A 461,373-nucleotide genomic window follows, 5' to 3' on the forward strand; every position below is an offset into this window, starting at 1 on the left:
TCAGGTGCCATTCAATCTGCTGCAGCTGTTTCTGGGTGCTGCCCTGCGGCAGGTTGCGTTGCAGGTTGAGCATTACCCAGGCGTGCAGGAATTTGCCGTCGTACTGTTTCGGCAGATACAGCATCTGATAGGCCTTCAGCGCTTCATAGCTGAAATCGGCATCGCCGTGGTTGTCGTTGCGCAGCGTGGTGGCGATCTGCTGTGCCACCTGCGGCAGCAGCAATTCCTTCAGCGCTTTCTGATACAGCGAGTCGCTGGCATCACTGACCTGATCGCCACGATACAGCCCCATGCGATAGGTGAACGGGGGATCTTCCAGCGAGAAGTTCTGACTGTCCGGCAAATGCAGCACGCTGTTGAGGAACGGCAGCAGCGTAAGCATATCGCCGTTGCCCAACTGCGTCAGACCCAGCCCCTGCCGTTCTACGCCGGGCACCTTGGTGGCCACTTCAGCCAGATAAGCCTTGTTGTTGCTGTAGCTGGTGAACCAGAAAATCGCCAGGATCGCCAGGCAGGCCGCCAGCAGGATATAGCCCGCCCAATGCACCGCGCGGTTACGGTATTCCCACCAGCGGTTGCTGCCCGCCAACCCGGACTCCTGGAAAATCACCGATTCCAGCGTGTCTTTCAGAAAGAAGCTTTGGCCTTTGCCAGCCGGAATTGGCGCGGCCGGGTCCACATGGTTCCAGGCCGGGTTGGCGTGCGGTTGGCTGCTCGCCGTCGGCAATTGCAGATAACGGTTCAGTTCGCCCATCACCCGATCGAACGGCAGACCTTCCTGGGTACCGCTGGTGAAGTAAATACCGCGCGGGGTAAAGCGGGTTTCAAAACTGGAGGTGGCAAACACCTGTTCCAGATACTGGCCCAGCAACGGGCGCAGGGCCGCGAATTCCTGCGGGAACAGGTAGCTTTCAGCGCGCTGGCAGCCATCATGTTCAACCAGCAAGGTCTCGGGCAGCGCGGCATCCAGCCGCTGCTGCAGCAAACCATACTGTTGTTCGAAGGTGGCATTCAGATTGAAATCTGGCTGACGTGATGCCTCATAGGGGAAGGTGAACCCCCAGATTTGTTCGCGCTGCGCTTTATCAAAGCCGCTGAAATAGGCCATAAAGCCATTAAGCAGGTCGGTCTTGGTCACCAACACATAAACCGGGAAATGGATCCCCAACTGTTCATGCAGCTCAATCAGACGTTTACGCAGCGAGCTGGCCTGCGCGGCGCGGGCATCGGCACTTTCGCTCAAAAGATCGGCAATGCTGATGGTCACCATCACGCCGTTGATCGGCTGACGGGTACGGTATTTTTTCAGCAGGCCGACGAAGCTTTTCCATTCGTCGGCGTCTTCCTCACGCTGGCTTTCCTGCGTGGTATAACGACCGGCGGTATCAAGCAGTACGGCGTCATTGGTGAACCACCAATCACAGTTACGGGTACCACCCACACCGCGCAGGGCAGACTTGCCGAAGCGATCCGCCAGCGGAAAATGCAGGCCGGAGTTGACCAGCGCGGTGGTTTTACCGGCACCCGGCGCACCGATGATCACATACCACGGCAGCTGGTAGAGATATTGGCTGCTGAAGCGGGTCATCCAGCGGTGTTTGCTGTCCCCCTGGCCCGGTGCAAAGCGGGCTTTCTTCAACAATTGCGCCGCTTCATCAAAGCGCTGGGCCAGCTGTTCATCCTGTTTGGCCACCGGCTTGCCGTTTTCAGCCGGAACGTCTTCGGCGGCACGCAGGTTACTCAGCAGACGGCGGTTGAACCAGGCACTGTAGATACGTGGAATAATGCGGCACAGGAACCAGATCAGATAGATAGCGCCGATGGTTAACTGACGGTTGAGTTCTGGCTCCAGCGGCCGATAATCGCCGATAGCCACCAACGGGCCGATCATCCAGATGATGAACGCCAGCGCGGTAATGCCGGCAAAGCCCCATAACAGGCGGCTGGTGATGATGGAGAATAACGTACTGAGCATTACTTTCCGTTTCCTTGCGGCAAGCCGTTGATTTCCGCCTGGGTATTTTCTGGCGCAACCAACAGCGTAATTTCTACCCGGCGATTCAGCGCGCGGTTCACTTTGCTATTGTTCGGTGCGACCGGGTTACTTTCACCGCGGCCTTCCGCCTTCACCCGTTGCGGGTTGTCGAGGTGTTTCTGCAGTTGGGCGCTGACCGCGTCGGCGCGTGCCAGTGACAACTCCCAGTTGGAAGCAAAGCGCGCGCTGCGGATCGGCAGATTATCGCTGTAGCCGGTGACCAGGATCTTGCCGCTAACGCCGTTCATTGCTGCGGCAATACGGTCAATCACCGGGATATAGTTGCCGCGCACCGTCGTCGCGGCGGAGTCGAACAGGCCATCCCCTTTCAGGATCACCACGCTCTGCTGCGCTTCGTCACGCACCACCACCAGCCCTTCGGCAATTTCTTTCCGCAGGAAACTTTTCAGGCTCAGCGTCGGCGGTGCTGCCGGTGCCGGATTGCTGATGGCAACCTGTGGCAGGTTGGTTTGATAAATGGCTGCCAGCACCGGACTGGTGCTGTCGCCCAGCCGCCAGTTGAGGGCGATAAACAGCAATGACGCCAGAAAACCGGTCAGTGCCACGCAGGCCCACAATGGCACCAGGGGACGCCACAATTTTTGCTGTACCGGCAGATCCAGTGCGTTGGGGGACAGGGGCGGGGCGTAACCACCGCGTACCGAGCGGATCAATTGCAGCAGGCGTTGCTTCATGGTTTCCAACTGCGAGCGGCCATTCTCCATGACTCTATAGCGGCCTTCGAACCCCAGCAGCAGGCAGAAGTTAATCAGTTCCAACAGTTGGATGTGTTCACGCGGGCTTTGCGACAGCTTGGCCAGCAGTTGGAAGAATTTCTCTCCGCCCCAGGTTTCGTTATGGAAAGTGACCAACAGCCCGCTGCCGGACCAGACGCTGCTGCTGCCCCAGGGTGTGAGCGCGGCGGCTTCGTCCAGCGCGGTACACAGGCAATAACGTGCGCCGATAATCACTTCATACGGCAGATTGGCGCGCTGGCCCTGGAGTTCGAAATGGCGAACTTTATCGATCAGTTGCTGGCGCAACTGCGTCGGATTGGCGTGGGTGGCAGATTGGCGGATTTGCGAAATGGCGTTCAGCAAAGGGTTCGCGGCTTCTACCAACGGGTTGCCGGCCGGCGTCATGTTATTTTCCTGAGTCATAGGTTACCGGTCCGTATGGCTGCGAATCGCCCAGAATTCCATATCCAGACCCGGGAAGTCACCGGCCAGGTGCAGAGCGAAGGCGCTGGATTTTTCCATCTGCTTCCACAGGTCGCCGCCTTTTTCCAATTCGAAATAGGTATAACCCGCGTGATAGGGGATCTGGCGTGGTGCCGCCGGCATGGTGCGCAGCCCGATGCCTGGTAGTTGCAACTGCACCAGATCGCGAATACGCGTTACCGGGGCAATCTTCATTTGCGCCGGGAAGTGAGTCAGCAGCACTTCGGCGGCGACATCGGCACGTACCGCAAGCACGAAGCCGAAATCGCGCATCATTTTGGTGTCTTGTACGGTGGCAATGTTCAGACCATGCGAGCGTTCGACCAGCGTCAGTTGGATGGCGTTGTCTTCCAGCACCACCGACAGCCCCTGGCGCAGCAACAGCATCAACTTGCCGAAACACAGCGCCAGATTGTCATGGTCATACACCGGCAGCCGGGCTTCCGGTGTGCGCTGCGCCGAGAAACTGGCTAGCTCGGTGGCGAACTGTAGCCAGTCGGCGAACAGGCGTTCCGGGTGCAGGTGATCGAGATGGTAAGCGTGGCTCACCTGGCCGAGATGGCGGTTAATCAGCTGCAGCAGCATGAAATCGACCATCTCGGAACTGCCGCCGCGCCCCGGTTGCAGCAGGCGCTGACTCATCTGCTGGCTGCGCTGTTGCAGCAGGCCTTGCAGATCGTTGATAAAGGTTTTCAGCACCGGGCTTCCCTGACAGTTCAGCATCGGCGGAATTTGCACCTGATCGAGACGCAGGCTGGCGTCACCGCGTTTTTCCAGCACCCGGGTAACGCCGAGGGCGGTCCATTCGGCATTGAGTTCGCTTTCCAGCATCAGACGCAGACGCAACTGACCAAACTGCAATGCCGCGCTGCCGACCGAAACGGCGTTCAGATCGTCGACTTCTTTTTCATAGGCCATATAGCGCGCAAGCGCGTCCGGCGCTTCCTGAAAAATCACGTCTTCACGGCCCGCGCGGTAGGTTGGCAATGCCAGAACCACGTTTTCGCCGGTCTTGTTTTCGGCAATGGCCAGCGGGGCGGGTGCCTGTTGGGCACCGGAGAAACGAAACGGGGTACCGTCCGGCATGATGCCGCTGGCGGCGTTAAGTGCAATTTTGCCCTGACGCCGCAGGGTTTGATCCAAATCCAGATGGAGGAAGCCCCAGAAACAGCCTTGGTGAGCCTGGCCCCAATTACGCATGTAGCTTTCGAGATAGTTTTCCGCCTGCTGGAAATGATGGGGGCGTAAAAACATCCCTTCAGTCCAGACGACCTTATGAGCATCTTTCATGGTCACACCTATAGTTACTTCGCTTGGGCATTGCGGCGGGTCAGTCAGGATCTTTCATGGTGCGCAGGCCATTAATGCCTGCCACGATGTGGGCTTCCAGCTCATCCGGCGAGAATTGCCACACCTTGTAGAAATTGGTCTCGGTCGGTTCCGGCAGCGGCAGTGAAATTCGCCAGGCTTTGCCATCGAGGTTCTGGTATTCGGCGATGATGCCGATATAACGGGTCTCAAGCGTACTTTGGCCGCCGAGTTTTTTTCCTCTCTGGCCCGGCGTCAGGAAGAATTGATCGCTGTCCAGCAGGCTGGCGCCGAGCACGCTTTTGGCATCGCTCTGCAGGCTGAAGAAGTCGGCGTCCATAAATTCCGCATCGGAACGTAACAGCAGTACACGTATTTTTATTGGTGCTGGCCGTTGGCCTGCCGCGGCGTTTACCTGGCTATCGGCATCGAAGACCAGGCTATAACGCGAGGGCACGCTCTTGGCAGAGGACATGCAGCCGTTGAGCACCAATGCGCCCAATAGCAGGAACACTATCCCGCACCAGCGGGAGGTGGTGGGTATTGTTATCATGGTGAGTCTCGTCAACCAGGGGGAAACTACTGGAGTATCCAGGTGGCAGAGCCGCTGTCTTTACAGGCTTTGCTGTCACCGCCGACTTTCACGCAGTCCTGCCGGGGCGCGCGATTACGACGCGGTAAATCTTTACGCAGCGTCGATTTGTAGCGCGAAACTGGCACGCCGGCGTTGGTCTGGATGTAGCCCATCAGGTTTCCACCTTCGGCCTCGGCGATCGCCAGCCAATGATTTTCGACTTCCCCCAACACATAGAAAGCGGCGGCATTGTCCAAGCTGCCGACGGCGCTGCCGTTGTAACCCGGGCTACTCATGATGCTGGCCGCGTACAGAATGCGGTATTCCTTGCCGATCGGTTTGAACTGTTGCGGGGCCTTGATGGCTGCGCGGTGCTGAAGTTTGACGCCATCCACTTCGCTGCTGATCAGGGCGTTGATATTAAGAGCCGGTGGTGGTGGTGGGGTAGAACAACCGGCGAGCGTCAGGGCGGCTAGCAGCGTTAGGGCAATCCGTGTTTTCACAATATCCTCTTTGATCTTTTTATGGGCAGAAATGAAATGAAGGGCTGTGTAATAAAAACGTCTATTTCAGGGGGAAAACAGCAATATCTCTGACCGACTGGGCGTGGTGCATATGCCCAACGCAGTCGTGGCGTTTTGCAGATGGAGATTGGTTTTGAGAATGACGAGCTGAGGACGCCACTGTGTAAGCCGTAGCTCCTCGCTGGCGAGTTGCCGTAGTTCAGGCTCAGGGCGCAGACGCGGGGAGACCCCCATGTCGGTTAGCACCAAAATGGAGACATCCGGGTGATGTTGTTCCTGCCAGAGGCAAGAACGATAAGGTACGCTTGGACGCAATGTTTTTATGAGTTTCATTGTGTGTGTCAGGCTTCCTGTAGATATCAACGAACAGCTGGCTGTATCGCTCAAAAACAATCCCGTTTTTCGGTTTAATAGATATCAGGCTACTTCACAATCTTGATGTTTTGGCTGCTTGTACGTCGTGGTTTTGTCGAGGGGTGGACAGGTTTTCAAGGCTCAAAATCCCAGTAAATCTCCCCTCCCGAAAGCTTCTTAAACCGCGACTAAACAGGATGGGTGAAATTGAGAAATGATAAGATAATTCGTACTGTCCCTGGCTTTAGACATAGCTACCGCACGAGAGTTGACGCGCGTTCTCGATAGCGTATCTGTCACGATTTGAGACATGGGCTGACGAAAAATTTAACAAAGTTTACATATAAACAAAGAATTTGCAGTCTACAATAGCCCTGAAAATTTGCAAAATAACCTTCTGGATCAATTTTCAATTCGTTACCTCACGCGTATTTTATTTTTTATTCATATAAAACATTGTGTTATGAGTTGCATGCTTCCGTGGCGTGCTTTTTTGGAGTATTGGTAATACCATGAAATAAATATGTAACACTTAAGTTAATGTACTTAAATAACAACTATTTTCTAACGAAAAAAAAGTGACAGGCTGTTTTATGTGTTTACCATTTGCAGGGTAAATATGATTAAATATATAAATATTTGGAATGTAATTTAGGAGGATTCCTATTTGTCTGGACGCAAATCCACCTGCATCCTTCATGGCAGGTCGCGCAAGCTCTGGCCGGGGAACAGGTGGCGGTTGCGGAGGTGGTGGTACGTCAATGGGCTTGCGTGTTGGGTTTGCCCAACCAGCAGCTCATTCACGCGATTGAAGAGTTGCGCCCAAAGGGGGTTGTCTGCCTGGGACTGGCGGGGGGCGAGGAGAAATTTCGATTGAGCGGGTGGTCATCAACCTGATCGATGCCCGTATTCCTGATAATGCCGGTAAACAACCAATAGATATAGCGATGATGGAGGGCGGCCGGTGGGCTATTTTTTACGCTGCCGGTGAAGGCGATTGTGCGCCATTTACGTCAATCAGGCATTCCGGCTGGGGTGTCGCATACGGCGGGAACCTACAACTGCAACCAATGGGTTAAATCGGGTCGAACTCATGTTCGACCCCTGCCGGTTTTAGCGTTATTCGTCGCCGACGCGGATCACCAGCTTGCCGAAGTTCTTGCCTTGCAGCAGGCCGATGAACGCCTGTGGCGCATTCTCCAGTCCGTCGACCAGATCTTCACGGAATTTGATTTTTCCCTGCTCGATCCATTCACCCATCTGCTGCAGGAATTCGCCAAAGCCTTCTGCATAGTCATCAAAAATAATGAAACCCTGCATGCGGATGCGTTTACGCAGGATCAGCCCCTGCAGCATCGGCAGGCGATCCGGGCCGGCAGGCAAGTCGGTGGCGTTGTAGTGGGCGATAATGCCGCACACCGGAATACGCGCCTGGGTATTGAGCAGCGGGATCACCGCATCAAACACCGCGCCGCCAACGTTCTCGTAGTAAATGTCGATACCTTGCGGGCAGGCGGCGGCCAGCTGCTCGGCAAAATCAGGCGCCCGATGATCGACACAGGCGTCGAAACCCAGCTCTTCTATTACATAGCGGCATTTTTCTTTACCGCCGGCTACGCCAACCACGCGGCAACCCTTCAGTTTGGCGACCTGCCCGACGACTGAACCGACAGCGCCACTGGCGGCAGCGACCACCAGGGTTTCACCGGGTTTCGGCTGACCAATATCCAACAGGCCCATATAGGCGGTGAAGCCCGGCATGCCCAGCACGCCGAGCAGGCGGGAAGGGTGTTTCTGGTCCGGACCGAGGTTACGCAAGCCGCTGCCGTCAGATAAAGCATAATCCTGCCAGCCGTCGTAGCCTAACACCCAGTCACCGGGTTTGAAGTCGGGATGCTGTGACGCAACAACACGCGATACCGTGCCGCCAACCATCACTTCACCGATCTCTACCGGTGGCGCGTAAGAAGGGGCATCGCTCATCCGACCGCGCATGTAGGGATCCAGTGACAGATAGACGGTGCGTAACAGTACCTGGCCAGCAGCGGGTTGCGGCGTCGCCACTTTTTCCAGGCGGAAATTGTCTGCGGTAGGCTCACCATGCGGGCGTGAGGCGAGTAAAAAACGGCGGTTGTGTTGCATAGACTGGGACATCAGACATTCCTTATGCGGATGGAGTCCCAAGTCTAGTCAATCATTGGCCAGAGGAAATAGCCGAATGTGCTCAGCGTTAAAGAGGAATGATCAGTACGTCGATATGACTGGTATTGATAAAGCGTGCTGCAGAGCAGGAAACCTTGTTCATCATGCTGTCGCAATGATTGCCGCAAACCACCAGATCAAAAGGTTGCTGACGGCTGGCGTAGTTAAGGCTATCCCCCAACTCGCCGTGGACGATCAACGTATCGGCTATTGGATAATCAGCCCGCAGGCGTAATTCTTCCATAAACAGCCGTGTTTCTTCCTCCATTAACGCACGCAGATCGCCCAGCATCGGCCCGGCGAAGTTATTGTACATTTCTGGATTGGCGATCATGCTCAGCAGGGTGATTTTGCCATTGTAGGGGCGCACTATGGAGACGGCTTTTTCTACCAGGCGGTGGCTGTCTGCCGCCACGGCGACGGTAACCAAAACGTTTTGATATCCCATCTTCCACTCCTGTTTCCTGTTGTTAGGGTAAAGGGTAGAACCTGGCGAAACGAATAAATGTGTTTTGTATCACGCGCGTCATTAAATCATGGGACCTTGCCGTTATTTAGCAATAAATGATAAACAGGCACGCGCGTGTAATTAAAGAAAATTATAGCACCTGTGCCCACAGCGATTTGGGCACCTTGCCCAAATCGAACAGTTTTCCTGCAACCAGCTCTGCCCGGCGATGATCGGCAGCACGGTACATGTTGCTGATTTCAATGTCATTATCAATGGAGTAGTTAAGTTTGTCGTACACTTTCTCTACGCTGTCCAGGCTGGTGCATTTCCGGAATGTCATCAGGTAATCCAGGGTATCTGTCATGATTAAAATATAACCTGTTACTCGTTGTAGTGGGACGAAGAAACATCACCCTGTCATCGAGACAGTAGCAAAAGAGTGTGATGTAAGGCCTGAAAAATTAATTTCAAATAAATAAATTTCAATACGGTAATAGATAGCTGAGTGCAAGGTAACCCTGCATTGCGAATAATAATATGCCCGTGGATTGTCGGCAATGCCTGGCTGTCGATCGGCATGCAAAATAGGGAAAGTCCCAGGTCCCATCAATTCAGGTGCTCGAGGCCGGAAAGGCTCCCCCCAACCAATGCGTTCTGCGGCGTGCAGGCCCTGGATCCCGAGATCACGTCATGGGATCTTTCCATTGCGTAAGCGCGGATGTTGCATGCGCTATACCCGGCCCTGAGCGAAACAGATGGACTGACCGTCTGGCGGCAACTTCACATCCACGGGATATAAATGAAACGCGGGTATAAAATAAAACGAAACTGCATTTTGATTTATAAGAGTGATAGTGACCTCTATTGACTGATAAATATCAGCTGAGCTTTAAGTCATTTTTCAACTTTCGATAAAAAATCATTAAAGTTTAAATTAATATTGCCGATAAAACGTTTTGGAATACTTTTCACAAAAAAACATCGAAACCTGCCTTTTTTATCCCCTTAACCTGGAAATATATCGTTACGTCTGTTTTCTTGTTCACAACCTAATCGAGCTATTGTTAACTAAATAAGAACAATAGATGAAAATTAAAACAACCTATGACGCTGAATTTAAGTCAAATCCGAAACCTCATAACCTCATAGTTTACGTGCGTTACTTTTCAGGGTGGATAGTTTATAGCTTATTAAACGGTTACTTATACTGTCTTTATCGGCTACGAGCAGATTTTTGTTCTGTTATTTTAGTTTGGTAATGCTTTTGTTCGAATTGATCTAAAAAAGATATTTTTTTGGCTTATATGCATTGTTTTTAAGACGTTTTTTTACTTATGGTTGTTTTTTGGTCAAAAAAAAGATGATAAAACAGGCGGAGATTGAGATATTTGGCTTAATTATTTTTTATTTTTGTGACTTAGATCACATTGTATTTAAAATTGCCGCTCACTTACATTGTGTGTGCTAACGGTTCGGGGGTAGAGTTGCGCTGCATTAGGAATAATCTTATTAATTTTGTAAAAATAGTTTCACAGTGATTACACACTGCTGAAGCAAAATGCTGTACATCCATACACGTAGGTTAAACGTATCAAATACTGAATGACGGTTCGAAATTAGTGATGTTGATAAATTTATAACGGTCGTTATTCAGGGATTCATTTGCCAACTTAGGGAACAAACCCAGGTCACGGGCGATAAAAATTATCACCCAGCGTATGTTTTTAAACATAGTCTGTCGGGATGGGGAATATGGGTACGTCTGAATTACTTAAGCATATTTATGACATCAATTTGTCATATTTACTTTTAGCACAGCGTCTGATTAATGATGAGAAAGCATCGGCAATGTTCCGTCTGGGGATCGACGAGACCATGGCTGATGCGCTTGCTCAACTCACGTTGCCACAAATGGTTAAACTGGCTGAGACCAACCAGTTGGTCTGCCATTTCCGTTTTAACGATCACCAGACGATCGAGCGCCTGACGAAAGAATCGCGCGTGGACGATCTGCAGCAAATCCATACCGGCATTTTGCTATCAAGCCACTTACTGCAAGAACTATCGGCTAAAGACGGTAGTGCGACGAAGAAAAGAGCTTGAAGATGGCAGAGAAAAGTATTGTTCAGGAAGCCAAGGATATTCAGCTGGCAATGGAGCTGATAACGCTGGGCGCCCGTTTGCAGATGCTGGAAAGCGAAACTCAGCTCAGCCGCGGACGTTTGATCAAACTGTATAAAGAATTGCGCGGCAGTCCACCGCCGAAAGGGATGTTGCCGTTCTCGACCGACTGGTTTATGACCTGGGAACAGAACATCCATTCATCGATGTTTTATAACGCCTACAGTTTCCTGATGAAGAGTGGGCACTGCACTGGCGTTGAGGCGGTGATTAAAGCCTATCGTTTGTATCTGGAACAGTGTCCACACCAACCGGGTGAGGCGCCGTTATTGGCGCTGACCCGAGCCTGGACGCTGGTGCGTTTCGTCGATAGCGGCATGCTGCAGCTCTCTGCCTGCAACTGCTGCGGCGGCACTTTCATCACCCACGCGCACCAGCCGTTGAACAGTTTTGTATGCAGTTTATGCCAGCCCCCATCCCGCGCAGTAAAAAGACGTAAACTTTCGCCGCAACTGGCCGATATTATTCCTCAACTGCTGGACGAGCAGGTTAAACGCGCGATTTGAGCCGGCGACAGCGCCGGTTTATCCAGATTTAAATCGATTTGTGACACGCAAGGTTCGGCATACCGAACCCATCGACGCAGCCCAGACTGCTGCGTCGGTGCGTCTCAAACGCGCGCTTATCCCACCTTCCATCCACATTGTTAATTTAAGGAATGCGTGTGCTAGTTATTTTGGGTTATCTCGTGGTATTGGGTGCGGTCTTTGGGGGCTACCTGATTGTGGGGGGCCATCTGGGCGCGCTTTATCAGCCGGCAGAATTTTTGATTATCGGCGGCGCGGGTATCGGTGCTTTTATCGTCGGCAACAACGGTAAGGCGATAAAATCCACGCTGCGTGCCATCCCCAAGCTGATGCGTCGTTCGAAATACAGCAAAGATTTATACATGGACCTGATGGCGCTGCTCTTCCTGCTGCTGGCCAAATCTCGTCAGCAGGGCATGCTGTCCCTCGAATTCGATATTGATAATCCGCAAGAAAGTGAAATTTTCTCTAATTATCCGCGCATTCTTGCCGATAACACCCTCGTAGAGTTTATTACCGATTACTTACGGCTGATGGTGAGCGGCAACATGAATGCGTTTGAGATCGAAGCGTTGATGGACGAAGAGATCGAAACCTTTGAACAGGAAAGCGAGGTGCCTGCAGGCAGCCTGGCAATGGTCGGTGACTCGTTGCCGGCCTTCGGTATTGTGGCGGCGGTGATGGGGGTGGTGCATGCGCTGGCCTCGGCCGATCGCCCGGCGGCCGAGCTGGGGGCGTTGATCGCCAACGCCATGGTCGGCACCTTCCTCGGTATTTTACTGGCCTACGGTTTTATCTCGCCGTTGGCCACTCTGCTGCGTCAGAAAAGCGCCGAAAACGTCAAAATGATGCAGTGCATCAAGGTCACTTTACTGTCCAGCCTGAATGGCTATGCGCCGCAGATTGCCGTCGAATTCGGTCGTAAAACCTTGTACACCACCGAGCGTCCGTCCTTCGTCGAGCTGGAAGAACATGTGCGCCGGGTGAAAGCGCCGGCACAGCAGGCGACGGAAGAAGAACAGGCATGAAGCAGAATCACCCGGTTGTTTTGGTCAGAAAACGCAAGTCGCATCAGGCCAGCCATCACGGCGGCTCCTGGAAGATTGCTTACGCCGATTTTATGACGGCGATGATGGCTTTTTTCCTGGTGATGTGGCTGCTGGCTATCGCCAGCCCGCAGGAACTGACGCAAATTGCCGAATATTTCCGCACGCCGTTAAAAGTGGCGCTGACCAGCGGTGACAAGAGCAGTTCGGAAAGCAGCCCGATCCCCGGCGGGGGAGATGACCCCACTCAGCAGGATGGGCTGGTGAAAAGGCAGATTGATACGCTTGAGAAACGCGACGAGGAGCTGCGGTTGAACAAGCTGCGGGAAAAGCTCGATGAGCTGATTGAGTCCGATCCGCGACTGAAAGCGCTGCGCCCACATCTGCTGATCAACATGATGGATGAAGGTCTACGCATTCAGATCATCGATAGCCAGAACCGCCCGATGTTCAAAACCGGCAGTGCGCAGGTTGAAAGCTATATGCGTGACATCCTGCGGGCGATTGCCCCGATCCTCAATGATCTGCCGAATAAAATCAGCCTGTCCGGCCACACCGACGATATTCCTTACGCCACGGGGGAGCGGGGTTACAGCAACTGGGAGCTTTCGGCCGATCGCGCCAATGCTTCACGGCGTGAGCTGATTGCCGGTGGGCTGTCGGAAGGGAAGGTGCTGCGGGTGGTGGGCATGGCTGCCACCATGAGCCTGAAACAGCACGGCGCCGATGACGCCATCAACCGCCGCATCACCGTGCTGGTGCTGAACAAGCAAACCCAGCAGGGCATTGAACACGAAAATGGCGAAAGCAACGCAATGGATGTCGCTCAGCCGGTCGAGCTAAAGTCGCTGGCCCCAGCGGCGATGGCTCCGGCCACCCTCATTGCACCGGAGCAGCCGGCGGCTGACCCAGTACCGACTAACAGCGACTCACAGCAGAGGTGATCCCGTGAGCATGGATATTAGTGCGTTTTATCAGACCTTTTTTGATGAAGCAGACGAGTTGCTGGCCGATATGGAGCAACATCTGCTGGAGTTGGATCCGCTGGCGCCAGACATTGAGCCGCTGAACGCCATTTTCCGCGCAGCGCATTCCATCAAAGGGGGAGCGGCTACCTTTGGTTTTACGGTACTGCAGGAAACCACCCATTTGCTGGAGAACCTGCTCGATGGTGCGCGGCGTCAGGAAATGAGCCTGAGCACCGAGATTATCAACCTGTTTCTGGAAACCAAAGACATTATGCAGGAGCAACTGGACGCCTATAAGACGTCGCAAAAACCTGACGCCGACAGCTTTGAGTACATCTGCCAGGCATTGCGGCAGCTGGCATTGGACGCACAGCAACAGGATGCCCCCGCAGCGCATCCAGCCACGGAGCATGCCGTCGCGGTACCTGCGACGATCGACGGCGGGATGCGAATTTGCCTGAGTGGCCTCAAATCCAGCGAAGTCCCGCTGATGCTCGAAGAGCTGGGAAATCTGGGTGAGGTGAAAAACCCGCAGCAGACCGAAAACAGCCTGGAAGTGACGCTGCTGACCTCCGCCAGCGAAGATGACATCAGCGCGGTGCTCTGTTTTGTGCTGGAGCCGGAGCAAATCAGCTTCGCCACGCCGCCGCAGACTGAAGCCGTTCCAGCCGTCGCCGCAACATCAGTGCCTGCCGCCGCGACGGCACCGGAGGTCAAACCGACCCCTGCGGCTGTCGACGTTGCCAAACCCCGCGCCAAGGCCAGCGAATCCACCAGTATCCGCGTAGCGGTAGAGAAAGTGGACCAATTGATCAACCTGGTCGGTGAACTGGTGATCACCCAATCGATGCTGGCGCAGCGCTCGGGCAGCCTGGATCCGGTAAATCACGGTGACCTGCTCAACAGCATGAGCCAGTTGGAACGTAACGCGCGCGACCTGCAAGAGTCGGTGATGTCGATCCGCATGATGCCGATGGAGTACGTGTTCAGCCGCTTCCCGCGGTTGGTGCGCGATCTGGCCGGCAAGTTGAATAAACAGGTGGAGTTGCAGCTGCAGGGCAGTTCGACCGAACTGGACAAGAGCCTGATCGAACGCATCATCGACCCCTTGACCCACCTGGTGCGCAACAGCCTGGATCACGGCATTGAAGATCCTGATACGCGCGTCGCCGCCGGCAAATCGGCGGTGGGTAATCTGATCCTGTCGGCGGAGCATCAGGGTGGCAATATCTGCATCGAGGTGACCGACGACGGCGCCGGTCTGAATCGGGAGAAAATTCTCGCCAAAGCGGCCTCGCAGGGGCTGGCGGTCAGTGACAGCATGAGCGATGAAGATGTCGGCATGTTGATCTTTGCCCCGGGCTTCTCGACTGCCGAACAGGTCACCGATGTGTCCGGCCGCGGCGTCGGCATGGACGTGGTGAAGCGAAATATTCAGGAGATGGGTGGGCATGTAGAAATCCATTCTCAGGCAGGCAAGGGTACTGCGATCCGTATTTTGCTGCCATTGACGCTGGCAATTCTCGACGGGATGTCGGTCAAGGTGAACGACGAAGTGTTTATCCTGCCGCTCAACGCGGTGATGGAATCACTGCAGCCGCAGGCCGAAGACCTGCATCCATTGGCCGGTGGTGAGCGAGTGTTGCAGGTGCGCGGCGAATATCTGCCGCTGGTGGAACTGTTCCGGGTGTTCAACGTGGCAGGTGCCAAAACCGATGCCACTCAGGGCATTGTGGTGATCCTGCAAAGTGCCGGTCGTCGCTATGCGTTGCTGGTAGATCAATTGGTCGGTCAGCATCAGGTCGTGGTGAAGAATCTGGAAAGCAACTATCGCAAAGTGCCGGGTATTTCCGCCGCCACGATCCTCGGCGATGGCAGCGTGGCGCTGATTGTCGATGTCTCGGCGCTGCAAACGCTAAACCGTGAACAGCGTCAGACCGACGCGGCCGCATAATAATTAATCTATTGATTTAAAGGTGAATGACATGGCAGGACTGGCAACCGTCAGCAAACTGGCTGGCGAAACGGTAGGGCAAGAATTCCTGATTTTTACCTTGGGCAATGAGGAATATGGCATTGATATCCTCAAGGTGCAGGAGATACGTGGATACGATCAGGTTACTCGCATCGCCAACACTCCGGCCTTTATCAAAGGCGTCACCAACCTGCGCGGCGTGATTGTGCCGATTATCGACCTGCGGGTGAAGTTTGCTCAGCAGGACGTGTCTTACGATGAAAACACCGTGGTGATCGTGCTGAACTTTGGTCAACGGGTGGTGGGTATTGTGGTTGACGGCGTATCCGACGTGCTGTCGTTGACCACCGAGCAAATCCGCCCGGCACCGGAATTTGCCGTGACCCTGGCGACCGAATACCTGACGGGGCTGGGGTCGTTGGGTGACCGTATGTTGATCCTGGTGGATATCGAAAAGCTGCTGAGCAGCGAAGAGATGTCCCTGGTCGACAGCGTGGCGAAAAGCGCCTGATCTGTCGAACCCTCTGTAGGGGCGCTGCATGCCGCGCCCTGAAACCTACATAAAAATAGTTACCTCCCTGCATAAAGTTCTTCCCCGCCGCGCCGATAACTCTGTCAATCAACGTAATCAGGGCCTGTCCGCGCGGGCATTTATCAAGGGAAAACATGTTTAATCGTATGAAGGTGGTCACCAGCCTGTTACTGGTGCTGGTGTTATTTGGCGCCTTGCAGCTGGTTTCAGGCGGGCTCTTCTTCTCCTCACTGAAGAATGACAAAGAAAACTTCACCGTATTGCAGACCATTCGTCAGCAGCAGTCCGAGCTGAACGAAAGCTGGGTCAACCTGCTGCAGGCGCGCAACACGCTGAACCGTGCCGGTATCCGCCACATGATGGATACCAACAATATTGGCAGCGGTGCCACCGTCGCCGAACTGCTGGCGCGAGCCAAAAGCAACCTGGTGGTGGCGGAGCAACACTATGCCGCCTATGACAAAATTCCTCTCAATGCCCGCCAGGACGTGCAGTCGGCCGAAAAGCTCAAGCAGCAATACGGCATACTTCACGGTGCCTTGACCGAACTGACGGTGTTGCTGGGCGAGGGCAAAATCAACGCCTTCTTTGACCAGCCGACCCAAAGCTATCAGGACGCGTTCGAAGATATCTACAACACCTACCTGGCGCATAACGACAAGCTTTACCAGAGCGCAGTGGAAGACAGTAACAACTCCTTCAATTTCGCTATCTGGACGCTGGCGGTGGTGCTGTTGGCGGTACTGGCGGTGATTGTTCTGGTATGGAGCGGTATTCACCACATTCTGGTGCGTCCGCTGAACCGCATGATCGAACACATCAAAATGATTGCCGCCGGTGATTTGACCCAGCCGATCGCCGTGACCAGCCGCAATGAAATGGGCGTGCTGGCCGCCAGCCTCAAGCATATGCAAAACGAACTGATCGACACCGTTAGCGGCGTGCGTCAGGGGGCCGACGCTATTTATAGCGGTGCATCTGAAATTGCTGCCGGCAACAACGATCTCTCTTCACGTACCGAACAGCAGGCCGCCTCACTGGAAGAAACCGCTGCCAGCATGGAGCAACTGACCGCCACGGTGAAACAGAACGCCGAAAATGCCCGTCAGGCCAGCCAACTGGCGTTGAGCGCCTCCGAAACCGCGCAGAAAGGCGGCAAGGTGGTGGCCAATGTGGTGCAAACCATGCATGACATTGCCGGTAGTTCGCAGAAAATTGCCGACATTACCGGCGTGATCGACGGTATTGCCTTCCAGACCAACATCCTGGCATTGAATGCGGCGGTAGAAGCGGCACGCGCCGGTGAACAGGGCCGGGGTTTTGCGGTAGTCGCAGGCGAAGTGCGCAATCTGGCACAGCGCAGTGCCCAGGCGGCGAAGGAAATCAAAGGGTTGATCGAAGATTCCGTCAATCGCGTCGATATGGGCTCGGTACTGGTAGAAAGCGCCGGTGAAACCATGGGCGATATCGTCAATGCCGTCACCCGCGTTACCGACATCATGGGTGAGATCGCCTCGGCGTCCGACGAACAAAGCCGTGGTATCGATCAGGTCGGCCAGGCGGTAGCGGAAATGGATCGCGTCACCCAACAGAACGCCTCGTTGGTGGAAGAGTCCGCCTCTGCGGCCGCGGCGCTGGAAGAGCAGGCCAGCATGCTGACCCAGTCCGTGGCGGTATTCCGTCTGAAAGCGGCAGGCCAGGATGATTTCAAAATGCCCGCCAGCAGCAAGGCAACCGTGACTCCGGTACTCAATCATAAAAAAATGAACGCCAGCGATCCGCAGGATAACTGGGAAACGTTCTAACCGGCATTGGGTCTCCTTCCTGTCAGGGGGAGGCCGATTCCCCGTTGGCCGATTGGCACAAAGCAGGAGAAACCCCGTTTTCCCTGCTTGGCCAGAAATCTGAGCTGGCCACCGGCCGGCTGCAAGGAGGTTCACAGTGTTTAACCGAATCCGCGTCTCTACCAGTCTGTTTCTGTTGTTGATGACTTTTTGTGTTATGCAGTTGGCCACCAGCGGCTTGTCGTACACCGCTTTTCGTTCTGATAACCACAACCTGAATTTGATCACCCTCGGCAGCCAGCAGCGCGATGCCCTCAGCCTGAGCTGGGTCTCGCTGTTACAGGCTCGCAATACGCTCAACCGCGCCGGAACCCGTGCGGCGCTCAAGCTGCCGCAGGATCAGGTCAATGCGCTGATGGGCAACGCGCGCAGTTCGCTGCAAAAAGCCGACCTTTATTTCAACCAGTTCCTGGCGGTACCGCGTAACAGCGAACAGGAACAACAGCTAACCGCAACCACCAAGGCCAGCTATGACCGGCTGCGCAATACCCTGCGTGAGCTGATTGGTTTCCTGGAGAACGATAACCTGCAGGCGTTTATGGACCAGCCGACGCAGAAAACCCAGGACCTGTTTGAAGCCGACTTTGTCCAGTATCTGCAACTGGTGAGCGCCAACGTCAGCGAAGCCAATGCGGCAAATCAGCGCTCCTTCACCCTGTCTGGCTGGTTGGTGGCCGGTGCGGTACTGATGCTGATCGTGGTCACCGGCAGCGCCATGTGGTGGCTGCGTAACATGTTGGTACGGCCGCTGAATATCATGCGCAGTCATTTTGACCGCATTGCCGCCGGCGATCTGGCCACGCCGATCCAGGTGTATGGCCGTAATGAAATCAGCCAACTGTTCGCCAGCCTGCAGCGTATGCAGCAGTCGCTGATCGGCACCGTGGGCGCCGTACGCGACGGGGCGGAATCGATTCTGATCGGCCTGCAGGAAATTTCCGAGGGCAATAACGATCTCTCTTCCCGTACCGAGCAGCAGGCGGCCTCGCTGGAAGAAACCGCTGCCAGCATGGAGCAGTTGACTGCCACGGTGAAACAGAATGCCGATAACGCACGCCAGGCCTCACAATTGGCGCGTGACGCCTCGACCACGGCGGCCAAGGGCGGCGAGCTGGCGGGTGACGTTGTCACTACCATGCACGACATCGCCAACAGTTCGCAGAAGATTGGCGCCATTACCAGCGTGATCGACGGTATTGCCTTCCAAACCAATATCCTGGCGTTGAACGCGGCGGTTGAAGCGGCGCGTGCCGGTGAACAGGGAAGAGGTTTTGCGGTGGTGGCCGGAGAAGTACGCAACCTGGCGCAGCGCAGCGCGCAGGCGGCGAAAGAAATCAAAGGGTTGATCGACGAATCGGTCAGTCGCGTCAAGCAAGGGTCGGTGCTGGTGGAAAACTCCGGTGCCACCATGCAAGACATCGTGCGTTCGGTCACCCGGGTGACCGACATTATGGGGGAGATCGCCTCGGCGTCTGATGAGCAGAGCCGCGGCATCGAACAGGTGACACAGGCGGTCACCCAGATGGATCAGGTAACACAACAAAATGCCGCATTGGTGGAGGAAGCGGCCTCGGCGGCCGTCGCGCTGGAGGAACAGGCGATTACCCTGGCCGACGCGGTGTCGGTATTCCGCCTGGCGGACGATAACTTCACCGCCCCGGCCAACTCTCAAAACGCAGTTTCACCCGTGGTAAAGGAAGCCCCAGATTGTCAAACCGCATAAGCAGCCCGTTTTTATTGAGTGAGATGGTATGAAGCCGGCACCCTCGACCCCTAACCGAGACCCTGCGACCTTATTGACGCAGATGGTACAGCGTCTGCCGTTGCTGGATGTGCATTTCCGCCGTATCAGCCAGCTGATTTACCAGCGCGCAGGTATCGTGCTGGCAGAGCACAAACGCGAGATGGTTTACAACCGTTTGGTACGACGTCTGCGACTGTTGGGCCTGAACGATTTTGGTGACTATCTGGCGCTATTGGAAAGCGATCCGAACAGCGCCGAATGGCAGGCGTTTATCAATGCGCTGACCACCAACCTGACGGCTTTTTTCCGCGAAGCGCATCACTTCCCGATCCTGGCGGAGCATGCGCGTCAGCGGCCTAACGGTTATTGCGTGTGGAGCACTGCGGCATCGACCGGTGAAGAACCTTATTCGATCGCCATCACGCTCAGCGAAGTGCTGGGGCAACGCGCTACCGGTTGTCAGGTGTGGGCCAGCGACATCGATACCCAGGTTCTGGAAAAGGCCGAAGCGGGCGTTTATCGCCAGGAAGACTTGCGCACCCTGACGCCGACGCAGATGCAGCGTTATTTCCTGCGCGGCACCGGGCCGCATCAGGGGTTGGTGCGGGTGCGACCGGAACTGGCGGGGCGGGTGAATTTTCAGTCGCTCAATCTGTTGGCCCCTGAATGGGCACTGCCGGGGCAATTTGACGCCATTTTCTGCCGCAACGTGATGATCTATTTCGACAAGGCGACACAGGAGCGCATTCTGCGTCGCTTCGTGCCCTTGCTTAAACCGGGGGGGCTGATGTTTGCCGGTCACTCCGAGAACTTCAGCCAGATCAGCCGGGATTTCTACTTGCGTGGGCAGACCGTGTATGGCCTGACCAAGGAGAGGTAATGAACAAAATCAGAGTATTGTGCGTGGATGACTCGGCCCTGATGCGGCAGTTGATGACCGAAATCGTCAACAGTCACCCCGATATGGAGATGGTGGCGAGCGCGCCGGATCCGCTGGTCGCACGCGATCTGATCAAGAAATTTAACCCACAGGTGCTGACGCTGGACGTCGAAATGCCGCGTATGGATGGCCTCGATTTCCTTGAGAAACTGATGCGCCTGCGGCCGATGCCGGTGGTGATGGTGTCGTCACTGACGGGCAAGGGGTCAGAAATTACGCTGCGCGCGCTGGAGCTGGGGGCGGTCGATTTCGTCACCAAACCGCAGTTGGGGATTCGTGAAGGCATGCTGGCCTACAGCGAACTGATTGCCGAGAAAATCCGCACGGCGGCCAAGGCGCGGTTACCGCAGCGCTCCAGCAGCCCGGCCCCGGCGATCCTCAGTCATGCACCGCTGTTGAGCAGTGAAAAGCTGATCGCCATCGGCGCCTCTACCGGCGGTACTGAAGCTATCCGTCAGGTGTTGCAGCCGTTGCCGGCGACCAGCCCGGCATTATTGATCACCCAGCATATGCCGCCGGGCTTTACCCGTTCGTTTGCCGAACGGTTGAACAAGCTGTGCCAGATCACGGTGAAAGAGGCCGAAGACGGCGAGCGCGTGCTGCCGGGCCATGCCTATATCGCACCGGGCGATCGCCATCTGGAATTGTCACGCAGCGGGGCGAATTACCAGGTGAAACTGCACGATGGTCCACCGGTCAATCGCCACCGGCCTTCGGTGGACGTGCTGTTCCGCTCGGTCGCGCAGTACGCCGGACGCAATGCCGTGGGCGTGATCCTGACCGGTATGGGCAATGACGGCGCGATGGGCATGCTGGAAATGCATCGCGCCGGTGCTTATACCTTGGCGCAGAACGAAGCCAGTTGCGTGGTGTTCGGTATGCCGCGCGAGGCGATTGCTACCGGTGGCGTCAATGAAGTGGTGGAACTGGAGCGCATGAGCCAACGCATGCTGGCGCAAATTGCCGGGGGGCAGGCATTACGTATTTGATTTTGAGCCCTTAATTATACCCGTCGCCTTTCAAGCTGCAGCGTTGTTACCTGCACTCGCTCACCCCAGTCACTTACTTAAGTAAGCTCCTGAGGATGAACGAGCTGGGCGCCTAGCTGTGCTGTACAGGGATGTACGAATGCCGCGAGCGCATGGATGCGCTAGAGCGGCCAGCTCGAAATTCATAGGGTATATAGAGGAGTTATAGCGAACAGCTGCCGTCAGGCTGGCTGTTGTTTGGGATCGTTTAATGGGAGTGAAAATGGCAGATAAAAGCCTCAAGTTTCTGGTAGTTGATGATTTTTCCACTATGCGTCGCATCGTCAGAAACTTGCTGAAAGAGTTGGGATTCAACAACGTTGAAGAAGCCGAGGACGGCGCGGACGCACTGAACAAACTTCGTGCCGGTGATTTCGACTTTGTGGTCTCCGACTGGAACATGCCGAACATGGACGGTCTGGAGCTGTTGCAAACCATTCGTGCCGATGGCGCGTTGGCGAGCATGCCGGTACTGATGGTCACGGCGGAGGCCAAGAAAGAAAACATTATCGCGGCGGCACAGGCCGGTGCCAGCGGTTACGTGGTGAAACCTTTTACGGCGGCAACGCTGGAAGAAAAGCTCAACAAGATCTTTGAAAAACTGGGCATGTAAGGAGAGGGGCGATGAGAGACATTCCAATGCCTGCCAGCGATGCGGCAACCGCGGGGGAGATTATCTCCCGCATTGGCCAACTGACGCGCATGTTGCGCGACAGCATGCGAGAACTGGGGCTTGATCAGGCGATCGCCCAGGCGGCAGAGGCAATCCCGGATGCACGCGATCGTCTGGATTACGTGGTCACCATGACGGCGCAGGCAGCGGAACGGGCGTTGAACTGTGTGGAAGCCGCGCAGCCGCGTCAGGCGTCGCTGGAATCAGAGGCCAAGGCGTTAAAAGGCCGCTGGGACGATTGGTTCGCCGATCCGATCGAACTGGATGACGCGCGCGAACTGGTCACCGACACCCGTCAATATCTGGAGCAGGTGCCGGAGCATACGGCATTCACCAATGCCCAGTTACTGGAAATCATGATGGCGCAGGATTTCCAGGATCTGACCGGTCAGGTGATCAAACGCATGATGGACGTGGTGCAGGAGATTGAAAAACAGTTGCTGATGGTGCTGATGGAAAACATTCCTGAACAGCCGGCGAAAGAGAAAAAGCCGAACGACAGCCTGCTCAATGGCCCGCAGCTCGACCAGAACGGTGCCGGAGTGATCGCCAACCAGGCGCAGGTGGACGACCTGCTCGACAGCCTGGGTTTCTGATGTTCTCTGGGGCGCGGCTTAAGTCGTGCCCCGCACTGCGCAACGACTCGCATAACTCAAGGTATATAGCATTGCTATATACGCTGTGGTGGTTATAATTTAAGCCACACCACAGAGGAGAGTCGCTATGACATTAGGTTCTGTATTTACCAATAACCGCACCCAGGCCGTGCGTTTACCTGCTGAGGTCCGCTTTCCCGATTCCGTTTCAAAAGTCTCGGTACGGGTGGTCGGTAAAGAGCGCATCCTTTCGCCGGTAGAGAATACCTGGGACAGTTTTTTCTGCACAGACAATCACGTCAGCGATGATTTTCTCAGCGAGAGGGCCGACCAGTATCAGTCTGAAAGGGAAGAATTTTGATGTTCAGCCACATGCTGGATACCAACATTGTGATTTACGTGATCAAGCGTCGGCCACTGGAGGTGCTGCAAAGATTTAATCAGCATGCCGGCAAAAGGGTGATCTCGTCGGTCACTTATGCCGAGTTGATTCATGGAGTGGAAAAAAGTATGCGGCCTACAGAAAATGCCCGGGTGATTGACGACTTTGTCTCCCGTCTGGAGATACTGGATTACACGGCCAAAGCTGCCGCTCACTGCGGTAATATTCGTGCCTGCCTGGAACTGCGGGGTACGCCAATCGGCATCAACGATCTGCATATTGCCGGACATGCTCGCAGCGAAGGATTGGTGCTGGTGACCAATAACCTGCGTGAGTTTGAACGCGTTGACGGCCTGCGTCTGCAAAATTGGCTGTAGCCCAACTTGCTTCATTGAACCATCCCGCAAATAACCCGCCTTTTTCCCCGCTGTTCCATCAATGAAATCCGCGATTTTTTGGCATGCTGGCGGCAATTTTATTCCCTCCCGGCACAGGAAGCGCATCCGTGGCTGAAGACAGCGATCTGGAAAAGAGCGAGGCCCCCACACCCCACCGGGTGGAAAAGGCGCGCGAAGATGGCCAGATCCCGCGTTCGCGCGAGCTGACGTCGGTGTTGATGCTGGTGGCGGGCTTATCGATTATCTGGGTGGCCGGCGGCAATATGTCGCAGCAGTTGGCGATGATGTTGACGCAGGGCCTGAATTTCGATCACAGCATGGTCAGCAACGATAAACAGATGCTGCGCCAGTTGGGGATGCTGTTACGCCAGGCGGTATGGGCACTGTTGCCGGTAATGGCGGGGCTGACGCTGGTGGCCATCACCGCGCCGATGCTGCTCGGCGGCCTGCTGCTCAGCGGCAAATCGCTCAAGTTCGATTTAAAGCGCATGAATCCGCTGTCCGGTCTGAAACGGATCTTTTCCAGCCAGGTGCTGGCGGAGCTGCTGAAGGGCATCCTGAAGGCGACGCTGGTGGGCTGGGTCACGGGTTTATATCTGTGGCACAACTGGGCGGCGATGCTGCACCTGGTGACGCAACAGCCGCTCGATGCGCTCGCTAATGCGCTGCAGATGATCATTTTTTGCGGTTTGCTGGTGGTGCTGGCGCTCACGCCGATGGTGGCGTTTGACGTGTTTTATCAGCTGTGGAGTCACTTCAAAAAGTTGAAGATGACCAAGCAGGACATCCGCGACGAGTTCAAGGACCAGGAGGGCGATCCGCACGTCAAAGGGCGTATTCGCCAACAGCAGCGTGCCATAGCCAGGCGGCGCATGATGGCCGACGTGCCCAAGGCCGACGTTATCGTCACCAACCCAACCCATTACGCCGTCGCACTGCAATACAACGACAAAAAAATGAGCGCGCCGAAGGTGCTGGCCAAGGGCGCCGGCGAAATTGCGCTGCGTATCCGCGAACTGGGTATGGAACACCGTATCCCGATGTTGGAGGCACCGCCGCTGGCGCGTGCGCTGTATCGACACAGCGAGATCGGACAACACATTCCCGCCACCCTGTATGCCGCCGTGGCCGAAGTTCTGGCCTGGGTTTACCAGCTAAGACGCTGGCGGCGTGAAGGCGGGCTGATACCGAAAAAACCTGAACGTTTACCGGTGCCGGAAGCACTGGATTTTGCTGGAGAAAGTGACACTAATGGCTAATTTGGCCGCCTTGCTTCGTTTGCCGGGCAGTTTTAAAGATACGCAGTGGCAGGTATTGGCCGGCCCGATACTGATTCTGATGATCCTGTCGATGATGGTGCTGCCGTTGCCGGCATTTATCCTCGATCTGTTGTTCACCTTCAATATTGCCTTGTCGATCATGGTGCTGCTGGTGGCGATGTTTACCCAGCGCACGCTGGAATTTGCCGCATTCCCCACCATCTTGCTGTTCTCGACCTTACTGCGGCTGTCGCTCAACGTAGCCTCGACGCGCATCATCCTGATGGAAGGCCATACCGGCTCCGCCGCGGCCGGGCGTGTGGTGGAAGCCTTCGGCCACTTCCTGGTGGGCGGTAACTTCGCCATCGGTATTGTGGTGTTTATCATTCTGGTGCTGATCAACTTTATGGTTATCACCAAGGGGGCCGGACGTATCGCCGAAGTAGGCGCGCGTTTTGTCCTGGACGGCATGCCGGGTAAGCAAATGGCGATCGATGCCGATCTCAACGCCGGCTTGATCGGTGAAGAAGAGGCGAAAAAACGCCGTTCTGAAGTCACGCAGGAGGCCGACTTCTACGGCTCAATGGACGGTGCCAGTAAGTTCGTTCGCGGCGATGCGGTCGCCGGCCTGATGATCATGATACTTAACGTGGTCGGTGGTCTGTTGGTCGGGGTGATCCAGCACGGGATGGAAGTGGGTACGGCGGCGGAAACCTATACCTTGCTGACTATCGGTGACGGCCTGGTGGCGCAGATCCCGGCGTTGGTTATTTCGACCGCGGCCGGCGTTATCGTGACCCGCGTGGCGACCGATCAGGATGTCGGCGAGCAAATGGTCGGGCAACTGTTCAACAATCCGCGCGTCATGTTGCTCAGCGCCGCAGTACTCGGCCTGCTTGGTATGGTGCCGGGGATGCCGAACCTGGTCTTCCTGCTGTTTACCGCGGCTCTGTTAGGGTTGGCCTGGTGGCTGCGTGGGCGAGATCAGCAAGCCCCCAAAGAGCAGGAAGCGCCGATAACGCAGGACAATCCGCAGGCGCTGGAAGCCAGTTGGTCTGATGTACAGTTGGAAGATCCGCTGGGGATGGAGGTCGGTTACCGATTGATCCCGATGGTGGATTTCCAGCAGAACGGCGAACTGCTTGGCCGTATCCGCGGTATCCGTAAAAAGTTCGCGCAGGAGATGGGGTACCTGCCGCCGGTGGTGCATATTCGCGACAACCTGGAATTACCGCCAGCCAGTTACCGCATTCTGATGAAGGGGGTAGAAATCGGCAGCGGCGAAGCCCAACCGGGACGTTGGCTGGCGATTAATCCCGGCAACGCGGTGGGTGAATTGGCGGGGGATAAAACCACCGACCCGGCGTTTGGGCTGGAAGCGGTATGGATTGACAGCGCGCTGCGTGAGCAGGCGCAGATCCAGGGCTTTACCGTGGTAGAAGCCAGCACCGTGGTAGCAACCCACCTGAATCATCTGATTGGTCAATTCGCCAGCGAGCTGTTTGGTCGACAAGAAACGCAGCAGCTGTTGGATCGCGTCGCGCAGGACATGCCGAAACTGACCGAAGATTTCGTGCCGGGCGTGGTGACGCTGACCACCTTGCACAAGGTGTTGCAGAACCTGCTGACTGAACGGGTTTCGATCCGCGATATGCGCACCATTATCGAAACTCTGGCGGAGCATGCACCGACGCAAACCGACCCCTATGAACTGACGACCGTAGTGCGGGTTGCGTTGGGACGTGCCATCACCCAGCAGTGGTTCCCGGGCAACGGTGAGATTCAGGTGATTGGTCTGGACACTCAACTTGAGCGCCTGTTATTGCAGGCGTTGCAGGGCGGTGGCGGTCTGGAACCGGGGCTGGCGGATCGTCTGCTGGATCAGGCCAAACAGGCGTTGCAACGCCAGGAGATGCTCAGTGCGCCGCCGGTGCTGTTGGTGAACCATGCGCTGCGGGCCTTGCTGGCACGCTTCCTGCGCCGTAGCCTGCCGCAACTGGTGGTGTTGTCGAATCTGGAAATCAACGACGACCGTCAAATCCGCATGACCTCGACCATTGGGGCGGCATAATGAAATACAACATGGCGGTCATCTGCCTGTTGGCTCCGCTGAGCCTGCAGGCGGCGTCCGGTTCCTGGGTAGCCGACAGCGTGGGTGCCACGCTGGAGCATGGCGGGGAACGGGGGGAATCACCGGGACTGCGTGCACCCAACGAGTTACCGAATGCCAATGCACGTATCACCAGCGTCAGTTGGCATTACCGGTTGCTGGCCGCCGAACCGGCCGGTATGCAGGTACAGCTTTGTACTTTGACCCGCTGCATTACGCTGAGCGGTGGCAGTGGCAGCAGCACCGGGTTACAGGGCGAACCGGCGAACGCCGAGCTGCGTTTTGTTTACTACGTGCAGGCGCGCGGCAGTTTGAACCCGCCGCTGCGGGTGATCAGCAATCAGGTGATTGTCAATTACCAGTAACGGTCTAGGCGAGGATCGCCAGACCGTTACGGTCGACCAGCGAAAGTAGCTTCATGGCGGCGGAGTTGGGAACGGCTTCGCCGCGTTCCCAAGCTTCGACCATTTCATAATCGATATTCAGATAGGCGGAAAAGGTGTGCGAACTGACCTTTTCACGTTTGCGCAACCGTTTGATTTGATTAGGACTGTAGTGTTTAACTCTTTTCTTGCACAGCAGATCAAAGCCACCCATGGTTGCTTCGTCCAAAAAGCCGCCGTCGTACAGACTTTTCATTTCCTGATGAATTTCAGCGAGTATCTTGCTCATAATAAATCTTCCTTAATTCATTACATGGTAGATGTCCAATATCTGCACTCCCTGTGCACGCTATACCCACCTTGGGTAGATTTCAAGCGATTAACCATTGAGCGCAGTATGATTGGTGTTTTGCAGGCTGAGAAGCTGTGATTCTCAGGGCTGAGAGGAGACTCGCGTCAGGGTTTTGAGTTTTCGGCAAGGTGAAAAAAAATTGCGAGTCTGGCTGCAAAATGAAGGGGCTTTTTGCCCCGTTCAGCAGGATTTAAACGCCGATTTTTCGCCCCAGCAGGCTGGCATTACGCGACTGGCCATCCGGGCCGTACAGCGATTTGTTTTGCTTGCTCAGGATCGCCAGCGCCTGGGCGTTGTGATCGATCTGCTGATTGAGCAGCATGCCGTTATGCTGGTTTTTTTCCCGCAGCAGTTGGCTGAGCGACTGCACCCGTTGCCAGGCGTCTGCCAGACGCGGATGAGCGGAATAGGGGGCCTGTTGCCCCTGCGCACTTTCCAATTTCAGCCGCTGCTGTTCCAGGTAGTTTACCGTAGCCAGCAGTTGGCTCTTGGCGTCGGTGGCACGTTGCAGTGCCACGCCCGGCAATTGGCCGGAGCACAGCAAATGATGTTCTTCCGCCAGCACCGTATCCAGCGCTTGCAGGGTTTCCAGCAGCTTATTAATCAGTTGCGCCAGATTTTCCATTACGATAAATCACCTTTCAAAAAGTTCCGGATGTTTAACCTGGCGGTCAAACCTTTGGCGATGGGTTGCCATTCGACATCCACCGGGTATCGCCTTGCACATCCTGCAGCAGGGCATCGGCAATTTTACCGGCGTCCATTTTCAGCTCGCCGTTGCGGATCGCCTGTTTGATGGCGTCCACCCGGTTCATATCAATATCCTGCGTTCCCGGTTGCATCAGGCGCGCTTGCGCGTCGCTCAATTTTACCTGGGTACCGCTGACGGTGCTTTCCGTCTGGGCGGCTTTACGTGGCTGGAGTTGATTCTCCGCCGGCGTCTCACGCGGTTGCACCGTGGGAACGGGTTGCAGCCGCTGGGTGCGATCGATACTCATGGTCAATCTCCATCAATGCCGTCACCTGGCAGGCAATGGCTGATATTTTGTGGCCCTGGCGGCCAGTAAAATACTGCTTATGATTTTATTATCGGCAAGGTTTGATAAACCTTTACTGTTTTATAAGTTGATGCGAATAGCCCCGTCGTCACCAACAATACCGTTAACAATTTGCCCGGAGGCCATGCGCACGCGGACGCTATCTTCTGTGGCGGCGTTGTTCATCGCCTTGCCCGATCCGCTGATGTTAAATCCGTCCCCCTGTGCGGTCACCTGCACTGCCTGACCGGCCTTGACCGCCCAGGCGCGGCGCAGCATGGCCAGGGTCAGCGGCTGGCCGGGGCTGATATTGCGCAGGCTGACGGCACCCAAAGCCTTTCCGGCCTCAGACAGCGTACGGGGTGGCAGCGTATCGAGCCGGCCACTTTTCAACTTGATATCCGCCGCCGTCAGCTTGCTGCCGGCATTGATCGAGCGAGCCGACACCAGGTATTTGCCGATCACCTGAACCTGCGTCTGGATGAAACGCCGTTCCTGACCACAACGCGCCGAAATACTGATGTTGCCCCAACGGCGGGCATTGGAGGCGAGAGACAGCTGTGGAAATTCGCACGCTGGCCACAGGGCCGCAGGCGTGCGCACCAGCACGTTAACCTGTACCGGACTGCCGCTGAATTGGCTGGTGACGAAGCTTTCAATCTGCGCCGCCAGATCCCCGGCCCGTGCGTTCAGGCTGCACAGCAGCGCGGCCAACAGCAGCATTCTACCTTTCATCTTCGTTTCCACAACAACCATCAGGATACGCGTAAGTGTACCCGGACTGCGTTCAGGCTAAGCAGATAAATAGCGACGCATTTTGCTCTTATTCCCACGATAGGCTGGCGGAAGGGGCGTTTATGCTGTCGGCTCCAAATTCTAACCTCGCGGAGGGAGCATGATCGACAAACTGGACGCTGCTCTGCGCTTTGGTCAAGAGGCGCTGAACCTGCGCGCCCAGCGGCAGGAAATTTTGGCCGCCAACATCGCCAACGCAGACACCCCGGGCTATCAGGCGCGGGACATCGATTTCGCCGGCCAATTGAACAAGGTGCTGGAACAGGGCCGCGTCAGCGGCAGTGGCATTGCGCTGAACATGACGTCTGCGCGCCACATTCCGGCGCAGAACATGCAGCCGCCACAGCTCGACTTGCTGTTCCGCGTGCCGGATCAGCCGTCCATGGACGGCAATACGGTGGACATGGATCGCGAACGCACCAACTTCGCCGATAACAGCCTGAAATATCAGACCGACCTGACGCTGCTGGGCGGTCAGATCAAAGGGATGATGTCAGTGTTACAACAAGGATAAGGCGTATGTCGCTACTGAATATTTTTGATATCTCCGGCTCGGCGCTGTCCGCACAGTCGCAACGCCTGAACGTCAGTGCCAGCAACATGGCCAACGCCGATAGCGTCACCGGCCCGGACGGCCAGCCTTATCGCGCCAAACAGGTGGTGTTTGAAGTCGCCAGCGCGGCCGGGCAGCCAACCGGCGGCGTACGCGTAGCGCAGGTGGTCGATGACCCCGCTCCGGAGCGCCTGGTTTATCAGCCGGGCAACCCGCTGGCGGACGGCAAAGGCTATGTCCGTATGCCGAACGTGGATGTGGTGGGGGAAATGGTCAACACCATTTCCGCCTCCCGCAGCTATCAGGCCAACGTCGAGGTGCTCAACACCACCAAGTCGATGATGATGAAAACCCTGACGCTGGGTCAATAACCGGAGCTTGCCATGGCCATTGCCGCAACCACCACTGAATCGCTGGATAACAGCGTCATCGGTGCCAACGCCAAAAATAACACCAGCCAGGATCTGAACAACAGCTTCCTGACGCTGCTGGTGGCGCAGTTGAAGAATCAGGATCCGACTAACCCGATGCAGAACAATGAACTGACCAGCCAATTAGCGCAAATCAACACCGTTCAGGGCATCGAGAAACTCAATACCACGCTGGGCTCGATTTCCGGCCAGATCAACAGCAATCAGTCACTGCAGGCCAGCGCCCTGATCGGTCACGGCGTGATGGTCCCCGGCAGCAATATCCTGGCCGGCAGCAAAGACGGCAAGGTCAGCACCACGCCGTTTGGTCTGGAACTGGAGCGTGCGGCCGACTCGGTGACCGCCACCATTACCGACGCTACCGGTAAAGCGGTACGCACTATCGAACTCGGTGGTTTGACTGCCGGGGTGCATTCGTTTAGCTGGGACGGTTCGATGACGGACGGCACCGCCGCACCCGACGGAGCCTACAGCTTCACCATCAACGCCAAGGGCAACGGTGAGCAGTTGGTGGCGCGCAGCCTGCACTTTGGCATGGTCAACGGCGTTATCCGCGACGCGAACGGCGCGAAGCTGGATCTGGGTCTGGCGGGGAGCACCACGCTGGAAGAGGTCCGCCAAATTCTTTAATTCAAATACCCTTCATTTTTCAGGCTGCAGCGTTGTTGGCTGTGCGCACTCACCCCGGTCACTTACGTGAGTAAGCTCCTGGGGACTCCTGCGCTTGCCGCCTGGCTGCAACATGAAAGCTATTGGGTATATCAAAACACTATCAGGCGTTATCGAACGATAGCCTAAATATTATTCGGAGAATTAGATGGCCTTTTCTCAGGCAGTAAGCGGCTTGAATGCAGCAGCAACCAACCTCGACGTGATCGGTAACAACATCGCTAACTCCGCCACTTCCGGTTTTAAATCAGGCACCGTTTCCTTTGCCGACATGTTTGCCGGTTCGCAGGTCGGGCTGGGCGTCAAGGTTGCGGGCATCACCCAGAACTTTAAGGGCGGCACCACCACCGGGACCAGCCGTGCGCTGGACGTGGCGATTTCCGGCAACGGTTTTTTCCGCATGCAGGACCAGGACGGGGGCATTTTCTACAGCCGTAACGGCCAGTTCAAGCTGGATGAAAACCGCAACCTGACCAACATGCAGGGCCTGCAGTTGACCGGTTATCCGGCAGCGGGTACGCCGCCGACCATTCAGCAGGGCGCCAACCCGGTGCCGCTCAGCATTCCTGAAGGCATGATGAACGCCAAGGCGTCCACATCGGGCACCATGGTAGCCAACCTGAAGTCCACCCATAAGGTACCGGACAACAAGACCTTCGATCCGGCCAAGCAGGATTCTTATAACTACGTCAACACCATCACCGCCTACGACTCGTTGGGTAATGCGCATAACATCAATGCCTACTTCGTGAAGACCGACGAAAACAAGTGGCAGGTGTATACCCAGGATGGCTCGGCTGCACCGGTCGATGCCGGCACCATGACCTTCGATACCAGCGGCAACCTGACCGGCACCACCAGCAAACAAGGCACCGCCGCCGAGTTCAGCATGCTGATCCCGATGTCCGCCAAGGACGGTGCTCCGGCGCAGAATCTCAGCCTGAGTTTCGCCAAGAGCATGCAGCAGAGCGTCAGCGCCGACTCGGTCAGCAAGGTGTCGCAAGACGGCTATGGCGCCGGTGAGTACACCAATTTCCAGATTAACAACGACGGTACGGTCGTGGGCATCTATTCCAACCAGCAGACTCAGGTGCTGGGGCAGATTGTGATGGCCAACTTCTCCAACCCGGAAGGCCTGTCCTCGCAGGGCGATAACGTCTGGCAGGAAACCGGCGCATCGGGCCAGCCGCGTGTGGGTATTGCAGGTGGCGGTGGCTTTGGCAAGTTGACCAGCGGCGCGCTGGAAGCCTCCAACGTCGACCTGAGCCAGGAGTTGGTGAATATGATCGTCGCCCAGCGTAACTACCAGTCGAACGCCCAGACCATTAAAACGCAGGACTCTATCCTGCAAACGCTGGTCAGCCTGCGCTAATAGGATTGATTTATGGATCACGCGATTTATACCGCGATGGGCGCGGCACGGCAGACGCTGGAACAGCAATCGGTGACGGCCAACAACCTGGCTAATGCCTCGACGCCGGGTTTCCGCGCTCAGCTTTCGGCGCTGCGTGCGGTGCCGGTAGACGGGCCAAGCCTGCTGACGCGCACGCTGGTTACCGCGTCAACGCCGGGTGCCGACATGAGCCAGGGGGCGCTGAACTATACCGCGCGCCCGCTGGACGTGGCGTTGCAGCAGGACGGTTTTCTGGCGGTCAGCCTGCCGGACGGCACTGAAGCCTATACCCGCAACGGCAATCTTCAGATTTCCTCCACCGGGCAACTGACGGTGCAGGGCATGCCGGTCATGGGCGATGGCGGGCCGATTGAGGTGCCGCCGTCGGCAGAGATCACCATTGCCGCCGACGGAACCATTTCTGCACTGAATGCAGGCGATCCGCCGAATACCCTCGCACAGATTGGTCGGCTGAAACTGGTCAAGGCCGACGCGCACGAAGTGATGCGCGGTGATGACGGTCTGTTCCGTCTGACGCCGGAAACCCAGCAGCAGCGCGGCAATCAGTTACCTAACGATCCTTTGGTGCGGGTCATGCCGGGCGTGTTGGAAGGCAGTAACGTCAAACCGATGGAAACCATGGTTGACATGATCGCCAACGCCCGCCGGTTTGAAATGCAGATGAAAGTCATCCACAGCGTGGATGAAAATGAACAGCGCGCCAACTCGTTGTTATCACTGAGTTAAGCAGCAAGGAAATAACCCATGATCCCATCTTTATGGATTGCCAAAACCGGTCTGGATGCGCAGCAGACCAACATGGACGTGATTGCCAACAACCTGGCCAACGTCAGTACCAACGGCTTCAAACGCCAGCGCGCGGTATTTGAAGACCTGCTGTATCAGACCATGCGTCAACCGGGGGCGCAGTCCTCCGAGCAGACCACGCTGCCCTCCGGTTTGCAGATTGGTACCGGTGTGCGTCCGGTGGCGACCGAGCGCCTGCACAGTCAGGGCAATTTGTCGCAAACCAATAACAGCAAAGACATCGCCATCAAGGGGCAAGGCTTTTTCCAGGTGATGATGCCGGACGGCACCCTGGCTTACACCCGCGACGGTTCGTTCCAGAGAGATCAGAATGGCCAACTGGTGACGGCCAGCGGCTTCCAGGTGCAGCCGGCAATCATCATTCCGGCCAATGCCCTGAGCATCACCGTGGGTCGCGACGGCATTGTCAGCGTCACCCAGCAGGGCCAGACCGCGGCCCAACAGGTGGGCCAGCTGACGCTGACCACCTTTATCAACGACAGCGGCCTGGAAAGCATGGGCGAAAATCTGTACCAGGAGACCGAGAGCTCAGGCGCGCCGAACGAGAGTACGCCAGGGTTAAACGGGGCCGGCCTGCTGTATCAGGGCTATGTGGAAACCTCTAACGTCAACGTGGCGGAAGAGCTGGTCAATATGATCCAGACCCAGCGTGCTTATGAGATCAACAGCAAAGCGGTATCGACCTCCGATCAGATGCTGCAAAAACTGACGCAACTGTAATTGACGGGCGCCGCAGCGCCCGTAACTCTATTTTGTGAAACAAAGGCGATACCCGTGGTAACCACAACTCTGATGGCAAACGTGCCGCCGCAAGGCAAACGCTGGTTGGCGGCGATGGTGATGCTGACGCTGGGCGGCTGTGCTTATATTCCGCATAAACCTCTGGTGGATGGCACGACTACGGCGCAACCTGCTCCGGCGGGCGCACCGGTACCCAACGGCTCGATTTTCCAGACGGTACAACCGATGAACTACGGCTATCAGCCTCTGTTTGAAGACCGCCGCCCGCGTAACGTGGGTGACACTCTGACCATCGCACTGCAGGAAAACGTCAGCGCCAGCAAAAGTTCCTCCGCCAATGCCAGCCGCAATGGTGCCAGCAAGTTTGGCGTTGCCACTGCGCCGCGCTATCTCGATGGCCTGCTGGGCAATGCGCGTGCCGACATGGAGATGTCCGGCGACAGCACCTTCGGCGGCAAGGGCGGCGCCAATGCCAACAATACCTTTAACGGCACCATTACCGTCACGGTCAATCAGGTGTTGGTTAACGGCAACCTGCACGTGGTGGGCGAAAAACAGATCGCCATCAATCAGGGCACCGAGTTCATTCGTTTCTCCGGGGTAGTGAATCCGCGCACCATCAGCGGCAGTAACTCGGTCACTTCCACTCAGGTGGCCGATGCGCGCATTGAATACGTCGGCAACGGCTATATCAACGAGGCGCAGACCATGGGGTGGTTACAGCGCTTCTTCTTAAATGTCTCACCGTTTTGAGTACAGGCTATCTTACTTGTCATTTTGAGGTTGGGCAGTGCTCGGGGCAGTCACCTACTGCGTGTAGGCTCCATTCCCTGTGCGCCGCCCGCCCCAAAACTGCCTGCGACAATAACGCCTTGTGGGTAAGGCGAATGAGGTTCCAATGTTAAAGAAATTTCTAATAGCGCTGGTGATTAGTGCGCTGAGCCTGCCGGCCGCGGCGGAGCGCATTCGCGATCTGGTCACGGTGCAGGGCGTGCGTGATAACGCGCTGATCGGTTACGGGCTGGTGGTGGGGCTGGACGGTTCCGGTGACCAAACCATGCAGACACCGTTCACAACCCAGAGCCTGAGCAATATGCTGTCGCAGTTGGGGATCACCGTGCCGCCGGGCACCAATATGCAGCTGAAAAACGTGGCGGCGGTGATGGTGACCGCCAGGCTGCCGCCGTTTTCGCGTACCGGACAAAATATTGACGTGGTGGTGTCCTCAATGGGCAACGCCAAGAGCCTGCGCGGCGGTACCTTGCTGATGACGCCGCTGAAAGGCGTTGATAACCAGGTTTACGCACTGGCGCAGGGCAACGTGCTGGTGGGCGGTGCCGGTGCCTCGGCCGGCGGCAGCAGCGTGCAGGTCAACCAACTGGCCGGTGGCCGCATCAGTAACGGGGCCACTATCGAACGCGAATTGCCAACCACTTTCGGTGCCGGTGGCGTGATTAATCTGCAACTGAACGATGAGGATTTCACCCTGGCGCAGCAGATCAGCGATGCCATCAACCGCCAGCGCGGTGGTGGTACCGCCTCACCCTTGGACGCCCGCACTATTCAGGTACTGGTGCCGCAGGGCAACAGTTCACAGGTGCGTTTCCTGGCGGAGATCCAGAACATTAACGTCAGCGTCGGGGCAATGGATGCCAAAGTGATTATCAACTCACGTACCGGATCGGTGGTGATGAACCGCGACGTGATCCTGGATTCTTGTGCGGTGGCACAGGGCAATCTGTCGGTGGTGGTCGATAGACAAAATACCGTCAGCCAACCGACGACGCCGTTTGGCGGCGGGCAGACCGTGGTAACGCCGAATACCCAAATTTCGGTGCAGCAGCAGGGCGGTTCGCTGCAGAAGGTTAATGCCAGTGCCAATCTGAATAACGTGATCCGCGCGCTGAATGCCTTGGGGGCGACGCCGATCGATCTGATGTCAATCCTGCAGGCAATGCAAAGCGCCGGCTGTTTGCGCGCCAAGTTGGAAATCATCTGATGGCCGGTTCACTGATGGCGATGTCGGGTGCCGCGTATGATGCGCAGGCGCTAAACGGGCTTAAGCGTGACGCGGCGAGCGATCCGCAGGGCAATCTGAAACAGGTGGCGCAACAGGTTGAAGGCATGTTCGTGCAGATGATGCTGAAAAGTATGCGTGCCGCGCTACCCAAGGACGGGGTGCTGAGCAGCGAACAGTCGCGGCTCTATACCTCAATGTATGACCAGCAGATTGCCCAGCAGATGTCGCAAAAGGGGCTGGGGATGGCCGACATGATGGTCAGGCAAATGAGCAACGCCAACGCGGTGCCGAGTGAGACGGCGGGCATGTCGCCAATGGCGCTGGACCTTCTTTATCAGGACAAGGAGGTGCTGCAAACGCTGCCAAATCAGGCGCTGGAGCAAATGATCCGTCGTGCGGTACCGAAAGCGCCTGCCGCGTCGCCGCTGTCGCTCAATAACGGCAACTTTGTCGCCCGGCTGTCTGTTCCGGCACGCGTTGCCAGCCAGCAGAGCGGCATTCCGCATCAGTTGATTGTGGCGCAGGCCGCGCTGGAATCGGGCTGGGGTCAGCGCGAGATCCCGACCGCCAACGGTTCGCCGAGCTACAACCTGTTTGGTATCAAGGCCGGCAGCAGTTGGAACGGGCCGGTTACCGAGGTGACCACCACCGAGTTTGAACAGGGGGCCGCGAAGAAGATCAAGGCGCAGTTCCGGGTGTACGGCTCTTACGTTGAAGCCATTGCCGACTACGTCAAGCTGTTGACCAATAACCCACGCTACGCCGAAGTGGCCAATGCCGGCAGTCCTGAACAGGCGGCACATGCGTTGCAGAAGGCCGGTTACGCTACCGATCCGCAATACGCCAACAAGCTGGTCAGCGTGATCCAACAGATGAAAAACACCGGCGAGCAGGTGGTCAAGGCTTATACCCATGACCTGAAGGACCTGTTCTAAATCCCCGTCATTCTTGACGCTGCAACTGTGTTGGCAGCGTTATTTTGGGGTATGAAAAGCAGGTAACTGACAAAGCCCATTATTAGGGAGAGCGTGCCGAAGGGGTCGTAGCAGCTTTAGCTGCCGACCAATTTGCCGGGAGCAAATTGGAACGACTTCCAGTCGGCCCGTAGGGTGGGACACATGGATGTGTCCCATAATGGCACCCTCGGTGCGCTAGGCCCGGGTATCTCAGATGCAAGGGCGACTTTTTCATCTGAGTCTTAAGACGGTTTTTTCCCTCAAGTTTCCCCGCTTTTTGCCGATAACCAACCCAGGCTGAGCGAGTGGGTTCAGCAGATTCATTGACTTCTGTGGGCCAGCGGCGCCGCAGCAAAAGGAACTTCTATGTCCAATAGCTTAATCAATACCGCGATGAGCGGGCTGAATGCGGCTCAGGTGGCGCTCAGCACCGTCAGTAACAACATCTCCAATTACAACGTGGCGGGCTATAACCGCCAGACGGCGATTCTGGCGCAGAATGGCGGCATGAGCACCATGAACGGCTTTATTGGCAATGGCGTTACCGTGACCAGCGTCAACCGCGAATACAATCAGTTCATTACCAACCAGCTGCGCGGCGCGCAGAGCCAGGCCGGGGCGCAGAACGCCTATTTCGAGAAAATTTCGCAGATCGATAACCTGCTGGCCAGTAAAACCAATACCCTGTCGACCAACATGCAGGACTTCTTCAGTAACCTGGAAAATCTGGTCAGCAACGCCGGTGATGACGCTGCGCGTCAAACGGTGCTGGGTAAAGCCAATGGCCTGGTCAATCAGTTCAATAACACCGATAAATATCTGCGAGATATGGACAGCGGCGTGAATCAGCAGCTCAGCGACAGCGCGACGCAGATCAACAGTTACAGCCAGCAGATTGCCAAACTCAATGATGAAATCACCCGCCTGCGCGGCAGTGGCGGTGAGCCGAATGCCTTACTGGATCAGCGCGACCAGTTGGTCACTGAGCTAAACCAGGTGGTGGGGGTGCAGGTGACCCAGCAGGACGGCGATGCTTATACGGTCTCTTTCGCCAACGGCCTGACCCTGGTGCAGGGCAACAACGCCTACCAGGTTGAAGCCATCCCCTCCAGCGGCGATCCTGCCCGCCTGACGCTGGGTTATAACCGCGGCAACGGTGTCAGCGAAGTGCCTGAAGGGCAAATTACCAGCGGCAGCGTTAGCGGCGTACTGAAATTCCGCAGTGAATCGCTGGATGCCGCACGCAACCAACTGGGGCAACTGGCGCTGGTGATGGCCGACAGCTTTAACCAGCAACACCGTGCAGGGTTTGATCTCAACGGCGACGCCGGAGCCGATTTTTTCAACTTTGGCGGCGGGCGCGTGGTGGATAACAGCCGCAATACCGGCGATGCGGCGCTGTCGGTGTCCTACACCGATACCGGCAAGGTAAAAGCCAATGACTACCGGGTAGAGTTTGACGGCAGCAACTGGCAGGTGAGCCGTCTGCCGGACAACGTTAAGGTTAACGCCACCGCGGGTACCGATGCCGATGGCAAAGCGACGTTAAGTTTTGATGGCCTGAAGGTCGGTATCGAAGGTAACGCGCAAAAGAATGACAGCTTCACCGTGAAGCCGGTCAGCGACGTAGCGGGCAGCCTGAAGGTCGCCATCACCAACTCGTCAAACATCGCCGCTGCCGGTAAGGATGACAGCGGCCGCGGCGATAACGAAAACGCCAAAAAGCTGCTCGACCTGCAAACCAAGAAGCTGGTCGACGGCAAAGCCACCTTCAGCGGTGCCTACGCCAGCATGGTTAGCAGTGTCGGCAACCAAACGGCATCGGCCAAGGTTTCGGTGACTTCACAGAACAATATCGTCAAGCAGCTGACTATCCAACAGCAGTCGGTTTCCGGCGTTAACCTGGATGAAGAGTACGGTGAACTGCTGCGTTTCCAGCAGTATTACATGGCTAATGCGCAGGTGATCCAGACCGCCAGCTCGATGTTTGATGCGCTGCTGAATATCCGTTGATTTCCATTTTAACCGGGGCCGCATTGGCTCCGGTCACCGATTTTGAGGAGTCTGCACCATGCGCATGAGCACCAGCATGATGTACCAACAGAATATGTCCGGCATCACCGGCAATCAGTCACTGTTTATGAAGGCGGCAGAGCAGCTTTCCACCGGTAAAAAGGTCAGCAATCCGTCCGACGATCCGCTGGCGGCATCGCAGGCGGTGATGCTGGCCCAGTCCCAGTCGGAAAACACCCAGTATGCGCTGGCGCGGACCTTTGCCCGCCAAAGTGTGTCGATGGAAGAGACGGTGCTGGGCGGGGCAACCAGTACCATCGCCGATATGAAGGCGCTGATCGTCAATGCCGGTGGTACCGAAAGCGATAACGACCGCGATTCGCTGGCTACCCAACTGCAGGGTCTGAAAGACCAATTGCTCAACCAGGCCAACAGCACTGACGGCAATGGTCGCTACATGTTTGGCGGCTTCGTCAATGACAAGCCCCCGTTTGTCGATAACGGCGGTTCAGTCAGCTACGCCGGCGGTAACAAGGCCGTCGAGCAGAAAGTGGATGCCAACCGCACCATGACCATTGGCCATACCGGCGATACGGTGTTCATGTCATTAACCAGCAACCCGAAGCCGGAGCCGGATGGCAGTACACCGGTTTCTAACGTGTTTGAAAGCATTGATATCGCGCTGAAGGCGTTGAAAACCCCGTTGAAGGATGCCGACGACGCCACCAAACAACAGGTGAACGATGCGCTGGCCAAGGCTAACCGTGGCCTGGACAATTCCTACAACAAGGTGCTCAGTGTGCGTGCCGAACTGGGTAACCAACTGCAGGAAATGGATACGCTGGACAGCATCGGCAAAGATCGCGACATGATCAACCAAACGCAGATGAGTGCGCTGGTGGATATCGATCTGGCCGAGTCGATATCGAGCTACTTTATGCAGCAGGCGGCCTTGCAGGCGTCGTACAAAACCTTCGGTGATATGCAGGGTATGTCGCTGTTCCAGATGAACCGCTGATACCCGTCGTCTTTCAAGCTGCAGCGTTGTTACCTGCACTTGCTTACCCCAGTCACTTACTTAAGTAAGCTCCTGGGGATAAGCAAGCTTGGCGCCTAGCTGGAGCATGAAATCCATAGGGTATGTTAATGAAACATCTCCGTTAGTTAGGGCGCAGCATGCAGCGCCCCTACAGAATGAATGGCAATAATAAACATCCGTTGTGAAGCCACGGCGGGTCACTCTTTGGGTGTGCTTAGAAAACTCTATCTCTGTAGAGCATTCTTGAAACCGGGCGCACTTTTTTGGCACGTCACTCTTTCCCCCACCAAGGTTTGAGTGACGTGCTTTTTTTTCGCCTGATTTAACGGTGGGAAACGTTTAAATATTCAGGCGGGAAGGGGAATAACACCTGAGGCTATATTTTATTTATAGCATGGTTGTTATTTTTTCTTTTTCACCATGGTCCATTTTTCACCGTTCGGCGAAGAGGATAATGAAATTTGAATACGATTGGTTGCCCAGTGCGCCATGCCTAAGGCCCTGCGTGCTCTTCGGTTGGTTTTCGCTTTCATTTTTGTACTCCTGAGGGTAGTGGTAAAACTGCAGATAATAAATATACCTGTCCCGCCGGCTGACCCCGGTGAGAAAGTATTTTTATCTCTGCAGATGATGGATGTCAGAGTTTTTATTTAACTTCCCTGTGCGTTATTTAATATTTAAATTCACTCCTTTATTTTATTTTTGACGACTGTTTTTACTGATGGCTTTATATTTAACAAGGCCATTCTAAGGTGGGTATTTTATTATTCAAGGCAATAACAATAATTGAAGCCAAATCGTGTTAATTCGGTTTTTTCAACTTTTTATAGCGAGAAAAGGTTTTTACTGCCAGTTTGTCCGGCGAGGTGCGGCCGTTAAGCCGCACGAATGAGGGTAAGGCTAGGGGGTCATGCTGCCAATGACATCGGCCAGCCTGTCGAAGAACTCACCGAACAGGTGCTCACAAAACGGCGCCAGCATCGGCATCATCATGCCAATGGTCATAATGCCGATGGTCATGGTGACCGGGAAGCCGATGACGAATACCGACAGTTGTGGCGTCATGCGGTTGAGCAGGCCGAGCGCCATATTCAGCGTCAGTAACAGGCAAATCAGCGGCAGCGCCAACATCATGCCGTTGATGAAAATCAGCGAGCCGGCCTGGGTCAGTGCCAGAAAACCATTGCCGCTGAGCGGCTCGGCCTGGATAGGCAGGGTATGGAAGCTGTCGACCAGCAGGGAAATCAGCCACAGGTGGCCGTTAAAACTGAGGAACAACAGCATTGCCAGCAGGTTGAGCAGCCGCGCCAACACCGGGGTGTTCGGCCCGCCGCCGGGGTCAAAGAAGGTGGCGAACGACAGACCCATCTGCATGCCGATCACTTCGCCTGCCAGGCGTATTGCCGCGAAAGCGAACTGCATGGTCAGCCCCAGCGCCACGCCGATCAGGATTTGCTGGGCGGCCAGCCATAGCCCGGCGGCGGAGAAAATAGGGACGGTGCTGACGGGCAACCCTGGGGCGATCAGGATCACGATCAGTCCGCCCAGGCCAATCTTCACCTTCTTGCTGATTTGCTTTTCGCTGAACACCGGCGCGGTGCTGATCAGCGCCAGAATGCGCAGCAGCGGCCAGAAATATTGGCTAAGCCAGACGCCGAACTGCGCGCTGTCAAATGTGAGCATGGTTAACCAATCAGATTCGGCAGGTTGGTGAACAGCGTGCGCATATAGTCCAGCAGCAGGTTGAGCATCCAGGGGCCGGCAATCACGATGGTGGCGACCACCGCCAGAATTTTGGGGATAAACGACAGGGTCATTTCGTTGATCTGGGTGGCGGCTTGCAGCAGGCTGACCACCAGACCGCTGACCAGCGCGGCGAGCAGCATCGGGGCAGCCAGTGCCAGCGCCACCTTCATCGCTTCGGTGCCCAGCGCCATTACGGATTCAGGGGTCATCGGCGGCTCCGGTTATGAATAGAAACTTTGTGCCAGCGAGCCAAGCAGCAACTGCCAGCCATCCACCAACACAAACAACATCAGTTTGAACGGCAGCGAGATAGTTGCCGGGGGCACCATCATCATCCCCAACGCCATCAGCACGCTGGCGACCACCAGATCGATAATCAGGAACGGAATAAACACCGTGAAGCCAATTTGGAACGCGGTTTTCAGCTCGCTGGTGACGTAAGCCGGCAGCAGAATACGCATCGGCACCGCTTCCGGCCCGGCCAGTGGCGGCAGGTTGGCGAGCTTGGCATACAGGGCCAAATCGGTTTCACGCGTCTGGCGCAGCATAAATTCGCGCAGCGGCTGCGAACCTTTATCCATTGCCACGTCCAGGCTGATTTTGTCCTGGCTGAACGGCAGGTAGGCATCTTGATAGACCTTGTCGAACACCGGCGACATGATAAAAAATGTCAGGAACAGCGCCAGACCCAGCATCACCTGATTCGGTGGGGCAGACGGCGTTCCCAGCGCATTGCGCAGTAGCCCGAGCACGATGATGATGCGGGTGAAACTGGTCATCATCAGCAGCATCGCGGGCAGGAAACTGAGTGAGGTCAGCAGCACCAGCGTTTGCACCGGCAACGTCCAGCTTTGGCCGCCGCCCGCAAGTGGTTGGCTGATAAGTCCAGGCAACTGCGCGAAAGCCGCCGGGCTGATTAGCAGCAGGGCAACGGCAAAGAGGTATTTTCCCCTCACCCCGAGCCTCTCCCGACAGGAGAGGGGGAAGACGGCGACCTTCTGGCCATCCGCGCCGAGGGGGGCAATAGCCGGGAATGCTGATTGTTGAGTGTGAGTCATGCCGATTTTTCCGGACGTTTCAGAACTTTTTGCATCAGTTGGCGAAAATCAGCCGGTGTGGCGCTGTCGGTTGTGCGGCTATCTTGCGCTTGCGCAGGGACAGGCATGGTATGCAGCGGGGTGATTTGCTGGGCGGTGACGCCCAGTACCAGCAAGGTGTTGTCCACCTCGACCACCACCACGCGCTCACGCTGACCGACCTGGCAACTGGCCCGCAGGTTTAACAGTTTGCTGTTGCGTGCCTGTGGGGCGAACCCCAATCGGCGAAACAGCCAGCCCGCCAGCAGGATCAGCAGCAGGATCCCGCCAAGTGCGGTACTGACCTGTGTCAGCACCGAACCGGCCGGCAGTGCCGGGGTGGCGGGTTGCAAAGTGCCCTGGCCGGGCGCGGTGGCGTTTGGGTTCATCAGCGGCTCAGGCGGCGCATACGTTCGGATGGGGTAATGATGTCGGTGATGCGCACGCCGAACTTGTCGGCCACTACCACCACTTCGCCCTGGGCTATCAGATAACCGTTGATCATGATATCCAGGGGTTCACCCGCCAACCCGTCCAACGCCACGACAGATCCCTGCGACAGGCGCAGCAGCTCCTTGATGGTCATTTTGGTGCGGCCCAGTTCGACGGTCAGTTTGACCGGGATATCCAGGATCAGATCGATATCCTGCAGGCTACCGCCGGCCTCCTGTGGTTCCAGCGATTTGAATACCGCGTCGCTGGCAGAGGTTTTGTCGGTTGCTAGCTGTTCGTTAAACGCATCAGCCCACAGGTCGTCCACGGATTCCTTTCCTTCGCCAGACGGTTGCTTAGGATCACTCATTTGGGCTGTTCCTCACTCAGAGCATTCAAAATAGGGTTAATCAAATGTTCAACACGCAGGGCGTACTGCCCGTTTAACGTGCCGTATTGGCTGGTCAGTACCGGTACGCCGTCCACGTGGGCGATCAGGCGATCCGGTTTATCAATCGGTAATACGTCACCCGGCTGCAGCTTCAGGATTTTTGACAGCCGCATCGGGATATCGACGAAGTTGGCAATCAGCTCCAGTTCGGAATGCTGCACCTGTTTCACCAGCGTTTCGCGCCAGTGGCTGTCTTCCTGCCGTGAGTTTTCCAGCGGTGGGTTGGTCAGCAGTTCGCGCAGCGGCTCGATCATCGCGAACGGAATACAGATGTTGAATTCACCGCTCAGCGCACCGATTTCCACCTGGAACGGAGTGGTAACCACAATGTCGTTCGGCGAGGTGGTGATATTGGTGAATTTCACCTGCATTTCGGCGCGCACGTATTCCACGTTGATCTTGTAAATCGCGCTCCAGGCGTCGCCGTAAGCATCCAGCGCCAGACGCAGCATGCGCTTGATCACCCGCTGTTCGGTGGGGGTGAATTCGCGGCCTTCCACTTTGGTCGGAAAGCGGCCGTCGCCACCGAACAGGTTATCGACCGCGATAAACACCAGGCTCGGGGCGAACACGAACAGCGCGGTACCGCGCAGCGGGTTCAGGTGCACCAGGTTGAGATTGGTGGGCACCGGCAGGTTGCGGGCAAATTCGTGGTACGGCTGAATTTTGATCGGGCCGACGGTAATGTCCGGGCTGCGACGCAGCAGGTTGAATAACCCCATGCGGAACTGCCGGGCAAAACGTTCGTTGATGATTTCCAGCGCGTGCAGGCGCTCGCGCACCACGCGGCGCTGGGTGGTCGGATCGTACGGCTTGACCTCGCTCTCGTTGCTGGTGACCGCGACGGGTTCATCTCCCGCGCTGTCGCCGTTGAGCAAGGCGTCGATCTCTGCCTGTGAAAGAATGCTGTCGCCCATAGTGGTTACCGCAGTATGAAGGCGGTGAACAGCACGTCGCTGACCACCTGCTTCGGTTGTCCTTTAACCAGCGGCGGGCTAAGTACGTCCTTAATCTGCGCCACCAATTGCTGTTTCCCTTGTTCACTGCTCAACTGGCCCGCTTCCTGACGGGACAGCAGCATCAGCAGACGGCTACGCACCTCCGGCAGAAAATCGTTCAGTTGGCGGCGGGTGTTCTCGTCCGGCAAGCGTAATGTCAGGCCGATATACAACACGCGATCGGGGTTGTTATCCGGCGTCATCAGATTGACGGTAAAGGTGTCCAGCGGCATAAACACCGGCGCGGCCGGCGGTTGCGGCTTGTCTGCGGGTTGTGCGCCGCTCTGGTGCTGTTTGAGCTGCCACCAGCTGTAGCCGGCTGCGCCGCAGGCGACCAGGGTAATCAACACCAGCAGATAAGCCAGTAACGGACGTTTTTTTGAGGCTGTTGGAAGGGAGTTCTGAGACATTGCTAAGCCAAATTCCTGTTTTCTGCGTACATGAAAACCGCACGCATGACATGTAGCGCTATTATCCCGTCTATTCCGGCGTGCAATAGCCAGAATAGGCGGGGAAAAGCGTGCCAGCTTGGACGTTTGCGGTCAGTCAGGCGAAAATATCAACGCCGCTGACGGCCCGAGCCATCGCCTGCAATGCCTGTGGAGCACTGAGGGCCTCTGCGGGCGGTTCGCTGCCGACGTGGCTATCGCGATAACCTGGTTGGCCCTGTTGCCCGGCGTTCTGTTGTTGCGCCTGTTGCCCCTGTGGCATGGACTCACTGCCGACGCTGCTTTGTCCCAGGTTGATACCGTTCTCTGCCAGCGCATGGCGCAGTTGCGGCATGGCGGCTTCCACGGCGGCACGCACCTGACCGTGGGCGGAGGCAATGTGCAACTGCGCCTGGCTGTCATCGAGCTTGAGGGTGATCTGCAATGCCCCCAGCTCCTGCGGATGCAGGCGCAGTTCTGCGCTTTGTTGGCCGTTACGATGGAACATCAGTACCTGCTGATTCAACGCCTGTTGCCACTCGGGGCTGCCAAGCTGAGCATTTAGCTGCGGTGTCGGCGGGGCGGTGACCAGCGAAGACGCTGGAGCGGCTGCCACCGTCGGGCTGGAGACTGGCGGTGCCATCAGGTGATTGACCGGTGCCGGCGTATCGGCGCTGAATTTCAACGCGGTAGCATCCGGCTTATCGGTTGCCGCCGTCTGTTGCGGCGCGTCGCCGCGGCTTTCCATACTGAGAGGATCTTTACTCAGGGTCGCCGGGTTTTTCTTTGTGTCTGCTATCGGACTGCCAGATGCGTCCAAGGGTCGGTTCAGCGTGGCGCTCAGCATAGCTGCAGGCTGTGTCGTACCCGGTTCGCCTTCCATGCTCAGTTCTCCGGCGCCCGTCGCGGTGGCCGGTATCACCGGCGTTACGGCGTTCGGTAGCATGGCGAACAGCGCCTGTAAGGTGGCCGCGTCGATTTCACCGGCGGGGCGCAGGGCCGTATTTTCCGCCGTTTGATCTTTCAGCGGATCTTCACCCGGCGCGACGGCCGCCTGCTGACCGCTGCTTGATAGCGAAGGTGCCAAAAGCCCATCAGGTTCGCCGAAGGTGGCCAGTAGCTGGGTTAGCTGGTTGCGGCTCAGCGGCGCGGAGTTCTCGTCTGCGCTCAGTGTCATCGGCGACAGCTTGCCTGCAGCCTTATCGGCCGGAAGCACACGTGCACCGAGCAGTTGAGCAAAGGAGGATGAAAGGGAGGATTCATCCAGCGGCAACGGCGCGTCCGGCAGTAATCCGCTGTCGCCTGGGCTCGACATACCGGGCAATAGGTTGAGGTTCATGGGTGGATATTCCTTTGTGCACTGCGTTGAGCAAACTCATCCATCAGTTTTTGATCCCGTTTATTCTCCAACTGCAGCTGCGCACTTTGGGCACGGGTATGCAGGGTTTCGAAGGCATTCAGCCGTTGCTGTTTGTCCTGCCAGTGTTTCACCGCGCTCTCGACCTTTTGTCCCCACTGCGTCAGTTGCTGGCGATGCTGGGTGATGGCCTGCTCCAGCGTGCCGATAAACTGCTGATAGTTCTGCCAGTTGGACGATTCCATGCCGCCGCTCAGTTGATTATTCAGCTTCAGGCGGTACTCATCCTGATAATTGAGCAGCATGGAAAGCTGCTGCTCTGCCGCCTGCTGTGCCTTGCGCACCTGACCCAACTGCTGCGTCGCCTGTTCTACTGCGTCCTGCGCCAAATCGCGCAGGGTAATCAGGGGAGACTGTGATTTCATCGGATTTTCGCCTTTGGTGACGTTAAACGATCAACTGCTGTAACTGTTGGCAGGCGTCGTCATAACCGCTGCGTTCAAAAATGCCCTGTTGCAGATAGGCTTCCATTTGCGGGTACAGCGCCATCGCCTTGTCCAGCAAAGGATCGCTGCCTGAGACGTAGGCGCCGACGCTGATCAAATCGCGGTTGCGTTGATAGCTGGCCAGCATCTGTTTGAAGTTACGTACCCGGCGGTAATGTTCCTCATCGATCAGTGACGTCATGGCTCGGCTGATTGAGGCTTCAATGTCGATTGCCGGGTAGTGACCGGCTTCCGCCAGCCGTCGCGACAGCACCACGTGACCATCGAGGATGGCGCGCGCCGAGTCGGCAATCGGATCCTGCTGATCATCGCCTTCGGTCAGTACGGTATAGAAGGCGGTAATGGAACCGCCACCGCTGATGCCATTGCCCGCGCGTTCCACCAGCGCAGGTAACTTGGCGAACACTGACGGTGGATAGCCTTTGGTAGCCGGCGGTTCGCCGATGGCCAGGGCAATCTCACGCTGCGCCATGGCATAACGGGTCAGCGAGTCCATAATCAGCAGCACGTGCTGACCGCGATCGCGGAAGTCTTCGGCGATACGCGTGGCATAGGCTGCTCCCTGCATGCGCAGCAGCGGCGAGACGTCTGCCGGCGCGGCAATCACTACCGAGCGTGCCCGGCCTTCGGGGCCGAGGATATTTTCGATAAAGTCTTTGACCTCGCGACCGCGTTCGCCGATCAGTCCGACGACAATCACGTCGGCCTGGGTGTAACGCGCCATCATGCCCAGCAGCACGCTTTTACCGACGCCGGAGCCGGCGAACAGTCCCATGCGCTGGCCACGGCCGACGGTTAACAGACCATTAATGGTGCGGACGCCGACGTCCAGGACCTGTTCGATCGGCGTACGCTGCAACGGATTGAACGGGGCGGTGATTAGCGGCGCACGATAGCCGGTTTCCGGTGCGGGCAGGCCGTCGAGCGGTTTGGCGCTGCCGTCCAGCACCCGCCCCAGCAGTGCCGGGCCGAGCGGCAGCTGTTTGCTGGCGCTTTGCCCTTCCGGTGAGACGCGGGCATAAACCCGTGCGCCGGGCACAATGCCTTCCACTTCTTCCAGCGGCATCAGGAACAGTCGCTGGCCGTTAAAACCGACCACTTCGCTCTCGACTTCCTGCACTTCACCGCCGTCGTGACGTTCGATCAGGCAGGTCGCGCCGATCGGCAGTTGCAGCCCGGTGGCTTCCAGTACCAGCCCGGTAGCCCGCGTCAGGCGGCCGTAACGACGAACCGTCGGTGCGTGTGCGATGCGTTTTTCCAACGTATCCAGTGAGGTCAGCCAGCGGCCGAGTCGAAGCGTCATTACACTTCTCCCGGAGCCGCCAGGCGGCAGAGTTCGTGCCAGCGGGTCGCCAGACTGGCGTCGAGGTCGCCTTCATCGGCGCTGACCTTGCAACCGCCAGGGTGCAGTTGCCCATCGGCCAGCAGCCGCCAGCCGTGCAGGCCGAGTGTCGCCCCCAGCTGTTGTTCAATACGCTGATAATCATCCGGATGTACGCGCAACTGGAGTTTGCCGCTGAACATCGGCTCCTGCTGGATCAGCTGCTGTATCTGCGCCAGCAGGGCGGTGCCGTCACACACCGGTGGTTGACCGAGCACCTGTTTGGCGGCGGTCAATGCCAACTGCATCAGGCGTGAAGCGATCACGCTGTCCAGCGCGTCCAGCGTATGCTGGAATTCAGTCACCAGCTGTTGCCAATGGGCGGTCAGCGGTTGTTGTTGCTGTTGCGCCTCCAGCAAGCCCTGTTGACGGCCTTCTTCCATGCCGGCCTGGAACCCGGCTTCGTAACCTTTTTGCTGGCCGTCGGCATAGCCCAACTGTTGGCCTTGCTGCTCTGCCTGCAGGCGCAATTGGGCCAATTGCTGTTCTTGAACCACAGAGTCATCCAGTGGTGTGCCGAAAGATTCCACTGGCGGTAACGGCAGCGGCTCGACCACCGCTTTCGGCTCGGTCAGGTCTTTGAGGGACCATGGCTGCCAGGGCAGGGCGTTAATGCGATCAGACATAGGTGTCCTCGCCACCGCCGATAATCATTTCGCCGCTTTCCGCCAAACGACGGACGACCAGCAGGATGGCTTTCTGTTCGTTCTCTACCTGCGACATGCGTACCGGGCCACGGTTGGCCAGGTCGTCGCGCAGAATATCGGCGGCGCGTTGCGACATATTCTTGAGGAACTTCTCGCGCAGCGGCTGTTCCGCGCCTTTGAGCGCCACCAGCAAGGATTCGCCTTCCACTTCCTGCAACAGGCGCTGGATGCTGCGGTCGTCGACCTCCACCAGGTTTTCGAACAGGAACATTTCGTCGATGATCTTCTGTGCCAGCTCGCCGTCGTATTCGCGCATGGCGTCGATAACCGCTTCTTCCTGCTGAGTTTTCATCAGGTTGATTATCTCGGCTGCGGTGCGTACCCCGCCCATTTTGCTGCGCTTGAGGTTCTGGCCGTCGAGCAGGTTGTTCAGCACTTCGGTCAGTTCCGCCAGCGCTGCCGGTTGCACGCCGCCGAAGGTAGCGATACGCAGCATCACGTCGTTGCGCAGGCGTTCGTCGAACAGCGCCAAAATATCCGCCGCCTGGCCACGCTTCAGGTGGACCAGAATGGTGGCGATGATTTGCGGGTGTTCGTCGCGGATCAGATCGGCGGCGCTCATCGGCTCCATAAAGTTGAGCGTTTCCATGCCGGTGGTGGTCTCGCGGGATTCGAGAATATCCTCCAACAGGCTGGCGGCACGCTCTTCGCCCAGCGCCTTAACCAGCACCGAACGCAGATAGTCGCTGGCGTTGACGCTCAGTGCCGCATATTGTTCGGCGTCATCTTCAAATTCGCGCAGTATTTCATTCAGTTGTTTGTGCGATACCTGGCTCATGCTGGCCATGGTGCCGCTCAACTGCTGGACTTCGCGCGAGGAGAGGTGTTTGAACACCTCGGCGGCGCGATCTTCACCCAAGGTCATCAGCAGGATGGCGCTTTTTTCGGTTCCGGTCAGACTCATAATTCGTTGCTCATCCATTGGCGGATTACCAGAGCGACCACGCGTGGGTCTTTATCAGCCAGATCGCGGATCCGCTGGCTCTGGACTTCTGCACTGACGCGCTGTTGTGATTTACGGTGCTGCGCCAGCTCCTCATTACTCTGTTTATTGCTCTCTGCCGGTTTGGCCATTGGCGTATTGGCGGCGGCGATAGCGGCTTTTTGTGCTGCCTGACGGTTTTGCAACTGCGGACGGACCAGTTTGCGCCATAGCAACCAGCCGACCAGCAGAACCAACAGATAGCGACCGGCGTCGAACAGACGATCGATAAACGCCTGACTTTGCCAGAACGGCAACTCACCGCCGGTGACTTCGTTATCGGTAAACGGCGTGTTGACCACGTTGAGCGTGTCGCCGCGGGTGCTGGAGAAGCCCATGGACTCGCGCACCAGTGATTCGATCTGCGCCAGCTGCTCTTTACTCATCGGCAGCGGTTTGCCGTCTTTATCGGTACCGCGATAGTTAACCACCACCGCCACCGACAACCGCTGGACCGTCCCGGCTTTTTGCTGGGTATGGCGAATGGTGCGATCGACTTCGTAGTTGGTGGTTTCATCCAGGCGGGAATTTTGCGGCCCCGAGGCTGCGCTGCGGGTTGCCGCGGCATTGGACTGGGGGGCGTTGGCGTTGGCGTTGTTGCCGGTGGCCGCCGGTTTGGCGGTTTCAATGGGTGCGGTCGCCGGTGCGCTAGGCTGATTGGACAAGGCACCCGGTACGCCGCCGACCAGTGGCCCGCCAATTTGATCGCTTTGACTCATTTGTTTGGAGCGGACGGCGGCCTTATTCGGCAGTTGGTTCGGCTGGTATTCTTCGTCGGTTTGTTCGCGGGTGGCAAAATCAATCTGCGCGGTGACCTGGGCGCGCGCGTTACCGTTACCGACCATCGGTGCCAAAATCGCTTCGATGCGACGCTGGTAGCGGCTTTCCACTTCGTTGGCGTACTTGAGCTGTGCGGCGTTCAGATCGCGCCCGGCACCGTCAGACTGGGTCAGCAGGCGACCGGATTGATCGACCACGGTCACGTTGCCCGGCGGCAGGCCGGCGACGCTGCTCGAGACCATATAAACGATGGCATTGATCTGGCCGTCATCCAACGCGCGGCCAGGTTGCAGCGTCAGGGTTACCGAGGCGGAAGGGGATTTTTGCTCGCGCACGAACAGCGAGGGTTTTGGCAGCGCCAGATGCACCCGGGCGTTTTGTACCGGCCCCAGTGATTCGATGGTGCGCGACAATTCGCCTTCCAGCGCGCGCTGGTAGTTGATTTGCTCACTGAACTGGCTGATGCCGAATTTTTCCTGATCCAGCAGTTCGAAGCCAACGGCCCCCCCTTTCGGCAGGCCCAGCTGCGCCAGACGCAGGCGGGTTTCGTGCACTTTGTCTGCGGGGATCAGCAACGCCGCGCCATTTTCGGCAAAGCGGTAGGGGATGTTCATCTGCGTCAGTTGGGTGACGATGGCACCGCCGTCGCGATCGTTAATGTTGCTGTACAGCACCCGGTAATCAGGACTTTTTGCCCATAACAGCAGCGCGACCACAATGGCGATGGCGGCGGAAGCGGCGATCAGCAGTGGGATTTTCGGGTTGGCGCGCAGACGGTTCCACATGGCTTGCAGGCCATTATCGCGGCTTTCGGTGGCGGAGATTGAAGCACTCATCTTTGCCAGTGTCCTTCAATGACGCTCAGGATCCGGTTCGGGCCACGGCGTAGCTCCCTGCCAGGCTGATGAACGATGTGGTTAGCGTTGTGTGACAAAACAGACTCCCTGATACACATTTCTTCTAAATAGCGGCGCTCCCATTACTGGGCATGCCATTATTTCCCCTTACTCACTATTTCGATGGCCCGATAAGCCGGGTTTTTTGCAGTTAATTAGCCGCTTTAGGATAAAAACGCTGTGTTAGGGTGTGCAGCATCAAAGTAGTGCCTGATGCAACAACGTCCGGCCACAGCATTTTTATTGGGGTTACCATGGCAATTCAGGGTATTGAAGGGGTATTGCAGCAGCTACAAGCCACCGCGATTCAGGCCGGAGCGATGGGGCAAGGCACAGGCACTGCTGCGCAAGGCGTCAGTTTCGCCAGTGAGCTGAAAGCGGCTATTGGCAAGATCAGCGATACCCAGCAGGCTGCACGCAAGCAAGCGCAGGATTTTGAGGTCGGCGTACCGGGCATCAGCCTGAATGATGTGATGGTCGATCTGCAAAAGTCGTCAATCTCGCTGCAGATGGGCGTACAGGTGCGTAATAAGCTGGTTTCCGCTTATCAGGAAGTGATGAATATGGCAGTGTGATTGGGTCATGTTATTGAATTTATAGTAAAAACATACAGTTCAACTACAGCGTGGGGCATGTGTGGGGAAATGACCTGACTTGAAAAAACACCGGTGGCGGGCTTTTTGTTGGGTGCTGAACATGACCGACCTGTCGGTTCAGCCAGGTGGCATGTTCTCAACTATCTCGCCTTGTAAATAAATTGGCGTGGCCCTTATTTTATTTCGTCCTTGTTAATGTGCAAAGAACCTTTTTCGTCAGATAAAAGCGTGAAGCTGGCTGTTAGCTGATAGAATTTTCCTTCGCTAGCTTGAATGTCATAGTAGATCCTATAGTTATCTCCCAGCTTAAATTTATAGCTGAAAGTAGGCAGGCACTCTTTATCATCAGGGTATAGAGGATTATCGCTAAAGGTTTTAACCAAACGGCCTCCTTCCTCACTGTATATCTGTATCGCTGTGACTTTTTCGCCTTTTTGCCCATGGCTCCAAATGCAAACGTCGTTATCTTTAATGGCGACATTGGCGGGTATCTTTGCAACTATCTTATCCTGATAGCCGGGGCAAGCGGTCAAAAGAAAGACGAAATTTAAAAAAAATAACTTTTTCATTTTATTATCCCTCCCTGACCGATAACTATTTTCTGATAAAGCGCAGGAATATCACGCAATTTATCTGTTCCTCGGTATTTACCTATGCCCCCGGCAGCTTGATAGTTCCGCCAGGCAGAAATTCCGTAAACTAACAATAACCAGTAGTCGGCGATAATTGAAGCCTGCTGCTCGAGTGAATAGTCGGTAAGTTTTTGCTTATTGAGCCGGTAATAATAATTTGCGCCCCAGCTAAACATGCCCCTCAGCCGCACCCATTGCCCATGCTGGTGCTGCCAAACATGCCCCAATTCGTGGATAAATGTATGCTTATCGACCAGGGACATCGTTACACCTGAAAAGTCTGGCGAATACCCTTCTTTTCTGTACCAGAGCTCGCCGTTCGGAGCCATGGCATAACCTGGCTTTTGCATACCGAACGGAAAATAGCTGTCGCAATGGACCCAAACGCGGCTATAAGCAATGGCGTTACCGAACACCGTACGAGCCATGGCGATTTCGCCAAGGGTCATCTGCCGTAAAATTCCCTCTTTAACCTGAGCATTATTAGATTGCATTATCAAGATCCTTCTCATCATGCAGAAAGTTGCACTATAACGGCTATTTTTCGTGCGGTCCAGTCGCTGGGGCTGACTTCCCATGAACGTCATCGGTGATAGATAAAAGTAAACTCACTGGCGACATCCAATAGCCGATTGGTATCAGACGCACAATTAATCAGTAGAATTGGAGGGGGATGAAGGTGTTGTCTCCTGCATTAATTGGTTGAGCAGCGGATTATTATAACTGTTTCTGCAAGATGATAATTTGGGATGTGCAATGAGCAGCAAAAGTGAGAACAGATGGAGATTGTTCAGTGTGTTAACACTGATCGTTCTGGCGGTATTAATCGGTGTGTTAATTAAACAAAGCTAAAAAAACCGGGCCACTTTTGTGGCCTTGCCGATTTATTTTTCCGCCAGTATCCGCATGACGTCTTCCTCGTAGGCCAGGCCCAGCAGCCACATGCCGAGCAACAATATGGCCAGGGAAAACAGCAGTTTTTCGTTGAGCATGGTTCATCACCCCTGATTGAATTAATGCTCGCCGATGCTATCCCACCCGGCTGTTTTCCGCTAACCCGCACTGCATAAATGGGGCTCCCGTTGCTCAATGATTTAACTTATGGCAGTGGTTGTCATTCTTGTGCCTCCATCATGCTGAAATGATTGGGGCGAATAGCGCTGCTCTCCATTGCCCGTTGGTGGCCGCGAATGGCGGTGGGAGCAAAGCCAAAACGTTTGCGAAAACGTTCTGCAAACCGTGAGGAACTTTCATAACCGACGTGCTGGGCAATGGCGGAGATGGGCCAATCGGTGGATTGCAGCAATGCCAGTGCGCTGCTCATGCGTACGTCGATCATCAGGTTACGTAACGAGTTATTTTCTGCCGACAGCTTACGGCGAAGCATCACTTCACTCATCGACAGGGTGTCCGCTACCTCGGCCGCCGTCCAGATATTATGCGGATCGGTTGCCAGACAACGGCGCACCTGCTGGGTTAAATTTCTAGCCTCGTTATGAATGAAGCTGATATTGAATTGCTTCAGCCACAGCAGAATCTCCAGCATTTTGTGGCGCATGATGACCGCAGGGAAACGGTGTTTAAGTGCCAGCGCCAGGCTGGTAGTTTCAAAACTGTGTATTAGTGCGCAGGGCAGGTTGCGTAATGCCAGCACCGCGTCAAATGCTGTCGTGGGCTGGGTTTCGACCTGGGTCGGTGGTGCGGCGAACAGCAACGGATCGCAGGTCAACAACTGACAGCTGAACACCCCTTCCTCTGAGGGCTCATTAACAATATCTACGGTTTGCCCTCCGTCGATAATCAACAATTCCCCGCTATGAGCCACCACTTCACGCTGTTGCCAACGTACGCGTTTATGGCCTTGCTGTACCAAATACAGATGGGGTTGTTCAAAATAAACTGAAGGGAATAATAATTCAGTATGCTGAATGATATGCGCCGAGGCACCAATTCCAGGACAAAGATTAATTGTACGTTCCATCGATATTCATTTCGCAGCCAGTATCTGGGAATATCTTTACGCTTTGATCGGCGTTGGAGCAACATTTTTCCATGCGTTGTGAAACACAACGACGTGTTTTATCTATCAAAAATCAATTTCCTGCTGAACAGAAAACGTCCGTGTCGGCGTAATATTTATCCGTCTCTTAGGAGCGATGCATGCTGCGCCCGTGTAGGTCGGGGCGAATATAAACGTACCCTACCAGGGTGGGGTGAAAATATTATAGATGTATATAATTCAATTCCCATGGATTTATATCCTGACTTAACCGGAGAATAATAGTGCATAGTGCTATTTATTCTGCTTTTCCCGTTATTGTTATGAGCTCATCTGACTTGCGGCTCTCCCAACAGCAGGGCGCGGTCGTTAAACTGGCCATAGGTGCTGTTAACCACGTTCTGACGAGTTGACTGACCAATCAATTCTTTTAATTGGTCCATGCGTTGTTGCAGCAGGCGTTTGAGCTCGGTTTCGTTATCCAGGATCTGCCGCAGCTTGTTGCGCAGCAACTCCTGCAGTGCCATCGATGGGCCGGCCTGCCCGGTAAAGGCGGCAGTGCTTTCCACTGCGGTGACGTAGGCCAGTTCCAGTTCGACCAGATCCTCCCATCTTTCGGTTTGCGCCAGGGCGATCATCTGGCTGCTCAGGCTATATATTTGTTGATACGCGGCTAGCAGCTGCTGTTGACGTTCCATTATACGGCGTCCTGAGAGGGGTGATAATTGGGGCCGATCTGGCGCCAGGCGTCGGCAATATTTTCCAGCAGCTTGACCACTTCGGTGATCGCCGCCTCGTCATTATGCAGATTGGCCTGCATCAGGCGTCGTTTCATATAGTCATACAGCGCCGCCAGATTATCGGCCATTTCACCGCCCTGTTGGTGGTCGAGACCACTTTTCAGGCCGTTGTCGATAATGTTGATGGCCTTTGACAGTGCCAGTCCCTTGCCGGCGATATCGCCCTGGTTCATCAGAATGCGTGCGCGTAACAGGGCGCTAAGCGCCCCGTCGAAAAGCATCACGATTAACTGGTGCGGGCTGGCGCTCATTACGCCGCTTTCCAGACTGACCTGGGCGTAGGCTTGAGTTCCGCTTCGGTTATACATGTGATTTATTACCTGGTTAAAAAGTTCTTATTTGAACTGTTGGGTTAAATAATTACCTGTACTGCCCAACTTGGACATCATGGTATCCAGTTGAACGAATTGTTGTTTATAGCGATCTATGGTGTTTTGAATACTGGCGGTCACGGTGGTTATCTGGCTGTTCAGGCGGTCGAGGTTGGTATTGATGCTTTTGGTCGAGTTCTCGATGATGCCGCCGGCCTTGATGTAGTTCTGGATCTCGTTATGGATCTCGGTCGCCATGCCGGTGTCCTTGCCGTTGCCGGCGAAGAAGTTGGCCACCTGTGCCGGTTTTTCATCAATGGCTTTGTTCAGCTTGGTGCTGTCGATCTCCAGTTTATTGGTTTTTGGGTTGGTCGAGATGCCCAGGTTGCCCAGTCCTTTCAGTTCCGGGTTGTCCTGCGCGGCGCTGAGCGCGCTCTTAATCGATGACTGAATACCGCGCAGGGTGTTATCCCCCAGCAGCGCGCCATTCTTGGCATTCTGCGCTTCGCCGGTTTTGACCGGGGTAAATTTGCTCAGCGAGTTAAAGGTGTCCAGCAGCGAGTTATAGTTATCGACCCACTCTTTTACTTTATCGGCGGTACCGGCTTTATCGGTACTGACAACCAGGTTCTGTGGTGCGTCGGCTTTGGTGACGGCTTTTAGATCAATAGTCACGCCCTGCAACGCATCAACAATCGAGTTGGTACTGCGTTTGATCGGCGTGCCGTTGACCTCGATCTGGGCATCCTGACCGGCCACGGTTTGCTTCATCGAACCGCTTTTGGTCTTGTTGTCATAGTTGAGAATGGCCCCGAGCTTATCGTCATTATTGACCTGCACCGAGATGGTGCTTTTTTCCCCGGTGGTCGTGGAGCTGAGCGCCAGCTGGTAGTCATCATCCCCTACGCGCATGATGGTGGCATTGACGCCGGCCTTGGCGTTGTTGATCGCATCGCGCATTTCCACCAGTGAGGTTTGCTCATCGCTCAGTGGGATCTTCACGTCTTTTTGCGGATTGCCTGCGGTGATGGTAATTGAGCGGTCGTTGCTGCCTGCTGCGCCCAGTTTTTCGGTCTGATTGGCGATCGGGGCTTGGGTGGTCAGTGTTTGCGGCTGGGCCAGCGCATTCACCTTAACGATGTAGTTACCCGCCACGGCTTTATCGGTAGTGGTGACGGTGAACTGGTCGTGTGTGCTGGCGGTGGTGTTGTTGAAAAATGCCGGTTTCGCCAACTCTTTACTTAAGTTATCGAACTTTTCCAACGAACCTTTCAAGGTGCCGTAAGCCGTCAGTTGGGCGTTATAGCTGGTTTGCTGGGTGGTATAGGGCGTTAGTCGCTGCTGTTCCGCTTTGGTTAGCTTGTCCAGCAAGCCGTTGAGGTCAAGTCCTGAGCCGATGCCTAATGAGCTGATCGATGCCATTGGTAATTCTCCTTGATTATGACTTTATTCGCTTTACGCGTTATCGGCCCAGTGGAGAGAAAGTTTACCGAAAAAATAAAAAACTGATGATGCAATAGAAGAAGGAAAAAGCGCGTTATTTCTGCCATTGCCTGTAAGCGAAAAAAAAACAAAAAATTTCTAAAGGTTGCAGGGGGAGGGCCGATACCTGATGGGACGGTGGTTGACGCCGTGGGCAAAGCAGCCCGAACCATTTAAACCCTGTTGCGAAGATCGCAATTGACTCGTAAGGAAAGCATACAATGGCACAAGTAATTAACACCAACAGCCTGTCGCTGATGGCGCAGAACAACCTGAACAAATCACAGTCTTCTTTGGGTACTGCGATTGAGCGTCTGTCTTCTGGCCTGCGTATCAACAGCGCCAAGGATGACGCCGCGGGTCAGGCAATCTCTAACCGCTTCACCGCAAACATCAAGGGCCTGACTCAGGCTTCTCGTAACGCCAACGACGGTATCTCCCTGGCGCAGACCACTGAAGGCGCACTGAACGAAGTCAACGACAACCTGCAAAACATCCGTCGCCTGACCGTACAGTCTCAGAACGGTTCCAACTCTTCCAGCGACCTGCAGTCCATCCAGGACGAGATCACTCAGCGTCTGTCCGAGATCAACCGTATCTCTGAACAAACCGATTTCAACGGCGTAAAAGTGTTGAGCGGCGACCAGAAACTGACCATCCAGGTGGGTGCCAACGATAACGAAACCATCCAGATTGATCTGAAAAACATCAACTCTAAAACTCTGGGCCTGGACAAGTTCAGCGTGGCAGATCCAATCGATACCACTAAAGTGGGTACTGCAGCAGTAACAGCTACCGACAAAATGGGCGCGCCGACCATCGCGGCTGACTCCAACACCACGCCAAAAACCAGCGACGGCAAGCTGTACTCTGCTGACGACGGTACTGGTACTGTTAACTACTTCGTTAAAGACACCACTGGCGCTATCTATGACGCGACAGTAGATGCAACCGGTAAAGCAAGCTGGGACTCCACTGCGGCTGCGACCAAACCTACTGCAGGTCTGAAAGAAGCTTCTCAAGTTAAAGTGGGTACCAACACGGTGAGCGGCCTGAGCACCGGCGACGAACTGCGCACTTACACCGATGCAGCAGGTAAAGCCGGCTACGTGGTGAAAGGCAAAGACGCTGACGGCAACGACGCTTTCTTCAAGGCTTCTGTAGATTCCGCCGGTAAAGTGACCAAAGGCGTTCAGCAATCTACCGACCCTAAAACTGCTGACCCACTGGCAACTCTGGACAAGGCACTGTCTCAGGTTGACGGTCTGCGTTCTTCCCTGGGTGCGGTACAGAACCGTTTCGATTCTGTTATCAACAACCTGAACAGCACCGTGAACAACCTGTCTGCTTCCCAGTCTCGTATTCAAGATGCTGACTACGCGACCGAAGTGTCTAACATGAGCCGTGCCAACATCCTGCAACAGGCTGGCACCTCTGTTCTGGCACAGGCTAACCAGTCTACTCAGAACGTGTTGTCCCTGCTGCGTTAATCGACTCTCCCCGATTAACCTGTCGCAAAGAACCCCGCCTCGGCGGGGTTTTTTTATGGTCGCTTGCCACCGGGATAGTGCATGGCGCAAATAAGGCCTGTTTTGTACGACTGTTCAGTCGATTGGCATTTTGCCCCCTACGGATAATAGCGCTGACTCTCTTATCCGCAGGTTTTAGACATAGTGAGCGATTTGTATACCGCCGAAGGCGTGATGGACAAAAATTCTCTCTGGCTACGCTACGTTCCGTTAGTGCGCCACGAGGCGTTGCGCCTGCAGGTCAGGCTGCCCGCCAGCGTGGAGCTCGACGATCTGCTGCAGGCCGGAGGAATCGGCCTGTTGAACGCCGTTGAGCGTTATGACGCTATGCAGGGAACGGCCTTTACTACCTACGCGGTGCAACGTATCCGTGGTGCCATGCTTGATGAGCTGCGCAGCCGCGACTGGGTGCCGCGCAGTGTGCGTCGCCATGCGCGTGAAGTGGCGCAGGTCATGCGGCAATTGGAACAGCAACTGGGCCGCCCGGCCAGCGAAGTGGAAGTTGCGCAGACGCTGAATCTGTCACTGGATGAGTACCGTCAAATTCTGTTGGACACCAATAACAGCCAACTTTTCTCCTACGACGAATGGCGGGAAGAGCATGGCGAAAGCGCCGAACCGCTGCTGGAAGGGCACGAAGAGGCCAATCCGTTACATCATCTGCTGGAGGGCAATCTGCGCCAGCGGGTGATCGACGCCATCGAGGCGTTGCCGGAGCGCGAGAAAATGGTGCTGACGCTGTATTACCAGGAAGAGTTGAACCTGAAGGAGATCGGTGCCGTGCTGGACGTGGGGGAGTCGCGTGTCAGCCAACTGCACAGTCAGGCGATCAAGCGCCTGCGCGCCCGTTTGGCTAACGAGAACTGACATGCATTCAACTCGGAACCTTCACCCTTGCCACCATTGCGAAAACCGGACTGCCTAATGCCAGGAATATTGTTGAAAAAGCGGCCGTTGAGCCGTTATTTAAAAGATTACAAACACGGCCAGACTCATTGCTCCCAGTGCGGCAAGTTGTTGGATCGCATGGCGTTGGTGTTTCGTGGCAAAATCATCAATAAAGACGCCATCGCGCGTATGGATCAGCCGATTGACGATCACGTCTGGCTGAATGTGCAAAATGAGCTGACCGCACTGTGCCGGTTCTGCAGTGAAATTTCCTGCAACAGCCATCCGAGCTATTTCGACATCATGGCCTTCAAGCAGTATCTGTTTGAGCAAACCGAAATGAGCCACAGCACCATTCGCGAATACGTGGTGCGCTTGCGTCGACTGGACGAAATGCTGGTGGAACGCAACTACCCGGCCGACAAGTTTGCCAGCAGCGCCAGCCATCAGCGCATCATCGAAGACTTGCCTTCTGCGGCACACAACAATTACCGCATTGCCCTGCGTAAATACGACCAATATCTCGCCTGGCAGAAAAACTACTGATCTTGCCTCCCCGGCACGCCGGCCGGGGTTTTCACCGCGCTTCCATCACTAATAAAGAGTGATTATTAGGTTCACATCTGCTAAATCTATCCTTTAGCTATTGATACCTGATTCCCTGGGGGAAGTTGTGAATCTGCAACAAAAATTGGCGCAGTTCCCGCGTCTCGATTTAGTCGGCTCTGCCACACCGCTCGAAAAGCTGTCTCGCCTCTCAGACTACCTTGGCCGTGAAATTTACATCAAGCGTGACGACGTCACGCCGATGGCAATGGGCGGTAACAAACTGAGAAAGCTTGAGTTTTTGGCCGCCGATGCGCTGCGTCAGGGAGCCGATACGCTGGTCACCGCCGGTGCCATCCAATCCAACCATGTGCGCCAAACGGCGGCGGTGGCGGCCAAGTTGGGCCTGCACTGCGTGGCGTTGCTGGAAAATCCGATCGACACCCAGGAAGAAAATTACCTGACCAACGGCAACCGTCTGCTGCTCGGGCTGTTCAACGCGCAGGTGGAAATGTGCGAAGCGCTGCACGATCCGCAGCAGCAGTTGACCGATCTGGCTACACGCCTCGAAGCACAAGGCTTCCGACCTTATGTGGTGCCGGTAGGTGGCTCTAATGCGCTGGGTGCATTGGGTTACGTACAGTGTGCGCTGGAAATTGCCGAGCAGAGTCGAGGCAGCAATGTCGCTTTCAGTTCGGTAGTGGTGGCGTCGGGCAGTGCCGGGACCCATGCCGGGCTGGCGGTCGGTCTGCAGCAATTGCTGCCGGAGACTGAACTTGTCGGTGTGACCGTTTCACGCAAAGTTATCGACCAATTGCCCAAGGTGGAGCTGATCCAAAAAGCGCTGGCCAGCAGTTTGGCTATCGACAAACTGGCGCCCATCACACTGTGGGATGATTACTTCGCACCGCAGTACGGCATGCCAAATGAAGAAGGGCTGGCGGCTATCCAGCTGCTGGCGCAGCAGGAAGGGGTGTTACTGGATCCGGTGTATAGCGGCAAGGCAATGGCTGGTCTGATAGACGGTGTCGCCCAGCAGCGTTTCCGTGATGACGGCCCGATTCTGTTCATCCATACCGGTGGTGCTCCAGCGCTATTTGCCTACCATCCACAGGTGTGAGCGCACTTGGTTATTCCATTTTGAACTATATTTATAATGTTATATTCCTGCGTTCAAATGTTGTGGCTGTTAAAGTGCTGAAATCAAAAAAGATAAACAACAGATGGGGTGTTTATGATGTTTTCTAAAGTTCGTCGTCAATTGCTGCTGGGTGTAATGGGCGTGGCGCTGACCGCCGGTTTGAGCACGCAAACCTATGCCGCCGATAATCTGTTGGAGCAGGTGAAGCATCACGGGACCCTGGTCGTAGGGTTGGAAGGCACTTACCCGCCGTTCAGCTTCCAGGGGGAAGACGGCAAACTGACCGGCTTCGAAGTTGATTTCGCCAATGCGCTGGCACAGCATCTTGGCGTAAAAGCCAAGCTGAACCCGACCAAGTGGGACGGCATGCTGGCCTCGCTGGATTCAAAACGTATCGACGTGGTGATCAACCAGGTGACCATTTCGCCAGAGCGCCAGAAGAAATATGATTTCTCCACGCCTTATACCGTCTCCGGTATTCAGGCGCTGGTGAAGAAGGGCAATGAAGGCACCATCACCAAGCCGGACGATCTGAAAGGCAAGAAGGTCGGCGTCGGTCTGGGCACCAACTACGAACAGTGGCTGCGTGACAATGTGCAGGGCGTGGATGTGCGCACCTATGATGATGACCCGACCAAATACCAGGATCTGCGCGTAGGCCGTATCAATGCCATTCTGGTTGACCGTCTGGCGGCCCTGGATCTGGTGAAGAAAACCGGCAATACGCTGGCGGTAGCCGGCCCGGCGTTTTCCCGTCAGGAGTCTGGCGTAGCGGTCCGTAAAAACAACCCGGAACTGCTGGCCGCGATTAACCAGGCGATTGCCGACATGCAAAAAGACGGCACGCTGGCGAAGATCTCTGACAAATGGTTTGGCGCGGACGTAACTAAATAATGCACGAAAGTATTCAACTGGCGCTGGATTCAGCGCCATTTTTATTGAAGGGCGCGATACTCACTCTCCAGCTCAGTCTGGGGGGCATGGCGCTCGGTTTATTGCTCGGTTTTCTGCTGGCGCTGATGCGCCTTTCGCCGTTATGGCCGCTGTCCTGGCTGTCGCGTTTTTACGTGTCACTGTTCCGTGGCACGCCGCTGATTGCCCAGCTGTTCATGATTTACTATGGTCTGCCGCAGTTCGGCATCGAGTTTGATCCCTTCCCGGCGGCGCTGATTGGCCTGTCGCTGAATACCGCGGCTTATACCTCAGAAACCCTGCGTGCGGCAATTTCGTCGATCGAAAAAGGGCAGTGGGAAGCAGCAGCCAGCATAGGTATGACCCGCTGGCAGACGCTGCGCCGGGTGATCTTGCCGCAGGCGGCGCGTACCGCATTGCCCCCGCTGGGTAACAGCTTTATCGGCCTGGTGAAAGACACCTCGCTGGCGGCGACCATTCAGGTACCGGAACTGTTCCGTCAGGCGCAGTTGATTACCTCGCGCACACTGGAAGTGTTCACCATGTATCTGGCGGCCTCGCTGATTTACTGGGTGATGGCGACTCTGCTTTCTGCGCTGCAAAATCGTCTGGAAGCCCACGTCAACCGCCAGGATCAGGAGTAACGCATGAGTGCCATCGAAGTGAAACAGCTGATCAAGCAGTTCAAGGGTCAAACGGTGCTGCATGGGATTGATCTGGAGGTCAGGGCGGGCGAAGTGGTGGCGATTATCGGGCCCAGCGGCTCGGGTAAAACCACCTTGCTGCGCTGCATCAACCTGCTGGAAGTACCGGACTCCGGAACCATTCGCGTCGGCGATATTCAGATCGACAGTTCCAAATCGCTGAACAAACAGAAAAATTTGGTGCGGGCGTTACGCCAGCAAGTCGGGTTCGTGTTCCAGAGCTTCAATCTGTTCCCACACCGTTCGGTGCTGGAAAACATTATTGAAGGCCCGGTTATCGTTAAAGGCGAGTCAAAAGCCAGTGCCGAACAGCGGGCACGGACATTGTTGGCTAAAGTGGGCTTGAACGGTAAAGAGTCCGCCTATCCGCGTCGTCTTTCCGGCGGCCAACAGCAACGGGTGGCGATTGCCCGCGCGCTGGCGATGCAGCCGGAAGTGATCCTGTTTGATGAACCCACTTCTGCGCTAGATCCGGAACTGGTGGGCGAGGTGCTCAATACCATCCGTTCGCTGGCGGAAGAAAAACGCACCATGGTGATCGTGACACACGAGATGAGCTTTGCCCGTGACGTGGCCGACCGCGCCATCTTTATGGACCACGGCCGTATCGTCGAGCAGGGCCCGGCGAAAGAGCTGTTCGCTAATCCGCAACACCAGCGCACCCAACAATTCCTCGATAAGTTCCTGAATCAGTAACAAGGGGGGCATTTTGCCCCCTGACTCTCGATTAACCGGCGTTCAATAATTCATTACGGGCGGCTGCGGCCAAAAAGGCGCTGCGGCTGCCATAGCCCGGATGCTGCTGTACCATTGAATCGATGCGGTTCAGCAGGCGGTGCGGCAGGGTAATATTGATACGCTCAGCCCGACCGTCAAACTTATCCATATTGATGTCGACCAGCAGCCACTGTCCGCCGTTCAGCGTGTCGCTCTCCTGCGCCAGATGGAAGGAAACGGCCTGTGGGTGTGGGATGGACTGGTTATCTTCGCTCAGGAGCTCGAAATGCGCGTCCAGCGCGCTTTTCGCGTCTTCAAAGGCTTTATCGAGGGTATCGCCGGCAAAATAACAGCCTGGCACATCGGGAAAGAAACCGCTGGCGCTGCCGTCGTGTTCTGAATGTACATAAGCAGGGTAGAACATAATTTCTCCTGTTAATTCATGGCGCCAGGGGGTAACGCAGTCCAGCATCTTTCATAATTTGGCGCAGCGTTCCCGGTTTCAGATCCTTACGCGGGTGTGGAACGGTGATCACCAGGCGGGATCCCGGGTGTTTAAACTGATGGTGGCTTCCCTTTATCCGCTCTAAGACCCAACCATTCTTTTCTAATAGCCCGATCAGTTGTGAACTTTTCACACGCTTACCGTCCTTTTATTGTACACACTATACACACTTGATGGCAACGAGATTAATACGCTAACGTGCCGCTTTTGTGCAGACAATAAAAAACCCTGCACGAGTGCAGGGTTTGCGGGAAGGTACGCAGGCTGGATGATAAAAGGCGGTAATCCAGCGCTACGGATTAACCTATGGTCATCAGGCTGGCGTTACCGCCGGCGGCAGCGGTGTTGACACTCAGCGAGCGTTCGATCAGCAGACGTTCCAACAGGATATTGGTCTCGCCGTGGGCAAAGCCCTGTACCGAAACGATCGCGCCGCTGCGCTGGGCAATTTGCTCGCACAGGGTACGTAACTGATCGGCATCGCCGTGGTAAATGGCGGCGTCAAACTCGACCTTGTCCTGCTGCCAGTCCTTGCTGAAACTGATGCTGGCCTGAACCGCAGCCGGCAGGCGGCGATAAAGGGCACGTTGCAGCTCGGCTTCCGGCCACAGCACGCTGCTGCCCACTGCCAGTACCGCAGCCAACTGAGCCAGGGCATCGGCTTCGTTATCGGCCAGGCACAGGACCCGCTCACGCGGCAGCAGGGCGTAGGTATTGCGCTCGCCGGTCGGGCCTGGCAGAGGGCGCAGGGTGCCGCCCTGGCCCAGTTCGGCGTAGCGTTGTGCCAGCGTCACCAACTCAGATTGTTTTTCGGCAACGGCCCATTGCTCCAGTGCCTGATGGGCTTTGAGCAGTTGTGGCCGTGCGGTAGCCTCCAGCGGGCGTTCGTCATCCTGTCGCTTCAGGGTACGTAGCACCGCGTCATCCGGACGGTTGGCCAGCAAGCGGTACAGATACAGAGGACCACCGGCTTTCGGACCGGTGCCGGACAGGCCTTCGCCACCAAACGGTTGCACGCCGACCACGGCACCGACCATGTTGCGGTTAACGTACAGGTTACCGACCTTGGCGCGTTCGGTGACGCGGGCGATGGTCTCATCGATACGGGTGTGGATACCCAGCGTCAGACCATAGCCGGCGGCGTTAATCTGATCGACCAGCGATTCCATATTGGAGCGCTGGAAGCGCACCACGTGCAGTACCGGGCCGAAGATCTCTTTTTGCAGCTCGTCGAAGCTGTCCAGTTCGATCAGCGTTGGCTTGATAAAGGTACCGCGTGACCACTCTTTCTCATCCTGCGCATTGCCTTTCGCCGCCTGATAGACCTTGCGGCCCTTGGCGCGCATCGCCTGAATATGACGTTCGATACCGGTTTTGGCATCGGCGTCGATCACCGGGCCAATGTCGGTAGACAGGCGTTCCGGGTTACCCATGCGGCACTCGGCCATCGCGCCGCGCAGCATTTGCAGCGTATGATCCGCCACGTCTTCCTGAATGCACAGGATACGCAGGGCAGAACAACGCTGACCGGCACTGTCGAAGGCGGAGGCGACCACGTCGGTCACGACCTGTTCGGTCAGAGCCGAAGAGTCAACGATCATGGCGTTCAGACCACCGGTTTCGGCGATCAGCGGCGTTGGACGCCCTTGCGGATCCAGACGACCGGCGATATTGCGCTGCAGGATACCGGCAACGTCGGTAGAGCCGGTAAACATCACGCCACGCACGCGGGCATCATTGACCAACACTGAGCCGACGCTTTCACCCTGGCCTGGTAGCAGTTGCAGCACGCCTTGTGGAATGCCGGCTTCCAGCAGAATACGTACCGCCTGTGCGGCGATCAGCGGGGTTTGCTCGGCCGGTTTTGCCAGCACGCTGTTGCCTGCAGCCAGCGCCGCGGCAATCTGGCCGGTAAAGATCGCCAGCGGGAAGTTCCACGGGCTGATACAAACCACCGGGCCCAGTGGACGGTGGCTGTCATTGGCGAAGTCATCGCGTACCTGTCCGGCGTAGTAATGCAGGAAATCGACCGCTTCACGCACTTCGGCAATGGCGTTGTTAAAGGTTTTACCCGCTTCGCGTACCAGAATACCCAACAGGCTTTGCAACTGGCCTTCCATCAGTTCAGCGGCGCGTTCGAGAATGGCGGCGCGTTCGGACGGCGGGGTAGCGAACCAGATTGGGCCGGCAGCAGCAGCGGCATCGAGCGCCCGGCTGACTTCCCCTTCGGTGGCTTCGCGCACGTAACCGACGATATCGCCCGGTTCGGCAGGGTTAATCACCGGTTGTTCCACGCCCTGATCCAGTTCGGCATCGATAATGGGTTCTGCGCGCCATGGCTGCGTGGCACTGGTCAGCAATGCGCTGGACAGTGACGCCAAACGCTGTTCGTTGGACAGGTCCAGGCCGCTGGAGTTGGTGCGTTTCTCGCCATACAGCTCGCGCGGCAGCGGGATACGCGGGTGCGGCAGGCCAATTTGCCCTTCGCTGGCGGCCATGGCTTCAACTGCGCCGACCGGATCGGCCACCAGTTCGTCGAGCGGCAGAGTCGCGTCGGCGATACGGTTAACGAATGAGGTATTGGCACCGTTTTCCAGCAGGCGGCGCACCAGGTAAGCCAGCAGCGTTTCATGGGTACCGACCGGAGCATAGATGCGGCAAGGGCGGTTTAGCTTACCCTCAGCGACTTTCCCCACCACCTGTTCATACAGCGGTTCACCCATGCCGTGCAGACACTGGAACTCATACTGGCCTGGGTAGTAGTTGTTGCCTGCCATGTGGTAAATCGCGCTCAGGGTGTGGGCGTTATGGGTAGCAAACTGCGGATAAATCAGGTTTGGCACCGCCAGCAATTTGCGGGCGCAGGCCAGGTAGGAAACGTCGGTGTAAACCTTGCGGGTGTAAACTGGATAGCCTTCCAACCCGTCCATTTGGGCGCGTTTGATCTCGCTGTCCCAGTAGGCACCTTTCACCAGACGGATCATCAGGCGACGACGGCTGCGCTGCGCCATGTCGATCACGGCGTCGATGGCGAACGGGCAGCGCTTTTGATAGGCCTGGATCACGAAGCCGATACCGTTCCAGCCGGCCAACTGTGGTTCAAAGCACAGCTTCTCCAGCAGGTCGAGTGAGATCTCCAGGCGGTCGGCTTCTTCGGCGTCGATATTGATGCCGATATCATATTGGCGCGCTTGCAGGGTCAATGACAGCAGGCGAGGGTAAAGCTCTTCCATTACGCGTTCGTACTGCGCACGGCTGTAGCGCGGATGCAAGGCGGAAAGCTTGATCGAAATGCCCGGGCCTTCATAGATACCGCGGCCGTTAGAGGCCTTGCCGATGGCGTGGATCGCCTGCTGGTAAGACACCAGGTAGGCCTGCGCGTCGGCTTCGGTCAGCGCGGCTTCACCCAGCATGTCGTAGGAGTAGCGGAAACCTTTGTCTTCGAGCTTGCGGGCATTGGCCAGCGCTTCGGCGATGGTTTCGCCGGTCACGAACTGTTCGCCCATCAGGCGCATAGCCATGTCCACGCCTTTGCGGATCAGCGGTTCACCGCTCTTGCCGATAATACGGTTCAGTGAGCGCGACAGGTTGGCTTCGTTATGGGTCGCGACCAGTTTGCCGGTGAACAGCAGGCCCCAGGTGGCAGCGTTAACGAACAGCGACGGGCTGCGGCCAAGGTGAGAATGCCAGTTGCCGTTGCTGATTTTGTCGCGGATCAGCGCGTCACGGGTTGGTTTGTCAGGAATACGCAGCAGGGCTTCCGCCAGGCACATCAGTGCCACGCCTTCTTGTGAGGAAAGGGAGAACTCCTGCAACAGGCCCTGCACCATACCGGCGCGGCCGTTTGCACTCTTTTGGTTACGCAGCTTCTCGGCAATATCGTAAGCCATCTTATGGGTGGCTTTGGCGAGATCGGCAGGTAAACGCGCCTGTTCGAGCAACATCGGCACCGCTTCGGTCTCAGGACGGCGATAGGCTGCGGTAATCGCCGCGCGGTTGACCGACTGCGGCAGAATTTGTTCAGCAAATTCAAGGAATGGCTGGTGGGACTCTTCCTGCAGTTGCGGCATAATGTCGTCCGCTTCGGCCTGGCCGGCAGCGGCAATGGCAGGGATTTCAGGAATGTCGGAACCGTTCTCGAGACGCTCGAGATAATTAAAAATGGCCTGCTTGATCAGCCAGTGCGGCGTGCGATCGATACGCTGTGCTGCGCTTTTGATGCGATCGCGAGTTGCCTCGTCGAGCTTTACGCCCATGGTGGTAGTGCCCATGCCAATCCAACTCCTGTGTTTAAGAACCTATATAAAAACGGCGGGCCAGATAGGCTGCTGGGATAGGTTCGTGCGTTGTGTGCTGTGATGAATGCAGACAATATCCAGCATGTTGCAACTTTGTGCAACCGTGTTAAATCAGGCGGATGAACGAAGTGTGAGTTCCATCGATTTTTTAACATCAATAATCGGCATGGTTCTTGCGTGGCCTTTGGCGCGACAGGGTGGCGAGGGAGGCGGTGAGTAGGTTATCCCCAGTAATATCAGGGCTAACATGAGATTTTTATTAGGTGCAACTCTGTTTGGTGCTGTCAGGTGTAACCCTGAGAGCGGTTAAATGTGACGCAGGGTAAACTTTGTGTAACTTTGTTGTTAAATATCTTGTTGGATAATGAATGGGTCATCTAGGATAGCCGGCAGTCAGACAATTGCGGGCGGAAACTATTTTCACCTGCGGGGGCCCGCGATTTCGCCACGTTCCGGCGGATTGGCAAGCAGTAACTATACCCTATAGCTTTCAAGCTGCAGCTAGGCGAGCGCAGGTAACAACGCTGCAGCTTGAAAGATGACGGGGATATCGCAATACAGCGCGAAATAATAATGAGAGTGGAGAATTTCATGACAATGAGCACACCGATGCTGGTGACCTTCCTGGTGTATATCTTCGGGATGGTGTTAATCGGCCTACTTGCCTATCGGGCAACCAATAACTTTGACGACTACATTCTGGGCGGTCGTAGCCTGGGTAGCGTAGTGACCGCGCTTTCTGCCGGCGCATCAGACATGAGCGGCTGGCTGTTGATGGGCTTGCCGGGCGCCATCTTCCTGTCCGGCATCTCCGAAAGCTGGATTGCCATTGGCCTGACGATCGGTGCTTATTTCAACTGGAAGCTGGTGGCGGGGCGGCTGCGCGTGCATACCGAAGCCAACAATAATGCCCTGACGCTGCCGGATTACTTCACCAGCCGTTTCGAAGACAACAGCAAGCTGCTGCGGGTGATTTCCGCCATTGTTATCCTGGTGTTCTTCACTATTTACTGTGCTTCCGGCATCGTGGCCGGTGCGCGCCTGTTCGAAAGCACCTTCGGGATGAGCTACGAAACCGCGCTGTGGGCCGGTGCTGCGGCCACTATCCTTTATACCTTCATTGGCGGGTTCCTGGCGGTGAGTTGGACCGACACCGTGCAGGCCAGCCTGATGATTTTCGCGCTGATCCTGACGCCGGTGATTGTTATTTTCGCGGTTGGCGGTATTGATACCTCGATGATGGTGATTGAGGCCAAGAACCCGGCCAATATCGATATGCTGAAAGGCCTGAACTTTGTAGCGATCCTCTCCTTGCTGGGTTGGGGCCTGGGTTACTTCGGTCAGCCACATATTCTGGCGCGCTTTATGGCGGCAGACTCTCACCGTACCATTCGCAGCGCACGCCGCATCAGCATGACCTGGATGATCCTGTGTCTGGCCGGCACCATTGCCGTCGGTTTCTTCGGTATCGCCTACTTTGCCAACAACCCTTCGCTGGCGGGCAATGTGTCGCAGAACGGTGAGCGCGTGTTTATCGAATTGGCGATGATCCTGTTCAACCCGTGGGTAGCGGGCATTCTGTTGTCGGCAATTTTGGCAGCGGTAATGAGCACCCTGAGCTGTCAACTGTTGGTGTGTTCAAGCGCGATTACCGAAGACCTGTACAAAGCTTTCCTGCGTAAAGGTGCCAGCCAGCGTGAGCTGGTGTGGGTCGGGCGCTTCATGGTGCTGCTGGTGGCGCTGATTGCCATCGCGCTGGCGGCAAACCCGGAAAACCGCGTGCTGGGTCTGGTGAGCTACGCCTGGGCCGGCTTCGGTGCGGCCTTTGGTCCGGTGGTGTTGATCTCGGTAATGTGGTCACGCATGACCCGTAATGGCGCATTGGCCGGTATGCTGGTGGGTGCGGTAACGGTGATCGTCTGGAAACAGTTTGCCTGGTTGGATCTGTATGAAATTATCCCTGGCTTCCTGTTCGCTTGTATCGCCATCGTGGTGGTGAGCCTGATGGGGCGTCAGCCTTCGGCAACCATCACCGAACGTTTTGATCAGGCCGAAGCCGAGTTCAAAACCGTTTAATCCTCTTGCACCGCGAGTCTCAAAGGGCGCTTAATGCGCCCTTTGTCATTTTCTATTCCGTGGTTTTCTGTCATCTGCCTGAAACACCTGGCGACATTTGATTAGAAAAAATCACCCTTGTGGCTCTTGTATTTCTTCCAGCCAGAATGATAATCACTATCGTTGTGTTTTACTTTTCTTTACATTGGCGTTACCGCCATTTCTCGCGTGCGGACGCTTCGCAGCAGATGCCTTTTTAGGGGTTATTAATTATGTTTGTTCCCTTCCTTATCATGTTCCGTGAGGGGCTGGAGGCGGCGTTGATCGTCAGCCTGATTGCCAGTTACCTCAAACGCACGCAGCGCGGTCAATGGCTAGGCGTGGTATGGATAGGGGTGATTGTTGCCGCTGCCCTGTGCCTGGCGCTCGGTATTTTCATCAATGAAACCACCGGCGAATTCCCGCAGAAGCAACAAGAGCTGTTTGAAGGCATTGTTGCGGTGGTAGCGGTGCTGATCCTCACCTATATGGTGTTCTGGATGCGCAAAGTATCCAAGTCGGTCAAGGTGCATCTGGAAGGCGCTATCGATAACGCACTCAGCTCCGGTAAAGGCCAGGGCTGGGCGCTGGTGGCGATGGTGTTTTTTGCCGTGGCCCGCGAAGGCCTGGAGTCGGTGTTTTTCCTGTTGGCAGCCTTCCAGCAAGACGTTGGCATTGCGGCGCCTATCGGTGCGGTACTCGGCCTGGTGGCGGCCATCGTGCTGGGCATGGTTATCTACTGGGGCGGCGTAAAGTTGCATCTGGCCAAGTTCTTCAAGTGGACCAGCCTGTTTATCCTGTTCGTGGCCGCCGGCCTGGCTGCCGGGGCGATCCGCGCTTTCCATGAGGCCGGATTGTGGAACCACTTCCAGGATATCGCTTTCGACTTCAGTAACCATCTGTCGACCCATTCGCTGTTTGGCACCCTGCTCGAAGGTATCTTCGGCTATCAGGAAGCGCCAACGGTAAGCGAAGTAGCGGTCTATTTCCTGTATCTGATCCCAGCACTGATTTTCTTTTTCCTGCCGCAGCGTGCGGAACCGGCAGCGGTTTCGGCGCAACGTAAAATCAATCATTAATTTTAATAGGGAATTTGTATGTCTACTCCATTATTCCGCCGCAAGGCGTTGCACGCAGCATTACTGGCTTTGCCGGCGTTCGCGCTAAGCATCAACGCTCAGGCGGCGGACGTGCCGCAGGTGAAAATTACCGTTAACGACAAACAGTGTGAGCCGATGCAGTTGACGGTAGCGGCCGGTAAAACCCAGTTTGTGGTGCACAACACCAGCCAGAAAAACGTCGAATGGGAAATCCTCAAAGGGGTGATGGTGGTGGAAGAGCGTGAGAATATCGCGCCGGGCTTCACCCAGAAGATGACCGCCAACCTGGAGGCGGGTGAATACGACATGACCTGCGGACTGCTCAGCAACCCCAAGGGCAAGCTGACCGTGACCGCTGCCGCAGGCGCCGCCACCGACGGCAAACCGAATGCAATGGAGTTGGTCGGGCCGATTGCCGAATACAAGGTTTATGTGACCAAAGAAGTGGAAGGCCTGGTTAAGCAGACCAAGCTGTTCACCGACGCTATCAAAGCCGGCAACGTGGAACAGGCGCGTAAACTCTATGCGCCGACACGCCAGCACTACGAACGCATTGAACCTATCGCCGAACTGTTCTCCGACCTGGACGGCAGTATCGACGCCCGTGAAGACGATTACGAGAAGAAAGCGGAAGATCCGAAGTTCACCGGTTTCCACCGCCTGGAAAAAGCGCTGTTTGCCGATAACACCACCAAAGACATGAGCAAATACGCCGACCAACTGTATAACGACACCCTCGAGCTGCAAAAACGCGTCACCGATTTGACCTTCCCGCCAAGCAAAGTGGTGGGCGGGGCGGCCGGTCTGATCGAAGAAGTCGCGGCGAGCAAAATCAGCGGTGAAGAAGACCGTTACAGCCGTACCGACCTGTGGGATTTCCAGGCTAACGTCGACGGCGCGCAGAAAATCGTTAACCTGCTGCGTCCGCTGCTGGTCAAGGCCAATAAACCGTTGCTGGACAAGATCGACGCCAACTTTAAAACCGTTGATACCATTTTGGCGAAGTACAAAACCAAAGACGGCTATGAGTCTTACGAGAAGCTGACCAATGCCGATCGCAATGCCATGAAAGGGCCGATCACGACCCTGGCGGAAGATTTGTCACAACTGCGTGGCGTTCTGGGTCTGGATTGAGGCAAGCATAATGAGTAACAAGATCGGCCCGGAAAACGGGCCGCATCCACAGGGCGCGGCGTCACCGTCGCGCCGCCGTTTATTGCAGGGGTTGGGGCTGGGCGTGCTGGCGCTGGGCGGCAGCCGTCTGACCCAGGCGGCGGATAAAACCACCGATCCGCTGGCGGTACCGCAGGACGAACGTTGGCAGAAGCAGCCGTTCTATGGCGTGCATCAGGCCGGGATCCTCACGCCGCAGCAGGCCGCGATGATGCTGGTCGCGTTCGACGTGCTGGCGAGTAACAAGCAGGATTTGGAGCGTTTGTTCCGGTTGCTGACCACCCGCATTGCTTTCCTGACCACGGGTGGCAGGGCGCCGGAGGTGGATCCCAAGTTGCCACCGCTCGATTCGGGCATTATGGGGCCGGAGATTTATCCGGATAACCTGACGATCACCGTATCGGTCGGCACCTCGTTGTTTGACGAGCGTTTCGGTCTGCAGGCGCAAAAACCGCTGCGGCTGCAGAAAATGACGCGCTTCCCTAACGATTCGCTGGATGCCAGCCTGTGCCACGGGGATTTGGTGCTGCAGATTTGCGCCAATACCAATGAAACTGCTCTCCACGCGCTGCGCGACATTATCAAGCATTCGCCGGATCTGCTCAGCGTGCGCTGGAAGCGGGAAGGGTTTATTTCTGCCCACGCCGCACGTAGCAAAGGCAAGGAAACGCCAATTAACCTGCTGGGCTTTAAAGACGGCACCGCCAACCCGAAAACCAGCGACAAACCCTTGATGGATCAGGTGGTGTGGACTGCAGACAACGCCGGGGAACCGGCATGGGCGGTGGGTGGCAGCTACCAGGCCGCGCGTATTATCCGTTTCCACGTGGAATTCTGGGATCGCACACCGTTGCAGGAACAGCAAACCATCTTTGGCCGCGACAAGCACAGCGGTGCGCCACTGGGCATGAAGCATGAGCACGACGAGCCGGACTACGCGCAAGATCCCGAGGGGAAAATGATCCCGATGGACGCGCATATTCGCCTGGCCAACCCGCGCACGCCGCAAACCCAAAGCAACTTACTGTTGCGCCGTGGTTACAGCTATTCAATCGGCGTGTCCAATTCCGGTCAGTTGGAGATGGGGCTGCTGTTTGTTTGTTATCAGGCCGATCTGGAAAAAGGCTTCCTGACGGTGCAAAAGCGCCTGAACGGCGAAGCGCTGGAAGAGTATGCCAAACCGATCGGCGGCGGCTATTTCTTTGCGCTACCTGGGGTAAAAGACGCCAATGATTACCTGGGCAGCGGCCTGTTGAAAGCCTAAGCCACGTCTAAAAAGGCGGGGGATCCCCGCCTGATTGTTTCTGTCATTCACGACGAACCACCGTTAATTAAAATCAATAGTGACCTTGCGCAATTGGGGGACCGGGCTTTAATTAAGCTAACTATTTTCATTTTTTGTTAAAAGCATTAACATGCTGGCCATAACGTTCCAAATGGTTCATATAATTCGATCCCTTTAACGGCAATCCCCTGATGAAAAGCACTCATAAAAACCGGTTGGCAGTTTCAGCGCTGGTTATTCCAGCCCTACTGCCTGTTTCTGCCAGCTTTGCGCAGGACAAGGACAGCGAACAGACCATGGTGGTCACCGCCAAGCGCAGCGGTCTTTCTGAACTCTCAACCCCGGCTGCCGTCAGCGTGGTCACGGGCGATCAAATCCGTGAGGCACGGCCACAGATCAACCTGTCGGAAAGTCTGGGCAGCGTACCCGGTTTACAAATTCAGAACCGCCAGAACTATGCGCAGGATTTGCAGCTCTCGGTGCGTGGTTTCGGCGCGCGCTCAATGTATGGCGTGCGCGGCGTGCGTATCTATGTCGATGGCATTCCGGCCACCATGCCGGATGGGCAGGGGCAGACCTCGAACATTGATCTTAACTCGGTCGAGAAGGTGGAAGTGCTGCGCGGCCCGTTTTCCGCGCTCTACGGTAATGCTTCCGGCGGCATGGTGAATGTGGAAACCGAAACAGGCCAACAGCCGCCCCGCCTTGAGGCCAGTTCGTACTTCGGCAGCTACGGCACCTGGCGCTATGGCGTCAAGGCCACCGGAGCGACCGGTGACGGTACCCACGCAGGTGATGTCAACTACACCATTTCCGGCACCCGTTTCACCACTCAAGGGTTCCGTGACCACAGTGGCGCACGGAAAAATCTGGGTAATGCCAAACTGGGCGTTCGCATCGACGATGTCAGCACGCTCACGCTGCTGTTTAACAGTGTTGATATCAACGCCAATGATCCGGGCGGTCTGACCTCCGCCGAATGGCACGATAATCCGCGCCAGGCCCCGCGAGCCGATCAGTACAATACGCGCAAAACCACGTCACAAACGCAGGCCGGGTTGCACTATCAGCGTCAGATGGGCACTGATGACGACCTGAGCATCATGATGTATGCCGGTGAGCGTGAAACCACTCAGTACCAGTCGATCCCGGTCGCGGTACAGCAGCGCAGTGCGCAGCATCCGGGTGGGGTGATTGACCTGACGCGCCATTATCAGGGAATTGATACCCGCTGGACGCACCATGGCGAGCTGGGCGTGCCATATACCCTGACCGGCGGGCTGGATTATGAAACCATGACCGAGCAGCGCAAAGGGTATGAAAACTTTACCCAGGTCAACGGAGTTACTGAGCTGGGTACCGAGGGAGCGTTGCGCCGCAACGAACGCAACCTGATGTGGAATGTGGATCCTTACCTGCAAACCTCATGGCAGTTGACGCAACAGCTGACGCTGGATGTTGGTATGCGTTACAGCACCGTCAATTTCGACTCTAACGATCACTACGTCACCGGCGCTAATGGTGATGACAGCGGTAGTGCCAGTTACCATCAGTGGCTGCCTGCCGGCTCTCTTAACTATGCGGTGATGAGCGGCTGGAACCTGTATCTTTCCGCCGGTCGCGGTTTTGAGACGCCGACCATTAACGAACTGTCTTACCGTTCTGGCGATCAGGCCGGGCTGAACTTCGGGCTGAATCCCTCGACCAGCGACACGGTGGAGTTGGGCAGTAAAACCCGCATTGGCAATGGCCTGCTGACCGCTGCCGTTTTCCAGACTGACACTCGCAACGAAATCGTGGTGGATGAAAGCAGCAACGGCCGCACCAGCTACAAAAACGCCGGACAAACCCGCAGGCGTGGCCTGGAGCTGGCGCTGGATCAGCAATTCGCTTATGACTGGCGGGTGCAGTTGGCCTGGACGTTGCTGGATGCACGCTATCGTGATGATGTATGCGGCGACAGCCAGTGTTCGACGGCCAACAGGGTACCCAGTGGCAACCGCATGCCGGGCATTGCACGTAATATGGGGTATGCTTCGCTTGCCTGGTCACCGCCGGAAGGTTGGTATGCCGGTGCAGAGGTGCGCTATATGAGCGATATTGAAGTTAACGATGCCAACACGGAGCAGGCCCCGGCTTATACCACCGTTGGGTTGAATACTGGCTACCGTTATCCGCTGGGCAATTGGATGCTTAACGTTTTCGGTCGGGTAGATAATCTGTTTGACCGACAATATGTGGGCTCGGTGATCGTTAATGAAGGCAATGGCCGTTACTACGAACCGGCACCGGGCAGAAACTGGGGCGGCGGATTGAGCGTTTCTTATACCTTCGAGTAACTTGCGGACTCGCCTGTCGGCGTCATCATTCAGCATCAGGGCGGGAGCTTTCCCGCCTTTTTTATTTATAAATTTCGGGGGGATTGACAGGTTCTGGGTTGGGTGAAATTTAATCGGGAAACCAAAATGTCATCGACGTCATTTAATGGTAAGTGTTTGATATTATGTGTATTAAAAATTTTATTGAATGACGTAATCGGCGTGATATAGTGTTCGTGCGCTACGTGAAAACAAAAAAGATTAAATTTTTTTACATTTTAGTAACGCGGCAAGGTTGAATGTCATTATACTGTAATCATCTGGCGGTAGTTTTCACAAGGTGCACAGCTCGAAGCTGTAAATAACACTGCGGGGATCGCTAATGGTAAAGTCCTTGGTTGGGCTAGAAAGAAAAAATAACAGACCTTCCCTGATTTCTCGTTGTAACGAGGGCATTCTCTCCGACTCTCTTTTCCAGGCTACTCCACACGCTCGTCATCACAAATTCTTGTCACTTTTTAATCCGGTTTTAATTACGCAATCGCGTTATCCCGTGAAACATCGGTGTGCCGTCACGCCCGCCGTATATTCACTTTTTCAATTGGCTATTGTTGGCTCGAAAGGAAGCCGAAACCTAATCTGTGTGTGAAACATAATCGCGCGGCCTGGCCGTTGCGGTAGGTGAAACAAACTGTAAGGTGCCACTATGAGACAAAAAGCAGTGATCAAAGCACGTCGTGAAGCGAAACGCGTTATTCGTCGTGACGCTCGTAGTCATCGCCAGCTTGAAGAAGAGTCTGTAACCTCGCTGGTACAAATGGGTGGTGTTGAGTCTATCGGCATGGCACGTGACAAGCGCGATAGCTCTCCCATAGAGGCACGAACCGAAGCTCAGGGTCATTACTTAATCGCCATAGATAAGAAGCAGTTGATTTTTGCCACCGGTGAAGCCGGCTGCGGCAAAACTTTCATCAGCGCTGCGAAAGCGGCAGAAGCCCTTATACATAAAGAAGTGGATCGGATTATTGTTACTCGTCCGGTTCTGCAGGCGGATGAAGACCTCGGTTTCTTACCCGGGGATATCTCTGAGAAGTTCGCCCCTTATTTCCGCCCGGTGTATGACATTCTGGTGCGCCGTTTAGGATCGTCCTTTATGCAATACTGCCTGCGTCCGGAAATCGGCAAGGTAGAGATCGCGCCTTTCGCCTACATGCGCGGGCGTACCTTCGAAAATGCGGTCGTTATCCTGGATGAAGCCCAGAACGTGACCGCCAGCCAGATGAAGATGTTCCTGACCCGTTTGGGTGAGAACGTAACGGTAATCGTTAATGGTGACGTAACCCAATGCGACTTGCCACGCGGCGTGAAGTCCGGCCTCAGCGATGCGATGGAACGCTTCGAGGAGGATGAAATGATCGGCATCATCCGCTTTGACAAACAAGACTGCGTCCGCTCCGCCCTGTGCCAGCGTACGCTCAACGCCTACAGTTAAAACCTGCCCGCTAATTCAAGGCCGCCGCTTCGGCGGCCTTTTTGTTGTTTTGAATGTCATTAAGCCAGCGGACTTTCAACAGTGAATGGCTCAATTAAAAGTAAAAGCTGTCCATCAGCTGATAAGCGGAGGTTGGAATTTCTGACAAAAGAATTATTATTTTTCTCGTGGCTATCATTAATTAAAAACACGATGAGTTAATCATAAAGTGATTGTTGCGCACTGATCGACATCAAATTAATAATTTATAGTCTTGTGGCAACTTACCCGAATCGCTAATAACTAAAATGCAAAAATAAATTAACCCATGTTGATTTTGACGGTTTAACGCTGCCGGTCTGGCAGGGACGGATAATCTGCGTGCGTTGAGATTTTGTGTAAATTATTGTGGTTTTTTGTATAGATTTTAATTGGATTAGCGTTAATGATTAGTGGGGTTCCAGGCGGCGCAGGGGGCACCCGCCAAAAGGAAATAGTTGGGGAGTACGCCGGGCAGGCGTGCTGGACATTGGGATCTTCAAAGCGGTTCAATCATGAAATATATTATTTTATTGCTATTTATTTTGTGCGTTGTGTATGTCCATTACCGTGGCAGGGTGCGTTACACCTTCTGGCGGCAGCTTTCCGATCATTCGACCTTCACCGCGCCATTGAACGTTTTTATGTACTTATTCTCACGCGTGCCGACCACCCCTTATTTGCAGCCGGAGCAATTCCCTGAACTGCAGGTGCTGCGGGATAATTGGCAAACCATTCGTGATGAAGGGCAGCAGCTGATGGCTATTCAGCAGATCAAAGCCTCGGATCAATTTAACGACGCCGGATTCAATTCGTTTTTCAAAACCGGCTGGAAGCGCTTTTATTTAAAATGGTATGAAGACAGCCATCCGTCGGCGATGAGCCTGTGCCCGCAGACCACGGCTTTGTTACGCAGCCTGCCTTCGGTCAAGGCGGCGATGTTTGCCGAACTGCCGGACGGTAGCCGCCTGCCGCGTCACCGCGATCCTTACGCCGGTTCGCTGCGTTATCACCTGGGGCTGATTACCCCGAATGACGACCGCTGTTTTATCGAAGTGGACGGTGAGCGTTACAGCTGGCGCGATGGTGAGGGGGTGATGTTTGACGAGACCTATCTGCATTTTGCCGAAAACCAAAGTGGGCAAAACCGGCTGATTCTGTTTTGTGATATCGAAAGACCGATGCGTTTCCGCTGGGCGCAGGGTATCAACCACTGGTTGGGGCGGAACCTGATGAGCGCGGCTACTGCACCCAATGAAGAGGGCGATCGCACCGGTGGCGTCAACAAGCTGTTCAAGTACATTTATGCGGTGCGTAAAGTGGGGAAACGGCTGAAGGCGTGGAACCGTACCGGGTATTACATCATTAAATGGATTTTGTTTGGTGGTATTGCGGCGGGCATTTTCTTCGCAATTTAAACCTTCGCGGTATAAAGACGATGGGCGCCAATAGGGCGCCCATCGGTTAATCAGGCAAAGATAGTCATCATATAGGCGGCGAACAGCGCCAGATGAGCGGTCCCGTTCAGCACGTTGGTTCTGCCGGTGGAGAACGAAAGCTGGCACAGCAGCAACACCGTCAGCATCACCACAATATGCGGCGTCTGCAAACCGAAGATCAACGTCTGACCGGTCAGCGTGGCGATGACGGTGACCGCCGGTACCGTCAGGGAAATGGTCGCCAGCACCGAGCCGAAGAACAGGTTCATGGCGCGCTGTACCTGATTATTCAATACCGCACGCAGTGCCCCCAGACCTTCAGGCGACAGGATCAGCAGGGCGACCAGGAAGCCGGTAAATTGCGCTGGGGCATTCACCTTGGTCAACAAACCTTCCAGCGGATTGGCGTTAAACTTGGTCACCGCGATCACCGCAACCAGATGCACGATCAGCCAACCGGCATGCCAGGCACTGCTGTGTGAGGAAGGCTTGCCATGGTGCGGATCGCCATCGTCATCTTCGTGCTCATAGACGAACAGGCTCTGGTGAGTTTTGGTCTGGATCACCAGGAACACGCCGTACATGGCGGCAGAAATCACCGAAACCAGCAGTGCCTGACCGGTAGTGAAGTTACCGCCCGGCAGCGCACTCGGGAATACCAGCACAATCACCGCCAGTGGGAAAATCGCCATCAGGTACTGTTTGATGCCGCCCAGGTTTACGTACTGGGTAGCGAATTTACGTCCGCCAAGCAGCAGTGCAACACCTACCAACCCGGCGCTGACAATCATAATGATCGAGTAAAGCGTATCGCGCATTAGCGCCGGCGCAGCGTCGCCGGTGGCCATTAGCGCTGAAATAAGGCTGACTTCCAGGATCACCACCGACAGGCTGAGGATCAGCGAGCCGTAGGGTTCACCCAGGCGGTGAGCCAGGACGTCGGCGTGGCGTACTACGCTGAAGGCACTGCTGAGAATACCGATCAAGGCAATGATGTTAATACCGACGATCAGCGGAAAGTTGGTGGTACTGCCCCACAGATTAAGCACCACCAGCGCGGCGATGGGGAGTAGCAGGGAATACTCAGTGTGGCGGGATTTGGATCGGCCAGGATCGTTTTGCGACTTCATTTTGATGGTACTCCTTCTCAAACAGCGTGGTCCCGTCATCGCTGACTGCCGTTAAAGGCAACTCTGCGCATCCAGAATGTAATTATATTTAATAATAATAGGATACACCCGGTGGTGCGTGCCGGGGAATGATGTGATGTTGTTTCACTTGCAAAAGCAAAAGCTTGCAAACTGTGATTAGGTTAACAAAAAAACCGCACGGGGTGCGGTTTTCTTTACTTATTTTTACGCAGTGAGATTGATTTATTTCATCAATGGCACATAAATTGCAGTTTTTGTTTGTATTGCACCGTTAATAAAGGAAAAAATCCTCGTCAGTCATCAATATTGTCCATAATTTCATGCCGTTTATTATGATAACCCTCTTCGTTTAATCCCTCACGCCAGTAAGGCACAGCATAAAGCCGATTACGCTCACATTGGCGATCGCGGCGCAGGTAGCGGCGCAGTTCAACCACCAGACGATCTTCACCTGCCAGCCAGTATTGGGTCGCGGCCTGTGGCTGCGGCAAGGCGCAAAACTGGGTGATCAGCTCGGCGGTTTTCTCGGTGCCGCCAACGATCCAGCTCAACTCAAGGCCTGCCGGTTTTTTCAGCTCGATCACATCGGCCGCGCTATCTACGCGGATAAACGCATTGCCTTCGCTGTGTGCCGGTAGGCCTTCCAGCAAAGCCGCCAGTGCGGGTAAAGAAGAAGGATCACCGGCCAGGCAGTAGAAATCGGCCTCTGGCAGCATGGGTTTCGGGCCACCGGGGTTACTGATGCCAATTTTATCGCCGGCTTTTGCCGCGCGCGCAAAGTCAACCGCCGGGCCGCTGTGGTCATGAATGGCGAATTCAATGTCGACCTCCGCCAGCTCTGGACGCACCGCACGGATGGAATAGGTGCGAACAATGGGGCGTACCGCATCAGCCGCCCAGCGTGGGCCGTCTTCGGTCAGCGTTGGTAGATCCGGTTGTGTCTGGCCTGCAAGCGGCAGGAAAACCTTAATGTGTGCGGCGGCGGCGTTGGCCGGGTAATAGCGCAAGTCCGGCGCGGTGAAGGTGATACGACGCAGGTGCGGGGTAATATCGCGAATGGCACTGACTGCAATCAGGTAGGGTGCGCGTGAGCGTGGGGCTTCGGTAGTCACGGGGTTCTCCTTATGTTCGTTTGGCGCTGAGTATATCACGCCATTTGATAATGAGAATTGTTTGCTAATTGAGGAGAGAGGATGAGGCATCTAAGCTTAAAGTTCACTGACTATATACTGGAGGAAAGTGATGCCCTATAACAGCACAAATGCCTTGCCTGACAATGTGAGGAATGTATTGCCGGCGCATGCGCAAGAGATCTACAAGGAAGCATTCAACAGCGCCTGGCAACAATATCGCGATCCGGACGACCGACGCGGTGACGACAGCCGTGAGGAAACGGCACATAAGGTGGCTTGGGCCGCAGTCAAGCAAAGCTACCGCAAAGGCGATGATGATCACTGGCATAAAAAGTAACCTCTTCACCCGGCGCCTCGGTGCGCCGATAATTCCGGCGTTTTGAACCTACAGCTTGGCAATTAATATTATTGCTGCTGAGTACAAATACTTTTTCACTTTAAACCACGCTTGAAACTTGATTGCTCCCCGAGAAAAGAATAAGGTCATTATTATCGCGGGAAGGGTTATAGAATTAATAAAATTCCGCAGCTAATAAATATACCCTATAGCTTTCAAGTTGCAGCTAGGCGACCAGCTCGCTCATCCCCAGGCGCTTACTTAAGTCAGTAACTGGGGTGAGCGACAAATCTGTCGGGAACAGATTTGAACACTGCTTGCAGCGGCCCTGAAAGGGCAAGGACCATGGATGGTCCTTGTAAGCAGATAACAACGCTGCAACTTGAAAGATGACGGGTATAAGATGAACAGTGGCTAGGGAGTATGAGCAATCTTATTCCCGGGAGGTTGTTAAGGTGTTAACGCGAGATTTTCTGCAAAATGCGGATTGCAAAACAGCATTCGGCACCATTGAGGAGTCGTTGTTACTGACATCAGAGCAGCGTGCGGCCTCACTGGATTGTACTTTATCCCGCCGGCCGGATAACAGCCCGGTGTGGGTTTTTGGCTACGGTTCATTGATGTGGAACCCGGTGTTTGAATCCGAAGAGGTGCGGCCGGCCACCCTGCAAGGTTGGCACCGTGCCTTCTGTTTGCGGCTGACTGCCGGGCGTGGCACCTTGCTTCAGCCGGGGCGTATGCTGGCGCTGAAAGAGGGCGGCCATACCACCGGCCTGGCGTTCCGCCTGCCGGAGGCCAAGCTGCGCGAAGAGCTGGAACTGCTGTGGAAACGTGAAATGCTGACCGGCTGTTATTTACCGACCTGGTGTGACCTCACCCTGGCCGATGGCCAGGTGGTGACCGCGTTGGTGTTTGTCATGAACCCGCAGCACCCGCTGTTTGAAGAAGATACCAGCCACCAGGTGATCGCCCCGTTGATCGCCAGCGCCAGCGGGCCATTGGGCACCAACGCTCAGTATCTGTTCTCACTGGACACCGAGCTGAAAAACCACGGTATGAAGGACGACTGCATTGGCGATTTGGTCTGCTATGTGCAGCAGTGGTTGCAGCAAAATACCTCCGGCCCTGTCGGCCCAGAGGCGACGGCCTGATCTCCGCCCCCTGTTTTCGAGAGGCTCAGCATGCTGAGCCTTTTTCATTTCATATATCTAATACCTATATTTAATAACTTTATTCTGCATGAGTATTTAAGTCACACTTTAAAAGTGGTTATTTATCTCTTTAATTTTAAAGGAATTGGTTATTTACAAAATAAAAAACAGTTAATTCACAGCGTTGAAAAATTCACTTAGCATGAAAATGCATAACTAAAGGTTATTTCTTATTTGTCCCCTCACGGCAGACTCCGTATCACTGTGTTAACAATAATTGTTCGACCGGGGGAGTGGATGAACTTTCAACAATTAAAAATTATTCGGGAATCGGCGCGTTGCAACTACAACCTGACCGAGGTGGCCAACACTTTATTTACCTCACAATCTGGGGTCAGTCGTCATATTCGGGAACTGGAAGAAGAGCTGGGCATCGAGATATTTATTCGCCGCGGCAAGCGTTTATTAGGCATGACCGAGCCGGGCAAAGAGCTGCTGGTGGTAGCGGAGCGCATCCTGAATGATGCCAATAATATCCGCCGTCTGGCGGATGTATTCAGCAGTAACGATTCCGGCCAGTTGCACATCGCTACTACCCATACCCAGGCGCGTTATAGCCTGCCGGGGGTGATTAAAGAGTTCCGGGCGTTATACCCACGGGTGAGAGTGGTGTTGAATCAGGGTAGCCCCGAGGAAATTGTCGGCATGCTGGCTTCCGGCGAAGCCGATATCGGCATTGCCAGTGAAAGGCTGATGAGTGATGAATCTCTGGCAGCCTTTCCTTATTACCGCTGGCATCACACCATTCTGGTGCCGGAGGGGCATGAGTTGACCCGCCAGCCGCAGGTGACGCTGGAAATGCTCAGCACTTTGCCGCTGATCACCTACCGACAGGGGATTACCGGTCGTTCACGGTTGGATAGCGCTTTCAAAGCCGCCGGGCTAACGCCGGATATTGCCTTAAGCGCACAGGATTCAGATGTGATTAAGACCTATGTCGAACTGGGGTTGGGGGTGGGGGTGTTGGCGGATATGTCTTACGAGAAGGAACGCGACCATGGGTTGGTCAGCCTTAACGCCGAACATCTGTTCGAACCCAATACCGTTTGGTTAGGTTTGAAACGCAGCCAGTTACAACGTAACTATGCCTGGCGGTTTATCCAGCTGTGTAACCCAACGCTATCGCTAACCGAAATCAAAGACAAAGTATTTTCCTCACAGCTCGATACGGTGATCGACTACCAGATTTAGTTCAGACGCCGGCGAAAACGCGCCGGGCATAGCGCCCGGCGATAGATAAAGTTAAAGCTGTTTTCTCAACAGTTTTCTCACCATACGGCGTTTGCTTTTTTGCACTGGGCCAATGACTTCCAAAATGGGGATTTCTTCAGGAGGCAGTGGATTCGCCATTTGCCAGCGAAGATGTTGCTGCAAAATTTCGATCATGATTTCTTTTTCTTCTTGAATGGTTAGCGTTGGGTCGTTCAGGTCCCTGTCCTTCATGCCGCTCTCCTTTTTGAACGTTATTTGTACACACCATATCACGCAAGGACTTACCGCTGAATTTTTTTAAAGCGGCGTAGGTATTTTCTCAACGAGTTAAAATCCGTTGTGCAGTTCATGGTACCGGGTATCAGGGTGAATGATGCCTGGCGGGTATAAAGCTCGAGCAGATGATTGTTGAGAACGTTGCTGATCAATATGTTGGGCAGCGCTGCACTTATCAGATCTTTGCTGCTAAGGGACTGCACAAAACGTTGTTTTCTCTAATGCGCAGCGGTACGCAAAAGATGTCATTGGTACTCAGAATTGCCCCGACGATTACGCTACCACCCGCAAAATCCCGCCAGCTTAATAATCAAAATCGCAGCTATAGACATAAAAAGAATATCTATAGTTATTTAAGTACCTTCGCCTGCCGATGGCTCTCACATACACTCGCGAAATTACTATAAATTCCATCCGCTTGGAGAGTTTTGATGAAAGCGTTCGTCCCTTCTTTGGTGTTTTTGGCCGTGGCGGCCAGTTTCAGCACGCAGGCAGCAACTCCGGCCAATACTTTGGTGATCGCTCAATCAATTGATGACGTGGTCAGCTTTGATCCGGCACAGGGTTTTGAATTAACCACGGTGCAGTCGTTTAACAGCCTGTACCAACGGCTGATTCAATCCGATCCGCAAAACCCGATTGAGCTTAAACCGACGCTGGCCAGCGAATGGCAGGCGGGCAGCGATAACCGCAGCCTGACTTTTACCCTGCGCCCAGACGCCAAATTTGCCAGCGGCAATCCACTGCGCCCAGAGGATGTGATCTTCTCTTTGTCGCGGGTGGTGAAGCTGAATCTGGAGCCGTCGTTTATCCTCACCCAACTGGGCTGGAACGCTAAAAATGTCGACCAGTACCTGACCAAGGTCGATGACCATCGGGTAAAAATCAGCTGGAGTGAAAACGTCAGCCCGGCCTTTGTGCTTAGCCTGTTATCGGCCCCGGTGTCGTCCATTGTCGATGCCAAAGAAGCGCTGGCGCATCAGCAGGGTGATGACTTTGGTCATCAATGGTTGAACAGCCATTCTGCCGGTAGCGGCCCGTATAAAATCCGCACCTATGTGCCGCATGAAGTGGTGGTGCTTGACGCCAATCCTGGCTCGCCAGAGGGCGCACCCACGCTGAAAACCATCCTGATCAAGAACGTGCCGGATCCGGCCGCCCGCCGCCTGCTGATCGAGCAGGGAGACGCCGATATTGCGCGTAACCTGGGTGCAGACCAGATGGCGGCGCTGAAAGGCAAGCCGGGCGTCAAGCCGCTGGCGATCCCCTATGCCTCACTCTATTTCCTGCAGTTCAACGCCAAGGCGTCACCGGCACTGGGGAACCCGGCATTTTGGGAGGCGGCGCGCTGGCTGTTCGACTATAAAGGCATTGCCGACGACCTGCTGAAAGGGCAGTTCCAGAATCATCAGGCGTTCCTGCCGGAGGGTTATCTGGGGGCGTTGAAGGATAAGCCTTACAGCTTTAATCCGACCAAGGCCAAAGAAATTCTGGCCAAGGCCGGTCTGAAAAACGTCAGCTTTAAGCTGGAGGTCAACAACCAGCCGCCGTATCTGGATATCGCACAGGCATTACAGGCCAGTTTCGCGCAGGGCGGGGTGAAGGTGAGTCTGGTACCGGGACTCAGCGCGCAGGTCTCCACCAAGGTCAAATCCCTCAACTACGATGCGGTCCTGACCTCCTGGGGGCCGGACTATTTTGACCCAAATACCAACGCCGCCGCCTTCGCCTATAACCCGGAAGACGGCAGCAAAACGCTGGCCTGGCGTGCCAACTGGCAGATCCCTGCGTTAAACAAGCTGACGCTGGCGGCCACGGCGGAAAATGACACCGCCAAACGGGTGGCGGATTACCAACAGTTGCAGCAGGCGGTTCAGAAAAGCTCGCCGTTTGTGATAGGCCTGCAGGCACGCAGCCTGATTGCGGTGCGCGACAACCTGAAAGGCTACGAGCAGGGCATCAACCCTGACATGGTGTTCTACAGCAAGGTCAGCAAGTAATGATCAGCCGTTCCTCTTCGGCCGGGTTCACCCGGCACAGTTGGCGCTGGGGTCGCAGGCTGCTTACCGGTTTGCTGTCGCTGGCGTTGACGCTGTTTGGCCTGCTGTTGTTCACCTTTATGCTCTCACACCTGGCGCCGATCGATCCCGCGTTGCAGATAGCCGGCGATCACGCCAGCGAAGCGACCTATGCTCAGGTGCGCCACGATTTGGGGTTGGATCAGCCGTTGCCGGTGCAGTTCTGGCGTTATCTGGTGCATCTGGCGCACGGGGATCTGGGCATCTCGCGAATTACTTCGCAGCCGGTGCTGAGCGATTTACTTCGTACCTTCCCGGCAACGGTCGAGCTGGCGACCTGCGCGATCATTCTCGGTGCCGTTGGCGGCATTACGCTGGCATTTCTGGCGGTAATCAAACCGGGTGGCTGGCTGGATAATGCGGCACGCTTGCTGTCACTGATTGGCTATTCGGTCCCCATCTTCTGGCTGAGTCTGCTGGGGCTGCTGCTGTTTTATGCCACATTGCATTGGTCGGCGGGGCCGGGACGGCTGGATGATATCTATCTGTACAGCATGGAACCGCGCAGCGGATTTATCCTGATCGACAGTTGGCTGTCCGGCGATCGCGAAATGTTCTACAACGCCATCAGCCACCTATGGCTGCCGGTGGTGGCGCTGGCACTGCTGTCGATGGCGGGCATCACCCGTTTACTGCGCGCTGCGATGCTGGAAGAGTGCAATAAAGAGTACGTTACCCTGGCGCGTTCCAAAGGGGCCAGCCGCGCGCGCATTCTGGTGCGTCACGTATTCCCCAACGTGTTGGGCACGTTGATCACCGTACTGTCGCTGTCCTACGCCAGCCTGCTGGAGGGCGCGGTATTGACCGAAACGGTATTCGCCTGGCCTGGTGTTGGGCGTTATCTGACCACCGCGCTGTTTGCCGCCGATACGCCGGCCATCCTTGGTGCCACCTTGCTGATTGGCACCTGTTTTGTGGTGCTTAATGCGCTGGCTGACGCGCTGACCTATTTAGTGGACCCGCGAACTCGATGAGCCAATACCTTTCTGAACATGAACCCCAAAGTGAGCCAGCCGCCGCTTACCGCCCACGCGGCCGACTGACCACGCTAACGATTGGCGCAACGCTGGTGGTTATTTTAATCCTCACTGCGCTGCTGGCCCCCTGGCTGGCGCCGTTCGATCCCAACTTGCAGCACATAGAGCTGCGGCTGTTGCCGCCTTCTTCCGGCCATTGGCTGGGCACCGACGGCTTTGGCCGTGACCTGTTGTCGCGGGTGATTTACGGGGCTCGTCCAACGCTGATCCTGGTGTCATTGATCCTGCTGCTGACTATTCCGATTGGCCTGCTGGTGGGCATTAGCGCCGGTTATCTCGGTGGCTGGGTCGAACGTATTCTGATGCGCATAACCGATATTTTTCTGTCGTTGCCCAGCCTGGTGATCGCGCTGGCGTTTGTCGCGGTACTGGGGCCGGGGTTGATGAACGGCGCACTGGCGTTGGCGTTAACCAGTTGGCCATCTTTTGCCCGCCAGGCGCGGGCAGAGACCCTGGCGCTGCGCCGCAGTGATTATTTGGCAGCAGCGAGGATGCAGGGCATCGGTGGTCTGCGGCTGATGGCCGGGCACATTTTGCCGTTGTGCCTGCCGAGTGCGGTGGTGCGTGCGGCACTGAGTCTGGGCGGGATTATCCTGTCCGCTGCCGGTCTGGGCTTTCTCGGCATGGGCGTGCCACCGCCGACCGCCGAATGGGGCTCGATGGTGGCCGAGGGAAGCAAAGTGATTTTCGACCAATGGTGGGTCGCCGCGGTACCGGGTGGGGCGATCCTGTTCGCCAGCCTGGCCTTTAACCTGTTGGGCGACGGCCTGCGCGATAAAATGGATCCTCGACATGGACATTGATAACCCTTTATTGACCGTCGAACGGCTGTCGGTGGCGCTGCCTGCGTCACCGCCGTTAGTCAAAGAGATTTCTTTCAGCATGGGGCAGGAACGGTTGGCGCTGGTCGGCGAGTCCGGCTCCGGCAAATCCCTGACCGCACGGGCCTTGATGGGGCTGCTGCCGCCCCCGTTGCAGCTGCAGGCGCAGCGTTTAACCTTGGGTGGGGACGATCTGGCACGCCTGAGCGAGAGTCAGTGGAACCGTCTGCGCGGCAATAAAGTGGCGATGGTGATGCAGGATCCCAAGCATGCGCTGAACCCGACCCAGCCGATTGGCCGTCAGGTGGAGGAGCCGTTGCTGCTGCATACCCGCCTGGGCCGCGCCGAACGGCGGGAGAAGGTGCTGGATATGCTGGCGGCGGTTGGCTTGCCCGATCCCGCCGCGCTGCGTCAACGTTACCCGCACCAGCTGTCTGGCGGCATGGGACAGCGGGTGATGCTGGCAATCGCGTTGATTAACGATCCGCAATTACTGATTGCCGACGAACCCACGTCCGCTTTGGATCACCAGATGCGCGATCAGGTATTGCAACTGATCGAGAACCTGGTGGAGCAGCGCAATATGGGCCTGATTTTGATCAGCCACGATTTACAACAGGTGGCGCACTACTGCGAGCGGGTGCTGGTGATGTACAAGGGGGAACTGCTGGATCAGTTACCCGCCGATCGTTTGGCCTCAGCCACCCACCCCTATACCCGCACGCTGTGGTCGTGTCGACCAAGCCGGGACACCCGCGGAAAACCCTTGCCGGTATTGGATCGTGCGCTATTGGAGTCGCTGAAATGAGCCTGATCACTCTGGATAATCTCAGCGTTAGCCATCGGCAGGGCTATGACGTGCGTACCGTGGTGCATGAGGCCAACCTGCATATTGAAGCGGGCGAGTGTTTTGGTTTGGTCGGCCCCTCCGGCTGCGGAAAATCGTCGCTGTTGTGGGTATTGGCCGGGCTGAATGAAAACTGGAGCGGCGGTTTCCAGTTGTTGGGGCGCGATCTGCAGCCGGGACGTCCGTTCACCGGCACGCTGCGGCGTGAAGTACAGATGGTGTTCCAGGATCCCTATGCTTCGTTGCACCCCAAGCACCGGTTGCTGCGTACGCTGGCGGAGCCGCTGAAATTGCTCAAAGAGAGCGGTATCGAACAGAAGATTAGCGCCGGTTTTCGTCAGGTAGGATTGGATCCCCGGCTGTTGGACCGTTATCCGCACCAGCTTTCCGGCGGTCAACGTCAACGGGTGGCGATAGTGCGCGCACTGCTGTTAAAACCCAAACTGCTGTTGCTCGATGAGCCAACTTCGGCGCTGGATATGTCGGTGCAGGCGGAGATCCTCAACCTGCTCAACGAGCTGAAGCAGGCGGGTGACCTGACGATGATCCTGGTCAGTCACGACGCTGATGTGATCGACCACATGTGTGATCGCTCGGTGGCGATGGCGCACGGCCGTTTGGTGAACTGAATTCAGCCCGCCGTTAACCCGGCGGGTATTATTTGGCGTCAATAGACATCTGCGTAATAAATAAAGCAATTTATAGTCGTTCTTCTGCTAAGTCACTGCCCCTACACTCGAAAAATAACGCATCCGCGTGATCCTGGAGAGTGCATCGATGAAACGGTTAATCCCCACCTTATTGTTCAGTGCCCTGGCGGCGAGTTTTGGCGCGCAGGCAGTTACCCCGAAAGACACGCTGGTGGTAGTCAGCTCGCTGGAAGGCATTATCAGTCTGGATCCGGCGGAAAGTTTCGAAACTGTCAGCTCGGCCAACCTGGTCAATCTGTATCAGCGGTTACTGACACCGGATCGCAGCACGCCGGAAAAATTGGCCCCGGAACTGGCCAGTGGTTGGCAGGCGGGGGCGGACGGTCGCAGCCTGATTTTTACTTTGAAGGCTAATCAGCGCTTTGCTTCCGGTAATCCGGTGCGGCCGGAGGATGTGATTTTCTCACTGGTAAGAGCGGTGAAATTGAACAAGGCGCCGTCGTTCATTCTCGGCGAGTTCGGCTGGACGCCGGAAAACGTCGAGAGCCAGTTGAAAAAGCTGGGCGATAACCAGGTGCAGTTAAGCTGGTCGGCCAATATCGGCAGCGGGCTGGCGCTGCGGCTATTGACCGCGCCGGTGGCGTCGATCGTCGATGAAAAACTGCTGAGTGAGCACAGTCAACAAGGGGATTTCGGCAACGCCTGGCTGCGTTCGAATTCCGCTGGCGCTGGCCCTTATCGCGTCAGCAACTATGTACCGCATGAGGCACTGTTGTTTAGTCGTAACGACTATGCCCAGCCGCAGGCGAAGCTGAAAACGGTGCTGCTGAAGAATGTTAGCGATGCCGGGACCCGACGCCTGTTGCTGCTGAAAGGAGATGCCGACGTGGCTTACGATCTGGGTGCCGATCAGTTCAATTCGCTGCGTAAAGCGCCGGGGGTCAGGATAGAGCAGCAGGACTCGTCCAAAGTCTATTATCTCGGCTTCAATACCGGCAGCAAGCAGACGCCGGCGTTGAGCAACCCGGCCCTGTGGCAGGCGGCGCGCTGGCTGGTGGACTATCAATCCATTGCCGACAACCTGTTGAAGGGGCAGTACCGCGTCCATCAGGCGTTTCTGCCGCTGGGGCTGGACGGCGCGATCGACAACCAACCGTTCAAGCTCGACGTGGCCAGGGCCAAACAGATTTTGCATGACGCCGGTATCGCCGAAGGCACGCGCATTGACCTGATCGTCATCAACCAGCCGCCGTATACCGATATTGCCCAGGCGCTGCAGGCCAGCTTTGCCAAGGCCGGTTTGCAACTGGATATCCATCCGGTGGTGGAAAGCGATCTGTGGGGCAAGATGCGTAGCCGTGATTTCCAGGCCATTTTCACCTACTGGGGCGCCGATTATCTGGATCCAAACACTAACGCCAGCGCCTTTGCTTACAACGTGCCCGGCGGGCCGAAAACCCTGGCATGGCGTACCCAGTGGAACATCCCGGCGCTGAGTGCGGAAACCCGCGCAGCGGCGGCGGAAGGTGACGGGGCAAAGCGCGCCGCCCACTACGCCAGCTTGCAGCGCGAATTACAGGCCAGTTCACCTTACGTGGTGGCATTGCAGGGGCAAACGCTGGTGGCGCTGCGCGATAACGTCAAAGACGCCAAAGTGGATATCGCCAACAGTATGCTGTATCTGGATCGCGTGAGTAAGTAACCCGCCACGGCACGGCTTTTGCAGGATCGGTTTATTTAGCGAATCGGGGATCCTGTCATGAGCCGCAATCACGTTTTCCCACCCAGCGCCGGCGACTTTTTGCTGGCCTCCAGGCGCTGTGAAATCACCGTGCTACAACAACTGTTGCAGATGGGGCTGCTGGTCGGCCGGGTCAGCCAGTTGATCCACGTGCTCCAACGGGAACGCGGTACCGTCAATATTTACCTGTGTTCACAGGGAGCATTGTTCGGTGAACGCTTGGCCGGAAGGGCGCAGGAAGTGGAACAGGCTGAACTGGCGGTGCAGCGCCAGTTGATGCAGTTGGATGACAACACCGCCCCCCTGGCCAGCGCCAGCCGTCTTTTCAGCCGCATTGCCTGCGCATTGCATAATCTTGCCGGCCTGCCCGCGTTGCGCTGCCAGGTGCAGCAACGTCAAATTTTGCAGCCTGCCGCCATGGGCATCTTTAATGAAGTTATTCATAGCCTGCTGGCGCTGGTGTTTGAAGCGGCGGATGCCTGCGCGGAACCCACCACGGCACGTGCGTTGATCGCCATGTTCAGCTTTATGCAGGGCAAGGAGCTGGCTGGGCAGGAACGGGCGATCGGTGCGGCCGGTTTTGCCTCCATGCATTTCGATGAGTCGGCGCACCAGCAGCTACTGGTGCTTATCGAAGGGCAAGAGCGCTGTTTTGCTACCTTCAGCGAGTTTGCCGATGAGCCTTCGCTGGCCCAATGGCGGCGAATACAGCAACAGGATGACCGCGAGTTTGAGCGCCTGCGCCGTATTGCCTGCACCCAATGGCAACTGAGTAATAAAGCCGACACCAGTCTGCGCTGGTTCGAGATCACCAGTGCGCGTATCGATCTGATGAAACAGATTGAGGATCGGCTGGAGGAGGCGCTGATGGTCAGTTGCCGCCACAATCTGACCCAGGCCCAGCACGCAATGGCGGAGGACTGCGCAGATTACGCGCCACAGCCTATGCGAGAAAGTTACGCGGTTTTCGTGGCTGCGCCTTTGGGGGATGCATCGCCGCTGGTGGGGGATGGTATCCATCCGCGTCTGGGGCGATCGATGCTGGAATTGATTCAGCAGCAGTCACAACGTCTGCATGCGCTGTCGGAGGAACTGGCCACGGCGCGTGCGACCTTGAGTGAACGCAAGCAGATCGAACGCGCCAAAGCGTTGCTGATTCAGCATCGCGGATTGACCGAGGCGGCGGCCCATCGGCTGTTGCTAAAGATGGCGATGAACAAGAACCAACGGCTGATTGATATCGCCAATGCCATGCTGGCGGTGGCGGATATTCTGCCGCCAGTGTCGGATACTCCCTAAGGGGTATATGCACACAGTCAGTGCAGTTACTGCCTTGCGATCGTGCAAAAGGGACGAATATATTTGCCCTGAATCATGCGGGCGCAGCATGCAGCGCCCCTACGGCCCGCATAACTATAACTTGGCATGTAAAATTAAAAATTGGCACGCAAGCTGCATTAATAAAACGTAGCCCGGCCAATGGCGGTCGGGTTGCCAACAAGATTATGGATAAAGGCGTCCTTTCAGCATGTTCACCCCAACGGTGGAATGTGCTGATGGGACGCCTTTTTTATTTTATCGCCTAATTGAAGGAATTGCCGATGACGCACACCAAACCCTCCGGACTTAGCCTGACGCGCCGCCGTTTTTTGGCCGGTAGTGCGGCGTTGGGCGGCAGCATGATTTTGCCCGGCCTGATGAACGCCGCCTGGGCGGCAGGCTCTGACGCCCCGGAGAAAAAAGAGATCCGCGTGGGCTTTATTCCACTTACCGATTGCGCTTCGGTGGTGATGGCGGCGGTGAAACAGTTCGATCAGAAGTACGGCATCAAAATTATCCCCAGCAAGGAGGCCAGTTGGGCGGCAGTACGCGACAAACTTTTGTCCGGTGAACTGGATGCGGCGCACGTGCTGTACGGCATGGTGTATGGCCTGCAGCTTGGCGTCGCCGGACCGCAGCAGGATATGGCGGTGTTGATGACGCTCAACAACAACGGTCAGGCGATTACGCTCTCCAACCAGTTAAAGCAGGCCGGTGTCATCGATGCTGCGAGCTTGAAAAAAACCGTCGATGCCAGCGCCAAAGGCACCTATACCTTCGCCCAAACCTTCCCGACCGGCACCCACGCCATGTGGCTGTATTACTGGCTGGCTAACGCCGGAATTCACCCGTTTGACGACGTGCGCAATGTGGTGGTGCCACCGCCGCAGATGGTGATGAACATGAAAATCGGCAACATGAGCGGTTTTTGCGTGGGTGAGCCGTGGAACCAACGCGCAATTGCGGAAGACATTGGTTTTACCGCCGTGACCAGCCAGGAGATTTGGCCCGATCACCCGGAAAAGGTGCTGGGTACCACCGGCAACTGGGTGACGGCCAACCCCAATAGCGCCCGCGCGTTGACCGCTGCGGTACTGGACGCCGCACGCTGGATCGACAGTTCGGACGCCAACCGACAGGAAACCGCTCAGGTGGTGGCGGGGCGCGCCTATATCAACACCAAGCCGGAAATCATTACCGGCCGCATGCTCGGCGAATACCAAAACGGTCTGGGCAAGTCGTGGCAGGACTCACATGCGATGCGTTTTTTCCACGATGGCGAGGTGAGCTACCCCTACCTGTCCGACGGCATGTGGTTCCTGACCCAGCATCGCCGCTGGGGCTTGTTGAATGCCGAACCGGACTATCTGGCCGTCGCGAAGAAAATCAACCGTATCGAAATCTATAAGCAGGCGGCCAGCGCGGTGGGTGGGGTAAACCTTCCCGGCAGCGATATGCGTACCAGCACGCTGTTAGACGGCAAGCGCTGGGACGGCAGCAATCCGGCGGAATACGCCAACAGTTTCACTTTAAAGCGTTGAGGTCACCAATGAAAAATCTTGCTGAACGGATCGATATTCCTGCGTCATCGCGGGCAGAAGTCAGTGCGGAAATCGTGCCGCTAAAGCGCCCGGTAATGCCACTGCCGCAGCGCAAAGCCCGCTGGGGTTTACTGTTACAGCAGGGTTTCCGCCGTGGCGTGCCCGCCGCGCTGGGATTGGTGCTGGCCCTGGTGGTCTGGCAGATTGCGGCGCTTAACAGCAAGGGTTTCCCTACGCCATGGGCCACCTGGCAGGCGGCACTGGTGCTGTTTGCCGACCCATTTTATTCCGCCGGGCCGAACGATCAGGGCATTGGCTGGAACGTACTGGCTTCGCTGCAGCGTGTGGCGACCGGTTTTGGGTTGGCGGCGCTGGTCGGTATTCCGGCCGGTTTTCTGCTGGGGCGCTTTGCGTTTCTGGCCAACATGCTCAACCCGATCATTTCACTGCTGCGCCCGGTCAGTCCGCTGGCCTGGTTGCCGATTGGTCTGCTGCTGTTCCAGCGGGCGGAGCCTGCTTCAACCTGGACCATTTTCATCTGTTCCATCTGGCCGATGATCCTCAACACCGCCGAGGGTGTCACGCGTATTCCGCAGGATTACCTCAACGTGGCGCGGGTGCTCAAGCTGTCGGAGTGGACGGTAATGCGCAAAATCCTGTTCCCGGCGGTGCTGCCTTATGTGCTGACCGGTGTTCGTCTGTCTATCGGTATCGCCTGGCTGGTGATTGTGGCGGCGGAAATGCTGACCGGCGGCATCGGCATTGGTTTTTGGATCTGGAATGAGTGGAACAACCTCAACGTCGAAAACATCATTATTGCCATCATCGTGATCGGTGTGGTCGGGCTGCTGCTCGAACAGGGACTGATGTTACTGGCAAAACGTTTTAGTTATCCGAACCGCTAGGAGTACGCCATGAAACCAATTATTCAGGTCCAGAACGTCAGCCAGCGTTTTGCCACCCCGCAGGGGGAGTTTATTGCGCTGGATCGGGTGAGTTTTGATATTCAGGCCGGGGAAACTCTCAGCCTGATCGGCCACTCCGGCTGCGGTAAATCAACGCTGCTGAATTTGATCGCCGGGCTGACCTTGCCCAGCGACGGCGTGTTGCTGTGTGACAACCGGCAAATCACCGGGCCTGGCCCGGAGCGCGGGGTGGTGTTCCAGAACCATTCGCTGCTGCCGTGGCTGACGACCTACGAGAATGTGGCGCTGGCGGTGCATCAGGTGTTTCGCCATGAGATGACGCGCAGCGAAATGCGCGACTGGATTGAACATAACCTGGCGCTGGTGCATATGAGCCATGCGCTGGACAAACGGCCGCATGAAATCTCCGGTGGTATGAAGCAGCGCGTTGGCATAGCTCGCGCACTGGCGATGAAACCCAAAGTGCTGTTGATGGATGAACCCTTTGGCGCACTGGATGCGTTAACTCGTGCACATCTGCAAGACGCGGTGATGGAAATTCAGCAGCGGCTGCACACCACCATAGTGCTGATTACCCACGACGTCGACGAAGCGGTGTTGCTGTCTGACCGGGTGTTAATGATGACCAACGGCCCGTCGGCCACCGTCGGCGAAATCCTGCCGGTGGCGCTACCACGCCCGCGTTCACGAGTCGCGCTGGCGGATGACCAGCAATATCACCATTACCGTCGGCAGGTGCTGAAATTCCTTTACGAGAAGCACGCGAAAGCGGCATGAGAGCCGGACGATGGACAAACCCAGACTGGTGGTGATTGGTAACGGCATGGCCGGTATGCGGCTGGTGGAAACCCTGTGTCGGCTGGCGCCAGAGCGTTATGTCATCACGGTGATTGGCGAAGAGCCGCGGGGCAACTACAACCGCATTCTGCTTTCGCCGGTGTTGGCAGGGGATAAGGCCTTCAGCGACACCCTGCTGCATGACTATGACTGGTATCGGCAGCAGGGAGTGCAACTGCTGGCCGGAGACCCGGTGCTGGCGGTGGATCGGCAGCAAAAGTGGGTGAGTACTGCCCGGCATCGGTTGCCTTATGACCTGCTGGTGTTGGCTACCGGTTCGCGCCCCTTGCTGCCACCGCTGCCGGGTGGGGCATTGAACGGTATTTATGGCTTCCGCACTCTGGATGATGTTGAAGCGATGATCGCTCGCTGTCGTTCAGGCCGACCGGCGCTGGTGATGGGCGGCGGCGTCTTGGGGATTGAGGCGGCGGCGGCACTGGCGCAGCGCGGCATGAGCGTCACCGTGGTTCACCGGGGCGAGCACCTGATGGAACGTCAGTTGGATGCCCGTGCGGGGCGGATGCTGCAACATAACCTGTTGCAGCGCGGGATCGAATGCCGGTTGAACTGCGAAGTCAGCCGGTTTCAGGGAGGCGAGCGGGTCAGTTCGGCCAGCCTGAGTAACGGCGAGATAGTGGCCTGCGAACTGGTGGTGATCGCCGTCGGGGTGCAGCCGGAAATTAGCCTGGCGCACTCCGCCGGACTGGTCTGCGGGCGCGGCATCGTGATCGACGACCAGATGCAAACGGACGATCCGGCGGTGTTCGCCATCGGCGAATGTGCTCAGTTTGGCGAGACCACTTTGGGCCTGGTAGCCCCCTGCTGGCAGCAGGCTGAACTGTTGGCGCGGCGGCTGAGTGGGGAGCTGGTGGCGGGCTACCGACCAACGCCGTTGCATACCCGCCTGAAGGTCAGTGGCGTCGAGGTGTTCAGTGCCGGTGAGATGGCCACAGGCGGGCTCACCGAAGTTCATCACGCCGAAGATCCGCAGGCACAGCATTACCGCCGCCTGCTGGTGCGCGACGGAAAATTACAGGGCGTGGTGTTGTATGGCGACGCTCAGGACAGCCCTTTTTATCTGCAGCAGCTTGGCCTGCCGGTGCAACACCCGGACTACTTGCTGTTTGGCAGCAGCGAACCCGTGACGCCTGCGGCGTCTGACGAGAGGATATCTGATATGCACAAGCCCGTTTTGGTGGTTGCCGGACACGGCATGGTCGGTCATCACTTCCTGGAACAACTGGTTACGCGCGAGCTGCATTTGCAGTACCACATTGTGGTGTTTGGCGAAGAGCCGGTGGTGGCTTACGACCGGGTACACCTGTCCGAGTTTTTCTCCGGCCGCAGTGCGGACTCGCTGTCGATGGTCGAGGCGGGTTTCTTCGAGCGTAGTGGCATAGAACTGCGGTTGGGGCAGGAGGTGTGCGCTATCGACAGACAACGCAAATGCGTGATTGATGCCGAGGGCCGTGAGACGGCCTATGACCGGTTGGTGCTGGCGACCGGCTCCTATCCGTTTGTACCGCCGATCCCCGGCAACGATCGCCCAGGCTGCCTGGTTTACCGCACGCTCGACGATCTGGCCGCGATCGCAGACTGCGCCAAAACCGCGCGCGTCGGGGTGGTGGTCGGTGGCGGCTTGCTGGGACTGGAGGCTGCCAATGCGTTGCGTCAGCTTGGGCTGAACACCCATGTCGTGGAGTTTGCGCCGCGCCTGATGGGGGTACAGTTGGATGACGGTGGTGCGACCATGCTGCGCAGCAAAATTGAGGCATTGGGCGTCAGTGTGCATACCGGCAAGCAAACTCAGGCGATTATTGAAGGCTCGTTACACCGTCACTGCATGAATTTTGCCGATGGTGAGCAGTTAGAGGCTGATTTAATTCTGTTTTCCGCCGGTATCCGTCCTCGTGATCAGCTTGCTCGAGCTGCCGAACTGGAGGTGGGGGCACGCGGCGGTATTGTGATTGATAGCCAGTGCCGCACCAGCGACGAGGCGATTTATGCCATCGGTGAATGCGCCTTGTGGAACGGACAAATTTTCGGCCTGGTGGCACCGGGCTACCAAATGGCGCGTATCCTGGCCGATCGACTGGCTGGAGGCGAAAACGTGTTTTGTGGCGCGGACATGAGCACCAAACTGAAACTGTTGGGTGTGGAAGTGGCGTCGATCGGTGATGCCCATGGTCACACTCCCGGCAGCCAGAGCTACACCTGGGTCGACGGCCCGCAGCAAGTGTATAAAAAAGTGGTGATTGACGCGGATGGCAAGCGATTGCTGGGGGCGGTGCTGGTGGGCGACAGTGCTGAATACAGCACGCTGCAACAGATGATGCTTAACTGTCTGCCGTTACCCACCACTCCGGAAAGCCTGATTTTACCCGCAACGGCGGGGGCTACTCCGAAAGCGCTGGGCGTTTCCGCCTTGCCGGCCACGGCGCAGATCTGTTCTTGCCATAACGTCAGCAAGGGCGATATCAGTGACGCGGTGGAGCAGGGTTGCGGTGATTTGGCGGCGGTAAAAGCCTGCACCAAAGCGGGCACCGGCTGTGGCGGCTGTTCGGCGCTGGTAAAACAGCTGATGGAGCACGAATTGCAGCAGCGTGGCGTGGTGGTGAAGAAAGACATTTGCGAGCATTTTGCTCATTCACGCCAGGAGCTGTATCACCTGGTCCGCGTTGGCAACATCCGCACCTTTGACGAGTTGCTGGCCCGACATGGTCATGGGTATGGCTGTGAGGTGTGCAAACCGCTGGCGGGGTCGATTCTGGCATCGTGCTGGAACGAATATCTGCTAAAGCCGCAGCACCTGCCGTTGCAGGATACCAACGATCGTTTTTTTGCCAATATCCAGAAAGATGGCACTTATTCGGTGGTACCGCGGGTACCGGCCGGGGAAATTACTCCGCAAGGATTGATCGCCATCGGCCAAATAGCTCTGTGCTATCAGCTCTACACCAAGATTACCGGCGGCCAGCGGGTTGACCTGTTCGGCGCCCGGCTGGAGCAATTGCCGGAGATTTGGCAGCAGCTGGTCGACGCCGGATTTGAAACCGGGCATGCCTACGGCAAGTCACTGCGCACGGTGAAATCTTGCGTCGGCTCCAGTTGGTGCCGCTATGGCGTGCAGGATTCCACCGCGCTGGCTATCGAGCTGGAGCATCGCTACAAGGGGTTGCGGTCGCCGCACAAAATCAAGATGGCGGTTTCCGGCTGCACGCGAGAGTGTGCGGAGGCGCAGAGCAAAGACGTCGGGGTCATTGCCACCGAGAAAGGCTGGAACCTGTACCTGTGCGGCAACGGCGGCATGAAACCGCGCCATGCAGATTTATTTGCCAGCGATCTTGATACCGCCACGCTGATCCGCACGGTCGACCGTTTCCTGATGTTCTACATTCGTACCGCCGATCGCCTGCAGCGCACCAGCACCTGGATGGACAACCTGGAAGGCGGGCTGGACTACCTGCGTGACGTGGTTTTGCAGGACAGCCTGGGGATCGGTAGCGAATTGGATGCCGAAATGGAAACTGTGGTCAGCCATTACCAATGTGAATGGCAAACCACGCTCGCCAGCCCGGATCGCCTCAAGCTGTTCCGTCCGTTTGTGAACAGCGAACAGCCGGATGAGGCCATAGTCTGGCAGGCGGAGCGCGGACAACGTCGCCCGGCGGCAGGAGTGGAACGCGGGCAGGTGATTGAGGTGCAACCGGCAGTGGCCGCCCGGGAACAGTGGCTGGATGTCTGTGCGCTGGCGGAAATCCCGGTCAACGCCGGCATTGCCGCCCGGCTGGGGCAGCGGCAGATTGCGCTATTCCATCTGGCGGACAAGGGCGTTTATGCGTTGGACAATCAGGAACCGGACAGTGACGCGAACGTGCTGGCACGCGGGCTGTTGGGGGACGTAGCCGGTGAGCCGGTGGTGATTTCTCCGCTATACAAACAGCGTTTTCGTTTGAGTGACGGTATCTGTGTAGATAATGCCGGGCGTGCCGTCACCGCCTGGCCGGTCCGGGTAGAGGCCGGCCGCGTGTGGGTAGGCAGTACGCCGCTGTCGATACAGGCCAAACTGCCAGAAACGGCAGAAGTGACGTCATGAGCGCCGTACATTGCACCACCTGCCCCTACTGTGGCGTGGGCTGCGGGGTCGCCATTGAACAGCACAGCAACGGTGAACTGACGGTCGGCGGCGACGTTACGCATCCGGCCAATCAGGGACGGCTGTGTGTCAAAGGCAGCGCGCTGGGCGAGACGCTGAGCCTGACGGGCCGCCTGTTACAGCCGCAGGTTGATGGCCTGCCGGTTAGCTGGGATCAGGCGCTTGAGCAGGTGGCACAGCGTTTTAGCCAGATTATTGAGCAATATGGCCCGCAGGCGGTGGCGTTTTATGCTTCCGGTCAGCTGCTGACCGAAGATTATTACGTGGCAAACAAACTGATGAAGGGATTTATTGGTGCGGCCAATATCGACACCAACTCCCGGCTGTGCATGGCGTCGGCGGTAGTCGGCTACAAGCGGGCATTCGGCGGGGATGTGGTGCCTTGTTGTTATGAAGATATCGAACAGGCGGATCTGGTGATATTGACCGGTTCCAACACCGCCTGGGCGCATCCGGTGGTCTATCAACGGTTGGTGAAGGCCCGTAAGTTGCGCCCGCAAATGCGGGTGGTGGTGATTGACCCGCGTGAGACGGCGACCTGCGATATTGCCGACTTGCATTTGCCGCTGCGGCCCGGCAGCGATGCGGCTTTGTTTACCGGAGGGCTGCACTGGCTGGCTGAACAGCAGGCTCTGGATACCGCCTTTTTGCAACGGCATGCCAGCGGCACAGAGGCTACGCTGGCAGCGGCGGCGGATTGGACACCCCAGCGGGTGGCCGATTTTTGCGAACTGCCACTGCGTGCCGTGCTGGCGTTTTTCCACCTGCTGACCGCGTCCCACAACTGGGTCACGCTCTATTCTATGGGCATCAACCAGTCTGCCAGTGGCGCGGATAAATGCAATGCGATTATCAATCTGCACCTGGCGGGAGGGCGCATTGGCCGCGCTGGCAGCGGCCCGTTTTCGATCACCGGTCAACCCAATGCCATGGGCGGACGGGAAGTCGGTGGATTAGCCAATCAGTTGGCGGCGCATATGACGTTCAACCCCGAAGACACCGACCGGGTACAGCGTTTTTGGCAGTCTCCACGCATCGCCCAACAACCGGGGCTGAATGCGGTGGATTTATTTCAGGCGATCGCCGCCGGGCAGGTAAAGGCGGTGTGGATTATGGGCACCAACCCGGTGGTTTCCCTGCCGGATGCCGATGCAGTCAGGCAGGCGCTAAAAAATTGCCCGCTGGTGGTGGTGTCCGAAGTGATGGCGATGACCGATACCGCCGAACTGGCACACATCCGCCTGCCGGCATTGGCCTGGGGAGAAAAGGAGGGCAGCGTGACCAATTCCGAACGCTGTATTTCACGCCAGCGTGCATTTTTGCCGGCGCCGGGGCAAGCCCGTGCCGACTGGTGGATCCTTAGCCAGGTTGCGCAGCGTATGGGGTATGGTACGGCCTTTGGCTATCAACATCCTTCGGAGATATTCAGTGAGCACGCGGCGCTGTCAGGATTTGAAAATAACGGCACGCGCGCGTTCGATATCAGTCAACTGGCGGGATGGGATCTACAGCAATGGCTACAGATGGCACCGGTACAGTGGCCGGTCGATACTCGGCATCCTGTGGGTTGTCGACGAATGTTTGACGACGGGCGTTTTTTCCATGCCGATGGCAAGGCGCGACTGCTGCCGGTGACGCCACGCTTGCCGCAGAATGCGCTATCACCCAGTTATCCACTGGTGCTGAACACCGGTCGCATCCGCGATCAGTGGCACACCATGACGCGCACCGGCAAGGCCGCGCGGCTGATGCGCCATTTGAGCGAACCCTTCTGTGAAATACACCCGCAGGATGCGGTCGAACTGGGAATTGCCGATAGCAGTCTGGTTCGCCTGAGCTCGCCCCACGGCTGGATGCTGGCGCGTGCACAGTACCATCCTGGGCAGCGGCGCGGTAGCCTGTTTGCGCCGATGCACTGGAACGGTCAATTCACCGCGCAGGGTCGGGTCGACAGCCTGATCCCACCGGTAGTGGATGCCGACTCCGGCCAGCCGGAAAGCAAGCATGCGCCAGTGCGGGTCAGCCATTGGCCCACGAGCTGGCAGGCGGAGATTTTTATTCGTGCCGACGTTGCCGCCCCCAAGGGCATCTACTGGAGCCGGGTCGCGCAGGACGGTTTGACTCACTACATTATGGCCGGCCAGCGGCCGGTTGAAGACTGGCAAGCCTGGTTACGGCGCCATTTCTCGCTGGAGGGCATGACGCTGCAAACGGCACAGTTGGCCCAGCGTGGTCTGCACCTGATTGGCTGGCGGCAGGGCGAGGTGCAATTGGCGTTTTATGTTCGCCAGCAGGCCCCTCAGCTGGATCGCCCGGCGATCCTCCGTGCCTTTGAACAGGCTCCCACCGCAGGGGCGGAACGGTTGGCACTGCTGGCGGGGCGTGGTGCGCCAGGCCAGTCAGCGGCTGGTGCCACGATTTGTAGCTGTTTCGGCGTGGGCGAGAATCGCGTCATTGCGGCCATCCAGGCAGGTTGCCACAGCGCAGAGGCATTGGGTGCCCGTCTGCAATGCGGCACCAACTGTGGCTCCTGCCTGCCGGAGCTAAAAAAACTGATTCAACAGCATGCATCCCAACGGGTGGCCTAACCGAGGTGGTGAGATGAGCGCGATTGAGAAACTGATGTTGGCCGGCGATCATCGCCAGCCGGTACGCAACGGTGAAGTGTGGCTGGTGGGCGCCGGGCCGGGGGATGCGGAGTTACTGACGTTAAAGGCATTACGGGTGATTCGGCAGGCGGACGTGGTGGTGTTCGATCGTCTGGTTTCCCCGGCGGTAATGGCCTTGCTGCCGCCGGAGGCGCTGCGCATTGACGTAGGTAAGTCCATGGGCTGCCACACGCTGTCGCAAAAGCAGATTGATCACCTGTTGGTCGAATTGGCCCTGTCCGGTAATCGGGTGGTACGCCTGAAGGGTGGGGATCCGTTTATTTTTGGTCGCGGCGGGGAAGAGATGGTTGAATTGCAGCGCCATGGCGTGGTCTGCCATGTGGTGCCGGGTATCACCGCCGCCAGCGGTTGTGCGGCGGCGAGTGGTATCCCGCTGACACACCGCGATTACGCGCAATCAGTGCGTTTTGTCACCGGCCATTGCCGTAACGGTGAGGCGAGTCTGGACTGGCACGGCCTGGTCTCTGCGGGGCAGACGCTGGTGTTTTATATGGGGCTGACATTAAGCGAAACCATTGCCACGCAACTGATGCGCCATGGCATGGCCGCACAGACGCCGTTGGCCATTATTGAACGCGGCACGCTACCGCAGCAGCGGGTATTGATCGGGACCTTGGCAGAATTACCGCTGCTAATTGCCCGTCAGCGGCCGGTGTCACCCGGCCTGCTGGTGATTGGTGAGGTGGTCAGCCTGTACCGCACGCCGGCTATTGTCGCCGAGATGCCGACAGAGGCGTTGACCGCCTGAGCCGCTATTGGCCGAAGCGACCGATAATCCCGGCACCGCCCTTGGCATGGCCCTGTAATTTCTCCAATAGCTGTTCACGGGTGAGCCCCGGGCCGAGCGCATGCGGCGGCAGATCGGTGGCGATCAACACAAAGGTATAGTGGTGAAACCCAGAGCCCGCCGGAGGACAGGGGCCATGATAAACCGCAGTGCCGGGCGAGTTTTTGCCACCGACAAAGCCTTTACCCTGAGTGAGATCGCCCTCGGCGAAACCGCTGACGTTGGCTGGAATGCCATAGGCCACCAAATGGCTGACTCCCAGACCTGCCCGGCCCTCGGGATCGGACAGCAGCAGGGCGAAGCTTTTGGTGTCTGCCGGTGGGGTGGCCCAGCTTAGCGGTGGCGAAACGTTGTCGCCGGTGCAGCTGGCGTTGCCCGGCGTGGCTCCTGCATATTTTTGTGCCAGCATGCCGCCATCCTGAAATGCCGATGAACTGAGGGTAAAGGTGCCGGCGGCCTGTGCCGCGAACGACAACGAACCGATGGCCAATGCCGCGCTGAACGCGAGTGCAGACAAACCACGACCTGACATACAACCTCCTGTGTTGGTTTGGGTAAACCCCGTTTTGCCTTGGGCAAAGCATAGTGCTGCAGGCGGGGCCGCGCCATAACAGCTACGCCAACAGTGGGCTATAACAGCGACAATACGGCCGGGCCAGTCTGGCATCAGGGGGAAATAAGGTGAAATGGTGTGATTTCTCCGCTGAAAGGTGAAGGGCCGATATCAGCGGTTGCCAGCAGGACCAGCCAGCCTGCAACCGCCAGATAAAGGCCAAACGGCAGCGCATCCTGCCTGCCGGCTTTGTGCAGTAAACAGGCTATCGCCGTAGCACACAGCCCGGCCGCTGCGGCACCGGTGACCAGCATCGGCAGGGCGGCCCAGCCGGTCCAGGCACCGAGTGCCGCCAACAGTTTAAAATCCCCCTGGCCGATACCGTCCGTTTTCCGCCTGCGCCGATAGGCCACATTGAGCAACCACAGCGAAAGATAACCGATGCAGGCCCCGGTCACCGCTTCGGTCAGCGAAACAAAATAGCCTTGCTGATTGGCCAACAGCCCGGCCCATAGCAGCGGTTGGGTCAGGCGATCCGGCAATAACCGGTGCTGCCAGTCAATAAGCGCCAACGCCAGTAATATCGCCGCTACCGGCAGCAGCAATAGCCGTTGCAGCAGTGGGGTAGTGAAAGGCAGGGCCGCCAGCCCGGCAGTAACGGCAATCAACATGACTGTACGTCCCCTCGGCGGCGGGTGTTGTAACAGACCTTGCGACAGGGAATTCATCAGCCGAAGGGCGATCGCTGCCGGCAGTAACATGGCCGGGATAAACAGGCCGCGATACCAGAGATCGAGTGGGAGGTTTTCGAACACGTTGCATCCTTGCCGAGCTGAAATTAGCGTTCAAAATAGCGGTAAAACGGGGTTCATGGGGAGCCAATGACTCACCGATTACCGATATTGCGCAGGGGGCCGCAAAGCGTTGTTTCATGCCAGATGAAATACACTGAAATTGCGAATTACTACGCATAATCAATTAATTAATTTTCGTATGAATGCTAACTTGCGGTTTTTTTCGGCAAAATATGCGATGAAATTAAGTGAATTTTAGCTATTCAGCGGCCAATAGTTCCCACTCCCCCTGGAGAGGGGGCGCCAACCGGAGCAATGTCATATATCTTTTGCAGTGTTTTGCCTATCCGACGGGTATTGTCCGGCCGCGAAAAATAGATATTCAGATAAAATTTGATATTTTGTGACATTGTAACTTTCTCAAATGAGGTTTATCTGATTGTTTCTGATGAGGAACCCACTAGACTTCAGGGTTCATGATGCAGTTTGGCTACCGGGCCCCGTTAGGGGGAAATACCGAATAGCAAATTGCTCAAAGTTTGGGTTGTCTGTCGTCTGGAGTGACGGCAGCAAGAAAAGGTTTATCTGCCAACCCTTCGGGATAAAGGGGCGGCGACGGTGTAATGACAGACGTTATCCATAAAGCGCGTTACCGATTGAGAAAAGTCGTTCAATTGTTCTTCTCACCCGCCAGCGGTTTACCGGCGGTCGGGCTGGCGTGGCTGGTTGGCGCATTACCCGCTTACGCCGAATCGCCACCCGCACCGGACTCTGTTACTCATCAACCGGCCAACGATTTGCCGGAATTGGGCGGCAGTGCGTCGAGTGACGCTGAGCGGGAGAAAGAGTGGGCTACCATGGCCAAACAGTTGGGTGAACGTAACTTGAATAACGTTTCCAGCCAACAGGTGCGCACCCGTGCCGAGAGCTATGCGGTCGGTCAGGCCAGCAGCGTGCTGCAACAGCAGGCCCAGGAGCTGCTTTCACCGCTGGGTACCGCCAAACTGTCACTGGTGATGTCCGACCAGGGGGATTTTACCGGTAGCAGCGGCCAGCTGTTCAGCCCGTTGTATGACGTTAACGGCCTGCTGACCTACAGCCAACTCGGCCTGTTGCAGCAAACCCAGGGTTCGTTGGGTAATTTGGGGCTCGGCCAGCGTTGGGTCGCCGGTGATTGGCTGTTGGGGTATAACACGGTGCTCGACAGCGACTTCGAACGCCATCATAACCGTGCCAGCCTGGGGGCCGAAGCCTGGGGGGATTTTCTGCGCTTTTCCGCCAACTATTACTATCCGCTGTCGGCGCTGGCACAACAGAAAGATAACGCCCAGTTCCTCAGCCGTCCTGCGAGCGGATATGACATCACCACTCAGGGTTATCTGCCGTTTTACCGCCAGATTGGCGGCTCGCTCAGCTATGAACAGTACTGGGGTGAGAACGTCGATTTGTTTGGCAGCGGCAAAAAGCAAAATGACCCGCGTGCCATGCAACTGGGGGTGAATTACACACCGGTTCCCCTGGTGACGGTGAAAGCGCTGCACAAGATGGGGGAAGGCGGGGTCAGTCAGGATCAGGTCGAGCTGGCGTTGAGTTATCGGCTTGGCGTACCGCTGGTGAAGCAGCTTTCGCCGGAATATGTCGCCCAGGCCAAGTCGCTGCGCGGCAGTCGTTATGACAATATTGAACGGAAAAGTGTGCCGGTGATGGCGTTTAAGCAACGCAAAACCCTGCAAGTGTTTTTGGCTACGCCGCCCTGGCGCCTGCAACCGGGGGAAACCTTGCCGCTGGTGCTGGAGATCAAAACCACCAACAAAATTACCCGGGTCAGTTGGCAGGGGGATACGCAGGCACTAAGCCTGACGCCGTCGCAAAACAGTAACGATCCGCACGGTTGGAGTCTGATTGTGCCGCAATGGGACGATTCACCGGATGCCACCAACCGCTACCGCCTGTCGGTGACGCTGGAGGACGACAAGCAGCAGTTGGTGACCTCTAACTGGATCCAACTGCAGGTGACGCCGCCGCTGACGGCCTCTTCTGAAGTTGAGCAGGGGCTGCCACCGGTGAAAATACTGCAACCACCCACTATCCCGGCGGAAACCGGGCCGTTGAACGGCGGTGATTAACCGTTCTTCCCCTGCAGCACCCAGACGGCGGCTTCAACGCGCGATTTCAGCTTCATTTTTTTCAACAGGTGTTTGACGTGTACCTTGACGGTGCTTTCGGTGATGGTCAGCTTGCGGGCGATCATTTTGTTCGGCAGACCCTGGGCGATCAGCTTGAGAATGTCACGCTCACGTGGCGTCAACTGCTGGATATCGCGTTCGGCGCTGGGGCGGTTCTCACGCAGGCTGGCCGCCAGGATAGGCGTCAACGCTTCGCTTAACACCATCTGACCGGCCGCAGCCTGATGCAGTGCTTTCAGCAGTGCTTCCGGCTCCATATCCTTCAGCAGATAGCCGTCGGCACCGCGTTTTAGCGCGCTGACTACGTCATCTTCGTGATTCGACACGCTAAACACCACAATGCGCCCAGAGAGCGCGGTCATGCGCAGGCGATCCAGCGTTTCCAGACCATTGATGCCCGGCATGTTCAGATCAAGCAGGATCAGGTCCGGATCATGCTCTTCGGCCAGCGAGACACCCTGTTCGCCGTTGCCGGCTTCAGCGATCACCTGCAGGCGCGAGTCCATGCCGATGAGCTGTTTTACGCCATTGCGCAGCATCGGGTGGTCATCAATCAGTAAAATGGTGGCGGCAGTTTCGGTGGTCATGGTTTCTCCCATTAGTCGATGGCGTGGTTGTCGGGTTTAAAGACCACCCGGACTTCAGTGCCGCCGCCGCTGCGGGGTAAAATCTCGCAGTGGCCGTGCAGGCTTTTGGCGCGATCGCGCATGATTATCAGGCCGTAGTGATCGGGGCGATCGGTATCTACCGGCAATCCGCAGCCGTTATCGCAGACGCTCAGGGTGACCTCGCCTCGTTGATTGACTACCTGAATACTCACCTGGCTGGCCTGAGCATGTTTGTTGATGTTGCTTAACGCCTCACGGGCAATCTGCAACAGGTGGATGGCCTGATAAGCGGGCACCGTACGCGGCGTTAACTGATAGTCCAGGTGGATGGCGATGCCGAGCCGTTGGTTAAACTCCTGCACCGTGGACTGCAAGGCTGCCAGCAGTCCCGGCTCCGTCAGCCGCAGGCGGAAAGTGGTCAAGAGCTCACGCAACTGGCGGTAGGCGATGTTTAACTCTTCGCGCATCTGTTGTACCAGCGCCAGGTTGGCGGGTGAAAGTTCGTCACCCTGCATTTGCAGGCAACTGGTTTGCATCTTCAGGCACGACAATGACTGGGCAATAGAGTCATGCAGCTCACGGGCTATCGCTGCGCGTTCTTCCATCAGCATCAACTGCTGTTGATGATCCACCTGACGTTCAATCGCCAGCACGCTGGTCAACTGTTCGACCAGAGTACTCATCAATTGCCTATGCTCGTCATTCAGCGGGCGCTGTGGCGTATGTTGCGCAACGATCACCCCATAATCCCCCAGCTTGTCACTCAGGCTCCAGCTTAGCGAAGGGTGATCGGCTCGCTGTTGATCGTCGTCGCTCAGGCAGGCGCTGCACACTGGATTATTGCAATATTCCGGCCGCAGCGGCTGGTTGCCGCACAGCTGTACAAACTGTTCCTGACTGTTGTTTTCGTACAGCCGCACCTGGATGGCACGCAGTGGCGTCAGGGTTTGCAACTGATTGAGGATCGGCGTCAGGCGGCTGCACAATGGCTCATTGGCGTGCAACTGACGGCTGGCGCGATACAAAAAGCTCAGCACCTGATTCTTTTGCTGCAGATCGGCGGTTTTTTCTGCCACCCGCTGCTCCAGCCCGTTGTACATGGTGGCCAATTCGTCGGACATGGTGTTTAACGCACCGCCGAGTGAGGCCATTTCATCCTGACGGCCACGCTGGGCAAAACGGCGGCTGAAATCGCCGCGACCTGCTGACAGCGCCATCGCCACCAACTGACGCCATGGATGCAGCAGACGGCGGCGCAGGTAACAGATAGTCCCCACCAGCAACAGCAGCGTTAGCGCGATAAACACCGCCTGCACCAGCGTCACCGTCAGCAGCCGACGTTCGGTGTGGTGGTCGATATCCGAGACCAGCGTATCGAGCAGGGAAACGAAATGTACCACCTGCGGGGTTGCATCCGCCGGTTGCCGGGCTGCCCGTAACCTTGGCAGCAGGGTTTCTTGCCAGTAATTATTCAGCGCCTGAAACTGTTTGGTCAGTTGCTCTTGCGTCACTGAACGCTGAAGATCGGGGCTGTTGGCATCCTGATCCAGCTCGCGGATCAGTGCTTCGCTGTGTGCATTCAACGGTACCTGAGCCAGCAGGCGATAACTTTGCATTCGCAGCGAACCGGCTTTGTTGATGGCATGTGCGTTGCCCTGAATGCTTTGCGACATCCAGGCTGAAATGCTCATACCGGCCACGCCCAGTACCCCCAGCAGCAACATCAGGACGGCCACCTGGTTCACGATGGAAAGCGGTGTTAACAGGCGTTTCATAGGTTATGGATCCCCCGACGGCAGAGCAAGATACGGCTGGTAACCAGAGGAAAAGCGCAGGTGGTATCAGCGGGTGTGGTAACGATTCAGCGTTATTTTTCATCATACCCGGCGATAACCCCATACCTCTAACGAAGTACCCACTAGTTTCCTGCCTGCCTTGCCCGCCGCTGCCAGTGGCGTTGAGCAATAGCCAATGGATTGATTTTCATGATGTTAAATCTATGCGGAGAGTTACTCATAAAGGGATGGCGGGGCTTTTCGGGCCGTTGGCTACCTGCATCCGGGTTGATTTACATCAACTTTGCCGTGGGGGGAGCCGCCTAGGGTGGGCGAAGTTATCATCCTGTGTCTGAGGTTTTTATGTCGCAATCTGCAACGTCATTATCAAAACAAACAGGCGCGGTTATTCAGGACTGGCAGCCTGAGGATGCCGCATTCTGGCAACAACGCGGCCAACGTATTGCCAACCGCAACCTGTGGATTTCCATTCCTTGCCTGCTATTGGCTTTCTGCGTCTGGATGCTGTTTAGCGCGGTCGCGGTCAATTTGAATAAGGTTGGCTTTAATTTCACCACCGATCAGCTGTTTATGCTCACCGCATTACCTTCCGTTTCTGGCGCTATCCTGCGCGTGCCTTATTCCTTTGTGATCCCGATGTTTGGCGGCCGTCGCTGGACGGCGATCAGCACCTGCCTGCTGCTGGTACCCTGCCTGTGGTTGGGGTTTGCGGTGCAGGACGCTAGCACACCCTATAGCGTGTTTGTGATTATCTCTTTACTGTGTGGTTTTGCCGGGGCCAACTTTGCCTCCAGCATGGCCAATATCAGCTTCTTCTTTCCAAAGGCCAGACAGGGCGGTGCGTTGGGCCTGAATGGCGGCCTGGGCAACCTGGGTGTTAGCGTGATGCAGTTGGTGGCTCCACTGGCCATCTCTGTTGCCATTTTTGGTGCCTTTGGCGGTACCGGTCAGGTACAGGCTGATGGCAGCTCACTGTGGTTGGAGAACGCCGCCTGGATTTGGGTCCCTTTCCTGCTGGTCGGTACGCTGGCAGCCTGGTTTGGTATGAACGATCTGGCGGCCTCTAAAGCGTCGTTGCGTCAGCAACTGCCGGTACTGAAACGCGGTCACCTGTGGGTGTTGAGCCTGCTGTATCTCGCCACCTTTGGTTCCTTTATCGGTTTTTCCGCCGGTTTTGCCATGTTGTCCAAAACCCAGTTCCCGGACGTGGTGATTTTGCATTATGCCTTCTTCGGTCCGTTCCTCGGCGCTTTAGCACGGCCGGTGGGTGGGGCGCTGTCCGATCGCTTCGGCGGCATTCGCGTCACGCTGATTAACTTTGTGCTGATGGCCGTGTTTGCCGCCTTGCTGTTCCTGACTTTACCGGGGGCAGGGCATACGGGCTCGTTTATCGCATTTTATAGCGTCTTTATGCTGCTGTTCCTCACTGCTGGATTGGGCAGTGGCTCCACCTTCCAGATGATTGCCGTGATCTTCCGTAAAATTACCGTAGATCGGGTCAAGGCCAGCGGGGGCAGTGACGAAAGCGCTCAACGTGAAGCGGTTACCGATTCGGCGGCCGCCCTGGGCTTCATCTCGGCGATTGGGGCCGCAGGCGGCTTCTTTATTCCGAAAGCCTTTGGCACTTCCCTGGCGTTGACTGGCTCACCGGCAGGGGCGATGAAAATCTTCCTGGTGTTCTACGTGGTCTGTGTGCTGGTCACCTGGGTCGTCTATGGTCGTAAAAAATAGTTCGCATATCCCCAGTTCCTCCCCGGTAGGGGAGGCGCTATTTCCCTTCTTGGCCATGTGAAGTTTTACACCCTCGGTGAAATTCCTGTCGCTTTAGGTAATATTCTTATTACCGCACGCCATTTTTCCCTTTGTTTATAAGCGTCTCTCGCAAACTGTGCTTTTCACCTTAGATAGACGGATTCCTTCTGTTCGTTATTTTTCATTTTTCAGTCGAATTTCTTACGAAAATAAAACACTGTGTATGACACATAGCGTGGTAATAATTTTTCGTTTTTCGAGAATTATCCCATCAAGTTAACAATAGTCATTTGTATTTGGTGCTATATTTTAACCTGGTGTCCCGTGAAGGATTAAATCAGACAACTCTTATTCTGTTTTGACGGGCTTTTTGTAGTCTGTCTGGCAATCGGATTAGGTGGAAAAACAGGTGATATCCTTCATCGGAAAGATGAGATTTCACAATTTCACTTAAATAACAAACTGATAACATAGTTGTATTTTTATTTAAAAACAGCGTGTTGGCTGTATTTTATTGCCGGTAAACATGATAAGAAACCATGTTTCCAACAGGGAAATAATGACATTCAAAGAATCATAACCTCCATGTGAGGAGGTATGTAAAAAATGAAATCAGCAAATTTTTATAAAAATAAATATCTGATGAATGCAACCTGTTGAGTTTACATTTAATTTCTTGAACATTTTTTCATATTTCTATACAAAGTGTGCAGGACAGGCACGCTAAGGAAATTAAAAGTGAATCTTGATAAAAGAATAAAGATTAGGAATCTAGATGTTCTGACACCGTCCAGGGAAAAGTTTCGCCTACGTTGGAAGGAGTATCAGATACTTTCACTTCTTGTCGCCAGATCCCCAGAACTGGTTAGCCGTACGGAAATTATAGAAAACATATGGAAAGGAACTTATTGTTCAGATTCAACGATAAATCAAACAATTAAATCTATTCGCCAAAAAATAGGTGATGCTGAGCATACACTTATCAGAACTATTCCTCGCCTGGGTTATAAGGTGGAAAACAAGGCGGTTTTTCACTTTATTTCTGAAGAAGATGAGTACGTCGCCGATGAAATATGGAATATCGAAAGTGCTGCCAATAAAGATATTCAAGCGGAACTTTCTGAAAGTGACAATGAAGATGATGAAATTCTTGCTGAAGAAATAGAACGGCCGGAGGAGGTTGTTGCTCCGATTTCTTCTTCTGTCACGCCCGCAGCGCTTAAAAATACGGCAATAAGAAACAACGCTTCGGCTTCAGCGGGTTTTTTCTCAGTTCCTGCGATTCGCGTGGTGAAATACCTGTCGGTATTTGTATCATTGTTGGTTATTTCACATTTTTCATATGTACTGGGGAACCAAACTCGCCCGCCAATTATCAATGATATTCAAAACAATACCCGCGTGGTACTCACGCTGACGCTGAACAATCCTTTGGCCAAGGGGCCGCAAAGCTTGCTTTGTCTGTATCAGGGTGAAAACCTGGAGCAGGCGACCATTGAGTGCGTTGACCCTAAGCAGGGGAAGTTTAAACAGCCAGTGAAATACGATACTTCAGACGCACAGGGAGTAGGTAAGATTAATCTCATATTGCCGGGCAAAACCATGGAATATCAAGTTGCTTACGATGTTAAAAATTAGCACCAGATGATATTTCACCTTTATCGATAATTTTACATTCGGCTAATATTTTTATTTCATTATTTGTTATTTGAAAGCCCGGTCCGTTTTGTCCAGTCTGGTTTCCATGTTCTAACGCCAATTAGCGTCCTGCCTCATGGTGCGGTAGGGAATAATGGGAAACCGGATTGAGTGACAAATTATGGATAAGCGTAAAGTAGCTATCATCGGGGGTTCCGGCTTTATCGGGACGCGTTTGGTTAAGCGTCTGAGTGCGCGTAACGACCTGGTGTTGACCATCGTGGATAAAAAACCGAGTGAGCATTTTCCTGAACTCTACCAGTTTGGCGATGTAACCCAGCCCGAAACCCTGCGGCAGGTGCTGGCAGGATGTGACGCCGTGATTAATCTTGCGGCCGAGCACCAGGATAACGTCGATCCTGTCTCACTGTATTATCAGGTTAACGTTGATGGTGCGCGCAATGTTTGCATGACGGCCTCGGCGCTGAATATCCAACAAATTATCTTTACCTCCTCAGTGGCAGTATACGGCTTCGTGACTCAGGAAACCGGCGAGGAAGGGCTTTTTGAACCCTTTAACCATTATGGAAAATCCAAGCTGGAGGCCGAGTATGTTTACGAAGCCTGGCGCAAAGCCGATGGCAGCAACAAATTAACCATCATCCGCCCAACGGTGGTGTTTGGTGAAAATAATCGTGGCAACGTCTATAACCTGTTCCGGCAAATCGCCAGCGGCCGTTTTGTGATGATCGGCAGCGGTAATAATATGAAGTCTATGGCTTACGTGGAAAATATTGCCGCCAGACTGGAGCATGCGTTGGATCAGCAGGCAACCTACCAGGTCAGCAATTATGTTGATAAGCCCGACTTCACCATGAATCAACTGGTCGATGTTATTTCTTCTTCATTGGGGAAAAATAATAAGACTATTCGCATTCCCTATTTATTTGGTCTCTGTGGCGCAACGGTATTGGATGTGGTGAGCAAAATAAGTCACCGTAAATTCCCAATTAGCCGAGTGAGGGTGCAAAAATTCTGCGCCAGAACGCAATTTAAAAGCAATGTGCAAAATGATTTCGTGGCGCCGGTCGATCTTAATTTGGCGATCGAAAAAACGATTAAGCACGAGTTTTCCTAGAGATACCTTTATTCAACGCTAAGGGGTCTTATTCTTTTCTGCTGACAAGCGGATAAATCTGTATTTAACAGGATTAATTCATGCTGACTTATATCCTGGCAATATCAATATTGTTTTTGTTAATAGCGCATTGGGAGCTGTAACTCAAGGGCGGTAGCGTGCTTATTCGCTGGAGGAACCATGTTATATCAACTGAGTGTGATATTTATTTTGGCGCTGATGCTGGTAGTTATTGCCCGCCGGGCTGCGCTGGCGGTGGGGTTAGTGGATAAACCCAATGCCCGCAAGCGCCATCAGGGGCATGTACCGCTGGTCGGTGGCATTGCTATCTACCTGATCATGACGCTGGTGACTTTCTGGCAACCGGACTGGTTGCCGCACAGTACCACCTATCTGTTGTGCGTCACCGCATTAGTGATGTTGGGGGTGCTTGATGACCGTTTTGATCTGCCGGTGGCGCCGCGCGTCATTGTGCAGGGAGGGATCGCGCTGGCGATGATGCTGGCAGCAGGGATGCAACTCTCTTCATTGGGATTCCTGTGGGGCCACCAGGAGCTGTTGCTGGGTTATGCGGCCTTGCTGATCACCCCGTTGGCGGTATGGGGGGCGATCAATGCCTATAACATGGTTGACGGTATCGACGGTCAGCTTGGAGCACTGTCCTGTGTCACCTTTATGGCGTTGGCCATTTTGTTCGGGCTGGCCGGGCATGACGCTCAGGCCTTGTGGTGTCTGAGCCTGATAGCGGCCCTGGCGGCCTACCTGCTGTTCAACCTCAGCGTATTCGGTGCGCGTAACAAGATTTTCATGGGTGATGCCGGCAGCATGGTGATTGGTTTCAGCGTGCTGTGGTTGCTGATTGTCGCCACCCAGGGTGATGACGCAGTAATACGACCGGTGACCGCACTGTGGCTAATCGCCATCCCGCTGATGGATATGGTGACCGTGATGGTACGCCGTTTGCTGCGTCGCCAGAGCCCTTTCAAGGCCGGACGCGATCACCTGCATCATATTCTGATGCGCCGCGGCCTCAATGCGCGCCAGGCGCTGGGGATGAGCTGCATGTTGGCGGTCACGCTGGCCTGTGTCGGCATCTGTAGTGAAGTGCTGCAGACACCGGATCACCTGATGCTGCTGGCCTTTGTCTTTTGTTTCTTCGGTTATTTTGCCTTGTTGCACGAACCGCGCCAGGCAAGAATTTTTACTGATAATCCCACCGCCGATCGTTAATCCCCAACGGGCCGCAATGGTGGCCCGTTTTCTCACGGTACCGTTATGAACCTTCATTTGCCTCATTGGATGCCACTGGTGCTGTCCAGCGTTTTGCTCAGCGGTTGCACTGCCTTTCCGGGGTCGCACCTGCCGACCCAAGGTAAAGACGTCGTGACTCAGCAGGACGAAGACTTCGATTTGAACAAGCAGGTCCAGGTGTATCGCGTTACGCCGCTGCTACTGCAAAAAATGCGCCGGGTAGAGCCGGTGGCGCGGCCAAATCTGGCGCTGGACCAGCGTCTGCAAAGCTATCAGTACCGTATTGGTATCGGCGATGTGCTTAACGTTACCGTCTGGGATCATCCGGAACTGACCACCCCGGCGGGGCAGTATCGCAGCGCCAGCGACACCGGCAACTGGGTGCATGCCGACGGCTCGATCTTCTACCCCTACATCGGCCGGGTGAAGGTAGCAGGTAAAACCGTCAGCGAAGTGCGCAACCAGATCGCCGGACGGTTGGCGACCTATGTGGAAAGTCCGCAGGTCGACGTCAGCATTGCCGCATTCCGCTCGCAGAAAGTCTACGTGACCGGCGAAGTGAAAACCTCCGGCCAGCAGGCGGTAACCAACGTGCCGCTGACCATTCTTGATGCGATCAATGCCGCCGGTGGGCTGACCGATAACGCCGACTGGCGCAACGTGGTACTGACGCATCAGGGCAAAGAGCAGCCGATTTCCCTGCAGGCACTGATGCAGCGTGGCGATATCAGCCAGAACCATCTGCTGGAGCCGGGCGACATCCTGTATGTGCCGCGCAACGACGAACTGAAAGTCTTTGTGATGGGTGAGGTCGGCAAGCAGTCGACGCTGAAAATGGACCGCAGCGGTATGACGCTGACCGAGGCGTTGGGCAGTTCCGAAGGGATCAGCCAAACGGTGGCCGACGCGACCGGCGTGTTCGTGATCCGCCCGAACGGCGGCAAACAGCCACAGCGGCTGGCGTCGCTCTACCAGTTCGACCTGTCTGATGCCTCCGCGCTGGCGATGGGCACTGAATTCCAATTGGAACCTTACGACGTGGTGTATGTCACTGCGGCGCCGATCGCGCGCTGGAACCGTTTGATCAGCCAGTTGGTACCGACCATTTCCAGCTTTAACGACCTCAGCGAGGCCACGTTGCGGATCCGTAACTGGTAACCCCGTAACGGTGACTAAAGGAAAACCGATGATGAAGAACAATGCATTGCCGATTGTGATGGCTGAGCAGGACGACAAATTGGAGTGGGAACGCCTGATAGGCCCGCTGTGGGACAACCGCTGGCGCATTCTGCTGGTCACCGGCGTGGCCGGTATCCTGGGCTGTGCCTATGCGCTGATGGCGACGCCAATCTATCAGGCCACTGCCCTGGTGCAGGTGGAAAAACAGCTATCGGGTGACTCGCTGCTGCGTGAAACGCTGGACAGTTCGATTGGCGGATCCATCGGGCAGAACTCGGCGACTCAGGACGAGGTTTCGCTGGCGAAATCGCGCTACGTGATTGGCAAAACCGTCGACGATCTTGGCCTGACGGTGCGTATCAGCCCGGATTACTTCCCGCTGTTTGGCAAGGGCATTGCTCGCCTGAGCGGTGAAACGCCCCCGGTACTGAACATCTCCGGCATGAAGGTCCCGGCCGTCATGCAGGGCCAGGAATTGACCCTGACGGCGGAAGATCAACAGCGCTATAGCCTGAGCTATGACGGCAAAAAATTGTTCAGCGGCAGCGTGGGGCAAGCCCTGCAGCAGGGCGGGTGGGCACTCAATGTGACTGCGCTCGAAGCCTTGCCGGGGACCACCTTCAGCGTGGTTAACGTGCCGCGCCAGAAAGCGGTGGATGACCTGCGCAATATGCTTGACGTTGCCCCCGGCGGCAAGGAAAGCGGCATTATGACCTTCAGCCTGGCGGGGGAGGATCCGCAGCGTGCGGAGGCGGTGCTCAAAAGCATCACCGACAACTATTTGCAACAGAACGTGGATCGCAAAACCGAGGAGGCCCAGCGGATGCTGGCCTTCCTGCACGAGCAGTTACCGCGGACTCAGAGCTCGCTCAACAACGCCGAAAATCAGCTTAATCAGTTCCGTCAGCAAAACGACTCGGTGGATTTGTCACTTGAGGCCAAATCGGTGCTGGATACCCAGGTTCAGCTTGAAGGCCAGTTGAATGAGCTGACCTTCAAAGAGGCGGAAATCTCCAAGCTGTATACCCGCGTGCATCCGGCCTATCGGGCGCTGTTGGAAAAGCGCGCCACGCTGGAGGCGGAAAAAGCCCGCCTTGGCAAGCAGGTACAAAGCCTGCCGAAAACCCAGCAGGAAATTCTGCGCTTGACCCGCGACGTGCAGGTGGACCAGCAGGTCTATATGCAACTGATGAACAAACAGCAAGAGCTGAGCATCAGCAAGGCCGGCACGGTGGGTAACATCCGCATTATTGATGAGGCGGAAACCGGTCTGCGCCCGGTGCAACCGCAAAAAGCGATGATCGTTTTCTTCGCTCTGTTGGTGGGGGGCGTGCTGTCAGCCTCGGTGGTGGTGTTGCGCGCCGCGCTTCATCGCGGCATCGGTGACACCGATACGCTGGAAAAACGCGGCATCAGCGTGTACGCCACGGTGCCGCTGTCGCCATGGCAGCAAAAGCGTAATCGCACTCAGCAGCAGTTGTTGACCAAAAGCAGCAGCGGCAAGCTGCCAATCCTGGCGCAAGAACAACCGGAGGATTTATCCGTTGAGGCGATCCGCAGCCTGCGCACCAGCCTGCATTTCGCCATGATGGAGGCCAAAAACAATATTTTGATGGTTTCCGGCGCCAGCCCCGCCAGTGGCAAAAGCTTTACCAGCACCAACCTGGCGGTGGTGATCGCTCAGGCTGGGCAGCGAGTGTTGTTGATCGACGCCGACATGCGCAAAGGCTTCTTGCACCGCTGGTTGAACAACAGTGCCAAGGACGGGCTGTCAGACATGCTTTCCGGGCTGATCGCGCCAGACCAGGCGGTGAAGAAAACCGATATCGCCAATCTGGACTTTGTGCCGCGCGGCCAGGTGCCACCGAACCCGTCTGAACTGCTGATGCATCAGCGCTTTGCCGACTTCCTGCGCTGGGCAGGGCAAAACTACGATCTGGTGCTGATCGATACGCCGCCGGTACTGGCGGTGACCGACGCCGCGATTGTGGGTCATCATGCCGGTACGGCGCTGATGGTGGTGCGTTTTGAGGTCAACACCGTCAGACAGATTGAGACCAGTATCCGTCGTTTCGAGCAGAACGGCGTGACGATTAAAGGGGTGATCCTCAACGGCATGGTGAAAAAAACCGCCACCGATGCCGGTTACTATGCCTTTGCTTACCCCAGCCACCAGGAAAAGGTTCAGTAACCGCATGAAAGCGATGCTGATGAACTCCCTGTGGTTGATGTTGGAACGGATATCGCTGAGCCTGTCAGGCATTTTTGTTTCGGTGTATGTAGCGCGCTACCTGGGGCCTGCGCAGTACGGGCTGATTAACTACCTGCTGTCGGTGATCGCCATTGCCGTACCGCTGGTGCAATTGGGGGCCGACGCGGTGTTGTTTAACCGTGTCGCCCGCCGACGGCACAGCGGCATCCGCCTGATGCTGGCCTCGATGCGCCTGCGGCGGCAACTGTTTGCGTTGATCGCCATACCGCTGATGGCCTGGGCGCTGCTGACGCAGGATCGTACCAGTCAGATCATGATGGGGTTGATGCTGATCAGTGCCTATTTCTCGGTACAGGACGTTTATAAAATTTATTATGACGCCCTGCTGAAATCGAAATTGAATACGCTGATCAACAACCTGGCGCTGTTGCTGTCGATCGTTGTGCGGTTGGCGCTGGTGCATGCCAAGCTGCCGCTGGAGTGGTTTGCCGGGCCTTATGTGCTGAGCAGCCTGATCCCCTACGCGGTGCGATGGGTGCTGTTCCGCCGTGAGCAGGGGGGCATGCGGCCGATTGGCAGGCGTCATCAACGGCGTTACGGACGTTACCTGCTGAAAGTAGGGTTGCCACTGGCGGTTTCGGGCCTGTCGATAGTCATCTACACCCGTATCGATCAGATCATGATCGGTAACTATCTTGGCGAGCATAGCGTCGGGTTGTACAGCGCCGCCATCACCCTGAGTCAGGGCTGGATCTTCGTGCCGATTGCGCTGATCACCTCAATGATGCCAGGGGTGGCGAATGCCCGCACGCTGGACGAACAGGAAGGGCGCATCCGGCTGTTGTATCTGGTGGTGCTGCTGCTTTCGATGCCGGTGATTTTACTGCTTTCGTTGCTTCCCGGGCCAATAGTGGCGCTGATGTTTGGTGACAGCTACCGTGAAACCGCCACTATCCTGGCGTTGTGTTCGGTGACGTCGTTGTTCTCCGTGATGGGCACCGTGTCTTATCGGGCGATTGTGCTGTTTGGCGGGTACCGGTTTATCGCGATAAAAATGCCGCTGGCCGCCTTGGCCAATGTGTTGATGAATCTGGTGTTGATCCCGCGTTACGGCATTGCGGGTGCGGCGGTTGCAACGCTGATCACCGAGTTTATTTCATTTTTTGTACTTAATGGTTTTTTCAGAAAAGGACAAATTACCCGGCTGCAGGTGACCTGCTACCGTTGTTTACCTCAACTAATAGGGAAGGTGCGAGAACTTTATGCTAAATAATCTGGTGGAGGGTTTTTACCGTAATATACCCGATGCACTATATCATCAGTTAAAGTACGCATTATTTTTTCGCAAGATGCCGCACCTGGCCAAACCGGTGGGGTATAGCGAAAAACTGATGCGTAGAAAAGTCTATCCTCTGGCGATGTACACGCAATTGTCTGATAAGTATCAGGTGCGAGAATATATTAAAAAGCTGTGGGGGGAAGAATACCTGATTGAGCTTTATGCACAGGGTAAAGAACTGACTGAGGAAATGTATGAGGCATTGCCTGATGCATTTGTTATTAAGGCCAACCATGGCAGTGGCTATAACAAACTGGTATTTGATAAAAGCCAGACCAGTTTTAATGAGCTAAGAGTCCTGACCAACAGTTGGCTGCGGCAGAATTTTTATCAGGTTTACCGCGAGCGCCATTATAAGGATATTCCGCCCTGCGTGATGGTGGAAAAAATGTTGCTGGAGGACGGCAAGACGCCGAATGATATCAAGGTCCACTGTTTTAACCGCGGCGGTGAAGTGCGGTTTTTCATCCAGATTGATTATCAGCGCTTTATCGATCACCGGCGTGACTTTTTTGACGCCGACTGGAACCGTACCGAAATCCGCCTGGGCGTGCCCAACAGCGAGGTGCCGATGGATAAACCCTGTCGGCTGGAACAGATGCTGGCGCTGGCACACCGGGTCGCCGAGCAATTCTCTTATGTACGTGTCGATTTTTATCAGGTGCAGCAACGTATCTATTTTGGCGAGCTGACATTCACCCCGGGGGCCGGCCTGCAAAGGCTGACGCCAGAAACCATTGAACAGGAGTGGGGAGGTTATTTCCAGGAGTAGTTGAAAAACCGGTAGGCTGCGCGGATTTTACCCGCGTCAGGACGGGGGGTAATAACCGGACAAGGATATTCTGGGATAACAAACTATTCCGTTGGCAATGATATTTTTTGCCAAATGATAATATATTGTTGAGGTAATAAATGGACTTATCGATTGTCATGCCCGTTTTTAATAACTCAGCCAGTTTGGCCGCCACACTCGTCCGGATGACCAGTGCCTGCTCGGGGTTCGATTATGAAATTATCGTGGTTGATAATGCTTCCGATAAATCAGAACTGGATAATATGCGCGGCTTATTGGCCGCCAACCGTCGGGCACGATTACATGAAAATAAAGTTCGCAGTAACACGGCGGTTTCCTGTAATACCGGTTTTCGTCTGGCGCGTGCGGAAGTAGTTTTCTTTCTGGAACCAGAAGACTCCTTTAGTACCAATTATATTATCCGCCGTCTGGAACGCCATCAGGACACCCGGCTGGACATTATTTTTGGTAATTACGCCACGGTGAGTGACAAAAATATTCGCAGCTATCGATTTGATTACAAGGAGGGAGTGGCGGGGGCAGATTTTTTATTTCTCGACATGGGTGATATTCGCACCTCCACCATCAGCCTGCGTAAAAAAGAGGACCGACGGTTTTTATTCCCGGAATTCCTCTACAAGTACCAGGACTGGGGATTTTTGGTCAATGCCACCAATCTGGGTGCCAGAGTGGCCTTTGACGAAGGGCTCGGGGTGTTCATCCGCTGCGGTGATGCCGAGACGGATCGGTGCCGGATGAACCTCGACGCCAGCGAACAGTTTATTGATGCCTACCTGAACGCCAGTGGCCGTTATATCAGCGGGTTTGCCTGTAAACACCTGCTGGCCTCGTTGTACAGCGAGAACCTGCAGGCTTTCAACTATTACTCATCGCGGACACAAAGCCAGGCTTTGAGCAGCAAGTTCAGGGCGATCAAACTGTACGGCGACTGCCTGGCCAGACTGGGGCTGTTTCCATTGGGGGGGCGTCTGTTACGCAGCGCTCGTGAGGGATTTCGGAGATGACATGCAGCAACGAAAAGTAGCAATCGTAATTGAGAACATCGCCGAAAAAGGCGGTACCGAACGGGTCGCCAGCAGCCTGGCCAATGCGTTGGCCACGCGTTTGGGGCATCAGGTGGATCTGGTGTCGATCAGCGGTGACCGGGCATTTTACCCGCTGGACGCTGCGGTGGGTCTGCGCTTTATGCCCGGCAGAACGCTGCTGTGGCCCTGGCGATTGGCGTGGTTTCTGCGGCGCGGTCGTTATGACGTGATAGTCACCGTTTCGATGGGAAAACTCTCGACGCTGATGGTGCCCTACCTGCGTTTACTCTGCCCGCACAGCCGCCTGTTGCTGAGTGAGCACGTCAGCTTCCATCAATATGCCTGGCCGATGAAGTGGCTGAAGGTGCTGGTTTATCGGTTGGGCGACCGCACGGTACTGCTGACCAGGAAAGATCTGGCCACCATCAGCCGCTGGGTGCCGGAACGCAAATGTCAGGTGATCGAAAACGTTTCACCTTTCCCGGTGCAATCGCCGCAGCCGAAGTTGCAACAGCCGGTGGCGTTGGCGGTCGGTCGGCTGTGCCATCAAAAAGGTTTTGATCGTCTGATAGCCGCCTGGCAACGGGTGGCACGGCAAACGGCAGGTTGGCAACTGCATATCGTCGGTGACGGCCCGGATCGCGTCGCGCTACAGCAGCAGATTGACGCCGCCGGGTTGGCTGAACAGGTGAAGTTGCTGCCGGCGACCGCTGACATTGCCAGCCACTATCGACAGGCGGCAATGCTGTTGATGACCTCGCGTTACGAAGGGCTGCCGATGGTGTTGATTGAAGCCATGAGCTTCGGCCTGCCGCTGGTGGCGTTTGACTGCCTGACCGGGCCAGCCGAGCTGATCGATGACGCGAGGAACGGCTATCTGGTGGCGGAGGGCGATCTCGAGGCCTTCAGCCGCCGCACGCTGGCGCTGATCGACGACGGCGAGCTGCGTCAGCGCTTTTCGTTGCACTCGCTGGCGCGGGCACAACAGTTCATCCCTGAGCGGATTTATCCCCAATGGCAACAGCTTATCGCTGGAGGTTAAGATGGAAAAAGTTTCAGTTATCATGCCGGCTTACAACGCCGCAGGCTTTATCAAACAGTCGATCCTCGGGGTGCTGAACCAGACCTATCAGGATTATCACCTGTATGTGATCGATGATGCTTCCACCGACCGGACCGCCGAGGTGGTGAAACCCTTTATTCACGATCGTCTGACCTACATTCGCAACAATACCAACCAGGGCGTGGCCGAAACCCGCAATATCGCGATTGAAGCGGCGCGCGGCGATTATATTGCCTTCTGCGACAGCGATGATGTCTGGCACCCCAACAAGCTGGCACGCCAGGTTGGCATCCTGAAAACCGACCGCTATGACGTGGTGTGTTCGCACTATTACACCTTTGAAGATGACCCGGCGCGGGTGAAAAACTACCGGGGTTCCGGGGAGATCATCGCCTATCGGGACATGCTGAAAAGCAACTGGATCGGCAACCTGACCGGGATGTACAACCAGCGCCAGGTCGGCAAGGTGTACCAAAGCAAGGTCGGGCACGAGGACTACGTGATGTGGCTGTCGGTGCTGGAAAAAGCGCGTAACCACCTGGCGTATTGCATACCTGAGCCACTGGCCTTTTACCGTCTTTCTGCGCAGTCGTTATCCGGTAATAAAATTCAGGCGGCCGACTGGCAATGGCAGATTTATCGCCGTCATCTGGGGCTTTCCTACCAGAAGTCCTGCTATCTGTTCTTCTCTTATCTGTACAACGCGGTGATGAAAAGACAATGAAACTCAGCAAGCTAACCACCGCCTGCCTGTTGTTCTGTTCCGGGCTGGCCAATGCCGCTCCCTGCAGCAACAACCTGCTGCAGGATCCCGGATTCGAGCAGGGCGGCGCGGGCTGGTCACTGGCCTCGGCACAGGTGGTGACGGGGGGGCACGGTGGCCAGAGCAGCCTGTTCTATCAAAATCACAACCCCGCCAGCTACCACAACATGCTGCAGACGCTGTCGGTTAAACCGGGCCAGCAGCTGGCTTTTGGCAGCTGGGTACGCGGTGAGAACCTGAAGGGCAAGGGGGAGAATCAGGGAGCCGGAGTGTTTATCGAAAGTTATGACGGCCAGGGGCGCTTTTTGGCCGGCAGCTATCCGCAGGGCCTGCTGGGCACCAGCGGCTGGCAGCCGGTCACGGGAGATTTTCGGGTGCCACCGCGCGCGGTAAAGGTGGTACTGGGCGTCTATCTGCGCCGGGGTACCACCGGCAGCGCCTGGTTTGATGACGTCTACGCCTGTCAGCAGCCGGTCGCGCCGGAGCTATACCAGATGCGCAGCAGCCAGGGTACGGCATCGAGCCTGATCGAAGTGGTTGATCCGCAGCAGGTGCAGGTGGACAGCACGCTGGTCGACGACAAAAACGCCGCCGTGAAGCATGACAGCCGCCGCTACCGCATAAGCGGACAACAGCAGGTGGAGTTCCCGCTGCCTGCCGATCTTGCCGCCGGGGAATATCGCCTGCAGCAGCAGGTAACGGACGTGGCTTCACGGCAGAGCCAGCGAAGCGAAATGCCGATCAGCGTCGGTCGTGCGCAGCCTAAAGTGGCGTTGGATGCCCAGGGCTATACCCTGAAACAGGGCAAGCGCTTCTTCCCGCTCGGTATTTATATGTACGGCGAGATGGTGACGGATGAGCATCTGGCGCGCATCCGCGATGCCGGTTTCAACACCTTGCTCAATTACAACTACGGTACCGGCCGCGATCCCGATAACTATTTCCGCAAAACCCAGCAGTATGGTTTGCAGGTGATTTTCTCGCTTAAGGACATGTATGCCGGTACCCGGTTCGCGCCGGAAACCAAAATGAGTTATCCGCAGCTGACGGCGAGCTATGTGGAAAGGTTCAAACACCAGCCGAACCTGCTGGCCTGGTATATCAACGACGAGCTGGGGCCGGAATACGTGCCGCAGATTGAGCAAAAGCATCTGCAGGTAAAACGCCTGGATCCGGATCACCTGACGTTCCAGGTGCTGGACAAGACCGGCACGCTCAACGCCTATTTCAACAGTTCGGACGTGTTGGCCAGCGATCCTTACCCGGTCGGCAGAGACGCGGATCTGACGCGGACGCTGGAATACAGCCGCATTACCAGCCAGGTCGCGCGGCAGGTCAAAGGGGCCTGGCTGGTGATGCAGATTATGGATCACGCCGCGTATGCACCGGGCCGTAAACCGCGTCAACCCACGGAGGCGGAGATGCGTAATCAGGCCTGGCTGGGGCTGATTGGCGGCGCTAAAGGCATCCTGTTTTATTCCTATACCGACTTGTTCTACAAGCGCCAACGCGGTGGCTTTAGCCAGCAGGAGTTTGATGCTATCTGGCAGGGGGTGGCCAGCGTGGCGCAGCAGATTGTCAGCTTTAACCCTTACCTGCTTTCCGGCGAAAGCACCCTGCTGCAGGGCAACAATACCGCTATCCCGGCAAGGCTGTTTATCAACGGCCAGCAGGGCCTGGTGCTGATCGCCAACCCTTACTACCGGCCAATGTCGGCCCGTTTTGACTTGCCGACGGGTTGGCGGACGCAAGGAAAGCGGCAGATCGAGGTTGAATTGCCGTCGATGGGCAGCCGGGCGGTGTGGGTGCAACTTCAAAAAGAAAAGAAAGGATAACCGATCATGAATACCACTCTGAGCCTGATTATTCCGGTGTATAAGGTCGAGGCTTATATTGAGGCCTGCCTGTGCTCAGTGCTGCAACAGCTGCCGGACTGGGCAGAAGTGATCATCGTGGATGACGGCAGCCCGGATGGCGCCATCGGCATCGCCGAAGAGGTGCTGTGCCGCTATCCGCAGCACAAACTGCGGGTCAGCATACTGCGTCAGCAAAACCAGGGGCTGAGCGAGGCGCGTAACAGTGGCATTGCCCATGCGCAGGGCGGCTATGTTGGCTTTCTTGACTCCGATGATGTGCTGCTGGAAGGGTATTTCAGCATTTTGGGGCGTCTGCTGGCCGATAACCCGCTGGCAGACATCGTGGCTTTCAACGCCCAGCGCTTTTCGGCTTTCAACAACGGCAAGATCCGGCCGGAGGGCACCCTGGCTATCGTACCCGGCAATGCGGCCCCCCAGCAGCGTGATGCTCATATGGCGCTGCTGGCAGACAGCTTCAACCGCAGCCTGTGGTTCGCCTGGGCACGTATTTACCGCAAAACGTTGTTCGATCAGGTGCGCTTTCCGGCGGGACGCAATTTCGAAGATATTCAGCTTATCCCGCAGCTGTACCTGAAAGCGGAACGTATCGTGGTCTGCGACACACCGCTGGTGGGTTACCGCGCCAACCCCAATGGCATCACGCGTGCGCCCAAACGACGCGATCTGGATGACCTGGATTATGCGCTCGACGGCGCCGACACGAGACGGCGTGAGGGAGTGGGGCACGGGCTGTACTCCGTACTCTTCGTTACCACGCTGAAGGCGCGTTTGCTGGTGGGGCTGGACTTTTTCGGGCTGCGTGACGCGCTGCGCGAAACCCGCGAGCTGAAACGCCGCTACTCCGGCCTGCGGGCGGAAGAGCGCAAGCTGCTGAGCCGCAAGAACCGGCTGTTTTACCGCAGTCCGCTGGCTTACTACCTGATGGCCCGGCTGTATAACCTGCGCGGATAGCGGCACCGCTTTCGTCCCTATATCCATTGTGCAGGAGCGCTGCATGCTGCGCCTATGTCAATCGGGGTGAATTTATTCGCCCCCTACAGGCAGAATCAAACTATGAGTATTACCGTCAGCGTCATCATACCCACCTATGGCCGCAGTGAACTGTTGGCACGCGCCATTGACAGCGTGCTGGCGCAAACCCATCGCCCGCTGGAAATTATCGTGGTGGATGACAACCCGCAGGGCGATGCGCATCGCCTGGCGACCCGCGAACGCCTGGCCGGTTATATCGAGCAGGGGCAGATCATTTACTACCCACGTCGTCACAACGGCGGTGGCGCGCAGGCACGTAACAGCGGGATCCTGCGTTCGCGCGGTGAGTACATTACCTTTCTGGATGATGACGACTACTACCATCCGCAGAAAATCGCCCGGCAATTGGCGTTTATGCAGCAGGGCAACTTCGACGTCAGCCTGTGCGACATGGATATTCTCAAGGACGGGCAGATCAGCACCGAGCATTATTACCGGGCGCGTTGCGCAGGGCTGGAAGATTTTATGCTGGCCGGCGTGGCCTACACGCCCATGATTATGCTGCGGCGGCGCATGGCCATTGCGGTGCGTGGTTTCTTTAATACCCCACGCTATCAGGACCATATCTTCCTGTACCGGCTGTTGGCGGCTGGGGCGAACATCGGCACGCTGCATGAACGCCTGGCAGTGCACAACGACCATGACGGTGAACGCATCACCTCCAGCCCGAAAGGCATCCTGGGGTACCGCAATAAAATGCAGGTTGAAAAGCGATTGATGCCGCAGATATCGCCCCGGGCGCGTAACATCATGCGCCTGCGCCACACCTGTATTAACTCGCGCATCATTACCGACGGCAATAGCCGTCTGGCCGGGGTGTTATACGGGCTAAGGGGCATTGTCTACGTCAATAGCGGCCTGATGGCAGGGGTGTATATGAAAAATATCATCCGCAATGTGTTTTTCCGTGGCGTGCCTTTCTGACTCGCCGGTGACACAGATAAGAGAACAACCCTTTCCAGAGGATGATTATGCGCTTTGAACGTTCTACGTTGATTGGCAGCGTGCTGCTGCTGACGGTACCGCTGTTTGCCTTGCTGCACAGCATTGGCACGCTGCGGGCAGGAAGGAAAAACACGGTGGCCTATCTGCTGATTGCGCTGTGTTTTTTCTTTTTCTTTATCAAGATCCCACCATTGGCCGATCTCTACCGTCACTTTGCCAACTATGATGCGATTAACTCGGCCACCAGCCTGGGTGATGTCATTCAGGGCAAGGTGGACGTGGTGCTGTACGCCAACTTTTATATTTTCAAAAAGCTGGGTATTCCTTTTTACGTCATTCCGGGGCTGTACGTCGGCCTGTCGGTTTACTGTTATCTTGCCGCGCTGAATATTGTCATGCTGCACTCCGGCAAGGTGTTTTCAGCCAGGCAGTTTGTATTGCTGCATCTGGCGGTGTTGTTTCTGATCAACCCGTTTATCATCGGCATGGGGCTGCGTTTTGGCTTCTCGATGGCGGTGATGACGCTGGCGATGGTGTTGTTTTGCCATAAACAGAATCGGCCGCTGGCCGCCGGCCTGATGTTATTCGCCATGTTGACCCACTTTTCCAGCATGCTGCTGGTCGGGGTGTTTTTGTGCAGCCGGGTAATGCGACTAAACCGCCTGCTGACGGTGGTGTTTAGCGCCATTGCGTTGCTGACCGCCAAGTTCGCACTGCCGTTTATCCTTTCCCATATTACGATTTCGGGCATTAACAGTTACTCCGACGTCTATACCTCTGGCATGTATGCCAGCGATTACCTGACCTCCGGCAATGCCAATGGGATGATTAACTTCCTGATTGTGCTGTTCCCGGCGCTGTTTCTCGGGGTCTACATGCTGGCGAACCCGATGCGTAACCAGGCGGGGGACATCAAAAACACCGCGGCCTGGCTGGTGGTGTTTGTGTTCCTGTGTTCCAGTTCGCTGCAGGCGGCCAGCCGCTATGCCAGCGTGGCGTCGGTATTCCTGCTGTTTTACTACGTGGCGCATCAGGGCTCGTTCATTCGCGGCAGGTTTAACTACTTCTTCTTGTGTTTCATGCTGATGGCCACCGGCTATAACCTGATCGAAAACATCTATGTTCCGCGTCGGCCAATCATGCTGGGGCAGATGTGGCAGTCATTTTATAAAACGCCGTTGCTGAACCTGTTCTACGGTGAACAGGAGTATGAGCAGTATCTGCGGGTTATCAACCGTGACAGCGGCGAGTGGATCGGCCATGAGATGGATGCAGGTTAATCAGTTAGCAGACACACAAAGCCTGTTATTAGGGAGAGCGTGCCGTAGGGGTCGTAGCGGCTTGTCCGCCGACCAATTTGCCGGGAGAAAATTGGAACGACTTCCAGTCGGCCCGTAGGGTGGGACACATGGATGTGTCCCATAATAGCCCCTCGGTGCGCTAGGCCCGGGTATCTCAGACGCCCGCCCGCATCCTACCCCCAAATACCCCAACTCACTTCGCAGTACATCCCGCCGAATATCTAAATCATGATTTTTATACTATTTTCAATTAATTAACGCTACTGCCTGCCCTGATACTTTAGGGGTAGGCACGCCGTTGCCATCGTTATTCTCCCTCCGTTCTCTTGATCGCAATCAATTTGCCGCTGCAACCGCATTAGTAGGCTGGCGGCAGATTGAGCAATGCCGTTCCTTTAACGGTAAAAATATTAAAAGCTTTCAGGAGAACTCCGGATGAGCAAGTTTCTAGACCGATTCCGCTATTTTAAGCAGTTGGCGGAACCCTTTTCTGGCGAACATGGCCAGACGCTGAACACCAACCGCGACTGGGAAGACGGCTATCGCAGCCGCTGGCAGCACGACAAGATTGTGCGATCCACCCATGGGGTGAACTGCACCGGCTCCTGTAGCTGGAAGATCTATGTGAAAAACGGCCTGGTGACCTGGGAAACCCAGCAAACCGATTACCCGCGTACCCGTCCGGACTTGCCCAACCATGAGCCTCGCGGTTGCCCACGTGGCGCCAGCTACTCCTGGTATCTGTACAGCGCCAACCGCCTGAAATACCCCTTGATGCGCAAACGGCTGATCACACTGTGGCGTGAGGCCAAGGCGCTGCACAGCGATCCGGTCGATGCCTGGGGATCAATCGTTAGCGATCCTGAAAAATCCAAAAGCTACAAGGTCGCACGCGGACGCGGCGGCTTTGTTCGCTCCAGCTGGCAGGAAGTGAACGAACTGATCGCCGCTTCCAACGTCTATACCGCCAAAACCTTCGGCCCGGATCGCATCATCGGCTTCTCACCGATCCCGGCGATGTCGATGGTGTCTTACGCCGCCGGTGCACGCTATCTGTCACTGATTGGCGGCACCTGCCTGAGCTTCTACGACTGGTACTGCGATTTACCACCGGCCTCGCCAATGACCTGGGGCGAGCAGACCGACGTGCCGGAATCCGCCGACTGGTACAACTCCTCCTACATCATCGCCTGGGGCTCTAACGTGCCGCAGACGCGTACCCCGGACGCTCACTTCTTCACCGAAGTGCGCTACAAAGGCACCAAAACCGTAGCGGTGACGCCGGACTATGCCGAAGTCGCCAAACTGTGCGACCAGTGGCTCAATCCCAAGCAGGGCACCGACAGCGCCATGGCGCTGGCAATGGGCCACGTGATGCTCAAAGAGTTCCACCTGGATCGTGAGGTGGGCTACTTCCGTGACTACGTGCGTCGCTACACCGATATGCCGATGCTGGTGATGCTCGAGCCGCGCGAAGCAGGCTATTACGCCGCCGGTCGCCTGCTGCGTGCCGCCGATCTGGTGGATGGCCTGGGACAGGAAAACAACCCGGAGTGGAAAACCGTCGCCATCGATCAGCGCAACGGTGAGCTGGTGGCACCGCAGGGGTCGATTGGCTTCCGCTGGGGCGAGCAGGGCAAATGGAACCTGGAACAGCGCGCCGGTGAAGACGGGCAGGAAGTCGAGCTGCAACTCAGCCTGCTGGGCGCACATGACGAAGTGGCCGACGTCGGGTTCCCTTACTTTGGCAGTACCGAGAGCGAACATTTCAACAGCGTGGCGCTGGATGAGATCCTGCTGCACAAGCTGCCGGTCAAACGCCTGCGTCTGGCGGACGGCAGCGAAGCCCTGGTGACCAGCGTTTACGACTTGACCCTGGCCAACTACGGCCTCGATCGTGGCCTGGACGACGCCAACTGCGCCACCGACTATGACGACGTCAAAGCCTACACTCCGGCCTGGGCCGAGCAGATCACCGGCGTCTCACGCCACAACATCATCCGCATTGCCCGTGAGTTTGCAGGTAACGCCGAGAAAACCCATGGCCGTTCGATGATTATCGTCGGTGCCGGTGTTAACCACTGGTACCACATGGACATGACCTACCGCGGCCTGATCAATATGCTGATCTTCTGCGGCTGCGTTGGCCAAAGCGGCGGCGGCTGGGCGCACTACGTCGGCCAGGAAAAACTGCGGCCGCAGACCGGTTGGCTGCCGCTGGCGTTTGGCCTCGACTGGCAACGTCCGCCACGCCATATGAACAGCACCTCGTTCTTCTATAACCATTCCAGCCAGTGGCGTTATGAAACCGTAGGCACCGAAGAACTGCTGTCGCCGTTGGCTGACAAGACCCGCTTTGGCGGTAGCCTGATTGACCTTAACGTGCGCGCCGAGCGCATGGGCTGGCTGCCGTCGGCCCCCCAATTGGGCACCAACCCGCTGCATCTGGCGGCGCAGGCGAAAGCCGCCGGTCAGTCGCCGCTGGACTACACCGTCGAAGGATTGAAAAAAGGCAGCCTGAACTTTGCCGCCGAACAGCCGGACAACCCGCAGAACTTCCCGCGTAACCTGTTCGTTTGGCGTTCCAACCTGTTGGGCTCATCCGGCAAGGGCCACGAGTACATGCTCAAGTATTTACTGGGCACCGAAAACGGTATTCAGGGCAAGGATCTGGGCCAGCAGGGCGGCGCCAAGCCCGAGGAAGTGGAATGGCTGGATAACGGCGGCGAAGGCAAGCTGGATCTGGTGGTGACGCTTGATTTCCGCATGTCCAGCACCTGTCTTTACTCCGACATCGTGTTGCCGACCGCTACCTGGTACGAAAAAGACGACATGAATACCTCGGATATGCATCCGTTTATTCACCCGCTGTCGGCGGCGGTCGATCCGGCCTGGGATTCGAAAAGCGACTGGGAGATTTATAAGGGCATCGCCAAAGCCTTCTCCGAGGTGTGTGTCGGGCATTTGGGCCAGGAAACCGACGTGGTGACGCTGCCTATTCAGCATGACTCGGCAGCCGAGCTGGCGCAGCCTTATGGCGTCAAAGACTGGAAAAAAGGCGAGTGCGATCTGATCCCCGGTATTACCGCGCCGCACATCATGGTGGTAGAGCGCGATTACCCGGCCACCTACGAGCGTTTCACTTCGCTGGGGCCGTTGCTGGACAAGCTGGGCAACGGCGGCAAAGGGATTAGCTGGAATACCCAGACCGAGGTCGACTTCCTGAAAAAACTCAACTACGTGAAGGCGGATGGCCCGGCCGTTGGTCGGCCGAAGATTGAAACCGCTATCGATGCCGCCGAGGTGATCCTGGCGCTGGCACCGGAAACCAATGGACAGGTCGCGGTCAAGGCGTGGGACGCGTTGGGCAAGATGACCGGCCGCGATCACCGCCACCTGGCGCTGAACAAGGAAGATGAAAAAATCCGCTTCCGCGATATTCAGGCCCAGCCGCGCAAAATCATTTCCAGCCCGACCTGGTCAGGTTTGGAAGACGAACATGTGTCTTACAACGCCTGCTATACCAACGTGCATGAGCTGATCCCATGGCGCACCATCAGCGGCCGTCAGCAGCTGTATCAGGACCATGAGTGGATGCGTGCCTTTGGCGAGAGCCTGCTGGTTTATCGCCCGCCGATCGACACCCGTGCCGCACAGCCGTTGCTGAACCAGAAGCCGAACGGCAACAAAGAGAAGGCGCTGAACTTCCTGACGCCGCACCAGAAATGGGGCATTCACTCCACTTACAGCGACAACCTGCTGATGCTGACCCTGTCGCGCGGCGGGCCGATCGTCTGGATGAGTGAGGAAGATGCCAAAGATCTGGGGATTGAAGACAACGACTGGATCGAAGCCTTTAACGCCAACGGTGCGTTGACAGCGCGGGCGGTGGTCAGCCAGCGCGTCCCGGCCGGCATGACCATGATGTACCACGCGCAGGAACGTATCGTGAATATTCCCGGTTCGGAAATCACCAGCCAGCGCGGCGGTATCCATAACTCGGTGACCCGCGTCTGCCCGAAACCGACCCATATGATCGGCGGTTACGCGCAGCTGGCCTACGGCTTTAACTATTACGGCACCGTCGGATCCAACCGCGATGAGTTTGTGGTGGTACGCAAGATGAACCGCATCGACTGGTTAGACGGTGAAGGCAACGACGACTCGCAGGGTAGCCAGCAGGAGAAAGCAAAATGAAAATTCGTTCGCAAGTTGGCATGGTGCTGAACCTGGACAAATGCATCGGTTGCCACACCTGTTCGGTAACCTGCAAAAACGTCTGGACCAGCCGCGAGGGCATGGAGTACGCCTGGTTCAATAACGTGGAAAGCAAGCCCGGCGTGGGCTATCCGCACGCCTGGGAAGATCAGGAAAAGTGGAAGGGCGGTTGGATCCGTAAAATCAACGGCAAGCTGGAGCCGCGCATGGGCGGCCGCGTCGGTCTGCTGTCGAAGATTTTCGCCAACCCGGACGTCCCGGCGCTGGACGACTATTACGAGCCGTTCGACTACGACTACCAGAACCTGCATACCGCGCCGCAGGGCAAGCATCAGCCGATCGCCCGTCCGCGCTCGCTGATCACCGGCCAGCGCATGAAGAAGATTGAAAATGGCCCGAACTGGGAAGAGATCCTCGGTGGTGAATTCTCCAAGCGTTCGAAGGACAAAAACTTCGACAATATGCAAAAGGAGATGTACGGCCAGTTTGAAAACACTTTCATGATGTACCTGCCGCGCCTGTGCGAACACTGCCTTAACCCGGCCTGTGTCGCGACCTGTCCGAGTGGCGCTATCTACAAGCGTGGCGAAGACGGCATTGTGCTGATCGATCAGGATAAATGTCGCGGCTGGCGCATGTGCCTGACCGGCTGCCCGTACAAAAAGATCTACTTCAACTGGAAAAGCGGCAAGTCCGAGAAGTGCATCTTCTGCTATCCGCGCATTGAATCCGGCCAGCCGACGGTGTGTTCGGAAACCTGTGTGGGGCGTATCCGTTATCTGGGCGTGCTGCTGTATGACGCCGACCGCATTGAGCAGGCGGCCGCGGTCGAAAACGATAAGGATTTATACCAGAGCCAACTGGATATCTTCCTCGACCCGCATGACCCGGCGGTGATTGCCCAGGCGTTGGCCGACGGCATTCCACAAGGGGTGATCGAATCTGCCCAGCAGTCGCCGGTATACAAAATGGCGATGGACTGGAAACTGGCGCTGCCTTTGCATCCGGAATACCGCACGCTGCCGATGGTGTGGTACGTGCCGCCATTGTCACCGATTCAATCCGCCGCCGATGCCGGTGAGCTGGCGCACAGCGGCGTACTGCCGGACGTGGAAAGCCTGCGTATCCCGGTGCAATACCTGGCCAACCTGCTGACCGCCGGGGATACCGCGCCGGTGCTGTTGGCGCTCAAGCGCATGCTGGCGATGCGTCATTACAAACGGGCAGAAACCGTTGACGGTGTGCTGGACACCAGCGCACTGGAACAGGTGGGGCTGACCGAAGCGCAGGCGCAGGAGATGTATCGCTATCTGGCGATCGCCAATTACGAAGACCGCTTTGTGATCCCGTCCAGCCATCGCGAACTGGCGCGTGTTGCCTTCCCGGAAAGCAAAGGCTGCGGCTTTAGCTTTGGCGACGGTTGCCACGGCAGCGACGGCAAGTTCAACCTGTTCAACAGCCGCCGCATTGACGCCATTGATGTGACGAAAAAAACGCCCCGCCAGGAGGATGCCTCATGATCAGCCTGAAAGTGATTGCCCGCCTGCTGGACTACCCGGAGCAGGCGCTGTTTGACCATCAGCAGGCGCTGGTGGAAGCGCTGGAACCGGCCAGCGAACTGGATTTGCACCATAGCGCACAGCTGATTCTGTTTATTCGCCGTTTTTGCGCCCGCCCGTTGCTGGATGTGCAGGCCGAATACTGCGAGCTGTTCGACCGGGGGCGTGCTACCTCACTGTTGTTGTTTGAGCATGTGCATGGCGAGTCGCGCGATCGCGGTCAGGCCATGGTCGATCTGATGGCGCAATACCGCGAAGCCGGGCTGGAGATTGACAGCCGCGAACTGCCGGATTTCCTGCCGCTGTATCTGGAGTATCTTGCCAGCCGCAGCAAGCAACAGGCCACCGGCGGGTTGCAGGACATCGCGCCGATCCTGGCGCTGTTGGGGGCGCGGCTACAACAGCGGGAAAGCCCGTATGCGGTGCTGTTTGATCTGCTGCTGGCGCTGTCTGGCAGTGAAGTACAGGCACAAACGCTGGCGTCCCAGGTAGCAAAAGAAGCCCGCGATGACACGCCGCAGGCGCTGGACGCGGTATGGGAAGAGGAACAGGTGCGATTTATTTCGCAGGGCAGTCTCGGTGAAGAGGGCTGCGCTTCGGCGCAGCAGGCGGCGCACCAACGGCGCTTTGCCGGCGCGGTGGCACCGCAATACCTGGACCTGACGGATGCGCTAACCGGAACCAAAGGACGCTAATCATGCAATTTTTAAATCAGTTCTTTTTCGATATTTACCCCTATCTGGCGGGCGCGATTTTCCTGATCGGCAGTTGGCTGCGTTACGATTACGGCCAATACACCTGGCGCGCCGGATCCAGCCAGATGCTGGATAAAAAGGGCATGCGACTGGCTTCCAACCTGTTCCACATTGGCATTCTGGGCATTTTCGCCGGGCACTTCCTCGGCATGCTGACGCCGCACTGGATGTATGAATCCTTCCTGCCGATTGATGTGAAGCAGAAGCTGGCGATGATCGCCGGCGGTGCCTGCGGTGTAATGACCTTGATCGGCGGTGCGCTGTTGCTGAAACGCCGTCTGACCAACCCGCGGGTGCGGGCGACCAGCAGCTTTGCCGATATCATGATCCTGACCTTGCTGGTGGTGCAGGTGTGCCTCGGTCTGCTGACCATTCCGTTCTCCGCCCAACATATGGACGGCAGCGAGATGATGAAGCTGGTGGGTTGGGCACAGGCGGTGGTGACCTTCCATGCTGGTGCGTCAGAACATCTGGTGGGGGTTGCGCCGATCTTTAAACTGCATATGGTGTTGGGCATGACGCTGTTCGTGCTGTTCCCGTTCTGCCGCCTGGTACATATCTGGAGCGTGCCGGTGGAATACCTGACCCGCCGTTACCAGCTGGTGCGTAACCGCCGCTAGTTTTTTCAACTGCGCGTCGGCCTGGCAGGCTGGCGCGCAGTTACGGAAGTGACACCTTGAGTAAAAAAGTAACATTTTCTTCTGTTTTTTCCCTCCTTCCAAAGATGTTTAAACCACCCAGAATTGGCCGCGGTACACAGCACGGTGTGCTGAATATTGCGATGCCCCAAATAGTCCTGAATCACCCGGGTATCGGCCAATGCATAGCCACAGGCATGGCGCAACATACTTGGCTGCAATAGGCTGGCTTTTCATATTTGCCAGTTCGATAAGGCATTTATTTCGCGCAAGCTGCTGAATTTGCGAAGCGTTACGCAGTTCGTTAATTGAACAATGATTGCTGATGAAGTAAGCTTTTCTCCACTAACTGACAGCCACAGGAGGTGGGGTATGCGTAGTTTGCCAATTCGGTTATCAAATAAAATTGACGACGATCTGAACGATATTGCCAAGCGGCATGGAATGGAGAAAACCGAGGTGATCAAGATCGCTTTTGCGCTAATTGCCATTGCTGATAAACAGTGGGTGAAACAGGATGGCTCATCTTTGGGTATCGTGCGAGGGAGCGGCCAGGATTTGGAGGCGGTGGGGCAGGTCGTGGGGATTTTTCCATGAAGACTGAAGAGACGAAAATACTGGCAGAAGCCAACGGACTTTATCAGGAGCAAGTGTTGGTGGTCGACGAAATGGAGCGATTGCGGCTAGCGCGTCAGGTATTGTGCGGTATTTTCGTTATCAGCGTGGGCGTTTTTATTGCCCACGCGTATTGGGATCAAAATGAATCCATCAGGCAGGTGTTTGAACTGTTGAAGATTGGCGCACTGCCGTTGATCACATTGGTGATCTCCTTTTACTTCCCTAACAGCCACGCCAGATAATTCCCGCCGATTTGCCCATTTTTGCTTCCTTGCCGTAAACTTGATATCTCAGTATTGTTACAATTATTCGTCGGCGGCCGCCGGCTATTTGCAGTGCATAACAACAATCAATAGCCCAGGTTTGTGGGCACTTTGGGATTTAAAACCGGGGATGATTCGGGGCTGTCACAGGATAGCGCCGGGAGATCGCTTTATGGATATGCAGGTTAGTTAACAATAATAATGACAACACAATCATGTTCACCCATGTTGCTGCCGTTGAAAGTCATCGCCACGGGGGCAGCGCTGCCACCCAACCGAGTCGACTCCTCCGCGCTGGATAGCCTGCTGTGCAAACCGACAGGCTACGTCGAGAAACGCTCCGGTATCAGCTACCGTTTTCACGCCACCGATGATGCCAGCCAGGCTGAACTGGCCGTCGCAGCATTGCAGGATGCCTTAATCCGTTGCCGCATCGATGCACAATCGATAGATTTGCTGATTTCCGCGTCCGCGATTTCAGTGCAGGCCCTGCCTTGCACCGCTGCGCACATTCTTAAAGTGGCCGGGCTGGCATCGGGCACCGCCGGTTTCGATATCAACAGCAGCTGCGTCAGCTTTATTTCCGCCATGCAGGTGGCCGCCGGGTTGCTGAATGCCGGTACCTACCGGCGCATTGCTATTGTTTCCGCCGATTTGGCTTCACGCGGTATTGACTGGCAGCATGAAGAATCTTCGCTGATTTTTGGCGACGGTGCGGCCTGTGCCATCGTCGAGCGTGGCGACGGCAGCAGCGGTATTTTGGCCAGCCTGGTGGAGACCTATCCCGAAGGCAGTGAGCTGTGCGAGATCCGTGCCGGAGGAACGCGGCGCAACCCGCGCGCCGGGATGAATAACAGCGATTTCCTGTTCCATATGCAGGGTAAACAGCTGTTCCGCCAGGCGTCGGCACTGATCGAAGATTATCTTGCTCGTTTGCTGGCAGCCAGTGGCCTGACATTGGCGCAGATCGCCACGGTGGTGCCGCATCAGGCGAGCCACCTGTCGCTTGAGCATATGCGTAAGCGGCTGCACGTTTCCCCTGAGGTACTGGTGGATATTTATCGCTATCACGGTAATCAGGTGGCGGCGTCTATCCCGACGGCGCTACATGCTGCCGTTACCGGCGGTCGTTTTAACCCTGGTAAGCCGGTGATGCTGATCGGCACCGCCGCCGGGTTGTCGCTGGCCGGCATGGTGTTGCTGCCATGAAGGTCTTGGTCACCGGGGCCACCAGCGGACTGGGGCGTAATGCGGCGCAGTGGTTGCTGGACGCGGGCCATCAGGTTCATGCCACCGGGCGTGATAGCCGCGCCGGGCAGGAACTGCGTGCGTTGGGGGCCGGGTTCAGCCCGCTGGACTTGACGCAGGCCACGGCGGAGCAGTGCCGTCAACTGATGACCGGCTGTGATTGGGTCTGGCACTGCGCGGCAAAATCTTCCCCCTGGGGCAGCCAGGCCGCGTTTTATCAGGCCAACGAGGTCGCGACCGAAAAGCTGGCGCAGGCGGCAGGGGACTGCGGTGTCCGACGTTTTGTTCACATCTCCACGCCGGCAATCTATTTCGATTTTCGGCCGCACCAGAATATTGATGAAGGGTATCGCGCCCGGCGTTTCGCCAATCATTACGCCGCCAGCAAATATGCCGCCGAGCAGCGGCTGCAGGCACTGGTGCCGCGTTACCCGCAAACTACCTATATTATTCTCAGGCCCAGAGGGCTGTTCGGCCCCTATGACCGGGTGATTGTACCGCGGGTGCTGCAACAGCTGGATCGCGATCGCGGGGTGCTGCGGTTACCTGGCGCGGGCAACGCGGTATTGGATCTGACCTTTGTACTGAATGTGGTGCATGCGATGGATCTGGCCAGCCGCCAGCACGGGTTGCCATCCGGCGCGGCCTACAACATCAGCAATCATCAGCCGCAGCGGCTGGCGGAGATGCTGGATTCGCTGCTGCGTCAACAATTGGGCTTGCGCTACCGGCTACAGGCCGTGCCCTATTCCTTGCTGTATGCGTTGGCGGGCGGGCTGGAATTGCTGGCCCATTTTACAGGCAAAGAACCTCAGCTGACGCGCTATAGCGTGGCGGCGGTGCATTTCGATATGACGCTGAGCCAAACCCTTGCTGTGGAACAGTTAGGTTATCGGCCACGTTATTCTATGGAAGAGGGGATCCTCATCACCGGCGAGTGGCTTAAACGGCAGGGAGATCAGCCCCATGGCTAAGGTGACGGCTTTTGAAGTGGGGTACTGTACCCATATCGGCTGCATGGCGCTGCGCGGTGCCGGTTTTCGGGTGTGTAAATTCCCTGCCCGTGCCTATTTACTGGAAGTGGGGGATCGTCGTTGGCTGTGGGATACCGGTTATGCGCACTATTTCCAGCAGCAGACGCAGTCCGGCATTTTCCGCATCTACCGCCACATGACGCCGGTGTATTTCGACCCCCGTGAGTCTCTGAGTCAGCAGCTACTGTCTGCCGGTTACGCGGCTAATGATATTCAGGCGCTGATTATCTCGCACTTTCACGCCGACCATATTGCCGGGCTGCGTGATTTCAAACACCTCGATTTCATCTGCTCTGGCGAAGGCTGGCGGCAAACTCGCACTTTACGCGGCTTCGCGGCCTTAAAACGCGCCTTTATCCCCGGCCTGATCCCAGAAGATTTCGAGAGTAATCTGCAGTTTATCGAGGGTTTCCCACAGGTCAGCCTGCCCGCGTTACTAGCCCCTTTCGAGCGCGGCTATGCGCTGCCGGGCAGTGAAGGGCAGATCCTGCTGGTTGATTTGCCGGGGCATGCGGCCGGGCACATTGGTGCCTTTATTCTCACCGACGGTGGTTGGACGCTGCTGGCCAGCGACGCGGCCTGGTCGCCGCTGAGTTATCAGCAATTGCGCGGGCCTTCGCGGTTGGCCAATCTGGTGATGGACGATGCCAGCGCCTATTACCGCACGCTGGAGCGCCTGAATCAGCTATGGGCGAGCGGCAACGCGAATATTTTACTGTGTCATGAGGGGGATTTATGATCCCGCTGATGACGCTGTGGCATTACTTTCGCAGCCGGCGCTTAACCTTTGGCGATCGCCAGTCGCTGGAGGCATACCAGGCCAAACGGCTCAGGCGTTTTGCGCGCCGTGTGCTGGCGAAGAGTCCTTATTTCAGCCGTTTTAAACAGCAAGCGATTACCGAATGGCCGCAAATGGACAAAGCGCTGATGATGGCGCAGTTTGACCAAATGAATACCGCCGGGCTGCAGCGCGATCAGCTGCTGGCCTGCGCGCGGCGCAGCGAGCAACAGCGGGATTTCAGCCCGAAAATCGGTAAATACAGCGTGGGCCTGTCATCGGGCACTTCCGGCCAGCGCGGTATTTTTGTCGTCAGCCCGCATGAACAAAGCCTTTGGGCCGGTGGCATGCTGGCGAAAATGCTGCCGGACGGGCTGTTTGCCGGTGAGCGCGTGGCGCTGTTTCTGCGGGCGGACAATAACCTGTATCACAGCGTCAACAACCGCTGGCTTAGCCTGGAGTTTTACGATCTCTTCGCCCCTTTTGCCGCGCAGTTGGCACGGTTGGAGCAACAGGCACCGACGATTATCGTCGCACCGGCGCAGGTGTTGCGTGCATTAGCGTTGGCGGTGTTGGACAGAAAAGTTCGGCTCGAGGTTAAAAAGGTGATTTCGGTGGCCGAGGTGCTGGAGGAGCAAGACCGGCGACTGCTGGCGCAGGTGTTTCCGGCGGTGGGTGAGGTCTATCAGGCCACCGAAGGCTTTCTGGCCGCCACCTGCGCGCACGGTACCCTGCACCTGAACGAAGAGTTTTTGCATATCGAACCTCAATGGATTGATGAGCAGCGCTTTACGCCGTTGATCACCGACTTCACCCGCAGCACCCAACCGATCGTTCGCTATCGGCTGGATGACGTGCTGGTCAGGCAGACCGAGCCTTGCCCCTGTGGGCAGTCGTCAATGGCGATTGCCCGCATCGAAGGACGGCGTGACGATCAACTGATGTTGCCGGATGCCCTTGGCCGGCCGCAGCGGGTGTTTGCCGATTTGTGCAGCCGTGCTATTGCCAATGCACTGCCGCTGACCAGCGATTACCGCCTAATTCAGAGCGGCGAGCGGCAGTTGCAACTGATTGCCGACTGTAGCGAAGCCGAACTGGCGCACTGCCAGTTGCAACTGTCTGCCTTGTTTGAACGCCATGGCATCGACAGCGCTGGGCTTGAATGGCAACTGAGCGTGCAGGCGGTGATGCCGCAGTTTGATCGCAAGAGAAGACGGATCACCCGACAGGTGGCGGCATGATGAAAACGCTGCCGTACCGGCTGTGGCAAATGCTGTTGGGCTGGGGATTCGTTGGGGTGATTTATCGCAGTACCGATCGCCTGCAGGGCGTGGGTACGCTGCTTCCCCCTTCGGCGATTGACCGTTGGATCCCGTTTAGTCCGACGGCCATTTGGCTGTACCTGTCTTTCTTTATCATTATTCCGCTGGGTTACTTGCTGGCCCCGATCCCGCGGGTTCGATGGTTGCGTGCCGCGATGCAACTGACGGCGTTGGGAGCCGGGGCGGTCTACCTGTTGTGGCCGACCACTATGGCTTATCCGTCAGACGGCGGAGTCGGCGTGAGTTCAACGCTGCTGGTGGCGCTGACCCAGGTGGATTCGCTGCAAAACTGCCTGCCGTCGTTACATATGGCGCTGACGGTGCAGGCGGTATGGGCACTGAGCGATCCGCAGCGTAAAGTGAGAACCGCGCTGTTGATGCTGTGGGCGCTGGCGATTGCCTTTTCCATTTTACAACTGCGCCGCCATCTGCTGGTCGATCTGGTTAGCGGGGCGTTGCTGGCATTTTTGGCCGGCTGGCTGGTTCAGCGCAAAGAAAGCTGGCGGCGAGACACCGCCAGAGGAGAGATAGAATGAGCGAACTGGCGATGCCTATCCTGTTCATGCTGTTTGTCGTGATTGGCGAGGCGCTGGTGCTGCAGTATGCACAGCGCCAGCAGGTCAACTGGCACGATCTGGTGTTCAATCTGAACTCCGGCCATATCATGCTGTGGTTGTTCCGCGGGCTGGAAATCACCTGCTACGGCTATGTGGCGGCGCACTTCAGCCTGGATCTGCTGAGCCGTTGGCCACCGGTGCTGATTTGGCTGTTTGCCCTGCTGGCGTGGGACTTCGGTTTTTACTGGTTGCATCGCTTGCATCATTATCTGCGCGTGTTGTGGGCGGTACATGTGGTGCATCATCAGGGTGAGCATTTCAATCTGTCGCTGGGGGTACGCAATTCCTGGTATTCGTCGCTGACCTCGATCCCGTTTTTTCTTCTGCTGGCCCTGTTGGGCGTGCCGCTATCGGTGTTTGTCACGGTCTCGATCCTGCACTACAGCATCCAGCTGTTTAACCATAATGCGCTCTCCCCCAAGCTCGGCTGGCTGGAGCATATTCTTGTTACGCCAGCGCACCATCGGGTGCATCACGTTAAAGATATGGCCTATTCGAACCAGAACTTCGGCGGCAGCTTTATTTTTTGGGACAAGCTGTTCGGCACTTTTTGCCCGGGCCTGCCGCAAGCGCCGTTTGTGTATGGGGTTAGCGGTGATAAGCCGTCTGCCAATCCGTTCTGGGCCAGCAATCTGCCATTCCTGCGCTATTTTCGCCTGCGCTGGCGGCCCAGGGCGAGCAACGGTCGTTTTCGCTACTCGGCGCTTAGCGTGTTCAGCGGGGCGATGCTGCTGTTTGCGCTGGTGATTGGCTATGTTGACCAGTACGGCTATGGCTACAGCGATATCAGCTGGCCGCAGATGGCGCTGTTGGTGTTGCTGGCATTGGGCTCGATGGCGCTGGGCGGCATGACCGAAGGGCATCGTTGGGCGATTGTCGTCTGGTTGATGATGACGCTGAGTCTCCCGCTGTTGTTTATCGGTTATCTGGGCTGGCCGCAGCTTTATTGGCATCTCGCGATGGCCTTGATCGCATTGCACGGTGTTTGTGTGGCGTTGGGCTGGGGCCGCGTACGCGCTCTTAAGCCGGTGGAGGAACCTCATGGCTGACACACTGGTTTCACTGAAGTTTCCCGCCGACGGTGAACAGCTGTTCCATCGTGCGCTTAAACGGGCGGCTCATGCCTATCTGGCCGGTGACCATCGCTATGCCGACGGTTGGCGGTTGGCAAAGGCGGCGCTGTTGTTGGCGCTGTGCGTGGGCTTTTACGCGCTAAGTCTAATGCAGCAGCAGGTTTGGGCCTTTTTTACCTGCTATTTTTTGTTCGTGATGATGGGCATGTTGCTCAACGTGAATGTTAACCACGATGCCTCGCATAATGCTTTTCTACGTGCCCCTTGGGCTAACCGACTGGCGGGGCGACTGGTGACGCTGCCGCTGGGGGTGGATCCGGATTATTGGCGGGTGCGCCATGTGGAATACCACCACCTTTACGCCAACGTCGAACATTACGATCTGGATACCGAAGAGAATGGTTTTTTCCGCCAGACGCCGTTCCAGCGCTGGCGCAAGCATATGCGTTATCAGCACCTCTACTGGCCGCTGATTGCCGCACTCTCCTTGCCGTATATCGCCTGGATATTTGACTGGTCAGATCGCCTGGGTAAAACCCCGCTGCATGAAAAGAACATTCTACCGGGCCGCAGCGGCTGGGCGGTGTTTATCCTGTGCAAGATTGGCCATTTGGTGCTGGTATTGGCGCTGCCGCTGGTGCTGTGCCAGCAGCACGGTATCGGCTGGCCGTGGGTGCTGCTGGCCTATGTCATCAGCCAGATGTGTGCCTCGTTGTTGGTGGTGTTTCTGCTGCTGGGTACCCATTGGGCGCAGGCCGAATTTTACCCGGCCCCGGAGGGCGAAAGCATGCCACATGGCTGGTATCGCCATAATTTCGCGACCGCCTGCGACTGGCAAACGTCGCCGCGTGGGTTGCAGCACCTGACCGGCGGGCTGAATTATCATCTGACCCATCATCTGTTTCCCGGCTGGAATCATCGCCATTATCCGGCGCTGGCCGCCATAGTGGCGCAGTTGGCGGAACAACACGGCATGGAATACCGCTGCATTGGTTACCGCGAACTGCTGGCGCAGCAACAGCATTTCTTACGGCGTATGGGACAGCCATGAAGCCACTGCGTCCGTTAGCTTTCAAGCCGGATGACACCGGGCTGCATCGTGCGCTGATGCAGGCCGCGCAGGGCTATCTGACTGAGCATCGCGACCATCGTTTTGCCGATGGCGGTATGCTGGCGAAAGTGCTTTTCCTGCTGGCGCTGTGCGCGCTTTGTTATGGGTTGAGCCTGCAGCAACAGAGCCTCTGGCTATTTTTTGCCTGCTACTTCGGTTTTATCTTCATCGGCATGTTCCTCACGGTCAACGTGGTGCACGACGCGTCGCACAACGCGTTTTTCCGGCAGCCCTGGGCCAACCGCTGGCTGAATTGCCTGGTGAGTATCCCGCTCGGCCTGGATCCCGATTGCTGGCGGGTACGGCACGTTATTTTTCACCACGCGCACAACAACATCGAGCATTACGATCCCGATATCGACGCCAATGGCGTGCTGCGGCAAACGCCGTTCCAGCGTTGGCGGCCCTTTATGCGCGCGCAGCGCTTTTACTGGCCGCTGGTGGCGGCGATGACCTTTCCGTATTACATCTGGCTGTTCGACTGGCTGGATCGGGCAGGGCGAACCCGGGTCAGGGCGCGGATGGCACAACAGGGCCTACACGGCTGGGGTATTTTTCTGGCGGGCAAAGCAGCGCACCTGATACTGGCGCTGGCGATCCCGTGCTATCTGCTGCCGCCGGCAATCGGCGTGGGGCAGATCCTGCTGGTTTATCTGCTCAGCCAGATGCTGTCTTCACTGCTGTTTGTGATGTTGATTATCGGCACCCACTGGGCCAAGGCGCAGTTTTATCAGGCGCCGGAGCAGGGGCCAGTAGCGCACGGCTGGTATCACCATGTGTTCGCGACGACCTTTGACTGGTTCACGCGCCCGCGCTGGCTGGGTTATTGGTTGGGCGGTGCTAATCTGCACCTGACCCACCATCTGTTCCCGCACTGGAGTCACCGGCATTACCCGGCATTAAGCCGTATCATTGCCGAGGTGGCACCGCGTTTTGGTATCGATTATCGCGTGTTGGAACTGGGGGAGTTACTGCGTCTGCAACAGCGCTTTCTCAGCGCGATGGGGCGTAAACCGGTTTAGTGATTAGCGTGGGCATTTTACTGCCCACGCTTGCCAGACAACGCCTGGATTAATGCGATCGCATGCCCGCGGCATTCATCAACAGGCGGAATATCGAAGCGACCGCGAACAGCCCCAGCACGCTGGCGCTCCAGATCACCACCAGCCAGCCAATGCGTTTCCACCAGGGGGCCGGTACCGGTGCGGTTTTATCCTGCATAGTTTTTTCCCTCCTCAATGATAACCATGTTCATGGCTGACCTTGCCGCGGAACACGTAGTAGCTCCAGAAGGTGTAAACCAAAATAATTGGAATGATAAACAGCGCGCCCACCAGCATAAAGCCCAGGCTTTGCGGCGGCGCAGCGGCTTGCCACAGGGTGATGGACGGTGGGATCAACAACGGCCAAATACTGATGCCCAGACCACTGAGGCCAAGGAACACCAGCAGTAGGGTGAGCAAGAATGGCGAGTAGTGCGCCGCATTTTTCACGCCATGCCCAATGCCCCAGGCGCTGAGCAGCACCAGGATCGGCACCGGCAGCAGCACAAACAGATTCGGCAGTGAGAACCAGCGGGTGGCGATCTCCGGGTGAGCAATCGGCGTCCAGATACTGACCACTGCCAACACCAGCAGCAGGGTAACCAGCAGCGGCGTAGCCAAACGGTACATGCGGGCCTGCAGGTCACCGGCGGTTTTCATCACCAGCCAGGTGCAGCCGAGCAACGCATAGGTCACCACCAGCCCCAATCCGCAAAACAGCGCGAATGGGGTCAGCCAGTCGAGAGCGCCACCGGCATAGGTGCGGCCGTTGACCGGGAAACCTTTGATGATGGCACCCACCACCACCCCCTGGCTGAAGGTGGCGAAGATAGAGCCCCAGATGAACGCCTTGTCCCAAATGTGGCGTTTTTCTGCCGTGGCCTTAAAGCGGAACTCAAAGGCCACGCCGCGGAAGATCAGACCAAACAACATCAGGGTCAGCGGAATGGCCAGCGCGTCGAGGATCACCGCGTAAGCCAATGGGAAGGCGCCAAACAGCGCCGCCCCCCCCAGAACCAGCCAGGTTTCATTGCCGTCCCACACCGGGGCGACGGTGTTCATCATTACATCACGGTCACCGCTGTCCTTAACCCAGGGGAACAGAATACCGATACCCAAATCAAAGCCGTCCATTACCACGTACATCATGGTGCTGAACACGATGATCACAAACCAAATCAGCGGAAGATCAATGCCCATGTTCAGCTCCTGTCATCCAGAGTTTCTTTCACCGCAGACAGCGGACGTGCCGGTCGGCCTTCGGTGTCATCTTCATGCCCTTCATGCTGCTGCGGCCCTTTACGGATCAGTCGCATCATGTAGGAGTAGCCCACGCCGAACACCGAACAGTAGACGATGATAAACGCCAGCAGGCTGATGCTCATGTGCAGGTCACCGTGTGCGGAGACCGCATCCTTGGTGCGCAGCAGGCCATAGACCACCCACGGCTGACGCCCAATCTCGGTCGTGAACCAACCCGCCAGCAGGGCCAGTAACCCGGAAGGCCCCATCCACAAAATGAAGTAGAGGAACGGCCGGGACTGATACAGGCCACCGCGCCAGCGCAGCCACAGGCTCCAGACCCCGGCGAGGATCATCAGCATGCCCAGCGCCACCATAATGCGGAACGACCAGAACACCACCGTGGAATTCGGCCGGTCCTCCGGTGGGAAGGACTTCAGCGCCGGTACCTGCTCGGTCAGGCTGTGGGTCAGGATCAGGCTGCCCAGGTAAGGCACTTCCAGCTTGAAGCGGGTTTCCTCGCGTTGCATATCCGGCCAGCCGAACAGGATCAGCGGGGTGGCTTCACCCGGCGGGTTTTCCCAGTGGCCTTCGATAGCCGCGATTTTTGCCGGCTGATATTTCAGCGTATTCAGGCCGTGGGCATCGCCGATCATCGCCTGTATCGGTGCGACAATCAGCGCCATCCACATTGCCATCGACAGCATTTTGCGCATCGCCGGAGTGTCACGCCCGCGCAGCAAATGCCAGGCGGCGGAGGCACTGACAAAGAACGCCGAGGACAGGAAAGCCGCGGTTGACATGTGCAACAGCCGGTACGGGAATGACGGGTTGAAAATCACTTTCAGCCAGTCGACCGGCACCACCTGGCCGTTAATGATTTCGTGGCCCTGTGGGGTCTGCATCCAGCTGTTGGAGGCCAGGATCCAGAAGGTGGAAATCAGCGTCCCCAGCGCCACCATGCAGGTCGCGAAGAAGTGCAGGCCAGGGCCGACACGGTTCCAGCCGAACAGCATTACCCCAAGGAAACCGGCCTCCAGGAAGAAGGCGGTCAGCACTTCGTAGGTCAGTAACGGGCCGGTGATACTGCCGGCAAACTCGGAGAAAAAGCTCCAGTTGGTGCCGAACTGATAGGCCATCACCAGGCCGGACACTACGCCCATGCCGAAGTTGACGGCGAAAATTTTTGACCAGAAATGATAGAGATCGCGGTAGGTTTCATTCCGCGTTTTCAGCCACAACCCTTCCAGCACCGCCAGATAACTGGCCAGGCCAATGGTAATTGCAGGGAAAATGATATGGAAAGAAACGGTGAAGGCGAACTGTATTCTGGCAAGTTCCAGTGCATCAAGACCCAGCATGGCGCCTCCTCGGGTTGTACATAAAATGGCCTCTTCAGTATAGCGGTAATTTTTCTATCGAAAGCTTGGCGTCAAGTTAAGCACGGAGTACATTAACTATAATAGTGACAGTTATTTCACTTTTTTATATAACAGTTAGGGCTTATGACCAGATACGAACAGCTTGCACAACAGATTCGTGAACAGATCCAGAACCGGGTATGGCGGGCGGGTGACAAGCTGCCGTCGCTGCGCGAGAGCGGTAAACGCGCCGGGCTGAGCCTGATGACGGTGGTGCAGTCGTATCAATTGCTGGAGAGCCAGGGCTGGATCGTCGCACGGCCACAATCCGGTTATTACGTGGCGGCGCGTCCGCAGCCGCTGCCGCAGCCGGCACACGGCGCAAAGCTGTTGCTGAGCGAGCAGGTGGATATCAACACCTTTATTTTTGATGTGCTGCAGGCGTGCCAGGATCCGGAGATTGTGCCCTTTGGTTCGGCGTTTCCCGACGCCACCTTATTTGCTCAACCCAAGCTGGCGCGGGCGCTGAGCAGCGTGGCACGCAAGTTTACGCCGCACAGCTCACTGGCCAATTTGCCGCCCGGCAATGAAGCACTGCGCCGCCACATCGCCCAGCGTTATGCGCTGAGCGGTATGCAGGTGGCACCGGACGAAATCGTGATTACCGCCGGGGCGATGGAATCATTGAGCCTCAGCCTGCAGGCGGTGACCCAGCCGGGGGACTACGTAGCGATTGAATCGCCGGCGTTTTATGGTGCGTTGCAGGCACTGGAGCGGCTGCGTCTGAAGGCGGTGGCGATTGCCACTCACCCGCAGGACGGTATAGATCTGGATGCGCTCGAGCAGGCGCTGGAGCAGTACCCGATCAAGGCCTGTTGGCTGATGACCCACTTCCAGAACCCGCTGGGGGCCAGCCTGTCGGACGACAACAAGCAGCGGCTGGTGAATTTGCTGCGAGAGCGGCAGATTTCCCTGATTGAGGACGACGTTTATGGCGAGCTGTATTTCAGCGCCGAGCGGCCACAGCCGGCCAAGGCGTGGGACAGCGGTGGGCAGGTTCTGCATTGTTCGTCGTTCTCCAAATGTCTGGCGCCGGGGTTCCGCGTCGGTTGGGTAGCGGCGGGGCGCTACGCGCAGCAGATCCAACGGTTGCAGTTGATGAGCACCGTCTCGACCAGCGTACCGACCCAGTTGGCGATTGCCGACTATCTGCTGCACGGCGGCTACGATACTCACCTGCGGCGCCTGCGCCGCCTGCTGGCGCAGCGCCAAAGCATGATGCGCCAGGCGATTGCCCATCATTTTCCGCCGACCGTCAAAGTCAGCCAACCCGACGGCGGCTACTTCCTGTGGCTGGAGCTGGATCCGGCGCTGTCGTCGATGGAACTCTACCAGCGGGCGCTGGCATTGGGAGTGAGTATCGCGCCGGGCCGCATGTTTACCACCGGCAACCATTTCAACCATTGTTTCCGCCTGAACGCCTCTTTTGACTGGAGCGACAAGCACGAGGCAGCAATCAAAACCTTAGCCAAACTTATCCGGCAGCTCGAACCCGCAGGCTGAGCCATGCGGATTGGCCGGATATCGCAATAGAAAAATTCATAATGCTTTTTTCGGCAATGGAATGCCGGTTTCGTTGTTAGACAGCCCTCCGGCCGCCCATTACTCTGCGATAAATTTTGTCACATTTTATCAACGGGTAACGAGGGGCAGTGGGTGAGAAAAATAAAAAATAATATAAACAGGCTGTTGCAAAAACGACTGGTGTCCCTGGCGCTGGCCGGTACGCTAGGCATTTCATGGGGTGGGCAGGCGCTGGCGGAAACGCTGACGGAAGGGATCACTCCGGCCACCGATGCCAGCCTGGTACCCAACGCCGCCACGCTGCGTAAAGACACCGTGGTGGCCGGTATTCTCGAACCACAGGGCAACTTTAACCCTTATCTGTTCACCAACGGCTGGGATGAGAACGTCACCGATGTGATTTTCACCCGGCTCATTGGCCTGGACAGTGCAGGTAAACCGGTGGCGCGATTGGCTGAATCCTGGCAGGTCAGCCCGGATAATCGGGTGTATACCATCAAGCTGCGCCCCAATCTGCTCTACAGCGACGGTTCACCCATCAAAGCCGAAGACATCGCTTTTACGCTGACGCTGCTGCATGACCCGGCCTATGACGGTGAAACCGACATTACCCCGGCGCATATTCAGGGCGGCGCGGAATATAAAAACGGCACCGCGCCCAGCGTCAGCGGACTGAAGGTGATTGACGATCGCACCCTGCAAATTACCACCACCCAGCCAGGCGCGACTACGCTGCAACTGATCGGCGGGCCGGTGTTGTCGAAAGCCTACTATGGCAAGGATTATCAACGCGGCAAGCTGGAAAGCGTGCGCGCGTTGAATGGTAAGCCGTTGGGCAACGGCCCCTATATTTACGACAAATACATTCCTGGGCAGGAGATCCGCTTCCACGCCAATCCGAATTTCTACCTTGGCCGGCCGGCGGTGGCGCGCTTTATTTACCGTGTAACCAACCCGGCTACCAACTTCCAGCTGTTCCAGACCGGTGAAACCGACTACGACGCCTTTACCGCCAAGCCCGATGATATTGAGCAGTTGAAGCTGTTGGGCTTTGCCAATATCAACCTGTACAGCTCAAGCGACTATAGCCGGGTGGATTTCAACCTCAAGCGCCCGGCACTGCAGGACGCGCGTGTCCGCCAGGCCCTGATCTATGGCCTGGATCGCCAAAAGCTGATCACCGTGGTGTATCAGGGATACGGTACGGTGGCCAATCAGCCAATTTCCCCCGTTTCCTGGGCCTATGATCCTAAGGGTATCAATCCATACGCCTATGACGTCAACAAAGCCAAACAACTGCTCGATCAGGCCGGGTGGAAACCGGGTGCAGACGGCATTCGCCAGAAAGACGGCAAGAAACTGGAACTGACGCTGCTGGTGACCAAAAAGCTGCTTAACGATGCGCTGGTGCCGATCGCCAAAGACAACTATCGGCAGATAGGCGTGCTGCTCAAACCGCAGGTGTTGGATTTCAATGCGTTGCTGGCACAGCGCAAGGCCGGGAATTATGACCTGGCGTCGCTCAGCACCAGCGGGTTGAATGACCCGCATGACGGGGTGCGCGATTTCATCAGTCAGTTGAGTGAAACCGGCTATCACAACCCGCAGGCAGACCAGCTGATTAGTCAGGCTAACGCCACGCTGGATATCGGGCAGCGCAAACCGCTGTATCACCAGCTGTATCAGGTGCTGGCGGAAGACCCACCGGTGATCCTGCTGGGTAACCGCAAGATCCTCAGTGCCAGCAGCGCTCGCGTCACCGGCTTTAAACCGGATGTCTACAATGGCCTGACCGGCAGCCTGCCGGACGTCAAACTGGCTCAGTAACGGCAAGGTACCGCCGCGCTCCTCCGCGCGGCGGTAATGGAAAACACCATGAGAAATTTTATCCTGCGCCGCCTGCTGCAAACCCTGCCGATGCTGCTGCTGGCATCACTGCTGATTTTCTTTATCTTCGCGCTGACGCCCGGCGATTTTATTGACGGCAACATTAACCTGACGCCGCAGCGCGCCGCCGAATTACGCGCGCTGTACGGGCTGGACCAACCGCTGCTGATCCGCTATTGGCACTGGCTCGGCCAGTTACTGCAAGGCAATCTCGGTTTTTCGCTGCAGTACCAGATCCCGGTCAGCACCTTGTTGAACCAGTACATCTGGAATTCGTTCCTGCTGGCTTCGGTCGCCCTGGTGTTGTACTGGGGCATTGCGCTGGCGGTTGGCGTGGCGTCGGCGATGAAACCCTATTCGCTGTTCGATCATCTGGTCACCGTAGCGGTGTTCGGCGCCATGTCATTTCCGACCTTTTTCCTTTGCCTGCTGCTGATCAAATGGTTTGCCGTCGATCTGCACTGGCTTCCCGCAGGCGGCATGCTGCGCACCGGCAGCGAAGCGACCGGGCTGGCCTGGGTGGCAGAGGTGGCGGCGCACCTGCTGTTGCCGGTGCTGGCGCTGGTGATGTTGCAGGCCGGTACCCTGACGCGCTATTTCCGCGCCAGCATGCTGGATGTGATCCGTATGGACTACATCCGCACCGCTCGCGCTAAAGGGCTGAAAGAGAAAACGGTGATCGTCAAACACGCGCTGCGTAATGCTTTGCTGCCGATCATTACGCTGCTGGGGTTTGAATTACCGGCGCTGTTTTCCGGCGCGCTGATCACCGAAAAAATCTTCAATTGGCCAGGGGCGGGGCACATCCACATCGACTCGCTGGCCGCCCGTGACTATCCGGTATTGATGGGGTTTACGCTGTTTCTGGCGGTGCTGACCATTTTGGGCAATCTGCTGGCGGACATTCTGTACGCCTATGCCGACCCACGAATTCGTTTGAGGTGAAGATGCTGGCAACGCTGTTTTTTGGACGCCGTCGCCGCTGGCGGCAGGCGCAACTTCCGGCGCTGGCGCAGCTGTCGCCACCCCCAACCGCTCAGGCCTGGCAACGACTGCGGCGCCACCGGCTGGCGATGGCCTCGCTGCTATTGCTGTTGATACTGACAGTGCTGTGCGTCTTTGGGCCGATGCTGTCGCCCTGGCAGGACGATGCCGGTGATGCGCTGAACATCAACCAGGCGCCCAATGTGGCACACTGGCTCGGCACCGATTTCCTCGGTCGCGATATTTATACGCGCCTGCTGCTGGCGGGGCGTATCTCTCTGACCATCGGCCTGGTGTCGATGCTGTTGTCCGTCACGCTCGGCTACCTGCTGGGCGCACTGTCCGGCTATTTGGGCGGCATGGTAGATAAGTTGATCATGCGCTTTGCCGATCTGCTGATGACCATCCCCAGCCTGCCGCTGCTGATCATTATGGGGGCGATGCTGTCCGAGCTGGACGTCTCGCCGGACTACCGTATCTACATGGTAATGATCATGCTCAGCCTGCTGGGCTGGCCTTCATTGGCGCGGCTGGTACGCGGCCAGATCCTGTCGCTGCGCGAACGCGATTTCATGTTGGCGACCGAAGTGCTCGGGCTGTCCACCCGGCGGCGTCTGTTTGGCCATCTGTTGCCGAACACTATTCCCATCCTGGTGGTAGTGGCGACCATGGGCGTTGCCAACGCCATTCTCAGTGAGTCGGCACTCAGCTATTTGGGGCTGGGCGTGGTACCGCCGACGCCGTCGTGGGGCAACATGATGGACGCTGCCAACAGCCTGATCGATTTTCAACGTCGTCCCTGGTTGTGGATGCCACCCGGCCTGGCGATTTTTATCACCGTGGTAGCGATTAATATTCTGGGTGACGGCCTGCGGGACGCGCTCGATCCGAAAATGAACGGAGCAAGACCATGAGCCGACCCCTGCTGGCTTTTAATCAACTGTCGGTGGCCTTCAATGGTGAGCAGGGCCGGGTGCAGGCGGTGCAGCAACTGAGTTTTGAACTGCATGCCGGACAGACGCTGGGGGTGGTCGGCGAATCCGGCTGTGGTAAAAGCGTCACCGCCATGGCACTGATGGGGCTGTTGCCGCAGCCGCTGGCGCAAATTGACGGCGGCGAAATCCATTTCGACGGGCAAGATTTATTGAAGCTGCGGCCGCAGCAGATGGCCGATCTGCGCGGTAACCGATTGGCGATGATTTTCCAGGAACCGATGAGCGCCCTGAACCCGGTGCTGACGATCGGCGAACAGCTGGTGGAACCGCTGATCCGGCATCGCGGTGCTTCGCCGAAGGCGGCCTGGCGCGAGGCGACGGCGCTGATTACCGAGGTGGGGTTGGCGCGTGCGGAGCCGTTGATGACCAGCTACCCGCACCAGCTTTCCGGCGGCATGCTGCAGCGCATTATGATCGCCATGGCCATCAGCTGCCGTCCGGCACTGTTGATTGCCGATGAGCCGACCACCGCGCTGGATGTTACCGTACAGGCGCAGATCTTGGCATTGCTGCGTGAACAGACCCGCAAAAATAATATGGCGATGATGCTGATCACCCACGACCTTGGCGTGATTGCCCAGATGGCCGACCGGCTGGTGGTGATGTACGCCGGACGGATAGTCGAGCAGGGGGCAACGCGTGAAGTGCTGGCTAACCCGCTGCACCCTTATACGCAGGGGCTGATGGCTTCGCGGCCGGTGGCCGGGCAGCGGCGACGCAGGCTGTATTCGATCCCCGGTCAGGTCCCTGATTTGGCTAAACTGCCCGAGCATTGCGCCTTCGCCGATCGTTGCGCTCAGGCCAGTACGCGCTGTCGCGACGGCATCCCGCCTTTGTATGGCCCATTGCAGCGCCAGTCGGCCTGTTTTCTGAATGCCGGAGGGCGCATTCATGTCGGCTGAGTGGTTAGTGGAGGTCAAAGGGTTGAAGAAGCATTTTCCGCTGCGAGAAGGCCTGTTCGGCCGGACTACCGGGCAGCTGCGAGCGGTGGATGACGTCAGTTTCGGCATTCGAAAAGGCACGATTTTCGGCCTGGTGGGCGAGTCCGGCAGTGGGAAAACCACCGTGGGCCGCACGCTGCTGGGGCTGCATGACAAAACCGCCGGTGAGGTGCTGTTCAAGGGACAGGCGCTGGATGCGCTCAGCCCGCGACGGCGGCGTGAGATGCGCCCGAAGATGCAGTTGGTGTTTCAGGATCCCTACAGTTCGCTGAACCCGAGGATGCGCATTGGCGATGCGATTGGTGAGGCCCTGTTGCAACATGGGCTGGCGCAGAGAAACGAGCTGCGCGATCGGGTGATCGACACCCTGGAGATCTGCGGGCTGTCGGCGCAGCACTACGGCCGTTTTCCGCATGAGTTTTCTGGTGGTCAGCGGCAGCGCATCGGCATTGCCCGCGCGCTGATCCTGCAGCCGGAATTTATCGTCGCCGACGAGCCGATTTCGGCGCTCGACGTCTCAATCCAGGCGCAGATCATCAACCTGTTTTCCGATCTTCAGGAGCAGCAGGGGGTGACCTTTCTGTTTATTTCGCACGATCTCGGGGTGGTGGAGCACCTGTGTCAGGACGTGGCGGTGATGTATCTCGGCCAGATTGTCGAGAGCGCAGACCGCGACAGCCTGTTCGGTCAACCGCGCCATCCCTATACCCAGGCGCTGCTGGCAGCGGTGCCCAGTCTGGATCCGCAACGCCAGCCGCAGGCGATGGCGCGGGGCGAACTGCCTAACCCCGCGCAACCGCCGCATGGCTGTCGTTTTCACCCCCGTTGTCCGCAGGCTACCGCGCAGTGCCGGGAACAGGCCCCAGTATTACGCACGGTGGCCGCAGGGCATCGGGTGGCTTGCCATTATGCCGAGTGACCTAGGCCAGATAATGCTTCAGCGCCCGTCCGGCCTGATGGATGGCGGAATGCACCGCCGGCACATGGGCGATAGGGTTTAGCAGGCCGTAATCGTGGATCAGCCCATTGTAGCGGGTGGATGTGACCTCTACTCCGGCGGCATTCAGCAGCCGGGCATAGGCTTCGCCCTCGTCACGCAGCACGTCCAGCTCGGCGGTCTGCACCAGTGCCGGTGGCAGGCCTTTTAGCTGCTCCAGCGTGGCATTGAGCGGTGAGGCGTAGATTTCTTTGCGCTGCGCTTTATCGGTAGTGTAGTTGTCCCAGAACCATTTCATCATGTTGCGGGTCAGAAAGTGGCCTTCGGCGAACTGGTGATAAGAGTCGGTATCAAAGCTGGCGTGCGTCACCGGCCACAGCAGGATCTGAGTGCGCAGCGCCGGGGTCCCTTTTTCTTTGGCCATTAGGCTGACCGCCGCCGCCATATTGCCGCCTACGCTGTTGCCGACCACTGCCAGCCGCGAGCCGTCAACGTTGATTTTCTCGCCGTATTCGGCCACCCATTCGGTGGCGGCATAGGCCTGATGGATGGCGGTCGGGTAATGGGCCTCCGGTGACGGGGTATAGTTGACGAACACCGCGGCCGCACCTGAGCTGTAAACCAAATCACGCACCAGCCGCTCATGGGTAGGGAAGTCACCCAGCACCCAACCGCCGCCGTGGAAGAACATAAACACCGGCAGTGCTTCCTTGACCTTGGCCGGTCGCACAATGTGCAGCAGGATATCCTGCCCCTCGACATGAATGGTTTTCTCGCTGATTTCGACCTCGTGCAGTGGCACTTCGACGCTACGCTGCGCGCCCTCCAGCACCTTGCGCGCCTCCTTCGGTTTCATTTCTTCCATCGGCTTGCCACCGCCGGCATTCAAGGCATCCAGAAAGGTGCGAATATCATGCTGTGCGGCCGGTTGGGTGGGATCTACAGTTTTCTTGGACATCATGGCTCCTCATGCGCTTTTCGGTCGAGATCACAGTGTAGTTGAATGGCTGCCGTTTGCTGGCCCGACAGCACGTTGAGAAAAGGCGTCCCGCGCCACGCTTTCGGCCGCCTGAGTTTGACTTTTCTACGGGGCGAAGATACTTTTTAAACACCAATGGAACACGTGTTCCATTGGTGCCGAACACCGGATAACCCGGTGCCTCTTTTGGGCGCTTAACGCCGTGCGGGAAACAAAACCCTATGATTGTGATTGCAAACTCTGAAGGACATCCGGGCATCGGTCTGTCGGCCGAACGGCTGCAGCAGGGGCATAACGGCCTGCGCGCCATCGTTGACGGCATCAAGCTGGTGGAGTTGGATCCGAGCGTGCGCACCGTGGGCTACGGCGGCTGGCCCAACGTGTTGGGTGAAATGGAACTGGATGCCTCGGTGATGGACGGCGACAGCTTGCGCACCGGCGCAGTAGGGGCATTGCAAGGGTACCTGCATCCGGTGGAGGTGGCGTACCGGGTGATGGAAGACCTTAACCACGAGATCCTGGTCGGTGCCGGGGCAGCACGTTTTGCTGCCGAAATTGGCGCACTGGCCGGTGACAATCTGATTGCCGACTCCAAACGCGTCTGGTGGGAAAAGCTGGAGCAGGCGATGAGTGCCGAACAGCGTCGTGACTGGCCGAATATTCCGCTGGCCGGGCTGTCGAACAACGCCACCGATCCGGAGCGAGTGCGCGATACCACGGTGTTTTTAGCGCAGGATGGCGGGGGCACCCTCAGTGCCGCTACCTCGACCTCGGGCTGGGCGTGGAAATACCCGGGAAGATTGGGAGACAGCCCGATCATTGGCAGCGGCTCCTATGCCGACAGCCGCTATGGCGCCTGCGCCTGTACTCACACCGGGGAAATGACCATCCGCTGCGGTACCAGCCGCGCCGTGGTGTTGTACATGAAGATGGGCATGGCGCTGGATCAGGCGGTGTATGAAGCGATAGAAGATTTGACCTACCTGAAGGACGGTTATACCGAAGGGGTGACGATCCATGCCGTCGATAAGCAGGGCAACCACAAGGTGGTCAGCCTCAATTGCCCCGGCCCAATCCAATACTGGCTGTGGCAAACCGGCATGGCAGCACCGGAATTACGCGATGCCGAGATGATCACTACCCGCTGAAAGGCAGGGTTAGCAGGAGGCTCGTACCACCAGTTCGGTGGGGATGGTCACCTGCTGCGGCGCGGCCTGCGGGCTGCTGCTGCGCAGTTCGATCAGTTGCACAATGGCGGCGATCATCGCACTGATATCCCGCCGTACCGAGGTCAGTTGGTAGCTTGGCCAGGCGGCCATCGGAATATCGTCAAAGCCGTAGACCGCGACGTCCTGCGGGATCTGCAGCGGCGTATGCAAACGAATATAATCCATCACCCCCATCGCCATGGAATCTGCGGTGCAGAAGATCGCCTGCGGGGCCGGCTGTGCCGCCAGCAGCTGCGGTGCCAGCTTGAAACCGCTCAGGTAGCTGTAATCCCCGCTGAGCTGGGCCACGATCTGCAATTGCTGCTGCGCCGCCTGGGCTAGAAAGGTCTGTTGGCGCAGCTGTTCCCCTTTGGCGCTGCTGCGCCCGCCCAGCACTGCCACCCGTTGTTGCCCCTTTTGCGCCATCAGCGCCGCCAATTGTTGCAGGCTGGGGGCCTCATCGGCGTTGAGCGCATCGCACAGGGCGTCGCCCGCCAGGCCGTTGAGCATAATTGGCGTGGCGACGCGAAACAGATCTTTCGCGGCGCGGGCGCTGATATGGTCGGCGAACACCACGGCAGAATCGACGTGATAGGAAATGGTTTGTTTCAGGTAACCGGCCGGATCTTCGATGCCCTCCAGCCGAATCATCACCGCCTGCCGGTTGCTGTTTTGCAACTGCTCAACCAGACGGTCGAAAAACTCCAGGTCGGACAGGTCATGAAAGTGGTTTACCACCACCGCGACAAAGCCGGTTTTGCCGGTGTGCAGGCTCTGGGCGATGGCGTCCGGGGCGTAGCCCAGTTGGCCGGCGACGCGCATCACCAGCTCACGGTTTTTCTGCGATACCCGGCCCTGATTGGAAAAGGCGCGGGAAACCACGGTGCGTGAAACGCCGGCAACGCGGGCGACATCGTGAGAGGTGACTTTTTTAATCGGCATGGTGCGCATACTCAACGGAAAACAGGGCGCTGCGGTAGGGTCGCGCAGCGGGCATAGGGTCTCACAGAACGCCGCTCGGTAACACCGTTTCCCCCTATGGTGCCATCCGTTCGCCGGTTTGCGAGTCAAAAAAGTGCAGCGCGCGGGTATCCAGCGTCACCGCCAGCGGTTGCCCTTGTGACTGCTGAAACTGAGAGTGCTGTTTCACGATGTATTGCGCACCGTTGTCGCCTTGCACGAACAGATTGCTTTCTGCCCCCAGATTTTCACTGTATACCAGCGTCCCGGTCAGATGCGGTTCTGCAAGTGGTTCGCTGATCCGGCAGGCCTCCGGACGGCAGCCCAGCGTCACCCATGCCCCCGGTTGCAGAGCCAACGCCGGGAAATCGGCGGTGGCCAGCGGCAGCACCAGGCCCGAATCGCCTTGTAGCATAATCTGCTCGCCCTGAACCTGGACCTGTACCTCAAACAGATTCATCTGCGGTGAACCGATAAACTCGGCGACAAAACGATTAACCGGACGGTGGTAGAGATCCAGCGGCGTGCCGATTTGCTGTACTTTGCCCTGGTTCATGATCACCACTTTGTCCGCCATGGTCATTGCCTCCACCTGATCGTGGGTGACGTAGATAATGGTGGCACCGATCGCCTTGTGCAGCGCCGACAGCTCCTGACGCATGCGGTTACGCAGTTTGGCATCGAGATTGGACAGCGGTTCATCGAACAGGAACACCTTCGGCCGCCGGACGATCGCCCGACCGAGCGCCACCCGTTGGCGTTGGCCACCGGAAAGCTGACCGGGTTTGACCTGTAGAAACTCACTCAGGTGCAGCATTTCGGCGACGGCGGCTATCTGGCCGGCGATCTCCGCTTTGGCCATGCCTTTGATTTTCAGCGACAGCGCCATGTTGTCGTACACCGTCATGTGCGGATACAGCGCATAGCTCTGGAACACCATGGCGATATCACGGTATTTAGGCAGCACTTCGTTCATGCGCTCGCCGTCGATGCGCAATTCGCCGGAGGACAGGGTTTCCAGCCCGGCGATCATTCGCAGGGTGGTGGACTTGCCGCAGCCCGATGGGCCGAGCAGCACCACAAACTCGCCTTTTTCCACCTGCAGATTCACGTTGCTGGCGGCCTGATAGCCGTTGTCATAACGTTTGTTGATATCGAGCAATTCTACGTAAGCCATCAGTGCTCCGTTTCGGCAAGCAGGGAACTCAGCCGTGCCAGCAGCAGCACGCCGAATGAGGACGCGCCGTTGGCATACAGCTTGCGGTGCGGCATATCGGTCGACATGGCGGCGATGTCCAGATGCGCCCAGCGTTGACCCGGTTGCACGAACTCGCTGATAAAGGTCGCCGCCACGCAAGGGCTGCCGTGCGGATCTTCACCGCCGTGGCGGTAGTCGGCAAATTCAGACTTCAGCACGCCGCGATACCAGCCGCCGTGCGGCATCGGCCACACCGGTTCTGCGCTGATCTTGCCCGCCTGGGTGACCTGCGCCAGAAACGCCGGGTCGTTGCCCATCATGGCGGCATATTCCTTGCCCAGCGCCACGCCGGCGCCGCCGGTCAGGGTGGCAATATCCAGCAGATAATCCGGCTGGAAGCGTTGTTGGGCATAGCTGATCACGTCCGCCAGCACCATGCGGCCCTCGGCATCGGTGGAAATGATCTCCACCGATTTGCCGTTGTGCATGGTGACAACGTCACCAGGTCGTTGGGCGCGGGAGGAGGGCATGTTTTCCACCAGCCCGCACAGGCCGATGACGCGGATGGGCAATTGCAGTGCGTCGATAATGCGCATGGCGCCCACCACCGCAGCGGCGCCGCCCATATCGAACTTCATGGTGCTCATGCGCGCCGCGCCTTTGATGCTGATGCCGCCGCTGTCGAAGGTGACGCCTTTGCCGACCAGTGCCAGCGTGTGGCGGGCGTTGGCCGGATGGTGATCGAGGATCAACAACTGCGAGGCACGGGCGCTGCCCTGGCCGACCCCGAGCAGGCCGCCAAAGCCCTGCGCCGCCATTTGTTCATCTCCCAATACCTCCTGGCGCAGGTGACGGAAGGGTAACTGCGCTACCGCTTCTACAAAGCTTTCCGGGTAGAGAATATTGGCCGGTTTGTTCATCAGCTCGCGGCCAATGATCACGCCCTCGGCATGCAGATTAGCCCAGTCGCACAGAGCCTGGGTAGTCGCATCCTGGCTGTTCAGTGGCAGGGTGGGATCGGCAAGCCGGGCGTTGGCGTGATGTTGATAATGATAAGCACCCAGGCGCAGACCGAACAGTATCCAGCGCCAGTTCTCGGCATCTGCCGGTAATTCCGGGGCCAGCGTCAGGCGGAGCTGTTGCAGCCCGTAGTCTTTTTGCCCGGCGGCGATCGCCGCACCGGCATCCTGCAGCGCGGCAGGGGTCGGCGGCGTGCCGATATTGAGTGCAAAGCGCCCGTCACCCAGTGGATAAAGCGTGCCGACCCTTGCCCGTTGCAGACCGGCATTTTGCAATGTGGCAGGCAGTTGGTCTTCTGCGGCAGCAAACAGGATCACTTGTTGACGCTCGCTCGCGCCGTTCGCGCGGTAAATATCGATTGATTGCATAAGTTACCCTTTAACCGCCCCACGGGTGAGGCTTTCCATCATTTGTTTGGACGAGAAGATAAAGGCGATCAGCAGCGGCACGATCGCCAGGAAACTGCCGGTCATCACCAGGTTCCAGGGGGTGGCAGTGGCACCGCTCAGGCTGCGCAGCACCAACTGGAGAATTTGTTTGTCCGGCGACTGCAACGCCACCAGCGGCAGCATAAAGTTGTTCCAGGTATCGACCACTACCACGATCGCTACCGTCAGCAGGGCCGGGCGCATCAGCGGCAGGCCGATACGCAGGAAGATTTGCAGTTCGTTCAGGCCATCCATGCGCGCACTGTCGAGAATTTCGCTGGGCAGTGAGGAACTGACGTACTGGCGCACCAGGAAAATGCCGAAGATGTTGACCCCGGCAGGTAGCCAGACGGCGGCGAACTGATCCAGCAGGCCGACGCTTTTGATAACGAAAAAATAGGGCACCAGATTGACTACGCTGGGCACCATCATGGTCAGCATCAGGCTGGTGAACAGCACCTTTTTACCTTTGAACTGATAAACGCTAAAGGCGTAGCCCGCAGCGGCGGAAACCAGCACGCTGGTCAGCGTCGCCATGGCGGTGACATACAGGGTATTGAGCAGCGCATGGGTGAAGGGGACTTGCTGTTCCAGCCCCTGGTAGTTTTCCAGCAGGTGGCTGCCAAAGCGCAGCGACATGCCCATGATGCTGCGGGTGTCCTGCGTCGCCAGCAAGGCCGACCAATAGAACGGGAACAATGACAGCGAAGCAAACAGTGAGACCAGCAGGTAAATCACCAGTTTGCCGGTATCAAAACGACGGCCGTTAGCGTTCATCGTTCAATCCTCCCCGCTTGCCAAAGCCCCAGAACACCAGGGCGCTGACCACGGCAATCAACAGGAACAGGATCCAGGAGATCGCCGAAGCGGTGCCCATATCCAAATAGGACCAACCGGTTTTGTACACGTACATCGATACCGTCAGGCCGCTGTTGTCGACCCCGCCGGTGCCTTGCGTCAGGATCATCGGTTCATTGAACAACTGCATATTGCCGATCAGCGTCATCAAGGTGGCGAAGAAGATAAAGGGTGCCAACAGCGGCAGGGCGATATAGCGAAATTTTTGCCAGCGGCCGGCGCCGTCCAGTTCAATCGCTTCGTACAGGTCCGGCGAGATCGACGCCAGGCCGGTCATGTAAATCACCGTATTGATGCCGGTAAACTTCCAGGTCACCTGATTGGCGATGGTGAAGCGGATCCAGTCACTGTCAAAGAAGTTGATCGGCAAGGCCGCCGCCAGCGTGCCGAGGTGTAGTCGGGTGGCTAACCCGCTGAGCAGTTCGTTAACCATGCCGACCGGGGAGAACAGGTTGAACACTATCAGGCTGACGGCGACGGAAGAGGTGATGTAGGGCAGGAAGATTGCCGCCTTCAGAAAACGCCTGCCGCGCACGATGATGTGCAGCAATGAGTAGGCCAGGGTGATGGCGAACAGGTGCTGGCACAGGCCGGACACCAGCGTGATTTTGATGGTGTTGACCAGCGACACCCAGAAGGCATCGTCGGTGAAGGCATAGTAAAAGTTGTCCAGCCCGACAAACTTCATCGAACTGAGGCCTTTGACCGGGTTCCACGACTGAAAGGACAAAAACGCCGAGAAGAAGATCGGGAAGGCGTTGAACACCGCGAACAGCAGCATAAACGGCAGCAGCAGCAGGTAGGCGGTGCGGTGATCGTGCAGCAGCCCTTTGAAAAATCGCTTACGCATAGATTCCCCGAACCGACGGAAACATAAAGTCGGCAGCCGACTGACCGCCGTATCTGATGATTACAAAGCGCGCATCCGCCGCTCGAGCAGCTTGTTGGCATCGCGCAGGGTGCTGTCGATGTCCTGATGCTGCACCAGGATTTTCTTCGCCGCTTCGTTAAGAATTTCGTTGGCGATGTTGTCTTCCGGCGATGAGGCGACCGGTTTCAGATCCGGTACCAGGCTGGCGTAGTAGCGCATCGAATGCTGACCGCCGAGAATGCTGCTCGGTGTGTCAAAGTAGGGCGCGTTATACACGTCGAGGCGGGCAGGTAAGGTACCGGCGGTTTTCGCCGCGTCGATCACCACATCACGCTGCATAAAGTATTGAATGAACTGCCAGGCCGCCTGGGCGTTTTTGCTCTGTTTCGGGATCACCAGCGTGGTGCCGCCGGCATTGACCTTGATATTGCCCGGCACGCCGGTCACGCGCCACAGCCCGGCCTTGGCACCGTCTGGATCCAACTCCTGCTCGATGCGGCCTTCGTCCCAGGGGCCGTCGATATCGGCAAACAGTTTCCCCTGGCGGTACAGTTTGATGTATTCCTGCGAATTGGTTGAGCCGTCGAGCGAGGCCGCCAGCCCTTTGTCATACAGCGTTTTAATCACCGTCATCAGCTGTTTGATTTGTGGCGAATCAAGATTGGGTTTGCCGTCTTTGGTGTAGACCGGCTTGCCCGGTTCACTGTTCATGCCGACCACCAGCGGGTTGATCAAACTGGTGGCGGCAGGGAGCAGGTAGGCGCCTTGCTCTTTTTTCAGCTTTTCTCCGAAGGCGATAAAGCTGTCCCAGCTTTGGGTGATGTCTTCAATCTTCGCGCCGGCTTTTTGCACCATGTCGTTACGGTAGATCATGACCACCGGGCCGGTGTCGTAGGGCACACCATAGATGTTGCCGTCGTTGCCCTTTGCCAGGCTGATCATCGAAGGATCAAACTGCCAGCCCTGGCTATCGATGCTGAATGGCGGGGCGCTCAGGTTGTTCAGGCCACCGGAGTTGGCAAAACTGCCCAGCTTGATGGTGCTGACGCTGAAAATATCGGCGGCACCCTGGCCGACGGCCAGCGCGGTCGTCAGCTTTTGATGGCAGTCGGCGAAGCCGCATTTGATCGACTGCACCTGGATGTCCGGATGTGCCGCCTCAAAGTCTTTAATCACCTTGTTGATGTAATCATTCGGCAAATAGTTGGCGAAGGTAATGCGGGTGTTGGCGCTGGCGGAAACGGGCAGGGCCAGCAGCACGGCCAGTGCGGCCCCGGTGATCCTATGGTTAGTACGCAAGCAGAAATGAGCCATGATAACCCCGATGCTGTGCAGTCGATGTCCGCCCGTCATTCTTCGAGACGCTGGTGTGTTGGCTGTCTTCACTCACCTGAATCACTTACCAAAGTAAGCTTATCGGGACTCGCTCAGTCGCCGCCTTCCTGCAACTCGAATTATTTAGGGCGTGGTGTGTTTTTTCATCATGGAACACGTGTTCCATTGAAATTAACCTATTATCGTGTCCCCAGGCTGTCAACAAATTGTTCGGTAAGTTAACAAATATGAGATCTGGCGCGGAAGTTGCCCACAGATGCGCCCGATGATGGTTCACACAGCGCCACGCAGAGCCTGATCTGACGCGGGTTTGCCCGTGTTTGGTGCGTTCTTTGCACCGATGTGGGGCGAAAGTGTGATCGGGCGCAGATCGGGCCGAATTATTTTTGCGAGCGCGATCAGAATTATTGAAGTTTTTTGTAATTGAATAGGATTTCGCGGCCAACGATGATTTTTGGCCTTATTTTTCCGATTATTCATTACCAATGCATATTTATTGAATAAGTATGCAGTGTAAGCCGTTGTTTTAGCGTAAAAAACCGCAAAATCCGCCAAAAATCCCTGTTTGGCACGATAGCTGCTCTACACTCTTTATCAAACGGCATGTATTTTAACTGCTCGTTAACATTTATTCCCCGTTCCACGACCCTATACCCGGCATAAATAGCGAAAAACGCGTTTGATGTAACAGATTTGTTTCTGAATAGACGGTGAAAGGCAGAGTTATCACCGGTCGAAAAGTAGAAGCCACAGCGCAGTTTTTGTTGTTTTGTTGCGGAACATCCGGGCTGGAGCGGCCCTTACAGTCAAAATTCAGTCTTTGCTGAAGTTATGAGGTCATTATGGAACAGCCAATCGCAGTTACCCGCCAGTCTTTCGACGACTGGATGGTCCCGGTTTACGCCCCCGCTGATTTTATTCTGGTACGGGGAGAAGGTTCGCAGGTCTGGGATCAACAGGGTAAGTCTTACATCGATTTTGCCGGCGGCATCGCGGTCAACGCGTTGGGCCATGCTCACCCGGTGGTGACGGCGGCGCTGGTGGAGCAGGCGGGCAAACTGTGGCATCTGGGCAACGGCTACACCAATGAGCCGGTACTGCGTTTGGCCAAACAGCTGATTGACGCCACCTTTGCCGACAAGGTGTTTTTCTGTAACTCCGGGGCGGAAGCCAATGAAGCGGCACTGAAGCTGGCACGTAAACGTGCGCTGGACCAGGGCAACAGCAGCAAGAATCAGATTGTGGCATTTAACAACGCCTTCCACGGCCGCACGCTGTTTACCGTTTCTGCCGGCGGCCAGCCGAAATACTCCAAAGATTTTGCTCCATTGCCGGGCGGTATCACCCACACGCCGTTTAACGATCTGGCGGCGGCTGCCGAAGTGATCAACGACCACACCTGCGCGGTGATCGTCGAGCCGATTCAGGGCGAAGGTGGCGTGTTGCCGGCCGATCCGGCATTCCTGCAGGGGCTGCGCGAGCTGTGCGACCGCCACGACGCGGTGCTGATTTTCGATGAAGTGCAAACCGGCATGGGCCGTACCGGCGAGCTGTACGCCTATACGCACTACGGCGTGGTGCCCGACGTGCTGACTACGGCGAAAGCGCTGGGTTGCGGCTTCCCAATCGGCGCGATGCTGACCACGGACGAACTGGCTAAAACCCTGGGCGTCGGTACCCACGGCACCACCTACGGCGGCAACCCGCTGGCGACGGCGGTAGCGGGGGCGGTGTTCTCAATCATCAACACGCCGGAAGTGCTGGAAGGGGTTAAACAACGCCACCAGTGGTTCCTTGATGGCCTGAACAAGATTAACCAGCAATACCCGATTTTCTCCGAAATCCGCGGTGGCGGCCTGTTGATTGGCTGTCAGTTGACCCAGGATTATGCCGGCAAAGCGAAACAGATCACCCAACTGGCCAACGAAGAGGGCGTAATTGCCCTGATCGCCGGCCCGGATGTGGTGCGTTTCACGCCTTCACTGATCATTCCTGAGCAGGATGTGAAAGAGGGGCTGGCGCGATTCGCGCGAGCCGTGGCGCGGATTTGCAGCTAACACACGGGCTGCGCTTTTACCGGCGCAGCCTGATTAAGAAGAGGTTCGCATTATGATGATTATTCGCCCTATAGAGCGCCGCGATTTGGCTGATTTACTGACGCTCGCCGGCAAGTCCGGCATCGGTCTCACTTCCCTGCCGCAAGACGAAGATACCTTGCTGGCACGCATTGAGCGGGCGTTAAAAACCTGGCAAGGCGAACTTCCGCGTGGTGACCAGTGTTATCTGTTTGTGCTGGAAGACACGGAGCGCCAACAGGCGGTCGGGGTTTGCGCCATTGAAGTGGCCGTGGGCCTGACCGAACCCTGGTATAGCTTCCGCGTTGGCACCCAGGTGCACGCCTCCAAGCAGTTGAATGTGTATAAATCGGTGCCGACGCTGTTCCTCAGCAACGATCACACCGGCCATTCCGAACTCTGTACGCTGTTCCTCGATCCGGACTACCGTCACGGCGAAAACGGCAAGCTGCTGTCGAAGGTGCGTTTCCTGTTTATCGCCGCTTTCCGTGAGCGTTTCTCTGAGCGTCTGATTGCTGAAATGCGTGGCTTCTCCGACGAAGACGGCCGTTCCCCATTCTGGGAGAGCGTTGGCAATCATTTCTTTTCCATCGAGTTCGCCAAGGCGGACTACCTGAGCGGCACCGGTCAGAAGGCATTTATCGCCGAACTGATGCCAAAGCACCCGCTGTATGTCGATTTCCTGGCCGAAGACGCGCAAAAAGTGATTGGTGAAGTGCACCCGCAGACGGTACCGGCGCGCCGGGTACTGGAGTCGGAAGGCCTGCGTTATCAGGGCTATGTCGATATTTTCGACGGTGGCCCGACGCTGGAAGCGGAAATCGACCATATCCGCGCGGTCAAGCAAAGCCGCCTGGTGAAAGTGGTACTGGATGAAACGCCGATGCGCGCCGATGCGCCGGTTCATCTGGTGGCTAACGATCATTATCAACATTACCGCGCACTGCTGGTCAATGCCGATCTGTATGACGATCGTCTGCACCTCAATGCGGCCACCGCTGCGGCGCTGGGCGTTGAGCAAGGCAGCCCGGTGCGGGTTATCCCCCTTATTGCACAGGAGAAAGCGTAATGTCACATCCTGCACTGTTTATTAATGGCACCTGGCAGCAGGGCCGTGGTGCTGAGTTCAGCAAAACCGATCCGGTCGACAATCAGCCGCTGTGGCAGGCTAACGCCGCCGACGGCAGCGATGTGGCCGCCGCTTGCGAAGCGGCTCGTGCCGCGTTTCCGGCCTGGGCGCGCACGCCGTTTGAACAACGTGAGCAGTTGGTAAAACGCTTTGCGGCCTTGCTGGAAGAACACAAGTCGCATTTGGCGGCCACCATCAGCCGTGAAACCAGCAAACCCCGCTGGGAGACACTGACCGAAGTCCAGGCGATGATCGGCAAAGTGGCAATTTCCCTGCAGGCTTATCAGGCGCGTACCGGCGTTAGCCAGACCGCGATGGCGGATGGCGCTTCGGTGCTGCGCCACCGGCCACACGGCGTGCTGGCGGTGTTTGGGCCTTATAACTTCCCCGGCCATTTACCTAATGGCCATATCGTACCGGCCCTGCTGGCGGGTAACACGGTGGTATTCAAGCCGAGCGAACTGACCCCCCAGACCGCCGAGGAAACCCTGAAGCTGTGGCAGCAGGCCGGTTTGCCTGCCGGGGTGATCAATATGGTGCAGGGCGGACGTGAAACCGGCGAGGCGTTGGCCGCCAGCACCGATATCGACGGCCTGCTGTTTACCGGCAGCGCCGGCACCGGTTATCACCTGCATCGTCAGTTGGCGGGGCAGCCTGAAAAAATTCTGGCGTTGGAAATGGGCGGTAACAACGCGCTGATTGTTGACCAGATTGATGATTGCGATGCGGCGGTCAACCTGGCGATCCAGTCGGCGTTTATTTCCGCCGGTCAGCGCTGCACCTGTTCACGCCGCATTCTGGTGAAACGCGGCAGTGAGGGCGATGCCTTTATCGAGCGTTTGGTGCAGGTGGCGAGTGCGTTGCGTATTGGGCGTTGGGATGCTGAACCTCAGCCGTTTATGGGCGGGGTTATCTCTTCCGCGGCGGCAGAAAAAATGCTGGCGGCACAGCATCACCTGCTGTCGCTGGGCGGCAAAGCCTTGCTGACCATGCAGCGGCTGGAAAGCGGTAGCGCATTGCTCAGCCCCGGCATTATTGACGTGACCGGCGTGCGCGGCGTACCGGACGAAGAGTATTTTGGCCCACTGACGACCATCATTCGCTATAACGACTTTGATGAAGCCGTGCGTATCGCCAACCAGACGCGCTATGGCCTGTCGGTCGGTCTGGTATCGCCGCAGCGTGAGCGCTTTGATCACCTGCTGCTGGAAGCGCGCGCCGGTATCGTCAACTGGAACAAGCCGTTGACCGGCGCTTCCAGTGCGGCACCGTTTGGCGGCGTGGGGGCTTCCGGCAACCATCGTCCAAGCGCCTACTACGCGGCGGATTATTGCGCCTGGCCAATGGCGTCGCTGGAAAGCGAAAGTCTGACGTTGCCGGCCAGTCTGTCGCCAGGACTGTCGTTTAATTAAGTTTTACCCGCCGCTTTTCAAGCCACAGCGTTGTTACTGTAGGGGGCGAATATATTCGCCCCGATTAACGCGGGCGCAGCATGCAGCGCCCCTACAAGATCAGGAGAACAGCATGTCAGGATATGAAGTCAATTTCGATGGTCTGGTGGGCCTGACGCATCACTACGCCGGACTGTCATTTGGTAATGAGGCTTCGACCCAGCACCAAAATAGCGTGTCGAACCCGAAGCTGGCGGCCAAGCAAGGGTTGCTGAAGATGAAGGCGTTGGCCGATCTCGGTTTCCAGCAGGGGGTTTTACCGCCGCAGGAGCGCCCGCATGTGCCGATGTTACGTAAACTGGGCTTCAGCGGCAGCGATGAAAGCGTGTTGGCGCAGGCGATGCAGCAATCCCCACGCCTGCTGTCCGCGCTCAGTTCCGCTTCCTGCATGTGGACCGCCAATGCGGCCACGGTATCGCCTTCCGCGGACAGTGCTGATGGCAAGGTGCATTTCACCGCCGCCAATCTGAACAATAAATTCCATCGCGCGATAGAAGCTGTAACCACCTCTGGCGTACTGCGGGCGATGTTTAACGATCCCCGCCATTTCGCCCATCATGAGGCGTTGCCGCAGGTGGCGCTGTTTGGCGACGAAGGTGCGGCTAACCACAACCGGCTGGGTGGCGACTACGCTAAACGCAGCGTGCAGATGTTTGTCTACGGCCGTCAGGAGTTTGGTGGCGAAATTGCCCCAACGCGTTATCCGGCGCGTCAGACGCGTGAAGCCGGGGAGGCGATTGCCCGCCTGCACCAGTTGGATGAGCAGCATACGGTTTTTGTGCAGCAGAATCCGGAGGTGATCGATCAGGGCGTGTTCCATAACGACGTGATTGCCGTCAGCAACCAGAACGTGCTGTTCCATCATCAGCAGGCTTTTTATCGGCAGCAACAGGCGCTGGATGAAGTGCGCCGCAAGATGGCGATGCTGGACAGCGAACTGGTGGCGATTGAGGTGCCGACGACGCGGGTTTCCGTGGCGGATGCGGTGGCAACCTATCTGTTTAACAGCCAGATCCTGACCAAGCCCAACGGCAAGATGATGATCGTGGTACCCGAAGAGTCGCGCCAGCACAGCGGCGTCTGGAGTTACCTGAGCGAGATGGTGGCCAGCGGCGGACCTATTGATGAAATCAAGGTATTCGATCTGCGCGAGAGTATGCGCAACGGCGGCGGGCCTGCCTGTTTGCGGCTGCGTGTGGCGCTGAATGAGCAGGAGCTGCGGGCGGTGAATCCGCGCGTAATGATGAACGATAGTCTGTTCGTCACGCTCAATGAATGGGTCGATCGTTATTACCGCGATCGCCTGACGCAAAATGACCTGGCCGATCCGCAGCTGCTGCGTGAAGGGCGTGAAGCGCTGGATTCCCTGACAACCATCCTCGGGTTGGGTTCGGTTTATCCTTTCCAACAATAGACGGAGCCACCATGTTTGATTTGTTGGCCCTGACGCTGGCGGGGCAGGTTCCCGCTGAGCAACAGGGCGAAAATGCGAATTTGCACTGGCGTTGGCTGACGGAAGGCCTGCTGGAAATCACCCCTAAGCCAGGTTACCGCCAGGCGGTAGTGCTTTCTGCAGGTATCCACGGCAATGAAACTGCCCCGATTGAGCTGTTGAATCAGTTGGTCAAAGACCTGCTCAACGGCGATCGCCCCCTGGCGGTTCGCCTGCTGGTGGTGCTGGGTAACCCGGCGGCGATGCGTGCCGGAAAGCGTTATCTGCACAGTGACATGAACCGGATGTTTGGCGGCCGCTATCGTGATTTTGACCCTAGCGGTGAAACCACGCGGGCGCAGCAGCTGGAGCAGGTTATCACGGAGTTTTTCGCCGATGAGGGCGCTGCACGTTTCCATTATGATTTGCATACGGCCATCCGTGACTCGCGCCTGCCGCGCTTTGGTATTCTGCCTTTCCAGACGCGACCTTACAGTGCAGAGATGCTGGCCTTGCTGGACGCCGCCGATCTGGATGCACTGGTGATCCACAGCGCGCCGGGCGGCACCTTCAGCCATTTCTCCAGTGAGCATGCCGGTGCTGCCAGCTGCACGCTGGAACTGGGCAAGGCGCGGCCGTTCGGCATGAACGATCTACAGCAGTTTGCCGCCATTAACCGTGCGTTGCAGGCGATGGTGAGCGGGGAGCCTTTGTCGTCGCGGTCGGCAAGTGAACTTCGGGTCTTCCGCGTTGAACGCTCGCTGATTAAACGTAGTGAAGAGTTCAGGCTGCATCTTAGTGAAGATACCGCCAATTTTACCGAGCTGAAGCAGGGGACGTTGCTGTGCGAGCAACCTGGCGAAGAGTACCGGGTTCAGCATGTCAGTGAGTGGATCTTGTTCCCTAACCCTGGGGTTGCGCTTGGGTTACGTGCCGGTATGGTACTGGTTGAGGCGCCGCGCAGCACGCTGTATTGAATGGACGTTTTATAGGGCGGTTTTATTCTTGCGACATTTAAGGTTGTAGCGATGTTGGCTGCAACCTCTAATCACATCGGCATATAATGCTGCTTATTTATCTTATTTCCTCCGGTTTGTATTCTGCGATTTATTTTTTCTTTTTTATCTTTACCTTTCTCCCATTGCGACTTTTGGTGATTTTAATCGAATTAATTAATCGAGTCGGTAAAAGCGCGTCTTAAAATCAGGGTGACAGCCCTAAATCAGCCCAATGACTTTACTCAGATAAAAATGTGAAATAAGTAACGTTATTCATAACCATGCTAAGTTTCATGGTATTTGTGAGTCGCATGGAAAGCATACAAAAAGAAACTAAATCGCACCAAAATGGTGCCTTGCACCAAATTGGTTATAAGTTATGTGATAAATTTCAATGATAATCAATGATTTGGTTTGATTGGTGATTGTAATATTTACTTACAAATAAACATGCTTTATCCACGGTGTTTTATGAACTTTTTTATTTGAAGTTGGGATTCATGATGCTAATGTCACATGGTCCCTTTATTAGGGGCGCTCATAAAACGCTAAATGATAAAGATCACAGCCCAAATCATAAATTGGGCGTGATGGGCAGAAATTAAAATTATAATATCTAGGAAAATAAATGATGAAACGCAGTGTATTAGCCTTAGCTATTGCCCTCGGGGCAATCACCTCCTTTGCCAACGCGGCTGAAATTTATAATAAAGATGGTAATAAACTCGACCTCTATGGTCGCGTATCGGCCAAACATGTTTTCAGCGATGATAAATCCGAAGACGGCGACAAGACTTATGTCCGTTTGGGTTTTAAAGGCGAAACGCAAATCAATGATCAACTGACCGGTTACGGCCAGTGGGAATACAACGTTCAGGCCAACCACGACGAAGCGCAGGGTACTGCGGGCACCAAAACCCGTCTGGGCTTTGCTGGCCTGAAATTTGCCGACTACGGTTCATTCGATTACGGCCGTAACTACGGTGTGGTGTACGACGCAGAAGCTTATACCGATATGCTGCCGGAATTCGGCGGTGACTCTTACAGCTATACCGATAACTACATGACCGCACGTTCCAACGGCCTGGCAACCTACCGTAACCGTGATTTCTTCGGCCTGGTTGAAGGTCTGAGTGTCGCGTTGCAGTACCAGGGTAAAAACGACGGTGATGGCCGTAGCGTGACCAAGCAAAACGGCGATGGTTACGGCATGTCCCTGGATTATCAAGACATCGGCGGTTCTGGCATCGGTGTAGCGGCGGCGTTCTCTGACTCCAACCGCACCAGTGCGCAAAAAGAACTGGCTTACGGCAAAGGCGACAGCGCCACTGCCTGGACCACGGCAATTAAGTATGATGCCAACCAGGTGTACCTGGCCGCCATGTACGCCGATACGCGTAACATGACGCCAATCAGCGGTAACGGCATTTCCGGCTTCGCCAACAAAACGCAAAACTTCGAAGTTGTGGCTCAGTATCAGTTTGAGAACGGTCTGCGTCCTTCCCTGGCCTACGTGCAGTCCAAAGGCAAGGATATCGAAGGGATTGGTGATGTCGATCTGGTGAAATACGTGGAAGTGGGGGCGACTTACTACTTCAACAAAAACATGTACACCTACGTTGACTACAAAATCAACCAGTTGAACGACGATAACAAGCTGAAACTGAGCACCGACGATGTTGTGGCAGTGAACCTGACTTATCGCTTCTAAGTTTCAAGACTATTACCTTCTTTCCTGTGTCGGGAACCAAAAGGTAAACAGGCAGAGCGTGAGCTCTGCCTTTTCTATTATTGGGCGGTTATCCTTTTGGGGCTTGCCCCATCACTTCAATTGCCGAGCGTAATGTGGCAAAGCGCTGCTGATTGGTCTCATGCTCAATCTCGTTAACCAGATGGGCCAAAATACTATTGCCGGAAATTTTTTTATTGAGATTGATCAGCTGGATCACCGCACCGCCCACTACCAGGCTGACGTCGCGTAACAGGGCTTCATAATGTTCGTTTGAGGGGGTAGATCCGGGCATGACGCCGTCTCCATATCGTTCGGGTGAAGCAATTTAGCAAACTGGCGGTATAAAGCATCGCCGGTATGGCACTTTTCCGGTGATTTCAGAAATTCCTCAAAGGAAAATAGCGGAAAAATTGTCCGAGATCTTACATCGGGGCATATTCGTTGGCAGGCAGCCAAAAACCATCAATAAAATCTTCAAACGGAAAACAACCGGCATGGCGCAGGTTCTGTTCTTTCATGCTGATCAGACACTGGCGTTCATCGCGCAGTACGTCAACCACGATATCGGCGCAGCCACCCTCCAGATAACAGACAAACATCACCAAGGCGTACATCGTGTCACATGTCCTTCACCCATCCTTCCATAACCCTATTGTAGGTATAGTCGGTGATTGTTTCATCTTGGGTTCGTTGCAACCGGGCAGATCGGCAGCCCAAGCGGGCACTTTCGGATTACTCTAACCGCTTAATACCTCAGGGCCAATGGAATATCCCTCTTGCAGTGCTAAGCTTAACTAGCCTTAAGTCAATGCAACATTGTAACCATCGAAAGGAGTGAATATGGGTTTGTTTAACTTCGTCAAAGAAGCGGGCGAAAAACTGTGGGACACAGTGACCGGCAATGCCACTGCTGAAGACCAAAGCGCCAAGCTGAAGGATCACCTCAATAAAACCGGCTTGCCGGGTATCGACAAAGTTGATGTGCAGGTGGTTGACGGTAAAGCGGTGGTGACTGGGGATGCAGTCAGCCAGGAGTTGAAAGAGAAGATCCTGGTGGCCGTAGGTAATGTGGCCGGCATCAGCGGTGTGGAAGACAAGGTGTCGGTTGAACAGGCTGCAGCAGAAAGCCGCTTCTATACCGTGAAAAAGGGCGACACCCTGAGCGCAGTTTCGAAAGAAGTGTATGGTAACGCCAATCTGTACAACAAGATTTTCGAAGCGAACAAGCCAATGTTGTCCAGCCCGGACAAAATCTATCCAGGGCAGGTTCTGCGTATTCCGCAGTAACGCTGGAGAATGATTGTCAGCCCGATCTTTGGTCGGGCTTTTTTACTTTATTTGGTATAAGTTAGGCTAATTATTTTTATTCGATAATAAGATTTTTGAATGCTAAGGGTTCTACGCTATCTCAGCCCTGGGTCAATGTTGACCCTCGACAGGAAAGTTGATAGCGTCTTGCCACTCTTGAGGTTTGAGCGGTATTGGCGCGGAATCTGACAAACCCGCAATAGCGGGCTTTTATCAATCACCCCTCACAAAAACGTTAACGCGTGATGAGTTAAGATAGATTCTGTGAAACAACAACGTAATACCTCACAAGATAAAAACTACCGTGAAACTTTGGGCGATGCGCAATTTGCTGTCATTGTGCTGGCGATAGCGTCTTGCTCCCTGATCATCTTTACGCTGTCAGTCACGCTGTGGCTAACATGACGTCTTTCAATACAGGGGATAAAATGGAGCACAATCTCCACGATGAAACCAAGCTGTTGGCCGTTATCGGCTTGCTGGTTTCCGTGTTGTTAGTGGTATCAATACTCTTTGGTGTGACTTACTTCTCCGATCTGAAGCATGCTCGCGAAGAAGTCGACATAAAGGGCTGCTATATCAAGTCGTCCTAGTGCCAGGGCCTCACAGGTTGCGTTCTGGATGCCGGCTCATGCTAAGCTGGCATCCAGCTACTCACTCACCTGTGTGACGTTCTGGAGGCGTTTTATCATGAGCAATTCCCGCCCAACTCATTCTTCATCTTCCCGTGATTGTCCCGTGGTTGACGGTGTCCGTCAGATCCAACGTATTGCCGTACGCAACGCCGAAGTCGGCGGCATAGGGATTAATCGTGCCTTGCCCACCCGTGAACGGCGCACCGTGGGAGCCTGGTGCTTTCTCGACCATGCCGGTCCTTCGGTATTCAGCGGTTCTTCGCAGGGGATGGATGTTGGCCCGCACCCGCATATTGGTCTGCAGACCTTTACCTGGATGATTGAAGGGGAAGTGCTGCACCGTGACAGCCTGGGCAGTGAGCAGATTATACGCCCCGGGCAGGTCAATCTAATGACCGCAGGGCGGGGTATCACGCATACCGAGCAATCAACGGGAGAACAGCGGCGTTTGCATGCCGCGCAATTATGGATCGCCTTGCCTGCCGAACATGCCGATATAGCACCGCGTTTTGATCATTATCCTGATTTACCCTGTTGGGTCGATGAAGGGGTCAAACAGACTTTGTTGGTGGGGGAGTTTGAACAGTATCACTCTCCGGTGTTTACTTTTTCACCATTAATCGCCATTGATCTGGAATGGCAGGCCGATAGTTATTTGCAGTTGCCTCTGCGAGAGGATTTTGAAATAGGCTTTTTGCCCCTTATTGGTGCATTTGAGCTTAATGATGAAAATTTTTCACCCAATGAGTTTGCCTATTTAGGTAAGAATCTTAACCGTATCGGGTTACATGCCAAGAAAGGAAGTCGGGGATTATTAATCGGCGGAGTCCCATTAAGCGAAGAGATTCTCATTTGGTGGAATTTTGTTGGGCACAACAAGCAGGAGATTGCCCGTGCGCAGCATGACTGGGAGCAGGGGAATAGGCGTTTTCCCGATGTTGTTGGCTATTGTGGCCCGCGCATGGCCGCGCCCCGCCTGCCCTGGAGCGATGTTTGATATCATCAGGCTATAACAAACTAATGGTTTTATTCATTTCGCTCTATTAACGTTAAATTAATGTGATCGAAATTCCATGTTTGGGCGTAAATATAGTTTATCTGGTAAATAGTGATCTGGCGCAAATAAAAGGTCGGAGCAGTGGATTAAGATTAATTCCAAGAAGTGATGTTGTCCACCGCTAGTCAGAAGCCTGTGAGGTCATTATGAGCCAAGTACTCTATCGTGCAAGATTATCCCATGTTGTTATTGCAACGGCGGCTTTTTGGATCTCGATCGCAGCGATGCTGGTTGTTGTGCTTAACTAACTCTGAATGATTATCCAATAAACCCGCCATGGCGGGTTTTTTTATGTCTGTATATTCGCAATATTCAGACTGTGGTTATACTTGTTAAACCTAATACCTGATTAACCCTGTAAAATAAAATGATAATTATTTCTAATATAATTGTACTGCTAATCGCCGCGATTCATCTGTATATCCTGATCCTTGAAATGTTCCTTTGGCAGCAACCCACCGGCAGACGAGTGTTCGCCACTACCGCCGAGTTTGCCGCGGCAACGCGGGTGTTGGCGGCTAATCAGGGGTTATATAACGGTTTTCTGGCGGCAGGACTGGCATGGGGCGTCTGGCGAGACGAACCTGCGGTGCAGCTATTTTTCCTTGGCTGTGTGCTGGTGGCGGGTGTGTTTGGCGGGCTGACGGCCAGCCGTAAAATTCTCAGGGTACAGGCGTTGCCCGCGTTGATTGGTCTGGTAGCGGTACTGTGGACGCATTAGCCCGCCGTTAGCGGCGGCGGGAAAGTCGGTCAGGCGGTCTTTTGATGAATGACGTGCAGCGGTGGGGCGATATGCAGATCCACGCTTAAATCCTGACGAAAATCATAAGGCGTGATATCGAAGCGCTTTCTGAACATATAAGTGAAATGTGACTGTGAGCCGAAACCAAAATCCAGGGCGATGTCGAAAATAGAGGCGTCACTGCTTCGCAACTGGTAAACCGCACCGGCCAGCCTGCGTTCGCGGATGTACTTGCCCAGCGAAATCCCGGTCGCTTCTTTGAACAACTTCTGCATGTGCCACAGAGAGTAGCCGGAATACTCGGCTAACTCTTCGAGATGGATCACTCTTCCAAGGTGAGTTTCGACCCATTTACTGAGGGCGCAGACTAATGAGAGGTGGTGTTCTTGTATCATCAGTGCGTCTGTGTGAGATCTACATAGGGCTGAAGTATACACAACTTGCCGCCCTGGACAAAAAAGCCGCCGACATCAGGGAGAAATTATTCGGAAAAACCATCGTCAGGTGGCTTGTCATTCGAAAGGAAAAACGGCTAATCTGGGATTGCCCGCTGCCGCTGATACCGAAGTGGGCCAGGTCGCAAAAAATAACAGCCTAAGCAGAGTCAGCCGTGACAATTCAGCGTTGATGGGGTGATCGCATGTTAATGACAGTGATTATTACTCTGGTTGTAATTGTAGGTGTAGCCGCTTTTATGGTGACACCGGTGATGAGAATGAATAATGCGGAAGGTGTGGGAGGTGAAGAGCCGTGAAATCAGGGCAGAATATGACCCCAAAAGGGGACTGACAGACTACCGAAAAAGCCTGGGCAATCAGTGACCCGGGCTTTTTATTGGTGAGCGTTTGCCGATCAGACGTTTTTCCGCTCCACGGTTTCTTCGCCCCAGTACAGCTGGTCGGCGCTGGTTTTGGCAAACGCCATTTGCAACGCTTCGTCACTACCTTCTTCCCAGATTTTTTGTGCCAGAACTTCGTCATTTTTCGCCAGTTCAAAAATAGCCTCGGCGATCTCAACCGAGGTCTCACGCACGGTAGCCCAGGATTTCACATTGTGGTTTGCCATAACTTTCTCCTGTTGGGGTGTGGCTGCGGGATACGCCGAAATGCGCGCCGCTCAAGCCCCAAGTATAGGTCAATTCAGTCGGGTGTTTTGACGGCCAATGCGCAATAACGTTGAAAATTCAGCGCCAAACGGCCAGGGGGCAGCAAAGCGTCAGTCGGCATGCTATTGTGTGCGGCGTCTGAATTAAGAAGGAAAGATATTATGTCCGACATGCTGAGCAACGATCAGGAATTGGCTTCCGACCTGGTTGCCTGCCAATTGGTGATCAAACAGATCCTGGATGTTATCGATGTAATCGCACCCACCGAGGTGCGGGACAAGATGGCCAGCCAGTTGAAAAGCATCGATTTTACCACTCACCCAGCCGGTGCCGATCCCGTGACCCGGCGGGCGATTGAAAAAGCGATCGCGCTGATTGAAATGAAGTTTACCCGCAACTGAGGGGAAACCGCCGCTGAGCGACGGTTTGGGCGGTGGTGATTAATCCACCACCGTTTCGACTTTCTTGAACAGCGGGCAGTCGGCAACGCCAATCAGGCCGTTGTCACCATGCAGATACTGGGCTATCACCAGGTTGCGTGCCGTCATGTACTTACACTGCAATCCCAACCCACCGACGTTTTTATTGCTGCCGACCAATACGCCATATCCCGAGAACAGAAACGCGCCGTAAACTACCGCCAGCAGAACCGCCCATTTAATCAGCTTACCCATTGTGACTCCTTGTTATTTATCTTCGTTGCGATATAGCCATGCGGAAGAACGGGCCGCAATGGTAACAATCTGAAAAGTGGTTCTGGCGCTGGTTTCTAAACGACAGGTTAAAGTTCGTTTAAGTTGGCTGTGATACATTCCGAATAAATTATCAAGATAACAATGAGGCTGCTAAATTTGTTGCGGAAAAAAATCCTCGTGATAATAGCCTTCCTTGCTGCCTGCCTGTTCTTTTATCTGTTGGCGCTGGATAGTTATTGCGATGCGGGGGGCACATTTGCGTTGGGCGTTTGCTCCGTCACCCGTTTCGTTCCCTGGTGAGTTGCGTAGCGGTACGTAACAATTTTCTATCAAGATGTTCGTGCCGGTGCCCGGAGTGCTAAGATGTCCGCCTGTTTTTAGCAGTAGATAGGGTTGTCCATGTACGATTTAGGTTTTGGTCAAAATAGCCTGGTGTCACTGGTTGTCGCCGTGTTGGCACTGCTGGTGGGATTATGGATCTGGTTCCTGGTGAATCGCGCCAGTGTGCGAGCCAATGAGCAGATTCGCCTGCTGCAGGAAATTGCCGAGCAGCAGCGTCAACAAACCGCATTATTGAAAAGCCTGGCGCAAAGCGCGCGCGGCGATAGCGTAACGGACGATGACGATCTCAGCCCGACGCTGGATTTCAAAGGTTTTATCCCCGAGCGTTAATCAAACTTTCTGCCGGGTGGCGTTGCCACCCGCGTTGTTCCGAAAAACATTAGTATAGATAATATGAAAAGCCATCCCATTGTCATAAATCTGTCGTATTGGCGTCGTAATGTAGCGCCAACTCTACGAAAGATGGATAAAGCCGATGATTAAATGGTATGAAGAAAGCGACGCCGAAGTGAACCGCAGCATTGCGCTGATCACCGGAGAAAATCCGGACAAGTGGTATCCTTACGGCGGCGTGAAAGGTAAAGATTATTGCAAGAACCCCTCCGATGCCTGGCCGATTATCTGCGCCAATAAAATCAGTCTGAATGCCGACACCCAAAGCGATAGCTCGCAGTGGCAGGCACGCATGAGCACCCAGCGTGGCGAGTGGCAGGCAGATTGCAGCAGCCCACTGCGCGCGGCAATGATCTGTTTCCTGCTGAGCCAGCAAACGAACGAAATGGTCCGTTGAAACACCAGAATTACTGATGACTTTCCCTTTTTATGACAACAGAACTTGTCTCTGGCGGAGCCTGTTTATGAAGCGCATTATTAAAGGTGATAAAAACTTGTCTCATCTGGTGGTTGCCCATGCGGCAATCGATCGTCATGCCGAAAGCTTTGGTCAGCGCCGACAGGGCTGGCCGTCAACCTATCTGATAAAATATCAAAACGATCGCGTGGCGGTCGAAGTGGTAACGCGACGTCAGTCCTACGTCGCAACGCTGATGATTGGCGCGCGCAATCTGACCAAGTTGTGCGGCCTGTCCGGCTAAAACCTCCTCTCTATAGGGTTATTCCCCGTATAAAATAGCACCCTGGTTGTTCTCGCCGGGGCGCTACTCCTTGATGCTCACGGGGTTAAGTGTTAAAAAGCCGCCCGCAGATACATTTATTGATTGGCGAAATCTTGCGCAAAAGCGGCAGGATTCCACGCCATATGAGGATAAGATGGGCGGTCAGCAGCAGGATACCCCGCTAAAACGCGGTTTAAAAAACAGACATATACAACTTATCGCCCTGGGCGGTGCCATTGGCACCGGCCTGTTTCTCGGCATTGCGCAGACCATTAAAATGGCTGGCCCTTCGGTGCTGCTGGGCTATGCCATCGGCGGTTTTATCGCTTTTCTGATCATGCGGCAATTGGGCGAGATGGTGGTTGAAGAACCGGTTGCCGGATCCTTCAGCCACTTTGCCTATAAATACTGGGGGGATTTTGCCGGTTTTCTTTCCGGCTGGAACTACTGGGCGATGTTCATTTTGGTCGGCATGGCCGAACTGACCGCGGTTGGCATCTATATTCAATATTGGTGGCCGGACATCCCTACCTGGGTTTCCGCCGCGGTATTCTTTGTCCTGATAAATCTGATCAACCTGGTTAATGTTCGGCTGTACGGCGAAACCGAGTTTTGGTTTGCCATTATCAAGGTAGTGGCGATTGTCGGCATGATTGTGTTCGGTGCCTGGCTATTGGCCAGCGGCAACGGGGGGCCGCAAGCCAGTATCAATAACCTGTGGGAGCAGGGCGGCTTTATGCCGCACGGCATCGAAGGGTTGGTGATGGCGATGGCGGTGATCATGTTCTCATTCGGTGGGTTGGAGATGGTGGGCATTACCGCCGCCGAAGCGGCCGATCCGCGCCGCAGTATTCCTAAAGCCACCAATCAGGTGGTGTACCGCATCCTGATTTTTTATATCGGTTCGTTGACGGTACTGCTTTCACTCTATCCTTGGCACAAAGTGGTTGAAGGCGGCAGCCCGTTCGTGATGATTTTCCATGCGTTGAACAGCAACCTGGTGGCGACCCTGCTGAACGTGGTGGTGCTGACTGCAGCGCTGTCGGTGTACAACAGTGGCGTCTATGCCAATAGCCGTATGCTGTTCGGGCTGGCGACACAGGGGAATGCTCCCAAGGCATTGACCCGGGTGAATAAGCGTGGTGTCCCGGTATTGTCGATCGCACTCTCGGCGCTGGTGACTTCCGTCGGCGTGCTGATCAACTATGTCATGCCCGGTAAGGCGTTTGAGCTGCTGATGGCGTTGGTGGTGTCTACCCTGGTGATTAACTGGGTGATGATTTGTCTGGCGCACCTGCGATTCCGCGCGGCGAAAAACCGCCAGGGCGTGATCCCAGTATTCAAGGCGTTGTGGTACCCCTTCGGCAACTATCTGTGCCTGGTGTTCTTGAGCCTGATTCTGGTGATCATGTATTTCAGCGAGGGGATCCGTATCTCGGTATTACTGATGCCGGTGTGGATCTTGCTGTTGTGGGTTGGTTTTATGCTGACGCGCCGCAAAGGCGCTAAAGTACGGCGGTAATTTTTAACGGAGGCGCAATCAGCGCCTCCGGTCCATCCATTAGCTGCGCGGCATAAAGGCATTGCCGGGGGTGGCACGGCCGAATCCCAACAGCTTCCTGCACAGCAGGAACAGGGTGGTGATGACATCGATAGCCACCACGCTTAGCATCAGCACGCCCAGCATGAAGAAACTCACCAGCGCACCCAGTAACAGCACCAGCGGTGCCGGTACGCGAACCCGGCGCAGTTTCATCGCGGCATACATTTTCCAATACTGCATCTGCGCCAGCATCGCGCTGCGGATACGGCCCAATCGAACACGTGACTTGCGTGATGTAGAACGGCTCATAACTTCTCCTTTTCTGAATGTCCTATAAGTAAATCACAAGGATCTTAAGAGATGCTTAACAGGCTCTAGTCGGCCCTGGCATTCTCACAAGGACTGTGACAACACAAAACCCGAAAAGGTCACTCAAGGGACACAGCCTAAGGTGAGCACGGTTCACAACGCACGCTGATCGAGTATCTTGTTATGGTATCCACCTGCCCGTGTTGGGTGTCCGCAGTGGTCGGGAGAGCAATTTGAAGATAACCAATCGTTACTATGATGCCGGCAAAACGCACCACACCCCGCAGGGGTTTCGTAACCCGGAGCCTTCGCAGCGTCGGGATGGGGATTTGAAACGCTGGCAGAACGAGCGTAAGCAGCAGGGGTTGCCCAAACCACCGCAGATGGGTTATCAGCAGTTTACCCAGCGCTGGTGGCAACGTGCCGACCTTGGCGGCAGCGATAACAGCATTTGGTGGCTGGGGCATGCCTCAATGCTGCTGCGCCTGGATGGCCGATATATCCTGATCGACCCGGTATTGTCTGAACGTGCATCGCCGCTGAGTTTCTATGGCCCGAAGCGCAAAACACCGCCACCGTTGACGGTGCAACAGTTGCCGGCAGTGGACGTGGTTTTAATCTCCCACAATCACTATGACCATCTCGATCGGCGCACTGTGCGGCAATTGGCACGGCGTTTTCCGCACGCGACCTTTATTGTGCCCTTGGGGCTGAAAAACTGGTTCCGACGTTACCGGCTGCAACGTGTAGAAGAGTTGGACTGGTGGGATAGCCTGCAATTGGGCGATTTGACCTTCCATTGTACGCCGGCGCGTCACTGGAGCATGCGTACCCTCTGGGACCGCAATCGCTCCCTCTGGTGCGGCTGGGTGATTCATCATCCGGCGCTGCGTTTCTATTTTTCCGGAGACAGCGGCTATTCGGATCGCCTGGCAGATATTGGAGCCCGTTTAGGACCGTTTGACGTGGCGGCATTACCGATTGGCGCCTACGCACCACGCTGGTTCATGCAGGAACAGCATATGGATCCGCAGCAGTCGGTGACGCTGTATCAACAATTAAATGCGCCGCGGGTCATTCCGATCCATTGGGGCGTTTTTGAGTTGGCCGATGAGTCATTGGATGAGCCGCCGCAGCAATTAAATTTGGCTCTGAGCGCTGCGGGAATAGAGCAGCACCAGTTTCGGCCTATCAAAATTGGCGAGCGCATTGCGCTTGAAGCTAACTCTTAAGCGTTATTCCTGGGCCTGTATGGCGGGGGCGGTTGTCGTCACCGTCTGCAGGCCAGTCCCGATGCGGGTTGTAGCCATTTGGTGATGCAAGGCCTTGCTTATCCCGCGTCTGACGTAACCTGTTGGCATGAATAGGGACAACGCGTAGGAAAAGATAAAATAAATACGTTCGCATGGCATTGTTATTGATGGCGTAAATACCTATGCGGATTTTAAGATTTAATTCAGCTATAGATTCCCACTATTCTCAAGGTTATTGCCGTTATTTAACCCCCGCAGACAGTAATGTATTTCTCTGCCGCCGCACGGCAATAGTGCGTAAATTCTGATTTTGCATGCTTATGCACTATAAAGTGGCACGTTATTTGATTTTTGTCGCGAGAACTCCGCTGCACAAATTGTGCTCACCCTCACTGAGGGCAATAATGATCTTCAGTATTATTTCGTTGTCACAAGCGGGTGAGGTCGCCGACGTGCGGCGATACCTGCGTTGGGCCGTCCGGATGGCGACCCATAGTCGGATCATCCGATATCAAATGTACCCGTTCATCGATATTCAAAAGTTTTATAAGAAATTCCATAAAGATTCAAATTTTTTAACGTTCTAAGCGTCGGTCAGGGGTTATATGTTGCAACATACATTGGTCAATCGGATGAAAGAATTGTTAAAATTCAGTCTGGGTGCGGAGTGTGGCGGGGTGACACTGTTAAGCAGAAAATAGCTAAGGCTTCAACATCTTTTAGTCTATTTAAGCTTATGTTGCTCTCGACCGTTTCAAATATGTGCGACAGCTCCACCAGTGATTAAAAATGGCTTGCCATCGAATACAGAGTATGTGATAACGCATCTGGGTAAAACGAGGTACAGTTCTGTATATGTGTGGCATTTTCAGTAAAGAAGTTCTGAGTAAAAACGTTAGCGTTGAATACCGCTTCTCTGCCGATCCTTATCTTAGTGCCTCAAGCAGTAACGACTCTAGTTTGTCTATGTAACGCCTCCGGGCGGTTTAAACAATCCAAAGGAAATACTCAAGATGGCAAAGATCAAAGGTCAAGTTAAGTGGTTCAACGAATCTAAAGGTTTCGGTTTCATCACTCCAGCTGACGGCAGCAAAGACGTGTTCGTACACTTCTCTGCAATCCAGGGTAACGGCTTCAAAACCCTGGCTGAAGGCCAGAACGTTGAGTTCGAAATCCAAGATGGCCAGAAAGGCCCATCTGCAGTAAACGTTACTGCAATCTAATCAGCGTCAGCTGTACAAAAAACCCGCCTTAGTGCGGGTTTTTTCGTTTCTGTTATCTGCCGGTAATAATAATCCCTGCGTACTGATTTCGACCGGTAATGCCCGGATGGGCAGGATCTTGCTCCCGTCGGTGACTGTTGCGACGGTAGCTGGTGTATTTAAATCGCTGTGGTTGGTGCTGGTCCGTATTGGGGGTGCATATGGTGCAGCTTCCGGCATGGTCAACGGCGGCAAAACCCAGTTCACGCAGTTTGGATTCGGCGATGGCGGCCAGGTCCAGGTGGCGATAGCGGGGGCTGATTAAGGACGCGGGCAGTGGCGGCTGTTGCTTGAAGCGGGTGACCAGCTCTTCGTTTACCTCGTAACAGCAGGGGCCGGCGGCAGGGCCGATGGAAGCCACCCAGTTAGCCGTTGAATCATCGCGGCGGATACGCGCCGCCAATTGCTCCAGTATGCCGTCCAGCAGGCCACGCCAACCGGCATGGACGGCAGCAATGGCAGAACCGTCGTTGCGGCTGAAAATCACCGGCAGGCAGTCCGCCGTTAACACACTCAGCAGAATGCCGGGCTGAGTGGTATAGAAACCATCGGCTTCGCCGCACTGTTGTGCCGCCTGCGTCACGTCAACAATGCGTGTGCCATGTACCTGTTTTTTTTCCGGCAGGGTGGCGCGGTAGGCCAACAGATGGCCTGGCAGCAGCGCACTTTTGTTGCCGAAACCATGCTGGATGGACGGGATGGCGTTGAGCAGTGGGGAAAAATCGGTCATGTCACGTATTTACCTGCGTCAGAAAAGTTAACGTCAGTGTAGCCAGTTTTTTTCCTCCCTGGCTAGGGGCTTGCGGCATCTGCCTTGCATCGTACAGAAGGCTTCTTTAGACTAGCCGCGCCGTATCTCTCTGGAATCCAAGCCATGTCTTATCAGTGCCCTCTGTGTCATCAGCCGCTTCATCTTTCTCATCTGCAATGGCGTTGCGACGCTAATCATCAGTTTGACTGTGCTAAAGAAGGCTATGTCAACCTGCTGCCAGTACAGCACAAGCGCTCAAAGCAGCCCGGAGACAGCGCGGAAATGATGCAGGCCCGGCGTGCGTTTCTTGATGCGGGTTTCTATCACCCCTTGCAGCAGCATGTGGCTGAGCTGTTGGATCAGGCGTTGGCGAGCGATGCGCAGGCGTTATTGGACATCGGCTGTGGCGAAGGTTACTACACGGCGGAAGTGGCCGCCAGGTTGACTCAGCAGCGTAATATCACCGTTTATGGCCTGGACGTCGCTAAGGTGGCGATCCGCTATGCGGCCAAGCGTTACCCGGCAGTCTCATTTTGCGTGGCGTCGAGCCATCGACTGCCGTTTGCTGACGCTTCTCTGGACGCCATACTGCGTATTTACGCCCCTTGCAAAGCTGAGGAACTGGCTCGAGTAGTAAAACCCGGTGGGGTGGTGGTAACGGTATCGCCTGGCCCACGTCACCTGTATCAATTGAAAGAACAGGTGTATCAGCAGGTGCAACTGCATGTCGAACAAGATGAACAGTTTGCCGGTTTTGACTGCGAACGGGTGGAATCATTGCCTTACCCGATGACGTTGCCGGGTGAGCAGGCAGCCAACCTGCTGCAAATGACGCCTTTCGCCTGGCGCGCTTCGCCTGAGGTTCAGCAGCGCCTGAGCGGTTGTGAAGCCTTTACCTGCGAAACCGATTTTGTCATAGCGCTGTACCGCCGCCAGCCTGATTCACACTGAGTGATGGGCCACAAACAAAAAAACCTGCCGTTGGCAGGTTTTTTTTGGGTTCAGCGCTATCAGGCCAGATAGCCCAAATGCTCCAGCAGGATGTTCACACCGATACCGATCAGTACCACGCCGCCGAGGATCTCCGCGCGTTTGCCGAGCAACGGCCCGATAAAGCGGCCTATCATCATGCCCAAGGTGGCCATAATCATGGTGGCGCAGCCAATAGCCATGGCGGTATGGACAATATTCACCTGGAGGAAGGCCAGGCCGACACCAATAGCCATGGCATCGAGGCTGGTAGCGATGGCGGTGGCGACCAATAACCAGAAGCCGTGACGCTTCACTTTTTCCACTTCGTCAGGCCGGTTCCTGACGCCTTCGACGATCATGCGCATACCGAGGATAAACAGCAGCGAGAAGGCGACCCAGTGATCCCATTCCATAATGTATTGGCTGGCGAATAAGCCGATGCCCCAACCGATAATCGGCGTAATGGCTTCTACCACGCCGAAAATAAGTCCGGTGCGTAGCGCTTCACGAAAACGGGGCTGATGCAGGCTGGCACCTTTGCCAATCGATGCGGCGAATGCATCCATAGACATGCCAAAAGCGAGAATGAGTGTAGCTGACAAGTTCATGTTAAATAACCTCGGCCGGGCGGCTCCATATACACGTAACCCACCCCCAACCATACGACGGAGTTACGTGTCTATGGTCTCGCCAACCCTACCTGGCTGCCCGCACCACGTTTTAATGTATAAAACGAGTATGTTGATACGGGCGTTTCTGGTGTTTTATTGCCCAGAAACCGGCTACTCCCCAATGACGGCGCAACCATAGCATATTAATTCCGTTACCAACAACTCTTATTACCCATGGGTATTGGTTTGAAATTGATAATTGTTTTCATTAATGAAATGTATAAGAAGGAATATAATGTAGACGAGTGCAACAATATTGCATAAATAATAATCAGGTAGCCATGTGCGCTGATGATTATTTATCCACATACAGCGCAAGGCGACACGAAGATGGGGTTGGTGTTGTTTTTAATCACTGATTTTCAACAAAAAAGTGATAAATCTTTTCCAGATCGTCTAATTGAATGACCTGAATCAATAACCGACGTTGTTCAAGATCTATCACCAGGATGCCATCCTCGGATAAATTCATGGCCTTAATCCGGTTATATTCAATAAAGGCATTGGCATAAAAGAAACCTTGCGCTTTAAACAACATCTTGGGCCAGCGGATATAAGAAATATAAATGGCGATCAGTGCTAAAGAAATAAGCAGATAGGTGGTTATTACCGCACCCTGGGTGGTGACATTTCGGTAGAGCAGAATGGCGATCAGGCCGACAAAAATCAGGCAATCAATTCGATTACGGCGCTTTAACTGCACCTTGAGCAAGGTTTTGCCCTTCAGCAGGTTCATGCCGAACTCGTCGTAAATCGCATACACCAGCATCAGCGCGGTGAAAATCAGTAATACGCCATCGGTCAGCGACATCTTTCAACTCCACAAATAAAAAACCGGGGGTTTCCCCCCGGTGGTTAAAACGCTTACAGACCCAGCAGACCTACCCAATAACCGAAGATACCGATGGCGAAGAAGCCGATGATGATCCACAACGCATTCACTTTCCTGCGCAGCAGCCACATGCAGCCGAAGGTCAGCAGCAGCGGCACCAGGCCCGGCATCAACTGGTCGAGGATGGTTTGCACCGTGGTCACCGTGGTATGCCCGGTCTGGTCGGTGATCTTCGACACCACCAGCGGGATATTCACGTGCGTCCACTTGTTAACCAAAGCCCCCATGACAAACAGGCCGAGAATGGACGCTCCTTCCGTCAGTTTTTGCAGGAAGCCGCCGCCCATATCATTAACGATATCCACGCCTTTGCGATAACCGTAGGCCACGCCGTAATAGCGGGTCAACAGGCGCACCAGGTTGAACAGGACGAAGAACAGAATCGGGCCCAGCAGGCTGCCACTCATGGCGATACCGGCGCCGAGCGCGGCGAATACCGGACGTACGGTACCCCAGAAAATCGGGTCGCCGACACCGGCCAAAGGCCCCATCAAACCGACTTTGATACCGTTGATGGCCGCATCGTCGATAGGCGCGCCGTTAGCACGCTGTTCTTCCATCGCCATGGTAACGCCAAGGACCGGCGCTGCCACGTAAGGGTGGGTGTTAAAGAACTCCAAATGGCGCTTGATCGCCTGTTTGCGCTCGTCGTTATTTTCCGGATACAGGCGACGGATCACCGGCACCATTGAGAAGCAAAAACCCAGCGCCTGCATACGCTCGAAGTTCCATGAACCCTGGAACAGATTCGAGCGCATAAACACACCGCGAATATCGGCCGGCGTGAGTTTCTTTTGAGCTGTTGTATCAACCATTTCTCTCACCTATTCCTAGTCGAGTTCGTTATCGAGGTCGTTGGCATTTGCCGGGCCAGCCTGGACTACCTGAGACTTGTTGTATTTCGGGCTGAGCTGGATATAAAGCACGGCCATCACCACGCCGATCACGCCGAGGGCGACCAGGTTAAAGTTGGTGAAGGCAGCGGTAACGAAGCCGAGGTAGAAGAATGGCATCAGGTAGCCGGCACGCATCATGTTGATCACCATGGCATAACCCACCACCACGATCATCCCGCCGGCGATGTTCAGGCCGCTGGTGACGACTTCCGGGATCGAGTTAAGCAGCGCGTGAACGCCAGAGGTCCCCACCGAGATAGCGACGATAACTGCCGGAATGGCAATACGCATCGCCTGCAGCAGCAGGGCAGAGATATGCAGCCAGGTGATGGCTCGCAAACTGCCGCGCTCCGCCGCGCTGTCCGCCGCGTGCTGGAAGGCCACGGTCAGGGTACGCACGATGATGGTCAGCACTTGCCCGGCCGCCGCCAGCGGAATGGCCAGGGCGATACCGGCACCGACGCTTTGTCCGCCGGCAATAACCAAAATGGTGGAAATGATTGACGCTAACGCCGCATCTGGCGCTACCGCCGCACCGATGTTCATCCAGCCCAGGGCGATCATCTCCAGCGTACCGCCGATGATGATACCGGTTTTCATGTCACCGAGAATAAAGCCGATCAGGGTACAGGCGACCAGCGGACGGTGGAACTGAAACTCGTCGAGGACGGAACCCATCCCGGCGATACAGGCAACGATAAATATCAGTACAATCTGAAGAGTGGTAATCTCCATTGCACTTCTCCTATGACCAAAGATCTCTGAGTAAAATAATTATTGGCTGTCCCCTTCATACTTGCAGCTGCATCTTTGTTGGCTGCATCCACTTACCCCAGTCACATAGTTCGCTATGCTCCTGGTGATTCGCAGACTTGCCGCCGCGATGCCACTCCAATTATCTTGGGAGATGTCGCCATTAATTGAGTTTGTTAATCAGGTCCATCATTTTTAACCGGCTGTCGGACGAGACTTTACGAACTTCCAATTCAATACCGCGCTCGTTTAATTTCTTAAACGCTTCGATATCTTTTTCGTCAACCGATACGGCATTGTTTACCTGGGTTTTGCCCTGACGGAATGCCATACCGCCGATATTCACCGATTTGATATCCACGCCGGCTTCCACCAAACGCCAGACATCGGTCGGATTGGTGAACAGCAGCATCACGCGATCGCCGGCATATTTCGGGTTATTCCACACCCGGATGGCTTTCGCCACGTCGACCACGTGTGCGGTGACGCCCGGTGGGGCAACCTGAGTCAACAAGGTTTTGCGAACGTGGTCGGCGGCGACTTCGTCACTGATCACGATGATACGGCTGACGTCAGTTTCCTTGGTCCAACGGGTCGCGACCTGGCCGTGGATCAAACGGTCATCGATACGGGCCAGGCCGATTTTCATATGGTCATTGGGACCCAGCGGCGCCTGAGGGGCGGCGGGTTTTGCGGTGGGAGCACTTTGTGGTGCCGCGGGCTTAACACTCTCTTCGGCCGGTTTTTTCAGCGCTTTCACGCCTTCACGGCCGGTTTCCAACGCCAGCGCGACCAGTTCGTCGAAGCCAGGGTTGTCGTCTCGTGCCATGAACGTTTCCACCAGCATCGGAATGTTAACCCCGGTGACGACCTCATAGTTCTCTTTATCGACGGCGATGCGGCTGGCCGCGTTGAACGGGCTGCCGCCCCAGGTATCCACCAGGAACAGGACGCCACCACGGGTGTCTAGTCCGCTGATTTTACCCTTGTATTTCTCGATTAACGTTTCGGCATTTTCACCGGGGACGAAATCTATAAAAGCGACGTTATCCTGTTCGCCCAATAGCATTTCCGTGGTCTTCAGCAATTGTTCTGCTGCGGTCCCGTGTGTGCCGATGATAATAGCTATTGCCACTCGCTACCTCCTCATTGAACTTCATGCACGGATGGTGTGTAGGTTCAGTTCATTTTATTGCTGGCGGTCACTTCCATGGTTCAGATACATTATGGTAGATATTTGGAAACCCGCCGTTAACATTTCTCGCGCAGTTTCAAAAGCCTGTGTGCGTTGATCCACGCCAGCGCCATTTATTTTAGTGAGTGAAAAAATAAATTTTGTGACATTGCTCTGCTATTGAACGCTCGGATTACTCCTAACCCGGTGTTTGCGGAATTAAACAACAGAGCTGTTACAAGACGATGCAGAAGGTAAAAAAGCTTCTTTGCCGGCCAAAAAATTCCTGCTAGAGTATTTCTTCTTTCATATTCAGGAGTGAAGGGCCTCAGCCCACCCTATGGACTGTCACCGAAGTTACTGTTTTTCAAGGTTCCACCCGCCACCTGCTGGCGTAGTACAAATCACACGGCCGCTCGGCCATTCCCCGGTACTGCAATCCCGATATCTTGCTATTTTTGTCCGCGCCCTTCGTGCGTCGGCATCGTCACGCCTGAGCATCGCTCGGCCATCCTGTCTTTTTTTCGGAGTCTGATATGGAATTTCTAATGGACCCCTCAATTTGGGCTGGGTTACTGACACTGGTGGTATTGGAAATCGTACTGGGTATCGACAACCTGGTGTTTATCGCCATTCTGGCCGATAAACTGCCGCCGAAACAGCGTGATAAAGCACGCATACTTGGCCTGTCGCTGGCGCTGTTTATGCGTTTGGGTCTGTTGTCGGTGATTTCCTGGATGGTGACGCTGACCACGCCGCTGTTTAGCGTCGGGGAGTTCAGCTTCTCCGGCCGTGACTTGATCCTGCTGTTTGGTGGTGTGTTCCTGTTGTTCAAAGCCACCATGGAGCTGCACGAACGACTGGAAGGGCAAACGCATCAGGATGGTGCCAACCGGGGCTACGCCAAATTTTGGGCGGTAGTGGTACAGATTGTGATCCTTGACGCCGTGTTCTCACTCGACGCGGTAATTACCGCGGTGGGCATGGTGAACGATCTGCCGGTCATGATGACCGCCGTTGTCATCGCCATGGTGGTGATGCTGGTGGCTTCTAAACCGCTGACCAACTTCGTTAATGCGCATCCTACTATTGTGGTGCTGTGCCTGAGCTTCCTGTTGATGATCGGCCTGAGCCTGATCGCCGAAGGCTTTGGTTTGCATATTCCTAAAGGTTACCTGTACGCCGCGATTGGTTTCTCGATTTTGATCGAGCTGTTTAACCAAATTGCCCGCCGTAACTTTATCAAACATCAGGCTCATCGCCCGATGCGTGAACGCACCGCAGAGGCGATCATGCGCCTGATGGGACAGCAGCGCGCGCAGCAGACGGACGAAGCGGCACCCCTGCCGGTGAATGAAACCTTCGCCGAGGAAGAACGTTATATGATCAGTGGCGTGTTGACGCTGGCCTCGCGTTCACTGCGCAGCGTGATGACGCCGCGAACCGATATTTCATGGGTGGATTGCGATCGTTCCCGTGAAGAGGTGCGCGAACAACTGCTGGATACGCCGCATAGCCTGTTCCCGGTCTGCCGCGACTCGCTGGATGAAATTATTGGCGTGGTACGTGCCAAGGACCTGCTGGTGGCAGTAGAGCGGGGCGAGGATATCGCCGAGTTTGCCGCGCGTACGCCACCGATTGTGGTGCCGGACACCATGGATGTGATTAACCTGCTGGCGGTATTGCGCCGTGCCAAGGGACGTCTGGTGGTGGTCACCAACGAGTTTGGTGTCGTGCAGGGGTTGGTTACGCCACTGGACGTGTTGGAGGCGATTGCCGGTGAATTCCCGGACGAGGATGAAACGCCGGATATCGTGGTGGAAGACGCCAGTTGGCTGGTGAAGGGTGGCGCCGATCTGCACTCACTGGAACAGGCGCTGAACTGCGACGATCTGGTCAGTCCGACGGCGGATTTCGCCACTCTGGCGGGGTTCTTGCTGTCCCACTACGGCCAAATGCCGGCAGTGGGTGAAACGGTGGAGCTTAACCGACTGCGTTTCGAGGTTGTTGCCGTGTCCGAGTACCGCATTGAACTGGTACGTATTACCAAAGTTGAACCTCACGACGAGGAGCATCAGTAACATACGGGCCGTAAGCCATCCATAGATGCAAACCGTCAGCCTGTCAGGCGCGGTGGGTAACAGAACCTGACAGGCACACATGAAAAACCTCCGGCTATGCCGGAGGCTATTTATTCCGCTTTTTTGCCCATTGGCCTAGCGTATGGCGCATCATAGAAAAACGGTTCCCAGTTATGTCGCTACTATGAAGGGCACGTCCTGAAGAGATAGGGTTTCCACCATGGGCCGGGTTTACAGCGAGGCTTTGGCTGCTTTGCAGGGAACCACCAGGACAGCAATTGTGTATTCGCTGAGACTGGCTTAATCAAAAAGTGGGGGTTCGACTGGCTGGTCCTTATGCCCACGGAAGGGGCGGTTGTCGAGTCATCAAGCGGATAAATGGCGCTTAGCATGCTCAGAGCCGCAGGGGGCGACGCTTGTTCCGTACCGGCGATGGCTTTTCCATAAGCCGTGCTGACGCTGAAAATGGTGCAGGCAATCAACAGGTGTTTTTGCCATGGTTTTTTGATGCCCATTGGTCGGCTGTTTACAGGCAGGGCAGACGTCTGCGCTTTGTTCACATCCATCTTGTTAACATTCATAAAAATACCTCCATGTTTGGTTTTAGTCGTTCATCAAGAATGCGATGAACGATTAAAAGACTAGTACATTAATCAAGCAATACACAACTGGTATGGTAGGTTTTTATCCGATTATCATGAGATGGATTTTATATATCAATAAGATAGGATTAACTGGACAGATCAAACCCCCGCCTTGCTTTCCGGCTCTTGTGGTTGTTCATCTCTCAGGTTTGCCCCCCGTAAACGGGATTCATACTGCTGTAACCACAGTGGGAATACGTTGATCGGCATTGGCTTGGCGAAATAGAATCCCTGCAATGAATTGACCTCGCGCGAGCGCAGGTAATCTGCCTGTTCAGCGGTTTCTACCCCTTCAGCCACCAGTTTCAGCTTAAGCCGTTGTGCCAGGGTAATGATGGTATCGGTGACGGTGGCGTTAATCGCATCGGAACCTATGGCGGCGGTGAAACCCCGGTCGATTTTCAACACGTCAGGGCTGAGTTTTTTCAGGTAGCTGAGAGAACTGTGCCCGGTGCCAAAGTCATCAATCGCCAGCATGATGCCCATTTCCTTCAGCGTTTTGATTTGTTCATACTGAATTTCCGACAGGGCGGTACGTTCGGTCAATTCAAGCATCAGCGAAGGCATGGGATGGGCAGGAAGCCACAGACGGCGGATATCATCGATAATGGTTACCCCGTTGAAATGTTCAGCCGCGACGTTGATGCTGATATAAAACGACGGGCGTGGCGGGAATAACTGCAGGTTTTCCACCACGGTGCTCATCAGGTAACGGGTCAGGGCGATGATCAAGCCATGCTGTTCTGCCAGCGGGATAAACACGTCGGGGGAAATCCAGCCCTGACGCTTGTTTTTCCAGCGCAGCAGCATTTCAACCCCGACACAGCGGCCGGTTTCAGCATTGATGATTGGCTGACAGTAAACGCGGAATTCGCGGCGGGAAATGGCGTGGCCAATGTGGTACGACAGGCTCATGCGGTTTGCGGTGAGCAGATACACCACATAGGCCGCCAGCAGGCTGATCAACAACGACAGCGGGATATGGCGCGGTAGCGCCGCCAGTGCCAGCATGTTGGCCTGCGGGCCGAACAGTGAAATAGAGAACGGATACCGAGTGGATTTGGCGGTATAGCGCAGGTCAGTGGTCAGGATATCGCTGCGCAAGATTTCCCGGCGGCCATATTCCAGGCTGTAGTTGTCGACGTTCAGCACCACCCGCTGCGCGTAGGGTTCCTGAGGTTCCAGCAGGAAGTTCGCCAATAGCTCAATATTGAACACGTGCAGCACGCCGTTACTGTTGTTATCTGGCTGCGCGGGAGTCCACATGATCAGGGTCGGCACGCCTTTGGCGACAGAGAGTGAGGGGCGCAATGCCAGCTTGGCGCCATCGTTTGCTATGCTGGGCAAAATAGCGCTGAAAACGTACTTACGGGTGCCAAACAGGCTGGAACAGTAAATAACCCCGTCCTTAACCAGCAGCATTGCCCGCAGGGCCTGGTTTTGTGCGGCGCGAAAACGCAGCGTTGGCATCACCTCTTCACAGGTGGAGCTCAGCAGTGGCATGGAGCGCTCGGCCTGTTGTTTTGCCGGTGTCAGCAGATCGTTAATCTTGGCAACGGTGCGGGTGGCGAGCACCTGCCGGTTTTGTTCAATAGTGCCAATCTCTTGATAATAACGGGTGTAAAGCGATAACAGCAGAATAGCCAACCCGACCGCCCCGGCCAGTAGCCAACGGTAATAGCGGTATTTGGTCACGGCAAGTTGGGTCATCAACATCGCTAAATCCTTGTTCGGTAAGCCAGCCTTGAATCACCGTCAGGCCAAACTGTCCTGAATGATACTTGGCTAATTCTAGCCTGTCGTTATGCAAGAGTGATGTTAACCCAATAAATTATTTAAATTTGACGAAACAGAGGGCTAAATTGCCGGTTAACTGTGGGATAGGAGGACAGGGGTTTTGAATGTCAGGTGTGACATTGTCACTAAAGAGCCGCCATTGATTTGCCTGGCTCAGGATTGCAGAAAGAAAAACCCCGCCGGGAGGCGGGGTTAGAGGGTCAGTCACACTGCACTTTGATCGCCAGACCGCCGCGAGAAGTTTCGCGGTATTTGGCGTTCATGTCTTTGCCGGTTTCGTACATGGTTTCGATGACCTTATCCAGCGAGACACGTGGCTCACTGGTGCGACGCAATGCCATACGTGCCGAGTTGATCGCTTTCACGGATGCAATGGCGTTACGTTCAATGCAAGGAACCTGAACCTGGCCGGCAACCGGGTCACAGGTTAGCCCCAGGTTGTGCTCCATGCCGATCTCTGCCGCGATGCAAACCTGCTCCGGGCTGGCACCCAGCAGTTCGGCCAGGCCGGCTGCGGCCATTGAGCAGGCCACGCCTACTTCACCCTGGCAACCCACTTCGGCACCGGAGATAGAGGCGTTCATTTTGTACAATGCACCTACTGCGCCCGCTGCCATAAAGTAACGGATATAAATATCCGGGCTGACGGATTCAATAAAGTGGTCATAGTAAGCCAATACGGCAGGGACGATGCCACAGGCGCCGTTGGTCGGCGCGGTCACGACGCGGCCGCCGGCCGCGTTCTCTTCATTGACCGCCAATGCGAACATGTTGACCCAGTCAATCACGTTCATCGGATCGTTGGAGAGCTTGTCGGAAGACACCAGCATACGACGCAGCGCGGAGGCACGACGTGGCACACGCAGCGGCCCCGGCAGTACCCCCTCGGTGTTCAAACCGCGATCGATACAGGCGCGCATGGTCTGCCAAATGTTACCGAAATAGGTTTCGATATCCTGCTTGCTGTGCAGCGCCAATTCGTTCTGCATCACCAGGCCGGAAAAGGACAGTCCGGTTTCACGGCAGTGGGCGAGAATATCACGAGCAAAACTGAACGGGTAAGGGACGCTCAGCTCGTGCGCGTCGGCTTTACCGAAGTTCTCTTCGTCGACGATAAAACCGCCGCCGAGTGAGTAGTAAGTCTTGCTGTAAACTTGCTTATCCCCGGCGAAGGCGTGGATCTGCATGCCGTTCTCGTGCAGCGGCAAATTGTCGCTGCGGAAAACCATGCCGCCATCACGCGGGAAATCAACCTCATGCAAGCCGTTGGCCAGCATCAGGCGTTGACGTTGTTCTACATCGCGAATAAAACCCGGGATGCTATCGATATCAACGGTATCCGGCATATTACCCGCCAGGCCGAGGATGATAGCGATATCGGTATGGTGACCTTTACCGGTCAATGAGAGTGAGCCGTAAACATCTACGGCAACACGCGTGATAGAAGGCATCAGGCCTTGATTTACCAGATCGTCGACAAACTGTTTGCCGGCTTTCATCGGTCCAACCGTATGAGAGCTGGACGGGCCGATGCCGATCTTAAACATGTCGAAAACGCTAATCACGCTAAAACTCCTTAGAGGCATATTGTTATGGCTGCAGCGGTTAAAAACCGAGCAGGGAACAGCGATATTGTAAAAGGGCCGCACGGGTTTGGCTGCCTTTTTCGCATGAAATAAAATAATCCTTGGTGTTAGTTTTTTACTGATTGCCGCAGGCATTCGGCCGCTCGTGGAACATCCGTTGCCTAAACTCGGTTAATGGCAATCGCGCCAGCATCCGCTGCTGAACGCGGCCAGCTTAAACCCTGCTGAAATAGTGGTTTATGCCGGACTGCGGTATTTTACAGGTATTTCGTAAGGTTGAAGAGAGGGTTTACAGTTTTTTTAAAACTCTGATAGCCAGAAAGGTAGTTTAAAAAGCAAACCAATGAAGTGATGCCGATCGCTTTACCCACGCCTGTTGCGCAGGTAACCGTTTGGCTTGTGATGGATATCACATTATTGGCGTTAAATACTGACCTGCTGTGCCAGTCGTCGAATGATGGCGGCGGTCATTCCCCAGACAAATTGGCTCTGGTACCAGGACAGATAAATGCGGTGTGAATGACCGGCGCGGTGAATATCCAACGGATAATAGCGCGAAAGCGTTAGCGCTTCGTGCAGCGGCATTTCAAAAACCTCGGCCACTTCATCTTCATTGGCGAAAAATTGCACGTCGGGTGAGATCAAGCCAACCACCGGGGTCACCTGAAAACCGGTGCTGCTGTCGAGGGGGGCCAGTTGACCCAGAATGGTCACGGCCTGGGGGGGGATCGCCACTTCTTCCTGAGCCTCACGCAGGGCGGTGATAATCGCCGAGGCGTCTTCAGCATCGGTTTTACCGCCCGGAAATGCCACCTGGCCCGGATGCTTGCGCAGCGAATCGGCGCGGCGGGTCAGCAAGAGAGTAGGTTCGGGGCGGCAGATAATCGGGATCAATACTGCAGCCGGACGAACGTTATGTGAAATCTGCGATGCCTGTGGCAGTTGCAGCTGAAAACGGCTGATAAAGGCCGCCAGCGAGGCCGGATAAGTGGGTTGGTTCACGAAGCGATAAACTCCCCCAGTTGCGGCAGAATGCGGCCGACTTTATCAAAGGTTTCCTGATATTCAGCCTGTTCCTGGCTGTCGGCAACGATACCACCGCCTGCGGAACAGTAAATATGGCCGTTTTCGGTGATCAAAGTGCGGATAGTGATGTTGGTGTCCATGGTGCCGCAGGCGCTGATATACCCGATGCTGCCGCAGTAGGCGTTTCGTCGCTGTGGCTCCAGCTCTTCAATAATTTCCATCGCTCGTACCTTGGGTGCCCCGGTAATGGATCCTCCAGGGAAACAGGCGCGCAGCAGTTCGGTTGCCGGAGTGTGTTGCGGCAGGGTGGCGGTGATGGTGCTAACAAGATGGTGCACTGCCGGGAAGGGTTCGACCACAAACAGTTCGGGAACCTGTACGCTGCCTGGTTCGGCAACGCGGCCGATATCATTGCGGAGTAAATCGACAATCATCAGGTTCTCCGCGCGGTCTTTGGTGGAGTTTGCCAAGCGTTGTGCCTGTTGCGCATCCTGCCCGGCATCGGCCAGCCGCGGCAGAGTGCCTTTGATCGGGCGGGTTTGAATATGTTGATTTTCCAGCCACAAAAAGCGCTCGGGTGAAACGCTCAGCACGGTGTTATCCGGCAGGCGCAGGAAGGCAGAGAAGGGCGCGCGGTTGCTGGCGCTCAATTGCTGAAAGGCTTGCCATTCATCGCCCTGATAATCGGCTACAAAACGTTGTGCCAGATTGATTTGATAACAGTCCCCACTGCGCAGGTAATGCTGAATACGCTGAAACTTTTCCCCGTATTGCCGTCGCGTCATATTGGCCAGCCAGGGGCTGGTCAGGGCAAATGCCGACTCTGGCGCAGGCTGCTGATTGCGGAGCCACTGCCAGCGCTGTTCCTCATCACCATAGCTGAGTAACGTCAGCGTTTGTCGGTGGTGATCGGCTATCACCGCCCAGTCGTAAAGACCGACCGCCATATCCGGCAGCGTGATATCTGTCTGTGCCCACTGAGGCAGTTTTTCTACCCGACGACCCAAATCGTAACCGAACAACCCGAGGGCACCGCCCTGAAACGGCAAGCAGGCATCCACATCCGGGTGCAGGCTCAGCTGTTCCAACTGCTGCTGTATCAGGCTGAAAGGATCTTCCGGCGACGACCAATGCGCTTCACCGCGACGGATCTCGGTAATGGGGCCACGCGTGGTCAGGGTTGCACAGGGTTCCGCCACCAGAATATCGAAACGGCTATGTGAGTGTTCGGCAAAACCTGAATGTAGCAACATCGCCCAAGGCTGTGAGGCCAGTGGGGCAAACAGCTCCAGCAAGGCGGTGCGGGTGTAGGGTAAAGACTTAAGATTCGGTGCGGTTGCGCTCATGGGCCTCAATAAACCTGACTGACGGGACGGCAGTTTCTGATGGCTATTCTGCCATATTCAACCGGCTGACGCATGCTCTGGTATCAGGCGCGTATGCACACTTCATATAAACGATGATTAAACAATTTTGCAAATGAAGCATTTTTTGCGACTTTGGCGATATTCCAATATGTTAAAAATTACACCAGTGAACGGATGAGATAATTCTTGAATTGGATGATTTCAAATTCTAATTTCACCATTAGTTTCATTCGGTAATTGTTTTTGCTTGTTATCACTTGTCTGTAAAAGCGTAGATCTCAAAATATAAATGGTAACAAGACGCATTTGTGCCCCGGCAGAATCGAAGGGCCAGTGCCTTATTTAATTTAATTGCACCCTGATATTTTTTAAAAAATAGAAATATTCATTCGTTACTTTTTGCGAAGAGCTGCCTATGCCCATAATGCTGAGTGTCATTGTCCCGTTGCACAACGTGGGCGAACTGTTTGAGCCGTTTCTGGCATCACTGCTGGCCCAGAACGAACGTCGGTTGGAAGTGATCATCGTTAATGATGGTTCTACCGACGGCTCGGGCGATATCGCCCACCGTTATGCGCAACAACACACGCATATTACCGTGATTGATCAGCTTAATGCAGGGGTGTCCTGCGCGCGTAATGCCGGGTTGGCGGTTGCCAGGGGGAAATATGTGGCATTTCCCGATGCCGATGACTTACTGGCACCTGAAATGTATTCAACGCTGATTGAATTAGCCGAACAAAACCAATTGGATGTCATGCAGTGTAACGGTGAACGTTATTTCACCGACCAGGATGAACTGCAGCCGATTATTCCGCTAAAGCGATTGGGTGATACCAATGTTATTAGCGGCGTGCAATGGCTGGAGCGTGCGTTAAAATCAAGAAAATTTATTCATGTGGTCTGGCTTGCGGTATATCGCCTTGATTTTATTAAGCAGCACCGGTTGTATTTCGAACCGGGTTTGCACCATCAGGATATTCCCTGGACTACTGAAGTGATGTTTAATGCACAGCGGGTGAAATATCTTAGCAAAGCGCTGTATCGCCAGCGGGTGCACGGGCAGTCGATCAGTAACCGCCGCCGTACGGGCAAGGCAAACGTCGAGTATCAGCGCCATTACATGAAAATTGTCGCCATGCTGATGGCGTTGAATCGGCGTTATGCCGATAAAATTGCTATCCGCCCGGCTTTCCACTGGCAGATTACCCGTGAAGCCTTGGGCATTTGCCACAGCATTCGCCGTGAGCCAGAGTTGGCGGCCCAGTGTCGTATCACCGATGAGTTCTTTCAGCTTGGCATCGATCGGGCGATGGTTGATAACGCGCGCGGCCTCAAACAGGGATGGCACGTTATTCTCTGGCTTCACCGCCTGAAGCAGTGGCGACATGGCGATCCTTGTTCGCTGCAGGCTACTGAATAACAGGCGTTGGGATCCGTGGGTTTAAGGCGTATACTCAGCCTCCATTTTGCCGGAGAGAAACACATGCTTGCAGGTATGCCGTCACTGAGTCATCTAGAGCAGCAGGAAGCTGCAGATCGTATCCATCTGTTGATGGAACAAGGCATGAGCAGTGGTGAAGCCATCGCGCGCGTCGCGCAGGAAATCCGCGAAAAACATCAGGGTGACCAGGTTAGCGTCATGTTTGATGACGAAGACGACGATGAAGAGTATCAGGAACGGCCGGATGACCAGGCTGATGATGACTCGGAAGAAGACGAAAATTATTGATGTTGTCGGGGCCGGCAAACCGGCCCCAAAGCCTTAACCTTCAATCACCACCGCAGCTGCGGCCCGTTTGGCCGATTCCACCGCCAGCTCTATATTTTCTGCCGTAGCCAGCGCGACCCCCATCCGACGTTGACCGTTAATCTCCGGCTTGCCGAACAAACGCAGTTGATTGTGGCCGACCAGCGCACGATCCAGACCGCTGAAGCGTAGGTCACTGCTGATCAGCTGTGGCAGGATCACCGCCGACGCAGAAGGGCCAAACTGGCGAATGGCACCGATCGGCAGACCGAGGAAAGCGCGAACGTGTAGTGCAAATTCGGACAGGTCTTGTGAAATCAGAGTCACCATGCCGGTATCGTGCGGGCGCGGTGAAACCTCACTGAAGATGACTTCATCGCCACAGACAAACAATTCAACGCCGAACAGGCCAAAACCGCCCAGCGCCTTCACCACGTTTTCTGCAATCGCCTGCGCACGACTCAGCGCCAGGTCACTCATCTGCTGCGGTTGCCATGATTCGCGGTAATCGCCGTCCTCCTGACGATGGCCGATCGGCGCGCAGAAATGCACGCCATCGACAGCGCTGATGGTCAGCAGGGTGATTTCAAAATCAAATTTTACCAGCCCTTCAACAATCACCCGGCCACCACCGGCACGACCGCCTTGCTGGGCGTAGTCCCAGGCGGTTTTAAGCTGTTCCGGGTAGCGGATCAGACTTTGGCCTTTGCCGGAAGAACTCATTACCGGCTTGATGATGCACGGGTAGCCGATCTGCTCGACCGCCTGTCGGAAAGCCTGCTCGCCATCGGCAAAGCGATAGCTGGAGGTGGGCAACCCGAGGGTTTCGGCAGCCAGGCGGCGGATGCCTTCGCGGTTCATCGTCAGGCGCGTTGCCTCGGCACAGGGCACTACGTGGTGCCCTTGCTGTTCCAGTTCAACCAGCATACCGGTGGCGATGGCTTCGATCTCCGGCACGATATAGTCAGGACGTTCCTGCTCGATCACGGCTTTCAGCGCGTTGCCGTCCAGCATGTTAATCACGTGGCTGCGGTGTGCCACATGCATGGCCGGGGCATCGGCATAGCGATCGACGGCGATGACTTCGAGGCCCAAACGCTGGCATTCGATAGCAACTTCTTTACCCAGCTCACCGGAGCCGAGCAACATAACGCGGGTGGCGGACGGGCGCAGGGCGGTTCCAATAGTTAACATAGTCTCGTACCTGGATCTGTGGAGTGTAATGCGGTCGGATAATGGCCCAGCAGTATATACGAAAACGTTTGCGTATGCAGCCGGAGGCTATTGAACTGCCGATGTGTTGGCCAAAAGCCGCAGCTGGCGGCTTTTTTTATGCGTGAAATCCGTAATTCACCCTATCTCTGTTATCATCTGCGGCTGATTCGGCGTTGCCTTGAGCACGCCGCCATTCCATTTGCCATAAAGAGTTATCGCCGTGAGCACAGTATCTTTTTCTTCCCTGCCGCTGCCAGCCGAACAGTTGGCCAACCTCAACGAACTGGGGTATGCCGAAATGACACCGGTGCAGGCCGCCGCACTGCCCGCCATCCTGAATGGGCAGGACGTACGTGCCAAAGCAAAAACCGGCAGCGGTAAAACGGCGGCGTTCGGCATTGGTCTGCTGGACAAAATTAACGTAGCTCAGGTGGCTGCGCAGGCGCTGATCCTGTGCCCGACGCGTGAGTTGGCAGACCAGGTGAGTAAAGAATTGCGCCGGTTGGCGCGCTTCACCCAAAACATTAAGATTTTGACCCTGTGCGGCGGCCAGCCGATGGGGCCGCAGCTCGACTCGCTGGTACATGCCCCGCATATCGTGGTGGGGACTCCGGGGCGCATTCAGGAACACCTGCGTAAGAAAACGCTGGTACTGGATGAACTGAAAGTGCTGGTGCTGGACGAAGCTGACCGCATGTTGGACATGGGTTTCGCCGATGACATCGATGACGTGATCAGTTACACGCCGCCGCAGCGCCAAACGCTGCTGTTCTCGGCAACCTACCCGAGCGGTATTGAACGTATCAGCGCCCGCGTCCAGCGCAGCCCGTTAAATGTGGAAGTGGACGACGGTGAAGAACAAACCACCATCGAACAACGTTTCTATGAAACCACCCGCGATCAGCGTCCTGCGGTGCTGGTGTCGGCAATCCGCCATTACCAGCCTTCTTCCTGTGTGGTGTTCTGTAACACCAAGCGTGACTGTCAGAGCGTGTATGAAGCGCTGGAATCTCGCGGCATCAACGTGCTGGCGCTACATGGTGATTTGGAACAGCGCGATCGTGACCAGGTGCTGGTGCGTTTCGCCAACCGCAGCTGCCGGGTGCTGGTGGCAACCGACGTTGCCGCGCGCGGTCTGGATATCAAAGAGCTGGAGCTGGTAGTCAACTACGAGCTGGCATTTGATCCGGAAGTGCACGTACACCGCATTGGCCGTACCGGCCGTGCCGGTTTGAGCGGCAAGGCGATCAGCCTGTGTACACCGCAGGAAATGACGCGCGCACATGCCATTGAAGACTATTTGCAAACCAAGGTTAAGTGGGCGCCGGTGTCTGAGCTGAGCGGTGCGGGGAATACCACGCTGGAAGCCGAAATGGTCACCCTGTGCATCGACGGTGGGCGCAAGGCCAAAATCCGTCCCGGTGACATTCTCGGCGCATTGACCGGCGATGCCGGGCTGACGGCGGCGGAAGTGGGAAAAATCGACATGTTCCCGGTGCATGCCTATGTGGCGATCCGCAAGGAAAGCGCCCGCAAGGCACTGCAACAGCTTCAGCAGGGAAAAATCAAGGGTAAGAACTGCAAGGTGCGGTTGTTGAAATAAGTCGCGTCAGGGGTGCGCTTGCATCCCTGCGTAAAATCACCTTATACTGTATAAAAATACAGTATTCTAACCTTTGAGGAATGCACACATGGCTGTTGAAGTTAAATATGTGGTGGTGAGAAACGGTGAGGAAAAGATGACTTTCGCGACCAAGAAAGAAGCCGACGCTTACGACAAAATGCTGGATTTGGCAGATAGCCTCGGTGAATGGCTGCAGCAGTCACCCCTGACTCTGGATGATGAGCAGCGCGAAGGGCTCAGCTTCTTCCTGGCGGAGAATAAAGACGTGCTGGGGCAGATTCTGCGTGGCGCTGCGCCGACAGAAGCACCGAAAAAAACCGCCAAAGTGAAAACGGAAAAATCTGTCGCTACCACTAAAGAGGGATCTGCGTCAGAAAAGCAGGCAGCATAACGACTTATGTTGCGGCAATGTGATGAAAAAGGATCTAGAATGAGCCGTGGAATAACTTTCTTCAGTCGCTTTGAGCCAGACATTCTGGCCGGGCGCAAGACCATTACCATTCGGGATGCCAGTGAGTCTCACTTTCAACCCGGAGAGGTGTTGCGCGTCAGCCGCAATGAAGACAACGTATTTTTCTGCCAGATTGAAGTGCTGTCAGTCACTCCGGTGCGCCTGGACGGGTTAACCGAGCAGCATGCCCGGCAGGAAAATATGTCGCTCAGCGAACTGAAGCAGGTGATCAAGGAAATCTATCCGGGGCTGGATGAGCTGTTTGTCATCACCTTCGCCAAACGCTGATCTTTAGCCAGACCAGTTGTGAGCCAAGGGCCAGTGCCTGCGGATAGCGTTAATCACAACTGGAGGGAATATGAAAACAACGGGACTGAGTTTGGCGGTAGCACTGCTGGCCATGGCGGGGTTAACCACCGCGGTGCAGGCACAGGAGCAACGTAGCGCCAAAGTCGCACAATGCGCGGGTTTGCAACCGGCAGACGTTGCCGCTCAGGTAAAACGCGATTTTCTGCAAAACCGCATCACGCGCTGGGATGCGGATAAAAAGCTGCTGGGCACGGCCACGCCGATCGCCTGGGTCAGTCCGGAAGCCATTACCGGTAAAGATGCCGTCTGGCAGGTTCCTTTGACGGTTCGCGGCACCAAACAGGATAAAACCTATAACGTGATCCTTGACTGCAACGCCGGTAGAATCACCTACAGCGAACCGCAGTAATAGCGCAAGTTTCAGGCGGCGCTCGGTATGGGTTACCCGCCTGAAAAGACTCAGCCCGCCTTATCAGCGGGCTCAGACTGCTGACAAAGTCATTTGTAGCTAAAAGTACTGTTTTAGGTACTAATAAAAACAAAGAATTATGTCTTCTGGTTTATCCCAAACACCCGAAAACCACGTTTTTCGGGTGTTTGTCACCAAACTAAGCCCGCCTTATCAGCGGGCTTTTTGTTGCAAACTGGCTAGCCTTAGTCGGTGAACGGGATCACCAATTCGCCCGGTTTCACTTCCAGTCCTTTCGCCAGTTTCTTGGCCATCGCCTCGGTTTTACTGTTATCCGGGTTCAGCACGTAGGCCGGTTTTTGGTCGAAGTAGGATTTCAGCGACTGATTCAGGTAAGGCGTCAGCGCCTTCATCACCGTCTGCATTTTCTCTGGCTGAACGCTATAGTCGGTCAATTCCATGTCCTTCAGGAATACCGCGCCTTGCTCACGGTCATAGACCGGCTGTGCCTTCAGCGTCAGCTTCAGATCCGCAGTCTGCGGGCCGAGGATCGAGGTAATATTCACTTTCGCATCGCCGGAAAGGGTGACTTTGCCCGGTTCGCTACGGCCAATTTGGCTCTGTAACTGCGTCAGCACGATATTGGCGTCCAGTAATCCTGGCACGCCAATCTGCTTCTGGTAATCATTATGCTTTTGCAGGTAGTCGTTCACTTCCTGCTCGCTAAGTGTGTATTGGGTCAGTTGGTTGCAACCGACCAATGCGCCAACAAATGCCAGGGCTGCCACACCCATTAGGATCTTTTTCATAAGTACTCACGTGTTGGGGGCGCCGCTATCTGCCCCGATTGACATGGGCGCAGTATATATACCGCGCCTCTTCCGGAACATCGGATAATATTGATAATGCGCGGAAAACCCGTTACGACCTATCGGATAACGCCGAAACTGCTCAGCGGCGTAAACGCAATGCCAGCAACAATACTCCCCCCAGACAGGCTAACGCGCCCAAGGCCGGAAACAGCGGGATGCCCCATAGCCGCACCGAAGATTGCATCAGGTAGGGCGCCAGACCCAGCGTGAAGGCGGCGGTCACTATGGCAATGGCCAGGGTAACGGCAGCCCGCTCCAGCGCTTTGCTTAACTGGCTGATGTTCTTGAGATTGATGTCGGCACTGATTTGCCCGCGTTTTAGTCGGCGGATTAGCAGTCGCAGGGTTTGCGGAAGTTCTTCGCCTGCGTCCAGTGCTTCACCGCCCAGCGCCACCATCCGTCGACGCACAGCTTCAGGGGTGTAACGCTGCAGCATCACCTGTTGCAGCATGGGTTTCAGGGTGGTAATGATGTCGAAGTTGGGATCCAGCCGGTGCAACACGCCATCTGCGGTGATTAACGCCTTGAACAGCAACACCAGATCCGGTGGCAGTGCCAACTGATGTTCACGCGCCATCACCAGCAGATCGGTCAACGCCTTACCCAGCGTCAGGGTTGCCGACGCCTGCTTATCGAGAAAGTTTTGCGCCGCCAGTTCCAAATCCAGCAGATCCAAAGGATCGCTGTCCGACCAGGCGATCAAGGTATTGACGATACCGCCGGACTCCCGTTCGGCAATCGCCTGCAGCAACAGCAGTAACTGATTACGCCGCCGTTCGGAAAGTTGGCCGACCATACCGAAATCGATAAAGCCGACGCGGTTATCCGCCAGCGCCATCACGTTACCCGGGTGCGGATCGGCGTGATAAAGCCGGTGTTCCAGCACCATTTTCATAAAGGCCTGCGCGCCGCGCTGTGCCAGAAGCGGGCCATCAAAACCGGCGGTTGCCAATTGCTGCGGATTTTCTGGCGCGATGCCGGGCAGAAACTCCTGTACCAGCAGACGTTTTGACGACCATTGCCAGTAAATTTTCGCTATCACTACCTCGGGCTGTTGAGCAAATTGCTGAGCCACCCGTTCACAGTTATTGCCTTCGTGAGTCAGGTCCAGCTCGTGGTTAAGCGCGGTTGCCAGCGCTCGTACCATCTGGCGCGGACGGTAGCGGGCCAGTGCCGGGCTTTGCTGTTCCACGGTTTCTGCCAGGTAGGCCAGCAGGCGTAAATCGGCGTGAATGGTTTTCGCCAGCCCAGGGCGCAATACTTTGATCACTACGGCTTCACCGCTGTGCAAACGGGCGCGATAAATCTGTGCCATCGATGCGGCGGCCAGTGGGGATTCATCAAACTCGGCGAACAGGCTGTGTGGGTCACCCCCCAAGTCGGCGGTAATTTGCGGTGCCAGTTCGCGCCATGACAGGGTTGTCGCCTGGCTGTGCAGGCGATCCAGTTCGTCGGTCCAGCTTGAGTCCAACAGGTCTGAGCGGGTAGCCAGGATCTGGCCGAATTTGACGAAGGTCGGCCCCAGCGCTTCCAGTGCGGCGCGCAAGCGTTGTGGCAAGGTTTGGTTATCTTGTGGCTCACCGCCGCCTTCACCGCCGCTTAGCAGGGTGCTCAGGCCCAGCAGGCGAATGACATCCTGCAGGCCGTAACGGATCAGCACCGCGGAGATTTCTTTCAACCTCGCCCGATCGCGGGCGGTAACCAGCACCATTTTCAACATTTGCGCGCTATATCCTTATTGCGAGTGATCACTGTTCCATATCGAACAGCAGCGGAATATCACTGCGCTGCGCCATACGGTTACGATAGGCTTCGATGTTATCCGGCAGCGTAAGCCCGGCGACGATCGACAGCGAACGTAGCAGTGGGAACAGGTGAATATCGTCTTCCGACAGGGTACCGTTCACGGCATCAGGGGAGGCTATCAGCCCGGAAAGCACCTGGAGATCGGCTTCCAGTTGAGCGATCAGATCGGCGCTGTCGGCAAGGTGCGTGGAGAAGTCACCGATTGAAGCCTGCTTTTTGTCGGTAAAATACTGGCGGGCGCTGTCGGTGGCAAACTCTTCGAAGTCGGCGTTGGCAAAGCGCGGCAGCAGTAAATTGAGGCTGTAGCTCCCGACCCGTTGTAGCCATTCGGCGATCGCCGGGTTGGTTTTACCGGTCAGCAGGGGGTTACCGTCGAGTCGATCGACGTAATGCACGATATCCATGCTTTCCGGCAGGTAACTGCCGTCGTCTTTTTGCAGAATGGGTGCCATCTTTTTACCAATCATGCCGATCGGCGTGGCTTCATCATCGTTGAGCAGGGTGACCAGGCGGACGGGCAGATTTTTCAGGCCAAAAATCATGCGGGCTTTAACGCAGAATGGGCAATGATCGTAGATAAACAGTTTCATGCTTGCTCCGGTTGTCAGGTTTTAACAGCAATAGTTATCACAGCATACTGAGGCTGTCGCGAAGAGTTCTTGTTGGAAGGTGCGTTATCGTTGGATGACCCGCGCAAAATACGCGGGCCAAAGCAGGCGTTATTTTTGGGTTGGAACGGAATTGATCACTTCTATCAGGTGGATACGCGCCTCTTCCAGATCGATTTTATCCCGTTCGTTGCTGGCGTTGACGATCTGCAACTGTTTGATGATGTCGCTCTTCAGGTCGGCATTTCCAGCAATGATGTGGGCCAGCGCTTTTTCTACCAGGGTTGAACGCGCGTACAGCATGCGCAGGTTCAGTACCATGTGCTCCAGTAACTGCGGCAATTTTGATTCATCGGTCATCACCAACTTCTCCTGTTTATGTTTTTACTATCAGGATAGCAGCTATAGGAAATTCGGCTGATTTTCTGGCAACTTAGAGAAAAACCTTAGCCCCCGGGCGCAATTGCCGGTGCGCTGCTGCGCGGGTTGAACTGCCAGTAAAGTGCAAACAGGGTAATAAATCCCACGATACCCAGCAGTATCCACGGCAGCTCCGGCATGTTCATCGAGTGGCCGGTGTCGTACATCCAGCCACCGCCGGTATAACCCAGTGCGCCGCCCAATGCCAGCCCCAGGCGGCTGAATCCCATATAGCTGCCGCGTGCGCGGGGATCGGCCAGCGAGGCGCTGAGGGTTTCACGCGCAGGCTCGGCGATAATGGAACCGAGATAGAAACAGCAGATCAGAGTAAAGACGCCCTGCAGGCTGGTTGCCAGCCCAACCGGCATCAGGCTGAGGGTCATCAGCAGCAGGCCGGCCATCAACCGCTGTTCCAACCGAAAACGTTTTTCGCTCCAGCGAGCCAGTGGGTAAAGCAGTGACAGCGACAGCGCGGCTTCGATGGCATACATCCATTTTACCGCCGTGGGTGAACCGGCGATTTCATTGACCACGATCGGCAGCATCAGCATCACCTGTACTGACAGCATGTAGTAGCCGGTCAGCGTCAGCACGTAGGTCAGGAAACGGCGGTCGCGCAGTACGCGCATCATGCCTTCCTTCATTGGGGTGCGGACGGTAGAAATACGGTATGCCGGCAGCAGCCAGGCGTTCCAGCCCGCGGCCAATACGAAAATACCCGCGCCGACCCAGCAAACGAAGTGGAAATCATATTGCAGCAGCCAACTGCCGATCAGGGCGCCAATCACCGCCCCGGCACTGTCCTGCATCATTAACAGGGAGTAAAAACGGCCGCGCTCATGGGGACGGGTGAGCTTAATCACCAGCGCGGTGCGCGGTGGGTCAAACAAGGTGCCACCGAGGGCGGAAAGGGCGCAGGAGAACCACAGTAACCAGGGCTGATCGGCCATTGCCATGGTGGCGAAACCGGCAGCGCGCATCAGCATGCCGGTGACAATCATCGGTTTGGCACCAAATCGGTCGGCGATTGCTCCGCCAAAAATCCCTAATCCCTGTTGTATCAATTGCCTTAAACCCAGTGCTGCACCGACCACCACGGCCGCCCAGCCAAGCTGATCGACAAAGCGAATCGAAATAAGTGGAAAGACGACAAAAAAGCCTAAAACCACTAACAGGTTATCGAGTAATAGAAAATACTTACCCAAGCTCCGAGCTTGCGATACCAGAGACATGCTTCACCACGAGCAATTAAGGGGGAGAGGAGTGCGACCGCTCTAGTTTGTACCCATTCCCGGATTGCCGATAGGGGCGAGGAAGATAATATTTTTTTATCGTCAATACGTTACCTGCACGGCAAAACAGCACGAAAATAGCCGTAAAATGGCTAATCGCTTATTTACTGAGCTGTCGGGATTTTACCTCCGGGGCAGGCTACGGTTATATTAAATGAGGGTAAGTGCGGTTCTGCGCCGCTGTTTAAAAAATAATGGCCCAGGATAGGTTCGTCGCAGGATGAATATCCAGACATGCGCCCAATAAATACTTCTTATCGAACCGTTCTGACCGCGGGGGAAATGATGTTTGGCTACCGCTCTGCATCACCAAAAGTACGCCTCACCACCGATCGGCTGGTTGTCCGTTTAGTTCATGAACGCGATGCCTACCGGCTGGCGGAATACTATGCCGAAAACCGAGCCTTCCTTAAGCCCTGGGAACCTGTCCGGGATGAAAGCCATTGTTATCCTTCCGGCTGGCAGGCACGGCTGGGGATGATCACCGAAATGCAAAAGCAGGGCAGCGCCTACTATTTTATCCTGCTCGATCAGGAAGAGCATGAAGTGCTGGGCGTGGCGAACTTCAGCAATGTGCTGCGTGGTTCTTTCCATGCCTGTTTCCTCGGTTATTCACTGGCCGAAAAATGGCAGGGGCAAGGGCTGATGTATGAAGCGCTGCAGTCCGCTATCCGCTATATGCTGCGTCAGCAGCGAATGCACCGCATTATGGCCAACTATATGCCGCACAATCAGCGCAGCGGCGCGTTGTTGACCCGCCTGGGATTTGAACGTGAAGGTTATGCCAAGGACTATCTGCTGATTGATGGGCAGTGGCAGGATCACGTACTGACGGCATTAACCAATAAAGAATGGCTACCGCCACGCTGAGGCCAAATAATGAAATATGAATTAAGCGCTAAAGAAGCCAGGGTGATTGGCTGCCTGCTGGAAAAGCAGGTTACGACCCCGGACCAGTACCCTCTTTCCCTCAATGGTATCCAGCTTGCCTGCAACCAGAAAACCAACCGCGAGCCGGTGATGGAACTGACGGAAAGTGAAGTTCAGCAAATTCTCGACCTGTTGCTAAAGAAACATTTTCTGCGCACCCTCAGCGGCTTCGGCAATCGAGTGGTCAAATATGAGCACCGCTTCTGTAATTCGGAGTTTGGTCAGTTAAAACTGTCTGCGGCCGAGGTGGCGGTGGTTGCCACCTTGTTGTTACGTGGCGCGCAAACTCCCGGTGAACTGCGCACCCGCACTAACCGCATGCATGAGTTTAATGACGTGACTGAAGTAGAGCAGGTGCTGACGAATCTGAGCACCCGAGAGGATGGCCCCTTTGTGGTGCGTTTGGCGCGCGAGCCGGGCAAGCGTGAAAGCCGATTTATGCATTTGTTCTGCGGCCAGATTGACGAGGCACCGGCAGAAGCTGCACCGGAAAATAACACTGAATTGAGCCAGCGCGTGAGCATATTGGAAAACGAAGTGGCACAGTTAAAACAGCAATTGCAGGCATTTTTGCTGCGGGAGAGCGAATGACCAAATTACGCGTTGGCGTCGTGGGGTTGGGCGGCATTGCACAAAAAGCCTATTTACCGATCCTGAGTCAGGCGGCAGACTGGACGCTGGTCGGCGGCTTTTCCCCCAACCAGCAAAAGGCACAGCCGATTTGCGACAGCTATCGGATGGCCTGTTTTTCGGGGCTGGACACTTTGGCTCAGCAATGCGATGCCGTTTTTGTGCACAGCAGTACCGCCAGCCATTTTCAGGTGATTGGCGAATTACTGCGTTACGGCGTTCACGTCTATGTCGACAAGCCGCTGGCGGAGACGGTTGAACAAGGTGAGCAGCTGCTCGCCCTGGCTGAAAAACAGGGCAAAACGCTGATGGTGGGTTTTAACCGTCGTTTTACGCCGTTATATCGTCAGTTGAAGCAACAGATGCAGCAACCGGCATCGATTCGCATGGACAAACACCGTGCCGACAGCGTCGGACCAAACAGCCTGCGCTTTACCCTGCTGGACGATTATCTGCACGTGGTGGATACCGCGCTGTGGCTGGGCGGCGGTGAGGGGAAGTTACTCAGCGGTAGCCTGCGAGCCACGGAGGCCGGTGCGTTGATGTATGCCGAGCATCATTTTGAGTGCGGGGAAACTCTGGTGACCACCAGTATGCATCGCCGAGCCGGCAGCCAGCGCGAAAGCGTGCAGGCAGTCACCGACGGCGCGGTCTATCAGTTGAGCGATATGCGCCAGTGGCTGCGAGAAGATTCACAAGGCGTGCTGGAGCAACCGGCGCCAGGCTGGCAGACCACCCTGGCACAGCGCGGCTTTGACGGCGCAGTCCGCCATTTCATTATGTCTGTCAGCAACCAGACGGTGCCGGAAACCGCCGGAGAGCAGGCGATTGCTGCTCAAAGGGTGATTGAAAAAATGCTGCGTGATGTCGGTTTATAGGGTAACCCCATGTAACATATGACGGTAGCTATTCTGCCGCGGATGGGTACACTTAGCCGATAGTTTTACTGACGCCTGCTGATGCAGGCGTCGACATTTACAGGGCACATCAGAAAAACCACATGAACCTACTAAAATCGTTGGCCGCCGTCAGCTCTATGACGATGTTTTCGCGGGTGCTGGGCTTTGCCCGTGACGCTATCGTGGCGCGGGTATTTGGCGCCGGAATGGCAACAGATGCCTTCTTCGTGGCGTTCAAACTGCCCAACCTGCTGCGGCGTATTTTTGCCGAGGGCGCATTTTCTCAAGCCTTTGTGCCGATCCTGGCCGAATATAAAAGCCAGCAGGGTGAAGAGGCGACACGTACCTTTATCTCCTACGTTTCTGGTCTGCTGACGCTGATACTGGCGTTGGTCACGGTGTTGGGGATGTTGGCCGCCCCCTGGGTTATCTATATTACCGCACCGGGCTTTGTCGACTCGCCGGACAAATTTGCACTGACGTCGTCGCTGCTGCGCGTTACTTTCCCCTATATTTTGCTGATTTCGCTGGCCTCGCTGGTCGGCTCGATCCTCAATACCTGGAACCGTTTTTCGATCCCGGCGTTTGCGCCTACCTTGCTGAACGTCAGCATGATCGGTTTCGCGCTGTTTGCCGCGCCTTACTTCAATCCACCGGTGATGGCGCTGGCCTGGGCGGTGGTGGTCGGCGGGGTGCTGCAACTGGGTTATCAACTGCCGCATCTGAAGAAGATCGGCATGTTGGTACTGCCGCGTATCAAACTTGGTGATGCCGGCGTATGGCGTGTGATGCGTCAGATGGGGCCGGCGATTTTTGGCGTTTCGGTTAGCCAGATTTCACTGATCATCAATACCATTTTTGCCTCGTTCCTGGTCTCGGGATCGGTTTCCTGGATGTACTATGCCGACCGTCTGATGGAGTTTCCTTCCGGGGTGTTGGGCGTGGCATTGGGCACTATTTTGTTGCCGTCGCTGGCAAAAAGTTTCTCCAGCGGTAACCACGATGAATATTCCCGACTGATGGACTGGGGGCTGCGTCTGTGCTTCCTGCTGGCGTTGCCGAGTGCTATCGCGCTGGGGATCCTGGCCAAGCCGTTGACCGTTTCGTTGTTCCAGTACGGCAAGTTCAGTGCCTTTGATGCCGCTATGACTCAGCGTGCGCTGGTGGCCTATTCGGTCGGGCTGATGGGATTAATCGTGGTCAAGGTGCTGGCGCCGGGATTCTATTCGCGCCAAGACATTAAAACCCCGGTTAAAATCGCCATTATCACCCTGATATTGACCCAGGTGATGAACCTGATGTTTATCGGCCCACTGAAACATGCCGGGCTCTCGCTGTCGATTGGTCTCGGGGCTTGCCTTAACGCTTCGTTGTTGTACTGGCAGTTGCGTAAGCAGAAAATTTTCCACCCGCAGCCGGGTTGGGCGATGTTCCTGACCAAGCTGGTGATTGCGGTGATGGTGATGTCGGTGGTACTGGTCGGTGTAATGTGGCTAATGCCTGCCTGGGATCAGGGCAATATGCTGGAGCGCTTGCTGCGTCTGGCGGTAGTGGTGGTCACCGGCGTGGTGGCTTACTTTGGCGTATTGGCTGGATTGGGCTTCCGGCCACGCGACTTTGCACGCCGGGTGGCATAAACGAATATTGTCGTTGCCAAAGCATAAAAAAGGGTCGCCATGGCGACCCTTTTTCGTATTCAACCCGAGAGGTTACATGCGTTCGACGGTTTCGATACCCAGCGTATCCAGACCGGCTTTCAGCGTTTTGGCGGTCAGCAATGCCAGTTTCAGGCGGCTCTGACGCGCTTCTTCGCTATCCGCATTGAGGATCTGGCAGTGCTCATAGAAGCTGGAGAACAGGCCCGCGAGGTCATACAGGTAGCTACACATTACGTGTGGGGTGCCTTCGCGCGCTACTGTGGTGATCACTTCTTCAAACTGCAGCAGACGAGTTGCCAGCGTGATTTCACGCTCTTCGGTCATGACCAGTGGCAGGGTCAGATTGCTTTCATCGACACCGGCACGTTTGAACACCGAGGCAACGCGGGTATAGGCATACTGCATATAAGGTGCGGTATTGCCTTCAAACGCCAGCATGTTATCCCAGTCGAAGATGTAATCGGTAGTACGGCTTTTTGACAGGTCGGCGTATTTTACCGCACCGATGCCAACGGCATTGGCCAGGCTTTGCATTTCTTCTGCCGGCATGTCCGGGTTTTTCTCGGCGATCAGTTTGCCGGCGCGATCCACCGCTTCGTCCAGCAGATCGGACAGTTTCACCGTGCCGCCTGAACGGGTTTTGAACGGCTTGCCATCTTTACCCAGCATCATGCCGAACATGTGGTGTTCCAGCGACAGCGAGTCCGGTATATAACCGGCTTTACGCACGATGGTCCAGGCCTGCATCAGGTGCTGGTGCTGACGTGAGTCGATGTAATACAGCACACGATCGGCGCCCAGCGTTTCATAACGGTATTTGGCACAGGCGATATCGGTAGTGGTGTACAGGTAGCCGCCATCCTTTTTCTGGATGATGACGCCCATAGGCTCGCCGTCTTTATTCTTGTATTCATCGAGGAATACCACGGTGGCGCCTTCGCTTTCCACCGCCAGCCCCTTGGCCTTGAGATCGGCAACAATCCCCGGCAGCATCGAGTTGTACAGGCTTTCACCCATCACGTCGTCTTCGGTCAGGGTGACATTCAGACGGTTATAGGTCAGCTGATTTTGCGCCATGGTAATGTCGACCAGCTTGCGCCACATCTTCAGACAGTACTGATCGCCACCTTGCAACTTCACCACATAGGCGCGAGCGCGTTCGGCAAAATCGGTGTCTTCGTCATAGTGCTTTTTCGCTTCGCGGTAGAACTGTTCCAGGTCGGACAGACCCATATCGCTGGCGTTCTCGTTCTGCATTTTTTCCAGATAGGCGATTAACATGCCGAACTGGGTGCCCCAGTCGCCAACGTGGTTAGCGCGGATCACCTTATGGCCCAGGAACTCCTGGGTACGTGCGGCGGCGTCACCGATAATGGTAGAGCGCAGGTGGCCGACGTGCATTTCTTTCGCCACGTTGGGGGCAGAGTAGTCAATAACGATGGTTTGTTGCTTGACCGGCGCAATATCCAGTTTTGGCGCGCTCAGCACGCGATCGGCTTGCTGGGCAACCCATTCGCTGTTCAGGAAAATATTGATAAAGCCGGGGCCGGCGATTTCCACTTTGCTGGCGACGTCGCCGAGGTCAAGCAGTTGCACCACTTTTTCCGCCAACTGACGCGGCGGCATGCCGAGTTTTTTGGCGACGGACATCACGCCATTGGCCTGATAATCACCGAACTGTGCTTTTGCTGATTGACGGACCTGCGCTTCGCAATCGGCTGGCGCGCCTGCGGCAATCAACGCCTGGCTGACTTTATCTGAAAGAAGAACCTGAATATTCACCGGATTACCTTAATGACGAACGAGGGGCCGTATGCCATGCCCCTGCGGGATTCAAAGGTGGTTTCCTGGCTGCGCGTCAAGACGGCGGCCCACCACAAAACAGCCTGTAATTGTAACTGATTTGATGGGGTACGTCAGCAGTTGGCGCGGGAGGATTAGGTGAAAGTCCTGGTTTATTAATGACCGTCTACAATGAGTGACGGAGGCAGAGTGAACGGCATACGAGAAAAACATGGATGGGATAAAATGGAGTCAGCAGGACTAGTGCTTTTTGTTTCGGCGGCTGGCATCCAGCGTGTTATTACGACGTGATTTAAAATGACGATATATCGCATAGGCAGCAATAACTACCAACAGCAAAGAAACTATTAAGAGGAACATAAGTGATTATCTCTGACTCAATTTTCTCTAAAGTAGCTCAATTGATATTTTCAAGCAATTACCACACTCGTGTTTAGGAAGATTCTCATGCTTTATTTATTGCAAAGCCTTTAACTAACAAGGTGTTGATGCGTGTTTTTAAATGGTGTTTTATTCCTGATTGTTTTTTGCTACGTATGAATTAACTATTTTTTAAGCATTTATGAATGTTGGCAGTGGTGAAATGTTTGACTTAATAAGTTAGCAATATCTTCAGTGGTCTGTTCATAAGAAAAAGCTATAAACTTATGCGATAGTCTTTCTCAGAAATTAAAATCTGATAAAGTAAAATTAGCAGTGTAATAAAAAACGTGAAAATTATTCTTTTGTGCTTTTTATGTTCAGGGAATAACCCTGTTATCTTGTCGCGCTATTTGAGAGCAAAAAATATTAACTTGCCGCGTCAGCCGGGTGGCTAGCAGCGTCTCAGACGTGTAAATTACACCTCCTGAACACCGCTTTCCGCAGTATCGAGGACGCTATGAGCACTTTCCCGGCAATGGCCGAACTTAACGATTTAGCGCTGGATTTACCCCGCTTTGAACTATTGCTGTACCAGTTTGCCGATAAGCTGCATTTGGATTTGTCCCAGTTTACGGCGGATCATATTTCGGTACGTTGCCATCAAAATACCACGGCCGATCGCTGGCGGCAGGGCTTGCTACAGTGCGGCTCACTGCTGTCAGAGTCGATGATAAATGGTCGCCCTATTTGTTTGTTTGATCTCCAGCAACCGATCAACGTCGGACCATGGTTGATCGACTGCGTGGAACTGCCATATCCCGGCGATAAACGTTATCCGCACGAGGGCTGGGAACATGTGGAGCTGGTGCTGCGTGGCGAACCGGCCACCTTGTATGCGCGGGCGTTGAGTCATCTGCCTGATGAAGCGTTGCTGGCACCCGGGATTAAATTGAAACAGAGTTCACCGCAGGGCGAGGGCGAACGTTTACCTAACCCGACGCTGGCGATCACCGATGGGACTGTGACTATCAAATTTCATCCTTATTCCATCCGGGACATCGTCGCCAGCGAGCAAGCCTAATTCGACATCAGCGCCTGGGTAGCCAGCATCATGCGATCCAGCGCCTGAGTCAGCAGTTCGCGCCGACAACCGAAATTCAAACGGACGAAATGTCGGTTGCCAAAATCCAGCCCCGGACTTAACCCGACGCCAGCCTGTTCAAAAAAGGCGTGCGGGTTATCGACCCTCAGTTGGCTGCAATCGATCCAGGCCAGATAGGTCGCTTCGATAGGCTGCAACAGCAGGCCGGGCATGGCATTAATACGCTCGGTTACCAAATCACGGTTGGCGCGCAGATAAATCAACAGCGCGTCCAGCCAGTCTTGGCCATGCTGGTAGGCGGCCTGGGCGGCAATCAGCGCCAGTAGGTCCACCTCCGGCACAATGCCGCTGCGTGCACGGGTCAGCTTGTGACGTAACTGCGGGTTGGGAACAATCGCCATCGACGCACCCAGCCCGGCAATGTTGAAGGTTTTCGACGGCGACATCAGCGTGATGCTGCGCTGGGCAGCGTCTTCATTTAAGGTGGCAAAGGGGATGTGTTCGCAGCCGGGCTCCAGCAGCAGGTCGCAATGAATTTCGTCCGAACAGACTGTCAGCTCATGGGCCAGGGCAAACGCATGGTGCTGCAATAGTTCCGGCCGTCGATAAACCGTGCCGCCCGGATTTTGCGGGTTGCACAACAACAGTAATTTCTCTTTGCCACTGAGCTTCCCGGTGATGGCGCTGAAATCCAACAGCCAGCGACGGCCGTGCAGCGTCAACGGCACCGGTAACTGGGGGCGTCCGGCGAATTTCGCCGCTTTGCGAAACGGAGGATAAATTGGCGACGGTGCCAGTGTGCCTTCTCCTTCGGCGGTAAAGGCGCGCACGCATAAATTAAGACCACAAACCAGACCGGGCAGAAAAATCAGCCAGTCGGGGTTGATACGCCAGCCGTAGCGTTCCAGCATGCGGCGGGTAAAAACCTCAATAAGTTCAGGGGAGGGATGACTGTAACCGAATACCGCATGCGCTATGCGCTGCTGTAATGCGTCGATGATGGCCGGCGGTGACGGGAAGTCGGTATCGGCAACCCAGAGTGGAATAATGTCGCGGTCGCGATATTTATCCCACTTAACGCTGTCACTGTGACTACGGTCTACCCATTGATCAAAATTGAATGCCATAGTTACTACCCTGTATAGGTTGATACCTCTTTATCAGCCTAAGAGATAAATTGAAAAATTAACAATTGCCGTCGCAGGTTAGCCGTCATCTGGGGGTGACAATGATAAAACTGGAAGTTTGTTGCTATAGCGTCGATTGCGCGCTGACGGCTGAGCGGGCAGGTGCCGACCGCATAGAATTGTGCGCCAGCCCGAGCGAGGGCGGTTTGACACCCAGCTACGGCTCATTACGCCTGGCGCGCGACAGAGTCAGCGTGCCGGTGCATCCTATTGTTCGTCCGCGCGGTGGGGATTTTTGCTATGGGGCGGTCGATTTTGATGTGATCAAGCATGATATTGCGCAGATCCGCGATATGGGGTTTGCCGGTGTGGTGGTCGGCATGCTGGATGAAGAAGGGCATATCGATCTGCCGCGCATGCGCGAAGTGATGCGCTTGAGTGGCAATATGGCGGTGACCTTTCACCGCGCATTTGATATGTGCCAGAACCCGATGGTCGCGCTCAGTCAACTCACTCAGTTGGGCGTGGCGCGGATACTGACCTCGGGCCAACAGCAAAACGCAGAGTTGGGTTTACCCTTGCTGCGTGATCTGCTGCTGGCCAGTCAGGGGCCGGTAATTATGGCCGGTGCCGGCGTGCGCTTGAGCAATCTGCATAAATTTGTCGATATCGGCATTCAGGAGCTGCACAGCTCATCCGGTCATGCGGTGCCTTCGACCATGCGTTATCGCAAAGCCGGCGTGACCATGTGTTCAGACAGTGAGTTTGATGAATTCAGCCATTATTGCGTGGATGGCGAAATGGTCGAAGCAATGAAAAACTCGTTGGCGCTGGTCGATCCGCTGGTGCAAAGCGCCTAACGCAGATGGCCAAACCCTTTCCGGGCTGAAAGCCCCGTTGTTCGGTCGAAAATACCTGGCCCCGGCAAATTGCCGGGGCTTTTTTATGTTTATAAATCAATGCCATGTTTGCCTGAAGTATTGATATCAGTCTGTCAGCGCTGGCACAAACGGCTTTGTGTGACCGCCATATACCCGGCGCGGTAACCTCGGCGACAGGCCATGGTGAATGGCCGCCTTAATCAAAGGGACCTGCGTCGTTATGGAGGAGTCATGAAATTCTATTTTATTTGCCTGCTGGTGGCCTGCCTTCAATTATCCGGCTGTGTTGCAGCCTATTACCGCTAAGGAGAGCAGCATGCGTTATTTGGTTATTATCTATCTGGTTTGCAGTTTAACGGCCTGCGCAACGTTGTATTACAGGTGAGCGATGGGTTATTACGATACTGATGTTGACGGGCTGTGTGTCTGTCTATGGGCCGACAAAAACGGGGAATCAGCCAGCGGGAGGGAGTTCTTCTGCTGCTCCCCGTGTCGCTGAGACCGCCAATCCCACTTTAATCGGTAATAGGAAGCCCGCCGAACTGTTTGATCGGGTGGTTGTTGCACTGGGTGTAAAAGGGATAACCCTGACGCTGACAGACTCGCATTTGGGTGTTGTTGGGGTCACAGGCAGCGATGCCGAGTTGGCACAGCTCTATCTGGATTGTACCGATCAAGCAACCCCCACAAACTTGACTGAGGAGTACCGAATTCTGATACAGGTTTATTCTGCAGGGGAAGGGAGCCATGTGATAGTACAGGTTAACGGTGTGGCGGAACTGACAACGCCGGATGGCAATGACAAGGTAAAACCTTTTGAATGCAAATCCAGCGGCGTGTTGGAAAAGGATGTGCTGGAAGCCTTGCGAAAATAATAACAATCACGCCATCTCCTGAGAATAAGGGGGATGGCGCTGATTTTGTTTCTGTTTAAGGCTTCCGGGCCACCAGCACGGCACGCAGTGGGGCAGGGTAGCCTTCGATAGTTTTGCTCGGATCTTCAGGATCGAGGAACTCGGCCAGTGACTCGCTGGTCATCCAGTCGGTGCGGCGTTGCTCTTCAGTGCTGGTTACACACATGTCGGCGATTTTCACGTCGACGAAACCGCACTTCTCCAGCCAGCACTTCAGTGCTTCTGCCGACGGAATAAAATAGACGTTACGCATTTGCGCATAACGATCGCCAGGCACCAATACCTGATTGCGGTCGCCTTCTATCACCAGCGTTTCTAACACCAGTTCACCTTCGTTGACCAATTGGTTTTTCAACTGGTAGAGGTGATCCAACGGTGAGCGGCGGTGGTACAGCACGCCCATCGAAAATACCGTATCGAAGGCGGCCAATTCAGGCAGTTGCTCAATGCCGAGCGGCAACAGATGAGCGCGCTGATCGCCGCCCAGCAGTTTACGCACGGCTTCGAACTGACACAGGAACAGCTGCATCGGGTCAATGCCGACCGCCAACTGTGCGCCAGCGCCAAGCATGCGCCACAGGTGATAGCCGCTGCCGCAGCCAACGTCAAGAATGGTACGGCCGGCCAGCGGTGAAATGTGCGGTAAAACGCGATCCCATTTCCAGTCGGAATGCCATTCAGTGTCGATATTGATGCCATACAGCGAGAACGGCCCTTTACGCCACGGCATCATGGTACGCAGCATCTTTTCGATGCCCTCCAACTGACCTGGTGACAGAGGGGCGTCCATCTCGGCACGCACGCCGTCCAGTAAATCCAGACGGGTCGGCGTCAGTGTCGGCAGGTGTTCAACCGAATTAAACCACTGTTTGAACTTGCCGTGCAGCGACTCACGTTGCCAGGCGCTGAGCTGCGCGGGCAGGGTATCGAGCCAGTGGCTGAGGTTGCTTTTTGCGATGCGTTGATAAAAATCACCAAACTCAATCATGCTGCCGCCTCCGATTTCAGGGCGATCAGTGAACCGAAGTTAAAGCATTGGAACCAGACTTCGGCATGTTCAAAACCGGCCTGCTTCAAACGTGTCTTGTGGGCGGCTACGGAGTCAGTCAGCATGACGTTTTCCAGCATGCTGCGTTTCTGGCTGATTTCCAGTTCGCTGTAGCCGTTGGCGCGTTTAAAATCGTGATGCATGTTGAACAGCAGCTCGCCGACGTCGGCATCTTCAAAACTGAATTTCTCCGACAGCACCAGTGCACCGCCCGGACGCAGCCCACGATAAACCTGTTCCAGCAGGCGTAGTCGGTCAGCCGGCTCCAGGAATTGCAGGGTGAAGTTCAACACTACCATTGAGGCGTTTTCTATTTTGATATCGAGAATATCAGCCTCAATCACTTCTACCGGGGTGTCGGCGCGGAAGGCGTCAATATGGCGGCGGCAGCGTTCAACCATCGCCGGGGAATTGTCGACGGCAATGATGTTACAACCCGCCACCTTGATATTCCTTCGCATCGACAGCGTTGCTGCGCCCAGTGAACAGCCGAGGTCATACACCTGGCTGTCGGGCTGAACGAAACGTTCGGCCAGCATGCCAATCATTGAAATGATATTGGAATAGCCGGGAACGGAACGCTGGATCATGTCAGGGAACACTTCAGCGACGCGTTCGTCGAAGGTCCAGTCGCCCAGTTTGGCGATTGGGGCAGAAAAAAGAGTATCGCGGTTTGGCATGGCGGCAAATCAGTTCAGAATTCGAAGGCGCATATGCTAACAGAAAATGGCAAGAAAGAGCAGCGGAAGCAGGCGGCGTAACCGCCTGAGGTCGTGCGGGGATCAATGAAGGCTGAAAATAATATCCCACGGCAGATAGAAAATATTGGCCAGTACCATTAACACCAACGAAAGGTAGGTAGCAGTCATGCCGGAACGGCGCCAGCGGACTTCACGATTGCGTAAACCGTAATAATGCACCAGACGGCCGGCCATCAACATCAGGCCACAAATATGGATCATCCATACTTCAGCGCCGTTCATCTCCATGATCACCAGCAAAACGGCGGCGATAGGAATGTATTCTACGGCATTGCCGTGAACGCGGATGGCGGTTTGTAGCTCGTAAAACCCGCCGTCTCCGTAAGCGACACGGTATTGCATCCTTAGCCTAACCACGTCATAAGATAGCTTGATCAACAACATTGCGCCGAGCACGACATAAAGCGCGCTTACCATTTTTAACTCCATTCCCTAACCAAAACTGGCAGCCAGCATCATAGCCGCCATTGCATTCACTGTCGCGAGGAAAAATCTGATGTTATTGGTCAGATTAATAGGTCAAAACAGTGCATCCTGCTCGGGCCAGTCGGGTGGGGGCGGTAAATTCGGAATAGCCTGATAAAGCTGTTGCCAGATTTTCTGGGCCTGTTGCGGGGAATCGCCGTTATCCGGCGTATGGATAAACAAGAAGGGCTGATGTTGAGATTGCCAACTGGGCAGTTTCTGCTGCCAGGCGTCGAACCAGCGCAGGTTATCCTGCAACACATCGCCGCCGATAAAACGTACCAGTGGATTGTTGGCGGTGACCAGTGCGTGTACCGGCAGTTTGGGTTTTTTCTGCTGTGCATCGCGCACTGCCGCGCTGTTGGGCACGGCGTGATGCACTGGCCGGCTGTCGAGGATCACCCGGTTGATACCACGCTGATGCAACCCCTGATTCAGCCGTCGTTCTTCTTCACCCTTGCCAAAGAATGCCGGGTGGCGTACTTCCACCCCGTAGGTAAACTCTTTTGGCAAGGCGTCAAAAAATTGCCACATCGCCGGTAACTCCGCCGGGCCGAACGCGGCGGGCAGTTGTAGCCAAAGCTGGCCGATACGTTGATGAACCGGGCTCAGGCACTGGTAAAAGGCTTTTAACTCGGCGTCACAGTTGCGTAGTGCGGCCTGATGGCTGATGGTGGCGGGAAATTTGAAACAGAAGCGAAAATCGTCGGTGGTCATGTCGCGCCAACGCTGGACGATTTCAAGTTTAGGTAACGCGTAGAAGGTGGTATTGCCTTCCACGCAGTTAAAGTAGCGGCTGTAATCCGCCAGATCGCGTAGCCCAATACGGTTCCAGGCCGGGTGTTGCCACTGGGGGAGTCCGATATACATCAAGCTGGCATCTTCCTTAATTATCCCTGTCAGTCAAACGTGGGCGCAACATGCGGCGCCCCTACAAGTTAACGTTACTCGCCGAATGCGGCAAGAATTTCACGGGTGCTGCGAACGCGCGCCAGACGCGGGAAGATGTTGTTGAAAGCAAACTGGTGCATTTCAGCATTGGGTGCGCTGCACAGGTCTTCGGCGATCACCAATTCATAGCCGTGTTCCCAGGCGGCACGGGCGGTAGACTCCACGCCAATGTTGGTGGCAATGCCCCCCAGCACGATGGATTTAATACCGCGGCGACGCAGTTGCAGCTCAAGATCGGTGCCGTAAAATGCGCCCCATTGGCGTTTGGTCACCAGAATGTCGCTGTCGTTAACCGCCAGCGACGTGGGGAATTCCCACCAGTTGGCCGGCAACCCGCCTGCAGGCGCTGGGGAGGGGTGATCCACCGGCTGTTTCAGCGCTTCGGCAAAGGAATCTGACCAGCCAACGCGCACCAGGACAACTGGCGCACCCAGCGAACGAAAGTGTGCCGCCAACTGTGCACCATGGGCAACCACGCTCTCGGCGCTGTGTGGCCCACCGGCATAAGGCAGTATGCCGTTTTGTAAATCAATCAATACCAGGGCCGTGGTTTTAGCATCAAGTTTTAACATGGGAATATCTCGTTACGAGGTGGGTAAAATACGCGCAGGGGAGCCGGCGCGCTAAACAGGCGTCGATTCAGGCTACGTGAAAAAAGCGTCACGGGTTAATGGGAAATTTGTTAATCAATGTGTTGCTTCGAGCAAAAACACGTCATTTAGTGCTGCAACAAAGCTGTGTTCGCACTTATCTGGCGCATGAATTTCCTTTATAATGATCGCCTTTTTTCAACACACTTTACTCCGACGACCTATGCCGATTTATGAATATGCATGTGGTGCTTGCAGCCTTCGGTTAGAGAAACTGCAAAAATTTTCCGATGCGCCGCTGACAGATTGTCCGGCGTGTGGGCAGCCCGCGTTAACCAAGCTGATTTCGTCCACCGGTTTCCAGTTAAAGGGCACGGGTTGGTATGCAACAGACTTCAAACCGGGTAATAAGTAGAGTTCATCAGAAATCATCAGAAAACAGCCGCGTGGCAGGCGCTAAAGCCCGCGCGGCATCGGCTTAAGCCAAAAGGATAGCGTATGCGTACTGAATATTGCGGGCAGTTGAATCTGTCTCACGTGGGCCAGGAAGTCACTTTGTGTGGTTGGGTCAACCGTCGTCGCGATCTGGGCGGCCTGATCTTTATTGATATGCGCGACCGCGAAGGCATCGTGCAGGTGTTTTTCGATCCGGACCAGAAGGCCGCGTTCGATAAGGCGTACGACCTGCGCAATGAGTTCTGCATCCAGATCGTCGGCACCGTGCGTGCGCGTCCGGACAGCCAGATCAATAAAGATATGGCCACCGGCGAAGTGGAAGTGTTCGCCCACGCACTGGAGATCATCAACCGTTCCGAGCCTCTGCCACTGGACTCCAACCAGGTCAACAGTGAAGAAGCACGCCTGAAATACCGCTACCTGGATCTGCGTCGTCCGGAAATGGCCGACCGCCTGAAAACCCGCGCCAAAATCACCAGCTTTGTGCGTCGCTTTATGGACAGCCACGGCTTCCTCGATATCGAAACGCCGATGTTGACCAAAGCCACGCCGGAAGGTGCCCGCGACTACCTGGTACCGAGCCGGGTACATAAAGGCAAATTCTATGCGTTACCGCAGTCACCACAGCTGTTCAAACAGTTGCTGATGATGTCCGGTTTCGATCGCTACTATCAAATCGTTAAATGCTTCCGCGACGAAGACCTGCGTGCTGACCGTCAGCCTGAATTTACCCAAATCGACGTGGAAACCTCTTTCATGACCGCCGAACAGGTGCGTGAAGTGATGGAGAAACTTGCGCGTGAACTGTGGCTGGACGTGAAGAACGTAGATCTGGGTGATTTCCCGATCATGACCTTCGAAGAAGCGATGCGCCGTTACGGCTCGGACAAACCGGACCTGCGTAACCCACTGGAACTGGTGGACGTTGCCGACCTGGTGAAGGACGTCGAGTTCAAAGTGTTCTCCGGCCCGGCTAACGATGCCAAAGGCCGCGTAGCCGCGATTTGCGTTCCTGGCGGCGCGCAGCTGACGCGTAAACTGATCGACGAGTACGGCGCTTTCGTTAACATCTATGGCGCCAAAGGCCTGGCCTGGTTGAAGGTCAATGACCGTGCTGCCGGCATGGAAGGCGTACAGAGCCCGATCGCCAAATTCCTCAGCGCAGAAGTGCTGGAAGCGATCCTGGCGCGCACTAACGCGCAGTCCGGCGACATTCTGTTCTTCGGCGCCGACAGCTTCAAGATTGTGACCGATGCGATGGGCGCGCTGCGTCTGAAGCTGGGGCGCGACTTGCAACTGACCAAACTGGACAGCTGGGCACCGCTGTGGGTGATCGATTTCCCAATGTTCGAAGAGGACGGCGAGGGCGGCCTGGCGGCGATGCACCATCCGTTCACCGCACCGCGCGACATGAGCCCGGAAGCGCTGGCAACCACGCCAACCGCGGCCATTGCCAACGCTTACGACATGGTTATCAATGGCTATGAAGTGGGCGGCGGTTCAGTGCGTATTCACCGCAGCGAAATGCAGCAGACGGTATTTAGCATCCTCGGCATTAACGAGCACGAACAGCGCGAGAAGTTTGGCTTCCTGCTGGACGCGCTGAAGTACGGCACGCCGCCACACGCCGGCCTGGCTTTCGGCCTGGATCGTCTGGTGATGCTGCTGACCGGTACCGACAATATTCGTGACGTCATCGCCTTCCCGAAAACCACCGCAGCGGCCTGCTTGATGACCGAAGCGCCGAGCTTCGCCAACCCGGCGTCGCTGCAGGAGCTGGGAATTTGTGTGGTGAAAAAAGCCTCTGAACAAGAGAGCGAGTGATGAGCTACAAGCGACCCGAGTCTATTCTGGTAGTGATTTATGCCATCTCCAGTGGCCGGGTGCTGATGTTACAGCGGCGCGATGATACTGAATTCTGGCAGTCGGTGACCGGCAGCCTGGAGGAAGATGAGTCGCCGCCGCATGCCGCCCGGCGTGAGGTCATGGAAGAAGTCGGCATCGATATCGAAGCAGAGAATCTGCCGTTGTTCGATTGCCAGCGCTGTGTGGAGTTTGAACTCTTTGTCCATTTGCGACATCGCTATGCCCCGGGAACCACGCGCAATAAAGAGCATTGGTTCTGTCTGGCTTTGCCTGAAGAGCGCGATCCGGTGATTACCGAACATCACGCCTACCAGTGGCTTGAGGCGGCGCAGGCCGTGAAGTTGACCAAGTCCTGGAGCAATCAGCAGGCGATTGAAGAGTTTGTGATTAATTCAGTCCAGTAATTTTTTTCGGAGATTTTTTATGGCAGGTCATAGTAAGTGGGCCAACACCAAGCACCGCAAGGCAGCGCAGGATTCCAAGCGCGGTAAAATTTTCACCAAAATTATTCGCGAGCTGGTGACCGCCGCGAAACTGGGCGGTGGCGATCCGGGGGCTAACCCGCGTCTGCGTGCGGCGATCGACAAGGCGCTGTCCAACAACATGACGCGCGACACCCTGAACCGTGCCATCGCGCGCGGCGTGGGTGGTGATGATGATTCCAACATGGAAACCATCATTTATGAAGGCTACGGCCCGGGCGGTACTGCCGTCATGATTGAATGCCTGAGTGACAACCGTAACCGTACCGTGGCCGAAGTGCGTCATGCCTTCACCAAGTGTGGTGGTAACCTGGGTACCGATGGCTCGGTAGCTTACCTGTTCACCAAGAAGGGCGTAATCACTTACGCACCGGGCCTGGATGAAGACGTGGTGATGGAAGCGGCGCTGGAAGCCGGTGCTGAAGATATCGTTAGCTACGACGACGGTGTGATCGACGTATTCACCGCCTGGGAAAACCTCGGCGAAGTGAAAGATGCCCTGACCGCCGCCGGTTTCACTGCCGACTCGGCAGAAGTTTCCATGATCCCATCGACCAAGGCCGATATGGATGAGGAAACCGCGCCTAAGCTGTTGCGCCTGATCGACATGCTGGAAGACTGTGACGACGTGCAGGAGGTTTATCACAACGGTGAGATCTCCGACGAAGTCGCGGCAACGCTGTAATCGGCTTGAAGTACGGCGCTGCCTGGTGGCAGCGCCTGGCGAAGTTAATGCTTAACGCAAGGTGGGTGTAGGGATGACGATCATTCTCGGTATCGATCCCGGTTCGCGCGTCACCGGTTACGGCCTTATTCGCCAGCAGGGCCGCCAGTTGACCTATGTGGCCAGCGGCTGTATCCGCACCGTGGTGGATGACATGCCGACGCGTTTGAAGCTGATTTATGCGGGCGTCAGCGAAATCATCACCCAGTTTAAACCGGACTTTTTTGCCATCGAACAGGTGTTTATGGCGAAAAACCCGGATTCGGCGCTCAAGCTGGGGCAGGCGCGCGGTGTGGCCATTGTCGCCGCCGTGAACCAGGATTTGGACGTGTTCGAGTATGCGGCACGCCAGGTGAAACAAACGGTGGTGGGGACCGGCGCGGCAGAAAAAGCACAGGTGCAGCATATGGTGCGCTCCTTGCTGAAGCTGTCGGCCAATCCCCAGGCTGACGCCGCCGATGCGCTGGCCATCGCCATCACCCACTGCCATCTCAGCCAGAACGTGTTGCGGATGAGTGAAGGGCGATTGAACCTGGCGCGTGGGCGTTTAAAGTAGCGCTTGATCGGTGATACCCTAGGCTGGATATTCATCCAGCCTTTTTTATGTTATAAGCTTTACCAGCACGGCATGACAGCAGGTCATGCTCATGAATTCTGCAGGAGGGTAAATGATAGGTCGTCTCAGAGGAGTTATTCTGGAAAAGCAGCCGCCGCTGGTGTTACTGGAGGCAAACGGCGTGGGCTATGAAGTGCATATGCCGATGACCTGCTTTTATGAGCTGCCGGAACTGGGGCAAGAGGCTATCGTGTTTACCCAATTCGTGGTGCGCGAAGATGCACAGTTGCTGTATGGCTTTAATGATAAACAAGAGCGTGCGCTGTTCCGCGAGTTGATCAAAGTCAACGGCGTAGGGCCAAAGCTGGCGCTGGCTATTTTGTCCGGCATGTCCGCACAACAGTTCGTCAGTGCGGTAGAGCGTGAAGAGATTACTACGCTGGTGAAATTGCCGGGGGTTGGCAAGAAAACCGCTGAGCGCCTGGTGGTGGAAATGAAAGACCGCTTCAAAGGGCTTAATGGCGATCTGTTCAATAGCAGCAGTGAAATCACGCTGCCCACCGCAGCGCAAGCCGCTGAAATGGATGCCGAAGCCGAAGCTGCCTCGGCGCTGGTGGCATTGGGATACAAACCGCAGGAAGCCAGCCGTATGGTCAGCAAAATCGCCAAGCCTGGCGCCGATTGCGAAACCCTGATCCGCGACGCGTTGCGCGCCGCGCTGTAAGCGCCGATAAGGGATAGAGAATGATTGAAGCCGATCGCCTGATTTCTGCTGAACCGATCAATGAAGAAGAGATTCTTGATCGCGCCATCCGGCCGAAGCTGCTGACGGAGTACGTCGGTCAGCCACATGTCCGCGAGCAGATGGAAATCTTTATTCAGGCGGCCAAGCAGCGTGGCGACGCGCTGGACCACCTGTTGATTTTCGGTCCGCCGGGGCTGGGTAAAACCACGCTGGCCAATATCGTTGCCAATGAAATGGGCGTTAACCTGCGTACCACCTCCGGGCCGGTATTGGAGAAGGCGGGCGATCTGGCGGCGATGCTGACCAACCTCGAACCACACGACGTGCTGTTCATCGATGAAATCCACCGCCTCTCTCCGGTAGTAGAAGAAGTGCTGTATCCGGCGATGGAAGATTACCAACTGGATATCATGATCGGCGAAGGCCCGGCCGCTCGCTCGATCAAACTCGATTTGCCGCCGTTCACGCTGGTGGGCGCAACCACCCGTGCCGGTTCACTGACGTCACCATTGCGTGACCGTTTCGGTATTGTGCAGCGTCTGGAGTTTTATCAAGTTGCTGATTTGCAGCATATCGTTTCACGCAGCGCTAATTGCCTGGGACTGGATCTGTCGGAAGAGGGCGCCCATCAGGTAGCCCGTCGCGCGCGCGGCACTCCACGTATTGCCAACCGTTTACTGCGTCGGGTACGTGACTTTGCCGAAGTTCGCGCCAATGGCGTAATCAATGGCGAAGTGGCGATGCAGGCGCTGGATATGTTGAACGTCGACGCCGAAGGTTTTGACTATATGGACCGCAAGCTGTTACTGGCGATTATCGACAAGTTCACTGGCGGGCCAGTTGGCCTGGATAACCTGGCGGCGGCGATTGGTGAGGAGCGGGAAACTATCGAGGACGTTATTGAACCCTTCCTGATCCAGCAAGGCTTTATCCAGCGCACACCGCGTGGGCGCATGGCGACCAATCATGCCTATAAGCACTTTGGCATGGTGCGTGAAGAAGAGTAAGAGAACTGTTTGCATTAAAAAGGGCCGCAATTGAGTGAATTGCGGCCCTTTTGACATCGGTAGCTGCCGGGATCAGGCTTGCTGCTTCTTGGATAAGCTCAAAACAAACAGCACCGCGGCGCTCAAGACGACCGACGGACCGGCCGGGGTGTCGTAGAAGGCCGAAAAGGTTAGCCCGCCGGTTACGGCAAGCACACCAACCAGCACCGCGTATCCGGCCATTTGCTCCGGCGTGCGAGCGAAGCGACGTGCAGTCGCCGCAGGAATAATCAACAGTGAAGTGATGATCAGCGCACCGACGAATTTCATCGCCAGGCCGATGGTCAGGGCCGTCACCAGCATCAACACGGTGCGCGCACGCACCAGATTAACACCGTCGACATGCGCCAGTTCCGGGCTGACGGTCATCGACAGCAGGTTCCGCCACTGCCACCACAGGATCAGCAGCACGACAGTCACACCCATGCCAATCATCCAGATATCGGTAAGGGTGACCGACAGCAGGTCGCCAAACAGGTAGGCCATCAGATCGACCCGTACGTTCGACATCAGTGCCACCACGACCAGCCCCAATGAAAGTGCGCTGTGCGCCATAATGCCGAGCAGGGTATCAACGGAAAGCTGCGGGCGGCGTTCCAGCCACACCAGCACCAGAGCCAATACCAGCGTCACGGCAATTACCGCATAGAAGGGATTGATGTCCAGCAGCAGACCGAAAGCCACGCCAAGTAACGAGGCGTGCGCCAGGGTATCGCCGAAATAGGACATCCGTCGCCAGACCACAAAGGAGCCAAGCGGACCGGCTGCGCAGGCCAGCAGGACGCCGGCCAGCCAGCCGGGTAATAACAGTTCGATCATGCCTCACGGCCCCCGGTTTTCTTCAACACAATTCGTCCTTGCAGGTCGTGACGGTGGTTATGGTGGTGGCGATAGACCGCCAGTTGCTCCGCACCGCGGTTGCCGAACATGGCGATAAATTCAGGATGCATCGAAACCACTTCCGGCGCGCCGGAACAGCAGATGTGTTGGTTGAGGCACAGCACTTCATCGGTTTTGGCCATCACCAGGTGCAGGTCATGGGACACCATCAATACCGCGCAGCCCAACTCTTTACGCAGTTGGTCGATCAGGTCATACAGCGCCAGTTGGCCGTTGACGTCAACCCCTTGAGTCGGCTCATCCAGCACCAGCAGTTGTGGCTTGTTCAGCAGCGCCCGAGCCAGCAATACGCGCTGGTTTTCGCCCCCGGAAAGCTTTTGCATGGGTTGACTGAGTAGGTGGGCTGCCTGTACGCGCTTAAGCGCTGGCAGAATATCGGCCTTTTTGACACCGGGCTTCAGGCGCATAAAGCGGCTGACGGTCAGCGGCAGGGTGGCATCGAGGTGCAATTTTTGCGGCACATAGCCAATGCGCAGGCCAGGCTCGTGTTCCAGGGTTCCTTCGGTGGGCGCAATCAGCCCCAGCACCACTCGCACCAGCGTGGATTTGCCCGCGCCGTTTGGGCCGAGCAGCGTCAGAATACGGCCCGGCTGCAGGCTGAGCGAAATATTCGACAGCACCTTGCGGTTACCAAAGGAGACGGAGATATTTTTTAGCGTTGTCAGTGTGGACATCTCATGATTACATTTTGCAGAACTAACCGAATGTTATAATATCACGCCTCGCTGATGAAAACGACGGGATTACTGATAATGGCACAGAAAAATAAATGGCTGCAGCGCACGTTGCTGGCCAGCGCATTGATGATGGCCGGGCCGCTGAGCAGTGCGTCTGCGGCAGTGGTGACGTCTATACGGCCGGTGGGTTTTATCGCCGCGGCGATAGCCGATGGCGTGACGCCGACCGAAGTGCTGCTACCCGATGGCGCATCGCCGCACGATTTCGCGCTGCGGCCTTCCGATATCCAGCGCCTGCGTGCCGCCGATCTGGTGGTGTGGGTGGGGCCGGACATGGAAGCCTTTCTGGCCAAACCCTTAATCTCAATATCGGCTAACCGCCAGGTTGCCATCAGTGAATTGAGTGGGGTGAAACCTCTGCTGATGAAGGGTGAAGACGACGGTCACGACCATGAGCATGGCGATGATCATGCAGCCGATACGCATAATCATGCTGAAAATAATGAGGGGGATGGGCATCACCACGGCGAATATAATATGCACGTTTGGCTGTCCCCGGAAGTGGCAAAAGTGACCGCGATCGCGATTCACGACAGGTTATTGGAACTTATGCCGCAAAATAAGGACAAATTAGACGCAAACCTGCGCCAGTTCGAGAATCTGCTGACGCAAACTGACAAAAATGTTGGTAACATGCTCAAGCCTGTGCAAGGCAAGGGATATTTTGTTTTTCATGATGCTTACGGCTACTTTGAGAAGCATTTCGGTTTGAGCCCGCTGGGCCATTTTACCGTTAATCCCGAAATCCAGCCTGGAGCACAGCGCTTACACCAAATTCGAACACAGTTGGTTGAGCAGAAAGCAGTATGCGTTTTTGCTGAGCCACAATTCAGGCCCGCCGTAATCAATGCGGTTGCCAAGGGGACCAAAGTGCGTTCTGGAACGCTGGATCCGCTGGGCACCGGCATCGCACTGGGTAAAGACAGCTACGGGAAATTCCTGACTCAGCTGTCAAACCAGTACGTGAGCTGCCTGAAGTAAAGATTATGAGGATAAAATCGAGTGCAGCAGATAGTCAAAACTATCGCTCTGGCGTATAACAACCTGCCACGGCCCCACCGCGTTATGCTGGGGTCGTTGACAGTGGTTACATTGGCCGTTGCCGTCTGGCGGCCTTTTGTTTATCACCCAGAACATAACCCCATCGTTAAGAGTATCGAATTAGAATCCAGCCAGTTACGGTCCTTGCTGCCAGAAGCCAGTGAGCCGATCGATCTTGACCAAGCCACCCCCGATGATGACATCCCACAGGATGAGCTGGACCAGAAGGTCGCCGGCGAGGATGGAGTGCATGAATATGTGGTTTCCACTGGCGACACCCTGGGCAGTATCCTGACCCAATATGGCATTGATATGTCGGACGTCACCCTGCTGGCATCGCAGAACCGCGATCTGCGTAATCTGAAAATTGGTCAACAGCTGTCATGGACAGTGAACGAGGCTGGCGATCTGCAGCGTTTGACCTGGGAAGTGTCCCGCCGCGAGACCCGTACTTACGATCGTACGGGCAACAGCTTTAAAGAAAGCCAGGAATCTCAACAGGGTGAATGGCGTAATAATGTGATCAGCGGCCGACTCAACGGCAGCTTTGTCACCAGCGCCGCTAACGCCGGCCTTAGCCGTGCTGAAATCAATGCGGTGATCAAAGCGCTGCAGTGGCAGTTGGACTTCCGCAAACTGCGCAAGGGCGATCAATTCTCGGTATTAATGTCTCGCGAACACTTTGATGGCAAGAGTGCGCAGAGCCAGTTGCTGGGTGTGCGCATGCGCACCGGCGGTAAGGATTACTACGCTATTCGTGCCGAAGACGGTAAATTCTACGATCGTCAAGGTTCCGGTCTGGCGAAAGGCTTTATGCGTTTCCCGACCATGAAGCAATTCCGCATTTCCTCAAACTTCAACCCACGCCGGGTTAACCCGGTCACCGGGCGCATTGCGCCGCATAAAGGCGTCGACTTTGCGATGCCGGTTGGCACCCCGGTGCTGGCCGTGGGTGACGGCGAAGTACTGATCGCCAAACGCAGTGGCGCTGCGGGTAACTATGTGGCCATTCGTCATGGTCGCCAGTACACCACGCGTTATATGCATCTGAAAAAACTGTTGGTTAAGCCAGGTCAGAAAGTGAAGCGTGGCGATCGTATTGCGTTGTCCGGTAACACCGGCCGCTCTACCGGCCCACATCTGCACTTTGAAATGTGGACCAACCAACAGGCCGTGAACCCGTTGACGGCGAAGCTGCCGCGCTCTGAAGGGCTGACCGGTAAAGATCGCAGTGATTATCTGGCGCAGGTGAAGGAAGTCACCCCGCAGCTGCAGTTGGATTAATCCTTTGTTCGGGCGCTATGCGCCAGTGATACCATCGGCCTGATTTCGGGCCGATGTTGTTTTATATTGGCGCTTCGCCGTGGTTAATTGCAAAATCAACCTTTGCAATTATGATTAGCCGAACCGCTAAGTTAAGAGCTTGTGCATGCAAAACGAAAAAAAATCTAACTCAGAGTTCATCCCGCAATTTCAGAAAGCCTTTTACCACCCGCGCTACTGGGGCGTTTGGCTGGGAACCGGGCTGATGGCCGGTATTTCATTGGTGCCTGCGCGCTTGCGCGATCCGGTGCTGGGTGCCGTTGGCAAGCTGGCCGGCAAGGTGGCTAAAGGTGCCCGACGTCGTGCGCGCATCAACCTGCTGTATTGCTTGCCGGAAGTGCCGGAAAACGAGCGTGAGCACATCATTGATGAGATGTTTGCCACCGCGCCGCAGTCGATGATCCTGATGGCCGAACTGGCCTGCACCAAACCGGAAAAAGTGTTGAAGCGCGTTCGATGGCATGGCGAAGAGGTGCTGGATAAAATCCGTGAGGAAGGGCGTAACGTGATTTTCCTGGTGCCGCATGGCTGGGCTGTAGACGTACCGGCAATGCTGATGGCGGCTCGCGGCCAGCCGATGGCTGCCATGTTCCACAACCAGAGTAATCCATTAGTTGATTATCTGTGGAATACGGTGCGCCGTAAGTTCGGCGGCAGAATGCATGCGCGCAATGACGGCATCAAACCGTTTATCAGCTCAGTGCGCCAGGGGTACTGGGGTTACTATCTGCCTGACCAAGATCACGGTGCCGAACACAGTGAGTTCGTCGACTTCTTCGCCACCTATAAGGCGACGTTACCCGCGGTTGGACGTTTGATGAAGGTTTGCCGCGCGGCTATTGTGCCATTGTTCCCGGTCTATGACGGCAAAACCAGTATGCTGGATGTTTATATTCGCCCGCCGATGGACGATTTGGCCACTGCCGATGACCACACTATTGCGCGTCGGATGAATGAAGAGGTGGAGAATCTGGTGGGACCGAACCCGGAACAGTACACCTGGATCCTCAAACTGTTGAAAACGCGTAAAGAAGGTGAGATTGAACCTTATTCGCGCGATGATTTATACCGCTAAGCGACCGTTTTCCTGGCGTCAAGGGCCAGTCTTCTCAGGGTGACTGGCCCTTTGTGTTAGATATGCACCATGCAACCCTGAGCCATTAGCGGCCCCAGAACGGCGGGGATCTGGGCAAAGTTGTTCCAACGCAGGTCTAACCGTCGCAGACGGGTCAACGCCGCCATGCTGTCAGGTAAGGTACTCAGGCGGTTGGCACGCAGGTCTAACGTGCTCAGGGTCGTCAACTGGCCAAAGTCCGCCGGTAACTGCTGTAGCTGATTAGTCCGCAGGTTGAGGTGAGTCAGGTTGGCCAACTGGCAGAATGCCGCCGGTAGCCGATTGATAGCGTTGTTTTCCAGATCCAGCACGGCCAGTTCAGACAACTGAGCTATTTCATTCGGCAGCGTGGCCAGACGGTTTTTCATCAAGTGCAGTTCCTGCAGCGCGGTCAACTGGCCGATGGTGGCAGGTAACGCACTAATTTGATTGTTGTACAGCCGCAGTTCTTGCAGATTACTGAGCTGCACAACCGCTGGCGGCAGTTCACTGAGTTGGTTATCCGTCACGTTCAGATAGCGCAGCTGGTGCAGTTTGCCCAGCTCGATGGGTAGGTCGCGAAAGGCGTTGTCGCTCAAATACAAATAGGTCAGCTCACGCAGTTCACCAATACTTGCAGGGACGTTGGTGGCTTTATTGTGGCCGCAATCGAGCATGGCCAGCCGTTGAAGTTGACCAATTTCGCTCGGTAACGCATTGAGCTGGTTGCAGGAGATATTTAATACCTGCAGGTTGCGATGTTGCAAAATTTGCATCGGGAATTGGCGCAGTTGATTGTCGTACAGACTGATTTTCAGCAGAGAGTTGCCCCGCAGACTGACATCGTCCAGGTTTTCCAGCCCCTGGCCGTCAAGGTCCAGCGTTTGCGCATTGTGATTTTGCTGTGGGTGTTGATGAAGCATCGGTGGCTCTCCATTTGCCGTAACGGTGACTGGAGATGAGTTTATCAGGGGGAAGGGGGAAACGTAAAAAATGCCGACCGAGTTAACGGCCGGCAGCAGTATATTTTATTCGACGCGCAGGATACGGCTGGTGTTGGTGGTACCCACGGTTTCCATCACGTCGCCCTGGGTGACGATCACCAGGTCGCCGGAGACCAGGAAACCTTTATCACGCAGGCGGTTAACCGCGTCATTGGCCGCGATAACGCCGTCATTATGGCTGTCGAAGTACACTGGCGTAACGCCGCGGTACAGCGCAGTCAGGTTCAACGTGTGCTCATGGCGTGACATGGCGAAGATCGGCAGACCGGAGCTGATACGTGACATCATCAGCGCGGTGCGACCTGACTCGGTCATGGCGATCAGTGCGGTAACCCCTTTCAGGTGGTTAGCCGCGTACATTGAAGACATGGCAATGGCTTCTTCAATGTTGTCGAACTGCACGTCCAGACGGTGTTTGGAGACGTTGATGCTTGGAATTTTCTCTGCACCCAGACAAACACGCGCCATCGCCGCCACGGTTTCTGCCGGGTACTGACCGGCCGCGGTTTCAGCAGATAGCATTACGGCATCGGTACCATCCAGCACGGCGTTCGCAACGTCCATGACTTCGGCGCGGGTAGGCATCGGGTTGGTGATCATCGACTCCATCATCTGGGTTGCGGTAATCACGGCGCGGTTCAGCGTACGGGCACGGCGGATCAGTTTCTTCTGGATACCGACCAGTTCAGGATCGCCGATTTCGACGCCCAGATCGCCACGAGCTACCATCACCACGTCGGAGGCCAGGATGATGTCATCCATGGCTTCGTCGCTGCAAACGGCTTCGGCACGTTCAACCTTGGACACGATCTTGGCGTTGCAGCCTGCATCACGTGCCAGTCGACGTGCGTAGTTCAAATCTTCGCCGGTACGCGGGAAGGAAACCGCCAGGTAATCGACGCCGATTTTTGCCGCGGTGACGATATCGGCCTTGTCTTTCTCGGTCAGGGCTTCAGCGGACAGGCCGCCGCCCAGTTTGTTGATGCCCTTGTTGTTGGACAGTGGGCCGCCAACGGTGACTTCGGTAAACACTTTCATGCCCTGAACTTCGAGCACTTTCAGCTGTACGCGGCCGTCATCGAGCAGCAGTACGTCGCCGGGCACCACGTCGGCAGGCAGGCCTTTATAGTCGATACCGACTTTTTCTTTATCGCCTTCGCCCTTGGACATGTTGGCATCTAGCAGGAATTTATCACCGATGTTAAGGAAGATTTTACCTTCCTTAAAGGTGGAAACACGGATCTTCGGCCCTTGCAGGTCACCCAGAATAGCGACGTGGCGTCCCAGTTTGGCAGCAATTTCGCGCACTTTGTCAGCGCGGATCTGGTGGTCTTCTGCAGTGCCGTGGGAAAAGTTAAGCCGAACTACGTTAGCGCCGGCGGCAATGATCTTTTCCAGATTATTGTCGCGGTCAGTAGCCGGACCCAGGGTGGTAACAATTTTGGTTCTTCTGAGCCGTCTGGACATGTATTACTCCGTTGACTGGTGAAGCAAATTATTGGTGTTGCGATAACGTCGGATAACGAAACCAGGAATGAAATGTAATTTTACTACACTGATATTTCACCTGGGTTACCCGCATGAGCGTTTTACAGGGTACTGCCTCTAATGCTGCCGTTCAGATGACTTTGAACGACAGGTTTTTTCACATCGGTTACGAGTCGAAACTGTTGGGGATAACCACACCCTTATCAAAGCGCGATTCTTTCAACGCTTCCTTGACCCGCTTCAAGTTATCTCTGAATTTGGCCCCTCTACGCAAGGTAAATCCGGTGGCCAGCACGTCGATGAGCGTTAATTGCGCAATTCGCGATACCATCGGCATATAAACGTCGGTGTCTTCCGGAACATCGAGCAATAATGCCAACGTGGCTTCATGAGCCAGTGGGGTATCGCGAGAGGTAATAGCGATTACCGTGGCATCGTTTTCACGTGCCAGTTGCGCCATTTCCACCAGGTTCTTGGTACGACCGGTGTGGGAGATGAGTACCACCACATCCCCCTCGCTGGAGTTCATGCATCCCATGCGTTGCATGACGATGTCATCGAAATAGACCACCGGAATATTGAAGCGGAAAAATTTGTTCATCGCGTCGTGGGCCACTGCCGCCGAGGCACCCAAACCGAAGAAAGAGATTTTTTTTGCCTGGGTAAGCAAGTCAACCGCACGATTGATTGCTGCAATATCCAAATTTGCCTTTACTGTATCAAGGCTGGCCATCACGGATTCGAAAATTTTACCGGTATAGGAAGCAACGCTGTCATCTTCCTCCACGTTACGGTTTACGTACGGGGTGCCGTTGGCCAGGCTTTGGGCAAGATGCAGTTTAAAATCGGGAAAACCCTTGGTATCGAGACGGCGACAAAAGCGGTTGACGGTGGGCTCGCTAACGTCCGCCATTCTGGCCAGCGTCGCGATACTGGAGTGAATGGCGGTCTGCGGGGAGGCAAGGATCACCTCGGCGACTTTCCGTTCAGATTTGCTCAGCAGCTCCAGATGGCTCTGGATTTTTTCCAGCGTATTCATATAACGAGAGTCCACTCATAGGGTATGTCGATTTCAATCAAAGGAGAAATCAATGCCGGTTTAGTGAAAATATACTACGTGCTGGTAACCGTTGGCAGTGTCGACAGAGGGTATGCAGAGTTTTTTCATCAGAACATGACCTGTGTCTAACTTTCATAATGGTAAAAGAGCGTCAAAAAAGACAGAAAATTACAGTTTTTAGTTCAGTCAGCGGCATTTACTGTCGATAGCGCTTAACACTGCAATTTCTGGGGCTTTTTTTCTACTTTTGATCCGGGTTTACTGGCTGTAGTTAAAGAGAGTACATTAGTAATGTAAGAAAATTACAAATATCCTGCAACGAGGAGATGAACATGGCGGTAACCTCTACAGCCCAGGCGTGTGACCTGGTTATTTTCGGCGCGAAAGGCGATTTGGCGCGTCGTAAGCTGTTGCCTTCCCTGTACCAGTTAGAGAAAGCCGGTCATATCCACCCGGATACCCGTATTATCGGCGTCGGCCGTGCCGAGTGGGATAAAGATGCCTATATCAAGGTGGTCAAGGAAGCGCTTGGCACCTTTATGAAAGAAAAACTCGATGACGAACTGTGGGCCACGCTGAGTGCGCGTCTGGACTTCTGCAACCTGGATGTGAACGACAGCAAAAATTTTGCCAAATTGGGCAAAATGCTGGACCAGAAACATCGCACCACCATCAACTATTTTGCGATGCCACCCAGCACTTTCGGCGCGATCTGCAAAGGGTTGGGCGAAGCCAAGCTGAACCACGAGCCAGCCCGCGTAGTGATGGAAAAACCGCTCGGTACCGATCTGGCGTCTTCGCGCGTGATCAACGATCAGGTGGCGGAATATTTCAACGAGTCTCAGGTTTACCGTATTGACCACTATCTTGGCAAAGAGACGGTATTGAACCTGCTGGCACTGCGTTTTGCCAACTCACTGTTTGCCTCCAACTGGGACAATCGTACCATCGACTCGGTGCAAATTACCGTAGCGGAAGAGGTGGGGATTGAAGGTCGTTGGGGTTACTTTGACCAGGCCGGCCAGATGCGCGACATGATCCAGAACCACCTGTTGCAGATTCTGACCATGATCGCCATGTCACCTCCGGCGGATCTGACCACTGACCGTATTCGTGATGAGAAAGTGAAGGTGCTGCGCTCACTGCGTCGCATCAATCAGACCAATGTGCGCGAAACCACGGTGCGCGGCCAATATACTGCCGGTTTTGTGCAGGGCAAAAAGGTGCCTGGTTACCTGGAAGAGGAAGGGGCGAACAAAAGCAGCAACACCGAAACTTTCGTCTCTATCCGTGTCGATATCGACAACTGGCAGTGGGCCGGCGTGCCGTTTTACCTGCGAACCGGTAAGCGCTTGCCGACCAAGTGCTCTGAAGTGGTGGTCTACTTCAAGAACCCACCGCTGAACCTGTTCAGCGATTCTTACCAGCAACTGCCGCAGAACAAATTGACTATTCGTCTGCAGCCGGATGAAGGCATCGAGATCCAGGTGTTGAACAAGGTTCCTGGCCTGGATCACAAGCACCGTCTGCAAACCACCAAGCTGGATCTGAGTTTCTCAGAGACCTTCAATCAGGAGCACGTGGCAGACGCCTACGAGCGCCTGTTGCTGGAGACTATGCGTGGTATCCAGGCGCTGTTTGTGCGCCGTGACGAAGTGGAAGAAGCCTGGAAGTGGGTCGACTCCATCATGGACGCCTGGAAAGCGGATAACGAAGCGCCAAAACCGTATCAGTCTGGCACCTGGGGCCCGGTAGCCTCGGTGGCGATGATCACCCGTGATGGCCGTTCCTGGAACGAGTTCGAATAACGACCCGGCCGGCAGTTTATCTGCCGGCATTTTTTTGCCTGCACGACCGGGGCGCAACATCACTTGGGGTACGGCCGGACGCCTGCGAGACTCCGTGGGCCCCTGTGGCAGGGGCGTGCCATTGATAACCCGTAAGTAATGGAGAAGTAACGATGAAAAACTGGAAAACCAGCGCAGAACAGATCCTGACCGCCGGTCCGGTCGTTCCGGTGATTGTGATTAATAAGCTGGAACATGCGGTGCCGTTGGCCAGGGCGCTGGTCGCCGGTGGCGTGCGCGTACTGGAAGTCACTTTGCGCACCGCCTGCGCGATGGACGCGATCCGCGCTATCGCGGCAGAGGTGCCGGAGGCGATTATCGGTGCCGGTACGGTGCTTAACCCGCAGCAGTTGCAGGCGGTGACCGAAGCCGGTGCGCAATTTGCCATCAGTCCGGGTCTGACGGAGGCGCTGCTGAAAGCCGCTACCGCAGGCAGCATTCCATTGATTCCGGGTATCAGCACCGTTTCAGAACTGATGCTGGGTTTGGATCACGGTCTGCGTGAGTTCAAGTTCTTCCCGGCTGAAGCCAACGGCGGCGTTAAGGCATTACAGGCGATCGGCGGCCCATTCCCGCAGGTTCGTTTCTGCCCGACCGGTGGCATCACGCCAAACAACTACCGTGATTACCTGGCGCTGAAAAGCGTATTGTGTATCGGTGGTTCCTGGTTGGTACCGGCCGACGCGTTGGAAAATGACGACTACGCGCGCATCACTGAACTGGCGCGTACCGCAGTGAGTGGTGCCACGGCGTAACCCGCGCCGAGCCTGGCTTTGGCGATTATTTGCCCGAGGCAACCTAAATCAAGGTTCAACATCATGTTGAACCTTTTTTTATTTTTAAATTCTTTAACTTTCTTATTTATAGACTGTTTTTTTATAGTTTTTGTGAAAATGGCGGTTTGCTTTATAATTATTGCTATGGTACAACTATTGCAGTTAAAAATTTTACTTGATGAGGATATTGGGCAAATCGCACCCGTGTAACAAGATTATGTGCGGCTGAGAATAGAGAATACTTATGATGACAACTAATGGAATTACCCTCAGAACCTCTACTTGCCAGCTTTTCCTATCTGCCATCCTTGCCAGTGAGCATCACTGGTGCAGCGAGCTATAGCGTCTTTCTCCCTTAACCGGTGCTGGTGACAGGCTCAGTCCTCCGTCATTACGCGTAACCGGGCAAACATTTTTATTACGTTTGGGTCAGTTTATCCCCAGGGATCTCTGCGTCTTCAGCGCCTGTTTGCGCCTGTCTGACGAGATAAATCGGGATAAATATGCCTTAGCGTGCGTTATTCGCCGTTTGGGAGAGAAATTATGATTTATTGGATCTTTTTAGGCTTGGCCATCGCGACCGAAATTATCGGTACCCTGTCAATGAAATACGCCAGCGTCAGCGGCGGCATGACCGGCCATATAGTGATGTATGTCATGATCACCGCGTCGTATGTGATGCTGTCGATGGCGGTAAAACGAGTTGCTCTGGGCGTCGCTTATGCACTGTGGGAGGGTATCGGTATCCTGTTTATTACCCTGTTTAGCGTGCTGTGGTTTGATGAACCGATCTCGGCGTTGAAAGTGCTGGGTCTGGTGACGTTGATTGCCGGTATCATGCTGGTGAAGTCCGGCACCCGCAAACCACGAAAACAGGCAACTCCGCGAGGTGACAACCATGCAGCAGCTTGAGTTGTACCACATTGCCTTTCTGGGGTTGGCGATCGTACTGGAGATTATTGCTAACATTTTCCTGAAGATGTCGGACGGTTTCCGTAAAGTTTGGTTGGGTCTGCTGTCTCTGTTGTCGGTACTGGGGGCGTTCAGTGCGCTGGCGCAGGCGGTGAAGGGGATTGATCTTTCGGTTGCCTATGCGCTGTGGGGCGGTTTCGGTATCGCTGCGACAATCGCTGCCGGCTGGATCCTGTTTGGTCAACGGCTGAATGCCAAAGGCTGGATTGGTCTGGTGCTGTTACTGGCGGGGATGGTGATCATCAAACTGGCTTAATCGGCAGCAAATACGACAAAATAAAACCGCAGGCGTTATCGTCTGCGGTTTTTTTGCTTTACAGCGCGGCAATGATTTTGATTTCAACCTTGTACTTCGGATTCATCAATTTTGCCTGCACGGTACAGCGCACTGGGGCACTACCGGCAACCACCCAGGCATCCCAGGCAGCATTCATCCCGGCAAAGTCAGCGCCGTCGGCCAGAAAAATGGTGGCGTCCAGCACCCGACTTTTGTCGGAGCCCACCCGGGCCAGGATCACGTCAATCGCCGCCAGGGCGTTGGCCGTCTGTGCCGTCGCGTCATCATCCAGATTTTCCGGCACGCTGGTGTAATAAACGGTGTCGTTGTGAACCACGGCTTCAGACCAGCGATCGGCAGGGTCAATTCGTTCAATATTCATTCGGTTATCTCCATATCATCGTCGCGTGTAGGGTATCACAGCCATTGGCAGAAATACTCGACGTTAAAGTCGGTGGTAGCCACGCGGCAGGATTGGCATAATCAACGCTGAATAATACCGGCAGAGAGATAGCGTGACAGACGATTTCGCAACAGACGGCGCCCTGGCGCAGGCAATCAAGGGTTTCAAACCGCGTGAAGCTCAGCGGCAGATGGCGGAAGCGGTCACCGAAGCCATTAACTTCAAGCAGGAGTTGGTGGTCGAAGCGGGCACCGGCACCGGTAAAACCTTCGCCTACCTGGCACCGGCGCTGCGGGCCGATCGCAAAGTGATTATTTCCACCGGATCAAAAGCGCTGCAGGATCAGCTTTATGCACGGGATCTGCCCACCGTTGCCAAGGCGCTGAACTACAAAGGCAAGATGGCGTTGTTGAAAGGGCGCTCCAACTATTTGTGTCTGGAGCGTCTGGAGCAGCAGTCGATGGCCGGTGGCGAACTGGCCGGACAGGCGCTGATCGATCTTGTCCATCTGCGCAAATGGTCATCAATGACCAAAGAGGGTGACATCAGCAGCTGCAGCGACGTGGCGGAAGACAGCTTCGTCTGGCCGCTGGTGACCAGTACCAACGATAACTGCCTGGGCAGCGACTGTCCGCTGTATAAAGATTGCTTTGTGGTCAAGGCCCGTCGCCGCGCAATGGATGCGGACGTGGTGGTAGTGAACCACCATCTGTTCCTGGCGGACATGGTCGTGAAAGAGGGCGGCTTCGCCGAACTGATCCCCGAGGCGGATGTGATGATCTTCGATGAAGCGCATCAGATCCCGGACATCGCCAGCCAGTATTTTGGCAAACAGCTAACCAGCCGCCAATTACTGGATCTGGCCAAAGACATTTCCATTGCTTATCGCACTGAAGTGCGTGACGCGGCGCAGCTCCAAAAAAGCGCCGACCGTCTTAGCCAAAGTACGCAGGATTTCCGCTTAATGCTGGGAGAACCAGGCTTTCGCGGTAATCTGCGCGAGGTGCTAAGCCAGCCTAATGTGCAGCGCGCCTTGCTGTTGCTCGATGATGCGCTCGAACTCTGCTACGACGTAGTCAAGCTGTCCCTCGGTCGTTCAGCCTTGCTGGATGCCGCCTTCGAGCGTGCCACGCTGTATCGTGCGCGCCTTAAACGTTTGAAAGAGGTGACTGAACCGGGATTCAGTTACTGGTACGAGTGCAACTCGCGCCATTTTGTTTTGGCGCTGACGCCGTTGACGGTCGCCGATCGTTTCCGTGAGCTGCTCGATGAGAAACCGGGCAGTTGGATTTTCACCTCGGCAACGTTATCGGTTAATGAGCAAATGGGGCATTTTACCGATCGTCTGGGCCTGAATAAGGCCAAAACCTTGCTGCTGGCCAGCCCGTTCGACTATGCGAAACAGGCGTTGCTGTGCGTGCCGCGCTTTTTGCCGTCACCGAACCAGCCGGGCGGTGCTCGGCAATTGGCGCGTATGCTGCGGCCGTTGATTGAGGCCAATAACGGTCGCTGTTTCTTCCTCTGTACCTCGCACCAGATGATGCGTGAACTGGCGGAAGAATTCCGTGCAACCATGACCTTGCCGGTGCTGTTGCAGGGGGAAACCAGTAAGGGCCAACTATTGGCGCAATTTGTTGAGTCCGGTAATGCGCTGCTGGTGGCGACCAGCAGTTTCTGGGAAGGGGTCGACGTGCGCGGCGATGCATTGTCGTGCGTGATCATCGACAAGCTGCCGTTTACCTCGCCCGACGATCCCTTGTTGAAAGCGAGGATTGAAGATTGTCGACTGCGCGGTGGCGATCCTTTTAACGATGTGCAACTGCCGGATGCGGTCATCACTCTGAAACAGGGCGTTGGACGCTTGATCCGCGATACCGACGACCGCGGCGTGCTGGTGATCTGCGATAACCGCCTGGTGATGCGGCCGTATGGCGAAGTGTTCCTCAACAGCCTGCCGCCGACGCCCCGTACCCGCGATATCGCCCAGGCGATTGCCTTCCTGCAGGCGGAGCGCTAGCGGATAGGCGTGACCACAGGGCTGTGCTACAATGCGCGCCCTGTATGAAAAACCCTGTTTTTTTCCCGCCTGAGGTTGGCATGTCCACGCGAATTTTAGCGATCGATACGGCGACGGAAGCCTGTTCCGTTGCCATCTGGAATCAAGGCGAAATCCACGCCCTGTTTGAACTGTGCCCACGTGAGCATACGCAACGCATTTTACCTATGGTGCAGCAAGTGCTGGCGGAATCCGGCGTCACTCTGAATCAACTTGATGCTCTGGCCTTTGGCCGTGGGCCAGGGAGTTTTACCGGCGTGCGTATTGGTATCGGTATCGCGCAGGGCCTGGCGTTGGGCGCCGGCTTGCCGTTACTGGGTATTTCTACTTTGCAGACCATGGCACAGGGTGCCTGGCGCGTCGCCGGTGCCGAGCGGGTGCTGGCAGCGATAGATGCGCGCATGGGTGAAGTCTACTGGGGCCAGTTTGAGCGTCAGCAAGACGGCCATTGGCTGGAAAGCGAAGGTGAAGCGGTACTTTCACCCCCGCAGGCGCTGGCGCGTGCGCAAGGCTTGCACGGGCACTGGGCGCATGTTGGAACCGGCTGGCAAACCTATCCGGATCTGGTCACCGGTTCTTCGTTAAGCTTGAACGATGGTCAAATGCTGTTGCCGCAGGCGGAAGATATGCTGCCGTTGGCGTTGCATGCCTGGCAACAGGGGCAGGCCGTAGCGGTAGAAAATGCCGAACCGACCTACCTGCGTAACGAAGTCACCTGGAAAAAATTGCCGGGGCGTGAATAGCGCAACCTATTGTGCTTTGCTGGCGATCGGCATATGAATGAACTGCAACTTGCTCGGCGAACTGATGTCAAAGTTACAGCTATTTCAGGAGATTGCGACGATGCTAACCCGCACTGTAAGTAAAAAAATGGCGCTACTGGCTATTGCCGGTGGTGCGTTTGCGTTGTCGGGCTGTGTTACCGTGCCCGACGCCATTAAAGGCAGCACGGAAACGCCGGTGCAGCAGTTGTCCTCGGTGCAGAATGCACCGAATTTGTTCGTTGGGGCCGAGGCCCGATTTGGTGGCACCGTGGTGAATGTTGCCAATGAGCAGGGGCGTACGGTGCTGGAAATTGCCGCCGTTCCGCTCGACTCCGGTGCCCGGCCGATTTTGGGCGAGCCGTCACGGGGGCGTTTGCTGGCCACGGTTAACGGTTTCCTGGAGCCGGTTGATTTCAAAGGTCAGCTGGTTACCGTGGTGGGGCCAATTACCGGCGTCAGAGACGGCAAGATTGGCATGACGCCGTACAAGTTTGTCACCATGAATGCTACCGGCTATAAACGCTGGCACCTTAGCCAACAGGTGATGATGCCGCCGGCACCGATGGGGCCATGGGGCTGGCGTAGCGGTACCTGGGGCCCCGGTTGGGGCGTGGGCTACGGCTGGTACAATCCAGGTCCGGTGCAGGTGCAAACTATCGTTACCGAGTAGTGTTTGTTAGGTGTTAACAATTTTGATAGGGCGGCTCCGGCCGCCTTTTTCTTTTGGCGTAGGGAAACGGCGCCAATTAGTGACGTACATCGCAACCTTAATATTGTTTAAAACTCAAACTGGTCTGCTGAGTTAAAATATTGTTATGGTTTGGCTGCATGTTTAGGGGCTGCGATGATAATGAATAATGATTTCAGGAGTAATACCTTGGATAAGGTTTGGTTAAAACGTTACCCGGCAGATGTTCCGGCAGAGATCGACGCCGATCGTTATTCATCTTTGGTCGAAATGTTTGAAAATGCGGTTCAGCGTTACGCGGATCAACCCGCTTTCATGAACATGGGCGAGGTAATGACCTACCGCAAGCTGGAAGAGCGCAGTCGCGCTTTTGCCGCTTACCTGCAAAATGAACTGGGTCTGCAGAAGGGTGACCGCGTTGCCCTGATGATGCCGAATCTGTTGCAGTATCCGATAGCGTTGTTTGGCATTTTGCGAGCCGGTATGGTGGTGGTCAACGTTAACCCACTGTATACGCCGCGTGAACTGGAGCACCAATTGAACGACAGCGGTGCCAGTGCCATCGTGATCGTCTCCAACTTCGCCCATACGCTGGAAAAAGTGGTGTTCAACACCCAGGTAAAACACGTGATCCTGACGCGCATGGGCGACCAGCTCTCCGCCGCCAAAGGTACGCTGGTTAACTTTGTGGTGAAATACATTAAGCGGCTGGTGCCGAAATATCATCTGCCGGCCGCTATTTCTTTCCGCAGCGTACTGCAGCGCGGACGCCGGCTGCAGTACGTTAAGCCCGATATCATCAACTCTGATCTGGCGTTCCTGCAATATACCGGTGGCACCACCGGCGTAGCAAAAGGCGCGATGCTGACGCACCGTAACATGCAGGCCAACGTGGCGCAGGCCAAAGCCGCCTATGAGCCGCTGTTCCGCGACGGTCAGGAACTGATTGTTACCGCATTACCGCTCTACCATATCTTTGCGTTAACGGTTAACTGCCTGCTGTTCATTGAATTAGGCGGCCGCAATCTGTTGATTACCAACCCGCGTGATATTCCGGGGTTGGTGAAAGAGTTGGGGCGCTATCCGTTCACCGCGTTAAGTGGGGTGAATACCTTGTTTAATGCGCTGCTGAATAATGCCGACTTCCATCAGCTCGATTTCTCGACGCTGCGTTTCTCGGTCGGTGGCGGCATGTCGGTACAGAAGGCGGTGGCGGACAAGTGGGAGAAAACCACCGGTAAGCACCTGCTGGAAGGCTATGGTCTGACTGAATGCGCACCCTTGGTCACCTGTAACCCGCACGATTTGAAACACTACAGCGGCAGCATCGGTCTGCCGGTGCCTTCCACCGATATTCGGCTGGTGGATGATAACGGCCATGATGTGCCGGTCGGCGAGCCGGGCGAACTGTGGGTCAAAGGGCCGCAAGTTATGCTAGGCTACTGGCAGCGGCCGGATGCCACTGATGAAGTGTTGAAAGATGGCTGGCTCGCAACCGGCGATATAGTTACAGTGGATGAGATGGGCTTTGTGCGCGTCGTCGATCGCAAGAAAGACATGATCCTGGTTTCCGGGTTCAACGTATACCCGAATGAGATTGAAGACGTGGTCAGTCAGCACCCTAAAGTGTTGGAATGCGCGGCGATTGGCGTGCCAAGTGACGTCTCCGGTGAGGCGGTCAAGATCTGCGTGGTGAAGAAAGACGCCTCGCTGACCAAAGAAGAGCTGTTGACCCATTGTCGTCGGCAGCTTACCGGGTATAAAGTGCCTAAAATTGTTGAGTTCCGCGACGAGTTACCGAAGTCTAACGTCGGTAAAATTTTGCGGCGAGAACTGCGTGATGAGCAGAAAAAACCTGTGGCAGCCGATGCCGCCTAAGCTATCATCTACGCCTTACAGATCAACAACGCCGGTGAATGCCGGCGTTGTTGTGTTTGAATCATGAAAGCGACCAAGAGAATGACGTTTTGAACTATCAGTTGATCACTACCGATGCCGGATTGCAGCAGGTCTGCGAGCAGGCGAAAAAGCATGCCCAGATTGCGCTGGACACCGAATTTGTCAGAACGCGCACTTACTATCCGCAGTTAGGCCTGATTCAGTTATACGATGGTGAACAACTCTCCCTGATTGACCCCTTGCCAATCAAGCAGTGGCAGCCGTTTATCGAGCTGCTGAGCAACACCCAGGTGGTGAAATTCCTGCACGCTGGCAGTGAGGATCTGGAAGTGTTCCTCAACGCGTTCAAAACGCTACCGACGCCAATGGTGGATACCCAGATCCTGGCAGCCTTTACCGGTCGTCCGATGTCTTGTGGCTTCGCTACCCTGGTGGCGGAGTATATGCAGGTGGAGTTGGATAAAAGCGAAGCCCGGACCGACTGGCTGGCGCGTCCGCTGACGGAAAAACAGTGTGTCTACGCTGCTGCGGACGTGTTCTATCTGTTGCCAATGGCCAAACGGCTGGTGCAGGAGACGGAGGAGGCCGGTTGGACGGCGGCTGCCAGCAATGAATGCCTGCTGTTGTGTCAACGCCGTAGCGAGACGCTGGCGCCGGAATTGGCCTATCGCGAAATCACCAACGGCTGGCAATTACGTCCACGCCAGTTGGGTTGCTTGCAGAAACTGGCCGAATGGCGACTGCGTCAGGCGCGTGAGCGTGATCTGGCGGTGAACTTCGTGGTACGTGAGGAGAACCTCTGGCAGGTAGCGCGTCATATGCCGACCTCGCTGGGTGAACTGGACTCGCTGGGGCTGAGCGGCCCGGAAATTCGTTATCACGGTAAAACGTTGGTGGCGCTGGTGGCAGAGGCCGCCGAGCTTGAAGAGTCGGCATTGCCGGAGCCGTTACCGAACCTGATCGACCAGCCGGGTTATAAGAAAGTGTTTAAGGAAATCAAAGCGGCGATCGTCATTGCCAGTGAGCAAAGTGGGTTGAGCAGTGAATTGCTGGCATCGCGTCGGCAGATTAACCAGTTGCTGAACTGGCATTGGAAATTGAAGGTTGGCGACAACCTGCCAGAATTAGTCAGCGGATGGCGCGGTGATTTATTAGCGGCGCCACTTCAGGACATTTTGAAGGATTATTAATCGGGCTGTAAAACGTTGGGGTAGGGTAAGGAAACCCTGCTCTGATTATTTATTAGAAATAGTCGAAGTAAAAACTTTTATCGGCAGCATTTACTTTAAACAAGCGTGGCGCAAGATTAATTGAGATTAATCCCAAAGGATAAAAACGATTATTAAGCCTTTTTTATCTCAATAACTGGTTATGCATACAGTTACCCCCTGTATAAAATACACAGGGGGTAATTAATGCGTCACACTCATTTAGTTACTTCTTCCGATTCCGGTAATGTCACGTTGAGTTCAAGCACCGAAATATCGTCCCCTTTCTGCTCAAACTGCACGTGCAGCATTTCAGGGTCGATTTGAATGTATTTGCAAATTACCGCCAGAATATCGCGTTTCAAATCAGGCAGATACGGGGGCTCACTGTCCCCCCGACGACGCTCCGCGACGATAATCTGCAGCCGTTCCTTGGCTATATTGGCTGTCTGCTTTTTGCGGGACAGAAAGAAGTCTAGTAATGCCATGGTTTATCCCCCAAAAAGGCGTTTCAGGAAACCCTTCTTCTCTTCTTCAATGAAGCGGAAGGGGCGTTCTTCCCCTAACAAGCGGCTAACGGTATCGTCATAGGCCTTGCCGGCGTCTGATTCGGCATCAAGGATCACTGGCTCACCCTGGTTGGAGGCCCGCAGCACAGACTGGTCTTCCGGGATAACGCCGACCAGAGGAATGCGCAGAATTTCCAGTACGTCTTCCATGCTCAGCATGTCGCCACGGCTCACGCGGCCCGGGTTATAGCGAGTCAGCAGCAGGTGTTCCTTAATCGCCGATTCGCCTCTTTCAGCGCGACGGGATTTGGAAGACAAAATGCCCAGAATACGGTCGGAGTCGCGTACTGAGGAAACTTCCGGGTTGGTGGTGATGATGGCTTCATCCGCGAAGTACAGGGCCATCAGCGCGCCGGTTTCGATACCTGCCGGAGAGTCACAGACCACGAAGTCAAAATCCATCTCGCCCAAATCGTTGAGGATCTTTTCAACGCCTTCGCGGGTCAGCGCGTCTTTATCGCGCGTTTGCGAAGCTGGCAAGATAAACAGGTTATCGGTGCGTTTGTCTTTGATCAACGCCTGGTTCAGCGTGGCATCACCCTGAATGACGTTAACGAAATCGTAAACAACCCGGCGTTCACAGCCCATGATCAGGTCAAGATTCCGCAGACCGATATCAAAATCGATCACCACGGTTTTCTTACCTTTTTGGGCCAGGCCGGTAGCGATGGCCGCGCTTGAAGTGGTCTTGCCAACGCCCCCTTTACCCGATGTAACAACAATAATGCGTGCCATGAAATGGATTCCTTGTCAAAAGGGCTTAATTTAAAGGTTGTATGGTTAAAGCGTTATCCAACAGGCTGAGTCGTACTGCCTGCCCGACATAGTCGGACGGGATTTGGTCGCTCAACCAGTACTGCCCTGCGATAGAGACTAGCTCAGCACCCAGGTGCGTGCAAAAAATCTGGCACTGTGTATCACCTGAAGCACCAGCCAGCGCACGACCGCGCATCATGCCGTAAACGTGAATATTGCCATCGGCAATTAATTCAGCGCCGGCGCTGACGCTGCTGGTCACGATCAGATCGCTGTTGCGGGCATAAATCTGTTGGCCGGAACGAACAGGGGTACTGATGATGCGCGTCTTGGCGGGGGCGTTGGGATCCACCACCGGGGCTGGCGCGGGCGCCGGTTCCGGGGCGGCCATCTTCTGGCCTTTGCCTTCGTTCAATAACGGCAGCCCGGCACGGGCTATTGCACGTTTTTGCCGCTCATCTCTGCAACCGCTGATACCCACAACGCGCAGCCCTGCTGCCGTGACAGCCTGTTGAAGTTCTTTCCAGTTTGCGTCGCCGTTCAGCGTTGCAACGTTGATAACAACAGGGGCGTTTTTCAAAAAAGCGGGCGCTTGCTCGACTTTTTCTTGTAACGCCTGACGTATTACCTCGGGTTCCGAATTATACAAATGAACAACCGATAGGGTAAAACTGCTGCCTTTTAGCTCAATTGGCGATTGTGACATCTATCCTGACTCAGTCTCAGCAACTTTAAATCCCCGGAATACCAATCGGGGTGCGATATTCCGAAGTACTATAAGCATGTTATAGTCAGAGTTATATCCAGGCAAGACGCTGCCCCAATTAAATAGAGTTAAAAACATGCTTTGTGTGATCTATAGAAGCTCGAAACGCGATCAAACTTATCTTTATGTCGAAAAAAAAGACGATTTCTCCCGAGTGCCGGAAGATCTGATGAAAAGTTTCGGCACGCCGCAATTGGCAATGATGCTTTCTCTTGAAGGTCGGGAGAAATTAGCCTCGGCAGATATTGAGAAAGTGAAAGAGGCCCTGAAAGAAGAAGGGTTTTATCTGCAGGTGCCCCCGCCGTTGGAAAATTTATTAAAACTGCACCTGTCTGACGACAAAAAATAACCGTCGTTGGCGCGCAGGGGCTACGCTGGATCAGTAACCCCAAACTGACAAAGGAGCTGGGTGATGAGAGGGACAGCGAAGACAGCGATAGTGGCTCTGCTGGCACTGGGAACTGGCGTCTGTCCGCCACTGATGGCACAGGTTGCTTCACCGGTCGCAACTGCTGCGCCAGCGCAAAGCACGTTGGCTGAAACCGGTCGCGATCCGGCACAGTTCCCCGCCTATATTGAGCAACTGAAACGTCAGGCGCTGGCGCAGGGCATTAGCCCGGCTATCGTCGACAGCGCTTTTGCCAACGTGCATTTTGTCGACCGAGTGATCAAGGCAGACCGTAATCAGCCGGAGAAGAAAATCACGTTGGATGATTATCTAAAACGCGTATTGCCGCCGGCCAAGATTGCGCAGGGCCGTGCGCTTTACCGGCAATATCAACCCCAGTTGTCTCGTGTTACCGCTCACTCCGGTGTTCCTGGACGTTATGTGGTGGCGCTGTGGGGGATGGAAAGCGCCTTCGGCAAGATCCAGGGGCGTGAAGATGTGATATCTGCGCTGGCTACGCTGGCTTTTGAAGGTCGCCGTGAGGCTTTCTTCAGCCAACAGCTCATGGCCGCACTGCAAATCCTCGAACAGGGGCATGTCAGCCGCGAACAACTTAAAGGCTCCTGGGCCGGTGCGATGGGGCAGTGCCAGTTTATGCCGACCTCATTCCTGAATTATGCGGCGGATGGTGATGGCGATGGCCGTATTGATATCTGGAACAACGTTGACGATGTGTTTGCCTCTACGGCCCGTTATCTGTCGCGTGAAGGTTGGCAACCGGGCGTAGGTTGGGGCAGGGAAGTTAAACTGCCTGTCGGTTTCAGCCGTGACAGCCTGGGGCTGAAAGTCAGCAAGGCCCACAGCGTCAATGAATGGCAAAAGCGTGGCGTGCGCCGTGCGGATGGTTCAGCCTTGCCGCACTCAACCCTGCGCAGTTGGGTGATCACGCCGGATGACATGCAGGGCCGGGCGTTCATGGTTTATGACAATTTTCGCACGATCATGCACTGGAATCGCTCTTACTATTTTGCCATCGGTGTGGGTATGATGGCTGACGGTATCGGGCAATAAATTAGGGCCAGAGTACCTCCACCCAGGCGTGGAATAACGGGCTTAGCACGCTAAGCCCCTACATGATTGTAGGGAGATGCGGTATGTATCAACATAGAGACTGGCAGGGTTCATTACTTGATTTTCCGGTAAACAAAGTGGTTTGTGTAGGCAGTAACTACGCCGATCATATAAAGGAAATGGGTAGTGCAACCTCGGCAGAGCCGGTAGTGTTTATCAAGCCAGAAACGGCGCTGTGCGATATCCGCCAGCCGGTGGCGATCCCCAAAGAGTTCGGTTCGGTACATCATGAAGTGGAACTGGCGGTGTTGATCGGCACGCCGTTAAAACAAGCTAATGAAGATCGAGTGGCTCGAGCCATCGCCGGTTACGGTGTTGCGCTTGATTTGACGCTGCGTGATCTGCAGGCGGGTTTCAAGAAGGCGGGGCAGCCTTGGGAAAAAGCCAAGGGTTTTGACGGCTCCTGCCCGATTTCCGGTTTTATTCCGGTGGCAGAGTTTGGCGATCCGCAAAATGCCGAGCTGTCACTGACGGTCAATGACCAGGTGCGTCAGCAGGGCAATACTCGCGATATGATCACCCCGATCCTGCCGCTGATCAGCTATATGAGCCGCTTCTTCACGCTGCGCGCAGGTGACATTATTCTTACCGGTACTCCGCAAGGCGTTGGCCCGATGAGTTCAGGCGACATGCTGAAAATCACGCTCAACGGTAAGTTATTAACGACTCGCGTGATTTAAAACCAGGCAAGACGCACTAAAAAAGGCCCCATGGGGCCTTTTGTCTTTTTCTTCGGTTAGGGATGGGCAAAATGCTTATTTACGGCCCAGCAAGAAACCGAAAACAATCCCGACTGCAGCGGCGATAGCCACGCCGGCAAGTGGGTTGGATTCAACCTGAGTCCGCACCGTATCAGCCGCATCGCGAGCCGCGTAGCTGGCTTGAGAGGCATATTTGCGGGCTGCGCCTTTAACCTGATGATCCGGCGAGTCCGTGGCTTTACCAAAGGCTTCCTCTACGGCACCGGCAGCTTCATTGACCTTGTCTTCTGCTTTTCCAAACATACTTGGCTCCCTATCTCGGTTATCAAAGGCGAACATTAAACATAGCAGGATTTTGTCGTGTTTGGCGGCAAATCGTGCGTTATAAGATGAATCTTAGCGGTCAGTGGAAGCGTTGGTCGGCAATAATCCTGAGGTAAAACGAAAGGGTGATAGACCTGTGATTTGTTCGTATAATTAAGCGATACGAGCCATGTTGTTATCCGCCGGAAGCAAACAAGAATTGGCCGATGGTCATGGTGCTTAATGCTGAATGCCGTTGTTTTAAATAGCATTTTTTTTAAGCAAATATGCTGTTATCGCTATGATTATCTTGTGTTTTCAGCCTTTCTATTTGGCTGGTATATCTATATAGTGCACCCTCAAAACCTGTACGCAGGTTATCTATTCATTTACCTATACCGGACGCGAACATGTCACAAACCCCTTTTTGGCAACAAAAAACGCTGGCGGAAATGTCAGAACAAGAGTGGGAATCGCTGTGCGACGGTTGTGGGCAATGCTGTCTGAATAAGCTGATCGACGAAGATACCGACGAGATTTATTTCACCAACGTAGCCTGTGACCAGCTGAATATTAAATCGTGCCAGTGCCGCAACTATGAACGTCGCTTTGAGCTGGAAGAGGACTGCATCAAGTTGACGCGTGAGAACCTCACGACGTTTGACTGGCTGCCACCGACCTGTGCATATCGCCTGATTGGCGAAGGCAAACCCTTGTTTTCCTGGCACCCGCTGGTTAGCGGTTCCAAGGCGGCGATGCACGGTGAGCGCATCACGGTGCGGCATATTGCGGTACGTGAAAGTGAGGTGGTGGACTGGCAGGACCACATCATGAACAAGCCAAGCTGGGCGCGATAAACGAAAAAAGCCCCTGCAAAGAAGAGGGGCAAGACACACAACAACACCAGGGAAATCGTTAATACTAACTTGCGGAGACTATAAGGTTTTTTCGGCAAAACTTCATCAAAATATCGATGCAATAATGCATCACTATGATGAGTTTTTTTGTACAAGGCGAGCGAGAGCAAATAAATCGTTCGGGTATAGTACAATTTCAGACCGAAAACGTGAGATTGTCATCCTGCGAATAAGGCTTTTTCCCTCTCCAACTTAATGTTATGTAAATTACGTGCCAAATCTTGCCCGGATGCTTCTTTTTATACAGAAGGTTAGGTAGTTTGACCGCTCTCACGCTAAGTTCCGAGAGTAGAATAATGAAAATGATACGTCTGTTTGCCGTGGCTGGGGCGCTGATAGTGCTCGTTTATTACCTTACGCACACTTAATGTTACTTTACCTCTGAATAATATCCGCAAACCCATAAAAAACGGCGCCCTGAGGCGCCGTTTTTTATTCGGCCATGCTTAACGACCAAACAGGTCACGGCGACGCGGGCGAACAAACTGCGCAGCCAATACGATGATGGCGAACAGCAGGTAGGCCGTGAAAATACCTACCAGCCATTGCGGCATTTCCAGAGTCAGAAACTCCCATTGGCGCACTGAACAGTCACCTGACGCGTGAAACACCGCAGGCAGCCATTTATCCAGCGGCAGCCAGGATGGGAAGCTGACAAAGAAATCACAGGTATTAAACGGCGAAGGATGCAGTTGGATCATGGTGTGTTTCCATGCCAGTTGCAGGCCTTCCCAGGCGCTGTAAATCCACAGCAGGATAGCGGCATAACGCAGTGGCGTTTTCGGCGCGATGGCGCCGAGCAGCGAGGCGCCCAGAATGCCAAACAGCGCGCAGCGCTCGTAAATGCACATCACACAGGGTTGCAGCAGCATTACGTGCTGAAAGTAGAGAGCAACTAATTCCAGCACCAGCGCAGTCAGGGCCATCAACAGCCAAGCACCGCGCCCCTGCGAGCAGCGGTTAAAGAATTGCAACATATATTTATTCTTCCATGCAGTAAGCAATTGAACTGGCAGTGTAAACCAATTCAACTCTGCTGCCAGCTACCTGAGCCTGATTCAGCACAAAAATAGTCGCTGACAGCGGAGTGGGTTTACAGGATTAGTGTGCAGCGGCTTCAATCGATGGCAGCGTCAGCCAATGCCACTGGGTCAGCAGGTCAGTCACGGGTGCCAGCGTAAACTGGACGCACAGCAGACCCACCAGGGTTAATACCACAGTATAGGGTAAAGCCATCCATACCATTCGTCCGTAAGACAAACGCACCAGCGGTGCCAGCGCAGAGGTCAGCAGGAACAGGAAAGCCGCCTGGCCATTCGGTGTAGCGACCGACGGCAGATTGGTCCCGGTATTAATGGCAACCGCCAGCATTTCGAACTGCTTCAGGGAGATCGCGCCGTTTTCGAACGCGGCCCGTGCTTCATTGATGTATACCGTCCCGACGAACACGTTGTCAGATACCGAAGAGAGGAGGCCATTAAACAGATAAAACAGCGCCAGTTGTGAAGAGGGTTGCGCTTGCAGAACAAACTGAATAATCGGTGTAAACAGGTGTTGCTCAATAATCACCGCCACCACGGTGAAAAATACCGTCAGCAGCGCAGTAAAAGGCAGCGCTTCCTGGAATGCCTTACCGATGGCGTGTTCATCGGTGACGCCGCACAGAGATGTGGCGAGAATAATGACCGACAGACCAATCAGGCCCACTTCCGCCAGATGAAAGGCCAGTGCCACCACTAACCAAATGCCGATCAGCGCCTGAATGACCAATCTGACCTGTTCTTGTTTACTGCGTCCGGCGGTAGCCTGGTGGTCAAATTCGGTCAGCACCTCACGTACGCGCTCAGGCAGTTTTGCTCCATAGCCAAAGACGCCGAAGCGCTCGAGCAGTAAGCAAACCAGCAGGCCGCACGCAAACACCGGCAGGGTAACCGGCGCCATGCGCAAGAAGAAATCAACAAATCCCCAGTTGGCGCTTTTGGCGATAATCAGGTTTTGCGGTTCACCTACCATAGTCATCACGCCGCCCAGTGCGGTACCAACGCCGGCGTGCATCAACAGGCTGCGCAGGAAGGCACGGAACTGCTCAAGCGTCTGCTTATGATCGTCACTGACCAGGCCGCTGTCGTCACCGACGTCGACATTACCGTCAGAACGGTTTGAAGCCACGTTGTGGTAGATTGAATAAAACCCGGTTGCGACGCTGATAACCACGGCCACTACCGTCAGTGCATCGAGGAAGGCTGACAACAGCGCCGCCGCAAAGCAGAACGCCAAAGAAAGCAGCATTTTTGAGCGGATGTTGAGCAGTAGCTTGGTGAAGACGAACAGCAGCAACTGCTTCATAAAGTAGATGCCGGCCACCATAAAGATCAGCAACAGCAGCACTTCGAGATTATGGGCAATTTCTTCACCCACCCGATCGGGGCTGGTCATGCCAATCAGCACCGACTCAATGGCCAGCAGGCCACCCGGCAGCAGTGGGTAGCACTTCAGCGCCATTGCCAGGGTAAAGATAAATTCGACTACTAACAGCCAACCCGCAATGAACGGATCGACGAGGAAGAAAACCAGTGGGTTGACCACCAGGAAAACAAGAATGGCCAGTTTGTACCAGTCTGGTGATTGCCCGAGGAAGTTTTTCACCAGGGCACTGCGTAAGGTCGTTTCCATTATGCGTTACACGTCCTGAAAATAAGTTGTCTCATACTAGCCTAACAATGCCGCCGGGGCAGATGCAATAAGGGCTTGCTTTACGATGAGAAATTTCTCTAAGCGGTGTTTTTGCACGTTTTTTGCCACTTTATGCACAGTTTCGTTCAATGTTTTTCGCTCACGCTAGGTCATGCAATAGCGATCTGGTATGATCAGCCGACTACTATTACTGATTATCGTCGCTACGGAACGTCAAACACATGGTCATAAAGGCGCAGAGTCCTGCCGGTTTCGCGGAAGAATACATTATCGAGAGTATCTGGAATAATCGCTTCCCTCCTGGCACTATTTTGCCCGCGGAGCGTGAGCTTTCTGAACTGATTGGTGTCACGCGCACCACGTTACGTGAAGTTTTACAACGCCTGGCCCGTGATGGCTGGTTGACCATTCAGCATGGCAAACCGACCAAAGTTAATAATTTCTGGGAAACGTCCGGTCTCAATATTCTTGAGACGGTGGCACGCCTCGACCATCAGAGCGTTCCACAATTGATCGACAACCTGCTGTCTGTGCGCACCAATATCGCGGCAATCTTTATTCGCGCAGCGGTGCGTAACCATCCAGAGGCCGCTCAGGAAGTGTTGGCGAAAGCCACTCAAGTAGAAGATCAGGCGGATGCTTTCAACCTGTTGGACTACGAGATTTTCCGTGGTCTGGCGTTTGCCTCCGGCAACCCGATTTACGGTCTGATCTTCAACGGTCTGAAGGGCTTGTATACCCGCGTTGGCCGCTACTACTTCTCAAACCCGGAGTCTCGCAAGCTGGTGCTGACGTTCTATAGCAAGCTGTCGACACTCTGTCATGAGAAGTCCTACGATCAGGTAATGGACTGCGTGCGTAACTACGGTAAAGATAGCGGCGCCATTTGGCAAAGCATGCAAGGCACGATGCCAAGCGATTTGACCGAAGCCCGTCGCTAACGTCAACACCGCATTACGTAAAAGGGGCGCCATTTGGCGCCCCTTTAGTTATTGAAGAGTCTTACAGCGGAGTCGGGCGCGGTGGACAACGTTCCAATAGCTCGACGCTGCCGTCTTCGTTCTGTTGCTCCAAAATAATGTCGAAGCCCCACAGACGGTGCAGGTGTTTCATCACCTCACGCCGGCTCTTGTCCAGCGGAGCGCGATCCTGCGGGATATACCGCAACGTTAATGAACGGTCGCCGCGCAAATCTACATTCCAAATCTGTATGTTCGGTTCGTGGTCGCTCAGATTATATTGCGCCGACAGCTCCTGACGGATTGCGCGGTAACCGGCTTCATCATGGATCGCGGCTATTTCCAGGTAGTTATTGCGATCGTCATCCAGCACGGTGAACAGCCGGAAATCACGCATGATCTTCGGCGACAGGAACTGACTGATAAAGCTTTCATCCTTGAAGTCACGCATGGCGAAGTGAAGTGTTTCCAGCCAGTCTTTACCGGCGATGTCCGGGAACCAATAACGATCTTCTTCCGTTGGCGACTGACAGATGCGCTTGATGTCCTGGAACATGGCAAAGCCCAGTGCATAAGGGTTAATGCCGTTGTAATAAGGACTGTTGTAAGGCGGTTGATACACCACGTTGGTATGGCTGTGCAAAAACTCCAGCATAAAACGTTCGGTGACCCGACCCTCGTCGTACAGATGATTGAGGATGGTGTAGTGCCAGAATGTCGCCCAGCCTTCGTTCATCACCTGGGTTTGTTTCTGCGGATAAAAATACTGGCTCACTTTGCGCACAATACGCAGGATCTCACGCTGCCAGGGTTCCAGTAGTGGCGCATTTTTTTCCATAAAGTAGAGGATGTTTTCCTGCGGTTCGCTTGGATAGCGGCGCGCCTGCTCAGGTGCCTCTTCACGTTCAACCCGTGGCAGGGTCTTCCACAGCGTGTTCACCTGGCTTTGCAGGTACTCTTCGCGGCTTTTTTGCCGGGCTGTTTCTTCGATCAGTGAAATTTTCTGTGGCCGTTTGTAACGGTCCACGCCGTAGTTCATCAACGCATGGCAAGAGTCGAGCAGCTTCTCTACTTCTTCAACGCCGTAGCGCTCTTCGCATTGGCTGATGTAGTGGCGGGCGAACAGCAGGTAATCGACGATCGAACTGGCGTCGGTCCAACTGCGGAACAGGTAGTTATTCTTGAAGAATGAATTGTGCCCATAGCAGGCGTGCGCCATAACCAAAGCCTGCATGGTGATGGTGTTTTCTTCCATCAGGTAGGCGATACAGGGATTGGAGTTGATCACAATCTCATAGGCCAGGCCCTGCTGCCCATGCTTATAGCGCTGCTCGGTCTCAATGAATTTTTTACCGAATGACCAATGGGTGTAGTTAATCGGCATGCCGACGCTGGAATAAGCATCCATCATCTGCTCTGAGGTAATGACCTCGATTTGATGCGGGTAGGTATCGAGCTTGTAATGTTTGGCTACGCGATCGATGTGCTCCAGATACACCTGCAGCAACTCGAACGTCCAGTCCGGTCCATCGCTCAGACGTTTATCTTCCTTGACCTTATCATGTGTTGAAGTAGTCATCAGCGCACCCTCGTTATTACGGACCTTGCTCGAACGGCAGACCCTGTATCAATCGTAGCTCAATCTACGCAGAGGTAATAATGATATAAAGCTTAAAAATTCAACGATCTGTCGCACGGAACCCACTTAGATAGCGGCCAGGGAGCTTTTACCCTAAGTTTTTTCTGCTGGAACAGAATCTCACTCCGGCAAAGTGTTATGTTATTAAAGTCGCTATTTTGTAGTTTATTGTTCTGTGGTAATGGTGCTGCTTCATTTTTATATTCTGTTAAATCCTTGTTGATTTCTTGGCTTTTACTTGATGCTATCAATGACTTCATTGACTGCATATCGGCCCGTGTTTCGCTCTGAAAACCGCCTTTCACCGCATCTTATCGCTATTTATAGGTAGCTATTGCAAAAGAGACGGCCATGAACGATAAATTAATTGTGAATGTTGTCACGTTTGATGACGAAGATGTTGGACGGATTTTTCCACTGAGTTAATTTCCTGTGAGCAGAAGATTATGCTTTGTGAAGCCTTAAGCTGGAGTCAGCGATGCGAGTGGTAATTTTAGGTAGTGGAGTGGTGGGTGTTGCCAGCGCCTGGTATTTGGCGAAAGCGGGGCATGAGGTGACGGTGATCGATCGTCAACCCGGCCCGGCGATGGAAACCAGCGCGGCGAATGCCGGTCAGATCTCACCGGGCTATGCGGCACCCTGGGCTGCACCTGGCGTGCCTTTGAAGGCGGTCAAATGGATGTTCCAGCGCCATGCGCCTTTGGCGGTTCGTCTGGACGGCAGCAGTTTCCAATTGAGCTGGATGTGGCAGATGCTCAAAAACTGCAATACCGAACACTACATGACCAATAAAGGGCGTATGGTGCGGCTGGCTGAATACAGCCGTGACTGTATCAAGGCGCTGCGCCAGGAAACCGGCATCCAATACGAAGGCCGTCAGGGCGGGACGCTGCAGCTGTTCCGCACCCAGCAACAGTTTGAAAGTGCGTCCAAAGATATTGCGGTGTTGGAAGATGCCGGCGTGCCTTACAAACTGCTGGAAGCCAGTCAGTTGGCCAGCGTTGAACCTGCGCTGGCGCAGGTGGCGCATAAGCTGACCGGTGGGCTGCAACTGCCTAACGATGAAACCGGCGACTGCCAACTCTTTACCCAACAGTTGGCTAAAATGGCGCAGCAGGCCGGAGTTACCTTCCTGTATAACCGCAGCGTCGATCGCCTGCTGGTGGAAGGGGACAAGATTAGCGGTGTGCAGTGTGGTGGGGAAATCTTCAAAGCCGACAGCTATGTGGTAGCCTTTGGTTCTTATTCCACCGCGCTGTTGCGCGATCTGGTGTCGATCCCTGTCTATCCGTTGAAAGGCTACTCGCTGACCATTCCTATTACCGATGAGTCTGCCGCACCATTCTCAACCGTGCTGGATGAAACCTACAAAATTGCCATTACCCGTTTTGACCAGCGCATCCGCGTGGGTGGCATGGCGGAAATCGTGGGATTCAATACGCAGCTTGAACAAAAGCGTAGAGAGACGTTGGAGATGGTGGTACGTGACCTTTATCCTAACGGTGGACGGGTTACCGATGCGACCTTCTGGACCGGTTTACGGCCGATGACGCCGGATGGCACGCCGATTGTCGGCAAGACCTCGCTGAAAAACCTGTTCCTGAATACCGGTCACGGTACCCTGGGCTGGACCATGGCCTGTGGTTCAGGGCAACTGCTTTCCGATTTGATTTCCGGTATCACTCCGGCCATTCCTTCAGACGATCTGGGAGTGGCACGTTACAGCGCCGGATTTCGCAGCCTCTACACCGGCCCCTTGAACGATGTGCATCCCGCGCGTTAAAAAACCTAATTTATAATGTTACTGTCACGGGCATTGGCCCGTGACCGCATTTGCTGGCCCGTAGGAGTGCCCATGCCTCGCCCGATTTCCGCCACGCTACACCTTGGCGCATTTGAAAATAACCTGCAGGTGGTTCGTCGTTTCGCCCCCAACGCCAAAGTCTGGTCGGTGGTCAAGGCCAATGCCTATGGTCACGGTATCAAACATGTCTGGCGCAGTCTGGCGCAGACCGACGGTTTTGCCTTGCTGGATCTGGCCGAAGCCATTTTGCTGCGTGAGTCCGGCTGGCAAGGACCGATTCTGCTGCTGGAAGGCTTTTTCAAACCACAGGATTTGGCCCTGCTGGACCGCTATCGTTTGACGACCTCGGTACACAGCGACTGGCAACTGGCGGCGATAGCCGAGGCCAAACTGTCGGCACCGCTGGATGTTTATCTGAAAGTGAACAGCGGCATGAATCGTCTGGGGTTTACGCCGGAACGTTTTCACGCTGTCTGGATGAAGGCCCAGGAGATCGGCAACATAGCCAGCCTGACGCTGATGAGTCATTTCGCCACCGCTGACGGCCCACAGGGCGTCGAGGCGCAAATGGCCGCCATTGAGCAGGCGGCGACGGGTATCACTTCACCGCGCTGTCTGGCCAACTCTGCCGCTACCTTGTGGCATCCGCAGACCCATGGTGGCTGGGTGCGGCCAGGCATCGTGCTCTATGGTGCTTCCCCTAGCGGTCAGTGGAGCGATATTGCCGACAGTGGTCTGCAACCTGCCATGACGCTGAGTAGCGAAATTATCGGTGTTCAGACGCTGAAATCCGGTGACCAGGTGGGTTATGGCTGGCGTTACCGCGCCGAGGGAGCACAACGCATCGGCGTGGTGGCCTGTGGTTATGCCGATGGCTATCCGCGTCATGCGCAAACCGGCACGCCAGTCTGGGTGGACGGTGTGCTGACACGAACGCTGGGCACGGTATCAATGGATATGCTGGTGGTCGATCTGACGCCTTGCCCGCATGCGGGTATTGGGACAGAAGTGGAGCTGTGGGGGCGACGCCTGCCGGTTGACGATGTCGCCGCCGCGGCAGGCACGCTGGGTTATGAACTACTGACGGCGTTGGCCGCCAGAGTGCCAATCATCACCGAGGCATAAGCCTCAGGCAATTTTCTTCAACTGACCTTTAATTTGCTTGCTGCGCTGGCGTGCGTGCAGCGCCAGCAGGCAACCCACCAGCATCACCAGCGCCAGTGACAGCTTGGGTGGCAACGGCAGCGCCATCGCCAACAAGCCCAGAGCGGCACCGCCGGCCATTTGCACAAAACCGACCAAGGCAGAAGCTACCCCGGCCTCATTGGAATACGGCTCCAGCGCGTAGCTGGTTGCCGGGCCCATCACAAAGGCCAGCCCAGCGCAGGCAAAAGCGACCGGCAGCATATAGGCCAACCAGTGAGTTTGCGCCGTACCAGACAGTAATGAGACGCCCAGCAGTAGCCCAATAGCCCCGACACCCATCAATATACCGCCGGTTGCCAGACAGACCGGGCGCCCGACCTTTTGAATGATGCGGTTGGCGAAAAAACTCACCAGCATGATCCAAAAGCCGTTGGCGCCAAACACCAACGAGAATTGCAACGGCGTCAGCCCGGCGGTTCCCATTAGCACGTTGGGGGCCAGTGAGACGTAGGTCAGCGCCATGCCCATCGCACCTGAGTTGACCACGGCGAAGGACAGAAAGCGGCGGTCGCGGGCGATGCGGGCATATTGTCGCACCGGCAATCCTTTGACGCGCACTGTGTCCGCCGGGCGAGTTTCCGGCAGGCGAAGGGCGATCAGTACCAGTACCGCCAGTGCGTAACACACCAGGAACCAGAATGGGGCGCGCCAGCCATAGGCTTCTGCCAGCAGTCCACCCAGCAAGGGGGCCAGGGCAGGAATAATATTCAGCGTACCGTTGAGAAAACCGAAGGCACGGGCCGCATCGTCGCCGTTCATCCGATCGCGCACGCCGCTGAATGCCACCACGGCGGTACAACAAACCGCCACACCCTGCAACAGGCGAGAGGCGACAAACATCGTTGGCGTGGTGGCCAGCGCCGCCATCGCCGCGCCAATCATGTAAATCACAATACCGGCCAGAGCCACCGGTTTACGGCCGTAGTTATCCACCAGCGGGCCGGCAATAACCTGCCCGAGGCCCAACACCAGAATGAACAGAGAAATAGTGGACTGAATCAGCGCTTCACTGCTGTTAAGGCCAACGGCGATGGCGGGGATAGTCGGCAGATAGAGATCGATACCCAGCGGGCCGAGCAGCACCAGGCTAAGAAGCAGAAACAGAAATTTTTGCATAACAAAAACAGCACATCCGAGTGACAAAGAGGGCTAGAGTAGAGATTCTGGCGCTAAATGGAAAGAGGCAAAGCATAGGCCGTCGCAGGTACGCCAGTCCTATTCTATTTATGACGCAGTGGCTTTGCGATAGTAAAGTGCCGATATTGTATCCGCCACGTAACGCGCCTGATGTTTGGCGTCATCCAAGGCCCGATGGGGCGTACCTTCAAATGCCCGCTCTTTCTTTGGGTTAAAGCCCAGCATTTCGGCCAGGGTGATCACCGTGCGCACATCTTGAGTATCCCAAAACTTCCACGGACAGGGCATGTCAAGCTGCTGGAAAGCATGTTCGAGGATGGCGCAATCGAACTCCTTGCCGTTGCCCCAGACCTTGACCTTATCGGTGCTGTTCATATGGATAAACCGGCTTAGGTTGGTCAGCGTGCGTTTAAGGCTTTCTGTGCCGCCGAAAGCCAGCTTGCGCGCTTCGTCGGACTGTTTCGCCCACCAGGCGACGGTATCCAGGCTGATGGTTCTGCCGGGCTGATCTTTTTGGGCGCTGACGGCGTTTTCAAATTCCGCACCGAGCTGCCCGCTTTGGGGATCGAAAAATACCGCGGCGACCACCAGGATCACCGCGCTGGGTTTTATATCCAGCGTTTCAATATCTAACATCAGATGGTGCATTGGGTCTCCCGGCCGGTTGAGGTACCGCATAATATTACTACAAACCGGGCCGGGATGCGCCGTCAGTCCCGACGGTTGCCGGCGGTATTGGCCAGCGTTACCGCGAGCACCGCCAGTAATATCAGGGCGATTGCCGGAGCCAGGACTCCCCATGGCGCCCGTTCGATATAGGGCATGCCTTCCGCCAGTACCAGCCCCCATTCTGCACTGGGTGGCTGCGGACCCAGACCAAGGAAACCCAGGGCGGCCAGCGCCAGTGCAATGCCCGGCAGGCGCAGCATGGCATGGCGCAGCAGTGGCCCCCATAACGCAGGCAGCAGATAATGCGTCAAGGTGCGCAGTCGACCAACCCCCAACACCGGCAACATGCGGATATAGGGCTGAGTGCGGGCTTCCGTCAGCAGCGAAGCGCAATGGGCCGCCAGCGGAGCCCAACTGACCAACATCACCGCGCAGGCGGCGCCGTAGGCCGAAGGGCCGCTAATGGCGACCACTAACAGGCCTGCGATAATCGGCGGTGTAGCATTGGCCAGCTCAATCATTCCACACATCAGACGCGGCATCAGCCCGAATACTAATCCGAGGAACAGCGAAGCGAAGCTGACCGCCAGTGCCAGCAGGCTGGTATTCAGCGCACCGTAAGCGACGCGCGCCAGAATGTCCCGACCGGTGGCATCCGCGCCGAAGGGCAGATCGAGGCTGGGTGGCTGGAGGCGAATATGCAGTGATGAGAGTGGATCGCGAATGATCCCGCTCAGCACCAACAAGCACAACAGCAGTGCGGCAAAGGCGGCGAAAAAGTTACTGCCTTTGCCGCTGTGCTGTGGCGGCGTCGAATTGGCCAGGCTCGGCGCTACCCGACCCAGCAACAGATAATGCGCCCCCTGCGTCAAAAAACCGGTGCTGAAGGCGATCAGCAACAAGATCAGAATGCCGCACTGCAACGTGGGCAGATCTTGCGCGATGGCGGCGCCTAATGTCGCTCTGCCCAAACCGGGAATGGCAAAGACTTTCTCGACGGCAATGGCGCCGCCGGTTAGCCCAACCAGTACCAAACCGATTTGCGGTAACAAGGCAGGTAGCGTGCGGCGTAACACCGCCAGCAGACAATGCCACCGGGAGATACCGGCCAGGCTCCAGGTGATTAACCAACGCTCGGATAAGGTCGCGGCCAGGCCGTCACTGAACAACAGGCCCAGCAGGCCGCCAGCAGGTAAACCCAATGCCAGCGCCGGCAGCACGACATGGCGCAAACTTTGCCAGCCGAAGGGGGGAAACCAGTTTAGCCAGACGGCGCCGAGGATCAGCAACAGCGCGGCCAGGAGAAACTCGGGCAGGGCGGTCAACGCCACCGCCAACACGCCTGCAGGGCGGCGATATTCGCCTTGCAAGCCGCGCCAAAGGGTTTGCAGTGCCAGCAACAATGCGACCAATAGCGCTATCGCCAGCGCGTAGCCCATCAACGTAAGAGAAACCCCGGTAGCCTGTAACAGCCCCTCCAGTACCGGACGACCGGAGATCCAGGAATGACCGGCGTCGCCATGCAATACCCCATTAAACCAGCGGCCAAGCAGCATCAGCGGCCCGTCGTCCAGACCAAAGCGTTGGCGAATGGCATTCAGGGCTTCGGGCGTCGCCTCTTGTTCGGCCGAGCGAGCTCGCAGCAGGCTAAGTGCCGGGTCGCGACCGGTTAGCCAGGGCATCAGACCGATCAGGGATATCATTGCCAACAGGGCAAACAGGCGCGAGGCCAGTGGCAATAGCCGTTGTGCTAGTCGCATCAGGGCTGTTCGCTGACTATCATGCTGCGCGGTGTCACCAGTTGGCGTTCTCGCGGATCGCGCTCTGCGTTCCTCATGCCTGCGGCTTCCCCCTGGATCACTCGTTCATGCAGTAGCGGGATCGCGGCATTAGTGGCCAGTATGCGGTTTTCCGCCGCCATGATCGCCTGACGCCGCTGTGCACCGGCCGCAATGGTGGCAGCCTGAGTTAAAGCCGCATCCACCTGCGGGTCGCACAATTGGGCAATATTGAACGAGCCCTGACAGGCGAAATCGCTGAACATATAAGCCAGTGGATCGCCGGAGTCCAACACCGTGGCTCGCGACAGAATAAATGCGTCGAATTTGCCCGCCAGCGCATCGGCTTCAATATGCGCATATTCCCGCACTTCCTGTTTCACCACAAAGCCAGCCGCGCCAAGCTGTTGCGCCAGGTAAACGGCGACCTCCGGTAGCTCGGCGCGATCGCTGAAGGTGGCCAGGGTGATGGTTTTATTCGTTACCGTCCTGGAGGGCAGCAAGGGTTGCGGCTGTCTCAATGGGGCGGCCCAGGGCAGAGCCGGGCCAAGCAGCCCGCTGGCGACATCGGCACGGCCTTCGTAGACATTGTCCACCAGAGGCTGGCGCTCAATAGCCGCTGCGGCGGCGGCACGCACCTGCGGATCGCGAAAGGCACCCACTCGGGTGTTCAGATACAGGGTGTTGGTGCGCGGCATCGGCACTTCATGGATCCGTTCTGCTGCAATCAGTAGCAACTGTGATACCGGCACGGCTTCAACCAGATCGGCACTGCCGGTGCGCAGTGCTGCGGCACGGGCGGGGCCGTCCGGTACAAAGCTGACATCGATGCCCGGCGCTGCGGCTTTTGGGCCCCAATAACCTTCAAAACGCTTTAGTCGCGCGCTGCTGGTCCCGTTGATTTCCGTCAGTACAAAAGCGCCGGTCCCGGCCCGCAATGGGTTAACCACGCCGTTGGCACCGTAAGCCCGTTCGGCAAGGATCGCCAGCTGTGGGCTGGACAGCCGCTGCGGAAGTAAAGGGTCGGGGACCGCGGTGGAGATAAGCACGGCGTGATCGCTTTCTGCGCTGACTGATAATTCAATGCCGTCAAGGATGCGCGGTTTTGGTGCTGTGTTGATAGCCGCCGAAAGTGAGCGCACGACGCTCTGTGCTGTCATTAAACTGCCGTCGTGGAAACTAACCCCCGGCCGCAACACAAAGCGCCAGCGGTGTTGATCTATCTGCTGCCATTCGGTGGCCAATGCCGGTTCGGCATCACCATTGGCGTTCAGCAGCACCAGCGTTTCGGTATTGCTCCAGCGTGAAAGTTTAAACGCATCGTCGCTGAGCGGCGTGAGCCCGGAACGAGGCGGTTGCAGCATGGCCAGCCGGATGCGTCGTTCTTCGCCGGCACCGGCTTTCGGTTCGGCAGGGTCAAAACAGCCGCCAAGCAGCAAGCTGCCGGCGAGCAGGCAGCCGGTTGGGCCAATAAAGCGCGGATTCAACATGAAAAAGTCCTCAGAATGTCAGGGCTGATAAAGGGCGGGTAACGATGGAATGGCAGCCAGCAGATCGCAGGTGGCGGTATGTCGCGGGCTGTGCAACAGTTCATCGGTTGGACGATCTTCCACGATGACGCCGCAGGCCATCACCAGCGTTCGTTGGCATAGGGCGGCGACCAGTGAAATATCATGGGAGACAAGCAGCATGCCCATATTTTGTTGACGAGTAATCTTGTCGAGCAGGCCGATGATCTGCTGACGCAGTGGCAGATCCAGACCGCTGACCGGTTCATCGGCGATTAAAAAACGGGGTTGTAACGCGATAGCACGCGCCAGCGCCACCCGTTGTGCCTGCCCACCGGAGAGCTGGCCGGGGCGGGCATGTAGCAGGTGCTCATCCAGTTCGACCTGCCGCAATGCCCGCTCAGCGGCAGTGCTCAAGTCCTGCCAGGGGGCCAGTTGACGCAGAGGTTCAATAATCAACTCGGCCACCCTGTGGCGCGGGTTAAGCGAGGCATGAGCATCCTGTGGAACGTATTGCACCAAACGTCGATACCAGCGTAATTGGCCCATGGAGGTTGGGCGGACGGCGTTACCCTGGCACAGAATATGGCCGGCATCCGCTGTTTCCAATGCCAGCAACAGCCTGAGCAGCGTCGATTTCCCTGCGCCAGAGCAGCCTACCAACCCGACACGCTCCCCTGGGTACAGATTCAGGTCGGTGGGTTTCAGTCCGTCAGACTGCGATGAATATCGGAGGCAGACTTGCTGCAGGCTGATGAAGGGCAGCGTTCCACGGATTGACATGTCATTCACTCCTTTAACCTGCCAGGCTCAACGGCGATGACCACTTGGAGGTTGGGCGCTGCGCGGTGGCAGCCAACTGCCGGGTATAGGGGTGAGCAGGGTGATGCAATAATTGTGCGAACGATCCCTGCTCGACTATTTTGCCATCGACCATGACGATGGCGCGCTGACACAGGTTGGCGGCAACGGTGAGATCGTGGGTAATAAACAGCAATGCCGGTGCGTGAGGTCGTTCGGTGTAACCTTTCAGGATCTCGATCAGTTGATGTTGGCTGACCATGTCTAACGCAGTGGTGGGCTCATCAGCGATTAGCAGGTTTTTCTCACCCACCAATGCCAGTGCTGCGCAGACTCGTTGGCATTGTCCGCCAGACAGTTGGCCCGGATAGCGTGACATGATGATCTCAGGCGGCAGGCCCAATACCGCCAGCAACTCGGCGGCACAGCGCTGTGCCGGTTGTTTTTTCATGTTGTTCTGACCGCGTAGTGCCAGGATTAGCTGCTGACCCACGCGGGTCAGGGGATTGAGACTGGTAAAGGGATCCTGAAAAATGGCTGCCAGCGCAGGGTGTTTGTGCTGTTGTAAACGTCGCCCAACGAGTTCTTGTCCTTGCAGCCGAATTGAGCCATCGACTGTTGCGCCAGTCGGCAGCGTCCCCAAAATGGCGGCGGCAGTCAGTGATTTACCTGAACCCGATGCGCCCAACAGGCACAGACGTTCGCCGGCATACAGCGTAAAATTCAAATCGTGGATTTTGACGTCCCCGTCAAACGACAACCTAAGGTGTTCTACGGTAAGTAACGGTGAGGTATGACTATCCATTGATGTATCTTTTTTGGGTTATATTGTTATGTGATAACATAACATTTGCGTACTCAAAATAACCAGCGGATTTATGAAATACTTTGAAATAGTCTAAAGCGGGGTAAGCAAGGTATGATGCTGAGGGTTTTGTTGTCAGGTTGGTCTTATCGGTGAGAACGCTTATTTTTATTCTGTGTATGGCGGGTTATCTGCTGGTGTTGAGTTACCTTGGTGTTTTCGTCACGGATAAAATATGTGAGAAATCCAATAACTACACCAAGGTGTGCCGCCTGGTCGATATCTCAGAGCCGCATATTCCAAAGTAAATTCGGCTGTCAGCTCAAATAGTCAGCGGTAATCAACGGCGTCAACAGCCCTGATAATGCCGCCAGCGTTGCCCACTGTCGCCACCCAAGTTGTGCCAACCAATCCTGGCGCAGTGGTGGTGTCGCAAGCTGACCCACCGCAACCGTGCCGGTCAGCAGCAGCGTCAGAAAAATGAAAACCAACCCACGGCTCCACGCATTGAACTCGATGTGCAGCACATTGGCGTAGTACAACCGCATCAGAATATAATAAGCCAGCATCACCCAGGCGAAATGGGTGCGTTTTTTCAGCACCTGGTAAAGTAAAAATGCGATGAAAATACTGTGGCACACGGAGATCAACGGGGCTTCAATTGGGTGCCTGACGCAGCCGTTATAGACCGCCAGATAGATATTAAAGACCAGCTGGGCATAGATAGTATAGATATACCAGCCATAGATAATTTTGAGCTTTTTGGGGGTTGGCGGGGTTGGGCAATAATCCGATATCATTGGAGCCTCCTGAGCTGACTAGCGTTATACCACCTAAAAACTAAATGAAAATTAAACGCCAAACAGGCTTTATTTTACCCCTAATCTGGAACTAAGCCGCATTCGCCAGGTCTGTTGAACACGGCAACATGCAAGGTGTTTCTATGTGGTTAATAACGGTAATTCATTGATATGAAAGATTATAAAAGCGATAGCTCCGCAATGTATCTGCTGATTATCACTCTGGGACTCTATTTTTTCCTGCCACCGGCCCTGGTTGCTTTCTTCTTTGATTGGTTAAATCTCAACCCCTTTGTCATTATTCGCTTCTGGCATTTTAATCCGTTTTCCGCCGATCGCGGCATTCCCCTCTATCAAACCTTTATATACATATTAAGTTTATGGGTTATAGCGAATATTCTGCTGGCACTTATTTTGCTGGTGGCTCGACGTTTTTATGCCCGGTTAGTCAGAGGAACTCGTTGAGCACTGGCACCAGATAGAACATATTGCTTCGAGCTTGTATGCCAGCCAAATGCTGGCATTTTTTATTGTTGATTTTCCATCTACATTCCCGCAATCAGCCCAGGGTTTTTGCCGACGGTAAGTGAGTTCGCCTGCTAATAAAAAGTATCCTCATGCTTGTAATCTCTTATCGATAAAGATAATAATTATCATTAATATTTCCTTTTCTTTACATACAGCACACCGATAGATTTTTTGCACTCTTGTCAGCCAGCGCTGCTGACGGGGGCGGGTCGGAGGTGACTTAATGATACTTACCGGGGATTACAAAAATGCAGATGATTTTTCCTGCCAAACGGTCGCGTGTTTTGTGTGCGCTCGCGATATTCCTGCCGCTGGCTTCGTTGGCTGAAGACACCCTGGTGGTTAGCGCCAGGCCCGCTGATACCGCCGATTCTGCGACTCAGGGTTACCAGGCGACCACCAGTCAGGGTGCGACCAAAACCGACCAGCCGCTGATCCTGACCGCGCAATCTGTTTCCGTGGTGACACGCCAACAAATGAGCGATCAGAATACCCAAACGGTTAACGATGCACTGAAATATACCCCGGGCGTTTTCACCAACTTCGCCGGCGGCGCGACACGCTATGACACCATTGCATTACGCGGTTTCCACGGTGGGGATGTCAATAACACCTTCCTCGACGGCCTGCGCCTGTTAAGTGACGGCGGCACCTATAATGCCTTGCAGGTAGATCCCTGGTTCCTGGAACGCATCGACGTCATCAAGGGGCCTTCTTCAGTGATGTATGGGCAAAGCATTCCGGGCGGGCTGGTGGCCTTGACCACCAAGCGCCCGCAGTTTGCAACGCAAGGGCAGGTTAATCTTTCGGCCGGTAATAACAGCACCCAGGGCGCGGCTTTCGATGTGACCGGCCCTTTGTCGGAGCAGTGGGCTTATCGGTTGACCGGAATGACGCGCAGCAGCGATACCATGTATGACCATCAGCGCGAAGAGCGCTATGCAATTTCGCCGTCATTGCTGTGGCAACCCGATGAAAATACCTCACTGTTACTGAAAGCCTACCTGCAAAAGGATCCCTCCGGCGGTTATCACAGTGCAGTACCGGCAGATGGCAGCCTCTATTCCAGTTCAGGCGACAAACTGGGGCGCGGATTTTTTGATGGTGAGAGTAGTCGTAACCTCTTCAAACGTTGGGAGCAGATCTACAGCTACGCCTTCTCACACAGCTTTAATGACGTTTGGTCATTCCGCCAGAATGCCAGCTATACCCATTCTAACGTTGAACTGCAGCAGGTTTATCAGATTGGCTGGGATCAGGATCACCAGTTGCTGAACCGCTATTACAGCGGCTCGGCAACTTCACTGGACGCATTCGCCGTCGACAACCAACTGGAAGCCGATTTTGCTACCGGGCCGCTGGATCACCGAGTGATGCTGGGCCTGGATTACCAGCGCTTTCGTAATAATCTGTGGGATGAGTCTGCCGGCGCCTCTCAATTGAACCCTTATACCGGTGTGTCGGGTGGCGCGGGATTGACCAATCTGACGCATACCGACTCCCGACGTCACTATGAACAAAGTGGCGTTTATCTGCAGGACGAAATCAGCCTGCAGAACTGGTATCTGAACCTGTCTGGCCGTTTTGACCGTATAGAGTCAAAAAATACGGTACTCAACACCGGCACCAGCGATGAACGTCGTGACGATAACTTTAGCGGCCGTGCCTCGTTGCTGTACCGCTTTGACAGCGGTTTCTCACCTTACGCCAGCTACAGCACGGCAGTGACGCCGGAAGCGCTGGCCGATCAAAACGGTCATATGCTGAAGCCGAGCACCAGCGAGCAGTACGAGGTGGGCCTGAAATATCAGCCTCCGGGCAGTTCATCAATCTACAGCATGGCCCTGTATGACCTGACGCAGAATGACGTCGCCAACCGCGTGGTACAGCAAAGTTATTATCTGCCTGCCGGGAAAGTACATTCTCAGGGGATTGAACTGGAGGCTCGCGGCAAGTTAACCGAACATCTCGATTTGATAGCAGGCTACACCTACAACAAGGTGAAGTTTAAAGATGCGATTGACGGCAACAGCGGCAATACGCCGTATCTGGCGCCGGAGCAAATGGCTTCTCTGTGGGGCAAATACGCCACCACCTACGGCGTAGATCTGGGGGCTGGGGTGCGTTATATCGGCAAGCAGTGGGCGGATAACGAAAATACGCTACGTATTCCTTCCGTGACGCTGGTGGATGCGTCGGTACGGATGAATCTGGATCGCGTTAATCCATCGTTGAAAGGGGCTTATGTGCAGTTAAACGTGAATAACCTGACTGACCGAAAATATGTCGCGGCCTGTTATGGCACCGGTTATTGCTATTGGGGGGCAGAACGCTCCGTGCTGGCGACGGTAGGGTACGATTTTTAAGGGAAGGCTCATCACTGCCCCGTCGGTCTTTGGCGGGGCGGTTTCTCAAGCGTTAGAACAAGGAGAACATCAACACTACCGGTAGGCTCAATGGCCAGGTCAGGCCAATGGTTAACGCACTGATAAAACGAATCTTAATGGTATCCCGGCTGACCAGATAGGTAAAAATCATAGAAACTAACAGGCCAATTAAATAAAAGTATTGTGTTGCTACCCACAGCGACGACATGAAACCAATCCCAGTTGTATTTTTAAGCCTCAAATTTTAAGGGCTCAATCCCACATAATCAACGCTTATTAATTCTTTCTTTTTTTAACGAAATATACCCACAAAATATGTAGATATATACCCATTTAACGGTTCTATTAGACTGCCTGGAGAGGGCGTAATTTGAAAATGTTAAGAATATGTAATATATTGGTGCCTTATAAAGCAAAATGAGGCGTTATTATGAGCTTTTGGAGAATTGTATTTACCATCATCTTGCCCCCTTTGGGTGTACTGCTGGATAAAGGGATCGGCGGGGCGTTTATCCTCAACATTATTCTGACCCTGCTTGGCTATTTCCCCGGTCTGATCCATGCATTCTGGATCCAGACCAAACAGTAATGTTTTTACGGGCATATCGCCCAGGGAAGCGGTCTGTTCAGCGTAACGCTATCAACCCTGGTATGGGCACATGCCGGGGTTTTTATCTTTGAAGAGGCTAATGAATATTGAGGCCGTAGACAAACAACCATGAAAAAAGCATCGCCAACAGGCCTGCGACACAAAGAATGGAGATCATTTCCTTCACTGAATAATTCCCTTTCGATTTCGTTGAAATTACTTCTCATTGTTTTTTAATATTATTTTAGATCGTAATGGGTAAAAATCCTAGTTTAAATGTGGTGATATGACCGTTCGTCGACCAAAATACAGCATTCGCATTGGAGGTTTGTCCCTTGGAAATCCCTGTTTTAAACAGCCGCCGGCTGGTATTGCGTCCGCTGCAGTCCGATGATGCCGAAGATATTCAGCGTATGTTTCCGCACTGGGAAATTGTGCGTCTGATGACCAGCCAAATTCCTTGGCCATATCCTGATGGCGCTGCACTTGAGTTTATAAATAATGTCGCGTTACCGGCGATGGCTGCGGGTAACGGGTGGTTTTGGTCTATCCGACGTTTGGAGGATCAACGACATTTGATAGGTGTGATTAACCTTAGCCTGAGTGGCAACAGCAATCGCGGTTTTTGGTTAGCACAGCAATGGCAACGTCAGGGATTGATGACTGAAGCCAGTCAAAGCGTTACGGATTTTTGGTTCAATGTGTTGGGGCAGGAGGTATTGAGGGTACCCAAGGCAAAAGACAATCTGGCATCACGCCGTATTTCTGAGCAAAACGGGATGCGCGTGATCGCCACTCAAGAAAATGACTATATCGGTGGACGCATGCTGACGGAAATCTGGCAGATCACCCGGGCCGAATGGAACGCCAGAAGGGATATGACGAAGGGTTAACTATTCGTAGCTATTGCTGAAAACCGCGGCAGTGAACTATATACAACAGGGCATATAAGGCGTTTTGGCTTGGTGCAGATGGCGCTTGGCCATGTTGATTATCGGGTCTGTCGTAACGCCTCCACGTGGTTAAAGAGGGAATTTGTAATGAATGCAAAACCTACGGTAGTCCTGGTTCATGGATTTTGGGGCGGTGCAGCGCACTGGAGTAAAGTCATTACCGAATTGTCGCATAAAGGTTATCACTCGATTCGCGCCGTAGAGATGCCGCTGACATCGCTGGCCGATGATGCAGAGCGCACGCGCAAGATGGTGGCACAGCAAGAAGGCCCAGTGCTATTGGTCGGGCACTCTTATGGCGGCGCGGTAATCAGCGAAATGGGCAACTTGCCTAACGTGGTCGGGCTGGTGTTTATCGCGGCCTTTGCACCAGATGCAGGGGAAAGCCCTGGCGGTATTACCCAGCAACATCCTCCGATTGCGGCGGCGAACCTGGCACCGGACAGTGATGGCTATTTATGGATTAAAGCCGATAAATTTCACGAAAGCTTCTGTCAGGATCTTTCCGCCGATGCAGCACTGGTAATGGCGGTAACGCAGAAGGCACCGCTGGCCAGCACCTTCGGCAACGTAGTCACCGAACCGGCCTGGAAACACAAACCTTCCTGGTATCAAATTTCCAGCAACGACCGAATGATTGCACCGGAAAATCAAAAGCATATGTCGGCACGCTTGAAAGCTAAGAAAGTCATTACGCTGGATGCCAGCCATGCCTCGCTGGCTTCTCATCCGCGAGAAGTCGCTACGCTGATTGACGATGCGGCTAACGCCTCGTAAGTCTGTCTGGCTCAGACCCCGCAAAAGCGGGGTTTTTTTATGCCCTGAGAAAGTTTTTTTAAATTATTTGTTCTGCACTGCATCCAAAAACATCTCCTCGTACGTATATCCGAATGTGAGGCAAAACTTTACCTCTCTTACCTTCGAGGAATTGGTCATGAAAAAGCTCATTACTGGCGTTATATGTGCATCGGTACTGTTTAGCGGCGTGTCAGCCGCTGCCATGATGTCTGAGCAAGTCATGGTGGGGGGGGGCGCCATGTACCCAAGTAAAAATATTGTCGAAAATGCCGTTAATTCTAAAGATCACTCTACTCTGGTGGCTGCGGTCAAGGCGGCGGGGCTGGTGGATACCCTACAAGGCAAGGGGCCGTTTACCGTCTTTGCGCCGACCAACGCGGCCTTTGCCAAATTACCGGCCGGCACCGTAGACAGCTTGTTGAAACCTGAAAATAAGGCTTTGTTGACCAGCGTGCTGACCTATCACGTGGTAGCTGGCAGATATGATATGAAGCAGTTGGAAAAGAAAATCCATGACGGCAAGGGTTCAGCTGAATTGAAAACGGTGAACGGACAGCCTTTGTGGATCATGAGTAACGGGCCACATAATATTCAGCTTAAAGACGGAAAGGGCAATATTGCCAATATAAGCACCTACGATGTATTCCAAAAAAATGGGGTGATTGATGTTATTGATACCGTCCTGATGCCTAAATAAATTAGGGCTATACTTGTTGCGGGTGTTCTGAGTGTCAGTCACCCGCGGTTTAATCAGGATGGGACATGACAGCACCCTTGCCAGAAGATGATGTGGCGATGATGAAGGCCGTTGGGCGTGGCGATCGCCAGGCGTTTGAACAGCTTTATCGCCAAACGTCACCGCGTTTGTATGCGGTTGCCATGCGCATACTCCGTAGGCCATCCTGGGCGGAAGAAGTGTTGCATGAGAGCTTTATCAGCGTATGGAACCGGGCAGCCAGCTACGATCCACAGCTCAGTTCCCCTCTGACCTGGTTGACCCACATTGTGCGCAACCGCGCCATTGACTGGCTACGCGGCGCTGGCGGTAGGGCGGCAGAACGCGAGGATGAGTGGGGGGATCTTGACGGCGCCAGCCTCATTGAACCGGTTGAAGAGTTACAGCGCGCGCAAGAGGGACAAAAGCTGACGGCGTGTTTAGAAAATTTGCCCGTCGATCAACGGCAAAGCATTGTGCTGGCTTACTATCAGGGTATGTCGCATGGCGAAGTTTCCATTTATCTGCAACAACCGCTTGGCACGGTTAAAAGCTGGATCCGCCGAGCTCTCGATCATCTAAAAGACTGCGTGGGATTATGAAAAACCGGGGGGAGTACGACTCAGCCCTGGCCGCGGAGTATGCACTAGGCACGCTGCGTGGCCCGGCGAGATTCAGGCTGGAACAGCGAATCCGTCATGAACCGGAGCTGGCCGCTATGGTGGCCCGATGGCAGGAGTTGTTGTCTCCTCTGGACAGTGCGTTGATGCCAATAACACCGCCTGAACGGGTGTGGAAAAAAATTCTGCTCAACCTGCCACCCGTATCCCACCAACGCCGCTGGCGTTGGGATTATCTCGGCTGGGCACTGGCAGCCGGTTTAGCTGCTGTAATATTGGTGCCACGTTTTATCACATCGCCGCAGGAGTTTAGCCCGGCGGTGGTGCTCACCAGCAGCCAAACCGGCAGCGGGCAGTGGATTGTGAGCCTGGACAAAACGGTAAGCCATCTGCAACTAACACCGGTTAATCCGCCGCCAATCGCTGTGGCAAACAGTTTGCAGCTCTGGGCAATACCTGCCGGTGGGAAGCCGGTGTCATTGGGGGTGATTGCGCCCCAACAGGTCACCAGATTGCCACTGGAGCAGATCCAGTTGTCCAGCGGTATGACCATCGCCATCAGCCTGGAACCGGCTGGCGGCTCGCCAACCGGGCAACCGACAGGGCCGGTGCTGTATAGCGGGCTGTTAGCTTCATTGTAAATTCATACCGGGTGATTATGGTTTACAAAAAAATCCCGCACAGCGGCGGGATTAAGGGATGATAGCGACAAACTGGATGTTGTTGTGATTATGCGGTGTTGTGTGTTTCCAGACCCCGACAGTAGCGCACCTGGATTTCGACGACAAGACGAAAAACTGCAATAGCGCAGGTATCAGAATATCCTCATAAGAATCTGAAATTGTTTACTAAATGGGTAACTCAATGGAAGGGGCATAGCCTGATAGCGATTATTGAACCACTTCCTTGTGGAGAGGCGTCCTAGCGTCGTTTCCGCTTGGTGTTGAAAGTAGTTCCCCTTCTTTGCCGCAAATACATGACAAAGGAAAATACGACAACTGCGATCAAAACGACGATGATTGCAAAGGGAAGGTATTCCATAGCACTCACCTGAGATGGCAATTCGGCACCCCATTAAATAGGACTTTTCCTAATTCATGCAATGAGCATTGCGTCAGGAAAGCGTAATTAGGAATTACCTTAGCTGTTGTCCCCTGGATCTGTGCAGGAGAAAAAACCTTTAAACGAACAGTAACTTACAGTTTTATCTAAGAGGCAGGGAAGGTGGGAAGTTGATTTGATTGACCGGGGCGTTAGGTAAACCTGAATTAAAACTTTCCTGTGGCAGTTTTCATTATTTTTGCAAAAGAAAACGGCCGATTAGTCTGATTAACCGGCCGTTGATAAAGATGTTAATTATGCGGTCTGCTTGTGGAAAAGCTCGCGGAACACCGGATAGATATCGTCCGGCTCGCGGATATGTTGCATGGCAAAATTATCGAATTTCGCCTGCAGGTCTTCATACTCACGCCACAGTGTTTGATGGGCACGGCGGGTGATTTCAATGTAGCTATAGTAACGCACCATCGGCAGCAGCTTCTTCGCCAGTAGTTCGTGACACAGCGGCGAGTCATCGGCCCAGTTGTCGCCATCCGATGCCTGTGCGGCATAGATATTCCATTGCGCCGGGTCGTAACGTTCTTCAACCACTTCATTCATCAGTTTCAGTGCGCTGGAAACTATGGTGCCGCCCGTTTCCTGTGAGTAGAAGAACTCCTGTTCGTCCACTTCCTTCGCCTGGGTATGGTGACGGATGTACACCACGTCGACGTTTTTATAGGTCCTGCTCAGGAACAGATAGAGCAGAATATAGAAACGTTTGGCCATGTCTTTGGTGGCCTGGTCCATCGAGCCAGAAACGTCCATCAGGCAGAACATCACCGCCTGGCTGGAGGGTTCGGGCCGCCGCTCATAGTTCTTGTAACGTAAATCGAAGGTGTCGATAAAGGGCACACTTTCGATTTTTTTGCGCAACTCGGCAATTTCCTTCCGCAGCCGCTCCTCTTCCAGCAGTTGCACCGGTTCGGTGTTTTCCATCTGGGTGAGTTCGTCTTCCAACTCATGCAAGGCGCGCCGTTTACCGGCGGTCATGGCGGTTCGTCTCGCCAGTGAATTTTGCAACGAACGCACTACGCTAATGTTAGCCGGCACGCCGTTGGCGGTGTAACCGGCCCTATGGGTTTTGTACTCGGTGAGCTGCTTGTACTGATTCTTTTTCAGGTTTGGCAGCGCCAGATCCTCAAACAGCAGGTCGAGGTATTCATCCTTGGAGATCTGGAAGACGAATTCGTCCTCGCCTTCGCCGTCCTGGCTGGCGTTACCCTGGCCGCCACCACCGCCGCCGCCACCCTGTGGGCGCTCAACGCGGTCATTCTGGACAAAGTGGTCATTACCGGGATGAACGCGGTGGCGTGTGCCACCGCGACCCTGATGAAACATCGGCTCGTTGATATCGCCAGTGGGGATCGAGACTGACTCCCCGCTGTCTACGTCGGTGACCGAACGCTTGTTGATGGCTTCGGCAATCGACTGTTTGATTTGCGACTTGTAACGACGCAAGAAGCGCTGGCGGTTCACCATGCTCTTGTTTTTGCCGTTCAGCCGTCGGTCAATAAAATACGCCATACTTCCCCCAAACGACGTTGCCAACTTTCTACGCCATCTCCATGACGCTAATTCTCATTAGACGTTATGAAGACTTTCTGACCCGCAGATACCATTCACACAGCAGGCGAACCTGCTTGCGGGTGTAGCCTTTCTCCATCATGCGATCGACGAAGTCGTCGTGTTTCTTCTGCTCGTCCGTTGAGGTTTTAGCGTTAAACGAAATGACCGGCAGCAACTCTTCGGTGTTCGAGAACATTTTCTTCTCGATCACGGTACGCAGCTTCTCATAGCTGGTCCAGTTAGGGTTGCGGCCACTGTTATTGGCCCGCGCGCGCAGCACGAAGTTGACTATTTCGTTGCGGAAATCTTTCGGGTTGCTGATGCCGGCCGGCTTCTCGATTTTTTCCAGTTCGGCGTTCAGAGATTCGCGATCGAACAGTTGGCCGGTGTCCGGATCACGGTACTCTTGATCCTGGATCCAGAAATCTGCATAGGTCACGTAGCGGTCAAAAATGTTCTGGCCGTATTCCGAGTAAGACTCCAGATAAGCCGTTTGGATCTCTTTGCCGATAAACTCGGCGTATTTCGGGATCAGATAGCCTTTCAGGTGCTCCAGGTATTTCTCAGACTGATCCTGAGGGAATTGCTCACGCTCGATCTGCTGTTCCAGCACGTAGAACAGGTGTACCGGGTTAGCGGCGACCTCTGCATGATCGAAGTTGAACACCCGCGACAGAATTTTAAACGCGAAACGGGTAGACAGGCCGTTCATGCCCTCATCAACCCCGGCATAGTCACGGTATTCCTGATACGACTTGGCCTTAGGATCGGTGTCCTTGAGGCTTTCACCATCATAGACGCGCATTTTCGAGTAAATGCTCGAGTTTTCCGGCTCTTTCATGCGCGAGAGCACGGTAAAGCGAGCCAGCGTTTCCAGCGTGCCAGGAGCACATGGCGCATGGGTCAGTTCACTGTGATCCAGCAGCTTGTCGTAGATTTTGATCTCTTCCGACACCCGCAGGCAGTAAGGCACCTTGACGATGTAAACACGGTCGAGGAAGGCCTCGTTGTTTTTGTTGTTACGGAAGGTCACCCATTCTGATTCGTTGGAGTGAGCCAGGATAATACCGCTGAACGGCAGGGCGGAAATCCCCTCGGTCCCGTTGTAGTTACCTTCCTGGGTGGCGGTCAGCAGAGGGTGCAGCACCTTGATCGGCGCTTTAAACATCTCTACGAACTCCATGATCCCCTGGTTGGCGCGGCACAGGGCACCGGAATAACCATAGGCATCCGGATCGTTTTGCGCGTGATTCTCCAGCTTGCGGATATCGACCTTACCGACCAGCGCAGAGATATCCTGGTTGTTCTCATCGCCCGGTTCGGTTTTGGCGATGGCAATCTGTTCCAGAATAGAAGGGCGTACTTTGACGACTTTGAATTTGGTGATGTCGCCGCCAAACTCATGCAGGCGCTTGGCCGCCCACGGCGACATGATGGTGCCGAGGTAGCGATTCGGGATGTTATATTCTTTTTCCAGAATATTGGCATCCTCCTGCGGGTTGAACAGGCACAGCGGGTGGTCGTTAACCGGGCTGCGTTCACCGTTGGCGCTCAGGGTGTAAATCGGCACCAGCTGCATCAGCGCTTTCAGGCGTTCTGCCAGCGATGATTTACCGCCGCCCACCGGCCCCAACAGGTAAAGGATTTGTTTCTTCTCTTCGAGGCCCTGGGCGGCGTGTTTCAGGTAGGAGACTATCTGCTCGATAGCTTCCTCCATGCCATAGAACTCTTCGAATGCCGGATAGCGTGCGATCACGCGGTTGGAGAACAGGCGAGACATGCGCGACTCAAGCGCAGTGTCGACCATTACTGGTTCACCGATAGCCATCAGCAGACGTTCGGCCGCATTGGCATATGCACTGCGATCTTGCCGGCAAATGGTAAGAAAGTCCTGCAGTGTGAACTCTTCGTCCTTGGCAGCTTCGTAGCGCTGGCGATAGTGGTCAAATATGTTCATGGCGATGCCCGTCCTTTCGTTATTAGCACAGGTTAAAGGGAGCTGGTGATAGTGTTTTGGCTCCCGAAAGAAGAAGTTATCCCTGAGTACAGCAACTCGTATGCCAACTTGGTGCGCTTATTATCGCGAGTTGCGCTGTATTGCCACTGGCTCAGGATTTATTCACCTTCTGATTTAAGCTTAGTTTGCATACCAGAAAATTTCCTGCGTGGTAAAAAGCTTTTTTTAAGTCATATCAATGACTCAGTTATTACAGGGATAGCCAAATGCCTTGTCTGGCGCGGCCTGCGGCAAAAAACGTCATGGTTCTGCCATGATTAATTCATATTTAGGTTCTAAGTTATTCGATCTTGGTCGTTTTCTATTGTAAAGATTCAGCGCGTCACGAAATTCTCACATAAACTAAGCACGCTATTAACTCTGTTATTTATGGAAAAAGAACCAGTGAAGATTTTTAAACTCAAAACGCTAGCAATTATCGCTTCCGCAATGGTTTGTGCGCAAAGTGCTCAGGCAGGAACTTGGTCACTCGGCGCTTCCGCGCTGGTTAGCCCGGACCCGTATCGTGGTTATCAGGACCGCGTGTATCCGGTACCCGTCATTAACTATGAAGGTGACGACTTCTACTTCCGTACGCTGACCGCCGGTTATTACCTGTGGAAAGATCAGCAAAACCAACTGAGTCTGATGGGCTACTTTTCACCGCTGGGCTATCGTCCGGGTGACAGCGACGATGACCGCATGAAGCAGTTGAACAAGCGTCGCGGTACGCTGATGGCCGGTCTGGCCTATTCGCATTTTGCCGAGTGGGGGATTCTGCGCACCACCTTTACCGGTGACACGCTGAACTACAGCAACGGTATGGTGGGGGATTTAGCCTATCTGTACAAATTTGATCTGGGCGATGTCACCCTGGTACCTGGTGTGGGCGTGGCGTGGAGCAGCAAGAACCAGAACAAATACTACTACGGTATTAGCGAAAATGAATCTCGCCGTAGCGGTCTGGACAGTTACACGCCAAGTGATAGCTGGGCGCCGTACGTTGAGCTGAGTGCCAACTATAAGATCAACAAAGACTGGGATGCCTTCTTTGTTGGGCGTTATGTCCAACTGTCCGATGAAGTTAAAGACAGCCCAATGGTGGATAAATCTTACACCGGACTGTTAATGACAGGCGTGAAATACAGCTTCTAATCGAAGCCTGCACTAATGTTGTGCAATGTATGCATCATAAAGGGGCGCTAGCGCCCCTTTCGCACATCTGTAGTGCGCTGTTACTGGGCGGCAGTGTTCACCGCCCTCAACGGGATCAGGCGTTGTTGCGAATGCGGAAGGTCACTGCCAGCCGGGCCGGTTGTTCACCGGCTGCCACCAGGGGTTTACTGACGCGGCCGGTTTCTACGCAAACCATGGTTTTATAACCGTCATTTGGCATATCTGCCATGCTGCAAGAAAGCTCCACGCCGGGGTTCCAGGCAATCACATCACTCATGTGATGGTGATGAACCTCAATGGTGCGCTGTAGTGATGCATCCTTTATCAGGCTGAAGGCGTCCGGTTGGGTATAAACCCGGTCGGTCTGACCGACAAAGGTCACGTCACCGACCTGACGAGCCTGTGCGCCGGCGGCCACTTTATCAATGTAAGGTTCGCCGAGACCGGCCACCTTGACCTGTGCAATATCACCAATCTGGAAGTAAGTATGCAGGGCTGCGGTCGCCTGATAGTCGCCGTGGGATTCCAGCTCTATTTCGCATTCCTCACCCAGTTTGAAACGGGCGATCAACGTAAAGGCATGTGGCCATAGGCTGCGGGTTTGCTCATTGTCTTTCAGCGTAAAGGTCAGAATAACGCCGTTGTCGTCTTCATCATGCGCCGTCAGAGTCCACGGCTGATTACGCGCGAAACCGTGCGAAGGTTTTGCTACCGGGCCAAACCAGGGCCAGCAGATAGGCACGCCACCACGGATGGCATTGCCCTTTTTAAAGGGGGTGTTGTTGCTTAGCCAAACAACCGGTTTTTCACCGCTAGGTTGCCAGGCCAACAGATGCGCGCCCTGAAGTGAAATAGCTGCGCGTACTTTCGGATGGGAAACCACTACGACGGGCAGTTCATCGAGCTGGCGTTGACTGATAAAAGGGGAAATTTGTTCGGTAACGGGTAGGGTGAAAATCTTTTCGTTCATCGGGTTGCCTTTTGTTCGCCGTAGAAACAAAAAAAGGGCGACAAAAATGTCACCCTCATCATCAGCTTAACATCAATCCATTATTTGGAGATGTGAGCGATCAGATCCAGAACCTTGTTGGAATAGCCAGTTTCGTTGTCGTACCAGGAAACCAGTTTCACGAAGGTGTCGCTCAGAGCGATACCAGCTTTGGCATCGAATACGGAAGTCAGAGTTTCGCCGTTGAAATCGGTAGAAACCACTTCGTCTTCGGTGTAGCCCAACACGCCTTTCAGCTCGCCTTCAGAAGCGGCTTTGATAGCAGCACAGATTTCTTTGTAAGAAGCTGGTTTTGCCAGGCGAGCAGTCAGGTCAACCACAGACACGTTCGGAGTTGGAACGCGGAACGCCATACCGGTCAGTTTGCCGTTCAGTTCTGGGATAACTTTACCTACTGCTTTCGCCGCACCGGTAGAAGAAGGGATGATGTTCTGGGATGCGCCGCGGCCGCCGCGCCAGTCTTTGTGAGACGGGCCATCAACAGTTTTCTGAGTTGCGGTAGTTGCATGCACAGTGGTCATCAGAGCTTCAACGATACCAAACTTGTCGTTGATAACTTTAGCCAGTGGTGCCAGGCAGTTGGTGGTACAAGACGCGTTAGAAACGATTTCCTGACCAGCGTAAGATTTGTGGTTAACACCCATAACGAACATTGGGGTGTCGTCTTTGGATGGGCCAGTCAGAACAACTTTCTTAGCGCCTGCAGCGATGTGTTTACGTGCAGTTTCGTCAGTCAGGAACAGGCCAGTTGCTTCAGCAACGACGTCAACGTTGACTTCGTTCCACTTCAGGTTAGCCGGATCTCTTTCTGAGGTACAACGGATGGTTTTGCCGTTAACAACCAGGTGGCCGTCTTTAACTTCTACAGTGCCGTTGAAGCGGCCGTGAGTAGAGTCATATTTCAGCATGTAAGCCATGTACTCTGCGTCTAACAGGTCGTTGATTGCAACGATTTCAATGTCAGAACGTTCTTGAGCAGCACGAAAAACAATGCGACCGATACGGCCAAAACCGTTGATACCTACTTTGATAGTCATATATTCCACCAGCTATTTGTTAGTGAATAAAAGGTTGCCTGTAAAATTACAAAAACCTTACCAAGCGTCAAGCGGAATCGTGTCAATCCTTGCTGCAAATCAAACCTGGAAGCCGGGTTTGAGTGCTTATTGCACATTCCGTTTGCGTTCGGCCTCATCCGTTATATGGGGTCAAACCGCTAAGTATAAAGTCAGCCCATGTAAGATATGTGATCGGCATCACAAATCATCATGGCGTGACCTTTATGGGCTACAGTTTAGGCCAAAAAGCGCTGCAGTGTTGTTAATTTTTTGTTATTATTACTCATTGTTTTCGTTGACATTATCCACATTCAGAGAAACGCACAAATGGCTAAAGAGACAACCCCTGACCATCCGGCCACGGAACTGAATGAAATCCAACGTTATGTGACTCAGGAACGTGGTACCGAAGCGCCGTATTCCGGCAAATTGCTGCACAACAAACGCGAGGGCGTGTACCATTGTCTGTGTTGCAACCATCCGCTGTTTTACTCCGACAGCAAGTATGACTCTGGCTGCGGCTGGCCGAGTTTCTATCAGCCGGTTTCCGACGATGCTATTCGTTATCTTGATGATAATACGCATAATATGCATCGCGTTGAGATCCGCTGTGGGCATTGCGACGCCCACCTGGGGCATGTCTTCCCCGATGGGCCACAGCCCACCGGCGAGCGTTTTTGCGTTAACTCGGCGTCGTTGAGCTTTACCGACGGTGAGAATGGCGAAAAAACAGCCGGCTGACGGATTATTCAGTGAGAAAAATCGATTCAGCTAATTATTCTTCCACGAGTGAGGAAATGCTCTGATGGACGTAAAAGATCTGATTGCCGCCATGACGCCGGAAATCTATCAGCGGCTGGTACTGGCCGTGGAGTTGGGCAAATGGCCGGACGGTGTGGCGCTGACGCCGGAACAGAAAGAAAACAGTCTGCAAGCGGTGATGCTGTGGCAGTCATTACACAACGCTGACCCGCAGCATATGAGTATTGGCACTGACGGGCAGATAGTGATGAAGAGTAAGCAGGAGCTGAAACAGCAGTTCATTGCTGAACCGCTGGTCAAGTTAAAGCCACAGTAAATCAAACTGCGCTGGGCGATGCTTGCATCGCCCGTTGAATTACCGTTTCCCGCTGTTAATCCCCAGTGATTCCGCCAGTTGATGCGCCAAGCGGTTATTGTCGTCTGCGCCATATTCCCAGAACATCGCGCCGCCCAATCCCTTGCTTTTGATGTAGTCAGCCTTGAGTTCAACCGAGCGTGGGTTCTCGTAGGAAATAGCGAACAGCGGCTTGCCCTCGGCGGATTTCATCGTCAGGTAAGGTACCTGGGCGTCACTGTCCCAATGGGCGGTGAAGCGCCGTTGTGGATCGTTTAGCAGCTTGTTGACGATATCGTTGTATTTGAAATAGCTGTCCTTGGTCAGATCCAGCCCCATAGCCTTGAACACGGCAGTTTCGCGTGCGGTGAAGTAGGGCTGGGTGACCGGGTTTTTGGCCGCGTCTGCTTTGTCCCAATCGATGCCCGGCTCGGTAGCCCGTTTTGGCACCCGTCCATAGAAACCAATCCCCAGGTTTAACTGAGCGGGCTTTAACCCGGCGGCCAGATAGTTATCCACCACAAAATTGGCGCTGTAACGATCGGCGGCGGCGACGGTTGGCCATTGTTTGGAGTCATACAGGTTGGAATTGAAGTATTGGGTGCCGTACGCCATGTCGTAAGTCATCAGGTTGATGTAATCGAGGTAGGGCGCAATACCTTTAACATCGACCCATTCCTGCGGGCTTTTCACGTTGGCCCCGACGGCGATGGTCAGCAACTTGCCTTTATCCAGCGCTTTATGCAGTTCCGCCAGTAACTGCGTGAAGTTGGCACGATCCGCCGGTTGGCTTTCGACCAGCCCCCAGGCACCGTTAACCGGGTATTCCCAGTCAAGATCGATGCCGTCCAAATGATATTGCTTGATGACCTGCTGCACCGAACGGATAAACACCGCCCGGCTTTCCGCCGTGGCGGCTGCGCCGGAGAATCCACGTGCGCCCCAGCCACCGACGGACAGCAAGACTTTCAGCTCCGGGTTCTGTTTACGCAGTACCGGCAACAGTTGTAAATCCGCCATCACCTTGGGTGACAGATAAATTTGGTGCAGGCGGGCCGGATCTTTTAGCGCCGGGTTGGTTTCCTGTTTCTCGTCGTTGTAGATCAGACCGAAAGAGTAATTGAGGTGGGTAATTTGTGTGACGTCGAGCTTGTTGATATCGCCGCCAGGGCCGGCGGTAACATCACCGCCGCCGTTGAAATAACCGACGGAAAGGTAAGAAGCGGCATGCGCCATGCCGGCACCAGCCATACCAAGCTGCACCGCTACCAGTAAAGGCAGCAGTTTACGGGTTAATACCATGACATCTCCTTTGGTCGGCAAGGCCGACCGAAACCGCCTGAGGCGGTAATATAAAGCCGGGCTCAATGGGCCCCGGATGCGTATAACTTACTGATGCCAATGCATCAGCGGTCATAACAGCAAAAGCGCTGCACGCGAACAAGATGTAATCACAGGAGAATGGTCGGAATGTGAGCGATGTCGAGGTTTGGGCCTGGGGAGGGAAAGGGCGCAAAAAGCGCCCAATAGTATCAGTGAGCGATAAATTGTGACAGGGTAACGAGTTTCGCCCCGGCCTGTTGCATCACCCGGAGGGCTTCCTGACTGTCGCCGGGCTGCAAATCAACCCCGCGGCAGCCGTCGGTAATCACCGTCGTTCTGTAGCCCAGTTCCAGCGCATCCAGCACGCTGAATTTTACGCAGTAGTCGGTCGCTAACCCCATAATCGCCAGATGGCTAACGTTCTGTGCTTTCAACCAGCTGTCCAACTCGGTGTGCGAGCGGTGACCGTTGTCGAAGAAGGCACTGTAGCTGTCGATAGCCGTATTTTGCCCTTTGCGGAACACCGCGATAATCTCCCGTTGGTGCAATTGCGGATGAAACTCAGCACCCTGGCTTTCCTGTACACAGTGCACCGGCCACCAAACCTGTGGCAAGCCCTCAAGTTCACCCAGGGTGCCCACCGGTGCGTTGGCGTTTACCGCAAAGCTGCGGTGATTGGCGGGGTGCCAGTCCTGGCAGGCAACCACCGGTTCACCGCGTGCGCGGCAGGCGGCGATGGCCTGATTGGCAACGCTAATGACGGCATCACCGTCGGTTACCGCCAATGCGCCGCCGGGGCAAAAGTCGTTTTGCAAATCGATAAGCAACAGCGCTGTTTTCATTGCGACTCCGTGGTGTATGGGTTAACCGCTAATGCTGAGTTCGCCACGCAGATCCAGTTGCATCTGGCTGCGGATTTGTTCCGGCGTCAGAGGTTGGCTCAGCAGGTAATGCAGCTTGGTCAATGCGGCCTCGACCGTCATGTCAAATCCACTGATGACGCCGGCATGGGCCAGCGCATTACCGGTGGCGTAGCCTTCCATATTGACCCGCCCGGAGATGCATTGCGTCAGGTTAACCACCACAATGCCGCGTTCAGAGGCATCGCGCAATTCATCCACCAGCTCTGCTTTTTGCGGGGCGTTGCCTACACCGTAAGAGCGCAGGATCAAGGCTTTCACCGGCTGTAGCAGGAAATTGCGCACTACCGCGCCGGAAATACCTGGGTAAATTGTCACCACGCCGATCGGCTGCGGCGTAATGTCATGCACCTTGAGTTCGCCATTGCAGACCGGGCTGTCGATGCCGTTCTGGCGACGAATATGAATACCGGCCTCCAGCAGCGGCGGCAGATTAGGTGAGGCAAAAGCGTCGAAACCGTCAGCATGCGCCTTGGTGGTACGGTTGCCACGGAACAGCTTGTTATTGAAGAACAGGCTGACTTCATTCACCGGATGGTTCGCCGCCAGATAAAGCGCGTTCAACAGGTTGGTCTGGCCATCAGAACGCAGTTCCGCCAGTGGGATCTGAGAACCGGTGACGATCACCGGCTTGGCCAGGTTTTCCAGCATGAACGACAGCGCCGAGGCGGTGAACGCCATAGTGTCGGTACCGTGCAGGATCACGAAGCCGTCATAGCGGTCATAATTGAGTTTGATATCGTCGGCGATATGCTGCCAGTCTTCCGGGGTCATGTCGGAGGAGTCGATCAGTGGCGCATATTCATGGATGGTGAAGTCCGGCATTTCCGGCCGGTGGAATTCCGGCATCAGGGCCAGTTGCCGCTGCAGGTGGCCGGAGACTGGAATATAGCCGTGCTCAGAACGCTGCATGCCGATGGTCCCGCCAGTGTAGGCGACGTAAATCGATTTCTTTTGCATAGTGATTGTTTTAACAGAAATAAGATGGGCTGAATTATAGGGGGATAAACGCAGAAAAAAAGCCCGGCGGGTGCCGGGCTGAGGATTAATTTGTTAGCGGACTTCTCCGCAGGTCAAACAGATGGCATAGCGGTTCTGCGGATCGTTCAGGTTATTGAACAAACCCGGTTGCTCTTTGACCGCCATGGCCACTGATGCCAAGGGCGCAGGCAGCATTGACTGGATGGCTGCCGGCAGCATGGCGTGAATGGAAACGCCAAATTGACTGAGAACCATATCCGTCAGGCTTGGCGTATCGACAAACCAGTTAAGCTGCCACTGTTTCAATTGCGCCAGTTCGGCGGCTTTCTTCACCGCGTCGTCGAAGTCACCCAACTGATCGACCAGACCATTGGTCTTGGCATCGCTGCCCAGCCACACGTGACCCTGAGCAATCTGATCAACCTGCTGTGGTGTCATTTTGCGCGACTTGGCAACCAGGTCGATAAAGTTTTGATAACCTTTCTCGATGTTCAACTGCATCATCTGCGAGAACTCAGGTGGCAGCGCCTTGGTGACCGCCAGATCCGCCAGCGGCGAGGTTGCCACGCCGTCGGTATGCACGCCGATGCTGTCCAGCGTCTGCTCGTAGGTGTTAATCACGCCAAAGATGCCAATGGAGCCGGTGAGGGTGCTTGGGCTGGCGATGATGTAGTCCGCCGGTGTAGAGACCCAATAGCCGCCCGAGGCTGCCATGCCCCCCATGGAAACCACCACAGGTTTGCCGGCGGCACGTACCGCAGCCAACTCGGAGCGAATCACTTCCGAGGCACTGACGCTGCCCCCCGGGCTGTTGACCCGGAAGATAACTGCCTTGATAGCCGGATCCAGTCGCGCCTGACGCAGTTCTGCGGCGGTGGTATCCCCGCCAACGGTGCCTGGTGTTTGCGGGCCGTCCATAATCGCGCCGTTAGCGAAGATCACGGCGATTTTACCGCCTTGATCCGGCGTCGGTTTCGGCTGGTAGTCGTAGATACTGGTCGCGTTGAAATCATTGGCCTGCTTGTCCCAACCGAAAGTCTTGATCAGTTGGTTTTCGATGACGGTTCGCGACGCCAATTCATCGACCAGTTTGTTATCCAGCGCATATTTCGCCGTATCCCCCCCGGCAGCCTGCATGCCGCTCAGCACGCCTGCGGCCCCTGGGAACAGCTGTTGCGCCGTGATCTGGCGGTTAGCCGCCACGGTATCCAGGTAGTTCTGCCACAATCCGCCGATCCAGCGGCTATCTGCCTCACGGGCGGCCGGTGACATATCGTCACGGATCAAGGGTTCCACGGCGGATTTATAGGTACCGACGCGGAAGATGTTGGTGGTGACCTTGAGTTTTTCCAACAACGATTTGTAGTAAAGATTGTTGGTGGCAAAACCGTGCAGGTCGACCGCACCCTGTGGCGACAGGTAAACCTTGTTGGCGTAGCTGGCCAGATAATATTGTGTCTGGTTATAGCTGTCGCCAATGGCAAAGATCGGTTTGCCACTGTCCCGGAATTCACGCAGCGCTTTGCCGATGTACTGCAGCGAAGGCTGATCGGCACCGGCAAAGTCATTCAACTGCAATACCATGCCGGTAATGTTTTTGTCGTCTTTAGCCTTGCGGATGCTGTCAACCACGTCAAACAGGGAATTTTCCTGCAGGCGGTTGCTGGAAGCGCCCAACAGTTCACGACCCCATTGGCGAACCTTATTGTTCATCGACGGTTGATCGACCACCACGCCGCTCAGGTCCACCAGTAACGCACCGCGGGTAGGGACGGCAGGGGTGGTGGCACTCTGGAATGAAAGATAGATGCCAACCCCAACCAGGATCAACAACACCAGGAACAAATTGAGGATCAGTTCCCTGATAAAGTTCAGCAGACGCCATGTCCACCTGAAAACGCCGGCAATGATTTGCCACAATGTGCGCATGTGCTCTCCAGCAAGAGTCGAGAATGTTCCGCTATCCTAATGAGCGGCCAAAGAAATGTCAGCTTTAAATCGTGGGTCACAGAGGCTAATGCCGAGGCTGTCACTCGCCGTGTAGCTATGTTAACGTGATTTGAATGAAAATTGTTATCAGGAGTTTACGATGGATGCACTGGATCTTTTACTGAATCGCCGCTCTGCGTCACGCCTCGCGGCCCCTGCGCCGACGGGTGAGACGCGTCAGAATATCATCAACGCGGGCCTGCGAGCGCCCGATCATGGCGCCTTGCAGCCATGGCGTTTTGTGATGATCGAAAACCAGGGTCTGGAGCGTTTTAGCCAATTGTTACAAGCTGCTGCAAAGCAGGACGAAATGGATGAAGCCGCGCTAGAAAAGGCGACAAAAGCGCCATTCCGCGCCCCGCTGATCATCACCGTGGTGGCCCATTGCACCGAAGAAACCAAGGTGCCGCGCTGGGAACAGGTGGTTTCTGCCGGTTGTGCGGTCCAGGCGATGCAGATGGCTGCACTGGCGCAGGGCTTCAACGGTATCTGGCGCACCGGTGCCTGGACCGAGCATCCCCTGGTTCGTGAAGCCTTTGGCTGTCGCGAACAGGACGAAATTGTTGGTTTCTTGTATTTGGGTACCCCACAGTTAAAAGCCTCCACCAAAGTGATCGCCCCAGACAGCACGCCTTTCGTCAGCTATTTCTGATCCCACTGGCGGGATTGCGGCAAAAATGTGCTAAATCCCGCCATTCTGTGTTGTTTATGAGCAGGCCGTTCGGTTATCGGCAGCCCGCTCTTACCAATCCCGTCGGCAAGCGCTACCCTATGATATCTTGAATGCCGTTAACCGAAGGGAGTGGTATATGACATCGCCAGCGATCCGTTTAACCCAGTACAGCCATGGCGCAGGCTGCGGTTGTAAAATCTCACCGAAAGTTCTCGAAACTATTCTGCACAGCGAGCGGGAGAAATTTGTCGATCCGCGCTTGCTGGTAGGTAATGAAACCCGTGACGATGCGGCGGTGTATGACATCGGCAACGGCGTGGGCATTATCAGCACCACCGACTTCTTTATGCCGATCGTCGATAACCCGTTCGATTTCGGTCGCATCGCCGCCACCAATGCCATCAGCGACGTGTATGCCATGGGCGGTAAACCGATCATGGCGATTGCCATTCTGGGCTGGCCGATTGCCACGCTGCCGGCGGAAGTGGCGCAACAGGTGATCGACGGCGGGCGTTATGCCTGTCAGCAGGCGGGCATCGCCCTGGCGGGGGGCCATTCTATCGATGCGCCGGAACCTATTTTTGGCCTGGCAGTGACCGGCATCGTCAATACCGAGCGGGTGAAGAAAAACAGCGCGGCGCAGGCCGGAGCCAAACTGTACTTGACCAAGCCGTTGGGCATTGGCGTGCTGACCACCGCCGAGAAAAAAAGCAAGCTGTTGCCAGAGCATGAAGGCCTGGCGACCGAAGTGATGTGTCAACTGAACAAACCGGGCACGGATTTTGCCGAAGTCGCAGGCGTGACGGCGATGACCGATGTCACCGGCTTCGGTCTGCTGGGCCATCTGAGCGAGGTTTGCCAGGGTTCAGGATTACAGGCGACGGTATGGTTTGATCAGGTGCCTAAACTGCCTGACATCGAGCGTTATATTGCCGAAGGCTGCGTACCCGGCGGTACCGGGCGCAACTTTGACAGTTACGGCCATCTGGTCGGCGAGATGACCGACCTGCAGCGCCAATTGTTGTGCGATCCGCAGACCTCCGGCGGCTTGCTGCTGGCGGTACTGCCTGAGGCGGAGCAGCGGGTGCAGGCGATTGCCGAGCGCCACGGCATTCAACTCCAGGCTATCGGTGAACTGCATGCGGTCGTGCCGGGCAAGCCGTTGATTGAGGTTGTCTAGTGTCAGCCACCAGGGAACGGGAAGACAGCCAGGACTATCGCCGTATTTTTTTGCAGGATATCCCGCTGATTGACGTGCGTGCGCCGGTTGAGTTTCAGCAGGGGGCTTTCGCCAATGCCATCAATCTGCCGCTGATGAATGACGATGAACGGCAGGCGGTTGGCACCTGTTACAAACAGCAGGGGCAGCAGGCAGCGATTGCACTGGGCCACAGCCTGGTTAATGGCAGGCTTCGAGAGCAACGTACGGCTGCCTGGCTGGCGCAATGTGCTCAATGGCCGGAAGGCTATATTTACTGCTTCCGCGGCGGTTTGCGTTCGCAACTGGTGCAACAGTGGCTGCGTGAGGCCGGCGTTACCTATCCGCGTATCACCGGCGGTTACAAGGCCCTGCGTAATTTTTTGCTTACCGCGCTGGAGCAGTGCGCCGAACTGCCGATGGTGCTGATCGGCGGCAATACCGGCAGCGGTAAAACGCTGTTGGTCAATGCGTTGAGCGACGGCGTTGATCTGGAAGGTGCGGCGCACCACCGCGGGTCATCTTTTGGTCGAACGCTGGTGAGTCAAAGCGGCCAGATTGATTTTGAGAATCGTCTGGCTGTGTTATTGCTGAAAAAACAGCATGGTGGCTGCCGCCGCTGGGTGCTGGAAGATGAAGGGCGCATTATCGGCAGCAACAATCTGCCATTACCGATCTTCAACCGCATGCAGCAGGCACCGGTGGCGGTGATAGACGATCCTTTTGAGGTGCGTCTGGCACGGCTGCAACAAGAATATATCGATCGGATGCGTATTGAGTTTGAACAGGCCTACGGCGCGCAGCTTGGCTGGCAGAAGTACGATGAATATCTGCATCAGGGCCTGTTTGCCATTCGCCGGCGTCTGGGCCTGGAGCGTTTCCAACTGCTGACGCAACACCTGGAACGGGCACTGCAGTATCAGCAGGCCAGTGGAAATAGTGACGCGCATCAGCAGTGGCTGGTGCCGTTGTTGCAGCACTACTACGATCCGATGTATCACTACCAATTGGAAAAGAAATCCCAGCGGATTGTGTTCCGCGGGAATTATGCTGAAGTAAGAGAATTCCTGATGACGTACAGCCAGAATAACGGTGAATAATGCGACTGTTTATTGCCGAGAAACCGAGTTTGGCGCGCGCCATTGCCGACGTACTTCCCAAGCCGCATCGCCGCGGCGACGGGTTTATCGCCTGCGGTAACAATGATGTGGTGACCTGGTGTGTGGGGCACTTGTTAGAACAGGCGCAGCCGGATGCCTACGACAGCCGTTATGCGCGCTGGTCGCTGGCGGACTTGCCGATCATCCCTGAAAAGTGGCAGTTGCAGCCACGGCCTTCGGTCAGCAAACAGCTTAATGCCATCAAAAAGCTGCTGCACGAGGCCGATGAGGTGGTGCATGCCGGTGACCCGGACAGGGAGGGGCAATTGTTGGTGGACGAGGTGCTGGACTATCTGGCGCTATCGCCGGAAAAACGCCACAGCGTCCGTCGTTGCCTGATCAACGATCTCAACCCGCAGGCGGTGGAACGCGCTATCGAAAGGCTGCGTGACAATCGCGACTTTATCCCACTTTGTGTCTCCGCCCTGGCGCGCTCCCGCGCCGACTGGCTGTATGGCATCAACATGACCCGTGCCTACACCATTTTGGGGCGTAATGCCGGTTATGATGGCGTGTTGTCGGTGGGACGGGTGCAAACGCCGGTATTGGGGTTGGTAGTTAGACGTGACGAAGATATTGAAAACTTTGTCTCGAAGGACTTCTTCGAGGTTAAAGCGCACATCGTAACGCCCAAAGACGAGCGTTTTGTCGCCCTGTGGCAACCGAGTGACTCCTGTGAACCTTATCAGGACGAAGAAGGGCGCTTGCTGCACCGTTCGTTGGCAGAACACGTGCTCAAGCGCATCGAGGGCCAGCCGGCGCTGGTCACGTCTTATAATGATAAACGGGAATCAGATACCGCACCCTTGCCGTTTTCACTGTCAACCTTACAGATTGAGGCTTCCAAGCGTTTTAACCTGAGCGCGCAGCAGGTGCTGGACGTGTGCCAGCGGTTGTATGAAACCCATAAATTGATTACTTATCCGCGTTCCGACTGCCGCTACCTGCCGGAAGAGCACTTTGCCGGCCGGCATTCGGTGTTGAACGCGATCAGCGTTCATCAGCCGGATCTCTATCCGCAGCCGGTGATCGACAGCGATCGTCGTAACCGGTGCTGGGACGACAAGAAGGTGGATGCTCACCACGCCATTATTCCTACCGCCCGCGCCAGTAAAGTCAGCCTCAGCCAGGATGAACTGAATGTTTATGGCTTGGTTGCACGGCAGTACCTGATGCAGTTCTGCCCGGATGCCATGTTCCGCAAATGCGTGATTGAGCTGGATATTGCCGGCGGAAAATTTATCGCCAAGGCGCGTTTTCTTGCTGAGGCAGGATGGCGAACGCTGCTTGGCAGTAAAGAGCGTGATGAAGAAAATGAAGGCGCTCCGTTGCCGGTCGTGGCGAAGGATGACGAGCTACTTTGTGAACGTGGTGAGGTGGTTGAACGCCAGACCCAACCGCCACGTCCGTTTACCGATGCCAGCCTGCTTTCCGCCATGACCGGGATTGCACGTTTCGTTCAGGATAAAGCGCTAAAGAAAATCCTGCGAGCGACCGATGGTTTAGGGACCGAGGCCACGCGCGCGGGCATCATTGAGTTGCTGTTCAAGCGGGCGTTTTTGTATAAGAAAGGGCGCTATATCCACTCCAGTGAAACCGGCCGGGCGTTGATCCATTCGCTGCCGGATATTGCCGCCCGTCCTGATATGACCGCCAATTGGGAGGCCACGCTGACGCAAATCAGTGAGAAATCCTGCCGCTATCAGGACTTTATGCAACCTCTGGTAGGCACTTTGCAGGAACTGATCTACCAGGCCAAGCAGAGCCGGGCGAGTATGGCATTTCGCGGGTTACCGCCATCGCCTTCTGGCGGGGCGAAAAAACGCAAGAAAAGCGCCGGTAAGGCGCGGGAGAAAAGCGAATGAATCACGGCTTACTGTTGCTGGCCGGTAGCGCACTGCTGATTTGCTCCACGGCGATGGCCAACCGTGGCGATGTCGATGTGGTGGTGCCCGTGTCGCCGGAGATCTGGGGGGCGGCAAAAAACGCCGCGGCTCAACCCGCGGCACAACCTTGCAGTCGCTGCTGCATCTATCAGGATCAAAACTATTCTGAAGGGGCGGTACTCAAGGTGGAAGGGGAAGCGTTGCAGTGCGTACGCGACCCCAACGTGGTGGGGACTAATCCGTTAATCTGGGTGCGCCTGAAGAAGTGACGCTGTAACTCAGGATTCTGCCTGCAGTGCGCTAATATAGGCGGTTAATAGCGGCACGTCCGCCGGAGCCAGGGGATAGTCAAATGCCTGTTCCGGCGCCAACCAGACAAAATCTGAATGACAGCGGTTTTGTAAATCGCCGCTGAAGGTTTCAACCTGCCAGGCATGGAGCCGGATGATGCGCTCACTTTGCTGCCACTGGTTGCTGGCGACATAGCGGCCAACATTGGCCACAATTCCCAACTCTTCGTCCAGTTCACGCGTCAGTGCCTGTGGCTGGCTCTCGCCTGCCTCAACCTTGCCGCCAGGAAACTCCCACAGCCCTGCCTGATCGCTGTCAGCATTACGCTGCGCCAAAAGAATTTTGCCATTTCTTTCAATGATGGCGGCGACGACATCGATAATTTTCATAGGTACCACATAGCGAAACCCCGGCAATGGCCGGGGTTGGGTCAATTACAGCGAGAATTCCGCCCAGACTGGCGCGTGATCCGACGGTTTTTCCATCCCGCGGATCTGATAATCGATGCCGGTGGCGGTGCAGCGTGCGGCCAATGGCGTGCTGGCCAGCAGCAGATCGATACGCAGACCCCGGTTTTCATCGAAACCGCGTGAACGGTAGTCGAACCACGAGAATTGATCGTTACGTTCCGGGTTAGCCTGGCGGTAGGTATCGACCAGGCCCCAGTTCATCAGGCGATCCATCCATTCGCGCTCCTCCGGCAGGAAGGAGCACTTACCGGTACGCAGCCAGCGTTTACGGCTTTCCTCGCCGATGCCGATATCGTAATCGCTTGGGCTGATATTCACGTCACCCATCACCAGTACCGGTGAGTCCACCGACATTTGCTGCTCCAGATAGTTTTGCAAATCCTGATAGAAGCGAGTCTTGGCGGGGAATTTGATCGGATGGTCACGGCTTTCACCCTGCGGGAAGTAGCCATTGATTACCGTCAGCGTGCCTTGCGGCGTAGCCAGATCGGCCATGATGATGCGCCGCTGTGCGTCTTCATCATCGGTAGGGAAACCACGGCGCACGGCAAGCGGCTTTTCTTTGGTTAGCAACGCCACGCCATAATGACCTTTTTGGCCGTGATAGAACACGTGATAGCCATGCTGGCTGACTTCTTCCAGCGGGAACATGTCATCGTGAACTTTTGTTTCCTGCAGGCCGATCACGTCGGGTTGGTGCTGTTCGATGATCGCGGCCAGTTGGTGCGGACGCGCACGCAGTCCATTGATATTAAAAGAGACAAACTTCATGAGCGGTGCCGTTTTTACAAGAAAAATGTGTTGAGATAGTAGCAGAGTTTGACCAGAAATGTAACGCAGGCCAGCGGCATCAGGCCGCCGGCGGCAAGCAGAATTATTTTGCCCAGCGGTCGTAAGTCTTGGGCTGATAGTCGTCAAATTGCTGCAGCAGGGTTTGCGCTGACTCACTGATGTGCATGGTGCCCAGATAGTCATGGCGCATAAAGCCCTGATCGGCCACGTGCTGCAGGAAACTGTTTAGCGGACGATAGAACCCGTTCACGTCCAGCAGGCCAACCGGTTTACTGTGATAGCCGATCTGGCCCCAGGTCCAGATTTCAAACAGTTCCTCCAGGGTACCTATGCCGCCGGGCAGGGCAATAAAACCGTCTGCGAGAGCTGCCATGCGCGCCTTACGGGTGTGCATGTCCGGAACCACTTCCAGTTCGGTCAGGCCACGGTGTGCGGTTTCTGCTTCTACCAGCCGTTCAGGAATAATGCCCACGGCCTCACCACCGGCGGCAAGCACGGCATCAGCCACAATGCCCATCAATCCTTTTTTGCCGCCGCCATAGATTAGGCGTCGGCCCTGAGCGGCAAGCGTTTGACCTAATTGCCGCGCATTCTCGGCATAAGCAGGATTAACGCCTTCGCTGGCACCACAAAAAACGCAGATATTGTTACGCATGCACTTTCTTCCTTACTGCATTAAAGAAGTCAGTGGTATAGCGAATTGTTGACCGGAGTTCAAGTTGAGGATGCGCTGAATGGTTAAGGGAATTGATAAATGATGAACGGAGAGAGTGATGGAATGCTGTCAGGTTTGATTTGATTCTGGGGAGTATATAAGGATGGTGGTGGGGGAAGGATTATTCGTCGCAGTGCGACTCACCCTTCGGGCCGCGCTGAAGCGCGTTGTCTCACTGGGTGAGACTCGAACCTTGTCGAAGCTTCTTATCCCTCCCCGTAAGGAGCGATATGGATGCTGTCAGGTTTGATTTGATTCTGGGGAGTAGATAAAGATGGTGGTGGGGGAAGGATTATTCGTCGCAATGCGACTCACCCTCCGGGCCGCGCTGAAGCGCGTTGTCTCACTGCGTGAGACTCGAACCTTGTCGAAGCTTCTTATCCCTCCCCGTAAGGAGCGATATGGATACTGTCAGGTTTGATTTGATTCTGGGGAATATATAAGGATGGTGGTGGGGGAAGGATTCGAACCTTCGAAGTCTGTGACGGCAGATTTACAGTCTGCTCCCTTTGGCCGCTCGGGAACCCCACCATGGTATTCATGGTTTTACTTATTTTTAACAGGAGATCGGCTAGATTCCTGTGGTGCTTCGTCTGAAGGATTACCGCGCTGAAGCGCGTTGTCTCGCTGCGCTCGGCTCGAACCTTATCGAAGCTTCTCATCCTCTCCCTCAGTGTTTTATGTAGCTTCAGCTTTCGCTGTGCTCTCATCAACAGAGAGAAGATGGTGGTGGGGGAAGGATTCGAACCTTCGAAGTCTGTGACGGCAGATTTACAGTCTGCTCCCTTTGGCCGCTCGGGAACCCCACCACTGGCCTTGCTTGCGAAACGTCTGTCTCGGTAAGCGGGGCGCATCATATCAAATGAAACGGGCGTGTAAAGCATTGAAATGCAGAAAATGAATCGTTTGCCGATTTTTTACTCGTGGCGGCGCATCCCTGAACGAAAGGCACCGCTTTCTTGAGCAATTACAGGATAACCGTCCGGTTGCCGTAGACAAATACCCGCTGCGCCAACACATGGTACAGTGCGCGGCTGAGCGCATTTTTCTCTACGTCTCGTCCGGCACGCATCATATCTTCAGCCGAATAGGTGTGATCAACATGAATCACGTCCTGCATGATGATTGGGCCTTCGTCCAGATTATCGTTAACGTAATGAGCAGTAGCGCCGATGATTTTTACCCCGCGCTCGTATGCCTGATGGTAAGGGCGTGCACCGATAAAGGCAGGCAGGAATGAGTGGTGGATATTGATCACCTGGTTTGGATAGTGCTGTACGAATGCTGGCGTTAGGACGCGCATGTATTTGGCCAGCACCACGTAATCTGGCTGATACTGATCGATCTGGGCCATCATTTTCTGATCGTGTTGATCGCGTGTCAGGCCTTCATGGCTGACGAGGTGGAACGGGATATCGAAACGCTCCACCAGCGTTTGCAGCGTATCGTGGTTACCGATAACCGCCGCAATCTCCACATCCAGACCGCCGTAAGCGCTTTTCATCAGCAAGTCGCCCAGGCAATGCGCTTCTTTGGTCACCAACACCACAATACGACGCCGGCCGGAGTTATGCAGTTCACGGACCGAACCCACCGGCAGTGCACTGTCGAGATCCGCCAGCAATGTAGTGTCGTTAAAAATGCCTTCCAGTTCGGTACGCATAAAGAAGCGGCCGGTGCGGTGATCAACGAACTCATTGTTCTGAACAATGTTGAGTTCATGTTTGTAGCAAATATTGGTGATCTTGGCGATCAGGCCTTTGGCATCCGGACAAATGGTGCGCAAAACTTTTCTTTGTACATTTTGGTGTGGCATGGGAGTGAGGATCCTGTCTGATACTGAACGTCCTGTCTTTGCAGGCGAGAGTTTTTATCATCTATATCTTCAAGCGGCGACTCGATGGTGAGCCGCTTGAAGTCTTTTGGTTACCTTGAGCCTCGGCTAGCGTCCGCAGCATTTTTTATATTTTTTCCCTGAGCCGCAGGGACAAATTGCATTTCTGCCGGGTTGGGGTTTGGTTCCGTCAATATAATACCAGCGTTGGTCAAGTTGAAGGAAGCGTGAACGCTCGTGCATCGCCTGGTGCTCACCGGTGTTGCCATCGACGAATCGGGCAATGAACTCGACAAACCCTTCCCCGGTCTCATGGCCCTGTTTTTCTTCAACCACCGTCAGACCCAGCCATTCGGTATTCTTGAAACTGTCGACGATCGCGTTGCGCCATTCCGATGCATGACAGTCGGGATGCCAGGTAGCAATCAGATAATCCACGTTGTGTTTTACGTACGCGCTAAAGCGCGAACGCATTAATTGTCCGGGTGTTGCCGGCGTTTGAGTGCCGTTGACGTAGGGTTCGCAGCATGCGCTATACTCCAGTCCGTTACCGCAGGGGCATAATTCGGGCAAGGTGACTCCTCAAATGGCCGGAACGAAATGAACGGGCCGATGCCGAAAGTGATTTAGCGCATATGTTACCTAACATCATTCAACCCTGACAATCTACGCTGACGTTAGGGGCGAAACAATTCAGCGAAAAAGGGCGATGACTATGCGAAAAATTAAGGTTGGATTGGCATTGGGCGCAGGGTCGGCTAAAGGCTGGGCACATATTGGCGTGATCAATGCACTAAAGAAGTTGGGTGTTGAAGTCGATATAGTAGCCGGTTGTTCGGTTGGCGCATTGGTAGGGGCTGCTTTTGCCAGTCACCGTCTGCCGGCCATGGAAACCTGGGTGCGTTCATTCAGCTATTGGGATGTGATCCGTTTGATGGATTTATCCTGGCAACGTGGTGGATTGTTGCGTGGTGAACGGGTGTTTAATGCGGTAGGGCAGTTGTTGAAGATCGATGATATCGCCGAGTGTTCATTGAAGTTTGGTGCCGTGGCGACCAATCTGAGTACCGGACGGGAACTGTGGCTGACCGAAGGTGACATTCATCAAGCGGTGCGCGCGTCATGCAGCATGCCTGGCCTGTTGGCGCCGGTGTGGTTTGACGGTTATTGGCTGGTGGACGGTGCAGTGGTGAATCCGGTACCTATCTCCTTGACCCGGGCGCTGGGGGCCGACATTGTTATCGCCGTTGACTTGCAACATGATGCCCATCTGATGCAGCAGGACTTGTTCTCGGTACGCAGTCCAGATATGGACGCGACAAAAGATCTCCCTGCCCGTAACTGGCGAGGACGATTAAGGGAACGCATCAGCAAAATGACCACCAGAAAACCTAATTTCACGCCAACGGCGATGGAAATTATGGGAACCTCTATTCAGGTGCTGGAAAATAGATTGAAACGCAACCGCATGGCGGGCGATCCGCCGGATGTGTTGATCCAACCCTATTGTCCGCAGATTTCAACGTTGGATTTCCATCGCGCCGAAGAGGCGATTGAAGCCGGCAGACTGGCGGTTGAAAAACAGCTGGATAAACTGTTGCCCTTGATAAAAAACAAATAATTTACGGTTCTTGACTACATAACCTGCGATGGGAGCAATTTCCGACAGGCATAAAAGGTCTTTTTGAGCCACTATTACACTATGAAAAGGGAAGAGGCTCGGCTGATGGCACTACCATTGACTCACAAGCGCATTTTGGTCGTTGAGGACGAGCTGGTTTTTCGTTCCGTGCTTGTTGGCTATTTGAAATCGCTGGGAGCGGAAACCAGCGAGGCTCCCAATGGTTTGCAGGCGTTGAGTCTGGTGGATGACGTTCATCCCGATTTAATCCTGTGCGATCTGGCGATGCCGGAAATGGATGGGATTGAGTTTGTCGAACATCTGCGGCTGCAAGGTGTGCAAACTCCGGTGTTGGTGATTTCGGCTACCGATAAAATGGCGGATATCGCCAAGATGTTGCGGTTAGGCGTTCAGGACGTGTTGTTAAAACCGGTGACCGACCTTAATCGTCTCCGTGAAGCGGTGTTGGGGTGTCTGTATCCCAATATGTTCACGTCGCCGGCCATTGAGGAAGTGGAACTGTTCCAGGACTGGGATGCGCTGAGTAAAAATCCTTCCGAAGCGGTGAAGTTGCTCAAGCAGTTACAACCACCGGTTCAGCAAACCGTGGCTCATTGCCGGATTAATTATCGGCAATTAACCACCAGCGAGAACCCGGGATTGGTGTTGGATATTGCGGCACTGTCGGATAAGGACCTGGCGTTCTATTGTCTGGATGTGACCCGCGCAGGAGATAATGGCGTATTGGCGGCACTGCTGCTGCGCGCATTATTTAATGGATTGTTGCAAGACCATTTAGCTAATCAGCGTCATCGGCTGCCGCAAATGAGCACATTGTTAAAGCAGGTTAATCAATTATTACGACAAGGCAAGCTGGAAGGGCAATTTCCACTGCTGGTCGGTTATTATCACACCGAATATAAAAACCTGATCCTGGTCTCCGCCGGCCTGCATGCCAATGTAAATACCGGTGATAATCAAATTCAACTGAGCAACGGTGTGCCACTGGGAACGTTAGGTGCGACGTACATGAATCAAATCAGCCAGCACTGTGCTGCCTGGCAATGTCAGGTTTGGGGCTCGGGTGGCAGGCTACGCTTGATGCTCAGTGCTGAATAATCCGCCCTGGTCAAAATAGTATTTGAAATTAATATATTTGAGATGCTTATTTTTACCTCGGTTAGTCCATTGGGTAATTTTCCTAAAGTTTTTCTATTTGTGCTGCGGTTAATGCCAGTCAGTCATAAGCTGGTATACTCCGAGGGTTTTTGTATGGCGGATGAAGCTCATAAACTGAGCGCTATTAAGAGAGGAAATAATGCCTGCTGTAAATCGTAAAGTCAGAAAGGCGGTGATCCCGGTTGCAGGCTTGGGAACACGGATGCTACCGGCGACAAAAGCCATTCCAAAAGAAATGCTGCCGCTGGTCGACAAACCCTTGATCCAATACGTTGTTAATGAGTGTATTGCGGCAGGGATTAACGAAATTGTGTTGGTTACCCATTCCTCCAAGAATTCGATCGAAAACCATTTCGATACCAGTTTTGAATTGGAAGCGATGCTGGAAAAGCGCGTTAAACGCCAGTTGCTCGATGAAGTGCAGTCTATCTGTCCCAAGGGCGTTACCGTAATGCAGGTGCGTCAGGGGGTGGCTAAAGGGCTGGGGCACGCGATCATGTGTGCTTATCCACTGGTGGGTGACGAACCGGTGGCGGTGATTTTGCCGGACGTGATCCTCGATGAGTACAGCGCCGATCTGAAAAAAGACAATCTGCACGAAATGCTGCAGCGCTTTGAACAAACCGGTATCAGCCAGATTATGGTTGAACCTGTGCCGCATAAAGATGTTGGCAACTATGGCGTGGCCGACTGCAAAGGGTATCAGCTGCAGCCGGGCGAAAGCGCCCCGATGGTCAGTGTGGTAGAGAAACCTTCGCCGGATGAAGCCCCTTCCAACCTGGCCATTGTTGGCCGTTATGTGCTCTCCGCCGATATCTGGCCGCTGCTGTCGAAAACCCCTCCGGGTGCGGGTGGTGAAATCCAGCTGACCGACAGCATTGAAATGCTGATGCAGCAAGAGGCGGTAGAGGCGTATCACCTGAAAGGGATCAGCCATGATTGCGGCAACAAGCTGGGTTATATGCAGGCATTTGTCGAATATGGCATGCGCCATGCTGGGCTGGGCCAAGAGTTCACTCAGTGGTTGAAGCAGTTATTGGCCGCTGATAAAAAATAATTTATTCATCTTTCGTCTTAATTTGAAAAACTAGGATTTTCCCATGAAAGTAACAGTTTTTGGTATTGGCTATGTTGGCCTGGTGCAGGCTGCGGTGTTGGCTGAAGTCGGCCACGACGTTATGTGTATTGATATAGACGAGCGTAAAGTCGAAAACCTGAAGAAAGGGAATATCCCTATTTTTGAGCCAGGCCTGACGCCGTTGGTACAGCAAAACTATGAAGCGGGTCGCCTGCAGTTCACCACCGACGCTAAAGCCGGGGTTGAACATGGTGCCATTCAGTTCATTGCCGTGGGGACGCCACCGGATGAAGACGGCTCTGCCGACCTGAAGTATGTGACTGCCGTGGCCCGTACCATTGCAGAACACATGACCGATCGTAAAGTGGTGATCGATAAATCTACCGTGCCGGTCGGCACCGCAGACAAAGTCCGTCAGGTTATGGAAGAAACGCTGCGTAAACGCGGCAGCCAGATTCCTTTCGATGTGGTTTCCAACCCCGAGTTCCTGAAGGAAGGCGCGGCTGTAGCAGACTGTATGCGTCCTGAACGCATCGTTATCGGTACCGATAACAAAGATGTGATTGAGCCTATTCGCGAGCTGTATGAGCCGTTCAACCGCAATCACGATCGCATGATCATGATGGATATTCGTAGTGCTGAACTGACCAAGTATGCTGCCAACTGTATGCTGGCGACCAAAATCAGCTTTATGAATGAAATGTCTAATCTGGCCGAAATGCTGGGTGCGGACATTGAGAAAGTGCGTCAGGGTATTGGTTCTGATTCTCGTATCGGCTATCACTTTATCTACCCAGGCTGCGGCTATGGTGGCTCCTGTTTCCCGAAAGACGTACAGGCTCTGATCCGCACGGCTGAGCATATCGGCTACCAGCCAAAACTGTTGCAAGCCGTAGAACAGGTTAACTATCAGCAAAAATATAAGTTGACCAAGTTTATCAAGCATCACTTTGGTGAAGATCTGAAAGGTAAAACCTTTGCGCTGTGGGGGCTGGCATTCAAGCCAAATACCGACGACATGCGTGAAGCGTCCAGCCGAGTGTTGATGGAGCAACTGTGGGAAGCGGGCGCTACGGTTCAGGCGTACGACCCTGAAGCCATGAACGAAGTGCAGCGCATCTACGGTCAGCGTGACGATCTTAAGCTGGTCGGTACCAAAGAAGCGGCGCTGCAGGGTGCTGACGCGCTGGTTATCTGTACCGAATGGCAGAATTTCCGCGCACCGGATTTCGACGTGATTAAAGGTTCGTTAAAGCAACCGGTGATCTTTGATGGTCGTAACCTGTTTGATCCTGAGCGCCTGGAAAGCCGTGGCTTTACCTATTATGCGATTGGTCGCGGTGCCTCCATTCAGCCGGTTATTTAAGGGATAAATATGAAATTCCTGGTTACAGGCGCGGCAGGGTTTATTGGTTACTACACCGCAGAGCGTCTGTTGGCCGCTGGGCATCAGGTTGTCGGTATTGACAACCTGAATGATTATTACGATGTGGGCCTGAAAATGGCTCGTCTCAATCTGCTGGCGGATAAACCTGCCTTCCAGTTTATTAAGCTGGATTTGGCCGACCGTGAGGGTATGGCGCAGCTGTTTGCCGAGCATAAGTTTCAACGGGTGATTCACCTTGGTGCACAAGCCGGGGTGCGTTATTCATTGGAAAACCCACTGGCGTATGCAGACTCGAATCTCATCGGGCATTTAAACGTGCTGGAAGGGTGCCGACATAATAAAGTTGAGCATTTGTTATATGCTTCTTCCAGTTCGGTATATGGCCTGAATCGTAAGCTACCCTTTGCGACCGAAGATTCTGTTGATCACCCGATATCTTTGTATGCGGCAACCAAAAAAGCCAATGAGCTGATGTCGCACAGCTACTCCCATTTATATGGTCTTCCTACCACCGGGCTGCGTTTCTTTACCGTTTATGGCCCGTGGGGGCGTCCGGATATGGCGCTGTTTAAATTTACCAAGGCCATATTGGCGGGTGAAAGCATCGATGTATATAACCACGGTGAGATGCACCGTGACTTTACTTACATCGACGATATCGCTGAGGCTATTGTTCGGTTGCAGGCGATTATTCCGCAGCCAAATGCAGCATGGACGGTTGAGCAGGGTTCTCCGGCAAGCAGCTCTGCGCCATACCATGTCTATAATATCGGCAACAGTAATCCGGTGAAGTTGATGGAATACATCAGCGCATTGGAGCAGGCTCTGGGGATTGAGGCGCGTAAGAATATGTTGCCGATGCAACCTGGCGACGTGTTGGATACCAGTGCCGATACTGCGGAGCTTTATCGTGTTATTGGCTTCAAGCCTGAAACCGGCGTTGAAGAAGGTGTGAAACGCTTTGTTGAATGGTATAAGTCTTTTTATAAAGTTCAGTAATTGAGCAGTGCGTAAATGCTATAAGGGGCCAAGGCCCCTTTTTTTATGCTTTGCTAAAGTCAGTAAAGGTCAGAAAGCCGAGAGGCAAGACCAATGAGGTAGAAGGTTACCTACATAGGATAATTACGCAAAGCCTGACTTGGATTCTACTACTTCTGAAAATAAGCATAACAAAAAGGCTCCCAAGGGAGCCTTTTTAACTTGCAGCGGAATGCTATTACAGCAGGAAATCGTCCAGAGATTTACCTTGCTCTTCGATAGCTTTCTTAATCACTGCTGGGGTACGGCCCTGGCCAGTCCAGGTTTTCAGTTCGCCGTTTTCGTCTTTATATTGGTATTTAGCCGGACGTGCTGCACGTTTAGCTTTACCTGCGGCTTTAGTTGCAGCCATAGTTTGCAGCAGTTCATTAGGATCAATACCGTCAGCAATCAGCATTTCACGATATTGCTGCAGTTTACGGGTGCGTTCTTCAACTTCTGCTTGAGCCTGGCTGTCTTCTTCGCGACGTTCGTTCACAACAACTTCCAGTTTTTCAAGCATTTCTTCCAGCGTTTCCAGGCTGCATTCTCTTGCCTGTGCGCGTAGAGTACGGATGTTGTTCAAAATCTTTAATGCTTCGCTCATTGTCCTAGTCTCAAATTATATTGGTGGGGGGCGTCTGGATAATAATAGAGTGCTCTTTTCTTTTCTGCAATAGCCAAATTGAAAAGGAAGGCTCAAATTTACCTTTTAAAACACTAAACCAGAACCCTCTGGCTAATATAGGCAGGGGAGATAAGTATTACAACCGTCATTTTTAAGTCAAATTTTCAACAGCGGCGGTATGTCTGCTATGCCGCAATAGCATTCATGGCTAAGTTATAATTGTGTTTTATATCAATATTACGTCGAATTCTGTGGGTTAAATCACGCGCCCAAGTATGCAAACACTGTAAACAATGGGGGTATACGCGTAAAGATAACGTCAAGAACTGTACCCAGGCTGTTTTATGTCATTAAATACTCTGGCATGGCGCTAAGTCGTGTTAATAGATTTAATTCCACCCCGGCTCGGGGCCGCTGGGGCTTTACTGTGTTGGCGCAATCATTCATAACCATTAATGCCGGACGCTAATCATTAGCAGTAATTAAATGTGATGCCAGACAGGAGTTACCCTGTAAATAGATGTAAAGGCACGTCGTGCAGAAAACGGAATGTTTCACTTGAAAGTTGGCATTCGTTTTGCGGGATGTTGATTAACCCAGAGGCGTGAGCAGGCTGGCAGGTTATGGTACACTTTGCCTCTGAATCAACCTTTGAATATTTCTTATACCATTGGAGTTGCAGGCCCATGGCTCAACTTTATTTTTATTACTCTGCTATGAACGCAGGGAAATCTACCGCGCTGTTGCAATCTTCATATAATTATCAAGAGCGTGGTATGCGTACGCTGGTGTTTACCGCCGAAATAGATCATCGTTTTGGTGTCGGTAAGGTCAGCTCGCGAATCGGGCTGTCGTCACAGGCGCAGCTCTATAATAATGAGTCGATGCTCTATGCGATGATTGCACAGGAACATCAACAGCAACCGGTACATTGCGTGTTGTTGGATGAAAGCCAGTTCCTGACGAAACAGCAGGTTGAGCAATTGTGCGAAGTCGTCGACCAGCTGGATATCCCTGTTCTGTGCTATGGCTTGCGCACCGACTTCCTGGGTGAACTGTTTATTGGCAGCCAATACTTGCTGGCCTGGGCAGACAAACTGGTAGAGTTGAAAACTATCTGCCATTGCGGCCGCAAGGCCAATATGGTGCTACGGCTGGATGAAAGCGGGCAGGCTATGCATGCCGGTGAGCAGGTAGTGATAGGGGGGAACGAGAGCTACGTCTCCGTTTGCCGCAAGCATTACAAGGAAGCCATACAGGCACTGGAGTAGCGTTTAGAACGCCGCAGGAAGCCTTGTGGCGTGTTTGAGCGCTATTGCGCACTCAGGTAGGTACTGGCCAACGTGACACATAAAAAAACCGCCTTTCGGCGGTTTCAGACTACTGGCAAAGCCCGTTATTAGGGAGAGCGTGCCGAAGGGGTCGTAGCGGCTTGCCCGCCGGAGTGCCCCTCGGTGCGCTAGGCCCGGGTATCTCGGATTCAAAGACAACTTTGTCATCAAACTCAAACCGCCTTTCGGCGGTTTTTTTATTGGTTCAATGAACCGTTATTTTTTGGACTTTTTTTCGGTTTTGGCCACCGCGGGAGCGACCAAAACCTCTTCATCTTCCGCTTCACTAAACTTACGGCCGTAGAAGGTATCCAGCATGATTTGCTTGAGTTCGGCAATCAGCGGATAACGCGGGTTGGCACCGGTACATTGGTCGTCAAAGGCGTCTTCAGACAGTTTGTCGACTTTCGCCAGGAAATCGGCTTCTGTCACACCGGCTTCACGGATTGATGCCGGGATGCCCAGTTCAGCTTTAATCTCGTCCAGCCAGGTCAGCAACTTCTCGATTTTCTGCGCGGTACGGTCACCCGGAGCGCCCAGACCGAGGTGGTCAGCGATTTCAGCGTAGCGGCGACGAGCCTGTGGGCGGTCGTACTGGCTGAAGGCCGTTTGCTTGGTTGGGTTGTCGTTCGCGTTATAGCGAATAACGTTGGAGATCAGCATGGCGTTGGCCAGGCCGTGCGGGATGTGGAACTCAGAACCCAGTTTGTGGGCCATTGAGTGGCAAACCCCCAGGAAGGCGTTGGCGAAAGCGATGCCGGCGATGGTCGCGGCATTGTGCACGCGCTCACGGGCGACCGGGTTCTTGGCACCTTCTTTATAGCTGGCTGGCAGATACTCTTTCAGCAGTTTCAACGCTTGCAGCGCCTGGCCATCAGAGTATTCGTTCGCCAGTACTGAAACGTAAGCTTCCAGTGCGTGAGTCACCGCATCCAGGCCGCCAAAGGCGCACAGGGATTTTGGCATGTTCATCACCAGGTTGGCGTCAACAATGGCCATATCCGGGGTCAGGGCGTAATCCGCCAGTGGATATTTCTGGCCGGTCACGTCGTCGGTCACTACCGCAAACGGTGTCACTTCTGAACCGGTACCTGAGGTGGTGGTCACGGCGATCATTTTCGCTTTGACGCCCATTTTCGGGAACTTGTAGATACGTTTACGGATATCCATAAAGCGCAGCGCCAGGTCTTCGAAATGGGTTTCAGGATGTTCGTACAGTACCCACATGATCTTCGCCGCATCCATCGGTGAACCACCGCCCAGCGCGATAATCACGTCGGGTTTGAAGGAGTTCATTTGCTCAGCGCCTTTACGCACGATGGACAGCGTTGGGTCTGCTTCAACTTCAAAGAACACTTCTGTTTCAATGCCGTGAGACTTCAGAACGGAGGTGATCTGGTCTGCATAACCGTTATTGAACAGGTAGCGGTCGGTCACAATGAAGGCGCGTTTTGCCCCGTCGGTCGCTACTTCTTCCAGCGCGATAGGCAGTGAGCCACGGCGGAAGTAGATTGATTTCGGAAGTTTATGCCACAACATGTTTTCTGCTCGCTTCGCTACAGTTTTCTTGTTGATCAGGTGTTTTGGACCGACGTTTTCAGAGATGGAGTTACCGCCCCAGGAACCGCAGCCCAGCGTCAGAGACGGAGCGAGTTTAAAGTTGTACAGGTCACCGATACCACCCTGAGACGCTGGGGTGTTGATCAGGATACGTGCGGTTTTCATCTTGTCGCCGAAGAAGGCAACGCGTTCCGGCTGGTTATCCTGGTCGGTGTACAGGCAAGAGGTGTGGCCGATACCGCCCATGGCAACCAGTTTTTCCGCTTTGCTGACGGCGTCTGCAAAGTCTTTGGCGCGATACATGGCCAGCGTAGGCGACAGTTTTTCGTGAGCGAAAGGCTCGGTTTCATCAACCAGTTTCACTTCACCGATCAGCACCTTGGTGCTTGCCGGCACTTTGATGCCCGCCATTTCAGCGATTTTCGGTGCAGACTGGCCAACGATAGCTGCGTTCAGGCCGCCGTTTTTCAGGATGATGTCCTGTACGGCTTTCAGTTCTTTACCCTGCAGCATGTAGCCGCCGTGGGTAGCAAAACGTTCGCGTACTGCATCATAGATGGAGTCAACCACGATGACCGACTGCTCAGAGGCACAAATTACGCCGCTGTCGAAGGTTTTAGACATCAGAATTGAGGCGACAACGCGTTTGATGTCCGCAGTTTCGTCAACCACAACCGGGGTGTTACCTGCGCCAACGCCGATTGCCGGTTTGCCGGAGCTGTAGGCAGCTTTCACCATGCCTGGGCCACCGGTCGCGAGGATCAGGTTGATGTCAGGGTGGTGCATTAACTGATTGGACAGTTCCACGGTAGGTTGGTCGATCCAGCCGACGATGTCTTTCGGTGCACCGGCGGCAATCGCGGCCTGCAACACAATATCCGCTGCCTTGTTGGTAGCGTTTTTCGCACGTGGGTGCGGAGAGAAGATAATGCCGTTACGGGTTTTCAGGCTGATTAATGCTTTGAAAATGGCCGTAGATGTCGGGTTGGTGGTAGGCACGATACCGCAAATCAGGCCAATAGGCTCTGCAATGGTGATGGTACCGAAAGTATGATCTTCGGCCAGGATGCCGCAGGTTTTTTCATCTTTATAAGCGTTGTAGATAAACTCTGATGCGAAGTGGTTCTTGATCACTTTATCTTCAACGATCCCCATACCTGACTCTTCAACGGCCAGTTTGGCCAGAGGAATACGGGCATCGGCAGCGGCGAGGGCAGCAGCGCGGAAAATCTTGTCAACTTGCTCTTGGGTGAAGTTGGCATATTCGCGCTGGGCTTTTTTGACACGTGCAACTAGCTCGTTCAGTTCAGCGACATTTGTTACAGCCATAATGCTCTCCTGATAATGTTAAACTCTTTCAGTAAATCAGCCGTGCGAGCAAGTAGTATAGACAGATCGGTGGAAAATGCTGTTTTAAAAACAAAGGCTTTCCGCCATTTTTTGCCGCATGCTGCTGATTTGCTTAAAGAGCTTTACCCGATGCTTCAGCAGGAGAAGACAGCGGGCCGAACAGAGATGCCACTTTTTCCTTAACCTGTTCTACTCCCTGACTACGACTAAGAGCTTAACTACTCTTGGTTAGTGATTTTGTGATTTAAATCATAAAAAGCGCAAGCTGACACCATTCAGCTTCGGTTTTTGAGAATCATTCTTGATAACTGCGATGTCAGGCACTTTTTCCAACATAAAAAATCATAAACCGTACATTGCTTTAACAATAGAGAATTATATTATCGATACGGATCTAAATAGAGATAAATCTCGCCCATGAGCAATGGATTACCCGTGGCAATTCTATTACATTAGCGCGCGAAGGCAGTGTCACTTTTAGAGCTATTAAAGCGGAGTCATTTGTGGGCCAATCTCTGTTGGATTTTTCCGGCTTCATTAAGTTTTTTGTCGGCCTGTTTGCGCTGGTAAACCCGGTGGGTATTTTGCCGGTGTTTATCAGCATGACCAGCTACCAGGCGGCGGCTGGACGTAATAAAACTAACCTGACCGCCAACCTGTCGGTTGCCATCATCCTGTGGACCTCGCTGTTTTTGGGGGAGGGGATTTTGCGCATGTTCGGTATCTCTATTGACTCGTTCCGTATTGCCGGCGGCATCCTGGTGGTGAGCATTGCCATGTCGATGATCAGCGGCAAGCTGGGTGAGGACAAGCAGAACAAACAGGAAAAATCAGAGAGTGCGATCCGTGAAAGCATAGGGGTCGTGCCATTGGCACTGCCGCTGATGGCAGGACCGGGCGCTATCAGTTCCACCATTGTCTGGAGCTCCCGTTACCATAGCTGGCAGAACCTGTTGGGTTTTAGCCTGGCTATCGCGTTGTTTGCCTTTTGCTGCTGGTTGTTGTTCCGGGCCGCGCCTTTACTGGTTCGCTTGTTGGGGCAAACCGGCATTAACGTCATTACCCGTATTATGGGGTTGCTGCTGATGGCGTTGGGTATCGAGTTTATCGTGACCGGCATAAAGGCGATATTCCCCGGCTTGTTGTAATCAGCCGAATGAGTCGCGAATAGGATGATTCGCGGCTCAAATTAATTTTAAAAATATAAACTATTATTAGCTCGCATTAATATAGTGCGAAATATGAATGAATTTTCTTCACTTGCACCATTATGTGGCATAAATCTCGGCTTGTTGCTCAATAAAAGCTCTAAGCGTTGTTTTTACCCCTTATCTTCCTCACTTCCTGCCCTTTTTCACCTCCCGAATATCAAATTTGTTGTTAATTTAATCACATCATTCTGTAGGGCTTGTCTCGCTTTCATCCAGGTGTTATTAGTGATTAACCGCACATAAGCAGGTGTTTGTTCTTTGAACGGCGCCTTTGTTAACTGAATGTTTCTTTATCTGGTGTGTGGGTTCGCTGCGTACGGCTTTGATGGTGGTGTTTTGATTTATAATGATTAAAATCAATAGTTTGAATCACGCCTTTGTTACCCCTCCGTCAGGGTGACAAAACCCGTCTGATGCAATAAAAGAGAATTGCTTAACATTTCTGTAAAAATTATTGGCTATGGAAATTGCCTTCTGCTAATTTCCGAGCAACTTTCTACGCGTAATTAACAGTATCGCGTCGACAAAGTGGGAATGATTTTTGCTGGTGTCTGTTTATTTAGAATTCTTATAAATACTTCACGAATATCGATAAGCAATGCTTGTTGGTGAAAAGGAGCCTCGACCATGCAGCAACCCCTAAAGCACACTCCATTGGCTATGTTGATTGCCGGTTTGCTGAGTATCAGTGCCGTTTATTCTGCTCAGGCGGCTGATGTTCCGGCCGGGGTGCAATTGGCAGAGCAGCAGAAGATTGTCATTAACAACGGCTCGGAAGTGGCTTCATTGGATCCGCACAAGGTTGAGGGCATACCGGAAAGCAATATCATTCTTAACCTGTTGGAAGGGCTGGTCAGCACCGACGCCAATGGGCACGTGGTCGCGGCGGCGGCGACAAATTGGGAGAACCAGGATTTTAAAGCCTGGACTTTTCATCTGCGTCCCGACGCGGTTTGGAGTGACGGTTCCCCAGTTACCGCGCAAGACTTTGTCTACAGTTGGCAGCGCCTGGCCGATCCAAAAATTGGCTCACCCTATGCTAGCTACCTGCAGTACGCCAAAGTTGAAAATATCGACGCCATTCTGACCGGCAAGAAAAGCCCGCAGACGCTCGGTATTAAAGCTATCGATGATAAAACTTTGCAGGTCACGCTAAGTGAGCCGGTGCCGTATTTTATCAGCATGCTGAGCCACACTTCGTTGAAACCGGTAAAACGCTCGGTGGTTGAGAAGTTTGGCGACAAGTGGACGCTGCCGGCAAATTATGTCGGTAATGGCGCGTATCGCTTGAAAGAGTGGGTAGTGAATGAGCGCATTGTGCTTGAACGCAGCCCGAGCTACTGGAACAACAAGAAAACGGTTATCAGCCAGGCAACCTTCTTGCCGATTTCCTCAGAGGTCAGTGACGTCAACCGCTTCCGCAGCGGTGAAATCGATATCACCAACAGCGCCATCCCGCCGAACCTGTTCGCGAAAATGAAAAGCGAGATCCCTGAGCAATTGCACGTTAACCCTTACCTGTGCACCTTTTATTACGAGATTAACAACCAGCGCGCGCCTTTTACCGATGCACGGGTGCGAGCCGCCGTGAAACTGACGTTGGATCGCGACATCATTGCCAACAAGATCATGGGTCAGGGGCAGATCCCGGCCTACAGCTTTACCCCGAGCTTTACCGAAGGTGCCAAATTTACGGCGCCGGAATGGGCAGGGTGGAGCCAGGAGCAACGCAATGCCGAGGCGAAAAAACTGTTGGCCGAGGCAGGCTTCAGCGCGGCTAAACCGCTGAAGTTCACGTTGCTGTACAACACGTCAGATCAAAATAAACAGCAGGCGATCGCTGCTGCGTCCATGTGGAAGAAAAACCTTGGCGCGGATGTCACGCTGCGCAATCAGGAGTGGAAGACCTCGCTGGAAAGCCGCCATCAGGGGCAGTACGACGTGGCACGGGCCACCTGGTGCGGAGACTATAACGAGCCTAGCGCTTTCCTGAATCTGGTTCTCTCCAATAGCAGTATCAATACCATTTTTTACAAGAGCCCGGTGTTTGACAGCCTGATGGCCAGCACGCTGAAAGCGCCGGACGAAGCTGCGCGTGCTGCTCTTTATCAGCAAGCGGAGGCTCAGTTGGACAAAGACTCGGCGTTAATCCCGGTGTATTACCGTGTCAGTGCGCGGCTGATCAGGCCGTCAGTGGGGGGCTTTACCGGTAAAGACCCACTGGATTACACCGATGTGAAAAACCTGTACATCATCAAGCAGTAACGAGGGGTATTACGCCACGCCAACCGGGGTGAGTAATACAAGGGAATCCGCCTGCCGTATTCGTTCAACGGCCGCCGGTATAACAAGGTCCGCTCACGGGCAACGCAGGTTCCACGACGAGCCTGTGATAATAAAAACTGGAGTATACACACATGACCAACATCACGAAAAAAACCATCCTTGCGGCCGGCATCATTGCCGCGCTGGGCATCACAGCAACCGGAAGTGCTTTTGCGGCCGTTGTGCCGGCGGGCGTACAACTGGCAGATAAGCAAGAGATAGTTAAAAACAACGGTTCGGAAGTACAGTCGCTGGATCCGCACAAAATTGAAGGCGTACCTGAAAACAACGTTACGCGCGATCTGATGGAAGGCCTGGCCAACAACGGTCCGGATGGCTCCATCGTTCCAGGCGTGGCCGAAAGCTGGGATAACAAGGATTTTAAAGTCTGGACCTTCCATCTGCGTAAAGACGCAAAGTGGTCGAATGGCAAGCCGGTAACGGCACAAGATTTCGTGTATAGCTGGCAGCGCGTGGTGGACCCTAAAACTGCATCCCCATACGCCAGCTATCTGCAATATGCTCACGTAGAAAACGTTGATGACGTTATCGCCGGCAAAAAAGACAAGTCTACCCTGGGCGTAAAAGCCATCGACGATCACACCTTCCAGGTCACCCTGACCGAGCCGGTGCCTTATCTGGTTGAAATGACGCCGCACTATGCGATGAAGCCAGTATTTAAAGATGCGGTCGAGAAGTTTGGCGAGAAATGGACCCTGCCGGCGAATTACGTCAGCAATGGTGCCTACAAGTTAAAAGACTGGGTAGTTAACGAACGTATCGTGCTGGAACGTAACCCGGAATATTGGGATAACGCGAAAACCATCATTAATAAAGTCACGTTCCTGCCAATTTCGTCGGAAGTGACCGACGTAAACCGCTACCGCACCGGTGAAATCGACATGACCTATAACAACATGCCGATTGAACTGTTCCAGAAGTTGAAAAAAGAGATCCCGAAAGAAGTTCACGTTGACCCGTATCTGTGTACTTATTACTACGAGATCAACAACCAGAAAGCGCCATTTACCGATCAGCGCGTACGTGAAGCGCTGAAGCTGGGTCTGGATCGCGACATTATCACCAATAAAGTGAAAAACCAGGGCGATCTGCCTGCCTACAGCTTCACCCCTCCTTATACCGATGGCGCCAAGTTGACGCCACCAGAGTGGTTCGGCTGGACACAGGAAAAACGCAACGAAGTAGCGAAAAAACTGCTGGCTGACGCGGGTTACGGCCCTGGCAAACCTCTGACTTTCTCACTGCTGTATAACACGTCTGATCTGCACAAAAAATTGGCGATCGCCGCGGCCTCTATCTGGAAGAAAAACCTGGGTGTGGACGTGAAGCTGGTGAATCAGGAGTGGAAAACCTTCCTGGACACCCGCCATCAGGGGACCTATGACGTAGCGCGTGCCGGCTGGTGTGCCGACTACAACGAACCAAGCTCGTTCCTGAACATGATGCTGTCTGACAGCAGCAGTAACACCCCGCACTATAAGAGCGCGGAGTTCGATAAGCTGATGGCGAATGTGCTGACGGCGAAAACCAAAGAAGAACGCGCAGATCTGTATCAGAAAGCTGAAGTGCAGCTGGATAAGGATTCGGCCATTGTTCCGGTTTATTACTATGTGAATGCCCGTCTGGTGAAACCTTATGTTGGCGGTTACACCGGTAAAGACCCACTTGATAACGTGTACGACAAAAACCTGTACATCATCAAGCATTGATACGGTAAGTGCCGGCGGTGTGAACCGCCGGCTCATGTTGAGAATAATAAGCCGTTATCAGGCTGCAGCACAGGGTTAGGGCAATGCTTAAATTTATATTTCGTCGCTTGTTAGAAGCGATCCCGACACTATTTATCCTTATTACCATCTCATTTTTTATGATGCGTCTGGCTCCCGGCAGTCCATTTACCGGTGAGCGCGCGTTGCCACCGGAAGTGATGGCCAACATCGAAGCCAAATATCATTTGAACGATCCGATCTGGAAGCAGTACGGCCATTATCTGGCGCAACTGTCGAAAGGCGATTTCGGCCCGTCGTTCAAATACAAGGATTACTCGGTTAACGATCTGGTCGCCGCTTCATTCCCGGTATCAGCCAAGCTTGGCCTTGCCGCATTCTTGTTGGCGGTAGTCTTGGGGGTTAGCGCCGGGGTAGTGGCTGCACTCAATCAAAATACCAAATGGGATTATACGGTGATGGGCTTTGCCATGACCGGGGTAGTCATACCCAGTTTCGTGGTGGCGCCGTTACTGGTGTTGATTTTCGCCATCACGTTGAAATGGCTGCCAGGCGGCGGTTGGAACGGTGGCGCGCCGAAGTTTATTATCTTGCCGATGGTGGCGTTGTCACTGGCCTATATCGCCAGTATCGCCCGTATTACGCGCGGCTCGATGATTGAAGTGCTGCACTCAAACTTTATCCGTACCGCCCGTGCCAAAGGGTTGCCGATGCGTCGCATCATTTTCCGCCATGCGCTCAAACCGGCGTTATTGCCCGTGCTTTCCTATATGGGCCCGGCGTTTGTCGGCATCATCACCGGTTCTATGGTGATCGAAACCATCTACGGCCTGCCGGGTATTGGCCAGCTGTTTGTTAATGGTGCGCTGAACCGCGATTATTCTTTGGTATTGAGCCTGACCATTCTGGTGGGTGGCCTGACCATTTTGTTTAATGCGATCGTGGACGTGCTGTACGCCGTTATCGATCCAAAAATTCGTTATTAAGCTGGAGCACGCAAATGATGTTGACGAAAAAGAACAGCGAGGCTCTGGAGAACTTCAGCGAAAAGCTTGAAGTGGAAGGGCGCAGCCTGTGGCAGGATGCCCGTCGCCGCTTTGTGCACAACCGTGCGGCAGTCAGCAGCCTGTTTGTGCTGGCGCTGATTACCCTGTTTGTGATTATAGCCCCCTGGCTGTCACAGTTTGCCTATGACGATACCGATTGGGCGATGATGTCGGCAGCACCGTCTTTAGACGCGGGGCACTACTTCGGTACCGATTCCTCTGGACGTGATTTGCTGGTACGTGTCGCAATTGGCGGGCGTATCTCGCTGATGGTTGGCGTTTCCGCCGCGCTGGTGGCGGTCATTGTCGGCACCCTTTATGGCGCAATGTCCGGTTATCTGGGCGGTAAAATTGACTCGGTAATGATGCGTTTGCTGGAGATCCTCAACTCCTTCCCGTTTATGTTCTTCGTGATCCTGCTGGTGACCTTCTTTGGTCAAAACATTCTGCTGATCTTTGTGGCGATCGGCATGGTGTCCTGGCTGGACATGGCGCGTATTGTGCGTGGACAGACCCTGAGCCTGAAACGCAAAGAGTTTATCGAAGCGGCGTTGGTATGCGGGGTTTCCAGCCGCAATATCGTACTGCGTCACATCGTGCCGAACGTGCTCGGCGTGGTGGTGGTATACGCTTCATTACTGGTGCCGAGCATGATCCTGTTCGAATCCTTCCTCAGTTTCCTGGGGTTGGGTACCCAGGAGCCGTTAAGCAGCTGGGGTGCATTGCTGAGCGATGGCGCCAACTCGATGGAAGTTTCACCGTGGTTGCTGCTGTTCCCGGCGGGTTTCCTGGTTGTCACTCTGTTTTGTTTCAACTTTATCGGCGATGGTCTGCGTGACGCCCTCGACCCGAAAGATCGTTAAGGAGTGCAATCATGAGCACCATTGAAAATCCGCAGTTGCAAACCAGCACCGCCGTTAAATCGTCGTTGTTGTTGGATGTCAAAGACCTGCGCGTGACCTTCGGCACTCCGGACGGTGATGTGACGGCCGTTAACGACCTGAACTTTGACCTGCGCGCTGGCGAAACGTTGGGGATAGTGGGTGAATCTGGCTCCGGTAAATCCCAGACCGCTTTCGCGCTGATGGGGCTGTTGGCCAGCAATGGCCGCATTGGCGGCTCGGCCAAATTTAATGGCCGTGAAATCCTCAACCTGCCGGAAAAACAGCTCAACAAGCTGCGGGCAGAAGAGATTTCGATGATCTTCCAGGACCCAATGACTTCGCTCAACCCTTATATGCGCGTTGGCGAGCAGTTGATGGAAGTGCTGATGCAACACAAGAAAATGGGTAAAAGCGAAGCCTTTGAAGAGTCGGTTCGCATGCTTGATGCGGTTAAAATGCCGGAAGCGCGTAAGCGCATGCGCATGTATCCGCATGAGTTTTCCGGCGGTATGCGCCAGCGTGTAATGATTGCCATGGCGCTGCTGTGCCGGCCCAAGCTGCTGATTGCCGACGAGCCGACCACCGCACTGGACGTGACGGTTCAGGCACAGATTATGACGTTGCTCAATGAACTTAAGCGCGAGTTCAATACGGCCATCATCATGATCACCCACGATCTGGGGGTTGTGGCCGGTATCTGTAACAAAGTGCTGGTGATGTACGCCGGGCGGACCATGGAATACGGTAGCGCGCGTGACGTGTTCTATCATCCGAGCCATCCTTATTCCATCGGTTTGCTCAATGCGGTACCGCGTCTGGACGCCGAAGGTGAGGCGCTGATGACCATTCCAGGTAACCCGCCGAACCTGTTGCGTCTGCCGAAAGGCTGCCCGTTCCAGCCACGTTGTGCGTACGCGATGCCGCAATGTTCGAGCGCTCCGCCATTGGAGCAGTTTGGTGAAGGGCGCTTGCGTGCCTGCTTTAAACCGGTGGAGGCGTTGGTATGAGTACGGTAACCGACAAGAAAGTTCTGCTTGAAGTGGCCGATTTGAAAGTGCACTTCGACATTCATGATGACAAACAGTGGTTCTGGCAGCCGCCGAAAACCCTGAAGGCCGTTGACGGCGTGACGCTGCGCCTGTTCGAAGGGGAAACTTTGGGTGTGGTGGGCGAGTCTGGTTGTGGTAAGTCAACCTTCGCCCGCGCCATTATCGGGTTGGTGAAGGCCACCAGCGGGCGCGTTGCCTGGCTGGGTAAAGACTTGCTCGGTATGAGTGACGTTGACTGGCGCAAAACCCGTAGCGATATCCAGATGATCTTCCAGGATCCGCTGGCTTCGCTGAACCCACGCATGACCATCGGTGAAATTATTGCCGAGCCACTGCGTACCTATTACCCAAAAATGCCGCGTCAGGAAGTGAAGGACAAGGTTAAAGCGATGATGCTGAAGGTTGGCCTGCTGCCAAACCTGATCAACCGCTATCCGCACGAGTTCTCCGGCGGCCAGTGTCAGCGCATCGGCATCGCCCGAGCCCTGATCCTGGAACCTAAACTGGTGATTTGCGATGAACCGGTTTCGGCGCTGGACGTGTCGATTCAGGCACAGGTGGTGAACCTGTTGCAGCAACTGCAGCGCGAAATGGGCCTGTCGCTGATATTTATCGCCCATGACCTGGCGGTGGTAAAGCACATCTCTGACCGTGTGCTGGTGATGTATTTGGGCCATGCGGTGGAGCTGGGCACCTATGACGAGGTGTATCACAACCCGCAGCACCCATATACCAAAGCGCTGATGTCAGCGGTGCCAATCCCGGATCCGGATAAGGAAAAGGACAAACAGATCCAACTGCTGGAAGGGGAACTGCCTTCGCCAATTAACCCGCCATCCGGCTGCGTATTCCGTACCCGTTGTCCGATTGCCGGGCCGGAATGCGCCAAAACGCGTCCGCTGCTGGAAGGCAGCTTCCGCCATGCGGTTTCTTGTCTGAAGGTCGATCCGCTGTAACCGGTCTCATCCACCAACAAAAAACCCGCCAATTTTTGGCGGGTTTTTTTATGCCTTACGGCCGCTTACTCTTTCCACAGAATGTGGCAAAGTTTATGGTCTTTCTCACGGCACAGCAGCACGCGGGCAAACACGTCGTTGATCGGTTCGCCATCGCTGTCTGCCAGGCCAATCACCACTTCGGCGAAAAAGTCAGGGTTCAGGTCAAAGTCCACATGTTCCGACCAGTCTTCCGCCGGGTCATACAGTTCGGCGCCACCGCGCTCCTCAAACTGCAGGTTGAACAGCAGAATATCCGCCGGATCCAGATTGTCGCCGGCCAACTCCAAAAAGATGTCGTAAGCCTGTTCCAGCGTTTCGTCTTCAGTAAGGCGGTTATTCAAATCCATAATTAAATCCCGATAACAAATGATTTGGCATTATTAGAACATGCCCGCTACGGCATTTATAGCAGCGGGCTGAAAAAGTAGAACAGGCGCTCAACAATACGGTGCCAGAACGGCCGTTTCTGCCACTCTGCGGCGTTCAGCAGTTGCGAACGAGCAATGTAGTCATCCTGCACGCAGGCCAGATCGCTACCGAAACCGTCATCGTCAATCACCAGGGTAATTTCAAAGTTCAACCACAGGCTGCGCATGTCCAGATTCACCGTGCCGACCAGGCTGAGCTGGCCATCAACCAGTACGCTTTTGGTATGCAGCAGGCCGTCTTCAAACTGATAGATGCGTACACCAGCCTCCAGAAGTTCGGAGAAGAAAGAGCGGCTGGCCCAACGGACCATTGTTGAATCGTTGTCGCGAGGGACAATGATGCTGACTTCAACCCCGCGCAGGGCGGCGGTGCAAATCGCATGCAGTAAATCGTCGCTGGGTACGAAGTAGGGGGTGGTCATGATCAACTGTTCACGTGCTGAATAAACCGCCGTCAGCAACGCCTGGTGGATCATTTCTTCCGGGAAACCTGGGCCTGAAGCGATAACCTGGATGGTATGGCCGCTTTCCTGTTCGAACGGCATGATATTGACGTCCGGCGGCGGCGGCAGGATCCGTTTACCGGTTTCAATTTCCCAGTCACAGGCATAAACGATGCCCATGGTACTGGCGACCGGGCCTTCCATACGGGCCATCAGATCGATCCACTGACCGACACCGGCGTCCTGTTTGAAATAGCGTGGGTCGACCATGTTCATACTGCCGGTGTAGGCAATATAGTTGTCAATCAGTACCACTTTACGGTGCTGACGCAAATCCATTCGGCGCAGGAATACGCGGAACAGGTTTACCTTGAGTGCTTCTACTACCTCAATGCCGGCATTGCGCATCATGCCAGGATAGGGACTGCGGAAGAACTGCAAACTACCGGCAGAGTCCAGCATCAGGCGGCAATGTACGCCGCGGCGTGCAGCGGCCATCAGCGATTCGGCCACCTGATCGACCAATCCGCCGGGCTGCCAGATGTAAAACACCATCTCAATATTATGGCGTGCCAATTCAATATCACGGATCAGCGCTTTCAGCGTTGCATCGGTAGTGGTGAGTAACTGGAGTTGGTTGCCCTTAACGCCATCGATGCCCTGACGGCGATCGCACAGTTGGAACAGGGGTCTGGCGACCTCGCTGTAATCGGTGGCGAAGATGCGCTGGCTCTCTTTTAATTCGCTCAGCCAGCGTGCGGTAGAAGGCCACATTGCCTTGGCGCGTTCGGCACGGCGTTTGCCCAGATGTAATTCACCAAAAGATAAATAAGCCACAATACCGAACAGCGGCAAAATATAGATCACCAGCAACCAGGCCATAGCGGAAGGCACGGCGCGGCGTTTCATCAGAATACGCAGTGTCACACCAGCGATAAGCAGCCAGTAACCAAACACCATGAGCCAACTGATTACGGTATAAAATGTTGTCATAAAGGCGAAAAATCCCGTTCGCAAACCACCAACGATGAGTGTACGCACAGAACGCTAAAGGGGAAACCTTTTCTCGGCGCTTATGTTGCAAAAATATGATTGGCTTAAGGCACTTGCTGTAAACAAAAAAACATTTTAGTTGGGAGAGAGCGTCTCCCCGTTGGAGTAAGATACGCTGAACTGTGGCTTGGATCCTGTAATGAAAGGACTATAATGCCCGCCGTTGGCATTTGACGAATGAGTGACAAAACGATGAGACGCAGTAGAAATGAGGTGGGCCGCTGGCGGATGCTGCGGCAGAGTCAGCGCCGGAGGCATCGCTGGTTGGAACGCCAGTCTTGCAGCAATCGGCATATTATTCGGGTGCGCCGTCGCCTGGATGACCAGCACCGGCGTTCATTGCTGTTTGTGGTGGCTTACGAGTGGTAAAACAAAAACAGTCCCCAAGGGGACTGTTTGAGTACTGAAAAGAAGGAAAATCGGGTTTTGGCTGCCGGGAATTATTTCCCCAGATAGGCGTTAAGCATCCAAACCTGTTTTTCCTGCTCTTTGATATAGTCACTCATCAGGGAAGCGGTGCCTTCATCCCCCGCATCGGCGGCCAGCGTCAACAGGTCACGCTGCTGTTGCAGCAGCACCGAATAGCCGTGCAGTAAACCACCCAGCGTACCTTTATCGTCGGTGACATTAGTGTCTTCCTTGATGTCAGACGTTTTCAGATAATCGCTGAAGGCATGACGCGGTTGCGACCCCAGAGTCAGAATACGTTCTGCCAGCTCATCAACCTTGGTTAACAGATCGTTATAGGTTTCTTCAAATTTGACGTGCAGTTCAAAGAAGTGCGGGCCGGAAATATTCCAGTGGTAGCCGCGCACGTTCATATACAGCACCTGATAATTTGCCAGCAGCGCATTCAACGCTTCCGATAGTTTTGCCGATTGTTTGCTGTCCAGGCCGATATGGTTTTTCGCTGCTTTCTTCGTCGTTGCCATAATAATCTTCTCCTGATTATTTGATTCGATGATTTACACAATATCCATAACAAACACAGTAACCAGATTCATCGCAGGGTTAAAGACGATCAAAAGTATCAATGAAATCGCTGAAACCAATAACGAAAAATCCGACAAGCAAATTGCCAATTCAGTTTAAGCAGAAAGCGTTAACAACAACAGCGCCTTGGTATCATTACTTGCGTAAGGCCATTTTTGCCACGCCGGCACTTAGCGCCATCAGTAATGCCGCCGCGATCAGCACCACGATAAATGCGCGATCGAAAGCCAAGCGGGCCAGTTGCCTCAGTTGTTCGGCTTGTTCGACAGCCAGATTGGCGGCCAGCCGCAGGGCTTCATCAATACTGTCGTAGGCGACGTCACCCACCGGCAGAGCGTCGGGTAACACCAGACTGTGGCTATAGACGGCGGTCATCAATCCCCCCAGCAAGGTGATACCGAGCACGCCACCCAGCTCATAGGACACGTCCTCGATCGAGGCAGCCATGCCGGATTTTTCTTCCGGGGCGTTGAGCATGATGGCGGTCGACGCGGCGGTAATGGCACCACCGATGCCAAAACCGGCGATAAACAGACAAACCAACTGTGATATCAGGCTGTTCTGGTAAAGCAGGGCCAGCCCGCCGATGCCGAGGCCGGTCAGGAACAATCCACCGAATATCATGTTGCGCTCGCCGTAGCGTGGCAGCAGTAAGCCGGCCAGTGGGCCTGCCAGTGCGGACGCCACCGGGATCGGCAGAATAAACAGCGCGGCCTGTAATGGACTCAACTCAAGCACCAATTGCAGGCGTTGTGTCAGTACCAGCTCCACACCGACTAGCGCAATCATCGACACCAGGGCCACGCCGACGCCGCCGGCAAACAGCCGATTCTGGAAAAGTGAGAAGTCGATCATCGGGTAGCGCGCCTGACGCTGTCGACGAACAAACAGCCAGAGCGACAAAACGCCGATGGCGGCGGCGATCGCCAGCGCAGAAATAGAGGGCGTTGCTTTGCTCAGTTCCTTCAGGGCATAGATGCTACCCACCAGACCGGCCATGATCTGCACTGAGCCGATGATATCGTAAGGGCGTTTATTTTCCCCACCGCAGTGCGGTATCAATCGCCAGGCCAGCGGCAGCACCACCATGACCACAGGGACGTTGATCAAAAATACCGATCCCCACCAGAAATACTCCAGCAAGACGCCACCGACCACCGGGCCGATAGCGGCGCCACCGGACGCGACCGCCGCCCAAATGCCAATCGCCAGGGCGCGTTCGCGCTCGTCAGTAAAAACGTGGCGGACAATGGACAATGTGGCCGGCATCATCATTGCCGCACCTACCGCAAGAAATACGCGGGCGGCGATCAGCCATTGGGCTGAAGGAGAAAAGGCCGCACAAAGGGAGGCGACGGCAAACACCGGCAGCCCGGCCATAAACAGCCGTTTATGACCAATGCGATCGCTCAGCATACCCGCACCGGGCAGTAAACCGGCGACCACTAGCGGGTAGGCATTCACAATCCATAATTTTTGTGACGCGCTGGCATCCAGCGCCTGGGTCAGCCGTGGCAATGCGGTGTATAGCACCGTCATATCGATAATGATCAAAAATAGCGCGCTGGAGATCATTGCCAGGATCAACCAGCGGTTGTTTGCGTGCATAATATTATTCCAAAAAAGCAGGCGACGCGGATGCGTTGCCATAAGGTCACCACCCGAACGTGCCGGATGGTATACTGGCGTAATATATATCCATACGTATGTATTGAAAAGAGGGTTTCTCAATGGGACGTCAACGGAGCATCGATCGCGACAGGGTGCTGGATATGGCGGAGGAGATTGTCGCCAGGCAGGGTGCTGCCGGTTTGACCATTGATTCTGTCGCCAAGGCGATGGGGATTTCCAAGGGCGGGGTGCAGTACTGCTTTGGTACTAAAGACGCGTTAATTGATGCCATGTTCGAACGTTGGGGTAAAGCCTATGACCGGGTATTCGATGCCATTGCCGGGGAAAGTCCCTCGGCCACAACGACAGTGCAGGCGCATATGCAGGCCACCCGAAGCTCCGATCAGGCATCCAGCGCCAAGGCCGCAGGGCTGATGGCGACCCTGATCCAAACGCCAGAGCACTTGGAAAGCACGCGCGAGTGGTACCACAGCCGAATTGCCGGTTTGGATTTAACCACCGAAGAAGGCAAGCGGGCACGATTGGCCTTTCTGGCTACCGAAGGGGCATTTATGTTGCGTTTCTTTGGCCTGATGGAAATAAATCAAGAGGAATGGGATGCCATGTTTACGGATATGCAGACGCTGATTCTGGCGAAAAAATAGTTCACCTATCACAGCGATAGCTGGCGGACAGGCAAGCGAAAAGAGTAAGTTTATCGGACAAGATATTCCCTCGAAGAACCCTTTAGCCAGCCACTCCGTGCTGGCTTTTTTTTTGCATAAAAAAACCGCGGTGTTTTGCGGCTTTATCAGCATCGAACCCTTTAGACTTGACGCATATAAACATCCGTAATGCGCAGGTCAAAGTTGCTTTTCATTTTTGTGGTATCAACCAGTAAGAACGCATGAGTCGCCCAATCTGGAGCCCTATCGACTGCCGGTACCTGGGTATCTGAACCCTGCATTTGGCCCGGAATAACCGCTGTTTTAAACTCTGATTCGCTGCCGCTGAAGTTATAAGTGTAAGTATGTCCCGTTGCCTGCATCAGGATCTTGGGCTCAATATCCTGAGCTGGACCGTATTCCAACAGCTTCGCCCAGATAATTTTCACCTGGCAACTTTGGCCATCGCCAGCATAGGTACCGACACGGAAATTGTGAATGACGCTACCGTAGCCTTTTAGGGCAATGGTTCCAAGTACTGCTTGGTAAACACCGTCACCTGCGGCGACATTACGACCAAGTGAGATTAATCCTGTCTGACGGATCATGCTGAAGTTGGTGCTGGTTGCGGTTCCCCAACCATAACGTGACTTGCGTACAGAGTTACTTCCTCCCGGCGCTAACACCCAGGTTTCTTCTGTCCATTTATCGTTCCCACCGCCACTGGTATAGGTTGTGCTATCGAGCCAGTTGTCCTGAACGCTGGGATCCGTGCGTACCTTCGTCAGCAAATATGGCCAGCTCAGCGGTAATTGCATATCCCTGAATGATACCGAGCCGGTACCATCAACCCAGCCGCTCACGCCAACATCACCTGCTTGTTGCAACTTGCCCAGGTTAACGGCCTGAAAAACTGCACGCGCCTGGTCACCAAAGTAGAACGGGTTGCAAATGGTGGCTTGGTTCACAAGAGAAGGATCGCCAGCCTTAAAGGTAAATAAACCACCAATAAAATTGACTTTGCATTTTTTGCTATCGGGTACGTTAACGATATAATTTCTAGGTCCGAAACCTTCAATGTGACAATCGCGGAAAATGTGTTGCCCACCTTCGATATGAATATATTTCCCCAGACTTGTCGCTGGATCTTTTGCGCCATTATCCCCGTAAATATAGTCGAACGAACAATTGAAGAAATAGCTGTAGCCTCCCTGCAAGTTAACGCCACAGTTACTTTGTGCAAAAACGCAGCTGTGGAAATTCATCTCTTCCCCTGAGTTGGTTGCGGTGTTGGGGAAGTAATAGCAAGTCTGGCAATGGTTAAACATAAAGCTGTACATGCGCAGGAAGTAAAAGTTGTTGTTACCGGTAATGCCGAAGGCAAAGCTTTCAAGACCACCGTCGATGAAGGTCAGTGAATTACGTGAATAACTCGTCTTAGCATCCTTAGCCGGCTGATTGTTGATAGGGGGGATGATATCGTTGCGGAAAGTCATGCCGTCGACAAATTTATCCGATCCAGGGCCAATCATGCGCAGATTTTTCGCGGTCATATTGCCCTGCGGATAACCATCAGTATTCATCCAATGGATCGCGGTTGCGTGTTCTGCCGCAGTACCACTAATAAAGTTGCGGAAATCCAATAATGCGCCAGAAAAGTCATAATCGACGGTTTTAGTATCAAATTTTAGCGTGTTCATACACTTAAATCGACCGTTGCCAAATACCAGGATGCCACTTTTCAATACTTGCTCAATGCTGGTATAAACAACACCATCAACTACGTATTGCTTGGTGGTGTGTTCATGCAGCGAACTGGCATAGTCATGCGCTTTTTGAATCGCATCGGTATCATCAGCAATACCATCGCCTTTAGCCCCGTACATATAGGGTGAAACTGTACCCGCTACTTCGAGTACACGTAGCCACACCCACGACGTATTAGGGCGAATAAACATGCCGCCATCGTCTGCCGGCGTCGCTTGCGCTTTGGCGACAAAAACACCGCCACCGGTTGGCTGACGATTACTGCTGCTCCAGTTTGCATCATAGGCGGTGACGGCGATCAACTCGCCGGCGGCGGTAGGAATTGTCGTTCTTAATGTTGCGATATCAGGGCAGGTGTTCATTATTGAGATCCTCATAGCTTTCAATGACTGTATGTGTGTACAGTTGTTTTAGTCTATGAGTACGTCGGCTAATTCACCACAGCATGTTGTTGTGCCATGGAACGCTAAACATGGCGTATATCGGCAAACACCCCACGGCGACAGAGGCCAATGGGGTGCAATTGAAATCAGAACACTTGCTTGAAGGGTTTGACCGTCACCGCAGCATAAACGCCGGCGGCGACGTAGGGGTCCTGTCCGGCCCAGGCTTGGGCGTCCGCCAGTGAAGCGAACTCTGCAATCACCGTAGAACCACTGAATCCTGCACTGCCTGGGTCGTTGCTGTCGATGGCTGGATTGGGGCCGGCGATGACCAGGCGGCCTTCATCACGCAGCGCCTGCAGGCGTGCCAGGTGGGCCGGGCGTACCGACAGGCGGTTTTCCAATGAATCAGGAACGTCTTGTGCGTAGATCAGATAAAGCATGTTTCACCTTTAAAATCATTGCTATAGAAGGGTAAATTTAAAGTAGCGCAAAAGGGGATACAAGGGAATGGCTGCCCGCTGGAATTTGCCTGCGGTTGGCGCTTATGCCTTGAAGCGACTAGCTTTTATTCGTATAGTGCGGCCGCGTGATTTAATGAGACAAGGATTGAGAGGTGAGGAAATGACGGAACTGGTTAGAGATAAACTCGACTTGCCTGAGGGCAAAAGCAAATTGCTGTTGCACTCTTGCTGTGCGCCCTGTTCCGGTGAGGTGATGGAAGCTATTCAGGCTTCTGGCATCGAATACGCCATTTTCTTCTATAACCCGAACATTCATCCGCAAAAAGAATATCTGCTGCGCAAGGAGGAGAACATCCGTTTTGCCGAACAGCACGGGGTGCCGATTATCGATGCCGATTACGATACCGATAACTGGTTTGCCCGTGCCAAAGGGATGGAGCACGAACCCGAGCGTGGGATCCGTTGTACCATGTGCTTCGACATGCGTTTTGAACGCACCGCGCTGTACGCGCATGAGCATGGCTACGACACCATATCCAGTTCGCTGGGAATTTCCCGCTGGAAGAATATGCAGCAAATCACCGACTGCGGCGTGCGCGCAGCGGAAAAATACCCCGATCTGGAGTATTGGGATTACAACTGGCGCAAAAAAGGCGGTGCGTCGCGGATGATTGAGATCAGCAAGCGTGAACGCTTTTATCAGCAGGAGTACTGTGGCTGCGTCTATTCGCTGCGTGACACCAATTTGCATCGTAAGGCGCAGGGCCGGCCGTTGATCAAACTGGGCGTGTTGTATTACGGCGATGAAGAATAATGCTGCCTTGGTTAAAGGTAACCCGCTACGGCGGGTTTTTTTCGTTTTGGCCAGGTAAATCAGGTTAATGAAGCGTGTGAAAGCCTCAGTGAAAAGGCAAACGAAAGGTTAATATCCTCATGAGTTTGCAGGTTTTAGCGATGAATAATGACGATTAGAGCGATAGTTTGCCATTCGTTATTGAATATGATTGCTATTTGCATTTAAACTTGGCGAACCAGAGGAAACAGAATCATTATGCCGCTAAAAAAGATGTTCCTTAATCGCCGTTTGTCCGTGCCAATTATCCTGTCTGTTGGCTTACATAGCGCCCTGGTGGCGGGTCTGCTCTATGCTTCTGTCAAGGAAGTGATGGAGTTGCCGAAACCTGAAGATGCGCCGATCAGTGTCATGATGGTTAATACCGCCGCGATGGCAGAGCCGCCTCCGCCTGCACCGGCCGAACCCGAGCCAGAGCCGCAGGTCGAGCCTGAACCCGAGCCGGAACCGGAACCGCTCCCAGAGCCACCGCCGAAGGCGATACTGAAGCCGGAGCCGGTAAAACCCAAGCCGAAGCCAAAACCTAAGCCAAAAGTCGAAAAAACCGTTAAGCGTGAGCCGCAGAAAACCGAGCCGCGTGAGCCGTCGCCGTTTGAAAATAACCAGCCGGCCAAGCCTGTCGATAGGGCTCCAGTGAAGCAGGCGCCGTCAGCGCCGGTTGCGGGCAATTCGCGTGATGTGGCACCGAGAGCCCTCAGCCGTCCCGACCCGATTTATCCGCCGCGTGCCAGGGCATTGCAGATTGAAGGCAATGTGCGGGTGAAGTTTGATGTCGACAGCGATGGTCGTGTGAGTAATGTGCGTATCCTGTTTGCAGAACCACGCAATATGTTCGAGCGAGAAGTGAAGCAAGCAATGCGTAAGTGGCGTTATGAAGCGAAGGAAGGGAAGGATCTCACCATGAGTATCCGCTTTAAAATTAACGGCACCACTGAAATGAACTGATTGAAATCAGAGCCAATAAAAAAGGGTCGCCATTCACCAGGCGACCCTTTTTGCTTTTTGCATTCCGGCTTATTCTTCGAAGCCCACGCGGAAGTTCATCTTGCCATCGGGCAGGGCGCGTGAATTACCTTCGTCGTCTACTGCAACATAGGTAAACACCGCTTCGGTCGCTCGGTAGCGCTGGCCGATAGGGGCGGAAGATACTTTTTTGACCCACACTTCGATATTGATGGTGATCGAGCTGCGTCCGGTGCGGATACAGTGCGCATAGCAACATACCACATCACCCACCGCGACCGGTTTCAGGAAGGTCATACCATCCACTCGCACGGTGACGACGCGGCCTTCGGCAATTTCTTTCGCCTGAATAGCGCCGCCAATATCCATCTGCGACATCAGCCAGCCGCCAAAAATATCGCCGTTGGCGTTGGTATCTGCCGGCATCGCCAGCGTTCGCAGCACCATTTCGCCACTGGGTAAAGGTCGTTGTTGAGTCATAGCTGTCTGCTTATCAAAGAAGGGATTTCACTATACTGCCCGTAGCAAAGGCTACGGGCATTAACAATTTTGTAACTATTTTTTCTGTTCTTCCGGCATATGCCGATAAATATAAACGCCGCTGAGCAGGGTAAATACCAGCGTCAGCGCGGTCAGCCCGAAGACTTTAAAGTTAACCCAAACGCTCTGGGGCAACCAGAAGGCAACGTAAATATTCGCCAGGCCACAGGCCAGGAAAAAGACCGCCCAGGCCAGGTTGAGATTATTCCAGACCTTATCCGGCAGCGTCAGCTCTTTACCCAGCATGCGTTGAACCAGGGGCTTTTTCAGCACCAGTTGGCTAATCAGCAGCGCCAGCGCGAACAGGCAGTAAATGATCGTCACTTTCCATTTGATAAACAAATCGTTATGGAACACCAACGTCAAAGTGCCGAACACCAGCACCATCAGGAAGGTGATCAATGTCATCTTCTCAATTTTGCGGTATTTGAACCAGGTGAACACCAGCGCCAGGGCGGTAGCAACAATCAATGCGCCAGAGGCAACATAGATATCGTAGAGCTTATAAAAAGCGAAAAAGACAATTAACGGGAGGAAATCAAGAAACTGCTTCATAAATCAATCCATCATCTGTTCATCGGCCGACTATACCGGATTTGGCGGGCTCTGTGTACCGCTGGCAACTGCTGATTATCGGCGTTTGGCCGCCGGATTTCCGCCATGAAAGCAGGAATTTGCATAAACTTACGATTGAGGTCGCGAGTTCGCGGCGGGCAGATTGCCAGCACGGCATTGGCATCGCATGATACGCGCAATAATAGCCGGATAATTTATAACGGAAAACAGTTTATGCAGTGGAAATCTCTCCAGGCGCTTACGCCCGGTTTGACGCATTTATTAGGATATCAACGCAGTTGGCTCAAACCGGACATCCGCGCCGGGCTTTCCGTCGCCGCTGTGGCATTGCCGGTAGCGATTGCCTACGCCGAATTGGCCGGAGTCAGTCCGATAGTGGGGTTATATTCCTGTATTTTGCCGATGGTAGCCTACGCATTTTTTGGCTCATCACGCCAACTGATTGTGGGGCCGGATGCGGCGACCTGCGCGGTCATTGCCGCCGTCGTGACCCCGTTGGCGGCGGGTAATATGGAACGCCACTGGCAATTGACCATCATGATGACGGCGATAATGGGTGCCTGGTGTCTGCTGGCCAGCCGCTTCAAGCTGGGCGCATTAGCCGATTTACTTTCACGGCCGATACTCAGCGGTTTGCTGAACGGCGTGGCGATTACCATCATGGTCGATCAGATTGGCAAGGTGTTCGGATTTGGCGTGCATCAGGCGCAGTTGATCGAGCGTATTTATGCGCTGCCAGGCAACCTGATGCACAGTGATTGGCTGACCATGGCGGTTTCGTTACTGGCTTTAGTTACGCTGATCGGGTTTAAAAAATGGCGGCCCAACTGGCCCGCACCTTTATTTGCCATTGTTCTGGTCACGTTTGTTACCTGGGCAGGTGGGTTGCAACAGCATGGTGTGGTGACGGTCGGCGGTTTTAGTGATGTCTTGCCGATAGTGCAGTGGCCGGATTTTCAACCGGGTTTGCTACGTGACATGGTGATCCCGGCGCTTAACCTGGCCGTGGTCAGCTTTGTCAGCATGATGCTGACCGCACGAAGCTTTGCGGCGAAAAACGGCTATGAGGTGAATGCGGATGCCGAATTTCGTGCGCTTGGCTTGGTGAATATCGTCTCGGCGCTGTCGCAGGGGTTCGCCATCAGCGGGGCAGATTCGCGCACTGCGGTTAACGATGCCAACGGCGGCAAGAGCCAACTGGTATCGATCATTGCGGCGGCGGTGATTGCCTTCGTGCTGTTGTTCCTGATGGCACCGCTACAGTTTATTCCGGTCGCGGGGTTGGGCGTGGTGCTGATGTACGCCGCCTGGTCGCTGTTGGATATTCGTGGCATCTGGATCATGCGGCGTCGCAATGCCCAGGCCTTCCGGCTGGCGATGTTTACCTTCCTTAGCGTATTGCTGGTGGGGGTGATCAGCGGTATTGGCCTGGCAGTTTTACTGGGTCTGATGCAGTTCCTGCGTACGGTATTTCGCCCGACGGAACAGCTGCTGGGCGTTAATGACGAAGGCATGATCCATTCGATGGGCAACAATAACGGCATTAAAGCGGTGCCCGGTGTGATGATGTATCGCTTCAATTCGCCGCTGACCTATTTCAATGTGGCGTATTTCAAACGGCGGATCCTGAACCTGGTGGACAGCACACCGTTCCAGCCGCGTTGGGTGGTGGTGGATGCCGTTGCCAGCTTTACCCATGCCGATATCAGCGTACTGGCGGCCATCGACGAATTGAAACGTGATTTGTTACAGCGTAACGTGAAGTTGGTATTGGCAGGACGGCGAACCGAGCTGACGCGCTGGTTCCGCATCAATAGGTTGGGGCGCGATCGAGAGTTGATACTGGTGCCGGACTTGTACCTGGCGCTGAAGCTGATTCAAAGTAAGGAGCAGGCGGAACCCGCTGTGGCTCAATAAACAAAAGGCACGCCGAAGCGTGCCTTCAGACTACTGACAAAGCCCGTTATTAGGGAGAGCGTGCCGAAGGGGTCGTAGCGGCTTGCCCGCCGGAGTGCCCCTCGGTGCGCTAGGCCCGGGTATCTCGGATTCAAAGACAACTTTGTCATCAAACTCAAGGCACGCCGAAGCGTGCCTTTTGGATTTCTAACGGAAGATTAGCTGCGCAGCAGCATATACAGACGGAACAGGTAAATCAGCAACAGGGCCGAAACCAGGTTGCTCAGGGCGGTCAGCACCACGCTGGCGACGTTCGGGGTCAGCACTGAAAGGTGGCTCACCATAAACAGCACCAGCAGCTTGGCTGCCAGCCACAACATCATTGCCGGAACAATCACCCGCGCATTGGCGAAGGCCAACTTGCAGCTCAGTTTAATCGAGGCGAATACGCCTTTCTTGTCGGTAGCGGTAATCACCGGAGCCAGCGAGAAGGCGATCGCCATGATCACGCCCGGCACCACAAACAGCGTCAGGCCCAGCTGGATCAACAGCGTGCAGATAAACAACAGCAGCAGTAAACGCGGCAGTTCCGGCGCGGAAGCTCCGATAGCGCGCAGCGCGCTGATGCGTTGCCCCTGAGAAACCAGACGAATCAATGTCAGCATCCCGCCAACCAGCAACACGTTGCCCACTAATGCGGAAAAAGTGGCGGCGGCTGAAACCTTCAATAACACCATTTGTTGCTCAGGCGTCATTTGTTGAATGATTTCCTGGATCCCCATACCGGCGGATGCAGCAAAGTCACCTTCCGTTGCGCTCAGGATCTTCAACTGTTCGATGTCAGGGCTGAAAGCCTGATTGAGCAGCACAGAAATGAACGCGGTCAACAGCGCCAGCATCAGGATACTGGTCAGTTGGTTACGGAAAAAATTAAAACTGTCACGGTACAACGTGTTGGCCGTGATAGGCATGCAGACTCCTTGGCATCGAGAAACAGAGATAAGTCAAAATCAGTGGGCGATTGTACCCTGTTCCAGGCCGCTGTGGCACCCCGCGAAGTGCACTGTGACGATTTCTTCTGCAATCTGCTTTATCGCTAACCTTTGCCACCTTTCAAGCTGCGTTCCTGCGTCTTAACATGCAGATAATTTGCAACAAAAGGCATTTTTTGATTCAGATCAATCCTTGATTTATTAGCCTCTTAGGTAACCTTGTTTTTAGTAGGAATTAAAACTTTTACACATAAGATGTGATCTCGATGGGATCATAAATACCCGTAAGTAGGTATATTCCCCTGGATGATAACCACACAAATGGAATGGATAATGAAAAAGACAACTCTGGTGGTATTGGCGGCAATGATGGCCCCTATGTTGGCAAGTGCGCATCAGGCAGGCGATTTTCTGTTCCGCGCAGGCGCTGCTACTGTGCGACCAAATGCCGGATCGGACGACGTGTTGGGGCAAGGCTCATTCAGTGCCGACAATAATACCCAGCTTGGTCTGACCTTCGGCTATATGGTAACGGACAATATTGGCGTCGAACTGCTGGCCGCAACGCCGTTTCGTCACAAGGTAGGGCTGAACGGTTCTGCGGTGAACGGGGATATCGCAACGGTACGCGACCTGCCGCCGAGCCTGATGGCGCAATACTATTTCGGCGACAAGCAGGACAAACTGCGTCCGTACCTGGGGCTGGGCGTTAACTACACCACCTTCTTCGATGAGAAATTCAACGATAACGGTAAAAGCGCAGGGCTGAGCAACCTGAGTTTGAAAGACTCCTGGGGCGTAGCCGCGCAGGCGGGCCTGGATTACAACCTGGATGAGCACTGGATGCTGAATATGTCAGTGTGGTGGATGAACATCGAAACCAAAACTCGCTTTGACGATGCGGACGGTAATCATCACAGCATTGATACACGTTTGGATCCGTGGGTGTTTATGTTCGGGGCAGGGTATCGCTTCTGACAGGGATGAAACAGGGAGGCGCACGCAGCGCCTCCGTTTTATTTTTACTACTTGATATTCATGACGTTTTCAACGGATTTCACACCCGCTACGCCACGAGTCACCTGCACCGCGCGGTTGGCATCGGCGCTTGAACTGACAAAGCCGCTCAGTTGCACACGACCTTTAAAGGTCTCGACACTGATTTCGGTGGACTTGATGGTTTTATCCGCCAGCAGCGCTGACTTCACCTTGGTCGTCACTACCGTATCGTCAATATAACCGCCAGTCCCTTCAGATTTCGCTGTTGGCGCGCAGGCACTCACTGCGAATGCCACAACGGCTGCCATGCATAAGACCGAAAGGGTTTTAAATAGCTTCATAAATTACTCTCCATGCAATGTTATTGTTGAAACTACATTCGGGTTTTCACCTGAAAACGTAGCGCATTTCCCCAAATAAAGAAATGCCCGACGCGCAGGGTTAATTGTGAGACAAGAATCAGGTTTGTTCAAATCCAAGGTGTAAAAAAAATAGCACAACTTTGAAGAGAAACAATATGTTAACAACGGGCATAGGTTATCTACGCCCGTTGCTGGTCAATTATGCCCGGGTTGCAGCTTTCATTTCACTGACGAAGGTCGACAATTGCGCCAGCATTTCGGCCGGTTGCGTATGGTTTTGCTCGATAATCTTGACGATCGCCGAACCGGATATCGCCCCAGCAGCCCCGGCCTGCAGCGCATCACGCACCTGGGCCGGCTCAGAGATACCAAAGCCCTGCAGCGGTGGTGCAGCATGGTATTCACGCAGTTTGTTCACCAGATGATGCAGTGGCAACTGGGCGCGGCTTTCGGTTCCGGTTACGCCTGCACGTGACAGCAGGTAAGTGTAGCCCCGGCCATGTGAGGAGATTTCACGCAGTAAATCGTCGTCAGCATTTGGCGGGCAGATAAAGATTGGCGCAATACCATGACGGATAGCGGCGGCACGGAAAGGCGCGGACTCTTCATACGGCACGTCGGCAATCAGCACCGAGTCTACGCCCACTTCGGCACAGCGTTGGTAAAACGCATCGATCCCCTTATGGAACACCAGGTTGGCGTACATCAGCAGGCCGATAGGAATACTGGGATGTTTCTGGCGGATGGCCGCCAGCATGTCGAAACACTGAGTCGGCGTAACGCCAGAGGCGAATGCACGCAGCGCCGCACTTTGAATGGTTGGGCCGTCAGCCAGTGGGTCAGAGAACGGGATTCCCAATTCCAACGCGTCGGCACCGGCTTCAACCAGGGTGTCGATGATTTGCAATGACAGTGCCGGGTCAGGATCGCCGAGGGTCACGAACGGGACGAAGGCGCCTTCCTTGTTGCTTGCCAGGCGGTTGAACAGTTGCTGGTAACGTTCCATCAGATTTCTCCCCGTGCTTTCAGAATGTCGTGAACGGTAAATATGTCTTTGTCGCCGCGGCCGGACAGGTTAACCACCAGGATCTGTTCCTTTTGCGGTGTTTCACGGATCATTTTCAGCGCATGCGCCAGAGCGTGGGAAGACTCCAGCGCCGGGATAATCCCTTCACTACGCGACAGTGCTTTGAATGCGTCCAGCGCTTCGTCATCGGTAATCGATACGTACTCGGCGCGACCGATACTGTTCAGATAGGCGTGCTGCGGCCCAACGGAAGGGAAGTCCAGCCCGGCAGAAATGGAATAGGACTCTTCAATCTGGCCTTCGGAAGTCTGCATCATCGGCGCTTTCATGCCGAAATAGATACCGACGTGGCCGTGTTTCAACGGCGCGCCGTGTTGGCCGGTTTCGATACCCAGGCCGGCAGGCTCAACGCCGATCAGCCCCACGCTGGTATCATCGATAAAGTCGGCAAACATGCCGATAGCGTTGGAGCCGCCACCCACGCAGGCCAGCACCGCATCCGGCAGGCGGCCTTCACGTTCCAGCATTTGCGCCTTGGTTTCTTCACCGATCATACGTTGGAACTCACGCACGATAGTAGGGTACGGGTGTGGGCCAGCAGCGGTGCCTAACATATAGTGGGCGGTTTCGTAGCTGCCGGACCAGTCGCGCAGCGCTTCGTTACAGGCGTCTTTCAGCGTAGAAGAACCGCTGTGTACCGGGATCACTTCCGCACCCATCAGGCGCATGCGGAATACGTTAGGTGACTGGCGTTCAATATCTTTGGCACCCATATAGATGCGGCATTTCAGACCGAGCAAGGCACAGGCCAGGGCCGAGGCCACGCCATGTTGACCGGCACCGGTTTCGGCGATGATTTCGGTTTTACCCATGCGTTTGGCCAACAATGCCTGACCCAACACCTGGTTGGTTTTGTGCGCACCGCCGTGCAGCAAGTCTTCACGCTTCAGGTACAGCTTGGTTTTGGTACCGGCAGTGAGGTTTCTGCACAGCGTCAGCGCCGTTGGGCGACCGGCGTAATTTTTTAGCAGGTCGATAAATTCAGCCTGAAACTCTGGATCGCGCTGGGCGCTGACAAAGGCTTCTTCCAGTTGTTTTAAGGCCGGCATCAGAATCTGCGGCACATATTGGCCACCAAATTCGCCGAAGTAGGGGTTAAGCAGCGTCATTATAGTTCCCGTTATTATCCGTTAATGATCTTCAGTAAGCGCGCAGGGTCTGGAACACCGCCGCCAGGCGGGCAGGATCCTTAATGCCGGGCTGGCTCTCAACGCCGGAGTTAAAGTCCAGACCGGCACAGCCGAGTTTGGCCGCGTCAACACAGTTGTCCGCGCCCAGGCCACCGGCCAGCATCACGTTTTCAAGGTTTTCGCCGTGCAGTACCGACCAGTCGAAACGCTGCCCGGTACCGCCCGCGCCGTTGTCCAGCAGATAGCGGTCAACGTACTGCAAATCGCGCTTTGGCAAATGGTCTTTTACGCTCAGCGCCTTCCAAATTTGGCAGTCGGTCGGCAGTTCGGCACGCAAGGCGGTGATATAAGCTTGATCTTCAGCGCCGTGCAGTTGCACCGCTTTCAGGCCCAGGCGCTCGACGCTTTGTACTACCGTTTCTACCTGTGCGTCACAGAACACGCCGACGTATTTTAGCGGTGCGCCGGAAATGACTTCACGGGCACGATTGATATCAACATAGCGCGGCGAGCGCCCGACAAAAATCAAACCACCGTAGACGGCACCGGCCTGATAAGCCGCGGCAGCATCCTGCGGGCGGGTCAATCCGCAGACTTTATTGTCGCCCAGTATCACCCGACGCACGGCGGCGCGCAGGTCTGTTTCTGACATTAATGCGCTGCCAATCAGGAAACCGTTGGCAAAGTGGCTCAATTCGCGGATCTGACCGTAATTGTTGATGCCGGACTCGCTGATCACCGTCACGCCGTGTGGCACACGTGGCGCCAACTGACGGGTGCGATCCAGGTCGATACTCAGGTCGCGCAGGTCACGGTTATTGATGCCCACCACGCGCGCTTCCAGAGCAATGGCCCGTTGCAGTTCTTCTTCACTGATCACTTCGGTTAGCACGCCCATGTTCAGGCTATGGGCCACTGCGGCTAGCTGGCGGTATTGTTCGTCGTTAACCACCGACAGCATCAGCAGGATGGCATCGGCCTGGTAGAAACGTGCCAGATAGATCTGATACGGATCGATAATGAAATCTTTGCACAGCACCGGCTGTGTCACAGTTTTGCTGACCAGCGGCAGAAAATCGAAACTGCCCTGGAAGTATTTTTCGTCGGTCAACACCGAGATTGCCGAGGCAAAATCTTTGTAGACCGACGCTATTTCTACCGGATCGAAGTTTTCGCGGATCAACCCTTTGGAAGGGGATGCCTTTTTACATTCAAGAATAAACGCCGTTCTGGCTCCCTCTAACGCGTGGTAAAAACCGCGTTCACTTGGGACGATTTCATTTTGAAAACTGGCCAATGGCTGTTGTTGCTGTCGTGCTGCGACCCATTGCGCTTTGTCACGAACAATCTTGTTGAGCACGGTTTCCTGCATCATTTATCCTCTTGCTGCCAGTGCGGTGACACGCTCGTAAGCTTGCCCGCTGTGAATCATGTCCATTGCCTGCTGCGCATTTTGGCGCAGGTCTTCATGCCCGAATAACTTCAACAGCAGCGCCACATTAGCGGCTACCGCAGCGGCGTGCGCCGGGTCACCTTTACCTTGTAACAACCTTGCCAGAATGTCACGATTTTCTTCCGGCGTACCGCCCAGCAGGGCTTCCAGCGGATAGCTTTGCAGCCCGAAGGACTGTGGCGTTAACTGATAGCTTTCAATTTCACCGTTGTTCAGTTCGGCCACGTGGGTAGTTGCATGGATCGCGACTTCGTCCATACCGCCGCCGTGCACCACGGCCGCCCGTTGATAACCGAGCACGCGCAGGGTTTCGGCAATCGGCAGCACCAGTTCCGGGCTGTAAACGCCGATAAGCGCCAGAGGTGGACGTGCCGGGTTGATCAACGGGCCGAGCACGTTGAACACCGTGCGGGTTTTCAACTGCTGGCGTACCGGCATCGCATGGCGGAATCCGGTGTGGTACTGCGGGGCGAACAGGAAGCACACGCCCAGTTCGTCCAGCGCCTTACGCGCTTCGTCTGCCGGTAAATCCAGACGAATGCCAAATGCTGCCAGTAGATCCGATGAACCCGACCGGCTGGAAACGCTACGGTTGCCGTGTTTGGCCACTTTGGCGCCGCATGCCGCCGCCACAAAGGCGCTGGCGGTGGAGATATTAATGCTGTTGGTGCCGTCACCCCCGGTGCCGACGATATCGGCAAACGGGTAGTCCGGGCGCGGGAACGGCAGGGCATCGGCCAGCAATGCCTTGGCTGCACCGGCGATCTCTTCCGGGTGTTCGCCGCGAATCTTCATGCTGATCAGCGCGGCGGCCAGTTGGCTTGGCTCCAGTTCACCGCGCACAATGGCGCTGAATAATTGCTGGCTTTCCTGCTGGTTCATCGACTCTGAACGGTACAGCTTTTCAAGAATAGTTTGCATCGTCGTTTCCCCTCGTTATTTCGCCAGCGCCCAGGCCAGAGTCTGCTCAAGCAAACGTGCGCCGTGGGTGGTCAGGATCGATTCCGGATGGAACTGGAAACCGCATACGCGATGCTGGTCATTACGGACTGCCATCACCATTTCGCCAAACTGGGCGTTAACGGTGAGTTCGGTCGGAATATTGCTGCCAACCAGTGAGTGGTAGCGTGCCACCGGCAAGGGATTCACCATACCGGCAAACATGCCTTCACCATCGTGGCTGATTGCCGAGGCCTTGCCATGCAAGATCTCGCCGGCCTGGCCGACGTGGCCGCCGTAGGCTTCGACAATCGCCTGATGCCCCAGACAGATGCCGATAATCGGCAACTGGCCACGCAGGCGCTGCAACAACTCCGGCATACAGCCGGCCTCGGACGGCGTACCCGGACCCGGTGACAGCATCAGCACCGGCTTTTCAAACTGCTGCAGGCGTTCGATAATCACGTCGGCAGAAATCTGGTTACGGTAAATCACTACCTGATGACCGCTGGCGCGCAGTTGATCGACCAGGTTGTAGGTAAAGGAATCGACGTTATCGAGCAGCAAGATATCGGCCATCAGAACACCTCCTTGGCATGGTGCGCGCTGGCAATGGCACGCAGCACGGCACGTGCCTTATTACGGGTTTCATCGGCTTCCGCCTGAGGAACAGAATCCAGCACCACGCCGGCGCCGGCTTGCACGGTAGCAATGCCGTCTTCAACATACGCGGAGCGGATGACAATACAGGTATCCAAATCGCCGGTGGCGGTGAAATAACCGACTGCGCCGCCGTAGCTGCCGCGACGGGTGCCTTCAGAGGCGGCGATTAACTGCATGGCGCGTACTTTGGGGGCGCCGCTCAGGGTGCCCATGTTCATACAGGCCTGGTAGGCATGCAGCACGTCGAGGTCGGCGCGCAGGGTGCCGATCACCCGGGATACCAGGTGCATCACGAAAGAGTAGCGGTCTACTTTGGTCAGGTCGGCCACGTAGCGGCTGCCGGCCTGACAGATGCGTGCCAGATCGTTACGCGCCAGATCGACCAGCATCAGATGCTCGGCCAATTCTTTATGGTCGGTTCGCATTTCCAGTTCGATACGGCTGTCGAGATCCAGATCCAGCGAACCGTCGGCGCGGCGACCACGCGGGCGGGTACCGGCAATCGGGTAGATCTCGATCTGGCGGTTACCGGCGTCGTATTTCAGCGCGCTTTCCGGCGAAGCACCGAACAGGGTGAATTCGTCATCCTGCATATAGAACATGTAGGGGCTTGGGTTGTTGTCCTTCAGCGTCTGGTAAGCGGCCAACGGAGCCGGACACGGCAGTGAGAAACGGCGTGATGGTACCACCTGGAAGATTTCGCCCTGACGGATGGCCTGTTGCAATTCGCTGACAACCGCACCGTATTCTTCATCGGTCTGGTTACAGCTCAGTTGCATGTTTTCCAGCTTCTGGTGAGGGATAGGCTGCGGTGTCTGTTTCAATTGTACCTGCAACTGTTCCAGGCGCTGTTGCAAGCGCTGTTCTTCCGCCGTATCGGCCGTGAAAACGCTGGCCTGCAGACGGGCAACGCCGCGCTGATGATCCAGCACCAACAAGGTTTCCGCCAGATAGAAGCAGAAGTCCGGGCAGCGGCTTTCCTGACGCAGCGCCGGCAGGTCTTCGAATCCGGCGACCAGATCGTAGGCAAACAGCCCGCCGAGCATCACCGCTTCACGTTCGTCAGCCGGGGAGTCAACCAGCGTCAGTAGGGTGCGCAGTGCATCAAACACCGACAGTGAACGCAGGCGGGCATCTTCATCCTGAATGGCATCAATCACCGGGAAGGTCAGTTCACGCCCATTAGGACGCACCTGGATCTGGACTTCTGCCGGCAGGGCCTCATCCAGCAGCGGCAGCATCGCCGCGCCGTTGGCGGTCAACGCCTGCAGCGTCACGGTGTGGCCCAGTGCGGTGATGCGCAGAGCGCTGTCGACAACCAACAGGCTTTGCAGATTTTGCTTGCTGTTGATCTCAGCCGATTCCAGCAGCAGGGTGGCCGGGCGAGCGCCGCACAGCTGGTGGAAAATAGTGGTCGGATCGCCCCGGTAACTGGCCTCCGCCTTCAGTAATTTGAGTTGTGGTTTGATGTTCATCATTGGTGGTTCCAGTTAAAATTTGTCCATAAAAAAGCCCGCGTTACCAGCGGGCTTAGGGAATCTGCAGTGTCAGATGACAGGTATGCGTGATTACTCCGCCCGAAAAAGGGAGTGACGCCACCAACGAAGAAGAGAAGTTTGCTTATTCATTTCTGTGCTCTCTTGTTTATCATCCAACCAGGGAACTGCCCTGAACTTGTGTACTAGTTAACTGGTTCGCAGGGATAAAGTCAACCCTCTTTTCGCACAATGTTTTAGCACCAAGAATGAATTGTTTTCATCAAGGGGAAGAGGGGCGGCCCAGAATAGATTTCCGTCCGGCGGGCGATAGCGGGTATGATAGAAACCCAAGCCATTGCCGGATATTCCTTTTGACAGACAGCAGCCCCCAGCCCTCCGCCTTTACTCTCTACGACTTACACAGCCACACCACTGCCTCTGATGGCTACTTGACGCCGACGCAGTTGGTGCAGCGAGCGGTTGAAATGCGCGTGGGCGTACTGGCGATTACCGATCATGACACCACCTCCGGCCTGGCCGCTGCGGCCGCCAGCATTGCTGAATTGTCGCTGCCGTTGCAGCTGGTTAACGGGGTCGAGATCTCCACGCTGTGGGAAAATCACGAGATTCATATCGTGGGCCTGGGGATAGAGACCGAGCACCCGGCGATGGTGCAACTGTTGGCCGAACAGACCGAACGCCGTAACCGGCGCGCTCAGGAAATAGGCGTACGGCTGGCTAAAGCGCGTATCGACGGCGCCTTTGAAGGTGCGCAAAAGCTGGCGGACGGTGGTGCGGTGACCCGTGGCCACTTTGCCCGTTATCTGGTGCAGATCGGCATGGCCGATAATATGGCTCAGGTGTTCAAGAAATACCTGGCCAAAGGCAAAACCGGTTACGTTCCGCCACAGTGGTGTACAATAGAACAAGCCATTGATGTGATTCATCAATCCGGCGGCCAGGCGGTGATAGCTCACCCGGGTCGTTACGACCTGACGGCCAAATGGCTGAAGCGGTTGCTGGCGCACTTTGCGGAACATGGCGGTGATGCCATGGAAGTTGCGCAGTGTCAGCAGGCGCCGCATGAGCGCTCGCAACTGGCAAAGTATGCGCAGGAATATCAATTACTGGCATCGCAGGGGTCTGATTTCCATCAGCCCTGCTCGTGGATCGAACTGGGTCGCAAACTGTGGTTACCCGGCGGTGTTGAACCCGTGTGGCGTGACTGGCCGCAGCCACAACTGGCCAAGGTCGATTGATTTAACGTGGGCGACGCCGCCCACGTGCATCATTTTTAGGAGCAAGTCATGAGTCAGCTTTTTTATATTCATCCAGACAATCCACAACCGCGGCTGATCAATCAGGCGGTGGATGTACTGCGTAAGGGCGGGGTGATCGTTTATCCCACCGATTCCGGTTACGCGCTGGGTTGCAAGCTGGAAGAGAAGTCGGCAATGGAACGTATCTGCCGCATCCGTCAATTGGACGGCAATCATAACTTTACGTTGATGTGTCGCGACCTGTCCGAGCTGTCGACTTACGCTTATGTCGACAATACCGCGTTCCGACTGATCAAGAACAACACCCCCGGCAACTACACTTTCATTCTGAAAGCGACCAAGGAAGTGCCGCGTCGTTTGATGAACGACAAACGCAAAACCATAGGTTTGCGCGTGCCGTCGAACCCGATTGCGTTGGCGTTATTGGAAGTATTAAACGAGCCGATGATGTCGACCACGTTAATGCTGCCGGGCAATGATTTTGCCGAATCCGATCCGGAAGAGATCAGCGACCATCTGGGTAAGCAGGTGGATCTGGTGATCCACGGCGGTTTCCTGGGCCAGCAGCCAACCACGGTCATCGATCTGACCGAATCCGCGCCGGAAGTCGTGCGCGAGGGCGCAGGCGACCCCGCGCCTTTCCGCTGATTCAATGCCAGAATTTTTGCTCATTTTCTGAAAAGTGGCTGAGACAGCGTTATTTAGGGTTAAAGCCGCTATTCTACAGTATCAAAAATTGATAATCAGGCAGGATGCACAGCGATGATTAAGCGGGTTTCTCTTTTAGCGGCCATATTATTTTCCTCTGCGGCCAGTGCAGGTTTTTATTCTGGCAGCGCCTTGCTGTCTGAGACCAGCGGCTATGTGAAAAATAAAGACGGGGCAGCCACCGTTGCCGAAGCGCTCGATGGCGGCTTGTTTATGGGCTATGTGGCAGGGGTGTTCGATACCTTTTCGATGCAAGGCAACCGCAATATTTGCCCGGATGCCGGTATGAGCGTGGGGATGGCATCAGATGCGGTCATGCAGTATTTAAATGAACACCCGGAACAACTGCACTATTCAGCACCTTCGGTGATTATGCTGGCGTTAACCGCCGCTTACCCTTGCGAACGGCATTAACGCCGTTACCGATTTAGTCGGGTACTGTCGCGCGCCGCTCAACCAGTCGCACTAAGGAATAAAGGCAGTTTGTCACTGGGGTTGCCGTTGCGCTACGTGCGGCATATGCAACCACCGCACCGGCTATAAGATCGTTTTCGGTTCGGCTCCCACTTTCCAAATCCTGCAGCATGGACGGTTTATGATCGCCGTGAGAAGCACATGCCTGTGCAATCGCGGCATTGATCCGCGCCTTGTTCAGATGCAACCCGTGCGCTTGCGCCACGGCGGTTACTTCGTCCACGACCTCACCAACCAGCGCCACGGCCCGGTTATCGGCCGTCAAGGCTCCGACGGGCAGGCCCGTTACGGCACAGATTGAATTCAACGCCACGTTAAAGGCGAGTTTCTCCCAAATGGCCTCTTGGACATGCGGATCCGCGATACAGCTTAGCCCGGCGTTATCGAACATCGTTGCTATTTCGGCGACAGCCGATGAAGCCTGGCCCTGATGGCACCAGATCCGTACATGGCCATGGCCTGCGCTATGCACCAACCCAGGCGCGCGCAAATCAGCAGGGAAATTCGTTACGCCCACAATGATGCGATCCGGCTGTACGACTCCGGCGATGGCCTCGATATTCCCTAAACCATTTTGCACCGACATCACCCAGGTCAGAGGCGAGAGCAAATGCCGAACGCCGGCGATGGCCGCTGCGGTATGGAATCCCTTGGTAAATATCAACAGCAGGTCAAAGGGATCGGTATAGGCGCTGGCCTGGTCGATAATTGGCCATAGCCTGATGTTTTCCGTTGGCGTGACGAGCCTTAACCCCTGGCTCCGAATAGCCTGGAGGGTAGTTTCCGAGACGTCGATGAACGAAACATCTTGGCCAGCCTGCAGCAGACGGGCCCCGAAAAAACCGCCCATGGCGCCTGCACCCACAATGCCTATGCGCATGTTGCTCACCCACCGAGGTAGACGCGAGGCGTCAATTGAACGCTGATCCAATGATCGCGCGTGAAGGTGTCGATGGCCCACTCGCCGTTGAAACGCCCGAGCCCGGAGTTTTTCTCGCCGCCAAACGGGGCATGGGCTTCATCGTTAACGGGAATATCGTTCACGTGCGTCATGCCGGTGTTGATCTTCCGCGCAAAACGAACCCCCCGCTCGAGGTCACCGGTGAACACCGAGCTGGACAGACCAAATTCACTGTCATTAGCCAGCGCCAGGGAATGCTCTGCGTCACGCGCGCGCAGAATGCCAACCAGTGGGCCGAAGATCTCTTCACGTGCGATAGCCATGTCCGCCGTGACATCCGTGAAAACGTGAGGGGGCAGCAGTAGGCCGTGGGGCTGGCCCTCTACCAGGGCTGTTGCCCCCTGTTTTTTGGCGAGAGATATTTTTTCCAGCAGCGCCTCAAGCTGCTTTTGATTGATGATCGGGCCAATAACGGTGTCCACCGCGTTGGGATCGCCTATTTTTAACCGCTTTACCTGTTCCACATAACGTGCGACGAAGCGGTCATAGAGGGCCTCTTCGACGATAATGCGGTTGATCGCCATGCAGATTTGCCCCTGATGCAAAAATTTGCCCATTATGGCGGCAGCGACCGCTTGTTCAAGATCGGCATCGGCCAACACCACGAACGGGCTGTTCCCCCCCAGTTCCAGGGCAATATGCTTGAGATGCTTTCCGCCATAGGCTGTGCGACCAATATTCATGCCAACCGAAGTTGAACCGGTAAATGAGATAAATTTAGGGATCGGATGGTCAACAAAAGCATCGCCAATTTGCTTTCCGGCGCCTACCAGCACGCTTATCACGCCAGCGGGCAGGCCCGCTTCTTCGAAAATCCGCGCCACCAACAGGCCGCCGGTGACCGGCGTGTCGCTGGCGGGTTTGATCACCACGGCATTACCCAGGGCCAGCGCCGGTGCGACGGAACGTAGCGTCAGGTGAAAAGGGAAGTTCCACGGGCTAATCACGCCGATAACCCCCAACGGCTCACGGTAGACGCGATTCTCCTTCCCCGGGATATTCGAAGGCAGAATGCGCCCATGAACTCGGGTTGGGAAGGAAGCCGATTCTAGCGTAATGCTGCGGGCGGCCGCCCATTCGATCCGGGCCTTGATCCTGGTACTGCCAGATTCCCTAATCAGCCATTCGACGATCTCATCCTGGCGTTCGTCGAATATTTGCACTGCCCGTAGCAGCACGGCAGTGCGTTGGGCTGGCCCGGTGCTTGCCCACTGAACCTGAGCTTGGCTGGCGCCCTGATAGGACTGATCCAGATCCTGTTGGTCAGCCTGAACAATTTCCAGCAGCACTTCAGCATTGTAGGGATTGGCGACCTGCATTGATTGGCCGGAACTGCCGTTACGCCACTCGCCGGCAATCGGCATCAGGTGCAAATTGGCATAGGGCGCAGCTTGGGTTGAGTTCATTCTACTATCTCCTAATTATTCAGGTTCTCTGCGCTTAACCATTGCCACCGCGAATATGGCGATCAGCGCAGGCAGGGAGCAGAAAATGAAATTGAGTTGGAAAGATAAATTCAGGCTCAGCATCAGGCCGCCTAAAGCCGGGCCGGCCACGCCACCAAAGCGGCCGATCGCCGAGCACCAGCCGACGGCGGTGGACCGGATTTCACTTGGATAATATTGGGCGGCAAAGGCGTGGATTACCGCCAGGGTGCCAATGGTGGTTGCACCGGCTATCAACAGCATGGCGTTGAGCAGCACTGGCCCCGGTTTAGTGCCCAGGGCGCTAAGCGAGAGCGCCGCCAGCACAAAGAACAACACCAGCGTGGATTTACTGCCAAAGCGGTCGGCCAGCCAGCCGCCGCCCAGGGCACCCAGAGTGGCGCCAACGTTCAGGGTGACTAAAAACATCAGGCTCGATCCCAAGGGATAACCGCCGTTGACCATGATTTTAGGCAGCCAGGTGTTCAGCCCATAAACCAGCAGCATACACATGCCGAAACCCAGCCAGATAAACAGGGTGCCTGCGCCGCGACCGTCTTTGAACAACAGTGCGAATGCGGGAGATGACTCGGCGGTAGATTGCTTTTCAAAGAGGATGTTTGCGGTATCTTCCTGTGGGGCGATGCGTTTTAACAGCCGTACCGCTGCACCGTTGTCCCGGCCAACCAGGAAGGGCAAGGATTCGGGCAAATAACGGTACATCGAGGGCAGAAAAAGCAGCAGCAGCCCGCCAATCAGAAACAGCGTGTGCCAACCCAGGGCGGGAATGACCACTATCGCCATCAGCGCCGAGAGCATTGCACCGATGGAGTAACAACTTAGCATGATAGTGATTAGCCGGTTACGGCGCGCGCGTGGGGCAAGCTCGCTCATTAGCGAGACGATGTTGGGTACCGCGCCCCCCAGCCCGACCCCGGTCATGAAGCGTAAAAAGGTGAAGCTCAGTGGCTCGCCGGCGAAGGCATTGGCAAAGACACTCAGGCTGGTCAGCGTCATGGCACCCAGGATGACTTTGCGACGGCCAACCCGATCGGCAAGCGGCGCAATGGCCACGGCGCCAAACATCATGCCGAATAACGCTGCGCTGCCCATCCAGCCAGCCTGGATGTGCGTCAGCGACCATTGCTCCATCAACAGGGGGATCACCGAGCCGTAAACGACTAAATCGTACCCATCAAACAGCATGATAAGTGAGCACCAAAACAACAGTCCGTAATGAAAACGTCCGATCGGAACGGCAACCGAGATCTCTACTGCGTGCAGCTTTGTCATGGCAATGCCTCTTATTGTTATTTAATTTTCTTTCTTCCTTGACGTCGTCGCCCCATTGGCGGAGGTGGGTATGCCTGAGTGGTTTAACTGTTCGCCGGAATTCAAACGGGTTCGATGGTGGTTGTCGGTACTTCGATGAGCACTGGTTCGTTTGAATCCAGCGCGGCAATGAAAGCGGCTTCGAAGGCTGAGCGGCTATCGGCATGGATGGCGTTCACGCCATAACCCCTGGCGATGGCGCAGAAATCAATCCCGCCAATATCCAGCCCCGGCACCTCACCGGTGCCCAATACCCCGGTAAACCACCGCAGCGCGCCGTAGGTGCCATTTTTGAGAATGATGAATATCACGGGAATGCGGTAGCGGGCCGCGGTCCACAGCGCGGTGATGCCGTAATTGGCCGAACCGTCACCGATCAACGCAATGACCCTGCGGGAAGGTTGGGCGAGCTGTACGCCGATGGCAGCAGGGAGGCCGAATCCAAGTCCGCCCGCCGCTGGAAAATAGTAGCTACCGGGGTGACGCAGAGTGATCCGGTGCCAAAAGGCCTGGGTGGTGGAGGTGGACTCCTTCACATAGATGGCATCTGCCGGAGCCAGGGCGTCGATGGTATCAAACAGTGATTCAGGCTGCAGTTGATGCGGTTGGTCGGTGGAGACGTCGGCTGGCGGCAATCGAACTGGATAAACATGATGACGCTGGCTGACGCCAGAGGCTAACAGCTTGAGGATCTCTGCCAGATTTCCCACCAGTGCATTCCCCATAGGGGCCCGGGCTGCCTCTTGGGGATCGGAAGTGATATGCAGCAAGCTGGCACCGGCCGGCAGATATTCGCCCGGTACGAACTGATGGTAACGGAATACCGGAGCGCCGACGACCAGGATGAGATCGTGCCCTGACAATGTCTGGCTCACCCCTGCGATGGCCGCAGGCAATACCCCTTGAAAACAAGGATGATTGGTGGGGAAAGGGCTGCGGGAAGGCGATGGGGCGAGCCATACCGGCAAACGCAGCCGTTCGGCTAATGCCACCGCAGAGGCGTTTGCCCCTGTGGCGTCTACATCCGGCCCCAATACCAGCACCGGGTTAATCGCCTCGTTGAGCTGCCTGATTAGCGCCGCCAGCTGATCGACGCTTGGCGTACCGGCGGTTTGCACCTGGCGCGCGAACAGGTGCCGAACCTCCTGGCCGGCCGGCTTATCCCAATCGTCATAGGGGATCGACAGATAAACCGGGGCCTTCGGTTCGCTATTGGCGAGGTGAATTGCCTGGCTGAACGCCCGTGGGACATCCGCTGCGGTTGCTGGCTCGTAGCTCCATTTGACCAGGGGTTTGGGAAGCTGGGCCGCGTCGACGTTGGTCAGCATGGGTTCAATGCCAATCATCTGGCGCACCTGCTGGCCCGCAGTTATGACCAACGGGCTGTGCGAATAGCAGGAGTTGGTCAGTGCACCCATGCTATTGCCGGTACCGGCAGCCGCATGCAGGTTAACCAAACCCACTTTACCGCTGGCCTGTGCATAGCCATCTGCCATGCCGACCACGGCGCCTTCATGCAAGCCCAGGATGTATTGAAAATCTTCCGGGAAGCCGGTTAAAAAGGGTAATTCATTAGAGCCGGGGTTGCCGAACAGCGTGGTGATACCATGTTGGCGTAGCAGGGCGTAAGTAGCTGAGCGGATGGATTCCATCGTAATATTTCCGTCGCATGGAAGAATAACCCCACTGTAAAAATTATTGCAAAATCGATCAAATCACTATTTTATGGGCTTCACATAGATACAATCTATTTTCTGAGGTGTGTGAGATGACCCATTTTGATTTAAACCTCATCACCACCTTTGTCACCCTCTACGAAACGCAAAGCGTGACCCTCACTGCCGAAAGGCTTTTCGTCACTCAGCCCTCTGTTAGCTACGCGTTGGGCAAGCTCAGAGTGCAGTTTGATGATGCATTATTTGTGCGTAACAGCCGTGGCATGCAGCCGACCAGGCTGGCGGTGCAGCTGTATTCTGGCTTCAAAGAGGCCTCCCGCTGTATCGATCTGACGGTTTCGGAGGCGCGAAAATTCGATGCCAAACATTCATCGCGGCATTTTCGGCTCGCGCTGTCGGATTTGGGGGAAATGGCGCTGTTGCCTCGCCTACTGGAAAGGCTAAATGAATCAGCACCAGGTATAGCGTTGGAGATAGTTCCGCTGGAGATTGACCAGGCAGGGATTTGGCTGACCGACGGCCATATCGATGCGGCCATCTGCAGCCGTGCGCTTGATCTTACCGGCATTGGCCAAAATACCCTGATTAACGAGCATTACGTGTGCCTGCTGGACGCCGCGCACCCGCGAATAGGCTCGTCGATGAGCATGGATCAATTTCTAGCTGAATCACACGTAGTGGTGACGAGAACCTCAGGCCATGGCATGGCAGAAGACGTGCTGCAAAAGTTGGTGGTCAAGCGCAGAATTCGTCTGCGATTACCGCATTTTTCGGTGTTGCCTAAAATTATTCCCGGCTCTGAGCTGCTGGTGATCCTCCCTTCGCAAATTGCAAAACATTTTTGTGAGATGCGCCTGCAACGGCCGCTGAAAATGCTGGCGCTGCCCTTCGAGGTTCCGGCCTTCGACGTCACGCTGCACTGGCATGCGCGCAGCCTGAAATCAACTGCGATAAGCTGGTTCCTTGAGCAGACGCAGCAGGCATTAGGCGGGGTTCAGCCATAGGGCGCGGTGGATTAATCCTGAGGTAAAGTTTAATTGCGGCCGTTGCAGTGGAGAGGGCAGATTTATTAGAATCTATCGGCGTAAAATTCGTGTAATATATGTGACCCCTGAGCGTTTACTGCGGTGTTTTTGGCCGTAGTTGGTCGCAAAAGTTTTACAATCCGGCGAGTTACTGTGTTTTTAGCGTAACTGGTTGATAAAGCTATTATATCCGACGCCTGTGAAGGCGACACTAGAGGTTGCTCAATGAGCGAGAAGTTACAGAAAGTTTTAGCGCGCGCTGGCCATGGCTCGCGTCGTGAAATCGAAACCATTATTGAAGCCGGCCGCGTTAGCGTCGACGGTAAAGTCGCCAAACTGGGTGATCGTGTTGAAGTGACCGCTTCAATGAAAATCCGTTTGGATGGCCACGTTGTTTCGATTAAAGAATCCGAGGAAGAAGTTTGCCGTGTGCTGGCGTATTACAAGCCGGAAGGTGAACTCTGCACCCGTAGCGATCCTGAAGGCCGCCCGACGGTGTTTGATCGCCTGCCTAAGCTGCGTGGCTCACGCTGGGTGGCGGTAGGGCGTCTGGATGTCAATACCTCCGGCTTGCTGCTGTTCACCACCGACGGTGAGCTGGCGAACCGCCTGATGCACCCAAGCCGTGAAGTCGAACGTGAATATGCGGTGCGCGTATTTGGTCAGATTGATGACGAAAAAATCAAGCAACTGAGCAAGGGCGTTCAGTTGGAAGACGGTCCGGCCGCTTTCCGCACTATCAGCTTCCAGGGTGGCGAAGGTATCAATCAGTGGTACAACGTAACCCTGACCGAAGGGCGAAACCGCGAGGTTCGTCGTCTTTGGGAAGCGGTTGGCGTTCAGGTTAGTCGCCTGATCCGCGTACGCTACGGCGATATCGATCTGCCGAAAGGCCTGCCGCGTGGTGGCTGGACTGAACTGGATTTGCCGGCGATTAACTATCTGCGTGAACTGGTTGAGTTGAAGCCGGAAACCGTTAGCAAGATGCCGATTGAGCGCGAACGTCGCCGCGTGAAAGCCAATCAGATCCGCCGCGCCGTCAAGCGCCATACTCAGGTTGCCGGCAGCGGTCGCCGCAGCACTGCAGGCAGCAAGCCTGGCAACAAGCCAGGCAACAAACCCAGCAAGCGCAGTTAATCATCACGCCGCAGCTTCTTCGGGCTGCGGCGTTTTCTTTCTGTTACCAGTCAATTCCCTGTTGTGCCTTGATACCTGCGTCAAACGCATGTTTCACCGGCCGCATTTCCGTGACCGTGTCCGCCATTTCCAACAGATCCCGATGGCATCCCCGTCCGGTGATAATCACCGTTTGGTGCGCGGGACGTTGTTGTAACGCCTCCAGCAGTTCCTCCAACGCAAGATAGCCGTAGCTGACCATATAGGTCAGTTCGTCCAGCAGCACCAGATCCAGGCTGCTGTCGGCCAGCATACGCTTGCCGTGTTGCCATACGGCCTGGCAAGCAGCGGTATCGCTGGCTTTATCCTGGGTTTCCCAGGTAAAACCGGTAGCCATCACCTGAAATTCAACGCCATGTTGCTGTAACAGGTTTTTTTCCCCGTTCGGCCATTCACCCTTAATGAACTGAATAACGGCGGCTTTCATGCCATGGCCGACTGCGCGGGTAACGGTGCCAAATGCTGCGGTGGTTTTCCCTTTGCCGTTACCGGTAAATACCAGCAGCAAACCCCGGGCGTCCTGGGCGGCAGCGATACGGGCATCGACCTGTTCTTTCAGGCGTTGCTGACGTTGTTGGTGGCGATCTTCAGCCATGGTAAAGCCCCTTTTATTCGGCGGCGCCGGGTTTACGGTTTGGCTGGGCGTCGAAGCTCATGCCGGTTTTACGGCGGCTGTCATCACCCATCAGATAGAGGTAAAGCGGCATAATATCAGCCGGGGTTTTCAGTTTATTCTTGTCTTCGTGCGGGAAGGCGGTTGCGCGCATTTGAGTGCGTGTTCCACCAGGATTGATGCAATTTACCCGAAGATTGCGACTTTTATATTCATCGGCCAACACCTGCATCATGCCTTCAGTGGCGAATTTTGACACCGCATAGGCACCCCAGTTAGCCCGCCCGCTACGGCCGACGCTGGAGCTGGTAAATACCAGCGAGCCTGCATTGGATTTCAATAGCAGTGGCAACAGTGCCTGGGTGAGCATAAAAGTCGCGTTGACGTTTACCTGCATTACCTCGTTCCACATCTCCATCGACAGCTCGGCCATTGGGGCGATATCGCCCAGTAGCCCGGCATTATGCAGCACACCGTCGAGACGCGGGACATGGGTAGCCAATTCATCGGCCACCTGTTGGCATTGTTCCTGAGTGGTATGCAGCAGATCCAGCGTGATGATGTAGGTTGGCGCACTGCTGAGTCTGGCGATTTCGGCTTGCACCGCCTGCAGTTTACTTTCGGTTCGGCCTAACAGCACCAGTTGCGCGCCGAATTTGGCGTAAGTGAGTGCCGCTTCGCGACCGATGCCATCACCGGCGCCGGTGACCAAAATAATACGTTTTTCCAGCAAATCTTGTTTAGGTTGGTAATGCACAATAATTCCTCGCGCCTTGGTGGCTGGTCTCCCGCTTGCATCGGGGAGAGGAGTGGGTTGAGAGGCCATGACAGGAGCTAAGGCTCGACCGCATGCAGGCCCGACAGCGAATTGGGCTCATCATGTTGATGAATAATCCGTGTTATATGCCTTAAATGGATCGTATTTTCAATGATTAGGCAGCAGAATCGGCATTCTTTTGTAACAAAAATGGAACAGCAGTGGCTTGGTTAAGCCCCTGTGCGCCCACATAGTAAAGAGGTATCACAAGGAATTTTTATTTAGCCGCGACAGCCACCGCGTCGGTTGGCTAGAATGAATGAGATCATACTAACAACCTGTTAATAAAGGCGGAATCTGTGGAGTTTATATCTGTTTATGGCCTGTTTTTGGCCAAAGTCGCGACGGTAGTCATTGCCATCGCCGCGCTGGCGTTGCTGGCGGTCAGCCTGGGGCAACGTAAGAACCGCCAGAAAGGGGAACTGCAGCTGACTGACCTCGGTGAACAATATCGCGACATGCAACGTGATATGCGCCTGGCGCGCATGGGGGATGCGGAACAAAAGGCCTGGAACAAGCAGTTTAAAAAACAGACCAAGGCAGACGATAAACTGAAGAAACAGCGTGCTAAAGCCGGTGCGGTTGAAGCTACCAAACCTTGCCTGTACGTGCTGGATTTTAAAGGCAGCATGGATGCCCATGAGGTGACCTCACTGCGTGAAGAAATCTCGGCGGTACTGGCGGTGGCGACGCCGCAAGACGAAGTGTTGCTGCGGTTGGAAAGTCCGGGTGGGGTGGTACACGGTTACGGCCTGGCATCATCGCAACTGGCACGCTTGCGCACCGGCGGTATTCGCCTGACGGTAGCGGTAGACAAGGTGGCGGCCAGCGGGGGCTATATGATGGCCTGCGTGGCGGATCGCATTGTTGCGGCTCCCTTTGCCATCATCGGCTCAATCGGTGTCGTGGCGCAAATCCCCAACTTCCACCGCCTGCTGAAAAAGAATGATATTGATGTAGAGCTACACACCGCCGGCGAGTTCAAACGCACGTTGACGCTGTTTGGTGAAAATACCGAGCAGGGACGTGAGAAATTCCGTGAAGATCTGAACGACACGCATGAGCTGTTTAAACAGTTTGTGCATCAGCAACGTCCATCGCTGGATATCGACAGCGTGGCGACCGGTGAACATTGGTTCGGTACTCAGGCGAAAGAGAAAGGGCTGATTGACGCTATTGGCACCAGTGACGACTTACTGATCGCTGAAATGGAGAATCACGAGGTGGTCGGGGTGCGCTATGCGCGTCGTAAACGCATGATGGACCGTTTTACCGGCAGTGCGGCAGAAAGTGTCGATCGTCTGCTGTTACGCTGGTGGCAGCGTGGTGAAAAGCCACTGCTTTAAACCGGACGATTAAACATCAAGGGGGCCAAGGCCCCCTTTTTAATGCTTAGTCGACTAAATGATATTTCTCAGAAAACACGTGGGCCAAGTGTTTAAACATATTAAATACTGCGGTAGTTTTTATTGTTGGCAATCCATCCGGATCCAAAAAGAATTCGCCGCGGAAAACTAAAACGCTGCCTTTTTGTTCAACATCGGTGGCAACCATACCTTGCAGATAATCATCATGCTGGCGAATTAGATTATTTGCTTCTTCCAGCAGGGCTTCACGGGCAATAGGTGAGGTTTCAGTGCGCATTTATTACACTCCAATGAAAAAATCTGCACATATTCTAACGCCAGTTCGCATTTATCCGCAAACAGACTAAGGTTTATTTGCCGTCTGGATGGCCAGCACTAACTGCCGATTGGCGAAATCTGCCTTTCCGTGCTAATTAGGTTGCGTGACGCTTTTTATCAGGTACAGTGTGGGATTTTGCGGCGTCGGGTGGAAGGTTTTGTTTACGCCATAAATGAGTTTCACACAGCCATACTTCTGGGGCATGGGTGAATAGCGGCCAGGATCAACAACTTGTGTTCAGGTTGAGCAGTTAAGCAGCCAATAGAAAAAAACATGTTGATCTCTTGCCAGAGTGCCGCAATATAAAAAAGAGATACGAATCGCTGCGGCAAGGCGAGATAAAAGACTTCTTTTTAGAAGAAATAAAATTAGGTAAAGGTAAATATGGGTAAAGCTCTCGTAATAGTTGAGTCCCCGGCAAAAGCCAAAACTATTAATAAATATTTAGGTAATGACTACGTGGTGAAGTCCAGCGTCGGTCATATCCGTGATTTGCCGACAAGTGGCTCAGCCAGCAAAAAGAGCGCTGACTCAACCGAAGACAAAGCCAAGAAGAAAGTTAAAAAAGATCCAACGACGGCGCTGGTAAATCGTATGGGCGTCGATCCTTACCATGGCTGGAAAGCGCATTACGAAATCCTGCCGGGTAAAGAAAAAGTGGTTGCCGAGTTAAAGTCGTTAGCGGAAAACGCCGACCACATTTATCTCGCAACCGACCTTGACCGCGAAGGGGAAGCCATTGCCTGGCACCTGCGGGAAGTTATCGGTGGTGACGACAAACGCTTTAGCCGCGTGGTGTTTAACGAAATTACCAAGAACGCGATCCAAAATGCGTTCAAACAGCCCGGCGAGTTGAACATCGACCGTGTCAACGCACAGCAGGCGCGTCGTTTTATGGACCGCGTCGTGGGTTACATGGTTTCGCCACTGCTGTGGAAAAAAATTGCCCGTGGCTTGTCCGCTGGGCGAGTGCAATCCGTTGCGGTTCGACTGGTGGTGGAGCGTGAGCGCGACATTAAAGCCTTCGTGCCGGAAGAATACTGGGAGTTGCACGCCGATCTGCTGGCGAAGGGTGATACCGCGCTGCAGATGGAAGTAACTCATGCCCACGACAAACCCTTCAAACCGGTTAACCGTGAGCAGACGCACGCCGCACTCAACGTGCTGGAAAAAGCCCGTTATACGGTACTGGATCGCGAAGACAAGCCGACCAGCAGCAAGCCGGGTGCACCTTATATTACTTCTACGTTGCAGCAGGCGGCCAGCACACGTCTGAGCTTTGGCGTAAAGAAAACCATGATGATGGCTCAGCGCCTGTATGAAGCCGGTCACATCACCTATATGCGTACCGACTCCACCAACCTGAGCCAGGATGCGCTCGAGATGGTGCGTGGTTACATCGGTGACAACTTCGGCGACAAGTACCTGCCGAAAGCGCCGAACCAGTACAGCAGCAAAGAAAACTCGCAGGAAGCACACGAAGCCATCCGTCCGTCGGATGTCAACGTGCTGGCCGAGCAGTTGAAAGATATGGAAGCGGATGCGCAAAAACTGTATCAGCTGATTTGGCGCCAGTTTGTGGCCTGTCAGATGACACCGGCGCAGTACGATTCCACCACGCTGTCGGTGAAAGCCGCTGATTACCAGCTGCGCGCAAAAGGCCGTACGCTGCGTTTCGATGGCTGGACCAAAGTGATGCCTGCTCTGCGTAAGGGTGATGAAGACCGCACCTTGCCGTATGTTGAAGTAGGTAGCGATCTGGAACTGCAGAAGCTGATCCCAAGCCAGCACTTTACCAAGCCGCCAGCGCGTTATAGCGAAGCGTCATTGGTAAAAGAGTTGGAAAAACGGGGTATCGGGCGTCCTTCAACCTACGCTTCGATCATTTCCACCATTCAGGATCGTGGTTATGTACGCGTCGAAAGCCGCCGCTTCTACGCTGAGAAAATGGGTGAGATAGTTACCGATCGTCTGGAAGAAAACTTCCGCGAGCTGATGAACTATGACTTCACCGCACGCATGGAAAACGGTCTGGACCAGGTAGCCAACAACCAGGCCGAGTGGAAAGCGGTGCTGGATGAGTTCTTTGCCGAGTTCAGCGAACAGCTGGAAACGGCGGAGAAAGAGCCGGAAGAAGGCGGAATGCGCCCGAATCAGATGGTGATGACCAGTATCGATTGCCCAACCTGCGGTCGCAAGATGGGTATCCGTACTGCCAGCACCGGCGTTTTCCTGGGTTGCTCCGGCTATGCATTGCCGCCGAAGGAACGTTGTAAAACCACCATTAACCTGGTGCCGGAAACGGAAGTGCTCAACATTCTCGAAGGGGATGACGCGGAAACCAACGCGTTGCGTGCCCGCCGTCGCTGCCAGAAATGCGGCACGGCAATGGACAGCTATCTGATCGATAATCAGCGCAAGCTGCACGTATGCGGTAATAACCCAGCGTGTGACGGCTATGAGATCGAAGAGGGTGAGTTCCGCCTGAAAGGGTACGACGGCCCTGTGGTTGAGTGCGATAAGTGTGGTTCTGAAATGCACCTGAAAATGGGGCGCTTCGGTAAGTACATGGGTTGCACCAATGAGAGTTGCAAAAATACCCGTAAGATCCTGCGCAATGGTGATGTTGCACCACCGAAGGAAGATCCGGTTCCATTGCCGGAACTGCCATGCGAAAAGTCGGACGCTTACTTTGTTCTGCGTGACGGCGCTGCCGGTGTGTTCCTGGCGGCCAATACCTTCCCTAAATCGCGCGAAACCCGTGCGCCGCTGGTGGAAGAGTTGGCTCGCTTTAAGGACCGTCTGCCTGAGAAACTGCGTTATCTGGCGGATGCGCCAGTGGCAGATGCGGAAGGCAACAAAACGCTGGTGCGTTTCAGCCGCAAGACCAAGCAGCAGTACGTCTCTGCAGAGAAAGACGGCAAAGCCACTGGCTGGTCCGCTTTCTACATTGATGGCAAATGGGTTGAAGGCAAAAAGTAAATTTGCAGCCTGAATGCAAGATTAAAAACCAGCCCATGTGGCTGGTTTTTTATTGGTCAAAGAGGGCTAACGGATCTATCCTTGACTGTTTTTTCCCTCCTGGGGCCAGGGTTTCGCCTTGATAGCAATGCAAAATAATCGTTACCACAGTGTGACGTGGATCTATACTTGAAGCTGTAGCGTGATATAGTGGTTATATAAAAAGTTTTTTTATGATTAAAGCTTATTAACAACGGCGGTTTCTTCAGCGTCTGGGTGAAACACGGTGTTTATGGCTTGTTACTTTTCAGCATACCGGGGCGACACCGATATACCTGGCTGCGGCTCAACGCAGTGTTTAACCTAGGATGGTATAAGATATGAAATTGCAGCAGCTTCGTTACATCGTGGAAGTGGTTAACCACAACCTGAATGTCTCCTCGACGGCAGAAGGGCTTTACACTTCACAACCCGGTATCAGCAAGCAGGTGCGGATGCTGGAAGATGAACTGGGCATCCAGATTTTTGCCCGTAGCGGTAAGCACCTGACTCAGGTGACTCCGGCAGGCCTGGAAATTATCCGGATCGCCCGTGAAGTCCTGTCCAAAGTAGATGCCATCAAAGCCGTCGCCGGCGAGCATACCTACCCGGACAAAGGCTCACTCTATGTAGCCACTACCCACACCCAGGCACGTTACGCGCTGCCTAACGTTATTAAAGGTTTCATTGAGCGTTATCCGCGTGTTTCGCTGCATATGCATCAGGGGTCGCCGACGCAAATCGCCGAAGCCGTATCCAAAGGCACCGCAGACTTTGCCATCGCCACTGAAGCGTTGCACCTCTACGACGATTTGATCATGCTGCCGTGCTACCACTGGAATCGCGCGGTGGTAGTAAAGCCCGATCACCCATTAGCCGGTAAAAGCCACATCACCATCGAAGAGTTGGCGGCTTACCCGATTGTTACCTATACCTTCGGTTTCACGGGGCGTTCCGAGTTGGATACCGCGTTTAACCGCGCCGGACTGACGCCACGCATTGTGTTCACTGCGACCGACGCCGACGTGATTAAAACTTACGTGCGCCTGGGTCTTGGCGTAGGGGTGATTGCCAGCATGGCTGTGGATCCGGTTCAGGATCCCGACCTGGTGACGGTGGATGCACGTGATATCTTCACTTACAGCACCACTAAAATCGGTTTCCGCCGCAGCACCTTCCTACGCAGTTATATGTACGATTTCATCCAGCGCTTCGCTCCGCATCTGACGCGCGACGTGGTCGATAGCGCCGTTGCGCTGCGTTCCAACGAAGAGATTGAAGCAATGTTTAAAGACATCAAGCTGCCGGAAAAGTAAGCCGTCAGGTTAATGGCTGATAACAGGAGGGGAACCTACCCCTCCCTGTTTTATCTTTTTCAGGTTTGTTCACTTCTGATATCCCCCTTGAACGCCCTCAGAACAATGCCAGTACAGGCTTCTATTCGTTAGCCTCCACTCGTTGCCAGTTTCTGCTGCACGGCAAGCAGAGTGCGGCGTCTTATCCAACCGCTGGCCGGGCGAATGGCTCCCCAATAGCAGGCGAAACGCGCTTTTACCTGGGGCGTAGGGCACCAGACAAAGGTTTCCGTACTGAGCATTGCCCATCCGGTACTGTCCTGCGTGACGTTAAAGCGCAACACCAGTTTAGCCGCATTGGGATCGTTGTAATGGTCAAACTCTTCCGCATTGGCCAGATTTGCCACCCCCATGGTCGGGCGCCAGAAACGACCGGCCAATCCAAGAGAAATCTCATTCGTGTTTTGATGCAGCAGGGTAAAAGTGTCGAAACCAAATGCAGCGGCCGGCGTAGTGTTTTTGGTGTTGGTGAACCATTGGCGCAGCTTCATGGGTAACTGACGCAGCATCAGTAACCGACTGATGATCGGGTCCTCGGCCATATCCAGCGCAAGCACCGCCTGAATAATGGCTTCAGGTGTGGCATTAATGGGAGCTGACTGATGTTTTTCATGAAAGCTGAAGGCGGGAATATAGGGCGGAGCGTCTTCCCAGCGCCGACACTCACGTTCACTGACGAATCCCAAAAATGTCACTGTTCTCTCCTGAGTTAAAAGATTATTCCGTCACCATCAACAAATATCTGCCGATAGTAGCTTAAATTGTCCAAACATCGGCACTATCGATATGTAGAACCATACTCCCCCGGACAAATAGGCCGCCCTACGGATAGTGAGGGCGGCCTGCATATCAAACTTCTTTACCCAGAGCGGCTAATTCCGCCACTTTCAATCCTGAGCCGTTAGCACCACTGAATGTACACATCCATCCTGGTGACTGGTTTGCTAACGCCTCTCGTTTTAGAATCACAGTACCCCTCTGAATGAGGCCGCTGACTTCGGCATAGCTGTTATCAACATAAATAATGGCCGGAGAAGTTTTGCCGATGCTGATGTTATTGCCAGTGGCCGCAATGGATTCTTGCCCGATCACCACGTTATGCACTGCGCTGCAGTTGGCGCCTGGTAGCGTCAGATCGCCAAAAATATGGCACCCTGCAATGCTGACTCGCTGCGCTGTCGCTCCTGCGACCAAGCTACCGGTAATCTGACTGTTGCTAATCTTAAGCCCGCCGGCAGACCCCAATGGCGCGCCAGCCGCAGCTGCGACCGTGACATCACCATTAATCCTGCTATTGGTGACCAAAGTTGAACCCGACATCACCACTGTTCTCAGGTAATTCAGTACGCTGTTGCTGATCTGATAATCCCCCTGAATATTACCTGATATATACAGGCCACTGCAGATGGTGTTATCGAGTTTGATACGGCCATTACCCATGGTGGTGGTATCGTAAGGGTAAATATCGCCTGAAAGGCGGTTACAGCCGTTGATCACCATTTGGGCGTATGGGCCATATGAAATCGCCCGCGTGAAATTGCTAATGCCGCATTCGGTTAACCAAACTTCGCCTCCTACCTTGATAAAGGTCCCTAATGGCCAATGGCCTTCAGCCAGACTACCGCCAGGACGCTCCGCATGGATGCGCGTAAAGTGCATTTGGATGCCACCACGAACTTCAACAAATGGTGTAACGTTGTTAAGCTCGAAAGAACCGTCAAAAAAGCGATTAAAATTACTTTGATCGCCAGGGCGGGTACTCATGATCAATAACGGTGGGTAAGCGGTCGCATCCGGATTAGCGACGTCCTCAAGATTGGTATAGCTGTAACCGTCCTTCATGCGGCCAGAGGCAAAAACGGAAACGCGGTTGAAGTTGTTATCGAAAGCATTGTCGAGGTACAGCGCCGATCCTCGAAAATTTTGTATAGCAACATCTTCCCACAGGGTGGCAGTGGTGCGGCAATAAACACCGTGGCAGTACGCTCGACCTTTTTCATCTTGTGCAGGGTCAACGATACTGGTACCAATCCCTTGAACCATCAGGCTACGTAGAGTGAGTTGCTGGAATCCGAAGGGTTCGCCCCAGCAATGAATCGCCCCATAGTCGCCGTAACCGGCGCTGCGAGGAATATTAAAATCAAGTACGGTACCTGAAGCGCCGTGCCCACCTTGTCCCTCCAAAAACCAGTCTTTTTTGTAATCCAGCACGATTGGTTTTTTAAAATTCAGTGTCCCACGCGGAAACACGATTTTGGCTACGTTCCCACTGAATGTCGAAGCATGGCTGAGCAATGCATCCATCGCATTGTCCCAGTTGTTATTCGTGGTCTTAAACCAGGCAAGTTGAAGCGTATTACCGTCTCTTACCAGGCACCAGTGTTTACCTGTATTGGTGACTACCACTAGCGTGCCGTCATCAGGCCTGTTGTCATCTGCTTTATGAACATAAAAAAGCACACGATCGGCAGTACCGCGCAACAGAATTACCTGCCCCTCTGATTCGGGTTCTGTTTCCCTCAATGCTTTCACGTTGGCAAGGGTGTTGATCTTGGTTTCGGCCATGTTTTTCTTCCCAGGTAGTGAGTTGTTGATATGCATGCGAGGGCATCCTGATGGTTGCTCCGATGCATGACTTTGCCTGTGAAGCGTAACTCCGGAGGAAAGGAGGGGCACTTTGTTCACGCCCTGTCAGGTTTCACTAAACATGCATACTTAACTTATTGAGCTATCACCAGTTCTTTCATTTGATTACTTCTGCCTATCGTTATGATCAAAACGTGTTGTTATCAAAACGTTACATCATCTTTGTGTTATCTTTAAGTAAGACCTCAGTGATTACCCTGTTTTATGCATAATAAGAAATGGAGGAGCTATGTCGTCCGATCTTCGTGAAACGAGTATGGATAAGCTGGTTGCACTCAATAGTGAGTATCGCTATTACAGTCTGCCACTGGCCGCGAGACAGCTGGGTGATATCGACCGGCTGCCAAAATCAATGAAAGTGCTGTTGGAAAACCTGTTACGCCATGTGGATGGCGACACCGTGCAGGTTGACGATCTGAAAGCTATCGTTGGCTGGTTACAGACCGGCCATGCTGACCGCGAGATTGCCTACCGCCCGGCCCGTGTACTGATGCAGGACTTTACCGGCGTGCCTGCGGTGGTGGACCTGGCTGCGATGCGTGAAGCGGTGCAGCGATTGGGCGGCAATGTTGACCAGGTCAACCCGCTGTCACCGGTCGATCTGGTGATTGACCACTCGGTCACCGTTGATGAGTTCGGCGATGACGAAGCGTTTGAAGAAAACGTGCGTATCGAAATGGAGCGCAACCACGAGCGCTATACTTTCCTGCGCTGGGGGCAGAAAGCCTTCAACCGCTTCCGCGTAGTGCCGCCGGGCACCGGGATCTGTCACCAGGTTAACCTGGAGTATCTTGGTCAAACCGTGTGGCACACCGACGAAAGCGGTCAGCGTATTGCCTATCCGGACACGCTGGTGGGCACCGATTCCCACACCACCATGATTAACGGCCTGGGCATTCTTGGTTGGGGCGTGGGCGGTATCGAAGCCGAAGCGGCGATGCTCGGTCAGCCGGTATCGATGCTGATCCCGGACGTGGTGGGCTTTAAACTCACCGGTAAGCTCAGTGAGGGCATTACCGCTACCGACCTGGTGTTGACCGTCACCCAGATGCTGCGTAAGCACGGAGTCGTGGGCAAATTTGTTGAGTTCTACGGTGACGGCCTGGCGGATCTACCGCTGGCTGACCGAGCGACCATTGCCAACATGTCACCGGAGTTTGGTGCGACCTGTGGCTTCTTCCCGGTGGACGAAGTGACGCTGGGGTATATGAAGCTGAGTGGCCGCAGCGATGAGCAAATCGCGCTGGTGGAAGCCTATGCCAAAGTACAGGGCATGTGGCGTAACCCTGGCGACGAACCGGTGTTTACCAGCACTCTGGCACTGGATATGTCGACGGTGGTCGCCAGCCTGGCCGGGCCGAAGCGCCCGCAGGACCGTGTGGCGTTGCCAGAGGTGCCCAAGGCTTTCAATGCCGCTACCGAGCTGGAGATCGGCAACCAGCAACGAAAATCCGAATTCAAGCCTTTCACCCTTAATGGGCAGCAGCACGACCTGCATAACGGCGCGGTGGTGATCGCCGCCATTACCTCCTGTACCAACACTTCCAACCCCAGCGTCATGATGGCGGCCGGTCTGCTGGCAAAAAATGCGGTGGAGAAAGGGTTGCGAACCAAACCCTGGGTGAAAACCTCGTTGGCACCGGGATCAAAAGTGGTGACCGACTATTTCGACAGCGCCAAGCTGACGTCCTACCTTGAAGAGCTCGGATTTAACCTGGTGGGTTACGGGTGCACCACCTGTATCGGTAACTCCGGGCCGTTACCTGAGCCTATTGAGCAGGCGATTAAAGAGGGCGATCTGACTGTAGGTGCGGTGTTGTCAGGTAACCGTAACTTCGAGGGCCGTATTCATCCGCTGGTGAAGACCAACTGGCTGGCCTCGCCACCGTTGGTGGTTGCCTATGCACTGGCCGGCAGTATGAAGATTGATCTGACCAACGAGCCGCTGGGTGAAGGTCGTGACGGCCAGCCGGTTTATCTGAAGGATATTTGGCCGAGCAGCCAGGACATTGCCCTGGCGGTCGAGGAAGTGCGTACCGAGATGTTCCATAAGGAATACGGTGCGGTATTTGACGGTGACGCCAACTGGCAGTCGATTCAGATTGCCGGTTCGGCCACCTATCCATGGCAGGCGGACTCCACCTATATTCGCCATCCGCCGTTCTTCAGCAGCATGAAAGTGCAGCCGGATCCGGTGCAGGACATCAAGGACGCCCGCATCCTGGCAATCCTGGCCGACTCGGTGACCACCGACCATATCTCACCGGCAGGGAACATCAAACGCGACAGCCCGGCAGGCCGCTATCTGAGCGATCACGGCGTTGCGGCGCTGGACTTCAACTCTTACGGTTCGCGCCGTGGTAACCATGAAGTCATGATGCGTGGCACCTTTGCCAACATCCGCATCCGTAATGAAATGGTGCCGGGGGTTGAAGGGGGCTATACCCGCCATATCCCGTCACAGAATCAGTTATCGATCTACGATGCTGCGATGCAGTATCAGCAGGAGCAGGTACCGCTGGCGGTGATCGCCGGTAAAGAATACGGTTCTGGTTCCAGCCGTGACTGGGCTGCGAAGGGGCCACGACTGTTGGGGGTTCGCGTGGTCATTGCCGAGTCCTTTGAGCGTATTCACCGTTCCAACCTGATTGGTATGGGCATTTTGCCGCTCGAGTTCCCGGCAGGTGTGACGCGCAAAACGCTGGGGCTGAGTGGTGATGAGCAGATCAGCGTCAGCGGGTTACAAACGCTCAAACCAGGGCAAGTGGTGCCGGTGCTGATCACTTATGCCGATGGGCGTAAGGAAGTGGTGAATACCCGTTGCCGTATCGATACCGGCAATGAGCTGACCTACTATGAAAACGACGGCATCCTGCACTACGTGATCAGGAAAATGCTGTAATAAAAAGGGCGCCTTTCATGGCGCCCTGATTTTTCCCGCGAGGAAATTACTCTTGGTCCAGCAAATGGCCCATTTTTGCGGCCTTGGTGGCCAGATAACGCTCGTTCTTCGGGTTACGACCGACGATCAGTGGCACACGCTCGGTAATGTTGATACCGGCTTCGGTCAGGATCTCGACCTTTTTCGGGTTGTTGGTCAGTAAACGCACCGCATCCACGCCCAACAGTTTGAACATGTCCGCACACAGGGTGAAATCACGCTCATCCGCAGCAAAACCCAACTGGTGGTTGGCTTCTACCGTATCAGCGCCCTTGTCCTGCAGGGCATAAGCGCGGATCTTGTTCAGCAAACCGATATTACGACCTTCCTGGCGATGGTAAAGCAGAATGCCGCGACCTTCTTCCGCAATATGCTCCAGTGCGGCTTCCAGCTGAAAACCGCAGTCGCAGCGCAGGCTGAATAAGGCATCACCGGTAAGACACTCAGAATGTACGCGTGAGAGTACCGGTGTTGCGCCAGAAATATCCCCGAACACCAGCGCCAGATGATCGTGCCCGGTCGCCAGTTCTTCGAATCCTACCATCAGGAAATCGCCCCAAGGTGTTGGCAATTTGGCCTCTGCCACCCGTTTAAGCTGCATGTTGCTCTCCACAAATACTTCCGATTCAATCATGGTTGCGCATCCTACTTCCGGGTCAGTTGGCTGACCAGTATTAAATACACAACGACGATCGGCATTTCATTAATTATCGGCTATTTTGCCATAACTTCTTGCCCTGAGGTGCTCAGCAAATCAGCATCTGACGCTTTCAGCCAACTATTATTGCGATAGCCCGTTTATCTGTTTAATTTTTCGAGTGTTATCAATATTGCAAGATTGTTACACTGCAAATTGGCTTATGCAAAGGACGATGGGAATGTTTGAGATTGCAAAACGTACGGCGGCAGGTGCAATAGTGCTGTTGCTGATGCCGTTGGCAGTATGGATTTCCGGCTGGCACTGGCAACCGGGTGGCGACGGCAGGTTGTTGAAAGGCCTGTACTGGCTGACTGAAACTGTCACTTCGCCCTGGGGGATCCTCACCAGTATTATTCTTGGCGCCTGGTTTCTGTGGTGCCTGCGTTTTCGTATCAGACCGGCCATTGGATTATTGCTACTGCTCAGCGCGTCGATTCTGATCGGACAGGGCGTCAAGTCCTTGATCAAGGATCGCGTACAGGAACCGCGGCCATTTGTGTTGTGGCTGGAGTCTACCCACCAGATTGATGAAAAGTACTTTTACTCACTCAAGCGTAAAGAGCGGGGCGCGTTGGTGAAAGAGCAACTGCAGAATCAAACATTGGTACCGGTGTGGCTGCGTGAGCACTGGCAGTTTGAGACCGGCTTTGCGTTCCCTTCGGGCCACACGATGTTTGCCGCCAGTTGGGCGCTACTGGGCGTAGGGCTGTTGTGGCCACGACGGCACTACAAGACCGTAGCGGTCCTGATGGTGTGGGCAATAGGTGTCATGGGCAGCCGTTTAATGCTGGGCATGCATTGGCCACAGGACCTGGCTGTGGCGACCTTGATCAGTTGGCTGTTGGTGACGATAGCTTGCTGGCTGGCTCAACGCTGGTTTGGCCCTTTAACGCCACCGCCGCAAGAGCAGCAGGAAATTGAGGAAAGAAGCTCGGCAGATAAAACCAGGTGACGCTGTCACTTAATGCGGTGCCGCTAGGGTACCGCATTAACCGCTTACATTTCCCGTCATTGCAATTATTATTAATGCCCCCACATCCTTATTAATCTATTATTTTGAGAAGCTTTCTCATTAATTTACTCGGGAGCGTCGTTTACTGTCGAATATGCCAGCAGATATGTGGTTTTATCGTGCCGCAGGGTTTCCCTGCCACGATGGGAAATGCTAACTTAAAGGTTAGGGAAGCCACATATAGGCATATACCCGTCATCTTTCAAGTCGCAGCGTTGTTATCTGCACTCGCTCACCCCAGTTACTTACTTGAGTAGGCGTCTGGAGATGAGTGAGTTGGCCGCCTAGCGGCCAACTTGAAAGCTATAGGGTAAAGTTCATCCGATTAACTCGGCATCGCGGGAAAGAATGTGAAATATTTGCTGATTTTTTTGTTGGTTCTGGTGATTTTCGTGATTTCTGTCACGTTGGGCGCGCATAACGATCAGGTTGTGAGTTTTAACTATCTGGTTGCGCAGGGCGACTATCGCGTATCGACCCTGTTGGCGGCGTTGTTTGGCGCCGGTTTTGTTCTCGGCTGGGTCATTTGTGGCCTGTTTTATCTGCGTACCCGCATTGCGTTGGGGCGAGCTGAACGCAAAATCAAAAGGCTGGAACTGCAGCTTGAACAACCTGCTGAATCGGCAGTTCCGTCCGTTGTCAGCAAGGAATAACCTTCTATGTTAGAGCTGCTGTTTCTGTTGTTGCCCGTGGCTGCCGCGTACGGCTGGTACATGGGGCGCAGAAGTGCTCAACAGGACAAACAACAGGAAGCCAACCGTCTGTCGCGTGAGTATGTGGCCGGGGTTAACTTCCTGCTTTCCAACCAGCAGGATAAAGCGGTCGATCTGTTCCTTGATATGTTGAAAGAGGACAGCAATACCGTAGAAGCCCACCTGACGCTGGGTAACCTGTTCCGTTCGCGCGGCGAAGTAGACCGTGCAATCCGCATCCATCAGGCACTGATGGAAAGCGCTTCCCTGACCTTCGAACAACGTCTGCTGGCGGTGCAACAGCTGGGGCGCGATTATATGGCCGCCGGTATGTACGATCGCGCCGAAGATATGTTTGGCCAGTTAATCGGCGAAGAAGACTTCCGCATTTCCGCGTTGCAGCAACTGTTGGTGATCCACCAGGCAACCAGCGACTGGCAAAAAGCCATCGACGTGGCGGAAAAACTGGTCAAGTTGGGTAAAGATAAACAACGTATCGAGATCGCCCATTTCTACTGCGAACTGGCTTTGCAGGCGATGGGCAGTGACGATCTCGATAAGGCGATGGGCTTGCTGAAACGAGCGGCCTCGGCAGATAAACAGTGCGCCCGGGTATCGATAATGGTGGGCCGAATTTATATGGCGCAGGGCGAATACGCCAAGGCGGTTGAATCGCTCACACGCGTGTTGAACCAGGATAAAGAGCTGGTGAGCGAAACCTTGCCGATGCTGCATGAGTGTTACCAGCATCTGGAACAGCAACAGGATTGGGCAGAGTTCCTCAAACGTTGTGTCGAAGAAAATACCGGTGCCACCGCTGAGCTGATGCTGGCGGAAATTATTGAGCAGAATGAAGGGCGCGACGTGGTGCAGGTGTATATCAACCGCCAGCTCCAGCGCCACCCGACTATGCGGGTATTCTATCGCCTGATGGATTATCACCTGGCAGATGCGGAAGACGGCCGTGCGAAAGAAAGCCTGTTGTTACTGCGTGATATGGTCGGCGAACAAATACGTACCAAGCCGCGTTATCGCTGCCATAAATGCGGATTTACCGCACACTCGCTGTATTGGCATTGCCCGTCATGCCGGGCCTGGTCATCGGTTAAACCGATCCGCGGGCTGGATGGACAATAAACTGCAATAAAAACGGGGCTAAAATAGCCCCGTTTTTTATGATGTTAGCGATTTATTTTTTCTTGCCGGTTTTGACACCGCCTTTCAGCAGTTGACGCAGCTTCTTCAATTCTTTCTGGTTCAGCGGCTGCTCGATTTCCTCTTCAATCCCCTGATTGTCAATTTCACCGTGATGTAACTCCGCCGATTTTTTGGTGGTTTTGTCCGCCTTGGCCGGTAAGTCGAAGCTATTTTCAAGGCGTTGACAGACCTCGGCGCTCAGAGAAAGTTGGTTATCGGCGGCAATGGCACGAATTTTTTCTTTGAGTTCCAGAGGGATTTTAATCGTTAGTGTGGATATCTCGCTCATTTTGAAGCCTTTCTGCGGGAAGATTGCCTTCAAGCTAAGCCAGTCGCGAGTGAGAGTCTAGTGTGTAATAAAAATTTAATATTTCTGTAACATTGAGCGAGGGAATAATGAACGATAAGGCGGGAGTATTGAGGTAGAGCCCGGCGTGCCGGGCTCTATACCAGAGTGCTTATTTGTAGATGACGGCGGTGCCACTTAGCATGTTATTACCACCGGCAGAGATAATGCGGTAGCTGCTGGCGCCCTGGGCTTCGGCTTTGGCGGCCAGTTTGGCTTCCAGGCCACTCAGCGTCGTGGCATGGCCTGCAGAGACGACGCCGGATGCGGTCAGGCTGGTGGCCTGCTGCAGGTCTACCGGCTCAGCGGCAAAGGTAGCAAAAGAGGTCATGGCGATAGCGGCTGCTGCTGCAAAATATTTGATGCTTTTCATAAGAAACTCCAGTCTGTTTATTTGGGTTGGAAGCCGTTCGCTTCCGATGTGTTGAATAATAAAGCATCCAGGAAGATTTAAAATCTGATAATGCTGAGCATCTTGTTCAAATTATTTGATTTATAATTTACGCATCTTTACGGCGCTTTACGCAGTCTGAGCTAATGGAATCCGGGTTATATTGACGCTTGATGACGAACCAGGGGCTAACATTACTTAACTGCAGGGTGCGCTGCGGCTGGGATTTCTGTCGGCTGGCATGTAGAATGCGGCGGTCAGTTTGGCGGGTTGTTACCTGGTTATGTCCATTTTACAGAAGGTAGAAGAAATGAAGTCTGAAAATAACACTAATAACAATGACTTAAAATCATCTCCGATCATCGTTGCGCTTGATTACGCAGATATTGACGCAGCGTTGGCATTTGCCGATCGTATCAGTCCGCAGGACTGCCGGCTAAAAGTGGGCAAGGAAATGTTCACCCTGTTTGGACCGCAACTGGTGCGCGACTTGCACGCCCGTGGGTTCGACGTATTCCTGGATTTGAAATTCCACGATATTCCCAACACCACCGCCCGAGCGGTAGCGGCGGCGGCTGAGCTGGGCGTGTGGATGGTTAACGTCCACGCCAGCGGCGGTGCGCGTATGATGACCGCAGCCAAAGAGGTGTTGCTGCCCTATGGCGCGCAGGCGCCGTTGTTGATTGCCGTGACCGTGCTTACCAGCATGGAGGCGGAGGATCTGCAGGCTATCGGTATTGACCTGTCTCCGGCCGAGCAGGCGGAACGACTGGCGCGTCTGACCCGCGATTGTGGACTGGACGGCGTGGTCTGTTCTGCGCATGAGGCCGAGCGTCTGAAAGCGGCCTGTGGCCAACAGTTCCAGCTGGTTACGCCGGGTATCCGTCCTGAAGGCAGCGATGCCGGCGATCAGCGCCGCATCATGACGCCGGTGCAGGCACAGGCGGCGGGTGTTGACTACATGGTGATTGGGCGCCCGATCACCCAATCTGCCGATCCTGCCGCTACGCTGAGCGCCATTCGCGCTTCATTGGCCTGAGGAGATACTGATGAAGGACGATAACAGCCGTCTGGTTTATTCCACCGACAGCGGGCGCATCAAGCAGGAAGAAGTTAAACCACAACGCGACAAGGGCGACGGCATCGTGCGCATTCAACGCCAGACCAGCGGGCGCAAGGGGAAGGGCGTTTGCCTGATCTCTGGTGTTGATCTGGATGACGCGGCGCTGGAAAAACTGGCGGCTGAGCTGAAGAAGAAGTGTGGCTGTGGTGGCTCGCTCAAGGATGGCGTGATTGAGATCCAGGGTGATAAACGCGATTTGCTAAAACAGTTGCTGGAAGCCAAAGGGATGAAGGTCAAACTGGCGGGCGGTTAATCGCTGGGGGAATTGCCATGCCGCGGTGCAATGCTGCGGCATGGCAGTGGGTGATGCTGCCGGGCGTTAACCCGTTAATGGCAATGATGCCATTGACTAAAAGTAAAACAGACCTGAAATATTCTTTATTATGGTTAATACGTCAAAGCGTAAACGCTTTTGCCAGCCTGTCGGCTAGGGGTCGGTCGGGTTATTTGCCTACCTGATGACCGATGATGCCCCCAACGGCGGCTCCGCCGAGCGTACCCAGTGCGCTACCATCGGTCAACACTGCGCCGCCTACAGCCCCTGCACCGGCACCAATAGCGGTGTTACGGTCACGTTTGGACATGTTGGAACAAGCGCTGAGTGAAAACGCCAGCGTAAGCGCCAGAGCGGCGGTGGCGAAACGTTTATTGATAATCATCATAGTGACTTCTCCTTAGCATTGGCTTATGGGAGTGCCCTATAAGTATAGGCATGAACCCTGAATTCGGCCTGCTATTGGCTCCCAAAGCGTATCGATATAAAAAATGGCATTTTTTGTCAAAGGCAGAACAATTGAAAAGCTAAAGGCGCTCTCTCTGCCAATATCCACTATAAGCCTCTGCCTGACGATAAACAGGTAAATAGTCCTAAAGTCCATTTTCCCGCCTTTGGCAGGCAATTTCCTCTGCGCCCCACAGTTCTCGGTTTCCAGCAGAAGGCTACGCGGTCTTTAGCGATTTACGCCATACCCTCTCAGGGGCAGCCTGCCGACAATATTCCCAACAGGCTTAACCGGGAAAGACAAATGCTTAACGATCTCAAGCAGCAGGTATTAGAGGCCAACCTGGCCTTGCCACGCCATCATCTGGTGACGTTCACCTGGGGTAATGTCAGTGCTGTCGATCGCCGTGAGGGGTTGATGGTAATCAAGCCGTCGGGGGTAGAGTATGCATTGATGACCCGTGACGATATGGTGGTGGTGGAGCTGGAAAGCGGCAAAGTGGTGGAGGGGAATAAAAAGCCGTCATCGGACAGCGATACCCATCGGGTGTTGTACCTGGAGTTTGTCGCTGCCGGAGGGATTGTTCACACTCATTCACGGCATGCCACTATCTGGGCGCAGGCGGGGCTGGATATCCCTGCCTGGGGCACCACCCACGCTGATTATTTTTATGGCGACATCCCCTGTACCCGCCAGATGCACAATGAGGAAATCGATGGCCGCTACGAGTGGGAAACCGGCCGGGTGATCGTCGAAACCTTTGCAGAACGCCAGTTGGATCCGGCGGCGATACCGGCGGTGCTGGTGCACTCACACGGTCCCTTTACCTGGGGAAAGGATGCGGAAAACGCAGTGCACAATGCGGTGGTACTGGAAGAGATTGCCTACATGGGGATCTTTTCGAGCCAACTGACACCGGGGCTGGCGAACATGCAGCAGAGGCTGTTGGACAAACATTACCTGCGCAAGCACGGCAAAAATGCTTATTACGGTCAGTAACCCTCAGGTAGGCCGTCGTGTGACGGCCAGCCTTTTCCGTCTGGTGCCTAGTCGTTCACTATATCCAACTGAATTCCCTGGCGTTTTAACTGATGTTGATAGTCCAGTGACAGCCGGGAATCGGTGATCACCCGATGCACTTTTCCTTGCTGAGTCAGGGGATTGGGCTGGATTTGTCCAAACTTGGACGAGTCGGTCAGGACAATATTTTCTACGCCCTTCGCCAGCACGGCATTAACCACATCGGCGCGCATCATATCGCGACCGGTAAAGCCGGTGTCCGTATGGTAGCCGTCAATGCCGATAAACGCCTTGCTGAAATGCACCTGCTGAATGCATTGTCGCGTCAACGGTCCGACCACGGTTTCGCTTTTTTTCTGATAGATGCCGCCCAGTACGATCACCTCGCAGTCGGTCTCTTTCAGCAGGTTGGCGATATAGTGGCTAACGGTGATCAGCGTGATGCGCTTGCGTTCTGCGATGTAGCGAGCCAACAGCGCGTTGGCACTGCCGCTTTCGATAAAGATGGTTTCATCGTCGTTAACCAGCGATGCGGCATATTGCGCCAGCTTTTGCTTGAGGGTGAAATTGGACATCATGCGGGCATCGACGTCGTCACTTTCCAGCGCCAGCGCGGAACCATGCACCCGCTTCAAGTAACTGCGTTTCTCCAGCAGGTTCAAATCCTGACGGATTGTCACCTCAGAAACGCCGGTAGCGGCAGCTAAATCGCTGACGCTGATGCGCCGCCGATCGTTAACCAATTGCAATATTGTCTGTTGTCTTGAATTCATATCAACCTGATGTGCGGCCATCAAGGTGCGGCCGCTAATATTTGTTGTTTAAATAGTATGTTCTGTTCGCGCAATAATATCATCCTGCGCGTCAGGGGATAATGCGGTAAAGAACGCGGAATATCCAGCAACGCGAACCACTAAATCACGATACTGGTCAGGATGTTGCTTCGCTTCCAGCAGGGTTTCCCGCGACACAATGTTGTACTGTACGTGCCAGCCCTGGTAGGCCTCAAAGAAGGTACGCAGCATCAACATCAGCTTTTCACGATCGGCTGGGTTTTCCAGCGTGGCCGGGTTGAGTTTCTGGTTCAGCAGCACGCCACCGAGGATTGAAGCGGTAGGCAACTTGGACAGTGAATTGAACACGGCAGTCGGCCCGAGATGGTCGGTACCTGATGCCGGGCTGGCACCTTCCGCCAGCGGCGTATGCGCTTTGCGCCCATCCGGTGTTGCCAGGGTAGCCGCGCCAAAGGGCACGTTAGCCGAAATGGACGAAGTACCGGCGTAGTAAGTGCCGCCAATCGGGCCACGACCAAAGCGGGTATTGTGGTAGTGCCCGAGTTCATCAATGTAGGTTTGATAAGCGCGCACCAGCAATTGGTCGACCTCATCCACGTCATTGCCGTATTTGGGCGCGGCGTTGAGCAGCCGCTGACGTAACTGCTCGCCGCTCAGCCCGTCAAAGTCATTGGCCAGCGCTGCCGCCAACTGCTGCTGGCCGACAGCAGCCTGTTCAAACACCAGTTTACGCACTGCCGCCAGACTGTTGCTCAGGTTGGCGATACCGACCTGCAGGCCCGAAACCCAGTCGTATTTTGCACCGCCTTGCTTAATGCTTTTACCCCGCTCGATGCAATCGTCCACCAATGCTGAGCACAGAATGTCGTGAGCATTTTCTTCCAGCACGCTATCGACCACGCACTCAATTTCAATCGACTTGCGGGTGTAGTAGCGGATCTGGCTGTCCCAGGCACCCAGCACCTGGTCGAAATGGCTGAAGTTGCCCCGCGACAACGCCAACTCCTGGGGCAGGAAGACTTTGCCGGAGGTGGCATCACGCCCTTGCTCGAGTGCCGCCAGCAATACTCGGGCGAAGTTGATAAAACTCATGCCGGTGCAGCGATAACCCCATTTTCCGCCGACGGCGGTTTCGATGCAGCCGATCGCCGCATAATCATAGGCATCCTGAGGTTCCACGCCCAGCCTGATAAACGCCGGAATCACTATCTCATCGTTGTTGAAGGCCGGCATGCCAAACCCACAGCGGATCACCTGCACGCAGGCATCGAGAAAGTCGCTGCTCATCCCGGCATGGTAACGTACGCTGAGGTTGGGTTGGGTCGAGCGCAGACGGCCACAGGATTCCAGAATGGTATAGGACAACGGATTCACCGCGTCGCAAGGTGTGCCGTCGATCAGCCGTTGTCCGCCGATAGTGACGTTCTGATACAGCGGGCTGCCTGCCGAGGCTTTGGAGTGCGAACCAGAACGGATCTTGTTGATCTCCAGAAGTTTGAGCCAGCAGCTGTGCAGCATTTCAATCGCGCGCTCACGCGGCAGAGTCTGCTCCAGCTCGACATCGCGGCGATACCAGGGGTACAGATATTGGTCGAGACGGCCAAAGGACACCGAATGGCCGTTAGACTCAATTTGTAGCGTTAACTGAATGAAGTAACACAGTTGCAGCGCCTGCCAGAAGGTCTGCGGTGGGCGGTGAGCGATCAACTCGCAGTTTTCCGCGATGGCCAGCAGCTCTTCACTTCGCCAGTGGCGACTTTCCGCCTGTGCCATGCTGCGTGCCAGTTCAGCAAAGCGCAGGATATGGGCGCTCAGCGCCGCCAGGGTCAGGTCGATAGCCTTCAGGAATTGCTCCTGCTGTAACTCTTGCCAGTCGGTGAGGCGAATGCGGCTGCGGCGCTCGTCCACCTTGTCGCGTAGGCCGTCGAGGCCTTTTTCCAGCAGCAGTGGGAAATTCACCGCCAGGTGGGCATCTCCCGACGTCATATTGCCTTCGGCCTTGATGATGCCGGTGGCCAGCAGCGCCTGTTGTTCATCGGTGAACATGCCGTAGCAGCGGTCTTGTACCGTCTGGCCGCGCCACCACGGGCATATCCGGTGCAGGATGGCCTTATTTTCTTCACTAATGGAAAAACCAGCGCCTGGACGGTCGGCCAACTGGTCAATCTCGTCTTCTATCCAACTGACGGTATATTCCGGGAAGATCGGCGCGGCGCGCAATTCGCTGGCCTGGTTGCCGATAATCAGCTCATCGTTGTCGATTCTCAGGGTGCGTTTGGCCAGATGATTAGCTAATGCCAGCGCCCGACGCACCGGCAAGGGTTTGTCCAGGTGCTGCTGATAGGCTTCGGTATAGTGCTGTGCGCGTTCGGTGCAAACCGACGGTTTGACGATATGGATCAGCGCGTTCTTGTGGGCCAGGGTGCGTGCGGTCAGGGTGGTCAAGTCCAGCGTGGTCATGATGTTATCCTCGCAAAATAGCGGCCAGCCCTTTGGTTTTGGCGTACTGCTCGGCATAGGCCAGCAGTTCGGGCGCATCCAGTGGGGTACGGGCAGCGTGATAGGGTTCGCCGAGCAAGTGGTATTTGTTGATGCCCAGTGTGTGATACGGCAAAAAATGAATCTCTTTGGCACCGGCTTCATCGGCGGCGAAATCGACAATCGCGCGGACAGAATCGCGATCGGCGTTAAACTCCGGGATCAGCGGCACGCGCACAATAGTTTGGGTACCGTGCTCAGCCAATCGACGAAAATTGTCCATCACCCGTTTGGCGGATCCGCCGGTCCACTGTTTGAAGCGCCGTTCATCGACGTGTTTCAGATCTGCCAGCATCAGGTCAAGCCAGGGCAGTGAGGGGGTGATGTATGACCAGGGGGTATGCAGACAAGACTCCACCGCGGTATGAATACCGGCCTCACGACTGCGGCGCAGCAGTTCTGCCGCTACGGTCGATTGCATAAAGGGTTCACCGCCGGACAGCGTCAGTCCACCGCCGGTCCTTAGATAAAAGGGTCGGTCGCGCAGGACCTCGGCCATGATAGCGTCGATATTTATCGCGCTGCCGCACAGGCTGAGCGCGCCGGTTGGGCAATGGGCCGCCAATGCGGCATAATCCTCATGGCTGAGTAAATCGCGCTGGATCACCAGGTTATCCTCTATCCGCCGGACAGCCTGCGGATCCACTTCGCTGCACAGCGTGCAGCCGCCAAGACACAGGCGTGGGTCGAACAACAGGTCTGCCTTTCGCGCCCGGCTTTCCGGGTTCTGGCACCAGCGGCAGCTGAGCGAGCAGCCTTTCAGAAACACTACGCTGCGAATGCCTGGGCCATCATGGGTGGAATAGCGCTGCAGATTGAAAATCACGAGTCACCTGTCATTCGGTTGCTTTTCTGTTTTCATTAAAGTTGTTTCGAATGAAAGTTGATTTGATTTCGATCAAATATAAACGTATTGCATGTCCTACTATGATCAGAGTTTGAATTCGCCCACAGAAGATTCAGGAGTCCGTAATGGAGCTTTATCTCGATACCGCTGATGTGAACGCCGTGAAACGCCTGTCGCGCATCCTTCCGTTGCATGGTGTGACCACCAATCCAAGTATTGTTGCCAAAGAAGGCAAGCCAATTTGGGAGGTGCTACCGGCGCTGCGCGATGCGCTGGGGGGCACCGGTAAGCTGTTTGCTCAGGTGATGGCCAACGATGCCGAACGTATGGTGGCAGAAGCGGCGCTGCTTCATCAGCGAGTACCAGGCCTGGTGGTGAAGGTGCCGGCGACCGCTGAAGGGCTGGCAGCAATTAAGAAACTGAAAGCGATGTCGATCCCTACGCTGGGGACGGCGGTCTACGGCGCGGGTCAGGGATTGCTGGCGGCGCTGGCCGGGGCAGAGTATGTCGCCCCTTACATTAACCGTTTGGATGCGCAGGGCGGTGACGGCATTAAGATGGTGCAGGAGCTGCAACAGTTGCTGACGCTGCACGCACCAGGAGCCAGAGTGCTGGCCGCCAGTTTTAAAACGCCGCGTCAGGCACTGGAGTGTTTACTGGCAGGTTGCCAGGCCATCACCTTGCCGGTCGACGTTGCCGAGCAGTTCCTTGCCGCACCTGCGGTACAGGCGGCGGTAGAGAAGTTTGAGGAAGATTGGCAGGGGGCCTTTGGGACTAACTTATTGAACTGAAATGAGCTGTAAACAAAGAACCGGGCACTGTTCAAGTGCCCGGTTGCTTAAATGTAGGGGCGCTGCATGCCGCGCCCAATCGCAGGTTTAGCCATTCTCACGCAGGACGATCGGCGACTCCTGCGCCGTAGGCTGGCTGGAGTTCAGCGCACGGCGGATCACAAAGAAGGCGGAAACCAGCATGGTTACGGCTACCAGCATAAAGAAGGCACAGAGCGCGGCGTTAATCTGGTTGCTGAACACGATGGTTTCCATATCTTTTAACGACTTGGCCGGTGCGATTAACGTACCTTGCTCAATACCGGTAGAGAATTTCTTCGCCTGAGCCAGGAAGCCGATACTCGGTTTTTCATGGAAGATCTTCTGCCAGCCGGCGGTCATTGAGGTGATAAACAACCAGACGGTGGGCAGGATAGTCACCCAGGCGTAACGCTGTTTTTTCATTTTGAACAGCACCACGGTACCGAGGATCAGCGCCATTGACGCCAGCATCTGGTTACCGATACCGAATAGCGGCCACAAGGTGTTGATGCCGCCGAGCGGATCGACCACCCCTTGATAGACAAAGAAACCCCAGCCGGCGACCGCTACCGTCGTCCCCGCCAGATTACCGAACCACGAACGGTTGTTGGCCAGCCTTGGGATCGCCACGCCAACCAAATCCTGCACCATAAAGCGACAGGCGCGGGTCCCGGCATCGACGGCGGTCAGAATAAACAGGGCCTCGAACAAAATGGCGAAGTGATACCAAAACGCCATCATCGCGCGGCTGTTAAATACCTCGGTAATGATGTGCGCCATACCTACCGCAAAGGTCGGTGCGCCACCGGCACGGGACAGAATCGAGTGCTCCCCGACGTCTTTGGCAATCATCGTCAGGGTTTCCGGGGTGATCATAAAGCCCCAGCTGTTAATCACCTGCGAGGCATTTTCCACCGTGGTGCCGATCAGCGCCGCCGGTGAGTTCATGGCGAAGTAAACGCCCGGATCGATGACCGAGGCGCAGATCAGCGCCATGATGGCCACGAAGGACTCCATCAACATGGCACCGTAGCCGATAAAGCGGATATGGCTTTCACGCTCCACCAGTTTCGGTGTTGTACCGCTGGACACCAGCGCATGGAAGCCGGAAATCGAGCCGCAGGCGATGGTAATAAACAGGAACGGGAACAGCGATCCGGCGAACACCGGGCCACTACCGTCGATAAAGCGCGACACCGCCGGCATTTTCATTTCCGGCATGGCGAAGACGATGCCAATCGCCAGCCCGATAATGACGCCAATCTTCATAAAGGTGGACAGATAGTCACGCGGTGCCAACAGTAGCCACACCGGCAGCACCGAGGCGATAAAGCCATAGACGACCAGCACCCAGGTTAGCGTAGTACCGTGCAGCGTGAAGAACGGGCCCCAGTAGGGATCTTGTGCCACATTGCCGCCGTAAATAATCGCCAGCAGCATCAGGGCAAAACCCACCACCGAAATTTCGGCGATTTTACCCGGCCGGATAAAACGCATATATACGCCCATAAACAGCGCGATAGGAATGGTGGCGGCGATGGTGAACAGGCCCCATGGACTATCGGCCAACGCTTTTACCACCACCAGCGCCAGCGCAGACAGAATGATAATCATCACCCCCAGCGCACCCAGCATGGTGATCACCCCGGCGAAGGCACCCAGTTCCTGCTTGGCCATTTCACCCAGCGAACGGCCGTCGCGGCGAGTGGAGATAAACAGGATCAGGAAGTCCTGCACGGCACCGGCCAACATCACCCCAACCAGGATCCAGATGGTGCCGGGCAGAAAGCCCATTTGCGCTGCCAGGATCGGGCCAACCAACGGCCCGGCACCGGCAATAGCGGCAAAGTGGTGACCAAACAGCACCCATTTGTTGGTGGGCACGTAGTCCAGCCCGTCGTTGCGACGTTCTGCCGGTGTCATGCGGCGATCGTCGAGCTCAAAGACTTTCTTGGCAATAAACAGGCTGTAGAAGCGGTAAGCGATGCTGTAACAGGCAACTGCCGCTACCACTAGCCAAACCGCATTGACATGTTCCCCGCGGCTTAGCGCCAGCATGGCGAAGGCAAATGCGCCCACCAACGCCACCGCCAGCCAGACGATCCCGGACTTGACGTTTTTCATGTTCAACAACTCCTTGGTGCGCAGAAATAAAAAAGAGAAGCTCTTATTGGAGAATGGATACAAATTAAAAGTAGGAGTTTTGTGCGTGAAGAACAGCAGGTCGGATGAGAAATGTGAAGCTGGTTGAGTAATGACGTTAAAACAATGTGATGCTGTGGTGGCGGCCTCTCATTTATGACGCAATGACATCGGCGTCGTTATTCAAGCGATGAAAAAAAACACCGGAGGTTGGCCCGTCCGGTGTTTGTCTGACCTGAGTTTCATCTCGCGAGATTAGGCTGCCGGTCTGGCGATCACGCTGCGGGTTTCCATACGCACTTCGGCGATGGTGACCTGCAGGTTATCCCCCTGGCGATAAACGACTTCACCTTTGATCTGAACGGTGCCGGTATCCTGGCTGCAGACCATTTCATCACGCACCGCGTGAATGAAGGGTGCCGGGATAAAGGCCACTGCGCCGTTGTCCAGCAGGCGTACACGCAGGCCGCCGCGGGTCACGTCGATGATCTCGGCATTGAAGCGCTCATCGGTGCCGGCTTTATCTTTCAGGTAGCGGGCATACAACCAGTCGCCCACGTCGCGCTCTGCCATGCGGTTCAGACGACGGCGCTCTGCCAACTGGACGGTGACTTCGTCCTGAGGTTTTTCGGCGGATTGCTCGGCGATAATGGCTTTCAGCAGACGGTGGTTAACCATATCGCCATATTTACGGATCGGTGAGGTCCAGGTGGCGTAGGCTTCCAGCCCCAGGCCGTAATGCGGGCCCGGTGTGGTGCTTATCTCGGCATAGGTCTGGGAACGACGGATGCGGCTGTCGAGGAACTGGGTCGGCTGTGAATCCAGGTGACGGCGCAGTTCGCAGAACCCCTCCAGCGTCAGCAGTTTCTCGGCATCGGCTTCCACGCCGTTGGCCTGCAGCACGGTAACCGCCTGTTCAACCAGCAGCGGATCGAAACCGGTATGCACGTTGTAAATGCCGAAGCCGAGACGGTCACGCAGCACGATAGCGGCGCAAACGTTGGAAGCAATCATGCACTCTTCAACGATCCGGTTGGCCGTGCGGCGCTGCTCGGTGACGATCTCCAGCACTTCACCTTTTTCGCCCAGAACAAAGCGGTAGTCAGGGCGATCCTTGAATACCAGAGCGTGCTGGTGGCGCCAGGAGTTACGCACATCGCACACGCGCTTGAGCAGGGTGATTTGCTGTGCAATATCGTCACTTGGCGGTTGCCAGCCGGCAATGCCTTCCAGCCAGTCGGACACTTCGTCATAAACCAGTTTGGCTTTTGACTCGATCTCGGCGGCGAAGAAGCGAATGTCGTCAGCCAGGGCGCCGTCGGCACCGATGGTCACGCGGCAGGCCAATACCGGACGGCGTTGGTTCGGGCGCAGTGAGCACAGGTTGTCTGACAGATCGCGTGGCAACATAGGGATGTTGAAGCCTGGCAGGTAGTTGGTGAAGGCGCGCTTGCGGGCGATTTCATCCAATGGGCTGCCTTGCTCGACGTAGGCGGTCGGATCGGCAATGGCGATGGTCAATTGCAGTGAGCCGTCACCGTTGTCCTGTACGAACAACGCATCGTCCATATCTTCGGTGCTGGCACTGTCAATGGTGACAAAATTCAGCGCAGTCAGGTCTTCACGCGGCAGTGAAGCATCCGGTTCGCTGATGGCGATCATCTCCGGCGCTTCTTTTTCCAGATTATGACGGGCCAGCGTGACCCACCATGGCGCCAGGTGATCTTCACCATCGGTAATGAATTGGGTCAGATCGGCATTGAAACCGCGGTCGCCTTTCAGCGGGTGGCGGCACATTTCTGCCACCGCCCAGTCACCGGCCTGGAAATTGTGGTTCAGGCCACGCACAGGACGACACTGAATCGCGTCTTTCAGCAACGGATGGTCGGGCACGATCGACAAGCGGTCATCGCGCTTTTGCACTCGGCCAACAAAGCGCGACAGGAATGGCTCGATCAGAGTTTCCGGCTCGGCGATTTCGCGCTCTTTCTCGGTATGCAGAGTCGCGCTCACCCGGTCGCCGTGCATGACTTTCTTCATGTACGGTGGCGGAATGAAATAGCTTTTTTGACCGTCTACTTCAAGAAAGCCAAAGCCTTTCTCAGTCCCTTTAACTACGCCTTCAACACGCGGGGTCTGAGAGTGAAGTTGCTGTTTAAGCTGCGCCAGCAGCGGGTTATCTTGAAACATATCGTCCAGTGAATGGGTTGTGAGTGGCAAGATTTGCGGCTGACAGTTTTACGCGAATCACCCGCTGCGGGCAAGCCTAACGTCACGGTTTTACCGCGTTAGCACGTGAATTTAGGGAATATTCAACAAACAAAAGTCGTCACAGAGAAAAGCAGCACGAAAGGCGATTGAAATATTAGCGCGCCCGGCGTAGACCGGGCGCTGCAGGTCAGGCGATACGCAGCGTTGGCTGCACGACGCAACGGCGGATCTCTACCGGTATCGATTTTGAGGTCGGCGTGCCGGTGCCGTCACCAAAGCTGGCCAGCGGCACCAGTGGGTTGGTTTCGGGATAATAAGCCGCCAGATTGCCGCGCGGGATATCGTAACTCACCAGTTTGAAACCGCTCACCTTGCGGGTGATGCCGTCATTCCACAGGGTTTCGATCTCCACCAATTCGCCGTCCTGCATATCCAGAACGGCCAGATCTTCCGGGTTAATAAACAGCACTTCTCGTTGACCATACACGCCACGATAGCGGTCATCCAGCCCGTAGATAGTGGTGTTGTACTGATCGTGCGAGCGCAGGGTCTGCAGTGTGAAGGGCGCCTGGCGACCATCCAACTGCGGGAACAGGCTGTCCGGCAACGGGGCTGCGCCGAATTCCGCCTTGCCGCTCGGCGTATTGAAGCGCAGTTCGGCGGCGGCATTACCCAGATAGAAACCACCCGGTTGGTCGCAGCGTTGGTTAAAATCTTCGAAGCCCGGAATGGTGGCGGCGATATGATTGCGGATCAACGAATAGTCATCCGCCAACTCCAGCCAGTTGAGCTGTTGGTTGCCCAGTACCGCATCGGCGATACCGCAGACAATGGCGGTTTCCGAGCGCTGGGTTTCCGCCAGCGGCTTGCCGACGCCTTCGGACGCATGCACCATGCTGAAGGAATCTTCAACCGTGATGTACTGAGGGCCGCTGGCCTGCAAGTCCTGTTCGGTCCGGCCCAACGTCGGCAGGATCAGTGCGTCCTTGCCGGTCACCAGATGGCTACGGTTAAGCTTGGTACTGATATGCACCGTCAGGTCGCAGCGGCGCAGGGCGCGGGCGGTGCGCTCGGTGTCCGGTGCGGCGGCGGCCAGGTTCCCCCCCAGCGCCAGCAACACCTTCACTTCGCCCCGCAGCATGGCTTCTATCGCCTCTACGGTGTTATGGCCCGGCTCCCGTCGCGGCGAGAAGTTAAAATGTTGTTCCAGGTTGTCGAGCAGCGCCTTGGGCGACTTCTCATCGATCCCCATGGTGCGGTTGCCTTGCACATTGCTGTGACCGCGTACCGGGCACAGACCGGCCCCCGGCTTGCCTAACTGACCGAACAGCAATTGCAGATTGGTGATTTCACGCACCGTTGGCACCGAGTGTTTATGCTGGGTCACACCCATTGCCCAGGTGCAGATCACGCGCTCGGCACCCTGATAAATGGCCGCCGCCTGGCGTAATTGCACCTCACTGAGGCCAGACTGCTGGGTGATTTGCTCCCATGAGGTGGCATCCACCTGGGCCAAATAGCGCTCCACGCCGACGCTGTGCTGCTCAATAAAGGCAAGGTCGAACAGGCCGGGCTCACCGGTAGCCAAGCTCTGACGGTGGCCTTCCAGCAGAGCCTTCACCATGCCGCGTACCGCGGCCATATCTCCGCCGAGGTTGGGTTGGAAATAAGACGAACTGATCGGTGATGACTTGGGCGTCAGCATTTGAATCGGGCTTTGCGGATCGGCAAAGCGCTCCAGCCCACGTTCGCGCAGGGTGTTAAAGCTGACGATGCGCGCACCACGGCCGGCCGCGTTTTTCAGGCCGTGCAACATGCGCGGGTGGTTGGTGCCGGGGTTCTGACCAAACACGAAGATGGCGTCGGCCTTTTCAAAGTCATCCATACGGATGGTGCCTTTACCCACGCCGATACTTTGTTTCAGCCCGACGCCGCTTGCTTCGTGGCACATGTTGGAGCAGTCAGGGAAGTTACTGGTACCGAGCATGCGACCAAACAGTTGATACAGATAGGAGGCTTCGTTACTGGCGCGCCCCGAGGTATACAACTCGATCTGGTTCGGGTTATCCATTTGTTTGATGTGCCGGGCAATCAACGCCAGCGCGTCTGGCCAACCGATCGGCTCATAATGGTCGGTTTCGGCGTTATAGCGCATTGGGTGGGTGAGGCGGCCCTGATATTCAAGAAAGTAATCGCTTTGCTGCTGCAGAGTGCTGACGCTGTGGGCGGCAAAAAACTCCGGTTCGACCGCATTACGCGTGGCTTCCCAACTGACCGCCTTGGCGCCGTTTTCGCAGAAGCTGAAGGTGCTGTGATTATCATCGCCCCAGGCACAGCCTGGGCAGTCGAAGCCGCGCGCCTTATTTACGCGCATCAGGTTACGCAGGTTTTTCAGCGTCTGTTTGCTGTCGAGCACATAACGAGTGGTGGCTTCGAGTGAACCCCAGCCGCCCGCCGCGCCGGTATAAGGCTTTATTGACGGTTTAAATTTCATCTTGGTCTTCGCAGGTGGTTGTAGCTAAAAAGTGAACGCTTTTTTAAGCGCTTTCAGTGTTTATGTCACAAGTTTAGGAGGGCGCGGCTTCAGCGTCTAATCGAATGGGACTATGGCGGCATAGAGCCGGTTTATCGCATGCCCGGAGCGGGCAAACAAATGGTTGCATAATGACATGTGCTGAAAAAGAGTAATGATTCCGCTTTCTCCACAATTAATGCAGTCTATGCCTCGGATTATATTGGTATTTTACTTTGCCCCTGGGGCCTGAGGAACAGCAATTGAAGCGTTCAGTATTGGTGGTGATAACCGGAATTTTACTGCCTTTGGCGGTACAGGCGGCAGATGCGCCACTCAACTTTCCCCTTTTGACACCGCCGGCGATAGACGCCGCCTCTTACGTGCTGATGGATTACACCACCGGCCAGGTACTGGCACAGGAAAATGCCGATCAGCGGCGTAATCCGGCCAGCCTGACCAAACTGATGACTGGGTTGGTGATTGATCACGCGCTCGATCAACACAAGATGGGTCTGGATGACGTGGTACCTGTGGGTAAAGATGCCTGGGCGCAGGGCAATCCGGTGTTCAAAGGCTCATCGTTGATGTTTTTAAAACCCGGTGACAGGGTCACGGTTCGCGATCTCAGCCGCGGCATTATCATTGACTCCGGCAACGATGCCTGCGTCGCCATGGCCGACTACGTGGCGGGCAGTCAGACAGCATTCGTCAAACTGATGAATGAAAAGAGCGCTCAGCTTGGCCTGCAAAATACCCATTTTGAAACCGTCCACGGTCTGGATGCTCCAGGACAATTCACCACGGCGGGCGATCTGGCGGTGATAGCCCGCGCCATCATCATGAGCGAGCCGGCGGAATACCATATGTATGGCGAGAAATCGCTGACCTGGAATGGCATCACCCAGCAGAACCGCAACGGGCTGCTGTGGGACAAAAACCTGCGGGTGGACGGCCTGAAAACCGGCCATACCGCATCGGCCGGCTTTAACATTATTGCCTCCGCGACCGAAGGCGACCGTCGGCTGATTGCGGTGGTGATGGGCGGCAAAAGTTCGAAAGGGCGCGAAGAACAGGCGCGTAAATTGCTGACCTGGGGCCTGCGTGATTTCGTTACCCTGCATTTGTTTAGCGCTGGGCAAAGCCTGGGGCAGGAGAAAGTGTGGTACGGCGATCGTCATGAGGTTGCGGTGGGCAGCCGGCAGGATCAATATCTCAGCCTGCCGAAAAGTGAAGCGGACAAGCTGAAGGCGCAATATGTGATCAATACGCCGCGTCTTGATGCTCCACTGACTCAGGGGCAGCCGGTCGGCGAAATTCGTATCAGTGACAACGGCAAAGTACTGAAAACCTTGCCGCTGGTGGTGTTGCAGCCGGTCAAACAGGGCGGCATGTTCTCGCGCCTGATGGACTATGTGAAGTTGAAAATCTGACCCTCGGGGCGCAGTGCTCTGCGCCCGAAACCCTGCAGCGATGATATACTCAGGCCAGTGATGACTTGTTGAGCCGTTTTATGGATATTAAACAACTGATTTACCTGTGTAATCTCGAGCGTGAACGCCACTTTGGCCGTGCGGCGCAAGTCAGCTTCGTCAGTCAGCCGACGTTATCCATGCGGCTGAAAAATCTGGAAAAAGAGCTGGGCGTTTCGTTGATCAACCGCGGCAACAACTTTGAAGGGTTTACTGCCGAAGGTGAACGGGTGCTGTCGTGGGCGCGTGAGATTGTCTCGGTTTATCAGGGGTTGAAGCTGGAGGTGGAGTCACTTAAGCACGGCCTTAACGGCACGCTGCGCATCGGTGCCGTTCCTCAATGCAGCATTTCGCTGGCACAAATGTTAAAGGCGGTCAGCGAGCGTTTTCCTCAGTTGGACTACCGGGTCTCCGTGTTGAGCGCCGATCAGTTGCTGGAGGCGCTGACGGCGCATACCGTGGATATCGGCATCGGCTTCTTTGAGCTTTCCACACTGCAGGAGCTGCACTTCCAGTCACAGCCGCTGGCGGACGCCGGCGTTGAGCTGGTGTTCCACCCTGAGTACTTCCCCGAACTGACAGGGGACGCGCCAATGTCGCTGGAGGAGGTGGCTGCACTGCCGCTGTGCCTGGCGGAACCGACACGCTACTTCCGCCGCTACCTTGATCAAAACTTCCGTGAAGCCGGTTTGACGCTGCATGTACGCATGGAAACTACCTCGATATTCCAATTGCTGCAGGGCATCTTTGTTGGCCTGGGCTGCGGATTGTTTCCGCCAGGCAACCTGTTGCCGACCATGATGCCGGAGCTGCAACACCGGCCGATTGCCATCGCAGCCATGTCACGCCATGCGGCGGTGGTAACCGCCGAACCGGGGCGTGCATCGCCATTGGCGCAGCACTTTTTTGATGCCGCGCGCGGTTGGCTGTTGCGGTAACTATTCCGCCTGGTTTTCGCTGAAGTGCTGTGTGTCACCCAGGGTTTGGCGTAAGCGGTTCTCCCAGGCATAGAGTGCCCCGGTGAGGATCACGTCCAGCGCCTGTGCCTGAGTCATCCCACTGTTAAACAACGGCTGCACGCTACGCGGAGTGAATTTTTCCGGCGTGCGGGTCAGGTCTGCAGCCACGCGGATCACCGCCTGGTAAACCGGGTTATCGGTGCTCTCCAGCCCATGATCAATATTGTCGAACAGGGCACTGACCAATAAGTCATGCTCAATATCCTGCGCCACGGTGGAGGCACAGTAGCGGCTGCCGTTAATGCGGGAAACCGCCAGCGTCGCCAGTGCCTTCAGTCGCGCCGACAGGCCGTAGCCGTCGGCATTAATGCTGTTAAATACGCCGTTGCGCTCACGTAGCGCGGGGGCATCGTGGGCCAGCAGCAGATAATAAGACTCGCTGCGGGCGTCGGGGTGGCTTTGATCCAGCACGTCAAGCTGTTCAGCGCATGCTTCCTCAAGCACCACCGATGGCAGCCGTGCTTGCCATGTCTGTTCTTCTGTCGTGAAGGCCACACTTTCAGCATCCGCTATGTTCGGGAAACCGGGCACCACTCCCGTTGGCCGCCCGGCTAATGCGGCCACGCCGGCCACCACCCGCGCCTGATAGCTGACAAAGCCGATAATCTGCGAAAACGCCACAATATCCGCCGGGCTGAGCCCGACGTCGCTGAGCTGCTGCAATGCTTTCGGGCAAATCAGCGTCGGCTGACCGGCAAGCTGGCGGGCATATTGGGTGATTTGCGCCAGGCGAATATTGCTTTCACGCGAGGCATCAGGGCTGTACAGCGGGGCGAGGCGGGCAGCGTAATGGCTACAGAGGGATTGCACGCCGGTCACCTGAGCCACCGTCAGCGCAGTGCTGAGGCGGTCATAAGGTGACAATGTCACTGATCGCGTTAATTCGACCCGATCCGGGAACAGTACGTGGTAACTGGCCAGCGAGGCGTTAAATACCCCGGCGCGTGCGGTCAGTGCTGTGTTCAGCGCTTCGTCGGCAAAAGCGCCCAGCCCCAGCAGGAAGCGATCGCGGATACCTGCCGCCTGGGGTTCCAGCGGCTGGTCACCGCGTACGCTGCTTTGGGTTTCGTGATACCACTGGGCATTATGTTGTCGACGTAGTAGTTCCATAGGGGATAGTCCTTAATCAAGCACAACGGCCACCGCTGCAAGAGGCAACGGCGGCAAGATAAAAAGGCAACCTGCCCGCAGAGGGGCACGGAATGGCAGGATCAACGCTGACCGTCGCAACACAGTGCGTGGCCATAAACAGAGAAACCTGCGGCTAAAGCGAGCAAAAACTGCGCGAGTTGGCGATGGCGAGGGTTGTTCATCAGTGCGATATCCTGTCGTTTAAGAAGCTCAACGTAGGGGATATCCTCACCGATTCGATTGACGAGATAAAATAATGTTAAGTGCTAATCAATAACTGAATGGAATAAAATATAATGAGATATAACAAAAATGTAATTTGTATTTGAGGATATTGGCTAAGCCAGTGCCGGGTAGATCAACAAGTCTGTCCGGCATGGCTTAAGCGGACGTCACCCTCTCCAGGGGGAGAGGGCCGGGGTGAGGGGCTCATGCATCTCAGGACCGAAAGATCAGAACCTGCCGCCGTCGCGCCGCCAGGCGTCCGCGGTGAGGGCTTCACCGAAATGACTGGCGATCAGGCGTTTGGTCAGTTCGTGCAGCGGGGAAGCCAGTACTTCTGCAGTACTACCGCGTTCGACGATTTCCCCTTCGTGCATCACCATCACCTGATCGCTGATATGCTTCATCATGCCCAAATGCTGGGTCACGTAGATATAGGAGATGCCGTGTTTCTCCTGCAGCTCCAGCATCAGGTTGATAATCTGCGAGCGCATCGACATATCCAGCGAGGCCAGCGCCTCATCGGCAACAATCACCTTGGGTTGCAGGATCAGCGCGCGGGCCAATGCCACTCGCTGTTTCTGGCCTGAGGCCAGCATGTGCGGGTAATAATTGGCGTGGTCCGGCAACATGCCTACCTGGCGTAGCGTCTGGTTGATGTGCTGCTCGCGCTCCGGGGCGGCCATTTCGGTATTCAGCCGCAGCGGAGCGTCCAGCAGTTGGCCAATACGCTGGCGAGGATTGAGTGAAGTGCTCGGATCCTGAAATATCATGCGAATGCGCTGGCTACGATAGCGATAGTCACCATAGTCAAGCCGATGATCGTCGATCAGCAGTTCGCCGGATGAAGGCTCCACCATGCCGGACAGCATCTTGGCCAGCGTCGACTTACCGGAACCGTTCTCGCCGATGATAGCCAGCGTTTGTCGTTCACGCAGGGTAAAGCTGACCGATTTCACCGCCTCAACGTGCTGGCGGCGAAACAGCCCGGTGCGGTAGCGGTAAGTTTTGCTCAGATTACGCACTTCCAACAGCGTTTCCATGTTATTGCTCCTCCATGTTCAGCGGGAAGTGGCAGGCGAACAGGTGGTTTTTCACCGGGCGCAGGCGTGGTGTCTCAATACACTTTTTCTGTGCGTAAGGGCAACGCGGTCCCAGGCGGCAACCGATAGGTAAGTGCTCCAGGGACGGAATGGCACCCGGCAGGGTGTTGAGCCGGCTTTTATGCGGCAAGGCACGGCCGAAGTCCGGCATTGAGCGGATCAGCGCCTGGGTGTAAGGATGGTGCGGTGCGGCCAGCAGATCTTCGCACTGGGCGCTTTCCACCGTTTGGCCGCAGTACAGCACGTTGACCCGATCCGCCCATTTACTCATCATTTGCAAATCGTGGCTGATCAGCAAAATGGTGGTGTTGTTGTTTTGGTTCAGGCGCGCCAGCAGGCGGAAAATCTGCGCCTGAGTGGTCGGCTCCATGGCGTTGGTGGGTTCGTCGGCAATCAGCAGGCGCGGCTGATTGGCCAGGGCGATGGCGATCATCACTTTCTGGCATTCGCCGTCGGTCAGCTCATAGGGGAAGCTGCCCATGATGTCCTTGTGATCCTTGATACCTACGCGGTGCAGTAACTCAATCGCGCGGCGTTTGCGCCAGTTAAAACGTTGCCACCAACGGCCCTTATAGGTCCAGCCAGGGATCGCCTGCGCCAACTGGCGGCCAATGCTTTCGGAGGGATCCAGACAAGACTGCGGCTCCTGGAAAATCATCGAGACGTTATGCCCGACCAGTTTTCGCCGTTCACGCGGGGTCAGTTGCAGCAGGTCGATATCGTCAAAACGAAAACGGTCGGCGGTAACGCGCCAGTTGTCTTTGGTGACGCCGCAAATTGCCTTGGCAATCAAACTTTTGCCCGAACCGGATTCGCCCACCAAACCACGGACTTCACCTTCGCTCAACGTCATGCTGACACGGTCAACCGCCTTGACCGGCCCTTCGGCCGTCATAAATTCAATCGTCAGGTTGCGGATATCAAGTAATGGCATTATTCCACCCCCGTATTGATTGCGCGGCGCATACCGTCGCCCAACAGGTTAACCAGCAGCACGCTGATCAGGATCGCGGCACCGGGCAGCATCACCGTCCAGGGGGCGACATACACCAGTTCCAGTGAATCGCCGAGCATGGCTCCCCATTCCGGAGACGGGAGTTGTGCACCGAGATCGAGGAAGCCGAGCGCGGCAATATCCAGGATCGCCATCGACAGCGCGCGGGTGAATTCAGTCACCAGCACCGCCACAATATTGGGCATCACGGCATACCACAGGATCTGCAGCGTAGAGGCACCGTCCAGACGCACCGCGACCACGTATTCTTTTTCCAGCTCGTCGTGTACTGCGCTGTAGATAGTGCGCACCATGCGTGGCAATAACGCCAGCCACACGGCCAGCATGGCGTGTTCGAGCTTGGGCCCGAGGAACGCCACCACCACAATCGCCAGCAGCAGCGAAGGGATGGAGAGCAGGGTGTCGAGAATATGATTGAGCACCGCAGAGCGAAAACCACGGGTGACGCCGGCAAATACCCCCAGGATCACCCCGACAACGGATGCGGCCACGGTGACCAGCAGTGCGGCACCGTAAGTGGCGGCGGTACCGGCCAGCAGACGGCTGAGAATATCGCGGCCGAGGTCGTCAGTGCCCAGGAAGAAGGAAACGTTGCCGTAACGGGACCAGGAAGGTGGCAACAACTGATAGCCCAGGAACTGTTGATCGAGCGCATAAGGCGCCAGCAGGCTGCCGAACAGAGAAAGCAGCAGCAGCGCTATCACGCCGTAGAAACCAATCATCGCCAGCGCATCACCGTAAAAAATCCGCCAGGTGTAAAGCAGCGGACTCGGCATTTTCTTTTCGCGGTATACGTTATCTAAGGGCATACCATTCCTTATGTTTCAGTGGGTTGGTGGCAGCGCCCAAGATATCGGCCAGCACGTTAATGGTGATCACCAGCGTGCCCACCACCATGACGCCGGCGGAGATCGCCGCGTAATCCTGCTGGCGGATGGCGTTAATCATCCAGCGCCCGAGGCCCGGCCAGCTGAACACCACTTCGGTGATCATCGCCAGCGTCAGCATGGTGGAGAACTGCAGGCCCAGTTTGGGCACGATCGGCGGCAGTGCATTGTGCAGCACGTGGCGGCGGATGATGGTGAACCGGGACAGCCCACGGGTCGCGGCGGCTTTAATGTAGTTCTGGTTGAGCACGTCGTCGGTGCTGATACGCATCAGTCGCACCACCTCGGTGGTGGGGGCTACCGCCAGTGCGGCAATCGGCAGAATCATATGGCGTAACGCGCTGCCAATCATTTCGCTGCGATAGGGCGAGTCAGACAGCCAGGCGTCAATCAGGGCAAAGCCGGTGATAGGTTTAACCTGATACAGCAGATCGAAACGGCCGGAAACCGGCAGCCAACCGAGGTGCAGTGAGAAAAACAGCATCAGCAGCAGCGCCAGCCAGAACACCGGCATCGAGAAACCGAGCAGCGCAAAGGTACTGATGGCGGTGTCCTGCCATTTGCCACGCATCACGCCGGCAATGATTCCCAGGGGAATACCGATAAATAACGCCAGGGTGAAAGCCAGAATGCACAGCTCCATGGTCGCCGGGAACACTTCACGAAGTTGTTCGCTGATGGCCTGGCCGTTAATGCTGGAGACGCCAAAGTCCCAGTGCAACAGGCTGACAAAGTAAAACTGGTAGGCATCCAGCAAGGCGGCACCGTTCAGCGGGGCACGCGGTGTGAAATAGCTCAGGCTAAAGCTGACCAGCGTCAGGAAGAACAGCGTGATCAGCAGCAGCAGGCAACGGCGTAAGGTAAAGATAATCACTTTTTCGGCCCCTCCGCAGATTCACGGAACACGCCGGCAAATGACGCATTGCCGAACGGGCTCAGAACCAGTCCTTTGATGTCGTAACGATAGGCCTGCAGGCGCAATGAAGACGCCAGCGGCAACACCGGCAGTTGTTGTTCGAGAATTTTCTGCGCCTTCTGATAGCTTTCGATTCGCTGCGCCAACTGTTGTGACAGCAGGGCATTTTGCAGCACTTCGTCAAACCCCGGGTCACACCAGTGAGCATAGTTGGTTTGTGAGCGGATTGCCGCGCAGCTCAGCAGCGGCCGGAAGAAACTGTCCGGGTCGTTACTGTCGGTGGCCCAGCCGGTCAGAGTCAGGTCGTGATTCATCTCCATCAGCCGGGCTTCCTGGAAGCGACCCTCAACCGGCACGATGGTGACTTTGATCCCCACCTGGGCCAAATCGGCCTGGATCAGCTCGGCGGTTTTCAGCGGGCTGGGGTTGTAGGATTGCGACGCGGTAGGCACCCACAAGCGCAGGTTTAGTGACTCAATGCCTGCCTGTTTCAGCATTTCGCGTGATTTGGCCGGGTCAAACTCGGTGACGTGCGCATCATTGTCGTACGCCCACGAAGCGCGCGGCAAAATCGAAGCGGCAGTTTCTGCCGTGCCGTAGTAAATCGACTGCATCAGACGCTGGTTATTGATTGCCAACGAAATAGCCTGACGGACTTTCAGGTTGTCCAGCGGCGGTTTGCGGGTGTTGAACGCCAGATAGGCGATGTTCATCCCCGGACGTAGCGTCAGGCGCAGACGCGGATCATCGCGCAGAATAGAAAGTTGGCTGGCGGCCGGATAGGCCAACACATCACACTCGCCGGTCAGCAGCTTCGACAACCGACCGGTGCCACCGGCACCCAGATCGATCACCACCTGCGGCATACGCGGTTTACCTTTCCAGTACAAATCGTTGCGTGCCAGACGAATGTATTGCCCGGAGCGGTATTCGTTCAGCAGGAAGGGCCCACTACCGACAGGTTCACGGTCGATCATCTCCTGGCGGCCCTCACGCGTCAGGTTGTCAGCGTATTCCGCCGACAGCACCGGCGCATAGTGGGTCGCGATATGCCACAGGAAGGAGGCGTCCGGCGCTTGCAGGCGGATCTCGACCGTGTACTCGTCGAGCTTCTTCACGCTTTGTACCGAATCGCCAAACTGCAGGCTGTCGAAGTACGGATACTCGCCGCCGTTGACGTCATGGTATGGGTGCTTCTGGTTAAACACGCGCTCAAAGCTGAATACCACGTCGTCGGCGTTCAGTTTACGGGTCGGCGTGAACCAGGCGGTGGTCTGAAAGGGCACATCCTTACGCAGATGGAATCGGTAGGTCGCACCGTTATCCAGCACTTCCCAGCTTTGCGCTAGTTCGGGGATCAGCCGATAAGTATAGGGGTCAACATCCAGCAGACGGTCGTACAGCTGTGCGGCCAGGGTATCGACCGTCAGGCCGCTGCTGGCCATCTGCGGGTTAAAGGTGTTCAGTATGCCGCTGACACAATAGACAAAGCCGCTTTGGCGGATGTCCGGTAGCGGGGAGGCCGCGGCGGGCGCAGGAGGTGTTGAGGCCAGGGCGGTGCTCGCCAGGCAACTCAGCGACAAAATCCAAAGGGGTAAACCACGCATAGAGGCTTCATGGGTTAATAAGCAATAGCCTTAGTGTATCGCACTCTGACGAACAGCCCAATCCATTGAGCAAAATGGCTGAGTTTTCTGCTACTTGATTGCACAATTCGCCGGCATTGGCAAAAAAGCCTAAATTGATATGTTATAACATAACAAAATAATGTTACCTTTCTCTGGCAATGTATCAATAATCGCAAGGGGATGTATGAGCAAGGTTGAACTTCCACCAACCCAGCCGTTGCCGGATGCACAGGCCTGGCAGGGGGCAATGAGTGATGTCGGACTCGATTGGGTAGGGATGCAAGGGATCGCACTGCCGCTGGAGTTGGCGGGCAAACCGCTGATGGCAAAAGTGAATGCCGGGATCAATCTGCGTGCCAGTCACCATGGCGTGCGTGGAATACATATGTCGCGCCTGTACCTAACGCTGGATGAACTGACTCAGGGCGAACTGACGCCGCAACGTATTGCTGACTCGCTGCGGGCTTTTCTGGCGTCGCAGCCGGAACACAGTGACAGTGCCAGCCTGAGTATCAGCGGCGAGCTGCTGTTGTCGCGCCCGGCGCTGCTGTCGGCACATCGCGGCTGGAAAGCTTATCCACTGAAAATTGACGCCAGGCTCACCACCGGGTTAACCCTGTCGCTGACGGTGGGCGTGCCCTATTCCTCGACCTGTCCGAGTTCGGCAGCGCTAAGCCGCCAGCTGGCGCAGCAGCAGTTTCAATTTGATTTCGAACAGTCGCCGGACAACGTCAATCAACAGCAGGTTATTGACTGGCTGGGTGAACAGGGCATGCCTGGCACGCCGCATAGCCAGCGCAGTTGGGCCTGGGTGACGGTCACGCTCAATGCGGGCGAAGCCGAATTGCCGGTGGTCAATTTAATCGATCGCATCGAGCATGCGCTGGGCACACCGCTGCAGACGTTGGTGAAACGTCAGGACGAGCAGGCATTTGCCCTGGCAAATGGCCAGAACCTGATGTTCTGTGAGGATGCTGCACGCCGCTTGTATCGGATGCTGCGCAGTCAGTGCCACCACCGCGCTTTTTCATTGCGTGTGGAGCATCAGGAAAGCCTGCATGCCCACAATGCGGTGGCGGAATTAAGCTGGCAGGAGGCTGAAAATGCTGCGTAAGAACCCCAGTGGTCATCTGCCACAGGTTTCACCGAAAGCCTACATCGATCCTACCGCCATTATTTGCGGCCGGGTGATTATCGAAGATTTTGTCTACGTCGGCCCCTATGCCGTGATCCGCGCGGACGAACTGAATGCGACCGGGGACATGGAGCCGATCATTATCGGTTCCCATTCCAATATTCAGGACGGCGTGGTGATCCACTCGAAAAGCGGCGCAGCGGTCACCATCGGCCGCTTCAGCTCCATTGCCCATCGAGCCATTGTCCACGGCCCGTGCCGCATTGAAGATCGGGTGTTTATCGGTTTTAACAGCGTGCTGTTCAACTGTCATATCGGTTCCGGCTGTGTGGTGCGCTACAACGCGGTGGTGGACGGCGTGACGTTGCCGGAAAACCTGTATATCCCGTCAACCGAGCGCGTCGGTGCCGACAGCGATCTGTCGCTTTACCCGCAGGTCGATCGCGGCGCACTGCAATTTTCTGAAGAAGTGGCCGCCACCAACGTTGAACTGGTGCGTGGTTACCAGGCATTACGCAATGAGTTTTGAGTGAGGAACCCCATGAATCCATTACCCGTAACCGTGCTTTCCGGCTTTCTCGGCGCCGGTAAAACCACGGTGCTGAACCATATTCTGAATAATCGCCAGGGCATGCGCGTGGCGGTGATCGTCAACGACATGAGTGAAGTGAACATCGACGCCGCGCTGGTCGAGAACGAAGTCCAGCTCGACCGCCAGCAGGAAAAGCTGGTGGAGATGAGCAATGGCTGCATTTGCTGCACGCTGCGTGAAGACCTGCTGATTTCGGTGCGCGAGTTGGCGCAGGCCGGCCGGTTTGATTATCTGCTGATCGAGTCCAGCGGTATCTCCGAACCCTTACCGGTGGCAGAAACCTTCACCTTTGAGGACGAGCAGGGCGAAAGCCTGTCGCACTTCGCCCGTCTGGATACCCTGGTCACCGTGGTGGATGGGGTCAACTTTATCCAGCAATACCAGCAGGCGCAGTCGCTGCAGGAGGCGGGGCAAAGCCTGGGCGAGGATGATTTGCGTAGCGTGGCCGATCTGCTGATCGAACAGATTGAGTTCTGTGACGTGTTGTTAGTGAGTAAAACCGACTTGCTGACCCCGGAACAACAGGGCGAAGTGATGGCGCTGCTCGCCAGCCTGAACCCGGATGCCAAAATCATCGCTATCTCTCCCGGCAAACTGCCGCTGGAGGCGGTCTTAAACACCGGCAGCTTCAGCTTTGACAAAGCGCAGCAGGCTCCGGGCTGGCTTAAGGAGCTGCGCGGTGAACACCTGCCAGAAACGGAGAACTATGGTATCAGCAGCTTTGTTTATCGGGCGCGTCGACCTTTTGCACCGGATAAGTTCTATCGGGTGATCAACGGCGACTGGGGCGGTGGCAAACTGTTGCGTTCCAAAGGGTTTTACTGGTTGGCGACGCGTCCGCGTCAGGCCGGACAGTGGAGCCAGGCCGGTGGCATCGCCCATTATGGGTTGGCGGGGACTTTCTGGCGCGCTATCGCACAAGAAAACTGGCCGCAGGATGAAGCGACCCAGGCACAGATTATGGATAAGTGGGTGGAGCCTTTTGGCGATATGCGTCAGGAACTGGTGTTTATCGGGCAGAACCTGAAGCAGGCCGAAATAACCCGTTTGCTGGATGCCTGCCTGCTGAACGACGAGGAAATGGCGGCGGGTGTCGACTACTGGCATGCGATGGCCGATCCCTTCCCTGAGTGGTAATTGCACAATGACAGTGTGGTAATGAGAAAAATTCTCAACAAAGTGCTTTACAGGTGATACTGATAACTATTATCATCGCCTAGCAGTTCACGGAAGGCCACAGCTTGTGGCTCTGCTGTGAAAGGCACGACATTGCTCACATTGCTTCCAGTGTTTTTTAAGCCAGCTCGGGTGCTGGCTTTTTTTTTGCCTGTTATTCTTCCTCTGCCTCGCCATTTTGCAACAGCGCGTGCTTTTTCAGCATGCCGCGCAACTGGTGATAGGTCAGCCCCAGCAGCTCCGCCGCCTTACGCTGATTAAATCTTCCCTGTTGCAGTGCGGCTTCGATAAGCGATTTTTCCTGCACCAACTGCCAGGCTTTCAAATCCAGCGGCAGCGCTGGTCGCTCAGCAGGCGTTTCGCGTTCCATGGGCAATGGCATGGTTTCCCGTTGGGCGAAGGGGTTGATGACTATCTGATCCAACGCGCTGTCACTGGTACCGTGCCGATACACCGAACGTTCCACTACGTTTTTCAGTTCACGCACGTTGCCCGGCCAGTGATAGCCGAGCAGGGTGTCCCTGGCCCGTTCAGTAAAGCCGGGGAACAACGGCAACGACAGCTCACGACACATCTGAATCGCAAAGTGCTCGGCCAGCAACATGATGTCTTGCTGCCGCTGGCGCAGCGGCGGTAACTGCACTACGTCGAATGCCAGCCGATCCAGCAGGTCGGCGCGGAATTTGCCCGCCGCCGCCAGTGCAGGCAGATCGTCGTTGGTGGCACACACCAACCGCACATCAACCTGTAACGGCTGGCTGCCGCCGACGCGCTCCAGGTGGCCGTATTCAATTACCCGCAGCAGTTTTTCCTGCACCAGCATCGGGGCAGTGGCCAGCTCGTCGAGAAACAGCGTGCCTCCGTCGGCACGTTCAAAGCGGCCCAGATGGCGTTTTTGTGCGCCGGTAAAGGCACCGGCCTCGTGACCAAACAGCTCGGAATCCAGCAGGTTTTCATTCAGAGCCGCACAGTTAAGTGAGATAAATGGCCCCTGCCAACGGTTGGACAGGTAATGCAAGCGGTGGGCAATCAGCTCTTTACCGGTGCCGCGCTCACCGATCACTAACACCGGTTTATTCAACTTTGCCAGTTGCGAGACTTGCTCCAATACTTCGACAAAGGCATTCGCTTCGCCCAACAGGTTTTCTAGCTGTTCGCTCATGATGAAATTCGCCAATGTTTGGTGAAAATAATCACTCTACAGTATGCTCACAGAGAGTCAAAAATATATAATCGTTATTATTCAATGAAATAAAAGTTGGCACGGGTTTTGATTAGGTATTAGGGAAATCTGTATGACCCAACGCGGCGCTTCAGACGCCATCAGAACCAAGAGGAAGTGAATTATGGGTATTTTTTCTCGTTTTGCCGACATCGTGAACGCCAACATCAATACGCTGCTGGATAAGGCGGAAGATCCGCAAAAGCTGGTGCGTTTGATGATCCAGGAAATGGAAGACACGCTGGTTGAAGTCCGCTCCACCTCAGCGCGTGCGCTGGCGGAGAAAAAACAGTTACTGCGTCGTATTGAGCAGGGTGAAAACCAGCTTAGCGATTGGCAGGACAAAGCCGAACTGGCACTGCGTAAAGAGAAAGAAGATCTGGCCCGTGCGGCATTGATCGAAAAACAAAAAGTGGCCGACCTGATCACTACGCTGACCCATGAAGTGTCCACCGTGGAAGAAACGCTGGCGCGTATGAAAAGCGAAATCGGCGAGCTGGAAAACAAGCTGACCGAAACCCGCGCTCGCCAGCAGGCGTTGACCTTGCGTCATCAGGCGGCATCTTCTTCCCGCGACGTGCGCCGTCAGCTCGACAGCGGCAAACTGGACGAGGCGATGGCACGCTTCGAACAGTTCGAACGCCGTATCGACCATATGGAAGCCGAGGCGGAAAGCGTCATCATCGGTAAAAAGAAGTCTCTGGATCAAGAGTTTGCCGAGCTGAAAGCCGACGACGCCATCAGTGAGCAACTGGCAGCGCTGAAAGCCAAAATGAACCGTTCTGAGTAAGGCGACAGCGGCCACGGTGTGTGGCCGCCCACCAAGACGCATTAAGAAGGAAAAGAAATGAGTGCTCTATTACTTGCCATTCCGTTGACAATCTTTGTGTTGTTTGTCGCACCGATTTGGCTTTGGCTGCATTACAGCAATCGGCAACAAAACGGCATTCAACTGAGCCATCAGGAGATGCAGCGTCTGGCGCAGTTGGCTGACGATGCCAAGCGCATGCGCGAACGCATTCAGGCGCTGGAAGAGATCCTTGATGCAGAACACCCGAACTGGAGACAGTCTTGATGAACAACACTCTGGGCAGTAAAAAGCTTTATCGCGTTCCTGAAGAAGGCATGCTGAAGGGCGTCTGCGCCGGTCTGGCCCATTATTTTGACGTGCCGGTACGCCTGATCCGAGTGATCGTGGTGTTGTCGATGTTCTTCGGACTGTTCTTCTTCACCCTGATCGCTTATTTCGCGCTGGTATTCGTGCTGGACGAAGCACCGGCCAGCCGTTTTGAGGGTGAGCAGCAAAAAACACCGCGCCAGTTGCTCGACCAATTAGAGTACGAACTGGGCAGCGGTGAACAGCAACTGCGACAGGTTGAGCGTTATGTTACGTCGGACACCTTCGGCGTACAGAGTCGCTTTCGCAAGTTATAACCCCGCCTTTGCGCGCAATGGCCTGCGCATGGCGCAGGTCAGGCACCTCACCTGACATCATCCTTTTGAACCAAACCGTGCCGGAGGGCATTGCTAATGAAAAAAACCTATGCCGTAAATGCCGTTAAATCCGGTGGATTTAAACAAGGAGCAGGTGCAATGTTGAAGACATTGTCTAAAGTCATCATCATAGCGTTACTCAATTACGGCCCGGCAGGGGCGGCCGGCTGGCTGCTGCGCACCGTAGGTCGCAAACCGATTCGCTTTGTGCTGGCGCTGGTGCTGGAGCCGCTGTTCCGCAAAGGGCTGAACAAGGTATTTGGGCGTTATGCCAAGGAGAACAATGAAACGACTGCAAAATGAGTTAACGTCGCTGGTCAACCGCGGGATGGATCGCCATCTGCGTCTGGCGGTGACCGGCCTGAGCCGCAGCGGCAAAACCGCCTTTATCACCGCTTTCGTCAATCAATTGCTGCATGTTCACAGCGGTGCCCGCATGCCGCTATTCTCGCCGGTGCGTGAAGAGCGTCTGCTGGGCGTGAAGCGTATTCCGCAGCGCGATCTCGGCATTCAGCGTTTTACCTATGATGAAGGGCTGGCGCAGCTTTATGGCACTCCGCCGAGCTGGCCGACCCCGACACGTGGCGTCAGTGAAATTCGCCTGGCGTTGCGTTATCGTTCCAACGATTCACTGCTGCGTCATTTCAAAGACACTTCAACGCTGTATCTGGAGATTGTCGATTACCCCGGCGAATGGTTGTTGGACTTGCCGATGCTGGAACAGGACTATCTGGCCTGGTCGCGGCAAATGGCCGGTTTGCTGCAGGGCGATCGCGCCGAGTGGGCCAGGCCCTGGCTGGAACTGTGCAAAAGCTGCGATCCGCTGGCACCTGCCGATGAAAACAAGCTGGCGGCCATCGCCCAGGCTTATACCGATTACCTGCTGCGCTGCAAAAGTGAAGGGCTGCATTTTATTCAGCCGGGCCGCTTTGTGTTGCCGGGAGATCTGGCCGGTGCGCCGGCATTGCAATTCTTCCCATGGCCAAACGTCGACAGCCTTGGCGAGTCGAAGCTGGCGCAGGCGGATAAACACAGCAACATCGGCATGCTGCGTGCGCGATTCAACTATTACTGTCAGACCATCGTCAAAAACTTTTATAAAGAACACTTTGTCCGTTTCGATCGCCAGATTGTGCTGGTGGATTGCCTGCAGCCGCTTAACAGTGGCCCGCAGGCGTTCAACGATATGCGGTTGGCGCTGACCCAGTTGATGCAGAGTTTCCACTATGGGAAGCGCACGCTGATGCGCCGCTTATTTTCACCAACCATCGATAAACTGATGTTTGCCGCCACCAAGGCCGATCACATCACCGCCGATCAGCATGCTAATTTAGTGTCGTTGCTGCAGCAACTGGTGCAGGAAGCCTGGCAAAACGCGGCGTTTGAGGGCATCAGTATGGACTGCGTCGGGCTGGCCTCGGTACAGGCGACCGAGAGCGGTATCGTCGACCATCAGGGGCAGCGCATCCCGGCGTTGAAAGGCAATCGTTTGAACGATGGCGCACCGCTAACGGTGTTCCCCGGCGAAGTGCCGGCACGTTTGCCGGGGCCGGCGTTCTGGCAAAATCAGGGCTTCCATTTTGATGAGTTCCGTCCACGCGCGATGAGTGTGGATAGTCCATTACCGCATATCCGTCTGGACGCGGTGATGGAGTTTTTACTGGGAGATAAATTGCGATGAGCGAGCCGATAAAACCGCGTATCGATTTCGAACAACCGTTGGAGCCGCCGCAGGAGCCGGTGTTGCGTGCCAACGTTGCTTTCGACGAACAGCAGGCGGAACACTTTTTTCCGGCGGCGCCGGAGCTGCAGCAGGAAGAGGAAGAGGGGCGTGCCGAAGGTATTATTAACGCAGCCTTGAAACCCAAACGCAGCCTGTGGCGCAAAATGGTTACTGCCGGGCTGACGCTGTTCGGCGTCAGCGTAGTGGCGCAGGGCGTGCAGTGGGTGCATACCGCCTGGGTACAGCAGGATTGGATAGCCATGGGCGGTGGCGTGGCAGGTGGGTTGATTGTCTTCGCCGGGGTAGGTTCGGTAGTGACCGAATGGCGTCGACTCTACCGTTTGCGCCAGCGTGCAGAAGAACGCGATGTGGCACGTGAGCTGTTGCACAGCCATGGATTGGGCAAAGGGCGTGAATTCTGCGAAAAACTGGCGCGTCAGGCTGGCCTGGATCAGGGGCATCCGGCGTTGCAACGCTGGCAGGCTTCGCTGCATGAAACTCAGAACGATCGTGAAGTGGTAGCGCTGTACGCCAAACTGGTGCAGCCGGTGCTGGATAATCAGGCGCGGCGTGAAATCAGCCGTTCGGCGGCGGAATCCACCCTAATGATCGCCGTCAGCCCGTTGGCGGTGGTGGATATGGCGTTTATCGCCTGGCGTAATATTCGGCTGATCAACCGTATCGCCGCGCTGTATGGTATCGAACTGGGTTATTTCAGTCGTCTGCGCTTGTTCCGTCTGGTGCTGTTGAATATCGCCTTTGCCGGAGCGTCTGAACTGGTACGCGAAGTGGGGATGGACTGGATGTCGCAAGACCTGGCCGCCCGATTGTCCGCCCGAGCGGCGCAGGGCATAGGTGCCGGTTTGCTTACTGCCAGACTCGGTATCAAGGCGATGGAGCTGTGCCGTCCGCTGCCCTGGCTGGAAGGGGAAAAACCGAAGCTGGGTGATTTCCGCAGCCAACTGATTGGCCAGTTGAAAGACACCATGAAAAAGAGTGACAGCAAGGCCAAATAATCTGCCCGCGGCGTCTATTCAGGCGCCGTGGTTATTTTTACCGCAATGATCCCCCCGCCAACACCAATACGTAACCCGCACTTGACGAAAGACGATCCCCCTGTAAATACATTATATTTATCTGCAAATTTACTGACGGTTGTGATAACTCTCTACTTATAAGCTAAAATGACGCCGATGGTGTTATTCACTTGCGTTTAAAATCATCAACAACAGCGATAAATCAGAGTTCTGTCAACTTTTGCTGACAGATTGCTTCTACCGCTCGGGGTGAGAGAGTATCATCATCTTCAGTCATCCCCGCACCTGCAGAGATAAGGCCAATACTGATGCGTTTGGAAGTTTTTTGCGAAGACCGGATCGGTCTGACTCGAGAGTTACTCGATCTTTTGGTATTGCGCAGCATAGATTTACGTGGCATCGAAATCGATCCCATCGGCCGCATTTACCTCAATTTTTCCCAACTGGATTTTGACACCTTCCGCGCGCTGATGGTAGAGATCCGCCGCATTGCCGGCGTGACCGATGTGCGCACCGTGAATTTCATGCCTTCTGAACGCGAACACCGCGCACTGCGCGCGCTGTTGGAGTCGATGCCTGAGCCGGTGTTCTCGATCGATATGAAGGGCAAAGTTGAACTGGCCAACCCGGCAGCGCAGGCGCTGTTCGGGCTTAGCGAAGACAAAATCCGCAACCAGACGGCCACCGCATTGATTGGCGGTTATAACTTCAACCGTTGGTTGGAGAGCGAACAGACGGCGCCACAATCTGAGCGGGTGGTGATCCGCAGTCAGGACTTCCTGATGGATATCACGCCAATTTACCTGGAAGACGAAAACCAGCAGAATGCTGCCGTAGGCGCGGTCGTGATGCTGAAGTCCACGGCCCGTATGGGGCGTCAGCTACAAAATCTGTCGGTGAACGACGATACCGAGTTTGACCATATCGTTGCCGCCAGTCCGAAAATGCGCCATGTGCTGGAGCAGGCGCGCAAATTGGCGATGCTGGATGCGCCACTGTTGATTGTGGGCGACACCGGCACCGGTAAAGATATTCTGGCCCGGGCCTGCCATTTGCGCAGCCCGCGTGGCAAACAGCCGTTCCTGGCGCTGAACTGCGCCGCATTGCCTGATGATGTCGCGGAAAGTGAGCTGTTCGGCCATGCGCCGGGAGCTTACCCGAATGCGCTGGAAGGCAAGAAGGGCTTCTTCGAACAGGCGCACGGTGGTTCGGTGCTGCTGGATGAAATCGGTGAGATGTCGCCGCGCATGCAGACCAAACTGCTGCGTTTCATTAACGATGGCACTTTCCGCCGCGTAGGTGAAGAACACGAAGTCCATGTGGATGTGCGGGTGATTTGCGCGACGCAGAAAAACCTGACCGAACTGGTACAGCGTGGTGAGTTCCGCGAGGATCTCTATTATCGACTTAACGTGTTGACCATCACTATTCCACCACTGCGTGAGCGTCCGCAGGACATCATGCCGCTGACCGAACTGTTTGTGGCGCGTTTTGCCGATGAGCAGGGCGTAGCACGGCCGAAGCTGGCCAATGATCTGGGCAGTTTCCTCAGCAAATATGGTTGGCCTGGCAACGTGCGACAGTTAAAAAACGCCATTTACCGGGCGTTGACGCAAACCGAAGGTTTCGAACTTCGTCCGCAGGACATCGTACTGCCGGAGTTTGAGGTGGAAATGTCGCTGGGCGATGAGGTGATGGATGGCTCGCTTGACGATATCAGCAAGCGTTTCGAACGTTCGGTGCTGACCCGTTTGTACCGTACTTACCCGAGTACCAGAAAACTGGCGAAACGCCTGGGGGTTTCTCATACCGCGATCGCCAATAAGTTGCGCGAATATGGGCTCAGTAGCCGTAAGCCTTCCGGGGAAAACGAAGAATAAAAAAACGGGCGCCACAAGCGCCCGTTTCAACGTTTAGAGGCCGGCATTCGTCGGCCTCCTGGCATTACTTCAGCGCAGCCAGCGCCGCATCGTAGTTTGGCTCGGTGGTGATTTCATTTACCAGTTCGCTGTACAGCACGTTGTCCTGACCATCCAATACCACAACCGCGCGTGCGGTCAGGCCTGCCAGTGGACCTTCAGCAATTTCAACGCCGTAAGCCTGTTTGAATTCAGCGCCACGCAGGGTGGACAGGGTGACTACGTTGTTCAGGCCTTCTGCACCGCAGAAACGTGACTGGGCGAACGGCAGGTCGGCCGAGATGCACAGCACTACGGTGTTATCCAGGCCGCTGGCCAACTGGTTGAATGTACGCACCGAAGTCGCGCAAACGCCGGTATCAATACTTGGGAAAATGTTCAAAACTTTGCGTTGACCCGCGAAGCTGCTCAGCGCCACGTCTGACAAGTCTTTGGCAACCAGTGAGAAGGCTTTGGCTTGTTCGCCGGTCTGTGGCAGATGGCCTGCAACGCTAACCGGGTTGCCTTGAAAATGTACTGTCTGAGTCATTAGCTTGATTCCTTTTACAGGTGTTATACAAAGGGCATGAGCCTAATAAAAGGGCCTTTTGGCCGCTTTAACATTAGGTTCACACTCTGGCATCAGTTTATGTCAACAATTGTGGGTTGGATAGATAAAGTTTGCTAAATAGTTGTATATATTAGAGTGTGTCCAAAAAAGCACCCACGCGTTCGCCCGATTTTATGCGCAATTTCCGTTCAGGAGCCATTATGAGAAGCATGCGTTTTTACCCAGAAGCCTGGCCGCTGCATACCGCCTTTGTTATCGCCCGCGGCAGCCGCACCGAAGCCAAAGTCGTGGTGGTCGACATTGAGCAACAGGGCGTGCGGGGTATTGGTGAATGCACACCCTATCCGCGTTATGGTGAAAGTGAGACTTCGGTGATGGAACAGCTGGCCGAAGTGGTTACGGCTGTCGAACGGGGCGTGACGCGCGAGCAACTGCAGCAGCTAATGCCGGCCGGCGCGGCACGTAATGCGGTAGATTCCGCCCTGTGGGATTTGGAGTGTCAACTGAGCGGTCAGAGCCGCTGGCAACGCAGCGCTGTTGCCGAGCCGGAACGCATTCTGATGGCGCAAACCGTCAGCATAGGTTCGCCGGAAGCCATGGCCTTCGCCGCGCGTGAACTTGAGCAGCAAGGGGCCAGCTTGCTGAAAATCAAACTGGATAACCATCTGATCAGCGAACGGCTGGTGGCGATCCGTGCGGCGGTGCCGGATGCCACGTTGATTGTCGATGCCAATGAGTCCTGGCAGGCGGAGGGGCTGGCGGCGCGCTGCCAACTGTTGGCGGATCTGGGCGTGGCGATGCTGGAGCAACCGCTGCCGGCGACGGATGACAGCGCACTGGAAAACTTTATTCACCCGTTGCCAATTTGCGCCGATGAAAGCTGCCACACCCGCGGTGATTTATCCAAGCTGGTCGGTCGTTATCAGATGGTCAATATCAAGCTGGATAAAACGGGCGGCCTGACCGAAGGATTAGCGCTGGCGCAGGAAGCGCGGCAACAAGGGTTTGCTATTATGCTCGGCTGCATGTTGTGCACTTCGCGGGCGATCAATGCCGCATTGCCGCTGGCACCGGGCGCGCGATTCGTCGATTTGGACGGCCCGACCTGGCTGGCAAATGACGTTGAACCGGGACTGGATTTTGAATGTGGGGCGATTAATCTCGCCCCATAGCCGGTTTAGCCCGGATAAGTTAGCAATTCTACCATCGCGTTGAGGTAGTTTTCGCTGGCGGCATCGGCCGAGATCGGTGGGAACTCTGCGGTAATGCAAGGCAGTGACAAATCGGCGCACCAACTGCCGAATGACCCCGGCGTCTCGTAACCGACGCTGGTGACCAGCGGCAGGGCAAACTTATGCGAAAGCCAGACGCCGAGCTGTGAACTGGCCGGGTCTTCAATACAGGCTAATGGCTCGTGGAACGACACCACCCAGTGCGGTTTCAACCGATGGATCAGATGACACAGCCCTTGGGTTTCCGGTTCGGAGCCTGGGCGGCCACCGGTTGAGAGTTTTACATCCCGCGCTTCCGCCGCGCTGTTCCAACGATAAACCGTATCCCCGGATCGCCAATTGGCCGCCGGGAAGTTACGGTTCAAATCCACCCCGTTAGCGTTGGCGCGCAGCCCGAGTTGGCAACCGTCGGGATTGACCGCCAGTACCACATGGTGGCGCAGTTGGTTTGGCGCAATGCTGCGCAGCGCGCAGGATAGGGTGACGATAGCGGCGCTCTCATCGCCGTGGGTACCGGCAATAATCAGCCCGGTTTCCGGACCGCTAACGGCCGCCGGGAAATAGAGTAGTGGTGCCCCCAACAGCGAACTGCCGTAATTCTCTCCTGCAACGGCCAATTGGCCACGTTCACTGCGCGGTCGATGCTGGATCATGATGTAGTCCCTGATTTAAAGGTCGAGAGTGATTATCATTTTATTCAGTGTATTACGCTTTCGCTTAACTTTCCCAGAGCAATTTCTCACCCAGTGACAAAATTGATTGTCATAAATTTCTGAACAGTGATTCCGATTATTGACGGCTGGCGGACGATCTTGGGTTCGCTACACTGACTCCTATTATGAACAGATAAACTGGAGTTCTTCATGAAAGCCATTGCAGTCAAACAACTCGGTGCTGCGCCAGAGCAGGTAGAGATCGCCAAACCTTCGCTACAACCCGGCCAGATCCTGGTCAAAATGGCCGCTGCCGGGCTAAACCCGGTTGACTGGCGGATAGCCGACGGCATGCTGCAGGGGAAATTGCCACACGTTTTCCCTTTGGTGATCGGTATTGACGGCGCAGGCGTGGTGGAGGCGGTCGCCGATGATGTCAGCGGATTCAGCGTCAATGAACGGGTGGCCGGCAAGTTTATGTTCGGCGTTGTCGGTGCCGGTAGCTACGCCCAATATGCGGCGATCGACCAACATGCGGTGTTGGCAAAGGTGCCTGATGAGGTGAGTTTGACCAAGGCGGCGGCCATGCCGATTGCGGCCGGTACCGCGCTGAAACTGGTTGAGAAACTGCAACTGAGCGCGGGTGCGACGCTGCTGGTGGTGGGCGCGACGGGCGGCGTTGGGCGTTTCGTTATCCAATTGGCCAAACGGCAGGGGCTGAAAGTGATCGCCACCGGCGGTGCTGATACAGAGACAGCATTGCGCGAGTTGGGGGCGGAGAAGGTGATTGACCATCACCGGGCACCCGTGCTGCAGCAGGTTCAACAACAGTATCCGCAGGGTATTGACGGAATGATCGACCTGGTCAGCAATGCCGAGGCATTCAGCGCCTTACTGGTGATTCTGCATCAGGGCGGCGTGGCGCTGAGCACCATTTGGTCGGCAGCCCCGGAGCAGATGCAGCAACAAGGCCTGCGTGGCGGCAATATTGAGGCGCAAATCAGTGCGGATGAGCTGGCGCAACTGTTACAGAGCGTAGCGCGCGGTGAGCTGCAGGTGCCGGTGGAACGTCTGGTATCGATTAAACAGGCACCGGAAATGCTGGCGCAGAACAAAGCCGGTGGCTCACGCGGCAAAACCGTGCTGAACATTGATTGGTGAAGCCAATAAAACCACGCCATCTATTTCGCTGTTGTTATACTATCGGCAAAGCTAACCAAACAGGGGATTTAACATGCCAGTAGCCAGAATAGTTGCCAGCTATAGCGAAAATGAGAAGGATACCATCACGCTGCTGTGCGGCGTGGACGAGGAAAACCAGATCCGTCAGGGGGAATGGTTTGGCGTGGTGAAAAACGACGACGGGCGTGGCGATGAGTCCAACTATCCGTTTACCCTGCACGTCGATTACCAGAAAAACAGCTTCTATCTCGACTATGGTTTTGACGATGCCGAGTCGCGCCAGATGCAGAAAACCGATATTCATGCCAAGCCATTGGCAGAGAAAGGCTTCTTCACCATTTTTGATGAAGAAGAGGGTGAAGAATTCAGCTACCGCATCAATAGTATTCACCTTTACGACTAATAAAGCCGACTAACAGAAAATGCCCGTATCGACACCGTCGTGCGGGCATTTTTATTGCCTGGCCCCCAGTTTTTACATCTTGTCCGCCGGGAACTCTAGGTGAGACTAATCTTGTGCTATAAGATAAAAAATTCAGATGGTTAACGGGGGATAAATCAGAATGACGAGAAAAAAAATTCAACAGGGTTTTCGTTTGGCGCTGTGTGCCGTGGCGATTGGCGCAGGGTTGAGCAGCGCCATGGCGGCTCAGGTTCCCCCAGGTACCACGCTGGCGGAGAAACAGGAAATAGTTCGCCATATCAAAGATGAGCCGGCCTCACTCGATCCCATTAAAGCGGTTGGCCTGCCGGAAGCGCAATTGGCGCGCGATCTGTTTGAAGGGCTGGTGAACCAGGATGCCAACGGCAAGGTGATCCCCGGCGTCGCCACCCGCTGGCAAACCACCGATAACCAAACCTATATTTTCACCCTGCGTAAAGATGCGCGCTGGTCTAACGGTGACCCTGTCACGGCGAAAGACTTCGTTTACAGTTGGCAGCGGCTGGTTGAACCAAAGAACTTGTCACCTTTTGCCTGGTTTGCCCAGTTGGCCGGCATCCAAAACGCCGATGAGATCATTACCGGCAAGCTGCCTGCCGATAAGCTGGGCGTCACCGCGCTGGATGATTACACTTTCAAAGTGCAGTTGAACAAACCGGTGCCGTATTTTGTCAGCCTGACGGCCAACTTCAGCCTGTTCCCGGTCAACAAGGCGGTGGTAGAGAAATTTGGCAACGACTGGACCAAGGTCGGCAACCTGGTCGGTAACGGCGCGTTTAAACTGCAGGAACGGGTCGTTAACGAGAAACTGGTACTGACACCAAACGATCACTATTGGGATCATGCGCACACGGTGCTGACCAAAGTGACCTTTGTGCCGATTAATCAGGAATCCAACGCCACCAAGCGTTATCTGGCCGGCGATATCGATATCACCGAGTCCTTCCCGAAAAACATGTACCAAAAGCTGCTGAAAGACATTCCAAAGCAGGTCTATACCCCGGATCAGCTCGGCACCTATTATTATGCTTTTAACACCCAACGCGCGCCGACTAACGATGTGCGGGTGCGCAAGGCATTGTCTTACGCTATCGATCGCAAGATTATCGCCGAAAAAGTGTTGGGGACCGGTGAAAAACCGGCTTACCACTTCACACCGGATGTCACCGCCGGGTTTAAACCGGAAGTGAGCCTGTTGCAACAGCAACCCCAGGCCGAACTGGACGCCCAGGCCAAGGCGTTGATGCAGGCTGCAGGTTATGGTCCGAACAATCCGCTGAAACTGACGCTGTTGTACAACACGTCGGAAAGCCATCAGAAAATTGCGATTGCCGTGGCTTCAATGTGGAAGAAAACGCTCGGTATTGACGTCAAGCTGCAAAATCAGGAATGGAAAACCTATATCGATAGCCGTAACACCGGCAATTTCGACGTGGTGCGTGCTTCCTGGGTCGGCGATTACAATGAAGCCTCGACCTTCCTGTCGCTGTTAAGCTCCACCCACAGCGGTAATATCGCCAAATTCAACAGTGCGGATTACGACAAACTGCTCGCGCAGGCCAGCCGAGAAACCAGTCCGGCAGCCTTGACCACTGATTACAACAAACTTGAGCAGATCATCGCCGAACAGGCACCGATCGCGCCAATTTATCAGTATACCAATGGCCGACTGATCAAACCCTGGGTGAAAGGCTACCCGATCACCAATCCGGAAGACGTGGCTTACAGCCAGACGATGTATATAACCAAACACTGATAATATTTAATCCGGCTCCGTCAATCGGGGTCGGATTATGTTTACTTGTCGAATGATGAAATAATTTTCCTGGAATTTATGTTAACAATGGCAATGACTCCTTTAAAAGCAAACAGGCGATATCTTTATTTGGGTAATTAATAGTTGTACGGCGCTTGGCGTTATTTATAGGTTATAAGCTGTCTCGCATGGCGTCGACCAGTACGCGACCTGTCATATCTGTTTGGGTAATGCGATAGCTGGTTGGATAGGAGCGACGAGTACTCAGATGGTCATGGACTGAGACGTTGCCAACCTGTGCCCCATAGGCATTCTTGACGATAAACTCACTGATTTCTTCTTGGCCCTGATTTTGGAAACGGACACTGCGGATTTTTTCCAGCGTATCGCTGTCATCTAATTTTAAATGGTCACGTAACATAACTACCTCCTCGTAGTTAGGGTAGTATATGCCTCTGAAATTTGAGCTGGAACAGCTTTGTGTTAATTTTTTATTGTTAATTTGAATTAAAATTGCTGTTGATATGTTAAGTCATAATAATGATATCTTAGCCAGCGCTTTATTCACTATATCCGCTTGGATTGGAACTGCTTTTATTTCATCACGGTTATTATTAGTCTGCATTTTGCTTAAATAATGCCTTGCGACCAAGAGAAGATGGAAACACGCAGGCCACATCATGTGCACAACCAGGAATAATCAGCAAATCACGCTTGGCGTGCGGGGCAATAAATCGCCGATCGTAAGCGGCATAGGCAATACCGCGTTGTAGTCGATAGAGGCCTTGGGCCTCTGCCGCGCAGGACTTGTCGAGTATTTTGTAGAATGTACCTGGCGCATTGCCGGTATCCTTCTCGCCCTCCATATAGATGATCTCCGCTGCTGCATAGCGGTGACGCACGGACTCAGGGTTTTGATCGAGAAAGGGGGGCGTAGAATCAATACCGTATTTCCACCTATTGACGTTCGGGCAGGTGTCCGTATTACCTTCAACCCAATCAAAGCTACAGTGTCCTTTTTGGTTACAGTCGCGCCAGTTGGCAGGGTGTGCGTTTTTAATCGGTTGCGGTCGATGACTATCAAAATAGAGCCAACTGCCCGGATCGGATATGACATAACGCAGGGTCACGCCGGCAGGTGGTTTGGCGAACCCAACATAGTGCTGCACAAACTGCGCACCGGCAGAAAACCCAGCGACGGTGACCGATTGTATTTGCGGCCATTTTATTTTCAGTTCGGTAACCAGACGATCTAGTGCGGCAAATGAGTTGGTTTGACCGAGAGAGTCCAGGCCACCCTCAATCCAGGAACTGCAGCTCCACAGCGCATCACCTGCCTGTGCTGGGGGGACACCCGGTGAATGGCAGTGTGCGGCCTGGCTGTCGCTGACGGGGAACAGTGGGGCGACCAGCAGCGTGTCATCAGTTCTGGCAGACAGTTGGGCGGCCTTAATTGCGGCCTGTAGGGTTTTACCGGCATCTCGCGGGTGGCCATGAATGACGACCAAAGCCGAGTGTGGTGAGCTAGCCTGCGGTTTAGCCACAAAATACGGCAGTTGGCCTGACCCCGCCAGTTGTAGTTGGTAAGTGTCGGTATAGTGGTTCAGGGTTGGGCTGGCGTGCAGGCAGAAAGCGCACAAGAGCCCAATCAGGCTCAGCGGACGGTAGAGTAACGTAATTGCTTTCATTGTCATCATCCTGCCGCGGTACCTAAAAATTCGCGTAATTGCTTCAGCAACTCACGGGCCCTACTTGCTTCCAGCGCTTGTTGATAATAGCGAAAGAAGCGCGTTTCGGCACCGGTGTCACCGGCTTGCGACAGCTGCTTGAACGTCATGTATAACAACCATCCCATGGTCATAAGGAATAATAAGACCGGGAAGAGCAATTGCCCGTAGTTGGCTATTTTTGCACCTGGCAAGAATGAAACCGATGATGGCGTAATGGTCACGCCCAACTGTTGCATACCTAACTGTGCCAGAGCGGGTAACAAGACCAACAGGCTAACGAAAAATAGATACTGCACGAAATACCGGCATGACAGCAAAAAACGTTTAAAGCCATTATCTGCCCGCGCGCTCAACATGAAACCATTGGGTGTCACCCGCAGTATCTGTTGTTGAGAGTGGGTAAAGCGATAAAGTTCCAGCGCCCGAATAGCATCTGGCAGCGCCAGCAGTTGTTGAAGTTCAAGCAGGCTGGCGTTTTTGCTACGCATATAATCCCTGAACAGCAGCAGTTGGATACGTTCACCTTTGTTAGATTCCACCGACTCGAGCAAGGCCCGTAATTTGCCGTGGTTTTCTTGCCTGATGCGAAACGGCGTTTTGACGATGGTGATGAACAGGGTAATGAGAGGGAGAAATACCCCCTTCAAAATATCCGCGGCACTAATATCAAACATGATTTTCTCCTGTTGGGCATTCAATCACTCCTTGGCATGCACAAGTATAGTGAGTTCGGGGCCGAGCGAGAAATCAACCCTTACAGCTTGGTCTTTGATCTGCATACTAATAACGCTAGACTCTGGAATAACTGAACAGCAGAGGGGATGAGGAATGGAAGTCATTGAGGGGCGCGAGTTACAGGTTCCCGACGCAGTGTATGCCTACCAGCTCGATGGCAAGGGCGGTGTAACATCGATTGATTACGATGACAAAGTCACCTGCGATGAGCCTTGCTGGCTGCATCTCGATTATGCTCACCCTGCCAGCGCCGAATGGCTGGCCACCACGCCGCTGCTGCCGGATGCGGTCAGAGAGGCGCTGTCTGGAGAGAGTTCGCGGCCACGCGTCAGTAAGGTGGGCGATGGCACCATGATTACACTGCGGAGCATTAACTTTAACGCCAATTCGCGGCCGGATCAGTTGGTGACCGTTCGCGTCTATATGACGGACAAACTGATCGTTTCCACCCGCCATCGCAAGGTCTACTCCATCGACCAGGTGGTGAACGATCTGCAAAGCGGCAGCGGGCCGACCAACAGCGGCAACTGGCTGGTGGAAATATCGGATGCGCTGACCGATCACGCCAGCGAGTTTATCGAGGATCTGCATGACAAGATCATCGATCTGGAAGATTCGCTGTTGGAGCAGCAGGTACCTGAACGCGGGCAACTGGCGCTGATCCGCAAACAGCTGATCGTACTGCGCCGCTATATGGCACCGCAGCGTGATGTATTTTCCCGGCTGGCCAGCGATCGTCTGCCATGGATGAATGATGACGACCGTCGCCGCATGCAGGATATTGCCGATCGGTTAGGGCGCGGGCTGGATGATTTGGACGGCAGTATTGCCCGTACTGCGATCCTTTCTGACGAAATCACCACCGTGATGGCCGATGCCATGAACCGCCGCACCTACACTATGTCATTATTGGCGATGGTATTTTTGCCGACGACCTTTTTGACCGGGTTGTTCGGCGTCAACCTGGGCGGCATTCCAGGCGGCGGCAACCCTTTTGGTTTTGCTACATTTTGCCTGACGCTGACCGGATTGGTGTTCGGCCTGGGCTGGTGGCTGAAGCGACGCCGCTGGCTGTAGCCAAAAAACGCTGATAACCCGGTTAACATTGAGCGATATCAACTTTTGCCGGGGGGAAATGGGGCATGATCTATCTCGCAGGTGAATGCAACGTCAAGCGATGGGCGTTGTGCTCCATAATTGTCTTACTTTCTTATATTTAGAATTACTGCATAGCACATTGATTCATACGATGCCGGTTTAATCACCGGCATTTTTTTGTCTGCAATTTGCCCCGTCAGGCCGCACTCTCATCCCAGAAACTGGCCTCGATCTTATGTCCGTCCAGATCCCGAACAAAGCAGCCATAATAGGCTTCGCCATAGTGTGGCCGCGAACCGGGGGCCCCTTCATCTGTCGCACCGGCCTGCAGCGCCTGACGGTAAAAATCATCGACCTGCTGTTTGCTGGTGGCGAAAAAACCCACGTGCAGGCCATTGCCGGTAGTGGCCGGTTTACCGTCGATCGGCACCTGCAACCAGAACTCCGGATAGTCACGTCCATAGCCAATGGCGCCAGGGTGTTCCAACACCCGTCGGCAACCTAGTGCGGCAAGGGTTCGGTCGTAAAAGTCGGCTGCGGCGTCAAAATGATTGCTGCCGAGAGAAACGTGAGACAAGCAAGGGGTGATGTTCATCGGTAATCTCCAGTGACTGTATAAAAACACAGTATAGGATAAAAACGGCACTGTCTGATGAATTCTGCTGAAATTGCGAGCGGGATCGAAAACTGATGAAGGGAAATTTCCGCCCACAGCGTGCGGGCGGAATAACGACTTACTTGATTTCGAGTACGTCTAAACGCACCGGGGCGGTGTCATCCGCATCTTCCGGTTGCCAGCCGATCGGTTGCATTGGAATATCTTCACGGTCAAAGGCCAGATCGCCACCGTCAACCACTTCGCTGCCGTGGTGAATCCCTTTGAAATCAAAAAGGTTGTAGTCACTCAGGTGCGAAGGTACTACGTTTTGCATCGCGCTGAACATGGTTTCCAGACGGCCAGGGTAACGTTTATCCCAGTCGCGCAGCATATCGCCAATCACCTGGCGTTGCAGATTAGGCTGCGAGCCGCACAGGTTGCACGGGATAATCGGGAAGCCTTTGGCAACCGAGAAACGCTCAATGTCTTTTTCACGGCAATAAGCCAGCGGGCGAATAACCACGTGTTTGCCATCGTCGCTCATCAGCTTGGGTGGCATGCCTTTCAGCTTGCCGCCGTAGAACATGTTGAGGAACAGCGTCTGCAGAATGTCGTCACGGTGGTGACCAAGGGCAATTTTGGTGGCCCCCAGCTCGGTAGCGGTGCGGTAAAGGATACCGCGGCGCAGGCGTGAACACAGTGAGCAGGTGGTTTTACCCTCAGGGATTTTGTCCTTGACGATGCTGTAGGTGTTTTCCTCAACAATCTGGTATTCCACCCCCAGGCTTTCCAGATAGGCCGGCAGAATATGCTCGGGGAAACCGGGTTGTTTCTGATCGAGGTTGACCGCAACCAGTGAGAAATTGACCGGGGCGTTTTGCTGCAGGTTGCGCAAAATCTCCAGCATGGTGTAGCTGTCTTTGCCGCCGGACAGGCAAACCATGATGCGGTCGCCTTCCTCAATCATGTTGAAATCGGCGATCGCCTGGCCCACGTTACGACGCAGGCGCTTTTGCAATTTGTTCAGATTGTACTGCTCTTTTTGACTAACTGTTTGTTGTTCTGACATTTAAATCGTGCTCGTTCTCAATTGGGGGCACTATGGGCATAAAGTTTTAGGCAGCGAGTTTAGCATTCTATGGGCTGCTTGGGTATTTCATCCATACACCCGAGGCAGCAAAGGCGGTTTGCTTGCTTCAGTACACGCGGGCACGCGGTAAATCGGCCACCCGCGTGGTGTAAGCGGGAGAGAGAAACTCACGTTTCATCGACCATGTCTGTTGGTTTCCTTGCCCGGCAAACCAGATCCCGGCATGCCCGGACTGATTGATTTTATCCAACGCGGCCATTAAACGTGCGCTGTTAGGCCGTGGCTGATACTCATCGAACAGGTCCAACTGAGCGACACCTTGCGAGTAAAAGTCTTGTAGCATAACGCCGGCTTTTAGATAGCGGTGACCGGGCTGCCATATCTTATCAAGGCATCGAATCGCAGCGGCGATGATGTCGCGCGTATCTTGCGTCGGGGTACTGAGCCTGATGCTCGCGGTGTTGCCGTAATACTTTTCATTAGCCGAGAAGGGGCTGGTTTTAACCCATGCATTGATATTCCGGCAATATTGGTGTTCTGCACGCAGTTTCTCTGCCGCACGGGAAGCGTGCATACAGATCGCCTGATGCATATCCTGGTATTCAGTGACGCGTTCACCAAATGATCTGCTGCAAATGATCTGTTGTTTGGTTGGGGCAAACTCTTCGAGTGACAAGCAGGGCTCACCGCGCAGTTCACGCACCGTGCGTTCAACCACCACGCTGAAATGCTTGCGGATCATCGTGGTGCTGGCATCCGCCAGCTGCAGTGCGGTTTCGATCCCCATAGTCTGCAGCTCTTTGGTGATGCGGCGTCCGATACCCCAGACTTCTGCCGCCGGTACTCTCTCCATTAATTTTCGCTGTCGCTCCTGGTTGGAAAGGTCAACCACGCCTTGGGTCTGACTCCATTTTTTCGCCGCGTAGTTCGCCAGCTTTGCCAGCGTCTTGGTCTGGGCAATACCGACGCCGACGGTGAGGCCGGTGCATTGCAAAACGCGGGCGCGAACCTGGCGCCCGAACGTGGCCAAATCGACACAGTTTTGTACCCCGGCAAGCTCAAGGAAGCTTTCGTCGATAGAGTAAATTTCGGTCCGCGGCGCCATTTCTTCGAGCACGGCCATCACTCGCATCGACATATCGGCGTACAGCTCGTAGTTGCTGCTGAATGCGATCCCCCCGGCACGCTCAAAATCATGTTTTATTTTGAAATAGGGCGCGCCTGTTTTCAGGCCCAGGGCCTTTGCCTCTTTGCTCTGTGCCACCACACAGCCGTCGTTGTTCGACAGCACAACGATCGGTCGGCCACGCAGATCCGGACGCCACAGCGTTTCACAACTCGCATAGAAGTTGTTTACATCGGCCAGGGCGTACATTATTTCAGCCTGGTGATGGTTGAAACCACCACGCCGACGATGTTCTGATCGTCGCTGTCCTCGCGCAGCGGTATTGGCCGAAAGTTTGGATTCATCGGCTCAAGCTGTTTGACAGGATGCAGGCACAGGCGTTTAACCGTGAACTCGCCTGCGATGCTGGCGATCACGATATCGCCGTGACAGGCACCAATACTGCGATCGACCACCAGCATGGATCCGTCGGTGATCCCGGCTTCGATCATGCTTTCTCCTGAAGCGATCAGAAAATAAGTCGCCGAAGGATGACTAATGCAGTACTCGTTGAGGTCGATCCGCGCGTGTATATAGTCTTGCGCGGGGCTGGGAAAGCCCGCCGGGACGTTATCGGCGTAAAGCGGAATGAACTGTTTCTCTGGGGTTGGCGTGGGGGAAAAGTGTTTCATGGTGCATTTCTCTATACTGTTTTTATATACAGTATAAGCAAGTTTTAGCCATTACAACCATAAAGAAAGTCAGGGGCGAGAGGATCCACAGCTATCCACTTGTTGGGCAAGATGATCCTCTCGGAAAGTTTTTAGGATGTGGCTTGCAGAGCCGAATGTAGCGGTGTTTTTACGCCCGGAAACGTTTTTTATCTGTCGGGAAACACAAAACCGGGCAGGATAATCTCAATCACCTCTGATCATAATGGGGAGCCCGTTTGATGATACGCATCTGCCTGCAGGCAGGCCTCTTGTTTTGCCTGACCCCGCTGGCCGCCAGCGCCACTGAATGCTGTATTTTCTTGCAGCAGCCGCAGCTGTTACAGGTAAAAGCACAGACTCAAGGGGATGCCAACTACCAACGACTGATGCATGACGCCGACAGCGCGCTGCAAAAGCCGTTGCTCAGCGTCACGGATAAAGGTTTGACGCCGCCGAGCGGCGATAAGCATGACTATCTGAGCCTCGGGGCTTATTGGTGGCCGGATGCGAGTAAAGCCAACGGGCTGCCCTGGATCCGCCGCGATGGACAGGTCAATCCGGCCAGTAAGAATGAACAAAGCGACGGCGTGCGTTTGGCGGAGTTCACCCAGCGGGTTCAGACGCTGGCGCTGGCGGGGTATTTCTCCGGTCAACGGCGCTATAGCGATCGGGCGATAGCGTTGCTGCGCACCTGGTTTATCACCCCATCAACGCGGATGAATCCTAACCTCAACTACGCTCAGGGCATTCCGGGGCGCGACAACGGCCGGGGGAACGGTATTCTGGACGGACGTTATTTTGCCACCCGCATTGTCGACAGCCTGTTATTGCTGCAGCAGACACCGGGCTGGACGGCGCAAGATGAAAGCCAGCTGCGGCAATGGTTTGGCCGTTATCTGGATTGGCTATTGCACAGTCCGGCCGGCAAGCAGGAGGCTGCCGCAAAGAATAATCACGGCAGTTGGTATGCGGTACAGGTGGCGGGCATCGCCAGCTGGCTCGGGCGTGATCAGGTCGTGCGCGATATGGCGACGCTGACGCAGCAAAAGCTGGACTTGCAGCTTGCCGTCAATGGTTCGCAGCCGCAGGAGTTGCTGCGCACCCGGTCGTTCCACTACAGCTATTTTAACTTGCAAGCCTTGGTGCTGATGGCTGGTTTGGCACAACGGCAGGGGATTGATCTCTGGCACTACCGAACCGAACAAGGCAGTTCATTGTTGGCGGCACTGGATTTCATGGCACCCTATGTAGATGTGGCACATCCATGGCCTTACCCGAGTCTGGATCGGGTGGGGGTTCGTATCGTTCCACTGCTGATCCAGGCCGACAGCATGCTGAAAGCCACGCGTTATCAAGCGGTGATTGAAAAGGCGCAATTTGATGCCACGCAATGGCAGGGAAAGGTGAGCTACGTACGGGGGGCGGTGAAAGAGGCACAGCGGCAAAGCTGGCTGGAAGCGGGGCGCGAACCGGTCGCACCCCGATGACTTACTCGGCGGAAGATTTTTCCCCTTTGCCGGCCAGCAGGCTGAGGAAGTCGTACTTCTCCTTCAGCTCTTTCTCTGCGGCCTGATACAGCGCGCTGGCCACCTCCGGCTGCTGTGAGTTCAGGCGGCGGAAGCGCTGTTCTTTCAGCAGCGTTTCGGTCAGGTTGCTGTTTGGTGGCCGGGAGTCCAGTACCAGCGCAGCTTTGCCCTCATCGGCACGGCGCGGATCGAAGCGGTACAGCGGCCAGAAACCGGTGGCGGTCAACTGCTTCATCTGGTCGTGGCTGAGCGCCAGATCGTAACCGTGCTCTTCGCAGGGGCTGTAGGCGATAATCAGTGATGGGCCGGGATAGGCCTCGGCTTCCTGAATCGCTTTCACCGTCTGGTTGAGCTGCGCACCCAGCGAGATTTGCGCCACATACACATGGCCATACATCATCATGCTGACGCCCAGATCCTTACGCGCCTTGCGCTTGCCGTGCTCACCGAACTTGGTGACTGCGCCCAGCGGGGTAGCTTTCGACTGTTGGCCACCGGTGTTGGAATAACATTGGGTATCCAGCACCAGTACGTTGACGTTTTCGGTCAGGCTGAGGACGTGATCCAACCCACCGAACCCGATGTCGTAAGCCCAGCCATCGCCGCCAATCAGCCAGATGGACTTATCCACCAGATAATCGGCGTCGGTTGCCAGTTGGCGTGCATCGTTACCTTCGATTTTCGCCAACAGGCCGCGCAGTTCAGCAATCTGCCGGCGGCGCGGTTCCGGTGCGATATCCTCCATCTGCAGGGCATTAACCAATTGTGTCGGCAACTGCGGTGCCAGCGTGTTCAACAGGCGCAATACGCGGCTGCGGTGTTGGTCGACAGTCAGGCGGAAGCCCAGACCGAATTCGGCGTTGTCCTCAAACAGCGAGTTGGCCCAGGCCGGGCCACGCCCTTCGGCATTGGTGGTGTAAGGCGTGGTGGGCAGGTTGCCGCCGTAAATGGATGAGCAGCCGGTGGCATTGGCAATCAGCAATCGGTCGCCATAAAGCTGGGTCAACAGCTTGATGTACGGCGTTTCACCGCAGCCGGAACAGGCGCCGGAGTATTCGAACAACGGCGAAATCAGCTGTGAGGTACGAATATCGATCCGTTCGAGCTGCGCCGGGTCGATCTCCGGCAGTTGCAGGAAGAAGTCGTAGTGTTCTTTTTCCACGGCCAGATGCTCCAGCCGTGGCGCCATGTTGATGGCCTTGATATCAGGATCCTGGCGGTCTTTCGCCGGGCAAACTTCAACGCACAGGTTGCAACCGGTACAGTCTTCCGGTGCCACCTGCAGCACGTATTTCTGGCCGCGCATATCTCGCGCTTTTACATCCAGCGACTGCAGCGAGGCAGGGGCATGTTCCATGGCCTCCGGCTGAACCACTTTGGCGCGAATGGCGGAGTGCGGACAGGCGGCAACGCAGTGGTTGCACTGGGTGCACAGATCCGGCTTCCAGATGGGGATCGCCTCGGCGATGTTGCGTTTTTCCCACTGTGTGGTGCCCACTGGCCAGGTGCCGTCCGGCGGGAAGGCGGACACTGGCAGTGCATCGCCCAATCCGGCCAGCATCGCGGCGGTGACGGTTTTGACAAAGTCAGGCGCGGCGTCGGACACCACCGGCGGTCGCATTGGGCTGCTGTCGTCTATCGGCTGCAGTGGGATCTCAATCAGTGCATCGAACGTAGCGGCCAGTGCCTGCCAGTTGCGTTCAACAATATCCTGGCCTTTGCTGCTGTAGCTGCGGGCAATGGCGTCGCGCAATTGCTGCAATGCCACATCGCCCGGCAGGATCTGGGCCAGGTGGAAAAACGCCATCTGCATCACGGTATTGATGCGCGCGCCAAGTCGGCATTCCCGCGCCAGTTTGGCGGCGTTAATGATGTAAAATCGCGCCTGGCGCTGTTGCAGCACCGCCTGCACTTCCTGAGGCAGCCGCGACCAGGCTTCTTCCGCACCGTACGGGGTATTGAGCAGGAAAATGCCGCCGGGTTTCAGGCGTTCCGCCATCTGGTAGGTATCGATAAACTGCAATTGGTGACAGCCGACAAAGTCGGCGCGGCTGACCAGATAGGCCGAGTTAATCGGCTGCTCACTGACGCGCAGATGCGATACCGTCAGGCCTCCGGCCTTTTTCGAGTCGTAGACAAAATAGCCCTGTGCGTACAGCGGCGTGCTGTTGCCGATGATTTTGATGTTGTTTTTGGTGGCGGAAACCGACCCGTCGCTACCCAGGCCGTAGAATAACGCCTCCAGTGAGGCACGCTGTGGCAGGGTTTCTTCACTGAGGGGCAGGGAAAGGCCGGTCACATCGTCAAAAATACCGACGGTAAAACGCGGGCGCGGTTTGTCGAGCGTCAGTTCTTTAAATACCGCCAACGCGCAGTCCGGCCCGAACTCTTTCGAGGACAACCCATAACGGCCACCGATCACCGTCGGCATGTTGGCGCGTTCACCCCGGCTGAAGGCTTCGGCCAGCGCGGTCATTACGTCCAGATACAGCGGTTCCGCCAGCGCGCCTGGCTCTTTGGTGCGATCCAGTACGGCGATTTTCGTTGCGCTTTCCGGCAGCACGCTGAGCAGGTATTGCGCGGAAAAGGGTCGGAACAGCCGTACTTTCAGTACGCCGACTTTTTCTCCGCGCGTCAGCAGGGCGTCGATCGCCTCTTCGCAGGTACCGATAGCAGACCCCATCAGGATCACTACGCGTTCGGCTTGCGGATGGCCGTAATATTCAAAAGGCTGATATGCCCGGCCAGTGATCTGGGCAAACTTGTCCATCGCATCAATCACGTGCTGGCCGGCACCGTCGTACCAGGGGTTGGTGGCCTCACGGGACTGGAAATAGGTATCCGGGTTGGCGGAGGTACCGCGCACCACGGGATGGTCCGGCGACAGCGCGCGGCTGCGGTGCGCATCAATTGCCTCCTGCGGCAGCATCTGGCGCAGGGCATCGTCGCTCAACGGGACGATCTTGTTGATTTCATGCGAGGTGCGGAAACCATCAAAAAAGTGAATAAACGGCAGGCGACTGTTGAGGCTCGCCGTTTGAGAAATCAACGCAAAGTCCTGTGCTTCCTGCACGTTACTGGCACACAGCATGGCGCAGCCGGTCTGGCGTACCGCCATCACGTCGGAATGGTCGCCGAAAATCGACAGCGCGTGCGTGGCGATAGTGCGTGCGGCGACGTGCAGGACAAACGGCGTCAGTTCACCGGCCAGTTTGTACAGCGTCGGGATCATCAGCAGCAGGCCCTGCGACGAGGTAAATGAGGTCGACAGTGCGCCGGTTTGCAATGCACCGTGGACCGTGGCGATTGCACCGCCTTCCGACTGCATTTCCACCACTCGCGGTACGTCGCCCCAGATATTCTGACGGCCGTCGCCGGACCAGGCATCGGCCTGTTCCGCCATGGTCGAACTGGGGGTAATCGGGTAGATGGCAATCACTTCGCTGGTGCGATAGGCGACGGAAGCGACTGCGTTATTACCATCTGTAGTAATCATCGACTTTACCTTTCATTGCTCAAAAAGCCGCAAAAGTCACCTCTTGCAGTAATTAACAAAGTCTAGCAGAGGGATATATTGGCCCTTTATCGCATTTGTGTGGCGGTGGGAAAATCGACGAGAGTTACTGTAAGTTGATATTTCCTGCATTAAAATTACGTCGTAAAGACGAATTGTCATGGTTGTTTAACGACAATTTATTTCCAGCACGTCATACTGTCAAACAGGTGAACTTACGGAAGAAAAAACGATGAGCGGATTTATGTATTTAGCCATGGCGATTGTGGCGGAAGTGGTCGCCACCACTATGTTGAAAGCCTCTGAGGGCTTTACCCGTCTATGGCCGTCGCTGGTGGTGGTGGTCGGTTACGCGGTCGCTTTTTGGGGGCTGTCAATGGTGGTTAAAACCATGCCTCTGGGCATTGTCTACGCTATCTGGTCAGGTATGGGCATTGTTCTGGTATCAATTGCAGCGGTATTTGTTTATCAGCAAAAACTGGATTTACCGGCAGTTCTCGGGATGGGCTTAATTATTGCCGGTGTGTTGGTGATTAATTTGTTGTCGAAAACGGCAGCGCATTAATTGTTATTTTAAAGTAAAAATAGCCAGCGTGACATTCAGTGACGCTGGCTGAAATCCTCAGTGATAATAACTGAAAATAATGAATCAGTTATATTCATCCAGTAACAAAACCAACGCTGTTTTTTTACTATTGTCTGACAATTCCCAGTCTGCCCATTGTTCCCAACCCCCACCTTCAAACCTGTCATCGCTCTTGTCGCCCAGACTGCACGGTGGCTGCTCTGTGAGGTGCGTGAAAGCCGCGATGACCACAAGAATGATCGCAATGTTCAAATAAACGCCAAATAATCGCAGGAATATATTTTCATTATTTATATATCAGGCTAGATTAAATAGGTTTGCATCAAAGATAACGAAACGTGTCCGTATAAAGTGATGCGAGTTATCAGCAATGGCGATTTTACACAGCGTAGTTCCGGGTTCAGGAGTGGAATAATGACAACATCAAAATGGTTGCTGGCCGGTGCCGTATTGCTTTTGGCCGCATGCAGCAGCAAAAATGAAGAGCCAGTACAGCAGGGCAACAGTGCCAGAATCAATACCTTACAGACCAGCGCGAACTGCGCCAGCGTGGGCGGAACCACTACCGTGACGCACAATTTAAACGGCGAGGCGGTAAGAATGTGCCAGATGCCGAATGGTAAGCAATGTGAAGAATGGACCCTGGGTCAGGGAGCCTGCTCAACCGCCGGTTAAACCGGAAAGAACACCAGGCCGCCAGGGCCTGGTGAACAGGGGGGGGTTACTGCACCCAGTCTCGCTGGGTATAGACCAGGACGTGGCCGCTGCCGCTCAGTGTCAATTTCTGAGCGCTGAGGGTGACTTTTGCCCCTTTGCCCAGCACGTCGCCAATCACCCAATCCCACTGGTTGAGCTGCGGGTCTGAGCAGGCCATGCGGGTCGAAGCCAGCCCTGGCACCGTCAACACGCCATCTTGCAATTGGCCGCTACCAAAGAAGTGGTTACACATGGCGCCGGAAACGTGCAGTTTCTCACCGAACTCAAGGTTGGGGCCGTTACCGCGGCGTGATTTCACCGCCACGCCATCGACGCTTTGCAGCGCAAAATTGTGATGCAGCAGATCGCTTTCTGTCACCGTTTTACCGTTCTGGCTCATTCCACACCCCGCTAACAGCAGCGCCGTTAACGCCACTGAGATGGACTTTTTCATCGACTTTCCTTGTTAAAGATATCAGGCATTGAGCTGATTAGGGCAGTTCTCGCCCTGTTCCAATTGGTGAATATTTTTCAGCGTGGTTTCCGATATGCTGGTCAGCGCCTCTTCGGTCAGGAAAGCCTGATGGCCGGTAAACAACACGTTGTGACAGGCTGACAGGCGGCGGAAGATATCGTCCTGGATCACGTCATTGGATTTGTCTTCAAAGAACAGATCGCGTTCATTCTCATACACATCCATTCCCAGTGCGCCGATTTTCTGCTGTTTCAAGGCATCAATCGCCGCCGAGGAGTCAATCAGTGCGCCACGGCTGGTGTTGATAATCATCACGCCGTTTTTCATCAGGGTGAAAGCATCACTGTCCAGCAGATGGTGGTTTTCCGGCGTCAACGGGCAGTGCAGGGTGATCACGTCGGACTGTGCGTACAGCGTTTTCAGATCGACATATTCGGCCCCCATCTCCAGCGCTTGTTCGCTTGGGTAGGGATCATAAGCCAATAGTTTCATGCCAAACCCTTTCAGGATCCGCATGGTGGCGATGCCAATTTTACCGGTACCAATCACCCCGGCGGTGCGATTATGCATATTGAAGCCGATCAACCCCTCGAGCGAAAAGTTGGCATCGCGGGTGCGCTGATAGGCGCGGTGAATACGACGATTCAGGCACATCATCATACCCACGGCGTGTTCAGCGACCGCTTCCGGCGAATAGGCTGGTACGCGTACCACTTTGATGCCCAATTCTTTGGCGGCGTCCAGATCCACGTTATTGAAACCGGCACAGCGCAGAGCCAGAATTTCAACCCCCAGCGCCGCCAGTTCTTCAAGGACTTCACGGCTGCCGTCGTCGTTAACGAAGATGCAGATGGCTTTGCAACCGGCGGCGTTTTTGGCAGTTCTTTTACTGAGCAGGAAGTCGAAAAACTCCAGCTCGTAGCCAAACTGCTGATTCACCAGTTCGAGATATTTACGGTCATACTGTTTAGTGCTGTATATCGCCAATTTCATCGTGGTTTCTCCAGCGTGATTTTTGTGATCAAATTAACAGATTTTAGTAAATTCTACAATTGGTTAGCCGGTTTCGGTAACGCTAAAAAGGGGTAACTGTCATCGCCTGGGGCGGTATCAATTAAGGGTAGCTGGCGACGCCGGAACATGGCGAATATTCGTGGTAGATGACGGGGGCAGGCTCTCGGCCGGAGCAAAAAAAATCCCCACGGGGGGTGGGGAATGGCTTCTCTAGTATAGTTAGCTAATTGCTGACTTTTGTTAGAATGCTTGCAAGACTATTAATGATCAAATGTAACGACAATAACAAAAGTCTGAAACAGGTCATATTCATGTGATGAATATGTAACTAAAGCTTACAGTATCCGCAGCAATGGCTATAAAAGCCCCGGTGCAAGGCATCTTCTTCGGTCTCGGCTTCACCCTATGTCAAATTCATGCCATCATTATTGCCAATTCAGGCATAGACTTAGCCTAAATGGCCTTTGGCCCGGCTAAAGGGCGCCTAACTCAGGAATGAAGCAATCATTTAATGACTAAGCGATTGAAAGTATTCATAGGGATTGTGGTGAGTGTGCTGATCCTGCTAATGGCGCTGTGGCAAACTCTGCCGCGCTGGCTACCGCGTGTGCTCTCGCACTGGTTACCACAGGGCAGCCAGTTGGTTTTGTCGGGCAAATTACAATGGCGGCAGGGCGCTTTGCAATTGGATGGTGCCCGCTTTTTAGCGCAAGACTGCCTGCTTGCCAGCGCCGGCCCAACCCGATTGGCTTATCAGCAAGGGCGTTGGCAACTGATCGGCGACAAGCTGCATGTCGATACGGCCTGCCTATCAAAATTGCCTGCCGGTGAGGCTAACAGTGCCCCGTTGGCGCTCGACCAACTGCAAAAGCAACTGCCGCTGCTGGATATCACCATCAAGGACCTCTCGGTGCTGCCGTGGCAATTCTATGCCGGTAAACTGCAAATACACGCCACGCCAGAAGGCCAGAGCCTGCAATATCAAGGCCCCAACATCAGCGTTGACGCGCTGCTGGATCAACATCAGCAACTGACGCTGAACAGCCTGACGCTCACTGCGCCCAACAGCCCGCAGCCGCTGCATCTGACCGGCAAAATTAGCATTCCGCTGGATTTGGACAGCATGCCAACGCAAGGCGCACTGCAGGGTGAACTGCAGACGGCTTATCTGGAAAAACCTTTGCTGGTGGATATGCGCTGGCAACAGCAGCAGGGCGTGATGACGCTGACGGAAAAGGGGGCAGAGAAACCCCTGGCCACCTTGCCGTGGGAGATCAATCCACAGCAGGTCAGTATCAAGCAGGGCGAGTGGCGCTGGCCGTACAGTCAGCAACCGCTTAACGGCGGGTTGAGCATCGCGCTGCATGACTGGAGCAAAGGCTTTGATGAGGCTCAGATCAGCGCCCGTTTAAATGTGATCACCGACGGCCATAACGGCAAAGGCAACGCGGTGTTGACGCTGGGGCCGGGTAAGGTCGGGCTAATCGACAGCGACTTACGCTTCCAACTGACCGGTCAGGCGAATATGGCCGACTTTTCCATGACCGCTTCCATCCCTGGCATCATCAGCGGCACTATTCTTAACCCGACGCTGCTGTTGCAGTCTGGGTCTCTGCTGCGTTTGTGGGGCAATGCCACGCCGGAAATGAAACTGGAAGAGGCGCGGTTGCCGCTGGCCGGCGTGAAGGTCACCGCGGGCGGCATCACCGGCCGCCTGCAGGCGATCATTAATGCCAGCGACAGCTACTGGGGCCGTTTTAAACTGCATCTGGACGGCAAGGCCCAGGATTTTTGGCCGGATCACGGTAACTGGCAATGGCGCTATTGGGGTAACGGCCAATTGCCGCCGCTACAGGCTGCCTGGGACGTCGCCGGCAGCGGCAGTTGGCAGGACAGCACGTTGGTGCTCGATCGCCTTTCTACCGGCTTTGATCGGTTGAAGTACAGCATGGTGACGGTAGACGCACCGCGCCTCAGCCTTAGCCAACCGCTGCGATGGCAGCGTGACCAGCAGGCCCCGGCATTCAATGGTGAACTGCAGCTGGTTTCCGGCAAGGTGAGCTTCACCAACGGGGGTTATCTGCCGGCCCCGGTGCTGGCGCTGCAGCTCAAGGGCAAGGCACCGGACAACGTCCAGCTACAGGGTAAACTGCAGGCGGAACAGATTGGGCCGATAGCGCTGCGGGGCCGCTGGGACGGCGAGCGCTTGCGCGGAGAAGGCTGGTGGCCAAAACAGTCGCTGAAAGTGTTCCAACCCTTGATCTCCCCCGATCTGAACATCAAACTGCGCGACGGCGAGTTTTATGCCCAGTCGGCTTTCTCTGCGGCCCGGGTACAGGGCTTTGAGGCCGGTGGCCACTGGGTGGTGAAAAACGGCGGCATGTGGCTGAAAGACGGCGAGATGAGCGGCCTGGACTTTGTTATGTCCTACCGGCTGAAAAACCATCTCTGGCAGTTGGGGGCCAAAAAGCCGGTGATGTTACGCATCAGGTCGTTCAGCAACCTGTTTGAAATGCAGAATATTACCGCCGATCTGCAGGGGACTTACCCTTACGGTGAACAGACACCGCTGACACTGAGCAACGTTGGAATGGATGCATTAAACGGCCATATCAGCCTGTCGGCGCTGCGTATGCCGCAGCATGACGCCGCTGTGTTGAAACTGGATAAAGTTGATCTCAGCGCCTTGTTTACCGCGCTGAAGCCTAAACAGTTTGCCATGTCCGGGCGCGTGGATGGCGAACTGCCGCTGTATCTGAATCATCCAAAATGGCTGGTGCACAACGGTTGGATCGCCAACTCGGGCATGCTGACGCTGCGGCTGGACAAGGATATGGCCGATGCTATCGGCAGTAATAATCTGGCGACCGGCGCGGCGATCGACTGGCTGCGCTATATGGAGATTAACCGCTCGAAAGCCAAGGTTGATCTCGACAACCTCGGTGAGCTGACGCTGAAGGCGCGCATTGACGGGGTTAATCCGCAAAAAAGTGCCAAACGAGAAGTTATCCTGAATTATAGCCATCAGGAAAACGTGTTTCAGCTGTGGCGCAGTCTGCGCTTTGGCGACAATTTACAGGAGTGGCTGGAACAGGCCCTCTCAAAACCTGGGGAACAACCATGAAAATCATCAGCGGACCATTGCTGGTCGCCGTGCTGGGCACGTTTTTGCTGAGCGGCTGCGTGCCGCGCATCGAGGTCGCGACGCCTAAAGATCCGATCACCATCAACATGAACGTGAAGATCGAGCATGAGATCCACATCAAGGTGGATAAGGACGTCGATAATCTGCTGAAAACCCAAAGCGGCCTGTTCTAGGAGCCAACATGAAAAAACGTTATGTAGGTTTGATGGCCGCCGGTTGGATGTTCAGCAGCATGGCGATGGCGCTGACGCTTGATGAGGCCAAACAGCAGGGCCGCGTGGGGGAAACGCTCAGCGGTTATATCGCGCCGGTGAAGCAGGATGCCGAAACGTTGACGCTGGTGAAAAACATTAATGCCGGACGTACCGAAAAATACCAGCAAGTGGCAGACAGCAATCATATCGCCATCGACGAGGTAGCACGCATGGCGGGGCAGAAGCTGGTAACGCGAGCCCTGGCTGGGGAATACGTGCGTGGTATTAACGGCCAGTGGCTGAAGAAATAAAAAAAAGCGCGCCGTTGGGCGCGCAATAAAATACAGCATTGGATTTTTATGAGGGTAGTGCAGGTGTGACAGGACTTTAGTCATTCGGTGGTGGCTTCGCGGGGGCATTACGCCCCCGCGAGGGACATCAGGCGGCAACTACCTGAGTCAGTAAGGCCTTGGCGTCGGCCTGCGCTTTGGTCGCAACGTCCGGACCGTAGGCAATGCCTTCCGCGAACACGAACTCAACGTCGGTGATACCGATAAAGCCCAGGAACAGACGCAGGTAAGGTTCTACCAGGTCAGTTGGGGTGCCTTTATGAATGCCGCCGCGGCTGGTCAGGATGATGGCGCGTTTGCCTTTCACCAGGCCTTCAGGGCCGTTTTCGGTGTAGCGGAAGGTTACGCCGGCACGGGCAATCAGGTCGAAATAGTTTTTCAACTGGGTTGGGATGTTGAAGTTGTACATCGGTGCCGCCATAACGATGGTGTCATTGGCCTGCAGTTCAGCGATCAGTTCATCGGACAAGGCCAGCGCTTCGGTCTGACGTGGGGTCAGCGGCGTATCGGAAGGGCGCAGTGCGCCAACCAGCTCACCGTCCAGTACCGGAACTGGCTGTGCAGCCAGGTCACGCACGGTAATGGTGTCGTTGCCATGCGCGTTTGCCCATTGCTCAACGAAGAAATCGGCCAGTTGGTTAGACTGAGAGTAGCCCGCCAGGATGCTTGATTTAAGAACCAATACTTTGCTCATCGGTAATTCCTTAGGTTAAGAGGACGGTGCGTCCCTTGCATGCACACTGTATTCACATTTTTCCAGCAGTGATAGCGCAATATTTCGAGACCTTTGTTCGATTTTATTGAATAACCTTTTGGGCCTTAAGCGGCGGGATTATGGGGAAAAAGCGGCTTGTGATATTCTTCGCGTCCAAAGCTAAAAACGGGCTAACCCATTATTAAACCGTTGCTAACGCTTGATACAGCAGCGATGAAACAAGGAATATCGAACGTGAAATCTCCGCTCGCGGCATTGTCTGCCCAACTGGGCGAGCTGATGCTCCGTGATCAACAGCGCCTGCAACGTCGGCTGCAGGGCGCACGAAAAATCAAAAATCCCGATGCTCAATTGGCGGCTGCCGTTGAAATCGAAAGTGACATGACGCTGGCGTTGCGCAAGGTGCAATCCCGCGCTGCGACCTGCCCGAAAATAACCTATCCGGAAAACCTGCCGGTCAGTCAGAAAAAGCAGGATATTCTGCAGGCGATCCGTGACCATCAGGTGGTGATTGTTGCCGGTGAAACCGGCTCGGGGAAAACCACTCAGCTACCGAAGATCTGCCTGGAATTGGGGCGTGGGGTCAAAGGGCTGATCGGCCACACCCAGCCCCGGCGTCTGGCAGCGCGCACCGTGGCCAACCGCATTGCCGACGAGCTGGAAACCCCACTGGGCGGCAGCGTGGGTTATAAGGTGCGTTTTAACGATCAGGTCGGGGAAAATACCCTGGTCAAGCTGATGACCGACGGCATTCTGCTGGCTGAAATCCAGCAGGATCGGCTGTTGATGCAGTACGATACGCTGATCATCGATGAAGCGCATGAACGCAGCCTGAATATCGACTTTATCCTCGGCTACCTGCGTGAACTGTTACCGAAGCGCCCGGATCTGAAAGTCATCATCACCTCGGCAACTATAGATCCGCAGCGGTTTTCGCGTCACTTCAATAACGCGCCGATTATTGAAGTTTCCGGCCGGACTTATCCGGTGGAAGTCCGTTACCGTCCGGTGGTGGACGACGCCGACGATACCGATCGCGATCAACTGCAGGCGATTTTCGATGCGGTGGACGAACTTGGCCGCGAAGGGCCGGGGGATATCCTGATCTTTATGAGCGGTGAGCGCGAAATCCGTGATACCGCCGATGCATTGAATCGCCTCAATCTGCCACATACCGAAGTCTTGCCGCTGTATGCCCGGCTGTCCAATAGCGAACAGAACCGGGTATTCCAGTCGCACCACGGGCGGCGCATTGTGCTGGCCACCAACGTGGCGGAAACCTCACTGACCGTACCGGGCATCAAGTATGTGATTGATCCGGGGACGGCGCGCATCAGCCGCTACAGCTTCCGTACCAAGGTACAGCGCCTGCCGATCGAGCCGGTGTCTCAGGCCTCGGCCAATCAGCGTAAGGGCCGCTGCGGCCGTGTGTCGGACGGTATTTGTATTCGCCTGTATGCGGAACAGGATTTCCTGTCGCGACCGGAGTTTACCGATCCGGAGATCCTGCGCACCAACCTGGCGTCGGTGATTTTGCAGATGACCTCGCTGGGGCTGGGGGATATCGCCGCTTTCCCGTTTGTGGAGGCGCCGGACAAGCGCAATATTCTGGATGGCGTGCGCCTGCTGGAAGAGTTGGGCGCGATTAAAACGGCAGAGAATGGGCATTACCAACTCACCGCCCAGGGCCGTCAATTGGCACAGTTGCCGATCGACCCACGCCTGGCGCGCATGGTGCTGGAAGCGCAGAAGAGCGGTAGCGTGCGCGAGGTGATGATTATCACCGCGGCGTTGTCGATTCAGGATCCGCGTGAACGGCCAATGGACAAACAGCAGGCGTCGGATGAAAAACACCGTCGCTTTGCGGACAAAGACTCGGACTTCCTGGCCTACGTGAACCTGTGGGACTGGCTGAAAGAGCAGCAAAAAGAGCATTCCTCCAGCCAGTTCCGTCGGCTGTGTCGCAATGATTTTCTGAACTACCTGCGGGTGCGCGAATGGCAGGATATTTACACCCAACTGCGCCAGGTGGTGAAAGAGCTGGGGCTGCCGGTTAACAGCGAACCCTCTGATTACCGCAGCGTGCATACTGCGCTGCTGACCGGCTTGCTGTCGCACATCGGCCAGAAAGATGCCGACAAGCAGGAATTCACCGGTGCCCGCAACGCGCGTTTCTCCATTTTCCCGGGCTCTGGCCTGTTCAAGAAGCCGCCGAAGTGGACCATGGTGGCCGAACTGGTGGAAACCAGCCGCCTGTGGGGGCGTATTGCCGCACGTATCGAGCCGGAGTGGATAGAACCCTTGGCTCAGCATTTGGTGAAGCACAGCTACAGTGAACCCCACTGGTCCAAATCCCAGGGGGCGGTGATGGCCAGCGAAAAAGTAACGCTGTTCGGGTTGCCGATTGTTGCCGCGCGGTTGGTCAATTACAGCACCATTGATCCGCTGCTGTGCCGTGAGCTGTTTATCCGCCATGCGTTGGTGGAAGGTGACTGGCAGACGCGACATGCGTTCTTTGCCGCTAACCTGAAACTGCGTGCCGAAGTGGAAGAGCTGGAACATAAATCGCGTCGTCGTGACATTCTGGTGGACGACGAAACCCTGTTCGCTTTCTACGATCAGCGCATTCCGAACGATGTGGTGTCCGGACGCCATTTCGATAACTGGTGGAAAAACGCCGGTAAGCAAAATTCAGACCTGCTCAGCTTTGAAAAAGAAATGCTGATCAAAGACGGTGCCAATCAGGTCAGTGCGCTGGACTACCCAAACACCTGGTACCAGGGCAATCTCAAGCTGCGCCTGACTTACCAGTTTGAACCGGGCACCGACGCCGATGGTGTTACGGTACACATTCCGCTGCCTATTCTTAATCAGGTCGAGCAACAGGGCTTCGAATGGCAGATCCCGGGCATTCGGCGGGAACTGATCATTGCCCTGATCAAGTCCTTGCCAAAGCCGGTTCGCCGCAACTTTGTGCCGGCACCGAACTACGCCGAAGCTTTCCTGGGGCGGGCGACGCCGCTGGAAATGCCGCTGCTGGATTCGCTGGAGCGCGAGCTGCGTCGCATGACTGGCGTGACAGTGTCACGTGAAGACTGGCAATGGGATCAGGTGCCCGATCACCTCAAGATGACATTCCGGGTGGTGGGTGAAAAACACAAAACCCTGCGTGAAGGCAAAGATCTGACGGCACTGAAGCTCAAGCTGAAGGATAAGGTGCAGGAAACGCTGTCGGCGGTGGCGGACGATGGGCTGGAACAAAGCAATCTGCATATCTGGAGCTTCGGCAAGCTGCCGGAGTTTTATGAGCAGAAACGCGGTGGCTACTCGATGAAGGCTTATCCGGCGCTGGTGGATGAAAAAGACAGCGTGGCGATCCGCCTGTTCGACAGCGAGCAAGAGCAGCGACAGGCGATGTGGCAGGGCACGCGTCGCCTGCTGCTGTTGAATATTCCTTCGCCTATCAAATATCTGCATGAAAAGCTGCCGAACAAGGCCAAACTGGGGCTGTACTTTAACCCTTACGGCAGAGTGCTGGATCTGATCGACGATTGTATCTCGTGCGGCATCGACAAACTGATCGCAGAGCACGGCGGGCCGGTGTGGCAGGAGGAAAACTTTGCCCGTCTGCAGGAGCTGGTGCGCGGCGAACTGAATGAAACGGTGGTGGGCGTCGCCAAACAGGTCGAGCAAATTCTGACGGCGGTGTTTAACATCAATAAGCGCTTGAAAGGCCGGGTTGATATCTCGTTGGCGTTGGCGCTGTCGGATATTAAAACTCAGCTCGGCGCTCTGGTTTATCGTGGGTTTGTGACTAACAACGGCTGGAAGCGCCTGCCGGATACGCTACGTTATCTGCAGGCGATTGAACGACGGCTGGAGAAGCTGGCCATCGATCCGCACCGTGACCGCGCGCAAATGCTACGAGTGGAGCAGGTGCAGCAGGCCTGGCAGCAGTGGCTGAACAAGCTGCCGCCGAAGCGCCTGCAGGATGACGAGGTGAAAGAGGTGCGCTGGATGATCGAAGAGCTGCGCGTCAGTTTGTTCGCCCAACAACTGGGCACGCCTTATCCGATCTCGGACAAGCGTATTCTGCAGACTATCGAGCAGCTTTCAGTGTAAATAATCGGGGGCAATAAGTTGCCCCCGGGTTTTATTTTCCCGCAGCCAGCGCGTCCAGCGCATCGCGAATGCCGGTCACTGCCAGCGCGCGGTTATCGGCGCGGTAACGATCTTTGGCTGCCGGTGCAGAACTTTGAATGGCAATCAGCCGCCAGCCGTCGGCAGTTTTCAGCAGTAACGGCGAACCGCTATCGCCGGGCAGGGTATCGCACTGGTGCGACAGGACGCCTTGTTGCGCCCAGCCGGTCACTTTGCAATTCTGGTGGCTGTAGAGATCGTCCAGATGATCTTCCGGATATCCCGCCTGGGTAATCAGCCGTTTGGCTTGTTTCATTGCCTGGGTCAGCGCCTTGCTGTCGCCTTGCCACAACGGCAACGGCTTAATCGGCAAGGTTTTTTTATCCTTCAGACGGATCAGGGCAAAGTCATAGGCCGCCGCCGCAGGCGGTACAATCCAACCTTCACCGTCAGGTTTGAGTTTTTTGCCCAGTTTGCGATCAACCAGCGTCTCAAGATTGTCGGTCTGGTATTTCCAGGTCTTATTGCCGGCCACAAAACGTAGCGCAATGGCTTTGTCCAGTTGGCCCGGTGGTGCCAGCACGCAGTGGCCTGCGGTGAGCGCCAGATGCGGAGAGATCAGCGTAGCGGTGCACAAGTTACCGCTGGCGGTTTCCACTTGCCCAATAGCCTGCCACGGCCAACCGTCGGTTTCCGTCACTTTTATGCGTTCATCTTTGCCAAAAAATAAGCGGGTTTGCTCAGCGGTCGACGCATCGGAAGGGCGGTCGGCCCGTGCTGAGAGGGAGAGTGCGAGCGGGAATGAGCACAGCAACAGCAAAACGGTTATGCGCATAGGTTTCTTGCCTGGAAAATACGGATCATCCATAAACACACTGAATGGTAACTATAGACTGATTTAGTCGCCGTGTGGATGGGCAGTGATTGATTTTTCAATAATTTTCAATCCAGAGGGCTGTGCGGCTACAGATAAAAAAAGGCGGCAATCAGTCCGCAGAGGATTAGCGTGGTCAAAATTATTTCAAATAAGTAGCGGCGCAGCATGATGAGAACCCCCGATGAAAAAACACCCGGCGAACCGGGTGTTGGATAACTCAAGCCTGAACTGGTGAGGGGAGCCTCACATTAGTTGCTGTTACGCCGCTTATTTATGGCTGGCTTTTTTGTGGTGTTTTTTAGCTGCCTGGGCTTTTTGAGCCGGTGCTTTTTTGTGGTGTTTTTTGGCTGCCTGAGCTTTTTGAACCGGCGCTTTCTTCGCGTGATGTTTTTTCACGTGAGTGGTCTTGGCTGGTGCAGCCGTGGTGGTGGTCGCCGTCGCCGCAGGTGCGGTAGTGGTGGTAGTGGCAGCGTCAGCAGCGAAGGCAACAGAAGACAGACCCATTGCAGCGGCAACAACCAGAGCTAATACTTTTTTCATTGTTGATTCCTCACATTACTCATCATGTATCAAGCCCACTGCGGGGCCGGTGATAAGATAGTAGGCAAACTGCGGAATGCTTTCCGTAAGTGATTGGTTTCGGCGTGTAACCTAATGTACATCTCGAAAACCGATCGCCTGACTAACCGGGTTCATCGTTCTTTTTGATCGTTTTTAGTTACAACATACATGCAGTGAGTGACCAACCGGTACTCTGCGGCCAAGGTGTCTTGGATAGGAACCGTGCGCTATGGAATACTCATGGCAAAGCAGGGGGAAAAAGGCACGGGGTTAGCCGTGCCTGGGGATCTTACAGGTAACGGCTTTCCAGATGCTGACGGAAATAGTCTGGGTTCAGGCTCTCACCGGTCGCATTGGCGATCAGAGTATTGGTAGGGAAACGGCTGCCGTGACGCCATATATTCTGTTTCAGCCAATGGAACAACGGGGCCAGGTTGCCTTCGGCAATGTCAGCGTCCAGCGTTGGCAAGGCTTTGCGTACGCTGTGGAACAGTTGTGCGGCATACATGGCACCCAGGGTGTAAGTCGGGAAGTAACCGAAGGCGCCATCAGTCCAGTGAATATCCTGCATACAGCCGTTACGGTAGTTACCGATGGTATCGAGACCCAGGTAGCCGTGCATTTTCTCGCCCCACAGCGCCGGGATATCTTCAACCTCTATCTCGCCTTCGACCAGTGCCTTCTCGATTTCATAGCGCAGGATCACGTGCGCCGGATAGCTGACTTCGTCAGCGTCTACGCGAATCAGGCCTGGCTTCACGCGTTGATTTAGTCGAATGAAGTTACTTTCTTCCAGCGCCGGTTGCTCGCCGAATTGTTTGACCACCAGTGGGCGCAGGATCTTCAGGAAATCGCTGCCGCGTGCCAGTTGCATTTCAAACAGCAGGCTTTGTGACTCATGGATAGCGGTAGAACGTGCCTGGGCTACCGGCTGACCCAACCATTCGCGTGGCAGATTTTGTTCGTAACGAGCGTGGCCGGTCTCATGCACGATGCCGAGCAATGCGGTCAGAAATTCTTTGTCGTTGTAGCGGGTGGTAATACGAACATCTTCCGGTACGCCGCCGCAGAATGGGTGGGCGCTGACGTCCACGCGACCACCGTCGAAGTTAAAACCGAGCAGCTTCATTACGCTCAGGCTCAGTTGACGTTGAGTTTCCACATTGAACGGCCCCTGCGGAATCAGGCAAGGTTCCTGGGCCTGTTTAGCCACCACCTTCTGCAGCAGGTCGGGCAGCCAGGTTTTCAAATCGCCAAAAATGCGATCGATATCGCTGCTGCGCATCCCCGGTTCATAGAGGTTCAACAGGGCATCATAGCGACTGCTACCTGCCGCTTCGGCACGGATTTGCGCTTCCTGGCGGCTCAGCTTGACCACTTCGCGCAGATTTTCCGCGAAGCCTTCCCAGTCGTTGGCGGGGCGTTGGGAACGCCAGGCGTGTTCACAACGTGCGCCGGCCAAGGATTTAGACTCGACCAATGATTCGGGTACCAGCACCGCATTGTCATACTGGCGGCGCATTTCCAGCAAATTCGCCTGGTCTACGTCGTCCAGCGTTTCTTGCTGTGCGCGTTCAAACAGACGACCGGTGTTATCCGACGTTAAAATCTGGTGTTGCAATACGCTTAGCTCGGCCAGTGCCTCGGAGCGCGCTTTACTGCCGCCCGGTGGCATCATGGTTTGCATATCCCACCCGGCAATGGCGGAGAGATGGCCGAAACGTGACAGTCGGGTGAAAATGGCACGCAACTCGTCGTAAGAAGAAGGGGAATGTGCAGATGTCATTGTTTAGCTCCATTTTTTGTAAACCGGATAACTGTTACGCGTTTTTATGCTGCCACGTAAACGGGGTTACACCGGGTCTGCTTTTAAATTGAAAGTGGGCTTTAGTGGCCAACAGAAGCGGAAGCTGGCACCGCCAAGAGGACTGGCGTCGACGTAGACCTGGCCCTGATAGGCCACGGCAATCGAATGAACAATCGCCAGACCCAATCCACAGCCGCCGGTAGCGCGATCGCGGCTGGGATCCAGACGTACAAAGGGCTCGAATACTCGCTCACGCTCTTCCGGTGGAATACCTGGCCCATCGTCTTCTACCTGTAGGCAGGCGTTGTCGCCGTCAAACCACAGGCCGATGCGCAAGCGTTGCTCACTATAACGCAGCGCATTGTTCACCAGATTATCCAGCACCCGCTCCATTAGCCGTAAATCGACGCCGCCAAAATCGCCGACGTGCGGGATGTTCAATTCGATTTCACGTTCCGGGTGGATCAGACGCAGGTCGTCAGCCTTGTCTTCCAGCCATTTGGGTAAATCCAGCGGTTCTATATTGAGTGCGACCTGCGGACGGTCCAATCGCGCATAGGTCAGCAGTTCGTCAATCAGTGACTCCAACTGACCGATATCGCGATTCAGGGCCTGCTGTTCGCTGTCAGAAAGGTTATCGCTCATCGCCAGGCGGTAACGTAGCCGTACCAGCGGGGTGCGCAGTTCATGGGCAATACCGTCTATCAGCTGTTTCTTGCTGGCGATCAGCGTATTGACGTTATCCGCCATCTGGTTAAAGGCTACGCCAAGTCGATTCAGGCTGGAGGTAGGGTCGAAATGGGTTCGTTCATCCAGATGCCCGGCCCCCAGACGTTGAGCCGCGTTTTCCAACTTCAGCAAGTCCTGCCAGTGCGGACGCATCCACAGAAATACGGGCAATGCCAATGACATGCCGATAAACACCAGCAGCGCCAAATCCAACAGCCGCATTTGGTGCAGGTAGAACAGATAAGGGATCGGGCCGACCACCAGTACGTAGTGACTACGTGGGATGCGTTGCATAAAGGTGTATTGGTCGTCGAGCGCGATGATCTCCCCCAGGCGCAGCCGTTTTTTCAAATCTTCACTCAAGTCCTGTTTACCGAGCGGCTCGATGTGCAGCTTAAACGACAGGTTCAAGTCCAGCGTGGCGATGGTCTTGTTCCAGTCTTTCAGCGGAATTTCCCGTAGTTCGCTGCGCATCAGGTACAGCGAGCTTTTCATCAGGTCGTCCATCGACTGGCGGCCGGCGCGTTCGGCGGTGACTTTGTACACCAGGCCCACCAGCATCGCCATCACCAGGAAACACACGAAAAGCAGCAGGAAGAACTGCACAAAGAGCTTTCTCATTGCTGCACGAACTCCCAGGCATTCGGAGCGAACAGGTAGCCTTTATTACGGACGGTTTTGACGCGGAAGGGTTCCAGGGCATTATCGTACAGCTTGCGGCGCAGGCGGGAAATCGCCACGTCGATACTGCGATCCAGGCCGTCATAACTCACGCCACGCAGGTTTTGCAGCAGGGCTTCTCGATCCATTATTTGGCCGGCGTGGGTGGCCAGCTCCCACAGCAGATCAAAATCTGAGGTGGAAAGGGTGATGACCTCTTCACCCAGCGTCACCTGTCGGTTAACTGGGTCAATGCAGAGCAAGCCAAAGTGCAGGGCGTTGTGTTGAGTGAGCGGCTGCGTCGACTCTTCCTTTGGCTGGCTGCCATGCTGACGCAGGTGCAAACGTAGTCGCGCCAGTAACACTGCCGGTGGCGTGGTTTTAAGGATGTAATCGTTAGCGCCCATTTCCAGCGACAGAATATGGTTCATATCGCTGTCGAGTGAAGTGAGCAGCACGATCGGGCCAGGGAAGGTTGGGCGCAAGTCACGGCACAGCGTCATGCCGTCCTTGCCGGGCAACATAATATCGAGCAGCACCAGATCCGGTTGCTCCAGCTCGATGCGTGCCTGTGCGCTGTCACCGCGTGGCTCAATCAACACTTCAATGTCGTGCTTACCCAGATAGGCGGCAATCAGTTTGCCGACTTCAGGATCGTCTTCTACAAAAACAATTTTATGCATATTCAGCGGTTTTATCAGAATAACGAAATTCAGCATAACGCGGGGCTCCGCGATACGCCATGCAGATCTTTGCGTTAGCGCAGCGGACGTCCGCCGTCGACACCATGGGTACGGCCGGTGACATAGCGGCTGTCCAGCAGATAGTTCACCAGATTGACCACTTCGCTCTCGCCTGGGGCGATTTTCATCAGTGATTTTGCCAACGCCTGTTGCCGATAATGCTCGTCGTCGCCCGGATTGAAAATAATCAGCGCCGGTGCGATGGCATTGACTTTAACTTCGGGTGCCAGCTTGCGAGCAAATGAGCGGGTCATATTGTCCAACGCAGCCTTACTGGCGGCATAGGCAATGTGTTTGTCGCTGCCTTTCTCCACCACATAGTCGGTCAGATGGATGATATCCGCGCCGGCTTGCCCCTGGCCCAATAGACAAGATTCCAGCAGTTGATTGAGCAGATAAGGCGTATAAACGTGAATTTGTAGCATGGCCGCCATCACTTGCTCCGGCGGCACTTCCGGTGATTCGGCCTGCCAGGCGCTGGCGTTGTGGATCACCGCGCGCAGTTTGGGCGCAGTCTGACGGACCTGCTCGGCGAAGCGATAGATGCCGTCGTGCGTTGAGAAATCGCCCTGAATGCAGATTGCTCCCAGTCTTTTCAGTTCGCCCAGCGCCGGATAGTCGCTGCGATAGGCAATGATCACGGGAATATCGCGTTGCAAGAATGACCTGGCCAACGCCAGCCCAATCCGACGAGCGCCACCGGTAATCAGCACTGGTGCAGAGTTGTGAAGTTCCATTGATTAAAGCTCCTGGACAGACTGGCAAACAATAGGGGAATTATGCCATTATACGGCGGAAATTCGTTAAAGCTTCGCATCGATTATCCATTTCAGGATGTAATACACGGCAATGAGAGGAAGGGATGAACAGCAGTCACCTTGCACCCGTCGCCCGCAGTGAGAAAATCTGTTTTGATTACATGGATTTTCTGTCCGCATCGTGCAAGAAGCACTGGCGCTTTGTGGATGCAATTTATGGCGTGATGCCATTTTTTGGCATGGTATTGAAATCACAGGCTTCCGCTTCGCAAACGCGGAAAGAGCAGTTGAAAGCGTTGGCGCTGCAGGTGGTTTCCACCCAGGTCAGCGACGAAACCAACATCGTGCGCCTGATCGACCTGGCCCAGCAGCAGGGGCTGGCAGTATTCGACATTAAGCTGCCTTACGCTCTGGACACGCAGCAGTTGGCGACCATTCAACAAGAGTGCGTTGAGGGAGTGATTATCTCTCAGGTTGGGGAACGCATGACCATCAGCCTGCGCACATCTCAAAGTAACTGACCGGGTGATCCCACCCGGTCATTCTTCACTTACTGCAGCATAAACCAGCCGGCCGGAGCCGTGGCCATCAACAACAGAAAAATACTGCTTTTTTCCAGCCGATTCAGCAATTTGACGTCATTATGTCCGCTTCGGGCATAGATAAACACCAGTAGCCCCGGTGCATACAGCAACACCGACATCAGCAGATGCATTAACCCAGAAGCGTAGAGCAGCCAAATACCGTACAGGCAGGCACCTGTGGCGGCGAACATCAACCTTTTGTCCTGACGACGGATCGCCACCTTAAACAGGAAGGCACCGACCAGGAAATAAGGCACCAGGATCATTTCCGAGGCGATGGTCAGCAGAGAATTATAATTGCTGCTGGTCAGCCAGATCAGCACCAGTGCGAACTGCACGGCAATATTGGTCAGCCAAAGTGAAGCCGAAGGCGCGTGATTCTTGTTCTGCTTGCAGAAAATCTTTGGGAAGGCGCCGTGTTGTGCCGCCAGCAGCGGGACTTCGGCGGCCATAATCGTCCAGCTCAGATAGGCCCCGCAGACCGAAACAATCAGCCCGGCAGCGATAATCACGTCACCCCAGGGGCCAATCAGGTCGACCATCAGCACCGCCATTGAAGGATTGCGCATTTCGGCCAATTCGCTGCGTGGCACCACCCCCAGGGACAACAAAGTCACCAGCAGGTAAACCGCCAGTGCGGAGATCACCGCCAGCATGGTGGCACGGCCGACATCCTTTTTATGACGCGCCCGTGCTGAAACCACGACTGCGCCTTCCACCCCGATAAATACCCACAGGGTAATCAGCATGGTGTTTTTTACCTGTTCCCACACTGGTTTACCGAGAGCGACGCCGTGGAAATCCAGCGTAAAGACGTCCATGTTGAACGCCATCGCCGCCAATACCGCAAACATCCCCAGCGGCAACAGTTTGGCCAGGGTCGCCACCAGATTGATGCTGGCTGCGGTTTGCACGCCGCGCAACACCAGCGCGTGGACGATCCATAACAATACGGACTCTGCCAGCAGTGCCTGCCAGGTATTGCCATCGCCCAGAATGACGTTTCCGCCGCGATCGGTGAATAAACTCAGCGCGGCGAACACGATCACCAGGTAAGAGACATTGGCGATCACCGCGCACAGCCAGTAACCCCAGGCGGAGCAGAACCCCACCAGCTCGCCGAAGCCTTCTTTCGCATAGGTAAAGATGCCGCCGTCCAGATCGGGACGCAGGCGGGTAAGCAACAGCATGGCAAAAGCCAGAAACAGAATGCCGACGCCGGTGATCGCCCAACCCAGTAGCAAAGCTGCCGGGCTGGCAACCTGCGCCATGTTTTGTGGCAGGCTGAAAACCCCGGCGCCCAGCATTGAGCTCAGCACCAATGCGGTTAACGCGGTAAGACCTAGTTTTTTTTCCAATGACGGATCCTGAGCGCAGAATAAACAACTGGAAGGGAACTGCTTGGCAGTAATAACCTAATGACAATTACTGAACGAGTAGACAATAGCCCTAAAAATTGGCGCAAATTCTACGGCTGGATGCGTGTTGATGCAATGATTAAGTATGCGTGATTTACAAAAAACTATTCAACTGGCAGGACGATGAGCGACAAAAAAAACGGGCAGCTCAATGGCTGCCCGATGGTAAACCGCAAATTGAAACTTATTTGAACAGATCAGCGCTGACGGTCAGGTTGCCGCCGCTCTTGTTCTGCCACTGGCGGGTCACGTGATAGTATTTGGCGCCTTTCTCGGCAGCACGTTTAGCAACTTCAGTAGAAACGTCAGTCATGCTGTTGAAGTGGCCAGTGAAGGTCACGGAATCAAACGGCACCATCTGTGCTGCAGTCACATTGTTCACTTCCTGAATCTGGGTACCGTTCGGTAAAGTGACAGTATAACGTTTGCCGGTAGACGACTGGGTTTCGAAGAAACGGCCTACGTCGCGGCTTGGTGAGCCAGAAGAGGCTACGCCCGGAATTTCAACCTTGGCAGCAGCAGCGCCACCGGCAGCCAGCGCGGCCTTGCCGGCTTCAGAGTCGGCCGGGATGGCATCCGGACTCTGAACGACACGTTTAGGGGCATCGGCTTTATAGATATAGGCGGTAATGAACTGGTTACCCCCCTGGTTGGCATCAACCTGACGCACGATAAAGAAGGAGGCTGCGCCTTTCTTTTTCGCTTCTTTAGTGATGGCATCGTTGATGTCTGGCTGGCTGCGGAAGAAACCGCTGACGCTCACCGTGTCGTACGGCTCCAGCAGGAAAGCCTGTTCCTTCGGCAGCTCGGTAACCCCGTTAATCACGCGGTATTTCGGCTCTTTGCTCACTTCCGGCGCATCTTTATGATAAAGATCTGCGGTGACGCGCCAGTTGCCGCCATTGTTACTGTTGTTGCTGTCCTGGATATAGAAGGAGTCTGCACCCAGTTTGTCTGCACGGCGGGATACGGCATCAACGGCTTCATTGATGGCATTAAAGCGGCCGGTAATCGTGATGCGATCAAACGGCTTCAGCGCCGCTGCTTTTTCAGGAGTTAACTCTTGTGCCGCCTGAGCAGACAGCGCAGTGAGTGATAACAAGGCTGATGCGATGATCGTGTTCTTCAGCTTCATAAAAAATCCTTTCGCCTAGCGCATTAACGTTTATAACGTGCTGAACTGTTTAGGTGTAATTCAGCCGCCGATTATTACATGTAATCTCGACCAGTGTCTCAGCATTTTATGTCATCCCGTGAGACAAACCCCCAGAAGGATTGTGCCCGATATTTTGCGCAGAATCGCCATAAGTTTCAATAATAAAGCCTTTGATGTCATAAGTGTTAATTATTCACAATTTTATAACTTTTATGCGTTTTGGCCGTGTGTCACTGGAAAGCCGCCACCCCCAGCCAGCCACAATATGTCCGCAAAAACGGCATTCCACCGGGGTTTTTAACTTTAATTTGCGATTTATCATGTCACTGTCTGAGTTTTTATGTAAAAACAGACCTGAATGCGTAAGCAATTATGGATCATCGATCATATTTTCAGTAGGTTATAGATGGCGCCTTAATTCGTTGCCGACAAGGTTAATAAAAACCTGTCAGCCGGGGCCATCGCTATGGGTAGGAAGATAATAAACATCATCATAGACAGGTGAGAAGGGAACATTATGCGTATTGGTGTACCAAGAGAACGGTTGGCCAATGAAGCCCGGGTCGCAGCAACGCCGAAAACGGTGGAACAACTGCTGAAGCTGGGCTTTACCGTCGCGATTGAAAGCGGGGCGGGTAAACTGGCAAGTTTTGACGATAGCGCTTATGAAGCCGCTGGGGCAACAATCACCGACACCGCTGATGTCTGGCAGTCGGATCTGATTTTAAAAGTAAACGCACCGCTTGAGGACGAGATCGCGTTAATGCGCGAGGGCAGCACTCTGGTCAGCTTTATCTGGCCGGCGCAAAACCCGGAGCTGATCGCGCAGCTGGCCGCTCGCAACGTCACTGCGATGGCAATGGACTCTGTACCGCGTATCTCACGCGCACAATCCATGGACGCACTGAGCTCAATGGCCAATATCGCCGGTTACCGTGCGATTGTTGAGGCCGCGCATGAGTTTGGCCGCTTCTTCACCGGGCAAATCACCGCTGCCGGCAAGGTTCCACCCGCCAAGGTCATGATCATCGGTGCCGGCGTAGCGGGCCTGGCGGCCATCGGTGCCGCAGGCAGCCTGGGGGCGATTGTTCGCGCCTTCGACACCCGCCCGGAAGTCAAAGAGCAAGTGCAGAGCATGGGCGCAGAATTCCTTGAGCTGGACTTTGAGGAAGAAGCGGGCAGCGGCGATGGCTATGCCAAAGTGATGTCCGAAGCCTTTATCAAGGCCGAGATGGCGCTGTTCGCCGCCCAGGCGGCCGAGGTCGACATTATTGTCACCACCGCGTTGATCCCGGGCAAGCCGGCACCGAAGCTTATCACCAAAGAGATGGTGGCCTCGATGAAACCGGGTAGCGTGATCGTCGATCTGGCGGCGCAAAACGGTGGCAACTGTGAACTGACCGTGGCCGACCGCGTGACCGTGACCGACAACGGCGTGAAAATCATTGGCTATACCGATTTGCCAAGCCGCCTGCCGACTCAATCCTCACAGCTTTACGGTACCAATCTGGTTAACCTGCTGAAACTGCTATCGAAAGAGAAAAACGGCGAAATTGACGTTGATTTTGAAGATACCGTCATCCGCGGCGTTACCGTGGTGCGCAGTGGCGAAGTCACCTGGCCGGCACCGCCAATCCAGGTATCTGCCCAGCCTAAGCAGGCACAGGCCGCAGCACCGGTTGCCAAACCGGCAGCAAAACCGGTTTCACCCTGGCTGAAATATGGCCTGATGGCGCTGGCCATCATCCTGTTTGGCTGGTTGGCCAACGCCGCACCGAAAGAGTTCCTGTCTCACTTTACCGTGTTTGCGCTGGCCTGCGTGGTGGGTTACTACGTGGTATGGAACGTCAGCCATGCATTGCATACCCCGTTGATGTCGGTCACCAATGCGATCTCAGGGATTATCGTGGTCGGTGCGTTATTGCAGATTGGTCATGGCGGCTGGGTGAGTTTCCTCTCCTTTATCGCCGTGCTGATCGCCAGCATCAACATTTTTGGTGGATTCACCGTCACTCAGCGCATGCTGAAGATGTTCCGCAAGAACTAAGGGGTAGCATATGTCTGGAGGATTAGTTACAGCTGCATACATTGTTGCCGCTATCCTGTTCATCTGTAGTCTGGCCGGCCTGTCGCGCCATGAAACGTCCAAGCGGGGCAATCTGTTTGGCGTTGCCGGGATGGCCATTGCGCTGATCGCCACCATCCTCGGGCCGGATTCCGGCAACGTAGGCTGGATCATCATCGCGATGATTATCGGGGGTTCCATCGGGGTTTATCTGGCGAAAAAGGTCGAAATGACCGAAATGCCAGAGTTGGTGGCGGTGCTGCACAGCTTTGTTGGCCTGGCGGCGGTTCTGGTGGGGTTAAACAGCTACCTGGATCACGGCGCGCCAATGGAGCCGGTGATGGAGAATATCCATCTGACTGAAGTGTTTCTCGGCATCTTTATCGGTGCGGTCACCTTCACCGGTTCGATTGTCGCGTTTGGCAAGCTGCGTGGCATCATCTCTTCCAAACCGCTGGCACTGCCAAATCGGCACAAAATGAACCTGGCGGCACTGGTGATCTCCTTCCTGCTGTTGGTGGTGTTTGTTCGCGCCGACAGTGTGGGTTGGCAGGCAGTGGCGCTGGTGCTGATGACCGCTATCGCGCTGGCGTTTGGTTGGCATCTGGTGGCCTCAATCGGCGGTGCCGATATGCCGGTAGTGGTGTCGATGCTCAACTCCTATTCGGGTTGGGCGGCAGCGGCAGCAGGCTTTATGTTGAGCAACGATTTGCTGATCGTGACCGGTGCGTTGGTGGGCTCTTCGGGGGCCATCCTGTCTTACATCATGTGTAAGGCGATGAACCGTTCGTTTATCAGCGTGATCGCCGGCGGCTTCGGTACCGATGGCTCTTCGACCGGTAATGCGGAAGAAATGGGTGAGTATCGCGAAACCACCGCGGAAGACGTTGCCGAGCAGTTGAAGAACTCCACTTCGGTGATCATCACCCCAGGCTACGGCATGGCGGTAGCGCAGGCGCAGTATCCGGTGGCAGAAATCACCGAGAAACTGCGCGCTCGTGGCATCAAGGTGCGTTTCGGCATTCATCCGGTTGCCGGGCGTTTACCGGGTCACATGAACGTGCTGCTGGCCGAAGCCAAGGTGCCCTACGATGTGGTGTTGGAGATGGACGAAATCAATGACGATTTCGCGGATACCGACACCGTACTGGTGATTGGTGCCAACGATACGGTGAACCCGGCCGCACTGGAAGATCCGCGCAGCCCAATCGCCGGTATGCCAGTGCTGGAAGTGTGGAAAGCGCAGAACGTGATTGCCTTTAAGCGCTCGATGAACACCGGCTATGCCGGCGTGCAGAACCCGCTGTTCTTTAAAGAGAATACCCAGATGCTGTTTGGCGATGCCAAAGAGAGTGTGGAAGCGATACTGCGTGCGCTGCAGGCGTAACGCAAACAAATAAAAACGGGCCTTTTCGGCCCGTTTTTTTATGCGTCAAACATCAATCCTCGTCGTCATGCTCATCGTCTTCGTCAGCTTCGATCGGGCAATTGAAGTTTTCCGGCTTAATCACCAGCAGGTCACATTTCAGATGGTCGATCACATGTTCTGCCGTGTTACCGATAAACGCCGCCGAAATGCCGGTACGGCCAAGTGTTCCCAATACCACCACACCCGCCTGCAAGTGCTCGGCCAAATCGGGGATCACTTCTTCCGGCAGGCCTTTTTCAACGTGGGTAAATTCTTCTTTAATGCAGAATTTCTGCCTTAACGCCTTCATGGCGATCAGGTGCTGCCCGCGAATGGCGTCATTGTAGACGCTGGGGTCAAAGTCAGGCAGTTCGATAGCAATATTGATGGGGGTAACGGGGTAGGCGCCAACCAGGTGAACTTCGGTTTGATTGACGTTTTGCGCCAGTTCAACGGTTTCCTGTACCAGCTTGATGTTCAATGGGTCATGGTAGGGTTCTTCACTGGCCAAATTGACCGCCACCACCGCTTTGCTGCCTTCCTGCCAGGGTTGGTCTTTGACCATCCACACCGGGCAAGGGCATTTTCGTAACAGATGCCAGTCGGTTGGGGTGAAAATAACGGATTCGAGGCGGTCGTGTTGATGCGCCATTTTTAGCAACAGATCGTGCTTGCCGGCGATCACTTCCTGAATAATCGCTTCATAAGGGCGGTTATGCCAGACCACTTTGATTTCAATAGGAACGCCTTCGTCGAGGTAAAAACGGCATTGCTCGTTGATCCATGCGGCACGTTGGCTGATAACGCCTTGGCGCATCGCCGTCCTTTCGTCTGGGGAGAGCAAGGTCGTCATCTCGTAAGAGAAGTCGTAAATAGGCAGGAAGGCCTTAATGCGCCCGCCATTTCGTTTAATCAGGTATACCGCCCGGCGCAGCGCCGGCTGGTCATCCTGATTGGGGTCAATAGCCACCAGAAGATTCTGATACTTCGCCATAGGGCCTCCTTACAGCTGAAAATCAACAGTCTGTCAATTTACAGAGTAACCCAACATTGAAAAACAGAACAGCAGCAGAGATGTGCCGGGTCAATAATTCTGTTGAATTACTAACCCAGCTTGGGATCAGGCGTTTACGGTCACGTTAATGCGTGGCGTTCCGGCCAGCACCGACAGGGCGTCGACGTTTTCGATAGTGATATATTTACCTTTAACGCTGAGGATTTCGCTTTTTTGGAAGCGGCCCAGCAGACGGCTGATGGTTTCTACCGTCAGGCCAAGGTAGTTGCCGATGTCGCCACGGGTCATGGTCAGGCGGAACTCACGTGGTGAGAAGCCTCGTTCAGCAAAGCGGCGCGACAGGTTATAGACGAAGGCGGCCAGGCGCTCTTCGGCATTTTTCTTCGACAACAGCAGGATCATGTCCTGATCGCCCTTAATCTCGCCGCTCATCAGGCGCATGATTTGCTGGCGCAGGTTAGGCATTTTACCGGACAGGTCATCCAGGGTTTCGAACGGGATCTCACACACCATGGACGTTTCCAGTGCCTGAGCGAAGCTTGGGTGCTTCAGGCCGCCAATGGCGTCGAAACCGACCAGATCGCCCGCCAGGTGAAAACCGGTGATCTGCTCATCGCCTTGCTCGGTAATGGTATAACTTTTGATGGTCCCGGAGCGGATAGCGTACAGCGATTTCAGTTCATCGCCGGCCTTGAACAGGGTCTGGCCCTTCTGGATAGGCTTTTTCCTTTCGATAATGTTGTCGAGCTGGTCCAGCTCATGAGCATTAAGAGTAAAAGGAATACACAGCTGACTGATACTGCAATCCTGACAATGGATCGCACAACCACCAGACTGGATACGACGAATCACGCGTTTTTCCGGGATCATAGATTACGCTCATTCAATAATTGATATGCGTCAATTTTAACATCTTTTCCGGCAGGTGATAAGGGTAGCATTAATAACAGCGGGGGCATTCTGTGCGAAATTTGCGCTGCAATGCCGCAGATTGTCCTGTAGTTAATTGAAATGTTTTGATTTCTTTGCCACTTACATCAATACGTAACGCTTACCGCAGCCGGGGTATCTTGCGATGTTCCGGCTGCGGTGGGATTAAAGCAGATCGTTTTGCAAATACCCTTCGTGCTTGAGCAGCCACTGCTTGCGCTGAACGCCGCCGGCATAGCCGGTCAAGGCGCCTTGTGAGCCAATCACCCGGTGGCAGGGCACCACGATGCTGATGGGGTTGGAGCCGTTGGCCATACCAACCGCGCGAGAGGCTGTCGGGCGACCTATGCGTTTGGCCAGTTCGCCATAGGTAATGATCTCACCACAGGGGATCTGACGCAGTTGCTGCCACACGCTACGCTGGAATTCGGTACCGGCGGTCATAACCGGCAATTGGTCAATAACATCCAGTTCACCCGAAAAGTAGCGCTGCATGGCATCGGTCAGCCCGCCAGGGTTGGATTTGTCTACCAGTTGGAAGCGATCGGCACGGTAGTGGGTATTCAGCAGCTTCATCAGACGCGCTTCATGCTCTGTCCAGTCAATGGCGCGTAACCGGTCCTGCTCATCGGCAATCAGCACCAGTTCACCCACTGGCGTCGCCATACGGTCAATAAAAAAAGTCTGCATATGATTACTCCTCTCGTTTGATGAGGGGATTATTACACGAAATGCGGGGGAGCGATGGCGGATTCCGGACATGAAGATGGGGCGATAAGAGAGTTCGCCCATCTCAAGATATGCTCCGTTCAGTTCGGGTTAAGAACTATTAATGAATGTGCGGTTCTATAAAATAATAATGTATTGCTTCTTTTTTATTTTAATGCATGTCATCTGAATTCAAGAATGTAATTTCGTGGTTAATTATAACTGACGGTCACTCTCTGAAGAGACAAGTTATTATTAACGAGTTCGGTAGTTGCGGAGGAAACTAATTCTGATGACATCATCTCTATGGGCATTGTGATAAAGCCAAAGGTTTTATCACTGATTTCACGGTAACAGGATGATATAAGTCTACCCTTATTGTGGCTTATTTCACAGGTGGGGGCGGCTATCTTCCCGGTAAAGTGGACTTTTCCGCCCTGTGCTGCTTGCAAAGCAGCCGGAAGGAGAGCCAGCAACACCAATGCCATGATAGAGCTCTTCATTATTAATTCCTTTTTAAAATGAACTTATAAAATAAGAAATTCCAATTAAACAAAGTTTAAACAGATATGGTTTACTTCATCCGTAAACAAAGACTTTCGATTCTCCTTCTTTAATGTTTTATATACTATTCTTAATTTTTATTGCCGTTGGATTTGATAATAGGGAGGGAGGAGGGAAAAACTATGATTTAGATCATGGTGAAGGTGGCTTAATGAATAGCAGGCGAGTATAGCGGATGTATTGTGAAGTACGTCACGTTAAAAAAATGGTTATGGCCGCAGTTGAGTCTGAAACGGCGGCCAGATCCGGTGCTTTATTCTGAATTACAGCATGCCACTGCTGCCGCAGATGCGGATTTTCTCGGCTACCACCTCTTTCATTGCCAGTTTTCCGGGTACGATATACTTGCGCGGATCGTTAGCGTCTGGGTGCTGGGAGAAATAGCTTTTTACCGCATCGGCAAAGGCGATTTTCAGCTCGGTAGCCACGTTGACCTTGCAGACGCCCAGTGAAATGGCGCGTTTGACCATGGCTTCAGGAATGCCGGAAGCACCGTGCAATACCAGCGGGATATCGACCTGTTCGCGGATCAGCGCCAGACGATCAAAATCCAGTTTGGGTTCGCCGTGGTACAGCCCGTGGGCGGAACCAATCGCCACCGCCAGTGAATCGATACCGGTCGCGGTAACAAATTCGCGTGCGGCGGCTGGGTCGGTAAAGAAGCTGTCGGTAGCATCGACAATCAGGTCATCCTCCTGGCCGCCGAGCCGGCCCAGTTCCGCCTCCACGCTGGCACCGTAACGGTGGCACAGCGCCACGGCCTCGGCCACCTTGGCAATATTTTGTGCGAATGGCAGGTGTGAACCGTCGATCATCACCGAGCGGATACCGCTTTTGACTTTATATTCGATGTCATCCATTTCTTCGTGGTGATCCAGGTGCAGCGCCAATGGCAGATCGTAACGATGTGCGGCAGCCTGGCAGATGCCGATCAAATAGTCGGTGCCGGCGTAGCTAAAGGTGCCGGGCGTACCGGCCATGATCACCGGTGAGCCCAGTTCGGCGGCGGTTTCTGCCACTACCTGTACGGTTTCCAGATTATGGACGTTGAACGCCGGCACGGCATAACCCTGGCGCTGCGCTTTTAACAACATTTCGCGGTTGGATATCAGGTACATAGCGATTCCTTACGCCACAGAAGACGGGTAACGGTAAATGGTGACGCCTTTCACCACCCGGTTAACTTCACCGGTCGGGCACGGATTATCCGGCGTCAGGCCAAGTGCCAGCGAACTTTCAAATGCCAGCATCTGGGTGAATAACAGATAAGGGAACAGCAACCAGACGTCATCTTCGGCGTGGTGCAGGTTCAGCATTTGTTCACACAGCGCCTGAGTACTGCCGGTCAGGCCGACCATCTGCATTGCCAGGCCGTCGCGTTGCAGCTCGTTCCACAGATCGCGATCGTACTGGCGGGCATAGTCGCCGCTGGAGAACATCAGCAGTACCAGCGTTTGGTTGTCGACCATAAATTTTGGCCCATGACGCAGGCCGAGCGGCGAGTCGTAGCGGGTGACAATCTGCCCGGCCGTCAGCTCCAGCATCTTCAGCGAAGCCTCTTCCGCCAGCCCGGTAAAACAGCTGCCGCCCAGCGTGATATAACGGCGGAAACCGCTGGCCGCCAACGCCTTGACCTGAGGCTGCAGGCCGTCACGCAGCTCGCGGCAGCGCGCTACCATCGCCGCCAATGGCCGTTGGGCCTCGGCAAGGGAATAGGGGCCGAGCAACAACGCGGCGGACAACATCATGCAGCTGAAGCTGGAGGTCATGGCGAAGCTTTGATCGTTGGATCCCTGCGGCATCACCAGCGAACAAACGTTATCGCGTTGATGGGCATATTGCGCCAACTGGCTGTCCGGGTTGCATACCAGCATCAGGTGATAGCTTTCCGGCAGCAGTTGATCGGCCAGTTCCACCGTGGCCACGCTTTCCGGGCTGTTGCCGGATCGCGCGAAAGACACCAGCAACGTAGGGCGAGTCAGGTCGAGATATTGGTGCGGGTTGGCGACAATATCGGTGGTGCCGTAGGCCACCACGTCACGGCCGGTTTTCTCGCGCAGCCAGGGAGCCAATGCACGGCCGGCGAAGGCAGAGCTACCTGCGCCGCACAGCACAATCTGCAGGCGCGGGTTAGCCAGCAATGGGGCAAGGAAAGGCTGCCACAGCGTCTGCTGCTCCTGCAACTGCCGGTGCAGGGCGGCCCATAAGTCCGGCTGCTGCCAGATCTCACGTGCGGTATGCAGCGCATGTCGTTGTTCCAGCCAGCCCGCATCGTAAGCAAAATAACCGTTCATGTTGAAACTCCTTAAAAACCTCGGTTAACGGTCGGCGATAATCACGTCGATCCCTAAATGGTTCAGCGCATGCAGGTAGCTTTCCGGGATGCGGCTGTCGGTGACCAAACGCTGGATTTGGCCGATTTCACGGATCATGCAAAAGCTGGTGCGGCCAAACTTGCTGGCATCCGCCACGGCGATCACTTCACGCGCTACGTCGCACATGGCGCGGTTGAGCTGTGCTTCACCGGGATCCGGCGTGGTGATGCCGCTTTGCAAATCAAAACCGTCGACGCCGAGAAACAGCTTGTCGAAACGGAACTGACGCATGTGCTGCTCGGCGGCCGGGCCATACAGTGACCAGGATTTACGTCGTACGCTGCCGCCGACCACCATCAGATCAACCTGTTCGTTATTGGCCAGTTCGAAAGCGATATTCAGCGCATTGGTCATCACCACCAGATCCTTTTTACCGACCAGCTGCTGCGCCATTTGGCTGGTGGTCGAGCCGGAGTCGAGAATGATGGCATCGCCGTCGTTGACCAATCCCGCTGCGGCGCAGGCAATGGCATATTTCACGTCGCGATTGAGGCGCCCCTTGTCCTGCAGCGGACGATCGAAGGCGAACTGCTTATTGAGCATTGCGCCGCCATAGGCCCGGACCGCACAGCCGCTTTTTTCCAGTTGGCGCAGGTCACTGCGGATAGTGACGCTGGAAACCGAAAACTGGGCGCTGAGTTGCTCGACGCGCACTGAGCCTTCGCGACAAAGCTGGTCGATAATTAATTCCCGTCTTTTTAGGGTATTGATCATTAACGCGTGACTCCTGATTTAGCTGTAGCCATACCCGGCCGCGGCGCAATGCGTCGCAGTTAATCTGGCAGGAGTGCTTTCAGTTGTTCGTGGCGAATTACAGCAAACGAAACAGTGAAATGCAATCGGTTATTTTATAAAAAACCATATGTATCAGTTGTTTATATTTAAAAAGCCTTTCGGTTGACCCTCAACCGAAAGCCGTCGGGAAATAAAGTGAAAAGCCGTAATCCGTTATTTATCAGGCGGCAACTTGCCGCCTGGGTTAATTTGCCAAAAGCAGGATGAAAGCTGCGGCACTGGTTTTTTCCTGGTGGTCTTTTCACTATTTTTTATTGCCAGCTTTGGCGTAATAACGCGGCTCCTCGTACACCGCTGCTGTCGCCATGCACCGGCGGGTAGATTGCCGCGGGTTCGGTACCGGGCAACAGCCAATGGCTCATGGCCGGGGGCAGCAGCGAATACAGCTCGCCAACGTTGGACAGCCCGCCACCCAGCACGAAAGCATCTACATCCAACAACAGTTGCAGGCTGGCCAGTGCGCTGGCCAGAATATCGACGTACATGGCCATCAGTCGCCGCGCCAGTGGGTCGCCCTGTCGATAACTGGCGATCAACGCCGGTACGTGGTCGGCGTGGTGGCCGAAATGACGGCTTAATGCCAGCAGACCGCTGCCGGAAACGTAACGCTCAAAGCAGCCAGTCAGTCCGCAATTGCAGGTGAATAGCGGCAAGTCGTAGCGCTGCGCCAACTGGGCGGAGATCGGCGTGTGGCCCCATTCTCCGGCCAGCCCATTGCGGCCCTTATGCAACTGCTTGTTCATTACCAGGCCACCGCCGGCCCCGGTACCGATAATGGCGCCGAACACCAACGCCAGGTGCTCGGTTTGCGGCGTGCTGGCCTCGGAAAGGGCAAAGCAGCGGCAGTCGTTTTCAATTTCAACCGGCCGCGCCAACTCTTGTGCCAAATCGTCTGCCAGGCAATGTCCGGTCAGGCAGGGGACGTTAACCGCCAGTTGTCGGCGGCTGCGTGGATCCGTCACGCCCGGTAAACCGATGCCGATACTGCCCTGGGTGTGCAGTTGGCTGTCGGCACTGTCGACCAATTGATGGATACAGGACAAGAACTCGCGGTAATCGCCGGTGGGAGTCGTGACTCGCTGGCACAGGACCTGCCTGAGCTGCCGGTCGTAGGCCGCCATCTCGATCTTGGTGCCGCCGATGTCGAAACCGTAACGCATCTGAGATATTTCCACGTTTTCAGGCTCCACTCAGGGTGATCACCGCAGATTCGCGGCGTGCGCGTTCCGCTGCAAACACCATCAGGTGGCTTTCCAGCGTTTCTGCCGGTCCGGACAGCACCTGTGAAGGATCGTTGGTGCGAATGGCGTCGATAAAATGCTGCATCAGGTAGTAATCGCCACCGCCGTGACCGGACATGGCGTGCAGATCTTCGGCCTCATCGACGTCGTAGACCTTTTCACTGTCATCGACGAACGAGGTAATGCGGATGTAGCGTCCGTCTCCCTCGAGACAGCCATGACTGCCGAAAATGCGGGTTTGGCGATCTTCCAGCCGGGTAAAGGCGGTCATGGTGAACGAAGCGGTGCGACCACCGGCAAATTGCATGTTGACCACCTGATGATCGACCACGTTATTGTCGCAGCGATAGACACAGCGGCCGTACTGACCGTCGCGCAGCGCCGCCTGCAGATGCGGCTGGCTGACTTCTGGGGTTAACACCCGCAGGAAGCCCGGTGTCGCCTTGTGGTCGTCACCCAGGTAGATGCGTTTGGCGGAATAGGGGCAACTGGCTTCCACCGCGCAGTCCAGGCAGTTATCTGCTGCCCCGGCAGGTTGATTTTCCTGGCGAAAATGGCGCAGGCCGCCGAAGGAACTGATCTGCTCGCAAGGCAACTCCATGATGTAGCGGATCCAGTCGATGTCGTGACAGGACTTCTGCAGCAGCATAAAGGCGGCTTCGCCGTCGTTACGCCAGTTACCGCGCACGAAGGAGTGGGCCTGGTGCCAGTAGCCTACCGGTTCCAGATGCTGCAGGCTGACGATGTCGCCAATCACGTTATCGCGCAGCAGTTGTTTCAGCTTTTGGGTGTAGCGCGTATAGCGCAGTACGTGGCCGACAGAGAAAATCAGCTTCTGGCGCACCACTTCCTCGACAATAGTGCGGCATTCACTGGCGTCCGGGGACAGCGGTTTTTCCAACAGCATGGCATAACCCTGTTTGGCAAAGGCCAATGCCGGTTCGAGGTGCAGAGTATCCTGGGTGCAGATCAGCACGGCATCGGCCAATTTTCCTGCGTCGGCGGCCTGCCGCCAGTCGGTGAACACCTTATCCGCCGCGATGGCATGTTGTTCGACAAATTGCTGACGGTAGACATCACGCGGTTCGGCCACGGCCACCACCTGCATTAAATCCGGGTGTGCCAACGCGTAGCGCGAATAAATTTCTCCACGCGCCCCGGCACCAATCACCAGAACCCGAACCGGGCGACCGGCAAAACCATTTTGTTGAGCTGACGACATTGCACATTCTCCGATCTAATTATTTGAGGTTTTGGCCGCTGATCTGGTCGAACAGGTGAGCGCGGGACAGGTCGAAAGCCAGGTGGATCTGTTCTCCCAGGCGTGGCTCCCAGTCAGGCTGCGACGCCATGCGCAAAACAAAGCGCAGTCCGGCCAGTTCGCAGTGCAGCAACTCTTCATTGCCCATGCGTTCGATGGTGACAATTTTGGCCGGAAAGCAATGACTGCTGCCGGGCGCGCACAGCCGCAGTGACTCAGGGCGAATGCCAAGGCACACGCGTGGGTGCGGGTAATTTTCCAATTGCTCTTGCAGCGTCGCCGGCAGTTCAAGCGCATGTTCGTTGCCAATGCGCAGCCCGATACCCTGCGCGCTGCGGGTAATCGCCATATCGTGCAGATTCATCGACGGGCTGCCGATAAACTCGGCAACAAAGCGATTGGCCGGTTGGTGGTAGAGATTGATCGGTTTATCCACCTGCATAATCGCCCCCCGGTTCATCACGCAGATGCGATCGCCCATGGTCATTGCCTCTACCTGGTCGTGGGTGACGTAGACCATGGTAGCGGCAGCACCTTCCTGCTTGAGCTGATTGTGCAGTTCGATCAGTTGAACGCGCATTGAGACCCGCAGCTTGGCATCGAGGTTGGACAAGGGTTCATCGAACAGAAACACCTTGGGCTTGCGCACAATGGCGCGGCCGACCGCTACGCGCTGGCACTGGCCGCCGGATAACTGGCCCGGTTTGCGCTGCAGCAGATTGGTGATTTCCAGTTTTTCGGCTGCATCTCGCACCCGGCGGTCAATTTCGGCCTTGCTTTCCTTGCCGATCAAACCAAACGCCATGTTTTTGTAGACCGTCATGTGCGGATACAGCGCATAGTTCTGGAACACCATGGCGATGCCGCGATCTTTCGGCATGGTGTCGTTGACGCAGCGATCGTGGATTAATATCTGGCCTTCGCTGACGCTCTCCAGCCCGGCAATCATCCGCAGCAGGGTCGATTTGGCGCAGCCGGAGGGCCCGACAAACACCATAAACTCGCCATCTTTAATATCCAGATCGATCCCGTGCAATGCATTGAACCCGTTGGGATAAACCTTCTTCACACTGTTTAACTGTATACCGGCCATATTATTTACCTTGTGTACGCGGTTAGCCTTTTACCCCAGCGCTGGCGATGCCCTGGATGAAGTAGCGTTGGAAAAGAATGAACAGCATCAGCATCGGAATAACCGCCATCAGTGCACCGGCCATCAGCAGCGGGTATTCCACCCCGGCACGGCTCGACAGCGATGCCAGCCCGACCGGCAGCGTCAGTTTCTCGGTGGTGGTGTTGACGATCAACGGCCACATCAGGTTGTTCCAGCTCCACAGGCCGTTGATGATGATGCAGGCGATAATGCCGGGACGGATCAGCGGCAGCATGATGCGCCAGAAGATAGCGAAGTAGCTGTAGCCGTCGATCAGCGCCGCTTCTTCCATCTCTTTCGGTACCGCCAGGAAGAACTGACGCAGCAGGAAGGTGGCGTAAATACTGAAAATACCCGGCAATACCAGCCCGGTGATGCTGTTCACTAACCCCAGTTTCTGCACCACCAAAAACTGGGGGATCAAAAAGGCCTGTCCAGGCACCATCAGGATCGAGATACACACCAGGAACACCGCATCACGGCCGCGAAAGTGCAAGCGTGAGAAACCGTAGGCGGCCATGGTGGCGATCACCATTTGTAGCGTGACGGTAAAAAAGGTCGCCAGCAGCGAGTTCACATAAAAGTCGGTGAACGGAATTTCATGCATGATCTTGCCGTAGGCCTGCAGGCTGGGGTGAGTCGGCAGCAGCGTCAGCGGGATCTGGATGCTCTCGGCCTGGGTTTTCAGCGAGGTCACCAGCATCCAGATAAAAGGCACTACTGAAGCCAGCGCCGCCAACACCATAAACAGATACACCAGCGTTCTTTTACTTATGCTCATCGTCGTGGCTCCTCAGCTGACTTTCAGGCGTTTGCCAATCATCATTTGAATCAGGGTGATTAGCAGGGTGACGGCGAACAGCACCACGGTGATGGCAGAGGCGTAACCTTTCTCCTGCAGGTAAAAGGCATACTTGTAAAACAGGTTGGTAACGGTCATCACGTCGCTTTCCACCAGTGCGCGGTCGAACATCAGGAACACCACGTCGAATATTTGCAGGATCTCGATAAAGCTCATCACCGAAACGAAGAACAGCGTTGGCACCATCATCGGCAGGGTGATGCAAAAGAAGCGGCGCAGGGTGCTGATACCGTCGATATCGGCGGCCTCATACAGTTGACGTGGAATGCTTTGTAGCCCGGCGAGCAAAATGATGATTTTCAACGCCAGCGACGACCAGATGATGATGATGGAAACGCTGATGCGCACCACGTCCGGATCGGACAGCCAGGCTACCGGCGAAATTCCCAGCAGGCCAATTGCCTGGTTGATCAGCCCGAAGTCTTTGTTGAACAGCCATTGCCAGACCATCGCCACTGCGGCAGGCATGGTGACAGCCGGCAAGAACAGCAGGGTGCGCAGCAGCGCCTTGCCGCGGATGTTCTGGTTCAGGCCAATCGCCAGCAGCAGCGACAGGCTCAGGCTGATGGGGACACACACCACCACATAGAACAGCGTGTTCCCGGCGGCGGTGTAAAAGTCGTCATCCTCAAACAGATTGACGTAGTTATCGACGCTGAGAGTGCTCCAGCGCATAAATTGGTTAAGATCGGTAAAGCTGTAAAAGATGTTCTGCAAAAATGGGATCAGGTAAAACACCGTCAAACCAATCAGCAGCGGTAAAATCATTACCCAACCCCAGAAACGTTCGGCGCGCTCCAGGCGGCTGAGTGCCGGACGCGGGACACTTTTTTGTTGTAGGGGGACCCTGGTTGTTTCTGCCAGCGACATGTTGCCATTCCTCACCGGTAACTGCTCTGCGGTATTCCGCAGCCGGTGCGCCTTCGGGCAGGCGCTACCGGCTCGGGGTGATTACTGCTCCATCACGCGTTCGATCTTCTTGACCGATTTGTCCATCTCGGCTTTGGCGTCCGCGCCCATAAAGATTTTCTTCAGGCTGGCAATCCACATGTTTTGCCATTTCGGCGTATTGGTACCGGCAGTGGGGTAGGCTTCGGTCACGTTGAGGGTGTCAATATAAGGCGTGACATCGACTTTTTTGATCTCCGCCGCCCAGGCTTTGGCCGCCAGTTTGTTGGCCGGGATCACCGCTTTTGCCAACTCGGTTTGCGAGGCTTCGGAGCTCATAAATTCGATGTATTTCCAGGCTTCCTGCTTGTGGGCGCTGTTGGCGGACATGGCAAAGGCCAGGCTGTGTGCCACGCCGGACTGGCGCTCGATTTTCGGCATCATGACCACGCCGATATGGTCGTTGATCAGCGGATTGTTGGCGAAGGGAGCCGCTAACCATGAACCGGCATACACCATCGCCGCGCGGTTGGACTGGAAGATGTTTTCGGTTTTGACTTCGCTCATCTGTTGGGCGCTGGGCATCAAGCCATCTTTCATCATGGATTGCAGCTGTTGATAGACCCAGATGGATTTATCATTAGCGATGTCGGTGGGTTGACCGTCTTTCGGTACGATGTGGTTGCCGTTCTGGAACAGCAGGTTCATATAGCTGTCCTGACCGTCAATGCTCAGATCCATCACCAGTGGGAAGGCACTGCCTTTCAAGCCGGTTTTCAGCGCGGTGGCTTTGTTTTTCAGATCATCCCAGCTCCAGTCGTTGGTCGGGTAGCTGACGCCGGCCTGATCGAACAATTTTTTGTTGTACCACACGGCGATCGAGTCAACGTCGCGGGGGATGGCCATTTGCTGTCCATCATACTGATAGGCTTTAACCGAACTGGCGACGATATTATTTAATTGCACGCTGCTGCCGGTAATATACGGCGTTAAGGGTTGCATGATGCCATTTCTGGCGTATTGCACGAAATAAGGCATGTTTATCCAGAATATATCTGGCGTGACGCCTCCTGCGGCGGCGGAATCCAATTTAACGAAGTATTGTGCCGACGGCGTTAATTCTATGGCGATTTTAATGTTGGGGTTTTCTTTTTCAAATCGCTTGGCAATCTCCTGCTCGGCAGGCAATTGATTTCTGTCCCATACGGCATAACGCAAAGTTATTTGATCGGCGGCATATAACATGGTCGGCAATAATAATGCAACCGCAATGGCAGAGTGCGCCAGAAGACGGCCGGTATTTTTTATCGGTGACATTGCTTTCCCCTTGGTGAACGACGAATAAATATTTTCGTAACGTGAATTCTTTCTATCCCTTAACTTTCAATGTGTCAATACACCCCGATCTGCCCAAAAATGGGGCGCGAATGTTTCATTGTTGTTAAGATCGAAAGGCTTGAGGCCCAAAACGAAAGCGTCATTTGTTCACAACCTGTTAACCTTTCAGGCCGGTTTTGGCCCTGCCGCACAGTAATTCCGGGCTGCTGGGGTCATAGGAATAAATGATAACCCTTGCACCATGATGGGGATTAAAAACATTTTTATTGTGCATGCCGGGTTATCTTTCATTTTTGTGATGCAAATAAACAAAAAAATCGTATAGGGCAGCCTCCGCCACGGGGTGTTGTCGATTTTTTAATGGCTACTATTGTTTGCAGCGATAAAAGGGTTTAGCCTGAAAATCACTCATCGGTATTTCCAAATAAAAGAGAGCTCACCGTTATGCGCCTTTCGTTGACCTTTACCCATTGCCTGGAAAAGACATTTCATAGCCATAATTCGCCGCAGATTATGCAGGTAAATAAACTCAGTGGACTTAATAATGAAACTATTTCCTGGCAAGGGGTTTATTGCCTGCAACGGACCGGGAACGAAACGCGCCGTGAATTAGGCTATCGTATTGAGGGGCCATTGGCGGAGTATATCAGCGTGCGTCAGGTGCATTCGGTGCCCAGCCACTTCCCTTGTTATGCCGAGACCGATGAGAACTATCTGCGCACCGAACCGGGGCTATTTCCCGATCCGCTGATACCCTTGGTCGATCGGCGTTTCTTTGCCGCCTGCAATTATTACGGCAGCCTGTGGTTGACCTTAACCCCGCCGGCGATACCGGTGGCGGGTGGGGATTACCCCCTGACGCTGACGCTGTTTGATGTGATCAGTGATGAAGTGCTGGCCAGTGCTGCGTTGACGCTGCATATCGTCCCGGCCGCGCTGCCACCGCAAACCCTGCTGCACACCGAATGGCTGCATTCCGACTGCCTGGCGGATTATTACCAGTTGGCGGTGTTCAGCCCGGAGTACTGGCTGGCGGTACGCAACTTTGTCCGTACAGCGGTTAACAGCGGGGTAAACATGCTGTTAACGCCGATCTTCACGCCACCGCTGGATACCGCCATCGGCG

At 55.0% G+C, this 461,373-nt stretch carries 430 protein-coding genes, 2 tRNA genes, 2 other RNA genes, 3 pseudogenes, 1 riboswitch and 1 other annotated feature (2 of these 439 cut by a window edge); of the genes and pseudogenes, 239 read left to right on the forward strand and 198 right to left on the reverse strand.

The features are described 5' to 3' along the window. The 5 genes in view from tssM to OCH02_RS02695 are tightly spaced (at most 40 nt apart) and all read right to left on the reverse strand, a layout consistent with a single transcriptional unit that may run on beyond the window. Positions 1–1,975, reverse strand: partial view of a type VI secretion system membrane subunit TssM gene (tssM, locus tag OCH02_RS02675; protein ID WP_261429694.1) — the 5' portion only. It extends 1,664 nt beyond the left edge of the window; 1,975 of the gene's 3,639 nt are visible here — the first part of the coding sequence; it begins with the start codon at positions 1,973–1,975; its stop codon lies off the left edge, out of view. Further along, positions 1,975–3,177: a DotU family type VI secretion system protein gene (locus tag OCH02_RS02680; RefSeq protein WP_261430782.1), complete on the reverse strand. Its 1,203-nt coding sequence runs from the start codon at positions 3,175–3,177 to the stop codon at positions 1,975–1,977. The genes tssM and OCH02_RS02680 overlap by 1 nt, the downstream gene beginning before the upstream one ends. A 21-nt stretch (positions 3,178–3,198) precedes the next feature. Continuing rightward, positions 3,199–4,545, reverse strand: a complete 1,347-nt coding sequence (gene tssK / locus OCH02_RS02685) for a type VI secretion system baseplate subunit TssK (protein ID WP_261429696.1) — start codon at positions 4,543–4,545, stop codon at positions 3,199–3,201. Between the two features lie 40 nt (positions 4,546–4,585). Then, entirely contained in the window at positions 4,586–5,116 is a 531-nt protein-coding gene (gene tssJ, locus OCH02_RS02690) for a type VI secretion system lipoprotein TssJ (RefSeq protein WP_261429698.1), read from the reverse strand. A 26-nt stretch (positions 5,117–5,142) separates the two neighbouring features. After that, the gene (locus OCH02_RS02695) at positions 5,143–5,640 is read right to left on the reverse strand and encodes a hypothetical protein (RefSeq protein ID WP_261429699.1); all 498 of its coding nucleotides are present in this window, start codon (positions 5,638–5,640) and stop codon (positions 5,143–5,145) included. Positions 5,641–6,654: 1,014 nt separating this feature from the next. Between OCH02_RS02695 and OCH02_RS02700 the strand changes: the two are divergent. Beyond that, a pseudogene (locus OCH02_RS02700) lies at positions 6,655–7,086 on the forward strand (hypothetical protein); the annotation flags it as partial. A gap of 48 nt (positions 7,087–7,134) precedes the next feature. On the opposite strand, the gene OCH02_RS02705 reads toward OCH02_RS02700, so the two are convergent. From OCH02_RS02705 to ydgT, 3 genes are all read right to left on the reverse strand, one after another. Then, complete coding sequence (locus OCH02_RS02705; protein WP_261429701.1) at positions 7,135–8,169, reverse strand: NADP-dependent oxidoreductase; 1,035 nt, start codon at positions 8,167–8,169, stop codon at positions 7,135–7,137. 76 nt (positions 8,170–8,245) lie between these two features. Next, entirely contained in the window at positions 8,246–8,665 is a 420-nt protein-coding gene (gene uspC, locus OCH02_RS02710; protein ID WP_261429703.1) for a universal stress protein UspC, read from the reverse strand. 151 nt (positions 8,666–8,816) lie between these two features. Next, the gene (gene ydgT, locus OCH02_RS02715) at positions 8,817–9,032 is read right to left on the reverse strand and encodes a transcription modulator YdgT (protein ID WP_261429705.1); all 216 of its coding nucleotides are present in this window, start codon (positions 9,030–9,032) and stop codon (positions 8,817–8,819) included. A 1,388-nt stretch (positions 9,033–10,420) separates the two neighbouring features. Here ydgT and flhD point away from each other — a divergent pair. From flhD to OCH02_RS02800, 17 genes are all read left to right on the forward strand, one after another. Next, positions 10,421–10,771 (forward strand): flagellar transcriptional regulator FlhD, encoded by a 351-nt coding sequence (gene flhD, locus OCH02_RS02720; RefSeq protein WP_044552100.1) that lies wholly within the window; start codon positions 10,421–10,423, stop codon positions 10,769–10,771. A 2-nt stretch (positions 10,772–10,773) separates the two neighbouring features. Then, on the forward strand, positions 10,774–11,355 hold the full coding sequence (gene flhC / locus OCH02_RS02725) for a flagellar transcriptional regulator FlhC (protein ID WP_037418921.1): 582 nt from the start codon (positions 10,774–10,776) through the stop codon (positions 11,353–11,355). 158 nt (positions 11,356–11,513) lie between these two features. Next, positions 11,514–12,404: a flagellar motor stator protein MotA gene (motA, locus tag OCH02_RS02730; RefSeq protein WP_017893240.1), complete on the forward strand. Its 891-nt coding sequence runs from the start codon at positions 11,514–11,516 to the stop codon at positions 12,402–12,404. Next, positions 12,401–13,366: a flagellar motor protein MotB gene (gene motB, locus OCH02_RS02735; protein ID WP_261429707.1), complete on the forward strand. Its 966-nt coding sequence runs from the start codon at positions 12,401–12,403 to the stop codon at positions 13,364–13,366. Before motA ends, motB begins: the two co-directional genes overlap by 4 nt. A gap of 4 nt (positions 13,367–13,370) precedes the next feature. Continuing rightward, positions 13,371–15,344, forward strand: coding sequence for a chemotaxis protein CheA (gene cheA, locus OCH02_RS02740; protein WP_261429709.1), 1,974 nt, complete (start codon positions 13,371–13,373; stop codon positions 15,342–15,344). A 31-nt stretch (positions 15,345–15,375) separates the two neighbouring features. Beyond that, positions 15,376–15,876 carry a chemotaxis protein CheW gene (gene cheW, locus OCH02_RS02745; protein ID WP_012145706.1) on the forward strand — a complete coding sequence of 167 codons (501 nt, stop codon included), beginning with the start codon at positions 15,376–15,378 and terminating at the stop codon, positions 15,874–15,876. 155 nt (positions 15,877–16,031) lie between these two features. Further along, the gene (locus OCH02_RS02750) at positions 16,032–17,702 is read left to right on the forward strand and encodes a methyl-accepting chemotaxis protein (RefSeq protein ID WP_261429711.1); all 1,671 of its coding nucleotides are present in this window, start codon (positions 16,032–16,034) and stop codon (positions 17,700–17,702) included. 136 nt (positions 17,703–17,838) lie between these two features. Then, entirely contained in the window at positions 17,839–19,464 is a 1,626-nt protein-coding gene (locus tag OCH02_RS02755; RefSeq protein WP_126501755.1) for a methyl-accepting chemotaxis protein, read from the forward strand. A gap of 28 nt (positions 19,465–19,492) precedes the next feature. Next, positions 19,493–20,365 carry a protein-glutamate O-methyltransferase CheR gene (cheR, locus tag OCH02_RS02760; RefSeq protein ID WP_012145703.1) on the forward strand — a complete coding sequence of 291 codons (873 nt, stop codon included), beginning with the start codon at positions 19,493–19,495 and terminating at the stop codon, positions 20,363–20,365. Continuing rightward, on the forward strand, positions 20,365–21,414 hold the full coding sequence (locus OCH02_RS02765; RefSeq protein WP_261098049.1) for a chemotaxis response regulator protein-glutamate methylesterase: 1,050 nt from the start codon (positions 20,365–20,367) through the stop codon (positions 21,412–21,414). Before cheR ends, OCH02_RS02765 begins: the two co-directional genes overlap by 1 nt. Before the next feature lie 262 nt (positions 21,415–21,676). Continuing rightward, the gene (gene cheY / locus OCH02_RS02770; protein ID WP_012145701.1) at positions 21,677–22,066 is read left to right on the forward strand and encodes a chemotaxis response regulator CheY; all 390 of its coding nucleotides are present in this window, start codon (positions 21,677–21,679) and stop codon (positions 22,064–22,066) included. 11 nt (positions 22,067–22,077) lie between these two features. Beyond that, positions 22,078–22,722: a protein phosphatase CheZ gene (gene cheZ, locus OCH02_RS02775; RefSeq protein ID WP_153859936.1), complete on the forward strand. Its 645-nt coding sequence runs from the start codon at positions 22,078–22,080 to the stop codon at positions 22,720–22,722. Between the two features lie 127 nt (positions 22,723–22,849). Continuing rightward, positions 22,850–23,083, forward strand: a complete 234-nt coding sequence (gene vapB, locus OCH02_RS02780) for a type II toxin-antitoxin system VapB family antitoxin (protein ID WP_085117342.1) — start codon at positions 22,850–22,852, stop codon at positions 23,081–23,083. Then, a complete protein-coding gene (vapC, locus tag OCH02_RS02785; RefSeq protein WP_261429712.1) occupies positions 23,083–23,481 on the forward strand; it encodes a type II toxin-antitoxin system tRNA(fMet)-specific endonuclease VapC in 399 nt (132 codons plus the stop codon). The genes vapB and vapC overlap by 1 nt, the downstream gene beginning before the upstream one ends. 128 nt (positions 23,482–23,609) lie before the next feature. Continuing rightward, complete coding sequence (gene flhB, locus OCH02_RS02790; RefSeq protein WP_261108957.1) at positions 23,610–24,761, forward strand: flagellar biosynthesis protein FlhB; 1,152 nt, start codon at positions 23,610–23,612, stop codon at positions 24,759–24,761. Continuing rightward, entirely contained in the window at positions 24,754–26,832 is a 2,079-nt protein-coding gene (gene flhA, locus OCH02_RS02795) for a flagellar biosynthesis protein FlhA (protein ID WP_261429713.1), read from the forward strand. Before flhB ends, flhA begins: the two co-directional genes overlap by 8 nt. Further along, a complete protein-coding gene (locus OCH02_RS02800) occupies positions 26,832–27,236 on the forward strand; it encodes a flagellar protein FlhE (protein ID WP_261429714.1) in 405 nt (134 codons plus the stop codon). Before flhA ends, OCH02_RS02800 begins: the two co-directional genes overlap by 1 nt. A 4-nt stretch (positions 27,237–27,240) precedes the next feature. On the opposite strand, the gene OCH02_RS02805 is transcribed toward OCH02_RS02800, so the two are convergent. The 4 genes from OCH02_RS02805 to flgA all read right to left on the reverse strand — a co-directional run bounded on the left by OCH02_RS02805 (position 27,241) and on the right by flgA (position 29,378). Beyond that, positions 27,241–27,543, reverse strand: coding sequence for a helix-turn-helix domain-containing protein (locus OCH02_RS02805; protein ID WP_261429715.1), 303 nt, complete (start codon positions 27,541–27,543; stop codon positions 27,241–27,243). Positions 27,544–27,796: 253 nt separating this feature from the next. Next, a complete protein-coding gene (locus tag OCH02_RS02810; protein WP_261429716.1) occupies positions 27,797–28,231 on the reverse strand; it encodes a flagella synthesis protein FlgN in 435 nt (144 codons plus the stop codon). 46 nt (positions 28,232–28,277) lie between these two features. Then, positions 28,278–28,604: a flagellar biosynthesis anti-sigma factor FlgM gene (flgM, locus tag OCH02_RS02815; protein WP_261429717.1), complete on the reverse strand. Its 327-nt coding sequence runs from the start codon at positions 28,602–28,604 to the stop codon at positions 28,278–28,280. Positions 28,605–28,724: 120 nt separating this feature from the next. Then, entirely contained in the window at positions 28,725–29,378 is a 654-nt protein-coding gene (gene flgA / locus OCH02_RS02820) for a flagellar basal body P-ring formation chaperone FlgA (RefSeq protein WP_261429719.1), read from the reverse strand. Positions 29,379–29,538: 160 nt separating this feature from the next. Here flgA and flgB point away from each other — a divergent pair, with 160 nt between their 5' ends. The 11 genes from flgB to flgL all read left to right on the forward strand — a co-directional run bounded on the left by flgB (position 29,539) and on the right by flgL (position 40,060). Further along, positions 29,539–29,952, forward strand: a complete 414-nt coding sequence (gene flgB / locus OCH02_RS02825) for a flagellar basal body rod protein FlgB (protein ID WP_261429721.1) — start codon at positions 29,539–29,541, stop codon at positions 29,950–29,952. A 5-nt stretch (positions 29,953–29,957) separates the two neighbouring features. After that, positions 29,958–30,362 carry a flagellar basal body rod protein FlgC gene (flgC, locus tag OCH02_RS02830; protein WP_261429723.1) on the forward strand — a complete coding sequence of 135 codons (405 nt, stop codon included), beginning with the start codon at positions 29,958–29,960 and terminating at the stop codon, positions 30,360–30,362. Between the two features lie 12 nt (positions 30,363–30,374). After that, positions 30,375–31,052: a flagellar hook assembly protein FlgD gene (gene flgD, locus OCH02_RS02835; protein WP_012145690.1), complete on the forward strand. Its 678-nt coding sequence runs from the start codon at positions 30,375–30,377 to the stop codon at positions 31,050–31,052. A gap of 187 nt (positions 31,053–31,239) precedes the next feature. After that, on the forward strand, positions 31,240–32,463 hold the full coding sequence (gene flgE / locus OCH02_RS02840; protein ID WP_261429725.1) for a flagellar hook protein FlgE: 1,224 nt from the start codon (positions 31,240–31,242) through the stop codon (positions 32,461–32,463). Between the two features lie 12 nt (positions 32,464–32,475). Then, on the forward strand, positions 32,476–33,231 hold the full coding sequence (locus tag OCH02_RS02845) for a flagellar basal body rod protein FlgF (RefSeq protein WP_261429728.1): 756 nt from the start codon (positions 32,476–32,478) through the stop codon (positions 33,229–33,231). A gap of 18 nt (positions 33,232–33,249) precedes the next feature. After that, entirely contained in the window at positions 33,250–34,032 is a 783-nt protein-coding gene (gene flgG, locus OCH02_RS02850) for a flagellar basal-body rod protein FlgG (protein ID WP_012145687.1), read from the forward strand. Positions 34,033–34,104: 72 nt separating this feature from the next. After that, entirely contained in the window at positions 34,105–34,806 is a 702-nt protein-coding gene (flgH, locus tag OCH02_RS02855) for a flagellar basal body L-ring protein FlgH (RefSeq protein WP_012145686.1), read from the forward strand. Positions 34,807–34,951: 145 nt separating this feature from the next. Further along, the gene (locus OCH02_RS02860) at positions 34,952–36,052 is read left to right on the forward strand and encodes a flagellar basal body P-ring protein FlgI (RefSeq protein ID WP_261429729.1); all 1,101 of its coding nucleotides are present in this window, start codon (positions 34,952–34,954) and stop codon (positions 36,050–36,052) included. Continuing rightward, positions 36,052–37,008, forward strand: a complete 957-nt coding sequence (flgJ, locus tag OCH02_RS02865) for a flagellar assembly peptidoglycan hydrolase FlgJ (RefSeq protein WP_261429731.1) — start codon at positions 36,052–36,054, stop codon at positions 37,006–37,008. The genes OCH02_RS02860 and flgJ overlap by 1 nt, the downstream gene beginning before the upstream one ends. A gap of 387 nt (positions 37,009–37,395) precedes the next feature. Beyond that, positions 37,396–39,042 (forward strand): flagellar hook-associated protein FlgK, encoded by a 1,647-nt coding sequence (flgK, locus tag OCH02_RS02870; protein WP_261429732.1) that lies wholly within the window; start codon positions 37,396–37,398, stop codon positions 39,040–39,042. 58 nt (positions 39,043–39,100) lie between these two features. Beyond that, positions 39,101–40,060 carry a flagellar hook-associated protein FlgL gene (gene flgL, locus OCH02_RS02875; protein ID WP_261429734.1) on the forward strand — a complete coding sequence of 320 codons (960 nt, stop codon included), beginning with the start codon at positions 39,101–39,103 and terminating at the stop codon, positions 40,058–40,060. A gap of 422 nt (positions 40,061–40,482) precedes the next feature. Here the strand turns inward: flgL and sra are convergent, their stop codons facing one another. The 14 genes from sra to fliF all read right to left on the reverse strand — a co-directional run bounded on the left by sra (position 40,483) and on the right by fliF (position 51,761). Then, positions 40,483–40,614, reverse strand: a complete 132-nt coding sequence (gene sra / locus OCH02_RS02880; RefSeq protein WP_017893223.1) for a stationary-phase-induced ribosome-associated protein — start codon at positions 40,612–40,614, stop codon at positions 40,483–40,485. Positions 40,615–40,981: 367 nt separating this feature from the next. After that, positions 40,982–41,764 (reverse strand): flagellar biosynthetic protein FliR, encoded by a 783-nt coding sequence (gene fliR, locus OCH02_RS02885; protein WP_261429735.1) that lies wholly within the window; start codon positions 41,762–41,764, stop codon positions 40,982–40,984. Positions 41,765–41,766: 2 nt separating this feature from the next. Further along, the gene (fliQ, locus tag OCH02_RS02890; protein WP_037419012.1) at positions 41,767–42,036 is read right to left on the reverse strand and encodes a flagellar biosynthesis protein FliQ; all 270 of its coding nucleotides are present in this window, start codon (positions 42,034–42,036) and stop codon (positions 41,767–41,769) included. A 12-nt stretch (positions 42,037–42,048) separates the two neighbouring features. Beyond that, entirely contained in the window at positions 42,049–42,885 is an 837-nt protein-coding gene (gene fliP / locus OCH02_RS02895) for a flagellar type III secretion system pore protein FliP (protein ID WP_261429736.1), read from the reverse strand. After that, on the reverse strand, positions 42,882–43,292 hold the full coding sequence (gene fliO, locus OCH02_RS02900) for a flagellar biosynthetic protein FliO (protein WP_261429737.1): 411 nt from the start codon (positions 43,290–43,292) through the stop codon (positions 42,882–42,884). The genes fliP and fliO overlap by 4 nt, the downstream gene beginning before the upstream one ends. Then, positions 43,292–43,705: a flagellar motor switch protein FliN gene (gene fliN, locus OCH02_RS02905; RefSeq protein WP_135317022.1), complete on the reverse strand. Its 414-nt coding sequence runs from the start codon at positions 43,703–43,705 to the stop codon at positions 43,292–43,294. The genes fliO and fliN overlap by 1 nt, the downstream gene beginning before the upstream one ends. Further along, positions 43,702–44,703, reverse strand: a complete 1,002-nt coding sequence (gene fliM / locus OCH02_RS02910; protein WP_012145676.1) for a flagellar motor switch protein FliM — start codon at positions 44,701–44,703, stop codon at positions 43,702–43,704. The genes fliN and fliM overlap by 4 nt, the downstream gene beginning before the upstream one ends. Positions 44,704–44,708: 5 nt before the next feature. After that, positions 44,709–45,194 carry a flagellar basal body-associated protein FliL gene (fliL, locus tag OCH02_RS02915; RefSeq protein WP_261429738.1) on the reverse strand — a complete coding sequence of 162 codons (486 nt, stop codon included), beginning with the start codon at positions 45,192–45,194 and terminating at the stop codon, positions 44,709–44,711. A gap of 136 nt (positions 45,195–45,330) precedes the next feature. After that, complete coding sequence (locus OCH02_RS02920) at positions 45,331–46,551, reverse strand: flagellar hook-length control protein FliK (RefSeq protein WP_261429739.1); 1,221 nt, start codon at positions 46,549–46,551, stop codon at positions 45,331–45,333. Next, positions 46,548–46,994, reverse strand: coding sequence for a flagellar export protein FliJ (gene fliJ / locus OCH02_RS02925; protein WP_261429740.1), 447 nt, complete (start codon positions 46,992–46,994; stop codon positions 46,548–46,550). The genes OCH02_RS02920 and fliJ overlap by 4 nt, the downstream gene beginning before the upstream one ends. Before the next feature lie 22 nt (positions 46,995–47,016). Beyond that, positions 47,017–48,378 carry a flagellar protein export ATPase FliI gene (gene fliI / locus OCH02_RS02930; protein ID WP_261429741.1) on the reverse strand — a complete coding sequence of 454 codons (1,362 nt, stop codon included), beginning with the start codon at positions 48,376–48,378 and terminating at the stop codon, positions 47,017–47,019. Beyond that, positions 48,378–49,082, reverse strand: coding sequence for a flagellar assembly protein FliH (fliH, locus tag OCH02_RS02935; protein ID WP_261429743.1), 705 nt, complete (start codon positions 49,080–49,082; stop codon positions 48,378–48,380). The genes fliI and fliH overlap by 1 nt, the downstream gene beginning before the upstream one ends. Further along, positions 49,075–50,067 (reverse strand): flagellar motor switch protein FliG, encoded by a 993-nt coding sequence (fliG, locus tag OCH02_RS02940; RefSeq protein WP_012145670.1) that lies wholly within the window; start codon positions 50,065–50,067, stop codon positions 49,075–49,077. Before fliG ends, fliH begins: the two co-directional genes overlap by 8 nt. After that, a complete protein-coding gene (gene fliF / locus OCH02_RS02945; RefSeq protein WP_261429745.1) occupies positions 50,064–51,761 on the reverse strand; it encodes a flagellar basal-body MS-ring/collar protein FliF in 1,698 nt (565 codons plus the stop codon). Before fliF ends, fliG begins: the two co-directional genes overlap by 4 nt. Before the next feature lie 314 nt (positions 51,762–52,075). Between fliF and fliE the strand changes: the two genes are divergently transcribed. Then, positions 52,076–52,396, forward strand: a complete 321-nt coding sequence (fliE, locus tag OCH02_RS02950; protein WP_261429746.1) for a flagellar hook-basal body complex protein FliE — start codon at positions 52,076–52,078, stop codon at positions 52,394–52,396. 194 nt (positions 52,397–52,590) lie between these two features. Here fliE and OCH02_RS02955 read toward each other — a convergent pair whose 3' ends face one another. From OCH02_RS02955 to fliD, 6 genes are all read right to left on the reverse strand, one after another. After that, the gene (locus tag OCH02_RS02955; RefSeq protein ID WP_261429748.1) at positions 52,591–52,986 is read right to left on the reverse strand and encodes a putative T6SS immunity periplasmic lipoprotein; all 396 of its coding nucleotides are present in this window, start codon (positions 52,984–52,986) and stop codon (positions 52,591–52,593) included. Then, positions 52,983–53,543 (reverse strand): type IV secretion protein Rhs, encoded by a 561-nt coding sequence (locus OCH02_RS02960; RefSeq protein ID WP_261429750.1) that lies wholly within the window; start codon positions 53,541–53,543, stop codon positions 52,983–52,985. Before OCH02_RS02960 ends, OCH02_RS02955 begins: the two co-directional genes overlap by 4 nt. A 620-nt stretch (positions 53,544–54,163) precedes the next feature. Then, positions 54,164–55,030, reverse strand: a complete 867-nt coding sequence (locus tag OCH02_RS02965; protein WP_261429753.1) for a helix-turn-helix transcriptional regulator — start codon at positions 55,028–55,030, stop codon at positions 54,164–54,166. 347 nt (positions 55,031–55,377) lie between these two features. Further along, complete coding sequence (gene fliT, locus OCH02_RS02970; RefSeq protein WP_261429755.1) at positions 55,378–55,746, reverse strand: flagella biosynthesis regulatory protein FliT; 369 nt, start codon at positions 55,744–55,746, stop codon at positions 55,378–55,380. After that, positions 55,746–56,156: a flagellar export chaperone FliS gene (fliS, locus tag OCH02_RS02975; RefSeq protein WP_012145664.1), complete on the reverse strand. Its 411-nt coding sequence runs from the start codon at positions 56,154–56,156 to the stop codon at positions 55,746–55,748. The genes fliT and fliS overlap by 1 nt, the downstream gene beginning before the upstream one ends. Positions 56,157–56,183: 27 nt before the next feature. Next, on the reverse strand, positions 56,184–57,581 hold the full coding sequence (fliD, locus tag OCH02_RS02980; RefSeq protein ID WP_261429757.1) for a flagellar filament capping protein FliD: 1,398 nt from the start codon (positions 57,579–57,581) through the stop codon (positions 56,184–56,186). A gap of 281 nt (positions 57,582–57,862) precedes the next feature. On the opposite strand from fliD, the gene OCH02_RS02985 reads away from it, so the two are divergent. From OCH02_RS02985 to tcyN, 7 genes are all read left to right on the forward strand, one after another. Beyond that, positions 57,863–59,131, forward strand: coding sequence for a FliC/FljB family flagellin (locus OCH02_RS02985; RefSeq protein ID WP_261429758.1), 1,269 nt, complete (start codon positions 57,863–57,865; stop codon positions 59,129–59,131). A 183-nt stretch (positions 59,132–59,314) separates the two neighbouring features. Beyond that, positions 59,315–60,037, forward strand: coding sequence for an RNA polymerase sigma factor FliA (locus OCH02_RS02990; RefSeq protein ID WP_261429760.1), 723 nt, complete (start codon positions 59,315–59,317; stop codon positions 60,035–60,037). Positions 60,038–60,094: 57 nt separating this feature from the next. Further along, on the forward strand, positions 60,095–60,604 hold the full coding sequence (gene fliZ / locus OCH02_RS02995; protein WP_261429761.1) for a flagella biosynthesis regulatory protein FliZ: 510 nt from the start codon (positions 60,095–60,097) through the stop codon (positions 60,602–60,604). A gap of 127 nt (positions 60,605–60,731) precedes the next feature. Beyond that, entirely contained in the window at positions 60,732–61,724 is a 993-nt protein-coding gene (locus tag OCH02_RS03000; RefSeq protein ID WP_261429763.1) for a D-cysteine desulfhydrase, read from the forward strand. Between the two features lie 114 nt (positions 61,725–61,838). Further along, on the forward strand, positions 61,839–62,639 hold the full coding sequence (gene tcyJ / locus OCH02_RS03005) for a cystine ABC transporter substrate-binding protein (protein ID WP_261429765.1): 801 nt from the start codon (positions 61,839–61,841) through the stop codon (positions 62,637–62,639). Continuing rightward, a complete protein-coding gene (gene tcyL / locus OCH02_RS03010) occupies positions 62,639–63,301 on the forward strand; it encodes a cystine ABC transporter permease (RefSeq protein WP_261091948.1) in 663 nt (220 codons plus the stop codon). The genes tcyJ and tcyL overlap by 1 nt, the downstream gene beginning before the upstream one ends. A 3-nt stretch (positions 63,302–63,304) precedes the next feature. Then, on the forward strand, positions 63,305–64,057 hold the full coding sequence (gene tcyN / locus OCH02_RS03015; RefSeq protein WP_261429767.1) for an L-cystine ABC transporter ATP-binding protein TcyN: 753 nt from the start codon (positions 63,305–63,307) through the stop codon (positions 64,055–64,057). 31 nt (positions 64,058–64,088) lie between these two features. Here tcyN and OCH02_RS03020 read toward each other — a convergent pair whose 3' ends face one another. The 3 genes from OCH02_RS03020 to putA all read right to left on the reverse strand — a co-directional run bounded on the left by OCH02_RS03020 (position 64,089) and on the right by putA (position 68,854). Continuing rightward, positions 64,089–64,502, reverse strand: a complete 414-nt coding sequence (locus OCH02_RS03020) for a type II toxin-antitoxin system HicB family antitoxin (protein ID WP_261429770.1) — start codon at positions 64,500–64,502, stop codon at positions 64,089–64,091. Positions 64,503–64,518: 16 nt separating this feature from the next. Further along, entirely contained in the window at positions 64,519–64,716 is a 198-nt protein-coding gene (locus OCH02_RS03025; protein ID WP_261429772.1) for a type II toxin-antitoxin system HicA family toxin, read from the reverse strand. 166 nt (positions 64,717–64,882) lie between these two features. Further along, positions 64,883–68,854, reverse strand: coding sequence for a trifunctional transcriptional regulator/proline dehydrogenase/L-glutamate gamma-semialdehyde dehydrogenase (gene putA / locus OCH02_RS03030; protein ID WP_261429774.1), 3,972 nt, complete (start codon positions 68,852–68,854; stop codon positions 64,883–64,885). A gap of 618 nt (positions 68,855–69,472) precedes the next feature. Between putA and putP the strand changes: the two genes are divergently transcribed. The 7 genes from putP to lpxO all read left to right on the forward strand — a co-directional run bounded on the left by putP (position 69,473) and on the right by lpxO (position 79,779). Further along, entirely contained in the window at positions 69,473–70,957 is a 1,485-nt protein-coding gene (gene putP, locus OCH02_RS03035; protein ID WP_261429777.1) for a sodium/proline symporter PutP, read from the forward strand. Positions 70,958–71,208: 251 nt separating this feature from the next. Next, on the forward strand, positions 71,209–72,054 hold the full coding sequence (efeU, locus tag OCH02_RS03040; protein ID WP_261429779.1) for an iron uptake transporter permease EfeU: 846 nt from the start codon (positions 71,209–71,211) through the stop codon (positions 72,052–72,054). Positions 72,055–72,072: 18 nt separating this feature from the next. Then, positions 72,073–73,209, forward strand: a complete 1,137-nt coding sequence (efeO, locus tag OCH02_RS03045; protein ID WP_261429782.1) for an iron uptake system protein EfeO — start codon at positions 72,073–72,075, stop codon at positions 73,207–73,209. Between the two features lie 10 nt (positions 73,210–73,219). After that, complete coding sequence (efeB, locus tag OCH02_RS03050) at positions 73,220–74,512, forward strand: iron uptake transporter deferrochelatase/peroxidase subunit (RefSeq protein ID WP_261429784.1); 1,293 nt, start codon at positions 73,220–73,222, stop codon at positions 74,510–74,512. Between the two features lie 212 nt (positions 74,513–74,724). Continuing rightward, complete coding sequence (pqqU, locus tag OCH02_RS03055) at positions 74,725–76,872, forward strand: TonB-dependent receptor PqqU (protein ID WP_261429787.1); 2,148 nt, start codon at positions 74,725–74,727, stop codon at positions 76,870–76,872. Between the two features lie 685 nt (positions 76,873–77,557). Next, a complete protein-coding gene (gene phoH, locus OCH02_RS03060; protein ID WP_004945903.1) occupies positions 77,558–78,343 on the forward strand; it encodes a phosphate starvation-inducible protein PhoH in 786 nt (261 codons plus the stop codon). A 533-nt stretch (positions 78,344–78,876) separates the two neighbouring features. Further along, a complete protein-coding gene (lpxO, locus tag OCH02_RS03065) occupies positions 78,877–79,779 on the forward strand; it encodes a lipid A hydroxylase LpxO (RefSeq protein ID WP_153859982.1) in 903 nt (300 codons plus the stop codon). A 50-nt stretch (positions 79,780–79,829) separates the two neighbouring features. Here the strand turns inward: lpxO and chaA are convergent, their stop codons facing one another. Together chaA and OCH02_RS03075 are read right to left on the reverse strand one after the other, a co-directional pair. Beyond that, complete coding sequence (gene chaA / locus OCH02_RS03070; protein WP_261429790.1) at positions 79,830–80,930, reverse strand: sodium-potassium/proton antiporter ChaA; 1,101 nt, start codon at positions 80,928–80,930, stop codon at positions 79,830–79,832. A gap of 314 nt (positions 80,931–81,244) precedes the next feature. Further along, positions 81,245–82,063, reverse strand: coding sequence for a siderophore-interacting protein (locus OCH02_RS03075; RefSeq protein WP_261429791.1), 819 nt, complete (start codon positions 82,061–82,063; stop codon positions 81,245–81,247). Positions 82,064–82,193: 130 nt separating this feature from the next. Here OCH02_RS03075 and chaB point away from each other — a divergent pair, with 130 nt between their 5' ends. The 3 genes from chaB to cbl all read left to right on the forward strand — a co-directional run bounded on the left by chaB (position 82,194) and on the right by cbl (position 84,823). Then, positions 82,194–82,421 carry a putative cation transport regulator ChaB gene (gene chaB / locus OCH02_RS03080; RefSeq protein WP_261109003.1) on the forward strand — a complete coding sequence of 76 codons (228 nt, stop codon included), beginning with the start codon at positions 82,194–82,196 and terminating at the stop codon, positions 82,419–82,421. A 455-nt stretch (positions 82,422–82,876) separates the two neighbouring features. Next, positions 82,877–83,572 (forward strand): gamma-glutamylcyclotransferase, encoded by a 696-nt coding sequence (locus OCH02_RS03085; RefSeq protein WP_261429792.1) that lies wholly within the window; start codon positions 82,877–82,879, stop codon positions 83,570–83,572. Positions 83,573–83,869: 297 nt separating this feature from the next. Beyond that, entirely contained in the window at positions 83,870–84,823 is a 954-nt protein-coding gene (gene cbl / locus OCH02_RS03090; protein ID WP_135316988.1) for an HTH-type transcriptional regulator Cbl, read from the forward strand. Positions 84,824–84,874: 51 nt separating this feature from the next. On the opposite strand, the gene OCH02_RS03095 is transcribed toward cbl, so the two are convergent. After that, complete coding sequence (locus OCH02_RS03095) at positions 84,875–85,075, reverse strand: hypothetical protein (protein ID WP_261429793.1); 201 nt, start codon at positions 85,073–85,075, stop codon at positions 84,875–84,877. A 476-nt stretch (positions 85,076–85,551) separates the two neighbouring features. On the opposite strand from OCH02_RS03095, the gene OCH02_RS03100 reads away from it, so the two are divergent. The 13 genes from OCH02_RS03100 (at position 85,552) to cobA (ending at position 104,491) form a co-directional block, all read left to right on the forward strand. Continuing rightward, a complete protein-coding gene (locus OCH02_RS03100; protein WP_261429794.1) occupies positions 85,552–87,120 on the forward strand; it encodes an ABC transporter substrate-binding protein in 1,569 nt (522 codons plus the stop codon). Continuing rightward, positions 87,120–88,172: an ABC transporter permease gene (locus OCH02_RS03105; RefSeq protein ID WP_261429795.1), complete on the forward strand. Its 1,053-nt coding sequence runs from the start codon at positions 87,120–87,122 to the stop codon at positions 88,170–88,172. Before OCH02_RS03100 ends, OCH02_RS03105 begins: the two co-directional genes overlap by 1 nt. Beyond that, complete coding sequence (locus OCH02_RS03110) at positions 88,169–89,038, forward strand: ABC transporter permease (protein ID WP_261429798.1); 870 nt, start codon at positions 88,169–88,171, stop codon at positions 89,036–89,038. The genes OCH02_RS03105 and OCH02_RS03110 overlap by 4 nt, the downstream gene beginning before the upstream one ends. After that, positions 89,028–89,864 (forward strand): ABC transporter ATP-binding protein, encoded by an 837-nt coding sequence (locus OCH02_RS03115; protein WP_261429801.1) that lies wholly within the window; start codon positions 89,028–89,030, stop codon positions 89,862–89,864. Before OCH02_RS03110 ends, OCH02_RS03115 begins: the two co-directional genes overlap by 11 nt. After that, entirely contained in the window at positions 89,861–90,532 is a 672-nt protein-coding gene (locus OCH02_RS03120) for an ABC transporter ATP-binding protein (RefSeq protein ID WP_261429804.1), read from the forward strand. Before OCH02_RS03115 ends, OCH02_RS03120 begins: the two co-directional genes overlap by 4 nt. Before the next feature lie 148 nt (positions 90,533–90,680). Next, positions 90,681–92,255, forward strand: a complete 1,575-nt coding sequence (locus tag OCH02_RS03125) for an ABC transporter substrate-binding protein (RefSeq protein ID WP_261429806.1) — start codon at positions 90,681–90,683, stop codon at positions 92,253–92,255. 57 nt (positions 92,256–92,312) lie between these two features. Continuing rightward, entirely contained in the window at positions 92,313–93,593 is a 1,281-nt protein-coding gene (locus OCH02_RS03130; RefSeq protein ID WP_261429808.1) for a nitrate regulatory protein, read from the forward strand. Between the two features lie 302 nt (positions 93,594–93,895). After that, positions 93,896–95,155: a CmpA/NrtA family ABC transporter substrate-binding protein gene (locus OCH02_RS03135; protein ID WP_261429809.1), complete on the forward strand. Its 1,260-nt coding sequence runs from the start codon at positions 93,896–93,898 to the stop codon at positions 95,153–95,155. Positions 95,156–95,163: 8 nt separating this feature from the next. Further along, on the forward strand, positions 95,164–96,060 hold the full coding sequence (gene ntrB / locus OCH02_RS03140) for a nitrate ABC transporter permease (RefSeq protein ID WP_261429811.1): 897 nt from the start codon (positions 95,164–95,166) through the stop codon (positions 96,058–96,060). 9 nt (positions 96,061–96,069) lie between these two features. Further along, positions 96,070–96,858: an ABC transporter ATP-binding protein gene (locus tag OCH02_RS03145; RefSeq protein ID WP_261429812.1), complete on the forward strand. Its 789-nt coding sequence runs from the start codon at positions 96,070–96,072 to the stop codon at positions 96,856–96,858. A 10-nt stretch (positions 96,859–96,868) separates the two neighbouring features. Next, a complete protein-coding gene (nirB, locus tag OCH02_RS03150) occupies positions 96,869–101,014 on the forward strand; it encodes a nitrite reductase large subunit NirB (RefSeq protein WP_261429814.1) in 4,146 nt (1,381 codons plus the stop codon). Continuing rightward, entirely contained in the window at positions 101,011–103,662 is a 2,652-nt protein-coding gene (locus OCH02_RS03155; RefSeq protein WP_261429815.1) for a nitrate reductase, read from the forward strand. The genes nirB and OCH02_RS03155 overlap by 4 nt, the downstream gene beginning before the upstream one ends. Positions 103,663–103,675: 13 nt before the next feature. Then, on the forward strand, positions 103,676–104,491 hold the full coding sequence (gene cobA / locus OCH02_RS03160) for a uroporphyrinogen-III C-methyltransferase (protein WP_261429816.1): 816 nt from the start codon (positions 103,676–103,678) through the stop codon (positions 104,489–104,491). 4 nt (positions 104,492–104,495) lie between these two features. Here cobA and OCH02_RS03165 read toward each other — a convergent pair whose 3' ends face one another. Both OCH02_RS03165 and OCH02_RS03170 read right to left on the reverse strand, forming a co-directional pair. Beyond that, positions 104,496–105,062: a YbhB/YbcL family Raf kinase inhibitor-like protein gene (locus OCH02_RS03165; protein ID WP_261429817.1), complete on the reverse strand. Its 567-nt coding sequence runs from the start codon at positions 105,060–105,062 to the stop codon at positions 104,496–104,498. 134 nt (positions 105,063–105,196) lie between these two features. After that, complete coding sequence (locus OCH02_RS03170) at positions 105,197–105,898, reverse strand: prepilin peptidase (protein WP_261429818.1); 702 nt, start codon at positions 105,896–105,898, stop codon at positions 105,197–105,199. Positions 105,899–106,500: 602 nt separating this feature from the next. Between OCH02_RS03170 and OCH02_RS03175 the strand changes: the two genes are divergently transcribed. Further along, positions 106,501–108,003 carry a YchO/YchP family invasin gene (locus OCH02_RS03175; protein WP_261429820.1) on the forward strand — a complete coding sequence of 501 codons (1,503 nt, stop codon included), beginning with the start codon at positions 106,501–106,503 and terminating at the stop codon, positions 108,001–108,003. Here OCH02_RS03175 and narL read toward each other — a convergent pair. Beyond that, positions 108,000–108,650, reverse strand: coding sequence for a two-component system response regulator NarL (gene narL, locus OCH02_RS03180; RefSeq protein WP_261429821.1), 651 nt, complete (start codon positions 108,648–108,650; stop codon positions 108,000–108,002). The two genes, OCH02_RS03175 and narL, sit on opposite strands and share 4 nt — an antisense overlap. A gap of 11 nt (positions 108,651–108,661) precedes the next feature. Continuing rightward, complete coding sequence (narX, locus tag OCH02_RS03185) at positions 108,662–110,446, reverse strand: nitrate/nitrite two-component system sensor histidine kinase NarX (protein ID WP_261429822.1); 1,785 nt, start codon at positions 110,444–110,446, stop codon at positions 108,662–108,664. Between the two features lie 363 nt (positions 110,447–110,809). Between narX and OCH02_RS03190 the strand changes: the two genes are divergently transcribed. The 19 genes from OCH02_RS03190 (at position 110,810) to narI (ending at position 136,948) form a co-directional block, all read left to right on the forward strand. Continuing rightward, positions 110,810–112,198 carry a NarK family nitrate/nitrite MFS transporter gene (locus tag OCH02_RS03190; RefSeq protein ID WP_174353534.1) on the forward strand — a complete coding sequence of 463 codons (1,389 nt, stop codon included), beginning with the start codon at positions 110,810–110,812 and terminating at the stop codon, positions 112,196–112,198. A 759-nt stretch (positions 112,199–112,957) separates the two neighbouring features. Further along, entirely contained in the window at positions 112,958–113,857 is a 900-nt protein-coding gene (locus OCH02_RS03195) for a transcriptional regulator (RefSeq protein WP_261429823.1), read from the forward strand. A 181-nt stretch (positions 113,858–114,038) separates the two neighbouring features. Then, positions 114,039–114,995 (forward strand): NAD-dependent epimerase/dehydratase family protein, encoded by a 957-nt coding sequence (locus tag OCH02_RS03200; RefSeq protein WP_261429824.1) that lies wholly within the window; start codon positions 114,039–114,041, stop codon positions 114,993–114,995. A 180-nt stretch (positions 114,996–115,175) separates the two neighbouring features. Beyond that, positions 115,176–116,225, forward strand: a complete 1,050-nt coding sequence (gene wecA, locus OCH02_RS03205) for a UDP-N-acetylglucosamine--undecaprenyl-phosphate N-acetylglucosaminephosphotransferase (protein WP_261429825.1) — start codon at positions 115,176–115,178, stop codon at positions 116,223–116,225. Positions 116,226–116,270: 45 nt separating this feature from the next. Beyond that, a complete protein-coding gene (locus OCH02_RS03210; RefSeq protein ID WP_261429826.1) occupies positions 116,271–117,404 on the forward strand; it encodes a polysaccharide export protein in 1,134 nt (377 codons plus the stop codon). A gap of 28 nt (positions 117,405–117,432) precedes the next feature. Then, positions 117,433–119,616: a polysaccharide biosynthesis tyrosine autokinase gene (locus OCH02_RS03215; protein WP_261429827.1), complete on the forward strand. Its 2,184-nt coding sequence runs from the start codon at positions 117,433–117,435 to the stop codon at positions 119,614–119,616. 4 nt (positions 119,617–119,620) lie between these two features. Then, on the forward strand, positions 119,621–120,910 hold the full coding sequence (locus tag OCH02_RS03220; RefSeq protein ID WP_261429828.1) for a flippase: 1,290 nt from the start codon (positions 119,621–119,623) through the stop codon (positions 120,908–120,910). Beyond that, positions 120,900–121,748 carry an ATP-grasp fold amidoligase family protein gene (locus OCH02_RS03225; RefSeq protein ID WP_261429830.1) on the forward strand — a complete coding sequence of 283 codons (849 nt, stop codon included), beginning with the start codon at positions 120,900–120,902 and terminating at the stop codon, positions 121,746–121,748. The genes OCH02_RS03220 and OCH02_RS03225 overlap by 11 nt, the downstream gene beginning before the upstream one ends. A 140-nt stretch (positions 121,749–121,888) precedes the next feature. Next, complete coding sequence (locus OCH02_RS03230; protein ID WP_315899149.1) at positions 121,889–122,794, forward strand: glycosyltransferase family 2 protein; 906 nt, start codon at positions 121,889–121,891, stop codon at positions 122,792–122,794. Between the two features lies 1 nt (position 122,795). Next, positions 122,796–123,857 (forward strand): glycosyltransferase family 4 protein, encoded by a 1,062-nt coding sequence (locus OCH02_RS03235; protein ID WP_261429832.1) that lies wholly within the window; start codon positions 122,796–122,798, stop codon positions 123,855–123,857. Position 123,858: 1 nt separating this feature from the next. Next, a complete protein-coding gene (locus OCH02_RS03240; protein ID WP_261429833.1) occupies positions 123,859–124,602 on the forward strand; it encodes a glycosyltransferase family 2 protein in 744 nt (247 codons plus the stop codon). After that, positions 124,599–126,476, forward strand: coding sequence for a carbohydrate-binding protein CenC (locus OCH02_RS03245; RefSeq protein ID WP_261429835.1), 1,878 nt, complete (start codon positions 124,599–124,601; stop codon positions 126,474–126,476). Before OCH02_RS03240 ends, OCH02_RS03245 begins: the two co-directional genes overlap by 4 nt. Positions 126,477–126,482: 6 nt before the next feature. Then, on the forward strand, positions 126,483–127,469 hold the full coding sequence (locus OCH02_RS03250; RefSeq protein WP_261429836.1) for a glycosyltransferase family 2 protein: 987 nt from the start codon (positions 126,483–126,485) through the stop codon (positions 127,467–127,469). A gap of 102 nt (positions 127,470–127,571) precedes the next feature. Then, on the forward strand, positions 127,572–128,474 hold the full coding sequence (locus OCH02_RS03255; protein WP_261429837.1) for a glycosyltransferase family 2 protein: 903 nt from the start codon (positions 127,572–127,574) through the stop codon (positions 128,472–128,474). Positions 128,475–128,521: 47 nt separating this feature from the next. Then, positions 128,522–129,775, forward strand: a complete 1,254-nt coding sequence (locus OCH02_RS03260; protein WP_261429838.1) for an EpsG family protein — start codon at positions 128,522–128,524, stop codon at positions 129,773–129,775. A 456-nt stretch (positions 129,776–130,231) separates the two neighbouring features. After that, the gene (locus OCH02_RS03265) at positions 130,232–133,993 is read left to right on the forward strand and encodes a nitrate reductase subunit alpha (protein WP_261429840.1); all 3,762 of its coding nucleotides are present in this window, start codon (positions 130,232–130,234) and stop codon (positions 133,991–133,993) included. Continuing rightward, entirely contained in the window at positions 133,990–135,534 is a 1,545-nt protein-coding gene (gene narH / locus OCH02_RS03270) for a nitrate reductase subunit beta (RefSeq protein ID WP_261429841.1), read from the forward strand. Before OCH02_RS03265 ends, narH begins: the two co-directional genes overlap by 4 nt. Beyond that, positions 135,531–136,268 (forward strand): nitrate reductase molybdenum cofactor assembly chaperone, encoded by a 738-nt coding sequence (gene narJ, locus OCH02_RS03275; protein WP_261429845.1) that lies wholly within the window; start codon positions 135,531–135,533, stop codon positions 136,266–136,268. Before narH ends, narJ begins: the two co-directional genes overlap by 4 nt. A 2-nt stretch (positions 136,269–136,270) precedes the next feature. Continuing rightward, positions 136,271–136,948, forward strand: coding sequence for a respiratory nitrate reductase subunit gamma (gene narI, locus OCH02_RS03280; protein ID WP_085117241.1), 678 nt, complete (start codon positions 136,271–136,273; stop codon positions 136,946–136,948). A gap of 5 nt (positions 136,949–136,953) precedes the next feature. Here the strand turns inward: narI and OCH02_RS03285 are convergent. Continuing rightward, a pseudogene (locus OCH02_RS03285) lies at positions 136,954–137,181 on the reverse strand (hypothetical protein); the annotation flags it as partial. Between the two features lie 157 nt (positions 137,182–137,338). On the opposite strand from OCH02_RS03285, the gene OCH02_RS03290 reads away from it, so the two are divergent. The 10 genes from OCH02_RS03290 (at position 137,339) to OCH02_RS03335 (ending at position 146,052) form a co-directional block, all read left to right on the forward strand. After that, positions 137,339–137,563: a hypothetical protein gene (locus OCH02_RS03290; RefSeq protein WP_261429846.1), complete on the forward strand. Its 225-nt coding sequence runs from the start codon at positions 137,339–137,341 to the stop codon at positions 137,561–137,563. Beyond that, positions 137,560–137,826 carry a hypothetical protein gene (locus OCH02_RS03295; RefSeq protein WP_261429847.1) on the forward strand — a complete coding sequence of 89 codons (267 nt, stop codon included), beginning with the start codon at positions 137,560–137,562 and terminating at the stop codon, positions 137,824–137,826. Before OCH02_RS03290 ends, OCH02_RS03295 begins: the two co-directional genes overlap by 4 nt. 222 nt (positions 137,827–138,048) lie before the next feature. Further along, complete coding sequence (locus tag OCH02_RS03300) at positions 138,049–139,056, forward strand: 3-oxoacyl-[acyl-carrier-protein] synthase III C-terminal domain-containing protein (protein ID WP_261429848.1); 1,008 nt, start codon at positions 138,049–138,051, stop codon at positions 139,054–139,056. After that, positions 139,053–140,069, forward strand: a complete 1,017-nt coding sequence (locus OCH02_RS03305; protein WP_261429849.1) for an NAD-dependent epimerase/dehydratase family protein — start codon at positions 139,053–139,055, stop codon at positions 140,067–140,069. Before OCH02_RS03300 ends, OCH02_RS03305 begins: the two co-directional genes overlap by 4 nt. Next, positions 140,062–140,868 carry an MBL fold metallo-hydrolase gene (locus OCH02_RS03310; protein ID WP_261429850.1) on the forward strand — a complete coding sequence of 269 codons (807 nt, stop codon included), beginning with the start codon at positions 140,062–140,064 and terminating at the stop codon, positions 140,866–140,868. Before OCH02_RS03305 ends, OCH02_RS03310 begins: the two co-directional genes overlap by 8 nt. After that, entirely contained in the window at positions 140,865–142,148 is a 1,284-nt protein-coding gene (locus tag OCH02_RS03315; protein WP_261429851.1) for a F390 synthetase-related protein, read from the forward strand. Before OCH02_RS03310 ends, OCH02_RS03315 begins: the two co-directional genes overlap by 4 nt. Then, the gene (locus OCH02_RS03320) at positions 142,148–142,765 is read left to right on the forward strand and encodes a phosphatase PAP2 family protein (RefSeq protein ID WP_261430783.1); all 618 of its coding nucleotides are present in this window, start codon (positions 142,148–142,150) and stop codon (positions 142,763–142,765) included. The genes OCH02_RS03315 and OCH02_RS03320 overlap by 1 nt, the downstream gene beginning before the upstream one ends. Beyond that, a complete protein-coding gene (locus OCH02_RS03325; RefSeq protein ID WP_261429852.1) occupies positions 142,762–143,895 on the forward strand; it encodes a sterol desaturase family protein in 1,134 nt (377 codons plus the stop codon). Before OCH02_RS03320 ends, OCH02_RS03325 begins: the two co-directional genes overlap by 4 nt. Then, positions 143,888–144,970, forward strand: a complete 1,083-nt coding sequence (locus OCH02_RS03330; protein WP_261429853.1) for a fatty acid desaturase family protein — start codon at positions 143,888–143,890, stop codon at positions 144,968–144,970. Before OCH02_RS03325 ends, OCH02_RS03330 begins: the two co-directional genes overlap by 8 nt. Beyond that, complete coding sequence (locus OCH02_RS03335; RefSeq protein ID WP_261429856.1) at positions 144,967–146,052, forward strand: fatty acid desaturase family protein; 1,086 nt, start codon at positions 144,967–144,969, stop codon at positions 146,050–146,052. The genes OCH02_RS03330 and OCH02_RS03335 overlap by 4 nt, the downstream gene beginning before the upstream one ends. A 49-nt stretch (positions 146,053–146,101) precedes the next feature. Here the strand turns inward: OCH02_RS03335 and OCH02_RS03340 are convergent, their stop codons facing one another. From OCH02_RS03340 to OCH02_RS03350, 3 genes are read right to left on the reverse strand one after another with little or no spacing between them, the layout of a single operon-like run. Next, a complete protein-coding gene (locus OCH02_RS03340) occupies positions 146,102–146,251 on the reverse strand; it encodes a DUF2474 domain-containing protein (RefSeq protein ID WP_261429859.1) in 150 nt (49 codons plus the stop codon). A 14-nt stretch (positions 146,252–146,265) separates the two neighbouring features. Next, positions 146,266–147,273, reverse strand: coding sequence for a cytochrome d ubiquinol oxidase subunit II (cydB, locus tag OCH02_RS03345; RefSeq protein WP_261429860.1), 1,008 nt, complete (start codon positions 147,271–147,273; stop codon positions 146,266–146,268). Between the two features lie 2 nt (positions 147,274–147,275). After that, the gene (locus tag OCH02_RS03350; RefSeq protein WP_174351939.1) at positions 147,276–148,676 is read right to left on the reverse strand and encodes a cytochrome ubiquinol oxidase subunit I; all 1,401 of its coding nucleotides are present in this window, start codon (positions 148,674–148,676) and stop codon (positions 147,276–147,278) included. A 144-nt stretch (positions 148,677–148,820) separates the two neighbouring features. Between OCH02_RS03350 and OCH02_RS03355 the strand changes: the two genes are divergently transcribed. The 6 genes from OCH02_RS03355 (at position 148,821) to OCH02_RS03380 (ending at position 155,986) form a co-directional block, all read left to right on the forward strand. After that, complete coding sequence (locus OCH02_RS03355; RefSeq protein ID WP_261429863.1) at positions 148,821–150,239, forward strand: PLP-dependent aminotransferase family protein; 1,419 nt, start codon at positions 148,821–148,823, stop codon at positions 150,237–150,239. Positions 150,240–150,392: 153 nt separating this feature from the next. After that, complete coding sequence (locus tag OCH02_RS03360) at positions 150,393–152,087, forward strand: ABC transporter substrate-binding protein (RefSeq protein ID WP_261429865.1); 1,695 nt, start codon at positions 150,393–150,395, stop codon at positions 152,085–152,087. Between the two features lie 48 nt (positions 152,088–152,135). Beyond that, positions 152,136–153,092 carry an ABC transporter permease gene (locus OCH02_RS03365; protein ID WP_017893140.1) on the forward strand — a complete coding sequence of 319 codons (957 nt, stop codon included), beginning with the start codon at positions 152,136–152,138 and terminating at the stop codon, positions 153,090–153,092. A gap of 2 nt (positions 153,093–153,094) precedes the next feature. Further along, a complete protein-coding gene (gene opp4C, locus OCH02_RS03370) occupies positions 153,095–154,045 on the forward strand; it encodes an oligopeptide ABC transporter permease (RefSeq protein WP_261429866.1) in 951 nt (316 codons plus the stop codon). Next, on the forward strand, positions 154,042–155,028 hold the full coding sequence (locus OCH02_RS03375; RefSeq protein ID WP_261429868.1) for an ABC transporter ATP-binding protein: 987 nt from the start codon (positions 154,042–154,044) through the stop codon (positions 155,026–155,028). Before opp4C ends, OCH02_RS03375 begins: the two co-directional genes overlap by 4 nt. Next, entirely contained in the window at positions 155,018–155,986 is a 969-nt protein-coding gene (locus tag OCH02_RS03380; RefSeq protein WP_261429869.1) for an ABC transporter ATP-binding protein, read from the forward strand. The genes OCH02_RS03375 and OCH02_RS03380 overlap by 11 nt, the downstream gene beginning before the upstream one ends. Before the next feature lies 1 nt (position 155,987). Here the strand turns inward: OCH02_RS03380 and OCH02_RS03385 are convergent, their stop codons facing one another. Next, positions 155,988–156,962 carry an alpha/beta hydrolase gene (locus tag OCH02_RS03385; RefSeq protein ID WP_261429870.1) on the reverse strand — a complete coding sequence of 325 codons (975 nt, stop codon included), beginning with the start codon at positions 156,960–156,962 and terminating at the stop codon, positions 155,988–155,990. A 242-nt stretch (positions 156,963–157,204) separates the two neighbouring features. Between OCH02_RS03385 and OCH02_RS03390 the strand changes: the two genes are divergently transcribed. Beyond that, the gene (locus OCH02_RS03390) at positions 157,205–158,131 is read left to right on the forward strand and encodes a N(4)-(beta-N-acetylglucosaminyl)-L-asparaginase (RefSeq protein ID WP_261429871.1); all 927 of its coding nucleotides are present in this window, start codon (positions 157,205–157,207) and stop codon (positions 158,129–158,131) included. A gap of 9 nt (positions 158,132–158,140) precedes the next feature. Here the strand turns inward: OCH02_RS03390 and OCH02_RS03395 are convergent, their stop codons facing one another. The 6 genes from OCH02_RS03395 to OCH02_RS03420 form a co-directional block, all read right to left on the reverse strand. After that, complete coding sequence (locus tag OCH02_RS03395) at positions 158,141–159,133, reverse strand: LacI family DNA-binding transcriptional regulator (protein ID WP_261429872.1); 993 nt, start codon at positions 159,131–159,133, stop codon at positions 158,141–158,143. A gap of 94 nt (positions 159,134–159,227) precedes the next feature. Further along, on the reverse strand, positions 159,228–160,328 hold the full coding sequence (locus tag OCH02_RS03400) for an ABC transporter ATP-binding protein (protein WP_261429873.1): 1,101 nt from the start codon (positions 160,326–160,328) through the stop codon (positions 159,228–159,230). Then, the gene (locus tag OCH02_RS03405) at positions 160,328–161,737 is read right to left on the reverse strand and encodes a leucyl aminopeptidase family protein (protein ID WP_261429874.1); all 1,410 of its coding nucleotides are present in this window, start codon (positions 161,735–161,737) and stop codon (positions 160,328–160,330) included. Before OCH02_RS03405 ends, OCH02_RS03400 begins: the two co-directional genes overlap by 1 nt. 3 nt (positions 161,738–161,740) lie before the next feature. Then, complete coding sequence (locus OCH02_RS03410) at positions 161,741–162,574, reverse strand: carbohydrate ABC transporter permease (protein WP_261429875.1); 834 nt, start codon at positions 162,572–162,574, stop codon at positions 161,741–161,743. Continuing rightward, positions 162,564–163,505 carry a carbohydrate ABC transporter permease gene (locus OCH02_RS03415; protein WP_261429876.1) on the reverse strand — a complete coding sequence of 314 codons (942 nt, stop codon included), beginning with the start codon at positions 163,503–163,505 and terminating at the stop codon, positions 162,564–162,566. The genes OCH02_RS03410 and OCH02_RS03415 overlap by 11 nt, the downstream gene beginning before the upstream one ends. Positions 163,506–163,565: 60 nt before the next feature. Next, complete coding sequence (locus OCH02_RS03420; RefSeq protein WP_261429877.1) at positions 163,566–164,825, reverse strand: ABC transporter substrate-binding protein; 1,260 nt, start codon at positions 164,823–164,825, stop codon at positions 163,566–163,568. 878 nt (positions 164,826–165,703) lie between these two features. On the opposite strand from OCH02_RS03420, the gene OCH02_RS03425 reads away from it, so the two are divergent. The 6 genes from OCH02_RS03425 to ompC all read left to right on the forward strand — a co-directional run bounded on the left by OCH02_RS03425 (position 165,704) and on the right by ompC (position 173,657). Beyond that, the gene (locus OCH02_RS03425; protein ID WP_261429878.1) at positions 165,704–166,918 is read left to right on the forward strand and encodes an aspartate aminotransferase family protein; all 1,215 of its coding nucleotides are present in this window, start codon (positions 165,704–165,706) and stop codon (positions 166,916–166,918) included. A gap of 52 nt (positions 166,919–166,970) precedes the next feature. Beyond that, entirely contained in the window at positions 166,971–168,005 is a 1,035-nt protein-coding gene (astA, locus tag OCH02_RS03430; protein ID WP_261429879.1) for an arginine N-succinyltransferase, read from the forward strand. Then, complete coding sequence (astD, locus tag OCH02_RS03435) at positions 168,005–169,477, forward strand: succinylglutamate-semialdehyde dehydrogenase (protein ID WP_261429880.1); 1,473 nt, start codon at positions 168,005–168,007, stop codon at positions 169,475–169,477. The genes astA and astD overlap by 1 nt, the downstream gene beginning before the upstream one ends. Positions 169,478–169,589: 112 nt before the next feature. After that, positions 169,590–170,930, forward strand: coding sequence for an N-succinylarginine dihydrolase (astB, locus tag OCH02_RS03440; RefSeq protein WP_261429881.1), 1,341 nt, complete (start codon positions 169,590–169,592; stop codon positions 170,928–170,930). Between the two features lie 11 nt (positions 170,931–170,941). Next, the gene (gene astE / locus OCH02_RS03445; protein WP_261429882.1) at positions 170,942–171,925 is read left to right on the forward strand and encodes a succinylglutamate desuccinylase; all 984 of its coding nucleotides are present in this window, start codon (positions 170,942–170,944) and stop codon (positions 171,923–171,925) included. Between the two features lie 649 nt (positions 171,926–172,574). Next, positions 172,575–173,657, forward strand: coding sequence for a porin OmpC (gene ompC, locus OCH02_RS03450; protein WP_315899150.1), 1,083 nt, complete (start codon positions 172,575–172,577; stop codon positions 173,655–173,657). A gap of 88 nt (positions 173,658–173,745) precedes the next feature. Here the strand turns inward: ompC and OCH02_RS03455 are convergent, their stop codons facing one another. Next, positions 173,746–173,970, reverse strand: a complete 225-nt coding sequence (locus OCH02_RS03455) for a hypothetical protein (RefSeq protein WP_261429883.1) — start codon at positions 173,968–173,970, stop codon at positions 173,746–173,748. A gap of 130 nt (positions 173,971–174,100) precedes the next feature. Next, positions 174,101–174,292 carry a YebW family protein gene (locus OCH02_RS03460; RefSeq protein WP_261429884.1) on the reverse strand — a complete coding sequence of 64 codons (192 nt, stop codon included), beginning with the start codon at positions 174,290–174,292 and terminating at the stop codon, positions 174,101–174,103. 226 nt (positions 174,293–174,518) lie between these two features. Between OCH02_RS03460 and lysM the strand changes: the two genes are divergently transcribed. The 5 genes from lysM (at position 174,519) to OCH02_RS03485 (ending at position 177,399) form a co-directional block, all read left to right on the forward strand. Then, entirely contained in the window at positions 174,519–174,965 is a 447-nt protein-coding gene (gene lysM, locus OCH02_RS03465; protein WP_135316927.1) for a peptidoglycan-binding protein LysM, read from the forward strand. Positions 174,966–175,250: 285 nt separating this feature from the next. Then, positions 175,251–175,391, forward strand: coding sequence for a hypothetical protein (locus tag OCH02_RS03470; protein ID WP_165366775.1), 141 nt, complete (start codon positions 175,251–175,253; stop codon positions 175,389–175,391). 23 nt (positions 175,392–175,414) lie between these two features. Further along, positions 175,415–175,579, forward strand: a complete 165-nt coding sequence (locus tag OCH02_RS03475) for a hypothetical protein (RefSeq protein ID WP_261429885.1) — start codon at positions 175,415–175,417, stop codon at positions 175,577–175,579. Between the two features lie 97 nt (positions 175,580–175,676). Further along, complete coding sequence (locus tag OCH02_RS03480; RefSeq protein WP_261429887.1) at positions 175,677–176,618, forward strand: pirin family protein; 942 nt, start codon at positions 175,677–175,679, stop codon at positions 176,616–176,618. 427 nt (positions 176,619–177,045) lie between these two features. Next, entirely contained in the window at positions 177,046–177,399 is a 354-nt protein-coding gene (locus tag OCH02_RS03485; RefSeq protein WP_410001227.1) for a DUF1304 domain-containing protein, read from the forward strand. A gap of 29 nt (positions 177,400–177,428) precedes the next feature. Here the strand turns inward: OCH02_RS03485 and OCH02_RS03490 are convergent, their stop codons facing one another. Together OCH02_RS03490 and OCH02_RS03495 are read right to left on the reverse strand one after the other, a co-directional pair. Further along, complete coding sequence (locus OCH02_RS03490; RefSeq protein WP_012145556.1) at positions 177,429–177,815, reverse strand: helix-turn-helix domain-containing protein; 387 nt, start codon at positions 177,813–177,815, stop codon at positions 177,429–177,431. A 457-nt stretch (positions 177,816–178,272) separates the two neighbouring features. Next, on the reverse strand, positions 178,273–178,485 hold the full coding sequence (locus tag OCH02_RS03495) for a YccJ family protein (protein ID WP_012145555.1): 213 nt from the start codon (positions 178,483–178,485) through the stop codon (positions 178,273–178,275). Positions 178,486–178,686: 201 nt separating this feature from the next. On the opposite strand from OCH02_RS03495, the gene OCH02_RS03500 reads away from it, so the two are divergent. After that, a complete protein-coding gene (locus tag OCH02_RS03500; protein ID WP_153860058.1) occupies positions 178,687–178,926 on the forward strand; it encodes a DUF2766 family protein in 240 nt (79 codons plus the stop codon). Between the two features lie 39 nt (positions 178,927–178,965). On the opposite strand, the gene OCH02_RS03505 is transcribed toward OCH02_RS03500, so the two are convergent. After that, positions 178,966–179,199, reverse strand: coding sequence for a YobH family protein (locus OCH02_RS03505; RefSeq protein ID WP_012145553.1), 234 nt, complete (start codon positions 179,197–179,199; stop codon positions 178,966–178,968). Positions 179,200–179,361: 162 nt separating this feature from the next. Between OCH02_RS03505 and mgrB the strand changes: the two genes are divergently transcribed. The 5 genes from mgrB (at position 179,362) to OCH02_RS03530 (ending at position 182,199) form a co-directional block, all read left to right on the forward strand. Continuing rightward, positions 179,362–179,520 carry a PhoP/PhoQ regulator MgrB gene (mgrB, locus tag OCH02_RS03510; protein ID WP_071593022.1) on the forward strand — a complete coding sequence of 53 codons (159 nt, stop codon included), beginning with the start codon at positions 179,362–179,364 and terminating at the stop codon, positions 179,518–179,520. A gap of 99 nt (positions 179,521–179,619) precedes the next feature. Next, positions 179,620–179,892, forward strand: coding sequence for a YebO family protein (locus OCH02_RS03515; protein WP_261429889.1), 273 nt, complete (start codon positions 179,620–179,622; stop codon positions 179,890–179,892). A gap of 145 nt (positions 179,893–180,037) precedes the next feature. Further along, the gene (locus OCH02_RS03520; protein WP_012145550.1) at positions 180,038–180,352 is read left to right on the forward strand and encodes a phage protein NinX family protein; all 315 of its coding nucleotides are present in this window, start codon (positions 180,038–180,040) and stop codon (positions 180,350–180,352) included. A gap of 67 nt (positions 180,353–180,419) precedes the next feature. Then, complete coding sequence (locus tag OCH02_RS03525; RefSeq protein WP_012145549.1) at positions 180,420–180,656, forward strand: DUF4060 family protein; 237 nt, start codon at positions 180,420–180,422, stop codon at positions 180,654–180,656. Between the two features lie 175 nt (positions 180,657–180,831). Beyond that, complete coding sequence (locus OCH02_RS03530) at positions 180,832–182,199, forward strand: amino acid permease (RefSeq protein ID WP_115184456.1); 1,368 nt, start codon at positions 180,832–180,834, stop codon at positions 182,197–182,199. A 39-nt stretch (positions 182,200–182,238) separates the two neighbouring features. Here the strand turns inward: OCH02_RS03530 and OCH02_RS03535 are convergent, their stop codons facing one another. Further along, on the reverse strand, positions 182,239–182,529 hold the full coding sequence (locus OCH02_RS03535; protein WP_261429890.1) for a hypothetical protein: 291 nt from the start codon (positions 182,527–182,529) through the stop codon (positions 182,239–182,241). Positions 182,530–182,762: 233 nt separating this feature from the next. Between OCH02_RS03535 and OCH02_RS03540 the strand changes: the two genes are divergently transcribed. The 3 genes from OCH02_RS03540 (at position 182,763) to cspE (ending at position 185,005) form a co-directional block, all read left to right on the forward strand. Next, positions 182,763–183,761, forward strand: coding sequence for an MBL fold metallo-hydrolase (locus OCH02_RS03540; RefSeq protein ID WP_261429892.1), 999 nt, complete (start codon positions 182,763–182,765; stop codon positions 183,759–183,761). Between the two features lie 876 nt (positions 183,762–184,637). Beyond that, positions 184,638–184,754, forward strand: coding sequence for a DUF2627 domain-containing protein (locus OCH02_RS03545; protein WP_071593021.1), 117 nt, complete (start codon positions 184,638–184,640; stop codon positions 184,752–184,754). Positions 184,755–184,795: 41 nt separating this feature from the next. Continuing rightward, positions 184,796–185,005, forward strand: coding sequence for a transcription antiterminator/RNA stability regulator CspE (cspE, locus tag OCH02_RS03550; RefSeq protein WP_002221949.1), 210 nt, complete (start codon positions 184,796–184,798; stop codon positions 185,003–185,005). A 52-nt stretch (positions 185,006–185,057) separates the two neighbouring features. On the opposite strand, the gene pgeF is transcribed toward cspE, so the two are convergent. Further along, complete coding sequence (gene pgeF, locus OCH02_RS03555; protein ID WP_261429894.1) at positions 185,058–185,774, reverse strand: peptidoglycan editing factor PgeF; 717 nt, start codon at positions 185,772–185,774, stop codon at positions 185,058–185,060. Positions 185,775–185,918: 144 nt separating this feature from the next. Between pgeF and rlmA the strand changes: the two genes are divergently transcribed. After that, positions 185,919–186,746 carry a 23S rRNA (guanine(745)-N(1))-methyltransferase gene (rlmA, locus tag OCH02_RS03560; RefSeq protein ID WP_261429895.1) on the forward strand — a complete coding sequence of 276 codons (828 nt, stop codon included), beginning with the start codon at positions 185,919–185,921 and terminating at the stop codon, positions 186,744–186,746. A gap of 59 nt (positions 186,747–186,805) precedes the next feature. On the opposite strand, the gene mntP is transcribed toward rlmA, so the two are convergent. The 5 genes from mntP to manX form a co-directional block, all read right to left on the reverse strand. Continuing rightward, complete coding sequence (mntP, locus tag OCH02_RS03565; RefSeq protein WP_012145541.1) at positions 186,806–187,375, reverse strand: manganese efflux pump MntP; 570 nt, start codon at positions 187,373–187,375, stop codon at positions 186,806–186,808. 13 nt (positions 187,376–187,388) lie between these two features. Next, positions 187,389–187,570: riboswitch (yybP-ykoY riboswitch) on the reverse strand. A gap of 220 nt (positions 187,571–187,790) precedes the next feature. Then, positions 187,791–188,249 (reverse strand): DUF986 family protein, encoded by a 459-nt coding sequence (locus tag OCH02_RS03570; protein ID WP_261429896.1) that lies wholly within the window; start codon positions 188,247–188,249, stop codon positions 187,791–187,793. A gap of 53 nt (positions 188,250–188,302) precedes the next feature. Further along, a complete protein-coding gene (locus OCH02_RS03575; RefSeq protein WP_261092044.1) occupies positions 188,303–189,145 on the reverse strand; it encodes a PTS mannose transporter subunit IID in 843 nt (280 codons plus the stop codon). Between the two features lie 15 nt (positions 189,146–189,160). Beyond that, on the reverse strand, positions 189,161–189,961 hold the full coding sequence (locus tag OCH02_RS03580) for a PTS mannose/fructose/sorbose transporter subunit IIC (RefSeq protein ID WP_017893113.1): 801 nt from the start codon (positions 189,959–189,961) through the stop codon (positions 189,161–189,163). A 181-nt stretch (positions 189,962–190,142) separates the two neighbouring features. Beyond that, a complete protein-coding gene (manX, locus tag OCH02_RS03585) occupies positions 190,143–191,114 on the reverse strand; it encodes a PTS mannose transporter subunit IIAB (RefSeq protein WP_261429897.1) in 972 nt (323 codons plus the stop codon). A gap of 575 nt (positions 191,115–191,689) precedes the next feature. On the opposite strand from manX, the gene OCH02_RS03590 reads away from it, so the two are divergent. Both OCH02_RS03590 and OCH02_RS03595 read left to right on the forward strand, forming a co-directional pair. After that, positions 191,690–193,234 (forward strand): TerC family protein, encoded by a 1,545-nt coding sequence (locus OCH02_RS03590; RefSeq protein ID WP_012145536.1) that lies wholly within the window; start codon positions 191,690–191,692, stop codon positions 193,232–193,234. Positions 193,235–193,650: 416 nt separating this feature from the next. Beyond that, positions 193,651–193,863: a hypothetical protein gene (locus OCH02_RS03595; RefSeq protein WP_261429898.1), complete on the forward strand. Its 213-nt coding sequence runs from the start codon at positions 193,651–193,653 to the stop codon at positions 193,861–193,863. 114 nt (positions 193,864–193,977) lie between these two features. Here the strand turns inward: OCH02_RS03595 and OCH02_RS03600 are convergent, their stop codons facing one another. From OCH02_RS03600 to pabB, 4 genes are all read right to left on the reverse strand, one after another. Continuing rightward, positions 193,978–195,594: an EAL domain-containing protein gene (locus OCH02_RS03600; protein ID WP_261429900.1), complete on the reverse strand. Its 1,617-nt coding sequence runs from the start codon at positions 195,592–195,594 to the stop codon at positions 193,978–193,980. Between the two features lie 281 nt (positions 195,595–195,875). Next, positions 195,876–197,240 (reverse strand): L-serine ammonia-lyase, encoded by a 1,365-nt coding sequence (sdaA, locus tag OCH02_RS03605; RefSeq protein WP_261429901.1) that lies wholly within the window; start codon positions 197,238–197,240, stop codon positions 195,876–195,878. A 444-nt stretch (positions 197,241–197,684) separates the two neighbouring features. Next, positions 197,685–198,263 carry a CoA pyrophosphatase gene (locus tag OCH02_RS03610; RefSeq protein ID WP_261429903.1) on the reverse strand — a complete coding sequence of 193 codons (579 nt, stop codon included), beginning with the start codon at positions 198,261–198,263 and terminating at the stop codon, positions 197,685–197,687. Then, positions 198,260–199,633, reverse strand: coding sequence for an aminodeoxychorismate synthase component 1 (gene pabB / locus OCH02_RS03615; protein ID WP_261429904.1), 1,374 nt, complete (start codon positions 199,631–199,633; stop codon positions 198,260–198,262). Before pabB ends, OCH02_RS03610 begins: the two co-directional genes overlap by 4 nt. Before the next feature lie 436 nt (positions 199,634–200,069). Here pabB and OCH02_RS03620 point away from each other — a divergent pair, with 436 nt between their 5' ends. Together OCH02_RS03620 and OCH02_RS03625 are read left to right on the forward strand one after the other, a co-directional pair. Continuing rightward, a complete protein-coding gene (locus OCH02_RS03620; RefSeq protein ID WP_261429906.1) occupies positions 200,070–201,077 on the forward strand; it encodes a glycosyltransferase in 1,008 nt (335 codons plus the stop codon). Positions 201,078–201,140: 63 nt separating this feature from the next. Beyond that, a complete protein-coding gene (locus tag OCH02_RS03625; RefSeq protein WP_012145530.1) occupies positions 201,141–201,386 on the forward strand; it encodes a YoaH family protein in 246 nt (81 codons plus the stop codon). A 33-nt stretch (positions 201,387–201,419) separates the two neighbouring features. Here the strand turns inward: OCH02_RS03625 and purT are convergent, their stop codons facing one another. Next, on the reverse strand, positions 201,420–202,598 hold the full coding sequence (gene purT / locus OCH02_RS03630) for a formate-dependent phosphoribosylglycinamide formyltransferase (RefSeq protein ID WP_261429907.1): 1,179 nt from the start codon (positions 202,596–202,598) through the stop codon (positions 201,420–201,422). A gap of 241 nt (positions 202,599–202,839) precedes the next feature. Between purT and dbpA the strand changes: the two genes are divergently transcribed. From dbpA to yebF, 4 genes are all read left to right on the forward strand, one after another. Continuing rightward, positions 202,840–204,222 carry an ATP-dependent RNA helicase DbpA gene (gene dbpA / locus OCH02_RS03635; RefSeq protein ID WP_012145528.1) on the forward strand — a complete coding sequence of 461 codons (1,383 nt, stop codon included), beginning with the start codon at positions 202,840–202,842 and terminating at the stop codon, positions 204,220–204,222. Between the two features lie 88 nt (positions 204,223–204,310). Then, positions 204,311–204,634: a YebG family protein gene (locus tag OCH02_RS03640; protein ID WP_135316905.1), complete on the forward strand. Its 324-nt coding sequence runs from the start codon at positions 204,311–204,313 to the stop codon at positions 204,632–204,634. 39 nt (positions 204,635–204,673) lie between these two features. Next, positions 204,674–204,982 carry a N(4)-acetylcytidine aminohydrolase gene (gene yqfB / locus OCH02_RS03645; protein ID WP_174351972.1) on the forward strand — a complete coding sequence of 103 codons (309 nt, stop codon included), beginning with the start codon at positions 204,674–204,676 and terminating at the stop codon, positions 204,980–204,982. A gap of 70 nt (positions 204,983–205,052) precedes the next feature. Further along, complete coding sequence (yebF, locus tag OCH02_RS03650; protein WP_261429910.1) at positions 205,053–205,412, forward strand: protein YebF; 360 nt, start codon at positions 205,053–205,055, stop codon at positions 205,410–205,412. 245 nt (positions 205,413–205,657) lie between these two features. On the opposite strand, the gene OCH02_RS03655 is transcribed toward yebF, so the two are convergent. The 5 genes from OCH02_RS03655 to mdtH form a co-directional block, all read right to left on the reverse strand. Further along, on the reverse strand, positions 205,658–206,221 hold the full coding sequence (locus tag OCH02_RS03655) for a lipoprotein (RefSeq protein ID WP_012145524.1): 564 nt from the start codon (positions 206,219–206,221) through the stop codon (positions 205,658–205,660). A 142-nt stretch (positions 206,222–206,363) separates the two neighbouring features. After that, on the reverse strand, positions 206,364–208,004 hold the full coding sequence (locus OCH02_RS03660; protein ID WP_261429912.1) for an ABC1 kinase family protein: 1,641 nt from the start codon (positions 208,002–208,004) through the stop codon (positions 206,364–206,366). A gap of 28 nt (positions 208,005–208,032) precedes the next feature. After that, entirely contained in the window at positions 208,033–208,680 is a 648-nt protein-coding gene (gene grxB / locus OCH02_RS03665) for a glutaredoxin 2 (RefSeq protein ID WP_261429914.1), read from the reverse strand. A gap of 129 nt (positions 208,681–208,809) precedes the next feature. Continuing rightward, positions 208,810–209,058 (reverse strand): hypothetical protein, encoded by a 249-nt coding sequence (locus tag OCH02_RS03670; RefSeq protein WP_261429916.1) that lies wholly within the window; start codon positions 209,056–209,058, stop codon positions 208,810–208,812. An 86-nt stretch (positions 209,059–209,144) separates the two neighbouring features. Beyond that, positions 209,145–210,350, reverse strand: a complete 1,206-nt coding sequence (gene mdtH, locus OCH02_RS03675; protein ID WP_174351977.1) for a multidrug efflux MFS transporter MdtH — start codon at positions 210,348–210,350, stop codon at positions 209,145–209,147. Between the two features lie 345 nt (positions 210,351–210,695). On the opposite strand from mdtH, the gene rimJ reads away from it, so the two are divergent. From rimJ to murJ, 4 genes are all read left to right on the forward strand, one after another. Then, entirely contained in the window at positions 210,696–211,280 is a 585-nt protein-coding gene (rimJ, locus tag OCH02_RS03680) for a ribosomal protein S5-alanine N-acetyltransferase (RefSeq protein ID WP_261430786.1), read from the forward strand. A gap of 9 nt (positions 211,281–211,289) precedes the next feature. Next, complete coding sequence (locus OCH02_RS03685) at positions 211,290–211,931, forward strand: YceH family protein (protein ID WP_261429918.1); 642 nt, start codon at positions 211,290–211,292, stop codon at positions 211,929–211,931. Beyond that, the gene (locus OCH02_RS03690) at positions 211,928–212,848 is read left to right on the forward strand and encodes a Gfo/Idh/MocA family protein (RefSeq protein WP_261429919.1); all 921 of its coding nucleotides are present in this window, start codon (positions 211,928–211,930) and stop codon (positions 212,846–212,848) included. The genes OCH02_RS03685 and OCH02_RS03690 overlap by 4 nt, the downstream gene beginning before the upstream one ends. A 122-nt stretch (positions 212,849–212,970) precedes the next feature. After that, positions 212,971–214,506, forward strand: coding sequence for a murein biosynthesis integral membrane protein MurJ (gene murJ, locus OCH02_RS03695; RefSeq protein WP_261429920.1), 1,536 nt, complete (start codon positions 212,971–212,973; stop codon positions 214,504–214,506). A gap of 72 nt (positions 214,507–214,578) precedes the next feature. Here the strand turns inward: murJ and argS are convergent, their stop codons facing one another. Beyond that, positions 214,579–216,309: an arginine--tRNA ligase gene (gene argS / locus OCH02_RS03700; RefSeq protein WP_261429921.1), complete on the reverse strand. Its 1,731-nt coding sequence runs from the start codon at positions 216,307–216,309 to the stop codon at positions 214,579–214,581. Between the two features lie 901 nt (positions 216,310–217,210). Here argS and OCH02_RS03705 point away from each other — a divergent pair. Beyond that, positions 217,211–217,774 (forward strand): VOC family protein, encoded by a 564-nt coding sequence (locus OCH02_RS03705; protein ID WP_261429922.1) that lies wholly within the window; start codon positions 217,211–217,213, stop codon positions 217,772–217,774. Here OCH02_RS03705 and OCH02_RS03710 read toward each other — a convergent pair. Beyond that, complete coding sequence (locus OCH02_RS03710) at positions 217,771–218,922, reverse strand: MalY/PatB family protein (RefSeq protein ID WP_261429923.1); 1,152 nt, start codon at positions 218,920–218,922, stop codon at positions 217,771–217,773. The genes OCH02_RS03705 and OCH02_RS03710 overlap by 4 nt on opposite strands. A 101-nt stretch (positions 218,923–219,023) precedes the next feature. Here OCH02_RS03710 and cutC point away from each other — a divergent pair, with 101 nt between their 5' ends. Then, on the forward strand, positions 219,024–219,782 hold the full coding sequence (cutC, locus tag OCH02_RS03715) for a copper homeostasis protein CutC (RefSeq protein WP_261429924.1): 759 nt from the start codon (positions 219,024–219,026) through the stop codon (positions 219,780–219,782). A 536-nt stretch (positions 219,783–220,318) separates the two neighbouring features. Here cutC and OCH02_RS03720 read toward each other — a convergent pair. Next, entirely contained in the window at positions 220,319–220,480 is a 162-nt protein-coding gene (locus OCH02_RS03720) for a hypothetical protein (RefSeq protein ID WP_261429925.1), read from the reverse strand. A gap of 72 nt (positions 220,481–220,552) precedes the next feature. Here OCH02_RS03720 and OCH02_RS03725 point away from each other — a divergent pair, with 72 nt between their 5' ends. Then, a complete protein-coding gene (locus OCH02_RS03725; protein WP_261429926.1) occupies positions 220,553–220,678 on the forward strand; it encodes a hypothetical protein in 126 nt (41 codons plus the stop codon). A gap of 55 nt (positions 220,679–220,733) precedes the next feature. Here the strand turns inward: OCH02_RS03725 and cmoB are convergent, their stop codons facing one another. From cmoB to OCH02_RS03750, 5 genes are all read right to left on the reverse strand, one after another. Further along, positions 220,734–221,705, reverse strand: a complete 972-nt coding sequence (gene cmoB, locus OCH02_RS03730) for a tRNA 5-methoxyuridine(34)/uridine 5-oxyacetic acid(34) synthase CmoB (RefSeq protein WP_261429928.1) — start codon at positions 221,703–221,705, stop codon at positions 220,734–220,736. After that, positions 221,702–222,445: a carboxy-S-adenosyl-L-methionine synthase CmoA gene (gene cmoA / locus OCH02_RS03735; RefSeq protein ID WP_261429929.1), complete on the reverse strand. Its 744-nt coding sequence runs from the start codon at positions 222,443–222,445 to the stop codon at positions 221,702–221,704. The genes cmoB and cmoA overlap by 4 nt, the downstream gene beginning before the upstream one ends. A gap of 102 nt (positions 222,446–222,547) precedes the next feature. Then, positions 222,548–222,943: an MAPEG family protein gene (locus OCH02_RS03740; protein ID WP_261429930.1), complete on the reverse strand. Its 396-nt coding sequence runs from the start codon at positions 222,941–222,943 to the stop codon at positions 222,548–222,550. A gap of 102 nt (positions 222,944–223,045) precedes the next feature. Next, entirely contained in the window at positions 223,046–223,861 is an 816-nt protein-coding gene (locus tag OCH02_RS03745; RefSeq protein WP_261429931.1) for a DUF72 domain-containing protein, read from the reverse strand. A 74-nt stretch (positions 223,862–223,935) separates the two neighbouring features. After that, positions 223,936–224,514 carry a hydrolase gene (locus OCH02_RS03750; RefSeq protein WP_261429932.1) on the reverse strand — a complete coding sequence of 193 codons (579 nt, stop codon included), beginning with the start codon at positions 224,512–224,514 and terminating at the stop codon, positions 223,936–223,938. 241 nt (positions 224,515–224,755) lie between these two features. On the opposite strand from OCH02_RS03750, the gene OCH02_RS03755 reads away from it, so the two are divergent. The 7 genes from OCH02_RS03755 (at position 224,756) to ruvB (ending at position 230,368) form a co-directional block, all read left to right on the forward strand. Beyond that, positions 224,756–224,947: an FmdB family zinc ribbon protein gene (locus OCH02_RS03755; protein WP_012145506.1), complete on the forward strand. Its 192-nt coding sequence runs from the start codon at positions 224,756–224,758 to the stop codon at positions 224,945–224,947. A gap of 83 nt (positions 224,948–225,030) precedes the next feature. Then, a complete protein-coding gene (gene aspS, locus OCH02_RS03760) occupies positions 225,031–226,812 on the forward strand; it encodes an aspartate--tRNA ligase (protein ID WP_261429933.1) in 1,782 nt (593 codons plus the stop codon). Beyond that, positions 226,812–227,258 (forward strand): dihydroneopterin triphosphate diphosphatase, encoded by a 447-nt coding sequence (gene nudB / locus OCH02_RS03765; protein WP_261429934.1) that lies wholly within the window; start codon positions 226,812–226,814, stop codon positions 227,256–227,258. Before aspS ends, nudB begins: the two co-directional genes overlap by 1 nt. Before the next feature lie 19 nt (positions 227,259–227,277). After that, the gene (locus tag OCH02_RS03770) at positions 227,278–228,021 is read left to right on the forward strand and encodes a YebC/PmpR family DNA-binding transcriptional regulator (RefSeq protein ID WP_012145503.1); all 744 of its coding nucleotides are present in this window, start codon (positions 227,278–227,280) and stop codon (positions 228,019–228,021) included. Between the two features lie 73 nt (positions 228,022–228,094). Then, positions 228,095–228,616 (forward strand): crossover junction endodeoxyribonuclease RuvC, encoded by a 522-nt coding sequence (gene ruvC / locus OCH02_RS03775; protein WP_261429936.1) that lies wholly within the window; start codon positions 228,095–228,097, stop codon positions 228,614–228,616. A gap of 112 nt (positions 228,617–228,728) precedes the next feature. After that, positions 228,729–229,340: a Holliday junction branch migration protein RuvA gene (ruvA, locus tag OCH02_RS03780; protein ID WP_261429937.1), complete on the forward strand. Its 612-nt coding sequence runs from the start codon at positions 228,729–228,731 to the stop codon at positions 229,338–229,340. Positions 229,341–229,360: 20 nt separating this feature from the next. Further along, positions 229,361–230,368, forward strand: a complete 1,008-nt coding sequence (gene ruvB / locus OCH02_RS03785) for a Holliday junction branch migration DNA helicase RuvB (RefSeq protein ID WP_261429939.1) — start codon at positions 229,361–229,363, stop codon at positions 230,366–230,368. Positions 230,369–230,440: 72 nt separating this feature from the next. Here ruvB and znuB read toward each other — a convergent pair whose 3' ends face one another. Beyond that, positions 230,441–231,226: a zinc ABC transporter permease subunit ZnuB gene (gene znuB, locus OCH02_RS03790; RefSeq protein WP_261429940.1), complete on the reverse strand. Its 786-nt coding sequence runs from the start codon at positions 231,224–231,226 to the stop codon at positions 230,441–230,443. Beyond that, positions 231,223–231,981 (reverse strand): zinc ABC transporter ATP-binding protein ZnuC, encoded by a 759-nt coding sequence (gene znuC, locus OCH02_RS03795; protein ID WP_261429941.1) that lies wholly within the window; start codon positions 231,979–231,981, stop codon positions 231,223–231,225. The genes znuB and znuC overlap by 4 nt, the downstream gene beginning before the upstream one ends. Positions 231,982–232,059: 78 nt before the next feature. On the opposite strand from znuC, the gene znuA reads away from it, so the two are divergent. The 3 genes from znuA (at position 232,060) to lpxM (ending at position 235,483) form a co-directional block, all read left to right on the forward strand. Continuing rightward, entirely contained in the window at positions 232,060–233,025 is a 966-nt protein-coding gene (gene znuA / locus OCH02_RS03800) for a zinc ABC transporter substrate-binding protein ZnuA (RefSeq protein ID WP_261429942.1), read from the forward strand. Positions 233,026–233,046: 21 nt separating this feature from the next. After that, on the forward strand, positions 233,047–234,369 hold the full coding sequence (gene mepM / locus OCH02_RS03805; protein ID WP_153860095.1) for a murein DD-endopeptidase MepM: 1,323 nt from the start codon (positions 233,047–233,049) through the stop codon (positions 234,367–234,369). 145 nt (positions 234,370–234,514) lie between these two features. Further along, complete coding sequence (gene lpxM, locus OCH02_RS03810) at positions 234,515–235,483, forward strand: lauroyl-Kdo(2)-lipid IV(A) myristoyltransferase (protein WP_012145495.1); 969 nt, start codon at positions 234,515–234,517, stop codon at positions 235,481–235,483. A gap of 56 nt (positions 235,484–235,539) precedes the next feature. On the opposite strand, the gene OCH02_RS03815 is transcribed toward lpxM, so the two are convergent. From OCH02_RS03815 to OCH02_RS03825, 3 genes are all read right to left on the reverse strand, one after another. After that, positions 235,540–236,424, reverse strand: coding sequence for a leucine-rich repeat domain-containing protein (locus tag OCH02_RS03815; protein WP_261429943.1), 885 nt, complete (start codon positions 236,422–236,424; stop codon positions 235,540–235,542). A gap of 105 nt (positions 236,425–236,529) precedes the next feature. Next, positions 236,530–237,972 carry a pyruvate kinase gene (gene pyk / locus OCH02_RS03820; RefSeq protein ID WP_012145494.1) on the reverse strand — a complete coding sequence of 481 codons (1,443 nt, stop codon included), beginning with the start codon at positions 237,970–237,972 and terminating at the stop codon, positions 236,530–236,532. Positions 237,973–238,159: 187 nt separating this feature from the next. After that, complete coding sequence (locus OCH02_RS03825) at positions 238,160–239,032, reverse strand: MurR/RpiR family transcriptional regulator (protein WP_012145493.1); 873 nt, start codon at positions 239,030–239,032, stop codon at positions 238,160–238,162. A gap of 353 nt (positions 239,033–239,385) precedes the next feature. Here OCH02_RS03825 and zwf point away from each other — a divergent pair, with 353 nt between their 5' ends. From zwf to mdtI, 4 genes are all read left to right on the forward strand, one after another. Then, entirely contained in the window at positions 239,386–240,861 is a 1,476-nt protein-coding gene (zwf, locus tag OCH02_RS03830) for a glucose-6-phosphate dehydrogenase (protein WP_012145492.1), read from the forward strand. 152 nt (positions 240,862–241,013) lie between these two features. Beyond that, complete coding sequence (locus OCH02_RS03835; RefSeq protein ID WP_261429944.1) at positions 241,014–241,655, forward strand: bifunctional 4-hydroxy-2-oxoglutarate aldolase/2-dehydro-3-deoxy-phosphogluconate aldolase; 642 nt, start codon at positions 241,014–241,016, stop codon at positions 241,653–241,655. A gap of 564 nt (positions 241,656–242,219) precedes the next feature. Then, entirely contained in the window at positions 242,220–242,588 is a 369-nt protein-coding gene (gene mdtJ, locus OCH02_RS03840) for a multidrug/spermidine efflux SMR transporter subunit MdtJ (RefSeq protein WP_261429945.1), read from the forward strand. Continuing rightward, complete coding sequence (mdtI, locus tag OCH02_RS03845) at positions 242,575–242,904, forward strand: multidrug/spermidine efflux SMR transporter subunit MdtI (RefSeq protein WP_012145489.1); 330 nt, start codon at positions 242,575–242,577, stop codon at positions 242,902–242,904. Before mdtJ ends, mdtI begins: the two co-directional genes overlap by 14 nt. Positions 242,905–242,962: 58 nt before the next feature. Here mdtI and OCH02_RS03850 read toward each other — a convergent pair whose 3' ends face one another. After that, complete coding sequence (locus OCH02_RS03850) at positions 242,963–243,307, reverse strand: RidA family protein (protein WP_012145488.1); 345 nt, start codon at positions 243,305–243,307, stop codon at positions 242,963–242,965. A 133-nt stretch (positions 243,308–243,440) separates the two neighbouring features. Between OCH02_RS03850 and OCH02_RS03855 the strand changes: the two genes are divergently transcribed. The 5 genes from OCH02_RS03855 to rnd all read left to right on the forward strand — a co-directional run bounded on the left by OCH02_RS03855 (position 243,441) and on the right by rnd (position 249,925). Beyond that, positions 243,441–245,345, forward strand: a complete 1,905-nt coding sequence (locus OCH02_RS03855) for an ATP-dependent DNA helicase (RefSeq protein ID WP_135316871.1) — start codon at positions 243,441–243,443, stop codon at positions 245,343–245,345. An 80-nt stretch (positions 245,346–245,425) separates the two neighbouring features. Beyond that, positions 245,426–246,127, forward strand: a complete 702-nt coding sequence (gene tsaB, locus OCH02_RS03860; protein ID WP_153860102.1) for a tRNA (adenosine(37)-N6)-threonylcarbamoyltransferase complex dimerization subunit type 1 TsaB — start codon at positions 245,426–245,428, stop codon at positions 246,125–246,127. Positions 246,128–246,227: 100 nt separating this feature from the next. Further along, a complete protein-coding gene (locus tag OCH02_RS03865; RefSeq protein WP_261429948.1) occupies positions 246,228–246,818 on the forward strand; it encodes a Slp family lipoprotein in 591 nt (196 codons plus the stop codon). Positions 246,819–247,025: 207 nt separating this feature from the next. Next, positions 247,026–248,714: a long-chain-fatty-acid--CoA ligase FadD gene (gene fadD, locus OCH02_RS03870; RefSeq protein ID WP_261429949.1), complete on the forward strand. Its 1,689-nt coding sequence runs from the start codon at positions 247,026–247,028 to the stop codon at positions 248,712–248,714. An 89-nt stretch (positions 248,715–248,803) separates the two neighbouring features. After that, positions 248,804–249,925, forward strand: a complete 1,122-nt coding sequence (rnd, locus tag OCH02_RS03875; protein WP_261430787.1) for a ribonuclease D — start codon at positions 248,804–248,806, stop codon at positions 249,923–249,925. A 236-nt stretch (positions 249,926–250,161) separates the two neighbouring features. Here rnd and minE read toward each other — a convergent pair whose 3' ends face one another. From minE to minC, 3 genes are read right to left on the reverse strand one after another with little or no spacing between them, the layout of a single operon-like run. Next, positions 250,162–250,431 carry a cell division topological specificity factor MinE gene (minE, locus tag OCH02_RS03880; RefSeq protein ID WP_012145482.1) on the reverse strand — a complete coding sequence of 90 codons (270 nt, stop codon included), beginning with the start codon at positions 250,429–250,431 and terminating at the stop codon, positions 250,162–250,164. A 3-nt stretch (positions 250,432–250,434) separates the two neighbouring features. Beyond that, a complete protein-coding gene (minD, locus tag OCH02_RS03885) occupies positions 250,435–251,247 on the reverse strand; it encodes a septum site-determining protein MinD (protein WP_135316866.1) in 813 nt (270 codons plus the stop codon). Between the two features lie 25 nt (positions 251,248–251,272). Next, positions 251,273–251,974, reverse strand: a complete 702-nt coding sequence (minC, locus tag OCH02_RS03890) for a septum site-determining protein MinC (protein ID WP_261429951.1) — start codon at positions 251,972–251,974, stop codon at positions 251,273–251,275. Positions 251,975–252,110: 136 nt separating this feature from the next. Here minC and OCH02_RS03895 point away from each other — a divergent pair, with 136 nt between their 5' ends. The 3 genes from OCH02_RS03895 to OCH02_RS03905 all read left to right on the forward strand — a co-directional run bounded on the left by OCH02_RS03895 (position 252,111) and on the right by OCH02_RS03905 (position 254,233). Continuing rightward, positions 252,111–252,383 (forward strand): YcgL domain-containing protein, encoded by a 273-nt coding sequence (locus OCH02_RS03895; RefSeq protein ID WP_261429953.1) that lies wholly within the window; start codon positions 252,111–252,113, stop codon positions 252,381–252,383. 63 nt (positions 252,384–252,446) lie between these two features. Then, positions 252,447–253,493, forward strand: coding sequence for a lytic transglycosylase domain-containing protein (locus OCH02_RS03900; RefSeq protein ID WP_261429954.1), 1,047 nt, complete (start codon positions 252,447–252,449; stop codon positions 253,491–253,493). 83 nt (positions 253,494–253,576) lie between these two features. Continuing rightward, complete coding sequence (locus OCH02_RS03905) at positions 253,577–254,233, forward strand: fumarylacetoacetate hydrolase family protein (protein WP_261429956.1); 657 nt, start codon at positions 253,577–253,579, stop codon at positions 254,231–254,233. Positions 254,234–254,308: 75 nt separating this feature from the next. On the opposite strand, the gene OCH02_RS03910 is transcribed toward OCH02_RS03905, so the two are convergent. Beyond that, positions 254,309–254,557: a CsbD family protein gene (locus OCH02_RS03910; RefSeq protein WP_012145476.1), complete on the reverse strand. Its 249-nt coding sequence runs from the start codon at positions 254,555–254,557 to the stop codon at positions 254,309–254,311. 410 nt (positions 254,558–254,967) lie between these two features. On the opposite strand from OCH02_RS03910, the gene OCH02_RS03915 reads away from it, so the two are divergent. Then, entirely contained in the window at positions 254,968–255,414 is a 447-nt protein-coding gene (locus tag OCH02_RS03915) for a YcgN family cysteine cluster protein (protein ID WP_012145475.1), read from the forward strand. A gap of 506 nt (positions 255,415–255,920) precedes the next feature. Here the strand turns inward: OCH02_RS03915 and dsbB are convergent. Together dsbB and nhaB are read right to left on the reverse strand one after the other, a co-directional pair. After that, positions 255,921–256,451 carry a disulfide bond formation protein DsbB gene (dsbB, locus tag OCH02_RS03920; RefSeq protein ID WP_261429958.1) on the reverse strand — a complete coding sequence of 177 codons (531 nt, stop codon included), beginning with the start codon at positions 256,449–256,451 and terminating at the stop codon, positions 255,921–255,923. 124 nt (positions 256,452–256,575) lie between these two features. Further along, positions 256,576–258,147, reverse strand: coding sequence for a sodium/proton antiporter NhaB (gene nhaB / locus OCH02_RS03925; RefSeq protein WP_261429960.1), 1,572 nt, complete (start codon positions 258,145–258,147; stop codon positions 256,576–256,578). A gap of 242 nt (positions 258,148–258,389) precedes the next feature. Between nhaB and fadR the strand changes: the two genes are divergently transcribed. Further along, on the forward strand, positions 258,390–259,109 hold the full coding sequence (gene fadR, locus OCH02_RS03930) for a fatty acid metabolism transcriptional regulator FadR (RefSeq protein ID WP_261429962.1): 720 nt from the start codon (positions 258,390–258,392) through the stop codon (positions 259,107–259,109). Between the two features lie 61 nt (positions 259,110–259,170). On the opposite strand, the gene OCH02_RS03935 is transcribed toward fadR, so the two are convergent. Further along, positions 259,171–260,706, reverse strand: coding sequence for a SpoVR family protein (locus tag OCH02_RS03935; RefSeq protein WP_261429964.1), 1,536 nt, complete (start codon positions 260,704–260,706; stop codon positions 259,171–259,173). A gap of 538 nt (positions 260,707–261,244) precedes the next feature. Here OCH02_RS03935 and OCH02_RS03940 point away from each other — a divergent pair. Then, positions 261,245–262,549, forward strand: coding sequence for a D-amino acid dehydrogenase (locus OCH02_RS03940; RefSeq protein ID WP_261429965.1), 1,305 nt, complete (start codon positions 261,245–261,247; stop codon positions 262,547–262,549). A gap of 72 nt (positions 262,550–262,621) precedes the next feature. Next, the gene (gene dadX / locus OCH02_RS03945) at positions 262,622–263,695 is read left to right on the forward strand and encodes a catabolic alanine racemase DadX (protein WP_261429967.1); all 1,074 of its coding nucleotides are present in this window, start codon (positions 262,622–262,624) and stop codon (positions 263,693–263,695) included. Between the two features lie 3 nt (positions 263,696–263,698). Here dadX and OCH02_RS03950 read toward each other — a convergent pair whose 3' ends face one another. From OCH02_RS03950 to OCH02_RS03975, 6 genes are all read right to left on the reverse strand, one after another. After that, entirely contained in the window at positions 263,699–264,892 is a 1,194-nt protein-coding gene (locus tag OCH02_RS03950) for a multidrug effflux MFS transporter (RefSeq protein WP_261429969.1), read from the reverse strand. A 108-nt stretch (positions 264,893–265,000) separates the two neighbouring features. After that, positions 265,001–265,561 (reverse strand): 3'-5' exonuclease, encoded by a 561-nt coding sequence (locus OCH02_RS03955; protein WP_261429971.1) that lies wholly within the window; start codon positions 265,559–265,561, stop codon positions 265,001–265,003. Positions 265,562–265,623: 62 nt separating this feature from the next. Continuing rightward, a complete protein-coding gene (locus OCH02_RS03960) occupies positions 265,624–267,342 on the reverse strand; it encodes an ABC transporter permease subunit (RefSeq protein WP_261429972.1) in 1,719 nt (572 codons plus the stop codon). Next, positions 267,342–268,850, reverse strand: coding sequence for an ABC transporter substrate-binding protein (locus OCH02_RS03965; RefSeq protein ID WP_261429973.1), 1,509 nt, complete (start codon positions 268,848–268,850; stop codon positions 267,342–267,344). The genes OCH02_RS03960 and OCH02_RS03965 overlap by 1 nt, the downstream gene beginning before the upstream one ends. Before the next feature lie 18 nt (positions 268,851–268,868). Next, the gene (locus OCH02_RS03970) at positions 268,869–269,651 is read right to left on the reverse strand and encodes an ABC transporter ATP-binding protein (protein ID WP_261429974.1); all 783 of its coding nucleotides are present in this window, start codon (positions 269,649–269,651) and stop codon (positions 268,869–268,871) included. A gap of 13 nt (positions 269,652–269,664) precedes the next feature. Then, the gene (locus tag OCH02_RS03975) at positions 269,665–270,474 is read right to left on the reverse strand and encodes an ABC transporter ATP-binding protein (protein ID WP_261429976.1); all 810 of its coding nucleotides are present in this window, start codon (positions 270,472–270,474) and stop codon (positions 269,665–269,667) included. Positions 270,475–270,626: 152 nt separating this feature from the next. Between OCH02_RS03975 and OCH02_RS03980 the strand changes: the two genes are divergently transcribed. Beyond that, positions 270,627–270,782, forward strand: coding sequence for a hypothetical protein (locus OCH02_RS03980; RefSeq protein ID WP_167796654.1), 156 nt, complete (start codon positions 270,627–270,629; stop codon positions 270,780–270,782). Positions 270,783–270,791: 9 nt separating this feature from the next. On the opposite strand, the gene OCH02_RS03985 is transcribed toward OCH02_RS03980, so the two are convergent. Continuing rightward, positions 270,792–271,274, reverse strand: a complete 483-nt coding sequence (locus tag OCH02_RS03985; protein ID WP_261429978.1) for a hypothetical protein — start codon at positions 271,272–271,274, stop codon at positions 270,792–270,794. A 171-nt stretch (positions 271,275–271,445) separates the two neighbouring features. On the opposite strand from OCH02_RS03985, the gene OCH02_RS03990 reads away from it, so the two are divergent. Both OCH02_RS03990 and OCH02_RS03995 read left to right on the forward strand, forming a co-directional pair. Further along, positions 271,446–271,739, forward strand: a complete 294-nt coding sequence (locus tag OCH02_RS03990; RefSeq protein WP_261429979.1) for a hypothetical protein — start codon at positions 271,446–271,448, stop codon at positions 271,737–271,739. Between the two features lie 311 nt (positions 271,740–272,050). After that, a complete protein-coding gene (locus OCH02_RS03995) occupies positions 272,051–274,168 on the forward strand; it encodes a TonB-dependent siderophore receptor (RefSeq protein WP_261429981.1) in 2,118 nt (705 codons plus the stop codon). A gap of 52 nt (positions 274,169–274,220) precedes the next feature. Here OCH02_RS03995 and OCH02_RS04000 read toward each other — a convergent pair whose 3' ends face one another. Then, on the reverse strand, positions 274,221–274,397 hold the full coding sequence (locus OCH02_RS04000) for a GhoT/OrtT family toxin (protein ID WP_012145459.1): 177 nt from the start codon (positions 274,395–274,397) through the stop codon (positions 274,221–274,223). Positions 274,398–274,619: 222 nt separating this feature from the next. On the opposite strand from OCH02_RS04000, the gene OCH02_RS04005 reads away from it, so the two are divergent. The 6 genes from OCH02_RS04005 to OCH02_RS04030 all read left to right on the forward strand — a co-directional run bounded on the left by OCH02_RS04005 (position 274,620) and on the right by OCH02_RS04030 (position 278,505). Continuing rightward, positions 274,620–274,778: a YqaE/Pmp3 family membrane protein gene (locus OCH02_RS04005; RefSeq protein ID WP_006322621.1), complete on the forward strand. Its 159-nt coding sequence runs from the start codon at positions 274,620–274,622 to the stop codon at positions 274,776–274,778. Positions 274,779–275,113: 335 nt separating this feature from the next. Next, positions 275,114–275,671: a GNAT family N-acetyltransferase gene (locus tag OCH02_RS04010; protein ID WP_261429982.1), complete on the forward strand. Its 558-nt coding sequence runs from the start codon at positions 275,114–275,116 to the stop codon at positions 275,669–275,671. A 147-nt stretch (positions 275,672–275,818) separates the two neighbouring features. Beyond that, on the forward strand, positions 275,819–276,508 hold the full coding sequence (locus OCH02_RS04015; RefSeq protein ID WP_261429985.1) for an alpha/beta hydrolase: 690 nt from the start codon (positions 275,819–275,821) through the stop codon (positions 276,506–276,508). A 157-nt stretch (positions 276,509–276,665) separates the two neighbouring features. After that, complete coding sequence (locus tag OCH02_RS04020) at positions 276,666–277,226, forward strand: fasciclin domain-containing protein (protein ID WP_261429987.1); 561 nt, start codon at positions 276,666–276,668, stop codon at positions 277,224–277,226. 65 nt (positions 277,227–277,291) lie between these two features. Further along, positions 277,292–277,846, forward strand: coding sequence for an RNA polymerase sigma factor (locus tag OCH02_RS04025; RefSeq protein ID WP_261429988.1), 555 nt, complete (start codon positions 277,292–277,294; stop codon positions 277,844–277,846). Beyond that, positions 277,843–278,505: an anti-sigma factor domain-containing protein gene (locus OCH02_RS04030; protein ID WP_261429990.1), complete on the forward strand. Its 663-nt coding sequence runs from the start codon at positions 277,843–277,845 to the stop codon at positions 278,503–278,505. The genes OCH02_RS04025 and OCH02_RS04030 overlap by 4 nt, the downstream gene beginning before the upstream one ends. A gap of 715 nt (positions 278,506–279,220) precedes the next feature. Here OCH02_RS04030 and OCH02_RS04035 read toward each other — a convergent pair. Further along, positions 279,221–280,489 carry a YeaH/YhbH family protein gene (locus OCH02_RS04035; protein WP_261429992.1) on the reverse strand — a complete coding sequence of 423 codons (1,269 nt, stop codon included), beginning with the start codon at positions 280,487–280,489 and terminating at the stop codon, positions 279,221–279,223. Between the two features lie 64 nt (positions 280,490–280,553). Beyond that, positions 280,554–282,488 carry a protein kinase YeaG gene (yeaG, locus tag OCH02_RS04040; protein WP_012145456.1) on the reverse strand — a complete coding sequence of 645 codons (1,935 nt, stop codon included), beginning with the start codon at positions 282,486–282,488 and terminating at the stop codon, positions 280,554–280,556. Between the two features lie 429 nt (positions 282,489–282,917). Here yeaG and OCH02_RS04045 point away from each other — a divergent pair, with 429 nt between their 5' ends. Continuing rightward, positions 282,918–283,682 carry a MipA/OmpV family protein gene (locus OCH02_RS04045; protein WP_261429995.1) on the forward strand — a complete coding sequence of 255 codons (765 nt, stop codon included), beginning with the start codon at positions 282,918–282,920 and terminating at the stop codon, positions 283,680–283,682. A gap of 115 nt (positions 283,683–283,797) precedes the next feature. On the opposite strand, the gene OCH02_RS04050 is transcribed toward OCH02_RS04045, so the two are convergent. Continuing rightward, positions 283,798–284,673, reverse strand: coding sequence for a D-hexose-6-phosphate mutarotase (locus OCH02_RS04050; protein WP_261429997.1), 876 nt, complete (start codon positions 284,671–284,673; stop codon positions 283,798–283,800). 80 nt (positions 284,674–284,753) lie between these two features. After that, positions 284,754–285,749 carry a glyceraldehyde-3-phosphate dehydrogenase gene (gapA, locus tag OCH02_RS04055; RefSeq protein WP_012145453.1) on the reverse strand — a complete coding sequence of 332 codons (996 nt, stop codon included), beginning with the start codon at positions 285,747–285,749 and terminating at the stop codon, positions 284,754–284,756. Positions 285,750–286,097: 348 nt separating this feature from the next. On the opposite strand from gapA, the gene msrB reads away from it, so the two are divergent. Together msrB and OCH02_RS04065 are read left to right on the forward strand one after the other, a co-directional pair. Then, positions 286,098–286,511: a peptide-methionine (R)-S-oxide reductase MsrB gene (gene msrB / locus OCH02_RS04060; protein ID WP_153860191.1), complete on the forward strand. Its 414-nt coding sequence runs from the start codon at positions 286,098–286,100 to the stop codon at positions 286,509–286,511. Between the two features lie 64 nt (positions 286,512–286,575). Then, positions 286,576–286,848, forward strand: a complete 273-nt coding sequence (locus tag OCH02_RS04065; RefSeq protein ID WP_012145451.1) for a YeaC family protein — start codon at positions 286,576–286,578, stop codon at positions 286,846–286,848. 39 nt (positions 286,849–286,887) lie between these two features. Here the strand turns inward: OCH02_RS04065 and OCH02_RS04070 are convergent, their stop codons facing one another. The 4 genes from OCH02_RS04070 to sppA form a co-directional block, all read right to left on the reverse strand. Beyond that, on the reverse strand, positions 286,888–288,168 hold the full coding sequence (locus tag OCH02_RS04070) for a glycoside hydrolase family 18 protein (RefSeq protein WP_261429999.1): 1,281 nt from the start codon (positions 288,166–288,168) through the stop codon (positions 286,888–286,890). 230 nt (positions 288,169–288,398) lie between these two features. Then, on the reverse strand, positions 288,399–289,031 hold the full coding sequence (gene pncA / locus OCH02_RS04075) for a bifunctional nicotinamidase/pyrazinamidase (RefSeq protein WP_261430001.1): 633 nt from the start codon (positions 289,029–289,031) through the stop codon (positions 288,399–288,401). A 21-nt stretch (positions 289,032–289,052) separates the two neighbouring features. Further along, positions 289,053–290,069, reverse strand: a complete 1,017-nt coding sequence (ansA, locus tag OCH02_RS04080; protein ID WP_012145448.1) for an asparaginase — start codon at positions 290,067–290,069, stop codon at positions 289,053–289,055. 93 nt (positions 290,070–290,162) lie between these two features. Next, positions 290,163–292,019 (reverse strand): signal peptide peptidase SppA, encoded by a 1,857-nt coding sequence (sppA, locus tag OCH02_RS04085; RefSeq protein WP_012145447.1) that lies wholly within the window; start codon positions 292,017–292,019, stop codon positions 290,163–290,165. Between the two features lie 160 nt (positions 292,020–292,179). Between sppA and OCH02_RS04090 the strand changes: the two genes are divergently transcribed. The 5 genes from OCH02_RS04090 to OCH02_RS04110 all read left to right on the forward strand — a co-directional run bounded on the left by OCH02_RS04090 (position 292,180) and on the right by OCH02_RS04110 (position 297,265). After that, the gene (locus tag OCH02_RS04090; protein ID WP_261430003.1) at positions 292,180–292,731 is read left to right on the forward strand and encodes an NAD(P)H nitroreductase; all 552 of its coding nucleotides are present in this window, start codon (positions 292,180–292,182) and stop codon (positions 292,729–292,731) included. A 157-nt stretch (positions 292,732–292,888) separates the two neighbouring features. Next, positions 292,889–293,932 carry a selenide, water dikinase SelD gene (selD, locus tag OCH02_RS04095; protein ID WP_261430004.1) on the forward strand — a complete coding sequence of 348 codons (1,044 nt, stop codon included), beginning with the start codon at positions 292,889–292,891 and terminating at the stop codon, positions 293,930–293,932. Next, positions 293,932–295,050, forward strand: a complete 1,119-nt coding sequence (gene mnmH / locus OCH02_RS04100) for a tRNA 2-selenouridine(34) synthase MnmH (RefSeq protein WP_261430005.1) — start codon at positions 293,932–293,934, stop codon at positions 295,048–295,050. Before selD ends, mnmH begins: the two co-directional genes overlap by 1 nt. After that, positions 295,050–296,975 carry a DNA topoisomerase III gene (locus OCH02_RS04105; protein WP_167796653.1) on the forward strand — a complete coding sequence of 642 codons (1,926 nt, stop codon included), beginning with the start codon at positions 295,050–295,052 and terminating at the stop codon, positions 296,973–296,975. Before mnmH ends, OCH02_RS04105 begins: the two co-directional genes overlap by 1 nt. After that, positions 296,972–297,265 (forward strand): YnjH family protein, encoded by a 294-nt coding sequence (locus OCH02_RS04110; RefSeq protein WP_261430006.1) that lies wholly within the window; start codon positions 296,972–296,974, stop codon positions 297,263–297,265. Before OCH02_RS04105 ends, OCH02_RS04110 begins: the two co-directional genes overlap by 4 nt. 9 nt (positions 297,266–297,274) lie before the next feature. On the opposite strand, the gene OCH02_RS04115 is transcribed toward OCH02_RS04110, so the two are convergent. The 9 genes from OCH02_RS04115 to OCH02_RS04155 form a co-directional block, all read right to left on the reverse strand. Beyond that, a complete protein-coding gene (locus tag OCH02_RS04115; RefSeq protein ID WP_261430007.1) occupies positions 297,275–297,676 on the reverse strand; it encodes a pyrimidine (deoxy)nucleoside triphosphate diphosphatase in 402 nt (133 codons plus the stop codon). Between the two features lie 45 nt (positions 297,677–297,721). Then, positions 297,722–298,528: an exodeoxyribonuclease III gene (gene xthA / locus OCH02_RS04120; protein ID WP_261430008.1), complete on the reverse strand. Its 807-nt coding sequence runs from the start codon at positions 298,526–298,528 to the stop codon at positions 297,722–297,724. 103 nt (positions 298,529–298,631) lie between these two features. Further along, positions 298,632–299,204 (reverse strand): TIGR00730 family Rossman fold protein, encoded by a 573-nt coding sequence (locus tag OCH02_RS04125; protein WP_012145439.1) that lies wholly within the window; start codon positions 299,202–299,204, stop codon positions 298,632–298,634. Between the two features lie 164 nt (positions 299,205–299,368). Next, positions 299,369–299,495: non-coding RNA, RtT sRNA (locus OCH02_RS04130), on the reverse strand. A 44-nt stretch (positions 299,496–299,539) separates the two neighbouring features. Then, a non-coding RNA gene (locus OCH02_RS04135) (RtT sRNA) lies at positions 299,540–299,666 on the reverse strand. 44 nt (positions 299,667–299,710) lie between these two features. After that, positions 299,711–299,795 (reverse strand) — tRNA-Tyr (locus OCH02_RS04140). Positions 299,796–299,988: 193 nt separating this feature from the next. Then, a tRNA-Tyr gene (locus OCH02_RS04145) sits at positions 299,989–300,073 on the reverse strand. 158 nt (positions 300,074–300,231) lie between these two features. Then, positions 300,232–301,080, reverse strand: coding sequence for a formyltetrahydrofolate deformylase (gene purU, locus OCH02_RS04150; protein WP_012145438.1), 849 nt, complete (start codon positions 301,078–301,080; stop codon positions 300,232–300,234). Between the two features lie 126 nt (positions 301,081–301,206). Next, positions 301,207–301,671, reverse strand: coding sequence for a YchJ family protein (locus tag OCH02_RS04155; protein WP_261430009.1), 465 nt, complete (start codon positions 301,669–301,671; stop codon positions 301,207–301,209). Positions 301,672–301,813: 142 nt separating this feature from the next. Here OCH02_RS04155 and rssA point away from each other — a divergent pair, with 142 nt between their 5' ends. From rssA to OCH02_RS04180, 5 genes are all read left to right on the forward strand, one after another. Then, positions 301,814–302,719 (forward strand): patatin-like phospholipase RssA, encoded by a 906-nt coding sequence (gene rssA / locus OCH02_RS04160; RefSeq protein ID WP_261430012.1) that lies wholly within the window; start codon positions 301,814–301,816, stop codon positions 302,717–302,719. A gap of 105 nt (positions 302,720–302,824) precedes the next feature. After that, a complete protein-coding gene (gene rssB, locus OCH02_RS04165; protein WP_261430013.1) occupies positions 302,825–303,838 on the forward strand; it encodes a two-component system response regulator RssB in 1,014 nt (337 codons plus the stop codon). Positions 303,839–304,037: 199 nt separating this feature from the next. Then, positions 304,038–304,955, forward strand: coding sequence for a UTP--glucose-1-phosphate uridylyltransferase GalU (galU, locus tag OCH02_RS04170; protein WP_261430014.1), 918 nt, complete (start codon positions 304,038–304,040; stop codon positions 304,953–304,955). Positions 304,956–304,998: 43 nt separating this feature from the next. Further along, entirely contained in the window at positions 304,999–306,342 is a 1,344-nt protein-coding gene (locus OCH02_RS04175) for a UDP-glucose dehydrogenase family protein (RefSeq protein ID WP_261430016.1), read from the forward strand. A gap of 9 nt (positions 306,343–306,351) precedes the next feature. After that, positions 306,352–307,362, forward strand: coding sequence for an NAD-dependent epimerase (locus tag OCH02_RS04180; RefSeq protein ID WP_261430017.1), 1,011 nt, complete (start codon positions 306,352–306,354; stop codon positions 307,360–307,362). A 217-nt stretch (positions 307,363–307,579) separates the two neighbouring features. Here the strand turns inward: OCH02_RS04180 and hns are convergent, their stop codons facing one another. Beyond that, entirely contained in the window at positions 307,580–307,987 is a 408-nt protein-coding gene (gene hns, locus OCH02_RS04185) for a histone-like nucleoid-structuring protein H-NS (RefSeq protein WP_006321188.1), read from the reverse strand. Between the two features lie 707 nt (positions 307,988–308,694). Between hns and OCH02_RS04190 the strand changes: the two genes are divergently transcribed. Next, positions 308,695–309,279, forward strand: a complete 585-nt coding sequence (locus tag OCH02_RS04190) for a thymidine kinase (RefSeq protein WP_261430018.1) — start codon at positions 308,695–308,697, stop codon at positions 309,277–309,279. Between the two features lie 276 nt (positions 309,280–309,555). On the opposite strand, the gene adhE is transcribed toward OCH02_RS04190, so the two are convergent. Next, complete coding sequence (gene adhE, locus OCH02_RS04195; protein WP_261430020.1) at positions 309,556–312,228, reverse strand: bifunctional acetaldehyde-CoA/alcohol dehydrogenase; 2,673 nt, start codon at positions 312,226–312,228, stop codon at positions 309,556–309,558. A 524-nt stretch (positions 312,229–312,752) separates the two neighbouring features. On the opposite strand from adhE, the gene OCH02_RS04200 reads away from it, so the two are divergent. The 7 genes from OCH02_RS04200 (at position 312,753) to oppF (ending at position 321,468) form a co-directional block, all read left to right on the forward strand. Next, on the forward strand, positions 312,753–313,397 hold the full coding sequence (locus OCH02_RS04200) for a YchE family NAAT transporter (RefSeq protein WP_012145429.1): 645 nt from the start codon (positions 312,753–312,755) through the stop codon (positions 313,395–313,397). A gap of 690 nt (positions 313,398–314,087) precedes the next feature. Beyond that, positions 314,088–315,725, forward strand: coding sequence for an ABC transporter substrate-binding protein (locus tag OCH02_RS04205; RefSeq protein WP_261430022.1), 1,638 nt, complete (start codon positions 314,088–314,090; stop codon positions 315,723–315,725). Between the two features lie 152 nt (positions 315,726–315,877). Beyond that, the gene (oppA, locus tag OCH02_RS04210; protein WP_261430023.1) at positions 315,878–317,515 is read left to right on the forward strand and encodes an oligopeptide ABC transporter substrate-binding protein OppA; all 1,638 of its coding nucleotides are present in this window, start codon (positions 315,878–315,880) and stop codon (positions 317,513–317,515) included. A gap of 83 nt (positions 317,516–317,598) precedes the next feature. Further along, a complete protein-coding gene (gene oppB, locus OCH02_RS04215) occupies positions 317,599–318,519 on the forward strand; it encodes an oligopeptide ABC transporter permease OppB (protein ID WP_261109216.1) in 921 nt (306 codons plus the stop codon). Between the two features lie 14 nt (positions 318,520–318,533). After that, on the forward strand, positions 318,534–319,442 hold the full coding sequence (gene oppC / locus OCH02_RS04220; protein WP_261430025.1) for an oligopeptide ABC transporter permease OppC: 909 nt from the start codon (positions 318,534–318,536) through the stop codon (positions 319,440–319,442). A gap of 11 nt (positions 319,443–319,453) precedes the next feature. Further along, positions 319,454–320,470 carry an ABC transporter ATP-binding protein gene (locus OCH02_RS04225; RefSeq protein WP_135316816.1) on the forward strand — a complete coding sequence of 339 codons (1,017 nt, stop codon included), beginning with the start codon at positions 319,454–319,456 and terminating at the stop codon, positions 320,468–320,470. Then, positions 320,467–321,468 (forward strand): murein tripeptide/oligopeptide ABC transporter ATP binding protein OppF, encoded by a 1,002-nt coding sequence (oppF, locus tag OCH02_RS04230; protein WP_012145423.1) that lies wholly within the window; start codon positions 320,467–320,469, stop codon positions 321,466–321,468. Before OCH02_RS04225 ends, oppF begins: the two co-directional genes overlap by 4 nt. Before the next feature lie 65 nt (positions 321,469–321,533). Here oppF and OCH02_RS04235 read toward each other — a convergent pair whose 3' ends face one another. Further along, positions 321,534–321,857 (reverse strand): HI1450 family dsDNA-mimic protein, encoded by a 324-nt coding sequence (locus tag OCH02_RS04235; protein ID WP_004945300.1) that lies wholly within the window; start codon positions 321,855–321,857, stop codon positions 321,534–321,536. Between the two features lie 56 nt (positions 321,858–321,913). Further along, positions 321,914–323,374, reverse strand: a complete 1,461-nt coding sequence (gene cls, locus OCH02_RS04240; protein ID WP_012145416.1) for a cardiolipin synthase — start codon at positions 323,372–323,374, stop codon at positions 321,914–321,916. Positions 323,375–323,626: 252 nt separating this feature from the next. Here cls and OCH02_RS04245 point away from each other — a divergent pair, with 252 nt between their 5' ends. After that, positions 323,627–323,803 (forward strand): YciY family protein, encoded by a 177-nt coding sequence (locus OCH02_RS04245; RefSeq protein WP_071593055.1) that lies wholly within the window; start codon positions 323,627–323,629, stop codon positions 323,801–323,803. A gap of 71 nt (positions 323,804–323,874) precedes the next feature. On the opposite strand, the gene OCH02_RS04250 is transcribed toward OCH02_RS04245, so the two are convergent. Beyond that, positions 323,875–324,366, reverse strand: coding sequence for a Dps family protein (locus OCH02_RS04250; RefSeq protein WP_085117075.1), 492 nt, complete (start codon positions 324,364–324,366; stop codon positions 323,875–323,877). A 196-nt stretch (positions 324,367–324,562) separates the two neighbouring features. Beyond that, the gene (locus tag OCH02_RS04255; protein ID WP_261430026.1) at positions 324,563–326,035 is read right to left on the reverse strand and encodes an MFS transporter; all 1,473 of its coding nucleotides are present in this window, start codon (positions 326,033–326,035) and stop codon (positions 324,563–324,565) included. Between the two features lie 122 nt (positions 326,036–326,157). On the opposite strand from OCH02_RS04255, the gene OCH02_RS04260 reads away from it, so the two are divergent. Continuing rightward, complete coding sequence (locus OCH02_RS04260) at positions 326,158–326,703, forward strand: TetR/AcrR family transcriptional regulator (RefSeq protein WP_261430027.1); 546 nt, start codon at positions 326,158–326,160, stop codon at positions 326,701–326,703. A gap of 161 nt (positions 326,704–326,864) precedes the next feature. Here the strand turns inward: OCH02_RS04260 and OCH02_RS04265 are convergent, their stop codons facing one another. After that, positions 326,865–328,832 carry a hypothetical protein gene (locus OCH02_RS04265; RefSeq protein ID WP_261430029.1) on the reverse strand — a complete coding sequence of 656 codons (1,968 nt, stop codon included), beginning with the start codon at positions 328,830–328,832 and terminating at the stop codon, positions 326,865–326,867. A gap of 167 nt (positions 328,833–328,999) precedes the next feature. Next, positions 329,000–329,296, reverse strand: a complete 297-nt coding sequence (locus OCH02_RS04270; RefSeq protein WP_261430030.1) for a YciI family protein — start codon at positions 329,294–329,296, stop codon at positions 329,000–329,002. A gap of 181 nt (positions 329,297–329,477) precedes the next feature. Between OCH02_RS04270 and OCH02_RS04275 the strand changes: the two genes are divergently transcribed. Then, positions 329,478–330,131, forward strand: coding sequence for an epoxyqueuosine reductase QueH (locus tag OCH02_RS04275; RefSeq protein WP_261430031.1), 654 nt, complete (start codon positions 329,478–329,480; stop codon positions 330,129–330,131). A 237-nt stretch (positions 330,132–330,368) separates the two neighbouring features. Beyond that, positions 330,369–331,115 (forward strand): TonB system transport protein TonB, encoded by a 747-nt coding sequence (gene tonB / locus OCH02_RS04280; protein WP_261118443.1) that lies wholly within the window; start codon positions 330,369–330,371, stop codon positions 331,113–331,115. Between the two features lie 69 nt (positions 331,116–331,184). On the opposite strand, the gene yciA is transcribed toward tonB, so the two are convergent. Both yciA and OCH02_RS04290 read right to left on the reverse strand, forming a co-directional pair. Further along, entirely contained in the window at positions 331,185–331,613 is a 429-nt protein-coding gene (gene yciA / locus OCH02_RS04285) for an acyl-CoA thioester hydrolase YciA (protein WP_012145405.1), read from the reverse strand. A 75-nt stretch (positions 331,614–331,688) separates the two neighbouring features. Continuing rightward, the gene (locus OCH02_RS04290; RefSeq protein WP_135316807.1) at positions 331,689–332,228 is read right to left on the reverse strand and encodes a septation protein A; all 540 of its coding nucleotides are present in this window, start codon (positions 332,226–332,228) and stop codon (positions 331,689–331,691) included. 234 nt (positions 332,229–332,462) lie between these two features. Between OCH02_RS04290 and OCH02_RS04295 the strand changes: the two genes are divergently transcribed. Next, positions 332,463–334,166, forward strand: a complete 1,704-nt coding sequence (locus OCH02_RS04295) for a SulP family inorganic anion transporter (RefSeq protein WP_261430033.1) — start codon at positions 332,463–332,465, stop codon at positions 334,164–334,166. 197 nt (positions 334,167–334,363) lie between these two features. On the opposite strand, the gene OCH02_RS04300 is transcribed toward OCH02_RS04295, so the two are convergent. Continuing rightward, positions 334,364–335,116, reverse strand: a complete 753-nt coding sequence (locus tag OCH02_RS04300; RefSeq protein WP_261430035.1) for a YciC family protein — start codon at positions 335,114–335,116, stop codon at positions 334,364–334,366. A gap of 354 nt (positions 335,117–335,470) precedes the next feature. On the opposite strand from OCH02_RS04300, the gene ompW reads away from it, so the two are divergent. Then, positions 335,471–336,115, forward strand: coding sequence for an outer membrane protein OmpW (gene ompW / locus OCH02_RS04305; RefSeq protein ID WP_261094634.1), 645 nt, complete (start codon positions 335,471–335,473; stop codon positions 336,113–336,115). Between the two features lie 47 nt (positions 336,116–336,162). Here the strand turns inward: ompW and OCH02_RS04310 are convergent, their stop codons facing one another. The 6 genes and pseudogenes from OCH02_RS04310 to OCH02_RS04335 all read right to left on the reverse strand — a co-directional run bounded on the left by OCH02_RS04310 (position 336,163) and on the right by OCH02_RS04335 (position 343,248). Further along, positions 336,163–336,477, reverse strand: coding sequence for a BON domain-containing protein (locus OCH02_RS04310; RefSeq protein WP_012145400.1), 315 nt, complete (start codon positions 336,475–336,477; stop codon positions 336,163–336,165). A 220-nt stretch (positions 336,478–336,697) separates the two neighbouring features. Continuing rightward, the gene (gene trpA / locus OCH02_RS04315) at positions 336,698–337,504 is read right to left on the reverse strand and encodes a tryptophan synthase subunit alpha (RefSeq protein WP_261430036.1); all 807 of its coding nucleotides are present in this window, start codon (positions 337,502–337,504) and stop codon (positions 336,698–336,700) included. Then, on the reverse strand, positions 337,504–338,697 hold the full coding sequence (gene trpB / locus OCH02_RS04320) for a tryptophan synthase subunit beta (protein WP_172491194.1): 1,194 nt from the start codon (positions 338,695–338,697) through the stop codon (positions 337,504–337,506). The genes trpA and trpB overlap by 1 nt, the downstream gene beginning before the upstream one ends. 28 nt (positions 338,698–338,725) lie before the next feature. Beyond that, positions 338,726–340,087, reverse strand: a complete 1,362-nt coding sequence (gene trpCF, locus OCH02_RS04325) for a bifunctional indole-3-glycerol-phosphate synthase TrpC/phosphoribosylanthranilate isomerase TrpF (RefSeq protein ID WP_261430788.1) — start codon at positions 340,085–340,087, stop codon at positions 338,726–338,728. A gap of 3 nt (positions 340,088–340,090) precedes the next feature. Further along, positions 340,091–341,686: pseudogene (gene trpD, locus OCH02_RS04330) on the reverse strand (bifunctional anthranilate synthase glutamate amidotransferase component TrpG/anthranilate phosphoribosyltransferase TrpD). Then, a complete protein-coding gene (locus OCH02_RS04335) occupies positions 341,686–343,248 on the reverse strand; it encodes an anthranilate synthase component 1 (protein WP_261430037.1) in 1,563 nt (520 codons plus the stop codon). Before OCH02_RS04335 ends, trpD begins: the two are co-directional and overlap by 1 nt. Positions 343,249–343,273: 25 nt before the next feature. After that, positions 343,274–343,377 (reverse strand) — a sequence feature (Trp leader region). Positions 343,378–343,619: 242 nt separating this feature from the next. Here OCH02_RS04335 and rnm point away from each other — a divergent pair. The 3 genes from rnm (at position 343,620) to OCH02_RS04350 (ending at position 345,650) form a co-directional block, all read left to right on the forward strand. Continuing rightward, on the forward strand, positions 343,620–344,507 hold the full coding sequence (gene rnm / locus OCH02_RS04340; RefSeq protein ID WP_261430039.1) for an RNase RNM: 888 nt from the start codon (positions 343,620–343,622) through the stop codon (positions 344,505–344,507). A gap of 48 nt (positions 344,508–344,555) precedes the next feature. Continuing rightward, positions 344,556–345,176, forward strand: a complete 621-nt coding sequence (locus tag OCH02_RS04345) for an L-threonylcarbamoyladenylate synthase (RefSeq protein ID WP_012145392.1) — start codon at positions 344,556–344,558, stop codon at positions 345,174–345,176. A gap of 114 nt (positions 345,177–345,290) precedes the next feature. Continuing rightward, positions 345,291–345,650 carry a Rap1a/Tai family immunity protein gene (locus OCH02_RS04350; RefSeq protein ID WP_261430040.1) on the forward strand — a complete coding sequence of 120 codons (360 nt, stop codon included), beginning with the start codon at positions 345,291–345,293 and terminating at the stop codon, positions 345,648–345,650. Positions 345,651–345,663: 13 nt separating this feature from the next. Here the strand turns inward: OCH02_RS04350 and OCH02_RS04355 are convergent, their stop codons facing one another. The 4 genes from OCH02_RS04355 to mdlC form a co-directional block, all read right to left on the reverse strand. Then, positions 345,664–346,590, reverse strand: coding sequence for a ketopantoate reductase family protein (locus OCH02_RS04355; RefSeq protein WP_261430042.1), 927 nt, complete (start codon positions 346,588–346,590; stop codon positions 345,664–345,666). Positions 346,591–346,595: 5 nt separating this feature from the next. Beyond that, complete coding sequence (locus OCH02_RS04360; protein ID WP_261430043.1) at positions 346,596–348,077, reverse strand: aldehyde dehydrogenase family protein; 1,482 nt, start codon at positions 348,075–348,077, stop codon at positions 346,596–346,598. Between the two features lie 15 nt (positions 348,078–348,092). Beyond that, positions 348,093–349,388 (reverse strand): MFS transporter, encoded by a 1,296-nt coding sequence (locus OCH02_RS04365; RefSeq protein ID WP_261430044.1) that lies wholly within the window; start codon positions 349,386–349,388, stop codon positions 348,093–348,095. A 101-nt stretch (positions 349,389–349,489) separates the two neighbouring features. Further along, entirely contained in the window at positions 349,490–351,079 is a 1,590-nt protein-coding gene (gene mdlC / locus OCH02_RS04370) for a benzoylformate decarboxylase (protein ID WP_261430045.1), read from the reverse strand. A gap of 116 nt (positions 351,080–351,195) precedes the next feature. Here mdlC and OCH02_RS04375 point away from each other — a divergent pair, with 116 nt between their 5' ends. Both OCH02_RS04375 and rluB read left to right on the forward strand, forming a co-directional pair. Further along, positions 351,196–352,107, forward strand: coding sequence for a LysR family transcriptional regulator (locus tag OCH02_RS04375; RefSeq protein ID WP_261430046.1), 912 nt, complete (start codon positions 351,196–351,198; stop codon positions 352,105–352,107). A gap of 246 nt (positions 352,108–352,353) precedes the next feature. Beyond that, entirely contained in the window at positions 352,354–353,265 is a 912-nt protein-coding gene (gene rluB / locus OCH02_RS04380) for a 23S rRNA pseudouridine(2605) synthase RluB (protein WP_261430047.1), read from the forward strand. A 43-nt stretch (positions 353,266–353,308) separates the two neighbouring features. Here the strand turns inward: rluB and cobO are convergent, their stop codons facing one another. Both cobO and OCH02_RS04390 read right to left on the reverse strand, forming a co-directional pair. Then, positions 353,309–353,899, reverse strand: coding sequence for a cob(I)yrinic acid a,c-diamide adenosyltransferase (gene cobO, locus OCH02_RS04385; protein ID WP_261430048.1), 591 nt, complete (start codon positions 353,897–353,899; stop codon positions 353,309–353,311). A 13-nt stretch (positions 353,900–353,912) separates the two neighbouring features. Then, positions 353,913–354,674, reverse strand: coding sequence for a YciK family oxidoreductase (locus tag OCH02_RS04390; protein ID WP_261430050.1), 762 nt, complete (start codon positions 354,672–354,674; stop codon positions 353,913–353,915). Positions 354,675–355,033: 359 nt separating this feature from the next. On the opposite strand from OCH02_RS04390, the gene sohB reads away from it, so the two are divergent. Then, complete coding sequence (gene sohB, locus OCH02_RS04395; RefSeq protein ID WP_012145386.1) at positions 355,034–356,080, forward strand: protease SohB; 1,047 nt, start codon at positions 355,034–355,036, stop codon at positions 356,078–356,080. A gap of 46 nt (positions 356,081–356,126) precedes the next feature. Here the strand turns inward: sohB and OCH02_RS04400 are convergent, their stop codons facing one another. Then, on the reverse strand, positions 356,127–356,378 hold the full coding sequence (locus OCH02_RS04400; protein ID WP_261430052.1) for a YciN family protein: 252 nt from the start codon (positions 356,376–356,378) through the stop codon (positions 356,127–356,129). A gap of 426 nt (positions 356,379–356,804) precedes the next feature. On the opposite strand from OCH02_RS04400, the gene topA reads away from it, so the two are divergent. Continuing rightward, a complete protein-coding gene (gene topA, locus OCH02_RS04405) occupies positions 356,805–359,402 on the forward strand; it encodes a type I DNA topoisomerase (protein ID WP_012145384.1) in 2,598 nt (865 codons plus the stop codon). A gap of 359 nt (positions 359,403–359,761) precedes the next feature. Continuing rightward, positions 359,762–360,736 carry an HTH-type transcriptional regulator CysB gene (gene cysB / locus OCH02_RS04410; protein ID WP_012145383.1) on the forward strand — a complete coding sequence of 325 codons (975 nt, stop codon included), beginning with the start codon at positions 359,762–359,764 and terminating at the stop codon, positions 360,734–360,736. A 128-nt stretch (positions 360,737–360,864) separates the two neighbouring features. On the opposite strand, the gene OCH02_RS04415 is transcribed toward cysB, so the two are convergent. After that, complete coding sequence (locus OCH02_RS04415; protein ID WP_261430053.1) at positions 360,865–361,470, reverse strand: hypothetical protein; 606 nt, start codon at positions 361,468–361,470, stop codon at positions 360,865–360,867. A 154-nt stretch (positions 361,471–361,624) separates the two neighbouring features. Further along, positions 361,625–363,376, reverse strand: a complete 1,752-nt coding sequence (locus OCH02_RS04420; protein ID WP_261430055.1) for a hypothetical protein — start codon at positions 363,374–363,376, stop codon at positions 361,625–361,627. Between the two features lie 274 nt (positions 363,377–363,650). On the opposite strand from OCH02_RS04420, the gene acnA reads away from it, so the two are divergent. Then, positions 363,651–366,323: an aconitate hydratase AcnA gene (gene acnA, locus OCH02_RS04425; RefSeq protein ID WP_261430056.1), complete on the forward strand. Its 2,673-nt coding sequence runs from the start codon at positions 363,651–363,653 to the stop codon at positions 366,321–366,323. Positions 366,324–366,369: 46 nt separating this feature from the next. Here acnA and ribA read toward each other — a convergent pair whose 3' ends face one another. Then, the gene (ribA, locus tag OCH02_RS04430; protein ID WP_012145380.1) at positions 366,370–366,963 is read right to left on the reverse strand and encodes a GTP cyclohydrolase II; all 594 of its coding nucleotides are present in this window, start codon (positions 366,961–366,963) and stop codon (positions 366,370–366,372) included. Positions 366,964–367,240: 277 nt separating this feature from the next. Between ribA and pgpB the strand changes: the two genes are divergently transcribed. From pgpB to lapB, 3 genes are all read left to right on the forward strand, one after another. Then, positions 367,241–368,014, forward strand: coding sequence for a phosphatidylglycerophosphatase B (gene pgpB / locus OCH02_RS04435; protein ID WP_261430057.1), 774 nt, complete (start codon positions 367,241–367,243; stop codon positions 368,012–368,014). 410 nt (positions 368,015–368,424) lie between these two features. Further along, entirely contained in the window at positions 368,425–368,727 is a 303-nt protein-coding gene (locus OCH02_RS04440; protein WP_174352072.1) for a LapA family protein, read from the forward strand. A gap of 6 nt (positions 368,728–368,733) precedes the next feature. Then, entirely contained in the window at positions 368,734–369,903 is a 1,170-nt protein-coding gene (gene lapB / locus OCH02_RS04445; RefSeq protein WP_261430058.1) for a lipopolysaccharide assembly protein LapB, read from the forward strand. Between the two features lie 52 nt (positions 369,904–369,955). Here the strand turns inward: lapB and OCH02_RS04450 are convergent, their stop codons facing one another. Next, complete coding sequence (locus OCH02_RS04450; protein ID WP_261430060.1) at positions 369,956–370,252, reverse strand: Arc family DNA-binding protein; 297 nt, start codon at positions 370,250–370,252, stop codon at positions 369,956–369,958. A 169-nt stretch (positions 370,253–370,421) separates the two neighbouring features. Beyond that, positions 370,422–370,682 (reverse strand): multiple stress resistance protein BhsA, encoded by a 261-nt coding sequence (bhsA, locus tag OCH02_RS04455; RefSeq protein ID WP_261093701.1) that lies wholly within the window; start codon positions 370,680–370,682, stop codon positions 370,422–370,424. 328 nt (positions 370,683–371,010) lie between these two features. Between bhsA and pyrF the strand changes: the two genes are divergently transcribed. Together pyrF and yciH are read left to right on the forward strand one after the other, a co-directional pair. After that, positions 371,011–371,739 (forward strand): orotidine-5'-phosphate decarboxylase, encoded by a 729-nt coding sequence (pyrF, locus tag OCH02_RS04460; protein WP_261430061.1) that lies wholly within the window; start codon positions 371,011–371,013, stop codon positions 371,737–371,739. 10 nt (positions 371,740–371,749) lie between these two features. Then, the gene (gene yciH / locus OCH02_RS04465; protein ID WP_099062873.1) at positions 371,750–372,076 is read left to right on the forward strand and encodes a stress response translation initiation inhibitor YciH; all 327 of its coding nucleotides are present in this window, start codon (positions 371,750–371,752) and stop codon (positions 372,074–372,076) included. 190 nt (positions 372,077–372,266) lie between these two features. Here the strand turns inward: yciH and osmB are convergent, their stop codons facing one another. Continuing rightward, a complete protein-coding gene (gene osmB / locus OCH02_RS04470) occupies positions 372,267–372,485 on the reverse strand; it encodes an osmotically-inducible lipoprotein OsmB (RefSeq protein WP_004945176.1) in 219 nt (72 codons plus the stop codon). 363 nt (positions 372,486–372,848) lie between these two features. Here osmB and araD point away from each other — a divergent pair, with 363 nt between their 5' ends. Next, the gene (gene araD / locus OCH02_RS04475; RefSeq protein WP_261430062.1) at positions 372,849–373,544 is read left to right on the forward strand and encodes an L-ribulose-5-phosphate 4-epimerase; all 696 of its coding nucleotides are present in this window, start codon (positions 372,849–372,851) and stop codon (positions 373,542–373,544) included. A 47-nt stretch (positions 373,545–373,591) separates the two neighbouring features. Here the strand turns inward: araD and OCH02_RS04480 are convergent, their stop codons facing one another. The 3 genes from OCH02_RS04480 to OCH02_RS04490 are packed head-to-tail and all read right to left on the reverse strand — an operon-like array spanning position 373,592 to position 377,723. Beyond that, positions 373,592–374,338: a DNA-binding transcriptional regulator YciT gene (locus OCH02_RS04480; RefSeq protein WP_261430063.1), complete on the reverse strand. Its 747-nt coding sequence runs from the start codon at positions 374,336–374,338 to the stop codon at positions 373,592–373,594. 48 nt (positions 374,339–374,386) lie between these two features. Then, positions 374,387–376,819 (reverse strand): formate C-acetyltransferase/glycerol dehydratase family glycyl radical enzyme, encoded by a 2,433-nt coding sequence (locus OCH02_RS04485; RefSeq protein WP_261430064.1) that lies wholly within the window; start codon positions 376,817–376,819, stop codon positions 374,387–374,389. A 4-nt stretch (positions 376,820–376,823) separates the two neighbouring features. Beyond that, on the reverse strand, positions 376,824–377,723 hold the full coding sequence (locus OCH02_RS04490; RefSeq protein ID WP_261430065.1) for a glycyl-radical enzyme activating protein: 900 nt from the start codon (positions 377,721–377,723) through the stop codon (positions 376,824–376,826). 146 nt (positions 377,724–377,869) lie between these two features. Between OCH02_RS04490 and fsa the strand changes: the two genes are divergently transcribed. Then, positions 377,870–378,535, forward strand: coding sequence for a fructose-6-phosphate aldolase (gene fsa, locus OCH02_RS04495; RefSeq protein ID WP_261430066.1), 666 nt, complete (start codon positions 377,870–377,872; stop codon positions 378,533–378,535). A gap of 87 nt (positions 378,536–378,622) precedes the next feature. Here the strand turns inward: fsa and OCH02_RS04500 are convergent, their stop codons facing one another. From OCH02_RS04500 to OCH02_RS04510, 3 genes are all read right to left on the reverse strand, one after another. Beyond that, positions 378,623–380,680: a carbon starvation CstA family protein gene (locus tag OCH02_RS04500; RefSeq protein ID WP_261430068.1), complete on the reverse strand. Its 2,058-nt coding sequence runs from the start codon at positions 380,678–380,680 to the stop codon at positions 378,623–378,625. Between the two features lie 273 nt (positions 380,681–380,953). Then, on the reverse strand, positions 380,954–382,888 hold the full coding sequence (locus OCH02_RS04505; protein WP_261430069.1) for an exoribonuclease II: 1,935 nt from the start codon (positions 382,886–382,888) through the stop codon (positions 380,954–380,956). Between the two features lie 208 nt (positions 382,889–383,096). After that, a complete protein-coding gene (locus OCH02_RS04510) occupies positions 383,097–385,403 on the reverse strand; it encodes an FdhF/YdeP family oxidoreductase (RefSeq protein ID WP_261430071.1) in 2,307 nt (768 codons plus the stop codon). A 281-nt stretch (positions 385,404–385,684) separates the two neighbouring features. Here OCH02_RS04510 and dacD point away from each other — a divergent pair, with 281 nt between their 5' ends. Together dacD and OCH02_RS04520 are read left to right on the forward strand one after the other, a co-directional pair. Continuing rightward, the gene (gene dacD / locus OCH02_RS04515) at positions 385,685–386,854 is read left to right on the forward strand and encodes a serine-type D-Ala-D-Ala carboxypeptidase DacD (protein ID WP_261430072.1); all 1,170 of its coding nucleotides are present in this window, start codon (positions 385,685–385,687) and stop codon (positions 386,852–386,854) included. 80 nt (positions 386,855–386,934) lie between these two features. After that, positions 386,935–387,831: a LysR family transcriptional regulator gene (locus OCH02_RS04520; RefSeq protein WP_261430073.1), complete on the forward strand. Its 897-nt coding sequence runs from the start codon at positions 386,935–386,937 to the stop codon at positions 387,829–387,831. Here the strand turns inward: OCH02_RS04520 and OCH02_RS04525 are convergent, their stop codons facing one another. The 6 genes from OCH02_RS04525 to sapA all read right to left on the reverse strand — a co-directional run bounded on the left by OCH02_RS04525 (position 387,832) and on the right by sapA (position 394,793). Beyond that, positions 387,832–389,022 carry a CMD domain-containing protein gene (locus OCH02_RS04525; RefSeq protein ID WP_261430074.1) on the reverse strand — a complete coding sequence of 397 codons (1,191 nt, stop codon included), beginning with the start codon at positions 389,020–389,022 and terminating at the stop codon, positions 387,832–387,834. It lies immediately after the preceding gene. 473 nt (positions 389,023–389,495) lie between these two features. Next, on the reverse strand, positions 389,496–390,308 hold the full coding sequence (gene sapF, locus OCH02_RS04530; RefSeq protein WP_012145361.1) for a putrescine export ABC transporter ATP-binding protein SapF: 813 nt from the start codon (positions 390,306–390,308) through the stop codon (positions 389,496–389,498). Position 390,309: 1 nt separating this feature from the next. Continuing rightward, a complete protein-coding gene (gene sapD, locus OCH02_RS04535; RefSeq protein ID WP_012145360.1) occupies positions 390,310–391,302 on the reverse strand; it encodes a putrescine export ABC transporter ATP-binding protein SapD in 993 nt (330 codons plus the stop codon). Next, positions 391,302–392,192: a putrescine export ABC transporter permease SapC gene (gene sapC / locus OCH02_RS04540; RefSeq protein WP_012145359.1), complete on the reverse strand. Its 891-nt coding sequence runs from the start codon at positions 392,190–392,192 to the stop codon at positions 391,302–391,304. The genes sapD and sapC overlap by 1 nt, the downstream gene beginning before the upstream one ends. Beyond that, on the reverse strand, positions 392,179–393,144 hold the full coding sequence (sapB, locus tag OCH02_RS04545; RefSeq protein ID WP_135316767.1) for a putrescine export ABC transporter permease SapB: 966 nt from the start codon (positions 393,142–393,144) through the stop codon (positions 392,179–392,181). Before sapB ends, sapC begins: the two co-directional genes overlap by 14 nt. Next, entirely contained in the window at positions 393,141–394,793 is a 1,653-nt protein-coding gene (gene sapA, locus OCH02_RS04550; protein ID WP_261430075.1) for an ABC transporter substrate-binding protein SapA, read from the reverse strand. The genes sapB and sapA overlap by 4 nt, the downstream gene beginning before the upstream one ends. Positions 394,794–394,998: 205 nt before the next feature. Between sapA and folE2 the strand changes: the two genes are divergently transcribed. Genes folE2 through zigA form a run of 3 tightly spaced genes read left to right on the forward strand, consistent with a single transcriptional unit; the run spans position 394,999 to position 397,678 of the window. Continuing rightward, a complete protein-coding gene (gene folE2 / locus OCH02_RS04555; protein WP_261430076.1) occupies positions 394,999–395,928 on the forward strand; it encodes a GTP cyclohydrolase FolE2 in 930 nt (309 codons plus the stop codon). Further along, complete coding sequence (locus OCH02_RS04560; RefSeq protein ID WP_261430077.1) at positions 395,918–396,478, forward strand: carbonate dehydratase; 561 nt, start codon at positions 395,918–395,920, stop codon at positions 396,476–396,478. The genes folE2 and OCH02_RS04560 overlap by 11 nt, the downstream gene beginning before the upstream one ends. 12 nt (positions 396,479–396,490) lie before the next feature. Beyond that, on the forward strand, positions 396,491–397,678 hold the full coding sequence (zigA, locus tag OCH02_RS04565; protein WP_261430078.1) for a zinc metallochaperone GTPase ZigA: 1,188 nt from the start codon (positions 396,491–396,493) through the stop codon (positions 397,676–397,678). Positions 397,679–397,871: 193 nt separating this feature from the next. On the opposite strand, the gene pspF is transcribed toward zigA, so the two are convergent. Continuing rightward, positions 397,872–398,879, reverse strand: coding sequence for a phage shock protein operon transcriptional activator (gene pspF / locus OCH02_RS04570; protein WP_261430079.1), 1,008 nt, complete (start codon positions 398,877–398,879; stop codon positions 397,872–397,874). Between the two features lie 184 nt (positions 398,880–399,063). Here pspF and pspA point away from each other — a divergent pair, with 184 nt between their 5' ends. From pspA to tyrR, 7 genes are all read left to right on the forward strand, one after another. Then, positions 399,064–399,729 carry a phage shock protein PspA gene (pspA, locus tag OCH02_RS04575; protein WP_115184563.1) on the forward strand — a complete coding sequence of 222 codons (666 nt, stop codon included), beginning with the start codon at positions 399,064–399,066 and terminating at the stop codon, positions 399,727–399,729. 57 nt (positions 399,730–399,786) lie between these two features. Further along, on the forward strand, positions 399,787–400,014 hold the full coding sequence (gene pspB, locus OCH02_RS04580) for an envelope stress response membrane protein PspB (protein WP_006319541.1): 228 nt from the start codon (positions 399,787–399,789) through the stop codon (positions 400,012–400,014). Further along, positions 400,014–400,373 (forward strand): envelope stress response membrane protein PspC, encoded by a 360-nt coding sequence (gene pspC / locus OCH02_RS04585; protein ID WP_012145350.1) that lies wholly within the window; start codon positions 400,014–400,016, stop codon positions 400,371–400,373. The genes pspB and pspC overlap by 1 nt, the downstream gene beginning before the upstream one ends. 96 nt (positions 400,374–400,469) lie before the next feature. Continuing rightward, on the forward strand, positions 400,470–400,736 hold the full coding sequence (gene pspD, locus OCH02_RS04590) for a phage shock protein PspD (RefSeq protein WP_017892999.1): 267 nt from the start codon (positions 400,470–400,472) through the stop codon (positions 400,734–400,736). After that, positions 400,717–402,114, forward strand: a complete 1,398-nt coding sequence (locus tag OCH02_RS04595; protein ID WP_261430080.1) for a YcjX family protein — start codon at positions 400,717–400,719, stop codon at positions 402,112–402,114. Before pspD ends, OCH02_RS04595 begins: the two co-directional genes overlap by 20 nt. Beyond that, a complete protein-coding gene (locus OCH02_RS04600) occupies positions 402,111–403,172 on the forward strand; it encodes a YcjF family protein (RefSeq protein ID WP_261430082.1) in 1,062 nt (353 codons plus the stop codon). Before OCH02_RS04595 ends, OCH02_RS04600 begins: the two co-directional genes overlap by 4 nt. Before the next feature lie 329 nt (positions 403,173–403,501). Further along, the gene (tyrR, locus tag OCH02_RS04605) at positions 403,502–405,073 is read left to right on the forward strand and encodes a transcriptional regulator TyrR (RefSeq protein ID WP_261430084.1); all 1,572 of its coding nucleotides are present in this window, start codon (positions 403,502–403,504) and stop codon (positions 405,071–405,073) included. A gap of 64 nt (positions 405,074–405,137) precedes the next feature. On the opposite strand, the gene tpx is transcribed toward tyrR, so the two are convergent. After that, positions 405,138–405,641, reverse strand: coding sequence for a thiol peroxidase (tpx, locus tag OCH02_RS04610; protein ID WP_261430086.1), 504 nt, complete (start codon positions 405,639–405,641; stop codon positions 405,138–405,140). Between the two features lie 221 nt (positions 405,642–405,862). Here tpx and ycjG point away from each other — a divergent pair, with 221 nt between their 5' ends. After that, on the forward strand, positions 405,863–406,834 hold the full coding sequence (gene ycjG / locus OCH02_RS04615; RefSeq protein ID WP_261430087.1) for an L-Ala-D/L-Glu epimerase: 972 nt from the start codon (positions 405,863–405,865) through the stop codon (positions 406,832–406,834). A gap of 5 nt (positions 406,835–406,839) precedes the next feature. On the opposite strand, the gene mpaA is transcribed toward ycjG, so the two are convergent. Further along, complete coding sequence (gene mpaA, locus OCH02_RS04620; RefSeq protein ID WP_261093733.1) at positions 406,840–407,547, reverse strand: murein tripeptide amidase MpaA; 708 nt, start codon at positions 407,545–407,547, stop codon at positions 406,840–406,842. Between the two features lie 210 nt (positions 407,548–407,757). On the opposite strand from mpaA, the gene OCH02_RS04625 reads away from it, so the two are divergent. From OCH02_RS04625 to OCH02_RS04635, 3 genes are all read left to right on the forward strand, one after another. Then, on the forward strand, positions 407,758–408,708 hold the full coding sequence (locus OCH02_RS04625) for an NADP-dependent oxidoreductase (protein ID WP_261430088.1): 951 nt from the start codon (positions 407,758–407,760) through the stop codon (positions 408,706–408,708). A gap of 73 nt (positions 408,709–408,781) precedes the next feature. Further along, a complete protein-coding gene (locus OCH02_RS04630) occupies positions 408,782–409,132 on the forward strand; it encodes a hypothetical protein (RefSeq protein WP_261430089.1) in 351 nt (116 codons plus the stop codon). Positions 409,133–409,292: 160 nt separating this feature from the next. Next, on the forward strand, positions 409,293–410,927 hold the full coding sequence (locus tag OCH02_RS04635; protein WP_261430090.1) for an ABC transporter substrate-binding protein: 1,635 nt from the start codon (positions 409,293–409,295) through the stop codon (positions 410,925–410,927). A 172-nt stretch (positions 410,928–411,099) separates the two neighbouring features. Here OCH02_RS04635 and OCH02_RS04640 read toward each other — a convergent pair whose 3' ends face one another. From OCH02_RS04640 to OCH02_RS04650, 3 genes are all read right to left on the reverse strand, one after another. Next, positions 411,100–411,348 carry a hypothetical protein gene (locus OCH02_RS04640; protein ID WP_261093736.1) on the reverse strand — a complete coding sequence of 83 codons (249 nt, stop codon included), beginning with the start codon at positions 411,346–411,348 and terminating at the stop codon, positions 411,100–411,102. A gap of 193 nt (positions 411,349–411,541) precedes the next feature. Beyond that, positions 411,542–412,615 (reverse strand): hypothetical protein, encoded by a 1,074-nt coding sequence (locus OCH02_RS04645; RefSeq protein ID WP_261430091.1) that lies wholly within the window; start codon positions 412,613–412,615, stop codon positions 411,542–411,544. Between the two features lie 5 nt (positions 412,616–412,620). After that, positions 412,621–413,331 (reverse strand): hypothetical protein, encoded by a 711-nt coding sequence (locus tag OCH02_RS04650; RefSeq protein ID WP_261093738.1) that lies wholly within the window; start codon positions 413,329–413,331, stop codon positions 412,621–412,623. 154 nt (positions 413,332–413,485) lie between these two features. On the opposite strand from OCH02_RS04650, the gene zntB reads away from it, so the two are divergent. Further along, complete coding sequence (gene zntB / locus OCH02_RS04655) at positions 413,486–414,469, forward strand: zinc transporter ZntB (protein WP_261430092.1); 984 nt, start codon at positions 413,486–413,488, stop codon at positions 414,467–414,469. Between the two features lie 217 nt (positions 414,470–414,686). Here the strand turns inward: zntB and OCH02_RS04660 are convergent, their stop codons facing one another. From OCH02_RS04660 to umuD, 4 genes are all read right to left on the reverse strand, one after another. Continuing rightward, positions 414,687–415,085, reverse strand: coding sequence for a VOC family protein (locus OCH02_RS04660; RefSeq protein WP_012145336.1), 399 nt, complete (start codon positions 415,083–415,085; stop codon positions 414,687–414,689). 139 nt (positions 415,086–415,224) lie between these two features. After that, positions 415,225–416,157, reverse strand: coding sequence for a tRNA 2-thiocytidine(32) synthetase TtcA (gene ttcA / locus OCH02_RS04665; protein ID WP_261430093.1), 933 nt, complete (start codon positions 416,155–416,157; stop codon positions 415,225–415,227). A gap of 127 nt (positions 416,158–416,284) precedes the next feature. After that, on the reverse strand, positions 416,285–417,553 hold the full coding sequence (gene umuC / locus OCH02_RS04670) for a translesion error-prone DNA polymerase V subunit UmuC (protein WP_261430094.1): 1,269 nt from the start codon (positions 417,551–417,553) through the stop codon (positions 416,285–416,287). Further along, positions 417,553–417,975, reverse strand: a complete 423-nt coding sequence (gene umuD / locus OCH02_RS04675; RefSeq protein ID WP_261430095.1) for a translesion error-prone DNA polymerase V autoproteolytic subunit — start codon at positions 417,973–417,975, stop codon at positions 417,553–417,555. The genes umuC and umuD overlap by 1 nt, the downstream gene beginning before the upstream one ends. Positions 417,976–418,238: 263 nt before the next feature. Between umuD and OCH02_RS04680 the strand changes: the two genes are divergently transcribed. Next, positions 418,239–419,483 carry an alginate lyase family protein gene (locus OCH02_RS04680; protein WP_261430790.1) on the forward strand — a complete coding sequence of 415 codons (1,245 nt, stop codon included), beginning with the start codon at positions 418,239–418,241 and terminating at the stop codon, positions 419,481–419,483. A gap of 1 nt (position 419,484) precedes the next feature. On the opposite strand, the gene nifJ is transcribed toward OCH02_RS04680, so the two are convergent. Next, the gene (nifJ, locus tag OCH02_RS04685; protein WP_261430096.1) at positions 419,485–423,018 is read right to left on the reverse strand and encodes a pyruvate:ferredoxin (flavodoxin) oxidoreductase; all 3,534 of its coding nucleotides are present in this window, start codon (positions 423,016–423,018) and stop codon (positions 419,485–419,487) included. Between the two features lie 250 nt (positions 423,019–423,268). Here nifJ and OCH02_RS04690 point away from each other — a divergent pair, with 250 nt between their 5' ends. Then, positions 423,269–423,601, forward strand: a complete 333-nt coding sequence (locus OCH02_RS04690) for an SMR family transporter (protein ID WP_012145331.1) — start codon at positions 423,269–423,271, stop codon at positions 423,599–423,601. A 435-nt stretch (positions 423,602–424,036) separates the two neighbouring features. Beyond that, the gene (locus tag OCH02_RS04695; protein ID WP_017892986.1) at positions 424,037–424,297 is read left to right on the forward strand and encodes a DUF333 domain-containing protein; all 261 of its coding nucleotides are present in this window, start codon (positions 424,037–424,039) and stop codon (positions 424,295–424,297) included. Positions 424,298–424,343: 46 nt separating this feature from the next. Here the strand turns inward: OCH02_RS04695 and hslJ are convergent, their stop codons facing one another. Together hslJ and OCH02_RS04705 are read right to left on the reverse strand one after the other, a co-directional pair. Further along, positions 424,344–424,772 carry a heat shock protein HslJ gene (hslJ, locus tag OCH02_RS04700; RefSeq protein WP_261430098.1) on the reverse strand — a complete coding sequence of 143 codons (429 nt, stop codon included), beginning with the start codon at positions 424,770–424,772 and terminating at the stop codon, positions 424,344–424,346. Positions 424,773–424,793: 21 nt separating this feature from the next. Continuing rightward, a complete protein-coding gene (locus tag OCH02_RS04705) occupies positions 424,794–425,786 on the reverse strand; it encodes a 2-hydroxyacid dehydrogenase (protein WP_261093992.1) in 993 nt (330 codons plus the stop codon). A gap of 532 nt (positions 425,787–426,318) precedes the next feature. Between OCH02_RS04705 and OCH02_RS04710 the strand changes: the two genes are divergently transcribed. The 3 genes from OCH02_RS04710 to OCH02_RS04720 are packed head-to-tail and all read left to right on the forward strand — an operon-like array spanning position 426,319 to position 429,457. After that, positions 426,319–428,931 carry a YdbH family protein gene (locus tag OCH02_RS04710; protein ID WP_261430099.1) on the forward strand — a complete coding sequence of 871 codons (2,613 nt, stop codon included), beginning with the start codon at positions 426,319–426,321 and terminating at the stop codon, positions 428,929–428,931. After that, on the forward strand, positions 428,928–429,125 hold the full coding sequence (locus tag OCH02_RS04715; RefSeq protein WP_012145326.1) for a YnbE family lipoprotein: 198 nt from the start codon (positions 428,928–428,930) through the stop codon (positions 429,123–429,125). Before OCH02_RS04710 ends, OCH02_RS04715 begins: the two co-directional genes overlap by 4 nt. A gap of 8 nt (positions 429,126–429,133) precedes the next feature. Further along, the gene (locus OCH02_RS04720; protein ID WP_261430100.1) at positions 429,134–429,457 is read left to right on the forward strand and encodes a YdbL family protein; all 324 of its coding nucleotides are present in this window, start codon (positions 429,134–429,136) and stop codon (positions 429,455–429,457) included. A gap of 127 nt (positions 429,458–429,584) precedes the next feature. Here the strand turns inward: OCH02_RS04720 and azoR are convergent, their stop codons facing one another. Continuing rightward, positions 429,585–430,190: an FMN-dependent NADH-azoreductase gene (gene azoR / locus OCH02_RS04725; RefSeq protein ID WP_261430101.1), complete on the reverse strand. Its 606-nt coding sequence runs from the start codon at positions 430,188–430,190 to the stop codon at positions 429,585–429,587. Between the two features lie 255 nt (positions 430,191–430,445). Between azoR and hrpA the strand changes: the two genes are divergently transcribed. Next, positions 430,446–434,333, forward strand: a complete 3,888-nt coding sequence (hrpA, locus tag OCH02_RS04730) for an ATP-dependent RNA helicase HrpA (protein ID WP_261430102.1) — start codon at positions 430,446–430,448, stop codon at positions 434,331–434,333. A gap of 31 nt (positions 434,334–434,364) precedes the next feature. On the opposite strand, the gene OCH02_RS04735 is transcribed toward hrpA, so the two are convergent. The 6 genes from OCH02_RS04735 to folM form a co-directional block, all read right to left on the reverse strand. After that, entirely contained in the window at positions 434,365–435,186 is an 822-nt protein-coding gene (locus tag OCH02_RS04735; protein WP_261430103.1) for a trypsin-like serine peptidase, read from the reverse strand. A gap of 309 nt (positions 435,187–435,495) precedes the next feature. Then, entirely contained in the window at positions 435,496–435,768 is a 273-nt protein-coding gene (asr, locus tag OCH02_RS04740; protein WP_261430104.1) for an acid resistance repetitive basic protein Asr, read from the reverse strand. Between the two features lie 310 nt (positions 435,769–436,078). Further along, positions 436,079–437,575 carry a carboxypeptidase M32 gene (locus OCH02_RS04745; protein ID WP_261430106.1) on the reverse strand — a complete coding sequence of 499 codons (1,497 nt, stop codon included), beginning with the start codon at positions 437,573–437,575 and terminating at the stop codon, positions 436,079–436,081. 66 nt (positions 437,576–437,641) lie between these two features. Next, a complete protein-coding gene (gene rstB, locus OCH02_RS04750; protein ID WP_174352120.1) occupies positions 437,642–438,946 on the reverse strand; it encodes a two-component system sensor histidine kinase RstB in 1,305 nt (434 codons plus the stop codon). After that, on the reverse strand, positions 438,943–439,668 hold the full coding sequence (rstA, locus tag OCH02_RS04755; RefSeq protein WP_026142393.1) for a two-component system response regulator RstA: 726 nt from the start codon (positions 439,666–439,668) through the stop codon (positions 438,943–438,945). Before rstA ends, rstB begins: the two co-directional genes overlap by 4 nt. Before the next feature lie 74 nt (positions 439,669–439,742). Further along, positions 439,743–440,465, reverse strand: a complete 723-nt coding sequence (folM, locus tag OCH02_RS04760) for a dihydromonapterin reductase (RefSeq protein WP_261430107.1) — start codon at positions 440,463–440,465, stop codon at positions 439,743–439,745. Positions 440,466–440,590: 125 nt separating this feature from the next. Between folM and OCH02_RS04765 the strand changes: the two genes are divergently transcribed. Beyond that, the gene (locus OCH02_RS04765; protein ID WP_017892978.1) at positions 440,591–441,007 is read left to right on the forward strand and encodes a hypothetical protein; all 417 of its coding nucleotides are present in this window, start codon (positions 440,591–440,593) and stop codon (positions 441,005–441,007) included. Positions 441,008–441,036: 29 nt separating this feature from the next. On the opposite strand, the gene OCH02_RS04770 is transcribed toward OCH02_RS04765, so the two are convergent. Together OCH02_RS04770 and ydgH are read right to left on the reverse strand one after the other, a co-directional pair. Beyond that, positions 441,037–442,428, reverse strand: coding sequence for an amino acid permease (locus OCH02_RS04770; RefSeq protein WP_261430109.1), 1,392 nt, complete (start codon positions 442,426–442,428; stop codon positions 441,037–441,039). A gap of 244 nt (positions 442,429–442,672) precedes the next feature. Then, entirely contained in the window at positions 442,673–443,623 is a 951-nt protein-coding gene (ydgH, locus tag OCH02_RS04775; protein ID WP_261430110.1) for a DUF1471 family protein YdgH, read from the reverse strand. Between the two features lie 538 nt (positions 443,624–444,161). Here ydgH and pntA point away from each other — a divergent pair. Next, positions 444,162–445,691, forward strand: coding sequence for a Re/Si-specific NAD(P)(+) transhydrogenase subunit alpha (gene pntA / locus OCH02_RS04780; protein ID WP_017892974.1), 1,530 nt, complete (start codon positions 444,162–444,164; stop codon positions 445,689–445,691). A gap of 10 nt (positions 445,692–445,701) precedes the next feature. Beyond that, the gene (pntB, locus tag OCH02_RS04785; RefSeq protein ID WP_261430112.1) at positions 445,702–447,096 is read left to right on the forward strand and encodes a Re/Si-specific NAD(P)(+) transhydrogenase subunit beta; all 1,395 of its coding nucleotides are present in this window, start codon (positions 445,702–445,704) and stop codon (positions 447,094–447,096) included. Between the two features lie 52 nt (positions 447,097–447,148). Here pntB and uspE read toward each other — a convergent pair whose 3' ends face one another. The 13 genes from uspE to OCH02_RS04850 form a co-directional block, all read right to left on the reverse strand. Continuing rightward, positions 447,149–448,111, reverse strand: coding sequence for a universal stress protein UspE (gene uspE, locus OCH02_RS04790; protein WP_099062933.1), 963 nt, complete (start codon positions 448,109–448,111; stop codon positions 447,149–447,151). A 126-nt stretch (positions 448,112–448,237) separates the two neighbouring features. After that, positions 448,238–449,002 (reverse strand): FNR family transcription factor, encoded by a 765-nt coding sequence (locus OCH02_RS04795; RefSeq protein WP_012145310.1) that lies wholly within the window; start codon positions 449,000–449,002, stop codon positions 448,238–448,240. 225 nt (positions 449,003–449,227) lie between these two features. Beyond that, positions 449,228–449,752 carry a methylated-DNA--[protein]-cysteine S-methyltransferase gene (gene ogt / locus OCH02_RS04800; protein WP_261094673.1) on the reverse strand — a complete coding sequence of 175 codons (525 nt, stop codon included), beginning with the start codon at positions 449,750–449,752 and terminating at the stop codon, positions 449,228–449,230. A 230-nt stretch (positions 449,753–449,982) separates the two neighbouring features. After that, positions 449,983–450,273, reverse strand: a complete 291-nt coding sequence (locus OCH02_RS04805) for a hypothetical protein (RefSeq protein WP_261430114.1) — start codon at positions 450,271–450,273, stop codon at positions 449,983–449,985. Positions 450,274–450,597: 324 nt separating this feature from the next. Further along, a complete protein-coding gene (locus OCH02_RS04810) occupies positions 450,598–451,452 on the reverse strand; it encodes a tagatose bisphosphate family class II aldolase (RefSeq protein ID WP_261430115.1) in 855 nt (284 codons plus the stop codon). Between the two features lie 9 nt (positions 451,453–451,461). Continuing rightward, positions 451,462–452,628: an SIS domain-containing protein gene (locus tag OCH02_RS04815; protein WP_261430116.1), complete on the reverse strand. Its 1,167-nt coding sequence runs from the start codon at positions 452,626–452,628 to the stop codon at positions 451,462–451,464. 24 nt (positions 452,629–452,652) lie between these two features. Next, positions 452,653–453,423 carry a transcriptional repressor AgaR gene (gene agaR / locus OCH02_RS04820; RefSeq protein ID WP_261430117.1) on the reverse strand — a complete coding sequence of 257 codons (771 nt, stop codon included), beginning with the start codon at positions 453,421–453,423 and terminating at the stop codon, positions 452,653–452,655. A gap of 332 nt (positions 453,424–453,755) precedes the next feature. Next, positions 453,756–454,664, reverse strand: a complete 909-nt coding sequence (locus OCH02_RS04825) for an ROK family protein (protein ID WP_261094799.1) — start codon at positions 454,662–454,664, stop codon at positions 453,756–453,758. Positions 454,665–454,683: 19 nt separating this feature from the next. After that, the gene (locus OCH02_RS04830; RefSeq protein ID WP_259189434.1) at positions 454,684–455,967 is read right to left on the reverse strand and encodes a Gfo/Idh/MocA family protein; all 1,284 of its coding nucleotides are present in this window, start codon (positions 455,965–455,967) and stop codon (positions 454,684–454,686) included. Between the two features lie 19 nt (positions 455,968–455,986). Further along, positions 455,987–457,099 carry an ABC transporter ATP-binding protein gene (locus OCH02_RS04835; RefSeq protein WP_261430120.1) on the reverse strand — a complete coding sequence of 371 codons (1,113 nt, stop codon included), beginning with the start codon at positions 457,097–457,099 and terminating at the stop codon, positions 455,987–455,989. Positions 457,100–457,121: 22 nt separating this feature from the next. Beyond that, positions 457,122–457,940 (reverse strand): carbohydrate ABC transporter permease, encoded by an 819-nt coding sequence (locus OCH02_RS04840; RefSeq protein WP_017892963.1) that lies wholly within the window; start codon positions 457,938–457,940, stop codon positions 457,122–457,124. Positions 457,941–457,952: 12 nt separating this feature from the next. Continuing rightward, a complete protein-coding gene (locus tag OCH02_RS04845; RefSeq protein ID WP_261430122.1) occupies positions 457,953–458,891 on the reverse strand; it encodes a carbohydrate ABC transporter permease in 939 nt (312 codons plus the stop codon). Positions 458,892–458,972: 81 nt separating this feature from the next. Beyond that, entirely contained in the window at positions 458,973–460,226 is a 1,254-nt protein-coding gene (locus OCH02_RS04850; protein ID WP_261430125.1) for an ABC transporter substrate-binding protein, read from the reverse strand. Between the two features lie 465 nt (positions 460,227–460,691). Between OCH02_RS04850 and OCH02_RS04855 the strand changes: the two genes are divergently transcribed. Continuing rightward, positions 460,692–461,373, forward strand: the beginning of a protein-coding gene (locus OCH02_RS04855; RefSeq protein WP_261430126.1) for a DUF4091 domain-containing protein. The gene runs 989 nt beyond the window's last position; the window shows 682 of its 1,671 coding nt (coding positions 1–682); its start codon is at positions 460,692–460,694; its stop codon lies off the right edge, out of view.

The organism is Serratia quinivorans (assembly GCF_946227985.1).
Lineage (GTDB): Bacteria > Pseudomonadota > Gammaproteobacteria > Enterobacterales > Enterobacteriaceae > Serratia > Serratia quinivorans_A.

What these genes read in the sequence shown, in the direction of transcription:
- OCH02_RS04275 (WP_261430031.1), top strand. Translation starts at nt 329,478, where the DNA reads ATGACGGAACTGGTTAGAGATAAACTCGACTTGCCTGAGGGCAAAAGC.
- mdtI (WP_012145489.1), top strand. Translation starts at nt 242,575, where the DNA reads ATGCAGCAGCTTGAGTTGTACCACATTGCCTTTCTGGGGTTGGCGATC.
- OCH02_RS03110 (WP_261429798.1), top strand. Translation starts at nt 88,169, where the DNA reads ATGAGCCAATACCTTTCTGAACATGAACCCCAAAGTGAGCCAGCCGCC.
- OCH02_RS04480 (WP_261430063.1), bottom strand. Translation starts at nt 374,338, where the DNA reads ATGAATTCAAGACAACAGACAATATTGCAATTGGTTAACGATCGGCGG.
- ruvA (WP_261429937.1), top strand. Translation starts at nt 228,729, where the DNA reads ATGATAGGTCGTCTCAGAGGAGTTATTCTGGAAAAGCAGCCGCCGCTG.
- flhA (WP_261429713.1), top strand. Translation starts at nt 24,754, where the DNA reads ATGGCTAATTTGGCCGCCTTGCTTCGTTTGCCGGGCAGTTTTAAAGAT.
- OCH02_RS03375 (WP_261429868.1), top strand. Translation starts at nt 154,042, where the DNA reads ATGAGCCGACCCCTGCTGGCTTTTAATCAACTGTCGGTGGCCTTCAAT.
- tcyL (WP_261091948.1), top strand. Translation starts at nt 62,639, where the DNA reads ATGCACGAAAGTATTCAACTGGCGCTGGATTCAGCGCCATTTTTATTG.
- OCH02_RS02960 (WP_261429750.1), bottom strand. Translation starts at nt 53,543, where the DNA reads ATGCAATCTAATAATGCTCAGGTTAAAGAGGGAATTTTACGGCAGATG.
- fliS (WP_012145664.1), bottom strand. Translation starts at nt 56,156, where the DNA reads ATGTATAACCGAAGCGGAACTCAAGCCTACGCCCAGGTCAGTCTGGAA.
- oppB (WP_261109216.1), top strand. Translation starts at nt 317,599, where the DNA reads ATGCTTAAATTTATATTTCGTCGCTTGTTAGAAGCGATCCCGACACTA.
- OCH02_RS04815 (WP_261430116.1), bottom strand. Translation starts at nt 452,628, where the DNA reads ATGAACGGTTATTTTGCTTACGATGCGGGCTGGCTGGAACAACGACAT.
- OCH02_RS03935 (WP_261429964.1), bottom strand. Translation starts at nt 260,706, where the DNA reads ATGACTACTTCAACACATGATAAGGTCAAGGAAGATAAACGTCTGAGC.
- OCH02_RS03100 (WP_261429794.1), top strand. Translation starts at nt 85,552, where the DNA reads ATGAAAGCGTTCGTCCCTTCTTTGGTGTTTTTGGCCGTGGCGGCCAGT.
- flgE (WP_261429725.1), top strand. Translation starts at nt 31,240, where the DNA reads ATGGCCTTTTCTCAGGCAGTAAGCGGCTTGAATGCAGCAGCAACCAAC.
- OCH02_RS03955 (WP_261429971.1), bottom strand. Translation starts at nt 265,561, where the DNA reads ATGCACCATCTGATGTTAGATATTGAAACGCTGGATATAAAACCCAGC.
- OCH02_RS02800 (WP_261429714.1), top strand. Translation starts at nt 26,832, where the DNA reads ATGAAATACAACATGGCGGTCATCTGCCTGTTGGCTCCGCTGAGCCTG.
- OCH02_RS04705 (WP_261093992.1), bottom strand. Translation starts at nt 425,786, where the DNA reads ATGAAATTGGCGATATACAGCACTAAACAGTATGACCGTAAATATCTC.
- OCH02_RS03600 (WP_261429900.1), bottom strand. Translation starts at nt 195,594, where the DNA reads ATGTTGATGACCCAACTTGCCGTGACCAAATACCGCTATTACCGTTGG.
- OCH02_RS04005 (WP_006322621.1), top strand. Translation starts at nt 274,620, where the DNA reads ATGAGCTTTTGGAGAATTGTATTTACCATCATCTTGCCCCCTTTGGGT.
- OCH02_RS03260 (WP_261429838.1), top strand. Translation starts at nt 128,522, where the DNA reads ATGCGCTTTGAACGTTCTACGTTGATTGGCAGCGTGCTGCTGCTGACG.
- fliG (WP_012145670.1), bottom strand. Translation starts at nt 50,067, where the DNA reads ATGAGTCTGACCGGAACCGAAAAAAGCGCCATCCTGCTGATGACCTTG.
- folM (WP_261430107.1), bottom strand. Translation starts at nt 440,465, where the DNA reads ATGGAACTTCACAACTCTGCACCAGTGCTGATTACCGGTGGCGCTCGT.
- OCH02_RS02705 (WP_261429701.1), bottom strand. Translation starts at nt 8,169, where the DNA reads ATGTCCCAGTCTATGCAACACAACCGCCGTTTTTTACTCGCCTCACGC.
- OCH02_RS03135 (WP_261429809.1), top strand. Translation starts at nt 93,896, where the DNA reads ATGACGCACACCAAACCCTCCGGACTTAGCCTGACGCGCCGCCGTTTT.
- OCH02_RS04235 (WP_004945300.1), bottom strand. Translation starts at nt 321,857, where the DNA reads ATGGATTTGAATAACCGCCTTACTGAAGACGAAACGCTGGAACAGGCT.
- OCH02_RS02955 (WP_261429748.1), bottom strand. Translation starts at nt 52,986, where the DNA reads ATGAAAAAGTTATTTTTTTTAAATTTCGTCTTTCTTTTGACCGCTTGC.
- pspF (WP_261430079.1), bottom strand. Translation starts at nt 398,879, where the DNA reads ATGAGCGAACAGCTAGAAAACCTGTTGGGCGAAGCGAATGCCTTTGTC.
- OCH02_RS04420 (WP_261430055.1), bottom strand. Translation starts at nt 363,376, where the DNA reads ATGCATATCAACAACTCACTACCTGGGAAGAAAAACATGGCCGAAACC.
- OCH02_RS03335 (WP_261429856.1), top strand. Translation starts at nt 144,967, where the DNA reads ATGAAGCCACTGCGTCCGTTAGCTTTCAAGCCGGATGACACCGGGCTG.
- dsbB (WP_261429958.1), bottom strand. Translation starts at nt 256,451, where the DNA reads ATGTTGCAATTCTTTAACCGCTGCTCGCAGGGGCGCGGTGCTTGGCTG.
- lpxM (WP_012145495.1), top strand. Translation starts at nt 234,515, where the DNA reads ATGCAAAACGAAAAAAAATCTAACTCAGAGTTCATCCCGCAATTTCAG.
- mdtH (WP_174351977.1), bottom strand. Translation starts at nt 210,350, where the DNA reads ATGTCTCTGGTATCGCAAGCTCGGAGCTTGGGTAAGTATTTTCTATTA.
- OCH02_RS03210 (WP_261429826.1), top strand. Translation starts at nt 116,271, where the DNA reads ATGAACCTTCATTTGCCTCATTGGATGCCACTGGTGCTGTCCAGCGTT.
- pgeF (WP_261429894.1), bottom strand. Translation starts at nt 185,774, where the DNA reads ATGACCGATTTTTCCCCACTGCTCAACGCCATCCCGTCCATCCAGCAT.
- tyrR (WP_261430084.1), top strand. Translation starts at nt 403,502, where the DNA reads ATGCGTTTGGAAGTTTTTTGCGAAGACCGGATCGGTCTGACTCGAGAG.
- OCH02_RS02680 (WP_261430782.1), bottom strand. Translation starts at nt 3,177, where the DNA reads ATGACGCCGGCCGGCAACCCGTTGGTAGAAGCCGCGAACCCTTTGCTG.
- znuA (WP_261429942.1), top strand. Translation starts at nt 232,060, where the DNA reads ATGGCACAGAAAAATAAATGGCTGCAGCGCACGTTGCTGGCCAGCGCA.
- pgpB (WP_261430057.1), top strand. Translation starts at nt 367,241, where the DNA reads ATGTTTGAGATTGCAAAACGTACGGCGGCAGGTGCAATAGTGCTGTTG.
- OCH02_RS03390 (WP_261429871.1), top strand. Translation starts at nt 157,205, where the DNA reads ATGATTGTGATTGCAAACTCTGAAGGACATCCGGGCATCGGTCTGTCG.
- vapB (WP_085117342.1), top strand. Translation starts at nt 22,850, where the DNA reads ATGACATTAGGTTCTGTATTTACCAATAACCGCACCCAGGCCGTGCGT.
- OCH02_RS03475 (WP_261429885.1), top strand. Translation starts at nt 175,415, where the DNA reads ATGGAGCACAATCTCCACGATGAAACCAAGCTGTTGGCCGTTATCGGC.
- mdtJ (WP_261429945.1), top strand. Translation starts at nt 242,220, where the DNA reads ATGATTTATTGGATCTTTTTAGGCTTGGCCATCGCGACCGAAATTATC.
- hslJ (WP_261430098.1), bottom strand. Translation starts at nt 424,772, where the DNA reads ATGAAAAAGTCCATCTCAGTGGCGTTAACGGCGCTGCTGTTAGCGGGG.
- OCH02_RS03520 (WP_012145550.1), top strand. Translation starts at nt 180,038, where the DNA reads ATGATTAAATGGTATGAAGAAAGCGACGCCGAAGTGAACCGCAGCATT.
- OCH02_RS03670 (WP_261429916.1), bottom strand. Translation starts at nt 209,058, where the DNA reads ATGACCGATGAATCAAAATTGCCGCAGTTACTGGAGCACATGGTACTG.
- nirB (WP_261429814.1), top strand. Translation starts at nt 96,869, where the DNA reads ATGGACAAACCCAGACTGGTGGTGATTGGTAACGGCATGGCCGGTATG.
- flgC (WP_261429723.1), top strand. Translation starts at nt 29,958, where the DNA reads ATGTCGCTACTGAATATTTTTGATATCTCCGGCTCGGCGCTGTCCGCA.
- OCH02_RS03400 (WP_261429873.1), bottom strand. Translation starts at nt 160,328, where the DNA reads ATGGCTTACGTAGAATTGCTCGATATCAACAAACGTTATGACAACGGC.
- ycjG (WP_261430087.1), top strand. Translation starts at nt 405,863, where the DNA reads ATGAGAAGCATGCGTTTTTACCCAGAAGCCTGGCCGCTGCATACCGCC.
- cspE (WP_002221949.1), top strand. Translation starts at nt 184,796, where the DNA reads ATGGCAAAGATCAAAGGTCAAGTTAAGTGGTTCAACGAATCTAAAGGT.
- cbl (WP_135316988.1), top strand. Translation starts at nt 83,870, where the DNA reads ATGAACTTTCAACAATTAAAAATTATTCGGGAATCGGCGCGTTGCAAC.
- pyrF (WP_261430061.1), top strand. Translation starts at nt 371,011, where the DNA reads ATGAAGTCTGAAAATAACACTAATAACAATGACTTAAAATCATCTCCG.
- OCH02_RS03625 (WP_012145530.1), top strand. Translation starts at nt 201,141, where the DNA reads ATGCTTGCAGGTATGCCGTCACTGAGTCATCTAGAGCAGCAGGAAGCT.
- cutC (WP_261429924.1), top strand. Translation starts at nt 219,024, where the DNA reads ATGATAAAACTGGAAGTTTGTTGCTATAGCGTCGATTGCGCGCTGACG.
- OCH02_RS03970 (WP_261429974.1), bottom strand. Translation starts at nt 269,651, where the DNA reads ATGTCAATCCGTGGAACGCTGCCCTTCATCAGCCTGCAGCAAGTCTGC.
- OCH02_RS04745 (WP_261430106.1), bottom strand. Translation starts at nt 437,575, where the DNA reads ATGACATCTGCACATTCCCCTTCTTCTTACGACGAGTTGCGTGCCATT.
- fliD (WP_261429757.1), bottom strand. Translation starts at nt 57,581, where the DNA reads ATGGCATCGATCAGCTCATTAGGCATCGGCTCAGGACTTGACCTCAAC.
- fliF (WP_261429745.1), bottom strand. Translation starts at nt 51,761, where the DNA reads ATGAGTGCTTCAATCTCCGCCACCGAAAGCCGCGATAATGGCCTGCAA.
- OCH02_RS03910 (WP_012145476.1), bottom strand. Translation starts at nt 254,557, where the DNA reads ATGTTTGGAAAAGCAGAAGACAAGGTCAATGAAGCTGCCGGTGCCGTA.
- OCH02_RS04110 (WP_261430006.1), top strand. Translation starts at nt 296,972, where the DNA reads ATGAATCACGGCTTACTGTTGCTGGCCGGTAGCGCACTGCTGATTTGC.
- ogt (WP_261094673.1), bottom strand. Translation starts at nt 449,752, where the DNA reads ATGCAGACTTTTTTTATTGACCGTATGGCGACGCCAGTGGGTGAACTG.
- OCH02_RS04025 (WP_261429988.1), top strand. Translation starts at nt 277,292, where the DNA reads ATGACAGCACCCTTGCCAGAAGATGATGTGGCGATGATGAAGGCCGTT.
- agaR (WP_261430117.1), bottom strand. Translation starts at nt 453,423, where the DNA reads ATGATCAATACCCTAAAAAGACGGGAATTAATTATCGACCAGCTTTGT.
- OCH02_RS04710 (WP_261430099.1), top strand. Translation starts at nt 426,319, where the DNA reads ATGACTAAGCGATTGAAAGTATTCATAGGGATTGTGGTGAGTGTGCTG.
- OCH02_RS03120 (WP_261429804.1), top strand. Translation starts at nt 89,861, where the DNA reads ATGAGCCTGATCACTCTGGATAATCTCAGCGTTAGCCATCGGCAGGGC.
- cmoA (WP_261429929.1), bottom strand. Translation starts at nt 222,445, where the DNA reads ATGCCAAACCGCGATACTCTTTTTTCTGCCCCAATCGCCAAACTGGGC.
- fliR (WP_261429735.1), bottom strand. Translation starts at nt 41,764, where the DNA reads ATGCTCACATTTGACAGCGCGCAGTTCGGCGTCTGGCTTAGCCAATAT.
- OCH02_RS03340 (WP_261429859.1), bottom strand. Translation starts at nt 146,251, where the DNA reads ATGCAGGATAAAACCGCACCGGTACCGGCCCCCTGGTGGAAACGCATT.
- OCH02_RS03770 (WP_012145503.1), top strand. Translation starts at nt 227,278, where the DNA reads ATGGCAGGTCATAGTAAGTGGGCCAACACCAAGCACCGCAAGGCAGCG.
- OCH02_RS04765 (WP_017892978.1), top strand. Translation starts at nt 440,591, where the DNA reads ATGAACAGCAGTCACCTTGCACCCGTCGCCCGCAGTGAGAAAATCTGT.
- yeaG (WP_012145456.1), bottom strand. Translation starts at nt 282,488, where the DNA reads ATGAACATATTTGACCACTATCGCCAGCGCTACGAAGCTGCCAAGGAC.
- znuB (WP_261429940.1), bottom strand. Translation starts at nt 231,226, where the DNA reads ATGATCGAACTGTTATTACCCGGCTGGCTGGCCGGCGTCCTGCTGGCC.
- OCH02_RS03175 (WP_261429820.1), top strand. Translation starts at nt 106,501, where the DNA reads ATGACAGACGTTATCCATAAAGCGCGTTACCGATTGAGAAAAGTCGTT.
- asr (WP_261430104.1), bottom strand. Translation starts at nt 435,768, where the DNA reads ATGAAAAAAGTATTAGCTCTGGTTGTTGCCGCTGCAATGGGTCTGTCT.
- OCH02_RS02765 (WP_261098049.1), top strand. Translation starts at nt 20,365, where the DNA reads ATGAACAAAATCAGAGTATTGTGCGTGGATGACTCGGCCCTGATGCGG.
- fliO (WP_261429737.1), bottom strand. Translation starts at nt 43,292, where the DNA reads ATGAACCCAAACGCCACCGCGCCCGGCCAGGGCACTTTGCAACCCGCC.
- osmB (WP_004945176.1), bottom strand. Translation starts at nt 372,485, where the DNA reads ATGATGATTATCAATAAACGTTTCGCCACCGCCGCTCTGGCGCTTACG.
- OCH02_RS04795 (WP_012145310.1), bottom strand. Translation starts at nt 449,002, where the DNA reads ATGATCCCGGAAAAACGCGTGATTCGTCGTATCCAGTCTGGTGGTTGT.
- chaB (WP_261109003.1), top strand. Translation starts at nt 82,194, where the DNA reads ATGCCCTATAACAGCACAAATGCCTTGCCTGACAATGTGAGGAATGTA.
- ruvB (WP_261429939.1), top strand. Translation starts at nt 229,361, where the DNA reads ATGATTGAAGCCGATCGCCTGATTTCTGCTGAACCGATCAATGAAGAA.
- OCH02_RS03215 (WP_261429827.1), top strand. Translation starts at nt 117,433, where the DNA reads ATGATGAAGAACAATGCATTGCCGATTGTGATGGCTGAGCAGGACGAC.
- yqfB (WP_174351972.1), top strand. Translation starts at nt 204,674, where the DNA reads ATGAGCCGTGGAATAACTTTCTTCAGTCGCTTTGAGCCAGACATTCTG.
- OCH02_RS02985 (WP_261429758.1), top strand. Translation starts at nt 57,863, where the DNA reads ATGGCACAAGTAATTAACACCAACAGCCTGTCGCTGATGGCGCAGAAC.
- OCH02_RS03310 (WP_261429850.1), top strand. Translation starts at nt 140,062, where the DNA reads ATGGCTAAGGTGACGGCTTTTGAAGTGGGGTACTGTACCCATATCGGC.
- OCH02_RS02810 (WP_261429716.1), bottom strand. Translation starts at nt 28,231, where the DNA reads ATGGAAAATCTGGCGCAACTGATTAATAAGCTGCTGGAAACCCTGCAA.
- OCH02_RS02920 (WP_261429739.1), bottom strand. Translation starts at nt 46,551, where the DNA reads ATGAACCTCAACCTATTGCCCGGTATGTCGAGCCCAGGCGACAGCGGA.
- flgH (WP_012145686.1), top strand. Translation starts at nt 34,105, where the DNA reads ATGGCAAACGTGCCGCCGCAAGGCAAACGCTGGTTGGCGGCGATGGTG.
- OCH02_RS03985 (WP_261429978.1), bottom strand. Translation starts at nt 271,274, where the DNA reads ATGATATCGGATTATTGCCCAACCCCGCCAACCCCCAAAAAGCTCAAA.
- OCH02_RS04690 (WP_012145331.1), top strand. Translation starts at nt 423,269, where the DNA reads ATGAGCGGATTTATGTATTTAGCCATGGCGATTGTGGCGGAAGTGGTC.
- trpCF (WP_261430788.1), bottom strand. Translation starts at nt 340,087, where the DNA reads ATGCAGGAAACCGTGCTCAACAAGATTGTTCGTGACAAAGCGCAATGG.
- OCH02_RS03485 (WP_410001227.1), top strand. Translation starts at nt 177,046, where the DNA reads ATGATAATTATTTCTAATATAATTGTACTGCTAATCGCCGCGATTCAT.
- sra (WP_017893223.1), bottom strand. Translation starts at nt 40,614, where the DNA reads ATGAAAGCGAAAACCAACCGAAGAGCACGCAGGGCCTTAGGCATGGCG.
- araD (WP_261430062.1), top strand. Translation starts at nt 372,849, where the DNA reads ATGCTTAACGATCTCAAGCAGCAGGTATTAGAGGCCAACCTGGCCTTG.
- pqqU (WP_261429787.1), top strand. Translation starts at nt 74,725, where the DNA reads ATGAAAAGCACTCATAAAAACCGGTTGGCAGTTTCAGCGCTGGTTATT.
- rstB (WP_174352120.1), bottom strand. Translation starts at nt 438,946, where the DNA reads ATGAGAAAGCTCTTTGTGCAGTTCTTCCTGCTGCTTTTCGTGTGTTTC.
- bhsA (WP_261093701.1), bottom strand. Translation starts at nt 370,682, where the DNA reads ATGAAAAGCATCAAATATTTTGCAGCAGCAGCCGCTATCGCCATGACC.
- narJ (WP_261429845.1), top strand. Translation starts at nt 135,531, where the DNA reads ATGATCAGCCTGAAAGTGATTGCCCGCCTGCTGGACTACCCGGAGCAG.
- OCH02_RS03380 (WP_261429869.1), top strand. Translation starts at nt 155,018, where the DNA reads ATGTCGGCTGAGTGGTTAGTGGAGGTCAAAGGGTTGAAGAAGCATTTT.
- OCH02_RS04335 (WP_261430037.1), bottom strand. Translation starts at nt 343,248, where the DNA reads ATGATGAACATCAAACCACAACTCAAATTACTGAAGGCGGAGGCCAGT.
- ansA (WP_012145448.1), bottom strand. Translation starts at nt 290,069, where the DNA reads ATGCAAAAGAAATCGATTTACGTCGCCTACACTGGCGGGACCATCGGC.
- mgrB (WP_071593022.1), top strand. Translation starts at nt 179,362, where the DNA reads ATGAGGCTGCTAAATTTGTTGCGGAAAAAAATCCTCGTGATAATAGCC.
- yciA (WP_012145405.1), bottom strand. Translation starts at nt 331,613, where the DNA reads ATGACTCAACAACGACCTTTACCCAGTGGCGAAATGGTGCTGCGAACG.
- ompC (WP_315899150.1), top strand. Translation starts at nt 172,575, where the DNA reads ATGATGAAACGCAGTGTATTAGCCTTAGCTATTGCCCTCGGGGCAATC.
- OCH02_RS03655 (WP_012145524.1), bottom strand. Translation starts at nt 206,221, where the DNA reads ATGAAAAAGATCCTAATGGGTGTGGCAGCCCTGGCATTTGTTGGCGCA.
- OCH02_RS03690 (WP_261429919.1), top strand. Translation starts at nt 211,928, where the DNA reads ATGACCAAATTACGCGTTGGCGTCGTGGGGTTGGGCGGCATTGCACAA.
- OCH02_RS03515 (WP_261429889.1), top strand. Translation starts at nt 179,620, where the DNA reads ATGTACGATTTAGGTTTTGGTCAAAATAGCCTGGTGTCACTGGTTGTC.
- OCH02_RS04300 (WP_261430035.1), bottom strand. Translation starts at nt 335,116, where the DNA reads ATGCCTATCACGGCCAACACGTTGTACCGTGACAGTTTTAATTTTTTC.
- tcyJ (WP_261429765.1), top strand. Translation starts at nt 61,839, where the DNA reads ATGATGTTTTCTAAAGTTCGTCGTCAATTGCTGCTGGGTGTAATGGGC.
- tcyN (WP_261429767.1), top strand. Translation starts at nt 63,305, where the DNA reads ATGAGTGCCATCGAAGTGAAACAGCTGATCAAGCAGTTCAAGGGTCAA.
- OCH02_RS03865 (WP_261429948.1), top strand. Translation starts at nt 246,228, where the DNA reads ATGCTAACCCGCACTGTAAGTAAAAAAATGGCGCTACTGGCTATTGCC.
- OCH02_RS04345 (WP_012145392.1), top strand. Translation starts at nt 344,556, where the DNA reads ATGAGTCAGCTTTTTTATATTCATCCAGACAATCCACAACCGCGGCTG.
- umuC (WP_261430094.1), bottom strand. Translation starts at nt 417,553, where the DNA reads ATGTACGCCCTGGCCGATGTAAACAACTTCTATGCGAGTTGTGAAACG.
- uspC (WP_261429703.1), bottom strand. Translation starts at nt 8,665, where the DNA reads ATGGGATATCAAAACGTTTTGGTTACCGTCGCCGTGGCGGCAGACAGC.
- OCH02_RS04640 (WP_261093736.1), bottom strand. Translation starts at nt 411,348, where the DNA reads ATGTTACGTGACCATTTAAAATTAGATGACAGCGATACGCTGGAAAAA.
- pspB (WP_006319541.1), top strand. Translation starts at nt 399,787, where the DNA reads ATGAGTGCTCTATTACTTGCCATTCCGTTGACAATCTTTGTGTTGTTT.
- OCH02_RS03570 (WP_261429896.1), bottom strand. Translation starts at nt 188,249, where the DNA reads ATGTCGCTGACCGATGGCGTATTACTGATTTTCACCGCGCTGATGCTG.
- chaA (WP_261429790.1), bottom strand. Translation starts at nt 80,930, where the DNA reads ATGAAGTCGCAAAACGATCCTGGCCGATCCAAATCCCGCCACACTGAG.
- OCH02_RS03245 (WP_261429835.1), top strand. Translation starts at nt 124,599, where the DNA reads ATGAAACTCAGCAAGCTAACCACCGCCTGCCTGTTGTTCTGTTCCGGG.
- flgD (WP_012145690.1), top strand. Translation starts at nt 30,375, where the DNA reads ATGGCCATTGCCGCAACCACCACTGAATCGCTGGATAACAGCGTCATC.
- mntP (WP_012145541.1), bottom strand. Translation starts at nt 187,375, where the DNA reads ATGAACTTGTCAGCTACACTCATTCTCGCTTTTGGCATGTCTATGGAT.
- aspS (WP_261429933.1), top strand. Translation starts at nt 225,031, where the DNA reads ATGCGTACTGAATATTGCGGGCAGTTGAATCTGTCTCACGTGGGCCAG.
- OCH02_RS04810 (WP_261430115.1), bottom strand. Translation starts at nt 451,452, where the DNA reads ATGTACCTGATATCCAACCGCGAAATGTTGTTAAAAGCGCAGCGCCAG.
- flgG (WP_012145687.1), top strand. Translation starts at nt 33,250, where the DNA reads ATGATCCCATCTTTATGGATTGCCAAAACCGGTCTGGATGCGCAGCAG.
- OCH02_RS02845 (WP_261429728.1), top strand. Translation starts at nt 32,476, where the DNA reads ATGGATCACGCGATTTATACCGCGATGGGCGCGGCACGGCAGACGCTG.
- OCH02_RS03320 (WP_261430783.1), top strand. Translation starts at nt 142,148, where the DNA reads ATGAAAACGCTGCCGTACCGGCTGTGGCAAATGCTGTTGGGCTGGGGA.
- OCH02_RS04090 (WP_261430003.1), top strand. Translation starts at nt 292,180, where the DNA reads ATGGATGCACTGGATCTTTTACTGAATCGCCGCTCTGCGTCACGCCTC.
- flgJ (WP_261429731.1), top strand. Translation starts at nt 36,052, where the DNA reads ATGGCCGGTTCACTGATGGCGATGTCGGGTGCCGCGTATGATGCGCAG.
- ntrB (WP_261429811.1), top strand. Translation starts at nt 95,164, where the DNA reads ATGAAAAATCTTGCTGAACGGATCGATATTCCTGCGTCATCGCGGGCA.
- OCH02_RS04265 (WP_261430029.1), bottom strand. Translation starts at nt 328,832, where the DNA reads ATGAACACCTGCCCTGATATCGCAACATTAAGAACGACAATTCCTACC.
- fadR (WP_261429962.1), top strand. Translation starts at nt 258,390, where the DNA reads ATGGTCATAAAGGCGCAGAGTCCTGCCGGTTTCGCGGAAGAATACATT.
- OCH02_RS04635 (WP_261430090.1), top strand. Translation starts at nt 409,293, where the DNA reads ATGACGAGAAAAAAAATTCAACAGGGTTTTCGTTTGGCGCTGTGTGCC.
- OCH02_RS04660 (WP_012145336.1), bottom strand. Translation starts at nt 415,085, where the DNA reads ATGAACATCACCCCTTGCTTGTCTCACGTTTCTCTCGGCAGCAATCAT.
- znuC (WP_261429941.1), bottom strand. Translation starts at nt 231,981, where the DNA reads ATGTCCACACTGACAACGCTAAAAAATATCTCCGTCTCCTTTGGTAAC.
- OCH02_RS03710 (WP_261429923.1), bottom strand. Translation starts at nt 218,922, where the DNA reads ATGGCATTCAATTTTGATCAATGGGTAGACCGTAGTCACAGTGACAGC.
- umuD (WP_261430095.1), bottom strand. Translation starts at nt 417,975, where the DNA reads ATGAAACACTTTTCCCCCACGCCAACCCCAGAGAAACAGTTCATTCCG.
- OCH02_RS03350 (WP_174351939.1), bottom strand. Translation starts at nt 148,676, where the DNA reads ATGCTGGGTCTTGATGCACTGGAACTTGCCAGAATACAGTTCGCCTTC.
- rlmA (WP_261429895.1), top strand. Translation starts at nt 185,919, where the DNA reads ATGTCTTATCAGTGCCCTCTGTGTCATCAGCCGCTTCATCTTTCTCAT.
- OCH02_RS03575 (WP_261092044.1), bottom strand. Translation starts at nt 189,145, where the DNA reads ATGGTTGATACAACAGCTCAAAAGAAACTCACGCCGGCCGATATTCGC.
- OCH02_RS03995 (WP_261429981.1), top strand. Translation starts at nt 272,051, where the DNA reads ATGCAGATGATTTTTCCTGCCAAACGGTCGCGTGTTTTGTGTGCGCTC.
- folE2 (WP_261430076.1), top strand. Translation starts at nt 394,999, where the DNA reads ATGAGCAAGGTTGAACTTCCACCAACCCAGCCGTTGCCGGATGCACAG.
- pabB (WP_261429904.1), bottom strand. Translation starts at nt 199,633, where the DNA reads ATGAGCGCAACCGCACCGAATCTTAAGTCTTTACCCTACACCCGCACC.
- zwf (WP_012145492.1), top strand. Translation starts at nt 239,386, where the DNA reads ATGGCGGTAACCTCTACAGCCCAGGCGTGTGACCTGGTTATTTTCGGC.
- putP (WP_261429777.1), top strand. Translation starts at nt 69,473, where the DNA reads ATGACAATGAGCACACCGATGCTGGTGACCTTCCTGGTGTATATCTTC.
- tonB (WP_261118443.1), top strand. Translation starts at nt 330,369, where the DNA reads ATGCCGCTAAAAAAGATGTTCCTTAATCGCCGTTTGTCCGTGCCAATT.
- efeB (WP_261429784.1), top strand. Translation starts at nt 73,220, where the DNA reads ATGAGTAACAAGATCGGCCCGGAAAACGGGCCGCATCCACAGGGCGCG.
- OCH02_RS03365 (WP_017893140.1), top strand. Translation starts at nt 152,136, where the DNA reads ATGAGAAATTTTATCCTGCGCCGCCTGCTGCAAACCCTGCCGATGCTG.
- OCH02_RS04520 (WP_261430073.1), top strand. Translation starts at nt 386,935, where the DNA reads ATGGATATTAAACAACTGATTTACCTGTGTAATCTCGAGCGTGAACGC.
- OCH02_RS03835 (WP_261429944.1), top strand. Translation starts at nt 241,014, where the DNA reads ATGAAAAACTGGAAAACCAGCGCAGAACAGATCCTGACCGCCGGTCCG.
- OCH02_RS03155 (WP_261429815.1), top strand. Translation starts at nt 101,011, where the DNA reads ATGAGCGCCGTACATTGCACCACCTGCCCCTACTGTGGCGTGGGCTGC.
- rssA (WP_261430012.1), top strand. Translation starts at nt 301,814, where the DNA reads ATGCGAAAAATTAAGGTTGGATTGGCATTGGGCGCAGGGTCGGCTAAA.
- pntB (WP_261430112.1), top strand. Translation starts at nt 445,702, where the DNA reads ATGTCTGGAGGATTAGTTACAGCTGCATACATTGTTGCCGCTATCCTG.
- nudB (WP_261429934.1), top strand. Translation starts at nt 226,812, where the DNA reads ATGAGCTACAAGCGACCCGAGTCTATTCTGGTAGTGATTTATGCCATC.
- OCH02_RS03290 (WP_261429846.1), top strand. Translation starts at nt 137,339, where the DNA reads ATGCGTAGTTTGCCAATTCGGTTATCAAATAAAATTGACGACGATCTG.
- OCH02_RS03620 (WP_261429906.1), top strand. Translation starts at nt 200,070, where the DNA reads ATGCCCATAATGCTGAGTGTCATTGTCCCGTTGCACAACGTGGGCGAA.
- OCH02_RS03455 (WP_261429883.1), bottom strand. Translation starts at nt 173,970, where the DNA reads ATGCCCGGATCTACCCCCTCAAACGAACATTATGAAGCCCTGTTACGC.
- OCH02_RS03825 (WP_012145493.1), bottom strand. Translation starts at nt 239,032, where the DNA reads ATGAATACGCTGGAAAAAATCCAGAGCCATCTGGAGCTGCTGAGCAAA.
- OCH02_RS04295 (WP_261430033.1), top strand. Translation starts at nt 332,463, where the DNA reads ATGCAGTGGAAATCTCTCCAGGCGCTTACGCCCGGTTTGACGCATTTA.
- OCH02_RS03940 (WP_261429965.1), top strand. Translation starts at nt 261,245, where the DNA reads ATGCGAGTGGTAATTTTAGGTAGTGGAGTGGTGGGTGTTGCCAGCGCC.
- pncA (WP_261430001.1), bottom strand. Translation starts at nt 289,031, where the DNA reads ATGAAAACAGCGCTGTTGCTTATCGATTTGCAAAACGACTTTTGCCCC.
- OCH02_RS03230 (WP_315899149.1), top strand. Translation starts at nt 121,889, where the DNA reads ATGGACTTATCGATTGTCATGCCCGTTTTTAATAACTCAGCCAGTTTG.
- OCH02_RS03640 (WP_135316905.1), top strand. Translation starts at nt 204,311, where the DNA reads ATGGCTGTTGAAGTTAAATATGTGGTGGTGAGAAACGGTGAGGAAAAG.
- OCH02_RS04600 (WP_261430082.1), top strand. Translation starts at nt 402,111, where the DNA reads ATGAGCGAGCCGATAAAACCGCGTATCGATTTCGAACAACCGTTGGAG.
- OCH02_RS03965 (WP_261429973.1), bottom strand. Translation starts at nt 268,850, where the DNA reads ATGTTGAATCCGCGCTTTATTGGCCCAACCGGCTGCCTGCTCGCCGGC.
- mdlC (WP_261430045.1), bottom strand. Translation starts at nt 351,079, where the DNA reads ATGGAATCCATCCGCTCAGCTACTTACGCCCTGCTACGCCAACATGGT.
- azoR (WP_261430101.1), bottom strand. Translation starts at nt 430,190, where the DNA reads ATGAGCAAAGTATTGGTTCTTAAATCAAGCATCCTGGCGGGCTACTCT.
- flgB (WP_261429721.1), top strand. Translation starts at nt 29,539, where the DNA reads ATGATCGACAAACTGGACGCTGCTCTGCGCTTTGGTCAAGAGGCGCTG.
- pspD (WP_017892999.1), top strand. Translation starts at nt 400,470, where the DNA reads ATGAAAAAAACCTATGCCGTAAATGCCGTTAAATCCGGTGGATTTAAA.
- OCH02_RS03355 (WP_261429863.1), top strand. Translation starts at nt 148,821, where the DNA reads ATGACCAGATACGAACAGCTTGCACAACAGATTCGTGAACAGATCCAG.
- sapC (WP_012145359.1), bottom strand. Translation starts at nt 392,192, where the DNA reads ATGCCCTTAGATAACGTATACCGCGAAAAGAAAATGCCGAGTCCGCTG.
- OCH02_RS04205 (WP_261430022.1), top strand. Translation starts at nt 314,088, where the DNA reads ATGCAGCAACCCCTAAAGCACACTCCATTGGCTATGTTGATTGCCGGT.
- OCH02_RS04035 (WP_261429992.1), bottom strand. Translation starts at nt 280,489, where the DNA reads ATGGCGTATTTTATTGACCGACGGCTGAACGGCAAAAACAAGAGCATG.
- OCH02_RS03460 (WP_261429884.1), bottom strand. Translation starts at nt 174,292, where the DNA reads ATGTACGCCTTGGTGATGTTTGTCTGTTATCTGGAGGGTGGCTGCGCC.
- OCH02_RS04735 (WP_261430103.1), bottom strand. Translation starts at nt 435,186, where the DNA reads ATGCGCATAACCGTTTTGCTGTTGCTGTGCTCATTCCCGCTCGCACTC.
- OCH02_RS04070 (WP_261429999.1), bottom strand. Translation starts at nt 288,168, where the DNA reads ATGGTATTAACCCGTAAACTGCTGCCTTTACTGGTAGCGGTGCAGCTT.
- OCH02_RS04290 (WP_135316807.1), bottom strand. Translation starts at nt 332,228, where the DNA reads ATGAAGCAGTTTCTTGATTTCCTCCCGTTAATTGTCTTTTTCGCTTTT.
- cheY (WP_012145701.1), top strand. Translation starts at nt 21,677, where the DNA reads ATGGCAGATAAAAGCCTCAAGTTTCTGGTAGTTGATGATTTTTCCACT.
- astA (WP_261429879.1), top strand. Translation starts at nt 166,971, where the DNA reads ATGATGATTATTCGCCCTATAGAGCGCCGCGATTTGGCTGATTTACTG.
- OCH02_RS03685 (WP_261429918.1), top strand. Translation starts at nt 211,290, where the DNA reads ATGAAATATGAATTAAGCGCTAAAGAAGCCAGGGTGATTGGCTGCCTG.
- OCH02_RS03975 (WP_261429976.1), bottom strand. Translation starts at nt 270,474, where the DNA reads ATGGATAGTCATACCTCACCGTTACTTACCGTAGAACACCTTAGGTTG.
- OCH02_RS04625 (WP_261430088.1), top strand. Translation starts at nt 407,758, where the DNA reads ATGAAAGCCATTGCAGTCAAACAACTCGGTGCTGCGCCAGAGCAGGTA.
- OCH02_RS03220 (WP_261429828.1), top strand. Translation starts at nt 119,621, where the DNA reads ATGAAAGCGATGCTGATGAACTCCCTGTGGTTGATGTTGGAACGGATA.
- OCH02_RS03425 (WP_261429878.1), top strand. Translation starts at nt 165,704, where the DNA reads ATGGAACAGCCAATCGCAGTTACCCGCCAGTCTTTCGACGACTGGATG.
- flgA (WP_261429719.1), bottom strand. Translation starts at nt 29,378, where the DNA reads ATGAAAGGTAGAATGCTGCTGTTGGCCGCGCTGCTGTGCAGCCTGAAC.
- OCH02_RS03815 (WP_261429943.1), bottom strand. Translation starts at nt 236,424, where the DNA reads ATGCTTCATCAACACCCACAGCAAAATCACAATGCGCAAACGCTGGAC.
- motB (WP_261429707.1), top strand. Translation starts at nt 12,401, where the DNA reads ATGAAGCAGAATCACCCGGTTGTTTTGGTCAGAAAACGCAAGTCGCAT.
- OCH02_RS03905 (WP_261429956.1), top strand. Translation starts at nt 253,577, where the DNA reads ATGTATCAACATAGAGACTGGCAGGGTTCATTACTTGATTTTCCGGTA.
- tssJ (WP_261429698.1), bottom strand. Translation starts at nt 5,116, where the DNA reads ATGATAACAATACCCACCACCTCCCGCTGGTGCGGGATAGTGTTCCTG.
- fliL (WP_261429738.1), bottom strand. Translation starts at nt 45,194, where the DNA reads ATGTCTCAGAACTCCCTTCCAACAGCCTCAAAAAAACGTCCGTTACTG.
- lysM (WP_135316927.1), top strand. Translation starts at nt 174,519, where the DNA reads ATGGGTTTGTTTAACTTCGTCAAAGAAGCGGGCGAAAAACTGTGGGAC.
- cmoB (WP_261429928.1), bottom strand. Translation starts at nt 221,705, where the DNA reads ATGATTGAGTTTGGTGATTTTTATCAACGCATCGCAAAAAGCAACCTC.
- OCH02_RS03395 (WP_261429872.1), bottom strand. Translation starts at nt 159,133, where the DNA reads ATGCCGATTAAAAAAGTCACCTCTCACGATGTCGCCCGCGTTGCCGGC.
- OCH02_RS03505 (WP_012145553.1), bottom strand. Translation starts at nt 179,199, where the DNA reads ATGGGTAAGCTGATTAAATGGGCGGTTCTGCTGGCGGTAGTTTACGGC.
- fliT (WP_261429755.1), bottom strand. Translation starts at nt 55,746, where the DNA reads ATGGAACGTCAACAGCAGCTGCTAGCCGCGTATCAACAAATATATAGC.
- OCH02_RS04175 (WP_261430016.1), top strand. Translation starts at nt 304,999, where the DNA reads ATGAAAGTAACAGTTTTTGGTATTGGCTATGTTGGCCTGGTGCAGGCT.
- OCH02_RS04630 (WP_261430089.1), top strand. Translation starts at nt 408,782, where the DNA reads ATGCCAGTAGCCAGAATAGTTGCCAGCTATAGCGAAAATGAGAAGGAT.
- fliQ (WP_037419012.1), bottom strand. Translation starts at nt 42,036, where the DNA reads ATGACCCCTGAATCCGTAATGGCGCTGGGCACCGAAGCGATGAAGGTG.
- astD (WP_261429880.1), top strand. Translation starts at nt 168,005, where the DNA reads ATGTCACATCCTGCACTGTTTATTAATGGCACCTGGCAGCAGGGCCGT.
- OCH02_RS04180 (WP_261430017.1), top strand. Translation starts at nt 306,352, where the DNA reads ATGAAATTCCTGGTTACAGGCGCGGCAGGGTTTATTGGTTACTACACC.
- OCH02_RS02965 (WP_261429753.1), bottom strand. Translation starts at nt 55,030, where the DNA reads ATGGAACGTACAATTAATCTTTGTCCTGGAATTGGTGCCTCGGCGCAT.
- OCH02_RS03315 (WP_261429851.1), top strand. Translation starts at nt 140,865, where the DNA reads ATGATCCCGCTGATGACGCTGTGGCATTACTTTCGCAGCCGGCGCTTA.
- OCH02_RS04845 (WP_261430122.1), bottom strand. Translation starts at nt 458,891, where the DNA reads ATGTCGCTGGCAGAAACAACCAGGGTCCCCCTACAACAAAAAAGTGTC.
- OCH02_RS04650 (WP_261093738.1), bottom strand. Translation starts at nt 413,331, where the DNA reads ATGTTTGATATTAGTGCCGCGGATATTTTGAAGGGGGTATTTCTCCCT.
- OCH02_RS04365 (WP_261430044.1), bottom strand. Translation starts at nt 349,388, where the DNA reads ATGACAAAGCTGCACGCAGTAGAGATCTCGGTTGCCGTTCCGATCGGA.
- OCH02_RS03330 (WP_261429853.1), top strand. Translation starts at nt 143,888, where the DNA reads ATGGCTGACACACTGGTTTCACTGAAGTTTCCCGCCGACGGTGAACAG.
- xthA (WP_261430008.1), bottom strand. Translation starts at nt 298,528, where the DNA reads ATGAAGTTTGTCTCTTTTAATATCAATGGACTGCGTGCGCGTCCGCAC.
- adhE (WP_261430020.1), bottom strand. Translation starts at nt 312,228, where the DNA reads ATGGCTGTAACAAATGTCGCTGAACTGAACGAGCTAGTTGCACGTGTC.
- OCH02_RS03530 (WP_115184456.1), top strand. Translation starts at nt 180,832, where the DNA reads ATGGGCGGTCAGCAGCAGGATACCCCGCTAAAACGCGGTTTAAAAAAC.
- astE (WP_261429882.1), top strand. Translation starts at nt 170,942, where the DNA reads ATGTTTGATTTGTTGGCCCTGACGCTGGCGGGGCAGGTTCCCGCTGAG.
- fliH (WP_261429743.1), bottom strand. Translation starts at nt 49,082, where the DNA reads ATGTCTGATCGCATTAACGCCCTGCCCTGGCAGCCATGGTCCCTCAAA.
- narX (WP_261429822.1), bottom strand. Translation starts at nt 110,446, where the DNA reads ATGAAACGCCTGTTAACACCGCTTTCCATCGTGAACCAGGTGGCCGTC.
- OCH02_RS03405 (WP_261429874.1), bottom strand. Translation starts at nt 161,737, where the DNA reads ATGCAATCAATCGATATTTACCGCGCGAACGGCGCGAGCGAGCGTCAA.
- OCH02_RS03410 (WP_261429875.1), bottom strand. Translation starts at nt 162,574, where the DNA reads ATGAACGCTAACGGCCGTCGTTTTGATACCGGCAAACTGGTGATTTAC.
- purT (WP_261429907.1), bottom strand. Translation starts at nt 202,598, where the DNA reads ATGTTAACTATTGGAACCGCCCTGCGCCCGTCCGCCACCCGCGTTATG.
- purU (WP_012145438.1), bottom strand. Translation starts at nt 301,080, where the DNA reads ATGCCACACCAAAATGTACAAAGAAAAGTTTTGCGCACCATTTGTCCG.
- narH (WP_261429841.1), top strand. Translation starts at nt 133,990, where the DNA reads ATGAAAATTCGTTCGCAAGTTGGCATGGTGCTGAACCTGGACAAATGC.
- OCH02_RS04400 (WP_261430052.1), bottom strand. Translation starts at nt 356,378, where the DNA reads ATGCGCACTGAAACCTCACCTATTGCCCGTGAAGCCCTGCTGGAAGAA.
- OCH02_RS03660 (WP_261429912.1), bottom strand. Translation starts at nt 208,004, where the DNA reads ATGTTGAAAATGGTGCTGGTTACCGCCCGCGATCGGGCGAGGTTGAAA.
- ydgH (WP_261430110.1), bottom strand. Translation starts at nt 443,623, where the DNA reads ATGAAGCTGAAGAACACGATCATCGCATCAGCCTTGTTATCACTCACT.
- yebF (WP_261429910.1), top strand. Translation starts at nt 205,053, where the DNA reads ATGAAAACAACGGGACTGAGTTTGGCGGTAGCACTGCTGGCCATGGCG.
- OCH02_RS04045 (WP_261429995.1), top strand. Translation starts at nt 282,918, where the DNA reads ATGGAAAAAGAACCAGTGAAGATTTTTAAACTCAAAACGCTAGCAATT.
- OCH02_RS03745 (WP_261429931.1), bottom strand. Translation starts at nt 223,861, where the DNA reads ATGTATATCGGACTCCCCCAGTGGCAACACCCGGCCTGGAACCGTATT.
- cydB (WP_261429860.1), bottom strand. Translation starts at nt 147,273, where the DNA reads ATGGGCATTGATCTTCCGCTGATTTGGTTTGTGATCATCGTGTTCAGC.
- OCH02_RS03960 (WP_261429972.1), bottom strand. Translation starts at nt 267,342, where the DNA reads ATGCGACTAGCACAACGGCTATTGCCACTGGCCTCGCGCCTGTTTGCC.
- rluB (WP_261430047.1), top strand. Translation starts at nt 352,354, where the DNA reads ATGAGCGAGAAGTTACAGAAAGTTTTAGCGCGCGCTGGCCATGGCTCG.
- opp4C (WP_261429866.1), top strand. Translation starts at nt 153,095, where the DNA reads ATGCTGGCAACGCTGTTTTTTGGACGCCGTCGCCGCTGGCGGCAGGCG.
- flhC (WP_037418921.1), top strand. Translation starts at nt 10,774, where the DNA reads ATGGCAGAGAAAAGTATTGTTCAGGAAGCCAAGGATATTCAGCTGGCA.
- OCH02_RS04505 (WP_261430069.1), bottom strand. Translation starts at nt 382,888, where the DNA reads ATGTTTCAAGATAACCCGCTGCTGGCGCAGCTTAAACAGCAACTTCAC.
- OCH02_RS04105 (WP_167796653.1), top strand. Translation starts at nt 295,050, where the DNA reads ATGCGACTGTTTATTGCCGAGAAACCGAGTTTGGCGCGCGCCATTGCC.
- fsa (WP_261430066.1), top strand. Translation starts at nt 377,870, where the DNA reads ATGGAGCTTTATCTCGATACCGCTGATGTGAACGCCGTGAAACGCCTG.
- OCH02_RS03545 (WP_071593021.1), top strand. Translation starts at nt 184,638, where the DNA reads ATGTGTGGCATTTTCAGTAAAGAAGTTCTGAGTAAAAACGTTAGCGTT.
- astB (WP_261429881.1), top strand. Translation starts at nt 169,590, where the DNA reads ATGTCAGGATATGAAGTCAATTTCGATGGTCTGGTGGGCCTGACGCAT.
- OCH02_RS03115 (WP_261429801.1), top strand. Translation starts at nt 89,028, where the DNA reads ATGGACATTGATAACCCTTTATTGACCGTCGAACGGCTGTCGGTGGCG.
- fliM (WP_012145676.1), bottom strand. Translation starts at nt 44,703, where the DNA reads ATGGGCGACAGCATTCTTTCACAGGCAGAGATCGACGCCTTGCTCAAC.
- efeU (WP_261429779.1), top strand. Translation starts at nt 71,209, where the DNA reads ATGTTTGTTCCCTTCCTTATCATGTTCCGTGAGGGGCTGGAGGCGGCG.
- ruvC (WP_261429936.1), top strand. Translation starts at nt 228,095, where the DNA reads ATGACGATCATTCTCGGTATCGATCCCGGTTCGCGCGTCACCGGTTAC.
- oppA (WP_261430023.1), top strand. Translation starts at nt 315,878, where the DNA reads ATGACCAACATCACGAAAAAAACCATCCTTGCGGCCGGCATCATTGCC.
- OCH02_RS04125 (WP_012145439.1), bottom strand. Translation starts at nt 299,204, where the DNA reads ATGCGTAACAATATCTGCGTTTTTTGTGGTGCCAGCGAAGGCGTTAAT.
- zntB (WP_261430092.1), top strand. Translation starts at nt 413,486, where the DNA reads ATGGAAGTCATTGAGGGGCGCGAGTTACAGGTTCCCGACGCAGTGTAT.
- OCH02_RS04245 (WP_071593055.1), top strand. Translation starts at nt 323,627, where the DNA reads ATGAGACGCAGTAGAAATGAGGTGGGCCGCTGGCGGATGCTGCGGCAG.
- OCH02_RS02805 (WP_261429715.1), bottom strand. Translation starts at nt 27,543, where the DNA reads ATGAGCAAGATACTCGCTGAAATTCATCAGGAAATGAAAAGTCTGTAC.
- msrB (WP_153860191.1), top strand. Translation starts at nt 286,098, where the DNA reads ATGGCTAAAGAGACAACCCCTGACCATCCGGCCACGGAACTGAATGAA.
- OCH02_RS03250 (WP_261429836.1), top strand. Translation starts at nt 126,483, where the DNA reads ATGAATACCACTCTGAGCCTGATTATTCCGGTGTATAAGGTCGAGGCT.
- sppA (WP_012145447.1), bottom strand. Translation starts at nt 292,019, where the DNA reads ATGCGCACATTGTGGCAAATCATTGCCGGCGTTTTCAGGTGGACATGG.
- OCH02_RS02860 (WP_261429729.1), top strand. Translation starts at nt 34,952, where the DNA reads ATGTTAAAGAAATTTCTAATAGCGCTGGTGATTAGTGCGCTGAGCCTG.
- cobA (WP_261429816.1), top strand. Translation starts at nt 103,676, where the DNA reads ATGAGCGCGATTGAGAAACTGATGTTGGCCGGCGATCATCGCCAGCCG.
- fliP (WP_261429736.1), bottom strand. Translation starts at nt 42,885, where the DNA reads ATGACTCACACTCAACAATCAGCATTCCCGGCTATTGCCCCCCTCGGC.
- OCH02_RS03305 (WP_261429849.1), top strand. Translation starts at nt 139,053, where the DNA reads ATGAAGGTCTTGGTCACCGGGGCCACCAGCGGACTGGGGCGTAATGCG.
- flhD (WP_044552100.1), top strand. Translation starts at nt 10,421, where the DNA reads ATGGGTACGTCTGAATTACTTAAGCATATTTATGACATCAATTTGTCA.
- OCH02_RS04450 (WP_261430060.1), bottom strand. Translation starts at nt 370,252, where the DNA reads ATGAGCGAGATATCCACACTAACGATTAAAATCCCTCTGGAACTCAAA.
- OCH02_RS04595 (WP_261430080.1), top strand. Translation starts at nt 400,717, where the DNA reads ATGAAACGACTGCAAAATGAGTTAACGTCGCTGGTCAACCGCGGGATG.
- acnA (WP_261430056.1), top strand. Translation starts at nt 363,651, where the DNA reads ATGTCGTCCGATCTTCGTGAAACGAGTATGGATAAGCTGGTTGCACTC.
- rimJ (WP_261430786.1), top strand. Translation starts at nt 210,696, where the DNA reads ATGTTTGGCTACCGCTCTGCATCACCAAAAGTACGCCTCACCACCGAT.
- pntA (WP_017892974.1), top strand. Translation starts at nt 444,162, where the DNA reads ATGCGTATTGGTGTACCAAGAGAACGGTTGGCCAATGAAGCCCGGGTC.
- flgL (WP_261429734.1), top strand. Translation starts at nt 39,101, where the DNA reads ATGCGCATGAGCACCAGCATGATGTACCAACAGAATATGTCCGGCATC.
- OCH02_RS03200 (WP_261429824.1), top strand. Translation starts at nt 114,039, where the DNA reads ATGGATAAGCGTAAAGTAGCTATCATCGGGGGTTCCGGCTTTATCGGG.
- OCH02_RS04000 (WP_012145459.1), bottom strand. Translation starts at nt 274,397, where the DNA reads ATGTCGTCGCTGTGGGTAGCAACACAATACTTTTATTTAATTGGCCTG.
- OCH02_RS03105 (WP_261429795.1), top strand. Translation starts at nt 87,120, where the DNA reads ATGATCAGCCGTTCCTCTTCGGCCGGGTTCACCCGGCACAGTTGGCGC.
- OCH02_RS02750 (WP_261429711.1), top strand. Translation starts at nt 16,032, where the DNA reads ATGTTTAATCGTATGAAGGTGGTCACCAGCCTGTTACTGGTGCTGGTG.
- OCH02_RS04190 (WP_261430018.1), top strand. Translation starts at nt 308,695, where the DNA reads ATGGCTCAACTTTATTTTTATTACTCTGCTATGAACGCAGGGAAATCT.
- OCH02_RS04375 (WP_261430046.1), top strand. Translation starts at nt 351,196, where the DNA reads ATGACCCATTTTGATTTAAACCTCATCACCACCTTTGTCACCCTCTAC.
- cobO (WP_261430048.1), bottom strand. Translation starts at nt 353,899, where the DNA reads ATGGCTGAAGATCGCCACCAACAACGTCAGCAACGCCTGAAAGAACAG.
- OCH02_RS03750 (WP_261429932.1), bottom strand. Translation starts at nt 224,514, where the DNA reads ATGTTAAAACTTGATGCTAAAACCACGGCCCTGGTATTGATTGATTTA.
- putA (WP_261429774.1), bottom strand. Translation starts at nt 68,854, where the DNA reads ATGGGCACTACCACCATGGGCGTAAAGCTCGACGAGGCAACTCGCGAT.
- OCH02_RS03895 (WP_261429953.1), top strand. Translation starts at nt 252,111, where the DNA reads ATGCTTTGTGTGATCTATAGAAGCTCGAAACGCGATCAAACTTATCTT.
- OCH02_RS04715 (WP_012145326.1), top strand. Translation starts at nt 428,928, where the DNA reads ATGAAAATCATCAGCGGACCATTGCTGGTCGCCGTGCTGGGCACGTTT.
- OCH02_RS03265 (WP_261429840.1), top strand. Translation starts at nt 130,232, where the DNA reads ATGAGCAAGTTTCTAGACCGATTCCGCTATTTTAAGCAGTTGGCGGAA.
- OCH02_RS04260 (WP_261430027.1), top strand. Translation starts at nt 326,158, where the DNA reads ATGGGACGTCAACGGAGCATCGATCGCGACAGGGTGCTGGATATGGCG.
- OCH02_RS03240 (WP_261429833.1), top strand. Translation starts at nt 123,859, where the DNA reads ATGGAAAAAGTTTCAGTTATCATGCCGGCTTACAACGCCGCAGGCTTT.
- phoH (WP_004945903.1), top strand. Translation starts at nt 77,558, where the DNA reads ATGAGACAAAAAGCAGTGATCAAAGCACGTCGTGAAGCGAAACGCGTT.
- OCH02_RS04250 (WP_085117075.1), bottom strand. Translation starts at nt 324,366, where the DNA reads ATGGCAACGACGAAGAAAGCAGCGAAAAACCATATCGGCCTGGACAGC.
- OCH02_RS03740 (WP_261429930.1), bottom strand. Translation starts at nt 222,943, where the DNA reads ATGGTAAGCGCGCTTTATGTCGTGCTCGGCGCAATGTTGTTGATCAAG.
- mpaA (WP_261093733.1), bottom strand. Translation starts at nt 407,547, where the DNA reads ATGATCCAGCATCGACCGCGCAGTGAACGTGGCCAATTGGCCGTTGCA.
- OCH02_RS04560 (WP_261430077.1), top strand. Translation starts at nt 395,918, where the DNA reads ATGCTGCGTAAGAACCCCAGTGGTCATCTGCCACAGGTTTCACCGAAA.
- cysB (WP_012145383.1), top strand. Translation starts at nt 359,762, where the DNA reads ATGAAATTGCAGCAGCTTCGTTACATCGTGGAAGTGGTTAACCACAAC.
- fliJ (WP_261429740.1), bottom strand. Translation starts at nt 46,994, where the DNA reads ATGAAATCACAGTCTCCCCTGATTACCCTGCGCGATTTGGCGCAGGAC.
- OCH02_RS03850 (WP_012145488.1), bottom strand. Translation starts at nt 243,307, where the DNA reads ATGAATATTGAACGAATTGACCCTGCCGATCGCTGGTCTGAAGCCGTG.
- OCH02_RS03300 (WP_261429848.1), top strand. Translation starts at nt 138,049, where the DNA reads ATGACAACACAATCATGTTCACCCATGTTGCTGCCGTTGAAAGTCATC.
- OCH02_RS04500 (WP_261430068.1), bottom strand. Translation starts at nt 380,680, where the DNA reads ATGAAAAACGTCAAGTCCGGGATCGTCTGGCTGGCGGTGGCGTTGGTG.
- efeO (WP_261429782.1), top strand. Translation starts at nt 72,073, where the DNA reads ATGTCTACTCCATTATTCCGCCGCAAGGCGTTGCACGCAGCATTACTG.
- OCH02_RS04835 (WP_261430120.1), bottom strand. Translation starts at nt 457,099, where the DNA reads ATGGCCGGTATACAGTTAAACAGTGTGAAGAAGGTTTATCCCAACGGG.
- cheR (WP_012145703.1), top strand. Translation starts at nt 19,493, where the DNA reads ATGAAGCCGGCACCCTCGACCCCTAACCGAGACCCTGCGACCTTATTG.
- OCH02_RS04115 (WP_261430007.1), bottom strand. Translation starts at nt 297,676, where the DNA reads ATGAAAATTATCGATGTCGTCGCCGCCATCATTGAAAGAAATGGCAAA.
- wecA (WP_261429825.1), top strand. Translation starts at nt 115,176, where the DNA reads ATGTTATATCAACTGAGTGTGATATTTATTTTGGCGCTGATGCTGGTA.
- hns (WP_006321188.1), bottom strand. Translation starts at nt 307,987, where the DNA reads ATGAGCGAAGCATTAAAGATTTTGAACAACATCCGTACTCTACGCGCA.
- cheW (WP_012145706.1), top strand. Translation starts at nt 15,376, where the DNA reads ATGGCAGGACTGGCAACCGTCAGCAAACTGGCTGGCGAAACGGTAGGG.
- grxB (WP_261429914.1), bottom strand. Translation starts at nt 208,680, where the DNA reads ATGAAACTGTTTATCTACGATCATTGCCCATTCTGCGTTAAAGCCCGC.
- OCH02_RS03415 (WP_261429876.1), bottom strand. Translation starts at nt 163,505, where the DNA reads ATGCGTAAGCGATTTTTCAAAGGGCTGCTGCACGATCACCGCACCGCC.
- OCH02_RS03490 (WP_012145556.1), bottom strand. Translation starts at nt 177,815, where the DNA reads ATGATACAAGAACACCACCTCTCATTAGTCTGCGCCCTCAGTAAATGG.
- OCH02_RS04355 (WP_261430042.1), bottom strand. Translation starts at nt 346,590, where the DNA reads ATGCGCATAGGCATTGTGGGTGCAGGCGCCATGGGCGGTTTTTTCGGG.
- ompW (WP_261094634.1), top strand. Translation starts at nt 335,471, where the DNA reads ATGAAAAAGACAACTCTGGTGGTATTGGCGGCAATGATGGCCCCTATG.
- OCH02_RS04360 (WP_261430043.1), bottom strand. Translation starts at nt 348,077, where the DNA reads ATGAACTCAACCCAAGCTGCGCCCTATGCCAATTTGCACCTGATGCCG.
- OCH02_RS03385 (WP_261429870.1), bottom strand. Translation starts at nt 156,962, where the DNA reads ATGTCCAAGAAAACTGTAGATCCCACCCAACCGGCCGCACAGCATGAT.
- OCH02_RS04225 (WP_135316816.1), top strand. Translation starts at nt 319,454, where the DNA reads ATGAGCACCATTGAAAATCCGCAGTTGCAAACCAGCACCGCCGTTAAA.
- OCH02_RS04850 (WP_261430125.1), bottom strand. Translation starts at nt 460,226, where the DNA reads ATGTCACCGATAAAAAATACCGGCCGTCTTCTGGCGCACTCTGCCATT.
- OCH02_RS04270 (WP_261430030.1), bottom strand. Translation starts at nt 329,296, where the DNA reads ATGCTTTATCTGATCTACGCACAAGACGTTCCTGATTCATTGGAAAAC.
- OCH02_RS03590 (WP_012145536.1), top strand. Translation starts at nt 191,690, where the DNA reads ATGGAATTTCTAATGGACCCCTCAATTTGGGCTGGGTTACTGACACTG.
- tsaB (WP_153860102.1), top strand. Translation starts at nt 245,426, where the DNA reads ATGTCCACGCGAATTTTAGCGATCGATACGGCGACGGAAGCCTGTTCC.
- OCH02_RS03525 (WP_012145549.1), top strand. Translation starts at nt 180,420, where the DNA reads ATGAAGCGCATTATTAAAGGTGATAAAAACTTGTCTCATCTGGTGGTT.
- ribA (WP_012145380.1), bottom strand. Translation starts at nt 366,963, where the DNA reads ATGCAGCTTAAACGGGTGGCAGAGGCCAAATTGCCAACACCTTGGGGC.
- galU (WP_261430014.1), top strand. Translation starts at nt 304,038, where the DNA reads ATGCCTGCTGTAAATCGTAAAGTCAGAAAGGCGGTGATCCCGGTTGCA.
- OCH02_RS03255 (WP_261429837.1), top strand. Translation starts at nt 127,572, where the DNA reads ATGAGTATTACCGTCAGCGTCATCATACCCACCTATGGCCGCAGTGAA.
- OCH02_RS04720 (WP_261430100.1), top strand. Translation starts at nt 429,134, where the DNA reads ATGAAAAAACGTTATGTAGGTTTGATGGCCGCCGGTTGGATGTTCAGC.
- pyk (WP_012145494.1), bottom strand. Translation starts at nt 237,972, where the DNA reads ATGTCCAGACGGCTCAGAAGAACCAAAATTGTTACCACCCTGGGTCCG.
- OCH02_RS03190 (WP_174353534.1), top strand. Translation starts at nt 110,810, where the DNA reads ATGTCGCAATCTGCAACGTCATTATCAAAACAAACAGGCGCGGTTATT.
- gapA (WP_012145453.1), bottom strand. Translation starts at nt 285,749, where the DNA reads ATGACTATCAAAGTAGGTATCAACGGTTTTGGCCGTATCGGTCGCATT.
- tpx (WP_261430086.1), bottom strand. Translation starts at nt 405,641, where the DNA reads ATGACTCAGACAGTACATTTTCAAGGCAACCCGGTTAGCGTTGCAGGC.
- cheZ (WP_153859936.1), top strand. Translation starts at nt 22,078, where the DNA reads ATGAGAGACATTCCAATGCCTGCCAGCGATGCGGCAACCGCGGGGGAG.
- lpxO (WP_153859982.1), top strand. Translation starts at nt 78,877, where the DNA reads ATGAAATATATTATTTTATTGCTATTTATTTTGTGCGTTGTGTATGTC.
- OCH02_RS03225 (WP_261429830.1), top strand. Translation starts at nt 120,900, where the DNA reads ATGCTAAATAATCTGGTGGAGGGTTTTTACCGTAATATACCCGATGCA.
- OCH02_RS03495 (WP_012145555.1), bottom strand. Translation starts at nt 178,485, where the DNA reads ATGGCAAACCACAATGTGAAATCCTGGGCTACCGTGCGTGAGACCTCG.
- OCH02_RS03130 (WP_261429808.1), top strand. Translation starts at nt 92,313, where the DNA reads ATGAGCCGCAATCACGTTTTCCCACCCAGCGCCGGCGACTTTTTGCTG.
- OCH02_RS04805 (WP_261430114.1), bottom strand. Translation starts at nt 450,273, where the DNA reads ATGAAGAGCTCTATCATGGCATTGGTGTTGCTGGCTCTCCTTCCGGCT.
- yciH (WP_099062873.1), top strand. Translation starts at nt 371,750, where the DNA reads ATGAAGGACGATAACAGCCGTCTGGTTTATTCCACCGACAGCGGGCGC.
- OCH02_RS03705 (WP_261429922.1), top strand. Translation starts at nt 217,211, where the DNA reads ATGAGCACTTTCCCGGCAATGGCCGAACTTAACGATTTAGCGCTGGAT.
- OCH02_RS03535 (WP_261429890.1), bottom strand. Translation starts at nt 182,529, where the DNA reads ATGAGCCGTTCTACATCACGCAAGTCACGTGTTCGATTGGGCCGTATC.
- nhaB (WP_261429960.1), bottom strand. Translation starts at nt 258,147, where the DNA reads ATGGAAACGACCTTACGCAGTGCCCTGGTGAAAAACTTCCTCGGGCAA.
- OCH02_RS04015 (WP_261429985.1), top strand. Translation starts at nt 275,819, where the DNA reads ATGAATGCAAAACCTACGGTAGTCCTGGTTCATGGATTTTGGGGCGGT.
- OCH02_RS03990 (WP_261429979.1), top strand. Translation starts at nt 271,446, where the DNA reads ATGAAAGATTATAAAAGCGATAGCTCCGCAATGTATCTGCTGATTATC.
- OCH02_RS03020 (WP_261429770.1), bottom strand. Translation starts at nt 64,502, where the DNA reads ATGTTCTACCCTGCTTATGTACATTCAGAACACGACGGCAGCGCCAGC.
- narL (WP_261429821.1), bottom strand. Translation starts at nt 108,650, where the DNA reads ATGACCACCGAAACTGCCGCCACCATTTTACTGATTGATGACCACCCG.
- OCH02_RS03580 (WP_017893113.1), bottom strand. Translation starts at nt 189,961, where the DNA reads ATGGAGATTACCACTCTTCAGATTGTACTGATATTTATCGTTGCCTGT.
- minD (WP_135316866.1), bottom strand. Translation starts at nt 251,247, where the DNA reads ATGGCACGCATTATTGTTGTTACATCGGGTAAAGGGGGCGTTGGCAAG.
- cls (WP_012145416.1), bottom strand. Translation starts at nt 323,374, where the DNA reads ATGACAACATTTTATACCGTAATCAGTTGGCTCATGGTGTTTGGTTAC.
- flgK (WP_261429732.1), top strand. Translation starts at nt 37,396, where the DNA reads ATGTCCAATAGCTTAATCAATACCGCGATGAGCGGGCTGAATGCGGCT.
- OCH02_RS04695 (WP_017892986.1), top strand. Translation starts at nt 424,037, where the DNA reads ATGACAACATCAAAATGGTTGCTGGCCGGTGCCGTATTGCTTTTGGCC.
- topA (WP_012145384.1), top strand. Translation starts at nt 356,805, where the DNA reads ATGGGTAAAGCTCTCGTAATAGTTGAGTCCCCGGCAAAAGCCAAAACT.
- flgM (WP_261429717.1), bottom strand. Translation starts at nt 28,604, where the DNA reads ATGAGTATCGATCGCACCCAGCGGCTGCAACCCGTTCCCACGGTGCAA.
- pspA (WP_115184563.1), top strand. Translation starts at nt 399,064, where the DNA reads ATGGGTATTTTTTCTCGTTTTGCCGACATCGTGAACGCCAACATCAAT.
- OCH02_RS03325 (WP_261429852.1), top strand. Translation starts at nt 142,762, where the DNA reads ATGAGCGAACTGGCGATGCCTATCCTGTTCATGCTGTTTGTCGTGATT.
- minE (WP_012145482.1), bottom strand. Translation starts at nt 250,431, where the DNA reads ATGGCATTACTAGACTTCTTTCTGTCCCGCAAAAAGCAGACAGCCAAT.
- OCH02_RS04525 (WP_261430074.1), bottom strand. Translation starts at nt 389,022, where the DNA reads ATGGAACTACTACGTCGACAACATAATGCCCAGTGGTATCACGAAACC.
- OCH02_RS03915 (WP_012145475.1), top strand. Translation starts at nt 254,968, where the DNA reads ATGTCACAAACCCCTTTTTGGCAACAAAAAACGCTGGCGGAAATGTCA.
- OCH02_RS03095 (WP_261429793.1), bottom strand. Translation starts at nt 85,075, where the DNA reads ATGAAGGACAGGGACCTGAACGACCCAACGCTAACCATTCAAGAAGAA.
- ydgT (WP_261429705.1), bottom strand. Translation starts at nt 9,032, where the DNA reads ATGACAGATACCCTGGATTACCTGATGACATTCCGGAAATGCACCAGC.
- OCH02_RS04830 (WP_259189434.1), bottom strand. Translation starts at nt 455,967, where the DNA reads ATGTCGTCAGCTCAACAAAATGGTTTTGCCGGTCGCCCGGTTCGGGTT.
- OCH02_RS04050 (WP_261429997.1), bottom strand. Translation starts at nt 284,673, where the DNA reads ATGAACGAAAAGATTTTCACCCTACCCGTTACCGAACAAATTTCCCCT.
- dadX (WP_261429967.1), top strand. Translation starts at nt 262,622, where the DNA reads ATGCCTCGCCCGATTTCCGCCACGCTACACCTTGGCGCATTTGAAAAT.
- OCH02_RS04825 (WP_261094799.1), bottom strand. Translation starts at nt 454,664, where the DNA reads ATGCGTTACGGTTTCGACATCGGCGGCACCAAGATCGAGATGGCGGCC.
- OCH02_RS03500 (WP_153860058.1), top strand. Translation starts at nt 178,687, where the DNA reads ATGTCCGACATGCTGAGCAACGATCAGGAATTGGCTTCCGACCTGGTT.
- OCH02_RS04350 (WP_261430040.1), top strand. Translation starts at nt 345,291, where the DNA reads ATGATTAAGCGGGTTTCTCTTTTAGCGGCCATATTATTTTCCTCTGCG.
- minC (WP_261429951.1), bottom strand. Translation starts at nt 251,974, where the DNA reads ATGTCACAATCGCCAATTGAGCTAAAAGGCAGCAGTTTTACCCTATCG.
- OCH02_RS03165 (WP_261429817.1), bottom strand. Translation starts at nt 105,062, where the DNA reads ATGTCAGGTCGTGGTTTGTCTGCACTCGCGTTCAGCGCGGCATTGGCC.
- OCH02_RS04020 (WP_261429987.1), top strand. Translation starts at nt 276,666, where the DNA reads ATGAAAAAGCTCATTACTGGCGTTATATGTGCATCGGTACTGTTTAGC.
- rssB (WP_261430013.1), top strand. Translation starts at nt 302,825, where the DNA reads ATGGCACTACCATTGACTCACAAGCGCATTTTGGTCGTTGAGGACGAG.
- OCH02_RS03235 (WP_261429832.1), top strand. Translation starts at nt 122,796, where the DNA reads ATGCAGCAACGAAAAGTAGCAATCGTAATTGAGAACATCGCCGAAAAA.
- selD (WP_261430004.1), top strand. Translation starts at nt 292,889, where the DNA reads ATGACATCGCCAGCGATCCGTTTAACCCAGTACAGCCATGGCGCAGGC.
- fliZ (WP_261429761.1), top strand. Translation starts at nt 60,095, where the DNA reads ATGCCAGGAATATTGTTGAAAAAGCGGCCGTTGAGCCGTTATTTAAAA.
- trpA (WP_261430036.1), bottom strand. Translation starts at nt 337,504, where the DNA reads ATGGAACGTTACCAGCAACTGTTCAACCGCCTGGCAAGCAACAAGGAA.
- rstA (WP_026142393.1), bottom strand. Translation starts at nt 439,668, where the DNA reads ATGCATAAAATTGTTTTTGTAGAAGACGATCCTGAAGTCGGCAAACTG.
- OCH02_RS04645 (WP_261430091.1), bottom strand. Translation starts at nt 412,615, where the DNA reads ATGAAAGCAATTACGTTACTCTACCGTCCGCTGAGCCTGATTGGGCTC.
- nifJ (WP_261430096.1), bottom strand. Translation starts at nt 423,018, where the DNA reads ATGATTACTACAGATGGTAATAACGCAGTCGCTTCCGTCGCCTATCGC.
- OCH02_RS03480 (WP_261429887.1), top strand. Translation starts at nt 175,677, where the DNA reads ATGAGCAATTCCCGCCCAACTCATTCTTCATCTTCCCGTGATTGTCCC.
- OCH02_RS03145 (WP_261429812.1), top strand. Translation starts at nt 96,070, where the DNA reads ATGAAACCAATTATTCAGGTCCAGAACGTCAGCCAGCGTTTTGCCACC.
- OCH02_RS04065 (WP_012145451.1), top strand. Translation starts at nt 286,576, where the DNA reads ATGGACGTAAAAGATCTGATTGCCGCCATGACGCCGGAAATCTATCAG.
- murJ (WP_261429920.1), top strand. Translation starts at nt 212,971, where the DNA reads ATGAACCTACTAAAATCGTTGGCCGCCGTCAGCTCTATGACGATGTTT.
- OCH02_RS04030 (WP_261429990.1), top strand. Translation starts at nt 277,843, where the DNA reads ATGAAAAACCGGGGGGAGTACGACTCAGCCCTGGCCGCGGAGTATGCA.
- OCH02_RS04840 (WP_017892963.1), bottom strand. Translation starts at nt 457,940, where the DNA reads ATGAGCATAAGTAAAAGAACGCTGGTGTATCTGTTTATGGTGTTGGCG.
- sapA (WP_261430075.1), bottom strand. Translation starts at nt 394,793, where the DNA reads ATGCGTGGTTTACCCCTTTGGATTTTGTCGCTGAGTTGCCTGGCGAGC.
- narI (WP_085117241.1), top strand. Translation starts at nt 136,271, where the DNA reads ATGCAATTTTTAAATCAGTTCTTTTTCGATATTTACCCCTATCTGGCG.
- sapF (WP_012145361.1), bottom strand. Translation starts at nt 390,308, where the DNA reads ATGGAAACGCTGTTGGAAGTGCGTAATCTGAGCAAAACTTACCGCTAC.
- fliI (WP_261429741.1), bottom strand. Translation starts at nt 48,378, where the DNA reads ATGACGCTTCGACTCGGCCGCTGGCTGACCTCACTGGATACGTTGGAA.
- OCH02_RS03900 (WP_261429954.1), top strand. Translation starts at nt 252,447, where the DNA reads ATGAGAGGGACAGCGAAGACAGCGATAGTGGCTCTGCTGGCACTGGGA.
- oppC (WP_261430025.1), top strand. Translation starts at nt 318,534, where the DNA reads ATGATGTTGACGAAAAAGAACAGCGAGGCTCTGGAGAACTTCAGCGAA.
- OCH02_RS04485 (WP_261430064.1), bottom strand. Translation starts at nt 376,819, where the DNA reads ATGACCACGCTGGACTTGACCACCCTGACCGCACGCACCCTGGCCCAC.
- OCH02_RS04510 (WP_261430071.1), bottom strand. Translation starts at nt 385,403, where the DNA reads ATGAAATTTAAACCGTCAATAAAGCCTTATACCGGCGCGGCGGGCGGC.
- OCH02_RS04310 (WP_012145400.1), bottom strand. Translation starts at nt 336,477, where the DNA reads ATGAAGCTATTTAAAACCCTTTCGGTCTTATGCATGGCAGCCGTTGTG.
- OCH02_RS03125 (WP_261429806.1), top strand. Translation starts at nt 90,681, where the DNA reads ATGAAACGGTTAATCCCCACCTTATTGTTCAGTGCCCTGGCGGCGAGT.
- OCH02_RS03950 (WP_261429969.1), bottom strand. Translation starts at nt 264,892, where the DNA reads ATGCAAAAATTTCTGTTTCTGCTTCTTAGCCTGGTGCTGCTCGGCCCG.
- lapB (WP_261430058.1), top strand. Translation starts at nt 368,734, where the DNA reads ATGTTAGAGCTGCTGTTTCTGTTGTTGCCCGTGGCTGCCGCGTACGGC.
- OCH02_RS03755 (WP_012145506.1), top strand. Translation starts at nt 224,756, where the DNA reads ATGCCGATTTATGAATATGCATGTGGTGCTTGCAGCCTTCGGTTAGAG.
- fliN (WP_135317022.1), bottom strand. Translation starts at nt 43,705, where the DNA reads ATGAGTGATCCTAAGCAACCGTCTGGCGAAGGAAAGGAATCCGTGGAC.
- sapD (WP_012145360.1), bottom strand. Translation starts at nt 391,302, where the DNA reads ATGCCATTACTTGATATCCGCAACCTGACGATTGAATTTATGACGGCC.
- vapC (WP_261429712.1), top strand. Translation starts at nt 23,083, where the DNA reads ATGTTCAGCCACATGCTGGATACCAACATTGTGATTTACGTGATCAAG.
- zigA (WP_261430078.1), top strand. Translation starts at nt 396,491, where the DNA reads ATGAATCCATTACCCGTAACCGTGCTTTCCGGCTTTCTCGGCGCCGGT.
- OCH02_RS03295 (WP_261429847.1), top strand. Translation starts at nt 137,560, where the DNA reads ATGAAGACTGAAGAGACGAAAATACTGGCAGAAGCCAACGGACTTTAT.
- tssK (WP_261429696.1), bottom strand. Translation starts at nt 4,545, where the DNA reads ATGAAAGATGCTCATAAGGTCGTCTGGACTGAAGGGATGTTTTTACGC.
- uspE (WP_099062933.1), bottom strand. Translation starts at nt 448,111, where the DNA reads ATGGCGAAGTATCAGAATCTTCTGGTGGCTATTGACCCCAATCAGGAT.
- ttcA (WP_261430093.1), bottom strand. Translation starts at nt 416,157, where the DNA reads ATGTCAGAACAACAAACAGTTAGTCAAAAAGAGCAGTACAATCTGAAC.
- OCH02_RS04255 (WP_261430026.1), bottom strand. Translation starts at nt 326,035, where the DNA reads ATGCACGCAAACAACCGCTGGTTGATCCTGGCAATGATCTCCAGCGCG.
- pspC (WP_012145350.1), top strand. Translation starts at nt 400,014, where the DNA reads ATGAACAACACTCTGGGCAGTAAAAAGCTTTATCGCGTTCCTGAAGAA.
- oppF (WP_012145423.1), top strand. Translation starts at nt 320,467, where the DNA reads ATGAGTACGGTAACCGACAAGAAAGTTCTGCTTGAAGTGGCCGATTTG.
- fliE (WP_261429746.1), top strand. Translation starts at nt 52,076, where the DNA reads ATGGCAATTCAGGGTATTGAAGGGGTATTGCAGCAGCTACAAGCCACC.